At 38.3% G+C, this 461373-nt stretch carries 392 protein-coding genes, 3 tRNA genes and 1 riboswitch (2 of these 396 running past the window's edge); of the genes, 229 read left to right on the top strand and 166 right to left on the bottom strand.

Annotation, left to right across the window (positions count from 1 at the left end):
- The 3 genes in view from BBI00_RS11120 to BBI00_RS11110 are tightly spaced (each overlapping or abutting the next) and all read left to right on the top strand, a layout consistent with a single transcriptional unit that may run on beyond the window.
- A protein-coding gene (locus BBI00_RS11120) for a hypothetical protein (RefSeq protein WP_065398831.1) crosses the window boundary here: on the top strand, positions 1-693 show its 3' portion. The gene continues 90 nt to the left of window position 1, outside the view; the window shows 693 of its 783 coding nt (coding positions 91-783); the start codon falls outside the window, past its left edge; it ends in the stop codon at positions 691-693.
- Positions 693-1253 (top strand): LemA family protein, encoded by a 561-nt coding sequence (locus BBI00_RS11115; protein WP_065398830.1) that lies wholly within the window; start codon positions 693-695, stop codon positions 1251-1253. Before BBI00_RS11120 ends, BBI00_RS11115 begins: the two co-directional genes overlap by 1 nt.
- Complete coding sequence (locus BBI00_RS11110; protein WP_065398829.1) at positions 1234-1617, top strand: hypothetical protein; 384 nt, start codon at positions 1234-1236, stop codon at positions 1615-1617. Before BBI00_RS11115 ends, BBI00_RS11110 begins: the two co-directional genes overlap by 20 nt.
- A 214-nt stretch (positions 1618-1831) precedes the next feature.
- Here the strand turns inward: BBI00_RS11110 and BBI00_RS11105 are convergent, their stop codons facing one another.
- The 4 genes from BBI00_RS11105 to BBI00_RS11090 all read right to left on the bottom strand — a co-directional run bounded on the left by BBI00_RS11105 (position 1832) and on the right by BBI00_RS11090 (position 5331).
- Entirely contained in the window at positions 1832-3622 is a 1791-nt protein-coding gene (locus BBI00_RS11105) for an endonuclease (RefSeq protein ID WP_065398828.1), read from the bottom strand.
- A 311-nt stretch (positions 3623-3933) separates the two neighbouring features.
- Positions 3934-4554 (bottom strand): hypothetical protein, encoded by a 621-nt coding sequence (locus tag BBI00_RS11100; RefSeq protein WP_065398827.1) that lies wholly within the window; start codon positions 4552-4554, stop codon positions 3934-3936.
- Positions 4555-4619: 65 nt separating this feature from the next.
- Positions 4620-5147, bottom strand: a complete 528-nt coding sequence (locus tag BBI00_RS11095) for a DUF4136 domain-containing protein (RefSeq protein WP_065399712.1) — start codon at positions 5145-5147, stop codon at positions 4620-4622.
- 1 nt (position 5148) lies between these two features.
- Positions 5149-5331, bottom strand: a complete 183-nt coding sequence (locus BBI00_RS11090) for a DUF5522 domain-containing protein (RefSeq protein WP_007842321.1) — start codon at positions 5329-5331, stop codon at positions 5149-5151.
- A gap of 40 nt (positions 5332-5371) precedes the next feature.
- On the opposite strand from BBI00_RS11090, the gene BBI00_RS23575 reads away from it, so the two are divergent.
- The 5 genes from BBI00_RS23575 (at position 5372) to hemL (ending at position 9717) form a co-directional block, all read left to right on the top strand.
- Positions 5372-5698 carry a hypothetical protein gene (locus BBI00_RS23575; protein ID WP_065398826.1) on the top strand — a complete coding sequence of 109 codons (327 nt, stop codon included), beginning with the start codon at positions 5372-5374 and terminating at the stop codon, positions 5696-5698.
- Positions 5699-5959: 261 nt separating this feature from the next.
- Positions 5960-6106 carry a hypothetical protein gene (locus BBI00_RS23315; protein ID WP_165602515.1) on the top strand — a complete coding sequence of 49 codons (147 nt, stop codon included), beginning with the start codon at positions 5960-5962 and terminating at the stop codon, positions 6104-6106.
- 265 nt (positions 6107-6371) lie between these two features.
- On the top strand, positions 6372-7280 hold the full coding sequence (locus BBI00_RS11080; RefSeq protein WP_065398825.1) for a 1-aminocyclopropane-1-carboxylate deaminase/D-cysteine desulfhydrase: 909 nt from the start codon (positions 6372-6374) through the stop codon (positions 7278-7280).
- 15 nt (positions 7281-7295) lie between these two features.
- Positions 7296-8354, top strand: coding sequence for a glucosaminidase domain-containing protein (locus BBI00_RS11075; protein ID WP_065398824.1), 1059 nt, complete (start codon positions 7296-7298; stop codon positions 8352-8354).
- Positions 8355-8427: 73 nt separating this feature from the next.
- Positions 8428-9717, top strand: a complete 1290-nt coding sequence (gene hemL, locus BBI00_RS11070) for a glutamate-1-semialdehyde 2,1-aminomutase (protein ID WP_065398823.1) — start codon at positions 8428-8430, stop codon at positions 9715-9717.
- Positions 9718-9772: 55 nt separating this feature from the next.
- Here hemL and BBI00_RS11065 read toward each other — a convergent pair whose 3' ends face one another.
- Positions 9773-10126 (bottom strand): hypothetical protein, encoded by a 354-nt coding sequence (locus tag BBI00_RS11065; protein ID WP_065398822.1) that lies wholly within the window; start codon positions 10124-10126, stop codon positions 9773-9775.
- Between the two features lie 248 nt (positions 10127-10374).
- Here BBI00_RS11065 and BBI00_RS11060 point away from each other — a divergent pair, with 248 nt between their 5' ends.
- From BBI00_RS11060 to BBI00_RS11045, 4 genes are all read left to right on the top strand, one after another.
- Positions 10375-11709, top strand: a complete 1335-nt coding sequence (locus BBI00_RS11060) for an amidohydrolase (RefSeq protein ID WP_065399711.1) — start codon at positions 10375-10377, stop codon at positions 11707-11709.
- 12 nt (positions 11710-11721) lie between these two features.
- Positions 11722-12390: an ankyrin repeat domain-containing protein gene (locus BBI00_RS11055; RefSeq protein WP_065398821.1), complete on the top strand. Its 669-nt coding sequence runs from the start codon at positions 11722-11724 to the stop codon at positions 12388-12390.
- 206 nt (positions 12391-12596) lie between these two features.
- Positions 12597-13442 carry an AraC family transcriptional regulator gene (locus BBI00_RS11050; RefSeq protein WP_065399710.1) on the top strand — a complete coding sequence of 282 codons (846 nt, stop codon included), beginning with the start codon at positions 12597-12599 and terminating at the stop codon, positions 13440-13442.
- An 81-nt stretch (positions 13443-13523) separates the two neighbouring features.
- Entirely contained in the window at positions 13524-14762 is a 1239-nt protein-coding gene (locus BBI00_RS11045) for an amidohydrolase (RefSeq protein WP_065398820.1), read from the top strand.
- A 335-nt stretch (positions 14763-15097) separates the two neighbouring features.
- Here BBI00_RS11045 and BBI00_RS11040 read toward each other — a convergent pair whose 3' ends face one another.
- Positions 15098-16507 (bottom strand): hypothetical protein, encoded by a 1410-nt coding sequence (locus BBI00_RS11040; RefSeq protein WP_065398819.1) that lies wholly within the window; start codon positions 16505-16507, stop codon positions 15098-15100.
- 38 nt (positions 16508-16545) lie between these two features.
- Positions 16546-19335 (bottom strand): TonB-dependent receptor, encoded by a 2790-nt coding sequence (locus BBI00_RS11035; protein WP_065398818.1) that lies wholly within the window; start codon positions 19333-19335, stop codon positions 16546-16548.
- A gap of 324 nt (positions 19336-19659) precedes the next feature.
- On the opposite strand from BBI00_RS11035, the gene BBI00_RS11030 reads away from it, so the two are divergent.
- The 14 genes from BBI00_RS11030 (at position 19660) to BBI00_RS10965 (ending at position 41241) form a co-directional block, all read left to right on the top strand.
- Positions 19660-20334: a response regulator gene (locus BBI00_RS11030; protein ID WP_002977493.1), complete on the top strand. Its 675-nt coding sequence runs from the start codon at positions 19660-19662 to the stop codon at positions 20332-20334.
- 48 nt (positions 20335-20382) lie between these two features.
- The gene (locus BBI00_RS11025; RefSeq protein ID WP_065398817.1) at positions 20383-21414 is read left to right on the top strand and encodes a sensor histidine kinase; all 1032 of its coding nucleotides are present in this window, start codon (positions 20383-20385) and stop codon (positions 21412-21414) included.
- A gap of 134 nt (positions 21415-21548) precedes the next feature.
- Positions 21549-22142 (top strand): IS1096 element passenger TnpR family protein, encoded by a 594-nt coding sequence (locus tag BBI00_RS11020; protein ID WP_065398816.1) that lies wholly within the window; start codon positions 21549-21551, stop codon positions 22140-22142.
- A gap of 351 nt (positions 22143-22493) precedes the next feature.
- On the top strand, positions 22494-23843 hold the full coding sequence (locus tag BBI00_RS11015) for an alpha-amylase family glycosyl hydrolase (RefSeq protein ID WP_065398815.1): 1350 nt from the start codon (positions 22494-22496) through the stop codon (positions 23841-23843).
- 136 nt (positions 23844-23979) lie between these two features.
- Complete coding sequence (locus BBI00_RS11010) at positions 23980-24420, top strand: hypothetical protein (protein ID WP_065398814.1); 441 nt, start codon at positions 23980-23982, stop codon at positions 24418-24420.
- Positions 24421-24558: 138 nt separating this feature from the next.
- Entirely contained in the window at positions 24559-25353 is a 795-nt protein-coding gene (locus tag BBI00_RS11005) for a thymidylate synthase (protein WP_065398813.1), read from the top strand.
- Between the two features lie 103 nt (positions 25354-25456).
- Positions 25457-26896 (top strand): hypothetical protein, encoded by a 1440-nt coding sequence (locus tag BBI00_RS11000; RefSeq protein WP_065398812.1) that lies wholly within the window; start codon positions 25457-25459, stop codon positions 26894-26896.
- 153 nt (positions 26897-27049) lie between these two features.
- Positions 27050-27268, top strand: a complete 219-nt coding sequence (locus BBI00_RS10995; protein ID WP_065399709.1) for a hypothetical protein — start codon at positions 27050-27052, stop codon at positions 27266-27268.
- Positions 27269-27293: 25 nt separating this feature from the next.
- Positions 27294-29804, top strand: a complete 2511-nt coding sequence (locus BBI00_RS10990; protein WP_065398811.1) for a M1 family metallopeptidase — start codon at positions 27294-27296, stop codon at positions 29802-29804.
- Positions 29805-29991: 187 nt separating this feature from the next.
- Positions 29992-31320 (top strand): hydroxymethylglutaryl-CoA synthase family protein, encoded by a 1329-nt coding sequence (locus BBI00_RS10985; RefSeq protein WP_065398810.1) that lies wholly within the window; start codon positions 29992-29994, stop codon positions 31318-31320.
- 410 nt (positions 31321-31730) lie between these two features.
- Entirely contained in the window at positions 31731-34604 is a 2874-nt protein-coding gene (locus tag BBI00_RS10980) for a SusC/RagA family TonB-linked outer membrane protein (protein WP_065398809.1), read from the top strand.
- 19 nt (positions 34605-34623) lie between these two features.
- Positions 34624-36051: a RagB/SusD family nutrient uptake outer membrane protein gene (locus BBI00_RS10975; RefSeq protein ID WP_123902262.1), complete on the top strand. Its 1428-nt coding sequence runs from the start codon at positions 34624-34626 to the stop codon at positions 36049-36051.
- A gap of 702 nt (positions 36052-36753) precedes the next feature.
- A complete protein-coding gene (locus tag BBI00_RS10970) occupies positions 36754-39606 on the top strand; it encodes a SusC/RagA family TonB-linked outer membrane protein (protein WP_065398807.1) in 2853 nt (950 codons plus the stop codon).
- Positions 39607-39618: 12 nt separating this feature from the next.
- Positions 39619-41241, top strand: a complete 1623-nt coding sequence (locus tag BBI00_RS10965) for a RagB/SusD family nutrient uptake outer membrane protein (protein WP_065398806.1) — start codon at positions 39619-39621, stop codon at positions 41239-41241.
- Positions 41242-41318: 77 nt separating this feature from the next.
- Here BBI00_RS10965 and BBI00_RS10960 read toward each other — a convergent pair whose 3' ends face one another.
- Positions 41319-42254 carry a helix-turn-helix domain-containing protein gene (locus BBI00_RS10960; RefSeq protein ID WP_065398805.1) on the bottom strand — a complete coding sequence of 312 codons (936 nt, stop codon included), beginning with the start codon at positions 42252-42254 and terminating at the stop codon, positions 41319-41321.
- A gap of 180 nt (positions 42255-42434) precedes the next feature.
- Here BBI00_RS10960 and BBI00_RS10955 point away from each other — a divergent pair, with 180 nt between their 5' ends.
- Positions 42435-43964 carry an aldehyde dehydrogenase family protein gene (locus BBI00_RS10955; protein WP_065398804.1) on the top strand — a complete coding sequence of 510 codons (1530 nt, stop codon included), beginning with the start codon at positions 42435-42437 and terminating at the stop codon, positions 43962-43964.
- Between the two features lie 345 nt (positions 43965-44309).
- The gene (locus BBI00_RS10950) at positions 44310-44693 is read left to right on the top strand and encodes a DUF779 domain-containing protein (RefSeq protein WP_065398803.1); all 384 of its coding nucleotides are present in this window, start codon (positions 44310-44312) and stop codon (positions 44691-44693) included.
- A gap of 53 nt (positions 44694-44746) precedes the next feature.
- On the opposite strand, the gene BBI00_RS23675 is transcribed toward BBI00_RS10950, so the two are convergent.
- Positions 44747-44881 (bottom strand): hypothetical protein, encoded by a 135-nt coding sequence (locus tag BBI00_RS23675; protein WP_262487254.1) that lies wholly within the window; start codon positions 44879-44881, stop codon positions 44747-44749.
- A 15-nt stretch (positions 44882-44896) separates the two neighbouring features.
- On the bottom strand, positions 44897-46102 hold the full coding sequence (locus BBI00_RS10945) for a dicarboxylate/amino acid:cation symporter (protein WP_065398802.1): 1206 nt from the start codon (positions 46100-46102) through the stop codon (positions 44897-44899).
- Between the two features lie 94 nt (positions 46103-46196).
- Between BBI00_RS10945 and BBI00_RS10940 the strand changes: the two genes are divergently transcribed.
- Genes BBI00_RS10940 through BBI00_RS10930 form a run of 3 tightly spaced genes read left to right on the top strand, consistent with a single transcriptional unit; the run spans position 46197 to position 47983 of the window.
- A complete protein-coding gene (locus tag BBI00_RS10940) occupies positions 46197-47117 on the top strand; it encodes a DnaJ C-terminal domain-containing protein (RefSeq protein WP_065398801.1) in 921 nt (306 codons plus the stop codon).
- Between the two features lie 3 nt (positions 47118-47120).
- Positions 47121-47423 carry a chaperone modulator CbpM gene (locus BBI00_RS10935; protein ID WP_065398800.1) on the top strand — a complete coding sequence of 101 codons (303 nt, stop codon included), beginning with the start codon at positions 47121-47123 and terminating at the stop codon, positions 47421-47423.
- A gap of 32 nt (positions 47424-47455) precedes the next feature.
- A complete protein-coding gene (locus BBI00_RS10930) occupies positions 47456-47983 on the top strand; it encodes a hypothetical protein (protein WP_065398799.1) in 528 nt (175 codons plus the stop codon).
- Positions 47984-48050: 67 nt separating this feature from the next.
- Here the strand turns inward: BBI00_RS10930 and BBI00_RS10925 are convergent, their stop codons facing one another.
- On the bottom strand, positions 48051-49049 hold the full coding sequence (locus tag BBI00_RS10925) for a PLP-dependent cysteine synthase family protein (RefSeq protein ID WP_065398798.1): 999 nt from the start codon (positions 49047-49049) through the stop codon (positions 48051-48053).
- Between the two features lie 111 nt (positions 49050-49160).
- Complete coding sequence (locus BBI00_RS10920) at positions 49161-50390, bottom strand: ABC transporter permease (protein ID WP_065398797.1); 1230 nt, start codon at positions 50388-50390, stop codon at positions 49161-49163.
- 4 nt (positions 50391-50394) lie between these two features.
- On the opposite strand from BBI00_RS10920, the gene BBI00_RS10915 reads away from it, so the two are divergent.
- Positions 50395-51591 carry an exo-beta-N-acetylmuramidase NamZ family protein gene (locus tag BBI00_RS10915; RefSeq protein ID WP_065399708.1) on the top strand — a complete coding sequence of 399 codons (1197 nt, stop codon included), beginning with the start codon at positions 50395-50397 and terminating at the stop codon, positions 51589-51591.
- Between the two features lie 149 nt (positions 51592-51740).
- On the opposite strand, the gene BBI00_RS10910 is transcribed toward BBI00_RS10915, so the two are convergent.
- The 3 genes from BBI00_RS10910 to BBI00_RS10900 are packed head-to-tail and all read right to left on the bottom strand — an operon-like array spanning position 51741 to position 53764.
- Positions 51741-51947: a hypothetical protein gene (locus tag BBI00_RS10910; protein ID WP_065398796.1), complete on the bottom strand. Its 207-nt coding sequence runs from the start codon at positions 51945-51947 to the stop codon at positions 51741-51743.
- A 4-nt stretch (positions 51948-51951) separates the two neighbouring features.
- On the bottom strand, positions 51952-52578 hold the full coding sequence (locus BBI00_RS10905; protein ID WP_065398795.1) for a DUF3575 domain-containing protein: 627 nt from the start codon (positions 52576-52578) through the stop codon (positions 51952-51954).
- A 7-nt stretch (positions 52579-52585) separates the two neighbouring features.
- The gene (locus tag BBI00_RS10900) at positions 52586-53764 is read right to left on the bottom strand and encodes a thioredoxin fold domain-containing protein (RefSeq protein WP_065398794.1); all 1179 of its coding nucleotides are present in this window, start codon (positions 53762-53764) and stop codon (positions 52586-52588) included.
- A 377-nt stretch (positions 53765-54141) separates the two neighbouring features.
- On the opposite strand from BBI00_RS10900, the gene BBI00_RS10895 reads away from it, so the two are divergent.
- From BBI00_RS10895 to BBI00_RS10800, 19 genes are all read left to right on the top strand, one after another.
- Positions 54142-55209 carry a helix-turn-helix domain-containing protein gene (locus BBI00_RS10895; protein WP_165602514.1) on the top strand — a complete coding sequence of 356 codons (1068 nt, stop codon included), beginning with the start codon at positions 54142-54144 and terminating at the stop codon, positions 55207-55209.
- Positions 55210-55367: 158 nt separating this feature from the next.
- On the top strand, positions 55368-56387 hold the full coding sequence (locus BBI00_RS10890) for an alpha/beta fold hydrolase (protein WP_065398792.1): 1020 nt from the start codon (positions 55368-55370) through the stop codon (positions 56385-56387).
- An 11-nt stretch (positions 56388-56398) separates the two neighbouring features.
- The gene (locus BBI00_RS10885) at positions 56399-57067 is read left to right on the top strand and encodes a hypothetical protein (protein ID WP_065398791.1); all 669 of its coding nucleotides are present in this window, start codon (positions 56399-56401) and stop codon (positions 57065-57067) included.
- Positions 57068-57304: 237 nt separating this feature from the next.
- Complete coding sequence (locus BBI00_RS10875; protein ID WP_083988476.1) at positions 57305-58882, top strand: histidine kinase; 1578 nt, start codon at positions 57305-57307, stop codon at positions 58880-58882.
- A 112-nt stretch (positions 58883-58994) separates the two neighbouring features.
- Positions 58995-61580 carry a zinc-dependent metalloprotease gene (locus tag BBI00_RS10870; protein WP_065398788.1) on the top strand — a complete coding sequence of 862 codons (2586 nt, stop codon included), beginning with the start codon at positions 58995-58997 and terminating at the stop codon, positions 61578-61580.
- A 6-nt stretch (positions 61581-61586) separates the two neighbouring features.
- A complete protein-coding gene (locus tag BBI00_RS10865; RefSeq protein ID WP_065398787.1) occupies positions 61587-64919 on the top strand; it encodes a SusC/RagA family TonB-linked outer membrane protein in 3333 nt (1110 codons plus the stop codon).
- Positions 64920-64932: 13 nt separating this feature from the next.
- Positions 64933-66252, top strand: coding sequence for a RagB/SusD family nutrient uptake outer membrane protein (locus BBI00_RS10860; protein WP_065398786.1), 1320 nt, complete (start codon positions 64933-64935; stop codon positions 66250-66252).
- 74 nt (positions 66253-66326) lie between these two features.
- On the top strand, positions 66327-67088 hold the full coding sequence (locus BBI00_RS10855; RefSeq protein WP_065398785.1) for a LytR/AlgR family response regulator transcription factor: 762 nt from the start codon (positions 66327-66329) through the stop codon (positions 67086-67088).
- 129 nt (positions 67089-67217) lie between these two features.
- Positions 67218-67832, top strand: a complete 615-nt coding sequence (locus BBI00_RS10850) for a hypothetical protein (RefSeq protein ID WP_065398784.1) — start codon at positions 67218-67220, stop codon at positions 67830-67832.
- 108 nt (positions 67833-67940) lie between these two features.
- Positions 67941-68534: a hypothetical protein gene (locus BBI00_RS10845; RefSeq protein WP_065398783.1), complete on the top strand. Its 594-nt coding sequence runs from the start codon at positions 67941-67943 to the stop codon at positions 68532-68534.
- A gap of 24 nt (positions 68535-68558) precedes the next feature.
- Positions 68559-69026 carry a hypothetical protein gene (locus BBI00_RS10840; protein ID WP_065398782.1) on the top strand — a complete coding sequence of 156 codons (468 nt, stop codon included), beginning with the start codon at positions 68559-68561 and terminating at the stop codon, positions 69024-69026.
- Between the two features lie 180 nt (positions 69027-69206).
- Complete coding sequence (locus BBI00_RS10835) at positions 69207-69602, top strand: hypothetical protein (protein WP_123902261.1); 396 nt, start codon at positions 69207-69209, stop codon at positions 69600-69602.
- A gap of 38 nt (positions 69603-69640) precedes the next feature.
- On the top strand, positions 69641-70015 hold the full coding sequence (locus BBI00_RS10830) for a hypothetical protein (RefSeq protein WP_065398780.1): 375 nt from the start codon (positions 69641-69643) through the stop codon (positions 70013-70015).
- 41 nt (positions 70016-70056) lie between these two features.
- Positions 70057-70518 carry a hypothetical protein gene (locus BBI00_RS10825; RefSeq protein ID WP_123902260.1) on the top strand — a complete coding sequence of 154 codons (462 nt, stop codon included), beginning with the start codon at positions 70057-70059 and terminating at the stop codon, positions 70516-70518.
- 30 nt (positions 70519-70548) lie between these two features.
- The gene (locus BBI00_RS10820; RefSeq protein WP_065398778.1) at positions 70549-71013 is read left to right on the top strand and encodes a hypothetical protein; all 465 of its coding nucleotides are present in this window, start codon (positions 70549-70551) and stop codon (positions 71011-71013) included.
- Positions 71014-71319: 306 nt separating this feature from the next.
- On the top strand, positions 71320-71805 hold the full coding sequence (locus tag BBI00_RS10815) for a hypothetical protein (RefSeq protein WP_065398777.1): 486 nt from the start codon (positions 71320-71322) through the stop codon (positions 71803-71805).
- Positions 71806-71832: 27 nt separating this feature from the next.
- Positions 71833-72144 carry a hypothetical protein gene (locus BBI00_RS10810; protein WP_065398776.1) on the top strand — a complete coding sequence of 104 codons (312 nt, stop codon included), beginning with the start codon at positions 71833-71835 and terminating at the stop codon, positions 72142-72144.
- An 18-nt stretch (positions 72145-72162) separates the two neighbouring features.
- On the top strand, positions 72163-72474 hold the full coding sequence (locus BBI00_RS10805) for a hypothetical protein (protein WP_065398775.1): 312 nt from the start codon (positions 72163-72165) through the stop codon (positions 72472-72474).
- Positions 72475-72699: 225 nt separating this feature from the next.
- Entirely contained in the window at positions 72700-73107 is a 408-nt protein-coding gene (locus BBI00_RS10800; RefSeq protein WP_123902259.1) for a hypothetical protein, read from the top strand.
- A gap of 230 nt (positions 73108-73337) precedes the next feature.
- Here BBI00_RS10800 and BBI00_RS10795 read toward each other — a convergent pair.
- The 5 genes from BBI00_RS10795 to BBI00_RS10775 all read right to left on the bottom strand — a co-directional run bounded on the left by BBI00_RS10795 (position 73338) and on the right by BBI00_RS10775 (position 77366).
- Positions 73338-73410, bottom strand: a tRNA-Phe gene (locus tag BBI00_RS10795).
- Positions 73411-73637: 227 nt separating this feature from the next.
- Positions 73638-73710 (bottom strand) — tRNA-Phe (locus BBI00_RS10790).
- Positions 73711-74081: 371 nt separating this feature from the next.
- A tRNA-Phe gene (locus BBI00_RS10785) sits at positions 74082-74154 on the bottom strand.
- 109 nt (positions 74155-74263) lie between these two features.
- Positions 74264-76105 (bottom strand): lysophospholipid acyltransferase family protein, encoded by a 1842-nt coding sequence (locus BBI00_RS10780; RefSeq protein ID WP_065398773.1) that lies wholly within the window; start codon positions 76103-76105, stop codon positions 74264-74266.
- Between the two features lie 22 nt (positions 76106-76127).
- Positions 76128-77366 (bottom strand): aspartate kinase, encoded by a 1239-nt coding sequence (locus tag BBI00_RS10775; RefSeq protein ID WP_065398772.1) that lies wholly within the window; start codon positions 77364-77366, stop codon positions 76128-76130.
- Between the two features lie 324 nt (positions 77367-77690).
- Here BBI00_RS10775 and fbp point away from each other — a divergent pair, with 324 nt between their 5' ends.
- Complete coding sequence (gene fbp, locus BBI00_RS10770) at positions 77691-78707, top strand: class 1 fructose-bisphosphatase (RefSeq protein ID WP_065398771.1); 1017 nt, start codon at positions 77691-77693, stop codon at positions 78705-78707.
- The gene (locus tag BBI00_RS10765) at positions 78708-79712 is read left to right on the top strand and encodes an o-succinylbenzoate synthase (protein ID WP_065398770.1); all 1005 of its coding nucleotides are present in this window, start codon (positions 78708-78710) and stop codon (positions 79710-79712) included. It abuts the gene before it with no gap.
- A gap of 9 nt (positions 79713-79721) precedes the next feature.
- Here BBI00_RS10765 and BBI00_RS23075 read toward each other — a convergent pair whose 3' ends face one another.
- The 4 genes from BBI00_RS23075 to BBI00_RS10760 all read right to left on the bottom strand — a co-directional run bounded on the left by BBI00_RS23075 (position 79722) and on the right by BBI00_RS10760 (position 81407).
- Positions 79722-79889 carry a bacteriocin-like protein gene (locus tag BBI00_RS23075; RefSeq protein ID WP_123843063.1) on the bottom strand — a complete coding sequence of 56 codons (168 nt, stop codon included), beginning with the start codon at positions 79887-79889 and terminating at the stop codon, positions 79722-79724.
- Positions 79890-80077: 188 nt separating this feature from the next.
- Entirely contained in the window at positions 80078-80242 is a 165-nt protein-coding gene (locus BBI00_RS23780) for a bacteriocin-like protein (RefSeq protein WP_167459743.1), read from the bottom strand.
- A 61-nt stretch (positions 80243-80303) separates the two neighbouring features.
- Positions 80304-80462, bottom strand: coding sequence for a bacteriocin-like protein (locus BBI00_RS23310; RefSeq protein WP_165602513.1), 159 nt, complete (start codon positions 80460-80462; stop codon positions 80304-80306).
- Positions 80463-81104: 642 nt separating this feature from the next.
- Positions 81105-81407, bottom strand: a complete 303-nt coding sequence (locus tag BBI00_RS10760; protein ID WP_065398769.1) for a hypothetical protein — start codon at positions 81405-81407, stop codon at positions 81105-81107.
- A gap of 155 nt (positions 81408-81562) precedes the next feature.
- Here BBI00_RS10760 and BBI00_RS10755 point away from each other — a divergent pair, with 155 nt between their 5' ends.
- The 5 genes from BBI00_RS10755 to BBI00_RS10735 all read left to right on the top strand — a co-directional run bounded on the left by BBI00_RS10755 (position 81563) and on the right by BBI00_RS10735 (position 86438).
- Positions 81563-83236: a glutamine--tRNA ligase/YqeY domain fusion protein gene (locus tag BBI00_RS10755; RefSeq protein ID WP_065398768.1), complete on the top strand. Its 1674-nt coding sequence runs from the start codon at positions 81563-81565 to the stop codon at positions 83234-83236.
- 148 nt (positions 83237-83384) lie between these two features.
- Entirely contained in the window at positions 83385-83717 is a 333-nt protein-coding gene (locus tag BBI00_RS10750; protein ID WP_065398767.1) for an ArsR/SmtB family transcription factor, read from the top strand.
- Between the two features lie 68 nt (positions 83718-83785).
- Positions 83786-84259, top strand: coding sequence for a DUF6428 family protein (locus tag BBI00_RS10745; RefSeq protein WP_065398766.1), 474 nt, complete (start codon positions 83786-83788; stop codon positions 84257-84259).
- An 18-nt stretch (positions 84260-84277) separates the two neighbouring features.
- Positions 84278-84895, top strand: a complete 618-nt coding sequence (locus BBI00_RS10740; RefSeq protein ID WP_065398765.1) for an arsenate-mycothiol transferase ArsC — start codon at positions 84278-84280, stop codon at positions 84893-84895.
- 361 nt (positions 84896-85256) lie between these two features.
- Positions 85257-86438 carry an MFS transporter gene (locus BBI00_RS10735; protein WP_083988475.1) on the top strand — a complete coding sequence of 394 codons (1182 nt, stop codon included), beginning with the start codon at positions 85257-85259 and terminating at the stop codon, positions 86436-86438.
- 87 nt (positions 86439-86525) lie between these two features.
- Here BBI00_RS10735 and tssD read toward each other — a convergent pair whose 3' ends face one another.
- Both tssD and BBI00_RS10725 read right to left on the bottom strand, forming a co-directional pair.
- Positions 86526-86930 (bottom strand): type VI secretion system tube protein TssD, encoded by a 405-nt coding sequence (tssD, locus tag BBI00_RS10730; protein ID WP_065398763.1) that lies wholly within the window; start codon positions 86928-86930, stop codon positions 86526-86528.
- Positions 86931-87034: 104 nt separating this feature from the next.
- Entirely contained in the window at positions 87035-87997 is a 963-nt protein-coding gene (locus tag BBI00_RS10725; protein WP_065398762.1) for a YpdA family putative bacillithiol disulfide reductase, read from the bottom strand.
- A 224-nt stretch (positions 87998-88221) separates the two neighbouring features.
- Here BBI00_RS10725 and BBI00_RS10720 point away from each other — a divergent pair, with 224 nt between their 5' ends.
- Positions 88222-88866, top strand: a complete 645-nt coding sequence (locus BBI00_RS10720; RefSeq protein ID WP_065399707.1) for a hypothetical protein — start codon at positions 88222-88224, stop codon at positions 88864-88866.
- A gap of 93 nt (positions 88867-88959) precedes the next feature.
- Here BBI00_RS10720 and BBI00_RS10715 read toward each other — a convergent pair whose 3' ends face one another.
- The 7 genes from BBI00_RS10715 to BBI00_RS10685 form a co-directional block, all read right to left on the bottom strand.
- Positions 88960-90252, bottom strand: coding sequence for a glycosyltransferase family protein (locus BBI00_RS10715; protein ID WP_065398761.1), 1293 nt, complete (start codon positions 90250-90252; stop codon positions 88960-88962).
- Positions 90253-90295: 43 nt separating this feature from the next.
- The gene (locus tag BBI00_RS10710) at positions 90296-92836 is read right to left on the bottom strand and encodes a YfhO family protein (RefSeq protein ID WP_065398760.1); all 2541 of its coding nucleotides are present in this window, start codon (positions 92834-92836) and stop codon (positions 90296-90298) included.
- Positions 92837-92867: 31 nt separating this feature from the next.
- Positions 92868-93101 (bottom strand): hypothetical protein, encoded by a 234-nt coding sequence (locus tag BBI00_RS10705; protein WP_065398759.1) that lies wholly within the window; start codon positions 93099-93101, stop codon positions 92868-92870.
- A gap of 59 nt (positions 93102-93160) precedes the next feature.
- Complete coding sequence (locus BBI00_RS10700) at positions 93161-94210, bottom strand: DUF6263 family protein (protein WP_065398758.1); 1050 nt, start codon at positions 94208-94210, stop codon at positions 93161-93163.
- 170 nt (positions 94211-94380) lie between these two features.
- The gene (rlmB, locus tag BBI00_RS10695; RefSeq protein WP_065398757.1) at positions 94381-95130 is read right to left on the bottom strand and encodes a 23S rRNA (guanosine(2251)-2'-O)-methyltransferase RlmB; all 750 of its coding nucleotides are present in this window, start codon (positions 95128-95130) and stop codon (positions 94381-94383) included.
- A 223-nt stretch (positions 95131-95353) separates the two neighbouring features.
- Complete coding sequence (locus tag BBI00_RS10690) at positions 95354-95824, bottom strand: DinB family protein (RefSeq protein ID WP_065398756.1); 471 nt, start codon at positions 95822-95824, stop codon at positions 95354-95356.
- Between the two features lie 271 nt (positions 95825-96095).
- The gene (locus tag BBI00_RS10685) at positions 96096-97367 is read right to left on the bottom strand and encodes a peptide-N-glycosidase F-related protein (protein WP_165602512.1); all 1272 of its coding nucleotides are present in this window, start codon (positions 97365-97367) and stop codon (positions 96096-96098) included.
- Positions 97368-97668: 301 nt separating this feature from the next.
- On the opposite strand from BBI00_RS10685, the gene BBI00_RS10680 reads away from it, so the two are divergent.
- From BBI00_RS10680 to BBI00_RS10630, 11 genes are all read left to right on the top strand, one after another.
- Entirely contained in the window at positions 97669-98976 is a 1308-nt protein-coding gene (locus tag BBI00_RS10680) for a hypothetical protein (protein ID WP_123902258.1), read from the top strand.
- Positions 98977-99301: 325 nt separating this feature from the next.
- Entirely contained in the window at positions 99302-100306 is a 1005-nt protein-coding gene (locus tag BBI00_RS10675; protein ID WP_065398753.1) for an AAA family ATPase, read from the top strand.
- A complete protein-coding gene (locus tag BBI00_RS10670) occupies positions 100306-100764 on the top strand; it encodes a GNAT family N-acetyltransferase (RefSeq protein WP_065398752.1) in 459 nt (152 codons plus the stop codon). Before BBI00_RS10675 ends, BBI00_RS10670 begins: the two co-directional genes overlap by 1 nt.
- A gap of 58 nt (positions 100765-100822) precedes the next feature.
- Complete coding sequence (locus BBI00_RS10665; RefSeq protein WP_065398751.1) at positions 100823-101686, top strand: DUF58 domain-containing protein; 864 nt, start codon at positions 100823-100825, stop codon at positions 101684-101686.
- A 59-nt stretch (positions 101687-101745) separates the two neighbouring features.
- Entirely contained in the window at positions 101746-102642 is an 897-nt protein-coding gene (locus BBI00_RS10660) for a BatD family protein (protein ID WP_065398750.1), read from the top strand.
- Complete coding sequence (locus tag BBI00_RS10655) at positions 102635-103627, top strand: VWA domain-containing protein (protein ID WP_065398749.1); 993 nt, start codon at positions 102635-102637, stop codon at positions 103625-103627. The genes BBI00_RS10660 and BBI00_RS10655 overlap by 8 nt, the downstream gene beginning before the upstream one ends.
- Positions 103627-104634, top strand: coding sequence for a vWA domain-containing protein (locus BBI00_RS10650; RefSeq protein WP_065398748.1), 1008 nt, complete (start codon positions 103627-103629; stop codon positions 104632-104634). The genes BBI00_RS10655 and BBI00_RS10650 overlap by 1 nt, the downstream gene beginning before the upstream one ends.
- Positions 104635-104734: 100 nt before the next feature.
- Positions 104735-105472, top strand: coding sequence for a tetratricopeptide repeat protein (locus BBI00_RS10645; protein WP_083988474.1), 738 nt, complete (start codon positions 104735-104737; stop codon positions 105470-105472).
- A complete protein-coding gene (locus BBI00_RS10640; RefSeq protein ID WP_065398747.1) occupies positions 105472-107211 on the top strand; it encodes a BatD family protein in 1740 nt (579 codons plus the stop codon). Before BBI00_RS10645 ends, BBI00_RS10640 begins: the two co-directional genes overlap by 1 nt.
- Positions 107212-107255: 44 nt before the next feature.
- On the top strand, positions 107256-107858 hold the full coding sequence (locus tag BBI00_RS10635; protein ID WP_065398746.1) for a MarC family protein: 603 nt from the start codon (positions 107256-107258) through the stop codon (positions 107856-107858).
- A 5-nt stretch (positions 107859-107863) separates the two neighbouring features.
- A complete protein-coding gene (locus tag BBI00_RS10630; protein ID WP_065398745.1) occupies positions 107864-108061 on the top strand; it encodes a hypothetical protein in 198 nt (65 codons plus the stop codon).
- Positions 108062-108220: 159 nt separating this feature from the next.
- On the opposite strand, the gene BBI00_RS10625 is transcribed toward BBI00_RS10630, so the two are convergent.
- From BBI00_RS10625 to BBI00_RS10585, 9 genes are all read right to left on the bottom strand, one after another.
- Positions 108221-109189: a chorismate-binding protein gene (locus tag BBI00_RS10625; protein ID WP_065398744.1), complete on the bottom strand. Its 969-nt coding sequence runs from the start codon at positions 109187-109189 to the stop codon at positions 108221-108223.
- A 23-nt stretch (positions 109190-109212) separates the two neighbouring features.
- Positions 109213-110088, bottom strand: a complete 876-nt coding sequence (locus BBI00_RS10620; protein WP_065398743.1) for an outer membrane beta-barrel protein — start codon at positions 110086-110088, stop codon at positions 109213-109215.
- 13 nt (positions 110089-110101) lie between these two features.
- The gene (locus BBI00_RS10615; RefSeq protein WP_065398742.1) at positions 110102-111187 is read right to left on the bottom strand and encodes an RNA polymerase sigma factor; all 1086 of its coding nucleotides are present in this window, start codon (positions 111185-111187) and stop codon (positions 110102-110104) included.
- Between the two features lie 8 nt (positions 111188-111195).
- Positions 111196-112170: a hypothetical protein gene (locus BBI00_RS10610; RefSeq protein WP_065398741.1), complete on the bottom strand. Its 975-nt coding sequence runs from the start codon at positions 112168-112170 to the stop codon at positions 111196-111198.
- A gap of 135 nt (positions 112171-112305) precedes the next feature.
- A complete protein-coding gene (locus BBI00_RS10605; protein ID WP_065398740.1) occupies positions 112306-113376 on the bottom strand; it encodes a hypothetical protein in 1071 nt (356 codons plus the stop codon).
- Between the two features lie 102 nt (positions 113377-113478).
- The gene (locus tag BBI00_RS10600; protein ID WP_065398739.1) at positions 113479-113907 is read right to left on the bottom strand and encodes a PaaI family thioesterase; all 429 of its coding nucleotides are present in this window, start codon (positions 113905-113907) and stop codon (positions 113479-113481) included.
- 48 nt (positions 113908-113955) lie between these two features.
- Positions 113956-114558, bottom strand: coding sequence for a 1-acyl-sn-glycerol-3-phosphate acyltransferase (locus BBI00_RS10595; RefSeq protein ID WP_065398738.1), 603 nt, complete (start codon positions 114556-114558; stop codon positions 113956-113958).
- A gap of 314 nt (positions 114559-114872) precedes the next feature.
- Positions 114873-116594: a PspC domain-containing protein gene (locus BBI00_RS10590; protein WP_065398737.1), complete on the bottom strand. Its 1722-nt coding sequence runs from the start codon at positions 116592-116594 to the stop codon at positions 114873-114875.
- Between the two features lie 11 nt (positions 116595-116605).
- Complete coding sequence (locus BBI00_RS10585; RefSeq protein WP_002977573.1) at positions 116606-116935, bottom strand: PadR family transcriptional regulator; 330 nt, start codon at positions 116933-116935, stop codon at positions 116606-116608.
- A gap of 501 nt (positions 116936-117436) precedes the next feature.
- Between BBI00_RS10585 and BBI00_RS10580 the strand changes: the two genes are divergently transcribed.
- Entirely contained in the window at positions 117437-118135 is a 699-nt protein-coding gene (locus tag BBI00_RS10580; protein ID WP_065398736.1) for an XAC2610-related protein, read from the top strand.
- 1 nt (position 118136) lies between these two features.
- Positions 118137-118727: an HD domain-containing protein gene (locus tag BBI00_RS10575; RefSeq protein WP_065398735.1), complete on the top strand. Its 591-nt coding sequence runs from the start codon at positions 118137-118139 to the stop codon at positions 118725-118727.
- A gap of 56 nt (positions 118728-118783) precedes the next feature.
- On the opposite strand, the gene BBI00_RS10570 is transcribed toward BBI00_RS10575, so the two are convergent.
- The 4 genes from BBI00_RS10570 to BBI00_RS10555 all read right to left on the bottom strand — a co-directional run bounded on the left by BBI00_RS10570 (position 118784) and on the right by BBI00_RS10555 (position 123309).
- Entirely contained in the window at positions 118784-119167 is a 384-nt protein-coding gene (locus BBI00_RS10570; protein ID WP_065398734.1) for an acyl-CoA thioesterase, read from the bottom strand.
- A gap of 116 nt (positions 119168-119283) precedes the next feature.
- Positions 119284-119464: riboswitch (cobalamin riboswitch) on the bottom strand.
- 33 nt (positions 119465-119497) lie between these two features.
- Entirely contained in the window at positions 119498-120295 is a 798-nt protein-coding gene (locus tag BBI00_RS10565; RefSeq protein ID WP_065398733.1) for a hypothetical protein, read from the bottom strand.
- 94 nt (positions 120296-120389) lie between these two features.
- The gene (locus BBI00_RS10560; RefSeq protein ID WP_065398732.1) at positions 120390-121052 is read right to left on the bottom strand and encodes a hypothetical protein; all 663 of its coding nucleotides are present in this window, start codon (positions 121050-121052) and stop codon (positions 120390-120392) included.
- A gap of 109 nt (positions 121053-121161) precedes the next feature.
- Positions 121162-123309: an endonuclease MutS2 gene (locus BBI00_RS10555; protein WP_065398731.1), complete on the bottom strand. Its 2148-nt coding sequence runs from the start codon at positions 123307-123309 to the stop codon at positions 121162-121164.
- Between the two features lie 165 nt (positions 123310-123474).
- Here BBI00_RS10555 and BBI00_RS10550 point away from each other — a divergent pair, with 165 nt between their 5' ends.
- The 3 genes from BBI00_RS10550 (at position 123475) to BBI00_RS10540 (ending at position 125100) form a co-directional block, all read left to right on the top strand.
- A complete protein-coding gene (locus tag BBI00_RS10550; RefSeq protein WP_065398730.1) occupies positions 123475-123786 on the top strand; it encodes a hypothetical protein in 312 nt (103 codons plus the stop codon).
- A gap of 36 nt (positions 123787-123822) precedes the next feature.
- Positions 123823-124329 (top strand): GNAT family N-acetyltransferase, encoded by a 507-nt coding sequence (locus BBI00_RS10545; RefSeq protein WP_065398729.1) that lies wholly within the window; start codon positions 123823-123825, stop codon positions 124327-124329.
- Between the two features lie 129 nt (positions 124330-124458).
- Positions 124459-125100, top strand: coding sequence for a uracil-DNA glycosylase (locus BBI00_RS10540; RefSeq protein ID WP_065398728.1), 642 nt, complete (start codon positions 124459-124461; stop codon positions 125098-125100).
- On the opposite strand, the gene BBI00_RS10535 is transcribed toward BBI00_RS10540, so the two are convergent.
- Both BBI00_RS10535 and BBI00_RS10530 read right to left on the bottom strand, forming a co-directional pair.
- Positions 125087-125596 carry a hypothetical protein gene (locus BBI00_RS10535; protein ID WP_065398727.1) on the bottom strand — a complete coding sequence of 170 codons (510 nt, stop codon included), beginning with the start codon at positions 125594-125596 and terminating at the stop codon, positions 125087-125089. The two genes, BBI00_RS10540 and BBI00_RS10535, sit on opposite strands and share 14 nt — an antisense overlap.
- 19 nt (positions 125597-125615) lie before the next feature.
- Positions 125616-126107, bottom strand: a complete 492-nt coding sequence (locus BBI00_RS10530) for a DUF456 domain-containing protein (RefSeq protein WP_065398726.1) — start codon at positions 126105-126107, stop codon at positions 125616-125618.
- A gap of 184 nt (positions 126108-126291) precedes the next feature.
- On the opposite strand from BBI00_RS10530, the gene BBI00_RS10525 reads away from it, so the two are divergent.
- The 10 genes from BBI00_RS10525 to BBI00_RS10480 all read left to right on the top strand — a co-directional run bounded on the left by BBI00_RS10525 (position 126292) and on the right by BBI00_RS10480 (position 136903).
- A complete protein-coding gene (locus tag BBI00_RS10525) occupies positions 126292-127560 on the top strand; it encodes a mechanosensitive ion channel family protein (RefSeq protein ID WP_065398725.1) in 1269 nt (422 codons plus the stop codon).
- A 176-nt stretch (positions 127561-127736) separates the two neighbouring features.
- Complete coding sequence (locus BBI00_RS10520) at positions 127737-128456, top strand: pyridoxine 5'-phosphate synthase (RefSeq protein WP_065398724.1); 720 nt, start codon at positions 127737-127739, stop codon at positions 128454-128456.
- Positions 128450-129241, top strand: a complete 792-nt coding sequence (locus BBI00_RS10515; protein ID WP_065398723.1) for an alpha/beta fold hydrolase — start codon at positions 128450-128452, stop codon at positions 129239-129241. Before BBI00_RS10520 ends, BBI00_RS10515 begins: the two co-directional genes overlap by 7 nt.
- A gap of 114 nt (positions 129242-129355) precedes the next feature.
- Positions 129356-129604 carry a microviridin/marinostatin family tricyclic proteinase inhibitor gene (locus BBI00_RS10510; protein ID WP_065398722.1) on the top strand — a complete coding sequence of 83 codons (249 nt, stop codon included), beginning with the start codon at positions 129356-129358 and terminating at the stop codon, positions 129602-129604.
- A 48-nt stretch (positions 129605-129652) separates the two neighbouring features.
- Positions 129653-129877 (top strand): microviridin/marinostatin family tricyclic proteinase inhibitor, encoded by a 225-nt coding sequence (locus BBI00_RS10505; protein WP_065398721.1) that lies wholly within the window; start codon positions 129653-129655, stop codon positions 129875-129877.
- 71 nt (positions 129878-129948) lie between these two features.
- Entirely contained in the window at positions 129949-130905 is a 957-nt protein-coding gene (locus BBI00_RS10500; protein ID WP_065398720.1) for an MvdC/MvdD family ATP grasp protein, read from the top strand.
- Entirely contained in the window at positions 130898-131902 is a 1005-nt protein-coding gene (locus BBI00_RS10495; RefSeq protein ID WP_065398719.1) for an MvdD family ATP-grasp ribosomal peptide maturase, read from the top strand. The genes BBI00_RS10500 and BBI00_RS10495 overlap by 8 nt, the downstream gene beginning before the upstream one ends.
- A gap of 1038 nt (positions 131903-132940) precedes the next feature.
- Positions 132941-133954: an NAD-dependent epimerase/dehydratase family protein gene (locus BBI00_RS10490; protein WP_065398718.1), complete on the top strand. Its 1014-nt coding sequence runs from the start codon at positions 132941-132943 to the stop codon at positions 133952-133954.
- Positions 133951-135720: an AMP-dependent synthetase/ligase gene (locus BBI00_RS10485; protein WP_065398717.1), complete on the top strand. Its 1770-nt coding sequence runs from the start codon at positions 133951-133953 to the stop codon at positions 135718-135720. Before BBI00_RS10490 ends, BBI00_RS10485 begins: the two co-directional genes overlap by 4 nt.
- A gap of 124 nt (positions 135721-135844) precedes the next feature.
- Complete coding sequence (locus BBI00_RS10480; RefSeq protein WP_065398716.1) at positions 135845-136903, top strand: diphosphomevalonate/mevalonate 3,5-bisphosphate decarboxylase family protein; 1059 nt, start codon at positions 135845-135847, stop codon at positions 136901-136903.
- A 39-nt stretch (positions 136904-136942) separates the two neighbouring features.
- Here the strand turns inward: BBI00_RS10480 and BBI00_RS10475 are convergent, their stop codons facing one another.
- Positions 136943-138025, bottom strand: coding sequence for an endonuclease/exonuclease/phosphatase family protein (locus BBI00_RS10475; protein ID WP_065398715.1), 1083 nt, complete (start codon positions 138023-138025; stop codon positions 136943-136945).
- A 112-nt stretch (positions 138026-138137) separates the two neighbouring features.
- Here BBI00_RS10475 and BBI00_RS10470 point away from each other — a divergent pair, with 112 nt between their 5' ends.
- From BBI00_RS10470 to gloA2, 3 genes are read left to right on the top strand one after another with little or no spacing between them, the layout of a single operon-like run.
- Positions 138138-138578, top strand: a complete 441-nt coding sequence (locus tag BBI00_RS10470) for a nuclear transport factor 2 family protein (protein WP_065398714.1) — start codon at positions 138138-138140, stop codon at positions 138576-138578.
- A complete protein-coding gene (locus BBI00_RS10465; protein WP_065398713.1) occupies positions 138578-139495 on the top strand; it encodes a hypothetical protein in 918 nt (305 codons plus the stop codon). Before BBI00_RS10470 ends, BBI00_RS10465 begins: the two co-directional genes overlap by 1 nt.
- A 2-nt stretch (positions 139496-139497) precedes the next feature.
- Positions 139498-139875 (top strand): SMU1112c/YaeR family gloxylase I-like metalloprotein, encoded by a 378-nt coding sequence (gene gloA2, locus BBI00_RS10460; RefSeq protein WP_065398712.1) that lies wholly within the window; start codon positions 139498-139500, stop codon positions 139873-139875.
- 2 nt (positions 139876-139877) lie between these two features.
- Here gloA2 and BBI00_RS10455 read toward each other — a convergent pair whose 3' ends face one another.
- Both BBI00_RS10455 and BBI00_RS10450 read right to left on the bottom strand, forming a co-directional pair.
- The gene (locus tag BBI00_RS10455) at positions 139878-140261 is read right to left on the bottom strand and encodes a DUF1634 domain-containing protein (RefSeq protein ID WP_065398711.1); all 384 of its coding nucleotides are present in this window, start codon (positions 140259-140261) and stop codon (positions 139878-139880) included.
- The gene (locus tag BBI00_RS10450; protein ID WP_065398710.1) at positions 140261-141091 is read right to left on the bottom strand and encodes a sulfite exporter TauE/SafE family protein; all 831 of its coding nucleotides are present in this window, start codon (positions 141089-141091) and stop codon (positions 140261-140263) included. The genes BBI00_RS10455 and BBI00_RS10450 overlap by 1 nt, the downstream gene beginning before the upstream one ends.
- 97 nt (positions 141092-141188) lie before the next feature.
- On the opposite strand from BBI00_RS10450, the gene BBI00_RS10445 reads away from it, so the two are divergent.
- The gene (locus tag BBI00_RS10445; RefSeq protein WP_065399705.1) at positions 141189-141740 is read left to right on the top strand and encodes a DUF1543 domain-containing protein; all 552 of its coding nucleotides are present in this window, start codon (positions 141189-141191) and stop codon (positions 141738-141740) included.
- A gap of 28 nt (positions 141741-141768) precedes the next feature.
- Positions 141769-142881, top strand: a complete 1113-nt coding sequence (locus BBI00_RS10440) for a 5-(carboxyamino)imidazole ribonucleotide synthase (protein WP_065398709.1) — start codon at positions 141769-141771, stop codon at positions 142879-142881.
- Between the two features lie 77 nt (positions 142882-142958).
- On the opposite strand, the gene BBI00_RS10435 is transcribed toward BBI00_RS10440, so the two are convergent.
- The 6 genes from BBI00_RS10435 to BBI00_RS10410 form a co-directional block, all read right to left on the bottom strand.
- Positions 142959-143330: a hypothetical protein gene (locus tag BBI00_RS10435; RefSeq protein ID WP_065398708.1), complete on the bottom strand. Its 372-nt coding sequence runs from the start codon at positions 143328-143330 to the stop codon at positions 142959-142961.
- 18 nt (positions 143331-143348) lie between these two features.
- Positions 143349-144050, bottom strand: a complete 702-nt coding sequence (locus BBI00_RS10430; protein WP_065398707.1) for an SH3 domain-containing protein — start codon at positions 144048-144050, stop codon at positions 143349-143351.
- Positions 144051-144103: 53 nt separating this feature from the next.
- Positions 144104-144775: an SH3 domain-containing protein gene (locus BBI00_RS10425; RefSeq protein WP_065398706.1), complete on the bottom strand. Its 672-nt coding sequence runs from the start codon at positions 144773-144775 to the stop codon at positions 144104-144106.
- Positions 144776-144993: 218 nt separating this feature from the next.
- Positions 144994-147117 carry a cation:proton antiporter gene (locus BBI00_RS10420; protein ID WP_065398705.1) on the bottom strand — a complete coding sequence of 708 codons (2124 nt, stop codon included), beginning with the start codon at positions 147115-147117 and terminating at the stop codon, positions 144994-144996.
- A 7-nt stretch (positions 147118-147124) separates the two neighbouring features.
- Positions 147125-147688 carry a hypothetical protein gene (locus tag BBI00_RS10415; RefSeq protein WP_065398704.1) on the bottom strand — a complete coding sequence of 188 codons (564 nt, stop codon included), beginning with the start codon at positions 147686-147688 and terminating at the stop codon, positions 147125-147127.
- A gap of 218 nt (positions 147689-147906) precedes the next feature.
- On the bottom strand, positions 147907-148812 hold the full coding sequence (locus BBI00_RS10410; protein WP_065398703.1) for a DMT family transporter: 906 nt from the start codon (positions 148810-148812) through the stop codon (positions 147907-147909).
- A 254-nt stretch (positions 148813-149066) separates the two neighbouring features.
- Here BBI00_RS10410 and purE point away from each other — a divergent pair, with 254 nt between their 5' ends.
- Positions 149067-149570: a 5-(carboxyamino)imidazole ribonucleotide mutase gene (gene purE / locus BBI00_RS10405; protein ID WP_065398702.1), complete on the top strand. Its 504-nt coding sequence runs from the start codon at positions 149067-149069 to the stop codon at positions 149568-149570.
- A gap of 143 nt (positions 149571-149713) precedes the next feature.
- Here purE and yiaA read toward each other — a convergent pair whose 3' ends face one another.
- From yiaA to BBI00_RS10380, 5 genes are all read right to left on the bottom strand, one after another.
- Entirely contained in the window at positions 149714-150106 is a 393-nt protein-coding gene (gene yiaA / locus BBI00_RS10400) for an inner membrane protein YiaA (RefSeq protein ID WP_065398701.1), read from the bottom strand.
- A gap of 388 nt (positions 150107-150494) precedes the next feature.
- Entirely contained in the window at positions 150495-151295 is an 801-nt protein-coding gene (locus tag BBI00_RS10395) for a hypothetical protein (protein WP_065398700.1), read from the bottom strand.
- A gap of 101 nt (positions 151296-151396) precedes the next feature.
- Complete coding sequence (ahcY, locus tag BBI00_RS10390; RefSeq protein ID WP_065398699.1) at positions 151397-152710, bottom strand: adenosylhomocysteinase; 1314 nt, start codon at positions 152708-152710, stop codon at positions 151397-151399.
- A 173-nt stretch (positions 152711-152883) separates the two neighbouring features.
- Entirely contained in the window at positions 152884-154059 is a 1176-nt protein-coding gene (locus BBI00_RS10385; RefSeq protein ID WP_065398698.1) for a cation:proton antiporter, read from the bottom strand.
- 100 nt (positions 154060-154159) lie between these two features.
- Entirely contained in the window at positions 154160-154615 is a 456-nt protein-coding gene (locus tag BBI00_RS10380) for an Hsp20/alpha crystallin family protein (protein ID WP_065398697.1), read from the bottom strand.
- 300 nt (positions 154616-154915) lie between these two features.
- Between BBI00_RS10380 and BBI00_RS10375 the strand changes: the two genes are divergently transcribed.
- Complete coding sequence (locus BBI00_RS10375; protein ID WP_065398696.1) at positions 154916-155530, top strand: 4'-phosphopantetheinyl transferase family protein; 615 nt, start codon at positions 154916-154918, stop codon at positions 155528-155530.
- Here the strand turns inward: BBI00_RS10375 and BBI00_RS10370 are convergent.
- A complete protein-coding gene (locus BBI00_RS10370; RefSeq protein WP_065398695.1) occupies positions 155511-157775 on the bottom strand; it encodes an FUSC family protein in 2265 nt (754 codons plus the stop codon). The genes BBI00_RS10375 and BBI00_RS10370 overlap by 20 nt on opposite strands.
- Before the next feature lie 255 nt (positions 157776-158030).
- Between BBI00_RS10370 and blaCHM the strand changes: the two genes are divergently transcribed.
- A complete protein-coding gene (gene blaCHM / locus BBI00_RS10365; RefSeq protein WP_083988473.1) occupies positions 158031-158789 on the top strand; it encodes a CHM family subclass B1 metallo-beta-lactamase in 759 nt (252 codons plus the stop codon).
- A gap of 375 nt (positions 158790-159164) precedes the next feature.
- On the opposite strand, the gene porV is transcribed toward blaCHM, so the two are convergent.
- The gene (gene porV, locus BBI00_RS10360; RefSeq protein ID WP_065398694.1) at positions 159165-160328 is read right to left on the bottom strand and encodes a type IX secretion system outer membrane channel protein PorV; all 1164 of its coding nucleotides are present in this window, start codon (positions 160326-160328) and stop codon (positions 159165-159167) included.
- 60 nt (positions 160329-160388) lie between these two features.
- Positions 160389-164285, bottom strand: coding sequence for a type IX secretion system sortase PorU (gene porU, locus BBI00_RS10355; RefSeq protein WP_065398693.1), 3897 nt, complete (start codon positions 164283-164285; stop codon positions 160389-160391).
- A 165-nt stretch (positions 164286-164450) separates the two neighbouring features.
- On the opposite strand from porU, the gene gldJ reads away from it, so the two are divergent.
- Together gldJ and BBI00_RS10345 are read left to right on the top strand one after the other, a co-directional pair.
- Complete coding sequence (gldJ, locus tag BBI00_RS10350) at positions 164451-166052, top strand: gliding motility lipoprotein GldJ (protein WP_065398692.1); 1602 nt, start codon at positions 164451-164453, stop codon at positions 166050-166052.
- A 154-nt stretch (positions 166053-166206) separates the two neighbouring features.
- Positions 166207-167478 carry a UDP-N-acetylmuramoyl-tripeptide--D-alanyl-D-alanine ligase gene (locus BBI00_RS10345; protein ID WP_065399703.1) on the top strand — a complete coding sequence of 424 codons (1272 nt, stop codon included), beginning with the start codon at positions 166207-166209 and terminating at the stop codon, positions 167476-167478.
- Between the two features lie 143 nt (positions 167479-167621).
- On the opposite strand, the gene BBI00_RS10340 is transcribed toward BBI00_RS10345, so the two are convergent.
- A complete protein-coding gene (locus BBI00_RS10340) occupies positions 167622-168233 on the bottom strand; it encodes an NUDIX hydrolase (RefSeq protein WP_065398691.1) in 612 nt (203 codons plus the stop codon).
- A gap of 604 nt (positions 168234-168837) precedes the next feature.
- On the opposite strand from BBI00_RS10340, the gene BBI00_RS10335 reads away from it, so the two are divergent.
- Entirely contained in the window at positions 168838-169227 is a 390-nt protein-coding gene (locus BBI00_RS10335; RefSeq protein WP_034699917.1) for a hypothetical protein, read from the top strand.
- 456 nt (positions 169228-169683) lie between these two features.
- Here BBI00_RS10335 and BBI00_RS10325 read toward each other — a convergent pair whose 3' ends face one another.
- The 5 genes from BBI00_RS10325 to BBI00_RS10305 form a co-directional block, all read right to left on the bottom strand.
- Positions 169684-170739: a hypothetical protein gene (locus tag BBI00_RS10325; RefSeq protein ID WP_228394748.1), complete on the bottom strand. Its 1056-nt coding sequence runs from the start codon at positions 170737-170739 to the stop codon at positions 169684-169686.
- A 71-nt stretch (positions 170740-170810) separates the two neighbouring features.
- Positions 170811-171677 carry a helix-turn-helix domain-containing protein gene (locus BBI00_RS10320; RefSeq protein WP_065398688.1) on the bottom strand — a complete coding sequence of 289 codons (867 nt, stop codon included), beginning with the start codon at positions 171675-171677 and terminating at the stop codon, positions 170811-170813.
- A 131-nt stretch (positions 171678-171808) separates the two neighbouring features.
- Positions 171809-172852: an anhydro-N-acetylmuramic acid kinase gene (locus BBI00_RS10315; RefSeq protein ID WP_065398687.1), complete on the bottom strand. Its 1044-nt coding sequence runs from the start codon at positions 172850-172852 to the stop codon at positions 171809-171811.
- Positions 172853-172860: 8 nt separating this feature from the next.
- Positions 172861-173451, bottom strand: coding sequence for an LPS export ABC transporter periplasmic protein LptC (lptC, locus tag BBI00_RS10310; RefSeq protein ID WP_065398686.1), 591 nt, complete (start codon positions 173449-173451; stop codon positions 172861-172863).
- A 1-nt stretch (position 173452) separates the two neighbouring features.
- Positions 173453-174745 carry a hypothetical protein gene (locus BBI00_RS10305; protein ID WP_065398685.1) on the bottom strand — a complete coding sequence of 431 codons (1293 nt, stop codon included), beginning with the start codon at positions 174743-174745 and terminating at the stop codon, positions 173453-173455.
- Positions 174746-175004: 259 nt separating this feature from the next.
- Here BBI00_RS10305 and BBI00_RS10300 point away from each other — a divergent pair, with 259 nt between their 5' ends.
- Positions 175005-176123 (top strand): DNA polymerase III subunit, encoded by a 1119-nt coding sequence (locus BBI00_RS10300; RefSeq protein ID WP_065398684.1) that lies wholly within the window; start codon positions 175005-175007, stop codon positions 176121-176123.
- A gap of 54 nt (positions 176124-176177) precedes the next feature.
- On the opposite strand, the gene BBI00_RS10295 is transcribed toward BBI00_RS10300, so the two are convergent.
- Positions 176178-176399 (bottom strand): hypothetical protein, encoded by a 222-nt coding sequence (locus BBI00_RS10295; RefSeq protein WP_065398683.1) that lies wholly within the window; start codon positions 176397-176399, stop codon positions 176178-176180.
- Between the two features lie 44 nt (positions 176400-176443).
- Positions 176444-177517 (bottom strand): hypothetical protein, encoded by a 1074-nt coding sequence (locus tag BBI00_RS10290; protein WP_065398682.1) that lies wholly within the window; start codon positions 177515-177517, stop codon positions 176444-176446.
- Positions 177518-177802: 285 nt separating this feature from the next.
- On the opposite strand from BBI00_RS10290, the gene BBI00_RS10285 reads away from it, so the two are divergent.
- The 5 genes from BBI00_RS10285 to BBI00_RS10265 all read left to right on the top strand — a co-directional run bounded on the left by BBI00_RS10285 (position 177803) and on the right by BBI00_RS10265 (position 183969).
- Complete coding sequence (locus tag BBI00_RS10285; protein WP_065398681.1) at positions 177803-178441, top strand: TetR/AcrR family transcriptional regulator; 639 nt, start codon at positions 177803-177805, stop codon at positions 178439-178441.
- On the top strand, positions 178425-179741 hold the full coding sequence (locus BBI00_RS10280; RefSeq protein ID WP_065398680.1) for a TolC family protein: 1317 nt from the start codon (positions 178425-178427) through the stop codon (positions 179739-179741). Before BBI00_RS10285 ends, BBI00_RS10280 begins: the two co-directional genes overlap by 17 nt.
- Before the next feature lie 16 nt (positions 179742-179757).
- A complete protein-coding gene (locus BBI00_RS10275) occupies positions 179758-180861 on the top strand; it encodes an HlyD family secretion protein (protein ID WP_065398679.1) in 1104 nt (367 codons plus the stop codon).
- 201 nt (positions 180862-181062) lie between these two features.
- Positions 181063-182640 carry a DHA2 family efflux MFS transporter permease subunit gene (locus BBI00_RS10270; protein ID WP_065398678.1) on the top strand — a complete coding sequence of 526 codons (1578 nt, stop codon included), beginning with the start codon at positions 181063-181065 and terminating at the stop codon, positions 182638-182640.
- 732 nt (positions 182641-183372) lie between these two features.
- On the top strand, positions 183373-183969 hold the full coding sequence (locus tag BBI00_RS10265) for a hypothetical protein (protein ID WP_065398677.1): 597 nt from the start codon (positions 183373-183375) through the stop codon (positions 183967-183969).
- 186 nt (positions 183970-184155) lie between these two features.
- On the opposite strand, the gene BBI00_RS10260 is transcribed toward BBI00_RS10265, so the two are convergent.
- Genes BBI00_RS10260 through BBI00_RS10250 form a run of 3 tightly spaced genes read right to left on the bottom strand, consistent with a single transcriptional unit; the run spans position 184156 to position 186529 of the window.
- The gene (locus tag BBI00_RS10260; RefSeq protein WP_065398676.1) at positions 184156-185169 is read right to left on the bottom strand and encodes a TQO small subunit DoxD; all 1014 of its coding nucleotides are present in this window, start codon (positions 185167-185169) and stop codon (positions 184156-184158) included.
- 53 nt (positions 185170-185222) lie between these two features.
- Positions 185223-185576, bottom strand: coding sequence for a hypothetical protein (locus BBI00_RS10255; RefSeq protein WP_065398675.1), 354 nt, complete (start codon positions 185574-185576; stop codon positions 185223-185225).
- Between the two features lie 38 nt (positions 185577-185614).
- Positions 185615-186529: an alpha/beta hydrolase gene (locus BBI00_RS10250; protein ID WP_065398674.1), complete on the bottom strand. Its 915-nt coding sequence runs from the start codon at positions 186527-186529 to the stop codon at positions 185615-185617.
- A 310-nt stretch (positions 186530-186839) separates the two neighbouring features.
- On the opposite strand from BBI00_RS10250, the gene BBI00_RS10245 reads away from it, so the two are divergent.
- A complete protein-coding gene (locus BBI00_RS10245) occupies positions 186840-187400 on the top strand; it encodes a DNA-3-methyladenine glycosylase I (protein WP_065398673.1) in 561 nt (186 codons plus the stop codon).
- 138 nt (positions 187401-187538) lie between these two features.
- Here the strand turns inward: BBI00_RS10245 and BBI00_RS10240 are convergent, their stop codons facing one another.
- Entirely contained in the window at positions 187539-187919 is a 381-nt protein-coding gene (locus BBI00_RS10240) for a winged helix-turn-helix transcriptional regulator (protein ID WP_065398672.1), read from the bottom strand.
- A gap of 92 nt (positions 187920-188011) precedes the next feature.
- Between BBI00_RS10240 and BBI00_RS10235 the strand changes: the two genes are divergently transcribed.
- Positions 188012-188599, top strand: coding sequence for an NAD(P)H-dependent oxidoreductase (locus tag BBI00_RS10235; RefSeq protein ID WP_065398671.1), 588 nt, complete (start codon positions 188012-188014; stop codon positions 188597-188599).
- Here the strand turns inward: BBI00_RS10235 and BBI00_RS10230 are convergent.
- The 6 genes from BBI00_RS10230 to BBI00_RS10200 form a co-directional block, all read right to left on the bottom strand.
- Positions 188544-189299, bottom strand: a complete 756-nt coding sequence (locus BBI00_RS10230) for a hypothetical protein (protein WP_065398670.1) — start codon at positions 189297-189299, stop codon at positions 188544-188546. The genes BBI00_RS10235 and BBI00_RS10230 overlap by 56 nt on opposite strands.
- A gap of 254 nt (positions 189300-189553) precedes the next feature.
- Positions 189554-190027 (bottom strand): hypothetical protein, encoded by a 474-nt coding sequence (locus tag BBI00_RS10220; protein WP_065398668.1) that lies wholly within the window; start codon positions 190025-190027, stop codon positions 189554-189556.
- A gap of 93 nt (positions 190028-190120) precedes the next feature.
- On the bottom strand, positions 190121-190630 hold the full coding sequence (locus BBI00_RS10215; RefSeq protein WP_228394747.1) for a DUF2199 domain-containing protein: 510 nt from the start codon (positions 190628-190630) through the stop codon (positions 190121-190123).
- 6 nt (positions 190631-190636) lie between these two features.
- A complete protein-coding gene (locus BBI00_RS10210) occupies positions 190637-192106 on the bottom strand; it encodes an FAD-binding oxidoreductase (protein ID WP_065398667.1) in 1470 nt (489 codons plus the stop codon).
- Positions 192107-192151: 45 nt separating this feature from the next.
- The gene (locus BBI00_RS10205) at positions 192152-193738 is read right to left on the bottom strand and encodes a patatin-like phospholipase family protein (RefSeq protein WP_065398666.1); all 1587 of its coding nucleotides are present in this window, start codon (positions 193736-193738) and stop codon (positions 192152-192154) included.
- Between the two features lie 201 nt (positions 193739-193939).
- Positions 193940-194839: a magnesium transporter CorA family protein gene (locus tag BBI00_RS10200; protein WP_065398665.1), complete on the bottom strand. Its 900-nt coding sequence runs from the start codon at positions 194837-194839 to the stop codon at positions 193940-193942.
- A gap of 72 nt (positions 194840-194911) precedes the next feature.
- Between BBI00_RS10200 and BBI00_RS10195 the strand changes: the two genes are divergently transcribed.
- Positions 194912-195934: a 3-oxoacyl-ACP synthase III family protein gene (locus BBI00_RS10195; protein WP_065398664.1), complete on the top strand. Its 1023-nt coding sequence runs from the start codon at positions 194912-194914 to the stop codon at positions 195932-195934.
- Between the two features lie 141 nt (positions 195935-196075).
- Here BBI00_RS10195 and BBI00_RS10190 read toward each other — a convergent pair whose 3' ends face one another.
- Positions 196076-197236, bottom strand: coding sequence for a thioredoxin family protein (locus BBI00_RS10190; protein ID WP_065398663.1), 1161 nt, complete (start codon positions 197234-197236; stop codon positions 196076-196078).
- A 301-nt stretch (positions 197237-197537) separates the two neighbouring features.
- On the opposite strand from BBI00_RS10190, the gene BBI00_RS10185 reads away from it, so the two are divergent.
- Positions 197538-199163 (top strand): AraC family transcriptional regulator, encoded by a 1626-nt coding sequence (locus tag BBI00_RS10185; protein WP_065398662.1) that lies wholly within the window; start codon positions 197538-197540, stop codon positions 199161-199163.
- Positions 199164-199540: 377 nt separating this feature from the next.
- On the opposite strand, the gene BBI00_RS10180 is transcribed toward BBI00_RS10185, so the two are convergent.
- Positions 199541-199750, bottom strand: coding sequence for a hypothetical protein (locus BBI00_RS10180; protein WP_065398661.1), 210 nt, complete (start codon positions 199748-199750; stop codon positions 199541-199543).
- A 188-nt stretch (positions 199751-199938) separates the two neighbouring features.
- Here BBI00_RS10180 and BBI00_RS10175 point away from each other — a divergent pair, with 188 nt between their 5' ends.
- Positions 199939-201432 (top strand): serine hydrolase, encoded by a 1494-nt coding sequence (locus tag BBI00_RS10175; protein WP_065398660.1) that lies wholly within the window; start codon positions 199939-199941, stop codon positions 201430-201432.
- Between the two features lie 109 nt (positions 201433-201541).
- Here the strand turns inward: BBI00_RS10175 and BBI00_RS10170 are convergent, their stop codons facing one another.
- Both BBI00_RS10170 and pruA read right to left on the bottom strand, forming a co-directional pair.
- The gene (locus BBI00_RS10170; RefSeq protein ID WP_228394746.1) at positions 201542-201751 is read right to left on the bottom strand and encodes a cytochrome C551; all 210 of its coding nucleotides are present in this window, start codon (positions 201749-201751) and stop codon (positions 201542-201544) included.
- A 264-nt stretch (positions 201752-202015) separates the two neighbouring features.
- The gene (gene pruA / locus BBI00_RS10165; RefSeq protein WP_065398658.1) at positions 202016-203641 is read right to left on the bottom strand and encodes an L-glutamate gamma-semialdehyde dehydrogenase; all 1626 of its coding nucleotides are present in this window, start codon (positions 203639-203641) and stop codon (positions 202016-202018) included.
- A 404-nt stretch (positions 203642-204045) separates the two neighbouring features.
- Here pruA and BBI00_RS10160 point away from each other — a divergent pair, with 404 nt between their 5' ends.
- The 13 genes from BBI00_RS10160 to BBI00_RS10100 all read left to right on the top strand — a co-directional run bounded on the left by BBI00_RS10160 (position 204046) and on the right by BBI00_RS10100 (position 215859).
- Complete coding sequence (locus tag BBI00_RS10160; RefSeq protein ID WP_065398657.1) at positions 204046-204411, top strand: hypothetical protein; 366 nt, start codon at positions 204046-204048, stop codon at positions 204409-204411.
- A 153-nt stretch (positions 204412-204564) separates the two neighbouring features.
- Positions 204565-204867, top strand: coding sequence for an urease subunit gamma (gene ureA / locus BBI00_RS10155; protein ID WP_065398656.1), 303 nt, complete (start codon positions 204565-204567; stop codon positions 204865-204867).
- A 12-nt stretch (positions 204868-204879) separates the two neighbouring features.
- Positions 204880-205248 carry an urease subunit beta gene (ureB, locus tag BBI00_RS10150; protein WP_065399701.1) on the top strand — a complete coding sequence of 123 codons (369 nt, stop codon included), beginning with the start codon at positions 204880-204882 and terminating at the stop codon, positions 205246-205248.
- A gap of 1 nt (position 205249) precedes the next feature.
- Positions 205250-206971, top strand: a complete 1722-nt coding sequence (gene ureC / locus BBI00_RS10145) for an urease subunit alpha (protein WP_065398655.1) — start codon at positions 205250-205252, stop codon at positions 206969-206971.
- 112 nt (positions 206972-207083) lie between these two features.
- Positions 207084-207734, top strand: a complete 651-nt coding sequence (locus BBI00_RS10140) for a hypothetical protein (RefSeq protein WP_065398654.1) — start codon at positions 207084-207086, stop codon at positions 207732-207734.
- Entirely contained in the window at positions 207724-208233 is a 510-nt protein-coding gene (gene ureE / locus BBI00_RS10135; protein ID WP_065398653.1) for an urease accessory protein UreE, read from the top strand. Before BBI00_RS10140 ends, ureE begins: the two co-directional genes overlap by 11 nt.
- Position 208234: 1 nt before the next feature.
- Positions 208235-208924, top strand: coding sequence for an urease accessory protein UreF (locus BBI00_RS10130; protein ID WP_065399700.1), 690 nt, complete (start codon positions 208235-208237; stop codon positions 208922-208924).
- 150 nt (positions 208925-209074) lie between these two features.
- Positions 209075-209713: an urease accessory protein UreG gene (gene ureG, locus BBI00_RS10125; RefSeq protein WP_047094673.1), complete on the top strand. Its 639-nt coding sequence runs from the start codon at positions 209075-209077 to the stop codon at positions 209711-209713.
- On the top strand, positions 209714-210502 hold the full coding sequence (locus BBI00_RS10120) for an urease accessory protein UreD (RefSeq protein ID WP_065398652.1): 789 nt from the start codon (positions 209714-209716) through the stop codon (positions 210500-210502). It abuts the gene before it with no gap.
- A 184-nt stretch (positions 210503-210686) separates the two neighbouring features.
- Positions 210687-211388 (top strand): hypothetical protein, encoded by a 702-nt coding sequence (locus BBI00_RS10115; RefSeq protein WP_065398651.1) that lies wholly within the window; start codon positions 210687-210689, stop codon positions 211386-211388.
- A 134-nt stretch (positions 211389-211522) separates the two neighbouring features.
- Entirely contained in the window at positions 211523-212410 is an 888-nt protein-coding gene (locus BBI00_RS10110) for an urea transporter (protein WP_065398650.1), read from the top strand.
- A 179-nt stretch (positions 212411-212589) separates the two neighbouring features.
- Positions 212590-214836 (top strand): TonB-dependent receptor, encoded by a 2247-nt coding sequence (locus BBI00_RS10105; protein WP_065398649.1) that lies wholly within the window; start codon positions 212590-212592, stop codon positions 214834-214836.
- Positions 214837-214971: 135 nt separating this feature from the next.
- Positions 214972-215859: a helix-turn-helix domain-containing protein gene (locus BBI00_RS10100; RefSeq protein WP_065398648.1), complete on the top strand. Its 888-nt coding sequence runs from the start codon at positions 214972-214974 to the stop codon at positions 215857-215859.
- Between the two features lie 273 nt (positions 215860-216132).
- Here BBI00_RS10100 and BBI00_RS10095 read toward each other — a convergent pair whose 3' ends face one another.
- Genes BBI00_RS10095 through BBI00_RS10090 form a run of 3 tightly spaced genes read right to left on the bottom strand, consistent with a single transcriptional unit; the run spans position 216133 to position 217878 of the window.
- Entirely contained in the window at positions 216133-217239 is a 1107-nt protein-coding gene (locus BBI00_RS10095; protein ID WP_065398647.1) for a DNA topoisomerase IB, read from the bottom strand.
- 9 nt (positions 217240-217248) lie between these two features.
- On the bottom strand, positions 217249-217416 hold the full coding sequence (locus BBI00_RS22955) for a phosphatidate cytidylyltransferase (RefSeq protein WP_083988471.1): 168 nt from the start codon (positions 217414-217416) through the stop codon (positions 217249-217251).
- Positions 217417-217440: 24 nt separating this feature from the next.
- A complete protein-coding gene (locus BBI00_RS10090) occupies positions 217441-217878 on the bottom strand; it encodes a DUF6526 family protein (RefSeq protein ID WP_065398646.1) in 438 nt (145 codons plus the stop codon).
- A 260-nt stretch (positions 217879-218138) separates the two neighbouring features.
- On the opposite strand from BBI00_RS10090, the gene BBI00_RS10085 reads away from it, so the two are divergent.
- Positions 218139-219908, top strand: a complete 1770-nt coding sequence (locus tag BBI00_RS10085) for an aminopeptidase P family protein (RefSeq protein ID WP_065398645.1) — start codon at positions 218139-218141, stop codon at positions 219906-219908.
- Positions 219909-220185: 277 nt separating this feature from the next.
- Here BBI00_RS10085 and BBI00_RS10080 read toward each other — a convergent pair whose 3' ends face one another.
- Together BBI00_RS10080 and BBI00_RS10075 are read right to left on the bottom strand one after the other, a co-directional pair.
- Positions 220186-220908 (bottom strand): ferredoxin reductase domain-containing protein, encoded by a 723-nt coding sequence (locus BBI00_RS10080; protein ID WP_065398644.1) that lies wholly within the window; start codon positions 220906-220908, stop codon positions 220186-220188.
- Between the two features lie 82 nt (positions 220909-220990).
- Complete coding sequence (locus BBI00_RS10075; protein ID WP_065398643.1) at positions 220991-221863, bottom strand: helix-turn-helix domain-containing protein; 873 nt, start codon at positions 221861-221863, stop codon at positions 220991-220993.
- A gap of 223 nt (positions 221864-222086) precedes the next feature.
- Between BBI00_RS10075 and BBI00_RS10070 the strand changes: the two genes are divergently transcribed.
- The 3 genes from BBI00_RS10070 (at position 222087) to BBI00_RS10060 (ending at position 224455) form a co-directional block, all read left to right on the top strand.
- On the top strand, positions 222087-222653 hold the full coding sequence (locus BBI00_RS10070) for a Crp/Fnr family transcriptional regulator (RefSeq protein ID WP_065399699.1): 567 nt from the start codon (positions 222087-222089) through the stop codon (positions 222651-222653).
- Positions 222654-222854: 201 nt separating this feature from the next.
- Positions 222855-223880: a saccharopine dehydrogenase family protein gene (locus BBI00_RS10065; protein ID WP_065398642.1), complete on the top strand. Its 1026-nt coding sequence runs from the start codon at positions 222855-222857 to the stop codon at positions 223878-223880.
- The gene (locus BBI00_RS10060) at positions 223877-224455 is read left to right on the top strand and encodes an NAD(P)H-dependent oxidoreductase (protein ID WP_065398641.1); all 579 of its coding nucleotides are present in this window, start codon (positions 223877-223879) and stop codon (positions 224453-224455) included. The genes BBI00_RS10065 and BBI00_RS10060 overlap by 4 nt, the downstream gene beginning before the upstream one ends.
- A gap of 283 nt (positions 224456-224738) precedes the next feature.
- On the opposite strand, the gene BBI00_RS10050 is transcribed toward BBI00_RS10060, so the two are convergent.
- Positions 224739-225374, bottom strand: coding sequence for a LysE family translocator (locus BBI00_RS10050; protein WP_065398639.1), 636 nt, complete (start codon positions 225372-225374; stop codon positions 224739-224741).
- A 180-nt stretch (positions 225375-225554) separates the two neighbouring features.
- Here BBI00_RS10050 and BBI00_RS10045 point away from each other — a divergent pair, with 180 nt between their 5' ends.
- From BBI00_RS10045 to BBI00_RS10030, 4 genes are all read left to right on the top strand, one after another.
- Entirely contained in the window at positions 225555-226127 is a 573-nt protein-coding gene (locus BBI00_RS10045; protein WP_065398638.1) for a helix-turn-helix domain-containing protein, read from the top strand.
- An 87-nt stretch (positions 226128-226214) separates the two neighbouring features.
- Entirely contained in the window at positions 226215-227702 is a 1488-nt protein-coding gene (locus BBI00_RS10040) for a serine hydrolase (RefSeq protein WP_065398637.1), read from the top strand.
- A gap of 97 nt (positions 227703-227799) precedes the next feature.
- A complete protein-coding gene (locus BBI00_RS10035) occupies positions 227800-228378 on the top strand; it encodes a Crp/Fnr family transcriptional regulator (protein WP_065398636.1) in 579 nt (192 codons plus the stop codon).
- A gap of 59 nt (positions 228379-228437) precedes the next feature.
- The gene (locus tag BBI00_RS10030; protein ID WP_065398635.1) at positions 228438-228860 is read left to right on the top strand and encodes a GNAT family N-acetyltransferase; all 423 of its coding nucleotides are present in this window, start codon (positions 228438-228440) and stop codon (positions 228858-228860) included.
- A gap of 75 nt (positions 228861-228935) precedes the next feature.
- Here the strand turns inward: BBI00_RS10030 and BBI00_RS10025 are convergent, their stop codons facing one another.
- The 6 genes from BBI00_RS10025 to BBI00_RS09995 form a co-directional block, all read right to left on the bottom strand.
- Positions 228936-229481 (bottom strand): hypothetical protein, encoded by a 546-nt coding sequence (locus tag BBI00_RS10025; protein ID WP_065398634.1) that lies wholly within the window; start codon positions 229479-229481, stop codon positions 228936-228938.
- Positions 229482-229603: 122 nt separating this feature from the next.
- A complete protein-coding gene (locus tag BBI00_RS10020) occupies positions 229604-230737 on the bottom strand; it encodes a 1-acyl-sn-glycerol-3-phosphate acyltransferase (protein ID WP_065398633.1) in 1134 nt (377 codons plus the stop codon).
- 508 nt (positions 230738-231245) lie between these two features.
- On the bottom strand, positions 231246-231566 hold the full coding sequence (locus BBI00_RS10010) for a GIY-YIG nuclease family protein (protein ID WP_065398631.1): 321 nt from the start codon (positions 231564-231566) through the stop codon (positions 231246-231248).
- A gap of 901 nt (positions 231567-232467) precedes the next feature.
- On the bottom strand, positions 232468-233736 hold the full coding sequence (locus BBI00_RS10005) for an McrC family protein (protein ID WP_065398630.1): 1269 nt from the start codon (positions 233734-233736) through the stop codon (positions 232468-232470).
- 6 nt (positions 233737-233742) lie between these two features.
- Positions 233743-235938 carry an AAA family ATPase gene (locus tag BBI00_RS10000; protein ID WP_065398629.1) on the bottom strand — a complete coding sequence of 732 codons (2196 nt, stop codon included), beginning with the start codon at positions 235936-235938 and terminating at the stop codon, positions 233743-233745.
- A gap of 770 nt (positions 235939-236708) precedes the next feature.
- Complete coding sequence (locus tag BBI00_RS09995) at positions 236709-237218, bottom strand: hypothetical protein (protein ID WP_065398628.1); 510 nt, start codon at positions 237216-237218, stop codon at positions 236709-236711.
- A gap of 277 nt (positions 237219-237495) precedes the next feature.
- Between BBI00_RS09995 and BBI00_RS09990 the strand changes: the two genes are divergently transcribed.
- Positions 237496-237906 carry a helix-turn-helix domain-containing protein gene (locus tag BBI00_RS09990; protein ID WP_065398627.1) on the top strand — a complete coding sequence of 137 codons (411 nt, stop codon included), beginning with the start codon at positions 237496-237498 and terminating at the stop codon, positions 237904-237906.
- A 44-nt stretch (positions 237907-237950) separates the two neighbouring features.
- Here the strand turns inward: BBI00_RS09990 and BBI00_RS09985 are convergent, their stop codons facing one another.
- From BBI00_RS09985 to hsdR, 3 genes are read right to left on the bottom strand one after another with little or no spacing between them, the layout of a single operon-like run.
- The gene (locus tag BBI00_RS09985) at positions 237951-240029 is read right to left on the bottom strand and encodes a restriction endonuclease subunit S (protein ID WP_065398626.1); all 2079 of its coding nucleotides are present in this window, start codon (positions 240027-240029) and stop codon (positions 237951-237953) included.
- A complete protein-coding gene (locus tag BBI00_RS09980) occupies positions 240029-241474 on the bottom strand; it encodes a class I SAM-dependent DNA methyltransferase (protein WP_065398625.1) in 1446 nt (481 codons plus the stop codon). The genes BBI00_RS09985 and BBI00_RS09980 overlap by 1 nt, the downstream gene beginning before the upstream one ends.
- Before the next feature lie 36 nt (positions 241475-241510).
- Positions 241511-243886: an EcoAI/FtnUII family type I restriction enzme subunit R gene (hsdR, locus tag BBI00_RS09975; RefSeq protein WP_065398624.1), complete on the bottom strand. Its 2376-nt coding sequence runs from the start codon at positions 243884-243886 to the stop codon at positions 241511-241513.
- A 263-nt stretch (positions 243887-244149) separates the two neighbouring features.
- Between hsdR and BBI00_RS09970 the strand changes: the two genes are divergently transcribed.
- Positions 244150-244770 (top strand): hypothetical protein, encoded by a 621-nt coding sequence (locus BBI00_RS09970; RefSeq protein ID WP_065398623.1) that lies wholly within the window; start codon positions 244150-244152, stop codon positions 244768-244770.
- Between the two features lie 127 nt (positions 244771-244897).
- Here the strand turns inward: BBI00_RS09970 and BBI00_RS09965 are convergent, their stop codons facing one another.
- From BBI00_RS09965 to glsA, 10 genes are all read right to left on the bottom strand, one after another.
- Entirely contained in the window at positions 244898-245857 is a 960-nt protein-coding gene (locus BBI00_RS09965) for a Fic family protein (RefSeq protein WP_185116323.1), read from the bottom strand.
- Between the two features lie 74 nt (positions 245858-245931).
- Positions 245932-246483, bottom strand: a complete 552-nt coding sequence (locus tag BBI00_RS09960; protein ID WP_065398621.1) for a hypothetical protein — start codon at positions 246481-246483, stop codon at positions 245932-245934.
- Complete coding sequence (locus BBI00_RS09955; protein ID WP_065398620.1) at positions 246480-247730, bottom strand: condensation domain-containing protein; 1251 nt, start codon at positions 247728-247730, stop codon at positions 246480-246482. Before BBI00_RS09955 ends, BBI00_RS09960 begins: the two co-directional genes overlap by 4 nt.
- A complete protein-coding gene (locus BBI00_RS09950) occupies positions 247727-248998 on the bottom strand; it encodes a condensation domain-containing protein (RefSeq protein WP_065398619.1) in 1272 nt (423 codons plus the stop codon). Before BBI00_RS09950 ends, BBI00_RS09955 begins: the two co-directional genes overlap by 4 nt.
- Positions 248999-249016: 18 nt before the next feature.
- A complete protein-coding gene (locus tag BBI00_RS09945) occupies positions 249017-251419 on the bottom strand; it encodes a glycosyltransferase (protein ID WP_065398618.1) in 2403 nt (800 codons plus the stop codon).
- Positions 251412-252194, bottom strand: coding sequence for an alpha/beta fold hydrolase (locus tag BBI00_RS09940; RefSeq protein WP_065398617.1), 783 nt, complete (start codon positions 252192-252194; stop codon positions 251412-251414). Before BBI00_RS09940 ends, BBI00_RS09945 begins: the two co-directional genes overlap by 8 nt.
- Positions 252185-252484, bottom strand: coding sequence for an acyl carrier protein (locus BBI00_RS09935; RefSeq protein WP_002977699.1), 300 nt, complete (start codon positions 252482-252484; stop codon positions 252185-252187). The genes BBI00_RS09940 and BBI00_RS09935 overlap by 10 nt, the downstream gene beginning before the upstream one ends.
- Complete coding sequence (locus BBI00_RS09930; protein WP_065398616.1) at positions 252472-256737, bottom strand: type I polyketide synthase; 4266 nt, start codon at positions 256735-256737, stop codon at positions 252472-252474. The genes BBI00_RS09935 and BBI00_RS09930 overlap by 13 nt, the downstream gene beginning before the upstream one ends.
- Before the next feature lie 19 nt (positions 256738-256756).
- Positions 256757-263797: a type I polyketide synthase gene (locus BBI00_RS09925; protein WP_065398615.1), complete on the bottom strand. Its 7041-nt coding sequence runs from the start codon at positions 263795-263797 to the stop codon at positions 256757-256759.
- A gap of 1049 nt (positions 263798-264846) precedes the next feature.
- The gene (gene glsA, locus BBI00_RS09915; protein WP_065399698.1) at positions 264847-265860 is read right to left on the bottom strand and encodes a glutaminase A; all 1014 of its coding nucleotides are present in this window, start codon (positions 265858-265860) and stop codon (positions 264847-264849) included.
- A gap of 474 nt (positions 265861-266334) precedes the next feature.
- Between glsA and BBI00_RS09910 the strand changes: the two genes are divergently transcribed.
- The 4 genes from BBI00_RS09910 (at position 266335) to BBI00_RS09895 (ending at position 276504) form a co-directional block, all read left to right on the top strand.
- Positions 266335-271197: a PKD domain-containing protein gene (locus BBI00_RS09910; RefSeq protein WP_065398613.1), complete on the top strand. Its 4863-nt coding sequence runs from the start codon at positions 266335-266337 to the stop codon at positions 271195-271197.
- 68 nt (positions 271198-271265) lie between these two features.
- The gene (locus BBI00_RS09905; RefSeq protein ID WP_065398612.1) at positions 271266-273131 is read left to right on the top strand and encodes a T9SS type A sorting domain-containing protein; all 1866 of its coding nucleotides are present in this window, start codon (positions 271266-271268) and stop codon (positions 273129-273131) included.
- Positions 273132-273405: 274 nt separating this feature from the next.
- Positions 273406-274104 carry a DUF1826 domain-containing protein gene (locus tag BBI00_RS09900; RefSeq protein ID WP_065398611.1) on the top strand — a complete coding sequence of 233 codons (699 nt, stop codon included), beginning with the start codon at positions 273406-273408 and terminating at the stop codon, positions 274102-274104.
- A gap of 363 nt (positions 274105-274467) precedes the next feature.
- Positions 274468-276504 (top strand): M13 family metallopeptidase, encoded by a 2037-nt coding sequence (locus BBI00_RS09895; protein ID WP_065399697.1) that lies wholly within the window; start codon positions 274468-274470, stop codon positions 276502-276504.
- Between the two features lie 212 nt (positions 276505-276716).
- Here the strand turns inward: BBI00_RS09895 and BBI00_RS09890 are convergent, their stop codons facing one another.
- Genes BBI00_RS09890 through BBI00_RS09880 form a run of 3 tightly spaced genes read right to left on the bottom strand, consistent with a single transcriptional unit; the run spans position 276717 to position 283446 of the window.
- The gene (locus BBI00_RS09890; protein ID WP_065398610.1) at positions 276717-281570 is read right to left on the bottom strand and encodes a hypothetical protein; all 4854 of its coding nucleotides are present in this window, start codon (positions 281568-281570) and stop codon (positions 276717-276719) included.
- Positions 281570-282592 (bottom strand): hypothetical protein, encoded by a 1023-nt coding sequence (locus BBI00_RS09885; RefSeq protein ID WP_065398609.1) that lies wholly within the window; start codon positions 282590-282592, stop codon positions 281570-281572. The genes BBI00_RS09890 and BBI00_RS09885 overlap by 1 nt, the downstream gene beginning before the upstream one ends.
- Positions 282593-282606: 14 nt before the next feature.
- Entirely contained in the window at positions 282607-283446 is an 840-nt protein-coding gene (locus BBI00_RS09880) for a hypothetical protein (RefSeq protein ID WP_065398608.1), read from the bottom strand.
- Between the two features lie 694 nt (positions 283447-284140).
- On the opposite strand from BBI00_RS09880, the gene BBI00_RS09875 reads away from it, so the two are divergent.
- Positions 284141-284824 carry a type 1 glutamine amidotransferase domain-containing protein gene (locus tag BBI00_RS09875; protein ID WP_065398607.1) on the top strand — a complete coding sequence of 228 codons (684 nt, stop codon included), beginning with the start codon at positions 284141-284143 and terminating at the stop codon, positions 284822-284824.
- A 59-nt stretch (positions 284825-284883) separates the two neighbouring features.
- Positions 284884-285870 (top strand): alpha/beta hydrolase, encoded by a 987-nt coding sequence (locus BBI00_RS09870; protein WP_065398606.1) that lies wholly within the window; start codon positions 284884-284886, stop codon positions 285868-285870.
- A gap of 142 nt (positions 285871-286012) precedes the next feature.
- Here the strand turns inward: BBI00_RS09870 and mnmE are convergent, their stop codons facing one another.
- Positions 286013-287398 carry a tRNA uridine-5-carboxymethylaminomethyl(34) synthesis GTPase MnmE gene (gene mnmE, locus BBI00_RS09865; protein ID WP_065398605.1) on the bottom strand — a complete coding sequence of 462 codons (1386 nt, stop codon included), beginning with the start codon at positions 287396-287398 and terminating at the stop codon, positions 286013-286015.
- Between the two features lie 548 nt (positions 287399-287946).
- On the opposite strand from mnmE, the gene BBI00_RS09860 reads away from it, so the two are divergent.
- Positions 287947-288966, top strand: a complete 1020-nt coding sequence (locus BBI00_RS09860) for a hypothetical protein (RefSeq protein WP_123902257.1) — start codon at positions 287947-287949, stop codon at positions 288964-288966.
- 18 nt (positions 288967-288984) lie between these two features.
- A complete protein-coding gene (locus BBI00_RS09855; RefSeq protein WP_065398603.1) occupies positions 288985-289500 on the top strand; it encodes a hypothetical protein in 516 nt (171 codons plus the stop codon).
- A gap of 846 nt (positions 289501-290346) precedes the next feature.
- Here BBI00_RS09855 and BBI00_RS09850 read toward each other — a convergent pair.
- The gene (locus BBI00_RS09850; protein WP_065398602.1) at positions 290347-290817 is read right to left on the bottom strand and encodes an Lrp/AsnC family transcriptional regulator; all 471 of its coding nucleotides are present in this window, start codon (positions 290815-290817) and stop codon (positions 290347-290349) included.
- A 143-nt stretch (positions 290818-290960) separates the two neighbouring features.
- Between BBI00_RS09850 and BBI00_RS09845 the strand changes: the two genes are divergently transcribed.
- The 8 genes from BBI00_RS09845 (at position 290961) to BBI00_RS09810 (ending at position 303268) form a co-directional block, all read left to right on the top strand.
- Entirely contained in the window at positions 290961-292352 is a 1392-nt protein-coding gene (locus BBI00_RS09845; RefSeq protein ID WP_065398601.1) for an MFS transporter, read from the top strand.
- Between the two features lie 138 nt (positions 292353-292490).
- Positions 292491-293243 (top strand): metallophosphoesterase, encoded by a 753-nt coding sequence (locus tag BBI00_RS09840; protein ID WP_065398600.1) that lies wholly within the window; start codon positions 292491-292493, stop codon positions 293241-293243.
- A gap of 73 nt (positions 293244-293316) precedes the next feature.
- On the top strand, positions 293317-294231 hold the full coding sequence (locus BBI00_RS09835; RefSeq protein WP_065398599.1) for a helix-turn-helix domain-containing protein: 915 nt from the start codon (positions 293317-293319) through the stop codon (positions 294229-294231).
- Positions 294232-294447: 216 nt separating this feature from the next.
- Positions 294448-295593: an efflux RND transporter periplasmic adaptor subunit gene (locus tag BBI00_RS09830; RefSeq protein WP_065398598.1), complete on the top strand. Its 1146-nt coding sequence runs from the start codon at positions 294448-294450 to the stop codon at positions 295591-295593.
- Between the two features lie 9 nt (positions 295594-295602).
- Positions 295603-298743 carry an efflux RND transporter permease subunit gene (locus BBI00_RS09825; RefSeq protein WP_065398597.1) on the top strand — a complete coding sequence of 1047 codons (3141 nt, stop codon included), beginning with the start codon at positions 295603-295605 and terminating at the stop codon, positions 298741-298743.
- Between the two features lie 17 nt (positions 298744-298760).
- Positions 298761-300173, top strand: a complete 1413-nt coding sequence (locus tag BBI00_RS09820) for an efflux transporter outer membrane subunit (RefSeq protein ID WP_228394745.1) — start codon at positions 298761-298763, stop codon at positions 300171-300173.
- Between the two features lie 59 nt (positions 300174-300232).
- Positions 300233-300784, top strand: a complete 552-nt coding sequence (locus BBI00_RS09815; protein ID WP_065398595.1) for a DUF2652 domain-containing protein — start codon at positions 300233-300235, stop codon at positions 300782-300784.
- A 321-nt stretch (positions 300785-301105) separates the two neighbouring features.
- On the top strand, positions 301106-303268 hold the full coding sequence (locus BBI00_RS09810; protein WP_065398594.1) for an outer membrane beta-barrel family protein: 2163 nt from the start codon (positions 301106-301108) through the stop codon (positions 303266-303268).
- A 772-nt stretch (positions 303269-304040) separates the two neighbouring features.
- Here BBI00_RS09810 and BBI00_RS09805 read toward each other — a convergent pair.
- The 5 genes from BBI00_RS09805 to BBI00_RS09785 all read right to left on the bottom strand — a co-directional run bounded on the left by BBI00_RS09805 (position 304041) and on the right by BBI00_RS09785 (position 310104).
- Positions 304041-306251 carry a glycoside hydrolase family 3 C-terminal domain-containing protein gene (locus BBI00_RS09805; protein ID WP_394363636.1) on the bottom strand — a complete coding sequence of 737 codons (2211 nt, stop codon included), beginning with the start codon at positions 306249-306251 and terminating at the stop codon, positions 304041-304043.
- Between the two features lie 282 nt (positions 306252-306533).
- Positions 306534-307343 (bottom strand): methionine ABC transporter substrate-binding lipoprotein MetQ, encoded by an 810-nt coding sequence (metQ, locus tag BBI00_RS09800; protein WP_065399696.1) that lies wholly within the window; start codon positions 307341-307343, stop codon positions 306534-306536.
- A gap of 65 nt (positions 307344-307408) precedes the next feature.
- Positions 307409-308065, bottom strand: a complete 657-nt coding sequence (metI, locus tag BBI00_RS09795) for a methionine ABC transporter permease MetI (protein ID WP_065398592.1) — start codon at positions 308063-308065, stop codon at positions 307409-307411.
- Complete coding sequence (locus tag BBI00_RS09790; RefSeq protein WP_065398591.1) at positions 308058-309086, bottom strand: methionine ABC transporter ATP-binding protein; 1029 nt, start codon at positions 309084-309086, stop codon at positions 308058-308060. The genes metI and BBI00_RS09790 overlap by 8 nt, the downstream gene beginning before the upstream one ends.
- A gap of 19 nt (positions 309087-309105) precedes the next feature.
- A complete protein-coding gene (locus BBI00_RS09785) occupies positions 309106-310104 on the bottom strand; it encodes an EamA family transporter (protein WP_065398590.1) in 999 nt (332 codons plus the stop codon).
- 552 nt (positions 310105-310656) lie between these two features.
- Between BBI00_RS09785 and BBI00_RS09775 the strand changes: the two genes are divergently transcribed.
- On the top strand, positions 310657-312783 hold the full coding sequence (locus tag BBI00_RS09775) for a type IA DNA topoisomerase (RefSeq protein ID WP_065398588.1): 2127 nt from the start codon (positions 310657-310659) through the stop codon (positions 312781-312783).
- Positions 312784-312877: 94 nt separating this feature from the next.
- On the opposite strand, the gene BBI00_RS09770 is transcribed toward BBI00_RS09775, so the two are convergent.
- The 3 genes from BBI00_RS09770 to BBI00_RS09760 all read right to left on the bottom strand — a co-directional run bounded on the left by BBI00_RS09770 (position 312878) and on the right by BBI00_RS09760 (position 316594).
- On the bottom strand, positions 312878-314584 hold the full coding sequence (locus tag BBI00_RS09770; protein WP_083988469.1) for a helix-turn-helix domain-containing protein: 1707 nt from the start codon (positions 314582-314584) through the stop codon (positions 312878-312880).
- Positions 314585-314742: 158 nt separating this feature from the next.
- Positions 314743-315261, bottom strand: a complete 519-nt coding sequence (locus tag BBI00_RS09765; RefSeq protein WP_065398586.1) for a hypothetical protein — start codon at positions 315259-315261, stop codon at positions 314743-314745.
- Between the two features lie 28 nt (positions 315262-315289).
- The gene (locus BBI00_RS09760) at positions 315290-316594 is read right to left on the bottom strand and encodes a hypothetical protein (protein ID WP_065398585.1); all 1305 of its coding nucleotides are present in this window, start codon (positions 316592-316594) and stop codon (positions 315290-315292) included.
- A 287-nt stretch (positions 316595-316881) separates the two neighbouring features.
- Between BBI00_RS09760 and BBI00_RS09755 the strand changes: the two genes are divergently transcribed.
- The 5 genes from BBI00_RS09755 to BBI00_RS09735 all read left to right on the top strand — a co-directional run bounded on the left by BBI00_RS09755 (position 316882) and on the right by BBI00_RS09735 (position 320315).
- On the top strand, positions 316882-317688 hold the full coding sequence (locus tag BBI00_RS09755; protein WP_065398584.1) for a hypothetical protein: 807 nt from the start codon (positions 316882-316884) through the stop codon (positions 317686-317688).
- A 12-nt stretch (positions 317689-317700) separates the two neighbouring features.
- Positions 317701-318519 (top strand): hypothetical protein, encoded by an 819-nt coding sequence (locus BBI00_RS09750; RefSeq protein WP_065398583.1) that lies wholly within the window; start codon positions 317701-317703, stop codon positions 318517-318519.
- Between the two features lie 9 nt (positions 318520-318528).
- On the top strand, positions 318529-319302 hold the full coding sequence (locus BBI00_RS09745; RefSeq protein ID WP_123902256.1) for a hypothetical protein: 774 nt from the start codon (positions 318529-318531) through the stop codon (positions 319300-319302).
- A gap of 228 nt (positions 319303-319530) precedes the next feature.
- Positions 319531-319872 carry a hypothetical protein gene (locus tag BBI00_RS09740; RefSeq protein ID WP_317040163.1) on the top strand — a complete coding sequence of 114 codons (342 nt, stop codon included), beginning with the start codon at positions 319531-319533 and terminating at the stop codon, positions 319870-319872.
- A 119-nt stretch (positions 319873-319991) separates the two neighbouring features.
- Positions 319992-320315 (top strand): transposase, encoded by a 324-nt coding sequence (locus BBI00_RS09735; protein WP_065398580.1) that lies wholly within the window; start codon positions 319992-319994, stop codon positions 320313-320315.
- Positions 320316-320393: 78 nt separating this feature from the next.
- Here BBI00_RS09735 and BBI00_RS09730 read toward each other — a convergent pair whose 3' ends face one another.
- Complete coding sequence (locus tag BBI00_RS09730) at positions 320394-320819, bottom strand: hypothetical protein (RefSeq protein ID WP_065398579.1); 426 nt, start codon at positions 320817-320819, stop codon at positions 320394-320396.
- A gap of 135 nt (positions 320820-320954) precedes the next feature.
- Between BBI00_RS09730 and BBI00_RS09725 the strand changes: the two genes are divergently transcribed.
- From BBI00_RS09725 to BBI00_RS09710, 4 genes are all read left to right on the top strand, one after another.
- Entirely contained in the window at positions 320955-321377 is a 423-nt protein-coding gene (locus BBI00_RS09725) for a PaaI family thioesterase (RefSeq protein WP_065398578.1), read from the top strand.
- A 117-nt stretch (positions 321378-321494) separates the two neighbouring features.
- Complete coding sequence (locus BBI00_RS09720; protein ID WP_065398577.1) at positions 321495-321839, top strand: phage holin family protein; 345 nt, start codon at positions 321495-321497, stop codon at positions 321837-321839.
- 251 nt (positions 321840-322090) lie between these two features.
- Entirely contained in the window at positions 322091-324085 is a 1995-nt protein-coding gene (locus BBI00_RS09715; protein ID WP_065398576.1) for a S9 family peptidase, read from the top strand.
- Between the two features lie 305 nt (positions 324086-324390).
- Positions 324391-324882 (top strand): DNA-deoxyinosine glycosylase, encoded by a 492-nt coding sequence (locus BBI00_RS09710; protein ID WP_065398575.1) that lies wholly within the window; start codon positions 324391-324393, stop codon positions 324880-324882.
- Positions 324883-325036: 154 nt separating this feature from the next.
- On the opposite strand, the gene BBI00_RS09705 is transcribed toward BBI00_RS09710, so the two are convergent.
- From BBI00_RS09705 to BBI00_RS09680, 6 genes are all read right to left on the bottom strand, one after another.
- Positions 325037-326095, bottom strand: coding sequence for a phosphotransferase enzyme family protein (locus BBI00_RS09705; protein WP_065398574.1), 1059 nt, complete (start codon positions 326093-326095; stop codon positions 325037-325039).
- Positions 326086-327000 carry a sugar phosphate nucleotidyltransferase gene (locus BBI00_RS09700; RefSeq protein ID WP_065398573.1) on the bottom strand — a complete coding sequence of 305 codons (915 nt, stop codon included), beginning with the start codon at positions 326998-327000 and terminating at the stop codon, positions 326086-326088. The genes BBI00_RS09705 and BBI00_RS09700 overlap by 10 nt, the downstream gene beginning before the upstream one ends.
- Complete coding sequence (locus BBI00_RS09695; protein WP_065398572.1) at positions 326990-328387, bottom strand: Gfo/Idh/MocA family protein; 1398 nt, start codon at positions 328385-328387, stop codon at positions 326990-326992. Before BBI00_RS09695 ends, BBI00_RS09700 begins: the two co-directional genes overlap by 11 nt.
- Before the next feature lie 139 nt (positions 328388-328526).
- Positions 328527-330062: a M61 family metallopeptidase gene (locus BBI00_RS09690; RefSeq protein ID WP_065398571.1), complete on the bottom strand. Its 1536-nt coding sequence runs from the start codon at positions 330060-330062 to the stop codon at positions 328527-328529.
- A gap of 46 nt (positions 330063-330108) precedes the next feature.
- Positions 330109-330801: an AIM24 family protein gene (locus BBI00_RS09685; protein ID WP_065398570.1), complete on the bottom strand. Its 693-nt coding sequence runs from the start codon at positions 330799-330801 to the stop codon at positions 330109-330111.
- Between the two features lie 35 nt (positions 330802-330836).
- Positions 330837-331529 (bottom strand): hypothetical protein, encoded by a 693-nt coding sequence (locus BBI00_RS09680; protein WP_065398569.1) that lies wholly within the window; start codon positions 331527-331529, stop codon positions 330837-330839.
- A gap of 175 nt (positions 331530-331704) precedes the next feature.
- Between BBI00_RS09680 and queA the strand changes: the two genes are divergently transcribed.
- From queA to BBI00_RS09650, 6 genes are all read left to right on the top strand, one after another.
- Positions 331705-332754 (top strand): tRNA preQ1(34) S-adenosylmethionine ribosyltransferase-isomerase QueA, encoded by a 1050-nt coding sequence (gene queA, locus BBI00_RS09675; protein ID WP_065398568.1) that lies wholly within the window; start codon positions 331705-331707, stop codon positions 332752-332754.
- A gap of 71 nt (positions 332755-332825) precedes the next feature.
- Positions 332826-333860, top strand: a complete 1035-nt coding sequence (rlmN, locus tag BBI00_RS09670; protein ID WP_065399695.1) for a 23S rRNA (adenine(2503)-C(2))-methyltransferase RlmN — start codon at positions 332826-332828, stop codon at positions 333858-333860.
- A gap of 74 nt (positions 333861-333934) precedes the next feature.
- Positions 333935-334885, top strand: coding sequence for a sterol desaturase family protein (locus BBI00_RS09665; RefSeq protein WP_065398567.1), 951 nt, complete (start codon positions 333935-333937; stop codon positions 334883-334885).
- Positions 334886-335053: 168 nt separating this feature from the next.
- The gene (locus BBI00_RS09660) at positions 335054-335932 is read left to right on the top strand and encodes a hypothetical protein (protein WP_083988468.1); all 879 of its coding nucleotides are present in this window, start codon (positions 335054-335056) and stop codon (positions 335930-335932) included.
- A gap of 73 nt (positions 335933-336005) precedes the next feature.
- Entirely contained in the window at positions 336006-336983 is a 978-nt protein-coding gene (locus BBI00_RS09655) for a polyprenyl synthetase family protein (RefSeq protein ID WP_065398566.1), read from the top strand.
- Between the two features lie 259 nt (positions 336984-337242).
- Entirely contained in the window at positions 337243-338037 is a 795-nt protein-coding gene (locus BBI00_RS09650) for a hypothetical protein (protein ID WP_065398565.1), read from the top strand.
- Positions 338038-338162: 125 nt separating this feature from the next.
- Here BBI00_RS09650 and BBI00_RS22950 read toward each other — a convergent pair whose 3' ends face one another.
- The gene (locus BBI00_RS22950) at positions 338163-338456 is read right to left on the bottom strand and encodes a hypothetical protein (protein WP_083988467.1); all 294 of its coding nucleotides are present in this window, start codon (positions 338454-338456) and stop codon (positions 338163-338165) included.
- A gap of 136 nt (positions 338457-338592) precedes the next feature.
- On the opposite strand from BBI00_RS22950, the gene BBI00_RS09645 reads away from it, so the two are divergent.
- On the top strand, positions 338593-341025 hold the full coding sequence (locus BBI00_RS09645; protein WP_065398564.1) for an alpha-ketoacid dehydrogenase subunit alpha/beta: 2433 nt from the start codon (positions 338593-338595) through the stop codon (positions 341023-341025).
- Positions 341026-341143: 118 nt separating this feature from the next.
- Positions 341144-341887, top strand: a complete 744-nt coding sequence (locus BBI00_RS09640; RefSeq protein WP_065398563.1) for a methyltransferase domain-containing protein — start codon at positions 341144-341146, stop codon at positions 341885-341887.
- Positions 341888-342079: 192 nt separating this feature from the next.
- Here the strand turns inward: BBI00_RS09640 and BBI00_RS09630 are convergent, their stop codons facing one another.
- Complete coding sequence (locus BBI00_RS09630) at positions 342080-342463, bottom strand: winged helix-turn-helix transcriptional regulator (protein WP_065398561.1); 384 nt, start codon at positions 342461-342463, stop codon at positions 342080-342082.
- A 124-nt stretch (positions 342464-342587) separates the two neighbouring features.
- Between BBI00_RS09630 and BBI00_RS09625 the strand changes: the two genes are divergently transcribed.
- The gene (locus BBI00_RS09625; protein WP_065398560.1) at positions 342588-343649 is read left to right on the top strand and encodes an NADH:flavin oxidoreductase; all 1062 of its coding nucleotides are present in this window, start codon (positions 342588-342590) and stop codon (positions 343647-343649) included.
- 304 nt (positions 343650-343953) lie between these two features.
- Here BBI00_RS09625 and BBI00_RS09620 read toward each other — a convergent pair whose 3' ends face one another.
- On the bottom strand, positions 343954-345156 hold the full coding sequence (locus tag BBI00_RS09620; protein WP_065398559.1) for a C1 family peptidase: 1203 nt from the start codon (positions 345154-345156) through the stop codon (positions 343954-343956).
- Positions 345157-345365: 209 nt separating this feature from the next.
- Between BBI00_RS09620 and BBI00_RS09615 the strand changes: the two genes are divergently transcribed.
- The 18 genes from BBI00_RS09615 (at position 345366) to BBI00_RS09530 (ending at position 368282) form a co-directional block, all read left to right on the top strand.
- Positions 345366-345884, top strand: coding sequence for an RNA polymerase sigma factor (locus tag BBI00_RS09615; protein WP_065398558.1), 519 nt, complete (start codon positions 345366-345368; stop codon positions 345882-345884).
- Between the two features lie 12 nt (positions 345885-345896).
- Positions 345897-348194, top strand: a complete 2298-nt coding sequence (locus BBI00_RS09610) for a T9SS type A sorting domain-containing protein (RefSeq protein WP_065398557.1) — start codon at positions 345897-345899, stop codon at positions 348192-348194.
- 70 nt (positions 348195-348264) lie between these two features.
- The gene (locus BBI00_RS09605) at positions 348265-351036 is read left to right on the top strand and encodes a hypothetical protein (protein ID WP_065398556.1); all 2772 of its coding nucleotides are present in this window, start codon (positions 348265-348267) and stop codon (positions 351034-351036) included.
- 3 nt (positions 351037-351039) lie between these two features.
- Positions 351040-355554, top strand: coding sequence for a TonB-dependent receptor plug domain-containing protein (locus BBI00_RS09600; protein ID WP_065398555.1), 4515 nt, complete (start codon positions 351040-351042; stop codon positions 355552-355554).
- A gap of 56 nt (positions 355555-355610) precedes the next feature.
- The gene (locus BBI00_RS09595; RefSeq protein WP_065398554.1) at positions 355611-357530 is read left to right on the top strand and encodes a vWA domain-containing protein; all 1920 of its coding nucleotides are present in this window, start codon (positions 355611-355613) and stop codon (positions 357528-357530) included.
- A 116-nt stretch (positions 357531-357646) separates the two neighbouring features.
- On the top strand, positions 357647-358150 hold the full coding sequence (locus BBI00_RS09590) for a GbsR/MarR family transcriptional regulator (protein ID WP_065398553.1): 504 nt from the start codon (positions 357647-357649) through the stop codon (positions 358148-358150).
- Positions 358151-358223: 73 nt separating this feature from the next.
- Positions 358224-358568: a hypothetical protein gene (locus BBI00_RS09585; protein WP_065398552.1), complete on the top strand. Its 345-nt coding sequence runs from the start codon at positions 358224-358226 to the stop codon at positions 358566-358568.
- A 7-nt stretch (positions 358569-358575) separates the two neighbouring features.
- The gene (locus BBI00_RS09580; RefSeq protein ID WP_065399693.1) at positions 358576-358977 is read left to right on the top strand and encodes a hypothetical protein; all 402 of its coding nucleotides are present in this window, start codon (positions 358576-358578) and stop codon (positions 358975-358977) included.
- Between the two features lie 79 nt (positions 358978-359056).
- On the top strand, positions 359057-359869 hold the full coding sequence (locus BBI00_RS09575; protein WP_065398551.1) for a DCC1-like thiol-disulfide oxidoreductase family protein: 813 nt from the start codon (positions 359057-359059) through the stop codon (positions 359867-359869).
- A gap of 12 nt (positions 359870-359881) precedes the next feature.
- The gene (locus BBI00_RS09570) at positions 359882-360664 is read left to right on the top strand and encodes a fatty acid desaturase family protein (RefSeq protein ID WP_065398550.1); all 783 of its coding nucleotides are present in this window, start codon (positions 359882-359884) and stop codon (positions 360662-360664) included.
- 3 nt (positions 360665-360667) lie between these two features.
- Positions 360668-361147, top strand: coding sequence for an SRPBCC family protein (locus BBI00_RS09565; RefSeq protein ID WP_065398549.1), 480 nt, complete (start codon positions 360668-360670; stop codon positions 361145-361147).
- Positions 361148-361197: 50 nt separating this feature from the next.
- Positions 361198-361902 carry a YqjF family protein gene (locus BBI00_RS09560; protein WP_065398548.1) on the top strand — a complete coding sequence of 235 codons (705 nt, stop codon included), beginning with the start codon at positions 361198-361200 and terminating at the stop codon, positions 361900-361902.
- A gap of 45 nt (positions 361903-361947) precedes the next feature.
- Complete coding sequence (locus tag BBI00_RS09555; RefSeq protein WP_065398547.1) at positions 361948-362847, top strand: TIGR01777 family oxidoreductase; 900 nt, start codon at positions 361948-361950, stop codon at positions 362845-362847.
- Positions 362848-362896: 49 nt separating this feature from the next.
- Positions 362897-364333: an alpha-L-fucosidase gene (locus tag BBI00_RS09550; protein ID WP_065398546.1), complete on the top strand. Its 1437-nt coding sequence runs from the start codon at positions 362897-362899 to the stop codon at positions 364331-364333.
- A gap of 433 nt (positions 364334-364766) precedes the next feature.
- Positions 364767-365030: a hypothetical protein gene (locus BBI00_RS09545; protein ID WP_065399692.1), complete on the top strand. Its 264-nt coding sequence runs from the start codon at positions 364767-364769 to the stop codon at positions 365028-365030.
- A 225-nt stretch (positions 365031-365255) separates the two neighbouring features.
- Positions 365256-366644: a dihydrolipoyl dehydrogenase gene (gene lpdA, locus BBI00_RS09540; protein ID WP_065398545.1), complete on the top strand. Its 1389-nt coding sequence runs from the start codon at positions 365256-365258 to the stop codon at positions 366642-366644.
- A gap of 73 nt (positions 366645-366717) precedes the next feature.
- Entirely contained in the window at positions 366718-367290 is a 573-nt protein-coding gene (locus tag BBI00_RS09535; protein WP_065398544.1) for a hypothetical protein, read from the top strand.
- Positions 367291-367481: 191 nt separating this feature from the next.
- A complete protein-coding gene (locus BBI00_RS09530; RefSeq protein ID WP_065398543.1) occupies positions 367482-368282 on the top strand; it encodes a patatin-like phospholipase family protein in 801 nt (266 codons plus the stop codon).
- 55 nt (positions 368283-368337) lie between these two features.
- On the opposite strand, the gene BBI00_RS09525 is transcribed toward BBI00_RS09530, so the two are convergent.
- From BBI00_RS09525 to BBI00_RS09505, 5 genes are all read right to left on the bottom strand, one after another.
- Positions 368338-368778, bottom strand: coding sequence for a hypothetical protein (locus tag BBI00_RS09525; RefSeq protein WP_065398542.1), 441 nt, complete (start codon positions 368776-368778; stop codon positions 368338-368340).
- A 216-nt stretch (positions 368779-368994) separates the two neighbouring features.
- Complete coding sequence (locus tag BBI00_RS09520) at positions 368995-369699, bottom strand: ABC transporter ATP-binding protein (protein WP_065398541.1); 705 nt, start codon at positions 369697-369699, stop codon at positions 368995-368997.
- A gap of 80 nt (positions 369700-369779) precedes the next feature.
- Positions 369780-370325, bottom strand: a complete 546-nt coding sequence (locus tag BBI00_RS09515) for a hypothetical protein (protein ID WP_065398540.1) — start codon at positions 370323-370325, stop codon at positions 369780-369782.
- Between the two features lie 374 nt (positions 370326-370699).
- Positions 370700-371395, bottom strand: a complete 696-nt coding sequence (locus tag BBI00_RS09510) for a LytR/AlgR family response regulator transcription factor (RefSeq protein ID WP_065398539.1) — start codon at positions 371393-371395, stop codon at positions 370700-370702.
- Positions 371388-372449 (bottom strand): sensor histidine kinase, encoded by a 1062-nt coding sequence (locus BBI00_RS09505; protein WP_065398538.1) that lies wholly within the window; start codon positions 372447-372449, stop codon positions 371388-371390. The genes BBI00_RS09510 and BBI00_RS09505 overlap by 8 nt, the downstream gene beginning before the upstream one ends.
- 188 nt (positions 372450-372637) lie before the next feature.
- On the opposite strand from BBI00_RS09505, the gene BBI00_RS09500 reads away from it, so the two are divergent.
- Positions 372638-373762 carry an acyltransferase family protein gene (locus BBI00_RS09500; RefSeq protein ID WP_065398537.1) on the top strand — a complete coding sequence of 375 codons (1125 nt, stop codon included), beginning with the start codon at positions 372638-372640 and terminating at the stop codon, positions 373760-373762.
- Positions 373763-373815: 53 nt separating this feature from the next.
- On the opposite strand, the gene BBI00_RS09495 is transcribed toward BBI00_RS09500, so the two are convergent.
- Both BBI00_RS09495 and bla read right to left on the bottom strand, forming a co-directional pair.
- Positions 373816-374853 (bottom strand): serine hydrolase domain-containing protein, encoded by a 1038-nt coding sequence (locus BBI00_RS09495; protein WP_065398536.1) that lies wholly within the window; start codon positions 374851-374853, stop codon positions 373816-373818.
- Positions 374854-374856: 3 nt separating this feature from the next.
- Positions 374857-375747 (bottom strand): class A beta-lactamase, encoded by an 891-nt coding sequence (gene bla / locus BBI00_RS09490; protein ID WP_065398535.1) that lies wholly within the window; start codon positions 375745-375747, stop codon positions 374857-374859.
- A gap of 194 nt (positions 375748-375941) precedes the next feature.
- Between bla and BBI00_RS09485 the strand changes: the two genes are divergently transcribed.
- From BBI00_RS09485 to BBI00_RS09475, 3 genes are all read left to right on the top strand, one after another.
- Positions 375942-376907, top strand: a complete 966-nt coding sequence (locus tag BBI00_RS09485; RefSeq protein ID WP_065398534.1) for an alpha/beta fold hydrolase — start codon at positions 375942-375944, stop codon at positions 376905-376907.
- Positions 376908-377068: 161 nt separating this feature from the next.
- The gene (locus BBI00_RS09480; protein ID WP_083988538.1) at positions 377069-377572 is read left to right on the top strand and encodes a DUF305 domain-containing protein; all 504 of its coding nucleotides are present in this window, start codon (positions 377069-377071) and stop codon (positions 377570-377572) included.
- Positions 377573-377757: 185 nt separating this feature from the next.
- The gene (locus tag BBI00_RS09475; protein WP_065398532.1) at positions 377758-379089 is read left to right on the top strand and encodes a retropepsin-like aspartic protease; all 1332 of its coding nucleotides are present in this window, start codon (positions 377758-377760) and stop codon (positions 379087-379089) included.
- Positions 379090-379246: 157 nt separating this feature from the next.
- Here the strand turns inward: BBI00_RS09475 and BBI00_RS09470 are convergent, their stop codons facing one another.
- Together BBI00_RS09470 and BBI00_RS09465 are read right to left on the bottom strand one after the other, a co-directional pair.
- Complete coding sequence (locus BBI00_RS09470; RefSeq protein ID WP_065398531.1) at positions 379247-380710, bottom strand: RagB/SusD family nutrient uptake outer membrane protein; 1464 nt, start codon at positions 380708-380710, stop codon at positions 379247-379249.
- Positions 380711-380719: 9 nt separating this feature from the next.
- Positions 380720-383674 (bottom strand): SusC/RagA family TonB-linked outer membrane protein, encoded by a 2955-nt coding sequence (locus BBI00_RS09465; RefSeq protein WP_065398530.1) that lies wholly within the window; start codon positions 383672-383674, stop codon positions 380720-380722.
- Between the two features lie 836 nt (positions 383675-384510).
- Here BBI00_RS09465 and BBI00_RS22945 point away from each other — a divergent pair.
- On the top strand, positions 384511-385320 hold the full coding sequence (locus BBI00_RS22945; protein WP_123902254.1) for a phospholipase D-like domain-containing protein: 810 nt from the start codon (positions 384511-384513) through the stop codon (positions 385318-385320).
- A 363-nt stretch (positions 385321-385683) separates the two neighbouring features.
- On the top strand, positions 385684-387180 hold the full coding sequence (locus tag BBI00_RS09455) for an amidohydrolase family protein (protein ID WP_065398529.1): 1497 nt from the start codon (positions 385684-385686) through the stop codon (positions 387178-387180).
- Between the two features lie 131 nt (positions 387181-387311).
- Here BBI00_RS09455 and BBI00_RS09450 read toward each other — a convergent pair whose 3' ends face one another.
- Together BBI00_RS09450 and BBI00_RS09445 are read right to left on the bottom strand one after the other, a co-directional pair.
- Positions 387312-387683: a jacalin-like lectin gene (locus BBI00_RS09450; RefSeq protein WP_065398528.1), complete on the bottom strand. Its 372-nt coding sequence runs from the start codon at positions 387681-387683 to the stop codon at positions 387312-387314.
- A 27-nt stretch (positions 387684-387710) separates the two neighbouring features.
- Positions 387711-387974, bottom strand: a complete 264-nt coding sequence (locus BBI00_RS09445) for a hypothetical protein (RefSeq protein ID WP_065398527.1) — start codon at positions 387972-387974, stop codon at positions 387711-387713.
- A 16-nt stretch (positions 387975-387990) separates the two neighbouring features.
- On the opposite strand from BBI00_RS09445, the gene BBI00_RS09440 reads away from it, so the two are divergent.
- The 5 genes from BBI00_RS09440 to BBI00_RS09420 all read left to right on the top strand — a co-directional run bounded on the left by BBI00_RS09440 (position 387991) and on the right by BBI00_RS09420 (position 392949).
- Positions 387991-389037: an acetoacetate decarboxylase (ADC) gene (locus BBI00_RS09440; protein WP_228394744.1), complete on the top strand. Its 1047-nt coding sequence runs from the start codon at positions 387991-387993 to the stop codon at positions 389035-389037.
- A gap of 27 nt (positions 389038-389064) precedes the next feature.
- Positions 389065-390426 (top strand): aldehyde dehydrogenase family protein, encoded by a 1362-nt coding sequence (locus tag BBI00_RS09435; RefSeq protein WP_065398526.1) that lies wholly within the window; start codon positions 389065-389067, stop codon positions 390424-390426.
- Positions 390427-390498: 72 nt separating this feature from the next.
- A complete protein-coding gene (locus BBI00_RS09430; RefSeq protein ID WP_065398525.1) occupies positions 390499-391437 on the top strand; it encodes an NAD-dependent epimerase/dehydratase family protein in 939 nt (312 codons plus the stop codon).
- 134 nt (positions 391438-391571) lie between these two features.
- A complete protein-coding gene (locus BBI00_RS09425; protein ID WP_083988466.1) occupies positions 391572-392483 on the top strand; it encodes a helix-turn-helix domain-containing protein in 912 nt (303 codons plus the stop codon).
- A gap of 97 nt (positions 392484-392580) precedes the next feature.
- Complete coding sequence (locus BBI00_RS09420; RefSeq protein WP_065398523.1) at positions 392581-392949, top strand: hypothetical protein; 369 nt, start codon at positions 392581-392583, stop codon at positions 392947-392949.
- Between the two features lie 152 nt (positions 392950-393101).
- Here the strand turns inward: BBI00_RS09420 and BBI00_RS09415 are convergent, their stop codons facing one another.
- From BBI00_RS09415 to BBI00_RS09395, 5 genes are all read right to left on the bottom strand, one after another.
- Positions 393102-393545 carry a hypothetical protein gene (locus BBI00_RS09415; RefSeq protein WP_065398522.1) on the bottom strand — a complete coding sequence of 148 codons (444 nt, stop codon included), beginning with the start codon at positions 393543-393545 and terminating at the stop codon, positions 393102-393104.
- A gap of 4 nt (positions 393546-393549) precedes the next feature.
- On the bottom strand, positions 393550-396711 hold the full coding sequence (locus BBI00_RS09410) for a peptidoglycan-binding domain-containing protein (RefSeq protein ID WP_065398521.1): 3162 nt from the start codon (positions 396709-396711) through the stop codon (positions 393550-393552).
- A gap of 42 nt (positions 396712-396753) precedes the next feature.
- Positions 396754-398208: an ATP-binding protein gene (locus BBI00_RS09405; RefSeq protein WP_065398520.1), complete on the bottom strand. Its 1455-nt coding sequence runs from the start codon at positions 398206-398208 to the stop codon at positions 396754-396756.
- Between the two features lie 85 nt (positions 398209-398293).
- Positions 398294-399745 carry a contractile injection system tape measure protein gene (locus BBI00_RS09400; protein WP_065398519.1) on the bottom strand — a complete coding sequence of 484 codons (1452 nt, stop codon included), beginning with the start codon at positions 399743-399745 and terminating at the stop codon, positions 398294-398296.
- Positions 399746-399787: 42 nt separating this feature from the next.
- Positions 399788-400108, bottom strand: a complete 321-nt coding sequence (locus BBI00_RS09395) for a hypothetical protein (protein ID WP_065398518.1) — start codon at positions 400106-400108, stop codon at positions 399788-399790.
- Positions 400109-400705: 597 nt separating this feature from the next.
- Here BBI00_RS09395 and BBI00_RS09390 point away from each other — a divergent pair.
- The 17 genes from BBI00_RS09390 (at position 400706) to BBI00_RS09315 (ending at position 425050) form a co-directional block, all read left to right on the top strand.
- Entirely contained in the window at positions 400706-401278 is a 573-nt protein-coding gene (locus tag BBI00_RS09390) for a DUF4255 domain-containing protein (protein WP_065398517.1), read from the top strand.
- A 52-nt stretch (positions 401279-401330) separates the two neighbouring features.
- The gene (locus BBI00_RS09385) at positions 401331-403040 is read left to right on the top strand and encodes a phage tail sheath family protein (RefSeq protein ID WP_065398516.1); all 1710 of its coding nucleotides are present in this window, start codon (positions 401331-401333) and stop codon (positions 403038-403040) included.
- Positions 403041-403116: 76 nt separating this feature from the next.
- Complete coding sequence (locus tag BBI00_RS23570) at positions 403117-404838, top strand: phage tail sheath family protein (protein ID WP_065398515.1); 1722 nt, start codon at positions 403117-403119, stop codon at positions 404836-404838.
- Positions 404839-404871: 33 nt separating this feature from the next.
- Positions 404872-405303: a phage tail protein gene (locus BBI00_RS09375; protein WP_065398513.1), complete on the top strand. Its 432-nt coding sequence runs from the start codon at positions 404872-404874 to the stop codon at positions 405301-405303.
- Positions 405304-405326: 23 nt separating this feature from the next.
- Positions 405327-406712 carry a phage tail sheath family protein gene (locus BBI00_RS09370; protein ID WP_065398514.1) on the top strand — a complete coding sequence of 462 codons (1386 nt, stop codon included), beginning with the start codon at positions 405327-405329 and terminating at the stop codon, positions 406710-406712.
- 33 nt (positions 406713-406745) lie between these two features.
- The gene (locus tag BBI00_RS09365; RefSeq protein WP_065398513.1) at positions 406746-407177 is read left to right on the top strand and encodes a phage tail protein; all 432 of its coding nucleotides are present in this window, start codon (positions 406746-406748) and stop codon (positions 407175-407177) included.
- Between the two features lie 2 nt (positions 407178-407179).
- Positions 407180-407647 (top strand): phage tail protein, encoded by a 468-nt coding sequence (locus tag BBI00_RS09360; RefSeq protein ID WP_065398512.1) that lies wholly within the window; start codon positions 407180-407182, stop codon positions 407645-407647.
- A 200-nt stretch (positions 407648-407847) separates the two neighbouring features.
- A complete protein-coding gene (locus tag BBI00_RS23300; protein WP_165602511.1) occupies positions 407848-408009 on the top strand; it encodes a DUF5908 family protein in 162 nt (53 codons plus the stop codon).
- Positions 408009-408725 (top strand): CIS tube protein, encoded by a 717-nt coding sequence (locus tag BBI00_RS09355; protein ID WP_065398511.1) that lies wholly within the window; start codon positions 408009-408011, stop codon positions 408723-408725. The genes BBI00_RS23300 and BBI00_RS09355 overlap by 1 nt, the downstream gene beginning before the upstream one ends.
- Before the next feature lies 1 nt (position 408726).
- Positions 408727-410472: a type VI secretion system tip protein VgrG gene (gene vgrG / locus BBI00_RS09350; protein ID WP_065398510.1), complete on the top strand. Its 1746-nt coding sequence runs from the start codon at positions 408727-408729 to the stop codon at positions 410470-410472.
- 2 nt (positions 410473-410474) lie between these two features.
- A complete protein-coding gene (locus tag BBI00_RS09345) occupies positions 410475-410765 on the top strand; it encodes a PAAR domain-containing protein (RefSeq protein ID WP_065398509.1) in 291 nt (96 codons plus the stop codon).
- Positions 410766-410915: 150 nt separating this feature from the next.
- Positions 410916-411326, top strand: a complete 411-nt coding sequence (locus tag BBI00_RS09340; protein ID WP_065398508.1) for a GPW/gp25 family protein — start codon at positions 410916-410918, stop codon at positions 411324-411326.
- An 89-nt stretch (positions 411327-411415) separates the two neighbouring features.
- On the top strand, positions 411416-414466 hold the full coding sequence (locus BBI00_RS09335; protein WP_065398507.1) for a baseplate J/gp47 family protein: 3051 nt from the start codon (positions 411416-411418) through the stop codon (positions 414464-414466).
- Between the two features lie 24 nt (positions 414467-414490).
- The gene (locus tag BBI00_RS09330; RefSeq protein ID WP_065398506.1) at positions 414491-417334 is read left to right on the top strand and encodes a hypothetical protein; all 2844 of its coding nucleotides are present in this window, start codon (positions 414491-414493) and stop codon (positions 417332-417334) included.
- Positions 417334-420234, top strand: coding sequence for a PKD domain-containing protein (locus BBI00_RS09325; RefSeq protein ID WP_065398505.1), 2901 nt, complete (start codon positions 417334-417336; stop codon positions 420232-420234). The genes BBI00_RS09330 and BBI00_RS09325 overlap by 1 nt, the downstream gene beginning before the upstream one ends.
- Positions 420235-420314: 80 nt before the next feature.
- Entirely contained in the window at positions 420315-423977 is a 3663-nt protein-coding gene (locus BBI00_RS09320; protein WP_065398504.1) for a PKD domain-containing protein, read from the top strand.
- 149 nt (positions 423978-424126) lie between these two features.
- Positions 424127-425050 carry a hypothetical protein gene (locus BBI00_RS09315; protein WP_065398503.1) on the top strand — a complete coding sequence of 308 codons (924 nt, stop codon included), beginning with the start codon at positions 424127-424129 and terminating at the stop codon, positions 425048-425050.
- A 72-nt stretch (positions 425051-425122) separates the two neighbouring features.
- Here the strand turns inward: BBI00_RS09315 and BBI00_RS09310 are convergent, their stop codons facing one another.
- On the bottom strand, positions 425123-425788 hold the full coding sequence (locus BBI00_RS09310; RefSeq protein ID WP_065398502.1) for a S24 family peptidase: 666 nt from the start codon (positions 425786-425788) through the stop codon (positions 425123-425125).
- 882 nt (positions 425789-426670) lie between these two features.
- On the opposite strand from BBI00_RS09310, the gene BBI00_RS23295 reads away from it, so the two are divergent.
- The 6 genes from BBI00_RS23295 to BBI00_RS09290 all read left to right on the top strand — a co-directional run bounded on the left by BBI00_RS23295 (position 426671) and on the right by BBI00_RS09290 (position 433360).
- Complete coding sequence (locus BBI00_RS23295) at positions 426671-426829, top strand: hypothetical protein (protein WP_165602510.1); 159 nt, start codon at positions 426671-426673, stop codon at positions 426827-426829.
- 374 nt (positions 426830-427203) lie between these two features.
- Entirely contained in the window at positions 427204-427371 is a 168-nt protein-coding gene (locus BBI00_RS23290) for a hypothetical protein (protein ID WP_165602509.1), read from the top strand.
- A gap of 59 nt (positions 427372-427430) precedes the next feature.
- Positions 427431-427811, top strand: coding sequence for a hypothetical protein (locus BBI00_RS09305; RefSeq protein ID WP_065398501.1), 381 nt, complete (start codon positions 427431-427433; stop codon positions 427809-427811).
- A gap of 375 nt (positions 427812-428186) precedes the next feature.
- Positions 428187-432110 (top strand): coiled-coil domain-containing protein, encoded by a 3924-nt coding sequence (locus BBI00_RS09300; protein ID WP_065398500.1) that lies wholly within the window; start codon positions 428187-428189, stop codon positions 432108-432110.
- Between the two features lie 2 nt (positions 432111-432112).
- Positions 432113-432667, top strand: a complete 555-nt coding sequence (locus tag BBI00_RS09295) for a hypothetical protein (RefSeq protein ID WP_065398499.1) — start codon at positions 432113-432115, stop codon at positions 432665-432667.
- A 57-nt stretch (positions 432668-432724) separates the two neighbouring features.
- Positions 432725-433360, top strand: coding sequence for a hypothetical protein (locus BBI00_RS09290; protein WP_065398498.1), 636 nt, complete (start codon positions 432725-432727; stop codon positions 433358-433360).
- A gap of 24 nt (positions 433361-433384) precedes the next feature.
- Here BBI00_RS09290 and BBI00_RS23670 read toward each other — a convergent pair whose 3' ends face one another.
- Complete coding sequence (locus BBI00_RS23670) at positions 433385-433510, bottom strand: hypothetical protein (protein WP_262487248.1); 126 nt, start codon at positions 433508-433510, stop codon at positions 433385-433387.
- A gap of 102 nt (positions 433511-433612) precedes the next feature.
- Between BBI00_RS23670 and BBI00_RS09285 the strand changes: the two genes are divergently transcribed.
- The 7 genes from BBI00_RS09285 to BBI00_RS09255 all read left to right on the top strand — a co-directional run bounded on the left by BBI00_RS09285 (position 433613) and on the right by BBI00_RS09255 (position 439994).
- The gene (locus BBI00_RS09285; protein ID WP_065398497.1) at positions 433613-434023 is read left to right on the top strand and encodes a 5-fold beta-flower protein; all 411 of its coding nucleotides are present in this window, start codon (positions 433613-433615) and stop codon (positions 434021-434023) included.
- Positions 434024-434449: 426 nt separating this feature from the next.
- Positions 434450-435307, top strand: a complete 858-nt coding sequence (locus BBI00_RS09280) for a hypothetical protein (protein WP_065398496.1) — start codon at positions 434450-434452, stop codon at positions 435305-435307.
- Between the two features lie 125 nt (positions 435308-435432).
- On the top strand, positions 435433-436287 hold the full coding sequence (locus BBI00_RS09275; protein WP_065398495.1) for a hypothetical protein: 855 nt from the start codon (positions 435433-435435) through the stop codon (positions 436285-436287).
- Between the two features lie 151 nt (positions 436288-436438).
- Positions 436439-437299: a hypothetical protein gene (locus BBI00_RS09270; RefSeq protein WP_065398494.1), complete on the top strand. Its 861-nt coding sequence runs from the start codon at positions 436439-436441 to the stop codon at positions 437297-437299.
- A gap of 212 nt (positions 437300-437511) precedes the next feature.
- Positions 437512-438822 (top strand): ATP-binding protein, encoded by a 1311-nt coding sequence (locus tag BBI00_RS09265; protein WP_065398493.1) that lies wholly within the window; start codon positions 437512-437514, stop codon positions 438820-438822.
- A 165-nt stretch (positions 438823-438987) separates the two neighbouring features.
- Positions 438988-439557, top strand: coding sequence for a hypothetical protein (locus BBI00_RS09260; RefSeq protein WP_123902253.1), 570 nt, complete (start codon positions 438988-438990; stop codon positions 439555-439557).
- Complete coding sequence (locus BBI00_RS09255) at positions 439554-439994, top strand: lysozyme (RefSeq protein ID WP_065398491.1); 441 nt, start codon at positions 439554-439556, stop codon at positions 439992-439994. The genes BBI00_RS09260 and BBI00_RS09255 overlap by 4 nt, the downstream gene beginning before the upstream one ends.
- A gap of 49 nt (positions 439995-440043) precedes the next feature.
- Here the strand turns inward: BBI00_RS09255 and BBI00_RS09250 are convergent, their stop codons facing one another.
- The 3 genes from BBI00_RS09250 to BBI00_RS09240 form a co-directional block, all read right to left on the bottom strand.
- Positions 440044-440226, bottom strand: coding sequence for a hypothetical protein (locus tag BBI00_RS09250; protein ID WP_065398490.1), 183 nt, complete (start codon positions 440224-440226; stop codon positions 440044-440046).
- 288 nt (positions 440227-440514) lie between these two features.
- Positions 440515-441120, bottom strand: coding sequence for a hypothetical protein (locus BBI00_RS09245; RefSeq protein WP_065398489.1), 606 nt, complete (start codon positions 441118-441120; stop codon positions 440515-440517).
- A 282-nt stretch (positions 441121-441402) separates the two neighbouring features.
- Complete coding sequence (locus BBI00_RS09240; protein WP_065398488.1) at positions 441403-443805, bottom strand: hypothetical protein; 2403 nt, start codon at positions 443803-443805, stop codon at positions 441403-441405.
- A gap of 338 nt (positions 443806-444143) precedes the next feature.
- On the opposite strand from BBI00_RS09240, the gene BBI00_RS09235 reads away from it, so the two are divergent.
- A complete protein-coding gene (locus tag BBI00_RS09235) occupies positions 444144-444800 on the top strand; it encodes a hypothetical protein (RefSeq protein WP_123902252.1) in 657 nt (218 codons plus the stop codon).
- Positions 444801-444868: 68 nt separating this feature from the next.
- Here BBI00_RS09235 and BBI00_RS09230 read toward each other — a convergent pair whose 3' ends face one another.
- Positions 444869-445216, bottom strand: a complete 348-nt coding sequence (locus tag BBI00_RS09230; RefSeq protein ID WP_065398486.1) for a hypothetical protein — start codon at positions 445214-445216, stop codon at positions 444869-444871.
- 677 nt (positions 445217-445893) lie between these two features.
- Between BBI00_RS09230 and BBI00_RS09225 the strand changes: the two genes are divergently transcribed.
- The 3 genes from BBI00_RS09225 (at position 445894) to BBI00_RS09215 (ending at position 451999) form a co-directional block, all read left to right on the top strand.
- On the top strand, positions 445894-447075 hold the full coding sequence (locus BBI00_RS09225) for a hypothetical protein (protein ID WP_123902251.1): 1182 nt from the start codon (positions 445894-445896) through the stop codon (positions 447073-447075).
- 19 nt (positions 447076-447094) lie between these two features.
- The gene (locus tag BBI00_RS09220) at positions 447095-450598 is read left to right on the top strand and encodes a T9SS type A sorting domain-containing protein (protein WP_065398484.1); all 3504 of its coding nucleotides are present in this window, start codon (positions 447095-447097) and stop codon (positions 450596-450598) included.
- 222 nt (positions 450599-450820) lie between these two features.
- The gene (locus tag BBI00_RS09215) at positions 450821-451999 is read left to right on the top strand and encodes a hypothetical protein (protein ID WP_065398483.1); all 1179 of its coding nucleotides are present in this window, start codon (positions 450821-450823) and stop codon (positions 451997-451999) included.
- Between the two features lie 8 nt (positions 452000-452007).
- On the opposite strand, the gene BBI00_RS09210 is transcribed toward BBI00_RS09215, so the two are convergent.
- The 9 genes from BBI00_RS09210 to BBI00_RS09165 all read right to left on the bottom strand — a co-directional run bounded on the left by BBI00_RS09210 (position 452008) and on the right by BBI00_RS09165 (position 460322).
- On the bottom strand, positions 452008-452496 hold the full coding sequence (locus tag BBI00_RS09210; protein WP_065398482.1) for a GNAT family N-acetyltransferase: 489 nt from the start codon (positions 452494-452496) through the stop codon (positions 452008-452010).
- Positions 452497-452585: 89 nt separating this feature from the next.
- Positions 452586-453038, bottom strand: coding sequence for a GNAT family N-acetyltransferase (locus BBI00_RS09205; RefSeq protein WP_065398481.1), 453 nt, complete (start codon positions 453036-453038; stop codon positions 452586-452588).
- 660 nt (positions 453039-453698) lie between these two features.
- Positions 453699-454379: a hypothetical protein gene (locus tag BBI00_RS09200; protein ID WP_065398480.1), complete on the bottom strand. Its 681-nt coding sequence runs from the start codon at positions 454377-454379 to the stop codon at positions 453699-453701.
- A gap of 301 nt (positions 454380-454680) precedes the next feature.
- Entirely contained in the window at positions 454681-454929 is a 249-nt protein-coding gene (locus BBI00_RS09195) for a hypothetical protein (RefSeq protein ID WP_065398479.1), read from the bottom strand.
- A gap of 3 nt (positions 454930-454932) precedes the next feature.
- Entirely contained in the window at positions 454933-456486 is a 1554-nt protein-coding gene (locus BBI00_RS09190) for an anti-phage dCTP deaminase (RefSeq protein WP_065398478.1), read from the bottom strand.
- Between the two features lie 115 nt (positions 456487-456601).
- On the bottom strand, positions 456602-457327 hold the full coding sequence (locus tag BBI00_RS09185; protein ID WP_065398477.1) for a DUF5131 family protein: 726 nt from the start codon (positions 457325-457327) through the stop codon (positions 456602-456604).
- Positions 457328-457337: 10 nt separating this feature from the next.
- On the bottom strand, positions 457338-458468 hold the full coding sequence (gene tcmP / locus BBI00_RS09180) for a three-Cys-motif partner protein TcmP (RefSeq protein ID WP_065398476.1): 1131 nt from the start codon (positions 458466-458468) through the stop codon (positions 457338-457340).
- A 480-nt stretch (positions 458469-458948) separates the two neighbouring features.
- A complete protein-coding gene (locus tag BBI00_RS09170) occupies positions 458949-459737 on the bottom strand; it encodes a PhzF family phenazine biosynthesis protein (protein ID WP_065398474.1) in 789 nt (262 codons plus the stop codon).
- Between the two features lie 69 nt (positions 459738-459806).
- The gene (locus tag BBI00_RS09165; protein WP_065398473.1) at positions 459807-460322 is read right to left on the bottom strand and encodes a hypothetical protein; all 516 of its coding nucleotides are present in this window, start codon (positions 460320-460322) and stop codon (positions 459807-459809) included.
- Between the two features lie 749 nt (positions 460323-461071).
- Here BBI00_RS09165 and BBI00_RS09160 point away from each other — a divergent pair.
- A protein-coding gene (locus tag BBI00_RS09160; RefSeq protein ID WP_065398472.1) for a hypothetical protein crosses the window boundary here: on the top strand, positions 461072-461373 show its 5' end (the start). The gene runs 538 nt beyond the window's last position; 302 of the gene's 840 nt are visible here — the first part of the coding sequence; the start codon lies at positions 461072-461074; the stop codon falls past the right edge of the window.

Genomic DNA, 461373 nt, shown 5'->3' with positions numbered 1-461373 from the left:
TTTAAAGAAAAAATGCCGCTGCATGCTTACCTCTATGAAATTTCAAATAATTATGATGCATATGCAGAAAAAGCAATCATCATTCTTCCTTTGATCTTTTTTGTCTTCATTTTTCTTACGTTGATGAGACCAACTTCTGCTAAGAGATTTTTAAGGCTGCAGGCGTCACTTCCGACATCTAAAATAAAATCGCTGGCAAAAGGAATTGTAGAAGTTGAAGGAACCCTGATCATGAAAGAGCCTTTATCTTCACCGGTTGATCATGAAATATGCATCGGATATTATTATACCATTGAAGATATTGACAGGGATTCTGACGGGAAACTCTCTTACAGAACCATTCATAGGGAAACCCGATGCAATCCTTTCACCATAAAAGACGAAACGGGAACCATTGACATTGAACCGGAGGACATAGAGCTTGTTTTGCTTGGAGAAACCAATATAAGCAGCAGCAATAACAAAAGATACACAGAAACCCTGCTGAAAGACGGACAAAAAATGCTGCTGGTAGGATACGCAGATGCTAAAAACGGCGTGCCATTCATCAGAAAAGATGACCATTATAAAGTACTTGGTGTGACTTCATCATCAGGAATCACCGTATGGAATAAATATCAGCCGCTGCTGAGGTCTTTCATGGTTACCTGTTCAATAATCCTTTTAATTATCATTTATATACTCATACAATAATGAATCAGACTGTTGCCATCATATTACTCATCCTTTTAGGAGTAGTGATTATAAGTTTTTTGATCAATTTATATAACAAGCTGGTCATGCTTAAGTTTAATGTCGATAAAGCCTATGGCAATATTGATGTTGTTTTGAAGCAGCGTGCAGATGAAATTCCTAATCTGGTCAACGTGGCGAAACATTTTATGAACTATGAAGAAAACCTGCTTGCCCGTCTTACGGAACTCAGGACTTCATATAACCAGACAGCCGATGCCGATAAAAGGACTGAGCTTGCTAACGAAACTTCGAAGGCCTTATCATCATTTTTTGCCGTTTCCGAGAATTACCCTGAGCTGAAATCAAGCAACAACTTTCTGGAGCTGCAGAAAAGAATCTCCGAGCTGGAAAACAAAATTGCAGACAGAAGAGAATTTTTTAACGACAGTGTCAATCTTTATAATATCGGAATTCATGAATTCCCGAATGTTATACTGGCCAAAATGCTGGGCTATAAAGACAAAACTTTACTGGAAATAACAAGCGCTGAAAAACACTATGACGGAGTTCAGTTTTAATACCTTTTTCGGGCTCGAAAGAGAAATCACGGAGCATCCTGAAATGGCGATATTCGGGGCTATGTTCCTTCCGTTGCTGTTGTTTATTCCTGCAGCTGTCATCGGGTGGATATTCAGGAAGCTTAAGTTCAATATGTATATCATTCATGTATTGATGTATACCTTACTGTTTACTTTTGTACTGGGTACCCTTACCATATTTGTACTTTATTTTATTACAGATAAGAACGGAATAAAATTAGCCTGTTGCTGGCTTACCGTAATGGTCGGGATGTTTATTTTCAGCTTGATCAATGCCAATACAATTACCAAAATGTTTACCGATTGGTCAAAGATTATTAAGGAAAAGGAGGGAAGTAAATAGGTAATAGGTAATAGGTAATAGGTAATAGGTAATAGGTAGTAGGTAGTAGGTAGTAGGTAGTAGGTAGTAGGGAAAATACACTTTCTTTATTGATGAGCTTCATCCTACAAGTTTGTTGATGGGTATTCAAAAGAAAAGCAGCACCTTCAGAAAAGAATTAAAAAAAGCTGGCTTCCAAAACAGGATGCCAGCTTTTTATATCAAAAAATAAGCATTATTTTACCAAAAACTGCATCGTGGCATGATCCAGTTTCAGAATATAAATTCCCTGGCCAAGATTTCCGGTTTTGATAGAATTACCATTTCTGAATGGCTGATCCACCGTTTGTAAAACCTTACCCTGAAGCGTATAGATTTCAGCTTTTCTTACACTCTGAAGATCACCTTTTACAAAGATTTCCTGATTCGTAACCGGGTTTGGTGAAATTTGAAAACTCTTCGTTGTTTCCGGAGCAATGCTTTGAGCCTGTCTTGCCGAAGATCCTGAATAGCATGTCCACGAAAGGTCATCAATAGCCACTCTGTTGCTTGTTGAATTGTTTACCAGACTTACTGTTACATTTCCTGAAACATTGATATTGCTGATCGTTGTGGTAGTTGCTGATGTACTGTATGGAACTGTTCCCACTGTAGTTCCGTTCACTTTCACATCAAAAGTTCCGTTGCTCCCTGAAAACTTCATTTGAGTCGTAACTGTTAAAGAACCGATACCATTGGAAGAGCTTCCTGACGTTAAAGAACCGTTTCTTACTGTAATGGCTTTGTTATTGATCGTCTGATCGGTCCTTGCATCCGTTGCTGTCCATGAGATACCGCCGTTGCTCCAGGTTCTTGTTGTATAGGAAGCACTGGTTGCAGGGATCGCTTCAAAATTTTCATTCGTACACCCTGTTGATGGAGTTGTTGTACCTCCTGCATTGGTAGTACCTGAAACAGTTGAGCTGTTCGGTGAAGAATTTCCGGCAGCATCTTTAGCTGTTACATAAAAACTGTAGCTAGTGGAAGGACTGAGCCCTGAAATTGTTGTTGAGGTTGAGCTTACTGTTGCTTTAAGGCTTCCGTTTACATAAACATTATAGCCCGTTACGCCTACATTATCCGTAGAAGCATTCCAGGCAAGAGTAATGCTGCTGGATGTTTTTCCTGAAATATTTAAGCCGGTAGCCGTTGTCGGAGCCTGGGTATCAGCTGAAGGCTGCTGGGAACCCCAGATAAGATTGACATAGTTGGGATTATCAATAAACGGATTCCTGTTCCCCTGATACGTATAAGACGCATTATTCCTTCTGATCTCAGCCTGAGAAACCGGATCCTGGTTGTGCCAGGCCAGAAGAACATTCAGCTCCCAGGTCTGTAATCCCGGGAAAGCAGAACTTCCCAGCATATTTCCTGAAGTGAATGAAGAAAGCTTACTCTGATAACGGGTCACAAAATAGAAGATCATACGGGCCACATCCCCTTTAAACTCATCGATCGGCTCAAAAACCGTTCCTGAATATCCGGAAGACGCAGAAGATCCGAGTTTAGAACCGTTTTTGGAGGTAAATGTTGCGCTGCTTACCTTCCCGAAAGGATAGTTACTTCTCATTCCATTCACCTTACCGTCAGTGGCTCTGATGAAATGAATATCAGAAACCATTGGAGAAGCTTCACTAAATAAGCTTTGAGGGATCACATGCTCCCTGTTGTAGCAGTTGCCTTCCGTAGAATAAGTTCCGCACTGGTTGCTTCCGGGGGTATATTTATAAGGATCGGCACCAGCGGGTTTTTCAGAATACATATCAAGAATAGATCCGTCGTTTTCGTAATCTTTATCAATATCCGTAGTTTTATAGGCAGTCCACAGTCCGTTATAGCCTTTGTCCTGGTGTCCGCTGGTAATAATGCCGCTTAATGCCGTTTTGAGTGCTGCACCACTTAATCCGTTGGCAGAATTGTAGTATCCTGCAGGAGCCTGGGCATGGGCAAGTCCCGCAAATACAGAGAATAAGATGATTTTTTTCATATCAATACAAGTTTCAGCAAGATTACTACATTTTTACGAATAAAAAATTACATTATCATTAATTTTGAATGTAGAACATTCTGTTTTATAAATAATGTAGATTGACTATCTAAGCACAAACGGCTTCACAAGGATCACAGCAGACAACATAAATATTCCACACAGCCTCACCGATAAACAGCAAACAAAAAGCCGGCACAAAAAACTGTGCCGGCCAATATAATTTTTCTATATTTCAATTCAAATGGAAAGGTAGAGTGCGGAAACTAAAAAATGCGATTGCATGAAGTACCATACAGCTAGCGAAAATATCAGGTTGGCAGTTTTACATGCCGGTATTCTGCTAAATCAACAGAAAGAGGCCGTGGTGAGTCTCTCCACATGATCGTCCTATTCTGTTGATCTCCGGCCACGCAATTGCCGGTAGAATCTTCTTTTATAAAATTGAACAAATAAATGTTGTTGTTCCGGAAAATAAGCTCTTTATCTTTTATAACAGGATCTTCCTCAAAAACCTTACGCATAGAGTTGAGTAGTTTGGTTGGATCATCTGAAAAGATTGGTATACCTTGAAAATGTAATTGCTTTGCTCTGTCATCCGCAAAAATCTCAGTCAGTCGATCCGCTTTGTACTGTAACGATATTCCTGAGCTTGTGTATTCGGTCACGACATCACCCAATTCTCCACCCACGTCTTCGAGTCCTTGCATTGCGATTTTTAAATCTTCTTCACTGAAAAATTCACTGAATTGTTTAAATGTATCTTCAAGATCTTTCTTTTTCTGTTCAATGCTTTCGTCTTTTTGAAGGATCATAGTGCCGAATTCCTTATAGTAACACTGTACCTCCGATTTATCCATCGAAAATCGGATGGGGCCCAGACCTTTATGGGGAAGCAATTCCCAAAAATCTATTTGTTTCCCTTGTTGCATTGGTGTTATTTAAAAAGATTTGCCGGCAAATTACTAAGTTTAATTTGTCTATAATAGTCCTCAATTTACTTTCTCTGTGGCGGATAGTTTTTCATGATCTCAGCCATGATTTCAGGAATCTGTCTTTGCTTAGATCTTGGAGAATCTACAGAAATTCCGCTTCCGATACCCTGCCAAACCAGTTTGTTGGTTTTTGCATCGATCAGGTCAACGATTAATGCGCCTTCATTATAATTGCTCGTCCATGTTCTGTTCATACCGACACCCCATCCGAAAGGGCCGCCCCATCCCCACATTCCGTAAGGAGAAGAACTCTGTATGTCCGTAATTTTTTTATGATTTGCTTTTACGTTGATAATAAGATCAGGGTTCTCTCCTGATTGAAGTCCTTTACTTTGAAGCTGTCTTGACAGCTCATTCAGAACTCTGTCTTTATCAATATCATTCAGTTTAAGATCGTCAATTCTTATTTTATAAGTCTTATAAGAATTGAAATTGGCGGTTTCAGCATAGTCTGAACGTACCTGAAAAGGGCTACAAGAAGTAAGACCTAATGTAGCAGATGCCAACAAAATAAAAATATATTTCTTCATTTTATTTATTTTTTTTATCATTTTTAATGAATGTATCAGTCTTTTTATCGTACCCGTAAGGACAGTGCCTGCAGCCGCTTTTACAGCAATATCCTCTTTTCAGATGGAATTTTTCTGTAAAAACCTTGTATCCCTGTTCATTATAGTAAAAGTCTTCACCTTCTTTGATGTCATAATGGGCCATAAGTTAAACGCAAGTCAAAAAACTTTTTATATTTGTTATTATGATAATTGTATGCCAAAAGCCATTGAAAAAACTAAAAATTAATGGCATAGCTCTCTTTCCCTTTATCTTCATTAGGAAACCCGAAGATAAGGAAAATAATATACTTATCAATCACGAAAAGATCCATTTACGGCAGCAGCTGGAAATGCTGATCATTTTTTTTTATATTTTCTACGTTATTGAGTATTATTACTGGTTTTTCAAACTTAAAGACAGCTATCTTGCGTACAAAAGAATCTCCTTTGAAAGAGAGGCCTATGCCAACGAACATCATTTGAGTTATCTTAAAAAAAGAAAATTCTGGAATTTCAGGAAATATTTGTAGAAAAATTGAAAGATTGAAAGATTGAAAGATTGAAAGATTTTGTCGTTATAGAACTATTATCCTGTTTATAAATATAAGGACATCAATATCACTATCAATAGGGACGGGCTTTAGCCCGGCCAATTGAAATTAAAATATTCCATTGGCTTTAGCCAAAACCTAAAAATGTGAACGCAGCATCACAAACAATTTCACAAATTTCATAAACATTCTGCAAAATATAATTTACAATCATCCGCATCCGTGTAAATCTGTGGTTCAATGCCTGTGAATATTCCATACAGAATTGCTGCATCTGCCAATATCATTGGGCTGAAAACGATAACTAATCTTTTACTACCTTTGCAAAATTATCCTGCTTATAAATATAAGGACATCAATATCACCATCAATAGGGGCGGGCTTTAGCCCGGCCAATTGAAATTAAAATATTCCATTGGCTTTAGCCAAAACCTAAAAATGTGAACGCAGCATCACAAATAAATACACAAATGTCACAAACATTCTGCATAATATAATTTACAATCATCCGCATCCGTGTAAATCTGTAGTTAAATGCCTGTCAATATTCCATACAGAATTGCTGCATCTGCCAATATCATTGGACTGGAAACGATAACTAATCTTTTACTACTTTTGCAAAAATAACCGATGGATAGTTTAAAGAACTGAAATGCTATTACAATTCCCCACAGAACCTGTTCCGATTCAGGAGATCCTGATTCATAAAAATATCAGGGTTTTCATCAAAAGAGAAGACCTTATTCATTCTCAGATTTCTGGCAACAAATACTGGAAGCTTTTTTATAATGTCAATCATTATCTGGAAAAAGATCCTGAAAAACCTTATATCATTACTTTCGGAGGAGCGTTTTCCAATCATATCGCAGCAGTCTCTGCGGTAGGAAGCAGGGCTGGTATTCCGACTTTGGGAATTATAAGAGGAGAAGAACTGCAGCATAAATGGAGGGATAATCCTACTTTACTTTTTGCTAAACGGAACGGCATGAACCTGAAATTTGTCACCCGCGAAGAATACCGGCATAAAGAAAAACTGACTGAATTCCTGCAGCAGGAGTTCCCGGAGGCATTAGTGGTGCCGGAAGGAGGAACCAATGAAGAGGCGGTAGCAGGCGTGAAAATGATGCTGAATGAGCAAACAAAAGATTTTGACTATCTTTGCACTGCAGTTGGAACCGGAGGTACCATTGCCGGAATTTCAAAATTTTGTGAAGACAATCAGAAAGTTATAGGATTTAAAGCGGTTCATGATGCTTCACTGGAAAATAAAATATTTGAATTAACTTTGAAACGGAATTTTGATCTAATAGATTCATGTTTTGGAGGTTATGGTAAAATAAGTGATGAAAATATCCGTTTTATCAATGATTTCAAAGAGAAATATGATATTCCTCTGGAACCGGTTTATACAGGAAAAATGATGCAGAAAGTGTTTGAGATGATTGATGAAGGGTTTTTTCCTGAAAACAGCAGGGTTTTGTGCTTTCATACAGGCGGATTGCAGGGAATTGAAGGAGCTAATCTGCTGTTAGAAAAACAGAATAGAAATTTAATTATATAAGTAAAATTGAAAAACATGAAAAGACTTTTCCTATCCATAAGCCTTTTAGTTTTATCAAAATTTTCTGCTCAGGGATGGGCAACCGAAGATCAGTACATTCAGAGATTTGCTAAATACGCAGTAGAAGAAATGGAAAAATATAAAATTCCGGCTTCTATTACTCTTGCCCAGGGACTCCTGGAAACGGGAGGCGGACAGAGCAGGCTGGCTCAGGAAGGTAAAAACCACTTCGGTATCAAATGTAAAGAAGACTGGACAGGTAAAACAATGAAGCATACGGATGATGCCCCTAATGAATGCTTCCGTGTGTATGACGATCCAAGACAGTCTTATGAAGACCATTCCATATTTTTATCTACCAGAAAATATTACGCTAATCTTTTCAAACTCGATATGAAAGATTACAGGGCATGGGCATATGGGTTGAAAAAGGCAGGATATGCAACCAATCCACGCTATGCTTCCATTCTGATCACTAAAATTGAAAAGTATAAATTATACGAATACGACAATACCAATTCTAATGAAGTGTTGTACGCTGTTCTTAAAATGTATCCGGATCTGAAAGACGACAGAACTTTCATGGCACAGCTGGAGCCTTCAAAAGCAACAAAGAAAGCTAAAGAACCGGTAACGGTAGAAGTCCCTTACAAACAGACTTCTTATGCACAGCAGCAGAAAAGAGTGGAAAGAATCAAAACAAAAGCGGAAATTCTTAATTCCATTCTGATCAAAAGCCACCCGAATGACGGGCTGAAATACATTATCATCCCTGAAGATACCGATGTGAAATTCATTGCCAATAAATTCAAAGTGAGCGAAAGCCGCCTGATGAAGTGGAATGAACTTGAAAATGAAACACTGAAGAAAAATGATATCGTCTTCCTTGAATCTAAAAACTCTTCAGGAAATACAGCAACTTACAAAGCCGCATCCGGTGAAGATATGCACGATATCGCCCAGAAGTTCGGAATCAAGCTGCATAAATTATATGCCAAAAACAGAATGGATGAAGGACAGCAGCCATCTGCAGGACAGCTGATTTATCTGATTGATAAAAAACCACGAAACTAATTTTATTTTTTGTTGAGAGTCTGTAGTTGACAGTTAATGCCAACAGCCACTGTCAACGAACAGCTAAATATATATGAAATACCAAAGAAGTTCGGCTTTATTTGATGAAGCCTACCAATACATTCCGGGAGGGGTCAACTCTCCGGTAAGAGCATTTAAATCTGTAGGAGGTGTTCCTGTTTTCATGAAATCGGCAAAAGGTGCTTACCTTACCGATGCAGATGAAAATACTTATATTGATTACATCAATTCATGGGGGCCGGCTATTTTAGGACATACCCATCCTGAAGTACTGGAAGAACTGAAAATACAGGCCGAAAAAGGATTCTCATTCGGAGCCCCAACAGAACTGGAAACAGAAATTGCAAAATTCATCATCGGAAATGTCCCGAATATAGACCAGATCAGAATGGTTTCTTCAGGAACAGAAGCTTGTATGAGTGCGATCAGACTGGCAAGAGGATATACCGGAAGAGATAAGATCGTAAAATTTGAAGGCTGCTACCATGGGCATTCAGATTCGTTCCTGATCAAGGCGGGAAGTGGTGCTGCTACATTTGGAAATCCTAATTCTCCAGGAGTAACTGCCGGTACAGCAAAAGATACATTACTGGCCCGTTATAATGATTTCGGACAGGTGGAAGATCTGTTCCGTCACAATCAGGGAGAGATCGCTGCGGTGATCATTGAGCCGGTTGCCGGAAATATGGGGTGTGTATTGCCTGAAAATGATTTCCTTCAGAATTTAAGAAAGATCTGTGACGAAAACGGAGCATTGCTGATCTTTGATGAGGTAATGACCGGTTTCAGATTGGCATTCGGGGGAGCTCAGGAGCTTTTCAACGTGAAAGCTGACCTGGTAACTTACGGAAAAGTAATCGGAGGAGGACTTCCGGTAGGAGCTTTTGCAGGAAGAAATGAAATCATGGACCACCTGGCACCGAAAGGCGGAGTATACCAGGCAGGAACATTAAGCGGAAATCCTTTGGCAATGAGAGCCGGATTAAAAACGCTTCAGCTGATCAAAAACGATCCTGAATTCTTCAACAGATTAAGCAAAACAACCCAAACGCTGGATCTTGAAATCGGAAAAATCTTAAATGAAAAAGGAATTTCCCATAAGATCAACAGGAAAGGTTCAATGATGTCTGTTTTCTTCCATACCAACAGGGTTTCCAACTTTGATGAGGCTCAGGAAGCGAACCATTCATTATTCAACAATTTCTTCCATCAGATGCTTCAGAATGGAGTGTATTTACCGCCAAGCGGTTATGAAACCTACTTCATCAGTGATGCAATCAGAGAAAAAGAAATTGATATGACACTGGAAGCTGTAAGAAAATTTGAATATTCCAATAAGTAAATATAAAGAGACTGTCTGAAAAGGCAGTCTCTTATTTTATTTATATGATGGTACTTTAGGCAAAACCATAGCAGAAAAGGCACATCCATCTTCCCTCCTTATTGGCTGCTTCAGCATCGAAGATATAAAGTCCCTTGCTATCAATATATTCTCTCTGGCTCTCTTTGTTTCCTCCTGAGACATCATTGATATAGATGATGATACCGTCCTGATCCATTCCATACAAAGTATTTCCTTTTTCTGTAAGTTCTGCCCGTGTTAATCTCGGTGGCAATAATCCGTCAATAGTTAAAACCTCTTTTTTAGCTGTAACATCAAGAGTAGCTTTGGGTGTTTCCGTATTGATCCCTATTTGAGCAAATGCAATAGAAGCTGTGCATATCGAAATAATGCCTGCTATTTTTTTCATAGATATTTTTTCTACAAATATAAAATTTAATAAAAACTGGACAGAGCCGGAATTATTGGAGTTATGATATTGATTAAGCGGTAGAAAAAGAAATAAAGAATCATATTGTGTTTATGAATAAAAAGCATATAATATTATAAGGTTTTTGATGACAGGATAAAAGAAAATATAAATGATACAGATTTTGTAATAAACCATACACTTTGTTCAGGCCGGTTCTTTTTAATTTTGTCATAAACAGATTGGAAATGAAGACCTCAGACAATACCCTGTCCCGGAAGGATTTTATCAGAAATTCAGCATTGGCAATGGCAGGATTAACTTTAATACCTAATATCATGACAGCATCACCCCTTTTTGAAGCGAAAGAGATCTCAGCAAAAGGAAAGCTGAGTCTTAAGAATGTCCGCCTTGAAACCGGGTTTGAATATGAAGAAGGGGAAGTGTCTTCTACAAAAACCGGTCTTTTTTATATAGAAGTTGAAAACGGAAAGATCACAAAGATTGCTGCCAACCAGCCTGATGCCAAAGCGATAGATGCCAAAGGTTATCTGATGCTGCCTGCTTTTAAGGATATGCATATTCACCTCGATAAAACTTTTTACGGGGATCACTGGCAGGCCGTAAGGAAAAGAACAGGCGGAGTAAAAGGAATGATAGAGCTGGAACAGAAAATGCTGCCTGAAATGCTGAAAAATTCAACATTCAAAGCCGAGAAAATGATTGAACTCCTGCAGTCGAAAGGAACTTCATTTGCCCGGAGCCATGTGAATATTGAACCAACTTCAAAGCTTCAGTCTTTAAAAAATCTTCAGCAAGCTTTAGAGCATAAAAAGAAAGGCTTTGGAGCAGAGCTCGTAGCATTTCCACAGCATGGTGTGTTTTATACAGACTCAGCGCCCTATCTGAAAGAGGCGGCAAAGATGGATATCGATTTTATCGGTGGAGTAGACCCTTTTAATGTTGACGGGAATATTGAAAAAGTGATGGATTTCACGGTCCAGCTTGCTTTGGATCATAAAAAAGGGATTGATATTCACTTACATGAAACCACAGATTCCGGATTGAAAACGGTAGAATATCTGATTAAAAAAGTGAATGAAAATCCATCTCTGAAAGGAAAAACCTATTTGAGCCACTGCTTTATATTGGCCAAATTAGAAGCTGCAAAACAGGAGGAAATTGCTGAAAAATTAGCTGAAGCAAAGATCGGAATTGTTTCAACGATTCCTTTCGGAAGAATGATTATGCCGATTCCTGTACTTTATAAGCATAATGTAACGGTACTGACCGGTAATGACAGTATTGTAGACCACTGGAATACTTTTGGAACAGGAAGTGTACTTCAGAAAGCCAACCTGATGGCACAGCTTTACGGGTATTCAACGGAGTTCCATCTGTCGAGAAGCTTAAAGCTGGCGACCGGAAATATCCTTCCATTGGATGATAAAGGTACTCAGCAATGGCCCAAGTCAGGAGATAAGGCAGATTTTGTACTGATCAATGCCAGCTGTTCGGCAGAAGCGGTATCAAGAATTTCAAATGTAGAATCGTTGGTTCATCAGGGAAATATTGTTTTTTAATAATGAATCACAATGAAAGTATTACTATTTCTTCTGGCATTCGGGAGTCTGAGTGCCTGTGAAAAGAAACCAGCCGGTTATTCGAAACAAGAGATAATGCAGGAAACAAATATCATAGATCTGGTGAAAAAAAATGACATTGCTGGGGTAAAGTCAGCATTGGATAATGGGGCTGATGTGAATACTAGAGATAAAAAAGGCCGTTCCTTACTGTTAATTGCAACCATAGACAGGCAGACGGAAATGGCAAAGCTGCTCGTTTCCTGTAAAGCAGATGTTAATCTTCAGGATGATCAGCTTGACAGTCCGTTTTTGTATGCAGGAGCGAGCGGACAGACCGAACTGGTCAGGTTATTTTTAGAAAACGGAGCCAGATTCGATATATTCAACCGGTACAATGGAACTGCTTTGATTCCTGCCTGTGAAAGAGGACATGTAGAGACGGTAAAAGTCCTGGTAAAGACCAAAGGTTTCCCGGTCAATCATATAAACCGCCTGGGTTGGACAGCGCTGATGGAAGCCGTAATTCTCGGAAGCGGAACGCAGAAATATCAGGAGATCGTAAAGATTTTAAAAGATAACGGAGCAGATCTTACCATTCCCGACCGTTCAGGGAAAACACCTCTGCAGCATGCAGAAGAGTTGGGGTTTGCAGAGATTGTCCAGATATTGAAATCATAGATAAACTTATGCTGTTGGAGGCTGGATAATGCAAGTGGTTCGAGTCTTTGCATTCATCCGGCCTATTATTCCAAAGTATACCTATCAATTGAGAGATATAATTTAGTTAGTGTTTTCCGGCCACAAAGGATGTGTTTGCTTCTTTTGTGGCCATTTTAATTTTTTCTCTCATAAATTTTATTAATTTTAAGAGAAATTCAGGTAGCGTGAGTTCTCATACAGATCATTTTCCTATTTTAGGAATTCAGGAATTTAGCGAAAACCAGCCGAAAGGCTGTCATCTGCTGTTTAATGAACTCTACGGAGCCCGTTCCATAGATGATCCTCATAAACACGATTTTTTTATCATCAACCTTTTTGAGCATGGCGTAGGCTCGCATACCATAGACTTTACGGAATATCAGGTCAAGGATCATCAGATCCATCTTGTTTTTCCGGATCAGGTACATCAGTGGGTGATCGAAAAAGAAACCATAGGCTATCAGCTGATGATCAGCAGGGATTGGTTTGAAAGTTTTCTGCCTTCATTAAGGTTTTCTGCTTCCTATTATCAGAATCATCCGGTCATTAATCTTTCTGAAGATATCTTTCAGGCTTTCCTGTATGAATTTCAGGCCATTCAAAAAGAGCTCGGTGAAGAAAAAATTTTCTGGGAACTCATTCAGAAAAGAAGTGAACTGATAGGTCTGCTGGTCAGCAAGACGGTGGAAGGAGCTTTCAAAGATTTCGAAATCTACCATTCCAACCCGATCATTTCAAAATTTCTACACCTCATTGATGAACATTTCAGAACAGAAAGATCTGTTTCATTTTATGCCGATAAGCTGAATATCTCAGCCAATTATCTGAATATTGTCTGCAAAAAGAATCTCAATGCCTCAGCTTCGTCCCTTATTCAGGACCGTATTCTCCTGGAGGCAAAAAGGCTTTTAAAAGTATCTGAGATGTCTGTAAAAGATATTGTGTATGATCTCGGTTTCTACGACCATGCAAGTTTTTCAAAGTTTTTTAAAGCCCAGACAGGCATGACGCCATCCCAGTTCAAAGAATAATTTATACAAAACAAGACATAATTGATACACCGGTTTTGGGTACAGACCGGCGTAATTTTGTAGTGTTAAATAAATTAAATCATGCAATTTCCCTATCAGTTAGCAGCAAAAGGAAAATATTCCCTGAAAAATGTACGCCTGGAAACAGGTTTTGAATACGAAAATGAAGAGGTGACCGGAACAAAAACTGATCTTTTCAGTATTGATATTGAAGACGGAAAGATCAAAGCTGTGAAGGCTAATGAACCTGCCTCCAATGCCATAGATGCAAAAGGCTTTCTGATGCTGCCGGCCTTCAGGGATATGCATATTCACCTGGATAAAACATTATACGGACTTCCATGGAAGGCCCTTTCTGCCAAAAGGAGAACAGTGAAGGATATGATTGCCTATGAACAGGAAATTATCCCCGAACTCTTAAAAACTTCAGTAGAGAGAGCCGAACAGCTGATCAGCCTTCAACAGCATTACGGAACTCACTTTGCAAGAACCCACTTCAACATTGAACCCACTTCAGGATTACAGTCGCTGGAGCATCTGGAACAAGCTCTTGAAAATAAGAAAGATTCCTTTAAAGTGGAAACTGTCGCCTTTCCTCAGCATGGAGTATACTATACGGAAACGCTTCCCCTGATGAAAGAAGCCGCAAAACTGAAAAGTGTAAGCTTTATTGGTGGCCTGGATCCTCTGAGCATCGATGGAAGCATTGAAAAAGTAATGGATTTTACCGTACAGCTGGCGTTGGATCATCATAAAGGAATTGATATCCACCTGCACGAAGTAGGAGAGTCCGGGATGAAAACCATCAATTACCTGATTGATAAGGCGATTGAAAATCCGCAGCTTCAGGGGAAAACTTTCGTAAGTCATGCCTTTGCCCTGGCTCATCTGAACCCGAAAGAAACAGAGCAGATTGCTGAAAGGCTGGCTGCAGCCAAAGTGGGAATAGCTTCCTCCGTACCTTTTGGGAAAACAGTAATGCCGATCCCGACTTTAAAGAAATACGGAGTGAATGTCCTGATAGGAAACGATAATGTGCAGGATTACTGGAGTACTTTCGGATCCGGAAGCATGCTGCAGAAAGCCAATCTTATTGCCGAATTGTATGGCTATGCTACAGAATATGCATTATCGAGAGCACTTCAGTTTGCTACCCAGAGTATTCTTCCGCTGGATGAAAAAGGAAAACAACAGTGGCCTAAAGCAGGAGACGAAGCAGCCATTGTTCTGACAGAGGCATCATGTTCTGCAGAAGCCGTTTCCAGAATCTCTACAATAGAAGCCCTGATGCATGACGGGAACCTGTTCTGGAGAAATTAACCGAAGTATATATATTTTTTATACACTTGTTTTTTGTAATTGCCACCGGTGTTCCGGTGGCTTTTTTCGTAGGAGATTTGGGGTTGCGTGTTGCGTATTTCGGGGTTTGTCCTATCAATAAGAACGGGCTTTAGCCCGCTTGCCGGATCATCAGAAATTCCATTGGCTTTAGCCAAAACCTAAAATAGGCGGATCTTATCCCGGGAATGTTAACAGCTATTCACATTGAAAATGCATGATCTCCGTAAAATCTGGCCATTACGTAAAAAAAAGCCTTCGGAAAATATCTCCGAAGGCTTTTGATTGAATTAAATCTAACTATATATTTATATATCCTATAAATTGAAGTTGGTCCATCCTGCATACCATGTATCGTTGGCATCTTTTACTGCACCTCTGTAAGTTACCTGTGTAAACCAGGTTGCTAATTTAGGGTTAGTAAAGGCACCACCGGTTAATAATGGAGAACCTGCAGTAGGTGTAAAGTTTGGAGTAGTCCCGGCAGGAGCCCATGCACCGGCAAGTTTCACATCAGCTGTAGAAGCAAGGATCGTATTTCCTTTAGCATTAAACCATGTTGTAAGATCCGCTAATGTATAAGTTGTAGGTGAAGATGTAGACGGCCCGAATTTTAACGGAGTTGTATTTCCTGCCAAAATATTGTTTTCAAAGAATAACTTGTTACCAACAATATTATTGTCTGTTGGAGTTCCTTTGGTAGCATCAATAAATAAGCCAACCGGGAATCCTGTGAAAACAGAGTTGAATACGGAGATAGAAGAATTTCTTCTGATCTGTAAAGCATTTTGGAATAGTGAGTTGATTGCTCCAGGTGCCGCAGAGTTGATTGGTCCTATGATCGTCATGTTAGAGAATGTAGCAGATGTCTGAGGCGTCAGAGAAGAACCGTTGGCATCATTATCAGATTCAAAAGCGTTAGAACCTGAAACGTCAGCTACCTGAGCATCTCTTACAGCAATACCGAACTGTACATTTCCTGAATATCCGTTATCCGTATCGAAATCATCATCAAGACCTTTGTAAGAAATAAGGTGAGAACAGTTTACCGTTCCTCCGAACCACTCAAAACTGTCATCATTAGCGTAAGCAACCTCTACATAATCTACTGTAGTTCCGTTACCTACTCCTCCGAAGGTAAGACCGTTGACCTCTTTATCCGGTAAGAAAGCATATCCGGCATACTCAATTCTTACATATTTTAATACTCCACTGTTATCAGCGGTATTATTTCCTCCATAAAGTCCAAGACCTTCAGAGTTGTTGATACCTCCTTCAATTTCTCCAACACCGTTCTGTCCACCAAAAGATGCATTGGTAGGAGCATTTCCAAGGATAACTACACCTGCCCAGTCTCCTCTTTTCGGACTTGGCTTTTCAGAAGTGAAGATAATAGGGTTGGCAGCAGTTCCTTCCGCCATGATTTTACTTCCTCTGGTAATAATCAAAGCTCCGTTTTTATCAGCCTCACCTACGATTTTTGTTCCTGGCTCGATTGTTAAAGTAGCTCCGTTAGTTACATATACTAATCCTCTCAGCTTGTATATTTTGTTAGCTTTAAGGGTAAGATTTGAAGTGATTTTTCCTGAAAGAATAAGATTTTCAGTATTTCCGTTTCCGTTACCTCCATCCTGAATGATGGTTGGTCCATCTTCTTCTATATTTCTACATGCGGTAGTTGATACTAGAGCGCCAAGCATTAAAGAATATAAAACGAACTTTTTCATGTTATAAAGAATTAAATTATTTTTATTAGATTATATTGTTAAAAATTGTATCCCAGTGTTAAACTGATATTGGTTCCTGTAAGCCTTTCGATGGCAAGAGCATCTTTTCTGTCATATTTACCGTTGTCATTCAGGTCATGGTAGAATTTAGCACGGCGGTTCAGGATATCTGAAACATTCAGCTTGATCTCTCCTTTATTGTTCCATATTTTTTTGGCAATCTGGAAATCAAGAAGAGGTCTTGGTGCTTCCCAGATTGGTGGAACCTGGTCATTTCCTACATAAAGGATCCTTCTTCCGATCATGTTGAACAGTACTGTGGAAGTCCATCCCGATTTTTCAGTGTCGTACTGAAGACTCAGGTTGACGGTGTAAGGAGATTGTCCCTGCATTGGTCTGTCAATATTTGTAGCTTCATCGGTTACCCTGTTCCAGATTCTGGCAACGTTTCCACCCAATGTGAAGTTTCTAAGCGCAGAAACGAAATCAAGCTTCTTTCTGAATTCGGCTTCAACTCCGTAAGCATCAGCTTTGTCTACGTTCAGGTAGTTGAAGGTATTACTTGTTCCTACCCCGGATTGGTTGAAGTATAATTCGATCGGTTTTTTGAAGTTTTTATAGAAACCGGCCACAGAGAAGATCTCTCCGTTTCTTGGGTAGTATTCCCAACGAAGGTCGGCACTGGTAATTTTCGTTCTCTCAATAGATTTGTTACCTATTACGGTAGCTCCTAAATCAAAATCATAATAAGCTAAAGGAGAAACCTCTCTGAACTCCGGTCTTACAACAGTCTGTGAAGCAGCAACACGGATGTTCATTTTAGGATCTAACTTGAATGTCAAGTTTACTGCAGGTAAGAAATCGGTAACACGTGTGTTTACAAAACGGTCATCACTTCTTCTGGTGCTTCCAACCAACTGGTCGAAGTTTTCGACTCTTAATCCCCAGATGGCTCTTAACCAAGGTGTAAAGTTGTTGTCAAACTGAATATATCCTGCATTAAGGATGGTATTGGCAATATATCTGTACTGGTTTCCGGCAATCTCATCAAAGGTAAATCTGCCATCCGTTCCGAAGTTTTCAGGATTGAAGATCGTTTCAAAAGGTTGAGAAAGCAATCCCTGGTTGTAATTTTCAAGTCTTACGGAGAACGGTCTTGAGTTATATACCCTGTCTTTTACCTGGAATAAATATCCTCCTTTTATCGTTTGTTTTTGTCCGAATAAAGTGAAAGATTTGGAAATATCCCCACCTGCATTATACAGATAATCACTTAGAGTAGAGTAGAAAACACTTCCTGATTTCTGCGAAAGTCCGTTGGAAATCAATGCAAGGTAAGGGCTTCCCGGTAGGTTGGTATATTGGTTATACTGTAAACGTTGCAATAAAGGGATGTACTGGTCAAGAATTCCGAAACTTCCGTACCAGTTTACGGTAAATCCGCCAAGAGCGTCAATTTTGTGAGTACCGGTAAGCGTTGAGTTGTAGAAAGTAGTTTGTTTAAATCCTATTTCTCTTGCGATGATATTGGTTCCGTTGATCGGATCAAATTCAAAATCCTTACCCGTTCTGAAAGACATGTGGTTCACCGAGTTACTGGTGATGATGTTTTTTAAGGAGATCTTATTATTGCTGTTAAACTTTAAGGAAAGGTTTAGCATCCCTCCAAGAATAACATCATTGCTGTATTTTTCTGTAAAATAATCAAAGTTGGTATCAGCAAGCTGATCATTGATGGTAAAGAAACGGTTGGTAGATTCAGTTCTTCTTTTGTTGTTACTGTAATTTAAAACAGCAATTACTCCTAAATCTTTTCCAAAAAGCTTTGTATTGAAACCTCCGTCAAGCTGTAAGCTAAGGTTTTCTGGATAACCGATGCTGTTGTATCCAAGATTTTTTGTAAACCCTTTACCGATATCTGTTTTCTGGCCCTCATTCAAAATGCTGAATGCATTCTTGGCAGGCATATTGGTAGGAAGCTTTCTGTATCCGTCGTCAATTCCTAAGAAATCCCACTTTCCGCCCTTCTGAATCAGGAATTCCTGACCCATGGTAGCCGTATTTCCTCCTACACCAATCTGTACATTAAAGAAATCTTTATTAGGAATATCCTTTGTATTTACCTGGATCAGTCCGCCTCCCCATTCACCGGTGTATTCCGGGATAAAGGTCTTGTTGATGACAAGGGTTTCAATAACGTTGGCAGGGAAAAGGTCAAAAGAGAAAGTCTTTCTGTCCGGTTCTGTACTGGATAACTGAATACCGTTCAGCATCGCCTGGTTATAACGGTCAGATAAACCTCTTACTACAATGTATTTCCCTTCAGATAAACTCACCCCTGAAACTCTTTTCAGAACTTCTCCGGTGTTTCTGTCCGGGCTTCTTTTGATTGCTTCCACCCCGATAACCTGGGATACCACTCCGGAATTCTTCTGTAAACCGATGGTAGAAGCTATGGTTTCTTTTCTTGCGTTTGATTTGATGACAACTCCCTCAATTTCTTTTTCTTTGGTGGATGGCTTGTCCAATACGATGTCCAGGTGAGTGTTACCCTCATTTTTTATAATAACCTCACTGATTTCTTTTCTGTTGTATCCATCAGAACTTACTGTTACAATGTAATTGGTACCGGGAGAGAGGTTGATAGAGTAGTATCCGGAAATGTCAGTGGTTACTTCCTGATCATTTACTTTTACCTTTACACCTTGTATAGGAGTGCTGTCTTTCTCGTCCAATACTCTACCTTCCAGAATCTGGCTTTGTGCAAAGGCATAGCCAGCAGAAAACAAGGCAAGTAGCATGATGCTCTTGTGGAGTTGTTTTTTCATTTTACTTCTTTTACTTCTTTTTCAAGGGCAAAATAAAGGCTAAGTTTTTAAGAAAACTTTAGGAGAATCTTAATTAATTGTGAAGTTTATATTAATGAATAACTCCAATTTTTTGTTATTGAAAAATGTTTTATAGGGTTATATTTTTTTTGTTTATTTTGAAAATCGTTTCGTATATTTGATTTATGTGTATTTATTTCCTATTTTTATTATTGATTTTTTAATTTAAATCAGGAAATGTGTTTTTTAATAATTAGTTAATATAACATAAAATGAGAAGACCGATGAAAATACCTATTTTTGTGGGAATTCTTAAACTAGAAGATGAGCAAAAAAATTCTTTTAATAGACGATGAACTGGACATTTTAGAGATTCTGTCTTACAATTTAGAAAAAGAAGGTTATGATATCTATACTGCTACCAATGGTAACGAAGGTATAGAAAAAGCAAAGGAAATTGTTCCGGACCTTATCCTACTAGATGTAATGATGCCGGAAAAAGATGGCATTGAAACCTGTCAGGAACTTCGTAAAGTGAAAGAACTTCAAAAGACCCTTATTGTTTTCCTTTCTGCAAGAAGCGAAGAATTTTCCCAGTTGGCAGGGTTCCAGGCCGGAGCCAATGATTATATCGTAAAACTGATCAAACCGAAAATCCTGATCTCCAAAGTAAATGCATTACTGCAATTGACCTCTCAGGTATCTGATAATGCTAAACTCATAGAAATAGGAGACCTTGTCATTGATAAAGATAACTTCAGAGTTTCCAAAAGCGGACAGCAGTTTCTGCTTCCCAAAAAAGAATTTGATCTGCTTTACCTTTTGGCTTCCAACACTGAAAAAGTTTTTAAAAGAGAAGAAATTCTTGAAAAAGTATGGGGTAATGATGTGATCGTAGGAGAAAGAACCATCGATGTTCACATCAGAAGATTAAGAGAAAAATTAGGAATCAATACCATTCAGACATTAAAAGGGATTGGTTATAAGCTGATCGTTTAATCATTTAAAAATCTTAACTTTACGTTCAATTCTTAAAACGTTGTAAAATTGAAATTTTACAGACTTACCCTCGTTGCCTCCTGTCTGCTGACACTGGTAATGCTTTTTCTGGTGGTCGTTTTCGATTCACTGAAAGATATCTATTACGAGACCCCTTTATTTAAAACGGGTCTTTTGATCTGTATTGTCCTGATCTTTATTATCAATTGTGTAGTCCTGGAACTTCTTTTCAACTATTACGGGAGAAAGCAGGTGAAAGGCCTTTCAGGTATCCTTCCACAGGAAATCGTACATGATCATGACGAAAATATTACCATCAAAGAACTTGGAGAAAGATTTTCCGACCTTAACCAGCAGAAAGTAACCGAAATCGATATGATGAAGGAAATGGAGAGCTATCGTAAAGAATACATCGGAAACGTTTCCCACGAGCTGAAGACGCCTTTGTTCTCTATTCAGGGGTATGTGGAAACACTGAGAGACGGCGGGGTGGATAACCTTACCATCCGTGATAAGTATCTGGAGAGAATCGACAAATCTGTTGAAAGGCTTATTGCTATTGTGACCGATCTTGATATGATCAACAGGCTTGAAGCCGGAGAGATCAATCTTACCGTTTCCAGATTCGATGTCAATCTCCTGATTAAAGAAATTTTTGATCTTCTTGACCTTGAAGCTGAGAAAAGGAATACAACCTTACAGATCCAGACCCTCCATCCGCAGATCTTTGTAGAAGCGGATAAACAGAAAATTTCACAGGTTTTCATCAATCTAATTTCAAATGCAATCCATTATGCCAACAGACAGGAAGCAAAAGTGATTGTAAAAACCAGTATCCTGAAAAATAAAGTACTGATTGAGGTCATAGATAACGGGATGGGGATCAAGTCTGAGATCCTGCCAAGGATTTTTGAAAGATTCTACAGGGTGGAAACCAGCAGAAGCAGAAGGGAAGGCGGTTCCGGATTAGGATTGGCTATTGTAAAACATATCCTTGAAGCTCACAACGAAAACATTACCGTAGAAAGCGTTTACCTTGAAGGGACGAAATTCAGTTTTATGCTCGAAAAAAGCAAATAATTCCGGCAAAATGTAAGAAAAAAAAATATTTTAAAAAATCCTGAAATATTTTTTTGTCACATGTCATTTATTATATATTTGCAACATAGATTTATCATAATTATAAAGGCAAAAAAGTAATTTAAGAAACTGATATGGTTTACAAAATCCGCGTAATATTAGATGCGAAAGAGGATATTTTCCGTGATGTCGAAGTTAAGGGAAAACAAACGTTATGGAACTTACATTTAGGAATTAAAAGTGCATTCAGTCTGCAGGGAGATGAGCTTTCTACTTTTAATCTGTTGGAAGATGACGGAACGATCGTAAAAAGTGTCCCATTGGAAGATATGAGTGATGATGGAGATGGCGAAATCATGTCAGATGTTTACATTGATGAGGCTTTTGAAAATGTAGGTGACAAAGCACAGTTCCAGTACGGGCTTCTTGATCTTTGGGAATTCTTCTGTGAGCTTGTAGAAGTGATTGAGGAAACAAAAGGTGTAAATTACCCGATCACGGTATACAGATTTGGAAATGTGCCATTGAAGGCCCCTAGCAAAAACGGAAATTCCGGAGGCAAAAAGAAGTCAGCAATGCCGTTGGTAGATGATGAGTTCGGTTTTGATGACGATTTCGGAGCCGGAGGAAACTTTGCAGATGAAGATGACAGCTTCGATGATGAGGAAGAAGAAGACTACAATGACGATGTCTTTGATGATGAGGATGACAATGATGATGAAAGATAAGATGTAATACAATACATATATGCCCCGGGTTTTTGATCCGGGGCTTTTTTATGGTAAAAAATGAAACCTCACAGCTTTATTGGGATCAGAGCAGTACAAAACGTACACTGTTTTTTGTTGGGTAAAATAAAAGATTAAAAAAAACGTAAAGCAGGATCATTTGAATCTTTGATTTTAAGGGATCAATAAAATTGATTCCATTCTTTGCCCCTTTAAAAATCAGCAGTTTGAAAAATAAAATCTTTGCGTTAATTCAATTTCATCAATAACAACCAATTTTATCCCCCAACTTTTGTACCTTTTACCCTTCTGCCCAAAAAAACAATCCTTACTTTTGTTAAAAATAGATTAATGAAGAAATTAATTTTATTAGCCGTAATTGGTCTGGGAATTGTTTCCTGTACCACTCAAAAAAATACAAGGAAGATGACAGAACTGCCAAAAGAATGGAAACATACTACCAATATCTATGAAGTAAATATCAGACAATATACCCAGGAAGGGACTTTTAAGGCATTTGCCAAAGAAATGCCCCGCCTGAAAGCTATGGGAGTGAAAACCCTTTGGTTTATGCCCATCACACCTATTGCCCAGCAGAACAAAAAGGGAAGTCTCGGCAGCCCTTACGCAGCAGCAGATTATACCTCTGTCAATCCGGAATTCGGAACATTGCAGGATTTCAAAGATATGGTGAATGAGGCACAGAGACTGGGATTCAAAGTGATTATTGACTGGGTAGCCAACCATACCGGATGGGATCATGTATGGACGAAAACACATCCTGAATTTTATTTAAAAGATCCGGACGGTAAATTCCATATCGCTTCCGGAATGGATGATATCATTGAGTTGGATTATAAAAACCAGGAGATGCGTCAGGCAATGATTGATGCCATGAAATTCTGGGTGCAGGAAACCAATATTGACGGGTTCAGATGTGATCTTGCGTCATGGGTGGAAGTGGATTTCTGGGAACAGGCACGCCCGGAAGTGGAAAAAGTAAAACCACTTTTCTGGCTGGGAGAATTCGACGAATTGGAAAGTCCTGAATACGGAAAAGTATTCGATGCCAGCTATTCCTGGAAATGGATGCACAAATCTGCTGATTATTATAAGAAAAATGAACCTCTTCAGGAATTGAAAGATCTGCTGGTACAGTATTCCAAAATCGGTGACGGTTCAATGAGAGCCTGGTTTACCACCAATCATGATGAAAACTCATGGAATGGAACAGAATATGAGAAATATGCTGTAATAACTAAACCTATGGCCGTATTTTCTGCAACGTGGAATGGCGTTCCGCTATTGTACTCCGGTCAGGAGCTGCCCAATATGAAAAGATTAGAGTTTTTTGAAAAAGATGTCATCAAATGGACCAATACCTATCAGGTAGCGGATTTTTATAAAATATTACTGGATCTAAAATCTTCCAATCCTGCCTTAAGGGGCGGCGATCCTGAAGTAACGACTTATCTGCTGAATACAACAGCAAATGATAAAATTCTGGCTTATGTACGAAAGAACGGAAAAGATGAGGTGCTGGTGGTCCTAAATATGTCAAAAGAACCTGTGAATTTTACCATTGAAGACGAACATCTGTCCGGAACATTCAGAAATGTTTTCGATAAGACCAGAAGAGATTTCAGTCAGGGAAAAGATTTCAGTTTCAAAGTTTCGGATTACGCCGTATTTGCAAAATAAGAGTAGAAATTTAAATTATACTGTAAATCTTAACCACTGGTTTTTAATGGTACTCAATTCCCCTCCACCAAAGAGGTGTCAAAGTCTATGATTTTGACGGAGTGGTTTTCACCCATTAAAACAATGCAGCATTAAAATGAATAAGCAGGAAATAATAAACATCATCAGGGGAAAAATCACTGACAAGATCCGGTATTTTGAAAATCTGATCGCCGAAACCCGTGCATCAAACAATGATACCAAAAGCTCTATGGGGGATAAATATGAAACCGGAAGGGAAATGCTTCAGCAGGAAATCAATAATCTGCAGAGGCAGCTTAATGAAACATTGAATCAGCAGGCCGTTGTGCAGAAAATAACCCCTGAGCCTTCCGAAAAAGTTCAGAACGGAGCATTGGTGAAAACGAATAAAGGGCTGTTCTATATTTCCGTATCGCTGGGAGAAATTGTTTTGGGTAAAGAAAAGATTATGACTGTTTCAGCAGAATCACCGCTGGTAAAAATGATGTACGGAAAAAAGACAGGTGAATCATTCACAATCAATACTACTCAACAGCAGATAGAAAATATCTGGTAAAAAAATATCACAGATCTACAAAGCACATCTACAGTTGCTTAATAGAGTTTGAATATAGCAGCCATAAAAAGCATTCATAAAAATGAGTGCTTTTTATAATCGTTTTTACTAAATTTGGGGCATAAAATTTCTCTCACAATGCAAAATTACCTGGACCTTTTACAGCATATTTTAGATAACGGAACCGATAAGACCGATAGAACCGGTACCGGAACAAGAAGTGTATTCGGATATCAGCTGAGATATGATCTGTCAAAAGGATTTCCTTTGGTAACGACTAAAAAAGTGCACCTTAAATCCATTATCTATGAGCTCCTCTGGTTCCTGAAAGGAGATACCAATATCAAATACCTTAAAGATAACGGGGTAAGCATCTGGGATGAATGGGCAGATGAAAACGGTGATTTAGGTCCTGTTTACGGTGCCCAGTGGAGAAGCTGGACCGGTGCTGACGGGAAGATTGTAGATCAGATTACAGAAGTGATTGATCAGATCAAAAAAAATCCGGATTCCAGAAGACTTATCGTCTCTGCATGGAATGTGGCGGAAATTCCTAATATGGCATTGGCTCCGTGCCATGCATTATTTCAGTTTTATGTGGCAGACGGGAAATTATCTTTACAGCTGTATCAGAGAAGTGCAGATGTGTTTCTTGGTGTGCCGTTCAACATTGCAAGTTATGCTCTTTTGCTGATGATGGTAGCGCAGGTCTGTAATCTTGAGGTAGGGGATTACGTTCACAGTTTTGGAGATGTTCACATTTATAATAATCATTTTGAACAGGTAAACAGACAGCTTTCAAGAGAAACAAGGCCACTTCCTGTCATGAAACTGAATCCGGAAGTTAAAAATATTTTCGATTTTGATTTTGAAGACTTCACCCTGGAAAATTATGATCCGCATCCGGGGATTAAGGCTCCTGTTGCCATTTAATATTGGGTAATATAGCTGATATTATTTTTTAATTGCCGTAATTCTGTTATTTTTGAAATTGGTAAGCAATTGAAGCTTCTGCTGCTAATTTTGAAAAAATACGATGGAAAAAAAACTGAGCCGTTATTATCTGGTATTTCTGAATATCTCAATCCTTGTTTACAGCCTCTATATATGTTGGTGTATTTTTACGGAAAGAGCCGTGCTTTCAGATGATTTGGCGGGAGTTTATCAGTTAAGAACTGTTCCGGACTCCTATTTCAGTTATATCTACTCTTTTCTGGATTCCTCTTTGATGGCGGCAAGGCCCGTATCAGGTTTGGTGACCGGAACTTTGTCCTTTCTATCAAAAGATCATGAATCTCTCTACTTATTGGGGATTCTCTTTTTTCCTCTTTCACTGGCTGTATTGTATTGGGTTGCCAGGCATATCCTGTCCAGGGAACTTGCCAGCCTGCTTACATTGCTGTATGCAACTTCTCTGATCGGTAGCAGTATTCAGTTTTCCAGTATTATGCTCAATTCAAATCTGGCGACTATTTTTTTTGCATTGAGCATCTATTATGTATATACCAGGAAAAATACGATACTGAGTGCACTGTTTTTTATTGCCTCCGTATTGAGCTATGAAATTTTTCTTCCCTTCATCGTTCTTCATCTTTTTCTCATTAAAGACCATAAAAAGAAGGTTGTATTCGGTTTGCTGACCTTAGGGATTATTGTAATCTTCAGGAAAGTTATTCAGCCTGCCCTATTTGTCAATTCATACCAAAGAGATGAGATCACCAAAGTGTTTGAGTTGAAAAGAGTAATCTTCGTTGCAGTATGTGCGGTGAAATTATTTTTCAGAGATCTATTTGAAGGAATCTGGAAAGGTATACTGAACATCAGGAAGCTGCACATTTTAGAAATACTGCTGGCGCTCATCATATCTTCAGTTGTTTATAAAGTCTTTGCGGGGTATGATTTTAAAAGCAGGGTACAGGAATTAAAAAAGCTAAGTATTATTTCCTTTATTTCGATCCTTTTTGGACTGAGTATTTTTCTGTTTTCATCCTATATTCCGACCCTTTTTGGATTTGACAACCGGAATCTCGGAGCCATAAGGCTTTTTTATACCTTATTTATTATTTCAGGGATTATTTATCTTTCTGTCAGGCTGAAGCTGTCAGGTAAAACGATCAGTATCTTTTTGGCCGGAATGGCTTTCATTTTTATGATCACCAATATCAGTCTGAAAAATTCCTGGATTTATGCGAGTAAATTCAACAACGAATTATTCAGGCAGCTGAATATAACATTGAAACAAAATAATATATCGGAAGGAAATGTCTGTATAGATTATGATGTGTTTGAAGTCCTTAAATCTGATCCTGACCTTATGCTGAGAGAGCCTCTTTTTTATAAATATTGGGAAAGTCCCATGCTTTCACAAATGAATGGCATAGATCCTGAGAAAATCCACGTTTACAATGTAGAGAATCAAAAAAATTGTGGAGTGACCTTTCAATATAAAAACGGGAAAATGATCCGTACGAAATAACCGGTTTTCCAATTTATCTTAATATAAAGGGCTTAAAGGAACTTTCTTTAGTATTTGTTTCTTAAATTTGAAAGAATAACAGTCTTATCCGTTCCGCTACCCGGAAATGGAGAAAAAGTAATAAATAAAAGTCAAATACAGATCACAGAAATCATGAAGTACCTGAAAATAAATACAGAAGAAGGCGCAGATATTGAAATCCTGAAAAACGCAGTCCTTCAGTTAAAAGGAGTCGCTTCAGCAGAAATTGTTGATGATGAAAACCCGGAAAGTGAGCTTAAAAAAGCTTTTGCGAAAACCAAAGAACAGCTGAAAACCGGAGACTATGAAACACTTGTTAATGATATTTTTGACATTATAATAAAAAAATAAAACTAAAAAATAATAAAGCAGACCGATGAGAAAGGCCATTTTATCAATTGCTGTACTTGGAATTTTATTTTCAACCCAGGTATCTGCACAAACAGAAACATCAGGAAGGGAAAAAGTTTACAGAGCAACGCACACCAAAGTAACAGAGCTTAAGCATACCAGGCTGAAAGTAAATTTCGATTATCAGAAAGAACAGATGAATGGAGAAGAATGGCTTACGGCTTCACCCTATTTCTATCCCACCAATGAGCTTATACTCGATGCGAAAGCAATGCTGATTCATGAAGTGGCACTTGATAACAACGGCAAAAGATCTCCTTTAAAATACGAATACAAAAATGATGTCCTGAAAATTAATCTCGATAAAACCTATCAGAAAAACCAGGACTACACAGTTTATATCAAATACACATCCCGTCCGAATGAAGTAAAACAGGAAGGAAGTATGGCCATCAATGATGCCAAAGGTCTATATTTCATCAATGCCCAGGGAACAGATCCTGACCTGCCTACACAGATCTGGACGCAGGGAGAAACCGAATCTTCCTCAGCATGGTTTCCGACCATAGATAAGCCTAATCAGAAGACCACCCAGGAAATTTATATGACTGTTCCTGACAAGTATGTTACCCTTTCAAACGGTCTGTTAAAAGACTCTCAGAAAGAGCCCAACGGTATGAGAACCGATCATTGGGTTATGGATAAAAGACATTCTACTTATCTTTTCTTTATGGGGGTAGGAGAATATGCTATTGTAAAAGACAAATGGAAAAATATTCCGGTTGATTACTATATAGAGAAAGAATACGAACCCTATGCAAAGCAGATCTATGGAAATACCCCTGAAATGATCGAGTTCTTCTCTAAAAAAATGAATTATGACTATCCGTGGGCAAAATATGCACAGATTTCCGGCAGGAACTACGTAAGCGGAGCGATGGAAAATACAACGGCAACCCTCCACGGAAGTGATATTCTTCAAAAGCCAGGCCAGCTTATCGATGAAAATACATGGGAAGATACCATTGCCCATGAATTGTTCCACCATTGGTTTGGCGACCTGGTGACAGCAGAAAGCTGGAGCAACCTTACCGTAAACGAATCTTTTGCCAACTATTCCGAATACCTTTGGAATGAATATAAATACGGAAAAGATCAGGCAGACTATCACCTGATGAGTGACGTAAATATGTACATCCATAATCCGGGTGATTTCAAGAAAAATCTGGTAAGATTCAATTATGACTCCCGTGAAGATGTGTTTGATCTCGTAACCTATCAGAAAGGAGGCGGAATCCTGAATATGCTGAGAAACTATCTGGGGGATGATGCTTTCTTTGCCGGAATGAATGATTACCTGAAAACTAATGAATATCAAAACGCAGAAGCTCACCAGTTGAGATTGTCTTTTGAAAAAGTTTCAGGAAAAGATCTGAACTGGTTCTTCAATCAGTGGTATTTTGGCAACGGAAATCCGAAAATCAACTATTCATCTACATTTGAGCCGGTGAAAAAGCAGGTTTCTGTAACCATCAGCCAGACTCAGGAGCAGCCATTTGAATTCCCTCTGGCAATTGATGTTTATGATAACGGTAAGCCGAAAAGATACAATGTATGGGTAAATGCAGAAGCAAAAAATACGTTCAGTTTCGATGTTTCAAAAACCCCGGATATACTGAATATTAATGCAGATGGAGTTCTGTTGGCAGAGATCACGGAAACGAAAACACCTGAACAGAACCTGATGCAGTTTACCAATTCCAAAGAGTTTAAAAGCAGGTATAATGCTCTGACAGGTATTAAGGATCAGGTTGGGAAAAACCCTGCCGCGATCAGATTATTAGCTGCAGCATTGAAAGACCCGTTCTTCAGGGTAAGAATAAAAGCTTTGGAATTAATGGATCTTACCAATCCTGACCAGATGAAAGCTTTAGGAGCTGAGGTCGAAAAAATAGCTGTAAATGATCCGAAAACATTGACCCAGGCGGCAGCTATTGCAGCTTTGGCAAAAACAAAAGATAAAAAATACCTTCCAATCTATGAAAAAGGAGTCAATGCAGTTTCTAATGCTGTAAAAGCAAATTCTCTGAATGCACTTATCACCATTGACCCGTCAAAAGTGAATACCTTAGCTGATAAAATAGATCTGGACGGTGCTTCGGATGAGTTATTAGCCCTTTTCATGCCGGTTGTTGTGAAGAACAAAATAGTTTCCCAAATGGAATACATTGCGCCTCTTACAGCATTCTATCCGTTTGTTAAATTCCAGGATCCGGAATTGGGAAAAACTGCAGAAGAAGGGTATAACTGGATCATGAGTTCAGATAATCCGAAAGCAGTTGAGAAAATGACCAAGACCTTAGGCTATGCGAAAAACCAGATGGCAAACAATCCACAGGCTAAAATGATGGTTGTTCAGATACTGAAAGATGGGTTAAGCAAAAAAATGGAACTGCTGAGACAGAATCCGCAAAATGCAGCAAGCATCAATAAACAGATCGATGCTATCAACAAAGCAATTGAAAATTTTAAATAAAAAGAAAAACAAGCCGGTACCATTTACCGGCTTGTTTTTTATGGATCAATGAGAGGATTCTCGATGGCTCTGTCAGGGGTAATATATCAACTTCCTGATTGGTTTTTAATAATAGTACAAAAATCAGTAGTTTTTACAGCTGTTTTTTACATTATCTTTCATAAATTCGTTTAAAATTTAGAAAATTATGAGTTTTGGAATTGAGGCGGCAAGCTATTATGTGCCTTCTTTGTATTTGGAAATTAAAGATTTAGCGGAAAAAAGAGGCATAGAACCGGCAAAACTGGAGAAAGGGCTGGGACTTCATAAAATGGGGCTTTCTGATGTTCATGAAGATGCGGCTACTTTTGCGGCGGAAGCATTGTTAAGATTAATAAAAGATTACAACATCAGCCCTAAAGAAATAGCAAGGGTTTATCTGGGTACGGAAAGTGCTGTGGACGCAGCAAAACCCACTGCATCTTATGCTGTGCAGATGGTAGAAAAAGTGTTGGAAGAAGAATATGGCGAAAGAAATTTTAAGAACTGTGATGTTCTCGATATGACCTTTGCCTGTGTAGGAGGTGTGGATGCTTTGCACAATGCATTGGATTTTGTAAGGGTAAACCCGGATAAAAAAGCAGTAGTCATTGCCAGTGATTATGCTAAATATGAATTAGCTTCTTCCGGAGAGTATACACAGGGTGGGGGAGCAGTCGCTTTGTTGGTGTCCTCAAAACCCGACCTTCTTGAAATTGAAAATAACTGGGGAGTGGCTTCGGAAAGCGTTTTTGACTTTTTTAAACCCAGAAGACAATACAATAAAGAAGCTTTGAAGAATGCACCGGAGACTTATCCTGAGAAGATTGAGATCTTTACCGATGAACCGGTATTTGACGGTCAGTATTCCAATCAATGTTATCAGGACAGGATCAGGGAAGCTTATCAGCATTATAAAGAGATTATAAAACAGGAAAAGCCTTATGAGAGCTGGAAATATATTATTTTCCACCTTCCGTATGCCTTTCACGGGAAAAGAGTATTTACAGAGATCTACAGCCTTGAGAACGGACTTCCTTACGGGACGCCTGATGAGCAAAAAGCTGTTGCAAAATCTGAAAATTATCTGCAGCTCATCAATGATAAGATAGAAAAAACCCAGCGGGCCTCTTCTGAAATAGGGAATATGTATACTGCTTCTATCTTTATGGCACTTTTATCCGCTCTTCAGACTTCTTTTAACGAAAATGAGGAACTGTCCGGAAAAGAAATAGGTTTTGTGGGATACGGAAGCGGTTCAAAATCAAAAGTTTTTGCCGGAAAGGTTTCTGACAATTGGAAAAACGTGGCATCAAAGTGGAATCTATTTGAAAATTTAAATGATCGCACCGCTGTTGATTTTGAAACTTATGAGCAATTGCACAGAAAGCAATTTAAAAAGTCTGTAAACAATAATTATAAAGGTTTCGGGCTTGTTTCTATTGAAACTGACAATCCTGTTCTAACAGGTGCCAGATATTACGGATATCAGAAATAACATATTTTATTGGCATTATAAAAAGCATTCCATTTTTGGAATGCTTTGTTTTTTTGTATTAAGGTGCTTTAATTTGTTATTTTATAATGTATTTTGATATTTCCATATAAATCATTTATTCGTGAAATTTAATTTCATTCATATATAATTTTTTTTTTGGTTAATATTTTTGTTAAAATTTTATTTTTAACGAATACTTAGTAAAAATTTGATTATTGTTAAATTTTTACTAAAATTAAATCGCATGTTATTATTTTCATTTGTTTGAAATTATTGATTTTTTTTATTTGATTAATATTGTTAATGCGTGTAAAATATAATTTTTTGTTTATTTTTTAGTGTAATTTTGTTTTTTGAATATTTATTCCTTATTAACATATTTGTAAATGAATACTAAAATATGTTAAATAATGAATGTGAAATTACGTGTATTAACCGTTGGAACACTGTTTTTTTTAGGGCAGGTTGCTTTTGCGCAAAAAAATGACAAAGATACCATTCCTAAAGAGAATAAGATTGATGAAGTTGTTATCACCGGCTCTTATGGGATCAAAATAACACCTGAACAATCTGCTGGATCTCTTGTAAAAGTATCAGGGAACATTCTTGAAAAACCTTCTGCTGTTTCCATTGATAATATATTACAGGGAACTGTTGCTGGTTTAATGTCAAGTGCCAGCTCCGGGCAGCCGGGATCTTCAACAATAACCTTGATTCGGGGTATTTCTTCATTAACATCCGGTAACGATCCGTTATATATTGTTGATGGAGTGCCGGTTCAGTCTGGTGATATTTCAGGAGCTTTGACAACTCAAAATGCATTATCATTAATCAATCCTGCAGACATTGAAGATGTTCAGGTGCTAAAAGATGGTGTTGCAACAGCGATTTATGGATCCAGAGGAGCAAACGGAGTAATTATAATTACTACAAAATCAGGTAAGAAAGGTAAATCCAGCTTACAGTTTGTCAGTGAAATAGGTACCTCCAATGTAGCTTTTGATAAATTAAATATGTTAAATGCTCAGGAGCATGTGACTTATTTAGGACAAGCTCTTTATAATAGATACCCTAATTCGGATCCTGTAAATGGTTTTACAGATCTTCAGGAGGCTACGGACTATGGCCGAACTGAGATCTTGAAATGGGATGGTGAAACGAATACCAACTGGAAAAAATTAACCAGAAGAAATTCTCCAATTACAAATAGGTATAACTTAAGTTATTCAGGAGGCTTTAAAGATTTTACTTTATATGCGTCATTAGGATATTTGAAACAGGACGGATTGTCACGTGATGCCGTTTTTGATCGATATACGGGAACAGTGAAAGCAAATTGGAAAGCAACTGAGAGATTAAATATTACTTTTTCAACTAATCTGTCAAGAACAGTGCAGGCAGGGCCATCAGATGCTTCGTCTTATGCAAATCCTGTTTTCTCAGGAACTCTTCTCTCGCCTACTCAGAATCCTTATTTGAGTAATGGGAGTTATAATCTGAACCTGGTATATCTGAATCCTCAATTTAATCCACTTGCATTAACAGGAACAAACTTGACAAAAGGAACTTTTGATAAAGTGCTTACTTCATTAAACGTTGACTATAAAATTTTGCCTTATCTGACTTTTAATTCCAACTTCGGTATTGATAATACTTCAGGTAATGAATTTATTTATTGGAACCCTGATTTTGGAGACGGATATGAACCATCCAATGCAAATGGTAACGGATACTACTTTAAGAGTATAAGGAATTTTTTTACATGGAACTGGTATAACTTTTTAAACTTTAACAAAACATTTGCTGAAGTTCATAATGTCTCTGCATCAGTGGGAATGGAATCAACCAGAAGAACGCTGGAATATAATACGCTTACAAAAAGGGGATTCCCGGCTGGTACAAAAATTAGGTATGCTGATGCAGCGGCCAATGCTACCGGAGCGTCAGGAAGGACTGATGCGTGGACGCTTGTAGGCTATATTGCAAGAGCTTCATATACCTATAATAAATTTGCTACCATTACAGGATCTGCGAGAAGGGATAATTATTCAGGGTATACAAAAGCTGGAAACTTTTTTGGTATTGGTGTAAGTTTGGATTTAGGAAAGATGAATTTCTTACCGGCTTATGTTAATTCGTTAAAGTTTAGAGCAAGTTATGGAGAAAATGGTAATCAGGCGGCAGGTCCATATGCTAAATATCCGCAGTATACCTTAGCAGGAAATTATCTTCAGACCAACGCCGGATATATCCTGACACCTGGAGCGCCGGATGGATTGGTTTGGGAAAAATCAAAGAAAAGAAATATTGGGTTAGACTTCTCGTTAGGAGCAACAGGGAGTATTTATGGTACTTTTGATGTATATTCCAATATTAACCCTGATCAGGTATATGACGTACCAATTTCTCCTTCTACGGGATTTGGCTCAGTTCTCAGAAACCAGGCAGAAGTTAAATCTAATGGCTTTGAAACTTTATTAGGGTATAGGAAAAGCACAGAATCATTTAGTTGGGATATTAAAGCCAATTATTCTTATAATGATTCCAAGGTTACTTATATAAAAGGAGACCCTACACCAACTATTGTTTCCGGATTGAAAGCATTTTTCCCCGGACATAACCCAACTGAATATTATACAAGATTATGGGCTGGGGTAGATCCATCAAATGGAGATCCGCTTTGGTATACGGATGCATCAAGAACAGCTACTACTAATGATGTGAATAAGGCACAACTATCGTTTACAGGACAGAAAGCTTTACCTACACATGTTGCCAGTTTAATCAATGAATTTACCTATAAAGGAGCGAGATTGTCATTTATGCTAACTTATCAGGGGGATTATTCTGTATGGGACAGATGGGGATTTGTATACGAATCGGATGGTGCATACCCAACTGTGAATACAACATGGGAGTCTTTATATGATTCCTGGAGTCCTTCCAATCCTAATGCTTCAAGACCAAAACAAATGTATAATGGGAATAGGTCTTCTAATGCGAATTCAAGCAGATATTTATACAAAGGAGATAATATTAGATTAAGAAATGTTGAACTGGGATATACCTTTAAAGGTTCGATGCTTAATATTCCTAGTATTAAAGGAATTTATGCTTATGCAAGAGGGGTGAATTTGTATACCTATGCATTTGATAAAAAATTACGTTTTGATCCTGAAGCTAATTCAAATGCCTATGATTATACTGTATCAAATCTAGGTGTTTTTGATATGACGCAACCTAATATGAGGCAGTTTATTTTTGGTATTCAGGTTGATTTCTAATTATTTAAAGTTTAAAAAAATGAGAAAAATAAAAATTTTATTAATAATATTAGCTGGAGCTGTGGTAAGTTCTTGTAAAACCGAATTTTCAGAAGAGCTGCCACCAATCACATTACCTTTAGATCAGGCTATTACTAATGAGAAAGTGTTGAATACTGCCGTGAATGGATTGTATAATTTATATCAGACAAGCAATGATGGGGTACTTAACTCTTATGGAGCACTGATTCCAACTTTACAGGAATTATTAGGTGATAACAGTTTTGTTGCTATAGTGAATTCAAATAGATTTTCAGCAACAAGAGATCCTAACCTAATTTTCTATACTCAAAACAGTGGAGATTTAGCAACTGTATGGTCAACCTTATATAAAATTATTGCTAATGCTAATTTTATACTCAGTTATGAAGGGAAAATTCCTGATGATTCAAATACACCAGGAAATCCTGCGAATCAGTTTGGTCAGGCGTATGCGGTGAGGGCAATGGCTTATTTTACATTGGTAACGTTATTCAGTGATAACTTTAATGGTTCAAACCCTGATGTTGGAGTCCCTTTGCCTTTAGTATTCAAACCGGGAACCAATCTTCCAAGATCCAGTGTAAAACAGGTATATGATCAGATATTTGCTGATTTAACAAATGCAAGCGCTAGAATTGGTACTGCAAATGGAAATAAAAAATTTAATGCCGCTGCAATAGATATGTTATTCTCAAGATATTATCTTGCGATTAAAGATTATGCGCAGGCTAATACTTATGCACAGAAAGTTCTTGATAATTCAGCTTATACTTTGTTGCCTTCTTCAGGTGTTGCGGATTTCTTTTCTGTGACAGGAGAAAGTAATCCGGAAATTATTTTTCAGATAGATTACAATTCACTTGATTTACCTGGAGCTAATGATGGGATTACGGCTACATGGTCATCTACTGGAAGGTACAAACAGAACTTTGCTACTCAGGCATTCTTTAATAAAATGGGAGCAAATGATGTTAGAAGAGGCACATGGTACAGAAATACAGGATATGTACTGACTTTAAGTGATAATCCTAAGCCGATTGATGTAATGAAATATACAGTAGCAGATAGGGATATTGTTGTAATGAGAAAAACAGAAGCGATCTTTAACCAGCTGGAAGCTTTATATTATATAAATCCTGCTGAAGCTTTATTAAAGCTGAATAATTGGGTGAAAGGAAATAGGGATGCTGATTATACTTACTCAGGAGTAGGTACAGATTTATTAAAAGAAATTTTAATGCAAAAAGATATTGAGATGTTTTTGGAAGGATTTAGATACAGCGATTTGAAAAGAAATGGCTTAGACTTTAAGAATCCTCAGACTCAGGTAGAGCTTACTACATCTAAAGTTCAATTTAAAGCTTTTCCATTACCACAGGCTGAATTGAATACAAATGCATTGTTATCTCAGTATCCTGGTTATTAAAAGAGAGTAATAAAATAAGCAATTTTTAATATATTTTTTAGAAAAGGTTGTCTTTTACTCAATAAGACAGCCTTTTCGTTTTTTTTGATTTCGATTTGTTTTATGATGTTATGTATTGCAGTTGGCAATATAGAGTTTATGAGTATGCTAATTAAATTTTAAAGCTGAAAGAAATGTAAAATATTTGTTTTAAATATAATTTACATGTCAAAAATAAATCCCCCCAAAAAAAATTAAAAATATGTTGATTAATATTGTTTTTTAGACATCATATATTAATTGGCTTTTAATATTATTTTTGATGAGACTGTCTTTTTAGAAGCTCTTCCTGTTTTTTATCAGGTTATTTTTAGTTAAAATTAAGAAAAAATACCCTTTATTCTACGTCATTTTGTGTAAAATCAGGCATTGTTGTGTTTTATATTTTTCGTGTTAAATTCTATTTAATGTTTATTTTTTTAACTTGAGTTGAGTAAATGATGAATTTTAATTTTAATTTCAATTTTTGTTAAAATTCTCTTAATATTAAAAATGCTTTGGGTTTTATTAAAATTTTAAAAGCAATTAAAATATTTCTTTATCGTTTATCAGAGATTAATGCGGATATTCCTGTTCTGACAGACCGTTTTCAGCCTTTAACGAATTGATGTTGTTGATATTTATTAACATATTTGTCACTTCAATATATTAAAATTTGTTAATATGAATGTGAAACTGCGTGTTTTGACAGTTGGAGTCCTGTTTTTTACAGGACAGGCTGTATTTGCTCAAGAAAAAGAATCTAAGAACGGGAAGGACAAAGAAACTAAGATTGAGGAGGTAGTTGTTCTGGGATATAGCAAGACTGCTACAAAAGCTAAAACGACAACGTCTTCAGTAACAGTAGGTGCTGAAACTTTAGAAAACAGACCGAATATTTCGGTGCTAAACTCAATTCAGGGTACAGCTCCCGGTATTGTGGTAAACTCTGCTTCGGGTTCTCCGGGTTCAGGAAAATTCAATATCCTGATCAGAGGAACAAGTTCCCTTAACGGTTCTACAGATCCTTTATACGTTATAGACGGGGTAATTACTTCAGGATCTCAGTTCAGAAACCTGAACTCTTATGATATTGATACATTCAGTATCCTGAAAGATGCCCAGGCAACAGCAATCTATGGTAACAGAGCTGCAAACGGAGTTGTTGTCATTACAACAAAAGGAGGGAAATTCAATTCCGGACTGAAGGTTTCTTATGATGCCTTAACTTCTTTCAGCAAGATCCCTGGAAATAAATACAATGCATCAAATGCCCGTGAGCTACTGCAGCTTCAGAAGATTTTGCAGGCAGGAAAAGGGAATACTTTAACACAACAGGAGATCGATACCTGGGCAACAGATACTGACTGGAACAAAGTATTTACCCGTGTAGGTATTTCTCAGCAGCATAACCTTGCCATCACAGGAGGTGGAGAAAATATCAACAACTTCCTGTCTTTAGGATACGTAGACAGTGAAGGAACTGTAAAATCTACAGACTTCAAAAGATTTACATTAAGAAACAACCTTAATGGTAAGTCTAAAAACGGAAAATTAACTTTCGGTTCTATTATCGGTTTAGGATATTCCAAAAGAAATCAGTTGGATGATGAAACCAATACAGGTATTGCTAACAACACCCTTCAGAACCCATTATTCGGAGGAATCCTTTCAAGACCGTACATCGGCCCATCTCCTTATGCCAACGGAAAAGAGCTCTTCAATGCGATTGGAAATGATGCGACCAACAACAGACAGTGGATCCTTCAGGATAACGTGAATGGAGGAATCCAGAACAGATTCACAGAATTAAGTATTTCTGCCAATGCCAATGTAAACTATAAGATTACAGATTACCTGAGCATCGGAAACAGAACAGGTATTGAATATAAAGAATATCAGAGAACTTTCGCAAGATCACCACTAGGTTACCTTTCTATCAGTGTTGCCAACAGTGACGGATCTACTTACGGAGGAAATGAAGATTTCACAACAACGAATGATTTAACATTCAACAGTATTACGAACATTACGTTCAATAAGTCTTTTGGAGACCACACGATTAGTGCAGGTGCATACATGGACTATATCAAAGCTCACGTAAGCTCAACTTTCCAGAGACAAAACGGTCTGAACCCACTACAGTGGCAGTTTGGTGCAGGAACAGGTTATATCCCTTTTAACCCGGATACTCCCAACTATTACAGACCTTCAGTAAGTGCTTCTAAAGTTACCGCAGGTACATTGGCTTACTTCGGAACATTAGATTATGATTACAAAGACAAATATGGAGTAAGTGGGGTTGTAAGAAGAGATGGTTCTTATCGTTTCCTTCCTACGAACAGATGGGAGACTTTCTGGTCAGTAGCAGGGAGATGGAATATCGACAAAGAAAACTTCATGGCTGATTCAGGATTCAGATTATTAAAGCTAAGAGCTTCCATTGGTACTACAGGTAACCAGAACTTAGGAATCGCAGCTGATAATCAAAACCCATTAGCATTACTTCCCAATAACTTCCTTGACCTTTATTCCGGTATTTCAGGATATCAGAACTTGTTAGGGTACAACTTTACCAACCTTTCAAACCCTTATTTGAAGTGGGAGCAGGTAAAACAGACTAACATCGGTTTAGACTTTAATTATAAAGGTCTGATCGAAGGTAGCGTTGATTATTATCAGAAGAGAACAACAAGAATGTTCAACGATCTTCAGAAATCTTCAGTTACAGGATACTATTCTATCAGAGGAAATGATGGGGTACTTGATAACAAAGGGGTTGAAGGTTTGATCAGATATAATGCGATTAAAACTGCAGATACCAAATTATCCATCTTTGCCAATGCAGCTTATAACTCCAACAAAATTGTATCAATGGGCAGTGAAAACCTTGCCGGTGATGTTGTACATGCGATAGGAGGACCTGCTGGTCAGTATCAGCTATATCCATATATCGGAGTAAATCCTGATAATGGAAACTTACAGTTTCTTGACAGAAACGGAAACATAACTGAAGCTCCTACGTCTGCTGACAGAAGATTGACCGGAAAATCCCGTTATGCTAAATTTACAGGAGGATTTGGATTCAACTTCCAGCACAAAGGTTGGTTCTTCGACACATTATTCTCTTTCCAACAGGGAGGTTGGATTTATGATAACTTAAACTCCTGGTTAATGGATCCGAATGCAGTAGTCAACAGAAACCTTTCTGCAGACCTGTTAAATGCATGGACTCCTGATAACAGAAATACGGACGTACCTTCACTAGGTGCAAAAAACCTGAGCTTAGGTTCTTCTGACAGATTCTTACGCAGATCAGACTTTGTAAGACTTAAGAATATCTCTGTAGGATATAACTTTACCAAAGAGCAGTTAGGTAAACTGCCGGTAAGAGGTATTAAAGTATTTGTTCAGGCAGAAAACCTTTATACATGGACAAAGTGGAAAGGATTTGACCCGGAGCCTATTACTTCGTATTCACTAAATGTCTATCCGAACCCAAAGACCGTATCGGTAGGTTTAAATGTTGATTTTTAATAGAGAAGAATTATGAAAAGAATAATAAATACAGTATTAATTGTAGCAACTTTATCATCTGCAGCATTTACTTTGAACAGCTGCCAGGATGCACTAGATATCACACAGGCTGGGGAATTGCAGGAGAAAGATCTTTATACGAATGTAGCCAACCTGAAAGAAGTTTTGAATGGTTCTGTATATGCTCAGCTGGATCCGATGGATGAGATCTATTTTACAGCCGTATTTACAGACGAAGTAAAGCCTGGTTCCGCCAGTGGAGGTCAGGAATATTCTTTGCACAGATTCTTCCTTGATGCTGCCAGCCCTGTTGTAACAGGAGGTACTGTAGGTACTGTTGGAAGTGACGGTATCTGGTTAAATAACTACAGAGTTATTAACAGAGTCAACAGATTATTGGAAGGAGCAAAGAGAATTACCCCTTCTACAGATAAAGAAAAGGATGAATATAATGCGATCCTTGCACAGGCAAGAGCTATCAGAGCATATTGCTATGTACAGTTAGAAGCATATTTCTCTAAGGATATGAAAAACGCTAATGAATTAGGTGTTATCCTTTTGAAAGATGTTCCTTCTACAGATGCACAGTTGCCAAGAGCAAAAAATCAGGATGTATATGATTTCATTAATGCTGATCTGGATTATGCAAGAGGAATATTAAAATATTCTGCTGCATCAGACCAGGGAGCAAGATATTTCGTAGATAAAGGATTTGTAAATGCTGTGACGGCCCGTTTTAATTTGTATAGAGGAAATATGCCTTTGGCAAAACAATATGCAAATGAAGTAATCACAGATACGAAACTGAAACTGACTGTAGCTGATCCTGCTGTAACAACAACAGCTCCTGTTATTGATGTTAGTTCTGCTACAACTACTTGGGCTAAAGAATTTTACAATGTTGCAACTTCTTTCAACCCTTACAGAAACCTGTGGAATGATTCTTCAAGAGGTGAGATTGTTTTCTCTCTAAACAGACTTCCATTAGGAGCAGGAGGAAGTATCGGTTCAAAATGGAATACCAACCAGTCTCAGCTGAATGGTTCACCAATGTGGTTCTGGGGAAGAAACTTATATAACATGTTTCAGAGTATTCCTGGGGATATCAGAAAATATGCATATGTAGATCCCAGCTCAAAGGCAAATGCTAATTATGCCACTGCAACAGCCGGAAATACAAGAAATGATGGTTTGGTAATAGATAAATATCCTGGTAAAACAGCGATCGCTACCAGAAATGATGTGAAAGTATTCAGATTATCAGAAATGTATTTCATTGCAGCTGAAGCTGAGGTAGCTGCAGGAAACCTTTCAGCAGCTCATGACCTGATCCAGAAAGTAAGAGAAGCAAGAAATTACCAGAATGCGGCGGTAACTCCTGCTTATACCAATACTCAGGTGGCTTATGCAGATATCTTAAAAGAGCGTAGAGTGGAATTAGCACTTGAAGGACACCGTTACCTTGACTTGAAGAGACTTGCAGTAGCAGCAAACGTATCCATGGACAGAAACGCTACGGATGATGTCATTGCAGTTGAAAACCTTGAGAATGGTGACTACAGATATACGTTACCTATTCCAATTAAGGAAATGTCGGCTAACCCGAATATCAAACAAAACGACGGTTACTATTAATCGAAGTTTAAATAAAAATGCCCCTGGAGTTTTACTTCAGGGGATTTTTTATATCAGTCGGCAGACCATCGGAAATTTTATAAACAGCTATCCGGAATCTGCTGTCTGTTCTGATAACTTTTCGGGGTAACCCCTACAAGCTGTTTGAATACCCGTGTAAAATAGTTGGTATCTGAAAATCCGGTCTGATAAGCCGTTTCTTTAATGCTGTTCTGGCTGGCCAGCAGTTCTTTAGCCTTATTGATTCTTTCCTGCAGAATAAAGTCGTTGGGAGAAGTCCCGAACTCATCTTTAAACATTTTAAAGAAATTAGATTTACTCACATACGCGAGTTTTGCAATACTGTCTATGGAAAGCTTCTGGTGCAGGTTTCTTTTGATATAATCTACCACAAACCCTATTCTTGATCTATTTTTTACAATATTCTTTTCAACCATACTTCTGGCCTGGGTCTGCATCAGTCTGATCAGAAGTTCTTTCAGGGCAAAATCAGCCATGATGTCCTTCTGGGAATTATCATCCATAGCAATTCTCATGATATTATTGGTAGCAGAAGCCAATGCCTGATTATTAAAAAGAAAATATTCATCCAGCTGGATATTCCATTGGGAAGACTCATCCACTTTAGGAAGATTATAATTTAAATAATTGAGAGAATTCTCTATAAAATCAGGATTAAGGCTCAAAGAAATACATTGTGTAGGCGTATTGTCTGCTTCCGGAAAATCGATCACCATTGTTTCCCCCGGAGCCACCAGAATACTTTCTCCCGGAAAATAATCAAAATAACCGGTTTTATTATCCAGTTTCATATGTTTTTTGCCCCGCAGCATTGCTGTGAATGCTATATTTTCAAAATGAAGTTTTACCCCAAAAGCAGCCTTATGCGTTTCATAAATACTGAACTCACAATTATTCAGATTGAATTTTGTCTGGTTTTCAACAAGGCTCAATAGTTGGTTTTCCTTACGTAATTCGGGAGTATTTAATAAAATCTTACTATTGTTGTTCATTTCTGGCTTTTTTTGATAGGGAAGTATCTCAAATATATAAAATTTGGCTCTACGTTGCTGTTAATAAAATTATAAAATTCAACTCTGTAGTATTCTGCACTTTTTTTATACGATTGTGCTATGCTTTTTTTTTCCGGACCTGTAAATTGGCATTATTCAAAAAATTAAAATAATACAGATATGAGCACTCTTACAGAACCCAGATCAACAACTCTTTTACAAAGACCAGAGTTCAAAAGCAGATATGATAATTATATTGACGGAAAATTTACACCCCCTGTTAAAGGACAGTATTTTGATGTTGTCTCTCCGGTAGACGGGAAGAATTTTACCCAGGTAGCCCATTCATCCAAAGAAGATTTGGAACTGGCTGTAGACGCTGCAGCAAAAGCTTTTCAAACCTGGAAAAATACTTCATCCACAGAGAGAAGTATTATCCTGAATAAAATTGCAGACAGAATAGAGCAGAACCTTGAATATCTGGCGACAGTAGAAACCATAGACAATGGGAAAGCGGTCAGAGAAACATTGGCAGCCGATTTACCGTTGGCCATTGATCATTTCAGATACTTTGCCTCGGTAATCCGTGCAGATGAAGGTTCTCATAACGAGTTGGACAAGGATACCGTATCACTGATCGTGCATGAACCTCTTGGGGTCATTGCCCAGATCATCCCGTGGAATTTTCCGATCCTGATGGCGGTCTGGAAACTGGCTCCGGCACTGGCAGCAGGAAACTGTGTCGTATTGAAGCCGGCAGAAAGTACCCCTGTTTCCATTATGATTCTGATGGAGCTGATCGGGGATTTATTACCTGCAGGTGTCATCAATATTGTCAATGGTTTCGGTGCTGAGCTGGGAAGAGCATTAGTAACAAATCCTAAGGTAGCTAAGGCTGCATTTACCGGATCTACAGCTACAGGACGACTTGTAATGCAGTATGCCACTGAAAATATTATTCCGGTGACATTGGAATTAGGAGGAAAATCGCCGAATGTTTTCTTCAATTCAGTGATGGATGCAGACGATGAATTTTTAGATAAAGCCATTGAAGGAGCCGTTCTTTTTGCTCTTAATCAGGGAGAGATTTGTACATGCCCTTCAAGGCTGCTGGTTCAGGAAGGCATAGCCGATGCTTTTATTGAAAAAGTAATCGAAAGAGTAAAAGCCATCAAAGTAGGAAATCCTTTGGATAAAACTGTAATGATGGGAGCTCAGGCCTCTAAAATTCAAAAGGACAAAATTCTTTCCTATATCCAGCTGGGAATTGATGAAGGAGCTGAAGTGCTGGTAGGTGGTGATGTCAACCATTTGGGAGAAGATCTGGAAGACGGATTTTACATTCAGCCTACTATTTTCAAAGGCAATAACAGAATGAGAATTTTCCAGGAAGAAATTTTCGGTCCTGTACTCGCATTTACCACCTTTAAAGATGAGGAGGAAGCAGTGAAAATCGCCAACGATACGATGTATGGCTTGGGAGCAGGAGTATGGACGAGAGATGCCCATCAGCTGTACAATATTCCACGTCAGATAGAGGCGGGAAGAGTTTGGGTCAACCAATACCATTCTTATCCGGCCGGAGCACCTTTCGGTGGATACAAACAGTCGGGGATCGGAAGAGAAAACCATAAAATGATGCTTGATCATTACCGTCAGACCAAAAATATGCTGATCTCCTATAATAAAAACAAATTAGGCTTCTTTTAATATTAATTTTAGAGCGTGCCCGTTGCCCTGGCTTTTTCCGGGGCAGCGGTCGGGCTATTCAGGGCTGCACTTCGTTTCGGTGCTCTATTGCATTCCGCACCGGCTCGTTCCTCGCCGCCCTTACTATCCCTCACGCAGAAAAGTCTGGAAGTTACTTTGGTCATAGTATCAGCCAACCTCAGAGTTTATAAACAGAATCCTTATCCCGGACTTAGTGACATTAATATAATCATAGTGGATATTACCAACTCAAATTAGACATGATAAGAGTTGAAAGGTTCGGCAAAGATTTTGCCGGACTTTTTTACACGCGCACCTTTTTAAGTGAATTGAAAAAATAAGAAAATGGAAACAGGAATATCAAGACTTTCAGCAACAGAGAAAGCACTTGAAGTGATCAGGCAGCTCGAAGAGCAATATGGCCCTTTGATGTTTTATCAGGCAGGAGGCTGCTGCGAAGGAACACAGCCCCAATGTTTTGAAAAAGGCGGCTTCTTTCCAAGAATGAATGATGCAATGATCGGAACAATCAACGGCTATGAATTCTGGATAGACCGTGATCTTTTTGAATACTGGAAATACTCACACTTCACCCTGGATGTTACTGACGGATTCGGTCCGGGCGGTTTCTCTCTTGAAACACCTCTTGGAAAAACCTTTAAAGTACAATACAGACTTTTCACGCCCGAAGAATATGAGCATCTGGAACCTGTAAAGCGTAGTGAATAAAATTTATACTTTAATAGCAGACAAAGAAGGAGTGTACTTCTGGGTGATGTGAGTCAATTCTCTTTCAAAGTCATATTTTCCTTTTCTGATCTCTCTTTTCCTAGTCTACGAATCAGTTCTTCCTTTTGGATATTGATTTCAATAGTAAGGCTGTCATATAAACCGATACTTTTAAAAAATGAGTTCATGAATTTTTAAAAAAATTAAGAGGAGACTTTCACAAACCGGTTAACAAACATGGCTGCGACAATATCTCCTACGGCATTCAGAACAGTTGCCAGAGGATCTACCAGCGTTCCGATGATCATTACCGCCGGAATAGCCTCCTGTGGTAATTTGTAAACCGATATCATCAGCATTTCACCAATATATCCGCCATTGGGGATACCTCCCGCAACAATACTTACGAATACTGTAATTCCCAATGCTAAAAGCAGATTCGCAGGATCAAAGAAATCTTTCCCTATGATCAGAAATGCTACATAAATCTTGATAATGGATGACATTGAAGATCCGTTTTTATGCAGTGTCGTACCGATAGGAATCACCAGATTGGCAATTGAATTGGGAATCCCGATTTTGGATGCCGCCTGTAAGTTGGCAGGCATTGTGGCAAAACTGCTGCAGGTACTGATCGCTGTAAGGGTGGGATAGATGGCATTGGTCCAGAAACTTTTCACTCCTTTCTGCCCATTTGCCATAAATGCATAAATAGAAAAGAATACAAGAAAATAAACAATTCCTGCAATATAATATAGCCCTAAAGGTTTAGCATAAAATCCAAAAAGCTGTGGTCCAAGTGTAGCTACCTGATAGGCAAAGTAAGCTCCCAGTCCTACCGGGGCAAGCTTCATAACCAACAAAAGAAGTTCTTTCATCACCTCATATCCTGAAGCAATAAAAACCCTGAACGGTTTGCCCTGTTCTCCTGTTTTTCTGGCAGCAAATCCTGTGAGGAAAGCAAATACCAGCAATGCAAGCATATTTCTTCTTGAGAAAAGCTCTGTGAATTCTCCCACAGTAAAGAAACTTACAATCCGGTTTCCCCAGGTCTCATTATCTGCCGCTTCATTCATAATCTGAGAACTTCCGGTAACTCCCGAAACCGGAAAAAGATAAACGGCACATATTGTAAAAATAGCTGCTGTCAAAATAAAGAACAGAAAAGTAAGGGCCATCACAAGAATAATCCTTCCGAATTTAGACTGCTGTTCCAATGATGCAATAGAATTGGACACCGCAAAAAATACAAGGGGCACTACACTCACAAAAAGAAGATTGAGGAAAATATCTCCTAAAGGCTTGATGTATTCTACAAAACCCGGAGCTACAATTCCTATAATGCTTCCAATAGTGATTCCCAATAGTAAAAATATAATTCCGGAATAGTTCTTTAGGACCTCTTTCATGTGGTGCTTTTTTATCAAAGATAGGTTTATTTTTAACATTTCGTTATACAATTTTCAGACCTAAATTTCATAAATTTGGGTAAAGATCGTTTCTATGGCTTATATAGATTACTATAAAATTTTAGGTGTAGACAAGAATGCAACACAGGATGATATCAAAAAGGCTTATCGAAAACTGGCCAGAAAACATCATCCGGACCTTAATCCCAATGATAAAGAAGCTGAAAAGAAATTCAAAGAGCTGAATGAAGCCAATGAAGTCCTGAGCAATCCGGAAAACCGGGCAAAATATGATAAATACGGAGAACACTGGAAACATGGTGAAGAATACGAAAAAGCCCAGCAACAGCAACGCCAGTATCAGCAACAGCAGCATAGTTACGGAGGCGGAGGTTTCTCCGGAGCTGATTTTGGAGAAGGTGAAGACTTCTCAGACTTTTTCCAGGATATGTTCGGTGGCGCAGGAGGAGGCTTCGGCAGAAGTTCAAGAGGAAGAGCTTCAGGAAAATTCAAAGGGCAGGATATACAGGCAGAACTGAATCTTAACTTAAGAGATGCTGCAAAAAGTCATCCGCAAACCTTTGAGATCAATGGAAAAAAGGTAAGAATTACTATTCCCGCAGGCGTCTATGACGGACAGCAGATCAAATTGAAAGGATATGGAAATCCGGGAGTAAACGGAGGTCCGGCCGGAGATTTATATATTACTTTCAATATCCCCGTTGATCCGGATTTCGAAAGAGTAGGTGATGATCTTAAAACTAAAATTAAGATCGATCTCTACACGGCCGTTCTCGGAGGTGAAGTAAAAGTGAATACTTTGGAAGGAAGTGTAAACCTTAAAGTAAAACCGGAAACCCAGACGGGGCTTACCGTAAGACTGAAAGGAAAAGGATTCCCTGTCTACAAAAAAGAAGGCGAATACGGAGATCTTTTTGTAACCTATGAAGTGAAACTGCCTACCAACCTTACAGAAAAGCAGAAAGAACTTTTTGAACAACTAAAAAATTCCTAAGCGATGAGTGAAAGAATATCACGGGAAGAACTCGTAAAGATTTATAATATAGAAATCACTTTTTTTGATGACCTTGTAGATTACGGTCTGCTGAATATTCAGGTTGAAGATAATGTCCATTATCTGATGTATGAAGACCTGCCGGATCTGGAGAAGTTTGCCAACTGGCACTATGATCTTGAAATCAATCTTCCCGGTCTGGAAGTGATTCATAATATGCTGAAAAAACTGGATGCCTTAAACAGAAGAAACCGGGAACTGATGAATAAACTTTCTGCAATAAGTGACAAATATGAAGATATTTAATGTAGTTTTGTAGCTTTTTAAAGCAAGTCATTATGAGTGAGGAAAGGGTGATCACATTGAAACCGGACAGAAAGATTTTTGAAGATATTTATTTTAGCGGTAATCAGGGCAGCCTGCTTTTTTCACCAACGACTAAAAGCAAAACAGTTACAACTATTCTCGCTGCTCTTATCCTAGCGCTTGTATTTCTTTTTAAAGACAGTCTGAGTAAAGACAGCAAGGGAATCTTATATTTTCTGAGCTTTATCTTTCTGCTGTGTGCTGTTTTTCTTTCAGTAAGCGTTAATAAGGTTTCAAGATGGAAAAAACAGGTAAACGGCTACCTGAATCTGCTTGAAAAATGCAAAGTATATGAAATCAGATTTGACCAAAATTTTTTCACAGTCAATATTGATGGTGAAAAAGAAACCAGCGAATGGAAAGATTTTGGGTACTTCGACAGCAATAATGAATTCATTTCCATAGAAGGTAAATACAGCTATATGTTTCCCAGGAAATCAATGAGTGAGAAAGAGTATCATCTCCTTAAGAAAATCTGTAAGGAAAATATCAGGATATAAATAATAAAAAAGGAGCAAAATTTTGCTCCTTTTTTTATCTGTTACTGCAAATCTGCAGTTTCCCTTTTTAGTTTTCTTTGCTTTCTTCCAGCCAGCCCATTTCCTTCATCCACTCATCATTGTAGATTTTTCCTACATATCTTGAGCCATGGTCATGAAGTAAAACAACGATGATGTCATCTTTCGTGAACTGATCTTTCATCTGTACTAATGAAGCAATTGCGCTTCCTGCAGAATATCCGCAGAAAATACCTTCTTCTTTCGCCAGCTTTCTTGCATAGATGGCGCCATCCTTATCCGTTACTTTTTCAAAGTGATCAATCACAGACATATCATAGTTCTCAGGAATAATATCTTCCCCGATTCCTTCTGTGATATACGTGTAAGCATGGTCATAGTGAAGTTCCCCGGTCTCATGGAATTCTTTCAGGATAGACCCGTAAGTATCTACACCAATTACCTTGATATCCTTATTTTTCTCTTTGAAGAACGTTCCACAACCTGTAATGGTTCCTCCCGTTCCTGCTCCTACAACAAAGTGGGTAAGTTTTCCTTCTGTCTGTTCCCAGATTTCCGGAGCTGTAGATTCGTAATGGGCAGCTCTGTTGGAAAGGTTGTCATATTGGTTAACATACCATCCGTTTTCCGTTTCTTTAGCCAGTCTTTTGGATACTGAATAATAAGAACGCGGATCAGTAGGCTTTACATCTGTAGGACAAACAATAACTTCTGCACCTACGGCACGAAGAATATCACATTTTTCTTTGGACTGCTTGGAATTCGTTACAAAGATACATTTGTAACCTTTGATGATGGCAGCCAATGCCAATCCCATTCCGGTATTTCCGGAAGTTCCTTCAATGATGGTTCCGCCTGGTTTCAATCTGCCGTCTTTTTCAGCATCTTCTATCATTTTAAGAGCCATTCTGTCCTTCACGGAATTTCCCGGATTGAATGTCTCTACTTTTGCTAAAACTAAAGCTGGAAAATCTTCACCCAATACGTTGTTAAGTTTTACCAGCGGTGTATTACCTATAGTTTCAAGAATATTTTTTGCGTATTTCATAAATGTTTTATAAGCGGTGCAAAGATAACGCTTTTAAAATTATCCGTACTCCGGATGGTATTGAAAATAAATGAAAAGCTGCTTATAAAGCAGCTTTTCTATCTTTAAGGATTAGTTATATTTGATGGCCTTCACAGGAGAAATTTTACTGATCAGATAACTCGGAATAATTAAGGCAAGCCCGGAGATAATCAGAATTCCTACAGAAATGGAAACAATGGCAATTGGGTTAAGATCTACCGGAACGGTACTTACATAGTAGTTCTCGGGGTTCAGTTTTATTATCCCGAAGAATTTCTGAATTAAAATCAGACCAAGTCCTATGGCATTTCCATATAAAAGTCCCGGGATCATAATGATCAGGGTATAATTGATGAAGGTTGCTCTTATCTGTGAATTGCTTGCTCCCAAAGTTTTAAGAAGCCCAATAGAGTTTGTTCTTTCAATAATCAGGATCAGAAGAACCATGATAATATTAATTACCACTACAATCAGCATAATGATAATGATCAGGGCAATATTGGTGTCAAAAATACTGATCCAGTCTGTGATCTGGGGAAATTTTTCCGTTGCTTTTTCAGCATAGTTCTTGTAACCGATCAGTTTTTCTATTTCAGGGAAATCTTTATCAATATCATTAACGTTGGTAAGGAAAATATCAATTCCGCCAATCTCATCAGGTTTCATATCCTGAATTTTTCTGGCGTGATTGATTCCTCCGATAACAAATTGATCATCAATCAGTTTAATGTCGGTTTTGTAGATTCCTATAATCCGGAACTTACGGTAAAGCGGTTTCTGATCGGCTTTTAAAAATACGGTGACAATACTGTCGTTGATTTTAAGATGCAGATCGTTGGCTATTTTCTGAGAAATGGCCACATCACTATTAAATCCTTTTTCCGTTACCTTTGGAGTGGTTCCTGAAAGAAGAAATTTTTTGAATCTTAAGCTGTCAAAATCTTTCCCGATTCCTTTAAAAATAATTCCTGCAAAGTTATGTTCGTTTCGCATAACCCCTGTAACAGTCACATATTTCTGAGTGCTTGCCACATCCGGGAGTTCTTTTATTTTGGTGATATTCAGCCCTTGCTTATCAAGTACTGAGGTATTGTAAGAAGAATTTGAGCGTGTAGATCTTACGGTGATATGTCCGCTGAAATCTGCCAGCCTCTCTTTGATAGCTTTTTTTGAACCGAATCCTGTGGCGACGGTAATCAGGGATACGATGATTCCCAATGCTACGGAAAGCCTGCCAATGAAGATGATAACCCTTGAAAGGTTATTTTTGTTATCTTTGGAAAATGCTATTTTTCTAGAGAAATATAAAGGAAATTTCAAGCTTATGAATTTAGATTTCAAAATTAAAAATTTACTTCTGATTTGCCTAATTTTTTTAGGAGTATTCAACCAATATTATTCTCAGATTCAAACCCAACCGGATTTTAAAACGGGGGCAGACCAGCCCGAGGTTTATCTTCCGGTATTAAAAAATAAAACGATAGGAGTTGTCACCAATCAGACCGGTTTGATGAGTGACAGAACCCATTTGGTGGACTTTTTAGTGAAGAACGGAATCAGGATCAAAGCTATTTTTGCACCGGAACATGGTTTCAGAGGCGATGCTGATGCGGGAGCAAAAGTAAAAAACGGAGTTGATGTGAAAACAGGAATTCCCATTGTTTCTTTATATGCAAGCAATAAGAAGCCAAAACCGGAACAGCTGGCCGGAATTGATATCGTTGTTTTCGATATTCAGGACGTAGGAGTAAGATTCTATACCTATATTTCCACACTGACTTACCTGATGGAAGCTGGTGCTGAAAATAACGTTGAAGTTCTTGTGCTGGACCGTCCTAATCCACATGACGGATATACTGACGGCCCGGTATTGAGAAAAAAATGGGCAAGCTTTGTAGGCATGCATGAAGTACCTGTAGTGTATGGGCTTACAATAGGAGAATATGGAAAGATGGTCAACGGTGAAAAGTGGCTTAAAAATGGTGTACAGGCCAAATACACGATGGTTCCGATGAAGAACTATCATAAAAAGCAGCGCTATCCGATATTGGATAAACCTTCCCCTAATCTGCCTAATGATAAAGCGATCAACCTGTACCCAAGTTTATGTTTTTTTGAGGGAACTCAGGTTTCTGTGGGCAGAGGGACAGATCTTCCTTTTCAGATATATGGTTCCCCATGGACCGGAAATTTGCCTTATCAGTTTACTCCCAAGCCAAGTTATGGAGCCAAAGATCCTTTCCTGAATGGGAAATTATGTTACGGAGAAAACCTTTCTGATTATCCAAAGGATCTACGGGAACTGAACCTTGAGTGGGTCATCAAGGCCTACAAAAACTACAAAAATCCGCAACAGGATTTCTTTTTGAAAAACCTGTGGTTTGATACTTTATCCGGAACTGATGATTTAAGAAAACAGATCATTGCCGGAAAATCAATTCCGGAGATCAAAGCGTCATGGAAAAAGGATCTTGAAAACTTTGAAAAGATCAGAACCAAATATGTGGTTTATGAAGATTAATTAACATCAATCTGAAATAGAAACTTCCAACTTCAAAAAAGTTGGAAGTTATAAGTCATAGAAAATGACTTTTATCTCTGTTTTATACTTTAAAAAAATACCTGGTGTAATAAGCCTGAAGTAACTTCAGCTTTCAACCTTTGAACGTTTTAATCAAAATTCTGAGGCGGATTCTTGTCATTTTTACCCTTATTTAATATAAAGAGTCCGATCGTTAATCCTACAACACCAGCAAAAGCCGTCAGAAGTGCCCTTTGTAATTTATCCGGGAGGTCATTTCCAAGATAATTCATTAAAAAAAGGATCACAAAGGTGATCACTGAAATGATAATATGATTTTTTCCGAATGGTTTCATTGTACTATTTAAGTTTATAAGAAATCATAATGCCCCCTCTGTACGGAATGATTTCACCACTTTTATTAAATTTCTCTGCAGCATCATATCGCCTTCCTGTTGATCGGTCATAACCTTTGTAAAATCCTTGCGATGATCCTATGGTAGCATAAACGTCCAGGTTCAGGCGGTCAGACAACTGAAATTGATATCCTCCGGTGATTCCAAATGTAACAGAATATCCTTTTTGGTATAGATTAGAATTAACGAGAATTTCCCCATTCCAGTTTTCCGAAGTACCATCATTCCAATAATTCCATTTTTGAAGATTATAGGCTGAAATACCAATGTTGGCACCTATATACCAATGTTTAAAAGCTTCTTTAAAATAGTATCTGCCCTCTACAGAAAGCGAGTAAATTTGCAGTTCGTGTCCTGCAAAAGATTTCCACGGCGAAATAAAAACATCCCCCTGGATGGTATATTTTGGACTTATCTGTTTTTCAATACCCGCATTTAAAATACCTATAGGAATAAAGAGTGCATTACCTTTTATATATAAGCTTTTATCTTCATTTTGTTCCTGCTCCTGTGCTTTTAGAGACCCTATTGCAAGGAAAGCTAAAACACCCGTTAATACTCTGTATTTCATCAATCTGTTATTTTATTTGCTTTAATAATTCGTCCGCCAGTGTGGTATCTTTGCTTACCTGGGCTGCCATGTTTTTAGACATTTCTGCGTAATTTTTTGCTGTTTCCTTATTTCCCGTCAGGTAGTAAAGTTTTGCCAGGATGTAAGTATTCTCTGATGTTTCACCTCTCATCACAGATTTTTCAGCCCATTCCGTTGCTTTTTTTAATGATGATGGGGTTTTTACATGATCTGCGAATACCCATGCTGCTCTTAAAAGCTCATTAGGGTCGAATGCATCAGAGTTTTTATAATATTCTAAGGCTGCTTTTTCGTATTCCGGGAAGTTAGCATTTTGCTCATAGTAGCTAAGCTTTGTCTGATTGAGCTTTGCCATAGCGGCCTGTTTTCCTACTAACGGCTCAGCTGTTTTCATGAAATAATCATCATTGATCTTTTTGTTTTTATCATCAATAGACTGTTCCACAACTTTTGCTAATCGAAGCTGTGCGTTAAATTCATTATAAGTCTCTTCGGGTAAAAATTTAATGATCTCTGCTTTTCTGGAAACAAATACATTATAATTGGCATCTTCAGATGACTTGATAAAATAAAGCAGAAGACCAATCTCATCCTTGGTCATTTCTTCTGTTTTCTTTTTATTTTCAAAATATCTTTCTGAAGCCTTTTTGGCGAAGTCATAATCCGTACTGGAATTAAGCTTCATAATGTTGATCAGAAACTCAGGATCCTTCTCTCCACTGGTAAACCTTTCTTTAAGGGAACCTTTTTTATTCCCAGGTGAATTGATATCCTGAGCCATGGCTACAAAAAGACTTTCTTCCATATAACCGGTATTTCGGGACACCAGTTCTCCCTCACCATTCAGGAACAGGTAAGTAGGATAAGAACGTACCCCAAACTTTGCGGCAATATCCCTGCCTTCTCCCTTTTCCATGTCAAATCTTGCATTGATGAAGTTGGTATTGTAATAATCACTCACGGATTTCTGGGTGAAAACATTTTTCTCCATCATTTTGCAGGGACCGCACCATGCAGCGTAAGCATCGATGAAAACCAGTTTCTTCTCTTTTTTAGCTTTGGCTATAATATCTTTGAATGGGAGTTCCTGGAACTGAATATTAGTCTCTTGTGCTGAGATAACGATAGAGCAAAAAATAGATATCCCGGAGATGATCTTCTTCATTTTCAAATAAGATTTGTAAGCGAAGATAAATAATTTTCAAAATATAAAATGCTGAATCTGCTGATGAATAAGGATATTAACTAATTTTAAGATTTCCGTATTGTACTCTGATCGCTCCTGATTCTCTGTAAAAGAGAAACAGCATTCCACTTTTATGCTGAAAAATGAACGGATAATTTCTGTTAACTCATTCAAAAATGAGAATAAAAACAGGTTGACTGACAGTAATTATATAATTAATAGCCGATGCCGGAATTTTACTGCAAAATTATATTTACTTTTGTTATCAACACCATTGATTATCAGTTAACAATAATATTAAAGTTCATATGCTTTATCTGTCCGGAGTTTTCTTGGCTTTTTTTCTCTCTTTTCTTTTGATTACAAAAAGAAATAAAAATGCAGCTGATCTTATTTTAGCCATGTGGCTGTCATCCATAGGACTTAATCTGGCCAGTTATTATTTGTTTCTTACCGGTAAATTTACAGAATACCCCTCATTAGCTTTTCTTGGCTTTACACTGCCGCTTGTATATGGCCCGTTTCTCTATATATATGTTAAAAAACAAACTTCTCAGGGACCTTTTTCATGGAAATATTTGCTTCATTTTATTCCTTTTCTGATCTGTAATCTGTTGTTTCTGTCATTCTACACAGCTCCTTTTGAAAAAAGAGTGGAAATCTTCAGGCATGAGGGAAGCGGCTTTGAAACAGAGCTGCTGATCAGGCTGTATGCCGTTTATATTTCAGGGATTGCTTATGTATTGCTGTCTTTCCTTGCTTTGTACCGGTTCAGGAAAAATATGGTCCAGCAGTTTTCCAATACGGAAAAGATCAACTTCAACTGGCTGCTGTATCTTATTATCTGGATTGCGCTCATCTGGGGACTTGTTCTTTTCGTTAATGTGAATATTATTTACGGAGCTGTAGCAGTATTTATCGTATGGCTTGGATATTTTGGAATCAAGCAGGTCCAGGTTTTCAATCAGCCGGTATTAAGTTTTGTGGGGAATGAAATGATAGCAAGTCCTGCTATTGAAACTGAAAAAACACAGGAACATAATCTGCCTGCTGAAAAGAAATACCAAAAATCAAAGCTGACGGAAGAAAATCTGGATGAAATCCATGATCGTCTTAAACGTCTTTTGGCAGCTGAAAAGCCTTTTATTAATCCCAATCTTACCCTGAATGAACTGGCGGCAATGCTGGAAGTTCATCCCAATTATCTTTCACAGGTAATCAATTCCAAAGAAAACAAAAATTTCTATGAGCTTATCAATGAAAAAAGAATTGAAGAGTTTTTAGACAGGGTTTCAAAACCCGAAAGCAGGCAATTCACCTTACTGTCCATTGCTTTTGAATGTGGATTTAATTCTAAAACATCATTCAACAGAAATTTCAAAAAATATACGGGAGCCACTCCAAGTGAATATCAGAAAGTCTGATTTTGCGTTTCATCTTTCAGGGAGAAGGTTTCATTCTTCATATGTGTAACATAATCAATGGGTTGTGTTTTGTTTTTTTGTGGGTTCAACTTTCCTGATGGGGCGGTTTGCTTTCAGGTATAATGAATCTTTGCATCATAATTTTTAAAATCAAAAGTATGATTGCTTTCAGAAAAAGAAATGCGGCTTTAGCTGTTTTTACCATTTTTACTTTACTGTTTTCCTGTACAGATGGAAGGGCTATTGATGAACCGGGAAACCTCGTTCCTAAAACGGTGGACCAGGATCCTTCTCTTCCGTCTATTTCAATAAATGGTGCCAGACTGCATGCAGAAGCATTTGGGCCCGAAAACGGGACAATTGTTATTCCCTTACATGGTGGTCCGGGAGGAGATTATCGTTATCTGCTCCCTTGCAAGGATCTTGCTGACAAAGGCTACAGGGTTGTATTTTATGATCAGAGAGGTTCCGGTCTTTCTCAGCGTTTTCCTAAAAAATCTTATACCTCTTTAGGGGCAGGCGCTGCAGATCTGATGTATGACGAGCTGCATGCTGTTATAGCGCATTATCGTAAAAATCCAGATCAGAAAGTGGTTCTTTTGGGACATTCCTGGGGAGGGATGCTGGCTTCAGGATATGCCGGGAAATATCCCAACGATATACAGGGGCTTATTGTCTGCGAACCTGGAGGACTGGTTTGGGATGATGTGAAAGATTATATCAAAGAATCCAGATCATTTAAACTCTGGAGTGAAATTCTGAATGATGCCACTTATCTGGATCAGTTTATTTCCGGGAAAGAAGATCAGCATGAGATACTGGATTATAAAATGTCTATGCTTTCTTCAAAAAACAGTATTACAGGAGAAGGTGATTTCGATCCGGCGATAAGCTGGAGAAGTGGAGCAGTGGTAATGGATGCGCTTTTGGACAGTGGAGAGAAATATAACCTTGATTTCTCAAAAGGAGTTCAGAATTATAATGGTCCGGTACTATTTTTCTATAGTGAAAAAAATAAAGCCTATCCGGATTCATGGGCCCAGAAAATTTCCGCAAGCTTTAAAAAAGTAACCAGGGTGAAAATTTCCGGAGTAGGACATGACGGGATCATTACCAATTCTAAAGCCTGGAATACCCAGACAAAACCTCAGATCATCACACTTGTCGACGGCCTTTAAAAACTAATGCAATGAAAAAATATATAATATCACTCTTATTTATAATACTGGCAGCCGGTTCTTTGCCATCACAAACAGTAAACTGGGCTGCGCTGAACAATAAAGAAAAACACATCCTGAATGCCAATATCGGTACAGAATACGGGGTAATCTTTGGCCTCGGATACGGATACAGGTTGAATACAGCATGGTTTCCTATGATTACCGGAGTTGAGTTTTCTGTGCCTGCAGGAGGTACATTACTGGACGACTTTAAAGTAAAAGCAGGAGCAAATATCCGTTGGGTAAAAGTGAATGATTTTCAGTTGTCTGCCAGGGTTCAGGGAATCTTCCGGCGATTCGGGAATGAGAACGTGGTCATTGCCAATTTCGGATTAGATATGGCTGGAACCATCGGGTATTACAGACCGAAGTGGTTCATCGGTATTGAAGCAGGCTTTGATAAGGCAATTGTTTCCCATTTTGAACATACTGCCCGTTATAAAGAAATATTTCCCGGTGTAAAAAACGGTTGGTATGAGCCAGCTACCGGAGGGAATTTCTATTATGGCATCCAAGGGGGATATTCTTTTCCCCATCAGGAAGTCTATCTGAAATTGGGAAATATAGTTTCACAGGATTTCAAAACCAAACCGCAATTGCCTTTTATGGTTCAGATTGGTTATAATTATAAACTCTAGTATGATAAACAGGCTGTCCTGATGAAAAGAGAGCCTGTTTTTTCCTTATTTTTTTCTTTTTCTTATCCCATTCTGAAGCGGCTTTTGCCGCATGATTTAAATTTATAAATAATTCACTTTCCGGTCCTGAAAACTTTGTTATATTTTTGCAAATTAATAAGTTATCTGTAGAAGAAAAGCTCCGCAAAGTGAAAATACGATGTTATACTTTGGGGAGAAAACAAGAATGTAGAAGAATTGAATTTTAAGCACGCCCTTACCCGAAAATCCGTTTATATTACTGCCCTGTCCGTCTGCCTGATCGCTGTGGTGGCATTTGCTGTTCTGAGCTTTTTGATTACCCGTGACAGCCGGAAAAATACTGAAGATTTTGCACGAAGAACGTTTTTCCGTAAATATGAATCGATAGAAAATGAATTCAGGAATATTGAAGATTATCAGTACCTGCTTCGTGCCCTGATCCGTAAAGATGGTCTGAAAAACTATAAAGACTATTCATCAGTATTGAATGATCTGAACAAAAAAAGGAATCTGCTGGCTTACAGCTGGTATTATTATGACAGTAACAGTACCGGAAAATCTGAAACCAACAGCCCCCTGTCTGATATTTTTAAAAATAATGAGAACAGGGAAAAAACGGTTGCCCTTAAGAACAGCGGGTCAGGCTATTTCAGGGACCTTCTGATCACTCATAAAGACAGTTTATACTGGATGAGCTATGATTCTCTGGTAATGCCCGATAAAAATATGCTGTATTATGGTTCTGCGGTAAGCCTCGATGATCTTCATCAGTATTTCATCAATGTAGATAAAAACTCCAATACGTATGCTTATGTCTTTACTAAAGAAGGAATCTGCATTACCCATCCAGAAAAGAAATACCTGGGAAAAAACATTACGGAGTTTACAGATATCAAACCTAAAGATACCCTGTGCAGCAGGTCCCAGACAGGGTATACACAGGGAACCGCAATTTCCGAATATCTGGGGGTTGAGGTGACACGATTTATAAAACCGCTGAAAACAGATAACTTTGAGGGGTACACGGTTGTAAATCATGTCAACTTTATTATTGATGAAAATGTATATAAGGTAAGAACCTATACCATCTTTATCTTCCTGGCGGCCCTGTTTCTTATTGTAACAGTATTTATTCTTTTCCAGAGATCCGCCAATATTGCCTATAAAGAGAAAGAAAAAATACAGTCTGAAAAAAACCTGCTGCTGATAGAGAATGAGAAAATGCACAAAGCGGAAGTGATCAACCAGCTGCAGCAGCTTAAAAATAACATCAATCCCCATTTTCTTTTCAACTCACTGAACTCATTGTACATGCTGATCGGGATCAATAAGGAGAATGCCCAGAAGTTTACCATGAATCTTTCCAAGATCTACCGATACCTGATCGTACCTCCAAAGGAGAATATTGTTCCGGTCTCACAGGAGATCAGCTTTATCCGGAAATATATGGAACTTTTGAAAAGCAGGTTTGATGAAGAACTGAGTTTTGAACTGATCATCAATCATGAAGAAAGTTTAGAAAAAAGAATTCCTTATCTATCCCTTCAGGTTGTCACGGAGAATGCCATCAAACACAATATTGCAACCATTGATCAGCCTTTGGAAATCATCATTATCGTAGATGAAGACGGGATTACGGTAAAGAATACCTGGCAACCCAGGACCGAGTCGGTACAGGGAGAAAAGTTCGGAATTGACTATTTGAATCAAATTTATGAATATTTTAGGATTAATTCTCTTAATATATCTGTAGATGGTGAATATTTTGTATGTTTTTTACCATTATTGAAGTGAAAATAAAAATCCATTCACTCCCGAAAACCAACCGCTCACTCCCTAACAATACCCCTTATTATTTCTTTACCTATAGCTTTGCCGGCTGAAACTAAGATATTTACTATTTGGAATGAATCGGACTATTTTAATGAAGAATTACAGACTTGCACTGTATCTGGGACTGGCTATAGCTTCACCAATGGCATTGGCTCAGAAAAAAGATACGGTAAAGGTCAATAAAGACAAAACTGATAAGACTGAGGTTTCATCATCAAAGAAGACCAAAAAAATTGAAGACCTGATCAAGAAAGGAACTTATAAAAAGGGACTTTTCAATACGATCCAGGTAAAAACAGATGTTTATTTTGAAATTCCGGACAGTTTGATGAACCGTCAGTTTCTGGTAGTCAATAAGCTGTCTCAGGTACCAATGCAGGTGAATGAGGCGGGATTGAACAAAGGGATGAATTATGAAAATAAGATCATTTCTTTTCACCGTGACAATGTGGCCAAAAAGATTTGGGTTAAAACATCAGATGTCAAAGTATCATCCCCTAAAAATGATGCGATTACAAAATCTGTAAAAGACAACTTTTCAGAATCTGTGATTGAAGTTTTTGATATTGAAGCTCAAAACAATGATTCTACCGCAGTTGCCATTAAAGTGAACAAAGTTTTTGACGGGAATCAAAAAAGCTTTAATGATGTTCTTGCCAATGTAGGCCTTGGAGGATCTGTGAAATCAAGCCTTTCATATATCGAAGGTGTGAAGACGTTTCCTCAGAACCTTGTTGTGAAATCCCAGCTGACCACTTCTGTGAATGAAGGGGGAGTAGACCTTCCGGTAACATTGGGAGTAACCACTAATATTGTACTGCTTTCCAAAACACCTATGAAGCCAAGAATCTCTGATCAGAGAGTCGGCTTTTTCAATGAAAAGCACTGGGCATTCAATGATCGCCAGCAGAAAATGGATGAAAAATTCTTCATTACCCGATGGAATCTGGAACCTAAAGAGGAAGACAAAGAAAAATACCTGAGAGGTGAGCTGGTAGAACCGAAAAAGCCGATCGTTTATTATATTGATCCTGCAACCCCAAAACAATGGCGTGAAAAAATCATAGCAGGCGTTTATGACTGGCAGGCAGCATTTGAACAGGCAGGTTTTAAAAATGCCGTTATTGCTAAAATGCCTGATGAAAAAGATGAAGACTTCGATATTGATGATGTAAGATATTCGGTGATCACCTATGCAGCTTCCCCAAAGTCAAATGCAATGGGGCCTTCTGTGGTAGACCCGAGAAGTGGTGAGATCATTGAGGCGGATATTATCTGGTGGCATAATGTAATGACTTCTCTTCAGGAATGGATGAGAATTCAGATCGGTCCTATAGATCCTAAAGCGAGAGGAAATAAGTTCAGTGATGAATATATGGGAGAGGCGATCAGGTTCGTTTCCTCTCATGAGGTAGGGCATACCTTCGGACTGAAGCACAATATGGGCTCTTCCTTTGCATTTCCTGTAGAATCACTCCGTTCAAAAGAGTTTACCGATAAGATGGGGGGGACCGCTCCTTCCATCATGGATTATGCCCGTTACAATTACGTGGCTCAGCCGGAAGATGGGGTTACTGCCATCACTCCCAAAATAGGAATTTATGATAAATATGCGATAGAGTGGGGTTACCGTTGGTATCCGGATGAGTTTTCTGAGAAAAAAGCCCTTAGAAACTTAATTGAGAAGCATCAGGATGATCCTTTGTATTTCTACGGTGAGCAGCAAAGCTATCTGGAAACCATTGATCCCCGTTCACAATCTGAAGACCTGGGTGATGATGCCATGAAAGCCAGCGAATACGGATTGAAAAACCTGAAAGTCGTTGTCAATAATCTTTTACAATGGACTTATGAAGACGGTAAAAGCTATACGGATGCAGGTAAACTGTATTTTGGTGTCATCGGACAGTGGGATTTGTATACAGGCCATGTGATGGCCAATGTGGGTGGAATTTATCTGAACAATACCAATTTTGGAAGTAAGAAAAAAGCCTATGAAGCAGTACCGGCCGAAACCCAGAGAAGGGCTGTTGACTACCTTGTGAAAAATGCAATCAACCTTCCGGAATGGCTATTCTTTAATCCCATTGCGGAAAAGACGTATGCTGTTAAGAACTCACCGATGGGACCGTTCGAGCAGACTCCCTATACTTTAGCCAGAGGAATGCAGTATGCGAATATCTACGCTTTATTGATGGATGACAGGCTTCTCAGATTGCTTGAGAATGAATTGAAACACGAAATTTCAGGATCAAAAGAAGAAATCTATACAGTAGAAAATTTATTTGACCAGCTGAGAAATTCAATTTTCAGTAAAAAAGGCACGTTGACGATTCTTGAAAGGATGACCCAGAAGAATTATGTGGATGCCCTGATTGTTTCTGTCAATAAATTATTTGAAAAAACAGCAGTGAAAGGATTGAAAGTAGACAATACATTGAATATACCGATGATCTGCAATTTCCATGGTGAAGACAGAAACATCAGGAATATTAATTATTCATCGATGAAAAGAGTATCTGAAGTAACTACCTACAAGAGAGCAGAACTTCAGAAAGTACTTGACCTGCTGAACAGAACCCGATACAAGGGAGATGATGCTTCAAGAGCACATTACACAGATTTAATTATTCGTATTGAAGAGGCTTTAAACAAATAAACAGCTATGAAAAAAACTCTAATCCTTTTACCTCTTTTGGCTGCTAATATTGCGCTAGCCCAGCAAAAGAAAACCATCACCGGGAAAATAGAAGACGGAAATACTTCCAGTGTCATTGCCGGTGCATCTATAAAAATAGAAACACAGTCTGTTTCTACCAAAACCGACCTTACCGGAATTATTGAAAGTGTATCCGTAGGTACGGTAACCGATAAAGACGGAAAATTCATCCTGGAAATTCCGGCAGATATCAAAACGATACTGGTGAGCTACCCGGGATATGAATCCAGAATCATTCAGATCAATGAAGACCGTACCAATTATACGGTGAGACTGATTCCCGAGGTTTCAGATAAAAATAAGATCCAGGAGGTGATCATTACAGGATACCAGAAGATTGAAAAACGTAAGCAGACCTCAGCGGTTTCCACGATTAAGATGGAAAGCATCAACCAGGCCGGGGTAGCAAGTATTGATCAGATGTTATCCGGACAAATTGCCGGGGTAGCAGTTACTCCGGAAACAGGGGCTCCGGGAAGTCCTGCGAAGATCAGAATCAGAGGTACGGCTTCTCTTTCCGGTCCTCAGGATCCGCTATGGGTGATCGACGGTCTTCCGTTGGAAGGGAATGATGTCCCTAATTTTACGGATAAAGATAATATCGACCAGCTTCAGAACTTCTCTATCGCAGGTCTGAACCCTAATGATATTGAAGATATTACCATTCTGAAAGATGCAGCTGCAACAGCAATCTATGGAGCAAGAGCTGCCAACGGGGTCATTTCCATCACGACGAAGAAAGGTAAAAAAGGAAGCCTGAAACTGAACTTTTCAGCGGATACCTTTGTAACTGCCCGTCCTGATTTCAGCAGACTGAATCTGTTGAATGCTTCTGAAAAGGTAGATCTGGAATTAATGCTTGCCAGGCGAACCGATCTTACTTACCGTGATGACAGAGGTGAAGTGATGAGGATTCTGACTCAGAATAATCAGCTTGATGCTTTCAGAACCGGAGGGTTAGATGCAGTGAATCCTTTGACATTGCAACAGATCAACAGTCTTAGAAACAACAATACCGATTGGGGTAAACTATTGTACAGAAATGCGATCAATAAGCAGTACGGATTGAGTATCTCAGGAGGTAGCGACCGTTCAGATTACTATTTCTCACTGGGATATTATGATGAAGAAGGAACAACGATAGGAACAGGTTTTAAACGTTATAACTTTACCTTAAAAAACAATTACAAATTAAGCGATAAATTAAATGCAGGAATCTCTGTTTTCGGTACCCACAGTGAACGTGAATCATTCATCACGGATGCTGATGCCAATATCAGTCCTGTCAACTATTCAAGAAACGCCAACCCTTACCTGTCGCCGTACAATCCGGACGGCAGCTACAGGTATGACAGAGATATTGACGGTTTTGAAGACCGGTATATTCCTTTCAATTTCCTTGAAGAAAGAGAAAATACCAACTATACGCTGAAGAACAATTCATTAAAAGCGATATTGGATCTTGAATATAAGGTGTCTAAAAGCCTGAGATTTACTTCACAGCTGGGAGTTCAGTATGATACCAACAAAACGGAGAAATTCGCAGCTCAGAATACCTATTTCAACAGAAAGATGAGAGAAGGTACCCGTTATTATAAAGATGGGGCATACCGTTATTTCTTACCTGACGGAGCGGTAAAGCAGAATTGGGATAATGACTTTTTCCAATACAACTGGAAGTTACAGGGTACATACAGCACAAAAATCAATTCAGTACACGAAATTGATGTGATGGCCGGAACAGAGCTCCGTAAAACAAACGATAATACGACAATTACAAGAGCATTCGGTTATGATCCGGTGACGAGAAGAGCTACGGCAATTGTTTTCCCGACCTCAAGTTTTGCAGCAATGAAACAGTATGAAACATACCGTGAAATGCCGCCTGTAGAGAATGCTTATGCTTCCATGTTTGCGACGGCTTCCTATACTTATGATCAGAAGTATACCTTCTTCGGAAGTGTAAGATATGACGGAACCAACCTGTTCGGGGTTAATAAAAAGTATAAATACCTTCCGATCTGGGCGGTTTCAGGTTCATGGCTGGTAACAAAGGAGAATTTTATGAAGAATATCACACCGGTTTCTAACCTTAGACTGAGAGCTTCATATGGTCTTCAGGGGAATATCGACCGTAATACTTCACCTTTCTTTATCGGGGAATACAATGATGCTACGATTCTTCCGGGGACCAAAGAAGGAATCATCAACGTGATCAGCCCCCCGAATGATAAACTTCGTTGGGAAAAAACAACCAACGTCAACTTCGGGATTGATTTGGGATTATTCCAGAACCGTATCAACCTTACCGCTGATATTTACAGCAGAAAAGGAACGGATATGATCAGTATGAAAGAAACACCGCTGGAAACCGGTTTCGAATATACAATGATGAACTGGGGAAGTTTAACGAACAAAGGTTTTGAACTGGCATTGTCCACCAGAAATATCAACAGGGATAATTTCAAATGGACGACGACAATCAACTTCGCTCACAATAAGAGCAGGGTATTAAGCGAGCAGCCTCGTGACAATGCATTGCTTCCTTCCAGAGAAGGTCTTCCCGTAAATGCTGTTTTTGCATTGAAAACTGCAGGAATGGATGAGCACGGAAACCCTTTGTTCTGGAAAGGAGACGAAAAAATATCTGCAGCAGATTTCTTTAAACTTTATGATGTCTATGCAGATTTCTTACCGGGACAGCTGGTTGATACTAAATTATCAAATGCAGAGCTGAGAAGTATGTTTACCTATATCGGTGACAGGGATCCTAAATTTACAGGAGGGATCATCAACACCTTTAAGATCCATAACTTCGATTTTACGGTTTCTGCTACCTTCAACCTGAAGCAGACAGTAATGAGAACGCCTTCTTACCGTGGATCTGAATTCGACAGAGGAAGAAATTATACCAGAGATGTTTATGAAGCAGGTTCTTCACTTCCGGGGATTACGAGTCCTGATATGGATGCTAACCCAGACGGATGGATGGCCAATAAATGGTTTACGGGTAACCGTTCCAATGCCTACAGCTTACTGGATGTTTGGGCTAAAGAGGTCAGTTATATCAGAATCAGCAGTATCCGTTTAGGATATACCCTTCCTAAGGAGTTCACCGCTCCTATGGGAATCAGTGCGCTGAGACTGAGCGTAGAGGGGCGTAACTTATTTGTATTCAGTAACGGGTATAAAGGATATTTTGATCCCGAAACCTATGGTAACATTTATGCGCAGCCTATTACCAAATCTATTACCGTAGGATTTAATGTTTCTTTTTAAAAAAACTTGAAAAATGAGAAAAATAACAACATTTATAGCACTGGCAGTAATCAGTTTTACAAGCGTATCGTGCGATAGATTTTTAGATATACAGCCCGAAGGCAAAGTAATTCCTACGACCGTTGAGGATTACAGAAAAGTACTGACTTCAGCCTATTCAAAATATCCTTCTCACAGATCCCTTTCTGCTCTTCGTACCGATGAGGTGAATATTGATGAGAATACCAGTGATTTCATCTCTTACCGTGAGATTGCCATGTGGAAAGACTCGAATACTGACCAGGCAACTAACGAGTTTCCATGGGTAAGTTTCTATTCTGTGGTTTTTTATCTGAACCAGATCATCAATGAAGGAAGTAAAACCATGGCAGAATCTCCTGAAAAAAGGCAGATCCTGGCAGAAGCTTATGCATTGCGTGCGTATACCTATTTTGATATGGTGAACCTGTACGCAAAACCTTACAACAGTGCTACAGCTTCTACAGACAGAGGGGTTCCTGTCACTCTGGATATTGATCTTGAGCAGGTGCTGAAGCCTTCTACAGTACAGGCTGTTTATGATCAGATTCATGCTGATATGTCAAAAGCAGAAGGGCTTATGGTAGAACAGAAACAGACTGCCGGAGTTAACTACAGATTCTCAAAAGCAGCATTACTGGCTCTTCAGGCAAGAACGGCTCTTTATCAGGGAGACTGGAACCAGGCTTTGGGGTATTCACAGCAGGCATTAGCTATCAAAGGAGAAATCAGCAATCTGAATACGGTAAATACGGCACCGAATCATTTTACTTCCCCGGAATCTATCCTGGCTTTGGATAATGCCTTTAACAGTTCTGTACAGAATTTATCCTTTGCTTCTGCAGAGCTGCTTTCAAAATATAACAGTGCTACAGATAAAAGATTTAAGCTTTATTTCGAAAAGAACGGCAGCAGATACAAAGTGATCAAAGGGGGAAGTTCTGATTTCAGAGTGTCCTTCAGAACATCAGAAATGTATTTTATAAAGTCTGAGGCTCTATTGAAACAGAATAAGCTAGACGAAGCCAAGCAGACTCTCCTTACCGTTCTGAAAAACAGATATACTCCGGATGGCTACACTGCAGTTCAGAATCAGGTCAATCCAATGAATGCAGCAGAATTCATGAGTTTTATTTTAGACGAAAGATTCAGAGAGTTTGCCCTGGAAGGACAGCGTTGGTTTGACCTGAGAAGAGCAGATCAGAAAAAGATTACCCACACAGTAAATGGTCAGGACTATATTCTTCAGCAGAATGACCCGAGATATACCATAGAATATCCTATGAGTGCAAAGAAGAACAATCCTAATTTATAATATTTCATATTAACACCCCTGAAACCGCTGGAGCTTAACCGTTCTAGCGGTTTTTTTGTACTTTTGTAACCGTTATGAAAATTGCCATTATAGAAGATGAATTGCTGGCTGTTAATTATCTGAAAGGTCTTTTGGATAAGCAGACCATCATTCCTGTTACTGAAACAGTCGTTCTTCGTTCAAAAAAACAGGCAATTGATTTCTTTCAGACCCATTCTGCAGATCTCATTTTTATGGATATCCATCTCGGAGACGGGATGAGCCTTGAGATTTTTGAGCATGTGGAACTTTTTACCCCTGTTATTTTCATTACTGCATTTGATGAATATGCGATGAGGGTTTTCAGGCATTTTACCATAGACTATCTTCTGAAGCCTTTCGAAGAAGAAGATCTCCATAAGGCCTTGCAGAAATTTATCTCCATCAGGAATAATTTTGATCCGGAACCGACGCTGAAGTCTATTTCCAGTTTACAAACCGGAGATACTGATATGATGAAACGCTTTATGGTAAGGGAAGGAAATAAGCTGAAATCAATAGACGAACATCATGTCGCTTATTTTTTTGCATCCGGAAAATATCTTTTCTTAACGACGAAAGATCATCAGACCTATATTTACGATGATACCATCAAAGATATTATTCAAAAATTAAACCCACAGGTTTTCTTTAAGATAAACCGTAAGTTTATCATCAATAAAGAAGCTGTTACGGACATTATCAGGCACACAAGCCAGAAAGTAGAGTTGAAGCTTTCCCCGGAACCGGAGGTGAATGCTGAGGTTTTTATCAGTAAAGTTCAGATCGCAGAATGCCTGAGCTGGCTGAACAGCTGATTGTATTTTGCCGGAAGAATTATAATCTCTATTTTGGACGGAAAAGAGAGGAAGGCCATTGTGATCTGATCAGATTGAAACCATCACACTTGCTATTTCAGGCATTTCCTTTGTAATCGATGATATACAATGACAGCAGATATAACATTTGAGAATGAATTTGAAAAAGCCATTACTTCTGATGAAGCAGAAAGAAGTCTGCATTTTCATAAAGTTTTTACAGGTAATGCCGGAACTTTCAGGAAAGAAGAATATAAAGATAATAGTCTGATCAATGTTATTCATTATCTGAAGGCTGATGATGATGAGAAGCTGATCCTTTCTGAACTTGTGAACCACTATCCGGTTCTGGATTGGTTTGAAATACGAACCATAGAGCAGATTGGCGCTTACAGAAAGGAAATTCAAAGGTTTTTATTGACAACGGGTGCATATGAAGATTTTCAGATCACTTTGTTACTGAACGGAGGCGGATTACTTATCTTTGAAAGGAGAGATGAAATTGTAGATGAGGTAGCTCACCTTGAGATCAGGAAATACTATTATGATCCGGCATCAAAACAGGAGAAATTTGAATTCATATATAATCCGGATGGCCATTTATCATCAATGCGGGGATCAGAGTCGCCGTTTGTTGCAGAAAATGACTATTTAATAACAGATAGTGAAATTGAGTTTTTCTTTCCCGGCTTTTTATCAGAGAATCCTTATTATCAAAATGCTGATTTGCTACCAACAGACTAATTATTTGACTGTATGAAGTAATTAAGTAAGCGGAAATAAAAATCAAAGGACTTTATTCAGAAAATAGAGTAATCAGAAATTAAATGAATAGAATAATAACCCGTGAAAATGAGCACAGTAATAAGTTACGAAAACGAATATTTTGATCCTGTCACTAAAGAAGAAGCATTGGCTTCGAATGAATTTGTGAAAATTATTAAGATCAATGGCCGAACAAAGATCAGAGAAGAGTATATTGGGGGAGTAGTTGTTGAGGTCACTTATTATCAGGAAAATGAACCCACTGCAGAGATTTTTGCTCAATATCCACTACCAATCCTGGTCAATATTATTCATAGAAAGGAAACTCGTGGGAATTACCTTAAAGAAGAGATGCTCAGTTATAATAAAGATCGTGAGATTCAATTTCGATCATTTGCATTTAATATTGTACATCAGTCTACAGAGCAATCTATTTGTTTTGGATCTTATGATTTGGAAACCGGAGAGGTGAAGAATGACAGTGTTGTTAAAACAAAATATGATGCTTACGGGGATGCTGCATATACATATTATTATGATGTATCCGGTAAGGTATACGTTATGGAAGAAGGTAATGGAGGACTATTTTCCGGAGAATTTCCTGAAAGTTACTATAGTGAGGCTTTACCGTTATTTCCCGAAACAGAAAATAAGGATAATACTGGCCTTAAATCATTGTAAATCAAAATAACATCTCTATAGACCATGGGGAAAACATTAATAGAATACGAAAAAGATAAAGGATTCTGGATATCCGAATCGATGATGCAGCTGGTATTATTTTATATTTTGGAAGAGGTTGAGAAACCGGAATATCTTCTCCCTGGTAAAGAAGATCTGGTAGTGGATTTGAAGTTTCACATCAACGGATACAGCCGGAGCTATATGTCTGTAGGATTATTTGATACTATCGCATCGCCGGCTGATGAACAGCTAATGATACAGCTGCTGAATGCTGTGAAAACAGGATTGCAGAAAAAAGGAAGCCTTATTTCTGTAGAAGAATTAATGAAGATTCCGACTGAAGATCTTGCTTTAAAATATATTCTTGATAAGAAGACATTTCCCACAGCAGAACTGATCCGTGTAATGGATGCTCTTATTCAGATGCTGGAAAAAACCTGGGATCACAAAGACTACCAGATGGAGCTTGACTGGACTTATTTTGATTAGCTTGCCGGAACGGGAAACAGAAGATACATAGCTATCTGAAAAATATTATTTCAATTTCAGACCTAAATGAACAAATGAGTATACTGGATGATTATAATATTAGCTTTATAAATAAAGTTATAGTATTTAATTCTGATCAGAAATATAATGTTAATAAATTATGGCATTAAAAATAAAAGGATGAGTATTATAACAGATTATAAAATAAGTTTTGGTGTTAAAAAAATTCATGATCGGGATTTTAAATTCATACGTTCCATAAATTATTCTTTAGATTCAGTTATTACTGATTTTAGAAATATTGTTAATTGCGATAACTTATTAGGAGCGATTAATAGTATAATGGAATCACCCTCACCAGGAGAAATACTGTATACCACACAAGGGTTGCAGCTTATTAAAATCACACACTCTACTACTGAAATTTATCGTGATTCTGCTAAATATGATTCAAATCCGGGTATTGCAGATTACACTTTACCTACAGCAGATTTCAAAGAAATTGTGATAGCTTGGAGAAATTTTGTAGTTAATGGTGAAGGTGAAGAGGGCAGAACCAGCTTCTACAGGGATTGATATTTTAAAACACATTATGACGATAAAAAATTAATAGGATGAGTAGTATAGCAGAGTATGAAATAAGTTTTGGAGTGCAGGAAATACATGGTAGAGATTATAAATTCATGAAATCTAATGAGTTTATTCTGAGTAATTTAATGAGTGAATACAGTACCATGAGAAAAAGTGATGAGCTTGTAGAAGCCATCACGTATGCCCAGGAGCATCCACAAGATGGAAGTATAAGGTTTACTACAGATGGGCTGCAGTTCGTGGAAATATTTCCATCAGTTACAAAAATCTATACTGATAAGGATGCTTATCATGATCAGAATTCAATACCTGATTTTGTTTTGCCAACAAATGATTTCAAAGAGATCACATGGGCATGGAGAGATTTCGTCTGTCATGGAAAAAGATCATTAAAGTAAACATTGCCCGGGAAGAGCCTGCTAATAAATCAAATAAAAATATGGCAACAACATTTATAGATTATAAGGATAAAAAAGGATTCTATATCAGTGAATCATTTATGCAGTTGGCAATTTATTATATTTCTGAAGAATTAAAGAAATCACAGTATACGTTTGTCAACAAAACAGAGCTGCTTGATACTTTGGATTCTAGTATTAAGGGGTATGACAAAGGATTTTTGGTATTGTTATGGGATGAAGAACTGGAGGGAACCGTTGATGAACAGACAATGATTCTGTTACTGCAAAACGTAAAAGCTTCACTTATGAATAAAGGGGATATGATCAGCTTAACAGAGTTAAAGGCTATTCCTACTGATGATCCTGATTTTGAAAGATTATATAGCAGAAACCCGTTTCCAACATCTGAACTCATTAAGATTATGGATGCACTTATACAAATGCTCAATGGAAGCTGGACTTCCACCAATCTTTACCTGGATATTAATTACAGACTATAACATCAATCAATACAATCAAACAGATCAAAGATGGCAACAGAAAATATGGACTATAAAGGTAAAGGGTTTATAACATCAGATATTTTTATGGAATTAGCCCTTTATTATATTCATGAGGAGTTTAAAAAAGACCAGTATATTTTCATTCAGAAAGAAATTCTTACAGACTATCATCTGATGGTAATCAATGGCCAGATGGGAGGTTGGTTTGCATTTCTCTGGGACGAATATATATCAGATTCTTCAGAAGAGCAGACTATGGTTCAGATTCTTCAAAAGGTAAAAGACAGCATATGTCATAAAGAATCTTATATCTCTTTAGAAGAATTACAGGCTATCCCAACCATGGATAATGATTTTAAAATATTTTATAACAAACCTTTTCCAACAGCGGACTTAATTCGGATCTTAGATGCTTTAATCCAGATGCTTCAGGGAAACTGGGAGCATGAAGCCTATGATATGCATATCAATTACTATTATTCTCCTCTTTGAAATTGAGTTTATAGGTCTGCTTTCAGAATTCAATATATTTATAAAACTTTTACCGTTACAAAAAAAAACCAGCAGGGTAGAATATCCCCGGAATCTAAAAAGAGTGAAGAAAGCGGTCCGTGATGAGAATTACGCAGGACAGTATACATTTCATAGAGTTTTGTTTGATAAAAGTAAAAAAGGGCCTACCTTCAGGTTGATCTCCCCAAAGAACAGGCAAGATTCGGAATTGTAGGACTACGATTAAAGAAAGAAAACGGAACATGAGAATTTGAAAAATAACTCATCAGCATGTAAGAAAAAGAAATGATGGAAATTAAGATATTAACCTATTTGAAGGATAATCCGGCAATAAATCCGGGAAATAAAGAATACGAAGGAAGAATAGAACCTATGTCTTTTTCCGAAGTTCAAAACCATGAAGAGATCTATAATAATGGCAAGCCATTTCCTGAAGCAGTAAGGGAGCTATTATTTCTGGCGGGAAAAAGATGTCATGTGCTGAGCCATAATATTCTTGATATTAATGAACTTCAGGAGAATCCGAGAGAATGGATGCAGGAGAACAATAAAGCGATTAATCGTCCCTTCTATGTAATTGAGTGCTGGGCATATGAAGAGTCTTTTTTATTTGTTTATCTTGATGAGACTGATGATCCTATAGTGCGCCAAGCGTACCTGTTTTGTGAAGATTATAATATACCTTTTATTTCGAACCTGTCAGGTCATACATTATCAGAATTTATAAACCATAGGATTAATCTCCGGAAACAGGGCTATAATCCGTTTTAATAAACTTTCAGCACAATTTTAAATACTATGAACCTAAAAGAACCGGAGAAAAAAAGAGTAGATTTCGAAGATATTGAATGGGGCGATTATGACCATGACGGCAGCAGTCTTGTTTTGTATAACGGACGTTTGTATACAGGATATGTGATATTGGATAAATTCCCGAATGGAAACATTGATGCAGAAATGGAATACAATTCCGGAAGTCATATCGGATGGAAAAATGAGTATAATGAAGCCGGAATTCTTATTTATTCATGCTATTCGGTGGGACCAACCACTCAGGAAGTCTATAATTACGATGATGAGGGAAATCTGCTTGACTATTACACACTGTAAATTACTGATGAGATAAAGATGAACTTAAAAGAATTTCACAAACCCAGAATTGAACTGAAAGATGTCTGCTGGGGTGATTACGATTATGATGGGAGCTGTCTGGCGATGCATAATGGCGAGCTTTACACCGGCTATGTTATATTTACAAAATATCCGGACGGAGTGGTTAAAGCAGAAGTAGAATATAATTCAGGAAGCCATATTGGTTGGGAAAATGAGTATAATGAAGCCGGAATTCTTATTTATTCATGCTATTCGGTGGGACCCACCACTCAGGAAGTCTACAAATATGATGATGAAGGAAATCTGCTTGACTATTACACATTGTAAATTATTGAGAAGATAAAGATAAACTTAAAAGAATTTCACAAACCCGGAATGGAATTAAAAGGAATCTGCTGGGGTGATTACGATTATGATGAGAGTCGTCTGGCTATGGAAGAAATTCAGACATTAAGAAAGATCATTAAATATTAGTTTTTTCTGTCAGAATGTGCTAAAATCCGGTCTTCTACTCATCACGAAATGAATATAAATAGAAAATGATCAAACAATATGAAATTAACTGATTTTTCCATGATCAATCATAAAATAAGTTTCAATAATCCATACTACGCCAATTTGGAAAACCTATTGAATAACGATTTTAAAACTCCGGCGGCAATAACCCCATTCTTAGTAGAACTCGTTTACCTCAATAATAATTGGGAAAATATAGAGATTAGAGAGGCATTTATAGAAAAAGAAGGCGGTTATTGGGACTGGCAATCGCTTAGCGAATTTAATGTGACAGGTAACTGGTTTACATTTTTCAAATTTGAAGATCTCGGTGGTTATATTCATGTTGATACCAGAACTTTTTATCTGGAAAATTCTTTGCTCCCGAATGAACCTGTTATTAATATGCCGGTACATGAGTTTATAGATGTTCTGCAACAATGGAAAACAATATTAAATCAATAAACCAGATCTAAAGAAATTTCAATTTCTCCAGCAACAGAGTATGACCAATCAGCTTCATTTTGATTTATAGCTAAAAAAGCTTCTTCAGCGACAAAGCCGCACTCTTTGCTCCCTTAAAAATATAACATAAAGAATAAAAAATCTTTGCGTCAGAAGATATCACATCAGTTAAAAAAGAGAAGCTTATGGTTAAAAACAAAAAAACCTCTGAAAAATCAGAGGCTTTCAAGTGGTTTCTCCAGGAATCGAACCAGGGACACATGGATTTTCAATCCATTGCTCTACCAACTGAGCTAAGAAACCATTATGTTGTTGTTTATTACTTCGTTGTTTTAAAGTGTTGCAAAAGTATAACATTTTGTAATATCACACAAGTTTTTACGGGTGTTTTTTTAAAAATAATTAGGTTTTTTTATTCTTTATTTCAATTGATTGTTTATCAATAAGTTGTTTTTGGTGAAAATAAGCCCACCCGATATCGATAAGATAATACTAAAAGAAAAGCCTCTGAAAAATCAGAGGCTTTCAAGTGGTTTCTCCAGGAATCGAACCAGGGACACATGGATTTTCAATCCATTGCTCTACCAACTGAGCTAAGAAACCATTATGTTATTGTTTGACTTACTTCGTTGTTTTAAAGTGATGCAAAAGTAATACATTTTTTTCGATTCTTAAACATGTTTTTTACTTTAGATCTGCTTTTATTCCTAAATGTAAGATTAACAGGGCTAAAAATTTTGATATACTGATCGCTTTTCTGAAGTCAGGCATTTATTTCATCTGTTTTTATGCCGGTCCTCAACTTTTTTTGCTTCATCCCATAAAGCTTCTTCAGCGACAAAGCCGCATTCTTTGCCCCTTAAAAATATAACATAAAGAATAAAAAGTCCTGCGTTAGAAAAAGATCGCATCAGTTAGAAAGAGAAGCCGATGTTAAAAACAAAAAAACCTCTGAAAAATCAGAGGTCTTCAAGTGGTTTCTCCAGGAATCGAACCAGGGACACATGGATTTTCAATCCATTGCTCTACCAACTGAGCTAAGAAACCATTATATTGTTGTTTGACTTACTTCGTTGTTTTAAAGTGTTGCAAAAGTAGTAAGTTTTAGTATACAAAGCAAGTATTCATCATGCTTTTTTTATTGAAACCAAAAAAACTATTGATTATCAGACGGATTATTTTCCTGTTCCTTTCTGATCTGGTCACTCATTTCTTCCAATACCGGTTTGATCGTGTTTTCCGGAAGATCACTGATACGGATATACATCAATCCGTCAATCGCATCATTGAAGTTAGGATCAACGTTGAAAGCGATTACTTTCGCATTCTGTTTGATGTATTTTTTGATCAGAACAGGAAGTCTCAGTTCAGGTTCCAGGTCATCGATGATTTTGTCAAGCTTATTCAGGTCAGATTCCATTTCTTCAAAGAAAATATTCTTATCCCGGTCACGAAGCTTTACTTTGTATTCATTTCTAGGCGTAATATATTGTGCAACGGCAGAATCAAAATAATTCGAACGCATAAACTCGATCATCAGAGATTTTGAGAATTCAGAGAACTTATTAGAGATACTTACACCGCCCATCAGGAATTTATGATCAGGATTTCTCAGGCATACATGCACAATTCCTCTCCATAAAAGGAAAAGGGGAAGAGGTTTCTGCTGATACTCCTGACAGATATAGGCACGGCCCATTTCGATCACTTTTTTGAAGAAAGGGTGAATGTCCTGCTCAAATTCAAATAAAGAACTTGTATAGAAGCCTTTGATGCCATATTTTTTCATGACTTCTCTGCCCAGTGCCATTCTGTAGGCTCCGGCCAGTTTCTTCTCACCATTGTCCCAAAGGAAAAGATGGTGATAATGCTTATCATATTCATCCAGGTCAAACGGCAGATTACTTCCTTCACCCACTGCACGGAAGGTCAGTTCCCGCTGGCGTCCGATTTCCCGCATGATAGAAGGAATTTCTTCGTATGTGGTAAAGTAGATTTCGTAATTTCCGTTACTGAACAGCATTTTGTCAGTACCTCTAAGTTTGTCAACATCTTTGATAATGTCCTCAATCGGAGTTTCATCAATAATGTTCTGAACGATATTTTCCTCTTTCAGCAAAGGAAATTTTACAGAAAGATTCTGAAGATTGATGCTTTGGGCCAGGGATTTTCTTTTTTCATAATAAGATTTCATCATGTAAACCTTACGTTTCAGAAACTCTCCCAGTTCTTCAATCGTTTCCATGTCATCCATTGCTTTCACCGTGATAGGTCTTCCGATTCTGATTCTGATTGGCTTTTCCCTGTCATTCATCATTTCAGCAGGCAGCATCAGCGTTTGTAAGTTCGGGTGCAGCTTGGCAACCTGGTAAAATAGACGGCTGTTCTTGGCATGGAAATACATGGGAACTACCGGCACTTTAGCCATTCTGATCAGCTTAAGTGCCGTTTTTTCCCATTCTTTATCTAAGATTTCTCCGTAAGGATTATTTTTGTTGGAAACTTCTCCCGCCGGAAATATACCTACACAGCCTCCGTTTTGTAAATGCTTGAGGGTTTCACGCATTCCCGCAGAACTGCTGTAAGCTTCTTTTCTGTTTTCAAAAGGGTTTACAGAGATTACATACGGTTCCATAGGTTTGATCTTTTCCAGAAGGAAATTTCCCATTACCTTGAAATCCGGACGTACCTCTGACAAGATCTTGCACATCAGAATTCCGTCTATAGCACCCAGCGGGTGATTCGAAACCAGAATAAAAGGTCCTGTTTTCGGAATTTTTGCCAGATCCTCTTCAAAAGCTACATAGCTTAGGTTTCTTTCTCTTACAAATGAGTCGAAAAAGTCTTTGCCTTCCTTGTCTTTTAATTTATCGTATAATTTATTTACTTCATTTATTTTAGCAATGCTCATCACAGCAGATGCTACCGGGTTCTTGAGGAACCCGATTTTACTTAAGCCGGAAGCTTTGATCAGATCGTTTTTCGAAATTAAACTCATGTGTGTTTAGTCGCAATTAATATTATTGTGTTACCATTTGAAGTGTATTCTTGGAAATTTGTTCCAATAATACATTTTTTTCCTGGTAAAATCTGTCAATGTGATCCATCTTCGCATTTCTTACTGTGAATAAAGATACATTTTTAATTGCTTCGGTTTTAAAAATTTTTTGAAGCTCTTCATTAAGTTCTTCAAGTTGATTAAATTTATCTTCCAGGCACAATGCCAGTGATATAGCAGAGTTCTGCATCAGGGAAACCTTGATCTTATATTTAGACAGATACCCGAAAATCAAGCTCATATGATCTTCCGCAATGAAAGAGAAATCCCTTGTGGAAATTTTCAGTAAAGCCTGGTTTTCTTTTAAAATATAAGACTCCTCATGTTGGTTCTTGTCTGAAGCACCTACTTTTGTTCCTTCTTTGGTAGGATCTACGAAAGATTTTACATAAAAAGGAATGTTTTTTTGCTGTAAAGGCTGTAATGTTTTCGGGTGAATTACACTTGCTCCGTAATAAGCCATTTCGATCGCCTCTTCATAAGAAATATTTGAAAGAAGGGATACATCCTCAAATTTTCTCGGATCTCCTGTCATCACCCCGGGTACATCTTTCCAGATTGTCATCGCTTCAGCATTCAGGCAATACGCGAAAATAGCTGCAGAATAATCAGATCCCTCTCGTCCTAATGTTACCGTAAAATTATTGTCATCAGAACCAATGAAGCCCTGGGTAACATAGCAGATTTCCGGATTAAGATTTTTGATGAATTCTTCAGTTCTCGTCCAGTCTACCGTACCTTCCCTGTATGAGTTATCTGTTTTGATATAATCCCTGGCATCCAGCCACTGGTTGGTAAACTGAATTTCATTCAGGTACTCGCTTACAATTTTTGTGGAAATCATTTCTCCGCAGCTCACCACCTGATCATACACGAAGTCGTAATTAGGAGATTTATTTCTTCTTAAAAAAGAATCGATATCATCAAAGAAGAGATTGATTTCAGCAAAAACCGCATGATTCTCAGGAAAAAGACCTTCCGCAATCTCAATGTGTTTTCGTTTTATCTTTTCAATCTCAGCTTGATAGTTATCTTTTTTGAAATAAAGTTCTACAACTTTTTCCAACTCATTTGTCGTCTTGCCCATTGCTGAAATCACCAGCAAACATTTGGCAAATCCCTGGCTTTTTAGAACCATGGACACATTTTTCACACTCTCGGCGTCTTTTACAGACGCTCCACCAAACTTGAAAATTTTCATTAAATTGTTAAAAATAAAATTGTTAGATAAAAAATTACATGAGTTTTTTACGGACGTCAAAATTATAAATTTACAACGAGATATGAAATAGCCTGGCAGCCCGATAGAATTAAGATTTCCTTAAAATCAACAATTCATGAAATAATCCGGTTTTTTTGCGCCTCCGGAATAGCAAATCTGGACGTTGAATTGCATGTAACTGCTTAATATTATGTTGTGTTTGAATGATACTTCGCTGAAATACAGTGAGTAACCTGTTTTGTAATTAAATTTTCTTAATGCAATAAATTTTCCGAAATTTGGGGGAAAAGTAAAAAGAAAAATATGTCAAATCAGCCATTACAGACTTTAGGAGAGTTTCTTATTGATAAGCAGGACGATTTTCAGTATTCCACAGGTGAATTTTCCCGTCTTCTCAGTGCAATAAGACTGGCTTCTAAAGTGGTAAACAGAGAAGTAAATAAAGCAGGAATTGTAGATATAACAGGCGCTGCGGGAAACCAGAATATTCAGGGTGAGGAACAGCAGAAACTGGATGTGATCGCTAATGAAATTTTTATTACGGCTTTGTCTCAAAGAGAGGTTGTTTGTGGTATTGCATCTGAAGAAAATGATGATTTTATCGATATCAAATGCGGTGAAAATGGTCATTTAAGTAAATATGTGGTATTGATTGATCCTTTGGACGGATCTTCCAATATCGACGTGAATGTTTCCGTAGGAACTATTTTCTCTATTTACAGAAGAGTAACTGAACCGGGAACTCCTGTTAAACTGGAAGACTTCCTACAAAAAGGGATCAACCAGATTGCAGCAGGATATGTTATTTACGGATCTTCCACAATGATCGTATATACTACAGGAAACGGAGTAAACGGATTTACACTGGATCCTTCTCTTGGTACTTATTACCTTTCACACCCGAATATGACCTTCCCAAAAACAGGTAAGATTTATTCCATCAACGAAGGAAATTATATCAAATTTCCTCAGGGAGTAAAAAATTACCTTAAGTATTGCCAGATGGAAGAAGGGGATCGTCCTTATACTTCAAGATACATCGGTTCTCTGGTTGCCGATTTTCACAGGAATATGCTGAAGGGAGGAATCTATATCTATCCTTCATATTCCCAGGCTCCGAACGGTAAATTAAGATTGTTATACGAATGTAATCCAATGGCATTCCTTGCAGAACAGGCCGGAGGAAAGGCCACAGACGGTTTCAGAAGAATCCTGGAAGTAGAGCCTACAGAACTTCATCAGAGAATTCCGTTCTTCTGCGGAAGTGTTGATATGGTAGAAAAGGCAGAAGAATTTATGCGTATCGACAGTGTAAAATAAATGGAAGCAAATTATTTAAAATATCTGTTAGAATTCAAACGCCCGAGTGGAACATCTCGAGGCGTTTTGCTTGATAAGGAAACCTTTATTCTGGAGATTGCTGAAAACGGCAAAAAAGGAGTAGGGGAATGTGCGATCTTCAGAGGCTTAAGCTATGATGACAGGCCGGATTATGAAGAAAAGCTGAAATGGCTTTGTGAAAATATTGAAAAAGATCCTTCCTATTTAAAAGAGGAGTTAAAAGAATTCCCGTCTTTGTGGTTTGGTTACGAACAGGCCGTTCTGAATCTGAAATATGGTGGGAATTTATATTTCCCCAGTGAATTTACGGAAGGTAAATCGGCCATTATGATCAACGGACTGATCTGGATGGGAGACGTCGGCTATATGGAAGAACAGATTCAGGATAAACTGGAAAAAGGATTTCACTGTATTAAACTGAAAATCGGGGTCGACTGGAAATCTGAGCATGTGATTCTTCAGAAGCTGAGAGAGAAATTCTCCAAAGATCAGCTGGAACTTCGTGTAGATGCCAATGGAGGATTCAGTAAAGAGGAAGCGGTGGTTGTTATGCAGCAGCTGGCGGATCTGAATATTCATTCTATTGAACAGCCGGTCAGAGCCGGAAACTGGAACGATATGGCAGAATTATGCGCTCAGACACCCACGCCGATTGCTTTGGATGAAGAACTGATAGGAATTACAGATCCTGCAGAAAAGAAAAAACTGCTCGAAACAATACAACCTCAGTATATTATTCTGAAACCTGCTTTAGTAGGAGGCTTTGCCGGTTCTGACGAATGGATCTCCATGGCTGAGGAACAAAATATTGGCTGGTGGATCACTTCAGCACTGGAGAGTAATATAGGACTGAATGCCATTGCACAATATACATTCACCAAAAAAAATCCGATGCCGCAAGGATTAGGCACCGGAGCTTTATTTGTCAATAATTTTGAATCCAGCCTAGATCTCAGAAATGAGCTGCTGTGGTTCAAAGTATAAAGAAATAGACTAAAGACAAGTTGGGTTTTCCGAATGTTCCCAATCCCATTCCCTGCAGCATCTGGCTTTGAAATCCCAGCTGTTGCAGCCAATAGGAACTACAGGAATATTTCCTCCCTGGATGGTTTTCAATTCTCTTTTGTTCAGTTTTTTGAAGTTGTTGTCTGTTTTTTTCATGATACTATTCTGTTTTTGATTAAATGTGAATGCTGAATGGCAATACCGGTTAACATTGCCATCACCGGTTAACTAAAAAGCCCAATGCCGCAAGTTGTAGGCATTGGACATTTATAAGGAGTCTTTTGAACCGTTTATTAATCAGAATGAGACACCGATTGGGCTCAAAATACTGTTTTGTAAATTAACTAGCAATAGGGAGGAGGTGAATCCGGGCAGGTAGGCCCACAGTATCCCTCTGCCCACGCTCTGCAGCATGCAGCTGTTGGGTTCCAGTTATTACATCCAAGAGGCGGTCTTCCTCCTTTAATACTCTTTAATTCTTCTCGATTGATTTTTTTTAGATTTTTCATAATAAATATTTTAAAAAGTTGGTTGATTCAGTTTTGAATATAAATATTTTAATTCTGAAAATTAAAAAGGATTATCCGGGCAGACAGGTCTGTCTGAAGATTCAGGAAGCCATTGCCGGCAGCATCTTAATCGGGTATCCCAGCTCATACAGTCACGGGGAATAATGCCGCCTTTGATGGTCTTTAATTCTCCCGTTCTTAATTTCTTTAGATTTTTCACGTTAAAAGTTTTTAGTTTGGTTGATAAGTAAATATCCGAAACTTTTTTGATAATACAATGACTGGGGAATTATTTTAATATTATTTAACAAAATGCCTGATTTTTATGCTAATGCAAAAAAACAATAAGGAAAGAAACCTGCATTCATATAAGGTAACCAAACGCATGGAAATAAATTCCTGCAATTCAATTGTAGGAATTTTGATTCTCTTTCGGCTTTATTAAAGGGTAAAGTAATTGTTGGATCGGATAATCTTCGATTTTTTAAAGGTTAGGTACTCGGTTTTAAATTACATCTTTTACAAAGATGGCTTTCTTTATATACATTAAGATATAAGAAAACTTTTTTTTAATCTTCCTCATGATAAAAAAATTGTAATTCTCTATAGATTGAATTGGCAATCTCTATGCCATTTTTAAGGCTTTCTGTAAGTTTAACATAAGCTTAATTTTATAAGTTTTTTTTAATTAATCATTAAGAAATAATTGTGAAAATATTTTCGTTATTTTTTAATATGTTGATGATAATATTTCTATCTATTCCATATGATTTTTGAAAAATATCATTCTGTCTCTGTGAAAATGAAGATCATTTCCATGAGTTCCGGTCTCATATTTCAAACTGTTTAAAAAGAATGTTTTTCAACCTGTTAATGGGTTGGTCCGTTTTACCTGATCCCGGAGTAAGTACTTTTGTGTAAGCTGGAAAATTTCCGTAATGGAAATCCGGTTGTCAAGTAAAGAAAGCTTATTAAAAGAATTTTCAGAGTCTTCAGACACTTTATAGGTCATATCAGAATTCAATAAAGAGACCGTACGTTCTTTATTATTGTCAGAATTAGATTGGGCAATCCTGATGGGAATTGAGTATTCATTGGAAAAAAAATCCAGTCTTTCCCCTTTATGACGGACTATTTTCCGGTTATTCAAAATATAAACGGCCATGATTAGTAACTTGAGTTATGGTTTTTAGCTTTTTCTAAATTAATGAAAAATACTGAATTACAAACAATAAGGCTTTTAAATAATCACTTTCAAAAACACTAATTTTTCCGTAACTTTGTACAACTTTTTTTGCTAAAAAATAAAAGCTAATCTTAATGGAAGAAGAAAAAAAATCCCTCAATTTTATTGAGCAAATTATTGAAGATGATTTGGCGAACGGTCTGAAAAGAGATCAGATCCGTTTCCGTTTTCCCCCTGAGCCGAACGGGTACCTGCATGTAGGGCATACAAAAGCCATCTGCATCAACTTTGGCCTGGGTGAAAGATACAACGCTCCCGTAAACCTTCGTTTCGACGATACGAACCCTGAAAAAGAAGAACAGGAATTCGTAGATTCTATCAAAAAAGACGTTGAATGGCTGGGTTTCAAATGGGATAAAGAATTGTATGCATCAGACTACTTCCAGCAGCTTTATGATTGGGCAGTACAATTGATTAAGGAAGGCAAGGCTTACGTAGATGAGCAGCCGTCTGAAGTGATTACAGAACAGAGAAAAAATCCTGCTGAGCCGGGAGTGGAATCTCCGTACAGAAACCGTCCGGTAGAAGAATCTCTTGATCTGTTTGAAAGAATGAAAAATGGAGAGTTTGAAAGCGGTTCAATGTCACTTCGTGCAAAAATTGATATGGTGTCACCGAATATGAACATGCGTGACCCTGTGATGTACAGAATCCTGAATAAACCTCACCACAGAACAGGTACAGCATGGAAAATTTATCCGATGTACGACTGGGCTCATGGGGAATCCGATTATATTGAGCAAATTTCGCATTCACTTTGTTCCTTAGAGTTTGAAAATCACAGACCGCTTTACAATTGGTATTTAGACCAGGTTTACGAAGAAGGAAGGGTTAAAAACAAGCAGAGAGAATTTGCAAGGATGAACGTTTCCTATATGATCACATCCAAAAGAAAGCTCCAGAGATTGGTGGCCGAAGGCGTGGTGACAGGATGGGATGATCCCAGAATGCCTACCATTTCAGGAATGAGAAGAAAAGGATTCACTCCGGCTTCCATCAGAAACTTTATTGATAAAGTGGGAGTGGCGAAGAGAGAAAACCTGATTGAAATCCAGTTGCTGGACTTCTGCGTACGTGAGGACCTGAACAAAGTGGCTAAGCGTGTGATGGCTGTGGTAGATCCTGTAAAACTGGTGATCGAAAACTATCCTGAAGATAAAGAAGAATGGTTAGAAACTGAAAACAATCCGGAACAGGAAAATGCAGGGACAAGAGAAATTCCTTTCTCAAGAGAACTGTATATTGAACGTGAAGACTTCAAAGAAGAAGCTAACAATAAATTCTTCAGACTGAAGCTGGGCGGTGAAGTTCGTTTAAAATCTGCTTATATCATCAAAGCTGAAAGAGTGGAAAAGGATGAAAACGGTGAGATCACTACCATCTATGCTACTTATGATGAGAAGAGTAAATCCGGAAGCGGAACAGAAGAAAGTTTAAGAAAAGTAAAAGGAACACTTCACTGGGTATCTGCCAAACATGCGATTCCTGTAGAAGTAAGAATTTACAACCAGTTGTTTACTGTAGAGCAGCCGGATGCTGAAAAAGACGTAGACTTCTTAAACTTCATCAATCCTGAGTCGGTAACTACTGTGAAAGGTTTTGCTGAACCAAGCCTGAAAGATGTAGCGATAGGAGAACCATTACAGTTCCAGAGAATCGGGTACTTCACCAAAGACCAGGATTCTACGGATTCTACATTGGTATTCAACCGTACCGTAACTTTAAAAGATTCTTATAAGCCTGAATAGTTTCAGGACTACAGATACAATAGAAGCAGGACTTAGAAATAAGTCCTGCTTTTTTGTTGTACACACAACAGGTAAAATGGAAAAATTTCATCAGTAATTTTGTCTTTCAAAATTATAATCGTAATATTGCGATAATAAAATACAGAATATGGGGCTTACCAAGTCAGAAATATTTACAGACGAGCAGAATAAACTGGCTTCTGCGTTCAAAGTTTTGGGCCATCCCGCCAGAGTTGCCATCCTGCAGCATATTATCAATCAGAAAGCTTGTATTTGCAATGATTTGGTAGATGAATTGGGATTAGCACAAGCGACGATTTCGCAGCATTTAAAAGAACTGAAAAATCTGGGCGTAATACAGGGTACTGTAGAAGGAAAATCTGTTTGTTACTGTATAGATGCCACTGCATGGAAGGAGATTCAAAACGAGTTTAATGCATTCTTCAACCAGGAAGTCAAAGTGAACAATTGCTGTTCATAGCTTTTTTTATTTTTTAATATCGTAATATTGCAATATATCAATTATTAAATATTTTTAAAACAATTTTTATGAAATTATCTGAAATCAAGGAAATTCTTCCAACATTAGAAAATGTTGAATTCCAATTAGAAAACGGAACATTTGTACCGGAACACTTTCATGTTACTGAAGTAGGGCAGATCCATAAAAAGTTCATTGACTGTGGTGGGGTGATCCGTACTGAAAAAACTGTAAATTTTCAGCTGTGGAATGCCGACGATTATGAACACCGTCTGAAACCCGGGAAACTATTGAATATTATCAGGCTTTCCGAACAAAAATTAGACATTGAGGACTCTGAGATTGAGGTGGAATATCAAAGTGATACAATCGGCAAATATGATCTTGAGTTCAACGGAAAAACCTTTGTTCTGAAAAGTAAGACTACAGCATGCCTGGCAAGTGAAGCCTGTGGAATCCCTTCCGGAAAGCAAAAGAAAAATCTTTCAGAACTTACGGTAAATCAAAGCAATTCCTGCACTCCGGGAGGCGGATGCTGCTAAGCAGATAAAATTAATAATATGAACCCCAAAATTTCAGAATATATCAAGGTACTTTCGGCAGATACAATTTCAGAAGAAAGAATAGCCATTTTAGATTCGTTCGTTAATTACATACAAAGCAAAGTAGAAGCTGATCAGAAGATCCGGTTGAATTTCATTTGTACCCATAATAGCCGCAGAAGCCACCTGTCCCAGGTCTGGGCCCAGACAATGGCCTGTCATTTTAACATCCGGAATGTACATTGCTATTCAGGAGGCACGGAAGCAACGGCCATGTTTCCTAAGGTGGCAGAAATATTGAATAATCAAGGTTTTCAGATCCAAAAGCTTAATGAAACTGCAAATCCTGTCTACGCTGTTAAATATGCACAAAATGAATCCGCTGTGATCTGTTTTTCTAAAGAATATGATAACGGATTTAATCCTGAAAATGAATTTGCTGCTATAATGACCTGCAGCAATGCAGACGAAGGCTGCCCTTCAGTTTTAGGGGCAGAAGCCAGATTCTCAATACAATATGATGATCCTAAAGTTTCGGATAATACTCCGGAGCAGACGCAGATTTACAGTGACAGAAGCCTACAGATAGCGACAGAAATGTTTTACGTTTTTTCACGTATCACAGCCAATCTTTGATAACTCATACACAAATAAAAAATTGATAAAGCCTGTGTGCTTGTTTGGCTAAGAAAATACAACCATAGATATAGTAAAATAGCCTTTTGCGCCTTACAATGAGCTGCCATGTAAAAATCTTTACTTTCCAATAATATGAATTATGCACTTTGGTCTTCACTTCTTTGATGCGAATCCAAAATTTTCCCCGGATAGAGATAATAGTCTTTCCTTATCAGAGCTATTTATAAAAAATACCATAAATAAAGGGCTTTGAGCTATTTTTAGCTACCTTTGCATTTTCAGATTCCCCCAAAATATTATTGTGAAATTAATTAACTTATATACGAGTTCTTTCAAAGGACTCTCGCAGGAGAGTTGGATGCTGGCGTTGGTAATGCTCATCAACAGGGCAGGTTCTATGGTACTTCCTTTTTTGGGAGTTTATATGACCAATCATTTACATTTCAGTATTGAAAATTCAGGAATAGTACTGAGCTTCTTCGGAATTGGCTCGGTTATCGGCTCATGGCTGGGAGGGATGATCACAGATAAGATAGGAGAGTACAGGGTACAGAGTTTAAGCCTGCTGCTCAGTGTACCTTTATTCTGCCTGATTCCGCTCTTTACTACAGAAGCTGGTCTGGCAGGGATCATTCTGGCCCAGAGTATTGTAAGCGAAACATTCCGTCCGGCCAACTCAGTAGCCATTACAAAATATGCAAAGCCGGAAAACATTACACGGGCTTTTTCCCTGAACCGAATGGCTGTCAACCTCGGATTTTCTATCGGGCCTGCACTGGGAGGGATCTTATCTGCTATTTCTTATGAATTCTTGTTTTTCACCAATGCTTTAGCGGCTCTATTGGCTGGTTTAATGTACATCTGGTTTTTCAAAGGCCGCACAAAACGGGCAAAACAGGAAGCCAAAAAAGTAAAAGAGGCGATCGTTATAAAGAAAGAGGCTTCACCTTACAGGGATAGTAAATTTATAATCTACAGTATATTTTGTATGCTGTTTGCCATATGCTTTTTCCAGCTGTTCAGTACCCTTACGATCTTTTATAAGGATACGGCGCACCTCAGTCAGCAGAATATCGGATATGTTCTGGGATATAGCGGTTTCCTTATTGTATTGCTTGAAATGGGCTTTGTACAATTGGCTGAAAAGTATTTCACCCTGGCGTTTACCATGCTTTTTGGAACATTCCTGTGCGGTGTTTCGTATGCGATGCTGGCTTTTGATTACAGCATGATTACGCTGATGGTTTCTATGACACTGCTTTGTATAGGGGAGATCTGGGTGCTGCCTTTTATGTCTACCATTACTGCCCTTCGTTCAGGGAAAAATAATAAAGGGGCTTATATGGGAATGAACGGGATGTCAATATCCATTGCATTTATCATTACCCCTTATATAGGAACACTGATTGCCGATAAACTGGGATTTAATGTTCTGTGGATCGGAACGGGAGTATTGGCGACTGTAATTGCTGTTGGCTTTTACTTTGTCATTCCATGGATGCTTAAAGATAAAAATAAGGTGGAAGAAGATCTCGTTTAAGTAAAATATTGTAGTTAAACATAAAAAAAACGACCCGGCTGAGATCAGCCGGGTTTTATATTGAATGGATTAATGAACTGCTTACGATTAAGAAGGCCATCCTCCGAAGTAAGAAGAATTACCCATATCGATCTCTTCGGCACTTACTACGAAACTGATCAGCATACTGTTGGTGTCTATAGCGTCAAAATCCACTTCATGCTGGATGACATATCCGTTTTTCCATTTGATGGTCGTCAGGGTACCTTCTTCATGAGATTTATTGAAGGTGATCTCACCTACAGTCGGCTTGTATTTTCCGTTCAGAAGGGTTTCAAGAATATCCGATTTGTCTGTAGCTTCTACCGTGATTTTGATTAATGCATTGGAAGGATCGGATGCTACACGTCCTGATACGTCTATAGATCTTGATACACTATAATTAAGTTTCAATAACTTCTGGCCTTCACCGTTGTTGAATTTTAAAATTCCTCTTGAATTTCTTTCTGCCATGGCTGGTCGTTTTTTAAATTAATATTCTATGATCAGTTATTTACAGATCAAAAATAAAAGTATTTGCTTCATCAGCAAAAAAAATAACCGGAAATTTTTAAAAGTTATTTTGAAAGGATATGGTTAATAATCATATTCGCATGAATCCTTGAATTCTCAATAAACCAGAGATGGGTATCTTTTCCTCCACACACCACTCCGGCAAGATAAAGGTTGGGAATATTGGTTTCCATGGTTTCATGGGTATAGGACGGATTCATACAGTCACCTTTGAGTTCGATCCCTGAGTTTTTCAGGAAATCAAAATCAGGAAGATAACCTGTCATGGCCAGTACAAAATCGTTCTCAATTTCCCGGATCTGATGATCTTCAGTTTTAAAAACTAAGGACCTTTCCTTGATTTCAATGAGTTCAGCATTGAAATGGGCTTTTATAGCGCCTTCTGCAATCCTGTTTTCAATGTCCGGTTTTACCCAGTATTTTACACTTTTTGAAATTTCGGAGTGACGGATGATCATGGTCACTTCCGCTCCCTTTCTGTACGTTTCAAGTGCTGCATCTACAGCAGAATTACTTGATCCTACAACTACAATCTTTTGTCTTGCATACGGATAAGGTTCGGTATAATAATGCTTTACTTTCGGAAGATTTTCTCCCGGAACATTCATGAGGTTGGGAATATCATAAAATCCTGTTGCAATGACTACATTTCTGGCCTGGTAGTTTGCTTTAGTGGTTTCAATATCAAATATTCCTTTATTTTTTGAAACGTTCAGTACCTTTTCATAGAGATGAATATTCAGTTCTTTTTGCCTGGCAATCCCCTGGTAATATTCCAGCGCATCCTGTCTTCCCGGTTTAGGAGAAGTTGTAATAAACGGAATGCTGTCAATCTCCAGCTTTTCAGCCGTTGAAAAAAAACGCATATACAAAGGATAATGATACAGTGAATTGACAATGGTCCCTTTTTCTACAATTAAATATTTCAGATTGTTGTTCTGGGCTTCAAGTGCACAGTTCAATCCAATAGGGCCCGCTCCGATGATAAGAATATCCAAAATTTCCATAGAACAAAGGTACGATGTAAATTTTCAATTATGGATTTCCAAAGTAAACTTCTCATCCTCAATTTTCACCCTTCTTTTTCATCTGTTGCTCATATTGATGAAGGTCGCATTCCTGAACTCACAGCCTGAATCCTTCTTATTCATAAAACTTTTCAAACTTTCAAACATATTCCTTCCGCTTGGCATCACTTTTGGTGTTTTTTACGGATTACAAAATTGAAAATATGAAAAAACAGATGATCCCCCTGGTTGCTTTGGGTGTGGTTGTGGCCTGTAAAAAAGAAGTACAAAAGCCAGTTCCGAATGTGATCGACTCAATGGCACAGGCAAAATCAGACAGTGCGGCTACTACCGTTAAAAATACTGCAGCCAGAGAAGCCACTTTAAAGCAAAGCAATGATGAGGTGCTGATGACCTTGAAAAATAAAGATTATAAAGCTTTTGCTTCATGGATCCATCCTGAAAAAGGAATCCGTTTTTCTATGTATGCTTTTGTAAATACCAAAGAAGATAAACATTTTTCCAAAGCCGATTTTGAAAAATACCAGCCTACCAAAACCCTGTTCACCTGGGGAGCTCATGACGGTTCAGGAGATCCTTATAAGGCTACCATCAACGATTATCTTGGTAAATGGGTTTTCTCTAAAGATTTTACGGCATCGCAATATTCCCTCAATAAATTTATTGGTGGAGGAAATTCCCTGAACAATTTAAAAGAGATCTATCCTAAAGATGATTTCACGGAAAACTACATCAAAGGAACACAGAAATATGGGGAAATGGACTGGAAAACCGTTCGTTTTGTATTTGAGGAATTCCAGGGGAAATATTACCTGGTAGCAGTGGTAAACGATCAGTGGACCATTTAATCAACATAACTTTTTTCAAACCACAAAAGGTATCACTGATAATTTCTGTCAGCTCTTTTGTGGTTTGAAATATATTTAAAAATTCAGGCTTCTTTATAGAATTTTACTCAGCTGTTGAGTAAGGTTTTTTCTTGAAAACTGTTCAATATGCTGTGTGTTTTCAGACAGATTTCCACTTTTCCAGAGGTCAAATTTTTCCAGGATAAATCTTTTTACGGTTTCAGTATCACTGTAGCCAAAATGTTTTCCTGCCTGGGTTTCTTCTAAGATCTTTGCTACATCAGCTTTGTCCGGCCCGAATGATAAAATCTGTTTTCCTGATGCCAGGTATTCAAATATCTTTCCGGGGATGATACCTTTTGAAGATTCATTCGGGAAATTGGTGATCAGAAGCATTTCAGAATTCTGCATCTCTTCAACAGCTTTGCCATGGGAAAGATATCCCAAATTTAAGATGTGATTCTTAAGGCTTGTATTCTGAATACTGCTCAGTATTTTATCATCAATTCTTCCCACAAACTTTAAGCTGAAATACTTTGCAAATGCATCGTTCTCTTGCACCAGTTCATCCAGGGCTTTCCACAGGTTCTCAGGATTTCTGAGCTGTTCCAGTACCCCGATATAACTTAAAGTAAATACTGAACTTTGATCGGGTTGTTTACTCCCTTTCCTGCCGGCATCACTTTCATCAAATCCATTCGTAATACAGATTGCACGAGCTCCTGCTTTCCTGAAGTTTTCGGCATCGGTATAGCTTGTGGCTAATGTAATGTCTGCATTGTTAAAAACCGCACTTTCAAGTTGTCTGTGTTTTTTGTCAGATCTTTTGGTGAGTTTTAAGTGCCTGTAATAAGAAATCTCCGTCCACGGATCACGGAAATCGGCAATCCATTTCAACCCCGGAAGCTTATCCTTAAGGCCTAAACCAATCAGATGCATCGAGTGGGGCGGGCCTGAAGTGACAATGGTATCTATTTTATTTTCTTTCAGGTATTTTTCTAAAAACTGAATGGAAGGTTTTACCCAGAATACCCGGGCATCAGGAATGAAAAAATTTCCTCTGACCCAAATGGAAAGTCTGGATTTCCAGCTTTGATTATTTCCTACATCGAATTGTCCGGCTTTAAACTTTTTATTGCTTTTATTCAGCTTTTCCGCCAGCTGGTATGGTTCCCAGATCTTCGTTCTTACGATTTCAATATTTTCGGGAACATCTTTCATCAGGGTTTCATCCAGCAAAGGATAACTTGGATTTTCCGGCGTGTAGATGATGGGTTTCCATCCGAATTCAGGCAGGTATTTAGCAAACTTCAGCCATCTTTGAACACCAGGACCTCCCGCAGGAGGCCAGTAATAGGTGATGATCAGTATTTTCTTCTCTTCCATGTTGGTTGGTTTGTCACTGTGAATGACCTATGACAATATAGAATCAGGCTTTCTGTTCTGTTAAAATCTGTTTTTTCCTGTTTTTATTCATCCAGAAAATTCCAAATGCTGCCAATGCAATAAACAATCCGAAAGAAAGAAGCGAAATCCATTTCCCTTTTTCAATCACTTCTGGCTCAAAAACCATTCTGATATGATGGCTTCCCGCCGGAACGTGTACGGCACGGAGTAAATAATCTGCTTTGATGTAAGGAACTTCTTTTTCGTCAACCATTACTTTCCATCCGTGAGGATAGTAGATCTCAGAGAATACGGCAAGCTGAGGAGTCTTCGACTGAGATTTAAACTCAAGCTCATTAGGCTGGTATTTTGTAAGATTGATGAATGCCGTAGAATCTGCCTGAACAGGTTTATTATCAAAATAAGACTTGTCAGATGAGGCAATCACCGCTGTCTTTTTATTGTCGATGGATCCTATAGATTTGATTTCTTCATTAGGGGTTTCCACAAACTTTAAATCACTTACAAACCATGCATTTCCATTAGCTTTCGGGTTCGGAACTACCTGAGGCTGGTCCGGGCCTCCGAAGATCATATATTTAGCATTCAGTAAGTTCAGTACATTAGGTGTTTTTACGCTGTCGATAGTATTGATGTATTCATTAAGTACATCATCATATCTTCTTAGCTTTACAGCATGATACCCGCCAATGGACGCTTTAAAATACGAGGTATTTGTTTCGCTGGTTACTCCTAGGGTCTGGTTGTAGATTCTATAGTGTGCTTTATCTTTTTCAGCAACGGTTTCCAGTGTCTTGTTGATATTGACATTGGATAAGATCGATTCCAAATTCGGATTTCCCTGCACTTTTTCAGCCAGAAGATCTGAACTTTCTGTCTGGAACGGATTTTCAGCAAAGATCTTGTCTACATAGTTTTCATCATTCAGATAACGCTTGTTTACTGTCCAAAGGTCAAATAAACTTACTGTACCGATGATCACCAAAGCAATATTCTGGTTGAGTTTCTTTTTTAAACTTAAGAATAAAGCAACGGCGGCAATTGCTACATAGATGAAAGCTTTTATCGCATCTGTTCTGAACAGTTTATATCTTTCGTCCACAAGATAATCAAGAAGGAAAGGCGGGAAGTAGGTCTTTTCATTTTCCGTGGCAAATCCTAATAATGATTTTCCGAAAACCAGAAGAATCAATAATAATCCTAAAGTTCCGGCACTTACATAGGTAAGTATTTTCTGTTTGTATTCCTCAGTCAGCTTTTCATCTGTAAAGAATCTGTAAAGGCCAATAATAGCAATTAACGGGAACAGCAATTCCACTACAACAAGGATCGAAGAAGGAGCCCTGAATTTATTGTAAAACGGAACATATTCAATAAAGAAATCGGATAACGGCATAAAGTTGCTTCCCCATGCCAGTAAAATAGTAAGGATAGAGCCTCCGAGAATCCAGTAACGGTATTTTTTCCATGCGAAGAAGAATCCCAGTACTGCAAGGAAACATACGATAGCGCCCTGATAAGCAGGTCCTGAAGTTCCCGGCTGGTCTCCCCAGTAGGTCATTCCGCTGAATCCTTTTGATATTCTGTCCATTTCCGCCTGTGAACCTACGTTCTCCTGAACAAGCTCCTGAACTCTGCCCATCATCGCTTTTCCTTCAGGTTCCTGGCTTCCGCCTCCCATTAATCTTGGAATGAAAAGGTTTAAGGTTTCAAGCTGGCCATAGCTCCAAAGCAGCATACTCTCCTTATCCATTCCGGATTTTCCTGAAGTATGGCTGTCATTCGTTAAAATCTGTTTTCCTCTTACCGTTTCTTTTACGTATTCAGAATTGGCCATAATTCTTTGGGAATTCATTCCAACTCCAATCATACAGGATGCTGCAATAATTCCTGAAGAGATAAGGAAATGTTTCATCGGTACCTTTTTCTGAATCGCTCTGATCAGCTCAGACAGGAATAAGAATCCTAAAGCCAGAAACAGGTAATAGGTCATCTGCGGGTGGTTCGCTGCGATCTGAAGCCCCATGAACAGGGTAGTGACAATGAATCCCCAGATATATTGTTTCCTGATGTAAACCAATAAAATTCCGGCCAAAAGCGGTGCGAAATACTCAATAGTATTTACTTTACCGTTGTGTCCGGCTGCAATAATGATATAAAAATAGGTGGAAAGTCCGAAGAAAGTGGCTCCTAATAAAGCGTATTTCCAGTTTCGGACTGCTACCATTCCCAAAAGGAAAAAACCTGCAAAAAGCAGGAAGAGATAATTGACCGGTCTTGGCAGGAAGTTCAGATTGCTGTCTATTTTCTTGATGATATCGCCTTTGAACTGGCTTCCCATCTGATAGGTGGGCATTCCTCCGAACATAGAATCACTCCAGTAAGTCTCGTTTCCGGTGTTGGCTCTGTAGTCGAGCAGTTCTTTTGCTCCTCCTCTGTACTGCACAATATCATGCTGGAAAAGCTGTTTCCCTGTAAGGACAGGAGTGGAATATAAAAATGCTAAAACTATAAATATTACTAGTGAAGCTGCAATATAAATTAAGTTTTTATTTTTTGCCATGCTGGTTATTATCTTTTATTTCTTTGAATTTTTACCTTTTGTCATTAGTCTCTTTCACCTCTTCATAGTCTACGGTTTCCGCATCCCATTTAAGGTTCTTTTTGTTATTCTTATTCGAGTTGTGTATATCCTGTTGTCCGTTATTCTGATTCCCGCTGTTATTGAAACGGTAGCTGTAAAATGTCTTAAAAAAGATTCTTTTCAGAATATTCCAGACAAAGAATACAATAATGGCAGTGAGTACTAACTCAAGAATGTACTTCATAACTTTTAAAATTTAAAGTTCAGGATTTAACAGGTAAACCCTGAACGTTTTTACTTCAATTATTTAGCGGAAGGATTTACCATTACAGAAGAATTGGAAACGCTTTTCATAGACTGAGACTGTTTTCCGTCTGAAATGGTTTCAACCTGTGTTGTTTTTACGTTGATATTCTGATTAGTGATCCAACCTGTATTTTCATCAAATTTGATGGTTCCGTTCTGAACAAGTTCGCTGCTTAAGCTGTGTGTGATCGGTCCCTGGTTTTTCTTTTCAGTTTTCTTAGGAATTCCTCCGGTTACTGCAATTTCAGCCGTTCCGTTTCCTAAGCTTTTTAACACATAATTGGAGGTTACTTTCACACTTCCGCTTGGGTCTGCACTTTCAGAAGTCGACCATTTTTCACCTACTTTTACCCCTTTTTTAGGAATCATTGTCAGGTTTTTATGGAACTGGTCTTTCAGAACTTTTTCATTGAAAGACTCTTTAAGACTTGCTACCACACTTGCCTTTTCATTAGCATCCTTGATAAGCGTTCCTACAGCATTGGAAACTTTTGTATAAACCGCATCAAAACCTTTAATGGAAAGTACGTTTCCTTTATTATCCATCTGCATTTCAAGCTTGTTTCCGGTAAGGGCTCTGTTGATATTCCAGATCATTTTAAGCTCATCCTCTTTAGGGATAGGAAGTTTGGTATCTACCACAATTGTTTTTCCCTGTGCAGACTGTGAACTTCTTTTAGCCACAAGATTAAGGGTCATGTCATATACATTTCCTTTGATATCATTAACTGTGAAATTCATTTCATCCGTAGATTCGCTGGTCGCAGTGATTGATTTTCCCTGAGGATCAGTCATGGTTTTCACATCTCTCTGGTACGTGGTAAGAGGATACGTTTTTCCTTTTTCAAGTTTAAAAGATTGGGTAACGATCCCCGCAGAATCTCTGATGGCCGGATTTTCTGCAACTTTAGCTACAGAATCAGCCGGAACTTCCACCGTTACAGTCTTCCCTGTTTTAGGATCTACTTTGGTGATTTTTGCTGTTTCTTTTTTACAGGATACAAGGGCTATAGATGAGATTAGCGCTAATGCTGCTATGTTTTTCATTTTCTACTGTTTTTTAATTTTAAAATTCTACTACTTACTCTTTTTGATTACTATCTTCTGCTGTTTCCGGTTGTTTTTTCTGAGAAGATCTGTCAGATGGTGCAGAATTCATACCAATTCATGAGCAGATTCATTTTTAACGGTCCGGATCCATTTTTGAGAGTAGTTTTTTAAGGATTGGGTGCTGCTGTCATTTTCTGTCTCACCGCTTCGTATAAAATCGCTCCGCAGGCTACAGAAACATTCAGAGACTGGGTCTTTCCTTCAATAGGAAGTTTTATTTTTTCATCAGAATGATGTAATACTTCTTTGGAAATACCTGTTTCTTCATTTCCCATTACGATAGCGCATGGTTCTGTGAAGTTGACGTCGTATATTAATTTCTCGGCTTTCTCGCTCGCTGCATATACTGAAATTCCGCTTTGCTGAAGGAAATCTACAGTGTGGGCAAGATTGTTCTCTTTACATATTTTTACATTATAAAGTGCTCCTGCAGACGTTTTTATGGCGTCAGAATTGATAGGTGCAGCTCCTTTTTCAGGAATGATGACCGCATCTACCCCAACACATTCCGCAGTTCTGCAGATCGCCCCAAAGTTTCTTACATCAGTAAGTCTGTCAAGAATCAACAGGAAAGGTGTTTTTCCCTGCTCAAATAATTGAGGAACAATATCTTCTACTTTATGAAACGGGACATCCGAAATAAAAGCAACCACACCCTGGTGGTTTTTTCTGGTAAAACGGTTCAGCTTTTCAACCGGAACATAATTGGGACGGATTTTATTTTTTGCTAAAATCGCTTTCAGTTCAGCATAAATAGGCCCTTGAAGTGCGTTTTGCACAAAGACCTTGTCAATCGTTTTTCCCGCTTCAATTGCTTCAATCACGGGACGCAGCCCGAAAATAAAATCGTCTTTCATTGAGTTGTTTAATGTTTTATATGAGGGTTCAAAGTTTATTGTGTAAAGTTCAGTGTTCTGAATTGAAGGTTTATACTTTGTTCCCTTTAAGTCTGTTGTATTTAAATATTTTATAAAAGAGCTGATCTTTTTACTTAATATTTCTGGTTTTTCAATTAATGTTCAAATTTTTTCTGTGAAATAATATTTCTGTCAAAAAACCCTTAAACAAATAAACTTTGAACTAATATTTCTCTCCTAAAATTGCCCTTTTCTGTGCCATTATATAGCCATAATGAAGGCTTTCATGCATATTGTTGAAGATGATGGCATCCTGGATGCTTTTCAGGTCCATTCCGAAACTTGTAGTGTAAGGAGTGTAGTCTGAAAAGAAGTCGCTGTCATAATCTTTCATTAAAATCTTCGAAGTTTCCGTAAGCAAAAACTCAAGGTCTTCCACTTCAGATTTCTGAACATTCAGGTTGGGTAAAGTTCCTTTTTTATAAGTTTCAATCCAATACTTATCAATACGGAAAGGATTTCCGCTCAGATAATAATGCAGAAGCTGCTGGGTAGCAACAGTATGTGCAATATTCCAGTAAATATTGTTATTGAAACCGTCAGGGATCAGCAGCAGATCTTCATGAGAAGTGTTCTGAAGGATGTCTAAAAGGTTTTTTCTTACCTGTCTGTGTGCTTGAAAATGATAATTCATTTTGCAGAATTTTTAATCTCCAAAAATAGTTTAATAAACTGGAAATGACAATTTTTTGGGCAAAGGATTAAAGTAAACGTTTTAAACGCAGAAAAAATACCTTACTAAAAGACTGGTTTTTTTCTATTTTTTGAACGGTTTTCAGAATTCAGGCATATAAATGGAAATTATTCAGAAATGGTTTTAAATAAAGGAAATATAAAAAGTGACAGCCTCAGAAGTCTTACTGTTGGTGACTTTTGAGGCTGTCTTAGTTTAATATATTTTCGTTTTATTTTTTAATAATTTTATGTTTAAAAGTGATTCCCCCTTTCAAAACAATATTCAGGAAATAAACTCCGGGAGTGTATGAAGAAAGGTCTATTCTGTTTTCTCCGTAGTTTTCTGCTAATTTTCTTCCGTCTACACTGAAAAGGCTGATGGAAGCAACAGCTTCTTTTGATTTTATATTGACGAAATCTGCAGTGGGATTAGGGTAAATATTGAGATCTATGGTTCTGATATCCTTTACATTTAAGGTAGTATTGCTTTTGCCCTGCATATAGGCTGACAGATATACATCACCTTTCTGCTGATAGAAAACAGCAGTTGGAATGGTATGTTTAAGGGTGTGATTACCTGCTGCCATATTGACTATGGTAAAACCTCTTATAGGAACTGAATTCCCCGGGCACCAGTTGTTCCATGAGGTCCATTCATCAAAAGTCTTAGGACTGGATCCGTAGATTCCGTTACCCTGAGTATTATAAACCCTGAAGGGTTCGCAGGAGATTCCACCGGGCGTATAGGTCAGCATCTGCACATCATCTATATAGGTATAGTTTTGTCTTCTGATATATTCTTCACCCCCTACGTCTGCACCATGCGGTGTAGATATTACAAAGAAGCGGGCATCAGTAACAGGATCCGGAAGGTTGAAGCTTACAATCCTTACGGTTTCGCCGGTAACGTCAGTGCTATTATAATTGTTGAGTCTATTATAGCTCAGCAGAGGAACCAGGCTGTTATAGCTGCTGGGCGTTGCTCCGTTGTCTGTTGAGAAAAAAGTAAGAGTTCCTGAAAAAACATCATTCCTGCCGGAACATCCCGCAACCTGGCCCTGGGCGGCATAAGGAACCCCGAAAACATCAAGCTCCATATACATATCATACATATTCCGCAATGCCGAATCATGAAATACATTGTATAGATTACTGATATCATAAGTATAAGGAACTTCTAAAGGAGAGCGGTTTTTGTTCATAAACGGTGTGATGTATCTGGCTACTTCAATTCTTTTTACATTCGCATCGTCTATTGTGTAGGTAGCCTGGTTTTTAGGGACCATTGCCAGATAGACTTCTCCGAGGCGGTCATAATTATCACATAGCGCACCTATAGTTACCCTCATAGCGATTTTTGCTTTGAAAGAATCGAGTTCAGCATCCGTAAGCTTTCTTGTATATCTGGCGTTATTGAGTCTTGTAAGGCCAGGCGGCGTGGGATTGGATACGGTAGCTGCATAGCCGTCATAATAAACGGCATCAGATATCACATTCATCATAGTTGTTTGTGATTGAAAGAGACCTGCAGAGAGCAGACTTAAAAAAAATAGCCTTTTATACATACCATTGATATTTAGTGTAAATATATTAAATATGTGCTTAAAATTGCTTTTAATTGAAATTGTTTTTAAGTGTATGATGTTTTTATTGTGAAATGTTTAAATATTTTAATCTAAAAGTGAATTCTATGCTTAATTTGTTCATGAGTTTCTATTTATGTGATTGAATATTTTTTTTATTGTATAAATCAGCAATATTATTATTAAATTAGCATCATATTCGTTGGTAATATTATTAATAATGAAAAGAATTTTACTTTTATCCTTGTTGTTTGTAGTCCTGGGTATGAAAGCCCAGATCAATCTCAATACCGGAAGTACAACCGTAGGGACGGCTCCTGTGAGCACCTTTTTTTCCTATTCCTATGTACAGCAGATTTATCCTAAGCAGGAGCTCAATGCCAGTGCGGCAGGTAATATTACGGGACTTACCTTTTATGTGGATCCGTCAGTTACCATTACAGATTCATCAGACTGGACGGTTTATCTGGGGCATAGCTCAAAAACAGCTTTTGCATCCGGTACAGATTGGATCCCTTCGTCAGCACTTACGCAAGTATATAGCGGCACTGTGGTAAAGACGAATAATAAAGTCACAGTTACTTTTACTACGCCGTTTCCTTACAACAATACAGATAACCTGGTGATTGCGGCAAAAGAAAATTCGCCAAGTATCGATATTAATAATTTTGATGAAGTCTTTCGTGTATATCAGTATTTACCCAATTCAACCCTTTACTATAAAGGAGACCGGAGTGTTGTAGATATTGCAGCCCCACCGGGAGGGATAAGAGCGGGATATAAATCAGCAATTACGATTTCCGGTCTTGTGCCGGCAGCAAATCCTGCCTGCCCTTTTATTCTTTATCCGGTCAATAATCCTCAGAAGGTTTCTTTAACGCCTGAATTCAAATGGCTGGCTGTCTCAGGTGCAGATTCTTATAAAGTTTCATTAGGAACCAGCCCGGGAGGTACAGACGTGATCAATCAGCAGGTGGTAACGGGGCTCAGTCTTACTCCGTCAGTTCCATTAATCCGCAATACCAATTATTACTTAAAGGTTACAGCCGTAGCAGGAGGTGTTGAATCTGCTGGCTGTGCAGATGCTTTATTTAAAACAATTCCTCCGATACCGGCAAATGACGGATGTTCAGGGGCGCTGGTAGCTTCGGTTTTTCCTTATACCTATACCCAGGACGATGCGATATCCGCTACTAATAATGCGGGAAATATAAGTGTCTGTACAAGTAGCGGAGATACCGGGATGAATGATGGTACATGGTTTAAACTTACAGGAGACGGCAGTCAGTATACCATTAAAACAACAATGCCTTCCGGAAGTACTTTTGATCCTCAGATCGGGGTATATAGCGGCAGTTGCGGGAACTTTGCATGCGTAGGGACCGTAGATGCGGCGGGTGATGGTGGTGCGGAAACAATAACCATTACAACAACCGCAGGAACTGAATATTTTATTAACGTAGGAGCTTACCATGATACGACGGATGCCCCTGAGGATACATTTACCATAACGATAACAAAGATTTAAAACTTTAATCCGTTTATATATCTAATACTTAAAATGTTGTGATCGGTAAGATGACAACATTTTTTGTGTTTGATGTATCGGAATTCTTTTATGATTGAATTTTTTTTAACAATGAAGTGGTCAAATTTTTTTTAAAAAAATAAAAGTTTTGAGAGGTTCTTAATACACTGTAAATCTGTTTTTATGGATAGGAAAACAGTTATTTATTCTTTAAAATAGATTGTCAATCCCGGATATTTAACAAACTTTAACTCAAAAATGGCATTCATTGTGTTGATTAATGCAAGTATTTATCAGAAATTTACCACTTATTTTAAATCAAGCTATGTCAGATACATATCAAGCCGAAGATATTCGCCAGTTAACGGAAAAAGTAAAAGAAAAAAACTACTTGTTTTCTCTTCTGAGACAGGAAATCAACAAAGTTATTATTGGACAGGAATATATGATAGACCGCCTTCTGGTAGGCCTTTTAGGGAATGGACACGTTCTTTTGGAAGGAGTACCGGGACTGGCTAAAACTTTGGCGATTAAAACCCTGGCTGATGCCGTTCATGGTGAATTCTCCAGAATTCAGTTTACACCGGATCTGCTTCCCGCAGATGTAGTGGGAACAATGATTTATAATATCAAAGACAATGATTTCTCTATAAAAAAAGGACCTGTATTTGCCAATTTCGTGTTGGCGGATGAGATCAACCGTGCACCGGCAAAAGTACAGTCTGCACTTCTTGAGGTGATGCAGGAAAAGCAGGTGACCATTGGCGATGAAACCATGAAGCTGCCAAAGCCGTTCCTGGTACTCGCTACTCAGAACCCGATTGATCAGGAAGGAACTTACCTGCTGCCGGAAGCTCAGAGTGACCGTTTTATGCTGAAGTGTACCATAGATTATCCTGCTTTTGAAGATGAAAGACAGGTGATGAGAATGGTTTCCACATCGCATCAACCCTCTGTAAAGCCTGTAATTTCGCTTCAGGATATTGTAGATGCCAAAGAACTGATCAATCAGATCTATCTGGATGAAAAAATTGAAAAATACATCCTGGATATGGTGTTTGCAACCCGTTATCCTGAAAATTACGGACTTTCTGAACTGAAAAATTACATCAGCTTCGGAGCTTCTCCAAGGGCATCAATCAATCTTGCAATTGCTTCAAGAGCTTATGCATTCCTGAAAGGAAGAGCTTTTGTAATCCCTGAAGACGTAAAAGCACTGGCGAAAGATGTGCTGAGGCACAGAATGGGACTGACTTTTGAGGCAGAGGCCGAAGAAATTTCAAGTGAAGAAATCATCAACAGAATTTTAGCAAAAATCCAGGCACCGTAATGAGTGAAGTATTGATCAGAAAAGCAGTTCAGGAGGACTGTGCTTCCATGTTGGAATTAATTAAGGAGTTGGCGGAATATGAAAAAGCCCTGCATGAAGTGACGGTTACCTTAGACCGGTTTACTGAGGATGGATTCGGGAAATCTCCAGTTTGGGGCGCTTTTGTAGCAGAAGTTGATGGCAGGATTGTAGGAATATCATTATATTATGACAGGTATTCAACCTGGAAGGGAAGAAGACTCTATCTTGAAGATCTGGTAGTGACAGAAAGAATGAGAGGAATGCAGATCGGGAAAAAACTGTTTGATGCAACACTGGAACACGGAAAGATCAATAATTACAGCGGAATGGTGTTTCAGGTATTGAACTGGAACGAGCCTGCTATTAATTTTTATAAAAAATACAGCCCGAAATTTGACGACGAATGGTTGAACGTCTCTATTGAATTTAAAGACTAAAAGTCGGAACGGACCGAATCCCGCATCCCGTAACCAAAATAAAATTTAAGAGCAGAATATGCAGATAAAAGATATTGTAAAAAAAGTAAAGCAGATAGAAATCCGTATCAGAAAAAAGACGGAGGCTGCTTTGATGGGACAATATCACAGTGCCTTCAAAGGGCAGGGGATGACCTTTTCTGAGGTAAGACCATATCAGTTTGGAGATGAAATCAGAAGGATCGACTGGAATAAAACAGCCCGTTTCCGTGAACCTTTTGTGAAGGTGATGGAAGAAGAAAGGGAACTGACAATGATGCTTCTTGTAGATATTTCTGCCTCCATGGATTACGGTACCAAAGTGCAGCTGAAAAGAGAATATGTAGCTGAGATTGTTGCCAGCTTAGGATTTTCTGCTGCAGGCAATAATGACAAAGTAGGACTGATCCTGTTTGCGGATAAAGTGTATAAGGTTATTCCTCCACAGAAAGGGAGAAAGCATATCCTTTCCATCATCAGTACTATTCTTACGGCAGATTATGTTCCTGCAGAATCCAAACTGGATAAGGCTCTGGAATATATGATGGGGATTTTTAAAAGAAAATCGCTCGTTTTTCTGCTTTCAGACTTTGAGGATGAATATGATTCCAAAATGCTGAGGGTGGCATCGAAGAAACATCAGCTGCTGGGAATGAGGATTTATGATGAAAAAGATAACGAAATTCCTGATGTAGGCTATGCGCTCTTATATGATTCGGAAACGGGGAAAGAAGTTTGGGCCAATACGTCTGGTGCAAGATGGAGATATACCTTTGCAGAAGCCAAAAAACAAAAGTTAAGAGCTTTGGAAGAAGATTTTGCCAATAGCTCGGCAAGCTTCATGAATATCAGTACCGGCTCAGATTATTCAAAATTGTTGTATAATTATTTTCAGAAAAAATAAATAACACGGGACTACCCGGATATAAAAAAACATAAGGTATCAGCCTTTATATTGTAACATTGAGAAAAATACTTTTAATATTATCTTTTCTGGTCTGTGCAAATGCTTTTTCACAGATATTGTCCTCCAATGTAGAAAAGAAAACAATTGCTTTAGGTGAGGTTAACAGTCTCGTCGTAAAAATTGACAATCTTAACCAGCAGCAGGTGACTTCTGCACCAAAGAATGAGCTGCTTCCTTTTCATTTTGAAGAAACCAAAGACAGTATCGGGCAGAACGGGAATTCTTATGAAAGAAAAATAGAATTTGCTGTTTTTGAAGAAGGAAAATTCACCATTCCCGAACTGGAATTTAAAGTCGGAGATAAACTACTTAAAACCATTCCCTATGAAATAGATGTCATTAATACGGCTCAGAAAGCCGATCAGATCAATGATATCATGAAGAATAAGGAGGTAAAACTTATTGCCAAAGATTATTGGGAGCTGTATAAATTCTATATTCTGGCAGCGTTGGCAGTGATTGCTCTGATTATTGCTGTCATTATGATTGTAAAATGGGGAAGAAAATCAAAAAGCGCTCCGGTAGTGGCTACCAATCAGACATTGAAAGAACTTGATTCCCTGAAAAAGAAAAAATATATTGAAGGAGGTAACTTCCGTTCGTTCTATGTTGAGCTGATCGATATTTCCAGAAACTTTATTACAAAACAATACCATCTTCCCGCAGATGTGCTTCTTACCGATGACCTTATCGAGGTAATGAAAAAGAACAATACCATCTCCCAGGACAATGAAAAAATAGTGGAAGATGTCTTCTTGAGAGGAGACCTCGTCAAGTTTGCCAAAACATTCCCGGATCAGGAAACTATGGAAAAAGACTTTGCCAGTATCAGAGATTTTGTAAAAAGATCATCCAAAGATCTAGAATTTGAAAACTTAAGAAAGGATGTTTAATTTTGAGTTTTACAGCCCGTGGTTTTTGCTTCTTTTTCTGCTGTTTATCCCTCTTTTGATTAAAGATGCCGGTAAACGGAAAAGAAAAGGAATAAAAGTCCCTACCATAAAGGATATGAATGACAGCAGCGGGATCCGGGGGGTGCTTTTTTTACTGAAAATATCAAAGTATATCATTCTTTCCGCTCTGATCATTGCTATGGCCAGACCGAGAACGTTCACCATTTCTCAGGACAGAGACGATACAAAAGGAGTTGATATCATGCTGTCAATAGATGTTTCACTGAGTATGCTGGCCAAAGACCTGAATCCTGACCGGATCACTGCCCTGAAAGATATTGCTGTGAAATTCGTGCAGAAGCGTCCGAATGACAGAATAGGAGTGGTAGCGTATGCTGCAGAAGCGTTTACAAAGGTTCCCGTCACTTCAGATCATCAGGTAGTTATCGACGAAATCAAAAACCTGAACTCTGCAGGCCTTGAGCCCGGAACAGCGATTGGTGAAGGACTTTCTGTTGCGGTAAATCACTTAATTAAAAGCAAGGCCAAAAGCAAAGTGATCATCCTGATGACTGATGGGGTAAGCAATATTCAGAATGCTATTCCGCCTCAGGTAGCTGCCGAACTGGCCAAGAATAATAATATTAAGGTGTATTCCATAGGAATCGGGACCAATGGATATGCCCTGATGCCCACTTCACAGGATATTTTCGGAGATCTGATCTTTACAGAAACTGAAGTGGCCATTGATGAAAATACATTGAGAGAAATTGCTCAGACGACGGGAGGGAAATATTTCCGGGCAACTTCAAACAGCAGTCTTGAAGAAATATACGACGAGATCAATCAATTGGAAAAAACGGATGTGAAAGTTTCCAAGCTTTACAATTATGACGAATATTTCAAGATATTCCTGTGGATTGCTTTAGGAATGCTGGTATTGGATGCATTGCTGAGATGGGTGTTTTATAAAATTTTAAGCTGATGAGTTGGTCTTTAGGAAATTATTGGTATTTATTTTTACTGTTGCTTCTGCCGCTGTTAGCATCCTTTATGATCCGTTTCCTGAAATGGAGAAACCGGAAAAGGGAAATTTTTGCGAGCAGCCAGTTTCATGATAACTTATTTGAAAAAAAATCAGGATTTACAAAGTTTTTCCCTGCATTATATCTGTTGGGTACCCTGTTTCTCATATTTTCAATTATAGATCTTCTGAACGGTTCGGAGGAAGTGAAGAGTACCCAGAGACTGAATAATGTGATTTTTATGCTGGATGTTTCCAACTCGATGAATGCGGAAGATATTGATCCAAGTCGCCTTGCGGAGGCAAAGAATCTGATGCTGGGAACAATGCAGAAAATGAAGAATGATAAAGTGGGAATTGTGATCTTTGCAGGCCAGGCGATGTCTATCATGCCATTGACTACCGATTACAATTCGGCAGAAACTTATATCAGCGGTATTGAAACCAATTCCATGCAGGTACAGGGGACCGACTTTCTGAAAGGAATGCAGGCGGCTGTAGAAAAATTTAAAAATGTAAGCAAAGGCTCCAGAAAAGTAGTATTGCTGAGTGATGGTGAGGATAATGAAGGAAATGACAATGCAGCGATAAGACTTGCCAATAAAGAAGGAATAAGCATCACTTCCGTAGGAATAGGTACGGATGAAGGAGCTCCGGTTCCTGAATATTCCTTTGGACAGTTAATGGGATATAAAACAGACATCAATGGCGGAACGGTAATCTCGAAAAGACAAACCGATGCGCTGAAGAAAATGGCAGAATCTACCGGCAGCAGCTATATTGACGGAAATAACATCAATGAAGCTCCTGACAGGATCATAGATGCTGTTAATAAGAAGTCTTCAGGTGCTGAAACACTGGTGAAATCACAGAATGCCAACCATTATTATCAATATTTTCTGGCAGTATCTATCCTGTTCTTCTTTTTAATTTATATTTTTAATCCCAAAAAAGATTTTAATGTGTAGTTTTTCCCTGTTTTATAGAAGAAATTCTACAAGTACTTTAACCGAATTTTAACAAATAAAACTCTGTTTCTTAACATATAAAGGAATAATTTTGCAAGTGATGAATACTAAAATTATATTTTTATCGTTTATTCTTACTTTCTCATTCTCAGGCTTTTTGTTTGGGCAGGAAAACTACAGGACTTTAGTTCATGAAGGTAACCAGAAATTTGACGGTAAAGATTATGAAGGAGCATCATCAAAATATATGGAAGCAGTGAAATCCAACGACAAGGATTTTACCGCTCATTACAACATGGGAAATGCTCTGTATAAGAGTAAAAAGTATGAAGAGGCCAAAGCAGAATTTGAAAAAGCAGAAAAGCTTTCGCAAACCCTTCCTGATAAAGCAGCAGCGCTTCATAATTTAGGAAATGCCTATATGCAGATGAACCAGCCGGAAAAAGCGGCAGATTATTATAAGAAATCGCTGAAGCAAAACCCATACAGTGAGGCTACCCGGAAAAATTACGAAATTGCCAAACTGAAAGAAAAAGAAAAGCAACAAAAGAACGAGCAGAACAATTCAGGAAAAGAAGGCGGTGGTGATCAGAACAAAGGTGACGATCAGAAAGGTGATAAAGACAAGAAACAGGACCAGGGTAGTGGCGAACAGAATGAAGGAAAAAGCGACCAGGGAAATAACCCTCAGCAAAATCCGAACAATGAGGGCAGAATGCCAAAGAATCTTGAAAATGCGATCTTAGATAAAATAAACGAAAAAGAAAAAGAAACCGCCAGAAGAATTTTAAACAAAAATTCTTATTCGATGCCTGAAAGCAACGAGAAAGATTGGTGATGCAGCATAAATTGATTTACATATTGCTTACTCTGGCATCCGTAATTACTTACGGACAGGTAAATCTCAGTCTTGATGCAGACAAATCTGAATACGGCAGCAAAGATATTGTAAACCTTACGATCATACTGGAACTTAATGGAAGTGACCTGGAACAGCAATCCAGATTTCAGCTTCCGGACCTTTCAAAATTTAATATCATAGGAAGCGGATCTGTAACCAATACCGTCATAGACCCTGCCACCAATACTTTAATTACTCAAAAGATTTCCAGAATAGCCCTTGAACCTAAGAAAAAGGGTAAAATAAAAATAGGTTCCGTTCTGGTTACCGTCAATAATAAGATCTATAAAACCGAACCTTTTGATGTCAACATCAGGGATATTGTAGACAAAAGAGCGCTGGCCGCCAATACGTCCAATGAGGTTTATCTGAATATGGAAATTGAAGACCGTGACGTATACCAGGATCAGCCTACGATTGCCGTACTGAAGGTATATTCCAGGAATATGGATAACCTCAGAAAGGTAAAAAACATCCGCCTTCCTGAGCAGGATAATATCAATGTACACCCTATCAATTTTAATAGATCTGAAATAGACCCGTCTGGTTATGGAAACATGCCGTCACAGGTGCTGGCCATGTTTATGGTATTTCCTAATGAAGCAGGTTATGTGGAAATCCCGGCCGTATCAGCATCTGTAAGCTCTTATTCCAGTAAAAGTAAGATTGTCTCCAATAAAGTAAAAATCAACGTAAGAAAGCTTCCGGAAGGAGCGCCCGAATGTTTTAAAAATGCTGTAGGAAACTTCAATGTGAGTGTTTATAATGCTTCCAAAGAAAAAGTAGAAGCCAAAAAACCGATGAATGTGGTAGTAAAAGTTTCAGGAGAAGGTAATTTACCGGATATGGAACTTCCTAAAATTGCCGCATCCCCTGACTATGAAATCTTCGCCCCTAAGATCACCTCCAAAGTGAGTCCGGGAACTACCGGAATGAAAGGGGAGATCATGGCCAGCTATGTGGTAATCCCAAATAAATCAGGATCAATAGCCATCAGGACAGAGCAGTTTGCTTTCTTCGATCCTGAAAACAGGGAATATGTAGATCTTGGACAGAAAACATTAGCTTTGAATGCTTTTTCTCATGACCAGATCCTGGAGTCCCGTTCTACCGTAGAAAAGGTTAATGAATATACCAATAACCTCCTTGAAACGGTGAATACTCCGGTTTTAAAAACAACTTCATTTAAAGTAAAAGAAAAAAGTAAATTCCACTGGAATATTCTTTTGGTCAATATTGCCATTCTTCTGGGATTGTTCGTTATCTATCTGTTATTTAAGACTTGGCAAAAAAAACGTACATTAGTTAGGGAAACCGTACCGTCAAAACCTTTGGGATCAGTGGCTGAAACAGAACAGGAAATCAGAGAATTGCTGAAAACGGATATCAATGATTATTTTGGCTACCTTGAAAACCTGAAGGACAACGGAGAGTATGAAAAGTTTTTTGTAACATTTGAAGAGCTGGATCAGGAAGTGAGAAACCAGTACTTCAAAGGCACTGTTGCAGAGTTTAAGACTTTTCTTGAAAAACACAAAGGTTCTTCAGTAGCAGAAGAATACAGCAATCTGCAGCAGAAAATCCAGATGGAGAAATATGCTCCTGTGAAATCCGGAGAAGGTCTTGAAGAACTTTTGAAAACAATTGTTAATTTATATTCACAAATTAGCAAATAATCAGTTTATTTTCATATTTTTGCGAAATTTTTAATTACAAAGAGATGGAAATTTTTGAAGGTTTCTCTTTTAAAGAGATTATCACCAGCTTTATGGTACTTTTTGCCGTAATCGATATCATTGGGTCTGTTCCTATTATTGTAGGGCTTCAGCAGAAATTCGGGAAGATTGAAGCAGGCAGAGCTGCGATTACTGCCGGTGCAATTATGATCGTTTTTTTGTTTGTAGGAAACAAGATTCTTAAACTTATCGGAGTAGATGTGAATTCCTTTGCCATTGCCGGGGCATTTGTGATTTTTGTCATAGCATTGGAAATGATTTTAGGCATTGAGATCAATAAAACAACCGAAGCAAAGGCCGCATCTATTGTACCCATCGCATTTCCGCTGGTTGCAGGTGCCGGAACACTCACAACGGCTTTATCCCTCAGAGCTGAATTTCATGATATTAATATTATTTGTGGAATCATTCTTAATACAATTTTCGTATATTTGGTGCTGAAATCAGCGAAGTGGTTAGAACAGAAAATCGGGGATGCTACCTTGATGATCCTTCAGAAAGTTTTTGGAATTATCCTCCTGGCGATTTCAATTAAATTATTCACCGCAAATTTTGCTCAATTGGTGCAGAATTATATTAATTTTTAAGTATCATGCAGAAGTTTTATAAAGTATTTCTAGTAGTATTTATCGTATTCATTGCCATTAACCTTTATGCTATCAACTGGCAGACAGACATCTTGGGTGATGAAGATAACCTTAAATTTGTATTTTCAGCTTCAGCAGCTGCATTAGGCCTTCTCCTGCTTTTCGTAATGGATACCTGGAGCAAAATAGGTGCAAAAAAATAAATAGAAATTATTCAGATATACATCAACCTCTTTCATACGAAGGAGGTTTTTTGTTGTAATAATGAAATGGAGTGGAATTAAAATTCAATAGCGATGGGCTTTAGCCCATTTTAAAAAATAAATCATATCTTCCATTGGCTTTAGCCAAAACTTATTGTATTAAGAGATAACCAGATTCTTCAGTATAGCCTCAGATTTCAGCTCTGTTTCAATCCATTCTTTTTCAGGGCTGCTCTGAGCAGTGATCCCGCCTCCTACAAATACATGTACGGCATCTTTATAAAGCCTGGCACATCGTAAGTTGACAAAATACTGGATGGTTTCTTCCGTTTCGATCTTAATATAACCTGCATAAAATTCACGGGGAAATTTCTCATATTTTCTGATATTCTCATTACAGAAATCTTTGGGAATACCACAGACAGCCGGAGTAGGGTGCAGGTCTTTAATAAGCTGATCAAGGTCTTCAGGCTTAATCCGTGTTTTGAAATCTGTCCTTAAATGTTTGATATTTCCGGAAATATGATCATAGGTTTCCGATTGCAGAACCTGATCCGAGTAGGTTTCCAGGATATTCCGGATGTAAGTGGTAACAGGTTTCTGTTCCTCAATTTCCTTTCCGGACCATTCTTCTGAAACCGGAAGGGTGCCTGCCAGGGCCATCGTTTCAAACTCATGGGTTGTCTTGTTGAATTTTCCCAAAACTTCAGAGAAAGCCCCCATCCAGGCGTTTTCACCATCATTGAACAGATACCTGAAAGCGTTAGGATAGGTCTTACATAAGTTTCCGAAACTTTCCTGATAATCAATACTGTTGAAATCAGTAAAAATCTTCCTTCTTGAGTACACCAGTTTAGGCAGATGATGATCCTTGATCACTCCGATGACCTGTTCCAGCGTATTGCAATATTCATCTTTGGTTTCAGCGTTAACGTTTGCCGGGCTATTGTTCAACTGCTCACTGGTAATGGACATTCCATTAAATTCAGTCGAAGAAATTTCGAGGATATCTCCGTTGAAGCTGATCTGATTCAGGCTGTCGTAAGAATAGAAACTGACTGCATTTTTATTGTTTTGCTCATTAACAGACCATAGTCTTTCATCGAAAGGAAGTTTGAAATAAATCATGAGTTATGAAGTGATTTTGAAAATCAGCGGCCGGAAATAATATAGGAAATTCCGAGGTTGATTTTCCTTTCTGCAAAGGTATTATTAGTCTTAAAGATGTCAAAATTAAAATCACTGTTTTTTAATCTTATATTCTTCATTTTGTATTCCTGATATTCTAAAGAGACAAGGAATTTTTTCAGAAGCAAATACTGGATTCCCAAAGAAAAGCCGAAATTGATCTGATCTGATTTAAAATCATCAAGCTTACTCAATACCTTATTTTCCGGAACCAGGAACTGCATTTTATAAGTGTTTTTGTTGACAAGAAAGCCTGTGAAAGGACGGATATTATTCCAGTCATAAAGAAGCTTTAACTGCAGATCATATTCAAAATGTTTATTGTTGAATTTCTGAAAGAGAAGAGGTTGCCGATCTTCAGAGAAATAGAAACCGTTCAGCCAGGTATCCTCTTTATTCGCATCCAGGTCAAAAGTAGAGTTCCAATGGTAAATGTGGGCAGACAACATTACAGAAAACCTTTTATAGATGGGTTTCGAAGCCCAGATACCGGCTCCAAATCCTGACTGTGAATCTTTTTCAGAGAAGCCTTTTGACCAGAAACCTTTCTTGATGCCTGCTTCAATACCCGCTCCGAACTGAAATCTTTGGGAAAGTTTAACTTCTACTCCTTTAACTTCATCTTTATAGGAAATCATCTCTGTAATTTCTGTATTCCATACAGGAGGAAGTTTTATGGAAATTCCGGCAGGCTGTATTTTTAAAGCTTTTTCAAGATAAACGGTGTCATAAACAATGACCTTTTCATAAACATATACCGTATCTGCCTTTTTCCTCTGAGCATGGAAGGTCTGTAGAATAAGGATGAAAAAAATGAAAAATGATTTTTTTGAAAACATGGGTATTAATAATTTATCTTTCAATATAGACGGTGTCTCTTTGTATTATTTTTTTCACAACAATAATCTTTTGGGGAGCTTCTGCCGTATCTTGTATTCTTTTCTGATGCTCTTTGGATTTGATACTGCTTACTTTTTCTTCTGAAATAAGAAAGGCAGGCACAGTTTTTTCAGCTTGTTTTTCAGGGGGTATTTGTCCTCCGTTTTCTGTATTGCCCTGGCTGTCCGGTCCCTTTTGATTTTCTCGGTTCTGAACATTTTTTTCTGAACCTTTAAAGAAAGTCCTTTTAACAGAATTGAGAGGATTGGGGCGGAAAATAATAACAGAACTTACTGTGAGAATGAAAAAAGTCACTCCAATGATTGTTAACGATGCCGTTTTTCTGTAAAAGTTATGCTTTACTGGAAAAGATGGCCATTGTAGTGCAGCATGCTCGGGAAGTTCCAATGCTCTGGATGGAGAAATTGAAAAACCGGAAAATTTTGTTTTGAAGGTCTGCGCCCATAATAGATTGGCAAAACCAAGAAAAACAAGAAGTTGGGTGATTTTCTTTTTGTTTTTAGGCGTATCAGAGGTAATGAAGTGATTGAGCAGAAAATGCTGTATTCCCTTTTTAGCCCTCAAAAGATGAGATTTTGAAGTGTTAACGGTTATTCCCAGCTGACTGGCAATTTCAGCGTGAGAATAATGTTCCATAAAATATAAATTAAATACGGATTTATGGTGAAGAGGAAGACTGTCAATAGAGGACAGCAGTTCTTCCTGTGTGAAATCATAGGCGAGAACATGAGTTTTTTCTTCGGTATTGTCGTCCATAGCGAATGAAATTTCAGTGATTTCTGAAGGCTCTTCGGTGAGAAAAGTTTCTTTGCTGCTTTTTCTTAAGTATTGTAATGCATTATTGACCACTATTTTTTTGAGCCAGGCAAAGAGCATCTGTTCGTCTTTAAGCTGATGAATATTTTGTATTCCTGCCATGAAGCTGTCCTGAAGGACATCCTCTGCGGTATGTATATCCTGTATATATCTGCGGCAAATCCCCAGGAGTTTTGGGGAGTATGCACTGTAGATTTTTTGCCAGTCATGGGTCTTTGTCATCAATGGTATTAGTTTTTTACCACAAAAATTGAATTGAACCTGCCGTTACCGCTTGTCATTTGGGTTTCAACATCATTAATGAAAACTTTATAATTCAGAAGAGAGCCATCAGACCATCTTATCATATATATGTTTCCATCCAGAACTTTCATATCTGCAATGCCGTTGAATGGCGGACCTGTGACAGGTACTTCGACTGCATTTTTATAATAAGTGCTGAAACCTGACCGGTAAATATCAGTATGATCAATCAGAATTTTGTTTGTAATTAAATTCAATCCGGTCGGAATCGGGGTGAGCTGGGTTTCTATTCCGGTGATTAAATTTTTGTAAAAACGGTTAACTGACAGATAAATTGCAGTATTGTCAGAAGAAATTGAATTGGATTGATATCCCTGTGTAACAGGATAAAAAACTCCGCTTTTGAAATAGCCGGAACTCACCGTACCATTTATCTTTTGATGTCCGGAAATGTATACTGTAGACTGAAACACAGTCATAGAATACCCCGAATTGTTAAAGACCATTTCCCCAGGATCGGTAGCAACCACGGTTTTTATTCCGTTTTTCCAGTAACAGAACTGGTATTTTTGTGAAGGAGCTGCAGGATTAGGATCTTCAACATATCCCAGGAGATAAACATTATCATTTTCAACATAAAATTCCCGGATATTTAATAACAGGGCTGCAGGAACAGCAAGGTATTGTCTTATGTCTGTCTTGATTCCATCTTTCCAGAAGGCAGAACTTTCAAAAACATAGATATGATTGTTCTCTACAATGATTTTTGACGGATTTATACCGGCTCCTCCCGGTAAATTCGTTTTTTGTCCGTTTTTCCAATAGCAGGCCGTATTGTTTTCGCTCCCGGTAACATACACGTCATAAGAAACTGTTTTTTCTTCTAAAATCTCAATATCATCACTTTTACAGGAAATGAGCACCATAAAGATGAATAAAAAAGGAATAAATAATTTTTTCATAGTTCTTTTTTATTATAAGATGAAAAAAGAAAAAAAGGTTGCAGCAATGATAAGAAAAAATACTTATCTGAAAACAAAAACAAATTCCCAAAACGGGAATTTGCTCATAAGGCTAACAAGTATAAGGATGATATGTTAGTTTTTCTTTACAACAAAAATAGAGTTGAAGCATCCTTTCGTGATATCGGAAAGACTTAACGTTTCTACGTCATTAATATAAAATTTTACAGAATTCTGGTCAAGATTAAGCCTTGTCATGTAGATATTCTGATCCTTTACTTCAAAGTGCCCGATACTATTGAACCCGGCCGGATCATTTAGCTGTACCAGATTACTGTTTTTATAATAAAATTTCTTACCGATATAATATTTGTCAGAACCTTCAAAACGCATATCGGTTATATTACTTTGGAGAATATTGGCCGGAACCTGGATATCACTTCCTGACGTGATATTTTTAACAGAAGAGATATCGTTTGGATTGCTTGGATTGGTAGGGGTATCTGCATTTCCTGTCAGCATATAAAATTGTGAGGGATTGGAAGGATCATTGATAAAACTATGAGGGACAATTGTACCTGTACTCGCAAGAAGATGGTAGTTTCCGTTCCTATAATATCCGAGATCCCATGAAGGAACAGGAAAATAGCTGAAATTTTTGCGTACTGCAACGTATATGTCGTTATTATAGACTTTTATACCACCACCCGGCATGATAGAATTGCCTTGTCCGTATGTTTCTAAAACAGTTTTTACACCGTTTTTCCAATAGCAGTATTGATAAAGATCCTGTGAAGAAGCAGGAGAAGGGTTGGTTGCCGTTCCTAAAAAGTAAATATCTCCGTTATGAACTTCCATTTTCCCTAGTATGGAAAAATGACTGTCGTTTGTACTGTTTAAATACTGCGCAATATTGTGTTTTACTCCATTTTTCCAGAAGTACCATGCCGGGGTAGGATCTATCTTTTCAATATTTGTTCCGAAAAGGTAAACATCATTATGGTCTACAATGATCTGAGTTCCCATCAGGTTGTCTCCTCCCTGTACAAATGTCTGCTGTCCGTTTTTCCAGTAAGCTGCCTTGAAATTGTCTACGCCGCCCACATATACATCATAAGACGCTGTTTTCTCTACAGGATCTGAATCTTCATTACAGGAAACAAAGAAAATAAATACGGCTAAAAAAGCTAAAAATTGAATTTTCATGGTTATTGTTTTTTATAGGATGCGGGAAAATAAAAAGGTTGCAGTAAGGATATAAAAAAAACTCAAAAAAATTGAGTTTTCTATGTTGTATGTTTTTTCAGCTTATTTATGAATAATATTATTCGTCATTGTTGTATGGTTGATCAGTGTTCCCTTTTCGTCGCGGATCTCAATTTCCGAAACGTGCATGGTTTTTCCTTTTCTGATGAAGCGGGCAGTAGCGGTTACAATACCGTCCTTTTTACTTCTCAGGTGATTGGAATTGATATTGGTGCCCACCCCGTAATATTTTTCACCGTCGATAAAGATATTCGACAGGCTTGAACCTAAAGTTTCTGCCAGAACACAGCTTGCTCCTCCATGCATGATCCCGAACGGCTGATGGGTTCTCGGAAGTACCGGCATCGTAGCGGTAAGGGTTTCATTTTCAAAATCAATATCGATGAATTTTATTTCAAGGGTTTTTGCCAGGGTTTCGTCTCCCCAGTTATTGATGAACGCTAATATTTCTTCTTTTGTCTGACCTTTCATGTTGATTATAGATAATTAATGAGTACTAAGTAATTTTGCTTCCGGCTTCTAGCTTTTGGCTTCTGATTCACTGCCGGTTCCCATAATATCTGGATTCCAGTTGGCCGGAACCTTAGGAACGATATCATTTTTCACATAATAATCCTGAATTTCCTGCATGATCTCTGCAAAAGGCACCGAGGCAATTCTTTCGTAGGGAATAGTATATCCCAGATACACAATTTTTCTTTTGAAGTCACCTGCAGCCAGAACGATAGGGACTTTTGCTGCTAAAGCCATATGATAAAATCCTTTTCTCCATTTCGGTACCCAGCTTCTTGTTCCTTCAGGAGTGATGACAAGGCTGAAATCTTCTTTGGCAAACTGATTGGCAACAAAGTTAACCAGGTCGTTTTTCTGGCTCCTGTCGATACCGATTCCTCCCAGTCCTTTTACAACGCTCCCGTACCATGCTTTGGTATGGGCATCTTTAATGATGATTTTCAAAGGTTTATTCAGAGACCAGTAGGCAAAGTTTCCTAAAATGTATTCCATATTATGGGTATGGGGTGCCACCACCAGGATGCACCTGTTCAGGTTGTTGACGTCGCCCTGTAAAACGACTTTCCAGCCTAATAATTTTAACATCAGTTTGCCTATCAGCTTTTTCATAGATTTTTGAATTAAAAACAAAAAAGTATAACCAAACTTTGGTTATACTTTACAAATATATTGAAATATTATCGCTCTTAAAACAAACCGCTAATTAAATCTACGATTTTCATTACGAATTCCATTGCAAATTGTATCATGATAAGGCTGTGTTTTTAGTTTATTGGTTATTATATTTTTAGCTTTACGAAATTAAAACAATTTTTTCACATAGAGAACTAAATATTGTTTTTTTTCACTTTTCTGAGAGAAGAAGGGTGTGAATTTCAAACGGTTGCCTTCCATCCACACCTTCTGCCACTCTCTGAAGTTAATTATTTAGTTTGTATGGAAATTTCGTTTTTTCCGTCTTTGATTTTGATGTCTACATCCTTGTTGATTTTTTTGATATCGGATGTTACAGAATCAATTACTTTCTTAGCCTGGTTGTTAGGCACTTTTTTACCGTTGATGATGATGCTGTCTTTATCATTGGAATCATATACAATGCTGGAACCGTTTACAGTGATCTTATTCTTTTCGATTCTGATTTTGTCTTCATTTTCATCTCTGTCCTGATCATCGTCATTAATGCCGTCACCATCAAGGTCTCCGTCCATATTGATTCTGTTCTTGTTCATAGAAATTACCCTTGCTTTCAATGGTACTACCAGTTCATAGTTTACTCTGTAATCTCTGAATCTGTGCTCATACGGATACTTTACGAAGTTGGGAAGCATCACTTTATTGTCAACAACTTCTACAGGAACGGTAAGCTGAATTGGGAAGTTATATCCGTTGCCTTCTTTTTTGATGATCAGATAAGGCGTTTTGATATCCGGTTTTCTTGTCACTTCTACAGAAACATAGTCTTCTTCATAAACGTTTCTCTTATCTGAATAAATATCATCGTTATAGGCTTTGTAGTTCTGCGGGATGCTTACCTGTTTCATATCTACGTATACCGTATCAGAAGTTGTGTTGATCGCTATATTTTCAGTATCCTCCTTACTTCCTCTGTAGATCATGTTTTTCTTGGCCATGCTGATACCGAAGTATGTTCCAAGCCCGATCAGAAGAAGAAACAGACCTCCGACTACCCATCCGATGTTTCTCAGCTTTGTTTTTGGAGAGAAAATCTTGATGCTTAATAAGCTGAAGAGAATTGCAGGAATTAAGCTTCCGATCACCATCATGGCTGCCAGTACTTTATCCAGTCCCTGATCATCCATATAGAATCTGATCTCATTAGCTCCCGGGAAGTCCGTATCCATTCCGAAAAGCCCGAATAATACAAATACTCCTATAATACTTCCTACTGCCATCAATACGAAGATTCCGCCTACAATATATTTCAGTATATTCCATACTCCGCTTCCTGCGTTATTGATGTAAGGTTTGTTTTCGTTGTATATTTCTCCGACCCTCTGAGTAGATTCATTGGCAAACTGTACCAATTTATTAGACTCATTCTTAAGATTGTCGAAGTTCATAGGCTTTCCCTGCATTTTCAGGAAATCTGCTGCGGTTTCAGCTTTTGGAAGTACGATCCAAAGGATTACATATAGAAGTCCGATCAATGAAGAGGAAATGGCTGCCGTGAAAATTCCCAGAACGAAAACTCCAAGCCAGATGGCTCTCATGGCAGTAATGTCCATTCCAACGTATTGCGCTAAACCGGCACATACCCCTGCGATTTTTTGTTTTTCAGGATCACGGAACAGCTGTTTTTTGTCTGAATAGTTGGTTCCTGAATGGGTATTTTTAGTTGTGTTTTTTTCAGAAAAATAAGCTTCTTCCTGTTCTTCTATTTTCTCAGGCGTTCCGATCTGTGCGATTACTTTTTCTACATCCGTATCGTTGATCACTTCACGTTTTCCAAGAGAGTCTTTGAAGATCTCCACCATTCTTATTTCTATGTCATGCATTACCTCATCTGCCTCCGAAACATCCAGTGAGCTTCTAAGAGCGTTCAGGTAATCGCTGAGCTTTATATATGCGTGTTCTTCTATTGTAAAAGAAAAACCTGCGAGTCCTATTGAGAGTGTCTTGTTCATAGCTTTGTTTTTTAATTTTGTTGGGTGATTTGGTTGACTGAGGCTGTCAGTTCATTCCACGTATTGAGAAGTTCATCCAGGAAAAGTTTTCCTTTTTCTGTGATCTGATAATATTTTCTGGGTGGTCCTCCGGTAGATTCTTCCCATCTGTAGGAGAGAAACTCTCCGTTTTTAAGTCTTGTAAGAAGAGGGTAGAGGGTCCCTTCCACTACATCCAGTTTTCCTTTTTTCAGTTCATCAATCAGATCGGAAACATACATTTCACGGTTATTGATGAGACTTAGAATACAGAATTCCAGAATTCCTTTTCGCATTTGCGCTTTGGTATTTTCAGTATTCATCTTTGATAAGTTTTGTTAATTAAGGTTTATAGTTAGAAAAATGCCCCTAGCTAGTTGAGCGTATTCTAATTTTACATTACAAAGATATGTAAATAAAATGGTATTATGCAATACAAAGTAGTGAAATTTTTAAAATAAAATTATTAATCATTTGACAATCAGTATTATAAATTTTTAATTGAAAATTAATAAAAACAAAATCAAGTGCATTTTTTTGAAATTTGACTTGAATTGGGTTGAATAAGGAGGAAAATGTGTGGTGTTTTTAATGGTATTTGTGTCTGAACAGGTTTTAGCTAAAGCCAATGGAAGATTTTTATCGGTTGAGGATGGGCTGAAGCCTATTCCTATTGAATTTCAGAGACCCAAACGATAAGTAGACCAAGACCTCTTTGGAGGAAATGAATAGTAAAATATGAAACCGGAATTTTGAGATCGGTATTATGATTCGTATTTTTGTTATGAATTTTAAAAAACACTTCCAATCCATTTACTATTACTATGAATCTATTGAATAAGTTTAAGAATCTTTCGGCTTTCGTTGTTCTGGGGCCTTTGTGCTTTGCGCAATACCAGTTTGAAGTCAAAAATATCTCGAAAAATTATAGTGCTGTCATTCATTCTGAAAATTGTTATGATAGCAGATGTACAGGCAAAGGAACCGTAGAGTTGTTTAATAACAGCAATACCAGGGTACAGACCTTTGTATCTGATGACCTGGTAATAGACCTAAAGCCTGATCAAAAGCCAAAACCCGGAAAAATGATGGAGCTGGCCAAAGACCAGAGCGCTATTATCATCGATGATTTTAATTTTGACGGTACCGAAGATATAGCCTTAAGGAACGGAAATATGGGGAACTATCACAGTGCTTCTTATGATGTATATGTGTTCAACAGTACCAGAATGAGCTTTGTAAAAAGTAAAGAACTTACGGAACTTGCATCAAACGGATTTGATTTTTTTGGTGTTGACTCCCAACGCAAACGTCTGACTACTTTCGGAAAATCCGGTTGCTGTGATCTTTTTACTACAGAATACGCCGTAATCCCGAATAAAGGACTGGATAAAGTTTTTGAAAAAGAAGTGGATATGACCAATGAAGACCGTGTAAAAGTGATCACAAAAGAAAAAATAAAGAATAAATGGGTAACCAAAACCAGGATTTACTCATCAGAAGAATATAATAAACTAAAGTAAGATGAAGATACAGAAAGAGATTGATTTTATTCTGGCCGTAGATGCCCTGAAGAACGTGCAAAGAAGAAATTATAATGCAGATGACACCAGAAGAGAGAATACGGCTGAACACTCATGGCAGATCATTATCCTGGCACAGATCCTTTATCCTTATGCTAAAAACCGGGCAGATATCGATCTTTTAAGGGTGATCAGAATGCTTTCTATTCATGATCTGGTAGAAATTGAAGCAGGAGATACATTCCTTTTTGATGAAAAAGCCATGGTAGGAAAGTTTGAGCGTGAAAAAGCCTCAGCACAAAAGATCTTCGGAATCCTGGATGAGCCTCTACGCACAGAATTCTTTAATCTGTGGCTTGAATTTGAAGAAGAAAAAACACCGGATGCTATTTTTGCCTGTTCCATTGACAGGATCATGCCGTTTATCCTGAACTCCCATACCTCAGGAAAAAGCTGGACAGAAGCTGGCGTTACCGAAAAACAAATCAGAAATATGCTTGAAAATGCCATTACCAGAGCTTCCGATGAAATGGGAGAGGCTTTTGAGTTGTTGCTGAACAGAAGCCTGGAAACTGAAAAGGTTTTGAAGTAATACTTTTAAATCGTAGAAATAATAGATTCGGGCGGCCAAAGGCCGCCCGAATCTATTTATAAAATCTGAATTGGTTTTTTGAATTCATCGATGGCAACAAAAGTAAAGTCACCTACAATAGCCTTTTCTCTTTCATAGGAATACATCTGCTCTGTATAGATCTCTACACTTACTTTCATACTGGTCTTTCCAACGTATGAAACTCTTCCGATCAGTTCTACAATCGTTCCGGCAGGAATAGGTTTTTTAAAATCGATCTTGTCACTGCTTACGGTTACTACTCTCTTTCTTGCAAAACGGGTAGCTGCAATAAAGGCTACTTCATCCATCAGCTGCATGGCTGTACCTCCGAAAAGAGTATCATAATGGTTGGTAGTGTTTGGGAAAACCGCTTTAAAAATTCTGGTTTCGGCAGCTTCAATTCTTTCTTCTGTAGTCATATTTCATTATTAATTAAAGCGAAATGAAATCATATTAAAACAACAGAATAATGACAGGAACCTTAGAAATTCCTGAAACAATCCATCAGATCAATAAAACTTCAGATCGCGAAAGTTTCTTGTTTAAGAAAAAGGCAGGTCTCCTGACTTGTAACATCTTTTATCTCCTTCCCATGCCTCGCACAGTGGATCTTTTGATAAAGATTTCAGTTACTTACAGTTGCGCGACAGTCCGTGATTTTCACACGGTTCCCTTTTAATCTGCGGCTAGGCAGAACCAGTTTCTGTGATGAATAAGCGTTAAACTTTTCGGGGGCAAAAATAATGAATTTATTCCGGATTATGGTAAATAATCTGGCTGATCACTCTTCCTTTCTTGATGGTCCACAGGGTAGTATATCTGTTTTCCCCGGTACCATTGATCATATAAAGAAAAATATTATCATTGTCTAGGGCGGTTACTCCTACGTTTTCAAAATCCATAGTCGGCTGAAACATATTCTTGATCGCTTCTCTTACGAAAACCGAACCTCTTCCCGGCTGTTGTACCCGGATCGATTTGATCTCTGTCATTCCTTCAGGAAGATCGTTCCCTATTCCCCACGGCTTTACTTTATCGATGGTAAGAAGTTTGCCGTCTGCATCTTTTTCTTTCTTACGATAACCGGCATTGGAAGGGTAAACATCAATTACTACTTTGCTTCTCTGGGCTGTAGGGACTTTCGGGTCCGAGTTGTCTGTGAAGATCAGTGACCTTCCGTTCTTGGATTTTGATGGAGTATAGGCAGGAAGCTGATCGATATAAGCAATACGTTCTTTATTCACCATTCCTTCCCTGTCAAGGGTTTCATAGCGTACAAACGGCTTGTCTTCATCCTGTTTTTCAGGATATTTGATCCAGATCCATTCCGTTTCTCCGGGAGCAGGCTTTACATAAACAAATACATCTCCTTTACGCATACGGATTTTATCTACAATTTTTCTGTAGTTATCTTTATGTACCCGTACATTGGCATATCCTTCTTCGGCTTTTACAACTCCAAAAGGAACTTTATTCTGGCCTTTAACGAAGGCTAGGGACAAAAAACTGAATGCGGACAGATAAAATGCTTTGTTGATGAAAGTCATTGTGAAAATTTTTTGATCCCCAAATATATAAATTAAATGCGGAAGAGAATGATCTTGCCGTACTTCCTGCTATCTTTTTTATTTGCTTTCTGTATCAGGTTTCTGTATTTTGTTTTGGCGCCCCATAGATAGCTTCCGGATCATTTTTCAGGAAATAGGAAAATACTCCGAAGAAAAGAAGAATGGCCAGAAAAAGGACGGCCCCTAAATAAAATGCAGTTCCAAAACCATAACTGATCGTCACTCCGCCTCCTAATCCCATTCCGATTTTATTGTTTCCAAGTCCCTCCATTTTGGATTGAAAGGTCCAGTAAAATATTAGAAAAGAAAGAAGCCCTATCAGAGAAAATACAATATGATACAGGTATTTTTTTCTGACACTTTTTATCAGCTGAACAATAATTCCTGCAATGGCAGCCAGAAATGCAATGATGATAAGAGGGCTGGGAGGAATATTTTCATTGTCTTTTTTATCCCGGGATTCATTCAGCGGGGAATATTCACTGTCTGTATCTGATGACTGATCTGCGGAATCATTCCCGAATGCAGAACCAAAAGGGGAGTTCTTTTTCAGGTTTTCTTTCATCCGTTTACTCATGTCTTTTTTAGAAACTCCCGTTACCAGATCTGTTCCTTTGAGAGACATCAGAGTGGTATCACCACATTTTATCAGAAAAAAAGGAAAGAAAAAACACAGGATGATCACCGTATAACTTGGTATCGGCAAAAGATCTGAAAGTACTTTTAATGGTTTCATAAATTATAGTTTTCTTTAAAAATAAGAAAAATATCAGATAAATATAAAAAGAGAGCACGTATCAGTACTCTCTCTTTGTTTATTTGCGTTCATGTAATTTTAAAATCACTTAAATTCTCTCAAGTTCATCTGCATCAATCGTCGTCTTAAAGGTTCCGTAATTGACAATCACCTTGTTTCTGGAGATCTTTTCAATAGTTCCTACACTGGTGCTTCCGGTGATGCGTACACGCTGACCTATTTTCATCCATACGGCACGGTCGCTTTTACGTTTCTCTTCAAGCTTTTCATTGGTTTCGGCAATTTTTTCAATGACCTCTTCCTTTTTAAGCTGTTGGGTGATCTTTCTTTTTACGACCTGAAGGCGTTTGGATTCATCTTTGTCAGCCCCAAGCTTTCTGAATTTCTCCTGTTCCAGCAGTTTTACGAAGTCTTTCACAACATCTTTTCTAGACTTTCCTTTGGTATAGCTGTCGATGAAAGCTTCGATTTTGTTTCCGAACTGAAGCTTACGGTGTTCTTCTTCATACAGTTTCTGGAAATTAAACAGTTTCTGCTGAAGCTGGTCGTTCAGTTTCTGAAGGTTATCACGCTTATCTTCTACAGACTCTTTTCTTTCAGCAAGATCGGATTTCAGTTTTTCAACCTCGAACTTTTCCTGCTGCAGCTTTACAATCGTTTTATCCAGGTTCACAATATCATGTTCCACCTTTTTCTTGGCAGAATGAATGATAAACCTCGGGATTTTGTTCTTCTCAGCTACTTCAAAAGTAAATGAACTTCCTGCCTGTCCTACTTCCAGCTTATACATCGGCTCCAGCGTCTCTTCATTGAAAAGCATTGCTGCATTCTGAGCATTGGGAAGCTGTTCTATTACCAGTTTTATATTGGTGTAGTGCGTGGTGATAATGGCAAAACTCTTTTTATCATAGAAAAACTCCATGAAGCTTTCTGCCAAAGCCCCGCCCAATTCCGGATCGGAACCGGTTCCAAATTCATCAATCAGCAGAAGGGTGTCTGAATCTGCCTCACGAATGATCCCGGACATTTTCTTCAATCTTGATGAATAGGTTGACAAATGGTTTTCGATGGATTGATTATCACCGATATCGGTCATGATCTTCTCGAAAAAGAACATCTCGGACTTCGGATGAACAGGAACCAGGATACCACTCTGAATCATCAGCTGTAGTAATCCAACGGTCTTCAGGGTAATTGATTTTCCTCCCGCATTCGGTCCGGAAATACAGATAATCCTGTTATGCTCCGTTAAAGTAAGTGTTTGTGGGTGGATTGTTTTATTCTCCACTTTGTTTCTCAGCCATAACAGCGGATGGAAGGCATCCTTTAATCTTAATGTTTTATGGCGGTTGATCTTTGGAAGAACTCCATTGATCAGATCGGCAAACTTAGCTTTAGCCCTTACCAGATCAAGATCAAAAATATACACCTGATATCTCCAGAGCTGAGGCTGGAACTCTGCCAGTTCAGCAGTAAGTTTTCTCAGAACTTTATCGATTTCCTTTTTCTCTTCCTCTTCATTCTCCCGGAGCTTAAAGTAATGTTTTACCACACTGTCCGGTTGAATATAGGTGATAGAACCGGTTTTGGAAATTCCAAGCGTTCTTCCGGGAACTCTTTTCTTGAATCCTGATTTTACCGCCAACACCCTTTGGTCATCAATAATCGTTTCCCGTATATCATCCAGAAAGTCGCTCTGCCCATACGTGGTAAGGGCCCTGTTGAAATTTTCCTGAATTGCTTTTTTAGCATGCTGGATTTCAGTTCTGATGCCTTTTAAAGTTGGGGAAGCCTCACTTTTTACTTCACCAAAGCGGTTGAAAACCTTATCTACCTTCTCAATAATCTCTTTTCTGAATTCCAATACTGAAGCTTCTTCCATAAGAGTAGGAAAAGTTTCCGGCATGGTAGGAAAGAACTTCTGCAGTTTTCCGATCTGTTCCGTGATGGTTTTGATTTTGATGAAAGCACTGTTTTCAAGACGGTAATTTTCAATCAGCATCAGTTTCAGCTCACTTTCAATATCTTCATATTCATCAAACGGAATCGCATTTGAACTTTCAAAACTCGACAGATATTCTGAGGTTTTTTTCAGTGAAAGTTCCGCCTCGTCAATTTCCATCGGACGAAGTTGAAGAATTTTTTCTCTTGTTTTCGGAGAATACGCAAATGGGGAGATTTCCGCGAGCAATTGCGGAAACTCTAATTCGTCTAAATCTTCTTTATCTATATACACAGTGCAAATTTAGTGAGAATTTTGATGATTACGTATATTTGAGCGATTTACAAAATAGATTAATGAAGAATTATGTCTCTATTCTGTTATTTTTTACAGTCAAACTCTACACCCGGCACTATCATAGCAAAATAAGCCTTATATTGCAATAACTAAAAAAGATCCATGAGACTATTACTGTTTACCCTGCTTTTTCTTTCAGCAGGAGCCCAGGCTCAGATCAAAAAAGATGAGCATGGAAGAGTGAATAAAGTTCAAAAGAAAACAGGTTTTAAAAAGACGAAAAAAACTCAGACCAAAAATTATGGACTGAGAAACTTTCGGGATGATGAGGTAAAAAGAATCATTAATCTCAGCCAGCAAAATGACACTACTCCTAAAAAAGAGATTGTAAGGAAAAACAGCAGTGGTGGATATGAATACTTTGACTATGAAGAAACCCGGTCTTCAAGAACCAGATTGTACCTTTTTGTATAAGATGAAATTCATGATTCCGAATAATAAATCCTTTACATGAAACTTGAAACAGAACGGCTGATCCTGAAAGAAGTTGATGAAAGTTATACTGAAGATATACTGAAGATCAGGAGTAATCCTTATATCAATCAATATGTAAAAAGAAACTCGCCCCAAAATAATTACGAAGCACTGGAGTTTATTCTTCATATCAAAAATAAAATACGGAACGGTGATATGCTGTTTTGGGGAATTTCCTTTAAAGATCAAAGAAATCTTGTAGGAACAATTTGTATATGGAATTTCTCAGATGACAGAAAAACAGCTGAAGTGGGGTATGAACTCCTGCCGGACTATCATAAAAAAAGGATCATGAGCGAAGCTTTGAATAGGGTTTTACAATATGGTTTTGATGAGCTCAACTTACAAAAGATTCTGGCTTATACCCACCAATTCAATGAAGCATCACAGTCATTGCTGTTGAAACATCGTTTTATTTCAGAAGAAGGTATGAAAGATAATAACAACCCTGAAAATGTTATCTTCAGTTTAAACAGGATATGATAAAAAATCAGTAACCTTATATATTTCCGTTTCAGAGAGGATCTATTACGAAGCCTGGTCAGCTATGAAAAAATGAAGATATTTATGGGCAGTCTATGCTTTTATTTTAATATTAATTACTTTTGCAGTATGACCTGGACAGAAATTTTAGCCCCGATAAAAAGTACGGAATACTTTAAAACCCTTTGGGAAAAAGTAAAGAACGAGTATGCAACAACAAAAGTTTTTCCGCCGAAGAACCAGATTTTCAGAGCACTGGAGCTGACGGCTTTTGATGATGTAGAAGTAGTAATTATCGGGCAGGACCCTTATCATAATGATTACCAGGCCAACGGGCTGTGCTTTTCTGTTTCCGAGCAGGTGGCTGCACCGCCTTCCCTTAAAAATATTTTTATTGAACTCAAAGATGATCTGGGAGTGGTACGTACTTCCAAAGAGCTGGATGATTGGGGGAGACAAGGCGTTTTGCTGTTGAATGCTACGCTTACGGTTCGTGCACATTCACCCAATTCACACAAAGATCTGGGATGGGAAAAATTTACAGACTTTATCATTAAGGAAATTTCCGATAAAAAAGAAAATGTGGTTTTTGTATTGTGGGGCGCTTTTGCACAGAAAAAAGCCGAACTTATTGATCCGGCTAAACATTTTATTCTGAAATCGGCACACCCTTCGCCGTTCTCCGTTTACAGAGGTTTTTTTGGAAGCAGGCCTTTTTCAAAAATTAATGAATACCTGGTTTCCAAAGGGAAGAAGCCTATTTCCTGGTAGTATCTGAAGGATTTCCGCCTTTTTTGATGGTAATTCCTATCCTGTACTTTCCGTTCAATGCTTTTGCTCCTTCCTGTGATTTAGGATAAGGGGCCACATCCTGTAAAGTAATCGTATATCCGTTAAAAACAGCAGATTGTTTGTAATTTCTTGATGGGAAATCTGTACTGGCAAGATTCAGGATGCGGGGTCTGGTAGAAGTTCCCATCACTTCAACCTGTGCAAGAGCTGCACCGGCCCATATACAGTTGACTCCCTCGGGGCAGCGGCTGTCCTCAGATATTCCTTTGAAGGTTACATTCATCTGATATTCTTCCAGAAACTTATTTTCTCCTTCATTGAAATAAATAATACCTTGCTGCTGATCTCCGGATGAGGTGGTTTTGGCAGAAGGTTGTTTTTCAGAAGTTTTCACAGCTGTTTTATCTTTTTTCTGGGCATTGCATCCTGCTAATGCAAATATCCCTAAGCTAAGGATGATGGCTTTATGGAACATGATTTCTATATTTAATTATTTAAATAACATTAAGCATATCAAGAAGTACTACCAAAAACATTGCCACTCCTACAACAAAACTGAATCCTGTTCCATAGATGAACCCGATCAGAGCTCCTTTAGTAGACTGAAGAGCCTTATTCATATCCTTGCTGTCATGAAGCAGCTCACCAATAAAAACACCGGCAAACATCCCGATCAGAAAGCCTAATGGAATAGGAATGAATATCCCTACAATAGTTCCAACTACTGAGCCGATACTTCCCCAGCGGGTTCCTCCATACTTTCTGTTGGTCTTTGCCGGAATCACATAGCTTAAAACGGCTGATATGGCAGTAAGGATCCCGAAAGCCCATACATAGATCATCGGAAGGTCTGCATCTGTCCCGAACTTATAGATCAGAAGTCCGCAGATACTCAGCAGAAGTCCCGGTAAGACGGGAAGGAATGTCCCCAGTATCCCGACAAACAGTAAAATAAGACAAAGTATATTAATAATCGTTGTATCCATTTCTTTAAATATGAGCGAAGATATGAAACCTCTCTGATTTGGCCATCATTCATATTCATGAAAATCATGAAAGGTCATGGGAAGCAGTAAGAGTTGAAACAAAATAGGGTATCGGGTTTAAAATTTGGGATGAAAATTGATGATGAATAAAAATCATGATTCTTAATTTCATAAATTTGCTGTAATGAATGACCAGTTACAAGAAACCAAAAACTTTATACAGGAGCTGAGTGAGCAGCTTTATATTTATATCACCCGGATTTCACCATCCGGACTGGACTGGATTTTTCATATCATTGTAAAACTGAGCTTACTGCTTGTTTTGCTGCTGATCACAGATTTTATTTTTAAGTTTATCATCAATTTTGTGTTCAGGCTCTTTCATAATGAAGAGAAATTTCCCATCCTGAAGTCCATTTACCAGTCTAAAATTACCAACTCTGTAGCTCATTTTGCAGCCCTGATTGTGGTAGGATCAATACAGGGATCCATTTTTCCTGAAAATGCCTTGCCGAAAACGACTGTTTTTATCATAAGATGTATCAATCTCGGTCTGGTACTGATTCTTGCCGGAATGCTTTACAGATCGCTGACTGCCTTCAGGAATTATTTCAGCATAAAGCAGGATTTCTATAAAATCATGGCGCTCAATGCCATTTCGGAAACGGTAAAAATCTTAGGACTTTTCATATTTACCGTAGTTGGGATCTGTGTGATCTTCGGAATTAAAGGAACCACTATTGTGGGGAGTTTGGGGGCAATTACAGCGGTGCTGGTACTTGTTTTCAGGGATACCATCCTTGGATTTGTAACCGGTCTGCACGTGGCCACTTCCAAAAATTTAAAAGTAGGAGATTGGGTAAGCATACCCAAATACAGTATTGAAGGAAATATCACGGAAATTAACCTGCTGACTACCAAAATTACCAATTTTGACAAAACGGTTTCTACGATTCCTACGTATGATCTGATGACCACAGAGATCAAAAATATGCAGGTGATGTCTGAATCCAATACCAGAAGAATAAAGAAATCGATCTATTTTAATATCAATTCCTTTAAGTTTCTCACCGATGAGGATATTGAACGTTTAAAGGAAATCAATCTCATTTCAGATTATCTTGAAGAGAGAACTACAGAAATCAGAAAAGAAAAAGAAAGTCTGGAACATAAAGATAAAATTGTGAACGGAAGACAGCTTACCAATATCGGGGTTTTCAGGTATTATGCACAAATGTATATTGAAAATGATCCTGATATAGACAAGAACGGTACCCGGATGGTCCGCCAGCTGGATATTACGCCGCAAGGCTTACCTCTTGAGGTGTATTGTTTTACCAATGATTCCCAATGGGTGCGTTTTGAGCAGATTCAGGCTGATATTTTTGACCATTTGCTGGTAGCTTCTAAAGAATTTGAGCTTCAGGTGATGCAGGTCAGCGTAAAAGTGTAGAAAAGCTGGAAGGCAGAATGGGTAAGCTGAAAGTGTCAGCACCTTTTAAACCAATTTTAAATAAAATTTTTAAATGATCATAAATGTGGAAGAACAATAGAAGTACAAAGTCTGGATTTACTTCCAGCCCATGCTTCCAGCTTCTTACATCTTATATCTAACATCTAAAATAAAAAATGACAAAACTAAGCGTAAACATTAATAAAATTGCGACGTTACGAAATGCAAGAGGAGGTGAAACACCAAGCGTTACAGAAGCAGCTGTAAAAATTCAGGAATTCGGAGGGCAGGGGATCACCATCCATCCCAGACCTGATGAAAGGCATATTACAAGAAAAGATGTCTATGACCTGAAGCCTTTGGTTACGACTGAGTTTAATATTGAAGGAAATCCTCACCAGAGCTTTATTGATATGGTGCTGGAAGTGAAACCTGAGCAGGTAACCCTGGTTCCGGATGCAGATGACGCCATTACTTCCAATGCAGGATGGGATACAAGAAAGCATCAGGATTATCTTACAGACATCATTTCAGAATTTAAAAAGACAGGAATTCGTACCTCGATCTTTTTAGATCCTTTGCCGGAATTGGTAGAATATGCTGCGAAAACAGGAGCAGACAGAATCGAGCTCTACACGGAAGCGTATGCAAAAAACTATCTTATCAATAAAGAAGAGGCGATAAAACCTTATTATGATACAGCTGTAGCTGCTACTCAGTTCGGATTAGGTATCAATGCAGGGCATGATTTAAGCTTGGATAATTTAAAATATTTTGCGGATACTATTCCGAATTTACTTGAAGTATCTATTGGTCATGCTTTAATCTCTGAAGCCCTTTATATGGGATTGGAAAACACGGTTCAGGCTTATTTGAAAAGACTGGCAAAATGGTAGAAAATATGGAAATTTTAAATTCAAAAATATTTGGCGAAGGCTTAACAGCTACACCGCTTCTGGTATTCCACGGGTTGTTTGGAATGCTTGATAACTGGGGAAGTTTCGGGAAAGACCTGGGAGAATATCTCCCTGTACATCTGATTGACCTGAGAAACCATGGAAGAAGCTTCCATTCTGAAGGGATGTCTCATGATGATCTGGCGGATGACATTGCCCGTTATATGGATCATTATGGCATTCAGAAGGCCCATGTTTTGGGACATTCTTTAGGCGGGAAGGCTGTAATGCAGTTCGCCATCAGATATCCGGAGAAGGTTGAGAAGCTGATCGTAGTAGATATTTCGCCAAAAGCATATCCTCCTCATCATCAGGGGATCATAAAAGCACTGGAAAGTGTAGATTTTAATACGGTAAGTTCAAGGAACGAAGTGGAAGAGGTCCTGAATCAGTATATCCCGGAAAAATCAACCATACAGTTTTTAACCAAAAACTTATATTGGGATGAAAATAAAAAGCTGAATTGGAGATTTAACCTTAAAACATTATCTGAAAAATATACAGAATTTGTATCCAATGCCATTAAATTCGGTGTTTTTGAAGGAGATACATTATTCATTGCAGGGGCAAAATCGAATTATATTCTGCCACAGGATGAATTTGGCATCAGACAACAGTTCCCGAAAGCTAAAGTAGTAACCGTGAAAAATGCAGGCCACTGGGTGCAGGCTGAGAATCCGGTTGATTTTGCTAATGTAGTGAAGGAGTTTTTGGGATTAAATTAATTTTATTCTCTGATTTTCAGCAATATGTTAAAATTTTATTAAAGTTTGGTATTATTTCTCTATGAGTTGAATTTTTTGTACTTTGGTTAATCAAAAAAATAAAATTATTAACTTATGGAAAACAAAAATTCAAAGAAAAAGCCATTTTTCGCTACATTCTTAGAAAAACAGATCAAAGATCCTGAAAATGTAAAAGGAGGTTCAATTACTTCAGTAAAAATTGATGACGTTACTTCGCTTGTTAAAGACCAGGTTATTGTAACTGCAGCACTTGAAGACTCCGTAAGTACACCTCTTAACGATAATGTGACACTGAAATATCCTTCAGATGGTGATGACCATGTGCTGGAGGTAGAATTGTAGTCATAGAAATCTGACTTAATCATTTATCAAATCAAAAACTTTAACATTATGGAAAACAAAAATTCAAAAAAGAAACCATTTTTTGCCTCTTTCCTTGAAAAGCAAATTAAGGACCCTGAAACTGTAAAAGGAGGTACTGATGTATCAATTCCTGAAAGAGACGTGATTACTAAGCCGGCAATAGATGTCGTAACTTCTCCTAAAGATGATATGATGCATACGCTCAAATATCCTTCTGACGGTGATGATGATGTTATTATTCTTCCACTATAGAAGTAACACACTATAAATCATAATAGGGGAAACTTAATGTTTAAGTTTCCCTTTTTAATAAAAACCGGCAAATGATTCTCTGTATCACCCATTCACAGGACTTTTATAATATCGAAATCTTTTTCGAATACCTTTCTTCCAAAAATATTCCTTATTTCAGACTGAATTCTGACCGCCTGAATCATTTTCAGAAAATCAGTATCAATGAAAATTCGTTTGAACTTACCGACGAGTCCGGAAATACAGTTCATTCTGATGATATCAAAGGAGTGTGGCACAGGAAAGCTTGGAGGATAAGCGTTCCGGAAGAGCTGGACGAGGATTATGTAAAGATATTTCTGAATGAATATGGAAATCTCCGATACAATCTGATCACTACTCTGGAAGATATTCCCTGGATCAATCCTTATGAAAATGAAAAAAAGGTTGACGGCAATAAGATGCATCAGCTGAAAGTGGCCCAAAAAAACAATTTAACGGTTCCCAAAACCATTTATTCCAATGATGATGAGAAAATAACAGCATTTTTTCATCAGTACTGTGATGGGAAGGCGATTGCCAAGCTTCATGGCGTGACGGCAAAAACAATGAGTGGTGAGAATATGATCTCTACGACTGTTATTGAAGAAGAAACTTTGGAGCATCTTTCGGATATTGCATACTGCCCAATGATTTTTCAGCCTTATATTGATAAAGAATATGAATTGCGAATTGTCTATGTAGACGGTGAATTTTTCACAGGAATGATCAATAACAGTGAAAACGCAGATTGGAGAATAGCCCGGGAAGGCTATTTCTGGTCGGCTTATGAGCTCCCTGATCCTGTCAGAAAGAATCTGACTTCCATGATGAAAGAAATGGGACTCTACATCGGGGCTATCGATATGATCAAAGGAAAAGACGGACAATATTACTTCCTTGAAGTCAATCCACAGGGTGAGTGGGGAATGCTGCAAAAAGAGCTTGGTTTTCCCATAGCAGAAAGAATTGCCGATAATCTTATCAAAAGAATTAATTTCCATGAATAAAATTTTAATTATCACTCATACTGCAGATAATTTTTCAATTGAAAAAGTAACAGAATACATTGAACAGAATAACTGTGAGGTTATCCGTTTTGATGTGGATCTATACCCTTTAAAAAATAAACTGTCAACTGTTTTCCAGGATGGAGAATGGATCAGTATTCTTGAAACACCGGAGACACAACATCGCTTAGACGACATTTCTGCCATCTGGTACAGAAGGGCTTACAACATCGGAAACGGCCTGAAAGAAGAAATAGAATCTAAATTTTACGGAGCTGCAATGGGCGAAATCCGGAATACCCTTTTCGGTTTCTTCGAAGCAGTGGATGCTTATTCATTAGGTAAACCTGCAGTGTACAGAAGGCTCGACAGTAAGGAAGAACAATTGAAAATTGCCAGCAAAATAGGATTGACCATTCCGGAAACCTGCCTGACCAATAATCCTGAAGAAGCAAAGAAGTTTATCCTGAAACACCAGAATGTGGTAGCTAAAATGCAGACAGGCTTTGCGATCTATGAAGATGGAGTGGAAAATGTGGTCTTTACCAATGTGGTGAGCGAAGATAAGCTGGAACAGCTGGATTCTCTTCTTTACTGTCCGATGCAGTTCCAGAAAATGATCCAGAAGAAAAAAGAGCTTCGTATTACGATTGTAGGAAGAGATGTCTATGCATTTGAAATTGACTCCCAGAAGTATGAAGATGCTAAAATAGACTGGAGAAAAGATGGAATCAATCTGATCGATAAATGGGACAGAATAGAGCTTCCTGCAGATGTGGAAGCAAAATTACTGGAACTTTTAGATGTTTATCACGTGGATTATGGAGCCATTGATATGATTGTATCTCCTGAAGATGAGTATTATTTCATCGAGATCAATGCGGCCGGTGAATTCTTCTGGCTGGATAATCTTACAGAAGGAAACCTTATTTCGAAAAGTATTGCAGATGTTCTCTGTGACAAAGCACCAAGAAGAAACAATATGGTGCTGGTTTAAAAATATTTTGAATAGCGATGGAAGTCCTGAAAGGTTAAAAAACTTTCAGGACTTCTGGTTTTCGGGTTATTCCGGCAAATCTTCGATTTGCCGGAATAACCCGAAAAAAAAATCTCAGATCCTCAATTGAGAATTTTATCACCAACCTGAAAATCTCAGATTTTCAAAACTTCAGTGTACTTCTTCTACGCAGAGATTGTCACTTAAAAAACTAAAGTGTTCAAAAAAACTTTTGTGCCTTTTGTGGTTAAAAATATTGATATATCTTTTAGCACCTCAATTGGTACGGCTAGATTTCTTACGAAATACCAAAGTACGTATGAGTTACAAATTCAGTACGCAATCAAGAAAATCTATGATTTTCGAAAACTTCCGTGTACTTCTTCTACGCAAAGTTTGTCACTTAGAAAAAACTAAAGTGTTCAAAAAAACTTTTGTGCCTTTTGTGGTTAAAAATATTCATATTCTTTTAGCACCTCAATTGGTACGGCTAGATTTCTTACAAAATGACAAAGTACGTATAAGTTACAAATTGAGTACCCAATAAAGAAAATCTCAGATTTTCAAAACTTCTGTGTACTTCTTCTGCGTAAAGCTTGTCACTTAGAAAAAACTAAAGTGTTCAAAAAAACTTTTGCACCTTTTGTGGTTAAAAAATATTCATATATCTTTTAGCACCTCAATTGGTACGGCTAGATTTCTTACGAAATGACAAAGTACGCATGAGTTACAAATTGAGTACTCAATAAAGAAAATCTCGGATTTTCGAAAACTTCCGTGTACTTCTTCTGCGTAAAGCTTGTCACTTAAAAAAACTAAAGTGTTCAAAAACTTTTGCACCTTTTGTGGTTTAAACCATTTCACAGGATAATATTTATCATATTCAAAATGATAATATTGGTTAAATAAAGTTGAATTTTGCTTTAAAAATCGCAAATTTGCAAAAGCAGTTTTTCAAAGGAACTTTGGCAGGAACCTGAAGAATTGCCGGATAGAAAATATTGTCATATTTTAGTCAGCAATCAAGTAAAATAATTAATGGTTTTTGTAACGGGTGCAACCGGAATTCTGGGAAGAATAATCGTTCTGGAACTTCTGAAGAGAGGTAAAAGTGTACGTGCTTCCAGGAGACCGGGCAGCAATTTAAACGAAGTAAAGCATTCATACAGCTTTTATACAGATCATCCCGAAGATTTTTTTAATAAGATCGAATGGGTCAACGTAGATTTTGATGACCTGGACTCTTTAAAAGACGCCCTGAAGGGAGTGGATGAGGTGTATCATTGCGCTGCAAAAGTGAGTTTTCATCCCAAAGATGAGAAGGAAATGTACCTTACAAATATTAAAGGTACAGAAAACCTGCTGTATGCCTGCGAGGGATCAGATGTTAAAAAATTCCTGCATGTAAGTTCAGTAGCCGTTTTGGATAATTTCAATGAAAAAGGAGAGCTGGATGAAGAGTCTGATTTTAACCCAAAACTGGAACATTCAGCCTATGCTATTTCTAAACATTTGTCTGAAATGGAAGCCTGGAGAGCTTCTGCCGAAGGACTTAATGTGGTGATCATCAATCCGGGAATGATCGTGGGCAGCGGAAACTGGACGCAAAGCAGCGGTGAGCTTTTTTCTACCTTTGAAGACAATAGCTTTACTTTCTCCGGAGGGTCCGCATATGTAGATGTGAGAGACGTTGCAAAAACAGCCATTGAACTGATGGAAAACAATATTTTCGGAGAGCGGTTCATCATTGTTGCTGAAAATAACAGATATGCTGATCTGGCCAGACAGATCAGAGGAAGACTAGGGCTCAAAGATGCCAGAATCCTTTCAAAATCCGTATTAAATATAGGGAGAATTGCCAATATCCTTTTCGGATGGCTGATCCCAAAACTGAGAATGGTTACCGGATCCAATATTGAGGCCATCTCTTCATTCAACACCATTTCCAATCACAAAGTCAAAGAAAAGCTGAAGTATCAGTTTATTCCTGTAAAAGAAAGTATCGACTTTCACCTGAACAATTATATTAACGACAAAAAGTTGAAGAAATGAATCTTGCGGAGGCAATTATCCTTAAAAATGTAGAAAAGCATCCTATAAAAGCTGCTATTGGTTTTAAAAAGAAAGAGGCAGCCTGGAAAGAGCTGAGCTGGAAAAAATTCAGTGAGATTATTTTTAAAACAGCAAATGCACTCAAAGAAGCGGGAATTCAGGAGAACGACAGAGTAGCGATTTATTCAGACAATTCCTCAGAATGGATGATCTTTGATCTGGCTTCCATGTCTATTGGAGCGGTCACAGTACCTATTTATTCTACCAATAATGCGGAACAGGCAGAGTATATCATTGATGATTCCGGAGCTAAAGCCGTTTTAGTGGGAAATCAGATGCAGTATGATGCCTGCCTTGAACTTTTACATAAAGAAACCAATCACCTTGAAACCATTATTGTTTCTAAAAAAGCAGTATGGATCAAAAAAGAATTCAACAGTTTTTACCTGGAAGACTTCATTGCGAAAGCTTTTCCAAAACTGGAAATCTGTAAAAAAGAATATGAAGATACAGCCACGCTGATCTATACTTCCGGAACCACAGGTACTCCGAAAGGGGTGATGCTTACCCATGGAAATTTCGTCAAGGCATTTGATTCCCACTTTGAGTTTTTTAAATTTAAAAACTTTCAGGAGGAACTTTCTCTTGCATTCCTTCCTTTAAGCCATGTGTTTGAGAGAAGCTGGAGTTTACTTTGCCTCTATGGCGGTGCCAGAGTGTATTTCCTTGAAGATCCTAAAAATGTGGCCAAAGCTCTGGAAGAAGTAAAACCAACGATGATGTGCGCTGTGCCGAGATTTTTCCAGAAAGTATATGCCGGAGTATTGGAAAAAGCGGAAGAAGGTTCATCTCTGAAGAAAAAAATCTTTGACTGGGCCTTAAAAACAGGATGGGAAACTGCCGAATTAAGAAGAAATGAAAAATCCATTCCTTTTGGATTGAAATTCAGAGAATCTATAGCAGACATGCTGGTCTTCAGTAAGATCAAAACAAAAATGGGGGGAAGACTTTGGTTCCTGCCTTGCGGAGGAGCCTCTTTATCACCCGAAGTAACCAGATTCTTTGAGTCAGTAGGAATTCACGTAACGGTAGGTTATGGGCTGACGGAGACAACAGCAACGCTTACGCTGTTTCCATTAACCCATTTTGAGCATGCTACCAGCGGAAAACCATTGCCGGGAGTAGAGCTCCGTATCGGGGAGAGTGATGAGATCCAGGCTAAAGGAAACGGGATTATGAAAGGGTATTATAATAAACCTGAAGAGACCCGGAAAGTATTTACAGAAGACGGATGGTTCAAAACAGGAGATGCCGGGAAATTTGATGATAAAGGCAACCTGATCATTACAGACAGGATCAAAGACCTGATGAAGACCTCCAACGGAAAATACATTGCTCCGCAGCAGATAGAAAACCTTCTGACCAATAATAATTTTATCCAGCAGATCATGCTGGTTGCAGAAGGAAGACAGTTTGTTTCTGCCCTTATCGTTCCCAATTTTGAATTTTTACAGGATTATATCAAAAAAAATAATATTCCTTTTACAAACTGGGAAGAAGCGGTGAAAAATGAAAAAGTGATCAGCCTTTACAAAGAGAAAATCAAAGAACTGCAAAATCATCTCGCAGATTATGAAAAAGTGAAGAAATTTACATTGATGCCGGCGGAATTTGATATCAACACAGGGGAAATAACCCCAACACTGAAAGTAAAAAGAAATGTCGTTCTTAAAAAATATGCAGATATAATAGAGAAGATGTATTAAGAGTACAACTTAAAATAATCCTTATTTTAAAACCTTTTTTCACGATGATCACAACTGAAAACCGTGAAATTCATCTCCTCCGGAGAGGGGGGTATAAAAGAAGTATGATCACTTAAATCAAACTATGACAACACAAGAATTTATAGGAAAAGAAAATTTTACAATCCATACCCGGACAGTTTCAGAAAGCTGTCCGTCCAATATTGCTCTGATCAAATACTGGGGGAAATATAAAGACCAGATTCCTGCCAACCCAAGTATCAGTTATACTCTTAATCATTGCAAGACCAATACTGTTATGGAGTTTATAGCGGATGAGCCTTTTTCTGTACAGACTTTCCTGGCTGGAAATGAAGAAGTGAAATTTGCTGAAAAGATCGAAAAATACTTTAAAAATATTGAGCAGTACCTTCCATGGATTTTAAAGGGAAGATACCTCGTCAGAACAGAAAATACATTTCCGCACAGTTCAGGAATTGCAAGTTCTGCTTCCGGATTCGGGGCCATTGCAAAATGTCTGATGGCATTGGATGAAACGTTCACAGGAAAAACTTCAGAGGAACAATCTTTGAGAAAAGCTTCATTTTTAGCAAGATTAGGAAGCGGAAGTGCGTGCAGAAGCCTTTACAACGGTCTTGTTGTCTGGGGAGATACAGAGGAGGTAGAGGGAAGCTCAGACCTGTTCGCAGTGCGGTATCCAAATGCGGAAATTCTTGATATTTTCAGGAATTTTAATGACTGGGTATTGTTGATTCATGAAGGTCAGAAAAGCGTTTCTTCAACAGTTGGTCATGGTCTGATGAATACCAATCCTTATGCAGAAAGAAGATTTCAGGAAGCAAGGGAAAATTTCGTTCCGATGAAGGAGATTTTGAAGACGGGAGATATGGAAGGCTTTATCAGGCTGGTAGAGCACGAAGCACTTACCCTTCATGCCATGATGATGATGAGTGATCCTGCTTTTATTCTCATGAAAACAGGAACACTGGAAGTGATCAACAAGGTCTGGGATTTCAGAAAAGAAACCGGGCTGCCTTTATTCTTTACTTTGGATGCAGGTGCAAACGTACACCTCCTTTTTCCGGCTGACGGTTCAGAGGAAAAAGTTAAAACCTTCATTGAAGCTGAATTATTGCAGCATACCCAGAAAAATGGAGTTGTGAAGGATGTAATGAAGTTTTAATAAACAATAAAAAAGTGGATTTTTGATCCACTTTTTTTATTAATCTTCGGTAACTACGGCCTCCCGTTCTCCGTCTTCCTGTTTACCTTCCTCTATCATGATTTCAGCTTCGGCTTTCTCTTCAGAAGTGGCCGTTTCTATCAGTTCTTCCTGCTCATCGTTGTGATGGTCTATGAAAAATTCACAGTAGACCGGCAGATGATCCGAACCAAAATTTTCCAATGTCTTCAGCTGTTTGATAAAAATATCCTCGCTGTGAAACATCAGGTCGATAGGAAACCGTAAAAGGCGATATTTTGCATGGAAAGTAGAAACAAAAGAATGGCCGATCCTCGGATCAATCAGATGGCTTGTTTTCCTGAAAAGTACAGATGACCTTGACCAGGCTACATTATTGAAATCCCCTACTACAATGACCGGTTTTTTGATGTCCTTTACGCGTTTGGCCGTACTGAGAAGATCTCCATCTCTTTCCTTTGAAGTTTCTTCCTCCGTAGGACTTGGCGGCGGCGGGTGAACCCCAAAGAAAACAAAAGAAAAACCATCATGAGTTTTCATATGAATTTCAATACTCGGGATATCATCCGCTACAAAATAATGCGTTGTGGCTTCCTTAATTTCAATTTTGGAATAGAAATGCATCCCGTAGGTATTTTCAAGCGTTACTTTATGCTGGTAAGGATATTCTTTTTCTATCTTCCGCATCGCTTTTTCCCAGTCACCGTTGCTTTCCATCGTCATAAAGAAGTCCGGACCGTATTTTTCAATAAGCTTAATGAATCTGTCATATTCTTTATTGAACTGATAAACATTGGCAGAAACAAAATGAAGCTTTTCGGAAGACTTGTGACGCTGTTTATGCTTTTTTACAGGATAAAGAGGCGTATATCTGATCAGGATATGGCTGTGATGAACAAATAAAACCAGAAGAAGCCCCTGATAATACCATAAATAATCTGTAGAATCAATAGTGAATCCTAATAGAAAAGTGAAAAGAATCAGATAAGTTATCTGTATTTTAGCAAATTCAGGAACACGGAATACCCAGTGAGAATGCTGAATTTTCGGAAGGATAGTCATGACCAGCAGTAGGATGGCCAGAATCGTATAAGTAATCCACATATCAATGCTTTGGCTGAAATAATTTTTTTACAATTTAAGGAAAATGAATTTTAAAATCTGTTAATCAATTTAAATTTTATTTTACATATTTTTATCTGTCTAAATTTATCCCATGAATAAACTATCAGGAATCTTTCTATTGCTTGGAACACTCTGTTTTGGGCAGCAGAATCAGGAAATAGAAAAACCCATCCGGAATCTTTTTCTGGCTATGAAAAATGCAGATACAGCATTAATGAAATCTGTTTTTACAGATAATGCGGTGCTTCAGACCATCACAAAAGACGGAACGGTAAAAAGCGACAGCATACAGGATTTTATAACCTCTGTTTCACAGTTTCCGAAAGGGGATCTTGAAGAAAAAATAGAGATAGAAGCCGTTCATACAGACGGAAACCTGGCAAGTGTATTTACACCTTACTCTTTTTATTTAAAAGGAAAATTCTCCCATTGCGGAGCAAATAGTTTTCAGTTGGTGAAACAGAATAATGAATGGAAAATTCAGTATATCATTGATACAAGAAGAAAAGATAAATGTAAAGAAATACAGTAATGAGAAACAAAAATCTGATCTTTAATCCCGTTTTTCTGATTTGCCTGCTCATTCTGTTTCTGAATGATCACTTTTTTAAATTTTATTATACAAGCTGGTTTACCGGGAAGCTGTCTGATATTGTCGGGATTATTCTTTTGCCGATGCTTTTGACATACCTGTTTCCGGGGCTGAAGCATAAGTCTGTTTGGGCAGCAGGAGTATTATTTGCTTTCTGGAAGTCTCCTTTTTCGGAAGGTTTCATTAATGCTTATAATCATATTGCTCCCATAGGGATCCATAGGGTGGTAGACTATACGGATATGCTGGTCCTAATGTTGTTGCCGGTTCCTTATATTCTGATTAAAAATGATAAATTTATTAATAATTTCAGCATTAAAAAGCTAAATCCAGCCGTAGTGTTGTGTCCTGCTGTTCTTATACTGATGTCGACCTCTCCGCCAAGAGATTTCCGGTATAACAGATATTCCGGGAATGTTAAATTTGATAATCTCCTCGTTGAAGTAAAGAAAACGGATGTAGAAATTTTGAACGAATTCAAAAAAAGGAATATCCATATTTATAAAGACACTGCGAGAATAATCAGAGAGGCTGAATTTGAAGTTTTGAGAGTAGGAAAAATGAATGCCGGGAACCTTAAGAACGGAAAAGACGTTTTTGAATTTAATAATGATTCTTTAAAGGTCCTTTTGAACCGTAGGATTAAAGAAAGTACTGAATATAAGATCGACGAAATGGAGATAGGGGCAGGCTCCATGGTGAAAAATATACAGCTTTCCATATGGAAACAGCCTAAAAGCAGTCAGATTATTGTACATTCCATGCTGGTTGAAAAGAATCTGGACAGTACCCAGGTTGATCATAAGCTCAGAAAGATGTATAAAAACCTGATGCTGCAAAAACTTAAAGATTTATAAAAATGAAGATCCATCATATTGCTATTATTTGTTCAGACTATGTCGTTTCAAAGAAATTTTATACAGAGATTTTAGGATTGAATATCATCCGGGAAGTGTACCGGGAAGAAAGACAGTCCTACAAACTTGACCTTGCGATCGGAGATCATTATGTGATTGAGTTATTTTCCTTTCCTGATCCACCGCAGCGTCCTTCACGCCCGGAAGCCTGTGGCCTGAGGCATCTTGCTTTCTCAGTTGAAAATGTGTCAGAGAAACGGAATGAGCTGATAGGTAAGGGCCTGAGCTGTGAAGAAATCCGGATAGATGAATTCACCGGGAAAGAATTTTTCTTCACCCAGGATCCTGATCAGCTGCCACTGGAGTTTTATGAAATGTAAAATTAATGAGCGTATCCTGCAAAAAAGCTTACCGCCATTATCGCAAGAACAATAGAAGAAATGACTACATACACGTAGTCTTTTTCTTTTAAATAGCCTATCAGAGCAAAGACAATCCTCATCAGAGGGGTAAAGATCAGAAGGAGGATCCCCAGCTGGATAATAGCCATTCCCTCTCCTTTACACAAAGAGTCCCAGAAGTGGCCCCATATCTTTTCCGAAGAGGTGCCCACTACAAGGCTTGTATATTTTTTAGGCATTTCAAAACCTTCAACAAACAGTTTGATAAAACCGATCAGTGAAGTTGCCACAGATAAAATAACACCCAGCCTCAGAAGATTTCCTACCGAACGGTTCAGATCTACATCTGTAAAATTCTTTTTCATTACCTGAAGCTTTTGTTGATACCGTTATACATCATATAAATCGACAGAATGGTAATCACAATGGCAAAGAATACTTTTAATTTCTTTGTTTTTGAAACCATCAGGGTCTTTGAACCGATAAAACTTCCTATCACCACACCAATCAGTACAGGTGCTACGATCACCGGAATAATCTCACCTCTCTGGAAATAGATCAGGGCACTGGCTACAGCCGTTACTCCGATCATAAAATTACTGGTGGTGGTAGACACTTTGAACGGAAGCTTCATCATATTGTCCATAGCCAATACTTTCAAAGCTCCGGAACCTATTCCTAAAAGTCCGGACATGGCACCGGCAAACATCATCATCAAAAATCCGGGAACTGTATTTCTTGCAGAATAACTTTTCAGAATTCCTTTATCAGGGAAGGTTCCGTATAGTTTCAGCTTTTCTTCCAGGCTTCCTTTGATCAGCGGTTCCTGATGATCCGGTTTTCCTTTAAGATTTAAAACAACGGTAAGAAGAAGAATACTTGCAAAAATAATCCCGATCGTATTCGGGTTAAGCATTCCTGAAACCAGTGCTCCCACAATAGCTCCTGCCGTAGTGGCTATCTCAAGAAACATCCCGACTCTCATATTGGTGAAACCTTCTTTCACGAAAGCAACGGCCGCTCCGGAAGAGGTACCGATTACCGAAATAAGTGAAGCACCGATGGCATAATGCATTGGAACGCCAAAACCCAGCGTTAATAAAGGAATGATAATAACTCCTCCTCCTAAACCCGTAAGTGAACCTAAAAGACCGGCGGAAATTGCGCCAAGGAAGAGTATGATGATTTCTGACATACTACAATTAATGCTACAAATATAAAATTATTGTGGTAGTCTGCCAAACATTTGAAAAAGATAAATTTAACGTATTTTTGTATGCATGAAAAGTGAAATGAAATTATTTTATGTGATCCTTGGGGCAACCCCCAAAGGAAGAAACATTGAGCAGCATGACGTATTTTTCGGAATTGCAGAAAGCCTTAAAGACCTGGTTCCTGATATGAAAGACTTTTGGAAGGAAGCAGAAGGAAAGATCCACCTGGACTGTTACCAGGAAGTGAAATTTGCAGACGGCTATGAGGTAAAGATCGTAGAAAAAGGAGAAAAAGCTTCTGAAGAGCAGCTATACTTCCTTAATTTAGGAGGCTATAAGCCCGGCTTCTTTGAAGAGTTCCACGAGCAGCACCTGATGGTAGGAACATCGATGGGAGAAATCGTCAAAAGGGCAAAAGCTACCGAATTTTACCAGACCATGGGATTTGAAGGCGCTGTAAGCCATATTGATGATAAACATGGAGTGGATATTGATGACATTTACAATGTGAATGATATTCTTCCTGCATCCATGAAGGAAAAATTTTCCATCGTGCTTACAAAGTCGGATGTGGCAGATCAGAAAAACCCGATGGGACTCGGATATCTGAAAATTGACAAGATTCAATAAATTAAAGTAAATCTAATAAAAATAAAAAATGAAAATAGGAATTCTGGGAGGCGGACAGCTGGGAAGAATGCTGATACAAAGTGCACTAAAGTATGATGATGAGTTTTATACACTGGATCCTGCTTCTGATGCACCATGTCATAACATTTCGTATTTTACACAGGGAAATTTCAATGACTATGAAACAGTACTGAACTTCGGGAAAGGAAAAGATGTAGTAACGATTGAGATTGAACACGTTAATGCCGATGCTTTGGCTGAACTTGAAAAGCAGGGGATAAAAGTGGTTCCCAATGCCAACATCATCAGGACGATCCAGCAGAAAATCCTTCAGAAAGAATTTTATAAAGCTCACGATATCCCAAGCCCGGAATTTCAGGTGGTATGGAACAGTGATGAAAAGATCATCATGCCTTTGCCATTCGTGCAGAAAATGAATACCGGCGGATATGACGGAAAAGGAGTACAGGTGATCCGTACAGAAGCTGATTTTCAACATCTTTGGAAAGAAGCTTCAGTGATCGAAAGCCTGGTGGATATTGATAAAGAACTTTCCGTAATCGTTGCCAGAAACGAAAAAGGAGAAACCAATACTTTCCCTGTAACGGAAATGGTGGCAGATCCAAAACTTAATTTATTGGATTTTAATGTATGTCCGGTTCTTCTTACTGAGGACGTTCAGAATCAGATTGATGTCATTACAGAGAAATTCTTACAGGCTGTAAATTCTCCGGGGCTTTTTGCTATTGAATTATTCCTTGATAAAGAAGGAAAAGTCTGGGTCAATGAAACTGCTCCGAGATTGCACAATTCCGGGCATCAGAGCCAGGAAGGGAATACCAATTCACAATTTGAGCAGATGTACCGTGTGGTAAAGAATTTACCACTGGCAGATACCGATGCCATTACCTATAGCGGAATGCTGAATCTGGTAGGAGCAGAAGGATATGCCGGAAAAGTAGTGTATGAAGGAATGGAGGATGTACTCAAACTTCCTGAAACCTACATCCACCTATACGGAAAAACAGAAACCAAGCCAGGGAGAAAGATGGGACACATCAATGTTTTGGCAGATTCCAGGGAAGAGCTCATGGAAAAGCTTGTAATGGTGAAAGGAATGGTAAGGGTGATTTCTGAGTGATCAGTTTGAAAATAATATAAAAAGAGAGCAGTTTTCAATTTGAAAACTGCTCTCTTTTTATTAAATATAAGCGAAACTTATTGAACCTTCCTGATGATTTGGGGAAAATCAATACTCCATTTTTGTTCTCTGGAGCTGTACATCAGATAAGGTCCGTCAAAACCGTCCATATAGACCAATTCATAAGCGCCGGTACTGTCCGCTGCATAATCCGGACTTGCTCCCGGATTGTTTTGTTTAAATCCTAATTGATGAAGTGTATTCCGGTCATCATAACGGGGCAGGCTATGATGTTCTTTCTGATAATGTTCAAGATTCAGAACAAGTTTATTTCCGTATTCTATATCAGAATGTCTGGTTATTTCAATGGGTAAATTCCAGTAAACAGTCAGTGAGACCACCCCTAAAATCAATATACCCAATAGGGAAAGCAGAATCTTTTTGATCATGGATAGCTGATTAATTTTTTAAAAAGGTTTCTTTAGAATTCTTTCCTTGTAGACTCCTTTTACAATTTTAAAAAGGGCTACATAAGATCCGGCGCCATCAGAATTGAGCATGGTAATATATAAAGTATCACTTTTACGATCATAATAACACGCTGTAAACTGGTTGCTGACATTAAAGAGGTTTTCAATTTCTTTAGCCGGAATCTGAATTTTTTTATCTCTGATCTGTACGGTGATCGATTTATAATGCGTTCTGGGAATGGTACCGTCTGTTCCCCAGATCAGCTTCCCTTTATATTGATCTTCTATCTTTTGCCCGCCATAGCTGGAGGAAAAAAAGAATTTTTTATTTTCCTTGTAATTGAACTTTTCTGAAATGATATCTACCTTGATATTTCCGGATCTGAAGACTGCTTTGTTTTCATCTGTGGTTACAGGCAGAAGGGTTTCATAAGAATCCAGGAGCTTAACCTTTGAAGTATTAAGGTAACCGGCTGTTTTATCATTATAATAAACATTGACCCAGTTTTTGTTGGCGGCATCCGGCTCAGAAGCATACACAATTTCATCAGAACTGATCTTTCCCGTAATCTTACTTTTTGCATCCGGATTTTCCCTCAGATTGACATAGCCGTCTTTATCGACGATTTTAGCAAACTGAGCGAAAGATAACTGAATACTTAAAATAGCTGCTGCAAGGAATATCTTTTTTGTTTTCAATGTAGTGTGGTGATTTTTAATTTTAACAAAATAGAATGATTATTTGGCTTCATCTAAAACGGAATCTCAAGAACTCTTTTTTTGTATTGCCCTTTTTCAATAATAAAAAGCCCTACATACGAACCGGCACCCTCTGAATTGTTTATTGAAATGTATAAAGTATCATTTTCACGGTCATAATAACAGGCTGCGGACTGATTACTGACCTGAAACAGGTTTTCAATCTCCTCTGCAGGCACCTGGATGGTTTTGTCTCCGATTTGTGCGGTGATAGAGATATAGTGAGTCTTAGGAATGGTTCCGTCTATTCCCCAGACCTGCTGTCCTTTATAAAAATCGCCATAGAGCGTGGAAGAAAAGTCTTTTTCATTTTCCTTGAAATTAAATTTTCCGGAAACAATGTTGACTTTAATATTTCCTGATTTAAAAGTTGCTTTGCCTGCATCACGTACAATGGACGGAACTTTCTGATAAGATTCTATATATTTCAGTCTTGAGTTATAAATATAGCCGTTACTTACATTAGCCCAATTCTTATGAGTGGGGTCGGATTCAAAAATATAAACGATTTCATCTGAATTGATCTTTCCCGTGATCTTGCTTTTTGCATCTGCATTTTCCCTCACATTCACATAGCCGTCCTTATCTACTACCTTGGCGAACTGGGCAAATGATAATTGCAGGCTTAATACTGCTGTTAAAAGGAATATCTTCTTTGTTTTCAATGAATTTTTATTTTGGACAAAAATAGTTTTATTATTTTATTCAGGGTTTATGGTTAGTAAAGAAAGGAAGCTGGAGGCTGGAGGCTGGGAGAGGGAAGTGATTGCAGTGATAAAGAACTGAACAGTATTTTTATAAATTTCTTCAAGAGTACTGTCAGCAATTACCCGCACACGGGTAACTTCAAGCTTCTCTCTTACAGCTTCCTGCTCAAACCTTCTTACTTAAATATTTTCTGAATGACGTTTCCTATTTCCACAAAGTCTCCATGATTTCCTACAGACCTTATTTCCGGGCTGTTCTTATCATACTCCGAGAATGGGAAGATCAGGAGATAATTATTATCACTCAGGTTTCTGTTCAATAGTTCAGGAATAAGTCTCATCCTTGGAATATAAGACCTCATGCCCCGTTTTGCCATCAGGATAATCAATGCTTCATCTTCCTTCAGCTGCGCAGCCGTTCTTTCACCGTCCTGCCATGTATTCATAATGATAAATTCAGCTTCTATATTGGCTTTTTTAATGATTTTCTGAAGAATATCCAGAATATTTTCAGGAGCATAGAAAACTACCGTTGCCCCGGAGTTTCTTGCAATATTCCAGACTCTTAAAAGCGCATGGAAAAATCCTGCCTCCTGATGAGCATTCTCCGGAATCATGACGGCATAGCGTTTAATCGTGGACAGTGGCTGTGCAGCATGGTATACCAGCACATTCACATCATCATTCTGAAGATAGCCATTATAAAGGTTATAAACGAATGACGGAGAGAAGCCTTTTTCATCTTCCAGCCCTATGATGAGATCTGTGATTTTCTGTTCTTTAATAACATTGTTTACCCCATTGATGACATCGTTGTCATATCTTTTGAGTGCCTGCAGTTTCACATCTGCTGCCGCTGCGGTGTCAGCTGCCTGGTGAAGGAGCTTTTCCGCATTTTTTACTGAAGATTCATTCTTATCTTCATTGATCACATTTAAAGCAAACAAATCTTCCGTATTGGAATGCGCTTTGATCAGAATCCCCAGATTGACCATTCTTTCAACGGTTTCTTCGTGATTGATGGCAAGTAAAATATTTTCTTCCTCATGGCTGTTTCCGGAAACGGTATCTTCGTTATCTGCTTCAGCAATTTTCTGGGCGCTTGCCATTGAGATAAAGGATGAAATGGTACATGAAATCAGGATCAGCAGGATACTTCCGTTCAGAACATGTTCATTCAGTAACCTTACAGGTTCTCCGGTCTCGGTTTCAGACAGGATGATGTTATACCCCACCATTACGGAAGCCAGGGTTGCTGCAGCTGAAGCAGAGCTTAACCCGAAGATCAGTTTTCCTTCTTCCTTAGTCAGTCTGAATGTTTTTTGAGTAGCCACTGCAGAGAGATATTTTCCGCCGATAGAAGCTACCAGCATGATTCCGGCTACTTCCAGGGTTTCCCAGCTTTTAAAAAAGACCTTAAAGTCGATGAGCATTCCCACACTGATCAGGAAAAACGGTATAAATATCGCATTTCCCACAAATTCCACTCTGTTCATCAGGGAAGAAGTATGCGGAATCAGCCTGTTTAAAGCAAGTCCTGCAAAGAACGCTCCAATGATAGCTTCCACACCGGCAAGCTCTGCCAGCATTGCGGCCAGGTAAATCATTACCAGAACAAAAATATACTGCGAAATTTTATCGTCCACTCTTTTAAAGAACCAGCGGCCGATGATAGGAAAGACGATCAGTACAATCAGAGCAAATACGACAAACGAAACGGATAATTTAACCCAGAATTCGGTTCCTACATCGCCCTGAGACATCCCAACGATCACAGCAAGTACCAATAAAGCCAGGATATCCGTAATCATGGTACCGCCAACGGTAATATTGACTGCTTTATTTTTTGCAATTCCCAGTTTACTTACCAGAGGATAAGCGATCAGCGTATGAGAAGAAAAAAGGCTGGCAAACAGAATGGAGGTAAGCATTGAAAAATGCAGGATATAATATCCGCCTAAATACCCGAGAACAAAAGGAACCGTAAAGGTGTAGATTCCAAAAGTAAGACTCTTCCATTTGTTCTTTTTAAAATCTCCCATATCAATTTCAAGCCCTGCAAGGAACATGATATAAAGGAGCCCTGTAGTTCCGGTCACCACAATGCTGCTGTCCCTCGACAGTACATTGAAACCGTTTGGTCCTATAACAGCCCCTGCAATGATAAGCCCAAGCAGGTGGGGAACTTTAATTTTGTTTAATAATAATGGCGCGGCAAGGATGATAACCAGCACCAGCAGGAACTTCAGTACCGGATCTTCTATAGGAAGACTCAGGTTGTGTATACTCAGTAAAATCATAGGTGTTTTATTTTGTGGAACGTACTAATTCGACAGAGAACTTTGCGGTACAGCCATCAGAGGTGATGGTTCTTGTTCCTTTGATCTTGTTGTCTGAAATGTCATTCAGAAGAACGCTCATTTCCACATTCTTTTTAGCGGTAGAATCGGTCTTGAAAGAAAGTCTGATTTCATTATTCTCAAACTTTCCGGTATAGAGCCTTACCAGATTATTGTTATTAATGATTTTGGTGACCGGCTGGGTAGAATCATTATCGAACTCCCAAACGTCCGTACGCTGGTCACCTACAGCATAATCACTGCAGTTGGATTCTGTACAGATCACTTTTCCGTTCCAAGGGCCGGAGATCTCTGCGGGCCATGTAGCAATGACCACAGAATCTTTTTTAGCAAAAATACTGTCCCTCATTTTTAACAGTGACTGGTATTCAGATTCTTTTTTGGCGAATGTTTTTTCTTTTTCCAGCAATTGTTTTTCTCTGTCCGTAAGGTTTTTCTCCTTTTCCTTGTAATCACAGCTTACCAGGATGAAAGAGGCCGCAAGAAGGGCGAAAAATGTGTTTTTAAGCATGTTGTATGGGTTGAGTATACAATATAGGAAAAATGAAAAGAATATAAAAACTTCTCCGAAGGTTTAACTGTTTAGAAATGGTTTGAAATAAGCGGTTTTTTTATATTGAATAAATTTACAGGATCTTAATCCTTAGGAAAGCAATAGGCAGGATTGTCATTTTTTCTGTGATCCTCCATTTCATTTATAGTAAGACAGAAAGCTTAGAGAATATTTTCTTATTCCAACTTCTGTTTTTTAAACATTTCAGGATTGTAATTGATGATAAAAACGCCTAAGATAATCAAAACAGCAGCAATGATAAATTTAAAAGAAATATATTCACCAAGGATCAGCCAGCTTAAAAATATGGAAATAATGGTATTGATATACGCCAATATGGAAACCTGTACCGGCGAAACTTTTGTAAGCGCATAGTGAAAAGCAAAAAATGCTGCTACCGATCCGAAAACAGACAGATAAAGCATGGCTGAAATGCTACGCAGCGTCCAGTTTCCGAAATTATAATTTTCTGAGAACAGAAAGGCGAATATAATCTGGGTAATACCTGCAAATGCAAACTGATAAAATAAATTCAGTGAAATATTTCCGCTGTGAAGGTTGAGTTTTTTGGTGAAAATGGTTCCTGAGGCCCAGCCCGCAATAGCGATGAATAAAAACAGGATCCCAAGGGCATAATCCGGATTTTTAAGATCGTTGACCCCATCCCAGAATATAAAAATAATCCCGCTGAAGCACATCAGTACTCCTGCAAAAGCCCGCCAGCTGAATTTTTGTAATCCCAGTGCAAGGCTGCCCATGAACACAAGAATAGGAGAGCAGGCACTTATCAATGAGGTAAGGCTGCTGGTAACTTCCTCTTCAGCCACCGTCGTCATCCCATTGGCGATTACCAGCATGAGGGAAGAAAAAATGATCTGGTATTTCAGGTTTTTCCAGCCAATCCATTTAAATTCTTTTCTGTAAATAAGAATCATCAGCATAATAATAGAAGCCAGAAATTGGCGGATGCCTGCAACAAACCAGGCAGGTATCGTTTCCACTGCAATGCGGATCGACAAAAAAGTAGTTCCCCAGACAATGGCGACGGTAAGGATGGCCAGTGTAAGCTTATAATCTTTCAAAATCTAATGTGGTGTAAAAACAAATATATCCACTTTCAAAAATATCAGATGGATACAGATGCTGTAAAATATAAGAGTACAGATGAAAATTTTGAGCCAATGGCTATGATTTTTTTAAAATAATTAAAATAAGTTGTTGATTTATAGATATTTTTAAATAAAACCTGTGCAAATAGGAAATGACAATCAAAGTCTCTTTCAGTTTCTCACCTTAATTTTAATTTTTATCTTTGAACATCTAATAAAAATTGAAGATGGTAGGAATTATTATGGGCAGTCAGAGCGATCTGCCGATCATGGAACAGGCTGCAAACTTTCTGAAAAGCCTGGATATCCCTTATGAACTGACTGTGGTTTCAGCACACAGAACACCTGAAAGAATGTTCGATTATGCAAAAACCGCTAAAGAAAGAGGTCTGAAAGTAATTGTTGCAGGAGCAGGCGGGGCAGCTCACCTTCCGGGAATGGTGGCAAGCTGTACGACACTTCCGGTAATCGGGGTTCCGATCCTGTCCAGCAATTCAATAGACGGATGGGATTCTGTTTTATCTATCCTTCAGATGCCGGGGGGTATTCCGGTGGCTACTGTAGCGTTGAACGGAGCTTTGAATGCAGGAATTTTAGCTGCTAAAATCATAGGAAGTGCAGATGCCCAGGTTGCTGAAAACCTTCAGAAATACCAGGATTCTTTAAAAGACAAAGTATTGGGAACGGTGGATGACATCAAAGCCCAGCACCCGAATCATTTTGATCAATAATATACAGATAAACTTACAATAAAAAGCCTCGCTGAAAAGTGAGGCTTTGTTTTTATTTTTCCTGGCCTGGATTTATCTTTTTATATGAATCATTGAATTGAAGATAAAAATAAAAAACTCTCCAATGATGGAGAGCTTTTATGTTATTCCTGAAGCATATTGTCCCGCGTATTTTTCTGGACTGCGATAGCCCCGAAAAGCGCCAGAAGAAATGCAAAGGCATAAAATCCTTTTTCACTTGGTAAAATGGTGGCATTCCAAAGTCCGATAACCAGCAACACAATGGAAGACAGGGTTGCAAACCAGCAAATCCCGTAATAGATATCGGTTACCTGAATGTTTTCTAATCTGTCACGGACAGCCTTCTGCAGCGATACAACGGCAAATAAACCGTAAAGAAGGATCGTGAAATAATATCCCTTCTCATTCAGCTGCATTTCTGCTCTTGCAAGACCTACGATAAAGCCGATCATTCCTGCTCCCAACGCCACCCAGGATGCTGCTACAAATGCATTTGATACTCTTTGTTTTTTCATGAATTAATGTTTTAAGAGCCTAAATATATTCATTTTTTATAAACTTAGCTTACATAATGATAAAATATGGGTAAAATACGGGATGAATGACAATAAACAGGAGAAACGGTTTATAATACTGAACTGTATTCATCATATAAGTTTTGTCTAAAGCCAATGAAATTATTTGTAAAAAAATGGACTGAAGCCTGTTCTGTTGAATTTTATGATGAATTCCTGTCCGTGTTTCCTGTCCGTTTTAGCCCTGATAGGAGCGGTTACCCCGCAACATGTGTGGGAGCGGCGAAGGGATTGGTGCCGGAAGGAGCAGGGTGAGGAGTATGAGTGGATAGCAGGAATAAGCTCCTAAAAAAACTCCCCAAAATTGGAGAGTTGTATAGGGAATTTATTAAGCAATAATATATTCGTAATTATACTGCACGGAAAGGTTTCCATCGCTGCCGATCCCTGTAGCCTGAACCGGTAATCCCGCATTATTATATTGCAGGGTGTACTTGGTGGTTTCACTTGGCTTCCAGCTGCCATCATTATCCTGAAAACTGTTTTTATCTGTAAGATAGTTGTTTTCGCTTAATTTCATGGCTCTTCCCATCATCACTTTCAGATACTTGTTGGTATTAGCGTAAGGGGTTAATTTATTATCATAGGTATATTCACTTTTATCAGTAATGCTGAAGTTCCCCCCGGTGGACGATGTTTCTACTGACACATTATTCCCATTATAAGTATATGAAATGGTTCCCGGTTTGGAGCAGTCTGCAGACTGGCAAAGGGTAGAAGTGATCAGCTGGCCGTTTGAATTATATGTATAGCTGTAAGTCCTGTTATTATTAGGATTGGGGTAAACCGCTTTATTACCTGTCAGTTGATCTCCTTGGTAGGTAAAATCCATATAATACTGCAATACCTGCTTATCATTATAGTAATTTATTTTTACAGGTTTTCCGTTGCTGTATTCAAAAGTGCTGCTTCTTCCTTTAGACTGCATCCTGATAAGCTCTCCCTGGCTGTTGTATTCCAGGGTTTCCACCGCGGTTTCAGGTTTCGTGGGATCATCATAATACGTTGTAGTCACCTTACTGAGTAATAATTTCTGCCCGGAAGGATTAATCATATCATAATTGTCACTACTGCAGCTGTTGAAGAATGCCACAGCGACCGCTAATCCTAATAATAATTTAATTTTCATGTTATTTTTTGCGGCAAAAATACAGAATCACGGGTAAGCTGAAAATAAAAAATCCCACTATTTCAAAACAGTGGGATAATATCATATTTTTTTTACCAATCTTAGTATCTGTAGTACTCAGGCTTGAATGGCCCTTTTACGTCTACTCCGATGTACTCAGCCTGCTCAGGAGAAAGAGTTTCAAGTTCTACGCTTAATTTCTTAAGGTGTAAAGCCGCTACTTTTTCATCCAAGTGCTTAGGAAGCATGTATACTTCATTTTTATAAGCAGCAGAGTTGTTCCAAAGTTCAATCTGAGCCAAAGTCTGGTTCGAGAAAGAGTTAGACATTACGAAACTTGGGTGACCTGTAGCACATCCTAAGTTTACCAGTCTACCTTCAGCAAGGATGATTACCTCTTTTCCTTCAACCGTATAGATATCAACCTGAGGCTTCACTTCAGATTTTGTGTGACCATAGTTTTTGTTTAACCACGCCATATCGATTTCGTTGTCGAAGTGACCAATGTTACAAACAATAGCCTTGTCTTTCATCTTAAGGAAGTGTTCTCCTCTTACGATATTGAAGTTACCTGTTGTAGTAATGATGATATCAGCATTGTCTACTACGGTATCTAATCTTTTTACTTCATAACCGTCCATAGCAGCCTGAAGCGCACAGATCGGGTCAATTTCAGTAACGGTAACGATAGAACCGGCTCCTCTGAAAGAAGCGGCAGTACCTTTACCTACGTCTCCGTATCCGCAAACTACCACTCTTTTTCCTGCAAGCATTACGTCTGTAGCTCTTCTTACAGCATCTACTGCAGATTCTTTACATCCGTATTTGTTGTCGAACTTAGATTTGGTTACTGAATCATTTACGTTGATTGCAGGCATTACCAGAGTTCCGTTCTTCATTCTTTCATAAAGTCTGTGTACTCCTGTAGTCGTTTCTTCAGAAAGACCTTTGATATCTTTTGTGAATTCAGGATATTTATCAAAAACCATGTTGGTTAAATCTCCACCGTCATCCAAAATCATGTTCAATGGCTTTCTGTCTTCTCCGAAGAATAAAGTCTGCTCTATACACCAGTCAAATTCTTCTTCGTTAAGACCTTTCCAGGCATACACAGGGATTCCTGCAGCAGCAATAGCAGCAGCAGCGTGGTCCTGAGTAGAGAAGATATTACAAGAAGACCATGTAACTTCAGCACCTAAAGCGACCAATGTCTCGATAAGCACAGCAGTCTGGATCGTCATGTGAAGACATCCTGCGATTCTTGCTCCCTTAAGCGGTTGAGAAGGTCCGTATTCTTCACGGATAGCCATCAGACCCGGCATTTCTGCCTCTGCAAGGGTAATTTCTTTTCTTCCCCATTCTGCAAGGGAGATATCCTTAACTTTATAAGGAACGTATTGTGTTGTAGTACTCATATGTAATGAATAATTTTTAAATTCAATTGATAATGAAATGCAAAATTACGATTAATAATTAAGATATAAAAACAGTAAGTCCGGTCGGTTTTATGAGATTAAACAGCCTTTGAAATCAATAGATTGATAACTGATCAGTGCTTATTGAAGCATATTGGTTTTCTGTTCCTCTTTTAAATTTTAATGTTATTCTGTAACTTCTTTTTCTCTATCAGGCTTTTGAGGACTGAAATCCATATCGTGGAGAGTAAAATAGATAAACAGGTGATACCCAGTCCGGCTTTGTATAAGCTGTATTCAATAATTTTAGCTTTGTATGCAATGGATAATGCCATAATTCCAAATTCTCCTGTTTGAGATAATAATGCTCCTCCGTACAGGCTTTCTTTCCAGTCATACTTCAGCAAACGGAAAATAATGGCAGACATTACAGAGTTGCTTAACAGGACGAAAAATGTCCCTATAAGAATGATCTGAAAGTTGGAAAACAGATAAGCAATATCAAGACGTAACCCAATTGATACAAAAAATAGCGTTACAAAGAATACCTTGAAAGGGATCAGTGAATGTTCAAGCCAGCTGAACAATTTTACCCTTCCTACAATGATACCGGCGATAAAACTTCCGAAAGTACTGCTCAGCCCTCCTGTTTCAGCAATTAATCCGAATCCGATGCAGATGAATAATCCAAAAAATACCTGCAGGTCGTGATCTTTTTCAATAGACCGGAATAATTTTGGGACCTTGATTTCCTGTATATTTCTAATTCTTTTTAAGATAAAAAAGACAGCAAAGCATACCATGACCGGAAATACAATATGGATGAGTTTGAAATCTTCTTTATTCCACGCTTTTAAAACCGTCAAAACAGGAGCAAAGAGCAGATCCTGAAAAATAAGGATGTTGAGTATCGTCGTTCCAAAAGGTGTTTTTAAAGTGTTGTGCTTGCTCAAAACCTCACTCACAATCGCCGTGCTGTTGAATATGAAAAGTACAGCAATAAGAACCATGCTGTTTAAAGAAAGCCCGATGATATTTCCTATCAGAGCAGCACATATAAAGCTCAGAATAATTTTCATGCTTTGAGCGATGATCGGTTTTATCAGCAAAGTCCGGTTATCAGGAACATTGATTTCCATACCCAGGAAAAACATCAGCAGTAAAATTCCTACTTCTCCAATTGTTTCTATTTCTTCGGGATTGGTGAATACTCCCAAAACATGGGGCCCAAGAACTACTCCTGCAATGATATAAGCAATCATGTAAGGCTGATTCAATCTTTTTAGGAGAAACATCAAGCCTAATGTAGTAAGGCATAATATGCATATTGACCAAAGTAATTCATTCATGGTATTTCATTTTAGAAAGTTTGATGATGAATTAATTTTTACTCAGTAATACAAAAATTGGTTTCCCGTGAGGAAAACCAATTTCTTAAAAAAATAATAATTATTTGATCTCAATCAGACGGGGAGCCTGTTTTTTAGCTTCATCTGTTTTGGGAATTGTAAGTTTCAGAACCCCGTTTTCGTATTTTGCTTCAATGTTTTCCTCATCAACAACATTCTTGGCAAGCTCAAAACTACGTTGGAATGCCTGATAGCTAAATTCTCTTCGGGTGTAATTGGTATCATGATCTTCTTTCTGATTTTTCCTTGAGGAGGAAATCGTCAGAAGATTACCTTCAAGAGTGACCTGGAAATCCTGTTTTTCCATTCCTGGTGCTGCCACTTCTACCTCAAAATGATCCGCACTCTCTTTGATATTCACCGATGGAATAGAGGTGTGCGTTGATGAAAAATTGTTATTGCTCCAATTAAAAAGTTCGCGGCTGAAAAAGTCATCGAACAATGTACGTGGACTGGCAGGAAGCAAGCTGCCGTTGTTTCTTTTTACGATTGACATAACAAACGATTTTTAAAGGTTAAACAATAAATTAATGATCTCAATTTTCTGATTTCAAAAAATATACCAGTCCAGAATTGGAAAAATTGTCACTTTCAAGACTGAAAAAATGTCAGAAATGACACCTTGTAAAATGATAATAAAGTGTTGATACAGCTGAATTTCTATCTGATAGGGAGGGGTTTATGAATGCTTTTGACCAGGTTATCTAAATAAGTTTGTCTGTGCTTTTATCGATAAATAGAAACTTCCGCCTCCCATCTTCCAACTTTTTCCTTATTTTTACCTAATAAAAAAACAATGCCCCTTTACCGAGATTTTTCAGATGATAATGCCACAATCCTTGTTTGGAAGTATGATGAGAGTGAAGAACTTGATATCAATACATTACTGGAACCTGAAAATGCCGAAAAGGTAAAAGATTATCACCCGAAAAAACTTCTGGAAGTGCTGATGGTACGTAAGCTTCTGAAAAGCTTAAAACCTCAGTCCAAGATTTTATATAAAGAAAGGGAACCTTTTCTTTCTCCTCAGGATGCCGAAATTTCCATTACCCATTCTTTTCCGTTTGCAGCCATTGCCATCTCTAAAAAGAAGATAGGAATAGACGTTGAAAAATTCAATCCCAAGATCTTAAGGGTGATAGATAAGTTCACGTATGAAAATGAACGGGGCTTCATTCCGGAAGATAAAGCCGATACTTTCTATACCATTATCTGGAGTGTAAAGGAAAGTATGTACAAGATCCATCATTCAAAATACTGGTCTTTAAAGAAAAACTATGAGGTGAAACCCTTTGAGCTGAAGCATCTGCATAAGATCAGCTGCCGTGTGTATGACGATCAGTTTTCAGATGAGTTCAAGGCCAGAGTAGAATTTTTTGATGATTACTGCTTTACGATTGTGGAGGAGTAGCATGTTTTTCACTCCTGTACTTTTCGATCACTTTTCGCTGTTCTTTGGCAACGTCATAAATCAGCTCCAGGATATCATGAATATTCTTAAGCTCCGTCAGGTGTGATATTTTATCCGGATCTCTTCTGTCTACAATTTCATTTTCCTCAATCTCAGTTTTCCTTTTCAGAAGCATATCTTCAATGGAAGAATCTTCCGGTTCCAGGCGGCTTTCCATTTTCAGTGTTTCGGTCACATCATTACCGTTCAGAAGGGTAGAGGTCTGCTGCATTTCTGCCTCAATTTTTCTGCTCCAGCTTTCGGCATCTATTTCAGGATACTGCTCGTTGCTTTTGGCATATTGGGAAAGTGAAGCGGTATAGGCTGTTATAAGATGGGATGTAGCTACAAACTGATGTACTACCTCCAGTTTTTTCTGTTGGTTTTTAGGATCAGAGATCATCCGCTGGAAATTATCGGAGAGATTGGCCAGTGAAATAATGGCATTTTTTCTTTTCACCTTATAATCTTCAATATCAAAATTTCCTTGTAAGAATTTGGAAATTACACTCTGGAAATAAATGAGGTTATCTGCTGCAGATTTCTTCATCAGATCAAGATTCTGGGTATGTTCCCAGACAGGCAATACAATATAGGAAACAGCAAAAGCGATGATTCCGGCAATAGCGGTATCCAGCACCCTGTCTTTAAAAATAATATTGACTTTTCCGGGATTCAGGAAATTGAAACTCAGAAAAACATAAATCGTCATAAATAATACCGCCCAGAAGTACCTTCCTTTCAGGAAACTGAAGCACATAATCATACTGATCAGCAGGATGGCAAACAGAACACTGTTGATGTGTATGAAATGCAGAATGATATAGGCTATGGTGGCACCGGTAATGGTTCCATAGAGCCGAAGCAGGTTCCGCTGTTTCGTGATGGAGTAGGCCGGTTTCAGGATAGCGGTAATGGTGATCAGTATCCAATACGTATGGCCCAGCCCAAGAAAATCAAACATGGAGAAAAGATAGCCCAGCAGCAAAGCAGTGGTAATCCTTATCGCATGGCGGAAATGAGAAGACGATAATGAAATATTGTTCCTTAAAACTTTTGAATTAAGTTTCGGCTCATTCGGCATGAACTTTTTAAGGTCTAATCCGGTAGATAAACTTTTGGCAAGCTTTACGTTCTGGGAAAAGACTTTATAGATTTCGTTGATCTCTTTGGTGATTTCATTGATGCGCATCAGGATCTGGCGCAGAACCATGAAGTTTTCCAGACTGTCCGGGGACAGCTGCTTATTTCTGAGTTCGAAATAATTATAATTGAGATTCTTTAATTCAAGTTCAAGATTAAACATTGGCTTTGCCCTCGTTCCACTTTGAAGAGCGATTCCGATGTTTGTGATTTCTTCAGCCAGAAGATTAAGATAATCATGGATGTTGACCAGGATCATACTGTCTTCAAAACTTTGCTGGAGTTTCTGATAATCACTTTCAGAGGTCATCAGTTTCTCATGAAGGTCCATGGAATTCAGGAACATCAGCATCAGCAAACGGCTGGTGGTTGTGGATTCGTTGACGATGGTCCTTGTTTTGAAAACGGTTTCCCTGGTATCTTCCTGAAGATTTTTTATTTCGATCTGCTTGGCGATCACCTGAGTGGTCAGTTTATCAAAATCAGGGTTCTTCTGGTAATAGTTGGCTTTGATCTTTAAAAACTCGGCGAGCTGAAGATAATTCTCTCCAATCATCTGTCCGGCAAGTTTATAAGGCCGTATGGTAGTTACCACAAGGAAGATCAGTAAAAACCAGATGCATCCGCTGGCAAAGATGAGTAAGCTTTTTAAAATATTGCTTCCCGTAAGATGTCCGTCAATAAAGATAGCCAGTACTACAAGCGATAAGGAACCTACAGCTGCCAAACGCTGACCGTAGACCCCGATCAGGGAGAAAAACATACCGAATACAATGATCTCAAGAAGCACCAGTATCTTAAAATTCATGACAAGGCTTGCAATGAGTGCTACGAAAACGAAACAGCAAATCGCAAAGGCAAGGGCATTTCTTCTTCGTATAAAAGGACCCGGCTGGTCAGTAAGTGCAACAAAGCTGGTGCCCAGGGGAAAAAGGAAATATTCTTTCAGAATTCCGAAGTGGGCGAGGACTAAACAAGGCAGAACAGTGGCTAATGTAATCCTGATCGCAGAATATACATATTGACTGGTTACAAATTTTTTGAGTTCCGCCGAATAGTTCATACTACAAAAATAGCTATAGAATTTAAAAAAATCGGCATAAAAAAGAGACTTTTGTAAACTTAAATATTATATTTTTTTAATCATTGGTTTTTATCATCGTCAGAAGTTAATTTTACCTACAGAAAGTCCATGATCAATGGCTTTAAACATGAAATTGACCTACCATGCAGATGATCTGGTTGTGTTTGATTTTGATATACTTTCTGATAAATTCTGCCTGATAATTCTTAATTTCGTTTCTAAATCCATAAGCATATGAAAATCAGTATCGGAAGTATATTCATCTTTTTATTTTCTTTTGTAATCTTAGGCTGCAGTTCTCAGAATAAAAAAAGTTTTGCAGCGAAAGAAGTGTATAAATCCGGCAGTCTGATCGTTACTCAGATTTCGGAAAATGCTTTTATTCATACCTCTTTCAAACAAACCAATGATTTCGGCAATGTTCCCTGTAACGGGCTGATTGTTAAAAATAATAATGAAGCTATTGTTTTTGATACCCCTACGAATGATAAAGGATCTGAAGAGCTGATACAATGGATCAATGATGGTCTTCATGTAAAAATTAAGGCTGTTGTTCCAACCCATTTCCATGATGATAGTTTAGGTGGTCTTCAGGCTTTTCACAATAAGAAGATACCGTCATACTCCTATTCTAAGACCATAGAACTGGCTAAAGAAAATCATTTTACTGTTCCTCAAAATAGTTTTAATGACTTTATCATTTTAAAAGTAGGTCATGAAGAAACCGTAACAAAATTTTTCGGAGAAGGTCATACAAAAGATAATGTAGTAGGATATTTTCCAGGTGAAAAGATATTGTTCGGAGGCTGCTTGCTGAAAGAACTTGAAGCAAGTAAAGGATATTTGGGTGATGCTAATGTTTCAGCATGGTCCAATACCGTTGAAAAAGTTAAGAAAGAATATCCCGACGTAAAAATTGTAGTTCCGGGACATGGAGAATATGGTGATGGAAAGTTATTGGATTATACGATTCAGCTTTTTAAAGGGGAATAGTCAGTTTTTGCTTTGCAAAGTCAATGGTGAATAATTATGGAGGTATAATTATAATAAGATTGATTCTTTGAATTTTTTCACGCAAAGATTTTTGTTATTAAGATGTATTATTTCAGGGAGCAAAGGTTGGATTCAATTTCATTGATTCTTTCTAAGCGACTGTATATCCATGCAGCTGTTTGCATTTTAGAAATAACTTGCTTTGTTTAATAAAATGGATTGTATATTAATTTCAATTTTGCTCTACAGGTTAACGATGGATATCAAAGTATAAAAATTCACGAGCGAAGCGGATTGACTATTCACATTTCAATATTTCACAAAAAAAGCCTCATTACATAGGTATGAGGCTTTTTGTATAATTTTTGCTGTTGCTTAACGTTCGTTGTTGGATGTTTCTTCTCCGATGTTCCAGGTAAGACCGAAACGAAGGGTATTATCCAAAGCACTGTTGATTTTAGACATATTGATCAGGTAAGAAAGATCCAGTCCGAAAGAACGGTATCTTAAGCCGACACCCGCTGTTGCAAACTGTCTTGCTCCCTGCTCTTCACTTTCATGGAAGTAACCTCCTCTTACGGAGAAAGCATTGTCATATGAATACTCCAGAGCACCACTGTACATGATACTGTTTTTGTTTTTGAAAGATTTTCCGATACCGGCCATAGGACCTACGTTTGGAATTTCATATCTTGGCTGTCTTGTATTCGGGTCTATTCCTACATATTCAGATCCGGGAACCAGAAGTTTTGATCCTTCCACAGAGATTCCGATTCTGTTCATGTCATCCAGGAACATGTCATATCCAACCCCTAATCTTGCCATTGTAGGAAGATAAGATCTGGATTCTTCATTTCCTGTATAGTCAAGCTTCGGACCTAAGTTTTGAACCGCCAAACCTGCATTTACCCTACCGTCATATCCTCCGAAACTTGAGAATCTTGGGGAAGTATAGTATCCTGAAATATCTACAGCAAAACTATTCGCTGCCTTAAGCGTAGTATCTGTGTTGAATCCTCCGGCTAAGTCTGAACGGATGAATCTACCGGTAACAGCTCCTGAGAAAGAATCAGAAAGTTTCAGGGCATACGCTACATCAATAGAGAATTCATTTGGTTTTGATGTACCCATTGAAGCGATCTCCGTACCTACCAATTGTGTCAGGTCAACCTGTCCCATATTGAAGTAATAGATACTTGCAGAGATGGTAGATCTCTCTTCCTGTCCTAGAAACTTATGGAAGGAAGCATATAATAAGAATACATCATTGGTCAGTTTTCCCATATAAGGCGTATAGTTAAGACCTACGGAAGAACTTGTTCTGCTAAAAGGATATTTAGCCGCATTCCAGAATTGTGAAAATGCATCCGGAGAGGTTACCACTCCCTGATCTCCCATACCTCCTGATCTTGCATCAGGTGCAATTCTCAGGAAAGGAGCTCCGGTAAGTACTGGGTTTACTTTACCTAAATCTTGCGAATAGCCTAAAAAACCAGCACTCAAACCAAATCCTAAAAGCAGTTTAGTAGTTAAATTCATATGTTGTCTTTTATATATTATCAGTTTTTTATTAATTTTATTATCTATGTCTTATTTAAATTATTTCAAAAGTACCATTTTTTCTACAGCTGTGGCACTTCCTTTGCATTTTTCTTGGTTTTGACTTTTTGCAAATATCTTAAAAATATACGTACCTTTTGCAACAGTAGACCCAAAATCGTCTCTTCCATCCCATTCTATTGCCTGACGAGGGGTTCTGAAGCCCTGTAGGAACGGTTCTGCAACCACCGGCTGAGATAGAGTTCTTACCAATCTACCGGTAATGGTATAGATTTGCACATTCACATCCAGGATATCATCACAATTATGCTCAAACTGAATATACGTCTTATTGGTAAACGGATTAGGCCAGTTCAGCGGACGGTTGATGGTCAGATGCTGATCGGATTCATCCTTAACTTCAAAGTTTAACGTAGCAGTTGTCGAATTATTGTTTATATCCCAAACTTTAAATGTCAGCTGGTGTTGCCCGATCGCAAGGTTTTTGAAAGGATAGGTTACATTTCCTTTCTGATAGTCGGCAAGACTTGGGTTCAGGCATCCGTTTCCTTCCCCAGGAGCGTAGAAATCATTTAAGATAACGGTATTGATGATCTGACCATCCAGATAGACTGTAATATCATGACCAATTCCAGATCCAGTAGAGTTGATCCCCGTGTCATCCGTAAGACAGGCAAGAAGCATCGGATTCTGATTGGTAATTCCACCATCTGCAAAGTTGGTGTTGTTCATATACAGTTTTACTTTTGGCGGCTGATTGTCATTGATTCCGTTCGGGTTAAGATCTCCCACCTGCACAGCCTGGTTATTGAATACGTCAAAGGATTTATTATCGGCATATCCTAAAATCCTTCCTTCCCCTACAGCGTAGTTGATGTCTTTAGGAACATAGAACTCTGCAGTGAATACTCCGTTTACAGCGGTTCCTGCTGCTTTTACGATAGGGCTTCCTTCTTCGGTATATTCTAATATTGGGGTAAGCACTCCAATATTGTTCAATGTTTTTTTATTCAGTCTCTTGTCAAAGATATTGATGGCAACTTTTCCGTTGAAGGTATTGTTTAAGGTTCCGTCAGCTTTGTTGATGTGCCCTTTTACCTTTACGAAGTCCAGCCCTCTGATGAGTCCCGGAACCGGTGTTTCAATATTGTCAATAACCAAAAGTCTCTGTGGTCTGCTCAGTTTCATGGCAGGGTCACCCAGGAAGTTTACCTTCAGGTGGTTATTGTTCGGCCCTTTCTGTTTTTTTGCAATTAAATGAGCATTTCCTAAGGAATTGAAATCATCATTGGTTAATTTAAAAATATTCCGGGTAAAAGTGTTGGTGAAATCACGTCCATAATCTACTCCAATGGCACGGCTGGAAGTAATCATGGTAGAAGCACCTCCCTGTTTTAGTTTGATGAACTGTTCTCCTACAGAATTGGTTCCCGGTTCATCCCATAATGTAAACTCACAGGTAATGGTAGAAACAAACGGAAATCTACTGTATATATTAGAAAAGTTGTGGGCATTTTGTACCTCTGTACTGGTTAATATTCTTTCCTGAGCCCAGCCATTGATTCCTCCATGTCCGAAATAGAATAAATATAAACTGTTTCCTATAGCATTGGAAATAGCCTGGGTAACCTGTGGAAACCTTAGACCTGCTGACGTACTTTGAGCAGCAAAGGCATCCATATAGAGTTTTTTGACATTATATTCCTTAAGCTCCTGCTGGCCGGGTTGCTCGAATATGCCGGCGAGAGAAGAGTTCATCACGTTATGGAATGGAGATCCTCCTTCATTATTGTCATCCACTACAAAATCAAGCCGCATACGCCAATCCCCGAAAGGGCTCGACTGTCCCGGAAGAGCGTTGTAATAAGCCAGCGTTTTGTTGATCATATCTCCTGCTTCAGAGGCATTGGTCGCCGGAATTCTTCCCACAGGAATATCCGGTAAATTGTTTTCAATCAAAAGATTGTTCTGTGGCTGGGTCATCACAATATAATCATCGGTAACGAATGATGATACCACATCGGAAGACTGCTCACTCTGGTAGCTGGAAACAATATTGTTATTATTGGATATTCTGTTTTTATAATCGAATGAAGTATCCCCGAGAATAAATACATACTTTAATTTTCCGCCTGCATTCAGTCTGGTAACAAAATCCCTTACAGCAGTAAGGTCTTTACTTCCGCTTCCGAATTCTTCATAAATTTTATTGACGTCTACAATCTCTACTTTATAATTGTTGGCTGTCTGATGGTAATTGGCCAGTCTCTGTGCCTGTCCCATCAGTTCAGGAACCGTAAGGATGAGGTAATCCACATTCTGTAATGCGGAAAGGTTCTGATTGGCTATTCTTCCTACAAACTGCGGGCTGTAGGCCGCATCAGCACGAAAAGCCACAAATTCATTATTGAAGTTCGGGTCAGAAGCAGTATAAGCGAAGTTGAAAGAACCTGCTCCTCCTTTATTCACCCTCCTGTTGGCATTGGTAATATCGGTAACATCCCATACCTGTTCCATGGCGGTTGCATTGGAAATACTGAAACCATAATCGGTATTACTCCCGCTGACAATAGAAAAGTCCCTGAAGTTCATCTGGGAACCATTGAAGGTAAGATTTTCTTTGTACTGCAGTTCAATATAATCAAAGTAAAAATTCCCGTTAGGGTTTTTAGTGATGTTAGGATTATAGTTGAGTGTAATCTGGTTTCCTGTAAGATTGGTGACAGTCCCGCTATACAGTAAAGGATAAAAATTATACTGAACCCCTCCAGAGTCTGGGGGTACATCTTTTGTAGCAGGCGCCGAGTTGTTGATTTTAAACTCAATGCTGTTCTGCTGTGACTGGTATCCTATGACCTGAGTTCTGTATCTTATGACGTCGTTGGCCTGAATAGGGGAGTTTGTAGTGACTGTGATATCCTTTACATTATTGAAAGGCGTTGCCTCTACCCAGGTTCTCCCTACTTTTACCAGGTTTTTCTCATCCTTATTGATCACAAAATAATTATCATATCTCGTAATCAGCTGAGGAGGAAGGTTTACATCTATGGTCTGTACTCTTTTTCCTGCACCTTTATCAAAGTTGATATAATAATAGGAAAAATCTTCATATATATTCTTTACGTTGTTGCTGCGCTCGAAAAACCTTGTGTCTCTTCTTTTAAAACCGTTTCCATTATTGGTGTCATACAGGTTGTAACCATCAGGTCCCTGCGCATAGAAAAGAGCATAGTCATTATCATTCCATACCCCGTCATCTTCACCTACCACCTGGATGGCATTTTCCTGCAGGGCGCTGTATCTGGTATCCTGATTAAATTCAGGAAGCATAATTCCTCCGTTTCCGTAAATCCTGAAATTTTTGGGATTCACAGAAGCAGGATTGATCCCGTTATCCTTTAAAAACTGAGCCGTAATTTTGAATACTCCCGACTTGTCCACTTTTATCTTATAAAAATTTCCGCTGGAAAGAGGGTTTACAGTAGTTCCTATTTTGTTTGCTCCACCTGACTTGCTGAGCGGGAGAGAACCTTCAGTAACATTGAATGATGATAATCTCTGAATACGGCCTTTTACATTTTTGAATAATGCAACACTGATGCTGGCATAGGTTTCTCCTTCCAATGTATAATATGAAACATCTGCCACATCATAATCGGGAAGACTTCCTCTGTCAAGCTCAAATAAATCCTTATTGGAGACATTTTCCCAGGCAAGGTCAGAAATTTTCAGCTGCTTTTCTCCGATTTTTTGCTTAGTTACTATAAAAACATTATTTTGGCTGAAAGAAAAACCTTCATTTTTGAAATTGGGAAGATTAATTTTTGTGTCACCAAAGTCCTGAATTTTAGAACCATTCCATTCTATGGTGTTTCTTTGGGCGTAAAGTGTTGATGCAAAAGCGATTAAAGATAAAAGCGTGATTTTTCGTTTCATGTTTACTATTGAAATTGCTAAATTACAAAATAAATGAAAATTTTAGAATTAAATTGTAATACAATAAAATTAATTTGTTATCGTTTTTCAAAAAAATCAAATCTTTATTTGATTTATTGAATAATTTATTTTTTCTTTGTACTCTTGAAAATATTTATATCGACTATGAAAAAACTAAAGTTGTTTTCATTAATAGCATTAAGTTCTACACTTGCATTAACCAGCTGTGGCGGATCAGGGACCAGCAAAGGTGGCGGTACCAAAAAATTTGTCAGTAAAACAGGTTGGAAACCAAACGAAAAACAGGGTTGGTTTTTTGCAGGAAAGCAACAGAAGCAGAAGGGTTGGCCGGGAATGGTATATGTAGAAGGTGGAACTTTTACAATGGGATTAGTGAAAGATGATGTTATGCACGATTGGAATAACACGCCTCGCAGAATGCAGGTAAGTTCATTCTTTATCGGAGAAACTGAGATTACTAACTATGAATACCGCGAATACCTTACATGGTTGAAGTATGTATTCCCACCAAGTGACCCAAGCTTTAAGGAAATCTATAACGGTGCTTTACCGGATACCTTATTATGGGACAACAAATTAGCTAGAAACGATTATCAAGAAACGTATCTGCGTTCTCCGGAATTCGATTATTATCCGGTAGTAGGGGTTTCCTGGACTCAGGCAAACAGATATTGCGAATGGCTTACAGACAGAGCAAATGAAAAAGCTTTGATGCAGGCCGGTATTATTGCCAAGGATTTATATATTAATGAATCCAACAACCAGGGAGGTACTGCTTTCAATATGGATAAATTCAAATCGAATGATCCTGAAATGCAGGGCTACATCAATGAAAAAAGAATGCAGCAGAAAGCAGGTATGAAAACTACCAACCAGAGATTACTGGCTGCAAACAGAGCTCCAAATGCTTCAATGGTAATGAAGTTCAGACTTCCTACTGAAGTAGAATGGGAATATGCTGCTCTTGGTATGGCTAAGAACAGAGAATACAACCAATACCTTGGTAAAAAACCTGAAATCGAAAGATTAAGAGGTACCAAAGGAAGAGATAGAGGAATGTTCCTTGAAAACTTTAAAATGGGTAAAGGTGACTATTCAGGTATCGCAGGATGGAAAAACGACGGTTCTGCACAGACTTCTGATGTAAGACAATATCCATCTAACGATCTAGGTATATATGGTATGTACGGTAACGTTGCAGAATGGACTGCCGATGTATACAGACCAATCATCGATGAAGACTTCAACGACTTCAATTACTACAGAGGAAATATGCCTCAGGCTATTGTAAGAAACGGTGACGGAACTTACAAAATGATTGACGAAGGAACCATCAAGTATGATACACTTGCTGACGGAAGATTAGTATACAAAGGACTTCCGGGACAATTCGAAAGAGAAACTATTGCTGACTACAGAAACTACAGAGATGGTGACAGACAGTCTTCTTTAGAGTATTACAGAGCTTCAGATTCTGCTGCAGGATTTGATATGTATAATGCACCGAAGAAAAGCTTCATCGTAGATGCCAGCGGTAGAGTAAAAATGCAGAAAGATACTAAAGAAAGAACATCCGGAATTTCTAACGACGTTAGAGTAGTAAAAGGAGGTTCTTGGCAGGATACAGCTTACTGGCTGGATCCGGGACAGAGAAGATATAAAAATCAAGGTAAAGCTTATGGTTGGATTGGATTCCGTGTTGCACAGGATGCAAGAGCCAGCGATAAGAGTAGAACTAGAAGATAATATTTATCAGAAAATACTTAAAAAAAACCTTCCGGATTTCCGGAAGGTTTTTTTATTTTTGAACCTTGAAACCGCCTGGGCTGAAAAATCTCAAAAACTCATACAGATTTGGCAATGGCATGTGATTTCTTTTAAAAAAAATATATATTTCCACATGAATATAGAACAGTTTTATCCTTTGTTTCTGCAGGCTTCTAAAGTAACCATCGACAGCAGAAAGATTGCAGAAAATGATATTTTCTTTGCCTTTTCAGGTGATAATTTCAATGCAGCAACTTTAGCTGAGAAAGCCATAGATGAGGGAGCCTTAGCGGTAATTGTCGAGCAGCAGGAATTTGAAAACAGGGATAAAAATATTTTCTATGTTCCTTCTACACTTGAGTTCCTGCAACAGCTGTCCATTTATCACAGAAGCCGGCTCAATATTCCTTTTATAGGCCTTACGGGAAGTAATGGAAAAACGACTACGAAAGAACTGATCCACGCTGTACTTTTTGAAAAATTCAATGTGCAGTATACCTACGGGAACCTGAATAATCATATCGGAGTACCGCTGACGATTCTTTCCATTAAACCTGAACATGAAATGGCAGTGATCGAAATGGGAGCCAACCATCAGAAGGAGATCGAATTCCTGTGTACAATTTCCCGGCCTGATTTCGGATATATCACCAATTTCGGTAAGGCACATCTGGAAGGCTTCGGAGGTTTCGAAGGAGTGATCAAAGGAAAATCGGAGCTATATGACTATCTTAAAAATAATCATAAGACTATCGTAGTCAATGAAAATGATCCTATTCAGGTGGGAAAAACAGAAAAATATTCACCTGTCATCACTTTTGGAAAAGCAGATTCAGATTATAATTTTGAGGCATTCTCAGAAGAACATTTTGTAGGGTTAAGTTATGAAGGAACAAAAGCAGTATCAAAACTGACCGGAGAATATAACTTTACCAACCTTTGTGCCGCCGCAAGTCTTGGACTTCATTTTGGGATCAGCTTTGAAAAGATAAAACATGCGATTGAGTTATACACTCCAACGAATATGCGTTCACAGGTCGTGAAAAAAGAAGGCCGGACATTGGTACTTGATACCTATAATGCCAACCCAAGTTCTATGACAGCTTCACTGCATAACTTTATTACTTTTGAAGGTAAAAAAACCATTATTATTGGGGACATGCTTGAGCTGGGCGAGGAAAGTGAAAAAGAGCATCAGAACATCCTGAAGCTGGCACAGGACCTGAATTTTGATGAAATCATTACGGTAGGAAAACACTTTAAAGCAGTAAACAATTCAGTACTTGCTTTTGAAAATACAGCCGAACTGGCAGAATACCTGAAACAGCATACGATACAATCTGAAAATATCTTACTGAAAGGGTCGAGAGGAATTGCCCTGGAAAAAGTAATTGAGTTTATTTAAGGCGAAGCCGGGAGCAGGAAGAAGGGAAGCCTTTTAAAAGAAGAATCCTTTTTTATTCAGCAAATAACTTGTTAGAATGAGCATGAGAAGTTAGCCTTTGGGTATAACTTCCATCTTCATTCTTCCATCTTCCAGCCCAAAAACTATCTTTTCTTCGAATCCCAGAACTCTTTTACAATCAGTTTAATATTCTGAAATGTACTTGGGAAAACCTCACTTTCAATCTGGGCGGTGTTTTTCCAGGCTACTTCAGTAATGCCTTCTTCTATCTGTGGTGTTGAAGTGTCTTCACCATTGAAGTTCATTTCAAACCAATGGGTACACTTCAGAATCTTCTCACCGTTTCTTTCAATATAGATATGGTAAGTTGTATTGATAAACGCTATAAGTTCCACATTCTTCAGACCGGTTTCTTCTTCAATTTCCCGCACTGCAGATTCTTCCCTGGATTCTCCTTTTTCCATTTTTCCTTTAGGAAGATCCCATCTGCCCAACCGTTTGATGAAAAGAGTTTCTCCGTCAGAATTATTCACAAGACCTCCTGCAGCTTCAATGATTCTGAAAAGCTTCTGAAACTCTTTCCAGATCTCATCTATATTATCACCATAAACGTTCAGTTCATTCACAGAAGTATTCTCCAAAAGATCCAATGCTATCTCTAAAGTCGTGAAACTTTCATACCCAAGTTTTTTTTCAAGTTCCTCAGGTTGTCTGGATATCAATAATTTTTTTTCGTTCACAAAAACTTTATACATTTTCAATATTTATTGGAGGTATTGGTAATCAGTTATTTGTATTTTGTAAAAATTGTAAAGCAGGTAAATATTCCTGCCGGTTTAATTGTCTTTCTACTAAAATATCTTCACAAATATATAAAATAAAGGACAAAATGTTCCGCTAAGGGCTTTATTTTTCTTCTCAGAACAAATGTTTGTACGTGGCTTAAATGATTTCAGTATGATAAGATTTGAACAATGATGGCGGATAATGACGGACCATCTGAAAAAGTGCATCAATAGGGTTTTGGCTTCCGGTTTAATAGGATCAGGACTTTGCTCAACGGCCTTACAAGAACAGATGCAGATGATTTTAGATGTTTCACATATTATTAAATGCAGATCTGCTTTTAAAAGTCTGTTTTGGGTGGTGTCTTTGTTGATTTTTTTTATAATTTTGTTGTTATAGCAAATAGGAGTCTGTCATTCATCCACTCTTGTAAGAGGGCTTTGCAGTCTTAAAAGGTTTTTGGAACTTACTATTGCTGTTATCAATCATTATGGTGTTGAAATATTGATTGTTAAATTAATATGCCGGGCCAAGCCGGGTGTGCGGGAATTAAAATTTAAATACAAAATAAAAATGAATTTAGAAGGACGAAAAATTATTGTCAATAAATCATCCAAAGAACTTACAGAGTTGTTGAAATCACCTGAAAATTATAAAGATTTTATGCCGGATGGTCTTCAAAAATTTGAAACCAGAGATAACGGTTTTAAATTCGGGTTGCAGGGAATGCCTGAAATCGCTTTGAAAATTGATGAAGTAGATGATCAGAAAGCAGTATTGAGATCTGCAAGCTCAAGCCTGGATTTTTCATTAACGGCGACTTTAAATCCGATCAGTGAAAATCAGACAGAAGTTCAGATGCTGTTTGAAGGAAAATTCAACCCGTTCATCAAAATGATGGTTGAAAAACCCCTGCAGAACTTTATCAATACCCTGACAGATAAGATCGAAGCCTACAAATAATATAAAAAACCTTCAGCAATGAAGGTTTTTTTATTGAAAGCCCGTACTTGTGTTTTTCCTGAGAAGCAAATAGAAAAAGCAGGATCATGCGGATTCTTCCGGATAACAGAGTCTTTTTTAAATCTTACTAACGATGCTTTAGTTATCCGGTCCTGCATTGGCTTTTCCTATTTTAAATCTTCTCATTTATTATTTTTGATTTCCTTTCCGGAAGCATGGGTATTTAAAACCTTACACCGGCTTCTTGCTGAGTCTTCAATAAGCACTCATTAACTCTACTTTTACTTCACGATTTTTTTTGTCCTGAAGAGGAATCTGTATTTTTCTAAAAGCTTCAAGCTTCTCCTGGCTGTTTTTGCAACCGGAACATAGACTGCCTGTAATTACCGTTAAACATAATAGACCGGTCACTGTCTTAAATCCTGCTTTTCTCATGCCTCAGTTATTGGTCTTACACTACTGATTCTTTTTAAAAAGTCCTGCTTTTAAGTCTGAACCAATCGAGCCTTCTGCCAGTTGCAGGTAGTTTCTTTTACTCTGGTCCTTTTCTATTTTTACAGTTCCTGTAGTCTGTACATTTTTCATTTCCAGAAAATCGGTTGAAGTTGCATCGCTGTCGCTTAGCGGACCGCTTCCATATCCTGCAAGCTTATTATAATCTGTGAAAATACAGTCAGAAGCTTTATAGCTGCGTTTACTGCCTTTTTCCCTGATCCATATCGTACTGGTACCGGCTATAATATTATGATGAAAATCGAAATCATCCCCATGGGTACCCTGGGTAGTCCATACACCACAGAAATATCCACCATATACCAGCGAATGGCTCATGGCACTGCGACTGCCTTTCCCTCCGTCATTTTTCCAGAAAACAACCGGGATTTTACAGTTGAAAAAGACGCAATGATCAATCACCAGCCCATAGCCATTAGCGATAACTCCTACATGCAAGGGGAGAACATCTGCATTTCCGGCAAAAAGGCATTGGCTTACGAGCAGATCATCTAAACTCTTTCCATCACGCCAGATGGGATACGAACGGCGTAGGTTGGTACCGTCTATATAAGAATAGTCCGGACTGCCGGTAAAGCGGAGCCCTTCAATAGTCACATGGCTTACTTCAGGCTGTATACCTCTTGCTTCCAGGCCTCCCACACCCGGCTCCAGTGGCGTTGCTGTCACTACAACAGGCATCTTTTGAGGAGTCCAGCCCGCATCATCAGGCATAACTTCTGCACGGATGACGAGCCGGTCTTTAAGAGTATACTTATCATTGTTGAAGATAACAGTTTGAGTTAGCAGATGTACCCCTTCCGAAAGGAAAATGGTTGTAGCTTCCTTCTGCTTGTTCGAGTTGACCCGTTTGGCGGCTTCCATGATGGTCTTTAGCGGTTGTGTCTTTGTTCCGGAATTAACATCGTTACCGGCCTGGGGATTTACATATAGTTGCTCCGCCTGTATCAGAAGCAGGTTCAGCATAAACAGGAGTAAACTGAATGTATATTTTATCATGTTCCTTTTTTTTGTAAAATTAGGAACAGTTTTACCTTCTGAAAAGGTCATTTTATCTTTAAACTGATCATTTAAATGTTCTTCCGGTATTGTTGAGGCGTGATCCCGGTAAGTTTTTTAAAGAAACGGTTAAAATTGGAAGGATCTGAGAAGCCGAAGTCATAAGAAATTTCTTTGGCAGATTTGTTCTGGTAAAGTTGTTTCTTTATTTCTGAAATAAGCTTGTAATGGATCATTTGCTGAGCAGATAATCCGCTGAACTGCCTGCAGATTTTATTAAGGAAACCCGTACTCACATTAAGCATCTGGGAATACGCTTCAACACTTCGGTCACTCATAAACTTCTTTTCAAGTAAGGACCGGAATCTATAAAAATCTGAATGTACATAAGTATCCCTCTGAACATTGTATACCCCTGCGTAGTACCGGTTGAGAATGACAAGCAGCTGATATAAAAGTGATCGGATCAAATGATTGCTGTCATTCTGAAGCTGCCCGAATTCCAGTTCTATACCATGCAGAAGTTCCAGACACTTTTCAAATGCATCTTCAGATATTTTCATTTCTGTGGGACTTGAATACTGGTGGAAATATTGAAACCGGTAAAGAAACAGTTCGTCCGAGAAAAAAAGATGAAGAAAATCTTTCTCAAAAAGCAGGGTGTAGCCTTTGATACTTTCTTCTATTTCCCAGTGACGCACCTGCCCGGGGCTTGTAAAAATAATTGTTCTTGGGGCGATGTGTATTTTATTTTCATCCAAGGTAAAAGTTCCGGTTCCGTTTTCAATGAAAAGAATTTCATAAAAACTAAGCTGGTGCAGCGTCTCATCCAATACGAAATGGTTCAGTGTTTCGATACGTCCGATATCCAAAAGAAGCTCCTGTCCATACTTACATGGGAGAAAATGATACGTTTTAATTTTTGTCAGTGAAGCCATTTCTTTTACAGTTTTCTTCTTGTTCTATAGATGAACTAAAATACAAATTTTCTTCCGGCTATAGATTGACAGCACAAGCAAACGTATTGAAAGGAATCTTTTTACACGGACAGAATCAGAAAGAAACTTTCCTAAGCCATAACGCCTGAACTATGGTCAATAGTGCTTCCGGTAGCTGAAGAAAGAACGTTGATTTCATTATTCATTCTTAAAACTCCCATAAAGGCAAAGATCAGGGCTTCTTTATAATCGATGATCTCTTTTTCAGGAATGATGATCCCGGATTTTGTTTTTGCCTTTATTTTTTCAGTTAAAAAAGTGTTTGAGGCACCTCCTCCCGTAATCAGGATATCTTTTACATGGTGAGTATTGATAACGTTGGCGATTTGTTGAGCCGTGTGCTCGGTAAACGTGGCCAGTGCATCTGAAACCTCTATGTTTTCCAGAGCAGGAAAAATATATTCATTGCACCATTCTATTCCTAATGATTTAGGATGGGGCTGATGGTAAAAATCCAAAGAATTAAACCGGTTCAGCAGGTCTTCATTGATCTTTCCCTGTCTTGAAAGGTCGCCGTTTTCATCAAAATCTTTACCCAGTTTCCGGGCCAGGCGATTGAGTACAATATTAACCGGGGCAATATCAAAGGCAATTCTTTTACCATCGGATTGTAAAGAAATATTGGAAAAACCACCAAGGTTAAGGCATGCGCCGTACTTTGAAAAAAGTAATTCATCGCCGATAGGAACCAAAGGGGCTCCATTTCCCTGCATCAGAACGTCCTGGGTCCTGAAATCATAGATTACCGGTAAACCTGTTTCCAGTCTGATGGCACGGCCGTCACCGATCTGAAGGGTAAATTTTCTGTGAGGCTGATGAAAAACCGTATGACCGTGGGAAGCTATCAGATCAATATTTTCCAACTGATGCTGATCTATAAATTCCCTGACTTTCTGCCCAAGATAAAAACCATAATCGGAATTCAGTTCCAGCAGGTCTTCCGCAGAAAGGTGAATTGAGTTTTTCAGTCTTTTTTCCCAGCCGTCAGAATAGGGAAGGGTCTCTGCCTTCAGGATGCGGAAAGTCCATTGGTCCTGCTTTTCAAATTCAGCAAAGCAGATATCCAACCCATCGAGACTTGTTCCGGACATGAGCCCGATTGCCAGAGTTTTCATGGTGAAATTTATTTTTTATTCTCAGAGATCCTTTTGGAATTGAAGTCTCCGGAGTTATTGTAGAATGTATATTCAGAAAAATCGTCTTTCGCTGTCATTCCGTTAGCTCCTACAAGGGTAGAGCCGTCTTCCATCGTAACGAAGACCGTATCTTTGGTATAGATCCTCTTTTTTCTCTGATCCCAGAAGATGCTTTGCATCGCAAATTTTTGCCCTTCGTTGGTCGTGATCCTTACGTTGCCTTTAGCTTCGTAAAATTGTTTATAATCGTAAAATTTAGCGTATTTTGCTTTGATCGTTCCAGGAATTTTCGGTTTTTTCTTATCATAAAACTGAATATCAACTCCTCTTCTGGCAACAGTATAAGGACTGTCGATCAGCTCATATTTTTCTATAATAGGAGCTTTTGCCCTGAGGATGACAAATCCGGAGTCACGCTGTATGATATTGGCATTATTAATGATCTGTGAAGGAAAGTTTTTACTCTGATTACCTTTATTTTTGGTAAGATCTTCTTCACAGGATGTCAATATAAAAAATATAGCACAACTAAAAAGGCATGCTATATTTTTATATGATATTTTTTTTGAAAAGTTCATTCTAGTTATAAAGAGTCTTTCTGAACCATTTATCAGCAAAATTGAAGCCGACTCTCAGGTTGACAAAATTCTGGTTGATCAGGTTGTTATTAAGCGTTCCTCTCTTACCTACTTCTAATCCTATTTCAAGACCACTCATTCTTGTAATACTGCTGTTTTTGAACGGAAGCATTACTCCGGCAGAAATACCGAATTTATTGATGCTGTTTCCTTCAAGTTTCAGATTTCCTCTTTCATAGAAAGCTCCATATCTGTAGATTACTCTGGAGAAATAACTTCTGAAGTTATTGTAGTTGGGAAGGTACCATCCACCGGCAGAAATTCTGTAAGTATCCTGGAAGTCGATTGTTTTCCCGAAGTAAGAAATATCCTCTCCTTTTTTATAATCAAGCTGTCCGGAAACAAACCAGTGATTTTCGCTTCCGTATCCGGCTCCTAAGGAAACCTGGAACGGAATAAGGTTTTTAGAACTTACACTTTTCTGATCCAGAACGCTGATGCTTTCATTGATCTTGGTACCGGCTTTTTCGTCCGCGTATCTGTAAGTACTGTTGGTATAATCCGTTGTTGCATTGCTGGTATTTCCAAACGTAGCAGTAGCACCCAATGTCAGCTTTTTATCTGTACGGGTATTGATCGTCTGGTAGCTTGTCCCTAACGTAAAATTAAAGTTTCTGATTCTGTTTTTCGTTTCATAGCCATTAACGTATTCAGTACCTACTGCACGGAATTCATTAAGATCATTTAAATCTCCGAAATAAAGATTGGCTCTTGCACCTACAGAGAATTCCTGACTGACTTTATAGGCAACGGCAAGCTGGGCAATATTTACGGTCCCGTTTCCTTTGAAATTATTTCTGTACAGAAGTGCTCCGTCAGCATCCTTTTGATCAGTCTGGATATCGTAGCTTTTAGAACTGTAAGGCTGGTATGAGATTCCCATTTTCACTTTTGGGGATAATGGAAATGCCAGTGAAATATTGGAAAGATACGTAGAATGCTTTGTAGATTTCATATCGTTATAGTTCGATTTGAAATAATTGTTTTCGTTGGTAGCTTCCAGTCTGATACTTGTAAGTTCAAAATTGGCGTTGTTTGCCGGGTTGGCAAAGTTGAAACTGCTGGTAAAGTCGCTTATAAAAGCTGTTGATATACCTCCCATGGAAGCAGTTTCGATCGTATTATCATATTTTACATCTCCGATTCCGTATGCTGCATAAGGAGAGTTACTTAGACTCTGTGCATTTAGAAAATATCCAACTGATATGAATGATACTACAAAGATTTTTTTCATTCTTTCTTTTTAAAACAATGCGCAAATATCTTAAATATTAATGAATTGTAAAAATTATATGTGGTTAAAGTTTGTTAAGGCCCGGTATAATGGGAAATTTTGAATCTTTACAGATTATTTATGTCAATTGTGAATAGTCATTTTGCATCGTTTTTGATTTTTTTAAAGCCGAAAACGGACCTTTGACTTTGTGAAGTAAAAATTGACCATTGGTGTCACGATTCATTTTGCGTCAGCAAAAATTCTTTATCTTTGAAACATGAATTGGGAGAATATCGCCGGACAGGTGAATCTGAAAAAACTTCTTAGAGAAAGTATTGCCGAAAACAGAGTGAGCCATGCCCAGCTTTTCGTAGGAAAAGAGGGATACGGAACATTACCTATGGTATTGGCTTATGCAAAAGAAATTTTAAGTCAGGAAAATGAGCATGCTGCTGCGAAGGTAGAGCACCTCAATCACCTGGATCTGCATTTCAGCTTTCCTGTTTTTACCGATAACAGAAACTCGTTAAGCAAAAGTAAATTTGATGAATTCAGGGAGATGATCCTTGCTTCACCTTATGCAAGCTATGATGACTGGACTGCCTTTCTGGAGTCTGAAAATAAACAGCTTTTCATCTCGGCAGACGAAGTGGATGACCAGAACCAGAAGTTTGCATTGAAAAGTTTTGAAGGCGGAACCAAAATTCTCATCGTCTGGAGAGCCGATAAAATGAATGTTGCCGCTTCCAACAAATTCCTGAAATTCCTGGAAGAACCACCGGCAAAAACCATTATCCTTCTTACAGCAGAAAGTACCAACGACATACTTCCCACCATTCTTTCCAGAACACAGATAGTGGAAGTTCCCAGAATACAAGATGAAGACCTGGAACAATACCTTAAACAGAATCATTCTGTAACTGATGAAAAGGTGAGGGAAATAGTACACGAAGCTCAGGGTAACCTTAATGAAGCAATAAAGCTGTTGAAGTCAGGAGATAAAACCAACGAGTTTGAGCAGTTATTTGTACAATGGGTGAGGGATGCATTTATGGTAAAGAAGAAGCCCGCCTATCTTAAGAGTATTATTTTATGGGCCAGAGAAATTGCAGGGTGGAACAGAGAAAAGCAAAAAAACTTTTTAAACTACTGTTCAGAGATTTTCAGATTGGCGTTGCTGCAGAATTATCAGTCTGAAAACCTGGTGTACAAAAAGATCAATGCCAACGGATTCAATTGGGACGGGTTTTCAAAATATATTAGCGGTGCCAATATTGAAAGTATTCTGGAAGAGATCAATGCTGCTGACCTGCATCTGACCCGGAATGGTAATCCTAAAATCATATGGACAGATCTTGGAATCAAACTGTCAAGATATATTCATAAGAGCGTATAATACATCAACTAAAACTCCGGAAATCTCCGGAGTTTTTATTTTTTAGTTACTGTATTAGGCCGCCTTTTTTATTTTGGAAGCCTTTTTAGAAGTGTTGTCAGCAGTTTTTGCTTTGGTATCACAATCTTTGTGGTGCCCGTCAGTGCATGCTTTTTTATCTTTCACCGAACATTCTTTCTTATCTTTTCCTGCACAGCATCCACCTTCTTTAGGCTTTTCCTGAGCATAGCTGAATGTGAATAAGCCGATGGCAAGAACTGAGATTATTTTTTTCATGGTCTAAAATTTTAAGTGGTCTAATGTAATATTTTTTCGCTTACCTACGAATTTTTTAATAAGGCCTGGAATTCCTGAAGTTCTTTTTCCATGAAATCAGGATCATTGAGCTGTTTCCGCATCGATTTAATATTGCCTATGGTACTTTCCAGAGCCGTTTTGAACCATGGAAATTCCTGGCTTAAAGAGGTAAGCTTTGCAAGGGCTCTCAAACCATTGCCTGTTTGTGATAGCTGTACCGCATGCTCATATCTGAAGACAGGGCAGTGATAGTATTCATCTGCGATATAATCCCATGCATCATTATCCGCTTCAGTATTCATCAGATACAGCATTGCAAAAATGGAGGAATCTGTATACCCTTCAGAAAATTTAAAACAGTCAAAAACAGAGTCTGTATCATTACGCTGTATCTTTTTGTCCAGCACCTCATGGAACAGCTGATGAGAAAGCTCTTTTTCAGAATGACTTCCTATGATATGAAGTACCGTTGCATATTCTACCTTTACAGAATCATCTTCAGGATGATCATGATAGGCTGTTTCAATATAGTTTTTAGCAGCGGGATTATCCAGCAGTGCCCTGTGTAATCTTGAAAGTGAAACAAGCTCTTCTTTGCTGAAATGCCTTTTGTCTGCCATCTTTTCGTCAAAATAACGGACTGCCTTTTTAGGGTAACGGTCCTTTACATACCTTTCAATCACCTGCCAGTCTTCAAGCTTTTCAAATTGAGACTGATCCCAGAAACGGTAAAATAATGAAATCCGGTCCCACTTTGACTGAATGTCCTTCCATTCTGTGAAAAGATCTCCATAGGCTTCATGCGCTGTACAGGGATTCCCTTTCTCATCATGGGTCTGAAGGTTGGGATCAAGGGCAGGATCACAATAATACCTTTTGAATGCTTCTATGATTTCAAGATCGAAAAGATTCCCTTCTTCACTTATCGGGGCAATCGTTTCTTCTGAAGTAATATTTGTCTCTTCTTCTGATGGAATTGTCGTTTCTTCAGGTAATACAGCCGTTATTACTTCGTCAGGGGAATCGGTGGCAAAAGTTACTTCGTTTGTGTGATCTTTTTTCTTCTTCCTCTTAAAAAGGAAATCAAATAAGCCCATAGAAATTGTTTTTTGTAAATATAATATCTTTTTTGAGACTATTAAAGTCAGGAAACATGGAGCTGGAAGAGGGAAGTTATCGGAGTCTTTAGATAAACTGTAGTAATAAAATTTTACTCTGTTCTATTTTATATAGCAAGTCTTCGGCACTTCCATCTTCCAGCTTCCAGCTTTACAGCGCATTTATAGAAACAGTCTTTTATCTGCAATACATTAAATCTATCTTAAAAAACCAATCAATCGTTTGATTTGTTTGGAAACTTGTGTAAATTTGCGCCCTGAAAAATGAACACAGACATGATTTCAAAAGAAGAAAATATATTATTCGCTGCTGAAAAGCTCTTTGCTGAAAAGGGTTTTGAAGGAACTTCAACCCGGGAAATCGCAAAAGCGGCTAATGTAAATATTTCTATGATCTCGTATTATTTTGGTTCCAAGGAAAAACTGTATGAGAAATTGGTGGAGTACAGAATGAATGAAGGTCAGTTTTTTTCAAAAGATCTTTTGGGAAGAACCGATATCAACGAGTGGCAGAAAATTGAAAGAGTAATTGATCAGTTTTCTAACAGGATCCGGACCCAGAAATGCTTTTACAGGATTATGCAGAGAGAGCAGCTGCATACCAAAAATCCTCAGATTGTAGAATTTTTGAAGCAAACCAAAATGGGATTTCTTTCTATGTATTCACAAATACTGGAAAACGGTCTTAAAAATGGAATTTTCACCAAAAATCCGCCTATTTATCTGCTGCATTCTACCGTAAGCGGAACTCTGTTTTATGCATTCAATGCAAAAGAAATGTATAAAGAGTTCCTGAATGAAACAGAGGATGATGAAGCTTTTGATGAAAAATACTATACAGAACTTAATAAACATATTAAATATTTACTAAAAGACCTTCTAGGTTATGAAGAGAATAAATAACTCAGTGATTGCATTATCACTATTCGTAGGAATAGCAAATGCAAATGCTCAGGAGAAAAAGACCCTTTCTCTTGACGAAGCTGTGCAGCTGGGAATCCAGAACAGCAAGAATCTCAAGATCGATGCAGCCAGGATCGAAGAGGCTACAGCTGATCTTCTGGAAGCTAAGAACAGACAGCTTCCGGAATTGAAAGTTTCGGGAAGCTATATGTACCTTCCTATAAAACCGAATGTGGACATTAAACTTCCGGGGCTTTCCGGAGGTGCAGGCGGCCCGGAAATACACCAGGTACTTTACGGTTCGGCTAATCTTAGTGTGCCTATTTACAGTGGGGGAAGAATCAAATATGGGATTCAGTCTGCAAAATATCTGGTGGAAGCTTCCAAACTGAGTACTGAAAATGATAAGACGGCCATCGCTTATAACGTAGCTCAGGCTTATAATAACCTGTTTAAGGCCAATCAGTCGATTAAAGTTTTTGAAGAAAATCTTGCAGCTTCTAAGAAAAGGGATGAAACGTTCCTTAAAATGGAAAATAATGGTTTGATTGCCAGAAATGACAGATTAAAGGCGAATCTCCAGACTTCCAATATTGAACTTCAGCTGCTGGAAGCAAAGAACAATTACAATATTGCCAATATCAATATGGATCTCTTGCTGGGACTTCCTGAAACAACGGAAATTGAGGTAGATCAGAACTATATTGAAGAAGGTTCAGAGGTGAAACCGGTTGATTTCTACGTGAATGAAGCAAGAGAAAACCGTAAAGACCTGCAGGCATTGGCTCAGCAGAGAAAAGCTGCAGAATTGGGAACAAAAGCCGCAAAAGCAGAAAACCTTCCGTCAATTGCATTCACCGGAGGATATGTGGCAGCAGACATTCCTAAATTTCTTACCGTATACAATGCGATCAATGTAGGAGTTGGGATTTCTTATAACCTGTCTAATCTTTGGAAAGAAAACTCATCATTGAGACAGTCACAGGCGAGAGAAAAGCAGCTGGCCGCTACAGATGAATTATTGAATGACAATATCAAGCTTGACGTCAACAGAGAATATCAGAATACCGATTATTCTAAAAAAAGGATCATTGTTTTCGAAAAGTCAGCAGAGCAGGCTAATGAAAACTACAGAATTACAAAAAACAAATATGACAACGGACTTGCAACCATGACGGAACTATTGGATGCAGACGCCGCTCAGATTGCTGCCAACGTTGGCGTGATCAATGCCAAAGCAGATGCAGCACTGGCATACAGAAAACTATTACAGACAACAGGAACTTTAACAATTAAATAATCAGATCGAAACCAAAATGGAAAATAATAATACACAGACAGCTGAACCTAAAAAGAAAAAAAGCTTAGTTTTTCCTCTCATTTTAGCAGCTGTAGTAATAGGAGGTGGTATCTATGGGTACAGAGCCTATACATACGGACAGTACCATGAAGAGACTGACGATGCTCAGATTGCCTCTAATATGGCTCCCGTAATTTCTAAAATTTCAGGATATGTAGCGGAAGTAAAGGTGAAAGACAACCAGTTTGTGAAAAAAGGAGATACGTTAGTGATTTTGGATAACAGAGATCAGAAAATGGCTCTTGAACAGTCTCAGGCAGCTTTGACGACCGCAAAAAGTAATATTTCTACTGCTGAAGCTACTACCACCGCTACTTCTAAAAATATCAACAGCTCAGAAGCCGCTGTAGCAACGGCTAATGCACAGATTGAAGCTGCTAAAGTAAATGTCTGGAAAACTTCACAGGATTTAAAGAGATATGCTAACCTTGTAAAAGATCACTCTATTACAGAACAACAGTATGAGCAGGCATTGGCAGCAAAGCAATCTGCTGACAAACAGCTTCAGGTATTGGTAGAACAGAGAAACCAGATCGCTCAGCAGACTACCATTGCTTCTTCCCAGACAGCAGCAAGTTCACAGCAGATCAGTGTTGCGAATTCCGTGGCGAAGCAAAGAGAAGTAGATGTGGAAAATGCAAGATTAAATTTGTCATATACGGTAATTCTTGCTCCTGAAGACGGGTATGTAGGAAAAGTACCTACTCAGGCAGGGCAGTATCTGCAGGCTGGTGCACAGTTATTCGCTTTGGTGAAAAATGACCAGAAATGGGTAGTGGCCAACTTTAAGGAAACGCAGGTAGATAAAATGGTAGAAGGCCAGAAAGTGAAAATTGAAATTGATGCCTTCCCTGATAAAGAATTTGAAGGGGTAGTAAGCTCATTCTCCCCGGCTACAGGAGCTACGTTCTCCATTCTTCCTCCGGATAATGCGAGTGGGAACTTCGTAAAAGTGGTTCAGAGACTTCCTGTAAAGATTGATTTTGTAAACCTTGATAAGAATATTGCAAAACGATTGAGAACAGGGATGAATGTGAAGGCAGAAGTTTCACTTAAATAATTAAAGAATTTAGAGATTAAAAAATTAATTGATCGTAAAAAGTAAAGATTAATAATGCGGCGGACAACGGATGAAGATCAGTCTTTAGAATTTCAATCAGTTAAATAGAAATTTAGACTTTGGCAGATGAAGTCAGATAAGGAGAAGATGTGCTGATTTCTGAATTTCTGATCTCTGAAATCTTTAATAAAAATTAAAAACATGCAAGATTCATTAGTAGAATATGGAGCACGGAGAGTGATCATTACGATTACCGCGATTCTTTGTGCCCTTCTTGAGATTGTAGACTCCACGATTGTGAATGTAGCCCTGAATGAGATGAAGGGGAATCTTGGAGCTACACTTTCAGAAGTGGGCTGGGTAATTACGGCCTATGCAATCGGAAACGTAATTATCGTACCGATGACCAGCTGGCTTTCTCAGCAGTTCGGGCGTAGAAATTACTTTGCCGCTTCCATTATAATATTTACGATATTTTCATTTCTCTGCGGGAATGCAACCAATATCTGGGAACTGGTATTTTTCAGACTCATGCAGGGAATTGGAGGAGGTGCCCTTTTGGTAACGTCACAAACGATTATTACAGAGTCTTATCCGATTGAGAAAAGAAGTATGGCACAGGCCATCTATGGATTGGGGGTAATTATCGGGCCTACATTAGGACCACCGCTGGGAGGATATATCGTTGACAATTACAGCTGGCCGTATATTTTCTATATCAATATTCCGATCGGGATTGCAGCAACGTTGATGACTTTACAGTTTGTAAGAAGTCCTAAATATGCAGAAAAACGTAAGGTTTCTGATGTAGACTGGATAGGAATCGGCTTATTGGCAGTCACTGTAGGTTCATTACAGTTTATTCTGGAAAGAGGCCACGAAGAAGACTGGTTTGAAAGCGGAATGATTGTAGCCTTTACGGTAGCAGCCATCTTAGGATTTATATTATTCCTCTGGCGGGAACTTACCTTCAAATATCCGATTGTAGAACTCAGGGTATTGAAAAACGGAAACTTAAGAATCGGAACGGTGATGTCGTTTGTGTTGGGATTTGGGTTGTACGGTTCAACATTTATCGTTCCGCTTTATACACAGAGTATTTTGGGATGGACGGCGCTTCAGTCAGGAGCATTGATGATCCCGGCAGCGTTGACAACAGCATTTATGATGCCTATCATTGGGCGCTTACTCACGAAAGGAGCCAAACAGCAGATCCTGGTTTCATTGGGACTGTTTATCTTCTTTGTCTATAGCTTCTGGGGCTATAAAATCCTTACCCCGGATACCAGTAAAGATGCTTTCTTCTGGATGCTTATCGTAAGAGGAGCGGGGCTAGGTTTATTGTTTATTCCGATTACCTCTTTATCATTAAGTACGCTTAAAGGACAGGAAATTGGTCAGGGAGCAGCTTTCACAGGAATGATGAGACAGTTGGGAGGATCTTTCGGGATTGCAGCCATTACCACTTTCATTGCGAATGCAGGCCAGAAATACAGGAATAATCTGATTTCCCATTTGGATGAGAACAGTTTTGAAGTACAGCAAAGGCTGGCAGCATTGAAAGCCAGTTTTGTAGCCAAAGGAATGACTCCTGATGCAGCGATGAAGGCGGCCTATAAAATGCTCGACCTTTCAGTAACCAAGCAGGCAACAGTATTGTCCTATATGGATGTATTTCTTTACCTCGGGGTAATATTTTTAATATGTATTCCGTTTATCTTATTTATTAAAGAAAGAAAAAGTAAAGAAAAAATAGATTTGAGTGAAGCCATGCACTAAAATTTTAATTAAAAACCTTCGGATTTCCGAAGGTTTTTTTGTTAAAGGGGATTGATGTTATTTAATCATTTTATTGATAACAAAATTGTTTAGGTTTTTCTAATGAAGATTTGGTTTAAATAGATACGTTAACGATCTTAACCATAAAATGCACAAATATTTTAGCCCTTAAGTTTTTGTGGAAATCTTTGATTTTCATCTTATGTGAGCTTTCTATTGACGTCATTTTAAACTTACTCAAGTGAACTGAAGTGTTTAAAATAAAAGTTTTTATGATTTGTAAAGCGTAGATAACTTAAAAAAAATCAAACAGATTCAATAGTAAAATAATAAAACAAAAGTGAATTTCCCGGCTTCAACAACTTCCTTTTTCAAACCTCCGCCTTCATTGCCATTAGACATTATGTTATATATTAATTAATTGTTTCTTTTTGTTAAAAGTAATATCACATATTGGAGAGTTTATTTGTTTTTTTTAACTTTACCCTACAAAATGAAAAAATATGAATAGATTCCCTCACCTTCAAAATCCTTTTCAGAAAAGGTACGGACCGGATGATACGCTCAGGTTCTTATGGGAAAGTTGCCCTTAGATTATAGATTCACCCATACTCTCATGGTATGGAACTTTTGCCTGGTTTAATGAAGACAGAATTCAATGTTTCTGAGTTCTCTTATTCAGCTGCATTGCTTTTAGATTTATTTTTTTAAAAAACTTATACCATATTACCTATGAATCAGATACAATTACCGGAAACCTATGCCGCATTATCAGATTTCAGGAAGAATGACGTTTATCTTCCCGAAATGGATCAGGAGCAGCTTATTTCAGATTTTTTTCCCGGAACATTTAAAGAGCTTACCCAGTGCCTCTCAGATATTACAGGGGCATTTTATGGAGGAATGCTCAAACAGGCAGGGAAGCTGTATGGAGCCGAAGCTATAGAACAGCTCTCCAGTACCTTTATGTATGATCTCGGGTCAAGAATGACACTGAGAAATCTGGAAACCAGACCTGATCTGCAGCCCGGAATTCCCGCTGCCGCAAAAATACTCATAGGAGCAGTCTTTACATCCAGTCCCGAATATAATTTTGAGTTTAAAGAATTAAATGACCACAAAGCTGAACTACTGATCAAAGGAGTAGACCGCTACCACAAAATCACCCAGAGCCTCCAGATTGCAGGTCTGCTGAAATGGCCGGTCATAAAACCTTTCATCCAGGGAGTCTGCGATACCATGGGGCTGGATGTTTTTATTGAAATGAAAGTGCTGAAACTTGATATAGACAGCACCTGTAGCTATTTGACCATAATAACGGAAAAATAGAGAAATGATCAGAAGATAAAAGATTTTGTCATTACATATCCATATTTCTTATCAGTAGGAGCGGGCTTTAGCCCGCTCCTCATTATTCAATTCTCATTCCATTGGCTTTAGCCAAAACTTAAAATTTGAAAGATGCCGGGATAATGAATATCTCATCCCTGCGCCTTCCGGTAAATTCACAATTTCCTATCTGATTTCCTTTGTCCATTCAATTCCGCTGATATCAATCAGTTTCAGCATATGGATCTGCTCTTTCTGAAGAATATCACCAATTCCGATACTGATATCTGCCTTTGCTCCCAGTGGAATGACAAGGCTGTGTTTTCCCGGTTTTACTTTAGTTACATAATGGTTCTGAATATGGTCTTCTGAAAATTTTGAAAGCTCCTGATGATCCATTTCCTTTAAAATATTTCCGTTTTTATCCAGAATATGAATGCCAATGAGAAAAGAACCATAGACATCGGCACCTTCCGTTCTGTAAATCTCGAATTGTAAATCCGAATTATTGTGGGAAATATTGGAAATTTCCACCCTGGGCTTTACAGATTTATTATGAAGCGTACCCCAAACCCCGCCATGGAAATATTGATTGGTATAAAGCGTAAGCCCGAAGATAACCAGCGATCCGGCCAGAACTACGGCTTTAGGCCTGAAAACCGGCAGATTTCCCGAACCCAGCCATGAAAACCATCCAGTCTGCGTAAAATTTTTCTTCTTTTTTATGAAAAAATAATCCAGGGAATAAGGACCGCTACCCGTAAGAAAAAGCACGAATCCTCCGGCAATGCCCAGAACTCCTATCTGCCATTCATCCAGGCAGGTAGTTCCCAGCCATCCGGATCCCAGTAAAATACCCAATGCCAGGCTAAAGATCCCGATACTCATCAATCGGGTTAGTAATCCGAAGATAATAAATAATCCTACAATCGCCTCAATAATGGTAAAAATCATCATCGACCGTTGTAAAGCATCAGGATGAGTAACCAGGTATTCGATTATAGGTTTGATGCCTAAAGCGTTGGGTAAGAAATGATTGAATTTTTCCCCGATATATCCTTTTTCATCGGGAATAAGCTTGTTTTCGAGGATAAGTCTGCGCCAGAAAGCTGAAAAATAGGTCCATCCGATAACCATTCGGAGAGATAAAGTATAGAGTCCGGCCAGGTCAGAAGACTGGCTGTTGAAATTTTGTTTCATTGAAATGTATATTGTTTGATAAAAAAACTGATTGAAATCTGATTAAAAAAACTTTAAACCAGATTTAATTTCAGTCTTTTAAAAAGAATATACTTTGGAGGACTGTTTCCCGTAGCATGTCCTGAATACTCATTGAAAGAAATTTCCTCTTTCTCTCTGTTTTTTGCTTTAGGGTGGAAGCCGGATAAAACACCTTTGTCCTTTTCAGTTTGAGCTTTAGAAACCGAAATCTGAGAAGAAACAGAACCTGCATCACAACTGAAGGAAGGTCCTGACGTGGTTTTCACCTTATTCAGACCACTGATATACTGAATGTCAAAAATATCAAGCACATTCCTTTTTACAGAACATGGCGATAATGAAAACGTAAGTATAAGCATCGTAATGATAGCTTTATAAGTTTTCATAGATAGGGTTCTTTTTGACATAATTACAAAACTACATTTTATTTTAATGTAAGCTTCATAAATTTCAAAAATTCATCCTGCTGGTCTACAAATAAATAGTGTGAGCAGTTATCAATCAGTTTAAAATTCCTTTTTCCGACGATAGCGCTAAGATCGGCCAGTTGTTTTTCCGAAAAGATTCCGTCATTCTTACCATAAACAGCAAAAACAGGTACACCATTTTTCCTGATATCTTTCAATAGAGATTTGTTGTCCAGGTTATTCAGCGGCTCGTTCTGATAAAACTTAACAGGTGAATTGGCATTTCTGATATTGTTTCTGTAAAATTCTCCATTTTGATATTCCTTTCTTAATCTTTCACTTTCCTGAGTAGGATGGGGCATATCAAAGAAGTTGAGCCTGCCTGCCACTTCATAACATCTTTTCCTGTAAACAGCAGAGTTTTTATCAAGGCTTTCTATTTCTGAAATTTCCTTAAGCACCGCCGGGTCGTTTTTGAAGTGTTCTTTTGCCTTTTTTAAGATGTGATCATACGTTTGCTGCTGGGTAAATAAAGCACCTGCAAGCGTGAGCGAATTGACCTTCTCAGGGAATTTATCGGTAAATAAGGTCCCGATGATACCTCCGAAACTATGGGCAAGAATATTGGCCTTTTTGATTTTATAGGTGGTATAAAGGTCATTTAAATCATTAAAACTTTCGTTAAATGTCATGGTGGCATTTTCATCCTTAGAACGGCCTTCACCACGTCTGTCGTACACAATTACATAAAATCCTTTATCGGCCAATTGCTGTGCCGTGGTTCCTTCAAATAAGGTCGAATTTCCGCTCGGCCCGCCATGAATAAAAATCACTGCAGGATTCCGGCTGTTTCCATAAGCCTTAGAATATAAATCCTGTGCGTTAAATACCGTGAAAAATAAGATGAAAATAAAGGAGATAAAGAATTTCATGATTATAATTTTGAATTTTCTAAACTACTAAATATTTTCAAAACGCAATGAAAGCTACAGGAAGCTTATGGCAGCATACCCGCAAAATTCTGAACTGACAGGAAAAATCTGATAAATCTGCGGGAAAATTTTAATCTGTGGCAAACTTATATATCTTAAAAAAATAGATTTTCAGAATCTTATGGTCTTTGTATTTTTTCACATTTTCCGAAATCCGTTTTTCTTTTTCAAAAATTAAATGCTGCTGACTAACAGTTGTCACAATCCTGCCTTATCTTTATCGCATTAAATAAAAAAACAGAATATTCCGATGAGTTATTGTTTAGCCATAGACAGAATGCAGTCCGAAAGCAGAAAAGAACTGCACAAAAATTATCATGATAATTATTACGGATTTCCAATCCATGATGATAATGAATTATTCGGGAGATTGATTTTAGAGATTAACCAGGCCGGATTAAGCTGGGAAACGGTCCTAAAGAAAGAAGAAAGTTTCAGGGCTGCCTATCACAACTTTGATATTCAGAAAATAGCAGCCTATACGGAAGAAGACCGTGAAAGGCTTTTGAACGACAGTGGAATTATAAGAAATAAACTGAAAGTAAATGCAGCAATTGAAAATGCCAGAACGATCATTGAACTGCAGAAAGAATTCGGTTCTTTTGAAAAATGGCTGGAACATCACCATCCTAAAACGTTACCGGAATGGATGAAGCTTTTCAAGAAAACATTCAAGTTTACAGGAGGAGAAATCGTGAATGAATTTCTGATGAGCACAGGATATCTGAAAGGAGCACATGCGGAAAGCTGCCCGGTTCATGCCAAAGTATTAGAACAAAAACCTTTATGGAAAGTAACCGAAAAGAATTAAAGAATAACAACCTGGAATTGAACCAAAAAAGTAAGGCGAACCTGTTTTTGGAGGTTTGAAGCTGGGAGCTGAGTCTCTGATTACAACATTAAAAGTAACCTCCAGCTTCTTTCTTCCAGCTTCTATCCAATTTAAACATCATTCTTTATTGTGGACTTCTTTTTTTATCAGTTCTTTATGCTCTATTCCCCATTTCTCAAATTCAAGAATAATAGGCTTTAGTTTATATCCGATTTCTGTAAGCTCATATTCAACTCTTGGCGGAACTTCTGCATATACGGTTCTGGTAATAATCTTATCTTCCTCCAGCCTGCGAAGCTGAAGCGTCAGCATGCGTTCTGTAATGTTTTGGAGACGCTTTCTGAGTTCCCCAAATCTCATTTTTCCATTGATCAGATAGCAGCAGATGGCAAGTGCCCACTGTCCGCCGATGATGTTGGAAGCATATACCTCCGGGCATTCGTCTGCAAGGGCTTTTTTATTGGCAAAATTGGTTGAGGTTTCTTTTATTTTAGTCATTACTTACATTTTTTATAGTACCATACAATAGGTAGCTAATGTACAAAATGTACGTTACGTATCGTAATTTTGCTGTAGAAATTTAAAATTAAATGAAAACCTTAATTATTGTAACACATCCCGATATTGAAAAATCTGTCATCAACAAAAGATGGATTGATGAACTGAAAAAATACCCTGAAAAATATACCGTTCACCAGCTCTACGAAGCTTATCCTGATGGTAAAATTGATGTAGCCGGGGAACAGACACTTATGGAAGCTCATGATACGATTGTGTTCCAGTTTCCATTTTACTGGTTCAGCAGCCCACCACTTCTGAAACAATGGTTAGATGAAGTTATTTTGCATGGCTGGGCTTACGGAAGCAACAGCGGCTATAAACTGGCGGGAAAAAGAATGACTCTGGCTGTTACTGCAGGAATTGATGAAGAAGGATATTCTGCTTCAGGAAAATATAAATATACAATGAAGGAGCTTTTCAGACCTTATGAGCTGACCTTTGACTATATAAAGGCAGAATATAAAGAACCATTTGTCTATTATGGGATAGAGCGTGACTCTTCGGATGAATGGATTGAAAAGAGTGTTCCTATGTACCTTGATTTTCTGGATGCTCTATCGGCTAATAGCTTTGGTCAAGGTAAATTGGCCCTTCATAACTGCCAAGATTCTCTTTAATGTTCATCATGATTCCGGGAATATATTCATATCCTCCTTCAAGAAGATGTTTCATTTCATCCCGGTACATGTAATCAGGGTCCTGAAGATAGGTGTTTAAGTGTTTTTCTGTACTGATATGCAGATTAAATGAGGTATCAAACTTTGAGATTTCAAGTGCTTTTCTCATTTGCTCTACATCAGGAGATTCCTTATAAACAGCCACTTTAAAGGAAAGAAGAATAAGGTAATCAACCATAAGCAGAAGATTATTACTGCTTAAGATCCTGTCAATGGTCAGTTCCTGAGCATGATCAAGAAGCGGAATGTAAAATTTCTCTACGCCATTGACAGTAAGGCCAAAGAATAGCGGAACCTCATAACGGGTGGTAAGATGCCAGATTCCGATGAATCCATGATGGGCAAATATTTCTTTATCTCCTTGATGATCATTTTGATAATACCAGGTAAACCAATCGAAAAGAGCAGTAAATTCTTCGTTTTCTAAAGTATAATCTTCTTGCTGAAGTTTTTTCAGAATACTTTCATAGGATATGGCAGAAAATTCACGTTCGCTCTTCAGAAAGTCACGAAAGCTTCCAAACCTTTTATCAATGGTCTCCGGAAACACATCAGGAAGACCTGTATCTGAAACTTTCGGATACAGGTTTTCTCTGATCTTTGCTTTATCCAGTTTGTAAAACTCTATAAATCCACCCATTATTGCTGCTGATTAGTATTAGTTTGATTTTTCTGATGGCTAAAATACATAATGACTCCGGTTATTATAAATACTATTCCGGCTAATAGAAATGGCAGCCACAGAACAAAGCTTAATTCAGACCATCTTATGAAGAATTGTGGGAAATTTCCTTTGGCTGTAAACATTCCCACACCGGTTACAAACATGATAACCGAAAGAGGAAGCATGACAAGTCCTGATATAAAAATGTACTTGCCCAAATGTCTCATATTTTATTCAGGTATTTTTTCATTAAACGTATGTAAATCTACAGCTTCTTCCTGAAAATAATTTTTAAACTTTTCGGATAAGGATTTGTCTTTAAATTTAACAATAGTATATCCGCTGTCCACAGCAATGATTTCTAAAATACTTTCAGCAATTAAAAAGTGATTGCTTTTCCAGACATCAGAATCTTCAGCTGATAATTGGGATATTGATGAAGAACTTTTTTCGGCAGTACGCGGTACAGCAGCAATAATTCCCCAAATAATCTGGGGATTACTGTTGTAAATACACTCAAACTGCTCGTGATCCAAAACAAAGAAGTCATGATCAAAATTGATCGGAATAGGATCATCACATATAAAATCAAGATCGGTTAAGACCCAGTGGTAACGGGTGAGTTCTTTCCAGACAGGGTGTAAAACTTCCTGAAGATTGGTATGGAACTTTACTTTTTTTGTACTTCTGATGATCCAGTTCATTTTTATATTATTTAAATCCTTTTAATCCCAGCCAGGGCCATTTTTTTCACTGCAGGAGTATGGGAATATTGCTCCGGTGGTACATACTTGCCATTATTCATCATTTAAGTTTAACACCCTGTTGATTCTCCTTTCAGCCTCTTCTTTTGTAATTCCATTGTAAAAATCATCCACAAAAGGATGTTTGTGGCTCTGGTGTGGGAAAACAAACGGACGCCCGATAGCATTATTGACAACTACTGTTGTAGGAATGCTTTCGGAAAAATCATAATCTGGAAGATAAGTAGAGAGCCATCCAAAATATTCTGCTTCAAATTTCTTATTGTCGTAGTTTTCTACATATTCATTAAAACTTTTTTCACTTAATGAAACCCATATTCCATAATCAAGATCTCTGCAGTCATCAATTACTTCCTGTACTAAAACAGCACGGATAAACCGATGAGTATCGTCAGGTGCTTCGATAGTGCACAGATCTGAGGTGAGTTCAGCATTTTTCAATTCCTCCTCAGATAAACAGGAATAAAAGTAAGGTGAAGAGTAGCCGAGTGCAGGCCAGTCTTCTTTTTCTTCACCACAGCATTCACAGATATATTTCATCATATTGTTTTATTTATAGTGTTGGTAAAATTTATTGTCGAAAATTTCTAAAGGATCATACTTTTTTTTCAGCTCAAAAAAAGATTCCGCCTGTGGATATACCTTTCTCATCTTTTCTTTACCGATGTGAAGCCGGTACGGAAGATAAAAGGTCCCTTCATTTTTTAGCGTAATATCCACCAGGTTATTGGTCAGGAGTTTCATGGCTTCTTCCTGGCTGGCCGTTTTTTTCTGATTGAATAAAAATACAAATCCGAAAACATTTTCTCTGGCATAGTTCATATAACTGTCTTCATCTTTGTTGACCGCACGGATGGTGATATTAAGTAAATCCAGTCCTGAATTTCTCAGAACAGGCTTCATATCTCTGATAAACCGGTTGAAATTCCTTTCCGGTATAAAATATTCCTGAAGCAGATCGGTAGAGTGGGGATCTTTATTTTCGATAAGCGAAACATGGTCATTGAGAAGCTCGTTTCGGGAATAAACCGCATTTTTGGTCATTTTATTCATTCCTGTTTCCAGATCCCACCGCAATCTTTTACCATACTCACTGTTGACGGTACTGCGGAAAACAAGACGTTTGGTCTCTTCATTTTTCACATTTTGAACCGGAAGAGGTAAGGGCTTTTCATCTGCTTTTTCAAAATAATTGATAGTGGCATCTTCAAGAAAATGTTTGTCAGAAATTTTTAACCTTCCGAAAACCAGGTTCACATCAGGATTTTCAGAGATGAATTTTTTATAATAATCAGGATAACGATCAGCCCTTAAACGGATGTATTTATACTGAAGAGCTATATTATCAACCACTTTGAGGCGAATGTCAAGGATAATCCCGAAAAGTCCATATCCGCCGATAACCAATTTAAAAAGTTCAGGATTTTCTTCTCTGCTGCAATTGATGATCTTTCCATCCGGGTTCATCAGGGAAAATGACAAGACACTCGAAGAGATAGGAGGAAGATTCTTTTGCCACCCATGTCCGTTTACACTGATGGATCCGCCTACTGAAAACGAACTGAAGGCCTGCATCACTGCAATAGATTTGCCATGTTTGTCCAGGTATTGTATAGCATCTTCCCAAAGCGCTCCGGAGCCGATAGTGAGAATATTATTCTTTTCATCCAGCTGCATATGTTTATAAGGAAGCATATTAATCAGAATGCCGTTCGGATAGATCGTATGTCCGCCCATGCTGTGCTGTGCTCCTGCAATAGATATCTTTAAATGCTTTTTTTTGGCATAGGCCAGGATCTGGCGGAGCTGGTTTTCAATCTCCGGTTTGGAAGAAGGTACCTTTATTAAAGTGTCAATTTTCGTTAGGTTCAGCTGGCTTGCATCGTTAGTATATCCTTTGGGAGTCTCTTTTCTGATATCCGATTCATTCCATTTGGTTTTAAGGATATGAATGGCAGGAATGGAAATGAAAACAATGAGCATTATAACCCCTGCAATAATAAAATGTCTTTTTTTCATCAGAGTATTTCACGGTATTAAGGAAGCTAAAATACTTAAAAAAACTTATCCCACCGTAGGCGTATCCTCTTCCTTCAGGATTTTTTTCCCTTTCATAGAGAGCAGCATTCTTTCGTATTTGTATTTTTTCCAGTCAAACTGGTTGAGGAAATCCAGGGCAGCCTGGAAACCTCTGTTGAAAAGCTCTTCCTTTTCCTCTTTTTTCATAAAGAAATTCAGCCAGCTGCTGGTTCCGCAGTTGACAGTCTGGATGCTGTAAAGTTTATAAAAACTGTGTTTGGTAAGAAACGTTTTGTCATTAAACCCTTTTAAAGTACTGATGATATTTCCGGCATAGCTGAAAGGAGTTTTCATGATTTCTTCACTCGTTTTTCCTTTTTCGGAAAGCATATCGGAATCGCTGGTAAGCTGCACCCCGAAAAGAGGCATTCTGGGATAGAATACCTCATCAGCATGAAACAGATCAATTGGGAAATTGGAAATACTGCCGCCGTCAATAAATATTCCCACGGGGTTAATATCATCCTTCCTCGTATTCATCCAGAATTTCCAGGCATATTTTACCGAATCGTCATTTCTGTTGATCTCTTTCTGGAAAGGTTCAAAGAAGAAAGGGACAGACATGGAAGCTCTCACAAACTCTGCAGGACTGATGTGCTTCAGCTCCTCTTCAGACCAATACAGATTGGCCATGGTGGGAAGTTCCACTTTTATTTTGGCATTAATATCTGTAGTGATGATCACATATTCCGACTGCAGCAGATAAAAAGGATTGTTTCTGTAATAATCATTATTGGCTGCACTGTCATAGAAAATTTTATAACGGGTCTGGTCGATGTGCTCCAGGTTTTTATTTTTGATATTTTCTATACTTTGAAGGGCCATTGTATAATATTCCTGGCCGTTTCCGTAGCGGTAGTTGAGGTTAAGGGCATATTCTTTCTGGATAAATTTCTCATTCAGGTTCGCCACGGTTTTGATTCCGAAATTGTCCAGGGCACTTTTCATGGTATTCTGAAATACATTTCCCGGATTGAGCCCGCTGTTTTCTTTTCTGAAATTGTTGTACAGCTTTTTGATACATAAAAATAGAATAACAGCCGGAATCAGGGGGATCAAAAACATCAGCTTTGCGCTGAGTATGGTTTCTGAAGGGGCTGCAAAAGGAATGCTGACCAGGATAATAAACAGAATTGCTGCAATAATCGCATTGATCTTAAAGAAGTCCTTATTGTTGAGCATTCCATGAAGGGTCGTTTTTACATAGGTCTTCCCATCCATAAAATCAGCAAAATCCCAGCTGAAAAGAATATCTTTGATCAGTTCGCTTTTGGGTTCTTCTTTGGTTTTGCAAGCCGCAATAAGCATGGTATTGATTGCTCCGGCACTTGTTCCTGCTACCTTCAGAAAACGGATCCCAAAGATTTCGAGGCCATAAAGATACCCTACAAGAGCACTTCCCCAAACACCGCCGCCTTCCTGTACGAACTCTATATACTGATTGCCCTCCCGGTCAAGAAGATCAGAAAACTCTTTGGACGAGATGTTTTCATGAAGGGCAGTAAGCTTCTCCTTAGATTCTTTAGAAAGAGAATCATCCTCCAGAATTGTATTAAGAGTTTCGGTTTTCATAGGCTCAGGGAGTAATATTTTGTCATTGCAGACCCGAAGGTGAAACAATCTCTAAATTACTGTTTATTTCCAAACCATGAGATTAATTTATAGCAAAGACTGATAATCTTTGTATTGAATGCTCTCTCAGATTGGCAGATATTGCAGATGATGATTGGAAAGTCTGCGCAATCGGCGGGAAATATAAACCCATCCGGAAAATCACCATTGTTTCTTTCGCACATAGATGAATGTACTGATGACAACTGTAGCCATGGCACCTATTGTAATAAAATAACCGTACTTATGATGCAGCTCAGGCATATTGTCAAAGTTCATCCCATATACACCTGCAATAAAGGTGATTGGTAGAAAATAAACCGAATAAATAGCCAATACTTTCATGACCTGGTTGGCTTTCTGATCAGACAGGGCCAGGAACATCGAAATAAGGTTGGTAATCTGTATATTCAGATGATCGAAATCCGCTACTACGTCCTTATGTTTGTCTTTGAGGTCTACAATTTCAGAATCCTGAAGATTTAATAATTTGAACTTGTCAATCGCATCGGTAGAAATGACCAACACCCTGGAATTCAGTCCTGATTTTCGTTTCAGCTTGTACAATCTGCGGATCTGGCTGGTATGATTGGTATTTTTAAGGAAAATCTCATTTTCAATATTATCCATTGTTTCCAGAAGGCTTATTGATTCATCATCAAAACTTTTCATGATGAGGATAGCAATCATCAGGGCGATTTTCTGAGGATTAGCATCTTCCTGTGTTGTCTGAAGTCTCTTTTTAGTTTCAGAGATACTTTTGGTTTTCATTCTGTGGATGGTGATGATGGTCTTATCCAGCATGAAAATGGCGATCTTGGTACTGATGTCGCTGATGGTATTGAGGTTTTTCCTTTCCAGCTCTGTGCTCTCACGGAGAAGGAAGAATTTTACGTTTCCGTCTTCTTCATATTTGGGAAGATGGTTAGGATCTATGGTATCTTCCAGAAGGAGATTGTTGATTTCGTATCTTTCATGAAGAAATTTCAGGTCTTCTGCGGTAGGAGACTCCACGTCTACCCATTCGCAGTGCTCGCATCTGTATATCGTATCAATTGGCATAAGTAAAAATACTAATATTTTGAAAAACTATGTGTTAAATAAGTTTTATCTTTGCCAAAATTAAAAAACTATATGATTAAAAGTACAATAAAAGGTGTCGGATTTTATGTTCCAGATAACGTTGTTACAAATGATGATCTAGCCAAGCTCATGACCACCAATGATGAATGGATTACGGAAAGAACAGGCATCAAGGAACGAAGACACAGAAAAAACAGGAATGATTCTCAGGAAACAGCCGCTTATTTAGGATTCAAAGCATCAGAAAAAGCACTTGAACATGCCGGCCTTACCGCTAAAGATATTGATTACATTGTTTTTGCAACGCTTTCTCCGGATTATTATTTCCCTGGCTGCGGGGTATTGCTTCAGGATATGCTGGGATGTGATACCATTGGAGCTCTGGATGTAAGAAACCAGTGCTCGGGGTTTGTATATTCTATGAGTGTTGCCAATGCTTTTATCAAATCAGGTACCTATAAAAATATCCTTGTAGTAGGAGCTGAGGTTCATTCTTTCGGACTGGATTTTTCAGATGAAGGAAGAGGGGTTTCTGTTATTTTCGGAGATGGGGCAGGAGCGATTGTGCTTTCTGCAACGGAAGACGAAAATGCAGGCGATGTTTTAGCAGTGAATATGCATTCTGAAGGTAAATATGCCGATGAATTATGTACCCAGTTCCCGGGTTCTAAATTCGGTTGGAGTGACAGAATGAGAAAAGAGCCTGAAAATGTAACCAATAAAGAAGTTTATCCTATCATGAACGGTAATTTTGTATTCAAGCATGCTGTTACAAGATTCCCGGAAACAATGATGGAAGCGTTAAACAAAGCAGGGAAAACAGTTGAAGATCTTGACATGTTCATCCCGCATCAGGCCAACCTGAGAATCGCTCAGTTTGTACAGCAGAAATTCGGATTACCGGATGAAAAAATCTTTAACAACATTCAGAAATACGGGAATACAACTGCTGCTTCTATTCCGATTGCTTTAAGTGAGGCGATTGAGCAGGGAAAAATCAAAAGAGGAGACCTTGTCCTTCTTTCTGCTTTCGGAAGCGGATTTACATGGGGGAGTGTTCTTTTTGAATATTAATAACCACTTTTATACTAAAGACGTGATCATTTTCCTCCACTGGAAGGAGTGTCAAACCGAAGATTTGACGGGGTGGTCAACATCATATAAAACAAAAACAGCAGAACATTCTGCGGTTTTTGTTTTGTATATCTTGATTTATTAAAGGCTTTTCAATAGCTTTTCCGTATCTGAAAAATCTTCCCCTTTACTTTTTGCAATCTCGATAGACTTTTCAGCCCACATTTTTGCATTTTTCTTATCCCCTATCTTATTGTAAAGATTAGCTAAAGTATCAGTATTGGCATAGTTCTGATCTTTTTTTACAGACTCCTGTGCCCACACGATTGCTTTTTCCAGAGAAGCTTTATTGCTTACATTTTCGAAGAAATTCCATGCAAGGGAATTCAGCTCTTCAGAACTGGCTGCAGAATAATCCTGATACAGTTCCATGATCAGTTTCTCATAAGCAGGAATGTCTTTATTCTTTAAAGCCCTGTTGGCTTTCATTCTTTTTAAAATCTTATCAGCCTCTTCTTTGCTCAGGAATTTTTGAGTTTCAGTCATAAAGTAGCTGTCATTCCAGGTTTTTGTATCTGCATTGTACGCTTTTTTGGCAACAGTGTTCAGTTTGATATTTTTATCAAATTTTTCATATCTGTCTGCCGGTAAAAACTTTTGAATATCTTCTTTTTTATCCTGGAAGATTTTATAAAGCGGGCTTTCTGTAGTCTGTACACCGGAAAGCAATAACTGAACATCTTCCTGGTCCAAAGACGCCTTCTGTCCGAAATAACGGTTCAGTACTTTCCCTGCGAACTCAGGATCGTTGTAAATAGTAAGTACTGCAAGGTTTTTCAGAAATTCCGGGGCCTTTTCTCCCTTTTCAAACTGTTGTTTTAGAGAAGTCAGTCTTCTGTTCGGATCTTCAGCATCTTTAGCAAACTGGATAAAGTCTTTTTCTTCCACGTATCCCAGAGTTCTGTGTACCGCTTCCCCATTTCCGTCAATGAAAAGGTAAGTAGGGAAGGCCTTTACATTGTATTTTTTAGCCAGATCAATTCCTTCTCCTTTTTCCATATCAATTTTAGCATTGATAAAGTGAGCATTATAATAGTCACCCACCGATTGAAGCGGGAAAATATTTTTTACCATCAGCTTACAGGGGCCGCACCAGGAAGCATAGGCATCTACAAAGATCAGTTTTTTCTCTTTTTTTGCTTTGGCAAGGATAGAGGCGAAGTTGCCGTCCTCAAATTTTATTCCCTGTGCCCATGCAAGTACTCCTATAAACAGAGTTGAAAGTATGGTTATTTTTTTCATAAAAACTTTTTATTCCCTGCAAATGTAATAAATATGCTGACATTTAGGCCGTTCATATCAAAAATAATTATACAGGAACCTTGTTTTTATTACAGGGATAGGCTTATATTAAAGATAATCGTTTATTATTTTAGTCTTATTATTAAATTTAACATAAAATACTATTTTAGGTTAAATGATTAAATTTCAATAGAATATTTTAATTAAAAGTAAAATATTCTTAATTTTGTGAAAAACAAAAAGACACCCTGAGAAAATAATGATGAATTATTATAAAATAAAAATAATAATTTGTTTTTTTATGCCCGGAAATCTACTGATACTTTTGTTTTTGCTTACCACAGCAATCCCCATATTTGCCCAGAAAAAGAACAGCTTTGATGAGACTTGTGAAAGAACCTCTTCCATCACTGCCTATAAAAACCTGCCGAAAGCCATCAGGACGGCAGATTCTCTTTATATGTCTGCTCAGAAACCATCAGAAAAGATCAGAAGTCTGATGCTTTCTTCAGAGCTTTATCACCATGCCGGAGAACTCAAAAAAGCCATATGCTACGGTGAAAATGCACATTCATTAATCAATCAGAATAACGATCCGGAAGGAATGGCTGAGGTAAGCAGATTGCTGGGCAGGCAATATAGACAGGTAGGGTTGTACGAAAGAGCCCGAAAATACCTGTTGAAAGGTCTGGAAGCCTCCAGGCAGATTTCAGGATTTCAGAAAAGTAATGAGGCTGCAGGTTTGCTGAATCAGGAAATGGCCTTTTATGAAATGGAGCTGGGAAACTATTCCAATGCGGTACAATATGTAGAAAATTCTCTGAAGCATTTTGAAAAAATAGACAGCAAAAACGAAGACAGGACGGCAGCGGCATCTTACCAGGTGCTTGGAGATGTTTATTTTAAGCTGAATAATTATTCCGTTTCGGAAAACTATTACAGAAAAGCAGAGGAACTGCTCAAAGAAGGAAGCTGTACGCTAGGGTTGGTTTATAATGGCCTGGGAGGAATCCGCCTCAAACAGAAAAACTGGAAAGATGCAGAACTATACCTTAAAAAAGCTGAAAAAATAGCAGATATTTCAAGAAGTCTTAAGCTCAAAAAAGCTGTATACTCCAATATCAACGATTATTATGAAGGTACAGGCGATACCTTTAAAGCCTCTTTGTATGCGGTGAAATATGTAAAGGCCTATGATAGTATTGCTGCCCGTAATCAGGGGTTTGCAACGAAAAATACTGAAAATGCGGTGAATAAACCCGGTAAAAAGAACGGCTCAATGAATGTTGCGAAAAATGTGACCATCATTATTTTGCTTGCAGCAGTGATCGGCCTGATCGTTTTTTTCAGAACAAAACAGAAAAAGCAGCATTCCAAATTCAGGAATATTATCAGGGCCCAGCTGAAAATGATCAGCAGCAGAACCCAGCCTTTAGCACAAACCGGAAATTCTGAATTCTCCAATATATCCGTAGAGGAAATTGATGAGAATGGCAGTGAGGCAGACAGAAAAAGGAATGATTCCCTGATGACCACGGAAACGGAATCGAAACTGTTGGAGCTTCTTGAAGTGTTTGAGAAGGGAAATCTCTATAACAATAAAGGGATGTCCTTATCTTTCCTTGCGGGTGAATTGAATACCAATACGAAGTACCTGTCTTACGTCATTAATCAGCACAAGGGTACCGATTTCAAAACATATATCAACCGTTTAAGGATCAATTATATTGTAGATAAACTGATCAATGATGAAAAGTACAGACAGTATAAAATCAGCATCCTTGCAGATGAGTGCGGGTTCTCTTCACACAGTAAATTTGCTGCAGTATTCAAAGCCGTTACAGATTACTCTCCGTCAGCTTATATCAAATACCTGGATGTTGAAAATCAGTCAGATAAGGATGCCCGTTTTCACGAAAATGATTAAAATTGACTGAAAATCGATATTCTGTATCATCATTTTCATGAAAATGGATAACCTATTGTTTTACGCAATAGTACTGCTGCCCTATATTTGCGGCAGTTTTACGGGATATGACGACCATTATACTACAGGAGCTCTTTTATCTTTTTCCTTATTGAAAAGAAATAAAACAGAGCTTATCTTACCCATCCAACAAAACTTAAAACAGAATTAGACAGGTGTTTTTACAGCTATGAAATTATACCTGCATCTTTATCTGTTAAAAAATATACTGATCCGGATTTCCGGACCATATCTTATAATCGGGGTTGATTGCCCGGTTTTTTTTCAGTCAAGTTTTTTTAAGTGCAAATCCACAGAAAGTCTGTGGATTTGTGATTTTATTTCGTTTGGGTACTGTCTTTTTTAATTTTTAATGTATCAGAACTCGTTGGGGCCGGCTCAGAATTAGCCACGGCAGAATCACCCATACTGTTTCTCAGAGAATCTTTATTGTGAGCATCTTTAAATTCTTCCCTTTTTTCTTTATTTTGGGCACAGCTTCCAAGAAAAAGAAGTCCGAGAACTGCTCCTATCCAGAATTTTTTCATACTATTTTATTTTTTAGTCTTTTATGTAATCAAATATAATAAAATATTAATACTTTTATTGATGATCAGATGCATATTCTGATAAAATTGTTTTTAATGGAATAGGGGCGTGAAATAGTATGCTGTATAATGTGTAGAGTGATAATAGATGGACAGAACAATACTCAAATTGATTTTAAAATTAAAATATGAGAAAAATACTTTACCTGTTATCCCTTTTACTGTACACTTTTACATTGAGCCAGGAATCAAAAGGAAATCTGAAGGGAATTGATGAAGAAATCAATGCCATCATGAAAGATTATCAGGCAGTAGGAATTTCAGTAGCAATTGTTGAGAATGATAAAGTAATTTATTCCAAAGGTTATGGATACAGGGATTATGAAAATAAATTTCCCGTAACTCCCAATACCGTTTTTAGTATCGGAAGCAACACCAAATCATTTACATCCGCTTTGATAGGTATGTTGGAAAGCGAAAAGAAGATATCCCTTCAGGATAAGCCTTCCCGATATATTCCCTATCTGACATTTTCTACAGACAGAATGAATAATCTGATCACCATTGAAGATTTGCTGGAACACAGAAGCGGATTGGGAAGTATAGACGGAACCTACATTTTCTTTCCCGCAGCGAAACGCATGGATCTGATGCAAAAGCTCCCTTTTATCAAAGAAAACGGAGAACCTAAAAACAGCTGGAAATACAGCAATTTTGGATACCTCATGTTGGGAACAATTGCAGAGCAGGTGAATGGTAAGAGCTGGGATGATCTTATCAGGCAGAAAATTTTTGTTCCTTTAAAGATGAATCACAGCAGTACATCTATTGATGAAATGACGAGGCAATCTGATTTTTCCTATCCGTATGGGCTTTACCAAAAAAAAATTGAAAAAGTACTTTTTCAGAAACCTGATAATGATAAACCTGGAGCTGCTGTTAACAGTTCTGCAGCTGATTTGGTCAATTGGATCAGCCTTTGGTTAAACTATGGTAGCTTTGAAAATCACGAGCTTATTTCAAAAGAATACATGAAAAATGCAATGAGTGCCAAAGTCATGATTGATGGTGCACCTCCATCCGGCCCGGATGCCAAAAATTACCTGTTTGGGTGCGGATATGGCTGGCTTACTCAGATTTTCAAAGGCCATTATAAAGTGTGGCACGCCGGAGGAGTATCTGGTTTTAATTCTAATATCTTTCTGTTTCCGGCTGAAAAACTGGGGATAGCCGTTCTAAGCAATCAGCAGAATTCCGATATATCCAATACCATTGCCAATATGATTTCAATCCGTATGCTTGGTTTAGATCATGGTAAACCTTATAGCTATGAAAAAGGTATAAGTGATATCGTCAAGCCGGATAAAAGCACCAGAACGGTTATTAATGAAAATAAAAAGCCCACCCATGATCTGGATTTGTATTGTGGTGAGTATTTCAATAAAGGATATGGAACATTCACAGTGACTAAAGAAGGAAATAATCTGTACATACTTTTCCCAACTTTCAAATTTATATTGGTTCACCGGCAATATGATCTTTTTTCCTCAAAACTGACAGAAGAAGTTCCGCAGCAAATGAATCCTGATTTCGATTTTACTTTTACCCTTGATGACAAAGGAGATATCAATGGAGTTACTATGGATATGCATGGAGGAATCACATTCAGGAAAATCAAATAGTACAAAGATGTTTTACGGTGTAGTCTTTATCATAAAAAACAGATAAAAAAAAATCTGCAGTACTTTCAACTGCAGATTTTCCATTTTAAATTAAAACATTTATAATAATCTATTTGACCGGAGTTGTCACCATTGAATCCTTTTTTATCTTGATGGTGTCAGGATTCGTCATTTTTGTAGTCATTGTATCAGTCGTTGCAGGTGGTGTATTTCTTTGTACACTGTCTGTCACAGTCGAATCACGGCTACTCGATGACATGGTCGATTCTTTGGTTCCACAGCTCACGGCAAATAATCCTATTCCGATGGCTGTTAGCAATAACTTTTTCATACTATTTTATTTTGGGGTGTATTGATGAAAAAACAACTATTATTCCTAACAGGGGTAATAAAGTCGTAAAATATAGGTAAAGTTTGTTAAAAGATGTTAGCTAAACTGGAGAATCGAAAGGTAAACCTCAACGCGTCACACGAAATCACATTTCCGCATGCACAAAAAAGCCCCGAAACCAAAATTCCGAGGCTGTATTCAAAGAACAGACAACAAATTACTCATTGCCCATTACTCATTACTCATTACTTATTATCCCAGATATGGGTATTTGTAATCTTTTGGAGAAACAAAAGTTTCTTTCACACTTCTTACAGACGTCCATCTGAGAAGGTTCATTTTGGAACCTGCTTTATCGTTAGTTCCTGAAGCTCTGCCACCACCGAAAGGCTGTTGTCCTACTACGGCACCAGTCGGTTTATCGTTGATGTAGAAGTTACCGGATGCATTTTCTAACGCTTTGTAAGCTTCAGCAATAGCATAACGGTCCTGAGAGAATACGGAACCTGTTAATGAATAAGGAGAAGAAGAATCTACCAATTTAAGAGTCTCTTTCCAGTCTGCATCTTCATAAACAAATACGGAAAGGATTGGGCCGAAGATTTCTTCTACCATACTTTCGTATTGAGGGTTTGTAGTTTCAATAACGGTTGGGTGTACAAACCATCCTTTAGAATCATCACATGTTCCACCGATAGCTACAGTAGCTTCAGAAGATTCATTTGCTCTGGTGATGTATCCTTTACATTTTTCGAAAGAATTTTTATCGATTACAGCGTTCACGAAATTTGACGGATCCTCAGGAGAACCGATTTTAATAGTAGCCATCTGAGCTTCCATTACTTTTTTCACATCAGCCCAAAGAGATTTAGGGATATAAGCTCTTGAAGCTGCAGAACATTTCTGCCCCTGGTATTCGAAAGCACCTCTTACTAAGGCAGTAGCTACCGCTTCTACATTAGCAGACGGGTGAGCAATCACAAAGTCTTTACCACCGGTTTCCCCAACGATTCTCGGATAGGTTCTGTAGTTGTGGATATTATCACCGATCATTTTCCACATTCCCTGGAATACTTTTGTAGATCCTGTGAAGTGAAGACCTGCAAAATCCGGGTGGGCCAATACTTTCTCAGCAGTTTCTTTACCATCTGTAAAGATCATATTGATAACCCCGGCAGGAAGACCAGCCTCAGTTAATACATCCATGATCACTTTAGCAGAATAAACCTGCTTGTCAGAAGGCTTCCAAACCACAACGTTTCCTAACATCGCCATACACGTAGGAAGATTTCCGGAAATCGCTGTAAAGTTGAATGGAGTTACCGCAAAACAGAATCCTTCCAATGGTCTGTACTCTACACGGTTCCAGATACCATTGTCAGATACCGGCTGCTCAGAATACATTTCTGTCATGAATTCTACATTGAATCTTAAGAAGTCGATGAACTCACAAGCAGAATCAATTTCAGCCTGGTGTACGTTTTTAGATTGCCCGATCATCGTAGCAGCATTGATTACATCTCTGTAAGGACCTGCCAAAAGATCAGCTGCTTTTAAGAAAATAGCTGCACGTTGCTCCCAACCCAGTTCATTCCATTCTTTCTTAGCTGCCAATGCTGCATTGATAGCGTCATCTACATGCTGCATACCACCCTGGTAGTAGAATCCGAAGTCATGAGCATGATCCTGTGGAGACTGAAGCTGTACTTTTTTATCAGTTTTTACCTCTTTTCCGTTGATGATCATTGGAATTTCAACCTTTTCAGCCCACATTTTTTTATAAGTGTCGATAAGGCTTTTAACTTCCGGAGATCCCGGTACATAAGAATTTACCGGCTCGTTTACCGCTAATGGTACTTGCGAAATTGCTTTTGACATATTACGTTTTTATTATTTTTATTAAATTGAATGTTGTATACAAATTTACGATAATTATAAGGAAAGAAAAAATACCGTCTGTTTTTGTGAAATAAACTTTCATAGTGAATAATCATTGCTGGAAAATATTTTTTAGTAATGTACTTTTAAAAATATCTGACTGATTAACACAATATATTTAATAAAAGAAAATGGTGTATTGAAGGGGCTTAATTACAGGAATAAGGACAATAAAATATTTGTCACAGTTCATAAACAGGTATTAAGTACTGTAAATAAATGGGTTATGATGGAATGTTAAAAATATATAAAATTGTATTTGTTGCGATTTTGAACATTTTAAATAATTTTTTTGATAGCCGGGATTTTAAGATTGTTCTAATTTTACACCATTATAATCAGGTATGAAAAAAAGAGTCCTATTTTTCTCTTTTATATTATTTTTTTCAGCTTTATGTGCAGGCCTTTTTGCACATAAAGGGAAAACTGAAGCATATTCTGATCTTCTTTCAAAAATTCATCTTCTTCAGCAAAAATCGGATCAGCAGACCCAGCCTGAAATGTATAGTTTTTCAGATGTCCAGGATGTTCAGGACTCCAATGACTGGGAGAAGGTAAAATTGGACTATTCAATACTTGCACAGCAGTGGCTCAACTACTTCTTTGCAAAGTATACCTTTAATACTCCGGTTGCGGCCGTTCAAAACCGTATTTATATTACAGCGCCAAGATACATACTGTATCATTCCCTGCAGATAGCGGGCTGCTAATTTTATATTAAAACTTAATGACTTCCTGTGGTTTGTATGCATCATACAGACCCGTGATATCATTCCCATTTTTACATTTTTCGAACATTTCTGTTTTGCCTTTTCAGAAGGGCAGACCAGATACTGTTTGTCCAAATTTTAAATAAAAATACTATGCACTTAACACCGAGAGAAACGGAGAAGCTTATGCTATTTCTGGCAGGCGAGCTGGCTCTAAAAAGAAAGGCGAGAGGCCTTAAATTAAACTATCCGGAATCTATAGCACTGATCAGTCATTTCCTGCTTGAAGGAGCAAGAGATGGAAAAAAAGTAGCTGAGCTGATGCAGGAAGGCGCTAATCTTCTGACTAAAGAAGATGTGATGCCCGGAGTGGCTGACATGATCCATGACGTTCAGATCGAAGCTACATTCCCTGATGGAACCAAGCTTGTAACCGTACACAACCCAATCCGTTAATCCTTAATGATTATGACACCAGGAGAAATTTTTGTAAAAGAAGGTACCATCATCTGCAATGAAGGCAGAGAAACCGTAAAAATAAAAGTGACCAACACAGGAGACCGTCCTATTCAGGTAGGTTCACACTTCCATTTTTTCGAGGTGAATAAAGCCATGAGCTTTGACCGTGAAAAAGCTTTCGGGAAGAGACTGAATATTGTGGCAAGTACTGCCGTACGTTTCGAACCGGGAGAAGAAAAAGAAGTGGAACTGGTAGAAATAGGAGGAACCAAAAAAGCAATGGGCTTCAATAACCTTGTTGACGGACAGGTAGATTCTGAAGATCAGAAAAAAGCAAGCCTTGCAAAAGTTCAGGAGTTAAACTTTAAAAATCACTAAAATGAGCTTACACGTAGACAGAAAGCAATACGCCAATATATTAGGCCCAACAGCCGGCGACAAAATCAGACTGGGGGACACTGAAATCATTATTGAAATCGAAAAAGATTTCACCCATTACGGAGACGAGGCTGTTTTCGGAGGTGGGAAAACCGTACGTGACGGTATGGGACAGAATGTGACTGCCAAAAGAGATGAGGGGGTTCTTGACCTTTGCATCACAGGAGCCGTAATTATTGACCACTGGGGAATTGTAAAAGGAGATATCGGAATTAAAGACGGGAAAATTGTAGGAATCGGAAAAGCAGGAAATCCGGATACGATGGATGGTGTATCTCCTGATATGATCATCGGTGCTTCTACGGAAGTTCATGGTGGGAAAGGATACATTGTAACTGCCGGAGGTATAGACACCCATATCCACTATATCTGCCCGCAACAGATTGAAACTTCTCTATACAGTGGCATCACAACCATGATTGGAGGTGGAACAGGCCCGAATGACGGAACAAATGCTACAACAGTTACCCCTGGTAAATTCAACATGCAGAAAATGCTTGAAGCAGCAGAAGAATATCCAATGAATTTAGGATTTTTCGGAAAAGGAAACTGTTCGGCAGAAGAACCTATTGAAGAGCAGGTGGAAGCCGGGGCTTTAGGGGTGAAAATTCACGAAGACTGGGGAGCAACGCCTGCAACCATTGATGCCGCTTTGAAAGTAGCAGATAAGTATGACGTTCAGGTTGCGATCCACACAGATACCTTAAATGAAGGTGGTTTTCTTGAAGATACAATGAGAGCCATCAACGGAAGAGTAATCCATACTTTCCACACGGAAGGCGCAGGAGGAGGCCACGCTCCGGACATCATTAAAGCAGCAATGTATCCAAATGTACTGCCGGCATCTACCAATCCTACACGTCCTTATACGATCAATACCATCGATGAGCACCTGGATATGTTGATGGTTTGCCATCACCTGAGCAAAAACATCCCTGAAGACGTAGCATTCGCAGATTCACGCATCCGTCCGGAAACCATTGCAGCAGAAGATATTCTTCATGATATGGGCGTTTTCAGTATTATGAGCTCTGACTCGCAGGCAATGGGAAGACCGGGAGAAGTTATTACAAGAACCTGGCAGACGGCAAGCAAAATGAAGGAGCAGAGAGGGGATCTGGCAGAAGATAAAGACAGCGGAAACGATAACTACCGTGCTAAAAGATATGTAGCAAAATATACCATCAACCCGGCAATTGCCCATGGTATTTCAGAATATGTAGGTTCTGTTGAAGAAGGAAAACTGGCAGATCTGGTCATCTGGAAACCTGCATTATTCGGAGTAAAACCTGAAATGATCGTTAAAGGAGGATTTGTAATTGCTGCTAAAATGGGAGACCCGAATGCTTCTATTCCAACACCTCAGCCGATCATCTACAGAAATATGTTCGGCGCCCACGGAAAAGCTAAGTTCGGAACTTGTGCCAACTTCGTATCTCAGATTTCTATTGATAACGGAACCATTGCTTCCTACAAACTGGAGAAAATGATTCTTCCTGTCAGAAACTGTAGAAATATTGGTAAAAAAGACCTCATCCACAACGACAAAACTCCTCTTATCGAAGTCAATCCTGAAAATTATAAAGTAACGGTAGACGGTGAATACATCACTTGTGAACCTGCAGAGAAACTTCCTTTAACACAGTTGTATTACTTGTTCTAAGATCAATCTTATCTGTAAAACCTAACAGGTTTTTGAAACCTGTTAGGTTTATTTAACAGCAAAAAAAATTGATCAGGCACTATGTAAAAACAATTATAGAACTAAGTTTAGAATGAAATATTTAAATAAAACTGCTTTTTCTCTTGCACTGGCCGGAATGTCTGTCCTTTCAGGAAAAGTAAATGCTCAGTTTCTGGGAGGGCACAGGCTTAAGAGTGACGAAGACGGGCCAAAAGGTCAGTTCATGGTATACGGATCATTGGATTACTCAAAAGTTACCACTCCTACAAACAGTAGCAGTACCGTTTCAAGTGCGCCACTGGGACTAGGATACTTTATTAATAATAATGACCTGATCGGGGTTAATTATGCTTACTCGCAGAACTCTGTAAATCATAATGTTGCCTATAAACAGAATGAAGCCGGAATCTGGTACAGCCCTTCACTGATGCTCGGGAAATACTTTGTACTGATCGGGCAGGTGGATGCGCATTATGTGTGGGGGCAACAGCAATCGGTAACAGCTGATGCCATGCAGAATTTTAACGGTTTCCGTCTTCGTGCCTATCCTTTGATCGGGATATTATTAGGCGGAGGCTGGGCGTTGAAATTCAAATTTGCAGAACTTTCAATGCTTCAGACCAAAACCAAAGAAGAAGGCTGGACGAAGAGCTATGTGGCAGGAATCAGTGGCTCTACTTTCGGCGTAGGCATTTCAAAAAACTTTGACTTCAGAAAAAAATCCGCTAAAGATGATCATTAATCAAACCATAGGCAATCTCACCGAAAAACCTACAGAAAAAGCCATAGATTATCTGGATCTTGAATGGTTTGAAACCACCAAAAGAATCCAGCGCAAAAAAACCAGACAGGGAGTGGATGTGGCGATCAAATTTCTTAAAGAAGGCCAGCGTCTGCGTGAAGGAGACATCCTTTTTGAGGATGCAGAAAAAGTAATAGCGGTCAACGTTCTGGAAACAGATGCGATCGTAATGGTTCCCGGATCTTTATTGGAAATGGGAACCGTGTGTTATGAAATCGGAAACAAGCATATTCCGCTTTTCATTCAGGAAGATAAAGTATTGCTTCCTTTTGAAATGCCTATGTTCAGATGGCTGGAGGCAAGCGGTTTCAAACCGGAAAGACAATCCGTAAAACTGCTGAACCTTCTTAAATCCAATGTAGAACCTCACGGACATGGCAGTCTGGGATCTACGATTTTTACCAAAATCTTAAAAATGGCTGCTCCAAAAGATGAATAATATGAACCTCAACTTCTTGTCAGGGCTGCTTCACCTTGCAGATCCTACACTGCCGATCGGTGGCTATACGCATTCCAACGGACTTGAAACCTATGTACAGGAAAAGATTGTGCATAATGTGGAGACAGCAAAAGAATTTGTACAGAACATGCTTCAGTACAACCTTAAATTCAACGACGGGGCTTTTGTGAAACTGGCTTATAAAGCCGCAGAAAAAGAAGATCTGCAGACACTTCTGAACCTTGACAATGAGTGTAATGCAATAAAATGCCCGAAAGAAATAAGACAGGCCAGTCAGAAATTAGGGCTGAGACTGATTAAAATCTTCAAAAGAAGAGAAAGCTTTCCGCTCATGGAATCCTTTGAGAAAGCAATTCAGAATAAAGAAGCCAATTCCCATTACTGCATTGTGTTCGGAGTATATGCCCATTTAATGAAAATTCCTTTATATGAGGCATTACTGGGGTTCTATTATACTTCTGTAGCCGGAATGATTACCAATGCCGTAAAATTAGTTCCCCTGGGGCAACTTGACGGGCAGGATATCTTATTCTCACTCTATCCGGTCATGGAAAAAACAGTTTGGGAAACCATGGAACTGGACAGGGATATGGTAGGGCTTTGTAATACAGCATTTGATATCAGGTGTATGCAGCACGAAAGATTGTATTCAAGACTTTATATGTCGTAAAAGATAAAAGCGCAAAAAGATAATCAAAGGCATGTAAACACCTTTTGCTGAGTGAAACGCCCTTGCGAACGGAAAATCTTCACAATCAATCAAAAAAAGATTAGCGCTCTCTGCGCTAAAAACAAACAAAAAAAGTAAAATTTAGAAAAAATGGAAAACAGAAAATATATAAAAGTAGGAGTTGCAGGACCTGTAGGCTCAGGGAAAACTGCACTATTGGAACGTTTAAGCAGAAAATTATTCGGGACTTACGATCTTGGAGTAATTACCAATGATATTTATACCAAAGAAGATGCAGAATTTATGGCTAAAAACAGTCTTCTTCCTCATGACAGAATTATCGGGGTTGAAACCGGGGGCTGTCCCCACACTGCCATTCGTGAAGACGCCAGTATGAACCTGGAAGCAGTGGATGAACTGGCAGCCCGTTTCCCGGAGATCGAACTGGTTCTTATCGAAAGTGGAGGGGATAACCTTTCAGCCACTTTCAGCCCGGATCTTGCCGACGTTACCATTTTCATCATTGACGTTGCAGAAGGAGAAAAAATTCCCAGAAAAGGGGGGCCTGGTATTACAAGATCAGATCTATTGATCATCAACAAAATTGACCTTGCCCCATATGTAGGAGCCAGCCTTGAAGTAATGGAAAATGATGCGAGAAGAATGAGAAAAGGCAATCCTTTTGTCTTTACCAACCTTAAAACGGATGAAGGACTGGATAAAGTGATCGGCTGGATCAAAAAGTATGCTCTTTTGGAAGAAATTGAAGAACCGAACCTGGTAAGATAGATGGATAGCCGTTTAAATATAATTGCAGGATTCAAGGGAGGAGAATCATATGTGAAGGATCTTTACGTTTCATTGCCTTTCAGAGTAGTTTCTGTAGGACAGAGGAAAAATGATAAGAAACTGTATCAGATGGTGATGAGCTCCTCCCCAGGAATTCTGGATGGAGACCATTACCACCTGGATGTAACCCTTGAAAAAGGATCATCTCTTCAATTGCAGTCACAGTCGTATCAGAGACTTTTCAATATGGAAGATAAAGCTGTTCAGGAGTTGAATGTGACGATGGAAGATGAAACCTCTTTTGCTTACGTTCCGCATCCCATTGTTCCTCACGAAGATTCTAACTTTAAAAGTAAATCCAGTGTTCATATCGGGAAAAACAGCCAGATCATCATCAGCGAGATCATTACGTGTGGCAGGAAACATTACGGAGAGGTTTTTAAATTGAAGCGCTTTCAGAATCTGATGGAGATTTACCATAATAACAAACTGGTTGTAAAAGATAATGTGGTCATTCAGCCGGATTTGATCCCGATCAGCAGTATCGGGAACCTGGAGCAATATACCCATCAGGGAACCTTAATCTTCTACAGCACAAAGGAGAACGTAGATAAACAGGGACTGATCGAAGAGATTGTTGAAGCAGCGGCACAGCATCATGACGAAATGGAAGCAGGAGTTTCAGCAATGGAAGATAATGGCTTTGTTGTAAGGGCTTTAGGGCATGGTGGAGAATTGATGTACAACTTTTTCCTGCATATTCAGGAAATACTCTGGTCACTCGAGTAAAAAATGAAACGCTTTAGAACTTAAAGCCATATCATTTTCCTGATAATGATCAGCGGAATCTTAAGAATCTGCGAGAGCATATCTTCAGTAGAAGCGGGCTTTAGCCCGCACAAATAAAAAGAAAACTTCCACTGGCTTTAGCCAAAACACAGTAAAGAATCTGAAACAACAGAATTAATAAAAAATGGACAGTACAGTTTGGGCGCTTCTTTTAAGTGCCGTCTCAATAAGTTTTATACATACAGCCTCAGGGCCGGATCATTACCTCCCCTTCATCGTGATTTCAAAATCCAAAAAATGGAGCGGAATGAAAACCGCAATATTAACCGTAGTTTGCGGGCTTGGGCACGTGCTGAGTTCCCTGATCCTCGGATTTATTGGGGTGTTTCTGGGCTGGCAGCTGAATAAGATCTCCTGGTTTCAGGACATCAGAGGAAATTTTTCGGGATGGGCATTGCTGATCTTTGGGGGAGTTTATCTGGTATATGGGCTCGTTCAGGCTATCAGAAATAAACCTCACAAACATTTCGATGTAATGGGGGATGATGTTTACGTTTATGAACACAATCACAGCGAAATGGTAATGCCTCAGAAAAGAATAAAGGTGACCCCACTGGTTCTTTTTATGATCTTCGTAATGGGGCCAAGCGAACCATTGATTCCTTTATTATTCTATTCCGGAGTGAAACATTCGATGTCAGAGATTGCTGTTTTGGTGGTTTCATTCACGGCGACTACCGTTTTAACAATGCTTGGAATGGTGCTTTTGGGGCGTTACGGTTATTCAACATTATTCAATACGGATAAACTTGAGAGATACATGGGAGTGGTAAGTGGTGCTGTGGTAACGGTCTGCGGAATCGGAATGGTCTTCCTGGGATGGTAAAATGAGATGCGGGTTCCGGGGTTTGAGTGTTGGAGAGTTTGATTCACCATTCACCTGCGAAGCAAAATTGACTCTTGACATTTAAAATCTCATCTCGATCAATATTTCCAATCATTAATATAATTAAAAAAACTATGGACGAATTTTTCAAAAAGCTCCCTTTTTTAGATCATATCCTAAAAGGAATCGGGCAGATCATGCTTCAGGAAAACAGATGGACGGGGCTTCTGTTCCTTATAGGAATCTTTATGGGAAGCTGGCAGTGTGGAGTGGCTGTTTTGATTTCAACAGCTGCCGGAACCTTTACAGCGATGAAGCTTAAATATAACCAGGCTGAAATAAGTGCAGGATTATATGGCTTCAGCGCAGCGCTTGTAGGAGTAGCATTGGCTTTTCTGTTTGATGCCACAGCTCTGATCTGGATTCTTATCATTTTGGGCGGGGCCCTGGCAGCTGTTATTCAACATTTTTTTATGCGGAAGAAAATTCCGGTATTTACTTTTCCTTTTATCGTAATCACATGGATACTGGTATTTGCACTGCATCATTTTACCCATATTCCGCCGTCTGCCATGCTGAGTGCAGAGGTGGTTCCTACGCAATATGATGATTTCCTTACCTGTACCAATGGGTTTGGTGAGGTGATCTTTCAGGGAGGAGTACTTTCAGGAATTATTTTCTTTCTTGCTGTTTTTATCAGTTCACCTGTTGCTGCTTTATACGGGTTGGCAGCATCTATCCTGGGGGCAGGATTATCCCAATGGAATGGTGAACCTGTAAAGGAAATTCATATGGGACTTTTCGGATTCAATGCCGTTCTTTCTGCCATTGTATTTTCTGGAGTAAAAAGAACAGATGGACTGTGGGTGCTGATCGCTGTTCTTATAACGATCGCAATCGATGATCTTCTGATTGACAACCATTGTCTGGATGCCGTTGGAGGGGTGTTTACCTTCCCATTCGTAGCAGGCACATGGATTACACTTTTAATTCAAAAAATATTTCTTAAAGCTAAAGCATAGACCTGGATTTAAGGGTTCTTGAGTTTGAGACAGGGAATATTAAAGTTTAAAATAATTATTCTTTCATTCACGATTCACTTGTGAAGCATAACTGAACATTGAAATTTAAACTAAAACATCTCTTATCTCTTATCTCTCATCCCTTATCTCTTATAATTTATAATTTAATAAAACAAAAAATGAAAATAACTAAAATAGCAGCCGTATTTCTGGTAATGGCGTTCAGTGGAAAAATGATGGCACAGGAAACAGAAAAACAGTTGTTAATCAAAGATGCAGATGACAAATTTCCAATTGCGGATGCGTTGGTGAAATACAACCAGGGAAACAGCCACACCCACACAGGAACAGACGGTACTTTTGCCATTCCGGTAAAATCCCTTCCTGATACACTGGTGATCAGCCGTCAGGGATACGATGAGGTAAAATGGGTAATGACCAATGAGGACGATAAAAATAAAGTTATTTTTTTACAGCATAAGCCTTTTCAGATCTCTGAAGTAGCCATTAATCACAGTTCGTTCTTATCAGCAATAACAAAAGTTGATCTGAATAAATTTCCGGTAAATTCAGCGCAGGATTTGCTGAGAAAAGTACCGGGATTGTTCATTGCACAGCATGCCGGAGGAGGAAAAGCCGAACAGCTTTTTTTAAGAGGGTTTGATGCTGACCACGGAACAGACGTAAGCGTCAATGTAGACGGAATGCCCGTGAATATTGTTTCTCATGCCCACGGACAGGGATATTCTGATTTGCACTTTGTCATCCCTGAAACGGTCAACAATATCGACTTCGGTAAAGGAGCTTACTATATGGATCGTGGTGACTTCAATACCGCAGGGTATGTTGATTTTCAAACCTATAACGGATTGAAAAACAGTATGATCAAACTGGAAGGAGGTTCTTTCAATTCAAAAAGAATCCTGGGAATGTTCAATATCCTTCATGATGACCTTGGAAGAAGAAATGCTTATGTGGCAGCAGAATACAATTATACCGACGGTCCTTTTGATGTCAGGCAGAACTTCAACAGAGTGAATATTTTTGGAAAGTATAATCAATGGCTTACCGATAACGATTATTTCAATATCCAGTTCTCAACTTTTAATTCTTCGTGGAATGCTTCCGGACAGATCCCGGAACGTGCAGTAGACCAGGGAATCATCGGGCGATGGGGAAGTATAGATCCTACCGAAGGCGGGAAAACCTCAAGAACCAATCTTCAGATGAACTTTAAGCATATCATTTCCTCATCTGAGCAGATTGATGCAATGGCCTTTTATTCAAAATATAATTTTAACCTGTACTCTGACTTTACTTTTTACTTAAAGGATAAAGATCATGGAGATGAAATACAGCAGACTGACGGAAGGAATATTTACGGAGCCGAAGTAAAATATACCAAAAGCTTCGCTCTTCTCAACAGCTCACTGAACTGGATCTCAGGGATAGGTTTAAGAAATGATGATATCAGTACATTACAGCTGAACCACGTTTACCACAGAGATTTACTGCTTGACAGGATGTCTGATGTAAACGGTACGGAAACCAATCTTCATGCGTACTCAGGTTTAGTCTGGAAAACAGGAAAATGGACAATTAATCCTGCAGTAAGGGTTGATCACTTTATTTTCAATATGCACAACCTGCTGGATCCTGAACAATTACCTTCCGGGCAGTCAAAGGAAGCAACAAGAGTAAGTCCTAAACTTAATTTCTCTTATGCTCAGAGTGACAATGTAATGTGGTTCCTGAAAACAGGGATGGGATTCCATTCCAATGACATGAGGGTAGTGGTGACCAATAAGAATGAAAATACACTTCCTTATTCTGTCGGTGCCGATTTCGGGGTAAGATTGCATCCTTTCAGATCATTGATTATTACCCCTGCAGTATGGTTTATGGATCTGCAGCAGGAATTTGTATATGTAGGAGACGATGCCGTAGTAGAACCATCAGGAAAATCAAGACGTTTCGGGGCAGATCTGGGAATCCGTTTCCAGCCGTTGGAAAACTTCTATCTGAATGCAGATATCAATTATTCCCATGCCAGATTTACCGGAGAAGAAAAAGGCCAGGATTATGTACCGCTGGCACCGGTAGTTACCAGCACAGGATCGGTTAACTGGGATTTTCTTCATGGCTTTTCTTTAGGACTTCAATACCGTTACCTTGGTGCCAGACCGGCCGTAGAAGACAACAGCATCAAAACGAAAGCTTATTTTGTGAATGATCTGATGCTTTCCTATAACCGTCAGAAATGGGGAGCCAATATTCAGCTCAATAACCTTTTCAATGTAAAATGGAACGAAGCCCAGTTTGCAACAGAAACACAGCTGAAAGGAGAGGCAGAACCTGTTACGGACCTTACGTATACCCCTGGAAGTCCTTTTGGAGTGAGGGTAGGCGTGTATTATAAGTTTTAGATTGAAAGAGTGAGAGGATTTGAGAGCCTTAGAGTTGGAGTGTAGAGCAATGTTCAAATGAACTCATTCTCAAATTTTCAAATCCTTTCTCTACTTTATAAATTTTGTATAACTTTAATTATCATAATATCGGATATGGAAGTATTATCCAATTTTCAATATAAAAAACTTTTTCTTCCGAATATCACGGAGAAAATATTAGCCAATAATGCGGATATACAGCTTTACCGTATCGAAAACTACCTTAAGGGAATTCTGATGCCGGTGATTCCGTACCGTACAACCTTTAATTTTATTATTTTCGTTACAAACGGACACATCAGACAGTATCTTGAAAACAAAGAATACCACGCTGAAAAAGGAGGGGTGATCTTTATCAAACAGGGAACCATTACGGCTACCGTAGAGCTTTCTGATGATATTGAAGGTTTTTTCCTGGCCTACGAAAATAATATCCTCTCCGAACAGGAATTGCCCAAACATAAAAGCAGTATTTTTTTTATGACCCCTTTCCTGAATCTGGACAGTCTGACCTACGGGACGATTACTCAGCTTTTACCCATCATGGAGCAGGAATTATGGCTCAATAATCTGAATATTAATCATGTGGTGATTACAATGCTTCACCTTATTCTCATTAAAATGCTGAGTACAGATTCAGATACCCATCACAAATCTGCAACCCGCCCGATGGAGCTCTCTCTTCAGTTCCGGGATCTGCTGTTCAAATACCATGTCGGTGAAAAGCGGGTGGCTTTCTATGCCGATAAACTGTCTGTTACAGAAAGTTATCTGAATAAATGTGTGAAAGGAGTGACCCAGAAATCTCCGAAACAATGGATCAACGAGATTGATATCAATTACAGCAAAGCACTGCTGCATTCAAGCAAAGATATTGCAGAAATTGCTTATGAACTGAATTTCCATACCGCTTCCCATTTTACCCAGCTCTTCAAAAAAATTGCAGGAATTACCCCGAAAGAATATAGAATCCAGTTTTTAAATAATAGAGTTGTGGGATAGGTTGGGTGTTTGGAAGTTTGATGCTGGAAGATTGATACCGGAAGTATTGCCAGACGGTATGGCTGTGAATTTTATTTGAATCAGGTGGATAACATCCGCTTCATCAAATCAGGCACAGTTGATTTACCCTTTGCTCCCTAAAATATGCAGTATCAAAAATAAACCCTTTGCGTTAAAAAAACTGCACCTCATTCAGTAAAATATAAGATCATTGAGTTTTTAAAACCTCAATAACTTCCAGCTTCTGACTTCCTTCTTCCAGCCAACAGAACACTACAGTTTTTCGTTTTCCAGGATCTTCAGAACAAGCTTTTCTTCTTTGGTAAGGCTGGCTTTTCCATCGTTTTCCTCTATCACATCCAGCTCATCAAGGTATTTTTTGATGGTATTATTTTCATACAGGTTGATGACCAGAGGATGCACATAATATTTCCGGCATACGGCAGTGGTATTGCCAAGATGGTCTGCTACGATATCCAGGGCTTCCTTTACCTTCTTTTTATATTCCGTGTTATTTTCTGCATACCCGATCTCTTTAAATGCGATCAGGGCACTTACCGTTCCGGACCATGTCCTGAAATCTTTAGCCGTAAAATCTTCACCGCTTATTTCTTTGATATAATCATTCACCATTCCGGAATCTACAGAATGCCGGTTTCCTTCATCATCAAGATACTGAAAAAGTTCCTTTCCGGGAATATCCTTGCACTTCTGAACCAGCCTTGCCAGTTTTTTGTTTCTGAGATCCACATGGTGCATGACTCCCTTTTTTCCTTTGAACGAGAAGATGATTTTCTGCCCCTTTACTTCTACGTGTTTATCTTTTAAGGTTGTCAATCCGAAAGATCCGTATAACTTTTCATAGACATTGTTCCCGATACGGATATTGGTTCTCTGCATAAGGCTGACGATCAGAGCCAATATTTTACGTTTTTCAAAATTCCGCAACGCAAGGTCCTGTTCAATATGAAGTCTCATATTGGGTAACGCATACCCGAACTGAAGCATCCTGTAAAATTTTGTGTGATTTCGCAAGGCACTCCATAAAGGGTGATAGCGGTACTGCTTTCTTTTCTTTACATCAAAACCTGTAGCCTGAAGATGGCCGTTTTCCAGAGCACAGATCCATACGTTTTCCCAGGCCGGAGGAATGACCAGCTTGTTGATCCTTGTGATTTCATCCTTATCCCGGATTTTTTCTCCGTCTTTGTAATAAGAATATTTCTTCCCTGTTTTCTTACGGGTAATCCCGGCTGTGTCTGCATCGGTAGTATATACAAGGTGTACCGCCTTTGCAGAAGCTTCCGGGTCCTTCATGATTTTAACAATTTTTGAAGGCTTTAAATGAGAAATGATCTCTACCTCTGTATTCTTCTCCATACAAAATGGTTAAGAGTTTTTACCCCTCGAAAAAATAAGTAAAAGAATTGCTGCAATGATACAGACTAAGAGAATTCCCCACCACATTCCGGCTTTAAAAATCGTTCCTACGGCCTCACAGCTTGTTAATGTCAACAAGCTTAATATCGTCATACTGTAAATGCTCCACTTTTTCATAGCTTACTGTTTTTTTGGTATGTATTAAATTCTGAGCAGGTCAGGTTTCCAGTTTTTGATTGATCTCTTGATCTCGTCTCCTGAAATATTTTCATGAAGAGCCCTGTACAGCAGCTCTTTAAATTCATCATCATAGGTAAACCTTAAGGCAGCAATCTGGTCAAATCTTAGTTTATCTGCAGTTTCATCAGATCTTATATTGAAAACTTCATAATAACGCTGCTTAAACTCAAGAATCACCATACGGTTTTGAAGTCCCAAAGCATAATGCTGTCTGGTCATTATTGCCAGGTAAAAAAGCAGGAATATTACAATAGAAAATAAGATCCAGGTCAGTTGGTTTTCACGGTCATCCCATATTTTATAAATTCCGGAAATCTCCAATAAGATCAGGATCGGTAAATAAACAAAATGATGGGGCGGATAAAATTTCCTGTGGTTTTTGTAATTCTGCTGTTTCATAGGAAATAATGCAGCAATAATCCTTCCAAAATTTTATTATTTTAATAATAGTATTGGTTTTGTGGTATGGATTTTATTTTTTTGTGGAAATATATGAATTGGTAATAAGCTTTTATGATCTCCCTTGCCAAGAAAAATAAGTTCTCTGCATCCACAATCATAATTCATTCAAAATAACAGTTTATAGAGGAAAATAGAATATTTATTTCATCTTTTAACTTCAAATTTTTCGTAACTTTCGGTGTTTAAAAAAGAAAAGAATGACTTCAAAGGAAAAAGTTGCTGCGCTTCGTGTAGAAATGCAGAAAAATAATGTTGATGCATTTATAGTATATTCTGCAGATCCGCATATGAGCGAGTATCTTCCCGAAGAATGGCAGGAGAGAGCATGGCTTTCAGGATTCCTGGGTTCTGCAGGTTTTGTGGTGGTTACAAAAGATAAAGCCGGTCTTTGGACGGATGGAAGATATTTTACACAAGCCGCTATCGAACTGGAAGGTTCAGGAATTGACCTTTTCAAAGACGGAATGGAAGGAACCCCGAATTATATCGACTGGATCATTTCTGAAATTCCCGCAGGAGGAAAAGTGGCTGTGAATGCTTTAGCTGCTTCTAATGCTAACTGGGAACTGCTTACCCAGAAGTTGAATTCAAAAAATATCAGCCTGGCAGATCTTCCGCTTTTAAAAGAAGTTTGGAAAGAGAGAGGTACGGCATCAGCCAATCCTATCTACGCCCATCCTGTAGAAAGAGCTGGAAAATCCGTTGCAGATAAAATTGCTGCCATCCGTCAGAAAATGGAGGAGCAGGAAGCTACGGTGCATATTATTTCCAGTCTGGATGATGTAGCCTGGACGCTGAATTTGAGAGGAAGTGATGTAGACTGCAACCCTGTCTTCCTGGGATATATCGTTATTACTAAAAATGATGCGGTTTTGTTTACAGGACTGGAAAAAATGGACGTAGAAGCCAGAAAGCAAATGGACGATTCTTTCGTAAAGATGATGCCATACGAAGAGTTCTACAACTACCTGAAAACATTCAAAAATGAAAAAGTGCTGGTTTCTCCCAATACGAACCAGCAGATATTTGCTACGCTACAGGCAGAAAATCAGTTTATCAAAGCTCCGGTTCCCGGAAATCTGATGAAAGCACAGAAAAACGAAGCTGAGCTGGAAGGATTCAGAAAAGTAATGGTAAGAGACGGGGTAGCAATGGTGAAATTCCTTTACTGGCTGACGCAGAATGCCGGCAAAGAAGCAATGAATGAATATTCTATCGGTGAAAAACTGAGAAGCTTCCGTGCTGAAGGAGAAAATTTTGTGGGAGAAAGCTTCGGCTCTATCATAGGATATAAAGATAATGGTGCCATCATGCACTATTCTGCCAAGAAAGAAGGAAGTAAAGAAGTTACCAATGAAGACACGATCCTTGTAGATTCAGGAGGCCAGTATCTGGAGGGAACTACAGATATCACAAGAACTTTTGCATTGGGAACAGCTTCGGATGAATTTAAAAGAAATTCAACATTGGTATTGCAGGGGCTGATCCGCTTATCTATGGTGAAATTCCCGAAAGGTACCAAAGGCGTTCATCTGGATGCTATCGCAAGACTTCCTTTATGGATGGAAGGTAAGGATTTCAACCATGGAACAGGACATGGAGTGGGAAGCTTCATGAACGTTCACGAAGGACCTCAGAATATCAGAAAAGACCTAAACCCTCAGGATCTTCTTCCGGGAATGGTATGTTCAAACGAACCCGGATACTATTTGGAAGGCCATTACGGAATCCGTCATGAGAACCTTATTGCGGTAAAAGAAGCAGAGAAAACCATTCACGGAACATTCTACGAATTTGAAACATTGACGTTCTGCCCGTTCTTCAGGGATACCATAGTGAAAGAAATACTTTCAGAACAGGAAATTGCCTGGCTAAACGCTTATCATAAGACCTGTGAAGAGAAACTGGCACCTCATCTTGAAGGTGATGTTAAAGAATGGTTCCTGCAATTGGTAAGCCCTCTTTAATACAACCGTATAAAGCAGGGATAAAGCCCAAACTTTAAACCCTGAACATAATAATTGTTAGATCATCTAAAGTCCTGTAAGCTTTCTTGCAGGGCTTTTTCTTTTATGCAACCGTATTTTTACGGATATTTTTTTAGGGATTTTCCTGATTGCCAAAAAAAGTGCTCTGCCTATCTTTGTACCAACACAAACATCATTCATATCTTCATATAAATAACTCAATCAATTCAAAACGGTAGAAATCATCTCGTCCTGAGATGATTTTTTTTGGGGGATATTAGAGCCCTTTTTTCCCTTTGATCCAGTAAGCCTGTGATCTGATACATCTGGAAGAGACACCTTTTGCCTTAAGGAAATTTCTTACAGCAGGCATTCTTGTCCCGTTTCCGGTAAGGTAAAAGGTAACCTGATCATGATCCACAGCCTGTTTTTCTTCTTTCAGAAATCCGGTAAGCACTTCAATGATATCCATTGTGTTGTTTTTAGGGGTATGATAGCCATATAAGCCCAGCTCTTCCAATACAGCCGGAGTTTCCAGCTCGTGAAGGCATACAAAGGTCTGTTTCAATTCTTCAGCAGCCTGCTGTATGGAAAGTGAACTTCCCAATGACGTTTCATCCCCTATGGAAAAATGAATCTGAGTGTCAGGCTCAAAAAAACGTTTTCCCCTTGGCATTAAAATTTTTACAGATTGACCTCTAGCCAGTTGATTGACAAAACTATTGCCCGCAGCCTCATGATCATGAAGATGGAACAGGACATCAAAAGTATTGGTTATTGTGTTGAAATTGAAAGGAGAATAGTTCCGGAAATCCCTGTCATTAACTCTTATTCCAATGGCATAGGCCGGTTCAAAATGAACATCCTGAAGATCTGCGGCAAAACGTATGCAGCACAGATGATCAGTGATTTTTTTTATTTCAGTAACGGTACAGTCTTTAAATTTTGAAGACCATACATTTTCCACCGTATCATTGATCCATTTAGGTAAACTAGGCATAAGTATTTTTTATTGCAAAGGACGCTTCAAAACAGATCAGTACCGATAGCTTTTTCAGGGTAATAGTTGGACTATTCGTGGTTTATCCCTGGTTTTTATTGCTCGCCCTGAACTGTGACGGAGACTGCCCCTCCAGTTTGGAAAATAAACGGCTGAAATAGGTATGATCATTATACCCCAGTTCATAAGCAATTTCTTTTACGGTAAGATGGGTGAAAGCTAAGAGTCTTTTGGCTTCTATTAAGACTTCCTGATGAATATAATACTGGGCAGAATTTCCTGTGACCTCACGGATAACTTCCGTCAGATACCCCCGGGAGATATGTAAGGATTCAGCATATTCTGATGGACTTTTCATTGTTTTGAACTCTTTTCTTACCAGAATCCTGAATGCCCTTGTCAGTTGGGAAGAACGCTTTTCAGCCAATATTTCAAGGGAATTTTTACGGAGATAGAGATGAGAAAACATTCCCATATAGGCATTGAGCAAAGACTGAATGACCAGAAAACCCTCCCTGGAAGCCAGTGCATCATCTGTACAGTAGCTCTTTAGCAGGCTGGCAGCAGCGTGTATTTTTTCTGTCCAGTTTTGATCTAAAGGCAAGGGGAGGATTTCCACCAGAGACTCTTCAAATACGGCACGCACTACATCAGGTACACTATCTGTTTTTACAGCAACGAACCATCCTGAGACGTTCTCCATCAGCAGTCCCTGATGTACCTGTCCGGGAAGCACACAGAAAATGGTGGCACCTCTGGATTCAATAATCTTAAAATCTACCATCATTCTTACATGGCCGCTTTCCATACAGGTGAAAATGTAATGACTGTCCCGGTGTACTCCCTTATCGATAAGGAATTCTTCATGCTTTTCAGTACGTTTCTCTATTCTTTCCACTAAAAAGTTATGCTGAGAAACATCACTGAGGTCATAAGTGGTAATCTTGTGCTTCATTATATACAAAGTTATGATATATCCTAAAATGGATGATGCGATTTTTATCATTTGAAGCAATAACGAAAGATTTCCGGTGTGATAGAAAGATCCTGTAACTCATGGGTAAACAGGTTCTTTTTATTTTAAGAATTAATGATCCTCTGTTCTGAGCCGGTTTCATAAAGAATTAATAAATATTTGACTATTTTCGCCATGATCAATTGAAACCCGTGATACAATGATGATAAAGGACTATTTTCAGAGTTTTAACCTTTTTTCTGAAGATGAAATTAAAGAATTCCTACAGCTTTTCGAGTTGAGAAAAGTCAGTAAAAATGATTATTTCATCCGCGAAGGTGAGCGGTGTAAAGAAGTAGGTTTCATACAGTCCGGTATTTTCCGTTCCTTTTATATGTCTGATGATGGGAAGGATATGACTTATTGCTTCAGGTTTCCCAATCACATGATTGCAGCCTATTCTTCATTTATTTCAGGAGGTCTGAGTAAAGAAAATATGCAGGCTATTACTGATGCAGAGGTGTTGGTACTGAAAAAAGAAACAGTGGATGAATGGGTACAGGATCACGTGAACTGGACCCGCTTTGTAAAGATCATTGCCGAACAGGAATACCTTGAGCTTGAGACCCGTTTTTTCCAGCTTCAAAGGGATAGTGCTGCCCAGCGCTATTCCACATTGCTGAGCAATCATCCTGATTATATTCAGAATATCCCACTGCAGTATCTGGCTTCTTACCTTGGCATTACCCAAAGACACCTGAGCCGGATCAGAAAAGAAATTACTTTTTAGAAATTATATTTCCCACAGCCGGAAATCCCGCATAAGCCATGAATGAATATTTTTCTTCTTATTTGTGAATTCCGCAAATCTCCGATAGAATCATATGTAAACTCATTGCCTATGTTCCTATGTTGTTAGATAGCTTGCTTCCTTTTAGACATTTGTCCTGTTTCAGGGATCGGCTGCTCTGTAATTTTGTCAAAAAAACATATGGAACACAATATTCTGATCATAGGCGGAAACGGGTTAGTAGGGAAAACAATTTCGCGTATTCTGAAATCAAGAAACCCTCAATTCAACATCTTTATTGGCGGGCGTAAAGGAGGAAAAACGGGAAATGACCTGAAAATAGACGTTACGGATCCTGCTACTTTTAAAACCATTACCGGTAAAAAGATTCATCTGATCATTCTTTCCGTGAATGATAAAAATGATCATATCCTTCAGTTTGCAATAAAGAACCATATTGACTACCTGGATATTACCAAACCGACGCCGGATCTTGTAAAAGCTTATGGTCTTGCCAAAAACCGGGAAATAGGGAGTAGAGTGGTCTTCAGTTCCGGATGGATGGGAGGGATTGTTCCCGGACTTGCCGGTACACTTTCACACAATGCAGATGATATCCGGGAAATAAAACTTTTCGTGTATTATTCTGTAAAAGATAAAGCCGGGGAAAGTTCAGCACACTTTATGGCTGAAAATGTAGCTGTTCCTTTTCATGAGTATAAAAATGACAGGCCTGTTGCGATCCGGCATTTTCTAAACACTGAAGTTTTTGACTTTTCTTTTGGAATAGGAAAGAGGAATGCCTACAATTTTGACGTTCCCGATCTCTATATTTTAAACCGGATTGAAAGAGTACCGGATGTAAGCGTTAAAATGACTTATAATTCTAAATTTATCACCTGGTTATTAGGCAGTTTCCAATATCTGAGAATCTTTAGTATTTTATCTCTAAAAGAAAGAAAAATGATTTTCGGGTTAAGTGGAAACGGTGATCAGTCTGTCTTCGAAATTGTAGTGAAAGATAAAAACGGATCAAAAAAACTAAGTCTTCAAAGCACACAAGGGCAGGCCGAACTTACAGCTCTCTCAGCGGTGCTGCACACAGAAGAACTGTTGAAAAATCCGCATGAAAATAAGGTGTACTTCAGCCACCAGCTGCATGATCCCTTATCATTACTGGAAAAACTTAATGCCTATGAGACGATCAATATCAATGTTGCCCCATGAAAAAAATAGCCATCATCAACGGGCATCCGAATAAAGATTCCTTTAATTTTGGGATTGTGGATGCTTATAAAGCCGGTGCCAGGGAATCAGGCGCTGAAATAAAAGAAATTGCTATTGCAAATCTCCGTTTTGATCCCAATTTACGTTTCGGCTATCAGAAAAGGATGGAACTGGAACCGGACCTTGTCAGAGCCTGGGAAATCATTCAGTGGGCAGATCATCTGGTTTGGGTACATCCGGTTTGGTGGGGAGGTTTGCCGGCCCTTACAAAAGGATTTATAGACCGGCTTTTTCTTCCCGGTTTCGCTTATCAGTACAGAAAAAATTCTGTATGGTGGGACAGGCTTTTGAAAGGAAAAACGGCCCATATCATGACAACCCTTGATCAGCCTGGCTGGTATTACCGCCTTATGTACGGTAGGCCAAGCGTCAATCAGTTAAAAAAATCAACCCTGGAATTTTGTGGCGTAAAACCGGTAAAAGTAACCTATATAGGAATCATCAGAAATTCTGAAGATGAGCAGCGGAGTAAATGGCTGGAGAAGGCTAAAGGACTGGGAAGAAGGTTGAAATAAATCAGTAATCCGTGTAAATACCGGGTTGTAAGATTGCGTATTTATACGGTTAGGCATCCGGAACTTTAATCTGAAATTTGTGACATGGCTGTAACGCAGTTATACAGTTCAGATTTTTATATGAATATACATCAGAGTCCGGGGCAGGATATCATGCTGTTCCGGATTTTTATTTATAGTAAAAGAAAGAGACCTTATTATCAAAAATTCCATATTCCGGAACAGCAGCCTGTAATACTTTCGGACTGCTGTTTTATTATGTTTCGGTAATGTTTTAAGATCACTATTTCGCTTTTGAAAATGCCATTTTCACAGCCAGATAAGTCAGAACACCGGCCATAAACCATTTCTGAGCCCTGATCCATGCCGGATTATTGGAAAAAAATAAAGCAACCCTTGCTGCAGTAAGGACAATCAGGAAATTGACACTAAAGCTTACGAGAACCTGAACTGCGCCAAGTTCTAAACTCTGAGTGAATACAGATCCATATTCTGGTTTAATAAACTGCGGGAAAAAAGATAAATAGAATACAGCCACTTTCGGATTCAGTACATTGGTTAGAAATCCGACGGTGAAAAGCTTTTTAGGACTGTCATGTGAACCATTGTGATCTACCTCAAAAATATTTTTGCTTTTGGGCCTGATCGCCTGATAAGCCAGGTATAAAAGGTAAACGGTTCCAATGGTTTTGAGAACCCCATAAGCGAACGGAACAGCCAGCAAAACAGCCGTAAGGCCAAACGACACCATAACGATATGAAATAAAAATCCGGCTACCACACCGGCTAAAGAAATAAATCCGGACTTCTTTCCCTGCGTGATTGATTTTGAAATCAGGTAGATCATATTAGGTCCCGGGCTGATCACTAAGACCAGAGCCACCAGGATGAAGAATGAAAGTTCTTGAAGAGGAATCATAATAATTTTATGCAAAGGTGTCATTAATTAAAATAAGGGACAATACTTTGGAAATGATTCATTAAAATTTTCTGCTGAAAATTATGATCTGACCGATATTACGGTTTGTATTGTATTTTAAGTAGTGAAAAACGTAAATTAGCCTCACAAAATCAATAGAATTTTCTTCAAAGCAATCCAATGTCTAAATTAAAAACTTTAAGGGAACAGAAAAACCTTACCCAGGAAGAATTATCAGAAAGATCAAAAATTTCTGTACGTACCATTCAGAGGATAGAATCCGGAACAGAACCTAAGGGACATACTTTAAGAGCTTTGGCACAAACTCTGGAAATAGAAGAATCTTTATTACTGCAGGATGAAACCATTATTTCCCCGGAAAATAACGGAATAAAAACAGAAACCACGGAGGGATCTGAAACCATCAGCTATTCCCGGATTAAAATGATCAATCTTTCCTCCTTATTATTTGTAGTAGCACCGCCGTTAAATATTCTGGCTCCCTTTCTGCTGATGTTTCTGACGAAGCAGAGGAACAGTCTGACCAAACAGATTATCTCCCTGCAGATGTTTTGGACTGCTATGGCGCCTATTGTATTTATGATCGGCATCTTTTTAAAGCTTGGAAAAGAGTTTACCCTTATTCTGATGATCCTTATTGCCCTGTCTAATGTATTCATGATACTTAGAAATGCTGCTGAAATTGACCGTAAAAAGAAATTGTATTTTAAACTGAAATTCAGTATGTTATAAATTTTGTCGGGGCTTTGTCGGGTTTTTGTCGGGTTCATTTTTATTTGAAAAACAAAATGAAATTGAATCTTTGTCAAAAAAATAACAATGACAAAATCAGCCCGGCTTATCCTTCTCTTTTTTATTCTGCTGATGACCATAGTTCATGCACAGGCAGAAAAAACAGATCCCCTTTACAAAACAATTATGTCAAAAGACAGCCTGTTTTTTTCAGCAGGTTACAATACGTGTAACATCGGAAAAATGGAAAGCATGTTAAGTGACAGGTTCGAATTTTATCACGATAAAGGAGGTTTTGAAGACAAAAAGAAATTCATCATTGATTTTAAAAACGGGTTGTGCAAGTCTCCTGAAACTTACCGGTTAAAAAGAGTTTTAATAGATAAAAGCACTCAGATTTATCCCATGTATAAAGAAGGGAAAATATATGCTGCCATTCAGAATGGAGATCACTTGTTTTATGAAAAGATAGGAGATCAGGCTGAGAAATTAGTTGGGGAAGCAAAATTTACCCATCTGTGGATCCTGGAAAATGCAGAATGGAAACTTAAGAATTCGTTGAGTTTTGATCACCATCCTAAACAGACTACTGACAGTGAAACAATGTTCGATAACGATCTGTCGATGCAAAGCTGGCTGAAAGAAAATAATATTCCAACCCTGGGATTAGGAATTATTGAAGGAGGAAAACTACAGCAGGTAAAAGTTTTCGGAGATACCAAAAAAGGAGTTTCAGTCCCTCAAAATGCTTATTTTAATGTAGCTTCTCTTACCAAACCTGTCACAGCAATGGTTGCATTAAGGCTGATAAGCTCAGGAAAATGGAAACTGGATGAACCTTTAGATGCATACTGGACAGATCCGGATATCATCAATGATCCCAGACATCAGAAACTGACAACCAGAATCATCCTGAGCCACCAGACCGGTTTTCCCAACTGGAGATGGATGAATGATGATAAAAAACTGAACTTTCAGTTTGATCCCGGTACAAAATACCAATATTCAGGAGAAGGTTTTGAATACCTTAGGAAAGCCCTCGAAAAGAAGTTCGGAAAATCATTGGACCAACTTGCAAAAGAACTTATTTTTCAGCCTCTCAAAATGCATAGCACCAACTATATCTGGGATCAGAATACGGATGAGAAAAAATTTGTAGCCGGGTACAACGAAAAGGGAAATGCCTATCCAATTGAGAAAATTAAAACAGCAAATGCTGCCGATGATCTGCACACCACGATTGAAGATTACGCCAATTTTATGATCAGCGTTATGAAAGGAAAAAACCTGAAGCCGGAAGTCTTTCAGGAAATGATCAGAAAACAGGTAAAAGTAAAAGAGGATAAATATTTCGGGTTAGGGCTGGAAATCTATGACTTTGGCAAAGGCGAATATGCTTTATCCCATGGCGGAGCAGATCAGGGAACCAGATGTATTGCCATTGTACTGCCTGGTTCGGGAAAAGGGATTGTGATATTTACCAACGTAGACGACGGTTACAAAGTGTATGAAAAACTGGTACTTCATTATTTAGGAAAGCAGGGACGGAAAATTATTGAGATAGAAACTAAATGATTTTATAATGGTCTGCAACTGTAAAAGATATGATCCGCCATTATCATTGTGTATCTTTGAAAGATTTTAAACCGAGATGTTTGCATAATTTTATCAGATGCTTTTAGAAAAATTATTTGAAGAGTTTAAGGTAGATATCAATCCCTTTAGTCTAGAAGAGTCTACTTTGTTTGATCAGTATTTTGAACAGATCATCGTCAGGAAAAATACATTTCTGATTGAGGAAGGAGAAACAGAGAAATATAGCTATTTTGTGCTTGATGGCTTATTAAGATGTTGGATCGTTAATCATAAAGGAGATGAGCAAACCTTTTGGTTTTGTAAAAAGGGAACCTTTTCATTGTCGAATATATCATTTACACTACAGGAAAAGTCTGCTTTTAATGTACAAACGATGGTAGACAGTATTCTCTATAGGATAGATAAAAAAAATGCTGAAGAGCTATATTCTGCTATTCCCGGGCTAAAAGCCGTTTTTGATGACCTGACGGCCATATTACTGAATAAAATCCTGAAAAGAAATATTGACCTGATCAAGTATTCGCCCGAACAGTATTATCTGCAGATGATGGATGAATATGGTGTTACATTAAATTATATACCCCTGAAAGATATAGCCTCTTATTTGGGAATAACCCCACAGGCATTAAGCAGAATACGTAAGCGTATTTTTTAACCTGGGTTCAGTGTTTTAGACAGATAAGTTCTCACCTTTGTAATTCTAAATTTACAATTATGATCAGAGAAATTAAGGAAACAGATTATCCGCGTCTGATAGAGATCTGGGAGAGTGCAGTGGTGAACACCCATGATTTTCTTAAAGAAGAAGACTTTGTATATTATAAAAAACAACTTCCTGTTTATTTTCAGCATGTCACCCTGTCAGGGTTTGAGCAGGAAGGGATTTTAGTCGGATTTCTAGGAGTTGCGGAAGGAAACATTGAAATGTTGTTTGTAGACAATGACTATAGAGGAACTGGAATAGGAAAAAAATTAGCAACCTACGCAATATCAGATTTACAGGTGACCAAAGTGGATGTGAATGAGCAAAATGCCCAGGCTGTTGGTTTCTACAACTATATAGGTTTCAAAATCCTGAGGAAATCCGAACTGGATGGAGAGGGGAAAGAATATCCTGTTCTGCATATGCAACTGTAGCCGCTGGCTAAAGAGAAAATCCCTGCTTTCATTTATTTTGAGAGCAGGGATTGTTTTTTTATATACAATAGGAATCTATCTTACTTTTTCCAAAAGATAAAGTTTGGCTCCAGAAAACGCCAGTTTAGGCATCAGGTTTCCTTCCAGCACCATCGTTTTATTATTTACATCAATCACAGAAATATAATTGTTGGAATTGTATTCTATATAATTTTCCTTTTCTTTGGTTAAAGGATTTTTCCCGAATTCCATTTTATATTTTACCCAGTCTTCATCCTGGGAGCTGCAGTGTACCGGTTTGAATTTAGATTTTTTCGCTTTGAAAATAATCTGGTCGAAACTGTCTGTACAATCTGATGTAAAGGAAGCTTCCGGGTTCTGATCTTTGGAAAAATCTTCAAAAGAACCTTTGTAAACCCCTACGATTTTCCATGTTCCGTCTATGCGGTCCTCATCTATTTTCCCTTTCGCTTTGCTTACGGCCCAGCTGATCCCGTTTACTGTTCCTTTTACAGCCTTATAACCTAAATTTACGGCACCCGATACCACTTTTGTAGCTGTTCTTACCACACAGGAATGTAAAATAAACAGGGCTGAGGCCAGTAATACTATTTTTTTCATACTTGTCAAATTTGGTACGAAGATACTGTTTATTTTAGACAGATGATTTTTACTTTCCTTATTATTCCATTGAAAAGCGGTCAGAACTGTCGTTAAAATATAATGATAGATAGTGAGCTAAATCAATTCTCTTCTGCCTTTAATTTATTTACTAAAGGATTTGCATACATTGATAGGAAATATTCCTTAGAAACTGGATCAGACGGATCAATACGCATTTCCAGCCTTCTGATGAACAGTTGTTTTTCCTGTTCCGTATATTGAGAAGCGTAAGTGTCTGTATTGTTGATGAGGTCGTAAGCGATATATTTCGTAGGCCAGAGCTTATAATTTTTAATGATGGAATCGTCAATCACCTGGGCAACAGCCTGCAACTGCTTGTTTTTATTCTCAATCGTAGCGGCAATATCATCCAGTTCCGTATCAATAACATCGCCGGCATGCAGATGTATTCTTTTCTTTTGCCCTAAAATCCCACTGAGTATGGTGTTGAAATCTTCGTTCTTTCCTTTAATGTATTGTTCATCCCTGTGCTGGGCCAGCAGTTGAGGCATTTTTAAGGAATCTGTAGGATCATATTCATAGGAAATGGAGATAGGAACGATCTTTAATGTTTTAAAATAATCGATTAATGACTTGTCTCCGGCTGCCATGGCCAGCATTTTTAACACCCCCTGCTGGGTAGCATCATTACCATCCTTCGCACGGCCTTCACGCTGGGCAATCCATACCGAGCGGTTTTCTTCTTGTAGCAGCATGCTAATATATTCGGACAGGGTTTGTGAGCTTTTTAGCTGATCACGAATTGGCAATCCTCTCTGAACTAAGAAATTACGGTTCAGTTTGGCCAGTATATTCAGGAAATTTCTTTTCACAAGATTGTCTCCAATCGCTGATGCGGTCATCACATAACCTCCTTCCAGCAGTACAAGATTTAGGAGTGAGGTATCCAGCACAATATCCCTGTGGTTCGAAATATAAAGATAAGACGTGTTTTTATCAAGCTTATCGAAACCTGAAGTCGTTAATCCTTCAGAACTCCTGGCAAGAATCTGACGAACGGCATACGCCACAAACTGATGCTGAAAATCACTAATGGAATGCACATTTTTAAACTGTTCCAGCCAAACCTGCTCGTCCACACCGGGAAAAGTAAAGGTCATCAGTGCTTTCATCATCGGATCACGGGCTACACTCTGCAATCTTTCATTCACTTCATGATCATGAAAATACCGGATTTCATCAAACTTCGACATGCTATGGTAAAAATTAAAACTTTTTGCAAAAGAACGAAAATTTATCTGGGGATGGGGTATAAAGGGTGTTAAAGTATTATGAAGGGCGTAGGAGTTGGAAGAATTATCTGGTAAAACCGAAGCTTCCTGTTCCCGGATTCCTACGGAATGACAAACTGTGTAGATAGTCTGAGCGGATAGTTGGTTTGGGTGTGAGCAAATAATATGCGCATCCCTTGTCATTCCGCAGGAATCTAGCCCCTTTTTTACCCCTTTGTTATCCCAATTAAAAACTCCCTATGCCTGGATTCCTACGGAATGACAAACTGTGTAGATAGTCTGACCGGATAGTTGGTATAAAGTCTGTAGCAACAATTATCCATACCTGCATCATATGCGCCCACTTTGTCATTCCGCAGGAATCTAAACTTTTGTTTTTATCACCACCATTTATTATCAAAATTAAAAACTTTCTTTTTTTAGGTTTTTCTAGTATAACAAGATTGGTCATTTCTGCTTGTTAGTAGTATCAAAGCCAACTTTCAAACAAGTAATTCAAAAATTCTAAATTTGGATTTGTTCTTCTTATAAGTTCAAGCTTTTTGAGTCTTGACCAGTTCTTAATTTCCTTTTCTCTTTTAATGGCATGATGTATCCAATCATATTTTTCGTAATAAATTAGGAATTCAAGATTATATCTTGCCGTGAAGCTATTGGGGTTTAGCTTTGTTTTATGTTGATACAATCTCCTGTGGAGGTTTCCTGTAACACCGGTATAAAGTACTGTTCTATTTTTATTGGTAAGAATATAGATATAGTAGGTATATCTTCCTTTTGAAAAATCAATCATTTGTGGTTTGTTTTACAAAAGTTACAAAAAAATATATTCGGTTGTTTTTTTATTGGATTTTAATTAAAATAATCGAAAGAGGAAATTCTAGTTTTATTATCCGAATTAGAAAGCTTTCTGTGTCTGGATTCCTACGGAATGACAAACTGTATGGATAGTCTGAGCGGATAGTAGGTGTGGGTGTGGGTGTGTGAGCAAATAATATGCGCCCACCTTGTCATTCCGTAGGAATCTACGTCCTTTTTTTACTCATTTGTTATCCCAATTAGAAAGCTTCCTGTGTCTGGATTCCTACGTAATGACAAACTGTATGGATAGTCTGAGCGGATAGTTGGTATGGGTGTGTGAGCAAATAATATGCGCCCATCTTGTCTTTCCGTAGGAATCTACGTCCTTTTTTTACTCATTTGTTATCCCAATTAGAAAGCTTCCTGTGTCTGGATTCCTGCGTAATGACAAACTGTATGGATAGTCTGAGCGGATAGTAGGTGTGGTTGTGTGAGCAAATAATATGCGCCCACGTTGTCATTCCGTAGGAATCTACGTCCTTTTTTTACTCATTTGTTATGCGAATTAGAAAGCTTTCTGTGTCTGGATTCCTACGGAATGACAAACTGTATGGATAGTCGGAGCGGATAGTAGGTGTGGCTAGTCTAAGCACACAATTAGAGTGGGTCGTGGGTGTGAGCAAATAATTGGTATTAAGATCTGTAGCAATAATTGTCCATACGTACTTTATATGCGTCCACCTTGTCATTCCGTAGGAATCTACGCCCTTTTTTTACTCATTTGTTATGCGAATTAGAAAGCTTTCTGTGTCTGGATTCCTGCGGAATGACAAACTGTTTGGATAGTCTGAATGAGTAGTTGGCGCGGTAGTCTAAGCGGATCATTTGTCTTATCAATCTTTTAAAATACTTACATCCGAACTGCACGAGCTAATAAAATTGTCTTTTACAAATGATACAATGTTCTCCTTCCACTGCCTGATATCTTTATGGGTAGAAATAAAGGCAATTCCACAGGTAAGCTGATCTGTGAGCTGATCATTTTCTACGGCAGAATAGTCACCTGTAATGAGTTTACTTTCTTCTCCAGGATATACCAAAGCTGTTTTTGCCGCTTTAAAATACCTGTGATAAGCATACATCTGTCTCAGGTCTTCAGGGGATGGAAGATGGCTGCCGTTCAGGTTTTTCCATTTTGTATCCAGAACAATTCTGTTTCCGTTATACTCCAGTACAATATCCGGTTTCATTCTGCTGGAGGCAGTAGCAGATCTCCAGAATTCTTTGGATTGCTGGGCTCTTACTCTGATATCTGCATGTTTTATATTTTTCTTTAAAACTACATATACAAACTGTTCCCAGAGACGGTTCATATCAAACATCAGGGCGAGTACATTATTTCGCCCTCTGGAAACATCAGGATGATAATTAAGTAAGAGCAGTTTTGCTATTTGCAGCGCATTTTCATAATGCAGGTTTTTGCGGTCATAATTAATTTTTTCAAAAGTAGATTCTGTAATTTTCAGATCATTCATTTCGGGAAAATTCAAAAGCAATGTTCCTATTCTGCTGCTCAGATATGGCTTATTATTGGTCTGCTCAATAAGTTTCAGGGCCTTATACAAAATACAATGAATCTTGTGATTCACATCATAATGAGAATATTTTACATAGAATCTCTCTTTATGAACCAGATTCTGTGAGATATGCCTGGAAAACTGAAGTGAACCTTTTAATGTGGTCAGATTTCCTTCCTTTCTGTTATACCTTTTGATAAGTCCCCGGTGCAGCAGATACTCCAGCTCCTTTACATATAATTCAAAATAAAGGTCCAGAACAGATGTGCTTCTAAGTTTTACATCGGCACTGCCGGAAGTTTTAACGTCAAACTCCCAAACGGTTTTTATCATGTCAATCAGTAACTGTCTCCACTCATCTTTTTCGTTGCGGTCTGCCTTTGGAAGAATTTCAATTGTTGTACGGCCTACCTTCAGGATTCCGACATGCTGATTAAACTTCACCCCATTTTTTACAAGACTGAAAAATGGGGTACCGTCACCATGATAATTTTCCAAAGCTGTGTCAAGCTTCATTTTTTTGTGCTCTTCTCTGAAATGAAATGTTTCATGTTCAAACACCACAATGGATTCTGTTGATTTCATCTGAAATTAATTCATTAGTAACTGAACAGCTCTCTCAAATGTCATTTTCACTTTACCTTCTTCAAGGGGAAGTTCATAATTCAAATCAGGTTTTCTGTAATCTATGATTTCATAGGATTCTCTTTCTGAATAATCATTTTCGTAGTCAAAATCTGCAAAAACTGATGCGTTATATTCTTTCTTCCGTATAAACCCTTTTCCCAATACCAATCCTATTTTACCATAATCTCCGAAGAAATATTCCTGTAAAAGCGGAATGATATTTTTATAGAAAGAATCAACTATAGTCTTATCATTTTTTCCCATAAAATAAGCATGCCCGATAGCATGGTCTTTGTCTATGAGTTTTTCAATTCTTTTGTTGATTGTTATCAATAAATTTTTACAATCAATATCAGTGAAGAATTCACTGAAGTACGTTCCATGTTTTATATTTCCGCTGTCTTTATCTGTGTTCATTGTTTTCCAAATACTTTTCCTGTCACTCATCAACTTTGGAGGAACATTTAATAAATCAAATAGCTCTCTCTCCTTTGGTTCATATTCCTCATCTTCCCAGGGATACTCTTTATAATCCCAAAGAAGCTTTTCAATCATTTCAGATGGAGACAGGAGAAGATCAGGTTTTGGAGGCATTTCTTCAAAAGAAAATCTTCTTCTTAATGCGGTATCTAATGCTTCTACGCTTCGGTCTGCAGTATTCATTGTTCCAATAATATAAAGATTGGGAGGTACTCCAAATTTTTCTTTACTGTATGGTAAGGTGATTTCCAGAGATTCATCATTCCCTAAACGTTTGTCTTCCTCAATAAGGGTTATTAACTCACCAAAAATTTGAGATACATTTCCACGATTAATTTCATCGATAATGAGAACAAAATTCTGAAGTTCCGGTTTTTGTGTCTCACTTGAAGAATAAGATAAAAGCTTGTCTAAAATTGAAGGGTAATAAATGCCAACTCCTGTTTTCTTCGGTTCTCGTTTATCATAATAAAAATCGCGCAAAGTATTTATACTTAATGTATGATTACTTGTGCCACTTGATTTTTCAAATTTGATAGACTTTCCGGTGAACCCGAGAATCGTAAATTCGAAACCCTTCTTTGTTAATGAGAATTTAATCTTATTATTTTCATCCCAATCTTCTTTCAACCTGGTGAAGGCTTCTTCAAATGACAATTTTGTAAGGTCTGTTGATTGGGAACTGAGCCAATTATCTTTTGCTTTATCTGCAAGAAGTTTAAAAATGCCGTCTTTTATATCGTAAATAATATTTTTATTTCCATCTTTATCTTCAACAGTTTCGGGTTTTATTCCCTCAATAAAATCTTCATACGACATACTTTGATGAAAAGTGGTGAAAACAATTTGCCCTTCTTCAACCAGATTTCTAAATTCTTCCTTAATCTCTTTTCTGGATTGAAATGAATCAAGATCTGAATTAATAATTTCAACTGCTTTATTGATTGTGTGATATGTTTTTCCTGTTCCTGGGGGGCCAAAAAGGATTTGGTTGATAGGATATTTTTCTTCCATTTTAGTAGTTGCTATTGTATGGGCCATATTATTGAGCTGATTATCAAAAGAGGGTATCTCATCCTTTTTTAACATCCAGAAGAAAATCTGTGCTTTATAAATGTCATCAAACTTGATCAGAGAAAGTGCAGATTCATTTTTTTCGACTACATTTTTAGCACTGATTGTAAGATTAAAATCCGTTTTAAGTTTTTTCTTTAATAGCTCAAAGTGTTTGTAAGAATCTATTGAAGTAAAATGATTGGGAAATAGTGCCCTTAAGAAACGATTGGCAACACTCCATTTGTTTTGGTCTATAAATTCCAGAATTAATTTTAAACAGGTTTTAATATCGTTTTCCTTCAAGATATTATTCAGAGTGGAAAAAGAAGAATTTACCTGAATTAAAATTTCATGTCTCCTGTTTATTGTAATTAATTGTTGGGGAATTTCTGATAAGCCATTATTTTTTCTAAAAAGATAACGGTCTAAAAAATCCTCATTTTCTTCGTTTGTTAAGCTCCGAAAATGACTGTTTAGTTCATTGTAAGAATTGTAATGACCAAGTTGAGCGGCTGCCTTTATTTTTTGGAGTATATCAGAATATTTTTTTAGGGTATGGTACCAATCCCAATTTTCAACATTTGATTTGTTTATAAAATGATTATATGTTTCCTGAATGTTCATGTATGGTTATTTGTTCTTTTCATGTTTATCCTTCAATAAGCAGTATTCAATACTATTATGAATTTTCTGGCTTACTTTTAAACGCAATGATAAGAAAAATCTGAAGTTTATGCTTACGGGAAAACGTAAATTTTCTTTAAGGTCTCCACAAATTGTGCTCAGAAATAGCTTTAGCCCCTTCCAAAGTCCCTCCGGCCCCTTCAACAAGCCTCTGGAGGGACTTCATGAACGGTCTCCACCCCCTTCATGAAGGGGCTCTACCCCCTTACCCAAGGGGGTAGAGGGGGTTGCTTAAGGGGTTCCAGGGGGTTGTATAAGGGGGTGGATACCGTTACCCAAGGGGGTGGATACGGTTGCTCTACTACCTGGAGAGGGTTGGTGAAGGGGGTAAGAGGGGTAAAAATACTGCTGTGATAAACATTCGCACCATTCATCTGGTTTCATCAGTGGCGCAGCCACCATCCCTTTGCTTCCTCGGATTATACATTATATCAATAAAACCTTTGCGAAAAAAGATCTATAGAAATTTTATCGGAGATAAAATCTTAGCGCCTTAAAAAAGTTTACTTAGGTAAGAATTAGCGCCTTTGCGATTTCCAACCTAAAATAGGATAACTACAAAAAAGCACAGTTACGCATTATTTTGTTCAACGCAAGGAGCGCAAAGGACTTTACACTTCTATATGCATTTAACCTAAAAATAGAATACCCACAAAAAAAGCACGTTTTCACGTGCTCTCAGAAATTAGAAAAGGATATTATTTTTAATATTACTCCTGCTGACTGTTGTTTGAGGAAGGAGGAGGTGTTTGAGTTTGTCCCGAAGTCTGTCCCGCTACAAAAAACTGCTTCATCCCTTCATAGATCACATTGGTACCGGGTACATTTTCTTCAGAAAGGTATCTGATGCTCCGGTAGAAACTGATGGCATTGTGATAATTATCGTGATCCAGCAATACCTTGGTGTCGGAAAGCTGCTCTACCAGGGAATCTAATAACTGTAGCCTTTGCTCTATCTGCTCTCGGGCCGTATAATCTCTGTCGAATTCAGCCTTGTCGAGGAAACCGGGAACATGTTGTGTATTTTGTTCCATATAGGTTTTGGCTTTATTCACGAAGAGTTTGTTCTGTTCTGCAATTCTGCCGTATTGCTGTCTCTGATCCGGAGTAAGGTTGATGGTTTTCCCTGTAAGGACGGTCTGGATGTCCTGAATTGCTTTGTCGATGGTTTGTAAATCGCTTTCTGAAAAGCTTACACTGATTAAATTGTCTAGTGCCATGATTTTGTGTTTTTTGGTTGTTACTGTTATCAAATATAGGAAGCATAAGGCATAGAAAAATAGGCTGCTGTAAGATTTTCAGGACGTGTTCATCAGAAAATGAAAACCGGATAATGGGGTTTGTTTTTTACGGAGTTTTGAAGAAAAAAAGAGTGTGTAATGAATGAAATGGTGAAATAGGAGAGGAGGGGCGCTTCCAGAGCTCATAATGTTGTTTTTTAGGCAGCTTTTTTCTAAATATTTTTCTATATTTAAACCTCATAAATGTTGATTTATCATGGAACATAAAATACATCAGGGCCGCAATGTAAAAAGATTCAGGGAAATGCTGGGCATCAAGCAGGAAGCATTGGCTCTTGACCTTGGGGACGACTGGAACCAGAAGAAAGTTTCTCTGCTGGAACAGAAAGAAATTATTGAAGATCCTTTACTGAAAAGAATTTCTGAAGTATTGAAAATTCCGGTGGAAGCGTTTCAGAATTTTGATGAGGAGCAGGCGGTGAATATTATTTCTAATACGTTTGATAACGGTTCTTTCTTGAACACAGGACATACTCCTACTTTTAACGTAAATCCTATTGAAGAAATAAAAAAGTTACATGAAGAAAAGATGGAACTTTATGAGAGGATGCTGAAGGAGAAGGATGAGATGATGGTGAGGCTGGAGAGGTTGATTGAGAAGGGATAACTTAAGATATAGAAAAGGTTCAGCACGTGCTGAACCTTTTCTGTTTATTGTTTGTCTATATATTTTCCAAATCCAGTAGGTTCTAAACCTTCTTTTTTAATCCATTCAATGCTGTAATCTAGTTTATCAAGAAATTTTATTTTTTGAGCATCCCAAGCGAGAAAATCTTTTTTCAATTCTTCGTTATCGATTATTTCTCCTTTTATTAATCGATTATTCCAAACGGCGTACATGGTAGAAATCATTTCACAAAACTCCATAGGTTTATCATTAAATTTCTTTAATAAATTATCAATGTCCTCTTTCTGATCTTTGAATTCTGTTGTAAAAAAAGAATTTATTTGTTTCGCACCAGATAAAGGGAGGTAATTCACTTTACTCTTATCTGAATTCTTTAGCTCTTCCTTTTTGCTATCATATAGCTTATTTCTTCTCAACAGATTTTCAATATCATTTTCTAGGTTCTTAGAATAAGGACCTGCCGTTTTTTTATAATATTGAAGCGGAGTTTCTAATCTGCAATGATATTCTGCAAGGTGAAGTATTTTCTGAAGCTTAGTTCTTCCGAAATCTGGTGTATGGAGCTCTTGAATAATATAGGAAGCTAAAATTGCAGTATCATTATTATCACAAATTTTATTAATTTTCAGCTGAGGTTTAGATTTTTCTTTTCCTTCTAATGCTTCCCTTAAAACTTGTTGTAAAAGCATTTCATTATATTGTTTACTTTCTTTGATTGAATTTTCTAGGTCCTCACAATATTGCATTAATTCATTTAGCTTTAATGTTATACGTTTTTGGATTTCAAGTGGAGGAAGAGGAATTAGAATATTCTTAAAAATAACTAATCCAACCATATTAGGAATCGCAGAACCCCATGCTTTATCAAAAATATGAGTTTGCATGTATGGACCTTTAAATAAATCTATAAAATATTTATTTGTAATACTTTTTTTATGCAAAGTAATTCTCATTAATGCTTGATTAATAATCCCTTTCCTAGAATTTGGTGGAAGTTCAGCAATTCTTCCTAGTGTTGCTCCTGAACAGCTTACAATTAAATCTCCTGGAAAAACTTCAAAACTTTTTAGTTCTTTAAATTTTTCCTCACTTATAAAATAATCTCCTAATAGATGATTGTTATATATAGCATTACGTTGCTCATAAACCTTAATGCCTTCTTTAACAAAAAAACTTTTTTTTAAAGCGCTTCCAAACGGTCCACGTCTGAACTCTCCCAGCTCTCCTAATCTACACCAAACCCAATTGTCAGGAATATCAAAAGGTATTTCATCTTCTGAAATTGGAGGTAATGGCTTAGATTTTTTAATTTTCTTTTCCTTAATTAGTTGGCTTTTTTCTGCTTGTATTTCAGCTAATAAATCTGCTCCTGTTTTTCCATCAGAAGTTTCATTACTTACTAATTTTCCTTGTATGGCTTCACGAAGAAATGCTTGACGCATTTTTTCGATAGTTTTTAATTGAATTTTCAATTCAGAAGAGGTCAAGAAACTAAGATTATATAATGAGTTAACTTTTTGCTTTTCTTTAGAAAACAATTGATTTGAAACAATTTGATTTTGTTGTTCTAAATCACATAGTGGAATTTTTACCTCTTTTAATTTTTCTGCATTTACGTTTGGAATGGCAGCTCCACTTTTCAAATCAAATATTTGATTCCAAAATAAATATGAATTTAAAAACATATTTATAAATTCAATATTAGCCTTTTCATTTAATCTTAATCTAATAAGATAACTTGCATAAACAGATTTTTCTGGACAATCTTTAACTATAAAACTTTTCCCAACTGTTCCTCCGGTTCTAGTAATTAATATATCATTATATTTTAGTAGAAATTTTTTATCATTTTCACAGTTGCAGAATGGGACAGTTTCCCAATTAACACCATTAGCTTTGATATCTGTTATTCTTACTAGTTTATGACTACCTTCAGCTAATGCTGAGGCTGTAAAACCATATTGTGTAGATTCTAAATAGTGTTTTAACTTAACTGTCTTATTGGTTTTAAATAACTCAGCGAATACTACAGAGTTAGATATTTGATTTTCTATATCCGATTTTTCTGTAATAAAACTTATTGGAAAATATTTAATATCCATTAATCTATCGCTTTTTTAAGTTCCTTTAAAAATTGATTGGTCTTAATTAAAGATTCAGAAAATTTCATTATTAATTCTGAAGAAGAATATTCATACACTTCTGCTACTTTATTAGGATTTTTAATATCTAAATCAAAATTTCTTTCCTGTAATGTTTTAATATCAACTTTCCAACAAACTTCACTTTCTATACGATTATCCCACCATGTTCTGATAGGATCAAATTCGGATTCTTTTATAGGTTTGGTTTTACTATAAGATTTTTGTCCTTCTGGAAGGCGATGCTCATAATACCAAATTTCTTGTGTTGCGAAGTCAGCCGTTTCATTATTATGATGTACTTTATCAAAGAATAATAAATTGGTTGCTACTGTTGCATATGGTTGAAATACAGAATTGGGTAGACGAATAATAGTGTGTAAACGACAATCCTTTAATAGCTTTTCACGTACACGTTGCTTTACTCCATCCCCTGTAAGAGAACCATCTGGTAATACAATACCAGCGCGACCACCAACTTTTAATAAATGAATCATTAAAATTAAAAATAGATCTGCAGATTCTTTTGTACGATAATTTTGAGGAAAATTGTTTTCATTATTATTAGCAACAATTCCACCAAAAGGAGGATTGGCCATGATAATATCTACACGTTGTTTTTCTTTATATTCACTTAAAGATTGATCTAATGAGTCTCTGTAAGTGATATTGGGAACTTCAATATCATGTAAAATTAAGTTAGTTGTAGCCAATAAATAGGGAAGTGGTTTATACTCCCAACCAATAATACTGTCTTGTAAAAGTTGTCTGTCTTCAACAGACTCAACTTTTTTAGAAATACTATCAATTGCAGCAGTTAAATACCCTCCCGTTCCACATGCCGGATCAAGGATTTTTTCTCCTAATTTCGGATCAAGAACATGGGTGATAAATTGTGTAATAGCACGAGGAGTATAAAACTCTCCCGATTTACCTGCAGATTGAAGATCTTTTAATAAACTTTCATATACATCACCAAAAGCATGACGATCTTTAGTGGAATTAAAATCAATTTCATTGAGTTTATTTAAAACTTTACGAATATTGATTCCACTTTTCATGTAGTTGTTATTTCCAGCAAAGACTTCGTGAACAATAAGTGCACGTCTATTTCCCGTACTTAAATCCAAATCTCTTAAAGCGGGAAATAAATCTCTATCAATAAAATTTAGCAATTCATCACCCGTTATTCCTTCATCATCCGCAGCCCAATTATTCCAGTGATATTGTGCCGGAATTGGAGATTCATAATTGTCATATAGTAGTTCTAACTCATCTTCTTTATCACAAAATACCTTAAAGAAAAGCATCCAACCTAACTGCTCTAAACGTTGTGCATCACCATTTAGACCAGAATCCTGCCACATGATTTTTCGGACGCTATCTACTATCCCTGATATACTCATTTTCTATTTAATCTTTTATATAATCTCAAAAGCTTACTAAGCGATTGAGTAAATTTCTTGTTCTAATTCTTTAAGAGCATCTAAGTACTCATTTCGTCCACCAAAATTTTTGATTATTTCTTTTGGTGTTCCTAATTCATCAATGGGTTTTAATTTTAAAACTTCCATTGATTCTATATTTTCGATTCCTTCATCAGCATATTTGTCAACTAATGCTTCCAGAACTTTTCTTGCCTGATCTCCGTATTTAGAAAAATAATTTCTTTTCTTAACGTTATTTGCTCTTTCTTTTCTAGTAAGAGGTTTTTGATCGAATGCTACATGACAGATAATATCAAAAAGATCACATTCTTTATTTACTGCTTCTAAAAGATCTGCTACAGGAATTCCTTGTTCATGAATTTCTTGAATAATGGCATCTTTTCGGTCTGAGTTTGTCCATACATTCAGGAAATTATCTAATGTTGAAAATTGCTCCTGAATTAACTGCTTTGAATAGTCTTTCAAACTGATGGTTACTGGCTTCCCATTTTTATCAAAATACAATTCTCTTGTATTAAGAATAGAAACATCTACACCATTGACATATACTTTTGAAGGTTTTATCTTTTTCTCAGTGTATGGATCTTCATTATTTGGATCTGAAGCTTTAGTATTTTTATTTACATCTTCATTTGATTCCTGTTCATTAGAATCGTTTTCACCTTCGAAATCCCCATTTAGTTTTTCATCTTCATCAATAATTTTTATACGTTCAGGGTTTCCGTCAAACATGGGATCAGCAAATAAATCCGTAGCATTACGGAAATCTAAAATTGTAAAGTATAGCTTTCCAAACTCTTCGTTTACACGTGTACCACGTCCAACAATCTGCTTGAATTTAGTCATAGATCCAATTTCTGTATCTAAAACTATTAACTTACAAGTCTGAGCATCTACACCTGTTGTCATTAATTCAGAAGTTGTGGCTATAACTGGATATGTCTGTTCCGGATCAATAAAATTATCTAGCTCTCTTTTGCCCTCATCATTATCTCCTGTAATTCTCATTACATATTTATGATTTTGTGCAACAAGATCAGTATTTAAAGTAGCTAAAGCGGAACGCATTCTTTCAGCATGATCTACATCTCTGCAAAATACTATGGTCTTATTAAATCTATTAGTGCTCTTTAGAAATTCAGTTACTTTATTTGCTACTTTTTCTGTTCGTTCATCAATGACAAGATTTCTGTCATAATCTTTTCTATTGTAAATACGATCTTCAACGGTATTTCCTTGTTTATCAGTTTTATCTTTTTCTGGTCTCCAACCTTCTGCATCAACGCTTACTGTTACTCTAACAACTTGATAAGGAGCTAAAAAACCATCATCAATTCCTTGTTTAAGAGTGTAAGTATAAACTGGATCTCCAAAATATTCAGCATTACTTACCTCTTCTGTTTCTTTTGGAGTAGCAGTAAGCCCAATTTGAGTAGCTGATTTAAAATATGTTAATACCTCTCTCCAAGCAGAATCCTCATTTGCACTTCCTCTATGGCACTCATCAATTACAATTAAATCAAAGAATTCAGGACTAAATTGCTTAAATATATTTTTATCTTCTTCATTACCTGTTAATCCTTGATAAATGGCTAAATAAACTTCATAAGATTTATCAACTTGTCTCTTTTGAACAATAGTCATTTTATCTCGGAAATGCTTAAAATCCCCTCTTTTGGTTTGGTCTATTAATGCATTTCTATCGGCAAGAAACAGAATTCTTTTCTTCGATTTTGACTTCCATAATCTATGAACAATTTGAAAAGCAGTATAAGTTTTTCCTGTTCCAGTTGCCATTACAAGTAAAATTCTGTTTTGGCCTTTTGCAATAGCTTCTAACGTAAGATTGATTGCATTTTGTTGATAATATCTAGGTGTCTTCCCGGAACCATCAAAAAAATAATCCTGTTCTACAATTTGTTTTCCCTCTTCAGTTTTTACTTCTTTATATTCTAAATATTTATTCCAAAGTTCCTCAGGAGATGGAAAATTCTCCAACTGAATTTCAGTTTCAATATTTTGTTTATTCGTTTTATCATGAAATAAAAATGAATCTCCATTAGTAGAGAATACAAATGGAAGATTAAGAATATCAGCATAATTTAATGCTTGTTGCATTCCAGATCCTACATTTTGGTTATTTTCTTTAACTTCAATAATTCCTATTGGAATATTGGGTTTATAATATAAAATATAATCTGCTCTTTTCTTTTTACCTCTGGTAGATAGTTTACCTTGCACAATAATTCTTCCATCTGTAAAATTTACTTCTTCTCTGAATTGTTTAAATTTATCCCAACCCGCATTTTCTAGAGCAGGAGTAATATATTTTGTGCATATGTCACGTTCTGAAAAGAGTTTTTTGTCCATTTGAGTTTGTATTGGTTAATAGAATTTGGATATTAGATTTGTATTCAAATTCTTATAAAATTTATAAGCTTCTAATATCCTTGTATTTTTACATATCTTAATATTCATCAAAAAATTGATCAAATATAGGTATTTATTTCTCTTCTATTTTTGCTTTGTTATGTGTTTCCGTAATAAAAAAAATATGTTAGATATTATATTTGTTTATTCATTTATAAATAAAATTATTACATTTTGAAAATAAAATTTAAAACACAATTAATATGATAAACGGACTATTTAATTTTTTTAGTGATTATGATAAACTTTTCTATTGGTTATTGTTGTTAACAAGTTGGTTTTTATCGGCTGATATTGTAGCTGTACTCTTTTTAAATAAATCAGTTGAAGAAATTTTTACTATGAGTAATATTAGTGATATACTTATAGTTTTTATTTTTCATATAATATTCATTCTTACTTCTTCAATAGTTTACAGATTCTTCGCTTTCATAAGTTTATTCATTCCTAAAGTTTTTATTAGAGAAAATGACTTTGATTATAAAAAAGGATATTATAGTTATTCGGAGATTCTTAATAAGGCAGTTCAAACTAACAATCAGACGATGTATAATTTTTATAAAGATTGTAAAAATGGAGCTAGCAATAGAGAGAATAGAAAGTATCTTTGTTTTACCACAATTCTGTTATTTATTTTGGCTCTTGTATTAGAGGATAGCTACTTAAGATTAGCCTACGAAAACTATAAAAATGGAAGTTTACTGAAAACAATTATAATTTCAATAATCGTACTTTTTGATTTACTTGGTTTATTTGTTATATTTCATGAAGAGCATGATTTAGAGTATACGAGTATCAAGAAGGAAGAAATTACTAATAAATAATTAAACAGCAAAATGATTAATCATTTTAGCCTTTACTTTTGAATTGATTTATACTGTTATAATCCTCCTACACACCCACCTGCTCAGTCTCCACTAGCAGATAACCAAAATCATAAGCATTATAACATCATTTTTTAAACCAATATTCTGTCAGTCTCTGTTCTCCGGATTTTAGTAAAATACCCTGTTCAACAGCCCATTTCAGGTCTCTGCTTGCTGTAGGAGCAGAAATGCTCCTAAAGTTCTGCATATAGTCTTTCCTGCTGAACTTACTTTGCTTTACTTTCTCTTTAAATAAGAAAATTCTGTCTTCTGTATACAGTGTTTTGTTTTGAGAATGAAGAAGTTCCTGTAAAGATTCGAGGATAATCCCCAACATAAATTCTATAAAAGGAGTAGAATTGCCTTTTTTATCAGATTCTGATAAGGTATGATAGTATTCGGCCTGTCTTTGTTTGATGAGAACTTCTACGGGCAGATATTCAAATACAGGATATTGCTGCATCAGAATCAAGGTCTGCCAGAGCCTGCCCATTCTTCCGTTACCATCTGTAAAAGGATGTATAAATTCAAACTCATAGTGGAAAACACAGCTTTTAATTAAAATCAGGTCTTTGTCTTTTTTCAGATAAGCAAAGAGGTCTTTCATCAATCCTTTTACCATGGTGCCTCCCGGTGCTATATGTTCTACTTTTGAACCTTTAATGATTCCTACATTAGTGGTTCTTAACTTACCAGGATGAGCAACCAGTCCTTTCATCAGAATAGAATGCGCTTTTTCCAGGTCTTTTAAGTGATAAGGATTCAGCTGATTGATTTCTTCATATACCTGTATCGCATTCTGAACTTCAAGAATATCTTTTTGAGGAGCAATAACTCTTTTATTTTCCAGTAAAGCAGTTATCTGTTCTTCCGTAATGGTATTTCCTTCAATTTCCAGGGAAGACTGAATGGTTTTGATCCTGTTCTTTTTCCTTAATTCAGTGACAGGTTTATACAGATGTGAAGCATTGATTTCTCCTATCTTTTCAGAAATAGAAGCTATTAAAAATAAAATGGTATCTGTAATGGTATAGGGAGGTTTCATATCCTTGATAATATCATATGATACTATCAAAGATAGAGATTTATATTAAAAATAGAGGGGTTTACTAAAATAAACTATGTATTTAAGTCAACAGCCACAGTCTGCCTTCTCCTACACATCCACCTCCTCAACCTCCACACCGGCAAATACACAAACACCACAGACAACACTCCTGCCAATATCCCCACAACAACAGCCATCGCCGTTGCATCCAACTTATAATCCTTAGAAAAATTATACTGCCCTAAAAAAAGCATCGCTAAAACCAAAGAACAGGTAATCACGCCATGTAGAATACTCAGCTTGGTCATTAACTTTTTAATATTCAACTGTTCATCTACGGTAAATTCAATAGCGCCTTGTTCGGCGGCATCGGTTACTCTTTTGATGATGTCTATGGTGAGGACAACGGGGAGAAACAGGGCCATGGGTAGGGTAAGGCGGGCCAGATTTTGTTCACCGGAGAAAAAATGGGTGTAGCCTAATTCTTTGAAGCTGGCATAGGCAATGATGAAATTGAAAAATACATTCGGAAGGACATAATAAATCGTACGCTTGATGAGAAAGCGTTTAAGGGTAGTTTTTTTGAGCTTTTTGGGCGGCCTTGGCTTAAATTTCAATTTCATGAGGTGGTCATTAGCGCTATAGCTTTCTCTTTTATTTTCGCGGCTTCCGCTTTGGGAAGGAAGTCTTCGTTGGACAAAAATATAAAATCCATCTGATGGTTGTAGGTACTCGTCACCAAAGTGTTTGAGTTCAGCCACGGGAAGGCTACCGTAGGACTGAAAATAGTTTCAATGCTGAAGTTTTTGTACTCGTTCGGGATATTGATCCTGCCCATATTGGAGAGGGTTACATCATGGCCACCATTGCTTGATTTAAGCATGGAGATCATACGGTCTACAATTGGGTGCATCTGTTCGCCCATCCACAGCAGTTCGCGGGCTTCCATTTTTCCTATTTTCTGAGTAAGGTCTTCTTTAATCTGTCTGGCATTGTTCAACAGATCGGAACTTCCTTTTTTAATAGCAAGATCTACCGTTGGAGCAAAGGCAAATAAATGATCTTCTTTGATCTCCGGAATAAAATGACGCACATCTACCGGACTGATGACTTTCCCTTTGGCTTCTTTCCCTTTCACTTCCCGGAAGGCCTGCATAAAGGCAGAACAAAGCAAAGTATGTACGGAAATGCCATTGACTTTACATTTTTCAGTGATTTGGGACGTTGTGGCCTTATCCAGCTTTTGGTGAAGAACATAGTCTTTTCCAAGGTTTCTCTTTTTGCTTTTCTGTTGCAGCATAAAGAAGAACCTGGCAAAGGTCAGATAAAGTCTGGCTTTGAATTTTTTACTTTTTACATTAAAGTTGGAAGGGAGAAATTCATCCACGGAAGAGAAAGGCTCATAAGGTTCCAATTCTAAAGAAGGATCATCCAAAAGCTGAAGAAGTTCCTTCATTAAAGTCACTCCGGTGGTTCCGTCTGAAATGCAATGAGGGATGGCCCAAAAGACTTCAGAAACATCCTGTCCTCTTACCCATACTACACGGGCAAGCGGTGTTTTCTCTTCCTCAAACAAGATTTTCCATTCTTTCTGAGACTCGGTAAGCCAGTCTTCATCTGTTTTTCTTTCTACAATGCGGAGTGGGATAGGAGCGATGTCTTTTTCTTCTATAAAAAAGGGGTATTTCTCGCTTTTAGAGTCGATAACCACTCTTAGCAACGCATGTTTCTGCTGGATTTTTTCCAGAGCCGTTTTAAAATTCTGCTCCGGAATTTCTCCTTTTATTTTCGCTGCAAATATGCAGTTTACAGGGGTTTCGGGATCTACATACATGATCCTTTCTACCATCATTAGTTTTCTTTTGATCATGATACGGCGATATATTCCAGTTGCAGCTTAATAATCTTCATGATTTCATCACGGATGGCCAGGGCATCGGTATACGGTAAATAGCCTTCACTTCCTACAAATGAAAAATCCATTTTCCCACGGTACGTAGAAACTACCAGTGTGGTGGTATTGCCCAGCGGACCAATCACAGACGGACTGAAAATAGTATCTACCGAAAATTCTTTATACTCATGAGGAATCTGAATGCGTCCCAGATTGGAAAACATACAGTCATTAGAGGATTTTCCGTTCTTTAAAAGTTTGGTAAAATTATTCAACGCATCATGACCGGATTCCATCACCATCATGGTAATATAAGGGTCAAGTTTAGAAGTTTTACGTTCTACAGAGGCCTGCATCGCATGTAAATTCTCTATAAAGCTCAGCTTTTCATTGGCAGAAACTACGATCATCAATCCAAAAGCAAAAATATGATCGCTTTTAACCTGGGTAGCAAAACGTCTGATGTCTACAGGGCAGGACACTTTATTGAAAGCTCCGGCTCCTTTTACTTTTTTGAAAGCCTGAAGCAAAGCAGCACTTAAAAAGGTGTTCACCGTAGCCCCATTGGCTTTGCAATAGGAAATCAGCTGCTGGCTTACCGTTTCATCTATTTTCCAACTGATTAAATAGTCATTTTGACGGTCAATAGATTTTTTGCCGGTAGGAATAACCTTAATGGCTGTAGCCGCTAATCTTCCGATGAATCTGGCCTTTAATTTTTGCTTTCTGCTGTTTAAAATATTCGCCGGAACTACGTCCTCAATACCTAAAATAGGGCTTTCTATCCCAATATCAGTCTTTGGATTATCCAATACCTTTAAAAATTCGTAGAGAAAAGCCATTGCAGAACCACCATCGCATAAACAATGGTGGAACGCAAAAAGCATGTCAGAAACGTCTTCCCCCTTGATCCAGACAAACCGGATAAGAGGTAATTTTTTAGGATCGAATAAGGTATTCCACTCCCTTCTGGATTCTTCCTGCCACTGATCTTCTCCTTTTCTGGCAATAATTCTTACCGGAATGGAGATCGGGTTTTCAGGAACATCAAACCAGGGGATATTTTGATCATCGTGAGCAATAAGTGCCCTTAACCACGGATGTTTTTGCTGGATCTGAGCCAAAGCCTGCTGGATATCCTTCAATGCAAAGGTACCTCTGAGCCTGAAAGGGATCACCGCATTGAAGGGTTCTGTTCCGTCTCCCAGTAACATTCGTTCGCCAAATAACAATCTTCTTTTCATATGTAGATTTATGGCTTTTTATACTGAAGCTAAAGTGGAATGTTCCTGTACAAAGTTTTCCAGCAATTCTACTGCTTTATCATTTCCTCCGGCAAGATGGAAGGTATTTTGAACTTCCTTCGCAGCAGCTCTGTATTTAGGGTTTTCCAGTAATTCAAAAACGGTTTCACGAAGAGCTTCTACACGAAGTCTTTTGTATCGGATGCTGATTCCGCAGCCTGCCTGCTCAATTAATTTTGCAATATGGAAATGATCGTAAGCGATAGGGGTGATTAACATCGGTAATCCGTTACGGAAAGTATCATTCACCGTATTGAAACCACCGTGGCAGATCACCATATCCATTCTCTGCATCACTGCTGATTGAGGGACAAAGCTGTTCACAATAAAGTTCTCCGGCCATTCTTCAAAGATTTCCGGTGGAGTAGCTGCAATCACCGTTACCGGCTGGTCTTTGAATGCTGCGATGATCTTTTCGAAGAAAGCTTTTCTGATGTCTACCAATAAAGTTCCCAATGATACGAAGATCTTTGGTGTGGTAGATGCATTTAATTTATCCCAGTCAAATGGCGCTTCATTGGGACGACCTTTTACCGGACCTACAAATTTCATGTGAGATGGTACGGTATCAAAACCTGCAAAAGCCTGTGAAGTAAAGACCATATTCAGTTTATGAGAATGAATGTAAATGCCTTCCTCATGAATTCCTACTTCTTTTTGTAAGTCTTTGATCAGGTTTTGCTGCCATTCCCAGATTTTAGGGGCACTTTTTTCAGTATCTCCCATTACATCCGGTGGAACGGGTGTTGTGGTTACACAAGGAATATTATGCTTGTGAGCGAAAAGTGCACCTCCGAAGGTGATACAATCATTCACGATTACATCAGGCATCCAGCTTTCTGTTAATCTCGTTAATCCCGGCATCATCATTTTAGCGAAAGGAACATACGTTTCTTCCAGTGCTAACTTCATCACTTCAGGACCTGAACAGGCCGGACCATCATCCTGTCTTTTTAAAATGCGGGCGATTTCGTCCTGATACGGAATAAGGTCTTCTTCCGGATAGTAGTAAGAACCTCCTTCCGGAATATGTTTGCTGTCTAAAGGCGTAATACCGAACCATTTTACTTCGTGGCCACGGGCGAGCAGACTGGCTCCCACACTTAACGTAGGGCTCACATGTCCGAAAAATGGCGGAACAACGAATAAAAATTTAGACGGTTTTTCGTGTTTGGAAGTCTTTGTAATGGCTTCTTCCAATAAATTCGCTGCTGTAGCTGCACCTCCTGCTTCCATAAAAGATTGTCCTACTTTTTGAGCCGCCTCACGGTAGCTTGGGTTATTTAAAATTTGTTGTACAGCTTCTCTCAGGTGATTGGCTTTAAATCTGTTAAAGTTCAATCGTTCACCTGCTTCTGTACGCACCACACGTCCTGCAACGTGCGACTGGTCATAAGCGATAGGAATCACTACCAAAGGAATTCCATTGGATAAGGTTTCAGAAACGGTGTTGTGACCGCCATGGCAAACCACACCATCAAGATGAGGTAACAGATCCAGTTGCGGAACCTGCTGATAGACCATAAAATTATCCGGCCACTGCTCGAAAAGCTGCGGATCAGAAACCACTACAACGGTTAAATCTTCGTCTTTAAAAGCATCGATAACCTTTTGGAAGAATGCTTTTTTATGATCGTGATCGAAAGTGGTTCCGATACTTACTAAAATCTTTTTGTTGGTGGCATTTTTCAATCTGTCCCAATCAAACTCACAAGAGATACGTCGCTCTGTAAGAACGGGTCCTGTGAATTTGTATTGAGGTTCCAGATCGTCCATATCCCCAAAGAAATACGTTGAAGTTAAAACAAGGGTCAGAAGATCTGAAGTCGCCAGAGAACGCTCTTCATGGAAGCCAAGTTCTTTCTGTAAATCGATGATCTGATTGACTTCCCATTCGTGAACTTTAGGCAGCTCATTCATGATTTTAATGGCAGCCGGAGCGGTAACGGAAGTTGCACAAGGAATTCCAAGAGCTTTGGCAGCTACCGGAGCCGCAAATAACTGATGGTCACCGATGATTAAATCGGGTTGGTAGGTCTTTAATAAAGCCACAATCCCATTATAGCAATGCCTGTTCAGTGGAATAAGAACTTCTTCGTAAAGGAATTTCACGCTGTCGATTCCATACACTACTTTTTTTGAAATAATATCAAGATATTGTTCGCTTTCTTTTTTTTCTTCGTCGGTCTGATCGTATTGGATCAGTAATAATTTTCCGCCCTCGGGAAGTTTAGCCTCTAAAGTAGAGTCAAGGCTGATCCAGGCTACTTCATGTCCTCTTTCCAGCAGCGTAGCACCGATGCTTAGGGTAGGATTCACATGTCCTGTCAAGGGTGGAACTATAAATGCAAATTTAGCCATGGTTCTTCGTTAAAATATTAGATAAAAACTGAGCGATCGTCTCTGCGATAAGCTGAGGTTCCTGAATGGGAATATTGTGATCGCCGGAAATCAATTCAAGTTCGGATTCACCAATTTGAGACTGCAGCCATTCTCCTGTAGGTCTGCAGTTGGAATCAGCACCGTAAAGCAATAAAGTGGAAGCTTTCAGTTGATTGAAATCTGCTTCCCCAAGGAAATGTTTTTCCTTGATCATATCTGCTTTGATGCTGGTTTTATTAAACAGAAACTCATACATACGATGGTTCTTTTCCATTTGTCTTTTGCCCATCTGGACTTTGGTGGTATCTGTAAAATTGGCTACATAATGCTCAAGGAATTCCTTGCTGTATTCATCAATGATGTTACGGGCTTTTTCGTCCTGAGGATCCGGAGCTTCCATCACCACCAGTTGATTAACACGTTCAGGATATGTTAATGCTGTTTTTAAAGCAATAAGACCGCCGAAGCTATAGCCTGCAAGATGTACTTTTTCCAGTTGAAGGTGATCTATTAAACCCATCAGATCGGATGACATGTTTTCAAGGTCGTACCCATCCAAAAAGCGTTCACTCATACCGTGACTTTTCAGATCGTACATCACCACATGGAAATGTTTTGCCAGAATGGGGGCAATATTAAAATAATAAATGGACAGGTTACTGAACATACCGTGGATTAAGACCACGGTTTGTTCGGCTCCTTTATTGAGTTCCTGTATATGAACTTGTCTGTTATTGACAGTGATTATTGGCATTCGTAGATATAATTGATGATCATACTAAGGTCAAGATTAATAAGCTGGTCAAGATCCATAGAAGATAACCAGCCTGTAAAGTCGATCTGATCGCCAAAATGCGCCTTGATCTTTTCAGAGAAAGAGACAATCTCGATGCTGTCCATTTCAAGATCTTTGGTGAATGAACTTTCCGGAGTAATATCCATCTCCTCTACAAATTCAGCCCCTATCACTTCAGTAATAAAACCTTTTAATAAAGTAAAAAGTTCTTCGTGGTTCATTTTTAATGTTGCGTTTACAGTGTCCATCCGATAATATAATTTTTATGTTTAACAGTTTTGATTTCAATGTTGTTGATCCACAAGTGATCCTCTTTTATTTGTTCGACTTCGAAGGCTTTTGGATTCCCTTTCAGTCCTGTTCCTAAGAACTTTCCGTAGGCTTCCTTCGCTACCCATAAACGGGTCGTCCATTCTGCCTGGTCTTTTCCTTTTAATAAGGCTAATTCATGGTCTGTAAATACCAGATCATAGAATCCTTCGCTGCGTTCTTCCATGAGTTCCATATCGATTCCTACAGATTTGCCATATCTCGCAATACCCACAGCTTCTTTTCCTTTGTGAGCCAGTGAAATATGGATGTCTTCTGTAAAATCACTGATGAGGTAAGGTTTCCCCACTTCATCGGAACGGATCTCAAAAGTGATCGGGAAGCAGGCATGATTTTTTTCCTTGCGAAGAAGGTTTCTCACGGCATCTTTTACCGCAACACGGCTTACCATCCAGTTTTTCTTCTTGTTGGGTAATAATTGCTGGTGATGCTGTTTTTCCGTTTGGTTAAAATATCTTTTCAGGATGAAATCCCATGAAGCGACTCTGGTATAAGCCTGGTGGAAGAAAAATACTTCCGGAGCGATCTCTTCAGAAAGACGGTTGTGCAGTGGCGACATGGAAACATTCCATAAAGCGGCATCAATTTCCAGTCTTCTGTTCTGCCAGCCTGTGATGGCGCACCATACTTTTCCGTCTCTTTTCAGGATAATATCTGCGATGGCAAATTCATCATTCAATTCGGTCAGCATACAGGTACATTCAAAAATACCTTCCTGATCGTGCATATCGTCAAAGAATTCAATGTCTCTGATCTTCACCGGGAAGGCGATACGGTCTTTCACCAAGGTAAGCTGTAACCAAAGTCCGAATAACTGTCCTGCATTGTCCAGCAGAGATCCTTTTCCTCCGTTTCCTTTGATCTTTCCTATGATTCCTTTGTTTCCAACCGCTGAAACTTCTGTAATTCCCTGGTATTTCTCTCCATGGAACATGTGGGCGTCATAGATTTCTTCAGGGGTTCTTTCAATCGGTAAAAGATCACCAATGGAAAGGTTGAAAGTTGGAGTAGGGACAGGAGAAGATTTTAAGATCACTTCAGCATTGGCGAAGTTTTCAATATCCAGATACGCATGGTTTTCGCCACGCCATTGTCCTTTCACAGTTTTCTCAAAAGGCTGGGCAACGTTCATCCATTGGAATACACTTACATTCATGATTTTATGAACCTGTGTTCCCGGGATTTCCGCTTCTGCAATTTCTGCAAGCTGCTCAAAGATCATGGTCATCGGGATGACCGGTTCCATATCGGCTACATGAGCCCATCCTTTGGGTTGTCTCAATAAGCTGTGGTCGATCAGATAAGGATGGCTTTCAAGCGTTACGTATAGATCTTTTGTGAAAGTTGTACTTCTCGGTGCTTGTGGAGCAGCATATTGTGCTACAGGAGCAACCTGGGCAGGACGTGGAATCGTAATCTCCGGACGGTTCTGGAATAAAGTCAGGACTTCTTCCTGCATACGGATCATATCGTTAACATTGTCCTGGAACGCCTGTACCAGCGGATGACCACTTTTGGCAGTCATGGCTGAAGCTGAAGCAGTATATTGTTTTGGTGTTTCAAAGGTTTGAGCTAAAGCTTTTACTTCTTTAAAGTTTCTGATAATTGGCGAACCTAATTCCAGTTTAATCCCTTTTCCAGATGATTTTTTTGATTGCTGCTGAATTTCTAAGAAATCAAGAGCAATGGTTTTCCCTTCTACAAATAGCGAAGCGACAACACGTTGTAACTGTGCTAATGCAGAACGGGCAGGAACACTGGAAGGAATGGTGCTGAATTCTTTTCCTTTCAACGTATCATCAATAAATCCGATCAGGCCGCCGGTACCCACCTGGATGAATACTCTGGCACCTTCTTCATATAATTTATCTGTCAGTTCACGGAAACGAACAGGCTCAACCAAATGCTCGGCACTCAGTTTTCTGATCGCTGCCTGATCTGCCGGATAAGGTTCTAAAGTCGTAGCAGACCATAATGGAATCTTCGTTTTCTGGAACTGTGCTTTTTCCATTCCGGCAAGGATCACATCCAGCTTATCAGCGATAAAAGGAGAGTGGAACCCGGATTGGAACGGCAGTACCTGATGGAAGATCTGTTTTGATTTTAATTGCGGAACCAATTCATCCAATGCAGCATTGCTCCCACAAAGAATGACCTGGTTAGGGCAGTTGTCATTGGAAATATACAGGTCTGAAATTTCAGTAATAAAAGGCTGTACCACATCAATTCCGGCACCGATGGCAATGAATTTGGAATCTTTTAATTCAAAAGTTTCCGGTTTCAGCACATCGATTAAGGCTTTTACAGAATTGGCTTCTGCTAACTCTGATGAATATCCTGCCAGCCATTCTCCTAAACTGTGTCCTGCATTCATATCCGGAATAATGTCCAGTTTTTTCAATGAATTGTCAAGGATACTGCAGTTGTTGAAGATGTTTAAAGCATCGGTTAAAAGACCTTCACCTTCTGTTTCTATAGGCGCTGTTAATCCGAAATAACGGCTTGCACTTTCCACCTCACCTTTTGCCAGTCCATCCAAACCGGGGAATACAAAGGCTACTTTTCCGCCATCTTTTAATAATGGGGTAGAAGTATACCAGATGTCCTGCTTGTTTTTCCAGATCAGGTTTTTAGAAACGATTTTAAGGGCTTTTTCTATTCTTGCAGGGGTAGGATCGAATATGGCTACTCTGAAATCTCCTTCTCCTAAAGTGGTATCATTATTTTGTAATGCAGAAACCAATTCTTCATGTGTAGGTCTGGCCAATAGCAATACCTTGTCTTTTTTAGGCATATCATAGCCTTCAAGAACAACGTGTGCATTGATTCCTCCAAACCCGAAAGCATTAACCGCTGCTACTTTTGGTAGTCCTGTTTTTGACCAGTTTTTGGCTTCCTGTACCGGTTCGAATCTTGTATTCTGCATTTCTGCTGTTGGATTCTCACAGTACAATGTTGGTGGCAAAGTATCATGGTGTAAAGCAAGACAGGTTTTAATCAGTCCTGCGATTCCTGCAGCCGGCATAGCATGTCCGATATTGGATTTTACAGAACCGATTCCAGCCACTGGAGCAGTTTCTTCTTTCCCAAAGAACTGTGCTAAGGTCTGAAGTTCGGTTTTATCTCCAAGCGGAGTTCCGGTACCATGAGCTTCAAGGTAACCTACTTTATTTTTATCCAGATCTGCATTGATCCAGGCTTGTTCTAAAGCTTTCAGCTGCCCTTTTACGGATGGGCTCATCACGCTGGTTCCGTTACCGTCACTGCTTACACCAACACCTTTAATCACAGCATAGATTTTATCCTGATCGCGAACTGCGTCTTCCAATCGTTTTAAAACGACGAAACCACAGCCTTCGCCAATCAGTAATCCATCAGCATCGCTGCTGAACGGTTTGATTTTTTCCTGGCGGGACATGGCTCCCAATTGGGCAAAAATACTCCAGAAAGCAGCGTTTTGTCCGGTGTGAACACCTCCGGCGATCATCATATCGGAACGTCCTCTCTGAAGTTCCTGTACAGCGTGATCTACAGCGATTAAAGCACTGGCACAAGCAGCATCCACGGTAAAAGCAACGCCTCCAAGGTCAAAACGGTTGGCTACCAATGACGCTACCAGATTGGGAATTAATCCCATGGCAGTATCAGCTGCGAAACGTCCTTTGCGTTCCTGGAAAGCATGTTTTACTTTTTCAATATCAGCAGAAGATACCTGAGGGAGCAATTCCTGTAATAAGGAGGAAATCTGTTCTCCGGTTCTTACAATTTCAATGGCACGGGTAGCTCCCGGCCCGGTATAATTTCCTTTCCCGATGATAATTCCTGCTTTTTCAAGGGAAATATTCTTTTGAAATACTCCGGCATCCTCTAAAGCTTTCTGAACTAAATCAAGGGTCAGTAAATGATCGGGTTCTGTTCCTTCCACCGCAAGGGGTAAAATTCCAAAAGTGGTAGGATTAAACTCATAATCAGGAATAAACCCGCCTCGTTTGCAGTAGAAACGATCGACAGGGTTGGTGGCATCGCTAAAATGCACCGGATCTATCCTATCTGCCGGAGCGGATTGGGTAGAGTCTACTTTATTGACAATATTCTGCCAAAAAGTATGGGCATCCTGCGCCCCGGGAAAGACGCAGGATAATCCAACTACAGCAACATCTGTTTTTTTCATGTTTAGTGTTTACAGAGGGTTACCAATTATTTCCTGACATGATAAGCACCTGGCTTTCAGTTCCGTATTTTATTTCATTAAGGAAGATTTCTTTTCCTTCATCCAATGGGATCATGGAAATTCCTCTGCGTTCGTATTCAGACTCAAGGGTGGAAGAGACCATTCCGGCACCTTTCCAAGGTCCCCAGTTGATGGAGATTACTTTTCCTTGCAGTCTTTTATTCAGAGCGTTAGCGTAATCATCCAGTACACTGTTGGCCGCAGCATAATCTGTTTGGCCTTTATTACCATATACGGATGCGATACTTGAGAATAATACCACGAACTGGCAGTCTGTGCGAAGCTGTTCAGCCAATACACGAAGTGGTTTTACTTTGGTATCAAATACACGTCCGAAAGAAGAAGTCGTCTTTTGTTTGAATAATTTATCTTCCAAAAGACCTGCTCCGTGGATCACTCCATCTAAACGGTTGTATTTTTCGTAAATACTGCTGATTAAATTACTTAATCCTTCTTCGTCACAAAGGTCTAGAGATTGATAAATAATAGTGTTTCCAAGCGCTTTCATATCACGGATCGTGCGTAGGATCTGATTGTTTTTGAAAATTTTCGTTGTTTCTTTTTCGATTTCAGCAGGAGAAGTGAATTTTCCGGACTTAATCAGATAAGCTCTGATCTCTTCCTTAGTCTTCATTCCTTCGAATTCTTTAGCAGAAGCTTCATTTCTTGGATCTGCTGATCTTCCTACTAAAATATAAGTACATGGATACGCCTGAGACATGTGTTTCACCAATTCTGCAGTGATTCCCTGTGCTCCGCCTAATACCAGTACCACAGATTTCTGATCCAACTGAATGTGCGCTTCATTTAAACTCGTTGACAATGGGGAAGGGATAATGTCTACCTTATGTCTTTGTTCGTTTTTATAAATAACTTCAGCAGGTTTATCGTTGGTTAATATTTCCTTTAAAGTAATATCAGCAATCTGATCTACTTCCTGAGGAGTACTTAAACTGATGAATCTGCAAGTTGTATGATCGAATTCTCTTGCTAAACTTTTGAAAAGTCCAGGATAACCTTGGTGATGACGCAATACACTTACATCATTGATTTCCTGAATGTGAGCTGCAATATCAGAGATTAAATACACCCATTTTGCTTTATCAAAATCAAGTTTTTTAATCAAATCAACATGATCGATGATGCTTGGTTTATCTGTTGCTGAGAACAGGTCCAGCATGATTAATCCATCAACATTTGAAAGATCTTTATTGGCGTCTACCAATTCTACGATAGCTCCGTGTTTTTCCAATTCAGCTTTAATGGCTGAGGTTTGTTGGGTGTCATCTTGAGTAATTGCAAAACGTTTTCTCTGCAGAATATCTGTATTTTGTACTGAAGAGGCATCTGTAGGCGTGATGTCAAAACGAAGACGTGATAATACATTGTTAGTCGGTTCAGAAGCTACTTCTTCCTTTACTTCGTTTTTTACTTCACTGTTGTCGCCGCTCATTTCACTGATCCAGCTTGCCAATCCACGAAGGGTTTTAATGGCTGCCAGTTTTTCCATGACATCATCAGCCTGTTCAAGGTTTTCACCAAAACCGATCTTGTTTTTAAGATCCGCAATGATTTCCATACGCTTGATAGAATCGATGCTCAGGTCTGCTTCCAAATCTAAATCTAATCCTAACATTTCTTTTGGATACCCTGTTTTTTCGCTTACGATATTCAGGATGGCGTTTTGAAGGTCTTCCAGTGATAATGCAGATTTTGCTTGTGGTTTTGAAGAGACCTCAGTTGAAGTTCCATTTTTTTCAGAAGTTACTGTTGCATCTGCTCCGGAGAATTCAGTAAGCCATGAAACTAATCCGCTTAGGGTTTTGATTCCTGCCAATTGTTCCATCACCATATCTTCATTGGTGTTGCCTTTCGCTAATGTTCCCAGTTCGTTACGAAGCGTTCCGATGATTTCCACTCTTTTGATAGAGTCGATACTTAAATCAGCTTCAAGGTCCATTTCCATGCCCAGCATTTCCTGAGGATATCCTGTTTTATCGCTTACCACCTGCAGTAATAATGCTTTGATATCTCTTGTAGGAGTAGCTTTCACAGCAACGGCAGTAGCGGCTACAGCAACGGTTGCTGTTTGTTGAACCTGCTGTACAGGAATAGTACGTTCAGGAGTAGGAGCCGGCATTGGTGTATTATAAACAGGCATTGGATTCACCTGAGGATTCTGTCCCATAAAGGAAAGCATCACATCACGTTGTGCCTGTATCATTAGTTTCATGCTGTTCAAATATTCCTGCAGCATACGTTCTGCCGTAGATAGGCTTTCCGGTGCAGGAGCTTGCGTATTATGAGTAGTAAAATTATTCATGGGAATAGGGTTTATGATAGGGAGTGCACCATTAGCAGGCAATGAACCTGTTGTCGGATGTGCAGCTTGTCCGTTAACACGCCAGATGGCAGGGCTTTTCTTATACAGCTCAGGCTGATTGATATCCACAAGCTGAACGAAACGGCCATCGAAAAGTTTCTCAATATTGAAGCTGCGCCCGGTTCCTAAATATTGTGCCAACATGCAAAGCAAGTGGGTGAACTTATTACGGCTGCTGTCTTCAACATATAAAGTCAACTGGTCTTTTTCAATACATGATTTTGCCAATCCTGTAAGGACTTTTCCAGGTCCTACCTCGATGAAGATTCTTGCTCCGTCGTTATACATCGCCTGCATCTGTTCCACGAATCTTACAGGCTGTACCAAATGGTCAGTCAGTCTTTCTTTAATGTCTGCAGGATTCGATGGATATACATCTGCAGTCGTATTAGACCATACAGGGATCTGCATTTCCTGGAAAGGAACGTCTTTTAATACATCAGCGTATAAATCTTTTGATTTGGCCAATAACGGACTGTGGAATGCACACGCCACTTCCAGTTTTTTAGCAGAAATACCTTCCTGTTTAAGGACTTCCAATAGCTTATTGATGGCTTCCGTACTTCCAGCGATAACACATTGAGTAGGGGCATTGAAATTAACCGGATAACATCCTTCCACTTTAGCAATGATCGGCTGTAAACGTTCGTGAGTAGCACTTGCTGCTAACATAGAACCCGGATCTCCGCCTTCTACTGAATTTAAAATAGATTTTGCTCTTTGAATACTTAAATCAACCAGTTTGTCCTCACCAAATACTCCTGAGAAACACAAAGCAGGTAATTCACCATAGCTATGACCAGCCAGCATATCAGGAATGATTCCCAATGATTCTAAGAATTTCGCTAATGCAAGATCAACAATTCCTAAAAGCGGTTGTGCTAAACGGGTATCTTTAATGGTTTCTTTTTGTTGCTTTAAATCCGCTTCATTGAAGGTTGTTGAAGGGAAAACAACTTTTTCAAGTTCAGGATAATTGTCAATCACCTTACGCATAGCCGGGAATACTACGAACAGATCACGGGCCATATTGATTCTCTGACTTCCTTGTCCAGGGAATGTGAAAGCTACTTTACCTTCTTTTTTGCTGACCGTGAAAGTATCTTTGGTTTCAATTCCTACCAATACTAACTCAATTTTCATCATCAGATCTACAGCGGTATCAGCTACGATACTGAACTGAATTGGTTTCTCTGAACTGATGCTTAAGCTGTAAGCAATATCTTTTAATGGAATCTCATCATTGATTTCCAATAATGTTTTGATTTGGCTTGATTGCCCTTTTGCTTCCTCATAAGTATCCCCACGGAATACAAATAATTCTGAAGGCCATGACTGCATCGCAATAGAATTATCCTGTTTCGGATGGTTCGCAATGACAGTGTGGAAGTTGGTTCCCCCAAATCCAAAAGCACTGATTCCTGCATAACGGTTTTTCTCCGTCCATAATCCTGTTTCAGCGTGGAAAGAGAATGGGCTGGTTTGTGCGTTATAATAAGCGTTTGGCTGCTTAAGGTGAAGGGTAGGAGGCTTTACTCCATGGTAAACAGCAAGGGAAGCTTTGATTAAACCTGCTAAGCCTGCTGCGCACTTAGTATGTCCGATCTGGGTTTTCACGGAACCTAAATGTGTTTGTCCAGGTAAAGCCCCTGAACGACTGAATAGGTTGGTTAATGCACTTAATTCTGTTCTGTCTCCAACAACGGTTCCTGTACCATGAGCTTCTACCAATCCTACAGCTGCAGCACTGATTCCTGCCTGGGTATAAGCACGCTCAAGCGCTCTTACCTGACCTACTTTTCTAGGAGCAGTCAATCCAAGAGCTTTACCATCACTGGATCCACCCACTCCTTTGATGACAGAGTAAATACGATCACCATCGTTGATGGCGTCTTCATATCTTTTCAACACAAGGATGGCGATTCCTTCTCCAAGGGCAATTCCGTCTGCCTCACTGTCGAATGTGGCACATCTTCCTTTTCTGGAAAGGGCGTGGGTGCTGGAGAACATCAGGTAATCGTTGATTCCGTTATGTAAGTCTGCACCTCCGGCAAGAACCATATCAGATTTACCCAATACCAGTTCCTGACATGCCAGGTCAATAGCGGCTAAAGAAGAAGCACATGCGGCATCTACGGTAAAGTTTCTTCCGCCCAAATCAAGACGGTTCGTAATCCTACCTGCGATCACATTGGCCAAAATACCAGGAAAAGAATCCTCTGTAGTATGTGGGAAAGCCTCTTTTACTTCTTCGTGAAGTTCTCCGAAAACCTGTTTATAATATCCTCTGAAACTATAGCTGTTGGCAAGGTCGTTACCTCCTTCAGCCCCGATAATGACAGAAATGTTTTCTCTGTTGATATGTTTTTCACCATATCCTGCATCTTCCATCGCACGTTTTGCTACCAATAAAGTAAGCAGTTGCGTAGGTTCAATAGCGGCAAGAGATTGTGGCGGAATTCCGAATGCTAAAGGATCAAAATCAATTTTCGGGATGAAACCACCCCATTTTGAATGGGATACATCCGCTTCGTCTGAATCCGGTTTGTAATAGAGGTCTTTATTCCATCTTTCATCCGGAACTTCGGTAACGCTGTCTTTTCCTAAGATGATGTTTCTCCAGAATTCATCCAGGTTTTTGGCACCAGGGAAAATACATTCCATTCCTACGATTGCAATGTCTAATGGCTTTTCGCTTGATGTTGGCTGTTCTGACAATTCAGCGTTTTGGATATATTCGTAATTGTTGATACTGACGTTTTGGTGAAGTTCTTCAAGGGTAAGAACTTTGTTGTGCATCGTTGCAATCTGCCCGATCATGTACATTCCAAGATCCAACTGATCGTCTTTAGGAATGTTGACCAACTGATCTCCCTGACGTTCAATTCCTTTAGCTGCAATTCTTAAACGGCCTACGTTAAGTTTTTCCAGCTTTTCCCATACTTCTTTTTTATCGGTTCCGGCAGCTAAAAGTTTAGCTTTTTCGGTATTAAAGTAGTTGGCGAATGCTGTATTTAAACAACGTGTTTCGTGACCAGGCGCAGTTTCCAGTAAAACCGTATCTTTTGCCTGCATCGCCTGTACCTGGAATTCTTCCTGGATAGCACCTGTTTGTACAGCTTCCTGAGTGTACAGGTAAGCGGTTCCCATCAATACACCTACTTTTACCCCTCTGGCAGCTAATGGAGCAGCCATGATAGAAACGAATGCTGTTGAGAAATCATTATGGATTCCACCGGCAAAAAATACACTGATATTTTCCGGATGGTCTTCTTTTAATATGCGTTCAATCTGTTTTTCCCAAAGAACCATGCTGGATAAAGGACCCACGTGTCCTCCACATTCACGGCCTTCGAAGATAAAGTTCTTAGCCCCTTCTTTAAGGAAAATATCCAACAGGGCAGGAGACGGAACGTGCAGGAACGTTTTTATTCCTGCTTTTTCAAATACTTTGGCCTGTGCCGGTCTTCCGCCTGCGATCAATACTGCAGGTGGTTGAGCTTCAAGGATATAAGAGGTCTGTTCATCCCTTAATTCCTGAGGTGCAAATCCTAGAATTCCTACCCCCCATGTTTTATTACCTGCCAGTTCTTTGGTTTCCATTACCAGAGATTTTGCAGAATTTCCTTTTAATAAAGATAAGGCAACAAATGGCAAGGCTCCTGCTTCTGCTACTGCATTGGCAAATCCGGGAACATCACTTACACGGGTCATTGGTCCCTGTGCAATTGGATATTTTAATCCGAGTTCCTGTGCTAATGAATTGTTCTGATCAATCACCTGAAGGGCTTTTGCCTGTTTCAAGTGGCCGTACATGGCTTCTTTCAGTCCGAATGCAAGCTTTTTCAGGGTTCTGAACTCTTCATACAGGTCTGTTGCAAGGGAAATATCCTGTCCCATCGGGATGTAGCTCTTGCTGATGTCAAAACCTGTAAAATAGCTTTTAAGATCTTCAGCCGTGATATCATCTGGCAATGAAGGTGAATTGGGCCTTACCAATACACGGTGGTTGGCAATGATCTTTGTCTCTGTTCCGTTCAGTTTTGATGATAAATCTTTAATATCTTTCGGAACTGAGCTTTCAGGGAATAATGCAAGCTGGCTGTCTAAAACAACACCTGCTGCTCCCAAAGCTTTCACAGCTGCGGCAGTATGGAGTCCTATTCCCCCCTGTACCCAAACCGGAATGCTTTTGATTTCACTGATAATGCGCTGGAACAGTACGAATGTAGATTCGTAACCGATTTGGCCTCCTGCCTCATTTCCTTTAACAATAATTCCTTTTGCTCCTGATTGCTCCGCCTGTCTTGCTTCCTCTAAACTGGTTACCTGATAAATAATATTCAGGTTTGAGTTCTGCTTGACTGACATTCCGGACGGTAGGATGGCAAATGTCACTTTCTCGGGAAATTGAAGTGCCAAAAAAATCTCGTCAGACATGTGAATACCATACGAAGGTATATCAGATTGGTCAAGGAGGCTCAAAGCTTCCCTGGCAGTTGACAATTCATGCCCTAAGCTTACAACAGGAAATATACCCGCCTGATGCATTTTAGGCATAAGATTGACATCCGGCCTTTCAAAAGGCGTTAGTCCAATAATGGTTAAGTTTTTCATGGCGTTGATATGTTAGTAAAAAATTTCACCACAAACATCAACTCTTTGATATATAGAGCTAATGCCTGCTATGAACGAATAAAATTGGTTCTTGTTATATCTTTAATTATAAAGTCTTTTTGGTAATTATTTTTCAATAAAATACTATCAACCCGGGGATCTTCAGGAGTAAGGCGGCTATTCAGTTCTTCATAAGGCTTCGGCCTTGCATTGGTCAAGTTTTTCATCTCATCTATAGTATTGAAAATAATATATGGTTTCATAATAAAACTCTAATCCTACAGGGATAAAGAGTGTTTTTTTATTATGAGTGAATAAAAATAATAAAATTATGATATATATTTAATCATAAATGCAATTTAGTAATAATTTTTTAACAAATAAATGTTGATTATTCAAACGCTATTAAAGTATATAGTTTATTTTCTTATTCATTATAAACAAGGCGGCACAATCCAAGTAACTATAATTATAATTAATTATAGTTAAAGAAATGTTAAGCAAAGATAGAAATAAAAAATAAAATATTTCAAAAAGAAGAGATTTGTTTTTTCTAATATTACAAAAAAATAACATGCAGATAGGGGTGTTAAATCTATGTAAACCGGCTTTGCGAAAATCATAAAAATTCCAATTTATTTCACATGGAACTGAATTGTAATACTATACAAAGATGATAGGGAAATGCTTTTTGTGAATTATTTGCACAGGTAGGTTAAGAAATTGATAATTTTAACAGGAATAAAAAAATTGTTTTATACATATCATTTTATGATTTGCTGTTATAATAATTTTATTTTATGTCGTTTTTCTTTAAAAATTTACTTCATATTTTTAAAATGTTACCTTATAAATTCAGAAATCAGAGTTATAGAATAAAATTTTCAATTTATTAATCTTATACGGTAGGGGGAATATTTTTAGGAGGGTAGTACTGTATTCCGAATATTGAAATACAGTTTCACACAGGCAGTTGTTTATTGGAAGATGAACGTAAAAAGCTCCAAAAACATAATGTTTCGGAGCTTTTTTTATGAAAGGTAATCTTTTTAGAAAATACTCAGATTGTACTGTTTTACCAGATCCAGGATCATATGATAACCCGCCAGTGAATTTCCATGCTGATCCAATGCAGGACTGAATACCCCGATACCCATTTTCCCCGGAACGCTCACGGTGATTCCGCCTCCAACTCCGGATTTGCTCGGTAATCCAACCATTCTGGAATATTCGCCGCTGAACTCATACATTCCGGCAGTCAGCATTTGAGATTCTATCAGTCTGGCAACTTCGGCATTTTTATATTGGGAATCTCCGTCAAAACGGACGCACTGATTGGCAAAGAAATATCCTATTTTCGCCAGATCTTCAGCAGTCAGTTCAATAGAACATTGTTTGAAATAGTTATCCAGCTGATCTTCATTTCCTGAAATCAATCCGCTGTTTTTCATGATGTAAAACATTCCCCGGTTACGGTGTCCGGTAGATTTTTCGGATTCATAGACAGATTTGCTGTAGTCGATGGTTGGATTTCTGGTAATATACCTTACCATGTCCAGAACTTTAAGGAATGGCTTTTCACCTTCTCCGGAAATCAAGGAAGTGGTAAGGATCGCACCGGCGTTCATCATCGGGTTGAGCGGCTTACCTGTAGTTTCAAGATTGGAAAAATGATTGAAAGGTCTGTCTGATCCGAAGTAACCCATCTTATCAAAGACATTGGCTTCTCCTTTTTCATTCACGGCTACCATTAAGGCGATGATCTTGGAGATACTCTGCATGGTAAATTTTTTACTTACATCACCGGTGTTGAATACTTTACCGTTCTTATCCACCACTGAAAAAGCAATAGCTTTGGCATCCATTTTTCCAAGCTCGGGAATATAATCTGCTACTTTCCCCTGTGTGTAATAGGTTCTGTTTTTTTCCAGGATACTGTTTAATGTTTTTTCAGAAATCGTTGAAATATCTGTTGTTTTCTGAGCATAAGTAACTGTATGTAAGGAAAGAAAAGCTGCAAGAACAATTCCTTTTGCGGAAAATAAAAAGCTGTTTTTTTTCATAGGGAAGGTTTTCTGATCAATGTTTGGATAAGCCTTAGAAAACAAAGATAAGTATTTCACTTTCGGCAGGCAATTCTTCATCAAAATATATGGTTTTGGAAATGTTGAATTAAAATACTCTCATCTGACAATTGAAATGGCTGGAGGATATTGTTGTAAGAGTGGTTTTGTTAAAATATTTAATATATTATTGATTTATTTAGAAATATATTAAATAAAAAATATGATTTTGATTTATATTTTAATTTAAAATTATAAAAGTGAATTATACAGCAAAAAATAATGGTGTTGCCTGAATTGAACGCTGTTTTCTGTTATTAACTATAATGCAAGTGAAATAAAATATGGTATCATATTCGGTTAAAATATTGGGCTTCAGGTTGTAAATTCGTAATATTTTTCACTATTAAATGATTTTCATGTTATTTTTTTTATTAATTTGGGTTAAAATTAATAACACTTTTTTTAATAACTATGAAAAACAACACCTATTTCAGTAGGCAGCACATCTTCAGATGGCTACTACTATGTTGGCTTTTAGTACCATGGGCACTACAAGCACAATCAGCTCGAATTACATGGAATTCCCAGGTAGGATGTCAGGAATACCGGGGAGAAAAAGGGGGTACGGATGACAACGGTACTACCTATTCTTTTATCAATTCATCACAGTGTCTCCGGGTATGCGAAGGAAGTACGGTCACTTATACTGTAAGCGGCCAGAATATCTCGTATGTACAATGGAATATCTCAGGTGGAAACTCAACGGTTTCCGGTACCGGAAATACCCAGGCCGTGGTTAATTGGGGCGCTGCAGGCAGTGGCGCTGTACAGGCAACGATTACGTATACAGACGGAACTTTTGAAAACCAGAACATCTGTATCGAAAAAATCAACAGCCCGGTGGCCAAGTTTGAAATGAAAAACCTGAAGTCTACAGTATGCCGGAATACAACAATCTATTTTGAAAATCTTTCTTATCAGAATGGCGGCACAGAAATTATTAATTATTTCTGGGACTTTGGGGACGGTACAACTTCTACAGCCTTTGAGCCGTCTCATGCTTATGTGAATCCGGGAAATTATACGGTAAGATTAACGGTAACTAACAAGTGCGGCTGTTCAAGCAGCATTAAGATGCCGGTTGAAGTGCTCAAATCTACCCCTGTACAGATCAACTGTGCTTCGGTAGTATGCGAAGGAAGCATTGAGAAATACAACGTACAGGACGGATGTCCCGGAAAATGGAAAGTGATTGGCGGAACCATTGTCAGCAACAACGGTAGTGAAATTGAAGTAGCGTGGGATAATGTGGATCCGGCTGATGGTTTTGGTTATGTAATGTATCAATCTGAATGTGGCTGTCCTGAATGGACAACGATCAAGATCCCGGTGATTTTAAAGAAAGGTAAAATCAAAGGTGAGCCGATAGTATGTACCGGTAAACAGTATATCTACGGTCTTCCTCAATGGCCTACCACCAGTGTGAAATGGAATGTATCCGGACCGGCACCAGCTCTGCTGGACTATAATCAGCAAAGAAATGAGGTTCTTTTCACGGCTAACCAGCCTGGAAACTATACGCTTACTGCAGATTATTTCAATACATTATTGTCTTGCAGCGGGCAGGCTTATATTAATATTGTAGTGGAAGCACCGGTACAGATCAGCGGAGGAGCGGATGAAATCTGTGTAGGTACATCCCAGTCTTTCAATGCCAATCCTAACGTACCTGTTACATGGAAAGTGGTTACAGGAAACTCGGTATACACGTCTCCTCCTACTACAGGGACTTTTAGTTATAATTTTGCAACAGCGGGTTCTTATACCGTTACAGCAACTAAAGTGGGCGGGGCTTGTGAAAGCAACCCGATACAGGTAAAAGTATTACCTAATCCACAACCGCCTACAGGACCAATCGTAGGGGAAGAAAAAGTATGTCCTGGCAAGCCTTATATTTTTAAACTGAATTCGGTTGATCCGGGAGTAGTGCCTGTATGGGACGTAACCAACGGAACAATCCAAGGTAGCAATTCGGGAGCTTCTGTGACTATTATATTTAATGCCGGTGCTTCACAGTATGTAATATCGGTACGTAACAAATTGACGAGCAGTCCGGTAGGATGTCTTTCGACTCCTATTTCAAGAACCGTGGTACCGCTTAATCTTAATACGATTACCATTAATCCGAATCCGGGACCTTTCTGCCCGAGCAGTACGCAGACCTTCAGTGCAAATCTGAACGGAATTACGCCGGATTCAATGGAATGGAGCTTCGGAAGTTCTAATTTCGGAAGTGTCGTAGCAGGGCAGGGAACAGCTAATATTACTGTAAATTTCAACGAAATTACTACAACCAGCAGCTCAACCCTTAAATTAAAAATAACAAAATGCGGAACTGTAAGAACGATTGAAATTCCAATTGCTTTACAACCGCTTCCGGTAGTTAATTTTACTAATGTTGGAAAAATATGTTTAGGTTCACCTCTTACCTTTACGGTTAATCAGACCGGAATTACGAATGCAAGCAGTGTAACTTTCACTTTTGCCAACGGAACAACCCATTCTGCTATATTTAATACGTCCGGAAGTTATACTTTCCCGAATAACAATTATATACAGAACAATACCGGAGGGAATATTTCCCAGACGGTTATCGTGACCTATGCAGGAACTAACGGATGTAACTATACTCCTACAGCATCAGCCAGCTTTATAGTACTGCCTGAAACGATCATTACGATTTCTCCGGTATATAATATCGTGGTTTGCGATCCTGCTACCATGGCTCCGTATACCCTTACTGCCAACAGTTCTACAGGACTTACAGGGATTAGTTCATGGCAATGGTATAGAAATGGTGCACAAATACTAGGGGCTACCAGCAATTCATATACGATTTCAGGCCCTAATGCCATTGGAACTTATATGGTTCAGGCTACGGATATCAATACCTGTGTAGTGTATTCCCAAGAGGTAAAAGTGAAACAGTCCTGCTCAACCGGTAGTGGCTGTACAGGACCAGATCCTCAAATCAGCTTTACGCCAAAATGGGTAGAATGTAATAAAATCACCGTAACCGATCTGTCTTACATAGGAACTGCAGATGAGATTGTATGGGAATCAGACCCTATTCTGACTTTGGATTCAGGTCAGGGGACAGCTTTCCCAGTGTATAAGACCACTATGCCGGCTGCCCATATTGTTTTTGTACGTATAAGATTCGGGTCATGCTGGTATGCCAAGGCTGTAGAAGTACAGAAAAAGTATGAGGCTAAATTTAATGAGAGTCTGGTGTGTAACGGTAGCAACGGATATACGCTGAAGCTGCACAATACGTCTACAATATTCAATATCACCTCGGCGATATCATATACATTCAGCGGAGGCGGACAGCCTGATCAGTACGGGCAAACAGCTACTTATACTAATCTTGCACCGGGTACCTATACTTTCACTATGACCATGGTGGCTTCTGGGTTCCCGTCATGCAGTATGACGAAGACTATTACGATACCGCCGGTTCCAAGTTTAAGCTTTACAAGTCCTTCTAAAGTATGTGTAGGAGAAGTTATTAACCTGACACCTGTCGGATATAATCCTGCGAATACCTATACATGGTTGTTCTCCAATACTTCTATAGTGGCTTCAGGTCCTACGACTGCTGTTGCTATCAATACAAGTGGACCTACCAATATAAAATTAAGAATCAAAACTCCTCAGGGATGTGTTTTTGAGTCTGCCAATGCACCTATTAATGTAGTAGCAGCTAACTTAAGCGGAAGTATTAATCCACTTTCTGTTGTAGCTTGTGTAGGAAGTAGCCCGGCGATTACATTTATCCCTTCAGGAGCTGCTCCGTCAGGCTATATCTGGATGAATGGTTCTCAGCAGGTAGCAGGGGCTCCAAACTCTGCGACTTTTGTTCCGACACAGTCCGGAAACTACTGGCCGATATTGATATCGGCAGACAACTGCAGAACGGAAATAATGAGTTCTCAGCTGGTACCGGTAACCCTGAAAAACCTTCCATATGTGAATATTTCAGGTAAAGCGAATATATGTGCCGGGTCATCAACAACCCTGAATGGTATTGTAACGGATAATACTCTTGAATATCAATGGAAAAAAGGAGGTGTGGTAGTGATCCCATGGTCTTCTGCTGCTGCACCGATCATCTATAATACCGGAGCATTAGCTGCAGGAACTTATGTATATACTCTTGAAGTAAGGACTCCGGGAACATCAGGATGTATGAGCACTAAAAACTTCACTGTTACAGTGAGCAGCCCGCCACCGGCAGTGTCTATTACTTATACTTTACAAAGCTGTCAGCCTTATAGAGTTAAATTAACGGCTTCAGGAGGTGCCGGAGATTATAACTGGAGCAACGGAATGGTTGGCCAGAGTATCACCGTCAATGAAGGAGGTGCTTATCAGGTAACGTATACTGCACCAAGCGGATGTAAGGTGGTAGCAAATACACAGGTACCATTGAGTCTTGAGAGTCTGATGTGGGTATTCCCTACAGGCTGCTATGATGAATGCTTAAGAAAGAACTATGTTATAGGACCTAAAGGAATTTTTGATCACCATGAATGGCAGTATTTCGGCAATAATGTTCAGAGTGGTAATAATGCCTTTATCAATCCGTATTATCCTGGTTCGGCAGGCACTTACAATTTACAGATCGATCATTTCGGATGTCAGTATACTTCAGGACCAATGAACTATTTCCCTGGTAAAGATTGTGGTGTATCTACAGAATGCAGAATGGAAGGTGACCTTTACCTGAAGTGGGACGGAGATCACTTTAACGTTCACGGAATAATTTATAATGGTTCAGGGCAGGCGGTAACGCTTACCATATCAAGTGGTAATGGGGTTGGCAGCTATCTTCCATCTATAATTACTATTCCGGCAGGAGGTTCATATGATATGAATGCCAATCCGCTGACTTTCTATCCGAATGTTAACTACTCCGGTTGGGATGAGATCTTATTCATCAACGGAGAATGTAAGTTTGTTGTGAAAGTAGATGGAAAAGTTGGTAAAGCAACAGAGAGAACATTAGAAGTAACTTCTGAATCTTCTCTGAAAATGATACCGAATCCTGCGAAGGAAAGAGTGAAAATCTCGTATAACACTGGCAGTGAAAAACTGCAGGCTAAACAAGTTACTGTTTTTGATGCCATGGGCAATGTCAAATTCCGTAAAGAACTGAAAACATCTTCCGGAGAAGTAGATGTAGAAATTTCAGGCTGGCTGCAGGGTGTTTATATTGTCATTGTACAGACGGGAGATACCTCGATGCAGGGTAAACTAATTAAAAATTAGGAATATATAAATCAGTGTTCTCTTCGGAGGACACTGTTTTTTATAATATGTGAAAATAAACGAATTTTATGATACAATTAAAAAACAAAATCTGGAAATTACTTCTATTACTTCCTGTATTATCTTTCAGCCAGACCTATCAGTGGCAGTGGGCCAAGCAGGTAGGTGGGGCCAATGGTTCTGCCGATCCGGGATTTCATATTCAGTATGATGAATCGATCCGGGATATTGCTGTGGATAACAATAACAATACTTATTATCTGACAACAGTCTGGAGCCAGGATCAGAATCTGAACGGTACCTCTGTTACAAACTACGGGCTTCGTGATCTCTTTCTTTTTTCTACAGATTGCCAGGGGAATATACGATGGACAAGAACTATAGGAGGGTCAGGATTGGGTGAAAATGCATGGCATATTGAGTTGGATAACAACGGCGGATTATATGTGATGGCTACTCTTTATAGCCAGGCAGAGGCCACAGACCCTAATGCCGTACCTATACATTTTGATGATACCCATACCATTCCTCCCTTCACTTATGTGGATGTTGATACAGCAGATCCGGGTTATAAGTCTGCCTATCTGTTGAAATATAATACGTCTGACGGTAATCTGGCATGGAGCAAATCCTTGCAGGGAGATGTTAATTTTCTAAGCAGGCGGTGTGATGTTCAGATGATGTATATGGATTCTTCCAAAAATATTCATGCGGTTATGGGATTCAGGGCGGGTACACATTTGGATGGGATGATTACTGTTCCTTCAACCTACACATCAAGCTATAAATATTATCTGGTAAAGTTCAGTTATAATAATGGGAATATGACTCCCGGAACCCCATTGGCGCTTCCTATTACAGGAGGAATAAGCACAGGGGGAGATGACGGAAAAGTAAATTTGCTTTATGATGAAAGTCTGAACCGTTATTATCTGGCAGGAAGAAGAATGTATGGGGAATCCAGTACTGATTATGAAGCGTTTTCGTACAATAATGTTCCGTTTACAAAAGACGGCTATTTACTGGCTTTTGATGGAACAACCGGCGCAGAATTGTGGCGGAAGGAGCTGGATGGCGCTGTACCGGGAATTGTGGATAATGAAATTCATTCTCTCATAAAAGATTCTGAATCTTCAGATATTTATATTTCCGGACGTTATTTTGCCGGAACGGCTGCCGGAACTTTCGGAAACTATACTTTTCCTTTACCTAACTATACAGGTCAGGTACCTTTCGTGATGCGTCTTAATGCAAACGGAGCCGTGCAATGGGCTAAAATTGCAGACGGGATTACCACATACGGCGCTTATCGTACTGTAAAAGGCGTATTGGCCCTTAACGGAAATGAGCTGGCATTTGCCAAGGGAAGCTGGAATGATATCTGGGGAAGCCATGCCATGACACGTCCCAACGGAGATCTGGCAGATCCTTTATTGGTCCGTTTCAATAAAAATACAGGTGCTGTCATCGGTGCAGCTGAAATTTACAGCAGTTATGATTCTCAGGATGAGTTTACGGCTATTGCAGTAGACAATGATGGCAATTATATACTGGGAGGGCTTTTTCATGCTCAGTTATTTACTGATCCTAATGATGGAGTCAATACAATGCCTGTTAATGTAATGGGAGGTAAATCCCAGTCTTTTTTCACAAAATATGCTCAATCGGCTTGCAGCCAGATGTCTGTAGAAGAAACTTCTGCCCAGACCGGAATACAGCTGTATCCCAATCCTGTACAGGATATTCTTCATATACGGAGTAAAGAACCGTTGGTTTCTTATGAGATCTACGGTGCAGCAGGCCAGCTGGTAAAGCAGGGAATTTTAAATGGAGTGCAGGAGCAGATTGTATTATCATCCCTTCAGACAGGGGTATATTACATAAAACTTAAAACCAGATCTTCAGCAGTAACGGAAAAAATACTTAAGAAATAATGATCTGAACAGAATTGAAACTGATAACCTTTATTATATATGCAGTGCTCTTTTCGGGGAGTACTGTTTTTTTGTATTCAAATCTGAACTTTGCGAATGGCTATTCTTTCATCTTGGTTGAAAGATTGATATTATATAGCTTGTAGAATAGGTATTGAAGAAACAATTGATGCATTGTATTTACTAATCCTTTATTGAAAAAGATTTTAATCCTGTACTTATCCGATTGTTCACTATTTTTGCTGAAATTAAAAATACCGGATAATTTTCCCCTATGAGCAATACATTTTCTGACAGCCATCAGGTAAAAGTGGTTTCCACTTTCTCTGAACTTGTGAACACCCGCTTCCGCGGAATGCTGAATGCGGCCTGCTGGTACAGGAATCTGGATGGAGATTTTAAGGAAATCGTGTCGAAACTTCAGTTGGAAGAGAATATTACAGAAATTTCCCGGGAAGATCTTTCAGCACTGCAGTTATCGGAAAACGGAAACACAGCAAGGGAAATTATTTTAAATGATCTGCAATTATTAAGTGATCTCGGAGCGCAGCCTTCTCTTAACCTGCTTAAATGCTACGAACGGGATGATGAATTCGACTTTATCTCCACAGATGTATATTCTTATCATGTGGATCGTTCACCCATAGGGACAGATACTTTTTTATGTACCTATCACGGGGCAGCGAGTGATATTATCCCCAATGATCAGGCAGTGCAGAAAATCTTAATTCCTGAGATCCGGGAAAAACTGAAAACCCTTCACAACGGACTTGAAAGTGAGTTTGAAGCGTTTCTGAAAGAAAATTATTTTGACCTGCATTATCAGGCGAATCCTGGTGCCCAACCCATCAATTTAGGCTCAGGGCATCTTTGGCGGTTAGCAGTAGACCATCCGGACCAGCCGTCATTACCTTGTGTGCATCGGGCACCTGTAGAGAATGACGGGGAATACAGACTGCTTTTAATTTGTTAGACAATTGTTTATAATTCAAGAAATTATTTGATTATAAATACAGTAACTTTCATTGTTGCCTGTATTCTTTGTATTATTGTTATCGGTTGTGGAAGGTACCTGAGCGCAGAGCAATTACTGAAAATAATAAATAAATCAAAATTTAAAGATTTTTTACGATGAAAATGACCTGGGCAACCAATGAAGTTTATTGAAAGCAGAATAAAAGAGAGTATTTAATTTTTATTGTCTTATCTGTTTTATCTGCAATATTTTGATAAATTTGAAAATACCTTATGCCATTAGAAAATATTATAATTTTGAAAACACTGATAGCTTAGGTAATTGGCAAAATGCTATTATAAAACTTTATTAACCAGACGTATGAGAATAAAAAATCTGACTATTGCAACATTGGGAATTGCAGCCTGTTGCTTTATTTCCTGTAAACAAGATAAGACTGAGGCTTCCCGTGAGCATTATATCGAGACGAAATACATGGATCAATCGGTAAAACCGGGTGATAATTTCTATGAATATGCAGTGGGAAACTGGATGAAAACAGCAAAAATCCCAGGTGATCAGTCCTATGTGGGCGGGTTTTATGATATTGTAGATTCAACAAAGAAAAGAATAAGATCCGTTCTGGAAGATGCTGCAAAAAGCCAGGGGAAAGCCGGAAGTATTCAGCAAAAGGTAGGTGATTTTTACGCCTCCGGAATGGATTCTGTAACCATCAACAAACGTGGGGCTGAACCTGTGAAGCCATTGCTGGTGAAGATAGATGCCATCAAATCCGTACCGGAGCTTATGAAGTTTGTTGCTGAAGAAGAAAAGAACGGTACAGAAAGCCTTATCGGTTTTATGGTATATGCAGACCAGAAGAACAGTGCGATGAATATTGCCTGGCTGACACAGAAAGGGCTTGGACTTCCTGACAGAGACTATTATTTTAAAAATGATAAAGAAACCAAAGCGATTCAGGATGCTTATAAAAACTATTTAACGTCGTTATTCAAACTTACCGGTTCTGATGTTTCAACGGCAGCTAAAAATACAGAAACTGTTTATAATATTGAGAAAAATTTAGCATCATCCCATAAAACAAATGTTGAGCTTCGTGATGTTGCAGCGAATTATAATAAAGTAACCCTGTCCAAAATAGAAAAGGACCAGCCCAATTTAAACTGGAACCAGTTCTTTACAACTTTGGGGGCAAAAGTAGAATCACTGGATATGGAGCAGCCTGCCTATTATGATAAGCTGAATGCCATGCTGAAAACGGTTCCGATTGCTGACTGGAAGCTTTACCTGAAAGCACATTCCCTTACTTCTTATGCGGATCTGCTGAGCAGTGATTTTGAAAAAGCCTCTTTTGAATACAAAAAAGTCCTGTCAGGGCAAAAGAAACAAAAGCCGAGATGGGAACTTATGGGAATAGCTGCTGATAAAGGGCTGGGAGATGCTTTAGGACAATTGTATGTCGAGAAATATTTTCCACCGGAAGCGAAAAAAAGAATGGATGAGCTTATCTCTAACCTGACCAAAGCTTTTGCCAAGCGTATTCAGCAATTGGATTGGATGAGTGATGCTACCAAGAAAACAGCGGAAGAAAAGCTGAACGCCATCAGCAGAAAAATCGGATATCCGGATAAATGGAGGGATTATAGTAAAGTAAATATTGATAAGACGAAATATTTTGAAAATACTATTGCCTGTAACCGCGATAATTTCGAATTTCAATTATCACAACTGGGAAAACCTGTTGACAAAACCCTGTGGATTACAACACCTGCTACTGTAAATGCGTTTTATAACCCTTATCTGAATGATATCAATTTTCCGGCAGCCATATTGCAATATCCGATGTTTGATAAGGATGCTGATGATGCAGTCAATTATGGAGGAATAGGAATGGTCATTGGCCATGAATTGACGCATGGGTTTGATGATCAGGGCTCTCAGTATGATAAGATCGGAAATATGAAAGACTGGTGGTCAAAAGAGGATAAAGCAAAGTTCAATGAAAAGGTAAAACAGATTCAAAAACTGTACAGTGGTTTTACGATCCTTAATGATCTTCATGTGAATGGTGAACTGACTACAGGTGAAAATATTGCTGATTTTGGAGGAATTGCCATTGCCTATGATGCATTTAAAATGACCGAGCAGGGAAAGGGAAATAAGAAAATTGACGGCTTTACACCGGACCAGCGCTTCTTTTTAGCAATGGGGAATGCATGGCGTACAAAAATGACCGATGAGTTGTCCCGTCAGCTTATCAATGTGGATACCCATTCTCCGGATAACTGGCGTGTTTTGGGACCTTTAATGAATTTTGAACCGTTTTATAAAGCATTCAATGTGAAACCCGGTGACAAAATGTACAAAGAACCGAAAGACAGAATAAAGATCTGGTAATAGGTATCCTTATAAAAGTGATGGTACTTAAATTATATATTCAAAAGGCTGATCGCAAGATCAGCCTTTTGAATTTTATTATCCGGTTTTTTCTGTTTTATCCATCGGATAGCATATTCAACAGGTTTATTCGATTCTGAAGATGTAGGAGAGTAGGGGAGCAGCAACTCGAAGGTCGCATTGAAGCTCTGCAAATTCTTTATTCTCCTGCTTTAATCCATACGATTTTGTGCATATTTATAGACTGTTTTTTCATCCCAGACAAATAGTTGGATAGAGGTATATGGCGGTATTCTATAATCAAGATCTATCCTGTCTATTCTGAATATCTGCGAGTCCTCACGGTGGGTATTCATCACCAGGATTCTCTGACCGGTGAAACATTCTTTTAATATAAAAGGATTCATTGGATCTGTACATCGGATGACCAGCATTCTGCTCTCAGAACCATAATATTGAATTCCCGGATCCTGATCGATCATTGCATGGGATAATCTCATCCGGTTACCCTCATTGGTGATCTCATCATCAAGATAGGCTAAGCTTCCGTCCGGAATAAATAAAGTATTAGGTTCCTGGTTGGCAGATTTAAAGTTTCCGACAGACTGTACGGTACCCAAAACATTTACCGAGCCCGAAACGTTTGCTGAATTCCCAACATTTACTGAGTCTGTAACATTCACTAAGCCCGCCACGTTCATTGAGCCTGCAACATTTACTTTATAGGCATCCTGAGCCGGTGCACCTATCCCGATATTTTTATTTCCTTTATTGAAATTAATCCCTTCCCAGCCTTTGTAAGTACTTGAATATTTATAATACTTGTCCTGGAAGACCGCCAAATAGAATTTATCTTTTTCATTGTATATACCGGATTCTCCACCATTATAGTTATCCACAACCATTAATCCGTTACCTGTAATATTGGTAAATGGCTGATTTACTCTGATCCCGGAACTGGCCATGGAATTCCATGAGTTAATATTGGCTTGAGAAAAATTGAAATCACTCCAAACAGTTCTCCAAGGCTCCCAGGTATCTCCAGAATTTGAACTGCTTCCTCTGAATTTCATACCACCACCTGTTCTTTCGATGGTTAACTGTTGTCTTCCATCAGATGAATTTAAATTTAAAGTAGTAGTATAGTTAAATCCTGAAGATGGAGCTTCCTGTCTATAAATTCCGGATTCAGAAACCAAACTTAAATCATTCACAAACTTTAAATCTTTAAACTTGTTGTTCCAGTTACCGATCATGGAAGCTGTAAGATTGCCGGCATCCCAAATAACATTTCCCTGAAATGTAGGCCTTGATCTTACATGATTAACAGTACCTTGATTATCAATCGTCATAGAGATCTGAGGCCCTGCCGCAAATGAATTAGTTGTTGCAAAAGCCATAGAAGTACCATCATGGTCGTTACTTCTTACATAGATACCGGCCTGTGCTCCGCTATTGGAGAAAAATCCTATAGAGCCTGTATACTGATTATCTGTATTGGAACCACTTTCAGTTTCTATTAAGAATGAATAATCGGTGAATGTACTGGTATTACCCCAGCCTGTTCCTGTATTTCTTGCCCTGCCTTTAATAATTTTAAGCCCTGTAATATTCTGTTGATCATCAACGTTCACAAACCTGCCGGAAGCCCAGCTTTGGGTTGCTAAAAATACATAGCCATCTGTTCTATGGTACATGTAGGGAGCTCCTGCTGATAAGCCACTCGAAAAGCCTATTGCCTGGGCATTTTCCCATTCTTTGACATAACCGCTGTTCGCATGATTTCCCCATTGATACGCCTGGTTCCATTGCTGGGCCTGACCGTAATTTTGCGTTGTAATATTACCGTCTGTATGTATTTTTACTTTTTCTTCATAGGATGCACCTCCATCATTAGAAAATTCAAATCTGTATCCTGTTGAATTGGCGCTTCCACCTCTCATATTACCCACTTTCCAGGAAGTATTGTACCAGTTAAAAGTATGGCCTGCAACGATTTCGTCAACACCATGAACAGAGACGTAGGTTTTCACAGAGTTCATTTCATTACCTTTAGATACAATCTTACCAATGGTCTCCAGTTTATCATTATGATAATCCATCTGATTAGATCCCACCACTACATTTCCTCCGCTTGGCTGTAACAGCAAATCATAAGCATGGGCAGTACCATCAAATCTCTGCTGCTGTATATAACCTTGCCCGGAATCTACTATTCCCATCCCCATTCCATAAGTTTCGTCAGTTGCTGAAACCTTGGATGGTATATTATTCATCTGGCCTAAAACAGGTAAACCTCCATAATTTGTATTGACAGTTAATCCCTGCGTGAAATATTTTTTAGCACTAATGCTCTGCGGGGTATTTAAGGTTACATAATTGCTTAAGCTGGAAGATGATATAAAATCTGAAGCTAATCTGTGACCTCCGCCTGCAGTTAAAATATAATTGTCATCATAACCGATTTTATTAAATCCTCTTGATGAAACCAGACCGGTATCGGTCAATTCTATACTGTTATTCAAGTCCCAGTCTTCTGCATTCTTTGAAACAGATGGCGCAAATAGTAAATTGTTATTTGTAAGTTTCTGAATTGCCCAGGATTTGTAGGAACTATTTTTGAATTTAAAAGGTATTCTGTTGTAATAAGATTTTGCCGCTGATATAATTTCATCCGTATTTCTCGTCTGATAATCAGTTGGTTTGAAGTTTACATTATCCCATGCTTTTCTCCAAAGACTCCAGTTACCATTATATCCACTTCTATAAACTAATTCGCCTGCACTTGCGCTATTATCATTATATTTTACCTGCAATTGTGCTGTGGTATCCTGAGTACCCATATGAAGCATAGGGCTGTACAAATGCTGAACGCCTCCTTCATCATTATTTGCCCTGTAAATTCCGGAAGTGGAGTACCCTCCAAGGCTATTGAAGTTATTATTGTACTGTACCGCTTTAGGGATATAGCTTTTATCTGCAAAAGAGGCTAACCAACTTCTTGTAGCTACTACATCAGAAGGTAAAAGAATAAGATTACCATTATACAGGTCAAAGTTAGATTCTATAGCATGAGACCATCCTATATTCCAGTCTAAATTATAGTTTCCATATTTGGTTTCCACTTTAGCGATTTCAAACGAAAAGTATCCGTTCCAGAATGTGTCCGATTCTCCTAATAATATACTCACATAGCCGTCAGATCCAATTCCAACCCTTGCAGTGGTTGTTGGAAAATTATCTGTTACTTCCCATATCGCTTTTGATCCATTAGGAATTATAGAACCTGATACATATTTGTAGAAAGCTACATTGACTTTACCCAAATATTGGCTTTCGTATCCATAGATATTGATATCTATGCTAAACATAGTCTCGTTTGGAGAAGCCTGTGGCATTTTAATCGCTAAAATACCAGTGTGTCCTCCAACATCATAATAGCCCTGATAAACTTTATTAAATATTCTTACACTATTCTGACGTTTACTTATAGATCCGCCTCCATCAAATTCTAAATCTTTTGTCCCAAGGTTAATATCCTGTACAGCACCATTGTAGGGAACGTAGCTATTTAGATCTGAAGTCTTAATGAAAGCTGACGGATCTAAATTGTGAGAATCCCAAACAACTCCCGATACTCCGTTTTTATAATGTGCTATACTATTGTTATTGGATTCTATGATATTATTGATAGAAGGGTTTCCTATATACAATGTAGATGGGTTGGCATAATTTAAAACCTGCTTGTTTTCTGTAGTAAATGAAGCAGAAGAAATACCTTGCTTAGAATAAAAAAGACCCGAACGATCAAGAAAATGTAGAGGATTATCCGTATCTCCAAAATGAAAACCTATACCTTCATTGAAGACATGAGCGCTTCCCTGATAATAAGATAATCCATACGTTTGAGCATTACCGAATGACCAGATAGGATTCCTTACATTGGCTTTCCAATATCTGTTAAAAAAACCTTCATCAGATTGTACAAAACCTTTTGCATGGACGCCATTGGCAGGAATAAACTGCTTATCCGTATAGGCATCTGATGCCAGCAATCCTCCGGATAAAATGGTTTGGGTGCCATCTCCGTTGAGACCGGCGATAGGCTTATCAGAGTCTAATGCCCAATAACCTCCCACATTTTTCTTTTCCCAGAATGTATTATCTGAAATAAGACCTTCCTTAGTTAACAAATGTTTTAAGTTAATCTGAACCCTTTTAATTCCCCCGGGATCCACTGAGTCAGTTATTGATAGGACTCTGTTTTTTCCCTGATCCAAACCTCCGTATCCTGCAGTTACTTTAACGTCAAATCCCTGCCAATAAGACATAGGCGGAATCCAGAAACATAATTGGCCGTTATTGTTTAAGGCAATCATATAATGAAAATAATGAAGCGTAGAGTATCCTCCGGATTGTATAATGGTATCATTATAGATATAACCCTGGATTTTTGCATCTAAAGGTAAACCTCCTCCGTACATATTACCTTTCATTTCCAGAAGAAACTGGTCGCCTGTAGACTGGGAGTAATTTATATCAGTTTGAATAAGAGTTCCTGATGGGAAATCTCTGGTGGAATGAAACCAGGAATCCTCTTTCTTTCTGCTGTCATAGTCTGTTCCGTCTCCTCTCAAAAAGTAATTGTCAGATGAGCCGTTTTTTATAAACCTTTCTGCTTTTACGGGGTCATAATGATTTTTAGAAGCTACCCCAAAATGAAACCCATCATCCCTCAAAGTTAAGGTAGATGAAACATGTCCTGTTTTCCAAAATGTGATACCAGGTTCCGATCCGTCTTCACTTCTTACCCATAGCTTATTGGCAAATTCATCAGCAATTCCGGAGCTTATAAAGTATTTTTGGCCATTTACAAATTGATGTGTACTTAAAGTCATCAGATCTAAATCACCAATGATCTCAGCTTTTGTTCTTTGAGATATTTTCTTTGTGATGGGATTCCAGACCAATACAGAACCTGCATCGTTTGGAACACTTTTTACGATAATCTCACCCTCTACGGCAATGTGATTATTAAAATATTCAGGAGCTATTAGTGTTGCCATTAGTCAAGTCTTGCAGTTAAAGTAATTCTATATTCGTTTGGGGTAAGAGGAGCCAAAACATCTATCTGTACATTATTTTTAGACGTTGGTACACAGCTTACGTTTATTTTTCTGTTGTCAGCATTACGATAGCAGATATAATCCACATCCAGTGTGTTCCAGTTATGAGTAATTGAAAAACTGGCGGAAGAGCCATCTCCGATCTGCCATGTCTGGGATTTAATTTTTGCATCCAAAACAGCTTTTGTAGATTTTGGAGTCATTGCTTTAAGAGGATCGGTTCCGGCAATAGCTTCAACATCTGTAGCAATTTGAATCAATCCCTTCACAGCATCTGTAGCATCCACGATGTCAGGAATCCCTTTTTCTATGATCTGGTAATTTTTAGGAAGATTGGATGCATTGTCAGTATTGGCAATAAGATGATCACCAACAGAAACAGGCTCATTTCCCACCCAGCCATTGGCGGTAATTACCCAGACCATACCTGTTTTAATGGTTGCGGAGGTAACAGGTGAAGGAGCTGTCATTGAACCTTTGGCAGTAGAGGGAATATAACCTCCCGGCTGATAAATCAATGCACCTGTAAGGCTTTGTCCTACAAGGTTTTCAATATAAGCTTTAATCTTATTGGATGACCAGGTGTAGGTGCCGGACTGAGTGGCATCATTCAGGAAAATAGAGACAATATCGGCATTGGTAAGATTTCGCCCCGCTATTTTAATAACGTGTCCTGAGCTATTGGTCAGTAGCTGACTCAGCAGTAAAAGTCCGCTTGTCTGATCTGTCTGAAACGGATTATTGGTCAGCGGATAATCCGGATGTACGTAATTTTGAGCCAGATTGATCCATTCGGCTCCGTTCCATTGATGGAGCTGGCCCTTATAATCAATTACCCAACCTGGAAGTGCTTTCGAGGTATCAGGAAATGATTCTGTAAACTGTTGAAATCTGGTGTGTTGCAGCTCTCCGAAAAAATTATCCTGATGTGCATTGTTACTTATTACTGCGTTATTATTCATGTTTTTTTATTTTTTTATGGTTTAACTTTTAAGATGAGAATATTGATGGGATTAGTGACCTCGCCAAACATTTTAATCTCTATGATCTGGTTGGTTGCATAATCGTCGACATTTATTTTTTTACCTGTAACACTGTCCCTGGCCTGAATGATCACATGTTCTGTTTCCAGGGTGTTGGGAAATTTTGTACTTCCTGTGATTTGTACCACCGCACTTGTGGGCGTCTGTGAGAGCGTCCGGACCTGATCATAGATCCGTTTGTTAAATTCCTGCTGGTTTTTAGGGCTGCTTAACCAATTGTAGTCAAGTAACAGTTTTACTTTATCTTCCCTTGTTTCTCCTGCAATGGCTTTGAGAGCTTCAATATCCTCACGGTTTTTTTTGATGAAGTCCACGATTTCCTGGAGCTCGTCTAAAGAAAGATCGTTGGATAACAGGAGTTTTTTAATTTTCTCTATACCCGATGCCAATTCTTTATCGGTATTTTTTAATGTATCAATAAACCCGTCAACCTGTATCTTAGTGTACACATTCCCCGGTTGATCAGCACTGTCAATCGTACCAACATTGCTGATCCCAAGTTTACTTTTCCAGCTATTGACATGAGTTGCCGTCAGATTACCGGCATCAAGTAAAGCCAGATACTCCGAATGTGCCTTTGGATCTGCTAAATGCTTTTTAAATTCCTCTGCGCTGGCAAATAATTGGAATAGCTCCCCAAACCCTTCAATACTTTCCATAGGAATAGGATAATCCTTATGGAAAAAAGATGAAAATGTTTCTTTAAACTGCGCTTCTGTTGGAAAATCTCCAGTTTCGAACCAACTGAAAATCGTATGTAATGGTGTACTCATTTGATTATTGAAAATTAGTTTTTTGATAAAATGATTGTGGGGAAGTCTAAGCAGACGGACCGACTATGGTGGCAGTCTATAGTTTTTTGAGTGACTTTTGAGTATATCCCTCCTGTATCATGGTATCAGTTAGTGAATTAATTATATGGTCATCATTCAGGAAAACCCTGTGTTTTATAAATGTTTTGTTTTTTTTTCATATCAGCAATATCGCATTACCCAGAATTTTTTTGCATCGCTTTTCTGTCTTTGCAGTAACCTTTATTTTCTGAAACCGGAGAATATTGCTTTATCATTTCAATGTTCAAAATTCACTTTTTTTAAATTCCTGTGAAAGTTTTCGGACTCCTCCATTCTGTAGTTGCAGTAAATCTCCATTCCTTCAAAAAAAAGAATGGAGAGCGGTTTGTCTCAGTAATTTATTATCGGAAAAAGCTTGGAGTAAAAGATAATTTTGTGATGGAAAATCTATAGAATCTGTCTGTAAAAGAAATCTTCTGCATAAAAAACTGCAATGACATATTTATTATCGGGGGAACATATCAGTCATAACACATAACCTATTCTATAGTAAGAAATTCAATGCTAATTCCATTGTTTTTTTAACAGAGATTTGGTTACAATCTTCCTTGATTGGGTTACTTATGTCGATTCGTTTATTACTAACTTTAAATGACAGAAAAAAGATATAAAAATGAAAAAAATCCTTCTGGTTGTAACCAATATCGGACATTATAAAAGTGGCTTAGAAACCGGCCTGTGGTTGAGTGAGCTTACTCATATCTACCACACGGCAAAAGATAGGGGATGGGTGGTCACCATAGCAAGTCCTGAAGGCGGAAACGTTCCCATTGACCCCGAGAGTTTAAAGCCCCTTGTATTGGACAAAATTTCAAAATCATACTACGAAAACCCGGCTTTTATAAGCGAACTTAATCATTCAAAGAGTTTGGCGGACGTTCAGAACGATGATTTTGATTGTATATATCTCGCAGGAGGTCACGCGACCATGTATGATTTTCCCGATGATGTTATAATGCAAAATATCATCAGAAGACAGTACGAAAGTGGAAAAACGGTTGCGGCCATCTGCCATGGTGTGGGAGGATTGATTAATGTAAAGCTTTCAGACGGTACTTATCTGATTACAGGAAAATCAATGACAGGTTTCGATTGGTTTGAGGAGACCATCGCCAGAAGGAAAAGAGAAGTTCCTTTTAATCTCGAAGCTTCAATTGTTGAGCGCGGCGCAGATCTGAAAAAAGCATGTATCCCTATGACTTCCAATGTTGTAGTGGATGGGAACCTGATTACGGGACAAAATCCATTCAGTTCAAAAGAAATGGCAAAAGTTGTTGCTGAAGAACTTGAAAAATAATAATATTTCAGGCTTGAATAAAGTCAAATAAATTATAGTTAATCATTAAAATTTTAATTATGGCACCAAACGGTAAAGCGGAAAACGACCCGCAGATCCTTTCCGGGATCAGAGAATTTCTAAATGCTTTGAATAACAGTGGAGGAAGCCCCCTGGAAACTCTAACGCCCGAGGAAGCAAGACAGGTGTTAGTGGATGCTCAAAAATCTGTAGAAGTGGATTACTCCGGGATTATTGAAACAGAAAGAGAAATTACACAGGATGGTATTACGGTAAATATTCATATCGTTAAACCTGAAGGGGCAACCACAGAAAAGCTTCCGGTATTTATGTTCACACATGGTGGAGGCTGGGTATTGGGTGATTATCCCACTCACAGAAGATTGGTCAGAGATCTGGTTGTGAATAGCGGGGCTGCTGCTGTTTTTACTGATTATACTCCATCTCCGGAAGCGCAATACCCGGTAGCCATCAATCAGATTTATGCTGCTGCGAAATGGGTATCTGAAAATGGTGCGGAAATCGGTGTAGACGGTAAAAATATGGCCGCTGCGGGAAATAGCGTAGGCGGGAATATGACCGCAGTACTTTGTCATATGGGCAAGGATAAAGGTGGGCCGGAGATCAAATTCCAGTTATTATTGTGGCCGGTAGCGGACGCTGATTTTACGCGGGAATCCTGGCAGAAATATGGTGAAGGAAGATTTCTTACCGCTCCATTGATGAAATGGATGTGGGATAATTATTTACCGGATCCGGAAAAAAGAAAAGAGTATTACGCTACGCCTCTCAGTGCCTCTTTAGATCAGTTAAAAGGACTGCCGCCGGCATTGGTACAATTGGCCGAGAATGATATCCTTTATGATGAGGGATTAGCATATGCCAGAAAATTAGATGAAGCAGGCGTACCAACTACCATCCAGACGTATAACGGATTTATCCATGATTATGGATTATTAAACCCTCTGGATCATATAGAAGCAATCAGGTTTTCTTCCGAGCAGGGAGCATCAGCACTTAAAAAAGCATTATTTGGAAAGCCTTAATGAGAATGAACTCCTTCCTGGATAAAATTTTCTAGACTTATATTATTTCGAAGGCGGATGAAAAATCACATCCGCCTTTTTATATTTTTAATAAGGTTCTTCATTATAAAAACTAGTAAAGTCTTAAAATATCATGAGTAGGTTATTTCCCGATACAAAACTTAGAGAAAATATTCCCCAGTACCTCATCATTCGTTACTTCACCGGAGATCTCCCCCAAATGCTCCAAGGCATTTCTCAGCTCATAAGCCAGAAGTTCCGTTGAAATCTGGAAAGAAATAGCCTCTTTTACCTTGTGTACTGCATCTAAAGACTTTCGTAAAGCTTCAAAGTGGCGCTGATTGGTAATGACTACATTGTTTTCTTCAGATTTTAACTGCTCAACATATGAAGACAATTCATTCTTAAGATCCTGAATATTTTGGTTTTCAACCGCTGAGATTTTGATGAAGTCAAATTCATGGGCAATAGCATTTCTGAAAATGTCTTCTACAGCTTCGTATTGGGTAGGCGTAACTTCGTCAATTTTGGTGGCACAGATAATAAGTTTCAGATCATCTCTTAGCAAAGATTGGATCATTTCAATATCTTCTGAAAAATCTTCCGTAGCAGCATCAGCCAGATATACAAGGATATTGGCATTTTCAACCTTTTCTTTAGCTTTTTTTACTCCAATGGCTTCAATTTCATCCACTGTTTCACGAAGTCCGGCGGTGTCGATCAACCGGAAGGCATGACCTTTAATGTGAAGAACTTCTTCAATGGTGTCCCTCGTTGTTCCGGCAATATTACTTACGATGGCTCTTTCTTCTTTTAGCAGAGCATTGAGCAGGGTAGACTTTCCTGCATTAGGCTTTCCGATAATGGCAACGGCAGTACCGTTTTTGATGGCATTTCCATATTGGAAACTTTCGATAAGAGAATTTAATTTAAGCTCAATTTTATCAAGCAGTCCGCTAAGGGCTGTTCTGTCTGCAAATTCCACATCTTCTTCTGCAAAGTCGAGCTCCAGCTCGATCAGGGAAACGAAATTCAGAAGGTCGGTTCTCAGCAAAGAGATCTCATTGGTGATGCCGCCTTTCAGCTGGTTGATGGCAACTTTCCTGGAAGCTTCATTGTCAGACGCAATAACATCAGCAATAGCTTCAGCCTGGGAAAGGTCAATTCTTCCATTGATGAATGCACGAAGGGTGAATTCTCCCGCCTTAGCCATTCGTGCTCCGTTTTTGATCAGCGTTTCAAGAATACGTTTTCCAATATGTGGTGAACCGTGAAATGCAATTTCTACAGAATTTTCTGTAGTGAAACTTTTCGGAGCCAGGAATAGAGAGAGCATTACTTCATCAATAGCCTCTTCACCATCCATAAAATAACCGTAATGAATAGTATGGGATTTTTGCTTCTCCAGCTTTTTAGCCGGAAAACTTTTTTGAACTACAGGTAAAGCTTCATTTCCTGAAACTCTGATAATGCCTAAAGCACCTATTCCGTTGGCAGTGGCCAATGCACAAATGGTATCGTTATTCATGCTGCAAATTTACGTTTTTTAATGCAATTTTTTTAAGACGAAGTCATTCTGTTTAACAATCAGACTGATTGACTAAACAAAAAAGATTCTTTTCCGAATGCTTGTATTTAAAGAAAAAAATAGTGGTGTAGTATCTGTGTAGAATATTGAATTTAAGTTTTATCCCAACTTTATTATAGTGAAAATAGTATTAAAAATGATTTGTTTTAATTGTTTTTCATAGTAAATATTGTTGTTAAAATATTGATGATTTGAAGTTATTGTAGTGGTGTAAATACACGTATTCTTATTGTTGTAAAGAATTGTTTAATACTATTTTGTGTCTCTTTTTGAAATTGATTTTATAAACAGTTATGCTTAGATGAAATGAATTTTAATACGGGATTTTATTATTATTTATACATTGAAAATGAGTTTGGTATACTAATTGTTTGTTAGGTCGTCGTCAGTATTAAAATAATAATTTTTCATTATTAAAATGTGAATAATTCGTTAAATTACTATAAAAACAAATGAATAACTTAATTTTTTCCAGCATTAATAAAAAAATGTTTTTTTTATTAATGCTTGCTTTTTATGGCGTCCTGAGTGCACAGGTTTGTATAGCTTATACTGGGCAGCCGATGGTAGCAGGGAGTACTTACTGTATCAATGGAGGGTATTCCACTGCAAGCGGAATATCCATTCCTGACGGAGCAACCCTTATTGTACAATCCGGACAATTACAGGCTTCAGGTATCCAGGTAATGGGAAGCCTGGAAATTGGTGATGGAGCAAGTGTAAAATCTAACGGTTCCATTACGATTGGAGTCTATGGCAGTAATAAAGATTCAAGAGTGAAGCTGGGTACAAAAGCTTTTCTTTCACTTACCGGATCTGTTATACAGGGAGATCCGAGTTCAGGAGGATTTTATCAGGGGCCAACATCTGTTATTGAAATGGGGACAAGCAGCGTAGTGGAAATATGTGGAACATTTACCCAGCAGTCTACAACCTATCCGTCAGTTAAATATGTGGGAGTGCCTACCGGTAAAGCTTATTGTATTGCAAAAGCAGACGTGAGTGGAGGTGGAGGCAATGCTGTGATCAGTAATGATAGTCAGATTGTTACTATTGCTATGGGATCTGCTGTTGGTCTTGGTGCCGGTGGATCCAGCTTCTGTGGTCCTAATGCGGTAAAGGCAACCTGTCCTTCATTATGGCCGGCAGGATTATCGGAAGATAAGAGCAGCTGTGGAAATGCACCTGTAATTATTGATGAGATAGATGGATTCTGTACCAAGCCTGCTGCTTCCGGAACACCGGATGGCTTTACCAAATTTGGAATTACAGTACAACAGAAAAGCAATTCATGGCCTGAGAATATTCCTAACGGATTTCTGGCTATGGAATCAAAAGACAAAGGATTCGTTGTGACAAGAGTTCAGCATGTAAGCCAGACACCGCAACCCGGAGATGCAATTGCAGAACCGAAAGAAGGAATGCTGTTATATGATATTCAGGACAAGTGTATAAAATTATACAACGGAACTGAGTGGAAATGCGTAGAAAGAAGCTGTAATGATTAACCCAATAAGAAAGACCGTATGAAAAATATAAAAAATATAGGCATAGTAGCCGCTCTGATTCTTTTTAATCTATCATTCGCTCAGGTAGCTATAGGCAAGCAGACCGTTGATGGGGGGAGTACAGTTCTGGATTTTAATAATGTGTCCGGTAATACAAAAGGATTGATCCTTCCGGCTACATCAGGAGTTGCTACCGGATCACTGGTTAATGGAACATTTGTTTTTGATACAACGGATAATAAAGTTAAAGTATATGAAAATGATGTATGGAAGCCGTTATCGGATGCCGGAAGCTCAACTGCCGTTATTGTAAACAGTACAGCGGAGCTGGGGAAAGGTGTTGTGATGGGGGAGCCTGCCAGTACTGCAGATGGAGTATTGGTGCTTGAATCGCCCAATAAGGCTATGATCCTGCCTCAGATAAATGCACCGCATCTAAATGTGAAAAATCCATATCCCGGAATGATGTGCTATGATACGGCCAGTAAAACATTGGCAGTGTTCGACGGAACAGTCTGGAACTATTGGAAATAAAATAAATATCCGGAATACCGGTATATAACTTTTGAAACAGCTGTATTTCCATTATACAGTTGTTTTTTTGTAAAAAATATACCCGGGGACGGGCTGTTTCTGGGCAAAAAAATGAGAGACTGCAATTCGTGTTGCAGTCTCTTTTAGCTAAACAAATAATGCTGTTAAATATCTTAATGTTTCAAGATATATATCATCATAAAAGTAGTGTGTTATTAGGCCTCTTTTTTTTCATTAGTGTTTTTGGATTGGTATTATTTGTTTAGTGTATCAAAAAATCTCACCTCTGCAGTTTTTTTACTATTGATATTTTTACTTTTTATTAAATCTAATTTTGAGTGGCAGGGGAGAGATTATTAGGTTGATCATATGAATGTACTGTTCCAATTGTTACTTTGATGTGATTTATATTTTTCACATTACAAACATATCCAATAATGATAAAAATTTCCAAAAAATGACATACGACATAGCTACACTATCTGTGTTGTGTATGTTTGAGTGATTTGATTTTCAGGTATTTATATTTTGTAATGTCAGGTTGCTGAATTGCTTCTTTAATAACGCTGAAATTATGATGTATGATCTATGTATCAGTTTTTTTTAATAAGCAGTTGATGATATTTTATTAAAAAAACTCTTTTGAGATGTAAAATTTATATTTCTTCACAAGAGGTGCAGAATGTTAATCAGTTAAAAAATGGGAGTGACGTGTGCTTTCCGGAAACAGTATAAATGAGCGTTTATTTGACTGAATAATAAAAAATATTCAGAACGATTTTGGCTGACATAAGCCATTATGAAGAAAATTGTCTTGCTGTAATATCAGTTTACAACTTCTGGTTTTTATACGATCTGTGCACTTTCTTTTATACTGTTCATGACAAAAATACTTTTGGTCTGCCCGATTCCTTCAATTTCTGAAAGTTTGTTCACGAAAAATTCATGAAATTCATCCATATTTGGGGCAAGGATCTTAAGCATGAAATCAAAATCTCCGCTGATGTTATAAAATTCAACCACTTCTTTCAGTTTGCCAACTTCTTCAATGAATTTTCCAGCTGTTTTTTTATTGTGAACATTCAGGGCGATCATACAGATGACCATCATTCCTTTATTCACCTTTTTACGGTCTACCACAGCGGTGTATTCTTTAATGATTCCCTGCTTTTCCATCCGTTTGATGCGCTCATGGGTGGGAGTTGGGCTCAAATTGATTCTTGCTGAAATGTCACGGACGCTCATTTTTGCATCCTTTTGGAGAAGCCTTAAAATCGAAAGGTCTTTTTCATCCGGAGTATAATTTTCTGCTGCCATTTTGTTCTGTTTTTATAGATTATAACTGCTTTAACAGTTGTTTTGTTCTTTTGTATGATTTAAAATATTAATAACGTTCCAAATTTAAGGTTAAATTTTAATATTCGTTCTGTTAATTTTAATTTTGCAGGAAATTTGAATACATGGATACAAGGAAGAATATTATATTAATTTTAGCATCGGTTGGAACATTTGTAGAAGCGTTGGATATTGCCATTATTAATTTAACGATTCCTTCTATTCAGCAGCAGTTCGGTATTGGTGCAGAGACCGTTCAGTGGCTGCAGACCCTGTATGTATTGTTTTTCGGAGGCTTTCTGATTATTGGAGGAAAGCTTTCAGACCAGATCGGAAGAAAGAAAATGTTCTTGTGGGGAGCTTTGATCTTTATGCTGACGTCTTTAGGAGCAGGACTATCGGAAAAATTTGAAGTGTTGGCCGTATTTCGGGCTTTGCAGGGGTTAGGAGCTGCATTGGTAATGCCATCAGCTCTGTCAATTGTTACCAATACCTTCAGAGAAGAACAGGAGAGAAACCGTGCCATCGGTATTTTCAGTTCATTCGCTGCAATTGGTTCCGGAAGTGGTCTTTCAGTAGGGGGAATTATCAGTACTTATCTCAGCTGGCATTGGGTTTTCCTGATCAATGTTCCGATTCTCTTTATCACACTGATTCTGTCTTATTATTACCTGCCGGCAGATGAGAAAAATGAAACTGTTCAGAAGACGGATATTATTTCCGGAATAGTAATGGTATTAGGGCTTTTAAGTTTAACATACGGAACTCACGAATTGGTTCATATCAAAGATCAGCCTTTCTTCGTAACAGGCTCTTTGGTGCTGGCTGTATTGCTTTTGGTCATGGTATTCTACAGGTTGAAATCCGTGGCAGAGCCTTTGTTTGATCTGCAGTTATTCAGACACAGGTCATTAGTGGTTTCAAATGCGGTATTCTTTACATTGGGAGCGTTTTTTATAGGCTTCCTGTTTCTTATTTCCCTGATGCTGCAAAAAGATATGGGCTATAGTGCCGCTTCTGCAGGGTTAATGCTTGTTCCTTTCAGTATTCTTTCTGCTTTGACGGCTAAATTTATCCTTCCTCACATATCAAAACGTTTCAGCTCTTCACAAATGGGTGTTTTAGGATGGTTATTTATGCTGGCAGGTGGATTGCTGTTGTTGATTTCGGTTTATACAGGACATCCGTTAACTGTTGTTTTATTAGGGGCAGCATGCATTTCGGGAATAGGAATGACCTTCTGTTTTACAGCGCTTTCAGTGATGGGAATTCAGGATGTTGAACCGTCAAATTACGGATTGGCATCAAGTTTGAGTTCTACAAGTTACTTTCTGGGAGCTGGGATTGGGCTGTCGTTCATGACTTTAATGAGCCAGGTATTTCCTTCTGGTTTTGCAGTAGGAAGCCTGAATCTGATAATTTTAACAGGATATGCTCTTTCAGCACTCGGAATGTTATTCTATTTTATACTGAGAAGCTTAAAAGTGAAGCAGGCAAAAGTAGCCGTTTCATCATAAGCGGCCTTAAAATTACACAAACTATATGAGGAAAGAATCGGTGCTTTAAGTGTCGGTTCTTTTTTTATGAAGACATATCGGTAAATTCGTTATTCTCTCTTTCTCTTTAATCAGTACCTTTGTTTTCTCTTATTCATCATGAAAATACAAATCATCAGTGATCTTCACCGGGAATTCGGAAGTACGGAATTATGTTTTGATAATGCGGATATTGTTGTTCTGGCGGGAGATGTCAACCTTGGAACGAAAGGTATTGATTGGATCAAAAGTGCAATCCCTGACAAGCCGGTACTGTATGTACTTGGGAATCATGAATATTATAAAGGTTCATATCCGAAAACACTCAATAAAATCAAAGAAAATGCCCGGGGATCCAATGTTTTTGTCCTGGAAAATTCATTTGCAGACATTGATGGAGTCCGTTTTCACGGAGCTACTTTATGGACTGATTTTTCAATCTTTGGAAATCCCGTTCAGTATGGAATGCTCTGTCAGCCTAAAATGAATGATTACAAAATGATCAGGCGTGATCCTTCCTATTCCAAATTGAGAACAATGGATACTTTTAAGATTCACCAGTTTTCCAAGCAATGGTTAAAAGGAAGTCTTGAAAATTCGGGAGCATTGAAAAATATTGTTGTTACCCATCATGCACCCAGTATAAAATCTGTCCCGGAACTTTACAAAGAAGACCCGTTAACAGCTGCTTACGCATCCGATCTTGAGGAGATAATAACGGAATATCAACCTTTGTACTGGATTCACGGGCATATTCATACGCCTTGCAGGTATACCATTGGAGAAACAGAGGTGATCTGTAATCCTCATGGGTATATAGATGAGAAATACAATGGGTATGAAAAAGAGCTGATTGTGGAAGTTGTCTTGTAGCGGGCTAAAGGCAAGTCTTTACCTGTTCACTTTTTGGGAACTATTTATTACCTTCGTCTTATAATTTTGTTTCATGTCTAAAAAAATCCAACAGGAATCCGATTTTGTTTCGCAGCTGGCTTTTGATGAAGTTCTTTCCCAGGTTGAATTTGATCTCAGGATTCAGGAATTTGTGGTCATGGAAATCGACAGGGCCAGCTATATTATAAAACCGAATATTCCTTACCGTTCAGATTATTTCTGCATTTTTATGGTTCAGAAGGGGAGTGTGAGTTTCAGGCTGGATGACAGAGGTTATCAGGTATCCAAAGGAGATATCGTTTTTTGTCCCATCGCTGAAACGTTCTGGGTAGATCATATCGCAGATGATTATCATGCGAAATACATTTTCTTTTCCGTTGATTTTATTTCCGATGCAGGTTTTAATTACAAATCGAATAATGTTCTGAAGAGTCTTTCATCAGACCCTGCGCATATTGTAAGGAATGAACCTGATCTGTACAGGAGAATGGATTTTCATCTGGATGAACTGAAGGCGCTCAACAACAAAGAGAAAGACAATTATTATTTTAATGAAATGATCTGGCATCACTTCTCACTGGTGATCTATGAAATTGATAACTACTTCAAAAAAATTGAAAAACCTCATCTGGTTACCCATAGGGAAGATGAGCTTACAACCAGTTTTTTCAAGCTTGTACAGGAGCATTTCAAAGAAGAGCATAACGTTCAGTTCTACGCAGATAAGCTGTTTATCAGTCGTAAATATCTTACAAAGGTCATCAATAAGACCACATTTAAGTCACCAAGGGATGTTATTCATCAGGTGTTGGCGGTAGAAGCCAGGCTGTTGCTCAGAAATCCGAATCTGAATGTGAATGAAGTAGCGGCACAGCTGAAGTTTTCAGATCAGGCGTCTTTCAGTAAATTCTTTAAAAAACATACAGGCAGATCGCCTTTAGAATACAGAAAAGATGATTTGTATTGATAATGAGGAAGGTATGTGTTTTGACGTCTTTTTGCTAAATTTTGTAATAAATGTGATTTAAAATACCGAATATTATCATTTATTTCTTCTATAAATGATATTTCTCATGTTTTTTTAAATTAGGAGTCTTTCTGACAAAACAAGGAGTTTTTCGAATAATTCTATTCACTTTTTTTCGTTCGAATTTTGTGCGGAAATTTAAAAAGGAATATTGTTATGCAAAGATTTTTTATTCAGAAATCAACCATACTTTTCCTCTCGCTGATCGTTGTAGCGGGGTGTGGGAAAAAAAATCAAGACCAGTCTTATCAACAGCAGGCACCGGAACTTCCTGTAGCAACAGTGAAGCAGGGTGACGCTTCTGTTTCCAGAGAATATGCCGCATCAGTAGAAGGGATTTCCAATGTGGAGATCAGACCTCAGGTAACAGGCTATTTAAGCAGAATTTTTGTAGATGAAGGAGATTTTGTAAGAGCAGGGCAGGTCCTGTTTAAAATTGAAGACCAGGTCTTCCGGGAGCAGCTGAAAAGTGCTCAGGCAGCTCTGATTACCGCTCAGGCTAACCTTTCAACCGCTAAAATTGATCTTGAGAGAAAGAAAGAACTGTTCAGAAATAAAATGGTTTCAGAAATTCAGGTGAAAGAAGCGGAAGCTGCTTATAATGCTGCGAGAGGAGCGGTAAGCCAGTCGGCTTCATCCATTGAATCGGCAAAGATCAATCTTAATTTTTCCACCATCAAGGCTCCCGTAAGCGGATTTATAGGCAGATTCAATTACCGTCTGGGAAGTCTGATGACGCCGGGCAATCAGGAGCCGATCACATTACTGTCAGACATCCATCAGGTGTATACTTACTTCAGCCTGAGTGAAAATGATTTTAATAATTTCCAAAAACAATATACAGGAAGCAGCATTGATGAGGTGATCAAAAATACCCCTGCGGTTTCCCTTCTGCTTTCAGGCGGAGAAAAGTATGATGAGAAAGGCAGAATAGATGCGGTGGAAGGACAATTTAATAAAACCACCGGATCCATTACGTTAAGAGCAAAATTCAACAATCCGAAGAATATACTGAGAAGCGGAAATACCGGTAAAGTAATACTGGATCAGTTTTACAGCAATGTTGTTTTACTTCCTGTGGCTTCTACCAGAACCATTCAGGATAAGGTCTTTGTGTTTTCTGTTCAAGGAGGAAAAGCTGCGATGCTACCGATAGAAGTAGATGGCAAAGCAGGTGATCATTTTATTGTATCCAAAGGGCTTAAGGCCGGTGACGAATACATTGTCAGCGGTTTCGACAGATTGCAGCCGGGAACTCCTGTAGTGGCACAAAAGAAAAATGCTCAACAGAAAAAATCGTAAGAAGAAATCATGTTAAAGAAAATTATAAAAAGACCCGTACTGGCAACGGTTATTTCCGTATTGCTTGTTATTCTGGGGATTGTAGGGATGGTAAGCCTTCCGATTACCAAATTTCCGGATATTGCACCGCCTACCGTTATGGTAACTGCTGCCTATCCTGGAGCCAATGCAGAGACCATTGCCAGATCGGTAGCTCCGCCGCTGGAAAATGCGATCAATGGCGTAGAAAATATGGATTATATTACCTCTACAGCAAGTAATGACGGAACGCTGAGTATCACTGTTATCTTTAAGCTGGGAACGGATCCGGACCAGGCAGCGATTAACGTTCAGAACAGGGTAGCGCAGGTGACAAACCAGCTTCCTGCTGAGGTAATCCAGGCCGGAATTACGACGGTAAAAAGACAGAACAGTATGATTGCAATGGTTTCCCTGACGAGTAAAGACGGCTCAATGGACGATCTTTTCCTTGAAAACTATGCAAAGATCAATATCGTGCCGGAACTCAAAAGGGTAAAAGGAGTGGGAGATGCCATGGTATATGGTAATAAAGATTACTCTATGCGTATATGGCTTGATCCGAATAAACTGACCTCATATAATCTTACTCCGTCTGATGTTTCCCGTGCCATCCAGACCCAGAATCTTGAAGCGGCTCCGGGAAGATTGGGAGAAAGAAGTAAGGAAGTGATGGAATATGTGCTCCGTTACAAAGGGAAATTCACCGAACCTCAACAGTATGAGAATATTACCGTCAAAGCTTTGAGCGATGGCTCTGTTTTGAAATTAAAAGATATTGCCCGGGTAGAGTTCGGAGCTTACAGCTATACGGTTTCTTCCAATTTTAATAAAAAACCTTCCGTAACGATGGCGATCTTCCAGATGGCGGGATCAAACGCCAATGAAGTACAGATTGCCCTTCAGGAAAGAATGAAAGAACTCGAAAAATCCTTCCCGGCCGGAATGGATTATGAAATTCCCTATGCCACAAAAGAAGCACTGGACCAGTCAATTGAGCAGGTAATTCATACATTGATAGAAGCATTTATACTCGTATTTATTGTAGTGTATATTTTCCTGCAGGATTTCCGTTCAACGCTGATTCCGGCAATTGCAGTTCCGGTATCTATCGTAGGAACCTTCTTCTTTATGAAGGTCTTCGGGTTCTCTATCAATATTCTGACGTTGTTTGCACTTGTACTGGCCATTGGTATCGTTGTAGATGATGCGATTGTGGTGGTAGAAGCCGTGCACGCTAAAATGGAACACAAAAAACTGAATCCTAGAGCCGCTACCATGTCTGCCATGAGCGAGATTACGGGAGCTATTGTTTCTATTACGCTGATCATGTCTGCGGTCTTTGTTCCCGTAGCATTTATGAGCGGTTCTACAGGTCTGTTTTATCAGCAGTTTGCCCTTACGCTGGCCATTGCCATTGTTATTTCAGCGATCAATGCATTGACACTGAGTCCTGCATTATGTGCTTTGTTCCTGAAACAGCATCATGGGGGGACTCATGAAAAAATGAATTTTAAGGATCGTTTCTTCGCCGGATTTAACGCAAGCTTTAATAAACTGACCTTCCGTTATGGAAAAGCAGTATTATTCCTTTTAAAAAGAAAATGGATAGCGCTGGTGATCATTGTGGCATTCGGAGGATTGTTTGCTTGGATGTCGATGACCACCCCTAAAGGATTTATTCCCGATGAAGACCAGAGTTTCATTATTGTAACAGCCAATCTGGCTCCGGGAGCCTCCAAGGACAGAACTTCAAAAGTAGTTTCCGACACGGAAGATCTGCTGATGAAGAATCCTGCAGTAGAGAAAGTGATTTCTGTGGACGGATTAAACCTCTTCAGCGGGTCTATGTCATCTTCGGCAGCTTCTATTTTTGTTAAATTAAAAAAATCAGGTGAAAGAGGGGCCGTGAACAATATTAATGAGATCATCGGCCAGACCCAGGGAATGCTTTCCCAGGATAAAAGAGCGAATTTCCTGGTAATTAATACGCCAACGGTAGACGGTTTCGGAAATACAAGCGGAATGGAACTGGTGCTTCAGGACCGTACAAACGGAGAGCTTCAGAATCTGGGAAATATTTCCTACGGAATGATGGGAGCACTGATGCAGAGACCTGAAGTGGCGGTGGCATTTACTACGTTTGATGTTACATATCCGCAGTTTGAAGTGCTTGTAGATGAAGTGAAATCTGCCCAGCTGGGGGTAAATGTTTCAGATGTTTTGGGTGTGATGCAGGGATATTACGGAAGTATTCAGGCTTCGGATTTCAACAGGTTCGGAAAATATTACAGGGTACTTGTACAATCTACTCCGGAGGCAAGGCAGGATAAAGAATCTCTGAACGGAATTTTCGTGAAAAATAATTTAGGACAAATGGTGCCCGTCAATACACTGGTAAGTTTAAAGCAGGTTACCGGTGCCGAGGTGGTAGACCGTTTTAATCTGTTCAATTCATCCAACTTGACCGTAATGGCTGCTCCGGGATACAGTACGGGACAGGCGATGGCTGCCGTTGAAGAAGTAAGCAAGCAGGTACTTCCTCCGGGATATACCTTTGATTATAAAGGAATGAGCCGTGAAGAGGCAGGTTCCAGCTCTCAGTCAGTGATGATCTTCGGGCTTTGTATCGTGTTTGTATTCTTCCTGCTGTCTGCGCAATATGAAAGCTATATCCTTCCTTTGGCTGTATTGATCGCCATTCCGGTAGGTTTGTCGGGAGTGTTTGTCGGGATTACATTTGCCGATCTCTCCAATAATATTTATGTACAGATTGCTTTGGTGATGCTGATCGGATTACTGGCGAAGAACGGTATTCTGATCGTGGAGTTTGCCATCCAGAGACGCAGGGCGGGGAAAAGTCTTATTGCTTCTGCCGTGGAAGGTGCGAAAGCACGTTTGCGTCCTATTCTGATGACCTCTCTGGCCTTTATTACCGGGCTGATTCCGTTGATATTTGTAGTAGGTCCGTCAGCGTTGGGTAACCATTCTATCGGATATGCAGCTATTTCAGGAATGCTTTTCGGAACGATCCTGGGGATTTTTGTGGTTCCGGTTCTCTTTGTGGTGTTCCAGGCTTTACATGAAAGAATCAACGGAAGGGTAGTAACGGATGCGGACTGGGAATATTAATTCAAATGACTTTAAAAATGAAAATTAAAAATATAGCATATATCGCATTCATTTCAGGAACGGCTATTTCGTGTAAAGTTCAGAAATATGAACAGCCTGAAGTGAAAATGCCTGAAGCCTTCAGAGGCGACAGTATTGTTGCGGATCCTCATGAAAATATTGCAAAGATCAGTTATAAAGACTTTTTCAAAGATCCGGTTCTGGTAGGTCTGATCGATAAAGCCATGGTGCAGAACAATGATCTTCTGGTGGCTTTGAAACAGATAGAATTTGCCTCTCTGGCCTATACCCAGAGTAAATGGGGAAATGTTCCCGTCATCAATGCTGCCGCCAATGCCAATATCAGCCGCCCGTCGGATAACAGTATGAACGGAATGATGGCCGGCCAGTTTATGGGAAAGAGGTATATGGAAGATTATACAGCGTCTGTCAATATTTCGTGGGAAGCGGATATCTGGGGAAAGATCAGAGGAAGGAAAGAGCAGGCCCTGGCCGATTATCTTAAAACCCAGGAAGCGGCAAAGGCGGTAAAAACCCAGTTGGTGGCTGCAGTTGTGCAAGGGTATTATAACCTGCTGATGCTGGACACACAGCTGGAGATTACAAAATCCAATTTAATCTACGCTGATAACACCCTGAAATTTCTGACAAAACAACAGGAACTGGGATTGACAACTGCTCTGGCGGTACAGCAGCAGGAAATTGTGAAGGATCAGATTCTGAAAACAATTCCGGCAATTGAAAGTTCGGTTGCCACTCAGGAAAATGCTTTGAGCCTGCTGACCGGTTCCATGCCCGGGAAGATTGAAAGAAATGCGGGTCTGGATAATGTGCAGTCTCCGGATCAGATAGGAACAGGTATTCCTTCAGAATTGCTGAGCTACAGACCGGATATCAAAACGGCAGAACTTGAAGTAAGAAAAAGTGCCGCAGCGATCCATATAGCAAAAGTAAATATGTATCCTTCATTGAATATTACGGCACAGGGTGGGGTAAATGCTTTCCAGATCAGCAAATGGTTCAGTATTCCCGGATCTCTTTTCGGGATGGCTGCCGGCGCTATTGCACAGCCTATTCTGAACGGGAAACAGCTGAAAACACAGTACGAACAGTCTAAAGTACTTGCTGATCAGGCTGAAATCGGTTTTAAACAATCTGTTTTAAAAGCCGTGGGGGAAGTATCTGATGCACTGGTGCAGATCCAGAAGCTGGAAGAACAGCAGAAAATTGCTGAAGGACTGGCCGTGAAATCCGGTGAAGCTGTACAGAAAGCTGATCTTTTATTTAAATATAACTCAGTAACTTATGTGGAAGTTATTATAGCTCAGACCAATAAACTCCAGGCAGAGCTGGAACTGGCCTCCCTGAAAGCCCAAAGACTGAATGCTATAACAGCCCTGTACCGTTCTGTAGGCGGCGGATGGCAATAAAGTAAAATTGAATCTGCTTCGTCTTTCATGATGAAGCAGGTTTTTAAATCCATATTACTATGAAGACAAATATACAAGAGGGGATCATTCTTATTCCGGATTTCAGCGGATTTACCGAATTTGTGTTCAATACAAAACTGTACACCGGGGAATATATCGTAAGGCAGCTGCTGTCTACCCTGATTGATGTGAATGATCAGTATTTCGAGATTTCCGAGATTGAGGGAGATGCCATTTTATTTTACCGTTATGATGAAAGCCCGTCTTACAAAAGCATCTCAAAGATGCTCTGGAACATGAGAAGTGCTTTCAACAGAAAGATTGAAGAGCTCAGTAAGAGCTTAAGCACCACCATTGACCTGTCCCTCAAATTTATTGTTCATTATGGATCCTTTTCACAGTATAACATCGGGAATTTCAGAAAACTATATGGAAAAACGATTGTGGAAGCTCACCAGCTTTTGAAAAACGGTGTGGCAGAACAGCCTTCCTATGCCCTTTACAGTAATTCTTTTCTGGAAAACAGTAAGAATCAGGAACCTGAATGTAACAATGGTCAGCACCACCTGCCTGAAGTAGGGGTTATCCATTATTTTGAAACTTTAAACTAGCATATTTTTTAATTTTAATCCTTGTAAATTTGCTATTGCTAGCGGCCCGGGTGAGATCCGGGCTTTTTTTGTAACCTGTCACAATCTCTGTTTTCTTTAAATAAATTGAAATTGCGGATATTATTTGTTTTGAATTGATTTATTGTTGAAATATTTCAGAAATGGATGTTTTGTTGCTATATTTTCCTGTTATTGGATTTATGGTTAATTGTTGAGGTGCTATCTTGCTGAACCCTAAATATTTATTTTAAATTTTTTTACAGCTTTATGTAACAAATGTACCCTATGAGTGGTCTTATAGAAAAAAAACTATAATTTCACATGAAAATAATCTTATTTCCCATAGCAATCGTAACGGGTTCTTTAGCTTTCGCCCAGACACAGGCTGCGAAAGATACCGTAAAGACCAATGCAAAGGAGATAGAAGGGGTAACTCTTGTTGCAAGAAAGCCTACCGTAGAATCTAAAGTAGACAGAACCGTTTTTAATGTAGCCAATAGTTCTATTGTGGCTGGTAATACCACCTGGGATGTTCTCAGAATGACCCCGCTGGTGAGCATTGATAATAATGACGCCGTAAAAGCGGAAGGGCAGACGGTTACTGTATACATCAACGACAGGAAATCTGTTTTTACAGGAAAAGAGCTGAAAGAATACCTGAAAACCATTCCTGCAGATAACCTGATGAAGATTGAAGTGATCACCAGCCCGTCTTCACGCTATGAAACTTCCGGATCTGTGATCAATATCGTATTGAAAAAAAGAGATGATGAAGGATTAAAAGGCAGTATTTCCCTGAATAACAGACAAAGTACCAAAAACTCACAATACACCAATTTTAACCTGAATTACCATAAGAAAAAATTTACCCAGACGTTTATTGGAAGTTACAGTGACGGGTATTATGTGCAAAAGAATGAAACCACAGACACCCGCTATGAAAATAACAGGGTCACCCAGCTCAGCATGCATAATGAGATGAAAAATGAAAGTCCTTCCCTTTCCTCTACTTCAGAATTTGAGATCAATGAGAAGAACAATATCGGAATTGTGCTGGAATACTCCCAGAACAGAAGCTTATCTTTTGCAGAATCAAACGGAACGCAGTCAACGAACGGCATGCTGGATGACGCTTACCGCCAGCTCCAGAATACCTGGGGATTCAGCCGTAATTTAGGAACAAATGCTTTTTATAAGTATTATGATAAAGAAAAGAGTAAAATTCTGGACATCAATATCGGAACAAATTATTCAAGTTATAATAATGATAATCTGATTAATAAGCAAGGAGCTAAAAACCAGGAGCTGGGAATTATCAACAGAAACGAAATGCATAATTATTACCTGAAAGTAGACTATACGCAGCCGCTGGGTAAATCCGGCGGAACTTTTGAAGTAGGAGGTAAAATGGATTTTAATAATCATGTCATTCCGAACAACCTTTACGGATTCAGTTTAAACGATCCCGGTTCAGAGTTTTACAGCCTGTTCAGAAATGACACCTTCCATTATGAAGATAATCTGAGCTCTTTATATGCGAACTACAGCAAAACGTTTTTCAAGAAACTGGAAGCAAGAGTAGGGCTTCGATATGAGTACATCGACTATAAAGTAAGACAGGATGTGGCAGGCACCGAACGGAGAGATTCCTATGGCAGCTTCCTTCCCAATCTATTGCTGAAATACAACTTTTCAGAGAAGTACGACGTGAGTCTTACCTATAACCGAAGTATCTGGAGACCGTGGTATGAGGAATTCAACCCTTTCCTTGTTCCTGAAATCAACGGGACCTATTCCAGAGGAAATTTATACCTGAATCCCAATCCTAATGACCGTCTTTACCTGAAATTCGGAATTTTGAAAAAGTACTTCCTTTCCGTAAGATACATGCACACCAACCAGGATTACTGGACTACCTATGTATCGGAAAACGGAAGAACTGTTTCCCTGCCGGGTAACTTCGACGGGAAGGTAGAAAAGTATTATCTTTTTGCCAATACCAACCAGAATTTTCTGAAAAATAAGCTGAATGTGAATGTAGGATTTGGCTGGTACTATATCAATAATAAAGATTTTAATGAAAAGAATAAATTAGGAGCCAAAGATTATATCAACTATTGGGGCGGATCTCTTAATGCTTCCTACACCAATCTTTTCAACAAGAATATTAACCTGAGTGTATGGATGGAAATTGCGAATCAGAATAACGGGAATACTTATGCCAACAATACGAATGTGTTCCACAATATTTCTATGACCAAAATTTTCCCTAAAGCCCAGATGGAGCTAAGTATGCAGCTGATGAATATTTTCAAAAGACCTTATGCCGATAATACGACTTACAGCCCTGACGGAACCTTCAGACAGTACTCGAAATGGGACTGGTACGGAGTTTCTCTTACTTTTGTAAAACGTTTCGGAAACCAGAAAGTCAAAGAAAATACCAAAACTGACGTGGAGAAAAACGGCGGTGGCGGAAAATAATTCAATATTTGTTAGATAAAATGAAAGCAGGATCAATTTTTTGACCTGCTTTTTTATTAACCACATAGCTACATAGGTTTCTTGGAAATGGATGCTTTTTAATTTTAATCTCTCGCAGATTTTACAGATGTCGCAGATGATTATGTTAAAAAAATCTGCGTAATCTCCCGGATCTGCGAGAGAAATAGAAGAAAGATCATGACTCTGTTTTATTAACCACGTAGCTACATAGGTTTCTTGGAAATGGATGCTTTTTAATTTTAATCTCTCGCAGATTTTACAGATGTCGCAGATGATTATGTTAAAAAAATCTGCGTAATCTCCTAGATCTGCGAGAGAAATAGAAGAAAAATCATGACCCTGTTTTATTAACCACATCGCTGTATAGGCTTCTTAAAAATGAATGCTTTTTAATTTTAATTTCTCGCAATTTTACAGATATCGCAGATGATTATGTTAAAAAAATCTGCGTAATCTCCTAGATCTGCGAGAGAAATAGAAGAAAAATCATGACTCTGTTTTATTAACCACATAGCTGCATAGGCTTCCTGGAAATGGATGCTTTTTAATTTTAATCTCTCGCAGATTTTACAGATTGTCGCTGATGATAATGTTAAAAAAAATCTGCGTAATCTCCTAGATCTGCGAGAGAAATAAGATAAAAAACTCTTCCTGATTTGCATGAATAATAAAAAAACAGATTCCACACGGGAACCTGTTTGCATTCTATCAAATAATTATTAAACAGAGTTTATACTCACAACTCTCAGTGTTATTGAAGGGTAAATTTCACTTTCGTTTTAATCGCATCTGAGGAATTTCCGATCAGTGCTTCAAAATCTCCCGGTTCAGCTACCCAGTCGTGCTTATTGGAATCGAAATAGCTTAATGCTGTTTTGTCAATGGTGAAAGTAACTTCTTTCTGCTCACCGGGATTTAAATATATTTTTTCAAAACCTTTTAATTCTTTTGCAGGACGCATAACGGATGATTTTACATCGCTGATGTAAAGCTGTGCAACCTCTGCACCGGCTTTCTTTCCGGTATTTTTAACGCTTACTGTAAATGTAATGGTACCGTCCTGGGAAATCGTTGTTTTATCAGCTTTTGCTTTCCCGAATTCAAAAGAGGTATAGCTCAATCCGTGTCCGAAACTGAAAAGAGGTTTTATATTTTTAGTGTCATGCCAACGGTAGCCTACCAATATTCCTTCATTATAGGTAATATTGATCGGGTTTTTCTGATCTTTTCCTTTTCCGGCGGCCAGCTCATCTTTCTGCCCCGGATATTCTCCAAGCTTATGGGCTGAATTATCTTCAAGCTTTACCGGGAATGTAAACGGAAGTTTTCCTGAAGGATTCGTATCTCCTGCAAGGATAGAAGCAATGGAGTTCCCTGCTTCCGACCCAAGGTACCATGCCTGCATAACAGTAGGAACTTCTTTGATCCACGGCATGGCTACGGCATTTCCGGATACCAGAACAACAGCCAGGTTTTTATTGGCTTTTGCAAGAGCAGAAATTACGTTGTCCTGATTGTAAGGAAGGCCATAACTCTTTCTGTCGTTTCCTTCACTGTCCTGGAAGTCAGCTTTGTTTAGTCCGCCTACGAAAATAACATAGTCGGATTTTTTTGCAAGTTCTACCGCTTCGTTTAATAGCTCGGTTTCAGAGCGGGAGTCTTTCAGGTCCTGTCCGGATTTTACACCGTTATATTCTCCGCCGATATCTCCTACGTATCCACGGGCATACTGTACATCTGACTGTTTTCCAAACCTTGATTTGATACCATCTAACGGAAGGGTTTCATATTTTACCTTTAAAGAAGAAGATCCGCCACCTACGGTCATTATTTTGATGGCATTTTCGCCGATCACTGCTATTTTTTTAGCTTTATTAATATCGATAGGAAGAACGTTTCCCTGGTTTTTCAGCAAGACAATTCCTTCTTCACCGATTTCTTTGGCTACTGCTTTATGCTCTTCAGAAGCGATGTTCCCGAAAGGCTTATTGCGGTTCATCGTTGTTTTATAAGCAAGACGGAGAAGTCTGGTTACTTTGTCATCCAGCTCTGTTGTGCCTACTTTTCCGGCTTTAATCAGATCGAGATAAGGTTTTGCCAGATAGTAGTTGTCGTAGGCATTTTTAGTTCCGGCAGAAAGTCCGTTGGTCCAGGAACCGAATTCAAGATCAAGCCCATTGTGGATGGCTTGTTCCGTATTATTCACGGCACCCCAGTCTGATACCACTACGCCTTTATAATTCCATTCTTTCTTCAGGATATCATTCAACAGGTACTGGTTCTGGCTGGCATACTGGCCTTTGTACATATCGTAGGCGCCCATGATCGTCCATGAGTCACCTTCGGTTACTGCCGCTTTGAAAGGGGGAAGATAAATTTCATAAAGAGTTCTGTCATCCACATTCACATTGCTGGTGTGGCGGAACATTTCCTGATTGTTGAGGGCAAAATGTTTTACGGAAGTAGCTACACCGTTTGATTGTACTCCTTTGATGTAAGGCACCACCATTTTTGAGGTCAGATAAGGATCTTCACCCATGTATTCAAAATTTCTTCCGTTCAGCGGGGTTCTGTAGATATTCACTCCGGGCCCCAGAAGGATGTCTTTTTTTCTGTAGCGGGCTTCCTCACCCAAAGCTTTACCATAATTCCATGACATTTTTTTGTTCCATGTTGCGGATAAAGCCGTCAGGGCAGGGTAGGCGATGATGGAGTCATTCGTCCATCCTGCCTGGTCCCATTCGTCCCACATTACTTCCGGACGTACCCCGTGAGGGCCGTCTGTCGTCCAGAATTCAGGAATTCCCAGTCTTGGAACTCCGGGTGAACTGAATTTGGATTGTGCGTGGAGCATTGCTACCTTCTCTTCCAGTGTCATTCTGGAAAGTGCATCCTGAATACGTTGTTCTACAGGTTTTGATTCATCTAAATAAACCGGTAAAGTAGGATTGTTCTGAGCCATATAAGAAACAGAAATAAAGGTGAATAAACTTACAATGGCGGTTTTCTTTAACATAATGCCTTTCTATTTGATTAAAAACAAAAGTAAAGAAAATTTTTTTATTATCTCAAATTGAGAAAATAAAAATTTGCCGACAAAAAAACTGTCTCCATTTCGTTGACAGTTTATATCTGTTAAAAGTAATAAACAAGAAAGTTGAAAGAATTCTGCTTCCGCATCATGTATTCCACATTCAGAAACTCTCTAAGCGGGTCTTTAAAATTCTCCAACCCCGATTTACTATCACTCCCATCCTTTCACAGCACCTCCTTTGAAGATTTCTTTCGCTTTCTTCTCTACTTCCGGTGACTGATAGGCTTTTACAAAGTTTTTAACTTTCTGGCTGTTCTTGTTATCCTGTCTTGCCACTACCACATTCACATAAGGAGAATCTTTATCTTCTTTCAGCACTCCCTGCTTTTCAGAATTTAAACCGGCCTGGGCAGCAAAATTGTTATTGATGATCCCTACTACAACATCCCTGTCATCCAGTACCCTCGGTATCTGTGCTCCTTCAATCTCCATGATTTTTAGCTGCTTTGGATTTTCTGTAATATCCGTTACTTTAGGAAGCAATCCGACTCCCGCTTTAAGCTTTATCAGTCCGTTTTTCTGTAAAAGCAGTAATGAACGTCCTCCGTTGGTAGGATCATTCGGAATGACAATTGTATTCCCTTCCTGCAGCTGGCTGATATTGTTAATCTTTTTTGAATAGGCAACGATAGGGTAGACGAACGTATTTCCCACAGGGGCAAGATTATAGCCTCTCTGTTTGGATTGCTCCGTTAAATACGGAATATGCTGAAAGGCATTCGCATCAATATCCCCATTCGTTAAGGCTTCATTCGGAACGACATAATCATTGAACGGAATGAGCTCCACTTCCAGATTATATCGGTCTTTTGCTACTTTTTTCGCTACTTCGGCAATTTCCTGCTCCGGACCGTAAGTAATTCCCACCCGGATAAAATTCGGATCATCTTTTCTTCCTGAACAGGCATTGAACAGCAGTAATCCCGCCGTTATTAAACTTAAAATCTTTATTTTTTTCATTGAATTTTTTTTACCGTAAACCCTTTGTATCCAGATCTGCAATTCTCAAGTTGCTTCGTCCGCATCTACCTGTGATCAAAACTTTTCGATATCCTGTCTCCTGCAAACTGAATGATAAATACCAGAAGAACAAGTAAGACCAAAACTGTATTCATAATCACAATATCATAACCGATGTATCCGTATTGATATCCTACCTGGCCCAATCCTCCGGCACCTACAGCACCGCCCATCGCAGAGTATCCTACCAAAGTGATCAAAGTAATAGTGGCATTGTTCACCAGCGAAGGAAGTGCTTCAGGAAGCAGTACTTTTCTGATGATTTGAAGCGGAGAGGCGCCCAGTGCCCTTGCAGTTTCGATCAGTCCATGAGGAACCTCAATAAGGCTGTTCTCTACCAGCCTTGCAATGAATGGCGCTGCGCCCACACTTAACGGAACCAATGCAGCATTCACTCCAATGGAAGTTCCTGCCAGCACTCTGGTAAAAGGAATCATCCAGACGATCAGGATAATGAAAGGAATGGCTCGGAAAATATTCACCACAATAGATATAATCCTGTGATAAAGGGCATTTTCAAGCAGTTGTCCTTTTCTTGTTAAAAACAGCATAATCCCAACCGGAAGTCCTAAGACAAATCCAAAAAATCCGGAAAGAAATGTCATATAAATGGTTTCCCAGGTTCCTTTTGCCAAAAGGGCAATTACCGTATCGCTAAGCATATCCTTTTACTGTATTTTGAATTTTGTTCTGGTTTAAATAATAGATCGCCTGTTGGTTTTCTTCCGCTTCTCCCTGAAGCTGCAACAGCAGTTTTCCGAAATTGGAATTCCCGAAATATTCTACATCCGCCTTTAAAAGTTTGTAAGGGATTTTATATTGATTGTATAAGGTTGACAGAATCTGTTCAACGCTGATGTTTTCATTGAGTTCTATTTCGACCAGCGGAAATAAACCTTCCTTCGGTTCTTTCTGCAGTCTGTTATTGAGTTCCTGTGGCAGGGTCATGATGTCTGAATTTATAAATTGCCGGATCACCGGGTGTTCTTTATCCGAAATAATTTCGCTTAAAGTTCCTTTTGTTAATAATTTTCCTTTGTCGATAACAGCTACGTGGTTGCAGACTGTTTTGATGACTTCCATTTCGTGGGTGATCAGAAGAATGGTAATTCCCAGTCTTTGATTGATATCCCTTAAAAGTTGTAAAATGGATTGCGTTGTAGCCGGATCAAGGGCACTGGTAGCTTCATCACATAGCAGAAGGTGAGGATCATTGGCCAGGGCTCTTGCAATGGCAACCCTTTGTTTCTGTCCTCCCGAAAGACTTCTGGGATAGTCGTTGGCTTTTTCTTCCAGTCCTACGATTTTCAGAAGTTCATTGACCTTTCTGTTGATCTGCTCCTTGCCGGTATGGTCCAGTTCCAGAGGAAGAGCTACATTATCAAAAACAGTTCTCGAAGAAAGAAGATTGAAATGCTGGAAGATCATTCCTATTTTTTTACGTTCTTCAGCCAGTTGTCTGGAGTTTAATTTCGTAAAATCTTTACCATTGATGATGATCTGTCCCTCATCCGGTCTTTCCAGTAAATTGACCGTACGGATCAGGGTACTTTTTCCTGCACCGGAGAATCCTATGATCCCTACAATATCTCCTTTTTCTATATTGAGACTCACCTTATCCAATGCCTTAAAGGATTGATTTTTCTGGTGAAACGTTTTTGATATGTTTCTGATTTCTATCATTCTGATGTTGTAATACTTTTTAAATAGGCTGATATCGCTTGCCTGTTCTGTTAAAAAATCTTCTTACTCTTCTTAATCTGACCTTTGACCTTTTTGAAAGTCTGAAATACTTGGTGACATTCGTCAGAAGTACTCCCAGCAATATGATCACTAAACCGTAAAGCTGACCTCCGTTGATGCTCTGATTGGCAACAATCCAGCCTGCAATAACCGTTACAATAGGGTTGATGTAGGTATGGGTGCTCACCAGGGCGGCTGGTTTCACAGACAAGAGCCAAATGTACGACAAATAAGCGACTATCGATCCAAAGAATATTAAAAACAGAACGCCCAACCATGCAGATAAAGGAACTGATGAAACTGAGAAACCCACCCATTCTTTTCTGAAAAAAGCGATCAGGAAAGAGGCTGATCCTGCTACAATAAGCTGTTGGGCAATATTCATGAAAGTAGATTGGGAAGCCGGATTTTTTTTAGAATACAGGGAGCCAAGCACCCATGCCACAGAGCTTAATCCCAAAACCACAAATGCAGTGATCCGGAGATTTCCGTCAACGGCTGCATGAGCTGCATGTGTCCCTACGCTTCCTTTTAAAAATAAAATAAGGCCTACAAATCCAATGACCAGCCCGATCGGAATAAATTTATCTGAAAAATAATATTTCCAGTTTTTTCTGTCGATAGCAATAAACCAGAACGGTCCGGTAGCAATCGAAATAGCTGCTTCAGAAGCTGTCACATACTGTTCTCCCCATGCCACAAGCCCCGTTCCTCCGGTAAGGATCAGAATTCCGGTGATCGCATTTTTTTTCCAGTTGATCAGAGCGTTTGCTTTTTCTCCTTTTGAAAGAAGATACCCTATCATCAGAATTCCTGCCACCAGGAATCTTAACCCCGAAAGTATGAATGGCGGAAACCCTTTCAAGCCAAATGAAATAGCTAAAAACGTAATTCCCCATATCACATAAATGTTGGTAAACGCCAACGGAACCAACCATCTGTTTTTAGAATTGCTCATTTTGTAATTTTTTAATGTGTTAATTGTTGAAATGAAAAAGACCTTACACGTGGTAAGGCCTTTAAAAATATGTCATATAAAAGTAAGGTCAACCACGGGATTCTTTATGTACAGGCATACAATTGTACATCATCATTGTTTTGATGATATGTTTATCTATTGTATTATTCTTAAAATTTGGTTTCATTTTTTCTGTTTTCCTAAATTCTGTTGCAAATATAAAACATAAATTTTTATTAGTCTAGTAAAAATATAGACTTTTGTTGTTTTTTTTAATAACTTGTATTTAATATACTGTATTACAGTTGTTTATTTTTACTTTAAATTTTATTAATACAGAAAAAATGAGAAGGAAACTGGCTTATTGTAGAGAATATCAACAGCACACGAATAAAAAATATAGAAAAGTTTAGCTGCTGGTCTTTTTGTTTTTTGAAACCTTTCCGGTTCGGAAGAACTTCAAAAGCTTTGACAGTCAGAGACTCCGGATCTAAATTAGCTAAAGTCAAAAAAAATCCCGATTTTTGCAATCCTTCAATAAACCCTGAGTTCATGAAATTATGTATTGCCGAAAAACCGAGTGTTGCCAGAGATATCGCCAAAGTGTTAGGTGCTACCACGCCTAAACAGGGCTATATGGAAGGAAACGGCTATTGCGTGACATGGACGTTCGGGCACCTTTGCACATTGAAGGAACCTCACGACTATGGTCCACAGTACAAATCCTGGAACCTGTTTTTGCTACCGATTATTCCCAGCAGTTTTGGAATAAAACTGATCCCGAATAAAGGTGTTGAAACCCAGTTTAAAGTGATTGAAAAATTAGTGGAAGAATGTGATGAGGTCATTAACTGCGGGGATGCCGGGCAGGAGGGAGAATTGATCCAGCGTTGGGTATTGCAGAAAGCAAAATGCAATAAACCTATTCAGCGTTTATGGATCTCTTCATTGACGGAAGAAGCCATCAAAGAAGGGTTTGCAAGTCTGAAACCGGCAGAAGATTACAAAAATCTTTATCTGGCAGGAAATGCAAGAGCAATCGGAGACTGGTTACTGGGAATCAATGCAACCAGACTTTTTACCAAAAAATTCGGAGGAAATAAAGCTGTTCTGTCTATAGGAAGGGTACAGACCCCAACATTGGCAATGCTGGTTCAGCGTCAGAAAGAAATTGATGCTTTTACCACAGAAGAATACTGGGAACTGAAAACCAAATACCGGGACGTTATTTTCAATGCAGCAATCGACCGCTTAAAGACCCTGGAACGTGCAGAAAAAGGGCTGGAATATCTTAAGGTGAATCCATTTGAGATCGTTTCTTTCGAAATTAAAGAAGGAAAAGAAAAAAATCCACGACTTTTTGATCTTACCGGACTTCAGGTGGAAGCCAATAAAAAATACGGCTATTCAGCAGAAAATACGCTGAACTATGTACAGAGTCTTTACGAAAAGAAACATGTAACCTATCCGCGTGTTGACACAACTTATCTATCCGACAGTTTATATCCGAAAATAGAGGGTATTCTTAAAAAAATGTATCCTTATCAGGATCTGATCGCCCCATTGCTGGAAGCACCGATTCCAAAATCGAAAGCGGTTTTTGATGATACCAAAGTGACCGATCACCATGCGATCATTCCCACGGAAATTCCGCCTTCTCAAAACCTGAGCAGGGAAGAAAAACTGATCTATGACCTGATTGCCAAACGCTTTATTGCGGTATTCTATCCGGAATGTAAAATTTCCAATACTTTGGTGGAAGGAAAGGTAGGGACGATTCCTTTTAAAACCAGCGGAAGACAGGTTCTTGAGCCGGGATGGAGAGCCGTCTATTCAAAAGAACCGAAAGAAGAAACCGCTGATAAGGAAAAAGAAAAAGAGGAAGAACAGACCATTCCTGAGTTTGTTGTAGGTGAAACAGGACCACATGATCCGATGATTCACCAGGGTAAAACAACTCCTCCCAAGCCTTATACCGAAGCAACCTTACTTAGAGCGATGGAAACTGCCGGAAAACAGGTAGAGGATGAAGAATTAAGGGAATTGCTGAAGAATAACGGGATCGGAAGACCGTCTACCCGTGCAAATATTATCGAAACCCTTTTCAAGAGAAAATATATTGAGAAGAAAAGAAAAAACCTCATCGCTACCCAAACCGGAATTCAGCTGATCGATACCATCGAAGACGAGCTTCTGAAAAGTCCGGAACTTACCGGTGAATGGGAATCAAAACTCCGTAAGATTGAAAAAGGGGAGTATGAAGCCAACCTTTTCAAAGAAGAACTGATCCAGATGGTGACTGAACTTACCAAAAAGGTCGTTGACGGAAAAGGGAAAGTCATCACACTTCAGGAGGAAGAAAAAGAAGTGGTGAAAGAAAAGAAAAAAAGAGAACCCGCCCAGAAGAAAGAACTTCAGTCCTGGGAAGAAACAAAGTGCCCGAAATGTAAGGAGCACAACCTGATCAAAGGAAAAACAGCAGTGGGCTGTTCCGATTTCAAAAATTGCGGCTTTAAAATTACCTTTGAGATCTTCGGAAAGAAACTTTCTGATAAACAGCTGATGGATCTTGTTGTAAAAGGAAAAACTTCAAAACTGAAAGGATTCAGCACCCATCCGGAAAGCATCACTGAAGGGGTTTTGTCCCTGACTGACGATTTCCAGGTGTCACTTGCCTAAATTCATCCTGAAATAAAATAGCATAGGTTGTTATACACTACCAGAACGGTGTCTCTGCGTGTATGATAAACGGTGTTATGCCATTGGCTGAATTTTAAATTGCCTGGTCTGCAACTTCAGAACCGGTCCGTTCAGGAATATCACTGTCATTTTTTAAATGTTTAATGAAATATGAGGGCGTTACTCCATGTTCATTTTTAAAAGCAATCACAAAAACCTGTGTAGAAGCATAGCCGCACTCTTCAGCCAGATAGCTGATCTTATATTCTCTGTACTTTTTTTCATTATACAGCTTATTTGTGATGTAATGGATCCTTAGGCTATTGATATAATTATTAAAGTTCTGGTTTTTGCTCTTGTTGATAATTTTAGACAGGTAGGTTACATTGGTCTTAAACTGGCTGGCAAGAAGATTCAGTGAAATTTCCGGTTTGAGGAACTTGTCTGATGCTTCAAAGGTTTGCAGCTTCCTCAGGAGTTTCTGTTCTGTCTCGGAATAGATGGCATAATTGTAGGCTGTTTCCTTTTTTTCAGTCTCCGATTCCTGTACAGCGTTTTCACTATTCAGTTTACTGATCAGCTGGTCGTATTTTTTGCGGTATTTGCGTTTGCCGCTAAGGCTGTATTGCCATGCTCCCGCTATGATCACCATGATGACTCCGGCAGAAATCAGGAAAATATTTTTACGATCTTTTTGATATTCTGCGCTGGTTTCTTTTTTAGATTTACTGATCTGGTTTCGGGCATCATTTACGATGGCTTTTCGTTCTACACTGTCTGTACTGTCTTTGAGTGCGGTATATAATTTCAGGTATTTGCGTTCTTCCTCGTCATTTTTCAGAATACCGTAAGCATCTTTGAGACGGCCGAGGGCCAGTAATCTCTCTTCTACTTTTCGGTTTGACTTTTCAAGCTCAAGAACTTTTTTTGAGTATTCAACAGCTTTGGCGTAATCTTTCTGTTCGAAATAAAAATTGCTTACAGATTCGTATACTTCCATGCCTGCTCTTTTAAAATATTGAGGGTGTGTCGCAGAATAGCTCAATGCTTTTTTAAAGTAGGCTTCTGCCAGATCCGGTCTTGGAGGTTTTAAGCTTTCAGTACAGGAAATTCCCATGTTCATTGTCTGAAAAATCAGAAAATGATAATAGATAATCTTCTGGTGCTCCGTCATATTTCCGGTGGGAATGGCTTCTACAGTAGCCAGGCTCTTCCTTGTATAATATACGATGGAATCATGCTTATTAAATTCTGCCGATACTCCTGCAAGAAAAGAATATTTCTGAGAAGCCCAGAGCTGTCTGTCTATCTTATCCGGATTGGTTTGTGAAATGGCTATTGCTTTATCAACCATTGCTTTTGCCTCTTTGTACATCTTCAGCTTCAGATAAGCATTGGCTTTATTGAAATAAACGGCAGTTAACTTATAACCGTAGCCTCTGGCATTGGCAATTTTTTCAGCCTGTTCAGTATAATTATCAGCAAGCTTATAATCGCCTTTTCTGATGGCAAGACGTTGGAGCATAATCAATCCGCGAAGGGTACCTTCTGTAAAATTTAGCTGTTCTGACTGTTTTATCAGTTTTTTTACTTCACTGATGTCAGGATCTGTCCCTTTTAGATTGAAGCTGTTATACTGCTTTGTAATGAGCTCTTCTGCATTTTTTGCTTCGGAAGTCTGGGAATAATATGAGCAGGAAATCAATATTGAGAATATAAAAAATAAAGATTTCATCATACTGGTGCCCGTGTTCCCATTTTTATTTTTATTCATCCACCAATGGAGCATTTTGTGAGCCATTTCAAAAATATTTTTTTATTGAGAATTATAAAGCAATTATATATATTAAATATAATGAAAAGCTCATCAATATTGCTTTATTTTTTTCTCTTTATCAAGGCGTCACAAAAATAAGTTTTTCTGTACAATCTGCAATAAATTTTTCTGTACAGATGGGTTTAAGGTCTCCAGAAAGTCCATACAGTTCCGTTGAAAACAGCGAGCTGGTGATTGGCTGTATCATAAGCCATCATTCCTGCAGCCGGATTTACAATAACGAGATGCGGATTATCCATTTTGGGAAGGACCATTGCTTTATCAGTGTCAGTAAGAACAAGAATTCCCGAAGTAGTATCTGTGCTGCTATTAGTTCCTATAGCTACTTTAGCACTCATAGATTCTGTTTTTGAAGCCTGTATTGCCGTGTTTACTGTGCCGGTTGTATCTATGCTCAAGTCTACCCAGGTTCCGGATCTGCGGTATTTTACTTTTCTGTCAGAAATATCATAGATAACCGTACCGTCTACAGCTCCTGTAACAGAAACCGCTGAAGTGACCCATGGCAGAATTATTCCTTTGTTACCGTTAGCAAATTCAAGAGATACGGATGGATTGCTTACCGCTGTTTTACCAATAGCTACTTGGGTGAAGTACATACTGAAAGAAAGCAAAGCTGCCAGTATAAAAATTTTTTTCATTTCAGGTAATTTAAAATAGAGTTTGGGACTAGTTAGGGCAGGTCTGTATTTTCATTTCATACCATCCGTAGGTGGATCCACTGTCCCTGGTAGTATATATTTTCATGGTATTATTGGTGGTGTCATAAACTGTCATCCCCTCAATGAAATCAACCTGAGAAATGCCGACAGGATTTCCGGATGCATCAAAAGGGACACGGTTCAGCACGACGCCTTTCGTTTTAGATTCCAATGCCATCCATCCTCCTTTTCTTACCATAGGCCACTTGTCCGGATTATCTTCTCCGGCTCTTTTCAATGCTGTTATTCCCAGTTTTGTGTCTGAAGGGGTTCCTGCTAAAAGTCCCGGTTTGTAACAGCTATTGCATGCATTGATATTTTGGGAAGTACCAACTCCCTGTCCCTGATCTCCACCTATGTCAGCCGCTCCTCCCGGGCCGACAAGAATAGGAACACCTTGAGAGTCAACACATGAAGGGGCTGCACAGATATTTTGATTGGGAGCTATGGAACCTGGACCTACACTTGCTGTTCCGCCGGCATTGACCAGCTGAGCAGAGGTAACATTCTCGTCTCCTTCCGTAGCATCCAGACATCCGTCATTATCAGAATCGAGATCCAGATAATTGGGAATACCATCACTATCATAATCACAAGGTTGAGCTACAGAAGCTCCAAAAGTAAAATTGGCATAATATTCACCTACTGTATAATCAAAAGAAATACTGGTATGTATCCCAGGTACCCTGAGAATAATATAGCCTTCCCGCCCTGTAATTTGGGTTTGTGAATTCACGGTAATACCACCACTGGACCAGATAACTTCTATAGGATTACTGAATACAATAGGAACGGAAATACTAGAACTCCCAATAGAAGAAAATACCAATATCGGATCGGTCATAGGAGAAGAAAAAGTCAGTTCGTTATGAGTAATTTGGGTATTTTGAATGGTCGGATTATTATTCGGTATGCCATAAGAAGCAGGAAACAATCCATGATTATAAAAACCTCCCGTTGCACTTAATGGCTTATCTGATGTGTAGGTATATCCAATTCCGTTAATTGTTCCTGTGGCCACTTTATTATCTGTTGGCGAATAGGTAATAGGCCCCGTCCAGTAAAAAGTCGCCGGGCATTCTACAGCATCGGGAATTCCGTCATTATCATCATCTCTGTCCAGGTCATCGGGAATTCCGTCACCATCCGTGTCTGTAACTTTTGATGCTGAAACAGAGGTAGCGGTTTTTTCCAATAGGGCATGGGAATTTTTTGACTGAGAAAGAAGTAGGCAGTAAAATAATGATCCGGCAATGGTAAAGATTGACTTCATTTAAATAGATGATTATTGTTTTGTTTAATAATGGTGTTATTATCAATTTAAAATTAGCACATAAATATTAATTACCACATAATTTAATACATATAATTAAATATTTTATTCATATTAATAATTGTTTTAATTCGCTGATTATCAGTTATGCTTATTTGTATATCGCCTTAATAAACGATATAAAACTATTGGCTGTTATTCAGCACATAAATTCAGTAAAAATACCATATCACAGTTGTTTTTATTCTCTTTTGTAGCGTAATCTTGCAACTCAAATTAAAAAAGGGATGAAAAAAAACTTCGTATTTATTCTTGGTCTGGGCGTAATTTTTATGGCCAGAAGTCAGGTTGGTATCAATACCACAAATCCACGATCGACTTTAGATATCAATGGAGATCTCACGATCAGAAATGAATTAAAAGTAGGAGGAACAACGGGCACAGCCGGAGTCCCCGGACTCAATAATTATCTTTTGGTGTCCCAGGGATCAGGGGCTGCCCCTCAATGGAAAGCATCAAAAGTAGGATTTTATGAAGCCGGAGAGTACAGAATAATGGAATCCCGCTTTACTACAGATCAGGTAGGAATCAACTTTGGAAATCTGAGTATCGGAGACGGGGTAGCAACCAGTACCACAGGGGAAACACTTACCCAAACAAATCCTAAATGGACAGAGATAACAGGTCTGGCGACCTCGTTTAATATCAATAATGCAGACAACAGGGTCAATCTCAGTTTTCAGACCGGGGTTGAAATGTCTGATATAGGGAACAATGACAGTCAGTTTGTACGTTTTGCATGTGGAATTTTCGTAGATAATAATCTGGTTTCATTAAGATCTGATCAGATCAACGGGATCTATGGAAAGGGAAATAAAAACCAATCTATTTTCACGCTGAATTATATAATACAAAACCTGCCGGTAGGTCCACATGTAGCTAAGGTAGGATGCAGAAGGATAACTTCAAGCAGCAGCGGATATCATTTTGCTATAGGAAGAACCACTACAGACGGCACACAGGTCGCTAATAATTTTATGTTGAATTCCATATTGAAATTCAATGTCAACGAAAAAGTAATCGTAAACAATTAAATCACTAAGAAAATGTATATAGCAATAAGAGTTCTGCGTTTATTTTTTATTCTTACAATTTTTTTTGGATATGGACAGGTAGGAATTAATACCAAGGCTCCAAATGCCACTTTGGATATTCAGGGAGATCTGGGAGTCAGAAAAAAAATATATCTGGGAGGAAATGATACAACTCAGGGTGCATTAGGTCAAAAAGGAACTGTTCTGGTTTCACAGGGGCCAGGGTTACCACCGGTATGGAAAACCATGAGAGTACCTCCCTTTGATCCTTTTTTGTATTTCTCTTTCACCAATATCGGAGTAAAGACCCAGAACGGGCTTATCATTGGAAATGCCACATCCGGCTCCGCCATTTATACTGAGAATCAGAGTCTGGCCAGTTTTGTAGGTACTTCTGGAGGTGTGATCAATGATCTTACCCAGACTGTTACCCTCACTAATGCTGAAAATATTCTGGTATTCTCCTTTGAAACCATATTTCAGATCAATTCAACAGCCCAGTACCAGGGAGCTGATATTGCCATAGGTATTTTTGTTGATGACAAACTGAAAGGGGTAAGGGTATATACACTCACCTCAGAGGTAGCAGGTTTAGTGCGTGATTTTTATACTTTCGACCTTATTGCGGCAGCTCAGAATCTTTCTGCAGGATCGCATACGGTAAAAGTTGCCTGTACCAGAAGAAGCAATATGAATAACTTTACAGGTGATATTGGTATAGGAAAGTCAGTGTATACTAACCTTAACGATTTTATGATGCAGTCGTCTTTCATTATAGAATCTTACGAAAAACCCAATCCGGCTAATACAACCCCTGTTTATATCCCTTAAACTTAAGCAATGAAAAATTATATAGGTATTTTAAGTCTCTTTTTGACAGCAGCTCCATTTTTTGCACAAGCGCAAACAGGAAATATGGGGATTGCCACTAAGAAACCCCGTACAACTATGGACGTCAACGGAACCATCAATGTGAAAAACGAAATCAGATTGGGCGGTACGGATTCAAATGCAGGAAATGCAGGAAATTTTGGAAACCTCCTTTCTGCAAATGGTAATAATAATCCGGAATGGACAAATTTTGACCTGCCCGCAGGATACGGAAACAGCCTGGTTCTCAATGCTACTTACCTGATGTCATCAGAAACAGGAGTCGTATTCAATGGCACCAATCAGTCCGGAACATTATCTGTACCTTATGACGAAGATCAGGGAATGGCAACACCTACCACATGGAAAGAAATTACAGGTGTAGCCCAAACCTTTACCATTACAAAATTAAACAGTTCCACGAGTATTTCCGTGCAGACGCTGGCGCAGGTAACCGGAGGGAACAGAGGAAGTTTCGGATTAGGAATCTTTATAGATGATAAACTGAAATTTGTAAGGGCAGGAATTGTAATCGGTGGGGCTGGGTCTTATAAAACCTTGAATATCAATGCTTCTATACCTGGGCTTTCGGTAGGGACTCATACTTTCAAGTTAGCGGCTATTGAGAGAAGTATTCCTGTCAATACTTCAATATCTGTGGGGGAACCTGCAGCCACTGCCAATCTTAATAACAAAATGGCAGCCACCTCTGTTTCTATCAAAGTATTTGAACCGATGAACTAGCCGGTATCCATTTTTTAGCATACAGACAAATGATTTGTCGTCTTTCAGAGGGCATAATCAAATTATTCACCTACAATTATCCTGGCAGGTATTGCAGGAACATCACCATAAAAAAATACAAATTCTTATATAAATTAGATGTTGAACTTTAAAAATATCCATATTGGAAATTTAATCGGTCAACAAATTACAGGAAACGGGATAGAAATATCCCGAATCTGTAATTTTATGAACTGTACGGAAGAAGAAATAAAACACATGATCTCATCAGAAAGTCTCCCGACTGATATACTGCTGAAATGGAGCAAACTGCTGGAATATGATTTTTTCAGACTCTATTCCCAGCATTTGATATTATTTGCGCCCCCTTCAGCCCATAACAAAACAAAAAAACAAAAATCAACCTTACCACAATTCCGGAAAAATATCTATTCCAAAGAAGTCATCGATTTCTGCCTGGAGCAGATCGCAACGGGAAAAATGACTAAAAATAAAGTAATTGAACGTTATGGTATTCCCAAAACAACACTTTATAAATGGATAAGCAAATACGGAAAGATGACGAATTAACAGGCAGAACTATTGGCAAATGAACCTGAAAATGATAGAACATTTCCGTTGAAGACTTCAAAAATATATTCTATCACAAAAGACACCATAATATAATAAACGAGGAACTGAAAACATTTATGAAAAAATCACAACCCAATTATAAACTTATCTATACCGATATTATTGATCATAAATTTCCAGAGAAGAAAAAAGAATGTGAGGGATTACTCAGGAAAGAAAACCTTTCTGTTCTGAACATCATTGAACTGAACCAGAGAATTTTTGGCATCAATAAAGAACATGAAGAATTTAACCAGAAGCTCCGCTCTTATACAAAATCTGATATTTTAGAGATATTGAAGTACCAACAGGAATACCAATGTACCAATAGCCATCTGGCAAGCCATTTTAAGTTAAGTAGAAATACAGTCACAAAGTGGAAGAAAATGCTTCTGATATAAGAGTTGACCCTTTAGAAATCATCTGAAGCATCCAGTCGAAAGTCAGAGAGACGGTTGTACAGAAAACAAAGATGAAGGCTACCGGAATAATCTGTCATACCATCCGCCAATATCCGTTTTGATATCTTCATGGTATTTGCATAAAACTCTTGCCAGCTCAAGCTCTGATCTTTCCGACTTATAAGGATTCAGGGTAAGATAACCGTAAAAATCACCTTTCTCATCAACAATAGCAGGCGGGTAGGATGCATAGGCACTCCATGGCGAGTAAGTGCTGTATGTACTCCCGTAGTTTCCGTAAGCATTCCATATTGATTTTGAGCTGTATACATTCCCGTAATCACTGAACTTGTTCCAGATGGAATTCTTATCAAAAGTATCACAGTTCAGGCATCCAAGGTATTGATCCTGATCCGCACCGCCATACAGATGTAAAGTCTGTGCTTTGAAAAGAAAGCTTACCGGAAGACAGCTGAGAACAATGAAAACCTTCTTTAAGTTCATGGGATAGATTCTTTGTTACAAAGCTAATCTTTTGTCAGTGAAAATTTTACTATGCAATTCAATATCAGCTAATTTTTATCATTTAATTCTTTCATATTTAAATCAATTTCTAAATTTACAGTCAAATTAAAATCAATGACTCCCGAGAAAAAGAAACTCATCACAGACAGCTTCGGCCGTTCAGAAACCTTACAGTTTTACAAAGCAGAACTGCTGGAAGTAGAAACCGGTTTTATCTCTATGAAAATTCCCAAAATGGAAATGATGACCAGAAAGGCAGGCATGTTCAACGGAGCCATGATCGCTTCTCTGGTAGATGTGTCTTCGGGATATGCTGCGGTGAGCCATTATGAAGAAGATTGCTATGTGGTAACCGTAGAGCTGAAAGTCAATTACCTTCGTCCTGCCATTGGGGAGGCCCTGGTTTCAAAATCGTATGTGATCAAAGGGGGTGCGAAGATCAGTGTGGTCCGTACAGAAATTTATGTTCAGGATGAAAATGGCAGTTCAGAAAGCCATGTAGCCACTTCATTGGTTACAATGATGAAAATAAAGTAATACCATCAGATCAAGAACAGGTAAATATTCCTTGAATAAAGGGTTTTATGAAATTATTTTTTCCGGAATGGAATGGCTTTTGCTCCATAACCCCCATAAACATTAAAAAATAAGAATATGAACCTAATTATCCGATTGTTTGTAACGGCAATAGTAGCCTTTCTTTTAACCAAAATTTTACCCGGAGTACGTTTTGAAGACTTTTCTGCAGCCATTATCTTTGCTATTGTACTGGGTGTTTTAAACATATTTGTAAAACCTGTTCTGAGTCTTTTCGGACTTCCGCTAACGATTCTTACACTTGGATTCTTTGCACTGGTCATTAATGCAGCCATCATCATGATTGCAGATTATTTCATGGACAGTATGGCGGTAGACGGTTTCTGGTGGGCATTTATCTTCAGTATTCTGTTGTCAATTGTCACTTCTTTAGCCAATTCAATGTTCTCAGATGGAGATTAACTGATTGAAAATAGAGTAATATAACAGTCCGCTGGTGTTGAGCCGGCGGACTTTTTTATGGAATGTTTTCAGTTGCGGATACAGTCTGGAGATGCAGTGATGAAGCATATTTTAGCTGCTTTATCCAACTTTATTGTTAATTCTTTCGTCCGTTTTTATTTTAAATACTAACTTTGGCAATCTTTGAATGTAATAAAAGGATGGATGGCATCAGATGATCCATAGATCCGTTAAAAAATGAATAGCAACATATGAAACTTAAGTACAGTCTGCTGGCTCTGGCAGCTCCGCTTTTAATGAATGCACAACAAGTAATGACGCCTGAAACCCTTTGGACTTTGAAAAAAGTTGGAGTACAGGCAGTTTCTCCGGATCAGGCTTCCCTTATTTATAAAGTGGGGCAGGTAGATCTGAAAACAGAAAAAACAAAAAATGAGAACTACTTTCTGAATGTTCTCAATAATCAGTCCTCGAAAATAGATTTCGGTAAAAAAGCCCTTATTCAATGGGATAAAAACGGAATTTATGCTCAGGAAGGGGACAAGATCTATCTTTCAAAAGATGCAGGAAAAACCTGGGCGGAATTTTATACAATCGGGGAAGCTGATAATATCGTGATTTCTCCGGATGGTAAAAGAATTGCTTTCAGCAAGCAGGTTCTGGTAGAAAAACTGATGGGGAAAGATAAATACAGCGATACCCCTAAAACTACAGCTCAGGTGTACACAGACCTGAACCACAGACACTGGGATTACTTCAATGAAGGAAAGTATAACCACGTATTTGTAGTCAATACCTCAGACAAAGTAGAAGCAGCCAAAGATCTGCTGGAAGGAAAAACATGGGATTCTCCCCAGAGACCTTTCGGTGGAGCTGAAGATTTTATCTGGAGCCCGGATTCTGCACAGCTTTTATACGTAACCAAGCCTAAGAGCGGTAAAGAATATGCAACAAGCACCAATACGGATATCTTTGCCTATGATATGGCGACAGGTACTACTAAAAACCTGACTGAACCTAACAAAGGATATGACGTTAACCCTAAATTCAGCCCGGACGGAAAATCACTGATCTGGCAGAGTATGGCCAGAGACGGATACGAAGCAGATAAGAATGATGTGAAGATCATGGACTGGAAGAGCGGTAAAACCACTAACCTTACAGCAGGTTGGGATGACAGCGTTTCAGGAGATGTGCTTTGGGGCGCTGATTCAAAAACAATCTACTTTACGGCAGCTTACAGAGGAACAAAACAGCTTTTCTCTTTAGATTCAAAATCTGCAAAAGTACAGCAGATCACGAAAGGAGATTTTGACGTTAACGAAATTTTTACAGACAATAAAAATTCACTTCTGGTAGGAAGAACAGATGTAAACCATGCTACAGAACTTTTCTCGGTTAACCTTAAAAACGGAGAAATGAAGCAGGTTACTGAAGCAAACAAAGATACTTATGCAAAGTTGGCTCAGGGGAAATCTGAACTTAAAATGGTAAAAACTTCAGACGGTAAAGAAATGGGGGTATGGTTCCACTATCCGCCTAACTTTGACCCGAATAAAAAATATCCTACACTGGTATACTGCCAGGGAGGACCACAGTCTGCACTGACACAATATTTCAGCGTAAGATGGAACTTTGCGTTAATGACTGCCAACGGTTATATCGTTGTAGCCCCTAACAGAAGAGGTATGCCGGGCTGGGGAACAAAATGGAATGAAGATATTTCCAAAGACTGGGGCGGCCAACCGATGAGAGATTACCTGGCTGCAACAGATTATGCGAAAACATTATCATATGTAGATGGTGACAGAGTAGCCGCGGTAGGAGCAAGTTACGGAGGATACAGCGTATTTATGCTGGCAGGAATACACGAAAACAGATTCAAAACGTTCATCGCTCACGACGGATTATTTGATATGAAATCATGGTACCTTACCACAGAAGAACTTTGGTTTGCAAACTGGGATATCGGTTCTCCATGGGATAAACCTCAGCCGAAAGCTTATACAGAATTCAACCCGAGCAATTTTGTGGAAAAATGGAATAAGCCGATCATGATTGTTCAGGGAGGAATTGATTTCCGTGTACCGTACGAACAGGGGCAGGAAGCTTTCCAGGCTGCAAAATTAAGAGGATTAAAATCTAAGCTGGTATATTTCCCGAACGAAAATCACTGGGTACTTCATCCGCAAAACGGATTGGTATGGCAGAGAGAATTCTTCGACTGGCTGAAGGAAACTTTATAAGATCAGCAATAATAAAATAGCAATAGGAGCGGGCTTTAGCCCGCTTTTGTTGTAATAATAGGCTGGCTTAACAGGAATATTTTGTTCGATATAACAGACAGACAACAAAGTTCAATAGAAGTGGGCTTTAGCCCACTTACCTAAAATTATGATTCCATTGGCTTTAGCCAAAACTTAATATGACAGCTGCCTTCAATTTGCCTGGGCAACACAATCTGTGAAATAAAAACGATAAATGATTTATTGAATATAGTAATCTGCTTAATCAGCATGATCAGCAAGCAATAAAATCTATATATTTGAATATGCAAAACCGTATTTCCTCATTCGCACCGCTTATTGATGATCATTCCGAAATCATAATTTTGGGATCTATTCCGGGTGTTAAATCCCTGGAAAAACAGCAGTATTATGCCCATCCGCAAAACAAATTCTGGAAGATCATCTTTGAGTTGCTTCACGAAGAATTTACAGAAGACTACGAGGAGAGAATCGGAATATTAAAAAGGCACCATATTGCTCTTTGGGATGTTATCGATTCCTGTGAAAGAAAAGGAAGCCTTGATTCCGAGATCAGAAATGAAGAAGCCAATCAGGTTGCTGAATTACTGGATGAACATCCCCATATCAGAGCTATTTTCTGTAACGGCGGAAAATCTTACAAAAACCTGCAGAAACTGTTAGGGAAAAACTACAGATTGCCTGTCATTGCATTGCCTTCCACAAGTCCGCTTCATACCGTTTCCTTTGAAAAGAAACTGGAAGACTGGAAGAAAATTCTGGAATTTTTGGGGTGAGAAGAGTCGTGTAGTTTGAAAGTGGGAGAGCTTACCGGTTAGAGTGCTGAAGCTGTAAACGTATAGATTCCTGCGGAATGGAGAACCGGGACGCTTTATTTATCCATACACTTTCTCATTCCGTAGGAATCTATGTACTTTATAAACACAGTCCTCAAATCCACAAACTCTCCGATCCTTCACTAGCTCCCAGATATTCCCTCAGTCCTTTCAACAACTCTAGTTGGTTTTTGGTTCTGTCCAGATTATGCTCCGGATATTTCGTAGAATAATAAACACTTCCATTCAGGTAATCGGTTAAAAAACGGATCTCCTGAATATAAATAGCGGTTTGTGCTGCATAATCAAGATGAGCAGACTCTTCCGGAGTCAGCTTTTCCTTCAGATGAAATAAAAAGCCTTCCTTTACAGCCTTATACATTTCAGGATTGAAGTTATTTCGGGCATTTCCGTCATCTTCCTGAGTGGTATTGGTGTAGGACTGGATCATTGTTCCGAAATCATATAAAACTGTAGAAATCATCATGGTATCCAGATCAATTACGGCCAAAGGACGGTGATTTTGATCGAAGAGGATGTTGCTGATTTTTACATCTGCATGGATGATCCTTTTGGGAATCCGGTTGCTTTTTTCCAAGGCAATCCATTGCTCAGGTAAAGACAAAAGCTGATTGGTAATCTCTATCTGATCCTTTGCGTTTTCTCTTAAATAAGGAGCTGCATTTTGCAGGGCATCTTTATAATCCTTAATCCTCTTTTCAAAATTGAGGAAATCAGGGAGGCTGTCTTTTATCTCAGGCAGTTTTCCACTGTTTACGGTAGCAAGGAAATAGCTGAATGTTTTAGCCGCTTCAAAAGCCGTCTGTAAAGATGGAGCAGTAAGGAAAGTAATGCTGTTTTCTACAAAATTCAGCATACGCCAGGGCTGACCGTCTGCATCTTTTACCAGCAGTTTATCGGTAAGAGAGGGAACAGGCTCTATAATCTGAAACTGATAATCATTGGACCTGAGCAGCTCATTGATCATTAAATGGTTGTTGACAATAACCTCCGGCTGCCTGAAAACATTCTGATTGATCTTTTGCAGGATAAACTTTTGCTCCCGGTCCTGATCTTCCAGAAGGTAGGTTGTATTGATCAGCCCGTCTGTCACAGGAGTGAGGACATAATTTTCCGTACCGATAAATTCAGCTACAATCGCATTTACATCCATAAATCCTCGGGGTATCTGTTGTTTTGAATTTCTGCGGTGAGAAAATCTTTAATTTCTTTTTTATCATCGGCATAGGTAACTCCCATCCATTGGGAAGGAGAAGCTTTTACCTTTACTTTCACTTTGCCTTCATCCATCATTCTCTGCACAGCAGAAGGAATATAGAACTCCTGGTTGGGCAAAGGTTCAGATTCTATGAAATCATAAAAATAAGCTTCCAGATCACAGAAAATATGAGGATGAAAAATAAAAAAGTTCATCGAAACCAATGCTTCAGGATCCAGCTTTATATGTACTCCGTTTTCAGTATAAATAATCGAATTATTGATTCTTTGAATAGAGGTTTGTTCATCTACCCTGATCAGCTCGTTTTCATGATCCAGCGTACATATTCCCCTTGCCACAGCGCCGTTGCCACTCAGCGTTGTTCCTACGGGATAAGCAATCATCCCCAGCTGTGAAGCCGAAATATGGTGATGGTCAATTTCATGTGTTGCCAGCTGATAAGCTTCTTTTCCATAAAAATCATCCGCATTGATCATAACAAAAGGCTCCTGTATGGTATATTTGGCACAAAGAACAGCATGAGCAGTTCCCCATGGCTTCTCACGTTCAGGAGAATCAAAACCGTGTAGTGAAAGAGGAATGCTGTCCATTTCCTGGTACACCCAATGCAGTTCAAAGCCTTTCTTTTCTGAAATGGCTGTAAGCCTTTCAATATAGCTCTCGGGAATCAGTCTGTTGACAATAATCACCACTTTACTGAAACCGGCTTCCAGGGCATCGAAAACAGAATATTCCAGGATAGGGGAACCGTTTCCGAGAATGCCGTCCACTTGCTTTAGTCCTTTGTAGCGGCTTCCTAATCCACCGGCTAATATGAGTAATGTTTTCTTAGAACTCATCGGTCATTCCAAATACAGGTTTACGGGTTTTCCATTTACCGTTGGTGAAGTCAGGGATATCAACCGCCTGCCCGCCTTTGGCAATAGATTCTTCACTAAGTGGGGTGATGGAGTACCATAAGGCAAGGTCATAAACATCCATCGGGAATTCTATATTTCTCTTAATACATTCAATAAACGTATTCATAACAAAGAAATCCATTCCGCCGTGTCCTGCGCCTGCAGCGACGTTCTCAAATTTCTTCCACATCGGATGGTCAAATTCTTTCATCCATTTCTCCGTGTTTTCCCAACGGTGGCTGTGGTTCATTGTTTTTTCAAAATAGATATGTCCCTGGTTAAAATCTCCCCATCCGAAGTCCTGCCACAATCCTTCCGTTCCCTGTACACGGAAGCCCAGATCATAAGGTCTCTGTAGGCTGGTGTCGTGCGTTAAAAGAATGGTTTCCCCGTTAGCACAGGCAATCTGTGTTGTAACAATATCTCCCTGGTTGAATTTTACTTTTGCACTCGGGTGATTTTCGCCACCTTTAGGATGTTCTGTAATATATTTATGAAGGCCTACCGATTTTGAAGAGAACGAAGACAGCCTTGTTAAACGGTTTCCTCTGTTAATATCCATCATCATTGCCACAGGACCTAATCCATGCGTAGGATAAAGCTCTCCGTTACGTTTTACATAATGTTCGGTTCTCCATTTTGCCTCACTGAAGCCTTTTTCTCCAAATTCAGCTCCGGAATTATAGGGCGTCACACCATCATTGAAAAGTACCCCTCTCAGATCATGCTGATAACCGCCTCTTCCGTGTACCAGTTCTCCGAACATCCCTTTGCGCACCATGTTCAGAATGGCCATGATATCTCTTCGGTAGCATACATTTTCCATCATGAAAATAGGAACTTTCGTCTCTTCATATACCTTTACAAATTCCCAGCAGTCCTGAAGTTTTATCGCTCCGGAAACTTCCATTCCGACGATTTTTTTAGCACGCATTGCTTCTACACCTTGCGGAAGATGCCATTCCCATGGGGTAGCAATCACCACAGCGTCTATGGTTTTTAACTTTAAAAGATTCCGATAGTCATATTCTCCGTTTGAAAACTCCTGAGCCGCCGATTTATTATTGTCTTTTAATATTTTTTGCGAAGCGGCAAGCATTCTTTTATCCGGATCTGCAAATGCGACCACTTCTACGTCGTTTCTTTTTGCCAGTAATTTCACGTGTTCCTGACCACGGAGTCCTACCCCGATAAAGCCTACACGGACTTTCTTATCTGTTTTAAAATCATTGGAATACGCAAACAAAGAATTCGGTACAACCAATGCACCAAAGCCTGCCAAAGCTGCTGTTTTTATAAAATTTCTGCGGGAAGTGCTATTGTCCATCTATTTTTTTTCTAAATATATTAAAACTTTTGCAGACGGCGATAGGGTGGGAGTTGCGGAATTTTCAGGTTTTGGGTGTAAGGTTTGAGGTTTGAGAGTGGAGCGGGAGAGAATGAGAGGGTTTGAGAGAGTAGGAAATCTATTGGTTGATCCATGCTTTTCTTAAAGCCAGCTGTTGGGTATCAGGATCAGGGAATGACTTTACCTTTCCTGTTGTTTCATTGTAATCAAATCCTGCTTTTTCCAGATATTGCTTCAAAGGAATGGGTTGGGTACCTTCAACAAAATCCCTGAAAAATGTACGGATTTCCGGGTAGGTCATCCGGGTAATTTCATCGAACAGATCATCATCATTGAAATATTTACCTTCTCCGTATTTTTTCATAAGCTGCTGCATCAGGTCTTGGGTTCCCATTTTACCGCCGGAAAGTTCTCTTAATCTGATATCCAGACATAGCCCAACCAATGCTCCTTTCTGATAAAAATTCATGTACTGGTCCTGTCTTTCCATAGAGTTTTTACTCATCTCAGTCAATGGCAGCGTATTGTCAAACTCTTTCATTCCTTCAATCTTATCTTCTATGCTTTTTTCAAAATCTTCCAGACTGATCATTTTTTGCTTTACAGGCATATGGATGGTGGCATATTCTGTCATTCCTTCATATAACCATAAGTGCTCAGACATCACGGGATTCAGAAAATCATAATGCTGAATTTCCCCTGAGTGAATGTTGAGCGGAGTAACAATATGGAAAAATTCATGGGAGGCCACCCTGTTTAAAGCATTGGGAAGAAACTTCATATTTCCGGAGCGATACAGGCAGACTGTAGAGTGGGAGTGCTCCAGCCCATCACCCAGATATCCGCTTTCATTCGAAGATTCATAATAGATCAGGAAAGCATATTTATTGACGGGCAGGGTTCCCCCCAGATAAGCCTGCTGATTCTTCAGGATATTTTCTATTTCGCGGGCTATTGTTTTTGAATAATGCCTTTCTTTATGGTTGTAAAATGACACCAGTACTTCCGTATGGCCTATTTTCAGCCATGTTGTATCGGGAACGCAATACAAAACCGGAGAGTCTACCAGTTGACGGTAATCCTTTGCCCAGACTCGGTCTGTATTTTTATTTTTCTGTTGATAATCCAAAGCAGAGGAGGCATAGAAATCCTTGTTTTTTGTAATGTTAATCTGATAGGGAAGATCTTTCATTTCTTCAAAATATCCTACCAGGGAATTATAATTGATGACAAAAACACTGTCTTTTTTGAACATGGTGCCCGGAGATTTGGCTTCGTGGGTGTCATTTTCCAGAGAATCCCATCCGTCAGCAACCTGATACGATATTTTCTTTACCCGTTTAAGATCGTGTACCCTCCAGCTATTCTTATCCAGCCTTTCGGTAGGAATTTTTTTTCCGTTTTTATCAGTAGCAACGAAATTGGAAACGTATTGTCCGAAATTCATCGCCTGATAGAATCCGGGAACCAGCTTGGGAATGATAAATTTTCCCTGCTTAAGATTATTTTCAGGTGGCGTAAAAGAAACCTTGACTTCATCGTTGGATACATGAAGAAGGTCTATAGTATATTCGTAGTTTTTATTTGATTTTTGGGCAATAATTGTATTGGGAAGTAAAACCAGTACGAAAAGTAACTTTATCAGGTTATTCATCTGCTTTTAGTTTTTACTAAAGTACAAAAATTGCCCAAGGTACATCTTATTTTTCCATATAGTACACTTCTTCATAAGGCTGGATCAGTACCCATCCGTGCCCTGAGAATTTCATCTGGAATTCTTCACCGCTTCCCCTTCCGATAAGGCTTTTGAAAGAAACATTGGTTTTCAGTTCCGGGCTCAGGTTTCCGGACCATGCAACAGTAGCATTAGGATCTGTGAAGACTGGTGTATCTGGAGTTACCACCAGAGTCAGGGGATCACCGTGAGTGGTAATCGCAATATGTCCCGTTCCTGAAAGCTTTACCTGAAAAAGACCTCCGGACATCATTCCGGCAATACTTTTCAGCATGGTGATATCACTTTTTACACTTTGTTCGTGGGCAAGAACGTCATTTCCGTTCACACAGACAGATTCATTATTCAGATATAAAATACGGACTTTCTTCCCGGAGTCTGCCACATACAGTTTTCCTGTACCTTCCGCTTTCATCAGCCTGGCTCCTTCACCACTGATCGCTTTCTTTAAAAGATTTCCAATTCCTCCGGACAGCATTCCCTGTCTTTCAAAATTGATATTTCCCACATAACTTACCATGCTTCCTCTCTTCGTCCATACTGCCTGATTATTAAGGTTGATTTCCAGAAGGTGTTTCGTTTCCAGTTCAAAATAATCTCTTTGCTGCGGATTTTCTTTCGTTTCATTGATAAATGCTTCAATCGAATATTTGCTCATAATGATATTTTTTATTTGTTGGTTTTATAGTGTGATTATTTCAGTTGGTCGAGTTTATACTCTCTTTTGTTACTTTTAGGATTCAGATCTACAAATTCGTACGCTTCAAAATTGGCAAGCCGGGCTTTGAACATTTCAGTTGCTTTTTCCAGCGACCAGGTTTTAGGGTAATGAAAACCTTCGAATTCTGCATTGAAAATCTCTGCTTTGAAATCATGGGAAAACTCATCATCACCCGCATAAGTTAATGCTATTTTACCCGTCCATATAATATTATACCGATTATTATCTGTTTTTGAAAACCTGATCTGATGTCCGGCACAGCTGTCATGCCCCAGCAGGTAGATGCTGAAAGCAAGATCATCATCATCAGAATGTTCTTCAGAAGGGAGATCATTACTGAAAAGGTCATTTTGAACAACAGCATCGAAATCTAATTTTTCATCAAGATTGTTAATCCTGATTCCTCTCTGTTCTCCCCAATAATGGGAAGAAAGTGTACAGGCATGATAATTTCTCCATACGATTTTGGAGTCCCAATCTGACAGATTTTCGTCTTCCTCCTCGATGTTTTCGTCATCATTGGCATAATAATTTTCAGTTTTTAAATGAAAATCAAACCAGATAAATCCATATTCATCAATCCGCCCGCTCCAGCTGAAAGTTTCAATGGTATGACCGTCAGGATACGGATTATCAATGAAGTATATTGTACTTACAGGCTCCATATTGAATTTAATTTTTTCAAAAATACTCTTTTTATGCCTTGAAACTCCCCCGTAAATTCACGGTTTTATATTTGATTGTAAATAATACTTGACAAAGGGGTGTTCAATGTCGTATATTTGCACTCCGAAAATTACACCTTGTAATTTCAGTAATTTTTAAACCGTAATTTAAAAAATGAAAACATCAGATTTTAATTTTGATCTTCCTGCGGAATTATTGGCAGAACACCCATCAGAGCACAGAGACGAAGCGAGACTAATGGTACTTGATAGAAAAACACAGACTATCGAGCACAAATTATTCAAAGATGTAGTGGATTATTTTGATGAAGAGGATTTGTTTATCTTCAACAATACTAAGGTTTTCCCTGCACGTCTTTACGGAAACAAAGAAAAAACCGGAGCTAAAATTGAAGTTTTCTTATTGAGAGAACTTGATAAAGAAACCAGAGTTTGGGATGTTTTGGTAGATCCTGCAAGAAAAATCAGAATTGGTAACAAATTATTCTTCACGGAAGATGAGTCTTTAGTCGCTGAGGTTATTGACAATACGACTTCAAGAGGTAGAACATTAAGATTCTTATTCGACGGTTCTTATGAAGAATTCAGAACGAAATTAAAAGAACTGGGAGAAACTCCGCTTCCAAAATATATCAAAAGAGCTGTAGAACCGGAAGATGCAGAAAGATATCAGACGATCTATGCAAAAGTGGAAGGAGCAGTTGCTGCACCTACAGCAGGTCTTCACTTCTCTAAGCATCTGATGAAGAGATTAGAGATCAAAGGAATCAATTTTGCTGAAGTTACCCTTCACGTAGGATTGGGAACTTTCAACCCGATTGAGGTGGAAGATCTGTCCAAGCACAAAATGGAATCTGAGGAGATCATCATCGATGAGAAAAACGCTGCGATCATCAACAAGGCAGTAGATGCCCACAGAAGAGTTTGTGCTGTAGGAACTACTACAATGAGAGCGCTGGAAACTTCTGTTTCTTCTAACAAAAAAATCTCTGCTTTCAATGGCTGGACCAATAAATTCATTTATCCGCCTCACGATTTCGGAGTTGCTAACTCAATGATCACGAACTTCCACACACCGAAGTCTACACTGATCATGATGATTGCTGCATTTGCCGGAAGAGATTTCGTAATGCATGCTTATGAAGAAGCCGTAAAAGAAAAGTATAAATTCTATTCTTACGGTGATGCAATGTTAATTTTATAAAAAAGATATTAGGGAAAAGGTTGCAGGGAGTACTTACCTGCGACCTGAAACCTAAAATCTGCAACCTTACAATGAAAGACATCCGTACATTATCACTAGATCAGCTTAAAGACTACTTTGTATCTTTAGGAGAAAAGCCGTTTCGTGCGAAACAGGTCTATGACTGGCTATGGAGTAAAAACCTCCATTCGATCGATGAAATGACGAATCTTTCGAAAACCCTTCGTGAAAAAATTTCCGAAGAATATACCATTAATCCTGTTTCCGTAGACCTGCTTCAGAAAAGTACCGACGGAACCATCAAAAACGGAGTGAAACTTCACGACGGATTACTGGTGGAATCTGTTCTTATTCCAACAGAAACAAGAACCACAGCCTGTGTTTCTTCACAGGTAGGCTGCTCATTGAACTGCGAATTCTGTGCTACCGCAAAACTGAAAAGGATGAGAAACCTTGAAGTAGCGGAAATTGTAGACCAGGTAGCCCTCATTGACAGCCAAAGCCGCATGTATTTTGACAGACCTCTTTCCAATATCGTATTCATGGGAATGGGAGAGCCGATGATGAACTACAAAAATGTAGTGGAAGCCATCAGGAAGATCACCCAGCCGGAAGGATTGGGAATGTCTCCAAGAAGAATTACTGTTTCTACATCAGGTATTCCTAAAATGATCAAAATGCTTGCAGATGATGAGCTGCGTGTGAAACTGGCACTGTCCCTTCATTCTGCCATAGAATCCAAGCGTAATGAGATCATGCCTTTCTCTGACAAATTTCCGTTAACGGATATTATGGAAGCCCTTCAGTACTGGTATCAGAAAACCGGTTCTGTGATTACTTTCGAATACTGTGTCTGGAAAGGGATCAATGATGGGGATGAGGACATTAAAGCTCTGATAAAATACTGCAAACAGGTACCTTCTAAAGTTAACCTTATTCAATACAATCCGATCGGGGACGGAAAATACGACCAGTGCAACAAACAGGCGGAAGAAAACTATATCCGTCAGCTTGAAAATGCAGGAATTACTGTGATGGTCAGAAGAAGCCGTGGAGGTGATATTGACGCTGCCTGCGGGCAGTTGGCCAACAAAACAGCGGATTAAAATTTCCTTAAAAAAAACTTAAATTCCCGTTAAAGCATCGCTTAAAACCCTACCTTTGCATAAATTATTTAGTGATGATGGATTTTATTATGAGCGAGGACGGGCTGGAACATGTGTATGCCTGGGCTATTCCGTTGCATGCCACTGTGATTTTAGCTGAAATGATTTACAGCCACGTTTCAGAAGCCAAGCTGTATAGCGGAAAAGATCTTGCTACCAATGTTTATCTGGCACTGATGAATTTCGGTCTTGACCTCATCATGAAAGCATTCGCTATGGGGGTGATGTTTTTCTTTTACAGCCACAGAATTTTTTCATGGGATCTCAGCATCTGGTATTTGCTGGCCTGTTTTGTGATTACAGATTTTGCCTATTACGTTCTCCATTATGTAGACCACAGATCCAGGGCATTCTGGGCAGTTCATATCACACACCATAGTTCAGAATATTTCAACCTCACCACGGGATTCAGAAGTCCTGTACTGCAGCCGCTTTACAGATATTTATATTTTTCACCATTAGCATTTTTAGGCTTTAATCCATGGCATATCATGGTAGCTTACGCTATCGGGCAGGTATACGGAACATGGGTGCATACACAGACCGTGAAGAGTATGGGATTCCTGGAACATATCCTGGTAACTCCTTCCCACCATCGTGTACATCATGCATGTAATGTGAAATACCTGGATAAGAATATGGGGATGTGCCTGATCATCTGGGATAAAATTTTCGGAACCTTTCAGAAAGAAGATCCTGATGTGCCGGTAAAATATGGAATTTACCCGAAAATGCCGGACAACAGACCCGATACCGTTCTTTTCTATGAATGGAGAAAGATCTGGAAAGACCTGAAGCAGCCGGGGCTGAAATTCACAGACAGGATTAATTATATCTTCAACTCTCCGGGATGGAGGCATGACGGAACCGGAAAAACGGTAAGACAATACCAGAAAGAATACTTTGCCAGACAGGAAAAGAAAAAAGAACAACAGCAAACTCAGGAAAAGCAGAAAACTGCTTAACTTCTGTTTAATATCAATAGAAATCTCAGGGAAAAGCGGGCTATTTGGCCCGTTTTTCTATTTTATCCCTTTTATTAATAAACCTCAGGATAGTTCTGTCTTATAATAATCCCCATAACCCGGATCATGTCCGCCCTCCATTTAAACATAAACGCCTATTTTTGTATCATGAAAAAACTTCTTCTGCTCATTATGCTCATCACAGCATCATCTGCATTCTCCCAACAAACTGATTTCCTGAAAATAAAAAAATACAGAATCGGTCATTTGGATGATAAGATCAGGGAAACTTCCGGGCTGAGCATGCTGAATGGTAAACTCTATACCTTCAATGACAGTGGAAATGATCCGGAATTGTTTGAGATCAGCAAAACATCTGGAGCAATTGTAAATACATTCAGGGTTAACGCCAGGAATAAAGACTGGGAAGCCCTGGCCAATGACGGAACCCATTTTTATATAGGAGATTTCGGAAATAATGATGGAAAGAGAAAAGATCTTGAAATCTATAAAGTACCTTTTCAGAATGACAGCTTACAGAATAACGCAATCAGGAAGATTTCTTTTCAGTATCCGGAGCAGGAAGTATTCGGTGATGGCTATTTAAAGACTGATTTTGATGCGGAGGCCATGATCATTCTCAACGGGAAAATTCACCTTTTCACCAAAGAATGGTCGGCAAGGTCTACAACCCACTACATCATTGATCCCGAAAACTATGAAAAACAGGATGCCGTAAAGGCAGAGTCCTATAAAACCAATTTTGTGGTCACCGATGCCGCTTATTTTGAGAAAAAACTGTATCTGATAGGATATACCAAAAAGACAGAGGTATTTTTAGATATTTTTACAGAAACAGAACCGGGAATATTTTTTAAGGAAGTTCCTAAGCATTATTATCTCGGAAGTTCTTTGTCTGTAAGCCAGATCGAAGGAATTACCGTAGATGAAACAGGAATTTATATTTCAGGGGAAAAATTCAGATCTCCGTTGGGAAGTGTAAAACCTTCACTTTATTTTATCCCCAAAGATCAACTCAAGGATTAATTTTCTCTTAAAATTGAGCGAAAAAAATTATCTTTGTGAGAATTAATAATTATTCACCCAGCATTCGCAGATTGTGGCAAATACAGTAGAAGAGATTAAACGACCGATCAACGAGGAAATGAAACTTTTTGAACAGAAGTTTTATGAATCGATGCAGAGTAAAGTACCTTTATTAGATAAAGTAACCCGTTTTATTGTGACCACCAAAGGGAAGCAGATGCGTCCTATGTTTGTCTTTCTCTGTGCCAAGCTGGTGGGTGATGTGACGGAGAAAACCTATCGTGGTGCTTCGATGATCGAGCTGATCCATACGGCCACCCTGGTACATGATGATGTGGTGGACGAAAGTTTTAAACGCCGTAATTTCTTTTCTATCAATGCTTTGTGGAAGAACAAAATTGCTGTTTTGGTAGGAGATTATCTTCTGTCGAAATCAGTATTGCTGTCTACAGACCATAAAGATTATGATCTACTGGGGGTGATTTCAAGAACGATCCGTGAAATGTCTGAAGGAGAGCTTCTTCAGCTGGAAAAGGCCAGAAAACTGGATATTACGGAAGAGGTGTATTATGAGATCATCCGTCAGAAAACTGCTACCCTGATTGCTGCCTGTTGTGAAATAGGAGTCCTTTCCAACAGTACAGACGAAGCGCTGGCGAAGAAAATGATGGATTTCGGAACATATACCGGAATGGCTTTTCAGATCAAAGATGACCTGTTCGATTATTTAAGTTCCAATGTGATCGGTAAGCCTGTGGGAATTGATATTAAAGAACAGAAAATGACCCTGCCTTTGATTCATACCCTTAAAACAGCTGGTGAAAAGGATAGAAAGTATTATTTCGATACCATTAAACGCTACAATAACAATCCAAAACGGGTAAAAGAACTGATCGAATTTGTAAAAAGTTCTGGCGGGCTGGAATATTCCATTACAGTCATGAAGGATTTTCAGCAGAAAGCAAAAGATATCCTGAATGAATTCCCGGATTCTGAAGCAAGAAAATCATTGCATATTATGCTGGATTATGTTATTGAAAGAAAATTCTGATTTTAACATTTTTCTGCCAATCCTGACTTTTCTGTTCTCTTATTTCCTTTAAACCTGCATGGGATATCGGATCCTTAATGTGGTAGGTAAAATATCCGTATCTTTCAATAATTCAATGAGTTGTGATTATATGGCTTTTTTTATATCAATAAATTGCTGTAAATTAATATTTTGCATAATTCAAATAAAGTACTTGTTAATAAATCATTGATTTTCAATATAATTTTTGTTTATTTGTCGTAACAAAAAACAACAGATAATGAAAAAAATCAAAACGATGATGATAGCGTGTGCTATCAGTTCAAGCTTTCTTACGTACGCACAGGTGGGAATAGGTACTCAAAATCCCCAGACAACTTTTCATATTGACGGATCTAAAGACAATCCTGCTACAGGAATTCCTTCTGCAACCCAGCAGGATAATGATTTTAGCGTTACTTCAGGTGCCAAGGTAGGGATAGGTACAACTTCTCCCACAGAAAAACTGGATGTGGCTTCTGGAAACGCCCGTATCCGTAATATTAATTCGAATATAGGTATTGGGGGGACCGACAGGGTTGTTGTAGCGGATGCTAATGGAGTCCTGAAGACTATAGATTTTACTGCTTATTCTCTGTTTCATGCACGTTTGGCGGCTAACCAGAACATCAGTTCTTCTACCATTACCACTTTATTATTCGCTACACCGCTGGCAACCTCTCCGTTCTATTCTTATAATACAGGAACCGGAGTACTCACCTTTAATCAGGCCGGGAATTATCTGGTAACGTTACAGGCCAGTTTTACCAATATGCCCGCAGATACTCAGCTGCTGATCGGCATCAGACCTGTACCGGATGCCAATTATCTGGGAAGAGGAAGCCATTATAACGCAGTTGCTGCTTCTGGAACTGTAGGTGAACTGATGAATTATACAACCGTGGTTGTCGCTCCTACAGCTGGATATCAGATCCGTTTTACCGCAGCTCCCAATCAAAATGCAACCATTATTGCAACAGAAACAGGCTCTACAGGAAGTGGAAATGTTACCAATGTGACCGTTCAGAAGATATAATTCTGCCTTTACAGCGTAATTAAAACAGGGAGTGTTTTGTATATGGTTTCGGGAAACTGAAATTGTATACAGAACACTTTCTTTATATAGTATCCCGGACTATGGAATGGAACGGAAATTTTAAATTAAATTATTTTCAGAGTTACAATAATAACTGCCAGGACTATACAAAATAAAGCGATTAAAAATAAATAATCCGCAATACTCTCAAACGTGTATTCCCGCTTTTCGTTTTTTGTTCTGATGGCCAGAAACGAAAAGAAGCAGCTACAGGCAAAAAGCATGCAGGCAAGGCCCGCAAATTCGTCCAAATACGTATTGTGGCTGATTTTAGCGATTTTCAATGACGTAATGATGATCAGTGAAAAGCCTAAAAGATTGCTCGATGCATTCAGGATATGAGGTGACTTTTTCTCCATCTTTACAATTTTTTTCAAAATAAAGCACAATTTTTTTTATTATCAAATTTTTAAAAAAGATTATTAAAAATTAAAATTAATTTAAAAATTGTATATTAGCAAAATACTTGAAGATTAAAAACTTTTTTACTTAGCTATGCAAACAACCTATATTGAAACACAGCAAATATCCTTTCAAGATTTTAAAAATCAGATACTTGGAGACTACAGGTTAGGAAGGATCTCTCGTGAAATGTCTTATCTCGGAAGAAGAGAAGTACTCACCGGAAAAGCTAAATTCGGAATTTTTGGGGATGGTAAAGAGCTTCCTCAGCTGGCAATGGCGAAAGTTTTCAGAAATGGGGACTTCCGTTCAGGATATTACAGGGACCAGACTTTTGCATTAGCAATAGATGCTTTGACCGTAGAAAGTTTCTTTGCACAGATGTATGCAGATACAAGCGTGGAAAGAGAGCCTGCTTCAGCAGGAAGACAGATGAACGGGCATTTCGCAACAAGAAGTTTAAATGAAGACGGAAGCTGGAAAGATCTTACAGCTCAGAAGAATATCTCTTCAGATATTTCTCCTACGGCTGGTCAGATGCCTAGATTATTAGGGCTGGCTCAGGCTTCTACAATTTATAAAAATGTAAAATTTGAAGGTTCTGAGAAGTTCTCTAAAGATGGTAATGAAATTGCCTTCGGAACCATTGGTGATGCTTCTACAGCAGAAGGTCATTTCTGGGAAACGCTGAATGCTGCATGTGCGCTTCAGGTTCCAATGATCGTTTCTATCTGGGATGACGGATACGGAATTTCTGTTCCTACCAAAAACCAGAGAGCAAAAGGGGATATCAGCGAAATGCTGAGCGGTTTCCAGAGAAAAGAAGGAGAAAAGCAGGGATGTGAGATTATTCAGGTGAAAGCATGGGATTATCCTGCATTACTGGATGCTTATGCTAAAGCTGAGCATTTTGCAAGAACAGAAAGCGTTCCGGTAGTAGTGCACGTGGTAGATGTAACCCAGCCTCAGGGGCACTCTACATCAGGATCTCACGAAAGATATAAAAGTGAAGAGCGTCTGGCATGGGAAGCTGAATATGACGGATTGGCCAAGTTTAAAGAATGGATTTTAAATTATTCCATTGAAATTGATGGCAAAGAAGAAGTAATTGCTACCGCTGAAGAGCTGGAGGCTATTGATGAAGAAGCAAAAAAGGCGGCTAAATCAGGACAGAAAGCTGCATGGGATAACTACCAGAATGCCATTAAAGAGCTGATCCATTCTATTTTACCTTTAGTAGAAAACCTTAAAGGAGAAAATACTGAAGTGGAAGCATATATCACTCAGTTTAATAAATTAGTTTCCAAAGCTAAAAAAGATATCTTCCATCTGGTAAGAAAAGCTTTACTGGCAACAAGAGGAACAAACTCTGCAGAAAGAAACCAACTGATGCAGAAGTACAACGAAGTTGCTGCGATAGAAAAAGATAACTATTCATCTCACTTATATTCCCAGTCTGAATGGAAAGCTGAAAACATCAGAGAGATCAAACCTGTTTACTCAGACAGCTCAGAAGAGGTGGACGGTAGAGTAGTGATCAGAAACAATTTCGACAAAATTTTTGAAAAATATCCTGAAACATTGATCTTTGGGGAAGATACCGGAAATATCGGTGACGTAAACCAGGGATTGGAAGGGATGCAGGAAAAATATGGTGCATTGCGTATTGCTGATACAGGAATCCGTGAAGCTACCATCCTTGGACAGGGAATTGGAATGGCAATGAGAGGTTTGAAGCCTATCGCTGAAATCCAGTATTTAGACTATGTTCTTTACTGTTTGCAGGGGATGAGTGATGATTTGGCAACCGTTCATTACAGAACAAAAGGAGGGCAGAAAGCCCCTCTGATCATCAGAACAAGAGGGCACAGACTGGAAGGAATCTGGCATTCTGGTTCTCCGATGGCAGGAATCCTTAACCTTTCAAAAGGTATTCTGGTATTGGTTCCTAGAAACCTGACAAAAGCTGCCGGATTCTATAATACAATGCTTCAGGCTGATGAGCCTGCAATTATCGTAGAATGTCTGAACGGATACAGATTAAAAGAAAAGCAACCTGATAACTTAGGTGAATTCACCGTTCCTGTAGGTAAAATTGAAGTGACAAAAGAAGGAAAAGATGTTACTTTGGTAACTTACGGATCTACATGGAGAATTGTAACTGAAGCAGCCAACGAGTTGGAGAAACTTGGAATTTCTGCAGAAGTGATCGATATCCAGTCATTAATTCCTTTCGATTTATCTCATGAGATTGCTGAAAGTGTGAAGAAGACCAACAGATTAGTTGTGATTGACGAAGATGTGGAAGGTGGAACTACAGGATTCATCTTACAGCAGATCCTTGAAAAGCAGAAAGCATTCAGATACCTGGATTCAGATCCGTTGACGATTGCTGCTAACGATCACAGACCGGCTTATGCAAGTGATGGTGACTACTTCAGTAAGCCATCTGCAGATGATATGGTAGAAAAGATCTACGCCATGTTTAATGAAACAAATCCTCAGAAATATCCTGCGATATTCTAATCGGATCTTAGATAAATTGAAACCGCTTTCTTTCAGTAAGCGGTTTTTATTTTTTTAACCATAAAATCAGTGAAATTCGTACATTTGAAAAACAGTCATTTGTATTCTGAAAACTGCCATGAAAATTACCCGCCTCGTTATCCTTTTCAACTATAAAAAGATTCTTCTTGGAGCTGTTATTTCACTGTTTCTTTTCATACTTTCATTTCAGATCGGTTCAGCAATACTGATTATCCTGATGAGAGGTTTGGGAGCCCTTATTATAATCAATATCATTGCCTCACTGGCAGCCTCTTATATTCTCTATGATAAATCCGGTTTATATGAACTGAACGATTTAGACGGAATAATCGATTGGAGCAAAACAGAAAATGCAGTTCTCATCCACGCCAGTTTTGATCCGTTATCCCAAAGGCTGGAGGAGAAATACCCTCATTTGAACCTGACGGTCTGTGATATTTACGGAAACAGGCACGAGCATGAAAGCGGGATCGAGGTCTCTAAAAAAATGTTTCCTCCCAACCCGAAGGAAATAAAAATTTCACCGGATCAACTGCCATTTGAAAATGAGTCTCAGGACGTTATTCTTGCAGTGACGGCTCTTCATGAAATTTTAGATCACGGGAAAAGGGTTTTATTCTTTAAAGAAGCCAAAAGGATACTGAAGAAAGGAGGTCTGATCATTGTTTCTGAACAGTTCCGAGATACAACCAATTTTATTTTCTTCAATATCGGAGCTTTTCATTTTTTAAGCCGTAAACAGTGGATGGATTCCATTTCTCCATCCGGACTGAAAATAATTAAGAATCAAAAGATCACTCCTTTTGCAGACATGCTGGTTATAAGAAAAGACTATCAATAATCCTATGAACGATATTGAAAAGGAATTTTTAATTAGGAATAAAATCGATCCTGATAGTTGTGTGGATTTAAATGGAAACCGCATGACAAAGGCTGTCAAATATTGGATGGAGCTGAAAGAAAAGAAGTTTGCATACAATACTCATCCATGTAACAGAAATTTACAACATACAATTAAAAAGACCAGAATAATTTAGATTTCAATTACCTTTTTCTTTTCCTTAATCAGTTCCATACATTCTTCCGAATATGATCCCTTCACCTGGTATTTCGCTTCCCATTCTTCCAGCAGATATAGGATAGGAAGTAATGCCAATCCTTTTTCTGTAAGGGAATATTCTACTCTCGGAGGAAGTTCTTTAAATTCCTCACGGATGACCAGCCCATCAGTTTCCATCTCTCGCAGCTGATCGGTCAGTACCTTTCTTGAAATAACATTAATACGTACGGCAAGTTCCCCGAAACGCAGCTTGCGGTCTTTGATGACCAGAACAATAATGGGCTTCCATTTGCTTCCCAATGCGGCCATAGCTTTACCCAGAGGACAGCTGTATTGCATCAATTCATTCTTTTTCATAGAAAGTTACTTTAATGTTACTAATGTAAGTTACTGCGAAGTTACCACTATTTTTTGAATAAAGGATACAAAAACGAACTATTATTAGTTACTTTGTGTAACAATTGTAAAATGTAATTTTAATATGAACACATCATCGTTATTTAAACCATTCCAATATAAAAATTTACAGCTAAAAAACAGGATCGTAATGGCTCCCATGACAAGAGCACAATCTGACAATGGAGTTCCTACCCAGAAAATAGCAGATTACTACGGGAGAAGAGCAGCTTCAGAAGTAGGTTTGATCCTTTCAGAAGGAACTGTCATCAACAGACCGGGTTCTAAAAATCTGCAGAACATTCCGGATTTCTACGGAACAGAAGCTTTAAACGGGTGGAAAAACGTAATTGATACCGTTCACAGGAATGGTGGGAAAATGGGCCCTCAGATCTGGCATGTTGGAGATACAAGAATGTCCGAAGAATATCCGCTGGTAGCAATGGAAAAAGCTTCTACAATGACGATTGAAGATATCCAGGATACGATTGCCCAGTTTGCTGCTTCAGCAAAATCGGCTAAAGACCTTGGTTTTGACTGTCTTGAAATTCATGGCGCTCACGGGTACCTCATCGACCAGTTTTTCTGGGAAGTGACCAATACCAGAACCGACGAATACGGTGGTAAAACGTTGAAAGAAAGAAGCCGGTTTGCCGTTGAAGTAGTCAAAGCAATCAGAGCAGCGGTAGGGGAAGACTTTACCATTATCCTTCGCCTTTCACAATGGAAGCAGCAAGATTATAAAACCAGGCTGGCATTCACTCCGAATGAAATGGAAGAGTGGTTAGTTCCTTTAAAAGAAGCCGGAGTGGATATTTTCCATTGTTCGCAACGCCGTTTCTGGGAACCGGAATTTGACGGTTCCGATCTGAACTTTGCAGGATGGGCAAAGAAAATTACCGGGCAGCCCTCCATTACTGTAGGATCTGTTGGTCTGAATGGAGATTTCCTTAATGCTTTTGCAGGGCAGGGAACGGAGAAAACCGATCTCACAGAGCTGATCAGAAGGCTGGATAATGAAGAATTTGATCTTGTTGCCGTGGGACGTGCGATCTTACAGGATCACCAGTGGGTACAGAAGATCAAGGATGGAAACACGGAAGCTCTTCTGGACTTTTCAGCAGAAAGTATGGGCGTATTATTTTAATAGGAGTCGTGATTAAGGTTGAGCTTCGTTGTTGATTTTTTAACAGCATATTTTATTGACTCACGAAGTAAAACTGACAATTCACTATTCATATTAATCATCATAATTCACTTTATTTTATATTTAATTTTCACCTATTTATTAAGAAACCCGCTTTCAGAATCTCTGAAGGCGGGTTTTTAGGATTTAAACCTAATGATCAGGATATCATAGAACGAACGGGCGCCCGGAATTTCCGGGCGCCCGTTATTTAACAGATTTAAATATCTAAAACTGCCGTTACAAAGGCAGAAGTGATTTTTTATTATAAACCAATATTTTTAGTTGGCTTCAGTTGCTTCAGAATATTTTTCGGAATTGCATTTTTGTGTACTAAAATTGCAGTAGATTTATATTCCACATATGGTCTTGTTACATAAAGGTATCCTGCGAAATCATTTGTTACCCCCCAGGAGTTTTTCACCATATAATATTCTTTACCGGTCTGGTCTTTAGCCAAACCTACGATGTGCATACCGTGGTCATCGGTTGTAGAAAGATTGTTAAGGCCTTTCTGACGCATATCTTCAGTAATGGTTTTATCCTTTTTAGGTTCTGTGAACAAAGTCTGCTTATTATCAGCATTGATCTGGTCCAGGTCCATATCCGGAACATACGCTACCCCGTTTTTGTAAGAGAAATAAGGTTCTGAAACGTCAGTTGCCCAACCTACAGAATATCCTTTAGTTACAGCATTGTCAATAATTTCTGTAAGATCTTTCATCTGAACGTTCCAGTCAGAATCGTGGCTCCAGTTATCAGGAATCGGAACTACAAATTTCTGATAGTATGGATAATCTTTGTAAGAAGACAATTCTACATAATCTTCAGGATTAATTCCTACTACTTCCTTAGCAAATGTCTTTGGAGTATAGTTTTTCCCTTCATAAGTGAAGTTTGCAGGTACTTTTCCTAAATATTCGTCAAGGATCGCATCTACGGAGTCCATCCAGTTATCTGTAAGTTTTCCTTTAGAAGAGGCCTGTACAAGGCTGTCAAGAACCGGCTTCAGTTTCCCCTGCATCTCTTTGAAGTTGTTGGTCGTCTGGCCAGCTTTTAATCCGGTATATACATCCTGAGGAACCGCACCGTATTTTTTGTACATGTTGATTACATCGTGAAGCTCACCTCCGTCACCCCAGCTGATGGCTCCGTTATTCAATACATATAACTTCGCTTTATCATGATAAGAGTTTCTGGCTGTAAAAATTTCAGCAAGATCTACAGGTTTTTTACCCATTCTCTGCATTTCAGATTCAAGGAAAGAGTTTCCCGAGTAGCTCCAGCATGTTCCTGATGAACCCTGGTTCTTTACAGAAGTTGCACCAACGTCTTTCAGCGTTGTGAACTGGAAATTAGCATTTTGTGAGTGGTTGTTTTTTAACTTGTTGATTAAGTCATCCTGGGCAAACATCATACTTCCTGCAGACAAAACAAAAAGTAATGATGCAATTTTGGCATTTTTCATTACTATAAAAAGATTATTTACGTTAATAGTCGTTAATAACAGAGATTTGTTACAAAAGGAAAAGTTAAATGTAGAATTAAAGTTTTTTAAGAAAAAGTAAAGAAAGCGCATCTGCTGATTGCTCCAATTACCTTAATTTAGAAAAAAGTTTACCATGTTTCCAACCCATCCGGAAATTCCCGCATCTATACTCATATAACCTCCTGACTATGGAACGAGAATTATTATTAGAATGTCAGCGGAACGACCGCAATGCGCAGCGGAAGGTCTACGAGAAAATGGCGGGCAGGCTGTATTCAGTCTGCAGACGCTACCTGAAAAACGATGAAGATATTGAAGAAGTATTGGCCGATACGTTCTACAAGATTTTTATGAAGATCAGCCAGCTTCAGAATCCGGATACTTTCGAAGCCTGGGCCAGAAAAATTACCGTGAATGAGTGTCTTCAGAAGTTACGCGCCAATAAATCATTATTTATCTCTCTGGAAGAAAATAAGATAGATGCTCCCGAAAGCAATACAGAAGACCTTTCCCTGGAAAAAGATATCCTCAATCTGCTGAATTTCCTCCCGGAAGGCTGCAGGGCTATTTTTAACCTTTTTGCCATTGAAGGCTATCCTCATAAAGAAATAGCAACGATGCTTTCCATCAGCGAAGGGACCTCAAAATCCCAGCTCAATTTTGCGAGGAAAAAACTGCAGGAACTTCTGGTGAATCAAAACATTTAAACTTTTACAACAATGGAAAATAATCATATAGATCAACAATTCAATGAAGCTTCGAGGCTTTCAGAAGAGCCAACGGTTTTTCCGGGTTTTGAAAAAGTGTGGGAAAAAGTTGAAGAGAAGCTGGATACTCCAAAAGAGAAAAAGAAAATAATTCCTCTCTGGTTTCCTTATGGGATTGCTGCCAGTCTTATTATTGGTTTGGGAGCCTTCTATTTTATGAATAAAAAAGATACTGCTGAGCTTATGAAGCCGGTAATCGCTGAAAGTAAAACAGCACCTGCCCCGGTTTCCAATACAGATATTGCAACAATTGACCAGATAACAAAAGAAAATATTCAGAAAGAGAAAAAGAATGCGAAGCCTGTAATAGAAAAACTGGCTGTAAATTCAATTTCAGTTCCTGTTTCGAGGCCGGCTCCGGTAGTTTCACCATTAGACGCCGTTTCATCATCACGGGAAGATATGCCGCCTCCGCCAATTGAACGTCATATGGAGACTTCAGGTGGGGTGGTTAAGAATATAGAAGAGGTCGTGGTAATGGGGTATAAGGCTACTGTTAAGCGGGAAAAAAGTATAACATCATCCAGTACGGTTGTTGCCTCAACCGAAACCACTCTAGCCAAAGAACTAAGCGGGAAAGTTGCCGGCTTATCAGTTTCTGGATCAGGAAAAGAGATGAAAGTGATGATCAGGGGAATGAGTTCTGTAGCAGGAAGTTCGGCAAAACCATTGGTAATTGTTAATGGAAAACCTGCCAATATGGAAATTATAAAAATTCTGGATCCGGAACGCATTAAGAAAATGTCTGTAATGAAAGGTGCTGAAGCTGCTGCAATATTCGGAAGCAAAGCAAGTAACGGAGTCATCATTATAAAAACAAAACGTCTCCGTAGGGCAGAAAGGGAAAAGTTTAATGAATTATTGGCAAAAGGAACAGATGAATCTGTGAAAGAACCTGTTGAAGAGGCTGAAGAAGATCTCCCAAAAGCAGGGCAGCTGACAGGAGGAGAGGTGAATGATTTTTCTAAATGGGATTACTGGAAGGATGTTGCCGTTCCTGAACTCGACCGTTATAAAAATACCTGGAAGTTTTTTCCTGACAGAAGGGTTTCCGTTCAGCTGGTAAATAAAGATAAAAAACCGGTAGTAGGCGAAAAAGTTAAGCTGCTGGATGATAAGAAGAATGTCATTTGGGAGGCCGTTTCTGATAATTTAGGAAATGCTGAATTATGGATCAGCCCAATGCTCAATGAAAGCTCAGATTCCGGTAAATATTATCTGGCAGATGGTTCCGGGCAGATGATAAGTTCCAATATCAGAGAATTTAAAAACGGTCAGAATGTAATTGTCCTCAATAAAACCTGTCTGGAAAAACGAAAACTGGACCTTGCTTTTGTGGTGGATGCTACAGGTTCCATGGGAGATGAGATTTCTTATCTGCAGTCTGAACTGCTGGACGTTCTGAAGAAGGTGGAAACGAAATTAAGCAATACAGAAGTGAGATACGGATCAGTATTTTACAGGGATAATGGAGATGAATATGTGACCCGGAAATTCGATTTTTCTGACAGAGCGGAAGATTTAATAGGCTTTATCAAAAAGCAGAAAGCCAGTGGCGGTGGAGATACTCCGGAGGCTGTTGTGGAAGCCATGCAGGTTTCTATTGATGAACTGAAATGGAGTCATGAAAATTCAACCAAAATTATGTTTTTGATTTTGGATGCCCCCCCCCATCAGTCAGAAGAAAATACAAAAAAACTGTATGATAAAATAAAAAGTGCAGCTAAAAAAGGAATTACCATTATCCCGCTGGCAGCAAGTGATACCGGTAAAGAAACAGAATATCTGATGAGAACATTTGCATTGCTTACCAACGGTACCTATACATTCCTGACGAATGACAGCGGAATAGGGAATGATCACATAAAGCCTACTGCAGCATCTTATGAGGTTGAGAAACTTAACGACCTGTTGTTAAGGCTTATTCTTCAAAGAGCCACCCTTCCGGAGTGCAGCAAAGGAATTTCTAATCAAAATCTTAATAAAAAGATGGAAACCGAAATTGACAATCAGCCTGATAGCAGAACCGTTGTATTTCCGAATCCTACAAAAGGTCCTGTTCATATCAAAACAAAAAAGGCTGTTGATGAGCTTTTTGTCTATGATATAGCCGGGAAAATTATCATGCGGAAAGAACATCTGGGTGAAGGTAAAAACACTATTGACATGACCTCATATCCACAAGGTATTTACCTGCTTCGGATCCGATCCGATGAGGTTTGGGAAACCTTTAAGGTCATCAGAAACTAAATTACAATCAAAAAAAAGAAATTTCCCCGGGAATTTCTTTTTTTCTTTATCTTGAAGCATATTTTGATGGATGAAAAAAAGCTACTTACTGCTGTTGTCTTTTACCATTACCGGATTACAGGCACAGAATTCACAACTCTATTATTCAGGAACATTTTTAGGAACTAAAAATAAGGCTCAGAACTTTCTGAAAGTGTATAATAAAAACACAGGGATCTACGAACTTACTGATGAAAAAGGTTTTGCCATCATTGCTGCAAAGCCTTATGATACACTGACATGGAATCAGGGTAAAAGTATGCTGGTAATCTCGTCTTATCAGCTGAAAGAGCTGGAAACCATTTTAAAAGATCAGCTGGATGAAAAGTATGTAAGCAGTATTCACAGTAAAGCTTATGACAGCCTGACCTCAAAGAATATAAAAGATCATTTCAGTATTGAAAATGCCGGAACAGTTTTAAGCAAAGGATCTGATCATTATCTAAATAATGTAAGAAAACTGAAACAGCGGAATGACAGTACTTATATCCTGAAGGATCTCAACAGGACAACCTTATATTTTAACGGAAGCTTTACCACCTCTGTTGAAGTTAAAAACAGAAATGTAATTCCTAAAATTCAGCATCAGTATGTACAGGGAAGGTCTGAAAACGGAAACCTTGTATGGAAAGGGCCGGAAACAAATGAGCTGTTCAGTTTCGGCCCGGATATTTCTACACTGGCATTGGACGGTCAGCCTTATGCCTATGATCAGAATGGTAGACTGGTCCGATGGATAGATGGATTGCAACGGGCAAAAGGATATGATAATGATCTTTTTAAGACAATTGTAGGATACAGTAACCGGCTTAATGCAAATCTTTTTATAAAAGAAGAATACCTTGAAAAGTTCAGGCTGTCTTTTGATCTGGGGCAGCAAAAGGACCAGATGTATTTTATGGATCAGTTTAACAATACCCATACCTTCAAAACAAAACTTACTGCCAATCTGGGAGGTTATTTCATCAATATGGCCTTCAATTATGAAGAAAATAAAGCCACAAATGGTAACAGAGCAGGTTTTTTTAACAGAGTATATCAGAATGCACTGCTGACCCCTGTTTCATTTTCCAATGCACAACAGCTGCTGTTAAATGACGGTTCACAGAGAAGTTATAGCCAGTATGCAGATAACCCTTCATTTCTTCTGATGCAGAATAATCAATATCACTATCTGAATAATCAAAGGCAGGTTAACTTCAGTGCAGCTAAGTCGTGGAAGGATTTTAAACTGAATATCGCTCAATCTTACGAGAACAATAGTATCTGGAACCTGGACATGTATAAACCATCAACTTACGGATTCAGCAATGGGATTTCCAATGAAAGAAAACAGGATAACAGCCTGTATTACTCCAATATACAAGCTGGGTACACACTGCCGGGATTTTATGATTTTAAAAATAGTTTTCTCTTTAATTTTATATTAAATGATAAAAAATCGGAGGTTTATAACAGTCTGACAGATCGGAAATACAGCTATCTAAGGACTTCACAGGATTATATACTGAATTATAATATGGAAATCTACGATGGTGATTTTGAAGCCGGAGTCAATCTTGGAAATTCATTTTATATTTCCAATACATCGGATAAAAACAGCTATTGGCTTCCACAGGCTAATGCTTATGTGAAGTTTGCAGATATTTTCAACTGGAATCGTTTTAATTTTAAAATTCTGGGAAGCTATACCCGTTTAAGTTCCGAACCGGAAATCACAAGGTCTTATGCGTTTTATACAACTACTTTACTGAAAGCAGAGAACAATAGCCAATATTTTCCAATCCGGGAAGTGGAAACTTTCAGGGGACTGTCCAATATCAATACTGTAGAATGGAAAGCAGGTGCCAGAGTGAATATCGGGTATCATTTTAGTCTGGAAGGAGAATATTTCAAAAGGAAAATTCAGGATGATGTTTTCCCCCTGTTTGAAAATAATCAGCTGAAACTAAAAAATATGGCGGACCATACCTATAACGGATATGAATTCAACCTTACCTCTGACCGGCTGCGTTTAGGCTATGATTTCTTTACAACCAACAGAATTTCATTTTTTAAATACAGGGATATTGTGGATCGTGTTGCTTCAGGGTATAATAATACTGCCGTTTCAGGATTTCAGGATATTTACAAAACACTGACAGAAGGAGAGGTGCTCGGTGCGATCAGGGGAAGTTATTATGAACGGAATGCCAACGGGCAGTTGATCATTGATGAACACGGCTTTCCTCAAAAAGCAGCAGGCATGAAGATTATAGCAGATCCTACTCCTGATTTCGTCATGAAATTCAATCATAACTTCACTTACAAAAGGTTTTCTTTGGATATTAACTGGGAATGGCGAAAAGGTGGTCAGGTCTGGAATGGTACTGAAGCTGTTCTTGACTATTATGGCCGTTCTTATACATCCGGTGAAGAGAGGAATATTAAAAATTATGTTTTTCAGGGTGTACATTCTGATGGAAATACCAATCAGATTCCTGTAGACTTTTATGATCCCGGCAGGAGTGTCCGGGAAAACAGATGGTCAAGGTACGGCTACCCGGGAGTAGCGGAAAATTATATTCAAAAGGCAGATTATATAAGGATCAATAATATTTCCCTGTCTGCAGGCTTTCCTATTAATCACGGTCAGCGGTCATTAAAATTTACTTTTTACACCAATAATATTATGCTTTGGCAGGCAAAAACAGGAACAGATCCCAACCAGACTTTTTACGAAACAGAAAATGGAAGAGGGCTGGACTTCTTCAATCTTCCTTCTTTTAAAACATTTGGCTGTATCGTTTCATTCAAATTTTAACCTATGAATCTCAAATTTATATCATATATCATTGTTTGCTGCATTATATTCTCAGCTGTTTCAGTAAAGGGACAGAATATCATACAGGACTTCCAAAAGGAAAAGACTTACATTCAGACCAATCATGTTTTTTATAAGCCGGGAGAAGGAATGTATTTTAAAATCTACGTTGTGAAAGGAGAAGACAACCTTCCGGCAGAAGACAGCAGGGTTGTCAATTTTGAAATTCTTGATCCGGGCGGAAGTGTAGTGAAAAAAATGAAATATGAGATCACCAACGGCTACGCTCAGGGCTATTTCCATTTTTCTGATGATATGAAAGGAGGAATCTATAAGATCAGAGCCTACACCAACTGGATGCAGAATGAACAGGATAAAAATGTATTTGAAAAGGAGATTACCCTTCAGAAAATTGTATCTCCGAGGATCTTAATGAAGCTTGACTTCCCCAAAAAAGGCTATGGACCGGGAGATGAGGTGACAGCGGATTTTTCTATGCGAAGCCTGGCTAATTTACCCATTCCCTTTTATGAAGCGGAATATACGGTAATGCACAACGGGGAAACGGTTTCAGATGGAAAATTGATCACAGATAAAGACGGGAAAAAAATCTTGAAATTTAAACTTCCTCCAGTACTCAAATCCGCTGATGCCCTGTTGAATATTAAAGTGAACTTTGATGGCTTCACAGAATCGGTTTCCCGGAATATTCCGGTTGTCTTAAATCATCTCGACGTCAGACTGATGCCGGAAGGAGGAATGCTGATCAATGGGATAGAACAAAACATAGCCTTTAAAATCCTGGATGAATTTGAACAGCCTGTAGATGCGGTTTTAGGAATTTACAATCAGAATCATCAAAAAATAAAAGAAGTTTCCGCTTATAACTTTGGAATGGGAAGTTTCCTTTTTACCCCTCAGAAAGAAGAAACCTATTATGCCAAGGTTCTGAAGCCGGAAAATATAGAGCAGACATATCATTTTCCCCTTGCCCAGAATGACGGCGTAGTGCTGAATATCAGACAAGAAAACGGATTGCTGCACTTTAAGTTGGCTTCTACTAAGGAGAGAAGTATTATCATTAAAGGAAGCTTTCGTGGAAAGGAAGTTTACAGCAAATCCCTTCTGTTGAAAAATGGCTCAGGTTCATTGGAGGTATCTGAAAAAGAATTTCCAACAGGGATTATCAGATTCACCGTTCTGGAAAATAATGCAGCGCTTGCAGAACGTATTGTTTTTACCAATAAAATCAATCAGCTTACCATAAAGGTAGAACCTGTAAAACAATATTATCAGCCCAGGGAAAAAGTGGTCCTGAATATTGTAACTACAGATGGAAATAACAAACCGGTTCCTGCTAATCTTGCTCTGAGTGTAGTGGATGATAAGCTGTGGACCTATGCTGATGATAAACAAAACCATATCGTTTCATGGCTGCTGATGGATTCTGAGTTGAGAGGTAAGATTGAAAAACCGCAGTTTTATTTCGATAAAAAAGAAGAAAAAGCAGACAAAAGCCTTGATCTTGTCATGCTGACCAATGGATACAGATACTTCGGGCTTCTTCCGGAAATTATAAAAAACAATCAATACAGATATCTGCCCGAAAAAAAGAATACAGTCTACGGAACAGTAGAAGATGAAAAGAAGAATCCTGTACAAGCGGAAGTTTTTCTGGTAGATATCCGTAGAGGTAAAATTCTCAGACAGGCAACTACGGAAAATGGTAAATTTTATTTTTCAGATTTAAATGCAGACGGCTCGTATAGAATCATTGCCAAATCCTTCCTGCCTAAACACAGGGTTAAAATCAGGATTCTGTCTTATCATCTGGATATTAACCCTCTGGTGAAGCAAAAACTGAATAATATAGATGTAGAGGAAATTATAAGAGAGGCAGAACGTAAAGAAGCAACAAAAAAGGAGCCTAAAGAAGTAAGTAAGACTCCTCAACGTAGTAAAACAAAATCAGATACAGTCAGAAGCAGTCGGATCGAAGAGGTTATTATGGTAGGATATTATTCTATTAAAAAAGAAAATAAGGCCAATTCTGTCACTTTATTATCGGCTTCTCCGGAAATTCAGAATCCTGATGTCACTTCATTATTAAGCGGAAAAGTAGCAGGAATAGCAATCACATCCACAGTCCAGCCGGGAACCGGCGGCGAGGTACATATAAGAGGTGCAGCTTCGGTTGCCAATAAAACCCCGTTATTTGTCGTTGACGGAATTCCTGTAGAAAATTTTAAGACAACCATAAACCCCAATGATATCAGCAGTATTACAGTACTCAAAGATGCTGCAGCTACAGCCATCTACGGGAGCAGGGCTGTGAATGGAGCCATTCTCATTAATTCTTTTAAAAATAATAATGCTGAGAATAAATGGGACATCACCCCGAAATCCTATTTTGCGGTAGAAGTGATACCGGCCGGGAATCTGACCGATTTCTCAGAGAACCGGCAATTTGCCTACCCCGAATATAAAACCACCAATACTTCCTATAGATTTGATTACAGAGAAGCTTTATACTGGAATCCTGTGGTAGAGACCGATAAAAATGGTAAAGCAAAAGTTGAATTCTATAATTCTGATGCCAGTTCTACATTCAGAGTGATGGCAGAAGGTATTTCTGCAACCGGGAACGTTGGAAGAAGTGAAATGACGTATGCAGTACAGAGTACGATCTCAATAGATGCTAAAATTCCACAGTACCTGACAAGAACAGACCAGATGCTTATTCCGGTGGTAGTAAAAAATAATTCCCCTGAAACCAGAAATATGACAATGGAAGTTATTGTCCCGAATCATGTTAAACTGGTGCAGGCCGACAGCCTGATTACGCTGAAGCCGATGGAGTCCGGAAGATTATTTGTAAGGATACAGACCGATGAGGTGGTCAGTTCCAATATTCAGTTTACCGTAAGATCCGGAGATTTCAGGGAAACTATGATCTTACCGTTTCAGGTAGAAGAAAAAGGCTTTCTCCACCGCTACTCACTGATCAATAATACAACTGAAGAGATCCGGATCAATATTCCTGAATATATCAATGGCAGTATGCTTTCTTATTATTATGTATTTGAAAATGCTGCATTTCAGATGTTTGAAGATCTGGAGAGGCTGAAGAAAGAGCCCTATGGATGTTTTGAACAGCTTTCTTCAACAGTATATCCTAATATTTTCATTCTGGATTATTTAAAGTCAGTCAGAAAAATTGATGCATCCACCGAAAATCTTGTGGTAAAAAACTTAAAGAAAGGATTTCAGAAACTGCTGAGCTATAAAAATAAAGACGGAGGTTTTGGATATTTCAGGACTATGGAATCTGATGTGGCCCTTTCCGCATTTACTTTACTGGAATTTACGGAACTGAGGAAATATGTGGCGGTAGATCCGAAACTGATTCAGGGGCTTTATTCATTTATTCTGTCAAAGAAAAGCGGAAACGGATTATTTGAAGTGAGAAGAAGCTATGAAGCGGGAAAAGAGTATTCGGAGCAGATGTGGTCCGGGAATATGTATGTTTTGTATGCTTTGTCAAAATTCGGTATAAAGGATGAAATTGAAGACTCCTATAAAGTAATGCTGAGACGGGCACTGGCAACAAAGGATACTTATCAGCTGGCATTATTGGCCAATGCTTCTGCCAATCTTGGAAAACATAAAGAATATGAGGAGTTGATGATGATTCTTGAGAAACAATATGAAACCGGAACTACAGAGTCTCATACTACTTTTACCGGCTCAGGGGGTATTTCTGCAAATGCAGAAGCACTTTCTCTCTATATGATGGCGTTGCAGAAAGATGAAAAATTGAATCATCTGAAAATTGCAAAGGCTGCAGGTCAGCTTATTTCCTATAACGGATATTACGGATTTGGTTCTACCCAGGCCACGGGTCTGGCAATAGAAGCTTTATCTGAATTCTTCTCAAAAAATGAAAAACTTTATGGAAATGAAAGACCCGATATTAAAATAAACGGAGCTTCAGTTTTACCCGGGATCAGTGCTGCATCAGCTTATAAAACAGGGGAAAATCATATCCGTGTACAGTATCCGGCTTCAAAAGGACTTCCTTACAGGCTGGATTACGAATACTATACTCTGCAACCACCCGTAAGCACTGATATTCCTGTAACCATGGAGACCCGGCTGAAATCTGCTCAGTATAAAGTAGGAGAAACGGGCAGAATGACCGTTACTATTAAAAATAAAGTGAATAACCAGCTTCCCATGACAGTTGCCAAAATAGGCATTCCTGCAGGATTGACATTACAAAATGCTTTATTGAAAGATATGGTTGATAAAAAGCAGGTTTCTTTCTATGAAATTTTTGATAATTACCTTGTATTGTACTGGGAACGCCTGGAAGCTGAAGAAACAAAGGTGATCAACCTCGATCTGAAAGTGGAATTTGCAGGAGACTACACCGCAAAATCAGGCAACATTTATCTGTATTATATGCCGGAATCCAAATATTGGAATGAAGGAATTCCTGTCAAAATTGAACCTTAAAAAGACATTAGAAACTTTGAATTTATTTTAATAATTTCCCCCAAAATTAAAACCGGATGAAGAAAATAATAATAACCATGTCTGGGCTTGTCATATTGGCAGGCTGTAAAACTCAAAAAACTTCAGGAACAGCAACAGAATCTAAAACCTACAGCATCAGAAAAGATAAAGATCAGGACGGTATTCCTAATAAATCAGATCAATGTCCCGAGATTGCCGGACCGGTAGAAAATAACGGTTGTCCATGGCCGGATACGGATAATGATACCGTAATTGACAAAGATGATGCATGTCCTACCGTAGCAGGACCACCGGAAAATAATGGCTGCCCATGGCCGGATACGGATGGTGACGGAATTTTGGATAAAGACGATGCCTGTCCTACAGTTCCGGGGATGCCGGAATATAATGGCTGTCCGAAACCGAAAACGTCAGTTGCTTATGAAGTATCAAATCGTATCGGGCGAAGTCCATATATGCAATCTGAAAGAGTTTATGAAAATCATGTCGGTGGAAAAAAGAAGGTTTCCAAAACAGTAAAAAAAACAGTTAAAAGAAATACAGACGATTATGATGAAGAGTATGCAGCGCTTATAGAGAATTCGTTTGAACTTACAAAAAATCAGCCTCTGTCTACTTTCTCTATAGATGTAGATAACGCTTCTTATTCCAATATCAGGAGAATGATTAACGATGAAGGTACAGTGAATAAAAATGCGGTAAGAGTAGAAGAAATGATCAATTATTTTACCTATAATTATCCACAGCCCGAAAAAGGAACTCCATTTTCCATTAATACAGAATACGGGAACAGTCCGTGGAATCCCAATCACAAGCTGTTGAAAATAGGATTACAGGGAAAAAAAATTCCAATGGATAATCTTCCGGCATCCAATATTATTTTTCTGATTGATGTTTCGGGATCTATGAATCAGGAAAATAAACTGCCATTACTGAAGTCTTCATTCAAAATTTTATTGGATCAGCTAAGACCTCAGGATAAAGTCGGAATAGTGGTATATGCAGGGAGCGCAGGAACGGTACTGGAACCTACTTCAGCCCAAGATAAAAAAGTGATTACAGATGCGTTAGACAATCTTCAGGCTGGAGGAAGCACAGCTGGTGGACAGGGAATTGAGCTGGCCTATAAACTGGCACAGGAAAACTTTATAAAAGGAGGAAATAACAGAGTCATTTTAGCCACAGACGGAGATTTCAATGTAGGCGAGTCTTCCGAAGCTGATCTGGAATCATTGATTGAAGAAAAAAGGAAAACAGGGATTTTTCTTACCTGCCTGGGCTATGGAATGGGGAATTACAAAGATAATATAATGGAAACTCTCGCAGATAAAGGAAATGGAAACTATGCGTATATTGATAATATACAGGAAGCCAATAAATTCCTGGGAAGAGAATTTGCAGGTACGATCTATACCATTGCTAAAGATGTCAAAATTCAGATTGAATTTAATCCCAATTTTGTAAAGTCTTACCGTCTGATAGGCTATGAAAACAGGAAATTAAGAAATGAAGACTTTGTGAATGATAAAATAGATGCCGGAGAATTAGGTAGCGGACATACTGTTACTGCTTTATACGAAATTATACCGGTAGGAACAGAATCAGAATTCTTACCTAAAGAAAATAAACTGAAGTATTCTTCAACTTCCAAAACAAAGAATTTTGGTAATGAACTGGCTACTGTGAAATTCCGATACAAAAAACCGGATGGAAATAAGAGCAGTGAGATAACAAAAGTGATAAAAAAGTCTGATATGGCAGCAAAGGAAAGTTCTGATTTTAAATTTGCTTCTTCAGTAGCATGGTTTGGATTGGTATTGAGAGATTCAAAATTGATTAAAAATAAAAATATTGGGAAGATCAAACAACTGGCAAAAGAAGGAAAAGGTAAAGATAAAGAAGGATATAGAGCAGAATTTATCGAGCTGACAGAAAAATATAAAACCAACAAATAAGCTGTTAAACAGGCATTCCAAAAAATGTCTGTTTAATTTTAAAATTAACTTTCAAAAATTATTGAAAATTCGGAAAATATAATTACATTTGTATCAGAAACCTAAAAGTAAAAAAAATGCAGCTTTCAGAAGCAAAAGAAAAGTATATTCAGACATGGGGAACCTTTGCGACGAACTGGGGAATCAACCGTACGATGGCACAGGTGCATGCATTGCTTTTGGCAAGTGGTAAGCCGCTTTCTACAGATGAGGTAATGGAAGAGCTGGAAATTTCAAGAGGAAATGCCAATATGAATCTCAGAGCCCTTATAGATTGGGGAATTGTAAGGAAAGAATTTATAAAAGGAGATAGAAAAGAATACTTCGTAGCAGAAAAAGATGTCTGGTATCTTTTCAAGCAGATCACCAAAGAGCGCAGAAAAAGAGAGATAGAACCTGTCATTTCTTTTCTGGAAGAATTAAAGAATATTGATGATCAGGATTCCGAAGAAGCCAAAGAATTTATCAGATTAATGAATGATTTCAGCTCAGTAACCGGAAAGATCAATAATATAATGGACCTTGCCATAAAAAGCGATGATCACTGGCTGGTAGGGAAGATTACCAACCTGTTGAAATAAAATAAAGAGGATGAAAATCCTTTTTTATTTCAAATGAACTTTCAAAAATTATTGAAAATATAATATATTTAAAATGTTCAATATTGTTTCATATATACTTTTCCTCGGTATCAGTTCGTATATCACGATTGATGTAGGAAGAAGGTGCTTTCAGGCAGGAACAGCGTATCTGAAATATTTACTTCATGATGACCAGCTTTGTCTTACAGTCAACAGGATACTGCTTGGGTGTTATTATCTGGTTAATCTGGGGTATATCGCAATGAATCTTGCTTCATGGGAGAAAGTGAATAATATTGAAGAGTTGATCAGAATTACTGCTGTAAGAGTAGGAAGTATCGTTTTGATTCTTTGTGTATTACATTACCTGAACATTTTCGCCCTGTACTTTTTGAGAAAAAAAATAACCTTAAAATAATATGATTATGGAAACTGCCGCTTTAACCACGACGTACAATTTTTCTGCTTACATGATTTATCTGCCCGTTGTCATCACCCTTACTGTCATTGTTTCTCAGTTTTTGTTTAAAAACTCAAAAGCATTTATGATTGATATATTTCATCAGAAAAAAGACATAGCAATGGCTACCAACACGCTCTTTAAAATTGGGTTCTACCTTTTAAATATTGGTTTCGCCCTTTCTTTTATAGAATTCTTCCGCATTGAAACAGTAGAAAATCTGGTGGTAGCCCTAAGCAGAAAGATCGGAGGATTTTCAATCTACCTGGGAATCATGATGCTGCTCAACCTGCTGCTGTTCCTGAAAGGACGTAAACACGCATTAAATAAAGAAATCCAAATCAAAAATGAAAACATTACTCTTTAAAATCTGGATGTACTTTACTTTCAAAGTACAGCATAAAAGAACCAGAGGAGATTTCCTTAATCTTTAAAATAAAAACGTGATGAAAACTCTCAGAAACCATACCCTGATCTACGATAAAGAATGCCCGATGTGTGCGCTTTATTCCAAAGCCTTTACCCAATGCGGAATGCTTGATGAAAACGGAAGGGAAGCTTTCACTGAAATATCTTTAAGAAACAGAACCCTGGTTGATTTTAACAGGGCCAAAAATGAGATTGCTCTCATAGACCACAACAGGAATAAGGTAGTGTATGGACTAGACAGCCTTCTTCTGATCATTGGGAACTCCTTTCCGCTATTAGAGAAAACAGCCAGAATACAGCCCTTATACTGGTTTTTCAAAAGACTGTATTCCTTTGTATCTTACAACCGTAAACAGATCATTCCATCGATGAAAAATGATGATGAAAAATCCTGTATTCCTGATTTTAACCTGAAATACAGAATCGCTTACATTGTCTTTACAGTGATTTTCTCAGCCTATATTTTAAGCATGTTTTCAGGAAAAATGGGATTGAATTTAAAGCCTGATTTTGGAAGGGAATTTACCATTTGTTTGGCACAGATCCTTTGGCAGACCATTTTTCTGAGAATGTACCTGAAAGACAGGATCTGGGATTACCTCGGAAATATGATGACCGTTTCTTTGATGGGAACACTCCTCTTAATTCCTGCCTTGCTGACCAGTTTTACCCCGGTTTTCTATCTTATTTATTTCGGAATTGTAGTACTCATCATGTTTCTGGAACATCTGAGAAGGTGCCGGATCTTAGAACTGAATTATTATCCTACCATTTCATGGATTCTCTTCAGACTGACAGCTTTAGCCATCATTATTGTAACAACCATTTAAAAAAAATAAAACATGAACCATCTTGAACTCATAAGAACTGTTGAATGGAAAGACCTCCGGAAACTTTCAGTCAAAGAAATGCTGATCGAAAACAATATCAGCCTGCCGTGGCTTTTCATATCCCTGTTTTTAGCTTTTAACGGATATTATGGCCTTGCTTTACCATTCTCAGGATTCTATTTCCTGACAGCATTGAGACAGGTACACAATGGCTTTCACAACTCCCTGGGAACCGGAAAATGGCTGACATGGCTGTCTCTGTACCTGAACAGTCTTACGATGATGGCTTCCATTCATGCCGTAAAGTTTAACCATATCAGACACCATAAATTCTGCCTTTCCGAAGAAGATTATGAAGGAAAATCAGCAGCGATGAAATGGTATGAAGCAATTCTTTACGGCCCGAAACATATGTTCCTGATTCACTGGATCACCTTTAAAAAAGCAAATAAAACCTACCGGAAAAATATGTATCTGGAGCTGGTTTCCATAGCGTTATTAATCACTGTTGCGTTTTATTTTCAGATTCACTTTCTGATGTACCATATACTGGTCATGATTTTCGGTGAATTTCTGATGGCCTTTTTCGCAGTATGGACTGTGCACCATGATACCCATGAAACCCCTGATATCGCAAGAACCCAACGTGGATTCTGGAAAAATAAACTGACCTTCAGTATGTTTTACCATATGGAGCATCATCTTTTTCCTGCAGTTCCTACGATCAAGCTCCCGGAACTGGCAGAAAGAATAGACAAGACCTTACCGGAACTCAATAAAAAACAAACCTTTTGAAAAATGTCACGGATTTATTTAGAAACAGAGATCAATGCAGATATTCAAACCGTATTCGATCTGGCAAGAAATATCGATCTGCATCAGGAATCAACCTCACGGACCCATGAAAAAGCCATTGCCGGACGTACATCAGGCCTGATCGAAGAAAATGAAACAGTGACCTGGAGAGCAAAACATTTAGGAATATATCAGATCCTTACCACCAAAATTATCAGCATGGAAAAACCTCATCAGTTCACAGATGAAATACAGAAAGGAGCCTTCAGGTTACTTCGTCACCGGCATATTTTTAAATCGGTAAACGGACAGACCGTAATGACAGATATTTTTGAATTTGAATCTCCACTGGGAATAATAGGAAAGATTTTTAATAAGATTTACCTGGAAAATTACCTGAAAAATTTTCTGCTGGAAAGAAACAATTTAATCAAAACAAAAGCAGAATTCACAACTAAACTCAGCCACGAAGTGGCGATTTAATCTAAGATAGAATACAAATTCTATCAAACAAAATAATAAAAATCCACATCATGAATTTTTTAAAGGCAGAATGGCGGAAGTTAGCCATCATCAATTACGAAATCAATCCCGATCTATTGTTACAATACCTGCCTGAAGGTACAGAACTCGATTTTTATAGAGGGAAATGTTATGTTAGCCTGGTAGGTTTTATGTTTTTAAATACAAGATTATTAGGATTACCAATTCCCTTCCACCGTAATTTTGAAGAGGTGAACTTAAGGTTTTATGTAAAGAAAAAAGAAAATGGGATCTGGAAAAGAGGCGTGGTGTTTATTAAGGAAATCGTTCCCAAGCCTGCTTTAAGCTTCGTAGCCAATTCCATTTACAAAGAAAATTACCATACCATGCCAATGAAGAATCTGATTCATGAAAAAGAAGATGAATTGCTGATCCGGTATTCATGGAAAGATAAAAGCTGGCACTCTCTACAGATCACTGCAGGAAATAAAGCACAGACAATGGAAACTGATTCGGAGTTTGAGTTTATCACCGAACATTACTGGGGCTTTACCAAAAATGAAAATAAAACCTCCGAATATGAAGTATGCCATCCTAAATGGGAGTATTACCTGATCAAAGATTATAAACTGGACATCCACTTCGGCAATATCTACGGAAAGGATTTCGAATCTTTGGACAGGCAGGAACCTGTTTCTGTAATGCTGGCCGAGGGATCTGAAATACAGGTCCGGACAAAGAAATATACTATCTGATGAGACGCGAGTCTACCGAACCCAATAAAACAAAACCTCAACACAATGAAAATACTCATAGCCGGAGGAACCGGATTTCTCGGAGAAAACCTTGAGAAATACTTTACAGACAAAGGAAATCAGGTATACATTCTGACCCGTCAACCTGAAAGAGAAAATGAAATCTATTGGGATGCCCGGACAATGGGTGAATGGAAGTCTGCTCTTGAAAAAACAGATGTTCTGATCAATCTGACAGGGAAATCCGTAGATTGCAGATATCATGAAAAGAATAAACAGGAAATTTATACATCAAGAATCGATAGCACAGCCATCTTACAGGAAGCAGTAGACCAGTGTCTGAACCCACCTGGGATTTGGCTGAATGCAAGTTCTGCAACCATCTACGTACACTCAGAAAAACATCTTAACACGGAAGAAAACGGCATTATCGGGGATGACTTCTCAATGAATATCTGCAAAAGCTGGGAAAAGGAATTTTTTAAAACCAATACTCGGGAAGTAAGGAAAATAGCCTTGCGTACTTCCATTGTTCTGGGGAATAACGGCGGTGCTTTTCCAAAACTGAAGATGATTACTAAACTGGGTTTAGGCGGAAAACAGGGGAGAGGCAATCAGATGGTAAGCTGGATCCATATTAATGATTTTTGTAAAGCGGTAGAATGGATCATTCAACATGAAAATATCTCGGGAGCAATAAATGTGACGGCTCCGGCTCCTTTGTCCAATTCCGTAATGATGGAAAAATTGAGAAAAAAACTGAATGCTCCTTTCGGGCTGAATGCTCCTGTATGGCAGCTGGAAATAGCTTCCATATTCCTGAAAACAGAAACCGAATTACTGTTGAAAAGCCGTAATGTATATCCTGAAAATCTCATGAAAAGCGGATTTACATTCTCGTATTCCACGTTCGATGAGGCCCTTCATAACCTGTTAAAATCCTGATATTTGTAAATTAACCACAGGTTAGTTAAATTAGCAGAAACTACTTTCTATGCTAATCCGCACAAAAACAGGCTTACTTTTTTTATCATTTCTTACAGGTTCAGTGCTGTTCTCACAGGCGCATAACGTATCAGAAGGATATCAGAAACCTGCGGACCCCCTTGTTGTTCAGAATCTGGAACAGTGGCAGGATCTCAAGTTCGGTCTGTTTATGCATTGGGGAACCTACAGCCAGTGGGGAATCGTTGAAAGCTGGAGCTTGTGCCCGGAAGATGAATCCTGGACACAAAGAAAACCTGAGCATGGAAAATCCTATGATGAGTACGTAAAAAACTATGAAAATCTTCAGACTACCTTTAATCCCGTTCAGTTCAATCCACAGAAATGGGCCGATGCCGTGAAAAAAGCAGGAATGAAGTACGTCGTCTTTACCACAAAGCACCATGATGGCTTTGCGATGTTTGATACCAAAGAATCCGATTATAAAATCACCTCTCCCAAAACACCTTTCTCAAAAAATCCGAAAGCAGACGTGACCAGGGAGGTGTTCAATACCTTCAGACAGAACGGCTTTAAAATCGGGGCTTATTTTTCAAAACCGGACTGGCATTCCGATGATTACTGGTGGCCTTACTTTCCGCCGAAAGACAGAAACGTCAATTATGATCCTAAGAAATATCCCGAACGATGGGAAAACTTTAAAAAATTCACATTCAATCAGCTGAATGAAATTACCTCCAACTATGGTAAAATAGACATCCTCTGGCTGGATGGAGGCTGGGTACGCCCTTTTCACACCATTGATCCGAAAGTAGAATGGCAGCGCACCATCAGGACAGAGCAGGATATCGACATGGATAAAATAGGAACAATGGCCAGGAAAAATCAGCCGGGAATCATTATTGTAGACCGCACCGTTCCCGGAAAATGGGAAAATTATGTGACACCTGAACAGGCCGTTCCTGAGCATGCACTTCCCATTCCGTGGGAAAGCTGTATCACAATGGGGGATTCTTTTTCTTATGTTCCCGGCGATCATTACAAAACCTCACAAAAAATCATTGAAACATTGGTGAAAATCATTTCAAGGGGCGGAAATTACCTGATGAATATTGCACCGGGTCCTGATGGTGACTATGATGCGGTAGTATACGAAAGATTGAAAGAGATTTCAGGCTGGATGGATCAGAATCAGTCTGCGGTATTTGCAACAAGAAGCGTTGCCCCCTATCATGAAGGTGATTTCTATTATACCCGGAGCAAAGATGGCCATACACTCAATGTCTTTCATCTTAACGAAAAGTCAGAATATCAGGCACCTGCAGAGCTAACCTTTATGCTTCCGGAAAAATTTAATCCAAAATCACTGAACATTTTAGGACTTTCCAAAGTTCACTGGAAAAAATCAGGGAATAGCATCACAGTGCAGCTTCCGGAAAACAGGAAGAACCTGAAATATGCTGCTGTAATTCAATTGAAACAGTAACAAGTAGCAAAATATTCGCTCTTGTGAAAAATATAGGGCTTTAAATAATAAACCTGTTTAAGCTTTTTACATTAATAATTTAACTACAAATTTTTAAAAATACTTAAGTTTTTTAGAGCCAAACTTCGTTTAATAAGTTCACTTAAGTTTTGTGAAATCTTTGATCTTTTTCTTATGTGAACTTTCTCCTGCTTTATTCTTCTCCTGCTTAAGTGAGTTGAAGTGTTTAAAATAAGGCTTTTGTTACTTTTGTGGTGATAGCTGTAAACTCATCTAAACATCCGGTAAACATACCAATTCATCAATTAATTGTGTATAATATTTTATGTCTTTGAAAAATATTGGTATGAAATATGTAGATTAACCACTGAACCTGAATGAATGAAATGAGATCATGACCAATCCGTTGAATTCATTCAAAAATATAAATATCATGAAAAAGTTTTTAATATCAACACTATTGCTATTAGGTTTATCAATGAATGTATCAGCTCAGAAGCGACCGCCGGCTCCTCCGCATCCATCAAAAAGTGAGCTGGTGAATATTAAAATGCAGGAGCTTACCAAAAAATACAATACCGAAAAAAAACTCATCCTCAATCACCCGCTGGCTACCAAGCAGATGAAGAGAGATCAGATGAAAGCATTAAATGAAAGATATGCCGCCGAGAAGCGATTACTCAGACAGGCGAAATAATACAGAATTTTTGCAATTATTAAAATTCGAAAACCGGTTTTTATATTTTAAACTTTGATAAGTTTTTAATATAAAAGAATATTTATTGAAAGAGAATGCTTTTTGCGTTCTCTTTTTTATTTAAAATTGAATAAAAAAGGCTTGGCGGTGCATTTTGAGATCAATCAGAAGAAACGTGAAACATCCAATATTTTTCCTTAAATTCGCATAAAAATTTTTAAAGTAATGAATTACGATATTATTGTCATTGGAAGTGGTCCTGGTGGATACGTTACTGCGATCAGAGCAGCTCAGTTGGGTTTCAAAACCGCAATTATCGAGAAGGAAAATTTAGGGGGAATCTGCCTTAACTGGGGATGTATTCCAACTAAGGCTTTATTGAAATCTGCTCAGGTTTTTCATTATATCAACCATGCTGAAGATTATGGTTTGAATAAGGTGGAGGCCAGCTTTGAATTCCCGAATGTAATTCAGAGAAGCCGTGGTGTGGCCAGCAAAATGAGCAAAGGAATCGAGTTCTTGATGAAAAAGAACAAGATTGACGTAATTCTTGGTACTGCAAAAGTACAGAAAGGTAAAAAAGTTTCTGTTACAGATAAAGACGGTAAAGTAGTTGAATATACTGCGAGCCACATTATCATTGCTACAGGAGCTCGTTCAAGAGAATTGCCGAACTTACCGCAGGATGGTAAAAAAGTAATCGGATACAGACAGGCATTATCTCTTCCTGAGCAGCCGAAATCTATGATCGTTGTAGGTTCTGGAGCTATCGGGGTAGAATTTGCCGATTTTTATAACACAATGGGAACGAAAGTAACTGTTGTTGAATTTATGCCAAACATCGTTCCTGTAGAAGACGAAGAAATCTCTAAACACCTGGAGAAATCTTTGAAAAAATCAGGAATCGAAATTATGACCAACGCTTCTGTAGAAAGCGTAGATACAACAGGAGAAGGCGTAAAAGCCAACGTTAAAACTGCTAACGGAAACATCACTCTTGAAGCTGATATCTTATTATCTGCTGTAGGTATTGCTGCCAACATCGAAAACATCGGTTTAGAAGAAGTAGGAATCCAGACAGACAAAGGAAGAGTATTGGTAAACGAATGGTACGAAACTTCAGTACCAGGTTACTACGCTATCGGTGATATCATTCCTACCCAGGCATTGGCTCACGTTGCTTCTGCTGAAGGAATTACCTGTGTAGAGAAAATCAAAGGAATGCACGTTGAGAAAATCGACTACGGCAATATCCCTGGATGTACGTACTGCCACCCTGAAGTAGCTTCTGTAGGTCTTACAGAAAAGCAGGCTAAAGAAAAAGGATACGAGATCAAAGTGGGTAAATTCCCTCTTTCTGCAAGTGGTAAAGCTACTGCAAACGGAAATACAGACGGATTTATCAAAGTGATCTTTGATGCCAAATACGGTGAGTGGTTAGGATGCCACATGATCGGGGAAGGTGTTACAGATATGGTTGCTGAAGCTGTTGTAGCCAGAAAACTGGAAACTACAGGTCATGAGATCATCAAATCGATCCACCCGCACCCAACAGTTTCTGAAGCCATCATGGAAGCTGCTGCTGCTGCTTACGGTGAGGTAATTCACATCTAATCTGAAAATACAGAAATCTATATAACAAAAGCCTGGAGAAATCCGGGCTTTTTTTAAACAACTCATCACTTTTATGAAAAAAATAATTCTTTTATTAATCTTCTTTTGCTTTACGTTTGGCTTTTCCCAGGAAAAAGAAGATACCAGATATTTTCCTGCAGTATACATACTCAAAAACTCTAATGATAGCATCAGCGCTAAAGTGAGAAATACAGGAACTGTTTCCAATAAGAAATATTCTGTATATACCATTCTGATGAAGATGAAAATGGTAGATAAAGAAAAAAATACAACCTGGGTAAAGCCTGGTGATGTAAAATATATTAAGATTACGGATAATGAAAATGTTTCCTATGAATATTATGACTCAGCAGCAAAAAACCTTAATGATGTAGGCTTGGTAAGAGTTTTTTATGAAGGAAAAAATATCAGTGGCTATCAGGCCTACTCTAATAGTGGATTCAGCATTATCAGCAAAGAATATATAGTAGATAAAGATAAAAAAGTAATTTTTGAGGGGCACTTCGCAGATCAGAAATTTAGAAGTTTCGTTAACGATCCCAATCTGGAAGAAAAACTGAAGTCTGCCAAAACATGGGAAGATTACAGTAAAGTTTTACAATTATGGGATTCAAAATTTAATTAAATCAATATCCGGTACAATACAACAGCTCAGAGAAATCTGGGCTGTTATCGTTGATACATATAGATACCTTTTTCATCTTGTTTAAAAACTTTGATAAATACATAGGCTGTTTTCTGTTAAAATAATTTTAAAATAAACATATTTATAAAAATTAATCCGATTATATCAACCTGTTTTCTTAAATTTATTCAATGAATTTTGAGAAAGTAGGACTTGTTTTATCAGGAGGCGGTACCAAAGGAATCGCCCATGCAGGAGTATTAAAATTCTTACGGGAAAAAAACATTGAAATTGATATCCTTTCCTGCTGCAGTGCCGGATCTATTGTAGGTTGTCTGCATGCCATAGGAAAAACTCCCGATGAAATTATGGAGTTTTTCAATTCGGTATATTTTTTCAACTGGAAACATTTTACATTCAATCAGCCGGGGTTGGTTTCTTCCATTATTTTCAGAAATTATCTTAAACCTGTTTTTCATGACATGAAACTGGGCGATCTGGATATAGAGGTGAAAATAGTAGCTACAGAATTGGTTTCCGGAACGCAGAAGATTTTCGATAAAGATTTTGAGATCGTTGATGCCATCATTGCATCCTGTTCCATTCCGGGTATTACCACACCTTATATTATTGGGGACGAAATGTATTGTGACGGGGGAGTACTGAACAACTTTCCGGCAGATATCATCCGGGATGAGTGTGACAGGCTGATAGGTGTTTTTGTATCCCCGCCAAACGAAGCAAAGATTAAAGATCTGAACTCCATCAAAGCAATTGTATCACGCTCTTACGACCTTCTTTCCTACAGGATCGAACGGGGAAAATTTGATTATTGTGACTGGTTCATCTCTTCTCAGAAATTATCCTCTTACGGAACCTTTGAACGCAAGAAAGAACGTTTGGAAGAGATCTTTACTATCGGATATAAAGCAGCTGAAGAAAGCTATGAATCCAGCCGTTTCCTTACAGAACTCAGACAGTCCGGAACATAAAAAAGAAACCCTGTACACTACTGTACAGGATTTTATTTTTTCAGCATTATTCAGCTTATTTTTTTACGACATACCCGTCCTGACTTAGAATCTCACGGTCATTAGGATCATTGACGATCAGGGTATAAGGGGCCTTTTTACCATAATCCGTCAGGTAATTTCTCCAAACCTGATAGCTGTAGCCTTCATTAGTGAAAGCAATATAATAGTTACCTCCTGACCCGTCAGGAATAAGTTCTCCGTCACTGATGATCATACTTGGTTTTGTGGTGAGGCTGGCATTGGCATTCCATGACTGATAAAGATATTTACCGTTCGGCTGCTTATCAATTCTTATCTTGAATTTTTTGGTTTTGATAATAACGGTTTTGGGTACCTGCTGGAAAACAGAGGTTGTCATCATGTTTCCGGTTTCCGGATGATTGGGAATTTCTTTAGCAGAAACCAAAGAAAACTGAGCTAAACAGAAAGCTCCTAATAAAATATGCTTGATCATATTGAGTGGTTATTGGTTAACGAGCAAATTTCATCAAATATAAAGCCATTATGTAATCTTTTCAATAGTATTGAGGTAAGAATTAAAAACAGTAAGAGGTTTCGCATTAAAAGAGTGCTGAAAAATTTTTGATTTTTGCCTTAACTTACTTTAATATCTTCATTATTCTTAATGGTTTAAATATTTTTTTTAACTCCGCAGTTTTTAATTGATCTCTTATTTCTGCGTTGCCGTATAACTTGCAAAAGCTTCTTCCAGACTGTCAAATTTTCCTTTAAATTCATCAATAGGGCAATCCTGCAGAATATTTCCTTTATGTATCAGAATGACCCGTGAGCAGAGCGCTTCCACTTCCTGCATAATATGTGTAGACAGTAAAACCGTTTTCTGCTGGCCTATTTCTTTCACTACATTTCTGATCTCAAGGATCTGGTTGGGATCCAGCCCGTTGGTAGGTTCATCCAGAATCAAAAGATCCGGCTGATGGATAATGGCTTGTGCCAGCCCTACACGCTGCTTATATCCTTTGGAAAGCTGGCTTATTTTTTTTGATTTTTCCGGAGTGATGCCTACCAGCTCAATCACCTCATCTACTCTGGATTCAGAGATTTTATGAATATTGGCGACAAACTGAAGGTATTCTTTCACATACATTTCCAGATAAAGCGGATTGTTTTCCGGAAGAAATCCTATTTTTTTCTTGCTTTCAATCTGATGGTCTGAAATATTCAACCCGTTAAAGATGATCTCTCCCTGGTCCACTTTCAATGCGCCGACAATAGATTTCATCAGGGTAGATTTTCCTGCTCCGTTGGGACCAAGCAGACCGATGATCTCATTTTTATCGATAGAAATATTGATCGTATCCAAGGCAGTCTGTTCACCAAATTTTTTGGTTAGGTTGATTATCTGAAGCGGCATAAGTTATAATGTCTTTCTGCAAAAATAAAATAAAAAAACTCATTCTATTGAATGAGTTTCGTAATATTTATAAATTATGATTATTTTCTTGCTTTTTTCCCATTTCCTGATGCGGGAGTAGCTGTAGAAGCAGTTGAGCCTGCCTTGTTTGGAGTCGTAGGCTGTTTGTCATACAGGGCATACTTTCCGTTTGTTCTTCCGAAGATTTTATCAACCTGTTTTTGGGTTAAAAACTGTGATTTTCCGATGTATTTCCGGTTTTTATTGATCACCTGAATAAACTGTACGGTCTGCTGGCCATAGTTTTTTTCATAATGAAGTTCGATAATATCGTTGGGAAGTTCCAGAATGATATTTTCATCAGAAGCGGATATAAAACCATCCATGATGAGTTTATACAGGCTTAATACATCACCGTTCAGATTTTGGAATGAAAAAGACCGGATTGTATTCAGGTTGCTGGTATTCAGATCCTGGTAATTGATTGTAAATTTATCTTCCTTTTTATATAGACCTACGGAATTATCTTTACCAATTTCTACCAAACTTTCATTTTTCAACACTTTGATCTGTGAGAAAACTGAAATACTGAACATACATGTAATAAGTAGAATTATTTTTCTCATGGAATGAATTTTAATGTTTTATAAATTGGTGCACCTAAATTTATTAACAAAAAAGTTACAAACAATTTTATTAATCTAAAGCAAAAGTAATACTTTTTTTTAATATTTATGAGGTAAGATCTGTGAATGCTATGGATATCATTGGTTTTTTAATATGCTGTAAACCATTTAATTAGTTGTTTTCTGAAATAAAGAACTTACAGCGTGCTGATATGAATTATTACTCATGGATATGATGTAAGGTGTTGAAAAACAGATTGAAAAATAATTATTCAATTCATCTTGTAAAAAATTAATAAAAATAAATGTTAAAAATAGAATCCGGTACAAATGGAAACTTGTTTATTCTTGCGATAGGCTGTTCATAAGGAGCTTCATAGCAGACGATTCTTTAAAAGGGAAGCGGTAAAAGAATCATATTCTTGTTTATAACTTCTTCCGACAGGGATCTGGTGAATGCCCAGCATCACTTCATGATGACTGAATGCCGTCACAAATTGCATGTTGATGATAAAAGACCTGTGAACCCTAACAAAACCTTTCCCGGATAGTGCCGTTTCAAGATCTGTTATTTTGGTTTTAGAAATACTGTTTTCCTGATTGGCCAGAACAATTTTGACATCATTACCCTGGCTTTCAAAATAAATAATATCGGAAAGAGGCAACTTTCTGTGCAGCCCTTCATTTCTGACGATCATGAATTCTTCCTGAGTTCCTGTTGTGTTTCTGAGAATGCGCTCTACAGACCTGAAAAAGCGTTCAAAAGTAACAGGTTTCAGAAGATAATCCACAGCTTCCAGCTCAAAACCTTCGATAGCAAAATCACGATAGGCGGTGGTAAAAATGGTTTTCGGCTTTTGAGATAATGATTTAAGAAAATCAATCCCGTTCAGATGGGGCATCTGAATATCAAGAAACATAAGATCTACGGATTGATTCTGAAGTATTTTATAGGCTTCCAGCGCATCTGCAGCTTTCCCGATCAGTTTCAGATCATCAATCCTGGAAATATGATTTTCCAATAATGTGGCAGCTAAAGGTTCGTCGTCTACAATGATGCACTTAATCATAGTGTGAAGGGGTAATTATTTCAACTTTAAAATTATTATTTTCCCTGGAAATTCTGAAAACAAAATTTTCCTGGTAATGATGTTGCAGCTGCCGCCTGATATTCTGGAGACCAATTCCTCTTTCATTGTTGTTGTGGCTGTCTGTACAGGTATTTTCAATTATAAAAACAGATTGTTGGGTATTGGTTTCCACTTCGATTCTTATTTCTGTAGGGGCTGAACTTTTCCCTGCACCATGTTTGAAAGCATTTTCAACCAAAGTAAGATACAGCAACGGCGGTATCGTATTGGCAGAATTCAGGGAGATATGTTGGCTAAGCCTGAGCCTGCTGTCATGATAGCGAAGGCTTTCCAGAGTGATATACTGTTTTATAATAGCCATTTCATCAGAAACAGAAACCCATTTTTTCTGGCCTTTGTATAAAATATAATCCAGGATATCAGAAAGCTGGCTGATGGATTGGGAGGTTTTCTCAGACCGGCTCACAGAAAGAGAATAGATGTTATTCAGCGTATTGAAAAGAAAATGGGGGTGAAGCTGTGCCTTCAGGGATTGCAGCTCAAGTTCTGCCTTTTCTTTCTGTAAGCTGGCTGTGCGTTGTTTTTCATCTTTGTAACGCATCATAAACATCACTGAAACGAATATAAAAGTTCCGCTGATAATGGGAAAAGTATAATGGAATATAAGATATTTGAAATCTGTGAAAATACTGATGAAACTGTCTTTAGGCAGGTTTGTGAAAAAAGGTTCGGCAAGATAAACAATAAAGATCCTGTTGATCACCGAAATAATATAAAGACTGATGATAAGACCTGTTGAAAACGCTACATATTTTTTCCGGTCAAAAAGATAACGGACCAGAATATAATATATAAAATTGGCCCCGATGATCTGGAAAATCCAGTGGCATAGATTGTAGATCACCATTTCCCTGACAATAACTCCGTCATATTCCCCATAAGTTCTCGCTATTCCGAATACCAATAAGGCAATCCAGAAAAGCAACTGAAAATAGATATTCTGTCTGATATGAATTTCTGGCTGGGCGTTCATCAGGATCAAAAATATAAAAACTTAGGCAACAACCGGCGAAATTGGTGTAAACGGTTAAAAAAATCCTGCAAACAGCACAGCTAAAGATGTAGACAGCTTATTGTACCGTTCATAGCAGTTGATGTGTTTTCCGGACAATCTATTTAAAAGCATTCAGGGATTGATTCATATTTGCTGAAAAAAAATAAATGGAAAAACATCAGGAAAGGTGGTATGGTTTGGATCATCTGAGAGCCGCAGCCATTATACTCGTATTAATGTATCATTACCGGGCTTTTAAGCATCCTCAATGGATCGATGATATCGGAAGATTCGGATGGACGGGCGTGGATCTGTTTTTTGTATTAAGCGGTTTCCTGATCTCGGGCCAGTTGTTTAAAGAGATTGAAAGGAAGGGACGTTTTAGCTTAAAGATCTTTTATATCAAACGGTTCTTCCGGATCATCCCGGCCTATTTTTTTACACTTTTCCTGTATTTTGCATTTCCTTTTTTCAGGGAGCGGGAAGCTTTATCCCCACTATGGAAATTTGTGACTTTTACCCAGAACTACGGGCTGGACGTTATTGATCGCGGTACCTTTTCGCATGCCTGGTCGCTGTGTATTGAAGAGCAGTTTTATCTTTTCCTTCCTCTGTTGCTCCTTATTTTGGCGAAAACCAGACTTTTTAAATATCTGCCTGTACTGCTCATTGGTGTAATCACTTTTTCTTTGATGGTAAGGATTGTCATGTGGAACCAATATATCATCCCTGTACAGCCTGATTCCCTGGACTTCTGGCGGTTATGGTATATGAAAATCTATTATCCTACCCATACAAGGTTAGACGGGCTTGGCATGGGAGTTCTGATCGGCTATCTGATGCAGTACTCTTCAGGGTTTAAAAGAAAGGTTCATCATCACGGAAATCTGATTTTTATCTCAGGACTGATCCTGCTGGGTGTTTCATTGTGGGTTTGTAATGAGCAGACATCAGAAAGAGCTTCAATATTCGGATTTACACTGGTAGCCTTAAGCTATGGTCTTATTGTGCTCTCTGCTGTTTCAGAATCCTGCTTCCTGTACCGGTCAAAGTCTTATATCACAGCGCAGCTGGCTGCTTTATCTTATGCCATTTATCTTTCCCACAAAGGGATTATTCATATGACACAGGTGGCACTGGATAAATTTACTGTTCAGACAGCAGATAATACATGCCTGATTTTGTGTTTGCTGGCTTGTATTACAGCAGCGGTATTATACAGGATCCTAATTGAAAAACCTTTTTCCGGAATTAAAACCCGTATTTTAAAAGGTAAAGAGAAACCTGATTGAGCTCTTCGACGGAGATTTCAGGATCTCTTACCCTTTCACTTCCGGGATGAATACTAGGGTAAAGTCATACTTTTCAGTACAACATTTTTGATGGCTGCTTCCTGGAAGCTCCAGTTTTCACTCCTTTCCGGCATCTGATTCTCCAGGATGACTAAAGTTGTATCTGTAGAAGGAAAGTATACATTGAGGCAGGTAAAGCCGTCTCCAAGACCGGTTACGCCGAAATATTCCAGCCCGGCTTCTTTTATGATCCTGACATTATAGCCAAATCCCATACTTTCTTTTCCAAAAACATTGTGCTGGGAAGTGGTGGAAGGAGTGAGCATCAGTTTTTTGAATTCCGGGGACAATAGCTGCCCTTTAAACAATGCCTGATCCCACCTGGCAAGATCCTGTACTGTAGAAACTACGCCTGCAGCGGGAGCAATATCATCATTCAGAAATGACTCTTTTACCTTTTCAAACTGATTATTTTCGCTTCTGTAGCCCGGTACTAATGATTGATTATCTCTTGTATTATAAACAAATGTTTTCTCCATTTTCAGTTTTTTGAAAAGAGAATCAGCCAGTTGTATAAAGGTCTTTCCGGTTGTGTTTTTAAGGATTTTCCCTAAAAGCATATAGGAAAGATTTCCATATTTAAACTGTGATCCCGCTTTGAAAGCGGCAGGTTTTTCTACGTCAGTAATGCCATGGGTATGGTTCAGCAGATGGTGTATCGTTACCGAATCAGCCCATGATTGTGTCAGAGAAGGCAGATATTTTTTGATGGGAGTCTGAAGATTAAGTTTTCCCTGTTCAGCGGCCTGCAGGATCAAAACGGCAGTCACCTGTTTGGTATTGGACATGATTTCAAACTGGTCATCTGTTTTCAAAGGAATTTTTTTATCAAAATCCTTATAGCCGTTAGATTTAAGATACTTTATTTTTCCCTTTTGCGAAACCAGAACCACCCCGTTGAATGTGAGTGGGGAAGAAGCTGTTATGATACTGTCAATCTTATGGATATAGCTGTTTTTTTTCTGAGCATGGGTACTGGCAGACAGAATTGTAGCAAGTGCAAAGGTGATGAACGGTTTTATTTGGGTCATTGTTTATTTTTTGTGATAGTAGTCATAGGTTGCTTTGGCAATATCGGCAATAATGGCCTCTGCGTTTTCAAATGTTTCGTAGGTATCATGCACAAAAACGGCGATGTATATTCTTTCCTTGTCTGAAAGTTCTATAATTCCAAAATCATTTACAGCGCCTGTCATACCTTCTTTGTTGGTGAACGAAGTGCCTGTACGGTGGGCTACTTTCACGGTTTTCGGAAGATTTCCTTTGATCCTTTTTGCCCCGGAAGCATTATTTATCATGGCCATATAAAGCCATTGGGTATGCTTTTTATTCAGGAACTTTCCATTGTAGAATTTCTCAAGCAGCCTGGTAGCTTCATTGGGAGTGATTGTATTAATGAACTGAGACTGCCAGTCTTTATGCATGTCTTCTTCATTGTTTTTAATGATAAAATTTTTGCTGTTGATGAACTTCTGCACAGGTTCCGGGCCGCCGATTAACCTCAGCAGGATGTCGGTCAGGTTATTGTCACTGTAGGAAACCATCCATTTTATAGCGTCTTCAAGGCTGATCTCAATATTTCCTTCAGGATATTCCTTTTTGAAAGGACTCCATGTATCTTCTAAGAGTTCTTCTTTCTTGATGAAAAGTTTTTGCTGTAAAGATAATTCTCCTTTTTCAACCTTATGGAGAATGGTAAGGGCAATAGGAAATTTTACCGTACTGAGCATAGGGTAGAGGCGGTTGCCATTGATCTGGATAATTTCTCTTTTATAAGGCGCAATAATGGAAACCCCTACATCAGCTTTTTTCCCGGCAATAAGGGTTGTAAGCTGTTGGGTTAAATCCGGAACTGTTTTCTGCTGTGAAAAAAGTGATATGCTTAAAAACAGTAATAATACTGTGAAAATGGATTCCTTCTTCATTTTTTACAAGGTTATTTTATGAATTTTTTATTGCCTCAAATATATGTATTTCTTTATACTGAAAATTGAAAAGAAATGATTTTTGTTTTTATAATCCATGGTGTAGGGTATTTTCCTATATTGAAGGTGAAAAACAATATCCTGTTATTGATTACGGTGTAAGATTCCGGATGTGTACTAAAAATTAAAATTGAATGAAAACTAATTTCCTGCTTTCTGTCCTTTGTTTGATCTGCTTTATGAGTCCGGCCCAGACAAAAATTGATACTGCGGAGATTGTCCGGATTGGTGGGATCAGACAGTTGATCAGTATAAAAGGGGATAATAAGGAAAATCCTGTTCTTTTGATCCTGCATGGAGGACCTGGTAAATCACTGACAGCGATGTCTGACGGTTTTACAGATAAGCTGAAGAAAGAATTTGTAGTGGTCAACTGGGATCAGAGGGGGACCCCGAAAACAGAGGAACTCAACAACTCATCCAGTGATCTTAGCCCTGATTTACTTAAAAAAGATGCCCTGGAAGTCGTCAGCTATCTGATAGAAAAATTCCGGCAGAAGAAAATATTCCTACTCTCTCATTCCTGGGGTTCCGTCATGGGATTTGATATAGCGGTAAAACATCCTGAGCTGCTGTATGCCTATATTCCTGTCAGTCCGGTGATCGATGCTGATAAGAGTGCTCTTTTATCAGTGAACTCCCTTAAAAAATGGGCAGCAAAAACAGAAAACAATGATGCGATCAGGGAATTGGAAAGCATAAAAATACCGTTGCGTAATAAGGATGATTTTTTTCTGGCTCAGAAATGGCTCTTCATTCACAACGGAGTAGAAGGTGCAGGAACCGAAGATTTCAGGAAAATCTATTATAAATGGATGGATACCTGGTTTCCGGTCTGGAAAGAGAATGCAAAAACAAATTTATTCAGTACCGTTCCTGAGATACAATGTCCCGTTTATTTTTTCATCGGAAGCGGAGATAATCAGTCTTATTATACCATTGCCGAACAATATTATCAGTCTGTAAAAGCTAAGAATAAAAAGCTTTTTTGGTTCAAAAAATCAGGTCATACCATTTTCAACACCGAACCCGAAAAACTGCAGGATTTGATCATTAAAAAAATCAAACCAAAATTTTATCAGGATCAAAGACAGAACTGAGGAAAAGTTAACGTTTTTAAATTGGCGGTTATGACCAGACGCATAAACCATTTCGATAAATAGCTGTATTTTTATACCTGAAGATCAGCGTTCTGGATACGTGTCCGGGATCAGTCTGACATGATCAGTTTATTATGATGAAAAGCCGGCAACATACAGAGATGGATCATTCTTCGGGAAATGAAGAGAGGCATTCAGCATATTCCATGTATTGGCGCTTTGCCCTCATGGCTGTGGTGATGTTTGTTGCAATGTATTTCATTATGTTTGCTATGATTGACGGTTTTGAGAATCTTATTCCGAATCTGAATAACCTGTATATGACGCTGCTGATGGTTTCCGTAATGATGCTGATCGAATTATGGATGATGAGAAGAATGTATACCCATCCGAAGATAAACCGGATCATTGGTGTAATAGCAGTTATTCTTGGTGTATTTTCATGGTTGGGAATCCGGGAGCAGATCAATATTGGCGACAGGCAGTTTGTAAAAGGAATGATCCCGCATCATGCCGCAGCGTTACTGATGTCTGAAAAAGCAAAACTTAATGACCCGGACCTGATCAGGCTGAAAAAGAATATCCTTGAAACACAAGCCGATGAAATTGAACTGATGAAGCGTAAACTTAAAGAATTCGAAAAATATAAGCAGGATAAAAACTAATTTTATTGATTATCAAATTGTATAGAATGGCATCACTTCAACCAATGATGCCATTTGTTTTACCTTATTTTAGAGGGATTCCGGATGAACTGATAAGATTTATAAGAGAAAAATAAGCGGTGATCCCATTTTTAAAATAAATTAGCAGTTTGAATTGTCAACTTTCAAATACCCATACTATTGCTATGAAGAATCCAGGAGCTGTAATGCCGTTATCTATGAGAAAATGTTTGAAAATACCGGCGTTAAAGAAAAAAACGATGCAAAGACTTTCATTATTTATGCTGTTGTTATTGTCTGTTGCAGGATCTGGGCAGCACCGTCATTTGGAATTTGAAAATATATACGGCCAGATAAAAGATAAGAATTTCTTTAAAGCACGGGATATGTTTAGGGAAATGAAGCAAAAATTACCGGCAGACTACCGGTATTTTACAGAGGCGGTTCTAGACAATGCATTCAATAAACCTGAAGAATCCAATCAGAAAATTCTTGCACTTTCAGGGTTGAAAACGGAGCTTCCCGATTCACTTATGCTTAAGATTTCGCATATTAAAGAAGACAACTGTATGAAACAGTATGATTATTCAGGAGCCAAAAATGCTGTACTGGTAACCCTTCAAAAATATAATGATCTGCTTACGGAAGAAGAAAGAACCGATCTGAAAAACAATCTGAAAATCTGGACGGCTCTGGAAAAACAGCCGGGGCAAAAAGTAATAAGAAACGGCAATACCCGCGTGAAAATGAAAAAGGATGTTGCTAACCTGAAAAACCTTACCATAACAACAGGGAGAGATTCCATGAACTTTATCTTTGATACGGGAGCTAATATTTCTACCGTTTCGGCAAGTACGGCAAAACGTTTAAAAATGAAAATCATTCCCGCAGATATTGATGTGGATGCCATCACCGGTATTGCTGTAAAAGCGGATCTCGCAGTATGTGAAAAACTGACGCTTGGGAATATTACCGTCGAAAATGCAGTCTTCCTTGTGTTTGCAGATCAGGCGCTCAGCTTTCCGCAAATCAGCTATCAGATCAATGGAATTTTAGGATTTCCGGTAATAGAAGCTTTAAAAGAAGTGCAGCTCACCCAGGACGACTATTTTATAGTGCCTGAAAAAGAAACGAAAATATCCGGCCCGTCCAATATGGCAATTGATGGTCTTACGCCGCTTATTTTTGTGGATGGTAAACATTTTACCTTTGATACCGGTGCTGACCATACCATCTTATATGCTCCTTTTTATCAGGAAAATAAAAAAAATATTGATGCGCAGTATAAGCCCTCCAAAATCAGTATGGGTGGAGCAGGAGGAAAGGCGGAATATGATGGCTTTAAGGTGAATCATACTTTTCATATACTTGGAAAAGAAATCCCGTTGAAAGACATCAGCCTGTTGAAATCTAAAATTAATAAAGAAAACGTTTACGGAAATATGGGGCAGGATGTCATCCGTCAGTTCAATACAATGACCTTGAACTTTGACCAGATGTTCATTAAGTTTGATTAAAAAACTGATACCTGATGGTAAAAGGACCTTATCAAAAAAGATGATGTACTGAAAACATAAAGAAGCTGTCTCCTGCATTTTACTTTGTAAACATAGGAGACAGCATTCAGTCAAATATATTAAAATTGCTGTGCTTTTCAGCTCGTGTTCTGTTTATTTACTCATTCTGTTTGATTTGTGGGTTATTATTAATCTCTTTATTCGGTATCTGGAATCTGAATTTATCAGGGGTAAGGTTAAACCTTCCGAAAGTATGGTTCGTACCCGTGTAGATTCTTTCCAGTGGGGTATTCAGTCGTTTCATATCAAACCATGCATAGCCTTCGCCCCAAAGTTCTATCCTTTTTTGCAGGATGATTTCGTTGATCAGATCGTTTCCTGCTTTTGTTGATAGTGTATAGTTTTTATCCCTTTTTGAAGTGATGTCAAACAGGACCTGTCTTGCCTCGGCTTCCCGTCCCTGTCTTGCCAGTGCTTCAGCTTCTATATAATACAGAGAGGAAGCCCTGATATAGATATAATCTCCTTCAAAGAGACTGGGATCTTTAAATTTCCAGCTTACGTAGGCCGGATAATTTTTCGTTTTCCCGTTAAAGGTGTACTGGGCACTCTGGCTTCCATTGAATACTTTTTTCCGGTAATCTGTTTCCGGAATGGCTTCATAAAGCCGTTTATCTATAAGCTTCCGGATTTGTGCGGCCCCGGCATAGCCCTCGTTGGTATTATCAAACATTGAGAAGAAAGAAGCATAGTAGTTTCCGATACTCATTGTAGAAATCGTATTATGGAAACCCCATATCACTTCAGGATTATTGATGTTGGAAAATCCTGTGGTAGTATACTCGTTTTCAGTCATCAGGGCAATGCCCTGTTTACTTTCATCAGCATATTTACCTGCTTTTGCATAATCCCCCGTTTGCAGAAATACCTCAGCCGCAATAGCTTTTGCCGTTCTCTGGTCAATCTGTGCTCTCGATGGTCGTGCAAAGCTGTCAAGCAGGCCGATAGATTCTTCAATGTCTTTGGTGATCTGCCCATAGACTTCTGACACTGTTGATCTTGGAAGTCCCTGGTTAGGATTACTGCTTGTAAGTACCAGCGGAAGTCCCGGATCAGACGGATGTCCTTTATAATCATGAGCATAGAATCGTACCAGATAGAAATAAGAATAAGCCCTTAGTGCCAGCAACTGTCCTCTGATGGCTTTGTTCTTTGCATTTCCATCATTCTGCAGATCATCAAGAAGCTTATTGATGACGAATATTCTTGCATAAAAAGTAGTCCATACGATTTCCGAAGCCAGATTACTGGCGTTGGTCGCTTCATAATTATAAAACATTCCCAGGTGCTGATTGGTAGACTGGATGACGTCATTAGACATCAGGTCAGCGCCCGCTTTTATCCCCATAATCCCGAAATCGGAATGGGAAGTGGTTCCTCCGGCTCCGTTGCTTCGGAGATCTAGGTAAATTCCGCCTAATATCTTTTCAGGCTTGGACTGATCATCATTCAGCTGTTCACCGGATATATCTCCTTCCGGTAAAGTATTCAGATCGCTGGCGCAGCTGTTGGTAATAAGGCCTATGGCAAGTGCAGCTACAAAGTATTTTATTTTTTTCATTGTTTTCTTTTAAAATGTTAATTTAAAACCTACAGAAACACTGGATAACAGAGAATATCTGTAGGGATCAGACACTCCGGTCAGGGAAGCCCTCGGGTCATAGCCTTTTCTTTTAGACCATAGGTAGAGGTTGTTTCCTGTGAAATAAACTTTCAGACCTGATAAGCCCGCCTGTTGTGCAAAAGCGTCAGGTAGCTGATAAGAGAGTGTTACATCCTGAAGACTGATATAGTCTGATTTGATCAGGTACAGGGTTGAGTTTCCGTTCTGATTGGTTGCTGTAAGATCAACTCTTGGTAATGCTGCTGTAGGATTTTCAGGCGTCCATGTTTTATTCAGATCAGTAGAATAATTAGAGCCGTAAGTATCAGAATGGAATAAGCTCCTGTAAATATCATCATAGCCATATCCTCCAAACTGGTAGGCAAAATTTACTGCAAGATTGAATCTCTTATAGCTCACATCCGTCCCGAATCCTCCGTATACCTTCGGAATTGCTGATTTTCCTGTGTTATAATCGGTTGCTTCCTTATAATTGTTGGTGATCACCTTTTCCTGCTGGTGAGTAACCGGGTTGATGACGGTGCGGTACCACAGAGCATCCCCGTTATCAGGGTTTACACCTGCGAACTCTTTCAGATAGTAGGTATACCGGTCTCCACCTTCGGTGAGAATGAATAAGCCTGTAACGAGACCTGTATTTCTCTGTTCGGCAGGTAACCGTGTAATCTTATTTTTATAGTGGGTTGCGTTGGCATAGATACTCCATTGGAACTGCTCCGTACGGAAAATATCAACATTGATGTTAGCCTGTACCCCGCGATTGGTCATATCCCCGATGTTTCCGTATTTCACATAAGATCCGGCATTGGAGGGAGGAAGGGGAAGGGTATAGATCATGTCAGACACTTTTCTTTCAAAATAATCTGCATTCAGCGTTATCCTGTTTTTCAAAAGAGAAATTTCAAATCCTGCGTTCAGGTTTTTGGAAGTTTCCCATTTCAGGTCTTTATTTCCCTGCTTTTTAAGGGATAAAACCGGTTTTCCATCACCAAAATTGTTGATTCCGTAGATATCCTGATAGGCATAATAATCTCTGTTAGTAGCATCCAGAAGGATATTGTCATTTCCCTGCTGTCCGTAAGACGCTTTCAGTTTTAAAGAATTGATCACCCTGTTGTCCTTAAGGAAATCTTCTTTTGCTACATTCCATGCGGCACCCAATCCGTAAAAATTTCCCCATCTGCTTTCCGGTGAAAATACAGATGAGCCGTCTCTTCTGATGTTGGCATTAAAGAAATATTTTCCGTCATAATTATAAAGTAACCTTGAAAAATATCCTTCTACAGCATATTCGTAACCATTTCCTGAAAGATCGGTGATCTTTACGGCATTATCAAAAGAATGTGAGTCTGGTAATAAAAGCTGCTGCTTGGTTCCTGAAAAGCCTTCATTCTTTATTTTATTCAGCTCATGCCCAATCAGAATGTTGAAATTATGTTTCCCCAGCTTCTTCTGATAAGTAAGCAATTGCTGATGATTCAGGGTATATTTGAATATTGATCCCTGGGTAATTGTTCCGCCTACAGAAGAAGAGGTTCCACCTTCCGTATTTCCGAACTGAAGGTTTTTTACATTTTCAAGATAGGCCCCGAAATTATAGGTAAAGTCCAGTCCTTTAATAATCTCATAATTTAATCCGAGATTAAGGTTGGTGATATTGCTTACCGTCTGGGATTTATCCTTCTGGAGATTCCCTACCGGATTTTCAAAAACGGCATATGATCTCGTGGCTCCGTTAGGGCCCTGCCCGTCTCCATAATCGTACAATGCATTTCCATGGCTGTCATACAATCTCTGGTAATTATCATCCCTGAGAAATACTGGATAAAAAGGGGAGATGTTTCTGGCAAACTGGAATGGATTGGAAAAACCGCCGGTTTCCCCGAAGTCCTGTTTGCTGTAGGTATAAGACAGGGCGCTGGTCAGTTTTAATTTTGATGTGATGGAATAGTCTACATTGGACCTTATCCCAAATCTCTCAAATCCGGAGGAGATCAGATATCCTTTATCATCCAGATAATTAAGAGAAGTATAAGACTTCACCTGATCGCCATTGGCATTGATTCCCAACGTTGCCTCCCTTCTCAGGGCAGGTCTGAAAAGCAGTTTTTTCCAGTTATCCTGATAAAGAAGCTGTGCATCAGGATTGAAAGTACCGTCTTTTCCGATCAGTTGGCTGAAAGGTACGTTATAGGCATTATATCCCAATCTGTTAAGTGCAGCCAGACCCACATCGTGAGGTGTATTTCCGGTAGGAACAGCTCCCGGCTGTTTTAATCTTGCGATTTCTCCGATTCTTCCCCTGTTATAAAAAGCTGTGTAATAATCCTGAGGGGAAGTAAAAACGGAATAATCCTGGATGGATCTGAAATTGACTCCGGTTCTCACATCAGCTTCAATGCTTAGCCCTTTATTTTTTCCCCGTTTGGTATTTACGATAATAACACCGTTGGCTCCTCTGGAACCATAAAGAGCATTGGAAGAGGCATCTTCAAGAAAGGAAATACTTTCAATATCTGATGCGGCGATACTGTTCAGGTTTCCGCTGTAAGGGATACCGTCCAGTACAATCAGCGGATCGCTGGATGCGTTGATGGAACCTATTCCTCTCATTCTGATGGTAGGTTGTGAACCCGGCTGCCCGGAAGAGATGACCTGTACTCCGGCCACCTTACCCCCGATGCCCTGAAGGATATTCCCGTTTTGAAGATTAGACAGGTCTTTTGCTTTCAGAGACTGTACAGATCCTGTTATTTCTTCTTTTTTCTGCTTTCCGAAAGCTACCACCACCACTTCTTTGATGGAAGTCTCTTTCGAAAGACTGTCTTTGGTTTGTGCAAAGGCATATTGTGCAGACAGAACCACAGCCAATACACCAATTTTGCATTGTTTTTTTCTCATTATATTAATCTTAGGTTTAAAATTGAATGTGTGTATTACTGCCGGCCTCTGCTAATGAAAGAAAACAGTTCCCCGCCTCCTTTTTCAGGGAGGTTATGAGAGGTAGAATGTTAAAAAATTACAGGAGAGGTATCCGGATTAAAGAAGCTTGGAATAATCTGCTTTAATTCCTACAGTAATGATTGTATTTCCTTGAAAGTTATGACATCATCATTGGGCACATCATATCAGAACACATATATTGGGAAATAAGATCGTGTTGTGAAAAAGCAGGTACTGCAGAACAATTTTGTTGAGCAGGTAACGCAGCCTTGATGGTGTATAGGTAAGAATCAAAGTTGTTCTTATTCATGAGAATAAAGTTTATATTTTTTTTAACTGGGTCAAAATTATTTAATAATTCATAAAACTTTGTTAAAAGAGGGTATGAGAAATATCATATAAGTCTACTATTTTAGTAGGGTAATTGAATTGAGATATTTAACATTTTGAATATCAATGTTTTAATTTTGATTTGAGTGCCTGATCCATTTAAAAATTCAGAGATGAATAAAAGTTAATAATATTAGTCTATTGTTTTTGTAGACTTTTTGTTTATTTTATATCACTGATTTGTTTGTTTTACTGATTTTATCCTTATTATGTCGGAGATTGCATGATTGTTTTCAGAAGAATGAAATTTTCTTTATCCATTTATGCCAAACCGTAAAATATACCCGGAAAAGAAATGTAAATTTGCGGCCTGAAAAATATCCTGTCATGTCTGTTAGCTCCTGAACAGGCATTCAGCATATTTGAAGACACCATCATCCGAATAGAATTTAAGAAAAAGCAAAGTGTATTACAGGGAACACCAAAAATATTATTTTAAAATTGATGCCGAAAATAAGGAAGGTGTTGAAGTCTTTGTTGGGCAAAATGCAGGAAACCAGTTGAATAAGGATATTCTGAATGCGCAGGAAGAAGTTTTGATCATCTCACCTTATATTGATGAATCGAAAGTAGATGACCTTCTGATGCTGAAGAACAGGGAGGTGAAGGTAAGACTGGCATTCAGTGATCTGCGGCCTGAGCAATATGAAGATGTTCTCCGGAAGCTTATCCATCAGCATAAGGTAACAGATGTAAAGAAAAAAGAAAAGAGGGAAAGTCTGAAGAGCATGTACTTTCTGGCTGCCATTGCTTTGCTGTGCCTGGGGATTATTTCGCTGGCCTATTTCGGTATTCATATCATTGATGACCTCATCAGTGCCAATAATTTTTTTGCACTCCTGATTTCAATCGCCTCACTTTATGGGTTTTACCTATGCTGGGAAAAGAAGACCGAAGTGGAAAAAATGGAGATTTACAAATACCATTACTCTGAAAACCTGAACTTCAAATTTATCAGGAACAGCCGTTACGAAAGTAAATTCCTGCATTCAAAGATTTATGTGATCGACAGGAGGGTGGCTTACCTCGGATCGCTGAACTATACCAGGAGCGGGTTTACCACTAATTTTGAGTCCCGGATCAGAATTACACAGAAAGAAAAAGTCAATGAACTCATCCATTTTGTTCATGATATTTTTGAGGATAATGTGAATCTTAAGAAACACGAGCTTTTCTATCTTGGGAAAAGAGTCTACAGAGAAGAACTGTACTGATCACTCATCATTTAATCTGCCATTTTGAGTTTATAAAAAATTAATACACGAATTATTCTGCCACATGATCAGATTTAAGAAATTTTTTTTAATTTTAACAAAATAAATGAATCAGGTGATCTGGTGACAGAAAGCTTTCTAGAGCATTTTATCATCACTATTCTCTACATTTAATGATATGACTTCTATCCGGATCTTGCGATTACCGGTCCTGATCATATCTAATGTGCTGATCTTTTATTCAAAATCAATACTTCTTTTTACCAGAAAAATTAATTATATTTTTGGAAATTATTGTATTCACAGGGTCAATCGTTCAATAGCATTAGGAATGATTGATCGTATACATCTAACCCAATATTTATGATGAGAAAATATTTTACCTATATATTACTTTTGGGATTTCCGCTGTTGGGAGCTCAGAACAAAGAAAATCAAAATTCCGGTTATCAAAAGAACTGGGCCTCATTGGAACAGGAAAATGAGAACCTTGCCTTTGATGCAGATCTGAAATTATCTGATGCTGAAAAAGCACTGGATCAAAAAATGTCAGAATTAAGACAACAGGTCATAAAGGATGCGAAAGAGAAAAAAATACCATTAAATAATCTGTCTTTCAGTGAAATAAAGCCGATGATCGAAAGCAGTCAACTGTTTAATATCATCCGGACAATGCCTAAAGGCGGTTTGCTGCATACCCACAGTGGAGGTTTTACTGATGTGCAATGGGTGATTGAGGCTGCAAGAAAATATAAAGAATGTTATGTCTACGATCAAAAGGATCACGGAGACTATATTTATGGTCAACTGGCTTTTTTTGAGAAAGGGAAAGTTCCCGGAGGTTTTGTGAACCTTGATCAGAAACTGATCTCTACTCCCGGATTTGAAAAGGAACTGCAGGATCTTCTCATCCTGAAGCGGGATAACTTGTGTTCCTATACCGATTACTGGATTGAATTTGAGAAACGTTTTCAACGTATCAATCTGCTGCTTCCTTATCGTCCGTTTTTTAAAGAATATTATCTGAAAGGCTTTCAGGACCTTGTAAAAGATCATGTACAGCACGTAGAGGTCAGATATATTTTTGGTGATCTGTACGATTTTCAGCACGGAAAATATCCTTCCAAAACAGCCATTACCGATTTGCAGGATGTTGTTAAACAGATCCGCAAGACCAATCCTCAGTTTACCCTGAAGTTAATTTATTCAAGCTTTAAGTTTTTAGAACAGGATGAGGTGGAAAAGCAGCTTGAAACCGCTTTTGAGTTTAAAAAGGAATATCCGGATCTGATTTCGGGATTTGATCTGGTGGCAGATGAAGCTACCGGTAAGCGTATTAATTATTTCCAGGGAAACTGGGTCAGACTGAAAGAGCTTTCCAAGAAATATGGAGTAGAAATGCCGCTCTTCCTGCATGCTGGCGAAAGCAATTCGGTATCGAATAAAAACGTTCTGGATATTGCTTTGCTGAATAACCAAAGAATAGGACATGGTCTGAATCTGATGTATTTTCCGAAAACGATGGAACTGATCAGACAGCAGAATAAACTGGTTGAAGTAAGCCCGATCAGCAATCAGGTTCTGGGATATGTGAGTGATCTTAGAAATCATCCGGCGAGAGTTTTACTCAGTAACGGAGTACAGTGTTCCATCAGCAGCGATGATCCTTCGGTATATGGATACGAAGGGCTCAGCTATGATTTCTGGGTAGCTTTTGTGTATTGGGAACTGGATGTAAAAGCTCTGAAAAAACTTGTTTTCAACTCCATCAATTACTCGTCTCTGAATGCCGGTGAAAAGAAACAGGCTGTTGAATATCTCAATAAACAATGGGCAGATTTCATTCAGAAAGCAAAATAGCAGAAAATTTTAATTGCCCCTAATGCACAGATAAAAAGGAAATCAAAAATCGGAATTGAATAATCCCGATTTTTTTTGTAATCATTTGTTTATTATATTTCAGTGTGATGATTGTTTTCTGCCCGGTCAGATCAGTTTGTTTCCAAGAGAAAATTTAAACTGTCAACATATTCTCCGCTTTGGCCGGAAATGGCAATGAGTTTTCCGTCAATCGTATTTTCACTGCCTCCTCTGCCTCCTCCTGCAATACTGCGGTTTTTGTTGGTAGTGAATTTAATATAATCAATATATTTCCCGGCCCTGTAATCAATCCGTTCAACGAATTCATCATCTTCCAGAATTAAAGTCCCGTCGTTGTCACCACCGCCGCCGCCATGAGTAACGCCATTGATGATGATCTGGTCTACATATTTCCCGGCATGGATGCCGACAGATTGAACGGTAGACATATCAAAGAGAGAGCCACCGCCACCTCCGATTGATTTAATGATGTAATGATTCATGATTCTTGTTTTTAAAGAGTTAATAACCTACTCATCTGGCTTTTCGGTTCCGCCTCGTTTTTTGAGTGATTTCAGATCTTCACTGTCAAAAGCTTTTGATATAACAAATTTAGCGATGCCCATAATGCGGAATAAGAAGAAGAATACTTGTTTTGAAAAATACGTATTTGCACCCGGTGTGAGCAGAACTGTATAGTTGGTAAAAAATGTTTTTTTCCCGAACAGAGATTCTGTTACAACTTCCCGGAATTGAGATACTCCTTCCGGCTGTATTCTTCGGAACTTTGTCATACAAAAACAACAGAATATGAACCTTTTTAAAATAGCACTTACAATAGCCGGTATGGCAGTCTGTTCCGACAGTATGGCCGCTTTCCACGGAAATAGCAGACTGTCAGGTGTAACGGCTGAAACCAATACAAACCACATGACAATGGATACCATCAGACCCAACCAGACCATCATTGACCTTGCAGGACATCAGGTGCCTGTTGTAAAGGATGGCCTTTATGACAGATTTCGCTCAAACCCGCCGTTATCGGTCATTGAAAAAGAAGCACCGGAGATCGATCTGAGCTGGTTCAAAACGATTCAGAAACAGAAAAAAGAAGTAGGATTTACAACCTATTCACCCAATTTCTATTACAGCAACAGCAGTATTACAGCCATTTATACCGCTGATATGAAAACCCTGAAAAAGCTGATACCAAAAGAAGTGCGTGATGTGGTAAAGCCGATTTCCATTACTCCCGGACGTGGATTGATTGCGATTACAGCTTATGCCTATCATTACTGTGATAATGATTCTTATAATGAATTATCGATTTCAATTGTCACTACAAAACCCAATTCGGGAAACTGGGGTGTATTTTCTCTGATGGGAGAGCTGAAAAATAAAAATCTTTGGGGATATGTCCTGAAACTCCCTGTAGACACAGAGCTGGCCAGAGTACGTGGCGTGGTGGGATACAATTTACCGAAATGGCTGATTCCGATTGATTATAGTAATACAGGAAACTCAATGACCTTTAGTTTTTACGATCAATCAGGTAAAATGGATTTTTCGATCAAAGGAAAGAAGCTGGATATTGCAGAAGCCAAGCCCGATATTACCCGCTCCAATTTCATCAATCTGGATACAAAAGGCAAACTGACCCACGGATATACAGACGTAAGAGCATTGAAAAAAGCAAGCAGCAAAAAGAAAGAGGATGTCCAGCTTTCTCTTACCGATGGCCCGTTATCTGCCTTTATCAAATCTCTGGATCTGGGAAAACTGATGCGTTATGATTATCAGCCGGAATTTCAGGCTGCCCTTTATACTCCTGAATTGGCGGAGGATTTAAAAAAATAACAGGTGTAATCTTTAAAATACAATGAAATGGATTTCGCTACAATATTTCAGTCGCAAAGAGATTTTTTTTACTCACATCAGACCAAAAATGTGGCTTTTCGGAAACAAACCCTGTCAAAGCTCAGGAATATTTTAAAAACCAATGAGGAAAGGCTTTACGAAGCAATTTATAAGGATTTTCGTAAAGGCAGGTTTGATACTTTTCTTACCGAACTGAATCTGATATACAATGAGATTGATTTTTTTCTGAAAAACCTAGATCAGCTCAGCAGACCTGATAAAGTGAAAACAGCACTCAGCCTGCAGCCTGGGAAAAGCCATATTTATTACGATCCATTGGGGGTAACCTTAATTATCGGTGCCTGGAATTATCCCTATCAACTGACCTTGAGTCCCATGGTAAGCGCTATTGCAGCAGGAAATACCTGTATGATAAAACCAAGCGAGCTTCCGGAAAATACAATGCATCTTCTGGCAGAACTTATCAATAACAATTTTCCTTCGGATTATGTATATGTGGCAGAAGGTGGTATCCCGGAAACTACAGAACTATTGAAACTTCGATTTGACAAGATATTTTTTACAGGAAGTCCGAAAGTGGGAAAGATTGTTTATGAAGCGGCTGCAAAAAATCTTGTTCCTGTTACGTTGGAATTGGGTGGGAAATCTCCGGCGGTTGTTACCGGAACAGCCGATCTGGAAGTTGCTGCAAAGCGTCTGGTGTGGGGGAAGTTTCTGAACGGAGGGCAAACCTGTATCGCTCCTGATTATCTGCTTGTGGAAGAATCTGTGAAACCTCAGCTTTTACAACTGATGAAAGAAAAACTGGATGAAATCAATTATTCAGATGGGGCGGAACATTATACAAGCATCATCAACAAAAGAAATTTTGATCGTGTACTGGGACTTATTGATGAAACTAAAATTATATATGGCGGCAATTACAATAGCACAACACTGTATATAGAACCTACGGTCATGGACAATGTAAGCCGGGAAGATCCTGTGATGCAGGAAGAAATTTTTGGCCCTGTTTTTCCTGTTATTTCCTATACGGATTATGATGATATGCTTAACGGGATCATAGAGGGTGAAAAACCTCTGGCAGCTTATCTGTTTACAAAGAAGGAGGATGAAAAAGGTAAATTCTTGAAAAAAGTCTCTTTCGGTGGCGGATGTATCAATGATACGCTGATGCATATCACAAGTGATTATCTTCCGTTTGGAGGAATAGGAAACTCGGGAATAGGAAATTATCATGGTGAATTTGGGTTTCTCACGTTTTCGCATCAGAAATCAGTGATTGAAAAAATGAATTGGGGTGAACCGGACTGGAAATATCCGCCCTACTCTGATAAAAAAATGCATTGGCTTAAAAAAGTAATGTAAATTTTAAAAAGTGATGAGGCAGATATTGGAAAAGGTTTTACTCATCAGTTAATCATCAAAAAATAAAATCATATGCAAACAATATTAGGAGCCAACGGACAGATTGGTGAAGAGCTGGCAAGAGAACTGAAAAGAAATTTTACATCAGATATCCGCATAGTCAGCAGAGAGGCAAAAAAAATAAATGATACGGATGAAGTGTTTTCAGCGGACCTTTCGATCCGGGAAAAGGCTATTGAAGCGGTAAAAGGCAGTGAAATTGCTTATTTTACACTGGGACTTCCGATCAGTTCAGATCTTTGGGAAAAGCAGTTTCCGCTTATTTTACGCAATGTGATTGATGCCTGTAAGATGAATGGGACTAAACTGGTCTTCTTTGACAATACGTATATGTATCCTCAGGATGACCGTGTTTTGACTGAAAATACAACATTTGCTTCGGTAGGAAGAAAGGGCAGGGTACGAAGAGAAATGGCGGAGATGGTTCTGAAGGAAATACAGTCCGGTGAACTGGAAGCCGTGATCTGCCGCGCGCCCGAGTTTTACGGACCGGGGAAAACACAGAGCATTACCAATACGCTGGTTTTTAATACGATCAAAGAAGGGAAAAAACTGAAAGTACCATTAAGTGCCAATAAAAAAAGAAGCCTGATATGGACACCGGACGCAAGCCGCGCCACAGCATTGATCGGAAATACACCGGATGCATTTGGCCAGACCTGGCATCTTCCCGTAGATAAAAGCCATCCCACTTACAGAGAATTTATCAGAACCGCTTCCGGAATTTATGGCCGGGATCTGAAATATTCCGTTGTTCCTAAATTTGTGTTTAAATTTGGTGCTTTGTTCAATAAAAGAGTGAAAGAATTACTGGAACTGCTTCCAAGATATGAACATGATAATGTATTTGATGACTCAAAATTCAGAAACAGATTTCCTGATTTTCAGGTGACATCTTATAAACAGGGGATCAGCCAGATCAGAAACGAGCAGCTTTCCAGCCAGAAATAAAATCAGTACCTTAGATGAAGGGTTAACAAGTTTTATTTTTAACAACATAGACACATAGGATATAGAGATATGAATGATCATTTATCTATCCAATACAGCTATGTGATTTAATAAAAAAATCAGAACATCCGAATATGAAAACACCGGTAAAAGTTCAGTCAATACACGCTATGCATCAGTCTCTGGGATTGAATAAGCCTTCAAATCCACTGATCAGTGTATTCAGCTTTGATGAGGTAAAGCTGGAACCGGAAACGATCCTCAGCGCAATAACCACCGATTTTTATGTAGTTGCTTTGAAAAAAGACTGTGCCGGAGGAAAATGCAGGTATGGACAGCAGTATTATGATTTCGACGGAGGTATGATGTACTTTGTGGCTCCTCATCAGGTAGTGCAGTTTGAAGATATTCTGCTGAACGAGGTTGAAGGATTTGTCCTGACCGTGCATCCTGACTTTCTGCAGGGATACCCACTGGCTGCAAAGATCAAAGATTACGGTTTCTTTTCCTATACAGCGAATGAGGCCCTCTATCTTTCTGAAAAGGAAGAAAAATCGATCATGGATATTATAGAGAATGTAGAACAGGAAATAGAAGCCAATATGGATTCCTTTACCCAGGATCTTCTGGTGTCTAACCTGGAGCTTTTATTGAAATATTGTGACCGCTTTTATAATCGTCAGTTTTTAACCCGGAAAAAAATAAACAATGATCTGCTTTCAAAGCTTGAGGGCTTACTGGATGAGTATTTTAAAAATGATCAGCTGATTCTGAACGGTATTCCTACTGTTCATTCTATTGCTGAGCAGTTGAATCTCAGCCCGAACTACCTGAGTGATATGCTTAGAGTGCAGACCGGGCAAACCACCCAGCAGCACATTCAAAACAGGTTGATTGAAAAAGCTAAAGAAATGCTGTCTACCACGGAAATGTCTGTCTCTGAAATAGCTTACCATCTGGGATTTGAGCATCCACAGTCTTTCCACCGTTTATTTAAAAACCGGACCTCTTTCTCGCCTTTGGAGTTCAGGGCTTCTTTTAATTAATGTACAGAATGACAATAGTTGAAAAATCATGGGTATTTAATGCCGGCTAAAAGTAAAAAATATCATACTTTCGCAACCCAAATTAAATATTTTAATCATGAATCAGTTTATTTCGGCTTTCGCTTTATTATCGTCCTCTTTATTATTTTCCCAGCAGCTTACAGGCGTCGGATTTCAAAAAAACGAAAACGAATCCTGGGCAATTAACGTTGATATGTCTTCAAAAAAGAATACTACAGTTTCTTATCCTACGCTGGGATGCTCCGGTAAATGGGTTTTGCTCAGGGAAGAGCCCAAAAAGATCTTATTCAAAGAAGTGATAGAAGAAGGGCTGGATCAATGTGTGCCAACCGGCTTTATTTCCTTAGTAAAAGATGACGTTTCACCAACCGCTTACAGATTTTATATTTTTGAAAATAAGGATGATAAAACGCCCTATGCCATAGGAGTTCTCGAAACTCAATAAGAAATCTTTTTGAAGTGACTGTTAAAATAAAAGGGCATTGATTGTAAAATTGGTGCTTTTTTGTGAGATGAGGATGTCAGAATAACAGCTTTCCGAAGTCGGGAGACTTCGGAAAGCTAAGGGAAAATTACAATTTATTATTATTATTCAGATTACTGAACTAAATATGTAGATTTACCTTCAAATATAATATGCTCACTATTGATGATAATCTTTTCTAAATTTTTAAGTAAGTATATTTCTTTATTATTTACACTATAATCATCTATAAATTCACCCAATATTATAAATATAAAATAACCATTTATTATCTGTATTTTCTGATCACTTTTCAGATTCATAAACATATTAAAATCAGGATAATTTTCAGCTCCATCATACATAGGTGTAAAATCGTTATCTATCTTATCATCTTCAATATATTCTTCTAGAAAAGAATCATATTTTGGTTTTATCTTATTTATAAAATCATTTAAACTTATTAATATTCTATATTCATTATAATCAACATTCGTATCCAGTTTACCAAAATCTATTTGTGAATAGTTGATTCTTTTCATATTTATTTCATTATTGTTGATATATGCTTTATTCATAGTATTATTTTTTTGGGGGTATTATAATAATTTCTCCTTGAGGAGTTACAGTTATTGATCCTGAAGGGGTATAGGGCTCACCTTTTCTCAAATCTCCTCCATCTCTTATTCCTGATCTTTGAAAAAACTCTTCAGGAGTTTCTATTTTTGAAATTGTATTTGTTTCTTTACCTGGAACGATTTGTAGTTCTTCCATTTTTAAATCGAATAGAGCATTGTTTTTCTTAATAATTTTAGAAGCCATGCTTTGCGTTAAGTTTCCAAACCCTACGTCCAGGTCACTGTTTGGTTTATAATTACCTCGTATCCTACTACCACCGAATACAACTGATGAATCTCTGGAAAATGCATATTTTAAGATAAATTCTGCTTGTTCTTTTGAGAGTCCAGGTATCATCTGAGATAATTTCTCCGATGTTTCATTAATTATTTGCTCTATTGTTTTAATTGAAGACTCGGACAATTTCTTATTACCATTATTGGAAATGTCTTCTTCCTCAATTTTATTATCTTTAAGATTGGTTTCCTTTTCTTTAGTTAATTTTGATTCATCTATAATATTTTTAGTTGTTCTTTCTCCTTTAATCTTTTCTGTTTCGTCCAGTAAATTTTTTACCTTTGAAAGATCATTATCAGCTATTGCTTTTTCGAGTTCGATAGCAAGCTTATCATCTTTGGCTAAGTTTCTTGCCTTTTCAAAAGCATTTTTAACCAAAAGTAACTCTTCGGGGTTTAATCCTGTCTCACTTATGAGTTTAGCCAGTTTAAGCTCAGCTACAAAACTATCAAATGTAACAATTCCTTTTCGAATAGCAAATACCGCTCTGGCCAATAATTCACCTGTTTTAGCTAAACCTGGTATGGTTACGTAGGTAAGTTGTCTGGCTTTTACAAAGCCATCCAGTATTTTTTGCTGTTGGGCTTGTATTTTAGCCTGTTTAACAATATTTTCCCTTACTTTTCTTTCAAGGCCCTCAATTTTAAGTAGATCACTTTCTAATGTGGTTAATGCTTTTGTTGCATCTTCGGCATTGTTGAAAGCTTTGGCTGCTGCAGAAATAGGTTTAGCGGCTCTCAGTACTGCAGCTAATGATCCTGCATCTAAGGCAACACCGGCAATGGCAATTACTACCCAAACCAAACTTGGATCATCGGAGAGTAAGCCTACATCATGAAACTCTTTGTTATTTTTATATTCCTTGATAGTGTCATAAGCAACATCAATGCTCACTGCTAAAGATAAAGCACCGCCGGCAATGACTACCGGAGTGGCCGCACCCCAGGTAACCACTATAAGTGCTATAGCAAAAATACCCTCACAAATACTCAATAGTATTTTCAGATTCCTTAAGCGCTCATGTTTTGCTCTAATGATGCTGTCATAAATTGATCCCTTTTCAATGTGCTGCTTTTTATAAGAGGCTTCAAATAAATTGTCGAGTTCATAAATATGTTCCGGATTTTCTTTTATATTATTGATTACACGATCTACTTTTTCGTTTTGTGAAGCAATATAATTTTGTAAAAATGCTTTTAAATCTGCCGGACTGCTGATCTTTGCAAATTCTTTTTTGTCAAAATCAGGATCGTTTACTAATGATGTTTGGCTTGCCAAAGCACTTATAGATTTATTTGCACTATTTATTTTGCTCTGTCCAAGGCTATATTCTTGCTGATCAGTGTAAGTTATTCCATGTTCAAGTACTTTCTTTGAATCACTTTTGATTTGAGCGCCACTTTTATAATTCTCTTTAGCTCCTGACTGTATAATACTTTGTGAAAGGTTGTCTAAAAATAAATTATCATTTAGTCTCTTTCCTTCTTCATATAAAGTATGTTTATATTGTTGTAACATTTCGACTCCAATACGAACAGTTTCGGTTTCAAAAGCATTTTCATAGCGTGTAATATAAGTCTGAAATTCTTCAATACTGGCAAAACCATTGGCTATCATTGCCTGGGTAAGTGATTTATTTGCAGTTATATGAACTGGGTTAACTACAATAACAGGTTCTTTAATGGTACCAATGTTGGTAGTAGGAGAAATATTGGTGTATTTGATATATTGATCATACAAATCTTCTAAACCATACAATTTAGTTTTTACAGTTTCTAATTCGTTTTGGTTTTTAAGGTTTTTATTCCGGGTTTCAATATACGCTTTAAGTGATTCTTCAATCTCTGCCAGATCGGTTGTTTCTTTCGAAACTTTGTTCTTATAATCAGCCATTTCTCCATCAGATAATTGCTTTAATAAATCAAGAATACGCCTGTTTTGAAGATAGTCGATCTTACTTGTTGCGTCTCTGATAAATTGTTTTTTATCTGCTGATAAAGCTCCTGCTTCTTTTTTAATGGCATTTATTTCTTCCGATATTGCTTTTTCCTGATTTTTTAAATGTCCTTTAACGAAATTTCTTAATTCAGCAGCGCTTGGTTTAGCAGAAGTTTTTCTCTTATACATAGCTTCCCACTGTTGATCAGTGATTCCTAAGTGTTTTTTTAGACTGGAGACGCTTACAGTGCAAGAAGTTTCTTTTCCTATATAATTTTTGTAGGTATTTTTACCAATATCCCATGTAGCATCTACAATTCGACCAAAAACCTGGATATCAAGGTATTCAAAAAATTTCTGGTTACTTTTGATATTCATTGGAATAACACCGACGCTTATCTGTACTTTTTCATCCGGTGGAGTAGAGGCAGGAAGGATTTGAGATTCTTTTTGCTGAGAAGATGTTTCTTCCATTTTATGCAAATTTTCCAGGGCTTCATTCATTTTCAGCAAAGTTTCCTTATCAAAAATTCCGGAGCCTGTAAGCCCGTTCTTTTGTTGGAAATTAATGAGTGCAATCTGGGTTTTATCTCTAAAAGTGTCCTCGTTTACATCTACTTTATGCCCTAATGCATTCAGAGCCTGATTAAGAATCAATACATGTGGCCCGCTTTCTAAAAGCTGTATTCTGGCAGAGCCTGTTTCTATTTTACGGAATGCCCTGGTTCTGAAAGGGCCATATGTTATTTGGGTAACTTCTGTTTTGGCGAGGGATATTTTACTGTCCTGATTACTGATCTGTTCATATTTTTTTTCATCCTCTTTATTATCATTGGTTTGCGCCTCAGACTTTTCAGCCCTGGGCGCAAATGTTTTGTTATGTCTGCTCATGTTATTGGTTATTAGATGAGTATATTATGTTGTGCTAAGGAGTTATTCTGATTTTGGTACAAACGGGCTGAGACGGGACTGGTTTTTTCCAAAAGCCTTTTCGTTTTCTATCATTAGATAAGTGCTTAGTAATGAATACGTAATAATGGTTTCATTGCGGTCATATAAAGCCATCAGCACATTCTTCATAATATTGCGGATATTAGCACCGGTGTAAGAATACTCTTTTGTTAGATATTTTAATAGTTCATCACTTTCAAAGGTTATATTTTTAGGGAGATAATGCTTCCAGAGGCTTTCTCTGGTAGGTTCCGTGGGTCGTATTACATTTACAGATACATCTATACGGCGCTTGAAAGCATCGTCCATATTGTTTTCAAAATTGGAAGCCAGAATTGTTAATCCGTCAAACTTTTCTATCCGCTGCAATAGGTAGGATACCTCCTGGTTGGCATAGCGGTCATGGGCATCTTTTACATCCGAACGTTTTCCAAACAGGGCATCAGCTTCATCAAAAAACAACATACAGTTTTTACCCTGCAGCCTGTTGAACAGGACTTCAAGATTTTTCTCAGTTTCACCAATATATTTGCTGACCACCTGAGAAAGATCTACATGGTACATATCGATACCGTACGTATTGGCAAGAATTCCTGCCAGCATTGTTTTTCCGGTTCCCGGAGCCCCATAGAATAAAGCCATAAAGCCTGGTTTGAAACTGTGATCACCGGTCTTGAAAAAGCCGTTTTCCAACGCTTTGATATAATATCCGATGGGTTTTATCTGCTCTCTTACATTTTCTTCCAGAATAATATCATCCATTGTGAGATCAGATCTGTAAAGTTTCCCCGGAAAATAGGAACCATGGTCTAACTGCGGTTTCTGACCGGATAAAAAATAGTTGAGATACGCTGTATCCAGTTCAATTTTTCCATGAATGAATTCCGTTGAAGAACGGTTGTAAATAATGTCGTTTTGTAAGAGTACACTGCCACTGATCAGCTGGGAGCTGTAATGTGACCACAATGACAGATCTTTGCCTGCGAGCAGAAAAAGTGCAGTCTGAAAAGTCGGCTTGAAGCTTCGGCTGACCTTATTGTATTCACCTCCTGCTTCAATAGCAAATGCATTACTGCTTTCTTCTATCTGTACAAATGTTTTCAGTATGGACGGATAATGGGACGAAGCAATGCCCAGTGCCAGAATCACCCTGTCTACAGCGGTAAGCCGGAGCGTGTTGATCGTAACCGAATAAGGCGATTCGTCATCAAATTTTGAAGGTTCAGGCACATCATGAGCAACGTGTACTTCTGTATCATCCTCTAAAAACAAATCCCTGCATCGCATTTCAATCAGCCACTGCAGCCATTGCATTTCTTCATTTAAAGACCGGTGATTCACATTGCCGTTCTGAAATGCATGATCACTGATTTCTGCTTTTTCATGAACGACTGTTTTTACTAATGTTTCCTTTTCATGGTTGATAAGAGATTTCATAATTTTATTTTGAATTAATATTGATGCAGTGAGTGGTTTTCCTGATGAAAAATCAATGGTAGGATATTAAGGAAGCAATCGGGCATTACCAGTTTATAAATATGAATTTCTCCTGCCATGGCAGTTTCACAAGGCCGATTCCCCAGGCAAGCTTATCAAGTAAAATATCCTGTGTTTTTCGTTCTACTGTAAGAGTGTAATCGTAATCGGTGATTACCAGTTTACCTGAACGTTGGAAAAATTCGTTTTGTAATAATGCTGCAGATGATTTTCTCATCGGAGCCCAGTTGTGCTGAACACTTTCTATTACATTTTCAGCTTGTTCTTTGTGTTGCCGTGAAAGTTTGATATGCCTGCTGATACTCTGATTCGTAGGAATATTGCACAGGAATTTTTCAAAAACCATATCGTATTCAGGGGCATTGGTATTTCCGGTAGCGATATAATGTAATAAATGGGCGCACAATTCAGGATCAAGAAGCTGCTGGGTTTTGGGATCAAGGAGATTACAGTGTTCAAAAAACGTTTTGATGAAGGGATGGATCAGAATAAGCCCTGCATTTTGAATATATTGCCCGTCGTTCTCATCCGGATCTTCCCGCACAGATTCATTCCTTTGTTCAATCTCAATTGTTTCCATCACACTCTTTGTGTTCTCAGAATAATCTTTTGTATTGTTTTTGATGCATTCGGCAATTTCATTTTCTTTCATGGAAGGAAATAGCTTCATTACCGTTTCCCATTTCTGCCGGCTGCTTTTCGTTTTTGTAAAGCCTGCTGTTTCTACCTTTGATAGCTGTTGTGCAAGATATTCCTGCAGATTGTTGATTCCGGATGGTTTCAGGTATTCAGACAATACATTGTAAATAAGTTTCCAGATGATGATCCTGTCGCTATGATTCAGCGTTGACAGATGATGAATCACACCGGTTTCCAGATTGATTTTTAATTCCTTATTCCTTAAAACGGCCAGACATAACCGGGCCATCTGCTCGTTTGAAAGCTGATTGATCATCCGGTCCTGAACATTTTGCTTTGACAGAAGTGGAAGGATCCTTTTTTCGAAATTTTTGGCCAGGATCATGGTATCAAATACCGCCGGTTCCAGAAAGCTGGTGCCTTTCCGTTCCGGATTCCACCATGGCATATATCCTTTTTCTAAAAAAAACAGAAAAGCCTGTACCGTTTTCTCCTGTTGATCAAGTAAATAAGCTTTAGATCCGTCTTCTGTTTCCTGCTTTAAACCTTGAGCCGGCAAGGATATTTCAGAGATCTCTTCCCGGAAAAGCTGAACAATTTTATCTTTTAATTCTGAATCCAGGGCACTGCTTTTTATATCCAGATTCAGTGCTAACTTTGGAATCTGCAGGGTTTGGCCGGCCAGTTCGTATTCCAGGGTATTGATATACTTTTCTATTTCCGGAAAAACATCAATAGACAAAAAGCTGTTGATATCCTCCTTTATATCCAATGCCTTTTCCTTATTGTTGACTGTAATTTCAACAAAAACTTTCTGAATGATATGATCCTGATTCACTTTTATAGATTTTAGTTATACAATACCGGTAGGCGATTACTTTTATTTCTGATCAAATTCCCCACCCCAGAAACCTGCAGGGCAAAGGCTTAATTTTGATCTCTGTTTGGCGCTCAATCTGCATCCGCATCCTCTGATATATCCGTCTTTTGGTCCGTCTGCAACGTCTAAGGTATTAGGATCCATCCATTTTACAGCGTTACAGTTGTTGCCGTTTTTTAAGGGGCATGCATTACAGATTTCTTCTCTTAAAGAGAAAATGGCTTCTTCATTTTGATTCGCTACACCCAGTTTTGCACGTAATTCATTGAAATGGCCGCCAATGATTTCATTGCGCTTGCCAAAAAGATTTTTGATGTTCATATGATTAAAGTTTTTAAAATTATTGGGGTCAAAATTAGAAGTTGAAAAACCATTTTACGAATTATAAGGTCCCTCTGTTCTGTCTTTGCAGTAGATATCCAAACCGCTTCCTGATGATACGGGCTGACAGTTTTCAGAGATGATTCTGTGTTGGAAGCTGATACATTTGACAGAAGAAACTGTACAATAGATGATCATCTTTAAAAACGGATATTTCAGATAACAGCTGAACGGCGGATGGAATTACTGACGGTATATTGATTTAAAAAAACATTTAGAAAATCCTGTCAACAATAGCCTGGTTAAAGGTAATTTCTATATTGAAGCAGAGCGGTTTTTCATTGATACAATCCGGTTGAACAGGCTACCTCAAATCTGATCACCATCTGACCTGAAAAATACCCGGACTCATTTTTTTGTTTTTCAAACTTGTATTTAAATAATTGATTTTAAGTTTTTTGTAGGATATTTTTTTTGTTTTTTTTAAAAAAGGTAAAAATCCTATTTACTGCAAAGACTGTATTGATACCTCAAAATATTTGTCTTTTGGATGGGAGGGATTGTATGTTTGCACCATAATAATTAAGAACAGAAATTATGATTAATAAAGTATTAACAGTTTTAAAAGATCATCTGAACAATTCAGGAGAATTTGAGGATATTCCGGGGGAAATCGTTGTGGTTTTGGATGACATTTCAAAACATGACAGTGAAGCTTCAGGTATTGAAAATAAAGTAGTCATTACATTGGTAAACGTTGAAGAAGAATCAACATTAAAAAACAGTTCCAGGTATCTGACACCACAGACACAGGATGAAATAAATATGGAAAGTACTCCGGCCTATTTAAATCTTTACGCAATGGTTTCTGCAAACAGATCTTCCTATGCCAAATCTTTGGCCAATATTTCAAAAGTGATCGAAATTTTTCAGACCAACAGTACGCTGAACTATCAGGATGATTCTGATGACAGGACGAAAGATTTCAGTTTCAGAATAGAGCTGCATTCCGTTCCTTTTGAACAGCTAAGCTACGTCTGGGGATTATTAGGCGGAAAGGTAATGCCTTCTGTATTATATAAAATCAGTATAATAAAAATTGTGGCGAAAAATACTACTTCTGTTAAATTAATTAAAGACGTTAATATAAAAGAGTTTAAAATTAATTGACCATAAAAATAAAAACAAAAAACTAATAACCTTTAACTTAAATTTTTTAAACATGTCGAATCCAACAACACCGGGTGTGTCAGTTGAAGAAATTGCTACACTTCCACATTCCGTTGCATTAATAGAAACAGCTGTACCGGTATTCATAGGATATACTGAACTTGTACCTGCCGGCAATAATAAGCCGTTAAAAATCAATTCTCTTCTGGATTATGAATTACTTTTTGGAAAAGCAAAAAAAGAAAATATCCAGCTGAAAGATGTAGAAGGAAAAGGAACAACTCTTGTGGCTCCTCAGGCAAAATTTTTAATGTACTACTCCCTTCAGATGTATTTTGCGAATGGTGGAGGCCCGTGTTATATTTTTTCTGTAGGCCCGTATCCTTCAGAAGGAGAAGTCTCATTATCATCACTTCAGCAGGGATTGGGAATCGTTGAAGCCATAATAGAACCTGCCCTTATTATATTGCCTGATGCAGTCTCATTGACCAGTGAATCTGATTTCTATGAGATTTATAATGAAGTGATCAGTAAGTTGGGAATTGAATCAAAAAACAGATTTGCCCTGTTAGATACCTATTACGGAAACTCTGAAACCCTTTCAGACGGTTTCAATACCATTGATAATTTTGGAAAAAAAATAAACCTCACCAGCCATGCTGCAGCGTATTTCCCGCATTTAAAAACCGTTTTGAATTATACTTTTGACGAGAATGCAGCCATAGTACATACCGGTCTGCAGGCGTCCGGACAGGATAGTGCTGTTTTTTATGCCAAAGAGATTGCCGCCTTGGATGAGTTAAAGAGACTGGCAAGTGAGGAAATCTCAATCAGGTCTGCGAATGCTTATGTACTTGCCGATCTGCTGAGCCAGGCTGTTGCCATTGCAGAAGAAATACATGAAACAGCTGATCCCGGTACTGGAAAAGATACTTTAACGGCAGCCATTGTTGAGGCAGAAGTAGTGCTGGATGCCATATATGAAGGGATTATAGATGATTTTATTAACCCTGATGATTTAAATGAAGATGAACCGGTCTTTAGTGGAGAGTTTGAAGCATTAAAAACAGCAATTCTGGGAGTAAAAGATGAAAGAGGTGCGGCAAGCGGAATAAGCCTTAAGAACCTGGAATCATCCAATTCAGCATTGTACAACCATATAAAACAGGAAATACAGTCATTAAGAATGGTCTTACCCCCGTCATCAGCCATGGCAGGAGTGTATGGCAGAGTAGACAGTACAAGAGGAGTGTGGAAAGCTCCGGCCAATGTAAGCCTTAATTATGTAATGGCCCCTACAGAAAAAATTTCTGATCAGGAACAGGCGGGTATGCATACTCATATTTCCGGAAAATCAATCAATGCGATCAGAACCTTTACTGGAAAAGGAACCTTAGTATGGGGAGCCAGAACAGTTGACGGGCAGGATCAGAAAGATGAGAAAGATAACACATGGAAGTACATACAGGTGCGCCGATATTATGATATGCTCAGACAGTCTGTAAACGATGCACTCGCCAAATTTATCAAAAGACCCAATACAGAACATACATGGCTGCGGGCAAAAAATACAATAGAAAACTTTCTTCATCAGCAATGGATGGATGGCGCATTAGCCGGCAATAAACCGAAAGAAGCTTATGAAGTTATCATTAAGGGGATCAAAGATACCCATACAATGGAAACTACAATTAGAATCGCATTAGTACGTCCGGCAGAATTTATTGTGTTGAAATTCTCACACAAATTACAAAAAGCGTAAAAACCAATCAATCACAAATGAACATTCGAAGTTGTACTTCGTGGAATAATTAATATTAACTTAAAATTTTTAACAAATGAATTACAAAACCCCTGGCGTTTACGTGGAGGAAGAGGCGAATTTTCCACCTTCCGTAGCGCAAGTTGAAACAGCGATTCCTGCTTTTATCGGATATACGGCAAAAGGACCCAAAAATGCACCAACAAGAATCTCTTCTATGCTGGAGTACGAAGACCTTTTCGGAAAAGCAAATCCGGAAAACTTCGCTGTAATTTTCAAAGATGGTGAAGCAACAGCAATGCAGACCAAGGTCAATGACTTTAAAATGTATTATGCCATGCAGATGTACTTTGCCAATGGCGGTGGCCCTTGCTATATCGTATCTGTAGGAGATTACACAGGTGCCGTGACGGTAGGGCTCCCTACAACAGCAGGAACTTTATTATATGGTCTTGAGCTGTTAAAAAGAGAAGATGAACCTACCCTGATTGTTTTCCCGGATCTTCAAGGTTTAGTTCCTTCTACCGGTGATGTTGCTGCCGCTTCTGCTGCTAGTACTACAGCGTTAAATAGTAAAGTTATTACTTCTTCGCTTAAAAGTATTGCAAATATTGTTACAGAGGCTGTTGCAGGTGCTACTGTACAAGCTGCTGTTGCCGCTGCTGAAGCTAAAGTTGCTGAGTTTAATGTTCCTAATCCTAACTATTTACAGGCTGCAAGTGCTAAGCTCGGCCAGATTATCTTAGTTGCTGTGAAAGCTGCTGCTGCTGTTCCAGGTGCTACCGTTCCTACTGTTAAAGCTGCTGCTCAGAATATTTATACTGCTTATGAAATAGATTCTGATACAGCTTCAGCCATTGAATCGGATACTGTTGCAGTTAAAAACAAACTTTCTACCAGAGCCGGAAATACAGCTGCTATCGCAGAAGTATACTCTGTGTACAATAAGGCTTTAGATCAAGCAGGAGCATTGAAAGACAGATTTGTCATTATGGATGTTCTTGGAGATGCTGCTGCTTTCAGAGATAAAGTTTCTTCTTTACATTTAAAATATGGTGCAGCCTATTATCCGAAACTGAAAACTGTTTTAAGCTATGATTTCAAAGATGCTGATGTTGTAGTTACCGGTGCATCTGGTGTCTCAAAATTATCTGATCTGAAATCTGCTAATTCTGAATTGTATAATCAGGCTAAAAAAGCAATTGAGTCTGTACAGGTAGTACTGGCACCATCATCGGCAATGGCAGGAGCATATGCAAAAGTAGACGGTACTTCAGGAGTATGGAAATCTCCGGCTAACCTTGGATTTAACCTTGTAGATGGACCGGCAGTAAAAATTTCCAACAAAGATCAGGATATGCTGAATATAGATTCTACAGCCGGAAAATCAATCAATGCGATCAGAACTTTCACAGGAAAAGGAACATTGGTTTGGGGAGCAAGAACGTTAGACGGAAACAGCAATGAGTGGAGATATATCTCAGTACGTCGTTTCTTCAACATGGTGGAAGAATCAGTGAAGAAAGCTACGGAACGTTTTGTCTTTGAACCGAATACCGCCAATACCTGGGTTCGTGTACAGACCATGATAGAAAATTTCCTTGATCAGCAGTGGAGAGACGGAGCTTTGGCAGGAAGCAAGCCTGAAGAAGCTTATTATGTAAGTGTAGGTCTGCACAAAACAATGTCTGCACAGGATATTCTTGAAGGCAGAATGAATATCGAGATCGGTATGGCAGCAGTGCGTCCGGCTGAGTTTATTGTGCTGCGTTTTTCACACAAATTACAGGAAGCATAAAATAAATACTAACAATTAAATATCAATAAAATTATGAGTACATATCCATTAGTAAAGTTTGCCTTTGAAGTAGATTGGGGCGGGAAAAAAATAGGATTCCAGGAAGTAACGGGTCTGAATGCAGAAACAGCTCTGATTGAATACAGACATGGAGCAAGCCCTGACTTCAGCAAAATTAAAATGCCTGGATTGATGAGCTTCAGTAACATCACCTTAAAAAGAGGAACTTTCAAGAATGATAATGAATATTTTGAGTGGTTCAAAACCATCCAGCTTAATACGGTAGAACGCAGATCCATTACGATTTCTCTTTTGGATGAGAACGGAGAACCTGCAGTAACCTGGAAAGTGAAAAATGCCTTCCCGCTTAAATTACAGTCAACAGATCTGAAAGCTGAAGGTAATGAGGTTGCCGTTGAAACCTTAGAAATTGCACACGAAGGATTAACTATTGAAAATAACTAATATTAACTTTAAATTTTTAACAAATGAATTACAAAACACCTGGAGTTTACGTAGAAGAAACTGCGAAATTCCCACCATCTGTAGCACAAGTAGAAACAGCTATCCCTGCTTTTATCGGGTATACGGAAAAAGGACCAAAAAATGAGCCGACAAGGATCTCTTCTATGTTGGAATATGAAACAGTTTTTGGAAAAGCTAACAAAGAAAAAACAGCGATCTCTATTTCAATTGAAGATATTGTTGTAACAGCCAATGTAGATAACACCAAGCTAAGCCCTTTCAAAATGTATTATGCGATGCAAATGTATTTTGCTAACGGCGGTGGACCTTGTTATATTGTTTCTGCAGGAACAGCAGCAGGTTATCCCACTAAAGGAGAAAGAGTTGATTTTGAAAAAGCTCTTGCTACGCTGGAAAAAGAAGATGAGCCAACACTTATTGTTTTCCCGGATGCTGAATCTTTAACTGCCGCTGATGCCTATGACGTGTACGAACTGGCTTTAGATCAGGCAGAATCAATGAAAGACAGATTTGTCATCATGGATGTCCTTGACAATGTTGAGTCCTTTAAAGGCGCTGCAGGTCCTGGTGTAGGACAAAGTGGTCAGCGTTTAAAATACGGAGCTGCGTATTATCCGAAATTAGAAACCGTTTTAAGCTATAGCTATGATGATAAGGATGTTAAAATCGACAGCTATAAAGAAATTAATTCTGAAGGAGATCTTGTACCGGTTACAATGCAAACGGGTGAAAATAACCTGGGATGGTTAAAGACAAAAAATTCTGAATTATACAACCTGGCTCAAAAAGTAATTGCATCTAAAAAAGTGGTACTGACTCCATCATCAGCAATGGCAGGAGTGTATGCTAAAGTAGACAGCACTTCAGGAGTATGGAAATCTCCGGCTAACGTTAGCCTTAACTTCGTAGTAGCTCCTAAAGTGAAAATTTCTCATGAAGAGCAGGAAAATATGAACGTAGATTCTACAGCCGGAAAATCAATCAATGCGATCAGAACTTTCACAGGAAAAGGAACATTGGTTTGGGGAGCAAGAACATTAGACGGAAACAGCAATGAGTGGAGATATATCTCCGTACGTCGTTTCTTCAACATGGTGGAAGAATCAGTGAAAAAAGCTACAGAACGTTTTGTTTTTGAACCGAATACCGCCAATACCTGGGTTCGTGTACAGACCATGATCGAAAATTTCCTTGATCAGCAGTGGAGAGACGGAGCCTTGGCAGGAAGCAAGCCTGAAGAAGCTTATTATGTAAGCGTAGGTCTGCACAAAACAATGTCTGCACAGGATATTCTTGAAGGCAGAATGAATATCGAGATCGGTATGGCAGCAGTTCGTCCGGCTGAGTTTATTGTGCTGCGTTTTTCACACAAATTACAGGAAGCATAAAATAAATACTAACAATTAAATATCAATAAAATTATGAGTACATATCCATTAGTAAAGTTTGCCTTTGAAGTAGATTGGGGCGGGAAAAAAATAGGATTCCAGGAAGTAACGGGTCTGAATGCAGAAACAGCTCTGATTGAATACAGACATGGAGCAAGCCCTGACTTCAGCAAAATTAAAATGCCTGGATTGATGAGCTTCAGTAACATCACCTTAAAAAGAGGAACTTTCAAGAATGATAATGAATATTTTGAGTGGTTCAAAACCATCCAGCTTAATACGGTAGAACGCAGATCCATTACGATTTCTCTTTTGGATGAGAACGGAGAACCTGCAGTAACCTGGAAAGTAAAAAATGCCTTCCCGCTTAAATTACAGTCAACAGATCTGAAAGCTGAAGGTAATGAGGTTGCCGTGGAAACCTTAGAAATTGCACACGAAGGATTAACTATTGAAAATAACTAATCATGGCTCTATTATATCCTCCAACCAGTTTCTCTTTTATTGTTAACGGGATTTCAACAACAGAGGGTATTGATTCCAGATTTCAATCCATATCAGGTTTATCCACAGAAATTGGAACTGAAGAATATGCCGAAGGAGGCGAAAACAGATTTACCCATCAGCTTCCTTTGAGACCCAAATATCCCAATTTAGTTCTTAAACGTGGATTAATCGTAAGTTCCGGACTTATAAGCTGGTGCAGAAATGCAATGGAAAACTTCCAGTTTGAACCCAGAGACCTGATCATTTCTCTTTCGGGCGGGCTTCAGTCTACAGCACCTTTAATGGTCTGGAATGTCGTTGGGGCATACCCTGTAAAATGGGAAGTTTCAGAATTCAACGCCGAAGAAAGCAAACTTGCTATTGAAACAATAGAACTGAAATACAGATATTTCACGATACCCTCATCCTTAGCGAGCTTAGGCTTGTAATTTCTCAATCAAATCTAAGCACTTGAGAGTGTTTTAGTCTAAAGATAACTTTTAGCAGAATAATTTTTCATAAGAACAACAGATTAGTCTATCACAAGGCTGAACAGACTCTTTATGTGCTTGGATTTTTTTAAAATAATATGTTAAATCATTGATTTTTAAAATTTTAAATATTGAAAATCAATTAAAAAACACACGAAATGCCAATAGAAATAAAAGAGCTTCACATTAAAATAAATGTGGACGAAAAAGCAACAGCAACGACCAATGCAACATCGGTAGACGAAGCAAAGCTCATGCGGGCAGTAAGTGAAAGTGTAGAGCAGATAGTAAATATAGAACAACGTAAAAAAGAAAGATAATGGGAGGAACAGGAAAAGTTACAATACAAACTTATAAGGATAACAGCTATGGTGAAAAAGAGAGTGTTGTTTTTACAGCCCTTATTAATCCAACAGGGTTTTCTTTAACGCATAAAGTTGAGTATAATACCGAAAGCCAGGAAGGTGCCAATGCAACCAATTCACAATTTATCAAAAAATCTCCTCAGATCTTACAATTGGAATTTTTATTTGATGGTACGGGAGTAACAGAACCGAATTCAGGTAACAAGCTTATAAATAAGATAAAAGGTAAAAAACCTTTCAGTAAAACTGCTGTAGAAAAGCAATTAAATGATTTTTATAATGCAACAGGAGATTTTAATGGAACCATTCATAAGCCGTACAACGTTATTGTTACTTGGGGGAAATTTAAATTTGAAGGATCACTTACTGAACTAACCATTGATTATAAACTTTTCAATAAAGACGGAAGTCCTTTAAGAGCTATAGGTAAAGCGACTTTCTTAGAATCGATTAGTAAAGATCTTGCCGCAAGAATGGCAAAAAAAAGTTCCCCGGACCTTACTCACAAAAGAACAGTACAAGATGGAGATACACTGCCATTAATGACTGAAAGAATTTACGGAGATTCTAAATACTATTTGGAAGTTGCAAAGGCAAATGGTCTTGTCAATTTCAGACAATTAATTCCAGGACAGGAGTTATTCTTTCCGCCAATAGAAAAAGTTTCATAAAATGAATAATAGCGGATATATACAAACAGCAAAAAATCCGGACTTAGTAACTTTTAAAGTGATGTCCGGAGGAAAAGAGTTACCCGGAAAGTACGGGGTAAAAAGCATTGTTGTAGAAAAAGAAGTCAACAGAATTTCTTATGCCCGTATTGTAATTTTAGACGGAAGTGTTCCGGAGCAGGATTTTAAGCTAAGTAATGAACAGCTGCTAATTCCCGGAAAAGAAATTGAAATTACAGCAGGATACCATTCTGAAGAAGAAACCATTTTTAAAGGAGTTGTTGTAAAACACAATATAAAAGTGAGAAGTGGCTCTTCTTACCTGATCATCGAATGCAGAGATAAAGCTGTAAAAATGACTTTAGGTAGAAAAAGCAAATATTTCTACGACAGTAAAGACAGCGATATTATTGAAGAACTCATCGGGAATAGCGGTGCAACGGCCGATGTTGAGGCTACTACAGGCTCACATAAGGAATTGGTACAGTATCAGGCTTCCGATTGGGACTTTATGCTGACCAGGGCACAGGCAAACGGAAAACTCTGCTTTGTAGACGATGGAACCATCAGGGTGGCTAAACCTGATTTCAGTGGTGAAGCCGTAGAAACGGTGGTTTACGGATCATCTGTGCATGAATTTGACGGTGAAATCGACGCCAGGGACCAGTTCAGTAAAATTACAGCCAAAACATGGAATTATACCGATCAGGAACTGACGGAAGTGGAAGCTCAGGATCCGGGCATCAGTCTCAACGGAAATCTTTCATCCGGAGACCTCGCCGATGTTTTCGGAATTGAAGATCTTCAGCTGAAACATGGCGGAAACCTTACCCAGGATGAGCTTCAGGAATGGAGCGATGCTAAAGCAACCTTCCAGCAGCTGGCCAAAACAAGAGGAAGAGTAAAATTCCAGGGAATTCCTTCTGTAAAACCGGGAGTTTCTTTAACGCTGCAGGGAGTGGGAGACCGGTTTAACGGGAAAATATACGTAACAGGTATCCGTCATGAAATTGCCGAAGGAAACTGGCTGGTAGACGCGCAGTTCGGGCTTTCTCCAACATGGTTCTCAGAAACTTATGATATAAGCGAAATGCCCGGTTCAGGAATTATTCCGGCCATCAGCGGATTACATGTGGGGATTGTATCACAATTGGAATCTGATCCGGATGGTGAAGACAGGATCCTGGTAAAGATACCCATCATTAATAATGAAGAAGAGGGAATCTGGGCAAGAATTGCCACCCTTGACGCCGGAGAAAACAGGGGATCATTTTTCAGACCGGAAATCGGTGATGAGGTGATTATCGGATTCATCAATGACGATCCCAACGATGCTGTTGTGCTGGGAATGCTGAACAGCAGTACAAAACCGGCTCCTATCACAGCTTCTGATGACAATCACGAAAAAGGATTTGTAACCCGTAGCGAAATGAAAATGATCTTTAATGATGACAAAATTTCGTACACCCTTGAAACACCAAAAGGTAAAAAAGTGATTTTGGACGAAGATGCGGATATTATTAAAATAGAAGACGAACATTCTAATATTCTCATCCTTAATAAGGACGGTATCAGTATAGAAAGTGGAAAAGACATTAAGATGAAAGCAAAAGGCGACATCAAAATGGAAGGAACCAATATCAATATAAAAGCCAGTGCCCAGTTAAAGGCAGAAGGAAGCTCAGGAACCGAACTTAAATCAGGAGCGGTAACAGTCGTAAAAGGATCTCAAGTTAAAATTAATTAATCATGAAGCCGGCAGCAAGAATTACAGACATGCATACCTGTCCTATGGTAACAGGGAATGTTCCCCATGTAGGAGGACCGGTTATCCCGGCAGGAGAACCTACTGTACTGATCGGAGGTAAACCTGCAGCAAGAGTAGGAGACAAGGCAGTATGTACAGGCCCGTTAGACACCATCGCATCTGGATCCTCGAGTGTTTTGATAGGAGGGAAACCAGCCGCAAGAATGGGAGACTCTACCGCTCACGGAGGCGTCATCTCCGCAGGCGAAGCTACTGTTTTAATCGGTGGATAACTGCGAAGGAAGGTTGATCTTATTTTGACCTTATCCGGATCGTACCTCCCGGAAATAAAAACGTAAAACATCAATAACAAAACGGTTAGAATAACTGGAACTCTATGTTACAGATGCAGGATGTTTAACATTAAATATAACAAATAACGTATGAAAATAAATACAGATTTTTTAGGAACAGGCTGGAGTTTTCCGCCTGAGTTTAACAAGACTGAAGGAAAGCTGGCAATGACCACAGATGTGGAAGACATCAATAACAGTCTTAAAATTTTGTTGTCAACACGCCCCGGCGAACGTGTCATGTTCCCGAACTATGGATGTGACCTGCAGGAAATGCTCTTTAAACCTCTGGACTTAACGTTAACTACTCAAATGAAGGGAATCGTGGAACGTGCCATTTTATATCACGAACCCAGAATAAACATTTTAAGTATTGAAATTGATACCCAGGATGAGCTTGAAGGCGAAGTTCTGATCCAAGTTGACTACGAAGTAAGAAATACTAATACAAGAAGCAATATTGTTTTTCCTTTCTACAAAGGAGAAGCTACCGAAATATAATGAATTACGGGATGTCTGTAGCCATTTTGAATACTACCAAACACTACACTAAGTATTGCATCTGACCATAGAAAGATAAATATAAACAAATGAAAAAAACAGATACATTTTCACATTATCGTGAAGGAAAATCACAAATGCAGCGCTTTTTAGCAGAACTAGATCCTGGCAATCTTGAATTACACGATTTCGATTTGTTTGACTGGCTATTATTCGCAAATAATTTTGCTCAGCGTGTAAACTACTTTGACAAAAGTGATAATACAAAACCGAAAGGAGACTGGGGAAACTTCTTCCTGGGGGATGATGCCGATGTTGTCCCACGTAGAGAAAGCCTTGAGTATAAAAGTATGAAAAAACAGGTTACAGATCTTATGTCCGGGTTTGAACAGGATAGCAATCTGACCCCTCATCTCACATTATTTGTTTGCTTTTTGAAACTGTTGGATTTCTCAAAAAAAGCCTTCAATAATCTGACGAAAAGGCATTTGGATTTTTATTATAATGAAATTCTTCAGATTGAGAAAAATGATGCCAGAGCAGATAAAGTCTATGTGATCTTTGAACTGGCCAAAAAAGCAATTCAGGAAAAAATTCCGGGCGGAACATTGCTGGATGGCGGTAAAGACGTAAAGGGAAAAAAACGGATTTACAAAACAGGAGAAGAGCTCATTGCCAACCAGGCAAAAGTAGTTGAGATCAAAAGTTTCCTGAACGATGTAGAAAAAGGGGAACTCAGAATGGCCGGGGTTGCCAATTCTGCAGACGGTCTGGGAGAAAAATTACCTGAAGGCAGCAACTACTGGTGGCCGTTTGGATATAACTCTGCTGAAACTGATTCAGATAGATCTATTTATAAAAAACTTCCAAAAGCCAGGCTTGGGTTTTCCGTGGCGTCATCATTATTTGATTTGAAAGAAGGGGAAAGAACAGTCACGCTTAAAATTACTTTTAATAAAAATGCAACACAGAAGCTGCAAAACCTTTCAAAAGAAGATATTGAAAATAATATCAAAGTGCTTTGCAGCGGAGAAAAAGAATGGCTGTCAGGAATTGCGTTGAAATGTATTGACAGGACAGAAAGCCAACTGGAACTTTCCTTCACCTTATTTAAACACCAGCCTGCTGTTGTAAAATACAATAAAGAAGTGCATGCGGAAGCGTTCCAGACAGATCTTCCTGTGGTAAGGCTGATGATAGAAGGAGAAAAGTACTATGAGATGTATGAAGCGCTTTCCGAAAAATCATTGAAAAACATCGAAATATCGGTTGACGTAAAAGGAGTGAAATCTGTTCAGATAGAAAACGATAATGGTGCCTTGAATTCGGAAAAACCTTATTATCCGTTCACTGCACAGCCTGTTACAGGATCTAACTTTTATATCAGATGCCCTGAAATGTTTTCCAAAAAATGGAAGAAAGCAGACATTACAATCAATTGGAAAAACGCTCCCGATTCTATAAAAGAATTATACGATGGATACGTCATCAGCCCCAATCAGAATATCAGTTTAAAAGAATTTGAAGCAGCTGAAAGACCATCCATTGTAAATGATGATCATTACTTTAAAGCAGATACCGCACTCCTGGAAAAAGAAATATGGTACACCAAAGCTCAGGATATCGATGTCTTTAAAAAGGTAGACGGCGCTTATAAAACCCTGTTTTCTGTAAACAGCGGAGCAAATGAACCGGGAACAGCCGGTGCGATCAGGGTAACGCTGAAACAGTCATCATTACAGGATGTATATCCGAAACTGTATACCCTGGCATTATCAAGTGATCCGACCAGGAAAAAACTGATTCCCAACGAACCTTACATTCCTTTTGCTGAAGATATAGAGCTTAATTACAGCGCAACAGAAAGTGTATACTCCTACTTAAGCAAAGATTCTGCCGGGGAAGCCTCAAAAACAAAAGGCGTACAGCTGTATCATGAAGACGTATTCGGACAATACGAAAAAGAAACTGAAACCGGAAGTATTGTACCTGTACACCAGAACGGAGGTGAATTATACATCGGTCTGGAAGCCCTGCCGAAAACTACGGTTTCTCTGCTGATCCAGATGCTGGAAGGAAGCGAAAACCCTTTGGTGGACACCTTTGAAGAAAAAGAATTTATAGAATGGCATATCCTGTCAGGAAACAAATGGGTTGATCTTTCAGATGATATGCTGCAGAATGAAACCAGGAAATTTCTGGAATCAGGAATTGTAAAGTTCAAAATTCCGGGAGATATTAATAACAGCCACACAAGGTTTACAGACGGATTGGTGTGGATCAGGGCAAAGTCAAAAAGAAGCTATGATGCGGTATGTAAAATTCAGGGAATCTATACCCAGGCTGTTTTAGCGACATTCCAGAATCAGGACAATGACCTGTCTCATCTGAATAACGGACTGGAAGCAAAAACCATTGCTAAACTTATCACAAGAGTCCCTCAGGTAAAATCGGTCAGCCAGCCGTATAATTCTTTCGACGGTAAATATAAAGAAGCAGATCTGGAGTTTTACAGACGGGTGAGTGAGAGATTAAGACATAAGCACAGGGCCATTACCCAATGGGATTACGAGCAGCTGGTATTACAGGAGTTCCCGGAAGTCTTCAAGGTAAAATGTCTGAATCATACCTCTGAAAAATCCTATATGGCTCCCGGCCATGTGACCCTGATGGTGGTACCGAATATTAAAAATAAAAATGCTTTTGATATCTATCAGCCCAGAGTGAGCAGAGCCAGCCTGAATAAAATTCAGAATTATGTGAATGAATTGAATACCATGCATGTGAAAGCTCAGGTAGTGAATCCTAACTATAAGGAAGCCCAGGTGGAAACAAAAGTTAAATTCTTTGAGCAGTATGACGAAACATTCTATACTCAGCAATTAGATGAAGATATTAAAAAATATATATCACCGTGGGCATTTACAGATTCTAAAGATATTGACTTCAACGTAGAGCTGAATGTAAATCATCTGGTGAATTATCTGGAGCAGCTGTACTATGTAGATTACGTGGATGAGATCAAAATACTGGTGAATAATATTATACAGAAAAAAACATTGATCGAAGTGGATCCGAAATCAATTCTGGTATCTGCCAAGCAGCATAAAGTCACCGTTACGGATCAGGTATGTATTTAATAATAAATAGAAGAAAACATAATCATGTCAGAAAATAAACATATTAGTATATCAAAAAATATAGAAACAGGAGATCAGACAGATTTTCATTTTCTACGCAGAACAGGTATTGAATACATCGAAAAGTTAGGAGGAAAACTCTGGACCGATTACAACTCTCATGACCCTGGTATCACTACCCTGGAAGTCCTAAGCTACGCCATCACAGATCTTGGGATGAGAATGAACCTGAATATGGAAGATATCTTAGCGTCCGAAGATTCGGAAAACGATATTCATACACAGTTTCTGAAGGCTGCAGAGATTTTACCGTCAAGACCTTTAAACGAGCTGGACTATAGAAAGTTGTTTATAGATATCAGTATGCCGGGGAATCATTCAAGACCCATCCGTAATTGCTGGCTGGTACCTAAAACCGAAAAATTATATGTTGATTGTAAAACCGGAAAATTAGACTTCAAACCTGTTGGTGACAAAACAGAAAGCTTTAATGTAAAAGGATTATATGATCTGTATGTAGACTATGCCGAAGATATTGATGCTGAAGGCAGCGGTTGCGAAAAATCTAATGTCAATATTCAAATTTTGGACCGCTACCACGCCAATAGAAGCCTTTGTGAAGATCTGGCTGAGATCAGACAGGTAGAAACCCAGAAAGTGGCTGTATGTGCCCGCATCGGTCTTGTGAACAAAGCTGATGAAGAACTTGTACATGCCAAAGTATTAAAAACCGTTAATAATTACCTGTCTCCGGAAGTTCATTTTTATTCACTGAAACAGATGCTGGATAAAGGGCTGACTACAGATCAGATCTTTGAAGGACCCCTTCTGGACAACGGCTTTATCGATACTGAAGAGCTTAAAGCCAGCCAGCTAAGAAGAGAAGTCCGCCTTTCCGATATCATCAGTGAGATCATGAAAATTGACGGTGTGAAAGAAATTCATGAAATTTCTATTGCAGGCTGTGATAATGTCGTTAAGCAAACCAATGATTGGCTGTTGTGCATTGAGAAAGGCAGAAAGCCGGAATTGTGCGAGCTTAGCTCATTCAGCTACAGCAAAGGTTCCCTTCCCCTTAATATCAATGACAAAAAAGTTCAGGAGTACCTTGCAACGCTTAAAAGAGAAGAAGAACTGCTTAGAGATGATGCAAGAAAGAATAAAGAACTGCCTTTACCAAAGGGAACTTCACACGATATCGGAAACTATGCTACTATTTTAAATGAATTTCCGGATACCTACGGAGTGGGAATCTCAGGAATTATAGGAAATCAGTCTCCAGAGAGAGACGCGCTGGCGAAGCAGTTACAGGGATATTTGCTGTTCTTTGATCAGATCCTTGCCGGCTACTTCAAACATCTTGAAAAAGTAAAAGAAGTATTGAGCATCAATGGTGGCCTGAAAAGAACCTTCTTTACCCAGGCGCTTAAAAATATTAAAGGTTTTGACCAGTTGGTTTCCAGATACGATACAGAAGATGATGATAAGCTTACAGATTCATTGTATAAAGAGTTGGATAACAGTGTGGAACGTAGAAATGAAGTTTTAGATCATTTGATTTCCCGTTTTGCAGAAACATTCAGTGATTATACTTTCGTGATGAAATCATTGTACGGAAAATCTACCGACGAAATTGTATTAAGCAATAAAGAGAATTTCCTGAAAGAATATACCTCATTAAGCAAAGACAGAGGTTTAGGGTACAATTATACCTTAATTGGAGAGTCGGATATCTGGAATACCGGTAATATTTCCGGTGTGCAGAAAAGAATTGCCCGCCTGCTGGGAATTAAAAATTATACCCAGAGAAACTTATCCCAGTCACCGGTATCCATCATTGAAGCAGTAGAAAACGGTAAAAAAAGTTTTACCTGGAAGATTAAAGATAAGGATGGCAGTATTGTCTTGTCATCTGTAAATACCTATACCACTGAGCATATTGCAACCAAAAACCTGAATGATGCGATGTATCAGACCATTCAGATTGATCAGGAAGATCTTGAAAAAGCATTGGACAAACTGGATAAGGAAAAACCTGAAGATATACTGAATAAATTAAAAGATTGTGAAAAGGATTTCTGCTTAATTGGAAATATAAAAATCAAAGTTTCACAGGGAGGTAACTATTATTTTGAAATTATAGATGATACCGCTCAGCAAAATGTCATTGCTGTTCACAAAAAGACCAACCCCTATCCAACACTGCAGGATTTGAAAGTTGGCATTGAAAAAACAGTGAAGTATTTCAAATATGAATTTACGGAAGAAGGTATTTTCCTTGTTGAGCATTTATTACTGAAGCCAACAGTTAAAGATTATAAACTGATGGGCGGGATTGGTTGCATGTCTATAGAAGGTTCTTTCAGAATCATGTATGACCTTGAAGAAAAAGAAATCCCAACAACAGATCCGGTTAAATATTCGGAAGCCTTTATGGATTCTTGTGAAGGTTGTGAAACAGATGTTTTTGACCCTTATTCCTACAGGGTAAGCGTTGTTCTTCCGGGGTTTGCCTACCGTTTCCAGGATCCTGATTTCAGACGTTATGCAGAAACAGTGATCAGACAGGAGATTCCTGCTCATATTTTAGCAAAAATCTGCTGGGTAGGAGATCGTTTGAGTGAGCAGCAAACCGCTCAAAACGACTTGTCAGAATTTGAAGTGGCCTTTAAAAAGTACCTTTCAGACAAATCAAGAAACAATATTGTCAACCTGGGAAACAGCATTACAGATTTACTGGCCGCTCTTGCCCATTTAAATAATATTTACAGGCCGGGAAGACTTCTGGATTGTGATGCGAATGATAATGACACTTTGGACGGAAAAATCATATTAGGACAATCAAACTTATCAAAAATCAAAAAATAATGAATACTAAATTAGACCATGTAACAACCCAATACAGGAAGTTCAACGACAATCAGGCGTTAACAGAAGGGCAATTAAACGAATTTATTGACTATTTTGAAGATCAGGACAGGCTATCAAGAACCAGGCTGAGCGGCGTGGGAGTAGTATGCGGTTTTCAGGCAAAATATATAGAACTTGAAGTAGGACCTGCTTCAGCAGAAAAAATCTCCAGACCCGGAGGACCGGAACTTGAGTTTCCCTATGATACGATCATGATTACACAGGGAGCCGGAGTGACTACAGATGGAGATCTGATAACACTGCGTCAGAAAGGAAGTTCCCCAGCAGAAGCGATCATAGATTTCACATCTAAAAATTACAGATATTACAGAGATTATACTGATGCCGTAAAATATGAACACTTTCGCATCGGAGGTCAGCAAATACCTCTTCTGGAATTATATACGACACAGGAGTATGATGAAGCAACAGATACAGGTGTTGATCCAGGCAGCTTTAAACTCGTAAGAGATATCAGTACTACTTTAAATAATAAAATAGTTATCCTATACCTGGAAAGTTACTCCAATGATGAGAACCCTTGCCAGGATGCTGATTGTGATAATAACGGAGCAGAACAGGTATCTAACCTTAAAGTTCTTTTAGCAGATTCAGCATCTGTTTCAGATCTGATCACACGAGGTGATGCAAAAGACACTATCTTTAAACTTCATGACACGTACGAGAAGCTTTTTGATAGTCTGCCTAACCTGGAGACCAGAAGAGTTATCCTGGATACTGAAGTTAAAACAGCCGATCAGTTAAAAACAAAATTTAAGGAAGCGATTACTGCTGTTGCAGAATTAAGCCAGGGCTTCAGCTCTATTGCAGATACTTTTAACGTAAGTGTCAACCTGGGAGGGCAGACCCTATTTGATAAACTGAACTTTTTATTGTCCAATACATCGCCAGGCTTAGAAGACTATCAGTACCGGTATGACCTGTTAAAAGATTTAATTGATACCTATAACGAAATAAAAGGCCTGATCCTGCATCTGAATGCAGAATGCTGCCCGGATATCGCCTCATTCCCTAAGCACCTTATGCTGGGACCTGTGGGAGCACAGTTGGAATTAGGGCAGTACACTCCTTTGCGTCATGGTTTTTATAATTCACCGGTGACAACCAATGATGATGAGAATTATGAAAGAATCGTAATGCTTGCCAACCGTTTTGTACAAAAGATCAACGGATTCCAGTCGTATATCGGTCGTATTAAAATCACACCTTCCAATCTGAATGTAAGATTAGGAAATAAGGCAATACCTTATTACTATAATGTGGACAGGCCTTTACTGGCTCAATGGAACTTTGAAAAGACCAAAACCGACAGGCAGGCTTACAATTTAAGTTACCATACAGCCAATCTGGCAGGAGAGGATTTTATCCAGAATCCATTGAATTATAATATTGATAACAATGACTTCTATAGAATTGAAGGTCATCTGGGTATGCCTTATAAAACAGCATTACAAAACATCAATGATCTTAAAACACAATACGGATTAGCCTTTGATGTTATTGCACTGGTTTTGAATAAAGGTGAAAAACCTGGTGGTGAGACGCCTGTAAGAGAAAAAACGGTATCCATAGAAGAGCTCAGAAAACAATTGATATCCATCTCCAGCGACGTCAGCAACCGTACAGCCAATTCACAGAATACGCTGCTGAACATCTCTAAACTGGATGAACAATTAAGATTGCTGAACCAGGCTGAATTCGCAAAAGAAGGATCGCCTGAAGGGGTTACTGTGGTAAAACAGGATCCTAAAAAAGATGATGTTGTAAGTGAACTTCTAAGCGAGTTCCTGGAGCGAAAATCAGGATTGGAACACGTGTCCGGGGTAGAACCGGGAGGAACCTTCGCTATGATTTACGAATCGGAAGCAAAAAACAGGGTTCTGGCAGATTTCTCATTGCCATATTTATGTTGTTCTAAAAAGGATCCTGTATTCCTTTCATTACCTAAAAACAAACTATGTCAGAAAGATGCTCCGATTCCTATGACAATTGTTCCGTTGAACGGTGAAGTAAAAGCTTTTGTAAATGGTACTCCAATACCTGCTGTTACACAATCCGGAGGTCAAAACTTCTTTGATCCTGGTTTGGTTAATGCTTCTTATTTCGGGCAGACCATTACCTTCACTGTTAATGGTGACCCTGTAGAAGTGCAAATGGTTGTACATCCTCAGCCAAGCATTACTTTAACTATGGGTACCCCTATTTATGATTATGTTAATAATCAGGCTGTTGTTAATTTTAAAGTAACAAATACAGGAGCAGGCCAGATTACTGCTTACCAATGGAATTTTGGTGATGGTCATACAAGTAATGCGGTTCCTGATGCTAATGGAATGGTTGCACACCTATTCTCTATAACGCCAAATGAAAATACTACATATCATGTAACCCTTAATGTTATTGCTGAAAATACAGGCTGTAGCACACAGGTTCCTTTGAATGTTGAATTAAGTGGTTTACAGCTTGTGCCTTGTAGTGATAATTTTAATTACAATGGAAATTCCGGAGCTTATGAGTATAACATCGATTTTGGAACAGATACAGGTATTGCGGGTATTAATTATGACGCAATCAGTGTTCCGGACAGATTTGTCATTGAATGGAATGGTCAGAAATGGGATAGTGGCTTTGTGGGATCAAGCAGCTTTAATGGATCTTTAATTAATGCAGGCGTTAGCCCGTCAGATATCCATACTGCTAATCCATCGAATGGATCGGGTCAGTTAACTTTCAATAAAAATACTCCTACTCCAAGATTTGCTAAAGTTACGGTTTATGCTCCTTTGAATGGTACAGCATGGAGGGTTTCAGGTATTTGCCCTCGTAATAATAATTAGCATGAATAACTTCTCGGGCAGGCTATCTGCCTGAGAAGATTATGAAAAAACCTTAATACATCATTAAAAAATTAATAATAATGAAGAATCAATTAAGTAATATCTCAGTTCAATACCGAAAGTTCAGTAAGGGACAGTACATAGAAGATCCGGATCAGTTCAATGAATTTCTGAACTTTTTTGAAGATCAGGACCGTTTGTCCAGAGTACTGCTGCAGGGAGTAGGTATTGTCTGCGGTCTCAAACCGAAACTTATTTACAAAAACAGACTACTCAGCAGCATAGAGCTTTCTCAGGGGGCAGCACTTACAACCGACGGAGATTTACTAACCTTGAATAAAACCAATAAGGTGAGTGAAGATCTGTACGTGAGTGATTTAAAGACTGTGGATCTGGAGTACAAAAGCTTTACCCATTTCAAAGCATATGATAATTTCAAAATAAGATACCCATCATTTTATGAAGGGGAAGAACAGATTGAACTTTGGGAACTGGCAACAGCTCAGGAAGCACAGACTGATTTTCAACCTGTTGTTAATCTTTCAAATTTAAATGACAAATATCTGTTGCTGTATCTGGAAGATTATGAAAAAGATGTTAAACCCTGTAGAGGGGTTGACTGCGACAATCATGGGGTACTGCAGATCAGAAACCTTAAAGTATTAGTAACTACAGCACAGGGCATCGTCCATATTCTTGGAGATGACCGTCTGGTAACTGATCCTATAACCGGTATAACCAAGCCAGGCAGAAAAGACCGTATTCAGCCTCATCCTCTGTTCACAGAAGATATTCTGGGACCTGTTGAACCACAACGGGTTATCTTGAGCCGCTTTATTTCAGAAAGCGGAGTTGAAAACAGGTATACAGCTGCCGATTTAAAAAAACTGTATTCTGATGCTTTGGCGAAAGATGGTTTTGGCCAGGCCGTTTTTGAAAAAATTCAGACAATCTCCCAGATAATGGGATTTTCAGTTGTGTACCCTTATCAGATATTCAAAGAGAAAGTAGAAAAATGTCTTGCGCTGGATGCCGGATTTCAGTATGCGTATGATGTGACAAAAGATTTGATGGCTACCTATTCTGAAATTATAAAACTGCTTCCTAAAGCGTTTACGAAAAATTTTCCAAATTTTGCTTCTTTTCCTAAGCACATCATGCTTGGAAAATTAATATCGGATACCCAGCTGGATTCTACAAGACATCAGTTTTATAATTCGCCTGTTCTAGATGATGAAAAGGCAACACAAAGGCTCAAAGAATTAGTGAACCGTTTTAATCAGCAGGTATTCAATTTTAATTATTTGGGTAATAAAAAAACAATTAAAATTACGTCATCGCAGAAACTAAATCCACTGAGCAATAAAGCGATTCCTTTCTACTATGATGTTACGGAAGGATTTTTAAAATCCTGGAATTTTGATAACACAAGCAATAGATCATTTGCAGATAATGTAAGGTACGATCTTACATTCTTGATTCCAGGCTCCGGTAGTCAGGATCCTGTAGATTTCAGTATAGACAAGAGCTCTTTCTATAATATAGAAGGCCATCAGGGAATGGATTTCCAAAAAGCTTTTGAACAGATAAAGCAAATCAGAGATAAGGAACAACTCGGGTTTGATATTGTGGCACTGTCATTAGAGGAGCTAGTAGGAAATAAAGACCTTTCAATAGCTTATTTCAATGATTATGTAGATAAACACCCGGGATTAGAGCACAGACATGGAGTTGAAAAGGGAGGATCTTTTTTAATAGTTTATGATTCTATCAGAAATCCAAAAGTTATCGCAGATTTTTCGCTTCCATACATCTGTTGTACTCCAAAAACTGAAGTTAAATTAAGCTTGCCAAGTGATGTTATTTGTTCTAAAGCAGGTGCAGTACCTTTTACTGTACTTCCTGTAAGTGGAGTGGTAAAAGCTAGTGTTACTGATAGTTTAAATGGAGGAGTGGAATTAATTAATGGACAATACTTCTTTAATCCGGGAATGATAAGCCCATCTTTGATAGGTCAGGAAATTTCCTTTACTGTAAACGGAAAACCAACCAGCTGCAGTATCAAGGTGGTTACACAGCCGGATGTTACAATAGATGTTGTTTCGGTTGATTATCCAGGGGATGGCTCAAATGCAACAACCATAAACTTTAAAATTTCCGGAACAAGTTTTACAGACTATATTTACAAATGGGACTTCTGGGATGATGGAGGTTTGATTACTCTAAACCCGGATGCAGATGGAATGGTGAGTTATACGTTATACGATCTTAATCCGAAAAATATTCCGGTAATAAAAGTGAATGTGAGTGGTAACGGATGTGCTCAGGATATTTTTATAAGAGATTGGTACAAAGTTCCGGCTCGATTAAGTTTGCCAACTGATATTATTTGTTCAGGAGACGATGCTATACGTTTTACTGAAGTAATTCCTGCCGGTGGCCCTATAGTAGCTTATGTTGGTGCCAATATTATTGATAATCATGATCAGGTTATAAGATTCAACAACGGGACTTTTTACTTCAGTCCAAACGGAGTGAACCCTAATTTGTATGGGCAATACATTACATTCAAGGTAGATGGCCAACCGACTAATTGCCGTATTAAGGTGGTTCCGCCACCTAAAGTTAGTACTAATTATAGTGTTGATTATCCAGCTAACGGTTCAACATTAACAACAATACACATTGAGGTTTCCGGACCCTATTTTGCAGACTATCTGTACGAATGGGATTTCCTAGGTGATGGACACTATAGTTTCCCTGATCATATTATAAATGGTAAGATAAGCTACACATACCATAATCTGGATCTGAACAATATCCCGGTGATAGGTGTGAGAGTGAGTGGTGGCGGATGCAGTCAGAGAATGCCTATAAGCGATTGGTATACATCTTTACGTTTACCGCAAAGTGTTATCTGTTCTGATGCCAAGCCTATATCTTTTACTGAGATAATCCCTAAGAACGGGACTATACAGGCTTATGTGGGTAATGTTCTTGTTGCCGGTGTAGTATCCGGTTCATTTGATCCGAATTTAGTGGATTCTTCATTCCATGGCCAGGTAATTACTTTTACTGTAAAAGGAAAACAAACCAATTGCAGTATTAAGGTTATTAAGCAGCCGAATGTTGCAATATCTGTCAGATCTGTTGATTATCCAACCGGTGGTTCCAATGAAACCAAAGTAAACCTGTATGTTTCCGGGACAGACCTGGCCAACTATGATTACAGTGTGGACGGTAACCCGATTTCTAAACCGGATGCAAATGGATTTACGAGCTGTATACTGAGAAATGTTAATCCGGAAGGAAACCCGACGATCAATGTGACTGTGAGTAATGGTGCATGTAATCAGATTGTTAGTATAACTAATTGGTACAAACCTCCATATGTTACAATAAACAATATCGACTTCTCTGAAGGTGTACAGTGTTGTGAAGTTGCTATGCCTGTCGTTGAAGCTAAGGCAGATAGTGATAAATTCAGACAGAGTGATCTATCTTTTACCTTAAAAGGAACAGCTACGCTAAATGGGATAATTGATGATGCTGATCATCCAAAGCTTATTTATTCATGGCATCAGATTAGCGGGCCATCCGGAGCGGTGCTGATAGGTGCTGATACACGGTCTTTAACAGTTACTAATTTACTCGTTGATACTTATATATTCCGATTTATGGCTTTTGATCCAGATAGTGGAGCATTTGATGCTGTGGAAGGAAATGCATGGGTACAGGAGTAATCACAATCTGTATCTGATCATAAGCAAAGATTAGTAGAGTACAGAACCTGTATTATTACTCTGTAAAGGGGTGATCAGGCAATTCTATAGCTTCAAATCACCCCTTAGATATTAATAAAACATAATAATAACAATAAAAACATAAGATAATGTCAGCAGAAGAATGCAAAATTTCATTTAAGATAAATTATACATCTTCCTCACTAATAAAAAGAGCATTTGCGTACTATAAAAAACAGGAACCAGGGCAGCAGGAGATAGAAGATGAGATAACCCCGGTACCTGCGAATGGAGAATTGGTTCAACTTAACCCGATTCAAACTCCTGGTACTTACGATTTAAGAATAAAATTAGAACTGGAGAATACTAAAGATGAGAAAACTAGTTTTTTTACAGTAGGAAAATGTGGTCCTTCAACCTGTAAAGTCCCGTCTATTGATAAAGTTTTTGTGCGGGAGAACGGTCAGATAGAGGTGATGATTTCAAGTGATAATACAGATCTTGCTACCCTGGAATATCAGATAGCATTAGACTCTGAGTTCAATAAAATTATATATTCAAAGAGAGGTCTTGGGTATGCCCAGCCGGAATATGTTGATATGAATGCTCTAAACATTGGTAAGGATATTACTTTATATATAAGAGCAAGGAAATATTGTTTATCTGGTGGGATCTCAGAATGGTATCCTCCTGTTGAGTTTAAATCAGGAGATTGGAAAATTCAGGTTGCTCCTTATTCTGTTAAAGATGCATGTTGTGTATCAGGAGCATTTAGAATCCCAACAGACACTGATGATGTAGTAGAAAGTATTTGCATGCCAATGAGCCGATGGACTAAGGAGCTGAATTTAACTACGCCGTTTCCGCAACCAGGAAGCTTTATTTATCTGAGTGATGGTGTAACTCCTGCAATACCGGGGAACCTTGATAGTTTTGATACAAACGGGGCTAGTGGATTTAATGAGAAGGGAATCTTATGGGTGAGGTTTCCAAGTTACAGCAGAAGCAAAGTTTATGATGTGAGCCCGGAAACAGGTGAAATAATAAGGGAAACACTTAGGTATATCTGTTAGATCTTGTGATGCATAGTCTAAATTGCCCCAATAAAATCCTCAAGAAATTGAGGATTTTATTCACTCAGGCAGTTATCTTCTGTTGTTTTTACGTCTGGTACTGATGATATTGAACAGTTTGGCAACATCTTTCAGATGGATTTCCATATCCTCATAATATTCATTGAGAGAATGTAGGGTGATGATACCTTTCTCCACATCATGATTGATGATCCGTTTTACTAGAATTCCCTTTTCTTTGTGAACGATGACAAAATCCCATTTGTCATAATGCAGTTTACTCATCCAGTAATCCTGTCTGATGTTCCGGCATAAGATAATGTCGCCTTCCAGGTAGCTTTCGTAGGATCCGTTATCCATGCTGTCTCCTTTCACTTCAAAACACATATATTCACCACGGTGTTCTACATCGTCGGTAAAGGGAATGGTGGGTAGGCTTTCGATGTATTCTTCATCTGCAAACCTGCTCAGATAGCCGGCCTGTGCATATTGATTTGCCAGGGGAACGTTCATAATCTTCAGATCAGAAAAAACAACAGGGGATGCACTGTCATCATTGAGCTTTTTCTGTTGCTCCTGCAGCAGATTGGTTACAAAATAAGCTGTTGTTTCCGGTATTTTCCGTTCGCCTTTTTCCCAATATTGTACGGCTCTTGTTCCTACTCCTATAGATTTTGCGATATCAGCCTGCTTCATGTTTAGTTTCTTCCTGATTTCTTTGAATTCTAAATAGTTCATTTTGATATGTTTATAGTTATTTATGAAAAAAAATGAACAAAATGTTCGTTTTTTATTTTTAAAAACGAACAATGTTCGTATATTTGTTTCGTCATTAAGACAGAACGGTACAAATGTACAAAATTATATTGACAGTTGACTATTTAATTATTATTTAAAAAAGATAATTTTATTTTATAATAAGCTGTAATTAAAAAAGTTAAAAGCTGTTTTTTGTGCCCTCTATATGTAAATGTTGGATTTTGGTTTTTGTTTTTATCCGGAACTAATAAGAACAGAAAAATCTTTATAATTTAGATATATGTGTAAAAAATGCGCTTTTTATATTTTCAAATAATGATATATGTGCGCTTTTGTGTTGTCTGGTGAATGATAAAAATGCGTTTATTTTGATGGGGGTAAAAATAAAGCAGCCGTTCAGCTCTTTGTTTTCCTGAAATAAAAGCTACTGTTAGCATATAAAATATCGGTTAATTATAGTTATCAGTATTAACACCTCCTATAGAACAGACAAAATTCTGGAACAAGCATTGTTAAAAGCAATATGAGACCCAAATAGAATGTTGTGTTCTTGTACAAATAATTACGGAAAGTAGAAACTGCTATATAACTGTTTATAAAACACAAAACTTTATAAACATCAATAGAGTTGTTTGCAGAAAATAGAATTTAAAGAAAGAAGCTGAGGGAAGATTCTGAGAGAACATCCCTGATATCAGCTTCCGGAAAATCAAAATTAAATAATGTGACCAGACATCTGTTCAAAGGCTTAACAAAGTCTTTAAGGTTTCTTCGGCCCCATAAAACGGGAGAAATAAGAAACATGAACACCTGTCTGATTAAGAAAAAAAACTTTTAACCCATAAAAACTTTTAACCCAAAATGAAACGTAGTAAAGAATTAGTAGAAAAAAGAAAAGATTTTGTCATTGAATACGTAAAACGTAATCAGGATAAACAGATGAAAGTTATTGTAACTGAACTGACAGAAATGTTGTTTCTGTCCGAAAGAACAATCTATAACATTCTTCTTCAGAGTTAATTGATGAAACCCAGACTGAGCTCAATCCTTACCTGTAAAAATGATGTTAGACAGAATCTTATCAATACAGCCGTTTAAAGCTGAAGGCACACATGAATCAGATTTGAAATTATTTATTCTAAAGATAGAAAAGGATTCCGGGGTATTCTACTACCGATAACCCGCCATCAGTCTGATGAATCAAAAGGCTGTCCTTACCTGTTTCTCAAATGTAAACTTATAGCTAAAATACCAAGTGAAAACCGTCTTTGCTTTCAGTTCCGGTTCTTTTAACCGATCAGTCAATTTTAAAAAATAAACGATCTGAACCTGGATGATGAGAAAGACAATTTCAAAAAATTAAAAACAACTGACTATTAAAAACTTTAGAAACCATGAAAAAGAAAGAAAAGAAAAAAAAGAAAAAAGATAAAGAGAAACTGCAGAAACCCCGCAGAGATATCAACGATCTTATTGAAGAACTGGCCTATCTGAATGAAAATGGAAACATCCGGAAAAGCAAAAGATTTTTAGATGCAATGTATATGTTGGATCAGGAATAATGAGACTTCATAGAAGTTGTAAAAAATCAAAAAAATTAATAAATAATATATAGCAAAGAATGAATCTGGATAGTATAAAAGCCCTGTTAATCGGAACTGCAATAGCATTTTCAGGAGGATTGTTAAGGGTGCTGGTCTCCATACAAAACAAAGAAAAAAAACAACCCTGGGAACACTTTATCACATTGGTCATTGTAGTTATTGTAGGCTTTACGATGAGTTATCTGATGAACAGAGCCGAGCTTCATGACAAATGGTATTCTACAGGAGTACTGTTTGTACTGGGGTACGGCTATGATAAATTCCTGAAAATGATCACTAACAATCTGCCAAACTGGATTGACAAAGCAGTGAACCTTTTAATAGAAAACCGATATGGAACCGGCTCAGGCAGACCACCTGCCGAAGAAGAAGAAAAAAAAGAGGATATCAACCAATAACCAAACAATTGAAAAAATATGAAAACAATAGCTGTAACCCTTTTTGAAAACAGGAAAAATAGCTAAGGAAAATGTGGAATAATCAATGAATTTAGAGGATGGAGCTGACTGATCCGTGTGCTTCAGCGATTGCAGTATACGATCCATCATTCAAAAAAGTTAAAACCAGAAAACTAAATAAACAAGTGAGCAAAAACTAGAAGTGACTCAGCATTACGTGTTTCTCATCACAGGCTGGCCGTCACTTCTAGGTTACTCAAATTCAGAATCCACTATTCACGGTCTTGTTCTGCAGACCAACAGGTATGTAAAGCGCACTCTATACAGTTGCGCTTTGTATGCCTTCCAATCAATGTGAAATTAAAATTTAAGTTAATGAAAGCAGCAACTGTAGACAAAAACAGCAAAGCCCACCTTAGCCCAGGCAAAAAGCCAAAGCCAAAAGAACAGGTGGTAGTCCCTCTGCCTGGAGTGGAAGAGATCAGTGTACGGACAAAAAAGTCTGAGAACTCGACTGATAGGGCGGGATCAGCAAATCCTGAAAGCAACCGGATCGGTCTTAATAATATCATGGCCTCTGCTCATAGCTCTCAAACTATTCATGGGAAGGGCTCGGAAATCATGTATGGCAAACTTCAGGAGAGTTTGTCAGCAACCGGAGATATCAACCATCCGGATACCAAAAAAATTGAAAAAGACTATATGATGACCCTAAGCCCCAGTCAGGCACGGGATTATCATGAGCTTAAATCAGGAACTTATCAGACCAATACAGTTCAGGAACGGGCTGTTGCTCATCAAATAGTAAAAAATCAGGAAGATCCTGTAAAAACAACAAGGGAGAGTGAAAAAGAGACCTTACAAAAGACTGACAGCAAATATGAAGCATCAAAACCTGTTATAGATGAGAAGCCAAAAGAGAAGGCCGTTGAGATTAAAACTGCACCAATTAAACCAATCTCATCCGAAGTTAATAGCAATAGCTCAAAAAAGGTTGCGGATAAAAATGAAAAACCTCGCTCAGAAAAGGTTACAGAAGGCAAAAAAACGATTAATAAAAAATTAAATTCAAAAACTAAAGGAGAAGAGGAAACAAAAGTTACCATACCGGATGAAATACAATCCGTTGTTACTCCAAGAATGGATAAGGCAGTTGATAGCGAACAGGCTGAAATAGCTCCGGATGCCCAAACTACCATCAATATAGTGGGGCTTGTTGCGGCTGCACAGGAGTTTAGGGATCAGGGAGTAGAAGCCAGGAATCAGGTGAAATCTCAAAATGAAGCCGCTAAAACACTGAAAAATAAGATTAAAGAAGTTGAAAGAGAAATTCAGAAGTCAGATGATGATTTGCAGAAATCAGAAGATAGTATAGATCGTAAAGAAGCTCTGATCCATAAATTGGAAAAGGGGTTGGATACCTCATTAAAAAGACAGCAAAAGGTAGAACAGGAGGTAGGAATATACCAGCAGGAATATGATAAAAATAAGACCAAAGCAAGCGATTTAGATAAAGAAGCTAAAAGTTTACTGGGGGGATCACAAAAACACCAGGATCCCAAAAATGCTGATTCCGGAAAACTTACCAAAAAATTAAGTGAATTAAATACCAACGCCGCTACCATAAACCAGGCAGTGTCTCAGGCAGGAAATACAACCCGGAAATTATCTCAGGAAGCCCAACAGGCTAAAGGAAAAAATACAAGAATAAAGAGCGAAATAACCTCTTCCAGAGCCTCGGTACAAAAATCAAAAGCTAAACTGGCGGCAGATACTAAAAAGAACATAGAAGCCAAAAAGGAGTTGGGAAAACTTACCCCAAAACTAAAACAGACAGAATCGGAAAGTAAGAAATTAAACCAGGAAGCCAATGCATTGTTATTAGATTCGTATGTTATTGAACATGAGATCATAAAAACTCAAAATGCTTATTATGCCAATATGGCCACTGTTGAAGGGCGAAATAGTTTAATACAAAAAGAAAAAGACAAAATTCAGCAAACACCTAAAGAACTTAATGAGGCAGAACGTTTATTAGTTGACTTTACCCAATTAAAAACAGAAGATGAACAAATAGTTTTCCTAAGACAATTAAGCCCGGGCCAACGGAATTTATTAAGAGATAAATTTGAAGAAGTAAATGCTAATTATGATAGTGATCAATCAGAACATCAAAGCTTGATCAGTCAGAATGTTGAAAGTATCAGAAACTCTCAAATAGAGGTCTTTAACAACAAGCGTAAAGATGCTTTACAAAAACCATTAAACTTGGTGACCAAAAATCTGAACAGAATTACGGGGCTAAAAAGATTGTGGATGTCTATTTCTATTGCGTTTTCAGATATTTGGAATGATATCACAAACATCAGCTGGACAGATGTAGGGAAATTTATTGAATCCATCTTTAGCCCTAAAGCATGGTATGAAGCTATTTCCGGCTCTATAAGTGGTATTTGGGACGATTTGACAAGCTGGAAAGGATTCTCGCAAGATCCGGTAGGAATGATTCTGCAGAAAGCTGCCGGAATAGCCAATAAAGTACTTGTCATAGCCGGTGTCATTACAGGTATATTGGGTGTATTAACCCTTGCAGCCGCTGTAGGGTCAATCTTCACTCTGGGTGGTCTGGCACCATTAGCTGCCTGGTTAGGAGGAGCTACCGTAACAATGGGAACCATAACATTCTGGATCGGTGCCATAGCATTAGGATTGAATATACTCAACGGAATTAAAAATATTTATGATGTACATACGGCAAAAACGGCTGACGTTTTATTCAAAAACTCAGGTGAATTAAAAAGCGATATTACCAATTCAGGTATGGCAATTCTTGCGATGATGGGAGGCAAAGCCTCTAAAAAAGGAGGAGCTTCCATAAAAGATCTGGCAAAAAGAAACCCGAAAACTTTTGGTAAGCGAGTATTTATTACTGCAAGAAATGGTCTTAAAGCACAAATTGTTTCTATCCCTAGAAGAATAACATCTGTTTTCAAAAAAGAGACATGGATCAAAGCATCCCAACGTTTTCAGGCAGCTTATAAAAAAGCACAGGAATGGGTGGTAGAACCTTTCAGGAAAAAGACTGTAACGCCGCCAAACCGCAACATGAATCAACTTCCTTTTGAAGAGCAGACGGTTCCTGACAGAATGCATGAACAGCCTGTAAGAAATGAAAAAAACAGTGCAGAATCCAATATTAAGAAAGAGAATGTGACATCAGCTCCGGTGCAGGAAAACCTATATGAAGAAAGCATATTCAGACAGGATAACAGACCTTATTCTCCTGCAGGTTCAAAAGAAGGAAGGATAAAATCTCACATTAATGAAGAAGGAAATTTAACTCCCGCAGACAAAAACGGAAGTGCTACTGTTTCTGATCACGTAAGAGGAAGCGAACCTATGAAAAGTAAAAGCCCTTATACTTCTTTCTCAGATGAGGGACCAGGCATAGGCAAAACCTACGGCGACAATGTGATTGAAGTAGATATCAAAAGGCTGGAAGCTGATATTGCTGCAGGTAAAATAAGTGAGGTAGAGGTATTAAGACCGGAAAAAGTACAAGCTGAATTACAGGCCAAAATAGATCAGGCGATGAAAAGATTAGAAGAGAATCCAACGCCTAAAAATCAGAAAAGAGTAGATGATGCGGTAAGAGATCTTAACAACAGTGTAAGAGACAAAGAGATTTTAATTAAAGGTGAAATTCCGGCTGAATATTTTAATGTGAAGTCTACTAAAAATAATATATTTGAGGATACTTTACCTAATGCCGGGAAAAATAAAAGAGTAGAAATAGCTTCAGGAGTAAAAGAAGATCCTTTCGATTTTCAGATGAATAAGAGGGGGAAAGAATTAACTTCAAAACAACAGGAGTTATTGGACAGATTAGCAGTTAACGATGGGCTAGGTGAACATATCGCCAAAATAGGTAAACGTGAGGTAACAGCAACGGATTTAGCTGCACTAACTTATAAAGAAGGAAAAGAGTTTGCAATAATTATGGATAAGCAAGGGCAGAGATATTTGGTTAAAATGGGATCATACAAAGGAGGTCAGTTACCTCACTATACTGATAGACTTTTAATGCACTCGCATCCTTTTGATTGGGGTACTGGGCAAGCAAAATTAATAAGTCCTCAAGATATTGATGGTATAATTTCATTAAATCAAAAATATAGTTATATGGTTACAACTGAAGGAGAAATATGGAAATTTACACACAGTACTATCCCTAATGATATAGGAGAGCTGGTAAGAGAACTAAATTATTATGGATGGTCTAACCCAAAAAACAAATAAATATGTCTTTATATATTGAAAAAACAACTAAATGTTCAATCTGTGAGAAAGTTATAGATAATTTTAAAGAATCTGTATTATTGCCTTACACACTGCCAGATCAAAATTCCACCTTTACTCATTTTGTGAAAAGTTATGTTCATCGTAATTGTTTCAATAATTGGGATAAGCACGATGATTTTGTTCAAAGTTCATTCGGTTTAGGAGAAAGAATGATACAAGATGGTTATTATGAAAACGTAATTTTGTACGATAAATACTTTATAATTGACTATAAAAAGCAAGAAGGTTTTTATCATATTATAGATTTTTATTCAATATTTGAAATAAAGATAAATATCGAACAAGTAAAAACGATATATGATTTTTTCGAAAAAGGTCTTAATGGAGATAACACCAAATTGGAATTTGGAAATCTCATGTTCAATATAAAAAACAGAGATATTTTGGTTACTGATTACGATAGAGATAAAATTAATGATGAAATTACAATTCCTCATTCTCGGATTTATGATTACACGGTAGTTCTAAAATATATATTACAACAAAATGAGTAGAAAATATATGAAACTGAATATTTCTTATATACCGAACTGTCAATAAAACCTAATAAAATGAATAACCCAATACACGAACTCCTTTATCACTATAACGAAGAAGGAAACGAAGGATATGATTTAAGCGAAGTACAACTCCTTGAAAATATTGATCCGGACAGAGTTGAAAAGCTAAAATTGCTTCTTCACAATGACGACCTATATATTGCTTATCAGGCCATGCTTATTTTATTGGCCTGGGCAATACCGGAAGGATTTAAGCAGCTTGATCAGTTCATCGCTGAAAAATGGGATGAAAAAGAAAATTTTGAGCCCCATAGACTCCATAATGAAGACAATGTATATGATGTTATTACAAACGCCTTATATATTGCTACATTCAATGGAAAGACCGAGCAGGAGCTTTATCCGTATATTAAACATTTTTTGAATATATATGGTGATAAATTTTTTGAATCCAACCTGAAAGATTTTCTCTTAAAGAAGAATTGCAGACCGCTTTTAAAAGAAACAGAACAGGCAATACAGGCTGCCTTAGAAAATAAAAGATACTATCAGGCAAGTCAGTTGTTTCCGGTTATTGTTCATTATGACAAAGATTCTTTTAACAAATACAAAGATATTTTTAGTTCTTTAATAAGCGAAGATAGTAGAATTGTATATAATATAGAAGAAGCTGAAAAAAGCATTTAATATATTATACAATTTGATGTAATTTTAAAGAAAGCCGTTTTTATTATCTGATAAAACGGCTTTCTTGTTATCATTAAAATAAGATATTTTCTTGCTGCCACACGAATCCTTCCCCACTGCTACCGCACGAATCCTTCGTGTGGTTTTCATATTCAATCATTTTATCTACAAGTTTTTATCTTTATAAAAGAATAATCAATACTTTTGAATATCAAATAAATCAAAATTAATAACCTCATTAAAATCTTAAATATGAAAAAAATACTATTCATTTGTTCCTTTTTGTTTGGTCTTTTAGCTGTAAGTGCTCAAACTATAGAATCCGGAAGCCACAGTACCAAGGGATATATTAAAAGTGACGGAACCATAGAAAACAGCAGCCACTCCACCGTAGGATACATTAAAAATGATGGGACGATTGAAAATAAAAGTCACAGCACTATTGGCTACATCAAAAGTGATGGAACGATCGAAAACAAAAGCCATTCTACGGTAGGTTATGTAAAAAAGGACGGGACTGTAGAAAACAGCAGTCGTTCAACCATTGGTTACATTAAAGACGACGGAACAGTAGAAAACAGCAGTCATTCCACCATTGGCTATGCCAGGGGAGTGGAAAAAGAATGGGCGGCAGTTGTGTATTTCTTCTTTAAAATGGAGTGATCATCTGCTTTACGGAAAAGAAAGCAAGTGTTAAGATATATGGTAAAAGGCCTGGATTGTATAATCCGGGCCTTTTTTATTAAAGCCTGCGTGAGTTGGGCTTAGTCGGGGTTTCAATATTTTTTACCAGACAGGCAGGCGAGCAGTGATGGTTCTGATGACTCCGGAAATAGAAGCACTGCAACTACAGAATAGGGAAGTCCAAAAACTTTCACAGGAACAAAAAAAGTATGAATTTTGAGCATCGAAATTGAAGACATTATCATCCTGTTCTTAAAACTAAGCGTTACTGTCATTACAGAATCACTAAGCTGAAATCCTTTCCGGGGATAAAAAAGGATGAGTTCACAACTTTAAAACATAACATACATTATTATTGAACCCAAACTTAATTATGCTGAGAAGCATAAATTATAAAGCAGTATTATGGAAGAAAAACTAAACACCCGAGACCTGTTAAAAACCTATTTTGAAACCGGCAAATATCCTACACAAAGCCAGTTTGCAGATTTAATAGATTCCTTACGGCTCAGGGAAGATATTTTGACCAAAAGAGAACTGGCGATCCTTGCCAATAATTTAGCATCTATAGATAACATCTATGTTACTTTCTTTCTGAGCAATGCAGGAAGCTTAAAATTTTCAATAGTTGTAAGCACGAGTGATGAGCCGGATCAGGTGATTTCATCCGCCAGTTTCAAAAGCTTGTTGGATAAACAGTATTTAATAGGAAGTGCGCCGTATACGATTAAAGTAAAAGAAATCCAGGAGGGAAGTTTAGGAGAAACGGAATATTATAGTTTGGCCTATCAGTTAAACCAGACTTATACCATTTACAGATTGTTCGGCAATAATCTGAAGACAGTACTTCCTGCCGGGTTTGACTTTGGAGAGCTGGAGAGTGTTGGGTTACCCATACAGATTTCAAAAGTAGATTATGGTAAAAAAATAAACATTTTAAACACGGAAGTGAAGTTCGTTAATAAAACAGAAGTGCCTGTAAGGTACAGAATAGACGCTTCCGGATGGAGTGACAGATATAGGGATGAAGACATGGTTACCGATCATTATGACCTCGGAGACTATCTGGCCTTTTATTATAATGCAGACCTTACCAAGATCAGTCAGTCTGTAAAATGCGAAATCTATGATGCGGAAAATAATACTCTTTTATCAACAGTTTACCTGCCTGCGGGGCAAAACCAGAACTCTTTTAATGGAGGCCAGGTGAGCGGCATCAGAAAAATAAGAATTGAATGCAGTTATTCTGAAAATGTAAAATAATAAAAAGATACCATGGGAAGTGACTGCAACTACAGAATAGCACAGGCTAAAAACTTTCCTGACAATAAAAAAAAGATGAATTTCGGACTTTAAATATAGCATACACAGAATTTAAATCAAGTATTATGGAGGAAAATAAACTAGACAAAAGGGAGGAACTGAAAACTTATTTTGAAACCGGGAAATATCCGACAGAAAACCAGTTTTCGGATCTGATAGATTCCCTGAAACTCAAAGGAGATCTCCTTACCAATAAAGATGCAGTAATCATTGCCAATAGTTTGAACTGGGTATATATTAATAATGCATACGTATCCTATTACACATCCAATCTTAACGGTGCAAGGTTTCAGTTCACCATAAGCTCGGCAGATGAAGAAGACCAGTTGCTCACCATAGAAGATTTCTCCTATAATGATAAAAAACAGTACTTCTTTGGGAAAGCACCTTACACCATTAAAGCAAAAGAACTTCCGGCAGAAGGGTTAGGGGAAACTGAATACTATCATGTATTTTTCTCTCTGGAAGACGGTTCCACAGTTGCCAGATTGATCGGGAATTCTCTGCCAGAGATTCCTGAGGGGTTTGTATTGGGAATACTGAATGGTAAAAGGCTGATGTTACAGATAAACAGACAGAATATGGGGCAAAGATTGAACATTGTCAACACAGGTATTAAGTTTCATAATAAAACTTCCATACCGGTTCAATACAGCATACAGGCAAGTTACTGGGGACATGCTTTTACCTTTGAAGACATTGTTACCAATCATTATGATGCATGGGATTCTCTTAATTTTTATTTCAAAGCTGACCTTCGGGGAGTAGAACAGTCTGTAGAATGCAGCATCTATGATACAGATCAAAACAGACTTTTAACGACAGTAAATTTAGAGGCGGGACAAAACTATATGCTAATGGGCGGGAACGAAGTAAAAGGAATCAGAAATATCAGAATCGAATGTAACTATACCCATTAAAAATATTGGAAGAAAGACTGCTTCACAGACCCAGGAGAAAGAGCAGGAAGTTTTTCTGATAAAAGATAGCTCTGAACGTTTAAAAACATACTATAAATAATCATCGAAAACCAAAAATAATGATGCTGAAAAACATCATTAATAAAGCATTATGAACGAAAATAAACTAATCACCCGAGACCAGTTAAAAACCTATTTTGAAACCGGTAAATATCCTACACAGAATCAGTTTTCGGATTTGATAGATTCTTTAAGACACAAACAAGACGGCCTGACTAAAAAGGAAACGATAACGCTTGCCAATACTTTGAATACTATAAAGAGCGGGTTTGTTGCCTATGTCAATTATATTCCTGCAGAAGAATATTTTCCAATCGTTGTGAGATCAGGGGATGAAGAAGATCAGATCATTGACGTGAGCGTAAATAATGGAGACATCATAAGGCAATACTTTTTTGGTAAGCCACCTTATACCATTACAACAAAACAATTTTCGGCAAACAATTTAGGTGAAAATGAGTACTACTATTTTCGCTACCAGACAGATGGAGATTATACTAACATGATGTCGAGGCTTTTTGGAAATAACTTACCTACAATCCCTGAGGGCTTTGAGATGGGAGAACTTAAGAGGAAGTGGCTTACGATAGAAATACAAAAAGTTAACGTCAGAGAGAAAGTAAATATTATTAATACAAATATCCGGTTGGTTAATAAAACCTCAGCACCTGTTGAGTATATGATATATGCAGGCTACTGGTCTCATGAATATACCAATGAAAACATTGTTACTGAGCATTATAATCTTGGGGATTTTCTCACTTTTAATTATAGGGCAGACCTTACAGGATACGATAGACGTATTGAATGCAGGCTGTATAATGACGATACGGGGGAACTTTTGATGACCGGCTGGTTGAATGCAGGGATCAAAAATGTGAATGTTCTGGGAGGCTATGCAGATAGATGCCGGAATGTAAGGATCGAATGTGATCACTATATCGCTGAATAATAAAAGATAATCTTAAGAATTTGTACAAGTGCAGATCAATTCTTAAAACAGAAACTCTCGGATGGGATGACTTCCCCCGTTCAACCCCTATGGAAAACCCGGATGCAGGTTACTTTCCGGCTGAGGTTTCTTTAAACAAATCACAAATACAGTAGACCTGTCTTTAAGATACGGTATAAACTATTTTCAAAATAAAAAAGACTAAAAAATCAATGGAGGCGAAACAATTACAAAAACTATTCACCCATTTAGAAGAGGTTATTACATGGCGTATCAACAATTCTTCGGAAGATTTTAATACAGGAGCTCCTGAATTTAATACTCATGACCATGAAGGCTTTCAGTTAGGAAACTATATTTCAGGGAAAGAGCTTACCCATCAGGAAGTTGTTATTCTTTTAATGGCTTTGGTGCCACGGTTAGACCCATCATTGCTCAAACGCATTTATCTGGAGTTTCCCGGTAATGAGCTGTTTGATTTTTGTGCAACCAACGATAACGGTAGGCTCTTTAATCCAACCATTCAGGCTGTGCAGTATATTTTAGGAGGCGACAGCATTTCAGAACGGTTGGCCGCACTGGATTATCTCGGTCCGGATTCGGTTCTGATAAAAGAAGAAATTCTTGTTTTTTCAACCCATGAGCATACAGCCATCAACAGCCAGATCAATGTTCATCATGAAGCTTTTAATAAGATCATATTCGGAGTGGAATTATTACCGAAAATGAGCAATGACTTCCCGGCAGAGCAGATACACACCCTTAGATCGTGGTCAGACTTAATACTTCCTCAGGCCACATTAGATGAACTTCAGAGTATTGAAGGATGGTACAACAGCAGCCATATTCTTATGGAAGACTGGGGCATGCAGAAAAAACTTAAACCGGGCTTCAGGGTTTTGTTTTATGGTGAACCGGGAACAGGAAAAACTCTTGCAGCCAGCCTTTTAGGGAAATATACCAAACGACCTGTGTTCAGAGTGGATGTCTCTATACTGATCTCCAAATACATTGGCGAAACAGAAAAGCAATTGGCTAAACTATTTGATAAAGCAGAAAATAAAAACTGGATTTTATTTTTCGATGAAGCCGATGCGATCTTCGGAAAACGAACCTCTGTAAAAGATGCCCATGACAAATATGCCAATCAGGAAGTTTCTTATCTGCTTCAACGGATAGAGACATTCTCAGGACTCATTATTCTGGCCTCCAATTTTAAGAATAATATGGATAAAGCCTTTACGCGACGCTTTCATAGCTGCATACAATTCAATAATCCAAAGCATGAAGAGCGTCTGCGTATCTGGCAGCAAAACCTCCCGGAACAATTACAACTTGAAGGTATTGATATAGACCAGATTGCAAAACGATACGAGCTTACCGGTTCCAATATCATGAATGTCATCCAGGATGTCAGCTTAAAAGCAATTGCATCAAACGGTCCTGGTTACAAAGTAAATCCGGATATGCTATTGGAAAGCATTAAGAAAGAATATGTAAAAGAAGATAAGATATTCATATAAAATACTCAGAATCAGTCAGCTGTTGCTTACAGCATCTGTTATGAAAACAATTCAAATATGTAAAGGGTTGAAAGCAGGAAGAGCGAAGCCCGAAGGGATATTGAGCCCTTTTAACTTTTCTTTTCCTGCATCAATCATGTCATTTCTCAACCTAAAAATAAACCGATGAAAACAAAAATTCTATTATTGATATTACTCAGCAGTCTCATGATGGGCTGCAGGAGTAAACATAAAATCACCACCACTTACAAAGAAAATACAAAAGAAAAGGAAAAAGTAAGAACCGATTCTTCAGGCTTCCGGAATATACAGTCGGTGCAAAGTAAATCCGATGAGGTATCGGTAAAGGAAAGTAAAGATGAGATATCCGGAGATCTGTTGATACAGGGTAAATCTGATGCGTCCAGCCCTTTTACTTTTCATCAGGTAATAGGCGGCGACACCATTCAAAGTATTTCTATTAAAGGAATGGCAGAATATTCAATCAGTAACCGTTACACCAAAGGTGACTACAGAAAACAGGAAACTAAAACAGAGGAATCTGCGAACAGGATTCAGGATTCTGCACGGCAATCTGTTTCCAAAGAAGCCATCAGGGAAGTGGATGCTAAAATTTCTGAACAAACAAAAAATATAAAACTGAATGGACTGGATGCTGCAGCCTGGGTTTTTATTACCATCATGGGAATCACTTTAATCCTTCTCTTTTTCACCTATAAATATTTTAAGAAATGAAAACATCACAAAAAGGAATCAATCTGATTATATCATTTGAAGGCTTCAGTGCTCAGCCTTATCTGGATTCTGCAGGAATTCCCACAATCGGATATGGAAATACCTATTATCCCGGCGGCAAGAAAGTAACCATGAAAGATCCGGCCATCACCAGGGAAAAAGGAGTAGAATTATTCTCCGCTGTTTTACCCACTTATGAAAAAATAGTGAATGCCAAAGTGAAAATACCACTGACCCAGAATCAGTTCGACGCTCTTGTATCACACACTTATAATACCGGAGGATCAGACGGCTTATTTTCTCTGATCAATAAAAAAGCAGGCGAAGAGGAGATCCGGAACTGGTTTACAAAGAAATACATTACCGCCGGCGGAAAAACTTTAAATGGACTGATCAGGAGAAGGAAAGCGGAAGCTGATTTGTTTTTTGCGAAATAAAACAATCCCCCAATTATCTGGGGGACTGTTTTGTCTGGAAAATCTGTGCCTACTTTATATCAATGTATTCTCCTAAAAGTTTTTTAATATCCTCGTATGATGCTTTAGTATCTAAAAATTTCCCGTCACCTGTTTCAATCCTACAGGCTCCGCTAAAATCATTGATTGCTATAATATTCGCAGTATCAAGATCTGCAAAAGTTCCGTCAGATAATTCAATTTGTATTGTCATAATTATATATATTTAGTTCGGTTCGAATATACAAACGCTTCAAACACAACCCTTACGGTTTCCCGTAGTATTATGAACTATATTCATGTAACGGTTTTACATCGAAATTTCATATTTACTCTAAGTTACATGCATAAAAATTTCTCCTCGGTTTCCCGGGAATTTTTTGTGATCAGGATCATAAATATTTAATAGCACCTGTATTATATTTGGCAACTTGAAAAATTCATATTTCTAAAATTTACACTTTCTGCCTCCCTTGTGGAGGCTTTTGTTACCCTGGAAGTTTTAATATTTCTCCAGATCAGAAAAACTCAGATCCTGGATTTTGGGTAATGACGCAATTCTGATCTTTTTTGTCCTTTTATTGAAGATCTCATCTGAGCCTAATTCCTGCTCAAAATGTAACTGGGTCTGTGCTAATAAATCGATTTCAGTTTCAAAGGTTGTATTTTTTCCGTTCCAGTATACACGGGATATTTTAATCAGTTCAAAATTATTCTGGTGGTATCTGAATTCATAGCAGCTTTTCTGGCCGTTAATATCAGTAAGCATTTTTAAGTTGCCATCTTCAATGATCAACATCGGAAGGGGATTACCATTATGTTTTCCTTTCTTATCAATCGGGTATTCACTTTCAATGAGTTGGGTGGAAGAAACTGCGAGATGGAGCTTTTGATCAGGCTGCGAGAGGAATATCTGTACCCTCAATGGCCTGGTTTCATCCTTTATATCCATTTCTATCACTACTTTGTCTTTGCGTTGGTCTTTATTCAGATCTCCCTCTTCATTTTGTACTTCGAAGGTATAATGATCTTTATCACCCGTTTTTTGGGCATACAACCCGATTGTTCCTGAAAGAAAAAACAGAAGAATTGGAAGAGATTTTTTCATAAGTTATTTTCTGATATGAATGTATCAAAATTTTCAACGCAAATTATTTACTTTAAAAACTTAATTCATTTACAGGAACTGACCATAGAAAGTAATGGCCGGCTGACGGATAAAAAAAGATTTGTATTGTATTGCTGATAACGGCATTTCTAAGAAATATAAAACCAGACAATGTGCAGAGATTCGAAGTATGATTGGGCTCATTTCTTTTTAATCAGATAGAGGTATAAAAAAATAACAAAGCCTTTCAGAAAAACTGAAAGGCTTTGTTATTAAATAATATTATTTGAAAATTTCATTCTGATAAAGAATATGATCATCTTCATCGAAGCTTATGATCTGCACTTTATATTGCTTCGCGCTGTCATTGTTGAAAAATTTAATTCTTGGCGGCACATAATCGCTGTCGAATAAATTGGGATTCCAGTACAGGGTTTCCCGGGTATCATTTTCAATTTTTGCCGGAGAATCGTCATCTATCATTTCAACAAGGAATTCCGAAGGTCTGTCATAGCCTTTTATAATGGAAGAATTATTGGTATTCTGGGTTGATTTTTCTTTATTCTTAGATTTCATATCGCCTTTTAATGTGTAGACGGCTACTGCATCACCTATCAATCCTGATCCTTTGATAATTTTTACCATAGCAATATTGATCACAGGAAGATTCGCAATCATCGAAGGGTCGGTAAGCACTTCATCCAGATAGAGTTTAGCCTGCTGGCCCCGGATATAAGGTACATTGACTCCCGAGCTGTTTCTTTGGAATGATAAACCGGCCGCCCTTCCCTGAAGCCAGTCTAATATATTGGCAGATCCGGAGACATGCTGGTCTTCATTCACGAAGTCAAATACTGTAGAATTGCTGGAGCTGAACATACCGGTAGACAGAAGCTTATCCAATTCTGCTTTTGGGTCTTTCTTTTTCCCGGTTAATTTTACCTGTTCAATTTGTATACCGGCACTCTCTGCTTTTTTTATGTTTTTTTGCGTGTTGATGGCTTTGGAAATTGTTGCAGGCAGGGTTTTGTTTCCACCGGTTTTTACCAGTTTATAATTTGTACCGGGCAGATTGCCTGTAAATGGTGTGGGATTCACCAATGGTTCTACAGTAACGAAGAGATTACCGGCATTGGTGTCTTTATTGGTGTCTGAATTGACAAATACTGAAACTTCCAGAGGCTCATCATTGCTGAGGTTATTTAAATAGATATATCCGTTCTGATCTGTTTTGAACTGATTGAAGGAAGGTTCATTCTTACCTAATTTCAACAATAAATTGACATTGCTGTTGATGAGCAGGGCATTATTTTTAATAGGCTTTACCCTGTAAGAAAGAAACTTTGGAGACTCTGTTTTGATAGAAGGAGCAGCACCGCTGAGCACGGAATTCCAGTCAAACCTTTTCCAGCTTTCAGAAATAAGCAGGGCGTCCAGGGCTTCACTATTGGCATTTTTAGAAAAATACTGTGCCGGACGGTCTATTTTTGTGGTAAAATCTCCTGTTAACCAGAGTCCGCTCAGGATATTCTCTTCCTCGGGCTTGTTGCCTCCGTCATCTTCACTTACCACTACAGTATAATTTTTAAAGTAAGATTCCGGGGAAAGATCAATACTGTTGAAAGATCTTGGTGTGGATTTTATACTCTGGCTTATAATTTCTGCTTTCTCAATCTTTAAATCACCGGGTTTTATAAAGCAGAGCCTTTTCGCTACCAGATTGTCCTGTTCATCAAAAATGGCTAATTGTAAGATCCCGTTAGCCCCGTTGCTTACTTTTACAGGAATAAGACTGGATGCTTCATTGGTAAGTTGCTTGATGTTGGCTTTGTAGGCAAGATGATTATTGATGGTTCCTACAATTTTATAATTTTGAAGCTGCTGTTTCAGGTTTGCGCCTTTTAAGGTATATTTTATCCCGTCTTTAGAGCTGATCACATCCAGATGGAGTCCGGTGTCTGTGGCCTGTGGCAGATCTATCGTTTTGCTTTTACCTGTATTGTCCTGAATGACGGCCTGGTATTTTTTTCCGGAAGCAGGTGTTATTGTAAAAGCTCCTACGTTTTTATCAAAAGATGTAAACGTTGTAATAGAAACATTGGGGTTTTGGGCATCGATTATTTTTCCGGACCAGCTTTCCGGCAAAGAGGTTTCGCTTGATAACCTTACGGCAAATTTCGTAGGGATGCCGGTAATAAAACTTCCTCCTTCGGGAAAAGCTTTTGCAGACCAGTCGGAACTTTTGGAGATGACCAATGATTCTGAAGAAGACGGATTATAGACAGGAATTGTTTTAACGATCTGAAAATCTTCACTGAAATTGGTCATATAAGGCGTGTAAGCTCTTACAAAATATACCTGTTCTGGAAGATCTTCTTTCAGCTGAAAATCCCCGCTGCCTTCACCATTGGTCAGAAGTACCGTTTTCCAGTCGATCAGTTTTTTATCAGAACCGTACAGTTCTACAAACAGGGTGGTAGACAAAGGAGAACGGTTGTAGCCGTTAAATACAAAACTTTTAAACCAGATTTTGTCACCCGCAGCATATTGTGATTTGTCGGTAAGCAAGTATACTTTTTCCTGTTCGTAATTATCCTCAAGATTGGTGATTGCTTTTTCTAATTTAGTTTGTGCCAGTACAGGTTGTACAGCAGAGAACAGCAATAGACAGAATATATTTTTCATAAAAACCTTAACGCATTTTAATTCATGGCTAATTTAGTCATTTAAAGACTCTGAAAATGATATTTAACCTCTTATTTTGAAAGGAAATCACAAAGGAATTCTTCATCATGATTTCTTTTCGTTAGAGTGAAAACAATATTTTTCTTAATTTTAAAAAAGCTAAAACATGAAAACAAATGAAATTTATTCATAGTCAGATAATTACTTTGAAATAATATGCTGAAATAAACCCGGGTTTATTTACATTTGCCAAAAAATTGACTTAATGTCGGTGCTATAAAACGGGTCTCTGAATCCAGATATTTCCCTTTACTGAACCTATAATGCAAAATAAAGCTATGATGAATGCTGTAAATATGAAACATGATATTTCTTATCATCTTGAAGCGAACCGTTTTATACTCTATTTGGAAATCACCAACCATAGTGGCGGGGAACGGAGGTTTTACTTCTCCAACGATACCGGCAGACTGGCCAGGAACGGAATAAGACTGTTCAATACAAAGAATGAGGAAATACAAGCTTACGAAAAAGCTTTTATATCACCTGCGTATACTACTGAACCGGTTCCTGAAAATAGACTGCTTCCCGATGAAAGACAGCGGTTCAAGTTACCTGCCAAGGTTTTTGAAGAAGAAAATGAACTGATCTTATCCTTCAAAGGAATCTCGTTCAGGGTTCCCAGGAATGAAAAATTTTATATCACTTTTGATTTTTTAGGAATACCTTCCAACAGGCTGGAAGTGTTCATTGAAATGGTAAATGACAGAGATATCCTGGAAAAAGAGGATTGGGAATATTATATTTTTGATCACGAAGGTACTATTCAGTTGTCTGTTCCGGTGATCTGGTCAAACCTGGGATTTGATGTTCTCTATACCTTAAGTGAATCTGAAAAGGAAGATTATTTACGCAGAGGTATTGAAGCCCTTGAAGGCAGGATAGAAGACATGAGAAAAAATGCGTTGCATTATGAAATGAATTCCTGGAAGTAACAGCAATTCTGAACGGTGACCTGATCTTAAATTGACATCAGAGATGGAGCATTGATCTCTGTTTTTATTTACGATAAGTTGTAATGCCAGACCCCCTCTAAAAATAGCATATACCTTCCCGGTTGATATTCTCCGTATGAAAAAAGGAAGATCATGTCATTGTTTTTGAGGTAATTAATTTCCAGTCCATCTTCGGAAATGTATTTTTCAGTAAAGCTGTTGACCAGATTGAATTGACTTTCTTTAACGATGAGGTCGAAGCGGGTATTATCTATTTCGTTTTTTAAAGCTGTTAAAGGACTATTGTAGAGATCAATCAATTTTATTTTTTGATTTTTAATTTCAAAAACTTCCTGCAGGCATTTTTCTTCATTTCCGTCAAATAATTTTTGTCTGGCTATTTCATCTTTTTTCATTAGTAAATTTTTGGGTTTTTCACGGTTTTTTTGCAATGTTAGATAAATTATTGTTATCATAAAATAAGAAGTTAATTTTTTTGAAGAAAAGTTAAATGACAATCATATTATTTTTCATACCCTATTTGAAGATCCATAATAAAAATATACTTTTGTAATCAACAACATAAAATGATTATAACCGATCATGTTGTTTTCAATAAAAAACTAAAAACCAAACTTCAAAACTCATCAGACCATGAAAACAAACAATCCATTGTATTTATCTTTACGAATACCTGAGAACTGAATTGTTTCAGACAGTTTAAAACAGCAGTAAATCCTCAAAATTTCCTTTAGAGCAGCAAGTCTTATAAAGCCTTATAAGGTTATCGCATTATTTCCGTACCTCAGAGATGAAGAGTATCCGGTATGAAAAGTATTACCATGATTTTGCTTTCAGCCCCGGATGCGAAATGCCTGTATTGAAATCCGGAGAAGATGGATGTTGTCAGTTATGCTGCTGCATTACTGTTATCAGGCAGGATATTTTTTATCTCAATATTGATTCATTGATTTAATTCCTTACACCATAAATCCTCTGCTTCGAAAAAAAATGGCAGGAGAAAGTGGGAACAGGCGGACTATTTTTTAAAAAAATATAACTCATATTAAACTTATTAATTTTTATTACTATTATGAAAAAGAAACTACTTATCATGGCCTTCACAGGCTTATCAGGTACTATGGCTTTTGCAGCCGATTTATATGTTAGAAACGGGGGAGCCGGTGGCGCTTATCCTACCGTAAGTACAGCAATTACAGCGGCCTCAGACGGTGATCGTATCATCATTCAGCCCAAAGCGAACGGAGAGGCTTATGTAGAAAATATTATAATCAACAAATCATTGACTTTTGTTTCTGAAACCAGTTATGCCAAATATATCATTCAGGGCAATGTGAGTATCAATCCGGCTACAGGAAGAACGGTTACGATCAGCAATCTGAGTTCAGGAAATTCCGGCAGTTATAATGTGGAGGCTACCTTTCCAATTGGTACAGGAAGAACCTTCCTAAATATTGTGAACTGTGATCTGCATAATGTTTTAACAGATAAAGTCAATTTCACAACCAATATTTCCGGCTGTACAATCAGTGGAAACCTGAAGTTTTCTCATGGAAGATGTACTGCCAATAAGGCGCTGAGCATTGCCGTGGTGGCTACCCAGGACAGCAGTCCTATAGGATCTGATATTGAGGTATATGGCAATGTATCCCATTCATTTATCTCAAATTCACAGCCCAATTATAATTTTAAATTTAACAATAACTTCTGTTCCGGTATTTATATTTATAATATCAAACCCGGAAGCTCTAACGAAATCATCAACAATACGGTCTATAATGCTTATCCCGCAGATTTCGCACCATTTTATGTCAACCTGGGAGTCAATAATACAAATCCGGGAAATATTACCATTATGAATAATGCCGCTTCTTTTGTGGTGGGGGCAACCAATTCCTGCATTCAAAATAAAAGCAATACCGTTAGCATTGCAGCCAGCTACAATATATTTACCAATTCTTTTATAACAGAAGGTAATATGACTCAAAACGACAATACCGGATCTGCGAGTCTGAACTTCGACACCGTAGCATATACTGTAGCCGGTATGAATCTGAATGCCGGAAACCCTGCCGTAAAATATACCGATTTGGACCTGACCAGAAACGATGCCGGACACTATGGTGGTTCTAACAGCTGGGCTAATTACTGGCCGGCCAATAACAACAATAAACCTCAGGTCAACTACCTTTCAACGCCAAGAACAGTTACCAGCGGAACTTTTAACATCAGCGGATCTGGTTTTTCTAAATAACATCTAATGATATAAGAGTATGAAAAATTATATCTATAGTATAATTGCCCTGTTTATGGTCATGCTGTGTCCGGCACAGGTATCGATCAGCCAGGCAGAATATTTCTGGGATACCGATCCCGGAACAGGAAACGGAACTCCGGTACTGGCTGCCGATGGCACTTTTGACGATGTTGTAGAACAGATTTCCCAAACAGATATTGCCACACCGGGTGTCGGCTTACACAAATTCTGTATCCGTATCAAAGACAATACGGGAGTTTGGGGACCGGTTTTTACCAATATTATTGAAGTTCAGTCCAATGAGGGATTTACAAAAATAGCTGTTTCTCAGGCAGAATATTTTTGGGATGCAGATCCGGGAGCCGGAAACGGGAATCCCGTACTGGCTGCTGACGGAAACTTTGACAGTGTTTTTGAGCAGCTCAGTAAAACAGGAGTTGCCACACCGGGTGGTGGTCTGCATAAATTCAGTGTCCGCATCAAAGATAATATGGGAATCTGGGGACCGGTTTTTACCAATGTCATTAATGTTCAGCAGACTTCAGCCTCTCCAATAATGGCTATTTCTCAGGCAGAATATTTTTGGGATACTGATCCGGGAGAAGGAAATGGAACCGCTTTATTAGCTGCTGACGCCAGTTTTGACAGTTCTTTTGAGCAGCTGACTGATGCCGGAATTACGTTACCTGCTAATGGCTTACATGTACTAAATGTCCGTATCAAAGATAATACGGGTGTTTGGGGGCCGGTTTTTAGAAATGTGATTGATGTTCAGACCACACCTTTTACAGGCTGTTGGAAAACCCTTATCACAAGAGTAGACCACTCGGTAGGGATCAAAACAGACGGAACATTGTGGGCATGGGGAAGTAATACAGCAGGACAATTAGGAGATGGAACCACATACGTGAGATCAGTGCCTGTACAAATAGGAACTTCAGCGAATTGGAAAAACGTTTATGTGGGCAGTAGACATACACTTGCCATTAAAACAGACGGGACGTTGTGGGCATGGGGAGATAATAAATATGGACAATTAGGAGACGGGACTTTAATTAGCAAAACGGCTCCGATCCAGATAGGAACTGCAACGGACTGGCAAAGTCTTAGCGGTGGAGCAGAACATTCAGTAGGGATCAAAACAGATGGAACGCTATGGACATGGGGACGTAACGGCTATGGACAACTGGGAGACGGAACTACAAATGCAAATACTATCCCGACACAAGTAGGAACGGCCACGAACTGGAAAAGCATTCGTGCTGCCAATTATCAGACGTTAGCCATAAAAACGGATGGAACACTTTGGGGATGGGGAATTAACACTTCAGGACAACTGGGAGACGGAACTTCAGTTTCAAAAAATATTCCAACACAAATTGGAACTGCCACCAACTGGAAAAGTATTGATACCGGAACTCAGCATTCGGTAGGACTCAGAACAGACGGAACATTATGGGCCTGGGGTTATAATAGCTGGGGGCAACTGGGAGACGGAACCACAATTTCAAAAAATACCCAGATCCAAATAGGAACTGCAACCAACTGGCAGACTGTAGCAGCCGGAAATGGTTTTACCTATGCAACAAAGGCAGACGGAACACTTTGGGCCTGGGGAAGCAATAGCTTTGGACAGTTAGGTAATGGTACATCCGGAGGAAGCGTTACATCCCCTGCACAGGTAGATTCCTCTTCAGACAATATGAGGGTTTTTGCCGGAGAAAGCCATATTCTTGTACAAAAGTTTGACGGTTTTGTGAAATCCTGCGGACGAAATGATAGCTGGCAGTTAGGTGACGGGACTAAAGTTCATAAAAATACTTTCACTCCTATGGCTTGTCCTGGATATTGTATTCCTCCGACAACGTCATTTTCAACAAACAATGTTACCTCTACAACGAATGTTACTTCTACAAAGGCTACTATTAGCTGGACAGAAGCTACAGTAACTCCTGGTCAGGGCTATGTGTATCTTTACAGTACCAGTCCAGCGGTTGGTGGTATTCAGGGAAGTGTTCCTTTTACATCAACAACGGCAGACTTGACGAACTTATTACCTGACACTACTTACTATTGGTGGGTAGCATCTAATTGTGGATTCACTCCGTATATCTGGGTGCCGGGAGGTTCATTTACTACACTTCCTACAACTGAAACAGGCTGTTGGCAAAGTGTGAGTGGTGGTGCTTATTTTACAATGGGACTCAAAACAGACGGAACGCTATGGTGCTGGGGAGATAATGCCAAAGGGCAGATAGGTGATGGAACTACAATAAACAGAAATACCCCAACACGAATCGGAACCGGAAATAATTGGGCGAAAATAGCTGCCGGGTCTTCTTTTTCACTAGGGATGAAAGCAGATGGAACGATATGGACCTGGGGAGATAATTATTACGGACAGTTAGGTGATGGTACTACAGCCAATAGAAATATCCCAATGCAGGTAGGAGCCGCAGCAGACTGGGCAGATATTGCAACCGGGGAATATCATACATTTGCTATAAAGGCAGATGGTACACTCTGGGGCTGGGGTTATAATAGATTTGGACAGTTAGGTGACGGTACAATTGTTAACAAAAGCATACCTGTACAAATAGGAACCTCAACAGACTGGCTAAGCGTAACCTCTTCAGAATCTCATACCCTTGCTATAAAAGCAGACGGAACATTATGGGGCTGGGGAGATAATGCCAAAGGGCAATTAGGTGACGGAACTACAATATCAGTAAGTTCGCCTGTTCAAATCGGAACTGCAACGAACTGGAAAACTGTTGATACAGGAAACGGTTTTTCGATAGGAATCAGAACAGATGGAACACTATGGAGCTGGGGGTATAATAGTTCGGGGCAATTAGGAGATGGAACCACAAGTCCAAAGAATATTCCGACTCAGGTAGGAACAGGAGTAAACTGGAAAAGTGTTAAAATCGGTGAATACGGTTCTGTTATTGCCATAAAAACAGATGGCACACTATGGACCTGGGGAAATAACAGCTGGGGGCAATTAGGAGATGGAACAGAGACGAACAGATCTGCACCAATGCTTATCGGAACTGCAACTGATTGGCAAAGCATTGAATCAGGAACTCACCATACACTTGCTATCAATGCTCAAGGATTTTTAGCAATCAGCGGCTATAATTTTAGGGGGCAGATAGGAGACGGTACTACGGTTCAAAAGAAAATCTTTACACCTGTTGCCTGTGGTACGGGTAGTGGGGCTGTAAACAAAGCTTCAGCTTTCGCTAAAGCCGGTTTAACGGTTGATGAGGTTTCTGTAAAGGCAGATCACCTGAAAGTCTATCCAAATCCGGTGCAGGATATCCTGACCGTTTCGTTTGACCGTAAGATTCTTTCGGTAATGGTTTACAATGCATCAGGACAGCAGGTACTTACGAAGACGATCAATGATACTAAAGGAAGCATTGATGTTTCCGGATTGGTATCTGGAGTTTATCTGATTACAGTAAATGCAGCCGATGAGGTTGTAAAAACAGTAAAAGTGATCAAACGGTAAATATGAAACTATGAATGCAAAACTGAGATGATTTGAAATCGGTTTGATCCCGGTTTCCTGAATCAATCCGGATGTAAAAGCAGCACCACTTATCTTTTTAAGTGGCGCTGTCTTTTATAGAGTATGGCACGGGTATAAATTGTATATTTAATTTTTTAAAATCATAAGAAGCCTGCAACCGGAAGAGCTGTAAAAAACTATTTAACCGATGAACAATACACGATGTCTTTCTATATTAAAAATATAACCCGATGCTCACTTTGTGGAGAGCTGATCGGCGGTTTCAAAGAATCTCTGCTATTACCTTACATTGCAGATCCGGATTCACCACTTGCTTCTTTTGTGAGAAACTATGTTCACCGCAACTGCTTTAATAGCTGGGAGGATCATGCTGACTTTATTCAAGGTTCATTTGAGTTGGAAGAAAGAATGATACAAAGAGGAAACTATGAGAAGGTCATTTTATATGACCGGTATTTTATAATCGATTACAGAAAACAGGAAAATGTTTATCATATCAGGGATTGCCATTCCATATCGGAGATCAGGATTAGCATTGGGCAGGCAGGAAAACTGGGTGATTTTTTTGAAAAAATAAAAACAGGTGCTCATGCTCAACTTGAGGTGGGAAAATTGATATTCACTGCGAAAGACAATGAGGTTATGATTGTTCATCATGACGAAGGTGAAATTGGGGATGAAATTACAATACCTCACTCCCGGATCAATGATTATATCTTTGCTTTCAATTATATCAGGAGATATAATGAGAAGAATGATCTGCTGTATTACTATAATGAAGAAGGATATGAAGGCTATGACCTGAGCGAAGTACAGCTTCTTGAACAAAAAAATGCTGACAGGGTAGAAGGTTTGAAAGCACTTCTTTATAGCTACGACCGGTATATTGCTTATCAGGCAATGCTTATTCTGGTCTCATGGGCTATACCGGAAGGATTTGAATTCCTCAATCGGTTCATCACTGAAAAATGGGCGGGAAAAGAAAATTTTGAACTCCACAGGCTCTATGGTGAAGATAATGTATATGATGTGATGGCAAATGCGTTGTATATTGCGACCTTTAATGGCAAAAGCGAACAGGACTTATATCCTTATATCAAACGGCTTTTAGACCTGTATGGCAACAGTTTCTTTGAATCAGATCTCAAGGAATTTCTGTTGAAGAAAGACTGCAGACCACTTTTCAGGGAAATAGAGCAGGCAATGAAAAATGCCTTACAAAATAAAAGACATTATCAGGCCAGCCAGTTATTTCCGGTCCTTGTTCATTATGAGAAGAGCATCTTTGATGAATATAAGGATACTTTTGCCTCTTTAATACATCTGGATAACAGAATTACATACAATATTGAGGAAGCCGGAAAAATTAGGGAAAAATGATTAAGTCATTAGGACTCCAGTCTGTAAATAAATTCCTCAATCTCTGTTTGTCTGGCATTCGCAAAACCTCTGTCAGTACCTATTTTTACAAATCCGCAATTTTCCAGAACCTTCTGTGAACCCAAATTGTCAAAAGCAACCCGTCCAAAAATAGGTCTGGTTGTTTCAATCTTCAGAAAATCTTTCAATGCTGTTGTGGCAATGCCTTTTCCCCAAAACTCTCTGTCAATCCAATACGTGATTTCTGCATCACCTTCCATGATAAATTTTGCAATACTTCCTGCGATCACAGAATCAGCCATAATAGTCTGGTTGTTGACCGTTGGATCAGCCAGTAATCTGGTGTACTTGGCCAGGTAAGCTTCTTTATTTGTAGAATCCTGTGACATGAAGGCTGCAAGATGTCTGCCTTCAGGATCAAGCTGAAACTGAAAAAGCGTGTCTAAATCTGCAATGGTTGTGGGTCTGAGCTGTATTTCATGTTGATTATTTTCCATTTCGGGTGATTGATTATTTTATTCTCAAAAGTAATGAAATATGGCGATGAAAAATAAACTTATGGTATCGAATTTAAGCATAAAATGCATCACGTTCCGGATACTTCCATGATCATGGTATATCTGTCAATTCCCTTACTGAAGCCATCCTGTATAATCTCTACCGTTCTGAATCCGTTCTTTTTATAAAACTCAGCGGTATGTTGTGACGTTTCAATAGTGTAGGGGAGTGAAGGATAAATCTTTTTTAATAAATCAATCCGGTATTGGGTAAAAGCCTTTCCTATTCCTTTTCCATGATAGTCTGCATGAACCATTCCCCAGGACAATCCCGCCCTGTTATTCTTTGCATCTAAAAAAACACCGCCACATCCCACTATCTGGCCACCTGATCGAACAACAAAATAGTCCTCATCAGTATGTTGATCTAAAAAGCTTTCGTAAAGCGGCAATTCTTCCATAGCAAAAAACTTAGGCAGATTACTTTTGAAGATTTCAATACAGTTTTCTCTGAAAATGTTGGTGTAATTGATGATTTCCATGCTTATTGGTTGACTGATACCAAGATACAGAAATTTTAATTATTATGATTTTGCTGTAACTTGTAAAACTTTCATCGCTACCGCACGATTGTATCGTGTGGTTTTTACTTCAATAACTTCCTCAAAAAATTTCTTATCTCTAGAATCTTGAAGGATTATATTCCGTAAGTTTTGTTTTTGATTAACAAGATATTTTCATTTATATGCAAAGACCACACGAAAGGATTCGTGCGGGAGCGGGATATTCCATTCTATTCTTCTTTACCCCCTTACCTAAGGGGATGAAACCCGTTGACCAACCGGGTAGAGACGGTTCAGAAGTCCCTCGAGGGGGTATGATAAGTGGGTAGAGCCCGTTAGATAACGGTCTGCAGGCGGTTTATAGGTTTCAGGACACACTGATATCATTGTCAAATACACTTATCTAAGGGTTTGTAGACAGTTCTTTAAGTGGTCAGAGCGACCAGGGAAGTAGTTGGAGATATTTCTGTAAATGAATCCGGACACTTGGGTAAGTATTGCAGATTATTTTTGAAGGGGGTGCAGACAGTTGGGAAAATCCTTCCGGATACTTTTGAAATGTCTGGAGGCTCTTAGAAAGTACCTTCAGCCTTTGCATTTGAATTCTATGTTTTTTATGAAAGTGCTGAACCAGCGTGGTTAATAATACTCAAATATTCTTTCTGTTTTTTGTTGTATTGCTCCCTGATCATCTGTTAATTCTTCATAAATGGAGTTGGCTTGCGGATCAAGCTTTACATTCTTATAAACGAGCTTAGATTTTTTTTGCTTAGTGGCATCTTCAAGAAGGGTTTCACTTCTCATTCCATTGATGTAAGTGTAAAAAATAGTGCTGTTAACCGGGGTTTCAAAGAAATTTCCGGTTTCTTCAGTTTTTATCAGGCGGTTATTTTTGTCAAAATAAAACAGCTTGCTAAGAGATATATTGTGAACAGGATCATTTGAAACTCTTTTGTATAGAGAATCTGAAACTTTTTCAAAATAACCTGTAGTTTCTATCTTCTTATTACCAGGATTAAAGGCTTCAAAATAGCGTTTGGCTTTGTCCTTAGATTTGTAGGTAATAATTTTATTGATAAATCTTTCCTGAGAAGGTCCGCTTCCGATAGCATTGTAATATTCTACTTTCGTAAGAAAACCCTCTTTGTCATAATAGGAAATATTTTTATAAATGTTATCCGGTGAATAAGTGATGATCTCTGTGATGGTTTTGGGATGCCCGAAATAGTTAGAAAACCTCAGGTCATTAATGATAGATTTTTCCTGACCACTTACAAGAACATATAACAGAATAAACAGATAGCTAAGTTTTGTTTTCATATAGTAAGTGTTAGGGTATTCTATAATTTCCGTTAAGCCTCAAATATAAGTAACTCTCTCCGATATTGATGCATAGCGCAGATTTTTGTTTGAAATAGAATCCCATCGCTACCGTACGATTGTATTGTGTGGTTTTTACTTCAATAACTTCCTCACAAAGTTTTTTATCTTAATAAATTCTACAATCTTTGAAGGACTATATTCCGTAAGCTCTGCTTTAGATTAGCTGGATGTTTATATGCTAAGACCACACGAAAGGATTCGTGCGGTAGCGTAGGAGATTTAAGCATTTTTATTTGACTTAAAAAGATTTCGAATTATTAACAATAAAATTAATTATTTCAGTTTCTCTCTTTTTCTTTATTATATTAATACAATCATCAATTTTTATTATTTGAGCAATCTTATGATGCTGTTTTTTTATCTTTTCATGACGATGATTCAGAGCAATAACAGTTCTATCACTAGAAAGCATATTTTCTGATGAATAAGAATAATTGAAATCAAATTCTAATTGAATTGATTCCTTATCTGTTATTTTTTTATCCATATTTTAAGAGTCTAATGTTAAGACAGCCTGTTCTTCTAGAGTTGATAGTGCTTGAAGAGATTTACTACTTTTGGGTTTCGCAGTTTTATGATCCTTTTTTATGAGATCCCCTTTTCTTTTTCTATCGGCTAAATTAGTAAAAAAAGATAAATACTTGTTAGGAGATATTCCGTCAAAAATTAGAAGCTTAACTTTATCATTAGAATCTTCATTCTCTGTCATTGCATCTTCGTGTAATGTAAGACATAAACTTTTTACATATGGCTCAATATAATAGACTTCTTTAATGCCTGCAGCGATTATATGTCTTGCGCAATTATGGCAAGGATATGTAGTACAAAATAGCTTTCCTTCTAAGATTTTATTTCCTGTTGTTACTGCTCCTTGTATAATTGCATGCATTTCTGCATGGACAGATCTTGAAAATTCAATTAAATCTTTAACCTTAGTATTATTTATGATATTCTCTCTTAATAATGACTCAATATTTGGTATTTCTTGTAATGTTTCAAATTGAGAATCTGATAGTATTGATGATACTATATTATCTACAACGTCACTTTTTTGCTTGTCATTACTACAAAATTCATGATTGAAACATCTATGATCAATACTAGAATCAGTTGTATACAAATTACCACCAAACTTTGGAACATCATTCCAGCCAATTGAAAGAATATTATTTTTATCATCAATTATGCATGCTCCTACCTGTCTTGATAAACAGGCGGAATTTCCAGCAGCAGCTTTTGCATTATACATTGCAATTTCTTCTATAGTAGGTGTTACTATTGATGTTTCAAAAATTAAATGTAAAAATCTCGATATTTTACGTTCTATTTTAGGAACATTATCTTTTGAGATCCGAATAAAAAAATCCCCTTCTACAAAAGCATCTCGCACATTTTGCCCATAATCATCTTTCTGTTTGTCATCTATCTCTATTATTTGAACAATTTCAGTGTCCTCGAATTTTTTTGATTTTAAATTTGATTTTCTGTCATTAAGTGGAGAAAAGAGACTGATGGAATAAAAATTCTCGGAATAAATTTTTCTTAGTAATAATAATTCTTTTTTTGTTTTAATTGAATCAATAATATAACAAACTCTTTGTGATTCAAAATCAGTTGATTTTGGATGCGAACCATCTTCTTTTTTTACTTGTTTGACTCTTTCAATATGAATTTTTTTTACTGCATATTCGGCTAATCTTTCATTTGTGTTATATTTTCTAATAATATTGCCTTTATTAATTTTTTCAAAATATTTTTTGAAAATAGGAGTTCCGTTTGGAATTGGTGGCATGTCGTTTAATTCTTCAGGCGAAAAATCATATTCATCAATAAAGTCACTCATTTTTATAATGTGAACTTTATAATCATATTCCGTTTCTAATTTATACTTCAATTGTTCAATAACTCTTTCTTTTAAAGAACCAATTGGTGAACAAATTGCGAAGAGTAGTTCTTCTGTTAAAGTATTTTCAAACTTTTCTAAGGTTGATGAATTGTTTTTAGTTTTAAAAAGTGGTTCTAGTTTGTAAACAGGCTCGCCCATATTTTTTTGTTGGTTATTAATTATATGTAATGGGAAAAGATATTAATCCCATTTGTTTTATTGAAATGAATATGCTTTGATGTAATTTATAATATCAAAAAATAATATTTAGTTTTTATACACTACGTTGTAATTCAATTTCAGGCATTTCATCATAGGTTCTTCCATTTAGAATACGACCACTTGCTTTTTTGTTTTTTCCTCCCCACTGTTTAAAAAAGAAAGCCACTTCATTTTTTTCACATTGCTCTTGAATATCTATAACCCAATCTGCATCAATTGGTCTTGGCTTATGACCACTTTCGCCCCCAACAATGACCCAGTCAATTCTTTCAAGATTTAAATTTGGTAATGGTCCAATTAAAGGTTCTAATGATAGAAATTTAACTCTCGCATTTGTTTGTCTTAAATAATCAATTCGTCCTTTTACTTTCTCATTTTCTACAGAAACTCCCATCCAAATATTATGAGTCCATTTCAGTTCAGCATGGAGTTCTAATAATCTTTCTGCGCGCTTTGTCAAAATTTGAAAAACATGTTGAGGATTATTATTCATTACTTTGAAAACTTTCTTTATAAAATCAAGAGGTATATCTTTATGAAATAAATCACTCATCGAATTTACAAATACAACCTTAGAATTCCTCCAAGTGTAGGGGATTTTTAAGGCTTCTTCATGTGTTCTGATCTCAAAATTATCTTTATATTTTTCGATACCCATTGACTGTAGTCTCTTGGACATGATTTCGGCATAGCAAAATTTACAACCTGCTGAAATCTTATCACAGCCTGTCGTAGGGTTCCAAGTCATTTCTGTCCATTCTATACTAGATTGTGCCATTATTGTATTGTTATTTTAAAATATAGTAGACCTTTTTTCTATCTTTTGTACCAGCTTTAAAGTATTTTATATAAAATGATCTTTTTCTAGCTTGTAAATTTGTATCTGTTACAACTACTTCCAATAAACCACGATTTTGCCAGTCTGTTAGTATTTCAGTTGAATGTTTAGTTAGAAAGCCAGCTTGGAGAGTAAACTCATACAAATCATAATTAAATTTTCTTTCAGACTTTAAAAATATCTTTAAAAGTTCTTCCAATCTATTAGTCTTTTGGTCAAAAAATAATGAGGGAGTATTGCCAGAATATTCCCATCCTCTTCCTTCTTCTGCATCAATTTCCCACTTGGACTCTAACATTTTTTCAAATCCTTTGATATGTGATGTAAAGAAATACAAACAAAAAACTGTATTCTCTTCTTTCTTAAGAGTAAAATTATCAACAAAATAATCATTCCCTAAATAATTTTGAAATCCTTTTTTTAAAGAATAAATAAAATCCCAAACATTATTTAATATTTTTACTTCTTCATTAATTTGTAGATCAGAAATGAGAGTTTTTAAAACATCTGGTGCTTCTTTGTCTGCGAATCGATACATAAATTGTATAGGAAGCCATAATAAAATCTCACTTTTTTTATGTGTTCCTATCAATTCTTTAATATCATTAGCTTTTAATTCTTTATAACCATAAGGATCTATAAAAACAAAAGCCTTTTCTTTTTTATACTCTCTAAATTTATTCTTTAAAATTTTTATTTCATCTTTATAATCATTATTGGTAATAGTTAAATTACCAATATTTGGATAATGTAGTTTTTTTTCTTTAATAACATTTTCAAGAATAATAGTTTTCATTTCTTCAATGTCATTAAAAAAACAATCTATTTTTGGAAGCTTAGAATCTTTTTGATTAATAACACTAAAAAAAATATCTCTAACATTTTTTAATGCTACTAATGGACTTCCATAACCACCATTTTCATATTTGCCTTGTCCACAGAAAAGATCATAGATATAAATTTTTTCAGTAAATCCGTCATTACTTATAATGCTTAAGTATCTTTTTAAATATTCTCCCAGTAATCTGACCTTAGCTTCAGAGTGATCTAATAAATTTGATTTTATATTTAACTTATTCATGGTTTTAGGAGTGTTAATTTTGCTTCAAACATGCATTTTTCAAATATACAAAATACATTATTTCATGGCTTTACGGTTTTCCGTAAATGGCAAAAATAAAAATCTTCTGAAAACGATTACTAAGTATTTTTACGGAAATTTTAAAGCTTTCAGAGAAAAGTCTTTGAAGTTCATGCATAAAAAAATCCCATCGCTACCGCACGATTGTATCGTGTGGTTTTTACTTCAATAACTTCCTCACAGTTTTTTATCTTCTAGCATCTTGAAGGATTATATTCCGTAAGTTTTGCTTTAGATTAGCTGGATGTTTATATGCTTAGACCACACGAAAGGATTCGTGCGGCAGCGGGGTTAAGCTAAAGAGTTAACGCAAAGATTTATTACTATCATTTTCCTGCTAAAATTCAGCATACTAAAAAATGAACTTTGCGTTTAAAAAAAACTGTTCTTCCTCCAATCCTTCCGTCTGATCAGAGTACATTATTCTATCCACAGATGTCCTATTGAATATGTTCTGGCTTTACCGGCCACAATTACCCTTTCATTTTTGTTTTCACAATAAAGCTGGCCGCCTCTTTCAGAAAGCTGGCGGGCAAAAAGTGTATCTTTTTCCAATCTTGATGACCAGAACGGGATGAGTGAGCAGTGGGCAGAACCGGTTACAGGATCTTCAAGAATGGAAGACTGCGGGGTAAAATATCTTGAAACAAAATCACTGTCAGTACCTGCTGCTGTTACTACAACGCCTCCGGGGTCCAGGTTGATAAGGTCAAAAACGGATCTTTCAACACTGATTTTTCTGATGTCGTCTTCAGACTCATATACCAAAACATAATCTCTTGACCGGAAGACTTCTTTTGGCTGTATATTGAGAGACTGGGCAATAGTGTCCGGAAGGGTAGAAGGTTCAGGCATTCTTGACGGAAAATCCATATAATAAAATCCGTCTTTTATATCAACGGTCAGTTCACCACTTTTGGTTTCAAAAATGATTCTGCTGTGCTGATAGTTTAAGAGGGAAGCCAGGCAGTGGGCGGTAGCCAGAGTGGCATGTCCGCATAAATCCATTTCAATTTCAGGGGTAAACCATCTCAGATGAATGGTATTGCCGTTATCGATAAAGAAGGCTGTTTCTGCCACGGCATTTTCACGGGCTATTTTTAAAAGGATCTCATCGGGCAGCCAGCTTTTTAATGGAACAACGCAGGCAGGATTTCCATGGAAAATCTCTTCTGTAAATGCATCTATCTGATATAATTCTAATTTCATGATGGGAAAATTTAAGTCTGTAATTAATTAATAAAGATGAAAAATAATATTTTGTTTGGGGTTGATTTTTTACAACTGTTTCTGCTTTTTAAACACGGAAAAACCCTCCGAAGATTCCTCTCTTCTTTTTGTTTTTGAAGCGAAAAGAGGATGCCCGTTCAATAATTTCATAACAGCTGATTCGCCATTCCAGCTCGGGTCTCTGTCCAGAAAATAAAAAACGGCGCCATCACTGGTTTTAATTTCAAAGAAATACGACGGAAATTTATTCAGCGTGTTTCTTACAGGCATATAGGTAAGTTCTTCTATTTGCCCGGAAGAGTAGGATATTCCGTTAATGATGAGGCCGTCATCTGTCAGGAAAACATCGGCAGGGGGAAGATTTTTTTCCAGCATCCGGTATTCTGATACACATATCAATATGAAAAACAGAAGGGCCAGTATATTGGGAAAAGCCAGTTTCACAGGATCATCTTCCTCTTTGCTGATGCAATAAATCAGTATTGATACCACAAAAACAAGAATAACAATGATACCATATCTGAAAAAGAAGAATTTGAAATAACCTGGATTTAATTTTTTCATGAATAACTAGTGTTGGCCTTCCTTACCATTACGTTCAGTTGGCAAAAAATGGATTAAGTTCTATAAAAATACGAAAGTTTATTATAATATTTCATCTGATATTTCTCAGTAATCTGCCTGAAACCTGATGCCACTTTCTGATGACCGGGCTGAAAACAATGGGGCTGCTTGTATAAGCTACTGCAACTACAGAACAGAGAGGCCGTAAAACTTGTATGCGAAATAAAAAATAATAAATTTTGAGCGCTGTAATTCAATAAGTATCATTCCGTTGCGAAAAAAAATAAAGTTTACTGCAGCTACAGAATGGAGAGGTCGGAAAACTTGGATTTGAAATAAAAAACAATGAATTTTGAGCCCTGTAATTACAGAAAATATCATTCCATTTCAGAAAAGTAAAGTCTGCTGCAACTACAGAATAGAGAGGCCTGAAAACTTTTATAAGAGCGAAAGAAAGATGAAATTTGAGCGCTGAAGAATGTGAACCGTCACCGGGGCAAAAATATATACGGAGCCAACAGAAAAAATATAAATGCTGTTGCTGGTCTCAAATAAATTGCAAAAAATGACAGCCATGTGGTCTTCCTGATGATGATCATATGAGTAATTCAGTAAAAGATAGAATGATAAAAGAAGGGTGAGATCAAAAAATCGCCCCAACAATACTGTATTTCATTCAAGGCGGTTACCTGTCATCACGCAGGCATTTCCCGAATCATCAATTTTTATCAAAACTAATTTCAATAATCATGAGTACACCTTTAAATATAATTTTCAGCTGGTTTGAAAAAGGCGATATTCCTACGGAACATCAGTTTAAGGAGACCTTTTCTTCATTCCGTCATTTAGACGAAAACATCAGGATGGATGAGGTGGCGGGCTTGCAGGAAGCCTTCCGGAAAACACTGTCTGCAGATCACCTGGAAGATGAAAATGCACATCATCAGGTCCTGGCAAAACTTAATGCGTCCAATCTTACAGCAGCCCATGTAGCCGAATGGAAAGAAAAGCTAAAAATGAAATGGGCAGCAACTGTGGATGGAGACGGAGA

This window comes from Chryseobacterium arthrosphaerae (genome assembly GCF_001684965.1).
GTDB classification, from domain to species: Bacteria; Bacteroidota; Bacteroidia; order Flavobacteriales; family Weeksellaceae; genus Chryseobacterium; species Chryseobacterium arthrosphaerae.
The sequence above is the reverse complement of the archived record's forward strand: the minus strand, read 5'-3'. Positions and strand labels throughout refer to the sequence as shown.

Coding starts and splice junctions, on each gene's coding strand:
- BBI00_RS11115 (WP_065398830.1), top strand. CDS start 693: ATGAATCAGACTGTTGCCATCATATTACTCATCCTTTTAGGAGTAGTG.
- BBI00_RS11110 (WP_065398829.1), top strand. CDS start 1,234: ATGACGGAGTTCAGTTTTAATACCTTTTTCGGGCTCGAAAGAGAAATC.
- BBI00_RS11105 (WP_065398828.1), bottom strand. CDS start 3,622: ATGAAAAAAATCATCTTATTCTCTGTATTTGCGGGACTTGCCCATGCC.
- BBI00_RS11100 (WP_065398827.1), bottom strand. CDS start 4,554: ATGCAACAAGGGAAACAAATAGATTTTTGGGAATTGCTTCCCCATAAA.
- BBI00_RS11095 (WP_065399712.1), bottom strand. CDS start 5,147: ATGAAGAAATATATTTTTATTTTGTTGGCATCTGCTACATTAGGTCTT.
- BBI00_RS11090 (WP_007842321.1), bottom strand. CDS start 5,331: ATGGCCCATTATGACATCAAAGAAGGTGAAGACTTTTACTATAATGAA.
- BBI00_RS23575 (WP_065398826.1), top strand. CDS start 5,372: ATGATAATTGTATGCCAAAAGCCATTGAAAAAACTAAAAATTAATGGC.
- BBI00_RS23315 (WP_165602515.1), top strand. CDS start 5,960: ATGCCTGTGAATATTCCATACAGAATTGCTGCATCTGCCAATATCATT.
- BBI00_RS11080 (WP_065398825.1), top strand. CDS start 6,372: ATGCTATTACAATTCCCCACAGAACCTGTTCCGATTCAGGAGATCCTG.
- BBI00_RS11075 (WP_065398824.1), top strand. CDS start 7,296: ATGAAAAGACTTTTCCTATCCATAAGCCTTTTAGTTTTATCAAAATTT.
- hemL (WP_065398823.1), top strand. CDS start 8,428: ATGAAATACCAAAGAAGTTCGGCTTTATTTGATGAAGCCTACCAATAC.
- BBI00_RS11065 (WP_065398822.1), bottom strand. CDS start 10,126: ATGAAAAAAATAGCAGGCATTATTTCGATATGCACAGCTTCTATTGCA.
- BBI00_RS11060 (WP_065399711.1), top strand. CDS start 10,375: ATGAAGACCTCAGACAATACCCTGTCCCGGAAGGATTTTATCAGAAAT.
- BBI00_RS11055 (WP_065398821.1), top strand. CDS start 11,722: ATGAAAGTATTACTATTTCTTCTGGCATTCGGGAGTCTGAGTGCCTGT.
- BBI00_RS11045 (WP_065398820.1), top strand. CDS start 13,524: ATGCAATTTCCCTATCAGTTAGCAGCAAAAGGAAAATATTCCCTGAAA.
- BBI00_RS11040 (WP_065398819.1), bottom strand. CDS start 16,507: ATGAAAAAGTTCGTTTTATATTCTTTAATGCTTGGCGCTCTAGTATCA.
- BBI00_RS11035 (WP_065398818.1), bottom strand. CDS start 19,335: ATGAAAAAACAACTCCACAAGAGCATCATGCTACTTGCCTTGTTTTCT.
- BBI00_RS11030 (WP_002977493.1), top strand. CDS start 19,660: ATGAGCAAAAAAATTCTTTTAATAGACGATGAACTGGACATTTTAGAG.
- BBI00_RS11020 (WP_065398816.1), top strand. CDS start 21,549: ATGGTTTACAAAATCCGCGTAATATTAGATGCGAAAGAGGATATTTTC.
- BBI00_RS11015 (WP_065398815.1), top strand. CDS start 22,494: ATGAAGAAATTAATTTTATTAGCCGTAATTGGTCTGGGAATTGTTTCC.
- BBI00_RS11010 (WP_065398814.1), top strand. CDS start 23,980: ATGAATAAGCAGGAAATAATAAACATCATCAGGGGAAAAATCACTGAC.
- BBI00_RS11005 (WP_065398813.1), top strand. CDS start 24,559: ATGCAAAATTACCTGGACCTTTTACAGCATATTTTAGATAACGGAACC.
- BBI00_RS11000 (WP_065398812.1), top strand. CDS start 25,457: ATGGAAAAAAAACTGAGCCGTTATTATCTGGTATTTCTGAATATCTCA.
- BBI00_RS10995 (WP_065399709.1), top strand. CDS start 27,050: ATGAAGTACCTGAAAATAAATACAGAAGAAGGCGCAGATATTGAAATC.
- BBI00_RS10990 (WP_065398811.1), top strand. CDS start 27,294: ATGAGAAAGGCCATTTTATCAATTGCTGTACTTGGAATTTTATTTTCA.
- BBI00_RS10985 (WP_065398810.1), top strand. CDS start 29,992: ATGAGTTTTGGAATTGAGGCGGCAAGCTATTATGTGCCTTCTTTGTAT.
- BBI00_RS10980 (WP_065398809.1), top strand. CDS start 31,731: ATGAATGTGAAATTACGTGTATTAACCGTTGGAACACTGTTTTTTTTA.
- BBI00_RS10975 (WP_123902262.1), top strand. CDS start 34,624: ATGAGAAAAATAAAAATTTTATTAATAATATTAGCTGGAGCTGTGGTA.
- BBI00_RS10970 (WP_065398807.1), top strand. CDS start 36,754: ATGAATGTGAAACTGCGTGTTTTGACAGTTGGAGTCCTGTTTTTTACA.
- BBI00_RS10965 (WP_065398806.1), top strand. CDS start 39,619: ATGAAAAGAATAATAAATACAGTATTAATTGTAGCAACTTTATCATCT.
- BBI00_RS10960 (WP_065398805.1), bottom strand. CDS start 42,254: ATGAACAACAATAGTAAGATTTTATTAAATACTCCCGAATTACGTAAG.
- BBI00_RS10955 (WP_065398804.1), top strand. CDS start 42,435: ATGAGCACTCTTACAGAACCCAGATCAACAACTCTTTTACAAAGACCA.
- BBI00_RS10950 (WP_065398803.1), top strand. CDS start 44,310: ATGGAAACAGGAATATCAAGACTTTCAGCAACAGAGAAAGCACTTGAA.
- BBI00_RS23675 (WP_262487254.1), bottom strand. CDS start 44,881: ATGAACTCATTTTTTAAAAGTATCGGTTTATATGACAGCCTTACTATT.
- BBI00_RS10945 (WP_065398802.1), bottom strand. CDS start 46,102: ATGAAAGAGGTCCTAAAGAACTATTCCGGAATTATATTTTTACTATTG.
- BBI00_RS10940 (WP_065398801.1), top strand. CDS start 46,197: ATGGCTTATATAGATTACTATAAAATTTTAGGTGTAGACAAGAATGCA.
- BBI00_RS10935 (WP_065398800.1), top strand. CDS start 47,121: ATGAGTGAAAGAATATCACGGGAAGAACTCGTAAAGATTTATAATATA.
- BBI00_RS10930 (WP_065398799.1), top strand. CDS start 47,456: ATGAGTGAGGAAAGGGTGATCACATTGAAACCGGACAGAAAGATTTTT.
- BBI00_RS10925 (WP_065398798.1), bottom strand. CDS start 49,049: ATGAAATACGCAAAAAATATTCTTGAAACTATAGGTAATACACCGCTG.
- BBI00_RS10915 (WP_065399708.1), top strand. CDS start 50,395: ATGAATTTAGATTTCAAAATTAAAAATTTACTTCTGATTTGCCTAATT.
- BBI00_RS10910 (WP_065398796.1), bottom strand. CDS start 51,947: ATGAAACCATTCGGAAAAAATCATATTATCATTTCAGTGATCACCTTT.
- BBI00_RS10905 (WP_065398795.1), bottom strand. CDS start 52,578: ATGAAATACAGAGTATTAACGGGTGTTTTAGCTTTCCTTGCAATAGGG.
- BBI00_RS10900 (WP_065398794.1), bottom strand. CDS start 53,764: ATGAAGAAGATCATCTCCGGGATATCTATTTTTTGCTCTATCGTTATC.
- BBI00_RS10890 (WP_065398792.1), top strand. CDS start 55,368: ATGATTGCTTTCAGAAAAAGAAATGCGGCTTTAGCTGTTTTTACCATT.
- BBI00_RS10885 (WP_065398791.1), top strand. CDS start 56,399: ATGAAAAAATATATAATATCACTCTTATTTATAATACTGGCAGCCGGT.
- BBI00_RS10870 (WP_065398788.1), top strand. CDS start 58,995: ATGAATCGGACTATTTTAATGAAGAATTACAGACTTGCACTGTATCTG.
- BBI00_RS10865 (WP_065398787.1), top strand. CDS start 61,587: ATGAAAAAAACTCTAATCCTTTTACCTCTTTTGGCTGCTAATATTGCG.
- BBI00_RS10860 (WP_065398786.1), top strand. CDS start 64,933: ATGAGAAAAATAACAACATTTATAGCACTGGCAGTAATCAGTTTTACA.
- BBI00_RS10855 (WP_065398785.1), top strand. CDS start 66,327: ATGAAAATTGCCATTATAGAAGATGAATTGCTGGCTGTTAATTATCTG.
- BBI00_RS10850 (WP_065398784.1), top strand. CDS start 67,218: ATGACAGCAGATATAACATTTGAGAATGAATTTGAAAAAGCCATTACT.
- BBI00_RS10845 (WP_065398783.1), top strand. CDS start 67,941: ATGAGCACAGTAATAAGTTACGAAAACGAATATTTTGATCCTGTCACT.
- BBI00_RS10840 (WP_065398782.1), top strand. CDS start 68,559: ATGGGGAAAACATTAATAGAATACGAAAAAGATAAAGGATTCTGGATA.
- BBI00_RS10835 (WP_123902261.1), top strand. CDS start 69,207: ATGAGTATTATAACAGATTATAAAATAAGTTTTGGTGTTAAAAAAATT.
- BBI00_RS10830 (WP_065398780.1), top strand. CDS start 69,641: ATGAGTAGTATAGCAGAGTATGAAATAAGTTTTGGAGTGCAGGAAATA.
- BBI00_RS10825 (WP_123902260.1), top strand. CDS start 70,057: ATGGCAACAACATTTATAGATTATAAGGATAAAAAAGGATTCTATATC.
- BBI00_RS10820 (WP_065398778.1), top strand. CDS start 70,549: ATGGCAACAGAAAATATGGACTATAAAGGTAAAGGGTTTATAACATCA.
- BBI00_RS10815 (WP_065398777.1), top strand. CDS start 71,320: ATGATGGAAATTAAGATATTAACCTATTTGAAGGATAATCCGGCAATA.
- BBI00_RS10810 (WP_065398776.1), top strand. CDS start 71,833: ATGAACCTAAAAGAACCGGAGAAAAAAAGAGTAGATTTCGAAGATATT.
- BBI00_RS10805 (WP_065398775.1), top strand. CDS start 72,163: ATGAACTTAAAAGAATTTCACAAACCCAGAATTGAACTGAAAGATGTC.
- BBI00_RS10800 (WP_123902259.1), top strand. CDS start 72,700: ATGAAATTAACTGATTTTTCCATGATCAATCATAAAATAAGTTTCAAT.
- BBI00_RS10780 (WP_065398773.1), bottom strand. CDS start 76,105: ATGAGTTTAATTTCGAAAAACGATCTGATCAAAGCTTCCGGCTTAAGT.
- BBI00_RS10775 (WP_065398772.1), bottom strand. CDS start 77,366: ATGAAAATTTTCAAGTTTGGTGGAGCGTCTGTAAAAGACGCCGAGAGT.
- fbp (WP_065398771.1), top strand. CDS start 77,691: ATGTCAAATCAGCCATTACAGACTTTAGGAGAGTTTCTTATTGATAAG.
- BBI00_RS10765 (WP_065398770.1), top strand. CDS start 78,708: ATGGAAGCAAATTATTTAAAATATCTGTTAGAATTCAAACGCCCGAGT.
- BBI00_RS23075 (WP_123843063.1), bottom strand. CDS start 79,889: ATGAAAAAAACAGACAACAACTTCAAAAAACTGAACAAAAGAGAATTG.
- BBI00_RS23780 (WP_167459743.1), bottom strand. CDS start 80,242: ATGAAAAATCTAAAAAAAATCAATCGAGAAGAATTAAAGAGTATTAAA.
- BBI00_RS10760 (WP_065398769.1), bottom strand. CDS start 81,407: ATGGCCGTTTATATTTTGAATAACCGGAAAATAGTCCGTCATAAAGGG.
- BBI00_RS10755 (WP_065398768.1), top strand. CDS start 81,563: ATGGAAGAAGAAAAAAAATCCCTCAATTTTATTGAGCAAATTATTGAA.
- BBI00_RS10750 (WP_065398767.1), top strand. CDS start 83,385: ATGGGGCTTACCAAGTCAGAAATATTTACAGACGAGCAGAATAAACTG.
- BBI00_RS10745 (WP_065398766.1), top strand. CDS start 83,786: ATGAAATTATCTGAAATCAAGGAAATTCTTCCAACATTAGAAAATGTT.
- BBI00_RS10740 (WP_065398765.1), top strand. CDS start 84,278: ATGAACCCCAAAATTTCAGAATATATCAAGGTACTTTCGGCAGATACA.
- BBI00_RS10735 (WP_083988475.1), top strand. CDS start 85,257: ATGCTGGCGTTGGTAATGCTCATCAACAGGGCAGGTTCTATGGTACTT.
- tssD (WP_065398763.1), bottom strand. CDS start 86,930: ATGGCAGAAAGAAATTCAAGAGGAATTTTAAAATTCAACAACGGTGAA.
- BBI00_RS10725 (WP_065398762.1), bottom strand. CDS start 87,997: ATGGAAATTTTGGATATTCTTATCATCGGAGCGGGCCCTATTGGATTG.
- BBI00_RS10720 (WP_065399707.1), top strand. CDS start 88,222: ATGAAAAAACAGATGATCCCCCTGGTTGCTTTGGGTGTGGTTGTGGCC.
- BBI00_RS10715 (WP_065398761.1), bottom strand. CDS start 90,252: ATGGAAGAGAAGAAAATACTGATCATCACCTATTACTGGCCTCCTGCG.
- BBI00_RS10710 (WP_065398760.1), bottom strand. CDS start 92,836: ATGGCAAAAAATAAAAACTTAATTTATATTGCAGCTTCACTAGTAATA.
- BBI00_RS10705 (WP_065398759.1), bottom strand. CDS start 93,101: ATGAAGTACATTCTTGAGTTAGTACTCACTGCCATTATTGTATTCTTT.
- BBI00_RS10700 (WP_065398758.1), bottom strand. CDS start 94,210: ATGAAAAACATAGCAGCATTAGCGCTAATCTCATCTATAGCCCTTGTA.
- rlmB (WP_065398757.1), bottom strand. CDS start 95,130: ATGAAAGACGATTTTATTTTCGGGCTGCGTCCCGTGATTGAAGCAATT.
- BBI00_RS10690 (WP_065398756.1), bottom strand. CDS start 95,824: ATGAATTATCATTTTCAAGCACACAGACAGGTAAGAAAAAACCTTTTA.
- BBI00_RS10685 (WP_165602512.1), bottom strand. CDS start 97,367: ATGATGAATGTGATATCTGATGCCGTTTATTATGACGGCTATGCAGCT.
- BBI00_RS10680 (WP_123902258.1), top strand. CDS start 97,669: ATGAAAAGAATTTTACTTTTATCCTTGTTGTTTGTAGTCCTGGGTATG.
- BBI00_RS10675 (WP_065398753.1), top strand. CDS start 99,302: ATGTCAGATACATATCAAGCCGAAGATATTCGCCAGTTAACGGAAAAA.
- BBI00_RS10670 (WP_065398752.1), top strand. CDS start 100,306: ATGAGTGAAGTATTGATCAGAAAAGCAGTTCAGGAGGACTGTGCTTCC.
- BBI00_RS10665 (WP_065398751.1), top strand. CDS start 100,823: ATGCAGATAAAAGATATTGTAAAAAAAGTAAAGCAGATAGAAATCCGT.
- BBI00_RS10655 (WP_065398749.1), top strand. CDS start 102,635: ATGTTTAATTTTGAGTTTTACAGCCCGTGGTTTTTGCTTCTTTTTCTG.
- BBI00_RS10650 (WP_065398748.1), top strand. CDS start 103,627: ATGAGTTGGTCTTTAGGAAATTATTGGTATTTATTTTTACTGTTGCTT.
- BBI00_RS10645 (WP_083988474.1), top strand. CDS start 104,735: ATGAATACTAAAATTATATTTTTATCGTTTATTCTTACTTTCTCATTC.
- BBI00_RS10640 (WP_065398747.1), top strand. CDS start 105,472: ATGCAGCATAAATTGATTTACATATTGCTTACTCTGGCATCCGTAATT.
- BBI00_RS10635 (WP_065398746.1), top strand. CDS start 107,256: ATGGAAATTTTTGAAGGTTTCTCTTTTAAAGAGATTATCACCAGCTTT.
- BBI00_RS10630 (WP_065398745.1), top strand. CDS start 107,864: ATGCAGAAGTTTTATAAAGTATTTCTAGTAGTATTTATCGTATTCATT.
- BBI00_RS10625 (WP_065398744.1), bottom strand. CDS start 109,189: ATGATTTATTTCAAACTTCCTTTCGATGAAAGACTATGGTCTGTTAAT.
- BBI00_RS10620 (WP_065398743.1), bottom strand. CDS start 110,088: ATGTTTTCAAAAAAATCATTTTTCATTTTTTTCATCCTTATTCTACAG.
- BBI00_RS10615 (WP_065398742.1), bottom strand. CDS start 111,187: ATGACAAAGACCCATGACTGGCAAAAAATCTACAGTGCATACTCCCCA.
- BBI00_RS10610 (WP_065398741.1), bottom strand. CDS start 112,170: ATGAAAAAATTATTTATTCCTTTTTTATTCATCTTTATGGTGCTCATT.
- BBI00_RS10605 (WP_065398740.1), bottom strand. CDS start 113,376: ATGAAAATTCAATTTTTAGCTTTTTTAGCCGTATTTATTTTCTTTGTT.
- BBI00_RS10600 (WP_065398739.1), bottom strand. CDS start 113,907: ATGAAAGGTCAGACAAAAGAAGAAATATTAGCGTTCATCAATAACTGG.
- BBI00_RS10595 (WP_065398738.1), bottom strand. CDS start 114,558: ATGAAAAAGCTGATAGGCAAACTGATGTTAAAATTATTAGGCTGGAAA.
- BBI00_RS10590 (WP_065398737.1), bottom strand. CDS start 116,594: ATGAACAAGACACTCTCAATAGGACTCGCAGGTTTTTCTTTTACAATA.
- BBI00_RS10585 (WP_002977573.1), bottom strand. CDS start 116,935: ATGAATACTGAAAATACCAAAGCGCAAATGCGAAAAGGAATTCTGGAA.
- BBI00_RS10580 (WP_065398736.1), top strand. CDS start 117,437: ATGAATCTATTGAATAAGTTTAAGAATCTTTCGGCTTTCGTTGTTCTG.
- BBI00_RS10575 (WP_065398735.1), top strand. CDS start 118,137: ATGAAGATACAGAAAGAGATTGATTTTATTCTGGCCGTAGATGCCCTG.
- BBI00_RS10570 (WP_065398734.1), bottom strand. CDS start 119,167: ATGACTACAGAAGAAAGAATTGAAGCTGCCGAAACCAGAATTTTTAAA.
- BBI00_RS10565 (WP_065398733.1), bottom strand. CDS start 120,295: ATGACTTTCATCAACAAAGCATTTTATCTGTCCGCATTCAGTTTTTTG.
- BBI00_RS10560 (WP_065398732.1), bottom strand. CDS start 121,052: ATGAAACCATTAAAAGTACTTTCAGATCTTTTGCCGATACCAAGTTAT.
- BBI00_RS10550 (WP_065398730.1), top strand. CDS start 123,475: ATGAGACTATTACTGTTTACCCTGCTTTTTCTTTCAGCAGGAGCCCAG.
- BBI00_RS10545 (WP_065398729.1), top strand. CDS start 123,823: ATGAAACTTGAAACAGAACGGCTGATCCTGAAAGAAGTTGATGAAAGT.
- BBI00_RS10540 (WP_065398728.1), top strand. CDS start 124,459: ATGACCTGGACAGAAATTTTAGCCCCGATAAAAAGTACGGAATACTTT.
- BBI00_RS10535 (WP_065398727.1), bottom strand. CDS start 125,596: ATGTTCCATAAAGCCATCATCCTTAGCTTAGGGATATTTGCATTAGCA.
- BBI00_RS10530 (WP_065398726.1), bottom strand. CDS start 126,107: ATGGATACAACGATTATTAATATACTTTGTCTTATTTTACTGTTTGTC.
- BBI00_RS10525 (WP_065398725.1), top strand. CDS start 126,292: ATGAATGACCAGTTACAAGAAACCAAAAACTTTATACAGGAGCTGAGT.
- BBI00_RS10520 (WP_065398724.1), top strand. CDS start 127,737: ATGACAAAACTAAGCGTAAACATTAATAAAATTGCGACGTTACGAAAT.
- BBI00_RS10515 (WP_065398723.1), top strand. CDS start 128,450: ATGGTAGAAAATATGGAAATTTTAAATTCAAAAATATTTGGCGAAGGC.
- BBI00_RS10510 (WP_065398722.1), top strand. CDS start 129,356: ATGGAAAACAAAAATTCAAAGAAAAAGCCATTTTTCGCTACATTCTTA.
- BBI00_RS10505 (WP_065398721.1), top strand. CDS start 129,653: ATGGAAAACAAAAATTCAAAAAAGAAACCATTTTTTGCCTCTTTCCTT.
- BBI00_RS10500 (WP_065398720.1), top strand. CDS start 129,949: ATGATTCTCTGTATCACCCATTCACAGGACTTTTATAATATCGAAATC.
- BBI00_RS10495 (WP_065398719.1), top strand. CDS start 130,898: ATGAATAAAATTTTAATTATCACTCATACTGCAGATAATTTTTCAATT.
- BBI00_RS10490 (WP_065398718.1), top strand. CDS start 132,941: ATGGTTTTTGTAACGGGTGCAACCGGAATTCTGGGAAGAATAATCGTT.
- BBI00_RS10485 (WP_065398717.1), top strand. CDS start 133,951: ATGAATCTTGCGGAGGCAATTATCCTTAAAAATGTAGAAAAGCATCCT.
- BBI00_RS10480 (WP_065398716.1), top strand. CDS start 135,845: ATGACAACACAAGAATTTATAGGAAAAGAAAATTTTACAATCCATACC.
- BBI00_RS10475 (WP_065398715.1), bottom strand. CDS start 138,025: ATGTGGATTACTTATACGATTCTGGCCATCCTACTGCTGGTCATGACT.
- BBI00_RS10470 (WP_065398714.1), top strand. CDS start 138,138: ATGAATAAACTATCAGGAATCTTTCTATTGCTTGGAACACTCTGTTTT.
- BBI00_RS10465 (WP_065398713.1), top strand. CDS start 138,578: ATGAGAAACAAAAATCTGATCTTTAATCCCGTTTTTCTGATTTGCCTG.
- gloA2 (WP_065398712.1), top strand. CDS start 139,498: ATGAAGATCCATCATATTGCTATTATTTGTTCAGACTATGTCGTTTCA.
- BBI00_RS10455 (WP_065398711.1), bottom strand. CDS start 140,261: ATGAAAAAGAATTTTACAGATGTAGATCTGAACCGTTCGGTAGGAAAT.
- BBI00_RS10450 (WP_065398710.1), bottom strand. CDS start 141,091: ATGTCAGAAATCATCATACTCTTCCTTGGCGCAATTTCCGCCGGTCTT.
- BBI00_RS10445 (WP_065399705.1), top strand. CDS start 141,189: ATGAAATTATTTTATGTGATCCTTGGGGCAACCCCCAAAGGAAGAAAC.
- BBI00_RS10440 (WP_065398709.1), top strand. CDS start 141,769: ATGAAAATAGGAATTCTGGGAGGCGGACAGCTGGGAAGAATGCTGATA.
- BBI00_RS10435 (WP_065398708.1), bottom strand. CDS start 143,330: ATGATCAAAAAGATTCTGCTTTCCCTATTGGGTATATTGATTTTAGGG.
- BBI00_RS10420 (WP_065398705.1), bottom strand. CDS start 147,117: ATGATTTTACTGAGTATACACAACCTGAGTCTTCCTATAGAAGATCCG.
- BBI00_RS10415 (WP_065398704.1), bottom strand. CDS start 147,688: ATGCTTAAAAACACATTTTTCGCCCTTCTTGCGGCCTCTTTCATCCTG.
- purE (WP_065398702.1), top strand. CDS start 149,067: ATGGTAGGAATTATTATGGGCAGTCAGAGCGATCTGCCGATCATGGAA.
- yiaA (WP_065398701.1), bottom strand. CDS start 150,106: ATGAAAAAACAAAGAGTATCAAATGCATTTGTAGCAGCATCCTGGGTG.
- BBI00_RS10395 (WP_065398700.1), bottom strand. CDS start 151,295: ATGAAAATTAAATTATTATTAGGATTAGCGGTCGCTGTGGCATTCTTC.
- ahcY (WP_065398699.1), bottom strand. CDS start 152,710: ATGAGTACTACAACACAATACGTTCCTTATAAAGTTAAGGATATCTCC.
- BBI00_RS10385 (WP_065398698.1), bottom strand. CDS start 154,059: ATGAATGAATTACTTTGGTCAATATGCATATTATGCCTTACTACATTA.
- BBI00_RS10380 (WP_065398697.1), bottom strand. CDS start 154,615: ATGTCAATCGTAAAAAGAAACAACGGCAGCTTGCTTCCTGCCAGTCCA.
- BBI00_RS10375 (WP_065398696.1), top strand. CDS start 154,916: ATGCCCCTTTACCGAGATTTTTCAGATGATAATGCCACAATCCTTGTT.
- BBI00_RS10370 (WP_065398695.1), bottom strand. CDS start 157,775: ATGAACTATTCGGCGGAACTCAAAAAATTTGTAACCAGTCAATATGTA.
- blaCHM (WP_083988473.1), top strand. CDS start 158,031: ATGAAAATCAGTATCGGAAGTATATTCATCTTTTTATTTTCTTTTGTA.
- porV (WP_065398694.1), bottom strand. CDS start 160,328: ATGAATTTAACTACTAAACTGCTTTTAGGATTTGGTTTGAGTGCTGGT.
- porU (WP_065398693.1), bottom strand. CDS start 164,285: ATGAAACGAAAAATCACGCTTTTATCTTTAATCGCTTTTGCATCAACA.
- gldJ (WP_065398692.1), top strand. CDS start 164,451: ATGAAAAAACTAAAGTTGTTTTCATTAATAGCATTAAGTTCTACACTT.
- BBI00_RS10345 (WP_065399703.1), top strand. CDS start 166,207: ATGAATATAGAACAGTTTTATCCTTTGTTTCTGCAGGCTTCTAAAGTA.
- BBI00_RS10340 (WP_065398691.1), bottom strand. CDS start 168,233: ATGTATAAAGTTTTTGTGAACGAAAAAAAATTATTGATATCCAGACAA.
- BBI00_RS10335 (WP_034699917.1), top strand. CDS start 168,838: ATGAATTTAGAAGGACGAAAAATTATTGTCAATAAATCATCCAAAGAA.
- BBI00_RS10325 (WP_228394748.1), bottom strand. CDS start 170,739: ATGATAAAATATACATTCAGTTTACTCCTGTTTATGCTGAACCTGCTT.
- BBI00_RS10320 (WP_065398688.1), bottom strand. CDS start 171,677: ATGGCTTCACTGACAAAAATTAAAACGTATCATTTTCTCCCATGTAAG.
- BBI00_RS10315 (WP_065398687.1), bottom strand. CDS start 172,852: ATGAAAACTCTGGCAATCGGGCTCATGTCCGGAACAAGTCTCGATGGG.
- lptC (WP_065398686.1), bottom strand. CDS start 173,451: ATGAACTTTTCAAAAAAAATATCATATAAAAATATAGCATGCCTTTTT.
- BBI00_RS10305 (WP_065398685.1), bottom strand. CDS start 174,745: ATGAAAAAAATCTTTGTAGTATCATTCATATCAGTTGGATATTTTCTA.
- BBI00_RS10300 (WP_065398684.1), top strand. CDS start 175,005: ATGAATTGGGAGAATATCGCCGGACAGGTGAATCTGAAAAAACTTCTT.
- BBI00_RS10295 (WP_065398683.1), bottom strand. CDS start 176,399: ATGAAAAAAATAATCTCAGTTCTTGCCATCGGCTTATTCACATTCAGC.
- BBI00_RS10290 (WP_065398682.1), bottom strand. CDS start 177,517: ATGGGCTTATTTGATTTCCTTTTTAAGAGGAAGAAGAAAAAAGATCAC.
- BBI00_RS10285 (WP_065398681.1), top strand. CDS start 177,803: ATGAACACAGACATGATTTCAAAAGAAGAAAATATATTATTCGCTGCT.
- BBI00_RS10280 (WP_065398680.1), top strand. CDS start 178,425: ATGAAGAGAATAAATAACTCAGTGATTGCATTATCACTATTCGTAGGA.
- BBI00_RS10275 (WP_065398679.1), top strand. CDS start 179,758: ATGGAAAATAATAATACACAGACAGCTGAACCTAAAAAGAAAAAAAGC.
- BBI00_RS10270 (WP_065398678.1), top strand. CDS start 181,063: ATGCAAGATTCATTAGTAGAATATGGAGCACGGAGAGTGATCATTACG.
- BBI00_RS10265 (WP_065398677.1), top strand. CDS start 183,373: ATGAATCAGATACAATTACCGGAAACCTATGCCGCATTATCAGATTTC.
- BBI00_RS10260 (WP_065398676.1), bottom strand. CDS start 185,169: ATGAAACAAAATTTCAACAGCCAGTCTTCTGACCTGGCCGGACTCTAT.
- BBI00_RS10255 (WP_065398675.1), bottom strand. CDS start 185,576: ATGAAAACTTATAAAGCTATCATTACGATGCTTATACTTACGTTTTCA.
- BBI00_RS10250 (WP_065398674.1), bottom strand. CDS start 186,529: ATGAAATTCTTTATCTCCTTTATTTTCATCTTATTTTTCACGGTATTT.
- BBI00_RS10245 (WP_065398673.1), top strand. CDS start 186,840: ATGAGTTATTGTTTAGCCATAGACAGAATGCAGTCCGAAAGCAGAAAA.
- BBI00_RS10240 (WP_065398672.1), bottom strand. CDS start 187,919: ATGACTAAAATAAAAGAAACCTCAACCAATTTTGCCAATAAAAAAGCC.
- BBI00_RS10235 (WP_065398671.1), top strand. CDS start 188,012: ATGAAAACCTTAATTATTGTAACACATCCCGATATTGAAAAATCTGTC.
- BBI00_RS10230 (WP_065398670.1), bottom strand. CDS start 189,299: ATGGGTGGATTTATAGAGTTTTACAAACTGGATAAAGCAAAGATCAGA.
- BBI00_RS10220 (WP_065398668.1), bottom strand. CDS start 190,027: ATGAACTGGATCATCAGAAGTACAAAAAAAGTAAAGTTCCATACCAAT.
- BBI00_RS10215 (WP_228394747.1), bottom strand. CDS start 190,630: ATGATGAAATATATCTGTGAATGCTGTGGTGAAGAAAAAGAAGACTGG.
- BBI00_RS10210 (WP_065398667.1), bottom strand. CDS start 192,106: ATGAAAAAAAGACATTTTATTATTGCAGGGGTTATAATGCTCATTGTT.
- BBI00_RS10205 (WP_065398666.1), bottom strand. CDS start 193,738: ATGAAAACCGAAACTCTTAATACAATTCTGGAGGATGATTCTCTTTCT.
- BBI00_RS10200 (WP_065398665.1), bottom strand. CDS start 194,839: ATGCCAATTGATACGATATACAGATGCGAGCACTGCGAATGGGTAGAC.
- BBI00_RS10195 (WP_065398664.1), top strand. CDS start 194,912: ATGATTAAAAGTACAATAAAAGGTGTCGGATTTTATGTTCCAGATAAC.
- BBI00_RS10190 (WP_065398663.1), bottom strand. CDS start 197,236: ATGAAAAAAATAACCATACTTTCAACTCTGTTTATAGGAGTACTTGCA.
- BBI00_RS10185 (WP_065398662.1), top strand. CDS start 197,538: ATGCCCGGAAATCTACTGATACTTTTGTTTTTGCTTACCACAGCAATC.
- BBI00_RS10180 (WP_065398661.1), bottom strand. CDS start 199,750: ATGAAAAAATTCTGGATAGGAGCAGTTCTCGGACTTCTTTTTCTTGGA.
- BBI00_RS10175 (WP_065398660.1), top strand. CDS start 199,939: ATGAGAAAAATACTTTACCTGTTATCCCTTTTACTGTACACTTTTACA.
- pruA (WP_065398658.1), bottom strand. CDS start 203,641: ATGTCAAAAGCAATTTCGCAAGTACCATTAGCGGTAAACGAGCCGGTA.
- BBI00_RS10160 (WP_065398657.1), top strand. CDS start 204,046: ATGAAAAAAAGAGTCCTATTTTTCTCTTTTATATTATTTTTTTCAGCT.
- ureA (WP_065398656.1), top strand. CDS start 204,565: ATGCACTTAACACCGAGAGAAACGGAGAAGCTTATGCTATTTCTGGCA.
- ureB (WP_065399701.1), top strand. CDS start 204,880: ATGACACCAGGAGAAATTTTTGTAAAAGAAGGTACCATCATCTGCAAT.
- ureC (WP_065398655.1), top strand. CDS start 205,250: ATGAGCTTACACGTAGACAGAAAGCAATACGCCAATATATTAGGCCCA.
- BBI00_RS10140 (WP_065398654.1), top strand. CDS start 207,084: ATGAAATATTTAAATAAAACTGCTTTTTCTCTTGCACTGGCCGGAATG.
- ureE (WP_065398653.1), top strand. CDS start 207,724: ATGATCATTAATCAAACCATAGGCAATCTCACCGAAAAACCTACAGAA.
- BBI00_RS10130 (WP_065399700.1), top strand. CDS start 208,235: ATGAACCTCAACTTCTTGTCAGGGCTGCTTCACCTTGCAGATCCTACA.
- ureG (WP_047094673.1), top strand. CDS start 209,075: ATGGAAAACAGAAAATATATAAAAGTAGGAGTTGCAGGACCTGTAGGC.
- BBI00_RS10120 (WP_065398652.1), top strand. CDS start 209,714: ATGGATAGCCGTTTAAATATAATTGCAGGATTCAAGGGAGGAGAATCA.
- BBI00_RS10115 (WP_065398651.1), top strand. CDS start 210,687: ATGGACAGTACAGTTTGGGCGCTTCTTTTAAGTGCCGTCTCAATAAGT.
- BBI00_RS10110 (WP_065398650.1), top strand. CDS start 211,523: ATGGACGAATTTTTCAAAAAGCTCCCTTTTTTAGATCATATCCTAAAA.
- BBI00_RS10105 (WP_065398649.1), top strand. CDS start 212,590: ATGAAAATAACTAAAATAGCAGCCGTATTTCTGGTAATGGCGTTCAGT.
- BBI00_RS10100 (WP_065398648.1), top strand. CDS start 214,972: ATGGAAGTATTATCCAATTTTCAATATAAAAAACTTTTTCTTCCGAAT.
- BBI00_RS10095 (WP_065398647.1), bottom strand. CDS start 217,239: ATGGAGAAGAATACAGAGGTAGAGATCATTTCTCATTTAAAGCCTTCA.
- BBI00_RS22955 (WP_083988471.1), bottom strand. CDS start 217,416: ATGAAAAAGTGGAGCATTTACAGTATGACGATATTAAGCTTGTTGACA.
- BBI00_RS10090 (WP_065398646.1), bottom strand. CDS start 217,878: ATGAAACAGCAGAATTACAAAAACCACAGGAAATTTTATCCGCCCCAT.
- BBI00_RS10085 (WP_065398645.1), top strand. CDS start 218,139: ATGACTTCAAAGGAAAAAGTTGCTGCGCTTCGTGTAGAAATGCAGAAA.
- BBI00_RS10080 (WP_065398644.1), bottom strand. CDS start 220,908: ATGCCTAGTTTACCTAAATGGATCAATGATACGGTGGAAAATGTATGG.
- BBI00_RS10075 (WP_065398643.1), bottom strand. CDS start 221,863: ATGAAGCACAAGATTACCACTTATGACCTCAGTGATGTTTCTCAGCAT.
- BBI00_RS10070 (WP_065399699.1), top strand. CDS start 222,087: ATGATAAAGGACTATTTTCAGAGTTTTAACCTTTTTTCTGAAGATGAA.
- BBI00_RS10065 (WP_065398642.1), top strand. CDS start 222,855: ATGGAACACAATATTCTGATCATAGGCGGAAACGGGTTAGTAGGGAAA.
- BBI00_RS10060 (WP_065398641.1), top strand. CDS start 223,877: ATGAAAAAAATAGCCATCATCAACGGGCATCCGAATAAAGATTCCTTT.
- BBI00_RS10050 (WP_065398639.1), bottom strand. CDS start 225,374: ATGATTCCTCTTCAAGAACTTTCATTCTTCATCCTGGTGGCTCTGGTC.
- BBI00_RS10045 (WP_065398638.1), top strand. CDS start 225,555: ATGTCTAAATTAAAAACTTTAAGGGAACAGAAAAACCTTACCCAGGAA.
- BBI00_RS10040 (WP_065398637.1), top strand. CDS start 226,215: ATGACAAAATCAGCCCGGCTTATCCTTCTCTTTTTTATTCTGCTGATG.
- BBI00_RS10035 (WP_065398636.1), top strand. CDS start 227,800: ATGCTTTTAGAAAAATTATTTGAAGAGTTTAAGGTAGATATCAATCCC.
- BBI00_RS10030 (WP_065398635.1), top strand. CDS start 228,438: ATGATCAGAGAAATTAAGGAAACAGATTATCCGCGTCTGATAGAGATC.
- BBI00_RS10025 (WP_065398634.1), bottom strand. CDS start 229,481: ATGAAAAAAATAGTATTACTGGCCTCAGCCCTGTTTATTTTACATTCC.
- BBI00_RS10020 (WP_065398633.1), bottom strand. CDS start 230,737: ATGTCGAAGTTTGATGAAATCCGGTATTTTCATGATCATGAAGTGAAT.
- BBI00_RS10010 (WP_065398631.1), bottom strand. CDS start 231,566: ATGATTGATTTTTCAAAAGGAAGATATACCTACTATATCTATATTCTT.
- BBI00_RS10005 (WP_065398630.1), bottom strand. CDS start 233,736: ATGAAATCAACAGAATCCATTGTGGTGTTTGAACATGAAACATTTCAT.
- BBI00_RS10000 (WP_065398629.1), bottom strand. CDS start 235,938: ATGAACATTCAGGAAACATATAATCATTTTATAAACAAATCAAATGTT.
- BBI00_RS09995 (WP_065398628.1), bottom strand. CDS start 237,218: ATGGCACTAGACAATTTAATCAGTGTAAGCTTTTCAGAAAGCGATTTA.
- BBI00_RS09990 (WP_065398627.1), top strand. CDS start 237,496: ATGGAACATAAAATACATCAGGGCCGCAATGTAAAAAGATTCAGGGAA.
- BBI00_RS09985 (WP_065398626.1), bottom strand. CDS start 240,029: ATGGATATTAAATATTTTCCAATAAGTTTTATTACAGAAAAATCGGAT.
- BBI00_RS09980 (WP_065398625.1), bottom strand. CDS start 241,474: ATGAGTATATCAGGGATAGTAGATAGCGTCCGAAAAATCATGTGGCAG.
- hsdR (WP_065398624.1), bottom strand. CDS start 243,886: ATGGACAAAAAACTCTTTTCAGAACGTGACATATGCACAAAATATATT.
- BBI00_RS09970 (WP_065398623.1), top strand. CDS start 244,150: ATGATAAACGGACTATTTAATTTTTTTAGTGATTATGATAAACTTTTC.
- BBI00_RS09965 (WP_185116323.1), bottom strand. CDS start 245,857: ATGAAACCTCCCTATACCATTACAGATACCATTTTATTTTTAATAGCT.
- BBI00_RS09960 (WP_065398621.1), bottom strand. CDS start 246,483: ATGAAATTGAAATTTAAGCCAAGGCCGCCCAAAAAGCTCAAAAAAACT.
- BBI00_RS09955 (WP_065398620.1), bottom strand. CDS start 247,730: ATGATCAAAAGAAAACTAATGATGGTAGAAAGGATCATGTATGTAGAT.
- BBI00_RS09950 (WP_065398619.1), bottom strand. CDS start 248,998: ATGAAAAGAAGATTGTTATTTGGCGAACGAATGTTACTGGGAGACGGA.
- BBI00_RS09945 (WP_065398618.1), bottom strand. CDS start 251,419: ATGGCTAAATTTGCATTTATAGTTCCACCCTTGACAGGACATGTGAAT.
- BBI00_RS09940 (WP_065398617.1), bottom strand. CDS start 252,194: ATGCCAATAATCACTGTCAATAACAGACAAGTTCATATACAGGAACTC.
- BBI00_RS09935 (WP_002977699.1), bottom strand. CDS start 252,484: ATGGACACTGTAAACGCAACATTAAAAATGAACCACGAAGAACTTTTT.
- BBI00_RS09930 (WP_065398616.1), bottom strand. CDS start 256,737: ATGAAAAAAACAGATGTTGCTGTAGTTGGATTATCCTGCGTCTTTCCC.
- BBI00_RS09925 (WP_065398615.1), bottom strand. CDS start 263,797: ATGAAAAACTTAACCATTATTGGACTAACGCCTTTTGAAAGGCCGGAT.
- glsA (WP_065399698.1), bottom strand. CDS start 265,860: ATGAAAAAAAACAGCTTTTTATTTTCCGCAAAAGGAATTGTTCTTGCA.
- BBI00_RS09910 (WP_065398613.1), top strand. CDS start 266,335: ATGAAAAACAACACCTATTTCAGTAGGCAGCACATCTTCAGATGGCTA.
- BBI00_RS09905 (WP_065398612.1), top strand. CDS start 271,266: ATGATACAATTAAAAAACAAAATCTGGAAATTACTTCTATTACTTCCT.
- BBI00_RS09900 (WP_065398611.1), top strand. CDS start 273,406: ATGAGCAATACATTTTCTGACAGCCATCAGGTAAAAGTGGTTTCCACT.
- BBI00_RS09895 (WP_065399697.1), top strand. CDS start 274,468: ATGAGAATAAAAAATCTGACTATTGCAACATTGGGAATTGCAGCCTGT.
- BBI00_RS09890 (WP_065398610.1), bottom strand. CDS start 281,570: ATGGCAACACTAATAGCTCCTGAATATTTTAATAATCACATTGCCGTA.
- BBI00_RS09885 (WP_065398609.1), bottom strand. CDS start 282,592: ATGAATAATAACGCAGTAATAAGTAACAATGCACATCAGGATAATTTT.
- BBI00_RS09880 (WP_065398608.1), bottom strand. CDS start 283,446: ATGAGTACACCATTACATACGATTTTCAGTTGGTTCGAAACTGGAGAT.
- BBI00_RS09875 (WP_065398607.1), top strand. CDS start 284,141: ATGAAAAAAATCCTTCTGGTTGTAACCAATATCGGACATTATAAAAGT.
- BBI00_RS09870 (WP_065398606.1), top strand. CDS start 284,884: ATGGCACCAAACGGTAAAGCGGAAAACGACCCGCAGATCCTTTCCGGG.
- mnmE (WP_065398605.1), bottom strand. CDS start 287,398: ATGAATAACGATACCATTTGTGCATTGGCCACTGCCAACGGAATAGGT.
- BBI00_RS09860 (WP_123902257.1), top strand. CDS start 287,947: ATGTTTTTTTTATTAATGCTTGCTTTTTATGGCGTCCTGAGTGCACAG.
- BBI00_RS09855 (WP_065398603.1), top strand. CDS start 288,985: ATGAAAAATATAAAAAATATAGGCATAGTAGCCGCTCTGATTCTTTTT.
- BBI00_RS09850 (WP_065398602.1), bottom strand. CDS start 290,817: ATGGCAGCAGAAAATTATACTCCGGATGAAAAAGACCTTTCGATTTTA.
- BBI00_RS09845 (WP_065398601.1), top strand. CDS start 290,961: ATGGATACAAGGAAGAATATTATATTAATTTTAGCATCGGTTGGAACA.
- BBI00_RS09840 (WP_065398600.1), top strand. CDS start 292,491: ATGAAAATACAAATCATCAGTGATCTTCACCGGGAATTCGGAAGTACG.
- BBI00_RS09835 (WP_065398599.1), top strand. CDS start 293,317: ATGTCTAAAAAAATCCAACAGGAATCCGATTTTGTTTCGCAGCTGGCT.
- BBI00_RS09830 (WP_065398598.1), top strand. CDS start 294,448: ATGCAAAGATTTTTTATTCAGAAATCAACCATACTTTTCCTCTCGCTG.
- BBI00_RS09825 (WP_065398597.1), top strand. CDS start 295,603: ATGTTAAAGAAAATTATAAAAAGACCCGTACTGGCAACGGTTATTTCC.
- BBI00_RS09820 (WP_228394745.1), top strand. CDS start 298,761: ATGAAAATTAAAAATATAGCATATATCGCATTCATTTCAGGAACGGCT.
- BBI00_RS09815 (WP_065398595.1), top strand. CDS start 300,233: ATGAAGACAAATATACAAGAGGGGATCATTCTTATTCCGGATTTCAGC.
- BBI00_RS09810 (WP_065398594.1), top strand. CDS start 301,106: ATGAAAATAATCTTATTTCCCATAGCAATCGTAACGGGTTCTTTAGCT.
- BBI00_RS09805 (WP_394363636.1), bottom strand. CDS start 306,251: ATGGCTCAGAACAATCCTACTTTACCGGTTTATTTAGATGAATCAAAA.
- metQ (WP_065399696.1), bottom strand. CDS start 307,343: ATGAAAAAAATAAAGATTTTAAGTTTAATAACGGCGGGATTACTGCTG.
- metI (WP_065398592.1), bottom strand. CDS start 308,065: ATGCTTAGCGATACGGTAATTGCCCTTTTGGCAAAAGGAACCTGGGAA.
- BBI00_RS09790 (WP_065398591.1), bottom strand. CDS start 309,086: ATGATAGAAATCAGAAACATATCAAAAACGTTTCACCAGAAAAATCAA.
- BBI00_RS09785 (WP_065398590.1), bottom strand. CDS start 310,104: ATGAGCAATTCTAAAAACAGATGGTTGGTTCCGTTGGCGTTTACCAAC.
- BBI00_RS09775 (WP_065398588.1), top strand. CDS start 310,657: ATGAAATTATGTATTGCCGAAAAACCGAGTGTTGCCAGAGATATCGCC.
- BBI00_RS09770 (WP_083988469.1), bottom strand. CDS start 314,584: ATGGCTCACAAAATGCTCCATTGGTGGATGAATAAAAATAAAAATGGG.
- BBI00_RS09765 (WP_065398586.1), bottom strand. CDS start 315,261: ATGAAAAAAATTTTTATACTGGCAGCTTTGCTTTCTTTCAGTATGTAC.
- BBI00_RS09760 (WP_065398585.1), bottom strand. CDS start 316,594: ATGAAGTCAATCTTTACCATTGCCGGATCATTATTTTACTGCCTACTT.
- BBI00_RS09755 (WP_065398584.1), top strand. CDS start 316,882: ATGAAAAAAAACTTCGTATTTATTCTTGGTCTGGGCGTAATTTTTATG.
- BBI00_RS09750 (WP_065398583.1), top strand. CDS start 317,701: ATGTATATAGCAATAAGAGTTCTGCGTTTATTTTTTATTCTTACAATT.
- BBI00_RS09745 (WP_123902256.1), top strand. CDS start 318,529: ATGAAAAATTATATAGGTATTTTAAGTCTCTTTTTGACAGCAGCTCCA.
- BBI00_RS09740 (WP_317040163.1), top strand. CDS start 319,531: ATGAACTGTACGGAAGAAGAAATAAAACACATGATCTCATCAGAAAGT.
- BBI00_RS09735 (WP_065398580.1), top strand. CDS start 319,992: ATGAAAAAATCACAACCCAATTATAAACTTATCTATACCGATATTATT.
- BBI00_RS09730 (WP_065398579.1), bottom strand. CDS start 320,819: ATGAACTTAAAGAAGGTTTTCATTGTTCTCAGCTGTCTTCCGGTAAGC.
- BBI00_RS09725 (WP_065398578.1), top strand. CDS start 320,955: ATGACTCCCGAGAAAAAGAAACTCATCACAGACAGCTTCGGCCGTTCA.
- BBI00_RS09720 (WP_065398577.1), top strand. CDS start 321,495: ATGAACCTAATTATCCGATTGTTTGTAACGGCAATAGTAGCCTTTCTT.
- BBI00_RS09715 (WP_065398576.1), top strand. CDS start 322,091: ATGAAACTTAAGTACAGTCTGCTGGCTCTGGCAGCTCCGCTTTTAATG.
- BBI00_RS09710 (WP_065398575.1), top strand. CDS start 324,391: ATGCAAAACCGTATTTCCTCATTCGCACCGCTTATTGATGATCATTCC.
- BBI00_RS09705 (WP_065398574.1), bottom strand. CDS start 326,095: ATGGATGTAAATGCGATTGTAGCTGAATTTATCGGTACGGAAAATTAT.
- BBI00_RS09700 (WP_065398573.1), bottom strand. CDS start 327,000: ATGAGTTCTAAGAAAACATTACTCATATTAGCCGGTGGATTAGGAAGC.
- BBI00_RS09695 (WP_065398572.1), bottom strand. CDS start 328,387: ATGGACAATAGCACTTCCCGCAGAAATTTTATAAAAACAGCAGCTTTG.
- BBI00_RS09690 (WP_065398571.1), bottom strand. CDS start 330,062: ATGAATAACCTGATAAAGTTACTTTTCGTACTGGTTTTACTTCCCAAT.
- BBI00_RS09685 (WP_065398570.1), bottom strand. CDS start 330,801: ATGAGCAAATATTCGATTGAAGCATTTATCAATGAAACGAAAGAAAAT.
- BBI00_RS09680 (WP_065398569.1), bottom strand. CDS start 331,529: ATGGAGCCTGTAAGTACAATATACTTCATTGATAATCCGTATCCTGAC.
- queA (WP_065398568.1), top strand. CDS start 331,705: ATGAAAACATCAGATTTTAATTTTGATCTTCCTGCGGAATTATTGGCA.
- rlmN (WP_065399695.1), top strand. CDS start 332,826: ATGAAAGACATCCGTACATTATCACTAGATCAGCTTAAAGACTACTTT.
- BBI00_RS09665 (WP_065398567.1), top strand. CDS start 333,935: ATGATGGATTTTATTATGAGCGAGGACGGGCTGGAACATGTGTATGCC.
- BBI00_RS09660 (WP_083988468.1), top strand. CDS start 335,054: ATGAAAAAACTTCTTCTGCTCATTATGCTCATCACAGCATCATCTGCA.
- BBI00_RS09650 (WP_065398565.1), top strand. CDS start 337,243: ATGAAAAAAATCAAAACGATGATGATAGCGTGTGCTATCAGTTCAAGC.
- BBI00_RS22950 (WP_083988467.1), bottom strand. CDS start 338,456: ATGGAGAAAAAGTCACCTCATATCCTGAATGCATCGAGCAATCTTTTA.
- BBI00_RS09645 (WP_065398564.1), top strand. CDS start 338,593: ATGCAAACAACCTATATTGAAACACAGCAAATATCCTTTCAAGATTTT.
- BBI00_RS09640 (WP_065398563.1), top strand. CDS start 341,144: ATGAAAATTACCCGCCTCGTTATCCTTTTCAACTATAAAAAGATTCTT.
- BBI00_RS09630 (WP_065398561.1), bottom strand. CDS start 342,463: ATGAAAAAGAATGAATTGATGCAATACAGCTGTCCTCTGGGTAAAGCT.
- BBI00_RS09625 (WP_065398560.1), top strand. CDS start 342,588: ATGAACACATCATCGTTATTTAAACCATTCCAATATAAAAATTTACAG.
- BBI00_RS09620 (WP_065398559.1), bottom strand. CDS start 345,156: ATGAAAAATGCCAAAATTGCATCATTACTTTTTGTTTTGTCTGCAGGA.
- BBI00_RS09615 (WP_065398558.1), top strand. CDS start 345,366: ATGGAACGAGAATTATTATTAGAATGTCAGCGGAACGACCGCAATGCG.
- BBI00_RS09610 (WP_065398557.1), top strand. CDS start 345,897: ATGGAAAATAATCATATAGATCAACAATTCAATGAAGCTTCGAGGCTT.
- BBI00_RS09605 (WP_065398556.1), top strand. CDS start 348,265: ATGAAAAAAAGCTACTTACTGCTGTTGTCTTTTACCATTACCGGATTA.
- BBI00_RS09600 (WP_065398555.1), top strand. CDS start 351,040: ATGAATCTCAAATTTATATCATATATCATTGTTTGCTGCATTATATTC.
- BBI00_RS09595 (WP_065398554.1), top strand. CDS start 355,611: ATGAAGAAAATAATAATAACCATGTCTGGGCTTGTCATATTGGCAGGC.
- BBI00_RS09590 (WP_065398553.1), top strand. CDS start 357,647: ATGCAGCTTTCAGAAGCAAAAGAAAAGTATATTCAGACATGGGGAACC.
- BBI00_RS09585 (WP_065398552.1), top strand. CDS start 358,224: ATGTTCAATATTGTTTCATATATACTTTTCCTCGGTATCAGTTCGTAT.
- BBI00_RS09580 (WP_065399693.1), top strand. CDS start 358,576: ATGGAAACTGCCGCTTTAACCACGACGTACAATTTTTCTGCTTACATG.
- BBI00_RS09575 (WP_065398551.1), top strand. CDS start 359,057: ATGAAAACTCTCAGAAACCATACCCTGATCTACGATAAAGAATGCCCG.
- BBI00_RS09570 (WP_065398550.1), top strand. CDS start 359,882: ATGAACCATCTTGAACTCATAAGAACTGTTGAATGGAAAGACCTCCGG.
- BBI00_RS09565 (WP_065398549.1), top strand. CDS start 360,668: ATGTCACGGATTTATTTAGAAACAGAGATCAATGCAGATATTCAAACC.
- BBI00_RS09560 (WP_065398548.1), top strand. CDS start 361,198: ATGAATTTTTTAAAGGCAGAATGGCGGAAGTTAGCCATCATCAATTAC.
- BBI00_RS09555 (WP_065398547.1), top strand. CDS start 361,948: ATGAAAATACTCATAGCCGGAGGAACCGGATTTCTCGGAGAAAACCTT.
- BBI00_RS09550 (WP_065398546.1), top strand. CDS start 362,897: ATGCTAATCCGCACAAAAACAGGCTTACTTTTTTTATCATTTCTTACA.
- BBI00_RS09545 (WP_065399692.1), top strand. CDS start 364,767: ATGAAAAAGTTTTTAATATCAACACTATTGCTATTAGGTTTATCAATG.
- lpdA (WP_065398545.1), top strand. CDS start 365,256: ATGAATTACGATATTATTGTCATTGGAAGTGGTCCTGGTGGATACGTT.
- BBI00_RS09535 (WP_065398544.1), top strand. CDS start 366,718: ATGAAAAAAATAATTCTTTTATTAATCTTCTTTTGCTTTACGTTTGGC.
- BBI00_RS09530 (WP_065398543.1), top strand. CDS start 367,482: ATGAATTTTGAGAAAGTAGGACTTGTTTTATCAGGAGGCGGTACCAAA.
- BBI00_RS09525 (WP_065398542.1), bottom strand. CDS start 368,778: ATGATCAAGCATATTTTATTAGGAGCTTTCTGTTTAGCTCAGTTTTCT.
- BBI00_RS09520 (WP_065398541.1), bottom strand. CDS start 369,699: ATGCCGCTTCAGATAATCAACCTAACCAAAAAATTTGGTGAACAGACT.
- BBI00_RS09515 (WP_065398540.1), bottom strand. CDS start 370,325: ATGAGAAAAATAATTCTACTTATTACATGTATGTTCAGTATTTCAGTT.
- BBI00_RS09510 (WP_065398539.1), bottom strand. CDS start 371,395: ATGATTAAGTGCATCATTGTAGACGACGAACCTTTAGCTGCCACATTA.
- BBI00_RS09505 (WP_065398538.1), bottom strand. CDS start 372,449: ATGAACGCCCAGCCAGAAATTCATATCAGACAGAATATCTATTTTCAG.
- BBI00_RS09500 (WP_065398537.1), top strand. CDS start 372,638: ATGGAAAAACATCAGGAAAGGTGGTATGGTTTGGATCATCTGAGAGCC.
- BBI00_RS09495 (WP_065398536.1), bottom strand. CDS start 374,853: ATGACCCAAATAAAACCGTTCATCACCTTTGCACTTGCTACAATTCTG.
- bla (WP_065398535.1), bottom strand. CDS start 375,747: ATGAAGAAGGAATCCATTTTCACAGTATTATTACTGTTTTTAAGCATA.
- BBI00_RS09485 (WP_065398534.1), top strand. CDS start 375,942: ATGAAAACTAATTTCCTGCTTTCTGTCCTTTGTTTGATCTGCTTTATG.
- BBI00_RS09480 (WP_083988538.1), top strand. CDS start 377,069: ATGGATCATTCTTCGGGAAATGAAGAGAGGCATTCAGCATATTCCATG.
- BBI00_RS09475 (WP_065398532.1), top strand. CDS start 377,758: ATGAAGAATCCAGGAGCTGTAATGCCGTTATCTATGAGAAAATGTTTG.
- BBI00_RS09470 (WP_065398531.1), bottom strand. CDS start 380,710: ATGAAAAAAATAAAATACTTTGTAGCTGCACTTGCCATAGGCCTTATT.
- BBI00_RS09465 (WP_065398530.1), bottom strand. CDS start 383,674: ATGAGAAAAAAACAATGCAAAATTGGTGTATTGGCTGTGGTTCTGTCT.
- BBI00_RS09455 (WP_065398529.1), top strand. CDS start 385,684: ATGATGAGAAAATATTTTACCTATATATTACTTTTGGGATTTCCGCTG.
- BBI00_RS09450 (WP_065398528.1), bottom strand. CDS start 387,683: ATGAATCATTACATCATTAAATCAATCGGAGGTGGCGGTGGCTCTCTC.
- BBI00_RS09445 (WP_065398527.1), bottom strand. CDS start 387,974: ATGACAAAGTTCCGAAGAATACAGCCGGAAGGAGTATCTCAATTCCGG.
- BBI00_RS09440 (WP_228394744.1), top strand. CDS start 387,991: ATGAACCTTTTTAAAATAGCACTTACAATAGCCGGTATGGCAGTCTGT.
- BBI00_RS09435 (WP_065398526.1), top strand. CDS start 389,065: ATGGATTTCGCTACAATATTTCAGTCGCAAAGAGATTTTTTTTACTCA.
- BBI00_RS09430 (WP_065398525.1), top strand. CDS start 390,499: ATGCAAACAATATTAGGAGCCAACGGACAGATTGGTGAAGAGCTGGCA.
- BBI00_RS09425 (WP_083988466.1), top strand. CDS start 391,572: ATGAAAACACCGGTAAAAGTTCAGTCAATACACGCTATGCATCAGTCT.
- BBI00_RS09420 (WP_065398523.1), top strand. CDS start 392,581: ATGAATCAGTTTATTTCGGCTTTCGCTTTATTATCGTCCTCTTTATTA.
- BBI00_RS09415 (WP_065398522.1), bottom strand. CDS start 393,545: ATGAATAAAGCATATATCAACAATAATGAAATAAATATGAAAAGAATC.
- BBI00_RS09410 (WP_065398521.1), bottom strand. CDS start 396,711: ATGAGCAGACATAACAAAACATTTGCGCCCAGGGCTGAAAAGTCTGAG.
- BBI00_RS09405 (WP_065398520.1), bottom strand. CDS start 398,208: ATGAAATCTCTTATCAACCATGAAAAGGAAACATTAGTAAAAACAGTC.
- BBI00_RS09395 (WP_065398518.1), bottom strand. CDS start 400,108: ATGAACATCAAAAATCTTTTTGGCAAGCGCAATGAAATCATTGGCGGC.
- BBI00_RS09390 (WP_065398517.1), top strand. CDS start 400,706: ATGATTAATAAAGTATTAACAGTTTTAAAAGATCATCTGAACAATTCA.
- BBI00_RS09385 (WP_065398516.1), top strand. CDS start 401,331: ATGTCGAATCCAACAACACCGGGTGTGTCAGTTGAAGAAATTGCTACA.
- BBI00_RS23570 (WP_065398515.1), top strand. CDS start 403,117: ATGAATTACAAAACCCCTGGCGTTTACGTGGAGGAAGAGGCGAATTTT.
- BBI00_RS09375 (WP_065398513.1), top strand. CDS start 404,872: ATGAGTACATATCCATTAGTAAAGTTTGCCTTTGAAGTAGATTGGGGC.
- BBI00_RS09370 (WP_065398514.1), top strand. CDS start 405,327: ATGAATTACAAAACACCTGGAGTTTACGTAGAAGAAACTGCGAAATTC.
- BBI00_RS09365 (WP_065398513.1), top strand. CDS start 406,746: ATGAGTACATATCCATTAGTAAAGTTTGCCTTTGAAGTAGATTGGGGC.
- BBI00_RS09360 (WP_065398512.1), top strand. CDS start 407,180: ATGGCTCTATTATATCCTCCAACCAGTTTCTCTTTTATTGTTAACGGG.
- BBI00_RS23300 (WP_165602511.1), top strand. CDS start 407,848: ATGCCAATAGAAATAAAAGAGCTTCACATTAAAATAAATGTGGACGAA.
- BBI00_RS09355 (WP_065398511.1), top strand. CDS start 408,009: ATGGGAGGAACAGGAAAAGTTACAATACAAACTTATAAGGATAACAGC.
- vgrG (WP_065398510.1), top strand. CDS start 408,727: ATGAATAATAGCGGATATATACAAACAGCAAAAAATCCGGACTTAGTA.
- BBI00_RS09345 (WP_065398509.1), top strand. CDS start 410,475: ATGAAGCCGGCAGCAAGAATTACAGACATGCATACCTGTCCTATGGTA.
- BBI00_RS09340 (WP_065398508.1), top strand. CDS start 410,916: ATGAAAATAAATACAGATTTTTTAGGAACAGGCTGGAGTTTTCCGCCT.
- BBI00_RS09335 (WP_065398507.1), top strand. CDS start 411,416: ATGAAAAAAACAGATACATTTTCACATTATCGTGAAGGAAAATCACAA.
- BBI00_RS09330 (WP_065398506.1), top strand. CDS start 414,491: ATGTCAGAAAATAAACATATTAGTATATCAAAAAATATAGAAACAGGA.
- BBI00_RS09325 (WP_065398505.1), top strand. CDS start 417,334: ATGAATACTAAATTAGACCATGTAACAACCCAATACAGGAAGTTCAAC.
- BBI00_RS09320 (WP_065398504.1), top strand. CDS start 420,315: ATGAAGAATCAATTAAGTAATATCTCAGTTCAATACCGAAAGTTCAGT.
- BBI00_RS09315 (WP_065398503.1), top strand. CDS start 424,127: ATGTCAGCAGAAGAATGCAAAATTTCATTTAAGATAAATTATACATCT.
- BBI00_RS09310 (WP_065398502.1), bottom strand. CDS start 425,788: ATGAACTATTTAGAATTCAAAGAAATCAGGAAGAAACTAAACATGAAG.
- BBI00_RS23295 (WP_165602510.1), top strand. CDS start 426,671: ATGAAACGTAGTAAAGAATTAGTAGAAAAAAGAAAAGATTTTGTCATT.
- BBI00_RS23290 (WP_165602509.1), top strand. CDS start 427,204: ATGAAAAAGAAAGAAAAGAAAAAAAAGAAAAAAGATAAAGAGAAACTG.
- BBI00_RS09305 (WP_065398501.1), top strand. CDS start 427,431: ATGAATCTGGATAGTATAAAAGCCCTGTTAATCGGAACTGCAATAGCA.
- BBI00_RS09300 (WP_065398500.1), top strand. CDS start 428,187: ATGAAAGCAGCAACTGTAGACAAAAACAGCAAAGCCCACCTTAGCCCA.
- BBI00_RS09295 (WP_065398499.1), top strand. CDS start 432,113: ATGTCTTTATATATTGAAAAAACAACTAAATGTTCAATCTGTGAGAAA.
- BBI00_RS09290 (WP_065398498.1), top strand. CDS start 432,725: ATGAATAACCCAATACACGAACTCCTTTATCACTATAACGAAGAAGGA.
- BBI00_RS23670 (WP_262487248.1), bottom strand. CDS start 433,510: ATGAAAACCACACGAAGGATTCGTGCGGTAGCAGTGGGGAAGGATTCG.
- BBI00_RS09285 (WP_065398497.1), top strand. CDS start 433,613: ATGAAAAAAATACTATTCATTTGTTCCTTTTTGTTTGGTCTTTTAGCT.
- BBI00_RS09280 (WP_065398496.1), top strand. CDS start 434,450: ATGGAAGAAAAACTAAACACCCGAGACCTGTTAAAAACCTATTTTGAA.
- BBI00_RS09275 (WP_065398495.1), top strand. CDS start 435,433: ATGGAGGAAAATAAACTAGACAAAAGGGAGGAACTGAAAACTTATTTT.
- BBI00_RS09270 (WP_065398494.1), top strand. CDS start 436,439: ATGAACGAAAATAAACTAATCACCCGAGACCAGTTAAAAACCTATTTT.
- BBI00_RS09265 (WP_065398493.1), top strand. CDS start 437,512: ATGGAGGCGAAACAATTACAAAAACTATTCACCCATTTAGAAGAGGTT.
- BBI00_RS09260 (WP_123902253.1), top strand. CDS start 438,988: ATGAAAACAAAAATTCTATTATTGATATTACTCAGCAGTCTCATGATG.
- BBI00_RS09255 (WP_065398491.1), top strand. CDS start 439,554: ATGAAAACATCACAAAAAGGAATCAATCTGATTATATCATTTGAAGGC.
- BBI00_RS09250 (WP_065398490.1), bottom strand. CDS start 440,226: ATGACAATACAAATTGAATTATCTGACGGAACTTTTGCAGATCTTGAT.
- BBI00_RS09245 (WP_065398489.1), bottom strand. CDS start 441,120: ATGAAAAAATCTCTTCCAATTCTTCTGTTTTTTCTTTCAGGAACAATC.
- BBI00_RS09240 (WP_065398488.1), bottom strand. CDS start 443,805: ATGAAAAATATATTCTGTCTATTGCTGTTCTCTGCTGTACAACCTGTA.
- BBI00_RS09235 (WP_123902252.1), top strand. CDS start 444,144: ATGATGAATGCTGTAAATATGAAACATGATATTTCTTATCATCTTGAA.
- BBI00_RS09230 (WP_065398486.1), bottom strand. CDS start 445,216: ATGAAAAAAGATGAAATAGCCAGACAAAAATTATTTGACGGAAATGAA.
- BBI00_RS09225 (WP_123902251.1), top strand. CDS start 445,894: ATGAAAAAGAAACTACTTATCATGGCCTTCACAGGCTTATCAGGTACT.
- BBI00_RS09220 (WP_065398484.1), top strand. CDS start 447,095: ATGAAAAATTATATCTATAGTATAATTGCCCTGTTTATGGTCATGCTG.
- BBI00_RS09215 (WP_065398483.1), top strand. CDS start 450,821: ATGTCTTTCTATATTAAAAATATAACCCGATGCTCACTTTGTGGAGAG.
- BBI00_RS09210 (WP_065398482.1), bottom strand. CDS start 452,496: ATGGAAAATAATCAACATGAAATACAGCTCAGACCCACAACCATTGCA.
- BBI00_RS09205 (WP_065398481.1), bottom strand. CDS start 453,038: ATGGAAATCATCAATTACACCAACATTTTCAGAGAAAACTGTATTGAA.
- BBI00_RS09200 (WP_065398480.1), bottom strand. CDS start 454,379: ATGAAAACAAAACTTAGCTATCTGTTTATTCTGTTATATGTTCTTGTA.
- BBI00_RS09195 (WP_065398479.1), bottom strand. CDS start 454,929: ATGGATAAAAAAATAACAGATAAGGAATCAATTCAATTAGAATTTGAT.
- BBI00_RS09190 (WP_065398478.1), bottom strand. CDS start 456,486: ATGGGCGAGCCTGTTTACAAACTAGAACCACTTTTTAAAACTAAAAAC.
- BBI00_RS09185 (WP_065398477.1), bottom strand. CDS start 457,327: ATGGCACAATCTAGTATAGAATGGACAGAAATGACTTGGAACCCTACG.
- tcmP (WP_065398476.1), bottom strand. CDS start 458,468: ATGAATAAGTTAAATATAAAATCAAATTTATTAGATCACTCTGAAGCT.
- BBI00_RS09170 (WP_065398474.1), bottom strand. CDS start 459,737: ATGAAATTAGAATTATATCAGATAGATGCATTTACAGAAGAGATTTTC.
- BBI00_RS09165 (WP_065398473.1), bottom strand. CDS start 460,322: ATGAAAAAATTAAATCCAGGTTATTTCAAATTCTTCTTTTTCAGATAT.